At 69.1% G+C, this 451,387-nt stretch carries 438 protein-coding genes, 10 tRNA genes, 2 pseudogenes and 2 riboswitches (1 of these 452 cut by a window edge); of the genes and pseudogenes, 263 read left to right on the forward strand and 187 right to left on the reverse strand.

Translation table 11 applies throughout. The features are described 5' to 3' along the window. Positions 1–17: 17 nt before the first annotated feature. The 4 genes from ACFYRH_RS06205 (at position 18) to ACFYRH_RS06220 (ending at position 2,814) form a co-directional block, all read left to right on the forward strand. On the forward strand, positions 18–1,172 hold the full coding sequence (locus ACFYRH_RS06205) for a trans-sulfuration enzyme family protein (RefSeq protein ID WP_387768922.1): 1,155 nt from the start codon (positions 18–20) through the stop codon (positions 1,170–1,172). 91 nt (positions 1,173–1,263) lie between these two features. Continuing rightward, positions 1,264–1,620: a helix-turn-helix domain-containing protein gene (locus ACFYRH_RS06210; protein WP_387768925.1), complete on the forward strand. Its 357-nt coding sequence runs from the start codon at positions 1,264–1,266 to the stop codon at positions 1,618–1,620. Between the two features lie 55 nt (positions 1,621–1,675). Continuing rightward, complete coding sequence (locus tag ACFYRH_RS06215) at positions 1,676–2,425, forward strand: phosphotransferase family protein (protein WP_387768928.1); 750 nt, start codon at positions 1,676–1,678, stop codon at positions 2,423–2,425. Continuing rightward, positions 2,422–2,814: a GNAT family N-acetyltransferase gene (locus ACFYRH_RS06220; RefSeq protein WP_387768931.1), complete on the forward strand. Its 393-nt coding sequence runs from the start codon at positions 2,422–2,424 to the stop codon at positions 2,812–2,814. The genes ACFYRH_RS06215 and ACFYRH_RS06220 overlap by 4 nt, the downstream gene beginning before the upstream one ends. Here ACFYRH_RS06220 and ACFYRH_RS06225 read toward each other — a convergent pair. Then, positions 2,801–3,676 carry a hypothetical protein gene (locus tag ACFYRH_RS06225; protein WP_387768934.1) on the reverse strand — a complete coding sequence of 292 codons (876 nt, stop codon included), beginning with the start codon at positions 3,674–3,676 and terminating at the stop codon, positions 2,801–2,803. The genes ACFYRH_RS06220 and ACFYRH_RS06225 overlap by 14 nt on opposite strands. Before the next feature lie 134 nt (positions 3,677–3,810). Between ACFYRH_RS06225 and ACFYRH_RS06230 the strand changes: the two genes are divergently transcribed. Both ACFYRH_RS06230 and ACFYRH_RS06235 read left to right on the forward strand, forming a co-directional pair. Beyond that, the gene (locus ACFYRH_RS06230) at positions 3,811–4,983 is read left to right on the forward strand and encodes an MFS transporter (RefSeq protein WP_387768937.1); all 1,173 of its coding nucleotides are present in this window, start codon (positions 3,811–3,813) and stop codon (positions 4,981–4,983) included. 35 nt (positions 4,984–5,018) lie between these two features. After that, the gene (locus tag ACFYRH_RS06235) at positions 5,019–5,951 is read left to right on the forward strand and encodes a DMT family transporter (RefSeq protein ID WP_387768940.1); all 933 of its coding nucleotides are present in this window, start codon (positions 5,019–5,021) and stop codon (positions 5,949–5,951) included. Here ACFYRH_RS06235 and ACFYRH_RS06240 read toward each other — a convergent pair. Beyond that, a complete protein-coding gene (locus tag ACFYRH_RS06240) occupies positions 5,870–6,565 on the reverse strand; it encodes a TetR/AcrR family transcriptional regulator (RefSeq protein WP_387768943.1) in 696 nt (231 codons plus the stop codon). The two genes, ACFYRH_RS06235 and ACFYRH_RS06240, sit on opposite strands and share 82 nt — an antisense overlap. 46 nt (positions 6,566–6,611) lie before the next feature. On the opposite strand from ACFYRH_RS06240, the gene ACFYRH_RS06245 reads away from it, so the two are divergent. Further along, positions 6,612–7,523: an SDR family oxidoreductase gene (locus ACFYRH_RS06245; protein ID WP_387768946.1), complete on the forward strand. Its 912-nt coding sequence runs from the start codon at positions 6,612–6,614 to the stop codon at positions 7,521–7,523. Here ACFYRH_RS06245 and ACFYRH_RS06250 read toward each other — a convergent pair. Further along, entirely contained in the window at positions 7,520–8,164 is a 645-nt protein-coding gene (locus ACFYRH_RS06250) for an MBL fold metallo-hydrolase (protein ID WP_387768949.1), read from the reverse strand. The genes ACFYRH_RS06245 and ACFYRH_RS06250 overlap by 4 nt on opposite strands. Before the next feature lie 220 nt (positions 8,165–8,384). Continuing rightward, entirely contained in the window at positions 8,385–8,984 is a 600-nt protein-coding gene (locus ACFYRH_RS06255; protein ID WP_387768952.1) for a LysE/ArgO family amino acid transporter, read from the reverse strand. Positions 8,985–9,057: 73 nt separating this feature from the next. Here ACFYRH_RS06255 and ACFYRH_RS06260 point away from each other — a divergent pair, with 73 nt between their 5' ends. Beyond that, positions 9,058–9,963: a LysR family transcriptional regulator ArgP gene (locus tag ACFYRH_RS06260; protein WP_387768955.1), complete on the forward strand. Its 906-nt coding sequence runs from the start codon at positions 9,058–9,060 to the stop codon at positions 9,961–9,963. Positions 9,964–10,519: 556 nt separating this feature from the next. Next, a complete protein-coding gene (locus ACFYRH_RS06265) occupies positions 10,520–11,506 on the forward strand; it encodes a ferritin-like domain-containing protein (protein ID WP_387768958.1) in 987 nt (328 codons plus the stop codon). Between the two features lie 51 nt (positions 11,507–11,557). On the opposite strand, the gene ACFYRH_RS06270 is transcribed toward ACFYRH_RS06265, so the two are convergent. From ACFYRH_RS06270 to ACFYRH_RS06280, 3 genes are all read right to left on the reverse strand, one after another. Then, complete coding sequence (locus ACFYRH_RS06270; protein WP_387768961.1) at positions 11,558–12,349, reverse strand: ferritin-like domain-containing protein; 792 nt, start codon at positions 12,347–12,349, stop codon at positions 11,558–11,560. A 142-nt stretch (positions 12,350–12,491) separates the two neighbouring features. Beyond that, positions 12,492–13,355, reverse strand: a complete 864-nt coding sequence (locus ACFYRH_RS06275; RefSeq protein WP_387768964.1) for a hypothetical protein — start codon at positions 13,353–13,355, stop codon at positions 12,492–12,494. Further along, positions 13,352–13,858, reverse strand: a complete 507-nt coding sequence (locus ACFYRH_RS06280) for a GNAT family N-acetyltransferase (protein WP_387768967.1) — start codon at positions 13,856–13,858, stop codon at positions 13,352–13,354. Before ACFYRH_RS06280 ends, ACFYRH_RS06275 begins: the two co-directional genes overlap by 4 nt. Before the next feature lie 64 nt (positions 13,859–13,922). Here ACFYRH_RS06280 and ACFYRH_RS06285 point away from each other — a divergent pair, with 64 nt between their 5' ends. Continuing rightward, positions 13,923–15,029, forward strand: coding sequence for a calcium:proton antiporter (locus ACFYRH_RS06285; RefSeq protein ID WP_387768970.1), 1,107 nt, complete (start codon positions 13,923–13,925; stop codon positions 15,027–15,029). Here ACFYRH_RS06285 and ACFYRH_RS06290 read toward each other — a convergent pair. The 3 genes from ACFYRH_RS06290 to ACFYRH_RS06300 form a co-directional block, all read right to left on the reverse strand. Beyond that, positions 15,019–16,434: an ankyrin repeat domain-containing protein gene (locus ACFYRH_RS06290; protein ID WP_387768973.1), complete on the reverse strand. Its 1,416-nt coding sequence runs from the start codon at positions 16,432–16,434 to the stop codon at positions 15,019–15,021. The genes ACFYRH_RS06285 and ACFYRH_RS06290 overlap by 11 nt on opposite strands. Before the next feature lie 145 nt (positions 16,435–16,579). Continuing rightward, positions 16,580–16,939, reverse strand: a complete 360-nt coding sequence (locus ACFYRH_RS06295; RefSeq protein ID WP_387768977.1) for a YybH family protein — start codon at positions 16,937–16,939, stop codon at positions 16,580–16,582. Next, positions 16,936–17,967, reverse strand: coding sequence for an amidohydrolase family protein (locus ACFYRH_RS06300; protein ID WP_387768980.1), 1,032 nt, complete (start codon positions 17,965–17,967; stop codon positions 16,936–16,938). The genes ACFYRH_RS06295 and ACFYRH_RS06300 overlap by 4 nt, the downstream gene beginning before the upstream one ends. 121 nt (positions 17,968–18,088) lie before the next feature. On the opposite strand from ACFYRH_RS06300, the gene ACFYRH_RS06305 reads away from it, so the two are divergent. From ACFYRH_RS06305 to ACFYRH_RS06315, 3 genes are read left to right on the forward strand one after another with little or no spacing between them, the layout of a single operon-like run. After that, the gene (locus tag ACFYRH_RS06305) at positions 18,089–18,526 is read left to right on the forward strand and encodes a hypothetical protein (protein WP_387768983.1); all 438 of its coding nucleotides are present in this window, start codon (positions 18,089–18,091) and stop codon (positions 18,524–18,526) included. Between the two features lie 13 nt (positions 18,527–18,539). Beyond that, entirely contained in the window at positions 18,540–18,956 is a 417-nt protein-coding gene (locus ACFYRH_RS06310; RefSeq protein WP_387768986.1) for a thiol-disulfide oxidoreductase DCC family protein, read from the forward strand. Beyond that, positions 18,928–19,596, forward strand: coding sequence for a TetR family transcriptional regulator (locus tag ACFYRH_RS06315; RefSeq protein ID WP_387768989.1), 669 nt, complete (start codon positions 18,928–18,930; stop codon positions 19,594–19,596). Before ACFYRH_RS06310 ends, ACFYRH_RS06315 begins: the two co-directional genes overlap by 29 nt. 3 nt (positions 19,597–19,599) lie before the next feature. On the opposite strand, the gene ACFYRH_RS06320 is transcribed toward ACFYRH_RS06315, so the two are convergent. Beyond that, positions 19,600–20,109, reverse strand: coding sequence for a DinB family protein (locus ACFYRH_RS06320; protein WP_387768992.1), 510 nt, complete (start codon positions 20,107–20,109; stop codon positions 19,600–19,602). 203 nt (positions 20,110–20,312) lie between these two features. On the opposite strand from ACFYRH_RS06320, the gene ACFYRH_RS06325 reads away from it, so the two are divergent. From ACFYRH_RS06325 to ACFYRH_RS06340, 4 genes are all read left to right on the forward strand, one after another. Then, complete coding sequence (locus ACFYRH_RS06325) at positions 20,313–21,881, forward strand: DEAD/DEAH box helicase (protein ID WP_387768995.1); 1,569 nt, start codon at positions 20,313–20,315, stop codon at positions 21,879–21,881. A 63-nt stretch (positions 21,882–21,944) separates the two neighbouring features. Then, positions 21,945–22,856: a phosphotriesterase gene (locus ACFYRH_RS06330; RefSeq protein ID WP_387768998.1), complete on the forward strand. Its 912-nt coding sequence runs from the start codon at positions 21,945–21,947 to the stop codon at positions 22,854–22,856. A 95-nt stretch (positions 22,857–22,951) separates the two neighbouring features. Then, the gene (locus ACFYRH_RS06335) at positions 22,952–23,320 is read left to right on the forward strand and encodes a DUF1304 domain-containing protein (RefSeq protein ID WP_387769001.1); all 369 of its coding nucleotides are present in this window, start codon (positions 22,952–22,954) and stop codon (positions 23,318–23,320) included. Positions 23,321–23,364: 44 nt separating this feature from the next. Then, positions 23,365–24,741, forward strand: coding sequence for an MFS transporter (locus ACFYRH_RS06340; protein WP_387769004.1), 1,377 nt, complete (start codon positions 23,365–23,367; stop codon positions 24,739–24,741). A 2-nt stretch (positions 24,742–24,743) separates the two neighbouring features. Here the strand turns inward: ACFYRH_RS06340 and ACFYRH_RS06345 are convergent, their stop codons facing one another. Continuing rightward, positions 24,744–25,385, reverse strand: a complete 642-nt coding sequence (locus tag ACFYRH_RS06345; RefSeq protein WP_387769006.1) for a LysE family translocator — start codon at positions 25,383–25,385, stop codon at positions 24,744–24,746. Between the two features lie 640 nt (positions 25,386–26,025). After that, positions 26,026–26,151: riboswitch (cobalamin riboswitch) on the forward strand. Positions 26,152–26,189: 38 nt separating this feature from the next. On the opposite strand from ACFYRH_RS06345, the gene ACFYRH_RS06350 reads away from it, so the two are divergent. From ACFYRH_RS06350 to ACFYRH_RS06375, 6 genes are all read left to right on the forward strand, one after another. Next, positions 26,190–26,387 (forward strand): CbtB domain-containing protein, encoded by a 198-nt coding sequence (locus ACFYRH_RS06350; protein WP_387769009.1) that lies wholly within the window; start codon positions 26,190–26,192, stop codon positions 26,385–26,387. 5 nt (positions 26,388–26,392) lie between these two features. Then, the gene (locus ACFYRH_RS06355) at positions 26,393–27,139 is read left to right on the forward strand and encodes a CbtA family protein (protein WP_387769012.1); all 747 of its coding nucleotides are present in this window, start codon (positions 26,393–26,395) and stop codon (positions 27,137–27,139) included. After that, on the forward strand, positions 27,136–27,696 hold the full coding sequence (locus tag ACFYRH_RS06360; protein WP_387769015.1) for a histidine phosphatase family protein: 561 nt from the start codon (positions 27,136–27,138) through the stop codon (positions 27,694–27,696). The genes ACFYRH_RS06355 and ACFYRH_RS06360 overlap by 4 nt, the downstream gene beginning before the upstream one ends. Positions 27,697–27,753: 57 nt before the next feature. Then, positions 27,754–29,181, forward strand: a complete 1,428-nt coding sequence (locus tag ACFYRH_RS06365) for an alpha/beta hydrolase (RefSeq protein WP_387769018.1) — start codon at positions 27,754–27,756, stop codon at positions 29,179–29,181. Continuing rightward, positions 29,178–29,549, forward strand: a complete 372-nt coding sequence (locus ACFYRH_RS06370) for a hypothetical protein (protein ID WP_387769021.1) — start codon at positions 29,178–29,180, stop codon at positions 29,547–29,549. Before ACFYRH_RS06365 ends, ACFYRH_RS06370 begins: the two co-directional genes overlap by 4 nt. A 218-nt stretch (positions 29,550–29,767) precedes the next feature. Beyond that, positions 29,768–30,151: a hypothetical protein gene (locus tag ACFYRH_RS06375; RefSeq protein ID WP_387769024.1), complete on the forward strand. Its 384-nt coding sequence runs from the start codon at positions 29,768–29,770 to the stop codon at positions 30,149–30,151. Positions 30,152–30,155: 4 nt separating this feature from the next. Here the strand turns inward: ACFYRH_RS06375 and ACFYRH_RS06380 are convergent, their stop codons facing one another. Genes ACFYRH_RS06380 through ACFYRH_RS06395 form a run of 4 tightly spaced genes read right to left on the reverse strand, consistent with a single transcriptional unit; the run spans position 30,156 to position 33,300 of the window. After that, positions 30,156–31,067: a phytanoyl-CoA dioxygenase family protein gene (locus ACFYRH_RS06380; protein ID WP_387769027.1), complete on the reverse strand. Its 912-nt coding sequence runs from the start codon at positions 31,065–31,067 to the stop codon at positions 30,156–30,158. A gap of 35 nt (positions 31,068–31,102) precedes the next feature. After that, positions 31,103–31,699: a class I SAM-dependent methyltransferase gene (locus ACFYRH_RS06385; RefSeq protein WP_387769029.1), complete on the reverse strand. Its 597-nt coding sequence runs from the start codon at positions 31,697–31,699 to the stop codon at positions 31,103–31,105. Positions 31,700–31,732: 33 nt separating this feature from the next. Then, positions 31,733–32,584, reverse strand: a complete 852-nt coding sequence (locus tag ACFYRH_RS06390) for a fumarylacetoacetate hydrolase family protein (protein WP_387769032.1) — start codon at positions 32,582–32,584, stop codon at positions 31,733–31,735. Positions 32,585–32,604: 20 nt separating this feature from the next. Continuing rightward, complete coding sequence (locus ACFYRH_RS06395; protein ID WP_387769035.1) at positions 32,605–33,300, reverse strand: GntR family transcriptional regulator; 696 nt, start codon at positions 33,298–33,300, stop codon at positions 32,605–32,607. Between the two features lie 156 nt (positions 33,301–33,456). Here ACFYRH_RS06395 and ACFYRH_RS06400 point away from each other — a divergent pair, with 156 nt between their 5' ends. Both ACFYRH_RS06400 and ACFYRH_RS06405 read left to right on the forward strand, forming a co-directional pair. After that, the gene (locus tag ACFYRH_RS06400) at positions 33,457–34,548 is read left to right on the forward strand and encodes a mandelate racemase/muconate lactonizing enzyme family protein (protein ID WP_387769038.1); all 1,092 of its coding nucleotides are present in this window, start codon (positions 33,457–33,459) and stop codon (positions 34,546–34,548) included. A gap of 10 nt (positions 34,549–34,558) precedes the next feature. Then, a complete protein-coding gene (locus ACFYRH_RS06405; RefSeq protein WP_387769041.1) occupies positions 34,559–35,395 on the forward strand; it encodes an amidohydrolase family protein in 837 nt (278 codons plus the stop codon). A gap of 50 nt (positions 35,396–35,445) precedes the next feature. On the opposite strand, the gene ACFYRH_RS06410 is transcribed toward ACFYRH_RS06405, so the two are convergent. From ACFYRH_RS06410 to ACFYRH_RS06430, 5 genes are all read right to left on the reverse strand, one after another. After that, positions 35,446–36,543: a DNA polymerase IV gene (locus ACFYRH_RS06410; protein ID WP_387769044.1), complete on the reverse strand. Its 1,098-nt coding sequence runs from the start codon at positions 36,541–36,543 to the stop codon at positions 35,446–35,448. Positions 36,544–36,561: 18 nt separating this feature from the next. Next, a complete protein-coding gene (locus ACFYRH_RS06415) occupies positions 36,562–37,404 on the reverse strand; it encodes an ABC transporter permease (RefSeq protein ID WP_387769047.1) in 843 nt (280 codons plus the stop codon). Then, complete coding sequence (locus tag ACFYRH_RS06420) at positions 37,401–38,213, reverse strand: ABC transporter permease (protein ID WP_387769050.1); 813 nt, start codon at positions 38,211–38,213, stop codon at positions 37,401–37,403. The genes ACFYRH_RS06415 and ACFYRH_RS06420 overlap by 4 nt, the downstream gene beginning before the upstream one ends. Next, entirely contained in the window at positions 38,213–39,226 is a 1,014-nt protein-coding gene (locus ACFYRH_RS06425) for an ATP-binding cassette domain-containing protein (RefSeq protein WP_387769052.1), read from the reverse strand. Before ACFYRH_RS06425 ends, ACFYRH_RS06420 begins: the two co-directional genes overlap by 1 nt. 195 nt (positions 39,227–39,421) lie before the next feature. Continuing rightward, entirely contained in the window at positions 39,422–39,886 is a 465-nt protein-coding gene (locus ACFYRH_RS06430) for a GNAT family N-acetyltransferase (protein ID WP_387769055.1), read from the reverse strand. A gap of 32 nt (positions 39,887–39,918) precedes the next feature. Here ACFYRH_RS06430 and ACFYRH_RS06435 point away from each other — a divergent pair, with 32 nt between their 5' ends. Continuing rightward, positions 39,919–40,335: a PaaI family thioesterase gene (locus ACFYRH_RS06435; protein ID WP_387769058.1), complete on the forward strand. Its 417-nt coding sequence runs from the start codon at positions 39,919–39,921 to the stop codon at positions 40,333–40,335. Here the strand turns inward: ACFYRH_RS06435 and ACFYRH_RS06440 are convergent, their stop codons facing one another. Beyond that, positions 40,336–40,635 carry a zf-TFIIB domain-containing protein gene (locus ACFYRH_RS06440; protein WP_387769061.1) on the reverse strand — a complete coding sequence of 100 codons (300 nt, stop codon included), beginning with the start codon at positions 40,633–40,635 and terminating at the stop codon, positions 40,336–40,338. It abuts the gene before it with no gap. Positions 40,636–40,698: 63 nt separating this feature from the next. Further along, positions 40,699–42,600: a penicillin-binding transpeptidase domain-containing protein gene (locus ACFYRH_RS06445; protein ID WP_387769064.1), complete on the reverse strand. Its 1,902-nt coding sequence runs from the start codon at positions 42,598–42,600 to the stop codon at positions 40,699–40,701. A gap of 242 nt (positions 42,601–42,842) precedes the next feature. Between ACFYRH_RS06445 and ACFYRH_RS06450 the strand changes: the two genes are divergently transcribed. The 3 genes from ACFYRH_RS06450 to ACFYRH_RS06460 all read left to right on the forward strand — a co-directional run bounded on the left by ACFYRH_RS06450 (position 42,843) and on the right by ACFYRH_RS06460 (position 45,334). Continuing rightward, positions 42,843–43,172 carry an L-rhamnose mutarotase gene (locus ACFYRH_RS06450; RefSeq protein ID WP_387769067.1) on the forward strand — a complete coding sequence of 110 codons (330 nt, stop codon included), beginning with the start codon at positions 42,843–42,845 and terminating at the stop codon, positions 43,170–43,172. Between the two features lie 81 nt (positions 43,173–43,253). Beyond that, entirely contained in the window at positions 43,254–43,820 is a 567-nt protein-coding gene (locus ACFYRH_RS06455) for a hypothetical protein (RefSeq protein WP_387769070.1), read from the forward strand. Further along, entirely contained in the window at positions 43,817–45,334 is a 1,518-nt protein-coding gene (locus tag ACFYRH_RS06460) for an FAD-dependent monooxygenase (RefSeq protein ID WP_387769073.1), read from the forward strand. The genes ACFYRH_RS06455 and ACFYRH_RS06460 overlap by 4 nt, the downstream gene beginning before the upstream one ends. A gap of 456 nt (positions 45,335–45,790) precedes the next feature. Here ACFYRH_RS06460 and ACFYRH_RS06465 read toward each other — a convergent pair whose 3' ends face one another. From ACFYRH_RS06465 to ACFYRH_RS06485, 5 genes are all read right to left on the reverse strand, one after another. Beyond that, on the reverse strand, positions 45,791–46,501 hold the full coding sequence (locus ACFYRH_RS06465; protein ID WP_387769076.1) for a pirin family protein: 711 nt from the start codon (positions 46,499–46,501) through the stop codon (positions 45,791–45,793). A 5-nt stretch (positions 46,502–46,506) separates the two neighbouring features. Beyond that, positions 46,507–47,010: a DinB family protein gene (locus ACFYRH_RS06470; RefSeq protein ID WP_387769079.1), complete on the reverse strand. Its 504-nt coding sequence runs from the start codon at positions 47,008–47,010 to the stop codon at positions 46,507–46,509. Positions 47,011–47,121: 111 nt separating this feature from the next. Then, entirely contained in the window at positions 47,122–48,528 is a 1,407-nt protein-coding gene (locus ACFYRH_RS06475) for a S1C family serine protease (RefSeq protein WP_387769082.1), read from the reverse strand. A 101-nt stretch (positions 48,529–48,629) separates the two neighbouring features. Beyond that, a complete protein-coding gene (locus tag ACFYRH_RS06480; RefSeq protein ID WP_387769085.1) occupies positions 48,630–50,234 on the reverse strand; it encodes a sensor histidine kinase in 1,605 nt (534 codons plus the stop codon). Then, positions 50,231–50,923 carry a response regulator transcription factor gene (locus ACFYRH_RS06485; RefSeq protein WP_387769088.1) on the reverse strand — a complete coding sequence of 231 codons (693 nt, stop codon included), beginning with the start codon at positions 50,921–50,923 and terminating at the stop codon, positions 50,231–50,233. Before ACFYRH_RS06485 ends, ACFYRH_RS06480 begins: the two co-directional genes overlap by 4 nt. A 117-nt stretch (positions 50,924–51,040) precedes the next feature. Between ACFYRH_RS06485 and ACFYRH_RS06490 the strand changes: the two genes are divergently transcribed. Continuing rightward, positions 51,041–52,036 carry an acetamidase/formamidase family protein gene (locus ACFYRH_RS06490; protein WP_387769091.1) on the forward strand — a complete coding sequence of 332 codons (996 nt, stop codon included), beginning with the start codon at positions 51,041–51,043 and terminating at the stop codon, positions 52,034–52,036. On the opposite strand, the gene ACFYRH_RS06495 is transcribed toward ACFYRH_RS06490, so the two are convergent. Next, the gene (locus tag ACFYRH_RS06495; RefSeq protein WP_387769094.1) at positions 52,029–53,003 is read right to left on the reverse strand and encodes a TIGR03560 family F420-dependent LLM class oxidoreductase; all 975 of its coding nucleotides are present in this window, start codon (positions 53,001–53,003) and stop codon (positions 52,029–52,031) included. The genes ACFYRH_RS06490 and ACFYRH_RS06495 overlap by 8 nt on opposite strands. Continuing rightward, complete coding sequence (locus ACFYRH_RS06500) at positions 53,000–53,899, reverse strand: DMT family transporter (protein ID WP_387769097.1); 900 nt, start codon at positions 53,897–53,899, stop codon at positions 53,000–53,002. Before ACFYRH_RS06500 ends, ACFYRH_RS06495 begins: the two co-directional genes overlap by 4 nt. Before the next feature lie 63 nt (positions 53,900–53,962). Between ACFYRH_RS06500 and ACFYRH_RS06505 the strand changes: the two genes are divergently transcribed. Together ACFYRH_RS06505 and ACFYRH_RS06510 are read left to right on the forward strand one after the other, a co-directional pair. After that, the gene (locus ACFYRH_RS06505) at positions 53,963–54,430 is read left to right on the forward strand and encodes an Lrp/AsnC family transcriptional regulator (protein ID WP_387769099.1); all 468 of its coding nucleotides are present in this window, start codon (positions 53,963–53,965) and stop codon (positions 54,428–54,430) included. 160 nt (positions 54,431–54,590) lie between these two features. Then, positions 54,591–55,802, forward strand: a complete 1,212-nt coding sequence (locus tag ACFYRH_RS06510) for a pyrophosphate--fructose-6-phosphate 1-phosphotransferase (protein WP_387769102.1) — start codon at positions 54,591–54,593, stop codon at positions 55,800–55,802. 4 nt (positions 55,803–55,806) lie between these two features. Here ACFYRH_RS06510 and ACFYRH_RS06515 read toward each other — a convergent pair whose 3' ends face one another. Continuing rightward, a complete protein-coding gene (locus tag ACFYRH_RS06515) occupies positions 55,807–56,232 on the reverse strand; it encodes a low molecular weight protein-tyrosine-phosphatase (RefSeq protein WP_387769105.1) in 426 nt (141 codons plus the stop codon). Next, the gene (locus tag ACFYRH_RS06520) at positions 56,232–56,618 is read right to left on the reverse strand and encodes a phage holin family protein (protein WP_387769108.1); all 387 of its coding nucleotides are present in this window, start codon (positions 56,616–56,618) and stop codon (positions 56,232–56,234) included. Before ACFYRH_RS06520 ends, ACFYRH_RS06515 begins: the two co-directional genes overlap by 1 nt. Before the next feature lie 208 nt (positions 56,619–56,826). Between ACFYRH_RS06520 and ACFYRH_RS06525 the strand changes: the two genes are divergently transcribed. The 8 genes from ACFYRH_RS06525 (at position 56,827) to ACFYRH_RS06560 (ending at position 65,820) form a co-directional block, all read left to right on the forward strand. Beyond that, the gene (locus tag ACFYRH_RS06525) at positions 56,827–57,837 is read left to right on the forward strand and encodes a DUF4185 domain-containing protein (protein WP_387769111.1); all 1,011 of its coding nucleotides are present in this window, start codon (positions 56,827–56,829) and stop codon (positions 57,835–57,837) included. After that, on the forward strand, positions 57,834–58,541 hold the full coding sequence (locus ACFYRH_RS06530; RefSeq protein ID WP_387769113.1) for a FadR/GntR family transcriptional regulator: 708 nt from the start codon (positions 57,834–57,836) through the stop codon (positions 58,539–58,541). The genes ACFYRH_RS06525 and ACFYRH_RS06530 overlap by 4 nt, the downstream gene beginning before the upstream one ends. 16 nt (positions 58,542–58,557) lie before the next feature. Further along, positions 58,558–59,832, forward strand: a complete 1,275-nt coding sequence (locus tag ACFYRH_RS06535; RefSeq protein ID WP_387769115.1) for an ABC transporter substrate-binding protein — start codon at positions 58,558–58,560, stop codon at positions 59,830–59,832. Beyond that, positions 59,829–60,755 (forward strand): carbohydrate ABC transporter permease, encoded by a 927-nt coding sequence (locus ACFYRH_RS06540; protein ID WP_387769118.1) that lies wholly within the window; start codon positions 59,829–59,831, stop codon positions 60,753–60,755. Before ACFYRH_RS06535 ends, ACFYRH_RS06540 begins: the two co-directional genes overlap by 4 nt. Beyond that, positions 60,742–61,551, forward strand: a complete 810-nt coding sequence (locus ACFYRH_RS06545) for a carbohydrate ABC transporter permease (RefSeq protein WP_387769120.1) — start codon at positions 60,742–60,744, stop codon at positions 61,549–61,551. The genes ACFYRH_RS06540 and ACFYRH_RS06545 overlap by 14 nt, the downstream gene beginning before the upstream one ends. Positions 61,552–61,571: 20 nt before the next feature. Next, positions 61,572–62,339: an SDR family NAD(P)-dependent oxidoreductase gene (locus ACFYRH_RS06550; RefSeq protein WP_387769123.1), complete on the forward strand. Its 768-nt coding sequence runs from the start codon at positions 61,572–61,574 to the stop codon at positions 62,337–62,339. Next, positions 62,336–63,589, forward strand: coding sequence for an enolase C-terminal domain-like protein (locus tag ACFYRH_RS06555; protein WP_387769126.1), 1,254 nt, complete (start codon positions 62,336–62,338; stop codon positions 63,587–63,589). Before ACFYRH_RS06550 ends, ACFYRH_RS06555 begins: the two co-directional genes overlap by 4 nt. Positions 63,590–63,777: 188 nt before the next feature. Then, positions 63,778–65,820: a hypothetical protein gene (locus tag ACFYRH_RS06560; protein WP_387769129.1), complete on the forward strand. Its 2,043-nt coding sequence runs from the start codon at positions 63,778–63,780 to the stop codon at positions 65,818–65,820. A gap of 20 nt (positions 65,821–65,840) precedes the next feature. Here ACFYRH_RS06560 and ACFYRH_RS06565 read toward each other — a convergent pair whose 3' ends face one another. Further along, positions 65,841–66,509 (reverse strand): GntR family transcriptional regulator, encoded by a 669-nt coding sequence (locus ACFYRH_RS06565; RefSeq protein ID WP_387769132.1) that lies wholly within the window; start codon positions 66,507–66,509, stop codon positions 65,841–65,843. Positions 66,510–66,679: 170 nt separating this feature from the next. Between ACFYRH_RS06565 and ACFYRH_RS06570 the strand changes: the two genes are divergently transcribed. Both ACFYRH_RS06570 and ACFYRH_RS06575 read left to right on the forward strand, forming a co-directional pair. Beyond that, positions 66,680–68,299 carry a phage tail tip lysozyme gene (locus ACFYRH_RS06570; protein WP_387769135.1) on the forward strand — a complete coding sequence of 540 codons (1,620 nt, stop codon included), beginning with the start codon at positions 66,680–66,682 and terminating at the stop codon, positions 68,297–68,299. A gap of 19 nt (positions 68,300–68,318) precedes the next feature. Continuing rightward, a complete protein-coding gene (locus ACFYRH_RS06575; RefSeq protein ID WP_387769138.1) occupies positions 68,319–68,933 on the forward strand; it encodes an S-layer protein in 615 nt (204 codons plus the stop codon). A 93-nt stretch (positions 68,934–69,026) separates the two neighbouring features. Here ACFYRH_RS06575 and ACFYRH_RS06580 read toward each other — a convergent pair whose 3' ends face one another. Beyond that, positions 69,027–69,896 carry a dimethylarginine dimethylaminohydrolase family protein gene (locus tag ACFYRH_RS06580; protein WP_387769141.1) on the reverse strand — a complete coding sequence of 290 codons (870 nt, stop codon included), beginning with the start codon at positions 69,894–69,896 and terminating at the stop codon, positions 69,027–69,029. Positions 69,897–70,119: 223 nt separating this feature from the next. Between ACFYRH_RS06580 and hisC the strand changes: the two genes are divergently transcribed. After that, the gene (gene hisC, locus ACFYRH_RS06585) at positions 70,120–71,199 is read left to right on the forward strand and encodes a histidinol-phosphate transaminase (RefSeq protein WP_387769144.1); all 1,080 of its coding nucleotides are present in this window, start codon (positions 70,120–70,122) and stop codon (positions 71,197–71,199) included. Positions 71,200–71,332: 133 nt separating this feature from the next. Continuing rightward, the gene (locus ACFYRH_RS06590; RefSeq protein ID WP_387769147.1) at positions 71,333–72,046 is read left to right on the forward strand and encodes an SDR family NAD(P)-dependent oxidoreductase; all 714 of its coding nucleotides are present in this window, start codon (positions 71,333–71,335) and stop codon (positions 72,044–72,046) included. A gap of 35 nt (positions 72,047–72,081) precedes the next feature. On the opposite strand, the gene ACFYRH_RS06595 is transcribed toward ACFYRH_RS06590, so the two are convergent. The 3 genes from ACFYRH_RS06595 to ACFYRH_RS06605 all read right to left on the reverse strand — a co-directional run bounded on the left by ACFYRH_RS06595 (position 72,082) and on the right by ACFYRH_RS06605 (position 75,186). Beyond that, the gene (locus ACFYRH_RS06595; RefSeq protein ID WP_387769150.1) at positions 72,082–72,273 is read right to left on the reverse strand and encodes a hypothetical protein; all 192 of its coding nucleotides are present in this window, start codon (positions 72,271–72,273) and stop codon (positions 72,082–72,084) included. 892 nt (positions 72,274–73,165) lie between these two features. Next, on the reverse strand, positions 73,166–73,762 hold the full coding sequence (locus ACFYRH_RS06600; RefSeq protein WP_387769153.1) for a hypothetical protein: 597 nt from the start codon (positions 73,760–73,762) through the stop codon (positions 73,166–73,168). A 485-nt stretch (positions 73,763–74,247) separates the two neighbouring features. Further along, complete coding sequence (locus ACFYRH_RS06605; RefSeq protein ID WP_387769155.1) at positions 74,248–75,186, reverse strand: EamA family transporter; 939 nt, start codon at positions 75,184–75,186, stop codon at positions 74,248–74,250. Positions 75,187–75,650: 464 nt separating this feature from the next. Between ACFYRH_RS06605 and pdhA the strand changes: the two genes are divergently transcribed. From pdhA to ACFYRH_RS06635, 6 genes are all read left to right on the forward strand, one after another. After that, entirely contained in the window at positions 75,651–76,814 is a 1,164-nt protein-coding gene (pdhA, locus tag ACFYRH_RS06610) for a pyruvate dehydrogenase (acetyl-transferring) E1 component subunit alpha (RefSeq protein WP_387769158.1), read from the forward strand. Positions 76,815–76,817: 3 nt separating this feature from the next. Next, a complete protein-coding gene (locus ACFYRH_RS06615; RefSeq protein ID WP_387769161.1) occupies positions 76,818–77,795 on the forward strand; it encodes an alpha-ketoacid dehydrogenase subunit beta in 978 nt (325 codons plus the stop codon). Further along, entirely contained in the window at positions 77,795–79,273 is a 1,479-nt protein-coding gene (locus tag ACFYRH_RS06620) for a dihydrolipoamide acetyltransferase family protein (protein WP_387769163.1), read from the forward strand. Before ACFYRH_RS06615 ends, ACFYRH_RS06620 begins: the two co-directional genes overlap by 1 nt. Before the next feature lie 248 nt (positions 79,274–79,521). Beyond that, complete coding sequence (locus ACFYRH_RS06625) at positions 79,522–79,959, forward strand: MerR family transcriptional regulator (protein WP_387769166.1); 438 nt, start codon at positions 79,522–79,524, stop codon at positions 79,957–79,959. Further along, positions 79,956–80,900: an NAD-dependent epimerase/dehydratase family protein gene (locus ACFYRH_RS06630; RefSeq protein ID WP_387769169.1), complete on the forward strand. Its 945-nt coding sequence runs from the start codon at positions 79,956–79,958 to the stop codon at positions 80,898–80,900. The genes ACFYRH_RS06625 and ACFYRH_RS06630 overlap by 4 nt, the downstream gene beginning before the upstream one ends. Before the next feature lie 110 nt (positions 80,901–81,010). Continuing rightward, the gene (locus ACFYRH_RS06635; protein ID WP_387769172.1) at positions 81,011–81,841 is read left to right on the forward strand and encodes an EamA family transporter; all 831 of its coding nucleotides are present in this window, start codon (positions 81,011–81,013) and stop codon (positions 81,839–81,841) included. A gap of 67 nt (positions 81,842–81,908) precedes the next feature. Here ACFYRH_RS06635 and ACFYRH_RS06640 read toward each other — a convergent pair whose 3' ends face one another. Then, on the reverse strand, positions 81,909–83,312 hold the full coding sequence (locus ACFYRH_RS06640; RefSeq protein WP_387769175.1) for a S8 family serine peptidase: 1,404 nt from the start codon (positions 83,310–83,312) through the stop codon (positions 81,909–81,911). A gap of 317 nt (positions 83,313–83,629) precedes the next feature. Here ACFYRH_RS06640 and ACFYRH_RS06645 point away from each other — a divergent pair, with 317 nt between their 5' ends. From ACFYRH_RS06645 to ACFYRH_RS06660, 4 genes are all read left to right on the forward strand, one after another. After that, the gene (locus tag ACFYRH_RS06645) at positions 83,630–84,343 is read left to right on the forward strand and encodes a GntR family transcriptional regulator (RefSeq protein ID WP_387769178.1); all 714 of its coding nucleotides are present in this window, start codon (positions 83,630–83,632) and stop codon (positions 84,341–84,343) included. Then, positions 84,340–85,668, forward strand: coding sequence for a nitrate/nitrite transporter (locus ACFYRH_RS06650; protein ID WP_387769181.1), 1,329 nt, complete (start codon positions 84,340–84,342; stop codon positions 85,666–85,668). Before ACFYRH_RS06645 ends, ACFYRH_RS06650 begins: the two co-directional genes overlap by 4 nt. An 84-nt stretch (positions 85,669–85,752) precedes the next feature. After that, a complete protein-coding gene (locus ACFYRH_RS06655; RefSeq protein WP_387769184.1) occupies positions 85,753–86,742 on the forward strand; it encodes an ATP-binding cassette domain-containing protein in 990 nt (329 codons plus the stop codon). Then, the gene (locus ACFYRH_RS06660) at positions 86,739–87,557 is read left to right on the forward strand and encodes an ABC transporter permease (protein WP_387769187.1); all 819 of its coding nucleotides are present in this window, start codon (positions 86,739–86,741) and stop codon (positions 87,555–87,557) included. The genes ACFYRH_RS06655 and ACFYRH_RS06660 overlap by 4 nt, the downstream gene beginning before the upstream one ends. Before the next feature lie 42 nt (positions 87,558–87,599). Here the strand turns inward: ACFYRH_RS06660 and ACFYRH_RS06665 are convergent, their stop codons facing one another. After that, entirely contained in the window at positions 87,600–88,952 is a 1,353-nt protein-coding gene (locus ACFYRH_RS06665) for a serine hydrolase domain-containing protein (protein ID WP_387769190.1), read from the reverse strand. Between the two features lie 156 nt (positions 88,953–89,108). On the opposite strand from ACFYRH_RS06665, the gene ACFYRH_RS06670 reads away from it, so the two are divergent. Next, on the forward strand, positions 89,109–92,360 hold the full coding sequence (locus tag ACFYRH_RS06670) for a BTAD domain-containing putative transcriptional regulator (RefSeq protein ID WP_387769193.1): 3,252 nt from the start codon (positions 89,109–89,111) through the stop codon (positions 92,358–92,360). Positions 92,361–92,376: 16 nt separating this feature from the next. On the opposite strand, the gene ACFYRH_RS06675 is transcribed toward ACFYRH_RS06670, so the two are convergent. Together ACFYRH_RS06675 and ACFYRH_RS06680 are read right to left on the reverse strand one after the other, a co-directional pair. Continuing rightward, a complete protein-coding gene (locus ACFYRH_RS06675; protein WP_387769196.1) occupies positions 92,377–93,042 on the reverse strand; it encodes a TetR/AcrR family transcriptional regulator in 666 nt (221 codons plus the stop codon). Between the two features lie 73 nt (positions 93,043–93,115). Beyond that, positions 93,116–93,637: a DinB family protein gene (locus ACFYRH_RS06680; protein WP_387769199.1), complete on the reverse strand. Its 522-nt coding sequence runs from the start codon at positions 93,635–93,637 to the stop codon at positions 93,116–93,118. Positions 93,638–93,806: 169 nt separating this feature from the next. On the opposite strand from ACFYRH_RS06680, the gene ACFYRH_RS06685 reads away from it, so the two are divergent. Further along, positions 93,807–94,490 carry a hypothetical protein gene (locus ACFYRH_RS06685; protein ID WP_387769202.1) on the forward strand — a complete coding sequence of 228 codons (684 nt, stop codon included), beginning with the start codon at positions 93,807–93,809 and terminating at the stop codon, positions 94,488–94,490. Here ACFYRH_RS06685 and paaK read toward each other — a convergent pair whose 3' ends face one another. From paaK to paaI, 3 genes are read right to left on the reverse strand one after another with little or no spacing between them, the layout of a single operon-like run. Continuing rightward, complete coding sequence (paaK, locus tag ACFYRH_RS06690; RefSeq protein WP_387769205.1) at positions 94,491–95,789, reverse strand: phenylacetate--CoA ligase PaaK; 1,299 nt, start codon at positions 95,787–95,789, stop codon at positions 94,491–94,493. 8 nt (positions 95,790–95,797) lie between these two features. Next, a complete protein-coding gene (gene pcaF / locus ACFYRH_RS06695; RefSeq protein ID WP_387769208.1) occupies positions 95,798–97,000 on the reverse strand; it encodes a 3-oxoadipyl-CoA thiolase in 1,203 nt (400 codons plus the stop codon). Further along, positions 96,997–97,422, reverse strand: coding sequence for a hydroxyphenylacetyl-CoA thioesterase PaaI (paaI, locus tag ACFYRH_RS06700; protein WP_387769211.1), 426 nt, complete (start codon positions 97,420–97,422; stop codon positions 96,997–96,999). Before paaI ends, pcaF begins: the two co-directional genes overlap by 4 nt. Positions 97,423–97,498: 76 nt before the next feature. On the opposite strand from paaI, the gene paaN reads away from it, so the two are divergent. From paaN to ACFYRH_RS06750, 10 genes are all read left to right on the forward strand, one after another. After that, positions 97,499–99,172: a phenylacetic acid degradation protein PaaN gene (gene paaN / locus ACFYRH_RS06705; RefSeq protein WP_387769214.1), complete on the forward strand. Its 1,674-nt coding sequence runs from the start codon at positions 97,499–97,501 to the stop codon at positions 99,170–99,172. An 88-nt stretch (positions 99,173–99,260) separates the two neighbouring features. Further along, positions 99,261–100,646 carry a serine hydrolase domain-containing protein gene (locus ACFYRH_RS06710; protein ID WP_387769217.1) on the forward strand — a complete coding sequence of 462 codons (1,386 nt, stop codon included), beginning with the start codon at positions 99,261–99,263 and terminating at the stop codon, positions 100,644–100,646. Between the two features lie 18 nt (positions 100,647–100,664). Continuing rightward, positions 100,665–101,183 (forward strand): flavin reductase family protein, encoded by a 519-nt coding sequence (locus ACFYRH_RS06715; protein ID WP_387769220.1) that lies wholly within the window; start codon positions 100,665–100,667, stop codon positions 101,181–101,183. Between the two features lie 36 nt (positions 101,184–101,219). Beyond that, entirely contained in the window at positions 101,220–101,783 is a 564-nt protein-coding gene (locus tag ACFYRH_RS06720) for a TetR/AcrR family transcriptional regulator (protein WP_387769223.1), read from the forward strand. Continuing rightward, entirely contained in the window at positions 101,780–102,334 is a 555-nt protein-coding gene (locus ACFYRH_RS06725) for a hypothetical protein (protein ID WP_387769226.1), read from the forward strand. Before ACFYRH_RS06720 ends, ACFYRH_RS06725 begins: the two co-directional genes overlap by 4 nt. Before the next feature lie 15 nt (positions 102,335–102,349). Beyond that, positions 102,350–103,381, forward strand: a complete 1,032-nt coding sequence (locus ACFYRH_RS06730; protein ID WP_387769229.1) for a zinc-dependent alcohol dehydrogenase family protein — start codon at positions 102,350–102,352, stop codon at positions 103,379–103,381. Between the two features lie 201 nt (positions 103,382–103,582). Then, entirely contained in the window at positions 103,583–104,866 is a 1,284-nt protein-coding gene (locus ACFYRH_RS06735; protein ID WP_387769232.1) for an ABC transporter substrate-binding protein, read from the forward strand. 43 nt (positions 104,867–104,909) lie between these two features. After that, positions 104,910–105,809, forward strand: a complete 900-nt coding sequence (locus ACFYRH_RS06740) for a carbohydrate ABC transporter permease (protein ID WP_387769234.1) — start codon at positions 104,910–104,912, stop codon at positions 105,807–105,809. Continuing rightward, positions 105,806–106,699 carry a carbohydrate ABC transporter permease gene (locus ACFYRH_RS06745; protein ID WP_387769237.1) on the forward strand — a complete coding sequence of 298 codons (894 nt, stop codon included), beginning with the start codon at positions 105,806–105,808 and terminating at the stop codon, positions 106,697–106,699. The genes ACFYRH_RS06740 and ACFYRH_RS06745 overlap by 4 nt, the downstream gene beginning before the upstream one ends. Before the next feature lie 111 nt (positions 106,700–106,810). Beyond that, positions 106,811–108,445 carry a hypothetical protein gene (locus ACFYRH_RS06750; protein WP_387769240.1) on the forward strand — a complete coding sequence of 545 codons (1,635 nt, stop codon included), beginning with the start codon at positions 106,811–106,813 and terminating at the stop codon, positions 108,443–108,445. Here the strand turns inward: ACFYRH_RS06750 and ACFYRH_RS06755 are convergent, their stop codons facing one another. Further along, positions 108,446–109,264: a hypothetical protein gene (locus ACFYRH_RS06755; protein WP_387769242.1), complete on the reverse strand. Its 819-nt coding sequence runs from the start codon at positions 109,262–109,264 to the stop codon at positions 108,446–108,448. Positions 109,265–109,346: 82 nt separating this feature from the next. On the opposite strand from ACFYRH_RS06755, the gene ACFYRH_RS06760 reads away from it, so the two are divergent. Beyond that, a complete protein-coding gene (locus ACFYRH_RS06760; RefSeq protein WP_387769245.1) occupies positions 109,347–111,125 on the forward strand; it encodes an NHL domain-containing thioredoxin family protein in 1,779 nt (592 codons plus the stop codon). 728 nt (positions 111,126–111,853) lie between these two features. Then, positions 111,854–112,102: a DUF6458 family protein gene (locus ACFYRH_RS06765; protein WP_387769248.1), complete on the forward strand. Its 249-nt coding sequence runs from the start codon at positions 111,854–111,856 to the stop codon at positions 112,100–112,102. On the opposite strand, the gene ACFYRH_RS06770 is transcribed toward ACFYRH_RS06765, so the two are convergent. The 5 genes from ACFYRH_RS06770 to ACFYRH_RS06790 form a co-directional block, all read right to left on the reverse strand. Continuing rightward, entirely contained in the window at positions 112,103–112,885 is a 783-nt protein-coding gene (locus tag ACFYRH_RS06770; protein ID WP_387769251.1) for a DUF4097 domain-containing protein, read from the reverse strand. A 99-nt stretch (positions 112,886–112,984) separates the two neighbouring features. Further along, complete coding sequence (locus ACFYRH_RS06775) at positions 112,985–114,205, reverse strand: hypothetical protein (RefSeq protein WP_387769254.1); 1,221 nt, start codon at positions 114,203–114,205, stop codon at positions 112,985–112,987. Next, a complete protein-coding gene (locus tag ACFYRH_RS06780; protein WP_387769257.1) occupies positions 114,202–114,846 on the reverse strand; it encodes a hypothetical protein in 645 nt (214 codons plus the stop codon). The genes ACFYRH_RS06775 and ACFYRH_RS06780 overlap by 4 nt, the downstream gene beginning before the upstream one ends. Continuing rightward, on the reverse strand, positions 114,843–116,075 hold the full coding sequence (locus ACFYRH_RS06785) for a hypothetical protein (protein ID WP_387769260.1): 1,233 nt from the start codon (positions 116,073–116,075) through the stop codon (positions 114,843–114,845). The genes ACFYRH_RS06780 and ACFYRH_RS06785 overlap by 4 nt, the downstream gene beginning before the upstream one ends. Positions 116,076–116,337: 262 nt before the next feature. Then, entirely contained in the window at positions 116,338–118,206 is a 1,869-nt protein-coding gene (locus ACFYRH_RS06790; RefSeq protein ID WP_387769262.1) for an acyl-CoA dehydrogenase, read from the reverse strand. A gap of 83 nt (positions 118,207–118,289) precedes the next feature. Between ACFYRH_RS06790 and ACFYRH_RS06795 the strand changes: the two genes are divergently transcribed. After that, positions 118,290–118,808 (forward strand): histidine phosphatase family protein, encoded by a 519-nt coding sequence (locus ACFYRH_RS06795; protein ID WP_387769265.1) that lies wholly within the window; start codon positions 118,290–118,292, stop codon positions 118,806–118,808. Here ACFYRH_RS06795 and ACFYRH_RS06800 read toward each other — a convergent pair. Then, on the reverse strand, positions 118,805–119,722 hold the full coding sequence (locus tag ACFYRH_RS06800) for an endo-beta-N-acetylglucosaminidase H (protein ID WP_387769268.1): 918 nt from the start codon (positions 119,720–119,722) through the stop codon (positions 118,805–118,807). The two genes, ACFYRH_RS06795 and ACFYRH_RS06800, sit on opposite strands and share 4 nt — an antisense overlap. A gap of 255 nt (positions 119,723–119,977) precedes the next feature. On the opposite strand from ACFYRH_RS06800, the gene ACFYRH_RS06805 reads away from it, so the two are divergent. The 4 genes from ACFYRH_RS06805 to ACFYRH_RS06820 are packed head-to-tail and all read left to right on the forward strand — an operon-like array spanning position 119,978 to position 123,913. Beyond that, positions 119,978–121,129, forward strand: coding sequence for an anhydro-N-acetylmuramic acid kinase (locus tag ACFYRH_RS06805; protein WP_387769270.1), 1,152 nt, complete (start codon positions 119,978–119,980; stop codon positions 121,127–121,129). Between the two features lie 15 nt (positions 121,130–121,144). Next, positions 121,145–121,663 carry an AAA family ATPase gene (locus tag ACFYRH_RS06810; protein WP_387769273.1) on the forward strand — a complete coding sequence of 173 codons (519 nt, stop codon included), beginning with the start codon at positions 121,145–121,147 and terminating at the stop codon, positions 121,661–121,663. 34 nt (positions 121,664–121,697) lie between these two features. Next, positions 121,698–122,729, forward strand: a complete 1,032-nt coding sequence (locus tag ACFYRH_RS06815; protein ID WP_387769276.1) for a MerR family transcriptional regulator — start codon at positions 121,698–121,700, stop codon at positions 122,727–122,729. Further along, on the forward strand, positions 122,726–123,913 hold the full coding sequence (locus ACFYRH_RS06820; protein WP_387769279.1) for an MFS transporter: 1,188 nt from the start codon (positions 122,726–122,728) through the stop codon (positions 123,911–123,913). Before ACFYRH_RS06815 ends, ACFYRH_RS06820 begins: the two co-directional genes overlap by 4 nt. Here ACFYRH_RS06820 and ACFYRH_RS06825 read toward each other — a convergent pair. Further along, positions 123,871–124,314, reverse strand: a complete 444-nt coding sequence (locus ACFYRH_RS06825; RefSeq protein WP_387769282.1) for a GNAT family N-acetyltransferase — start codon at positions 124,312–124,314, stop codon at positions 123,871–123,873. The genes ACFYRH_RS06820 and ACFYRH_RS06825 overlap by 43 nt on opposite strands. A gap of 79 nt (positions 124,315–124,393) precedes the next feature. Here ACFYRH_RS06825 and ACFYRH_RS06830 point away from each other — a divergent pair, with 79 nt between their 5' ends. Continuing rightward, positions 124,394–124,993, forward strand: coding sequence for a DJ-1/PfpI family protein (locus tag ACFYRH_RS06830; protein WP_387769285.1), 600 nt, complete (start codon positions 124,394–124,396; stop codon positions 124,991–124,993). Beyond that, complete coding sequence (locus tag ACFYRH_RS06835; protein WP_387769288.1) at positions 124,990–125,490, forward strand: MarR family winged helix-turn-helix transcriptional regulator; 501 nt, start codon at positions 124,990–124,992, stop codon at positions 125,488–125,490. Before ACFYRH_RS06830 ends, ACFYRH_RS06835 begins: the two co-directional genes overlap by 4 nt. On the opposite strand, the gene ACFYRH_RS06840 is transcribed toward ACFYRH_RS06835, so the two are convergent. The 3 genes from ACFYRH_RS06840 to ACFYRH_RS06850 all read right to left on the reverse strand — a co-directional run bounded on the left by ACFYRH_RS06840 (position 125,468) and on the right by ACFYRH_RS06850 (position 131,253). Beyond that, positions 125,468–127,930, reverse strand: coding sequence for a polysaccharide lyase family 8 super-sandwich domain-containing protein (locus ACFYRH_RS06840; protein ID WP_387769291.1), 2,463 nt, complete (start codon positions 127,928–127,930; stop codon positions 125,468–125,470). The genes ACFYRH_RS06835 and ACFYRH_RS06840 overlap by 23 nt on opposite strands. 118 nt (positions 127,931–128,048) lie before the next feature. Continuing rightward, positions 128,049–130,274 carry a hypothetical protein gene (locus ACFYRH_RS06845; RefSeq protein WP_387769294.1) on the reverse strand — a complete coding sequence of 742 codons (2,226 nt, stop codon included), beginning with the start codon at positions 130,272–130,274 and terminating at the stop codon, positions 128,049–128,051. A gap of 184 nt (positions 130,275–130,458) precedes the next feature. Continuing rightward, the gene (locus tag ACFYRH_RS06850; protein WP_387769296.1) at positions 130,459–131,253 is read right to left on the reverse strand and encodes an SDR family NAD(P)-dependent oxidoreductase; all 795 of its coding nucleotides are present in this window, start codon (positions 131,251–131,253) and stop codon (positions 130,459–130,461) included. A gap of 99 nt (positions 131,254–131,352) precedes the next feature. Between ACFYRH_RS06850 and ACFYRH_RS06855 the strand changes: the two genes are divergently transcribed. The 4 genes from ACFYRH_RS06855 (at position 131,353) to ACFYRH_RS06870 (ending at position 135,095) form a co-directional block, all read left to right on the forward strand. Continuing rightward, positions 131,353–132,144 carry a hypothetical protein gene (locus ACFYRH_RS06855; protein ID WP_387769299.1) on the forward strand — a complete coding sequence of 264 codons (792 nt, stop codon included), beginning with the start codon at positions 131,353–131,355 and terminating at the stop codon, positions 132,142–132,144. Next, positions 132,141–132,977 carry a DUF4097 domain-containing protein gene (locus tag ACFYRH_RS06860; RefSeq protein WP_387769302.1) on the forward strand — a complete coding sequence of 279 codons (837 nt, stop codon included), beginning with the start codon at positions 132,141–132,143 and terminating at the stop codon, positions 132,975–132,977. Before ACFYRH_RS06855 ends, ACFYRH_RS06860 begins: the two co-directional genes overlap by 4 nt. A gap of 123 nt (positions 132,978–133,100) precedes the next feature. Then, positions 133,101–133,346 (forward strand): hypothetical protein, encoded by a 246-nt coding sequence (locus ACFYRH_RS06865; RefSeq protein WP_387769305.1) that lies wholly within the window; start codon positions 133,101–133,103, stop codon positions 133,344–133,346. A gap of 234 nt (positions 133,347–133,580) precedes the next feature. Then, the gene (locus tag ACFYRH_RS06870) at positions 133,581–135,095 is read left to right on the forward strand and encodes a hypothetical protein (protein WP_387769307.1); all 1,515 of its coding nucleotides are present in this window, start codon (positions 133,581–133,583) and stop codon (positions 135,093–135,095) included. 53 nt (positions 135,096–135,148) lie between these two features. Here the strand turns inward: ACFYRH_RS06870 and dcd are convergent, their stop codons facing one another. Together dcd and ACFYRH_RS06880 are read right to left on the reverse strand one after the other, a co-directional pair. Next, the gene (dcd, locus tag ACFYRH_RS06875; RefSeq protein ID WP_387769310.1) at positions 135,149–135,724 is read right to left on the reverse strand and encodes a dCTP deaminase; all 576 of its coding nucleotides are present in this window, start codon (positions 135,722–135,724) and stop codon (positions 135,149–135,151) included. A gap of 232 nt (positions 135,725–135,956) precedes the next feature. Next, the gene (locus ACFYRH_RS06880; protein ID WP_387769313.1) at positions 135,957–136,397 is read right to left on the reverse strand and encodes a MarR family winged helix-turn-helix transcriptional regulator; all 441 of its coding nucleotides are present in this window, start codon (positions 136,395–136,397) and stop codon (positions 135,957–135,959) included. Between the two features lie 400 nt (positions 136,398–136,797). On the opposite strand from ACFYRH_RS06880, the gene ACFYRH_RS06885 reads away from it, so the two are divergent. The 5 genes from ACFYRH_RS06885 to ACFYRH_RS06905 all read left to right on the forward strand — a co-directional run bounded on the left by ACFYRH_RS06885 (position 136,798) and on the right by ACFYRH_RS06905 (position 140,255). Further along, positions 136,798–136,871: transfer RNA gene (locus ACFYRH_RS06885), tRNA-Gly, on the forward strand. 30 nt (positions 136,872–136,901) lie between these two features. After that, entirely contained in the window at positions 136,902–137,351 is a 450-nt protein-coding gene (locus ACFYRH_RS06890; protein ID WP_387769315.1) for a hypothetical protein, read from the forward strand. Between the two features lie 179 nt (positions 137,352–137,530). Then, positions 137,531–138,178, forward strand: a complete 648-nt coding sequence (locus tag ACFYRH_RS06895) for a hypothetical protein (RefSeq protein ID WP_387769317.1) — start codon at positions 137,531–137,533, stop codon at positions 138,176–138,178. Positions 138,179–138,234: 56 nt separating this feature from the next. Next, positions 138,235–138,906 carry a response regulator transcription factor gene (locus ACFYRH_RS06900; protein WP_387769320.1) on the forward strand — a complete coding sequence of 224 codons (672 nt, stop codon included), beginning with the start codon at positions 138,235–138,237 and terminating at the stop codon, positions 138,904–138,906. Then, positions 138,903–140,255: an ATP-binding protein gene (locus tag ACFYRH_RS06905; protein WP_387769323.1), complete on the forward strand. Its 1,353-nt coding sequence runs from the start codon at positions 138,903–138,905 to the stop codon at positions 140,253–140,255. The genes ACFYRH_RS06900 and ACFYRH_RS06905 overlap by 4 nt, the downstream gene beginning before the upstream one ends. A 4-nt stretch (positions 140,256–140,259) precedes the next feature. Here ACFYRH_RS06905 and ACFYRH_RS06910 read toward each other — a convergent pair whose 3' ends face one another. The 5 genes from ACFYRH_RS06910 to ACFYRH_RS06930 all read right to left on the reverse strand — a co-directional run bounded on the left by ACFYRH_RS06910 (position 140,260) and on the right by ACFYRH_RS06930 (position 146,882). Beyond that, the gene (locus ACFYRH_RS06910; protein WP_387769326.1) at positions 140,260–141,111 is read right to left on the reverse strand and encodes a hypothetical protein; all 852 of its coding nucleotides are present in this window, start codon (positions 141,109–141,111) and stop codon (positions 140,260–140,262) included. Then, on the reverse strand, positions 141,108–142,679 hold the full coding sequence (locus ACFYRH_RS06915) for an alkaline phosphatase D family protein (RefSeq protein WP_387769329.1): 1,572 nt from the start codon (positions 142,677–142,679) through the stop codon (positions 141,108–141,110). Before ACFYRH_RS06915 ends, ACFYRH_RS06910 begins: the two co-directional genes overlap by 4 nt. Before the next feature lie 97 nt (positions 142,680–142,776). Next, positions 142,777–143,565 carry a hypothetical protein gene (locus ACFYRH_RS06920; protein WP_387769332.1) on the reverse strand — a complete coding sequence of 263 codons (789 nt, stop codon included), beginning with the start codon at positions 143,563–143,565 and terminating at the stop codon, positions 142,777–142,779. Between the two features lie 86 nt (positions 143,566–143,651). Beyond that, a complete protein-coding gene (locus tag ACFYRH_RS06925) occupies positions 143,652–145,805 on the reverse strand; it encodes a (Fe-S)-binding protein (RefSeq protein WP_387769335.1) in 2,154 nt (717 codons plus the stop codon). 78 nt (positions 145,806–145,883) lie between these two features. Further along, positions 145,884–146,882 (reverse strand): DUF4097 family beta strand repeat-containing protein, encoded by a 999-nt coding sequence (locus tag ACFYRH_RS06930; protein ID WP_387769338.1) that lies wholly within the window; start codon positions 146,880–146,882, stop codon positions 145,884–145,886. Between the two features lie 165 nt (positions 146,883–147,047). Here ACFYRH_RS06930 and ACFYRH_RS06935 point away from each other — a divergent pair, with 165 nt between their 5' ends. Then, positions 147,048–147,575: a hypothetical protein gene (locus ACFYRH_RS06935; protein WP_387769341.1), complete on the forward strand. Its 528-nt coding sequence runs from the start codon at positions 147,048–147,050 to the stop codon at positions 147,573–147,575. A gap of 103 nt (positions 147,576–147,678) precedes the next feature. On the opposite strand, the gene ACFYRH_RS06940 is transcribed toward ACFYRH_RS06935, so the two are convergent. After that, on the reverse strand, positions 147,679–149,130 hold the full coding sequence (locus tag ACFYRH_RS06940) for a GAF domain-containing protein (protein ID WP_387769343.1): 1,452 nt from the start codon (positions 149,128–149,130) through the stop codon (positions 147,679–147,681). Between the two features lie 96 nt (positions 149,131–149,226). Between ACFYRH_RS06940 and adh the strand changes: the two genes are divergently transcribed. Both adh and ACFYRH_RS06950 read left to right on the forward strand, forming a co-directional pair. Further along, complete coding sequence (adh, locus tag ACFYRH_RS06945; protein ID WP_387769346.1) at positions 149,227–150,750, forward strand: aldehyde dehydrogenase; 1,524 nt, start codon at positions 149,227–149,229, stop codon at positions 150,748–150,750. Between the two features lie 4 nt (positions 150,751–150,754). Continuing rightward, positions 150,755–151,132, forward strand: coding sequence for a DUF779 domain-containing protein (locus tag ACFYRH_RS06950; protein ID WP_387769348.1), 378 nt, complete (start codon positions 150,755–150,757; stop codon positions 151,130–151,132). A 72-nt stretch (positions 151,133–151,204) separates the two neighbouring features. Here the strand turns inward: ACFYRH_RS06950 and ACFYRH_RS06955 are convergent, their stop codons facing one another. The 5 genes from ACFYRH_RS06955 to ACFYRH_RS06975 are packed head-to-tail and all read right to left on the reverse strand — an operon-like array spanning position 151,205 to position 157,271. After that, positions 151,205–153,676, reverse strand: a complete 2,472-nt coding sequence (locus ACFYRH_RS06955; RefSeq protein ID WP_387769351.1) for a GH116 family glycosyl-hydrolase — start codon at positions 153,674–153,676, stop codon at positions 151,205–151,207. Beyond that, a complete protein-coding gene (locus ACFYRH_RS06960) occupies positions 153,660–154,304 on the reverse strand; it encodes a hypothetical protein (protein ID WP_387769353.1) in 645 nt (214 codons plus the stop codon). Before ACFYRH_RS06960 ends, ACFYRH_RS06955 begins: the two co-directional genes overlap by 17 nt. After that, positions 154,301–155,113 (reverse strand): carbohydrate ABC transporter permease, encoded by an 813-nt coding sequence (locus ACFYRH_RS06965; RefSeq protein WP_387769354.1) that lies wholly within the window; start codon positions 155,111–155,113, stop codon positions 154,301–154,303. The genes ACFYRH_RS06960 and ACFYRH_RS06965 overlap by 4 nt, the downstream gene beginning before the upstream one ends. Further along, positions 155,110–155,952: a carbohydrate ABC transporter permease gene (locus ACFYRH_RS06970; RefSeq protein ID WP_387769357.1), complete on the reverse strand. Its 843-nt coding sequence runs from the start codon at positions 155,950–155,952 to the stop codon at positions 155,110–155,112. The genes ACFYRH_RS06965 and ACFYRH_RS06970 overlap by 4 nt, the downstream gene beginning before the upstream one ends. 20 nt (positions 155,953–155,972) lie before the next feature. Continuing rightward, entirely contained in the window at positions 155,973–157,271 is a 1,299-nt protein-coding gene (locus ACFYRH_RS06975) for an extracellular solute-binding protein (protein ID WP_387769360.1), read from the reverse strand. A gap of 331 nt (positions 157,272–157,602) precedes the next feature. Here ACFYRH_RS06975 and ACFYRH_RS06980 point away from each other — a divergent pair, with 331 nt between their 5' ends. Continuing rightward, a complete protein-coding gene (locus ACFYRH_RS06980) occupies positions 157,603–158,814 on the forward strand; it encodes a hypothetical protein (RefSeq protein ID WP_387769363.1) in 1,212 nt (403 codons plus the stop codon). A 276-nt stretch (positions 158,815–159,090) separates the two neighbouring features. Next, on the forward strand, positions 159,091–161,937 hold the full coding sequence (locus tag ACFYRH_RS06985) for a M36 family metallopeptidase (protein WP_387769366.1): 2,847 nt from the start codon (positions 159,091–159,093) through the stop codon (positions 161,935–161,937). A 59-nt stretch (positions 161,938–161,996) separates the two neighbouring features. On the opposite strand, the gene ACFYRH_RS06990 is transcribed toward ACFYRH_RS06985, so the two are convergent. Beyond that, positions 161,997–162,554 carry a helix-turn-helix transcriptional regulator gene (locus ACFYRH_RS06990; RefSeq protein WP_387769368.1) on the reverse strand — a complete coding sequence of 186 codons (558 nt, stop codon included), beginning with the start codon at positions 162,552–162,554 and terminating at the stop codon, positions 161,997–161,999. Positions 162,555–162,669: 115 nt separating this feature from the next. Here ACFYRH_RS06990 and ACFYRH_RS06995 point away from each other — a divergent pair, with 115 nt between their 5' ends. Further along, positions 162,670–163,500, forward strand: coding sequence for an SDR family NAD(P)-dependent oxidoreductase (locus ACFYRH_RS06995; protein ID WP_387769370.1), 831 nt, complete (start codon positions 162,670–162,672; stop codon positions 163,498–163,500). Positions 163,501–163,733: 233 nt separating this feature from the next. On the opposite strand, the gene ACFYRH_RS07000 is transcribed toward ACFYRH_RS06995, so the two are convergent. Continuing rightward, positions 163,734–164,744 carry a LacI family DNA-binding transcriptional regulator gene (locus tag ACFYRH_RS07000; RefSeq protein WP_387769373.1) on the reverse strand — a complete coding sequence of 337 codons (1,011 nt, stop codon included), beginning with the start codon at positions 164,742–164,744 and terminating at the stop codon, positions 163,734–163,736. A gap of 116 nt (positions 164,745–164,860) precedes the next feature. Here ACFYRH_RS07000 and ACFYRH_RS07005 point away from each other — a divergent pair, with 116 nt between their 5' ends. Together ACFYRH_RS07005 and ACFYRH_RS07010 are read left to right on the forward strand one after the other, a co-directional pair. Beyond that, on the forward strand, positions 164,861–165,763 hold the full coding sequence (locus ACFYRH_RS07005; protein WP_387769376.1) for an amidohydrolase family protein: 903 nt from the start codon (positions 164,861–164,863) through the stop codon (positions 165,761–165,763). Further along, a complete protein-coding gene (locus ACFYRH_RS07010; protein ID WP_387769379.1) occupies positions 165,760–166,320 on the forward strand; it encodes a cysteine dioxygenase in 561 nt (186 codons plus the stop codon). The genes ACFYRH_RS07005 and ACFYRH_RS07010 overlap by 4 nt, the downstream gene beginning before the upstream one ends. 127 nt (positions 166,321–166,447) lie before the next feature. On the opposite strand, the gene ACFYRH_RS07015 is transcribed toward ACFYRH_RS07010, so the two are convergent. Next, complete coding sequence (locus ACFYRH_RS07015) at positions 166,448–167,548, reverse strand: TIGR03118 family protein (protein WP_387769382.1); 1,101 nt, start codon at positions 167,546–167,548, stop codon at positions 166,448–166,450. A gap of 126 nt (positions 167,549–167,674) precedes the next feature. Between ACFYRH_RS07015 and ACFYRH_RS07020 the strand changes: the two genes are divergently transcribed. Then, the gene (locus ACFYRH_RS07020; protein ID WP_387769385.1) at positions 167,675–168,484 is read left to right on the forward strand and encodes a PhzF family phenazine biosynthesis protein; all 810 of its coding nucleotides are present in this window, start codon (positions 167,675–167,677) and stop codon (positions 168,482–168,484) included. Here ACFYRH_RS07020 and ACFYRH_RS07025 read toward each other — a convergent pair. After that, the gene (locus tag ACFYRH_RS07025; RefSeq protein ID WP_387771727.1) at positions 168,481–169,095 is read right to left on the reverse strand and encodes a hypothetical protein; all 615 of its coding nucleotides are present in this window, start codon (positions 169,093–169,095) and stop codon (positions 168,481–168,483) included. The genes ACFYRH_RS07020 and ACFYRH_RS07025 overlap by 4 nt on opposite strands. Before the next feature lie 271 nt (positions 169,096–169,366). Between ACFYRH_RS07025 and kdpF the strand changes: the two genes are divergently transcribed. From kdpF to ACFYRH_RS07060, 7 genes are all read left to right on the forward strand, one after another. Continuing rightward, the gene (gene kdpF / locus ACFYRH_RS07030; RefSeq protein ID WP_137256202.1) at positions 169,367–169,456 is read left to right on the forward strand and encodes a K(+)-transporting ATPase subunit F; all 90 of its coding nucleotides are present in this window, start codon (positions 169,367–169,369) and stop codon (positions 169,454–169,456) included. Further along, complete coding sequence (gene kdpA / locus ACFYRH_RS07035) at positions 169,456–171,117, forward strand: potassium-transporting ATPase subunit KdpA (protein ID WP_387769388.1); 1,662 nt, start codon at positions 169,456–169,458, stop codon at positions 171,115–171,117. The genes kdpF and kdpA overlap by 1 nt, the downstream gene beginning before the upstream one ends. A gap of 65 nt (positions 171,118–171,182) precedes the next feature. Next, positions 171,183–173,195 carry a potassium-transporting ATPase subunit KdpB gene (kdpB, locus tag ACFYRH_RS07040; RefSeq protein ID WP_387771730.1) on the forward strand — a complete coding sequence of 671 codons (2,013 nt, stop codon included), beginning with the start codon at positions 171,183–171,185 and terminating at the stop codon, positions 173,193–173,195. 7 nt (positions 173,196–173,202) lie between these two features. Further along, complete coding sequence (kdpC, locus tag ACFYRH_RS07045) at positions 173,203–173,826, forward strand: potassium-transporting ATPase subunit KdpC (RefSeq protein WP_387769391.1); 624 nt, start codon at positions 173,203–173,205, stop codon at positions 173,824–173,826. Positions 173,827–173,838: 12 nt separating this feature from the next. Further along, positions 173,839–176,406 carry a DUF4118 domain-containing protein gene (locus tag ACFYRH_RS07050; protein ID WP_387769394.1) on the forward strand — a complete coding sequence of 856 codons (2,568 nt, stop codon included), beginning with the start codon at positions 173,839–173,841 and terminating at the stop codon, positions 176,404–176,406. Between the two features lie 115 nt (positions 176,407–176,521). Beyond that, positions 176,522–177,199, forward strand: a complete 678-nt coding sequence (locus ACFYRH_RS07055) for a response regulator (RefSeq protein WP_387769397.1) — start codon at positions 176,522–176,524, stop codon at positions 177,197–177,199. Between the two features lie 50 nt (positions 177,200–177,249). Then, entirely contained in the window at positions 177,250–178,092 is an 843-nt protein-coding gene (locus ACFYRH_RS07060; RefSeq protein ID WP_387769400.1) for a hypothetical protein, read from the forward strand. A 65-nt stretch (positions 178,093–178,157) separates the two neighbouring features. Here ACFYRH_RS07060 and rpsN read toward each other — a convergent pair whose 3' ends face one another. Beyond that, on the reverse strand, positions 178,158–178,463 hold the full coding sequence (rpsN, locus tag ACFYRH_RS07065) for a 30S ribosomal protein S14 (protein WP_387769403.1): 306 nt from the start codon (positions 178,461–178,463) through the stop codon (positions 178,158–178,160). Next, positions 178,463–178,630, reverse strand: a complete 168-nt coding sequence (rpmG, locus tag ACFYRH_RS07070) for a 50S ribosomal protein L33 (protein ID WP_387769406.1) — start codon at positions 178,628–178,630, stop codon at positions 178,463–178,465. Before rpmG ends, rpsN begins: the two co-directional genes overlap by 1 nt. Before the next feature lie 132 nt (positions 178,631–178,762). On the opposite strand from rpmG, the gene ACFYRH_RS07075 reads away from it, so the two are divergent. The 4 genes from ACFYRH_RS07075 to ACFYRH_RS07090 all read left to right on the forward strand — a co-directional run bounded on the left by ACFYRH_RS07075 (position 178,763) and on the right by ACFYRH_RS07090 (position 182,758). Further along, positions 178,763–179,839, forward strand: coding sequence for a GTP-binding protein (locus ACFYRH_RS07075; RefSeq protein WP_387769409.1), 1,077 nt, complete (start codon positions 178,763–178,765; stop codon positions 179,837–179,839). Next, complete coding sequence (locus ACFYRH_RS07080) at positions 179,836–180,081, forward strand: type B 50S ribosomal protein L31 (protein WP_387769412.1); 246 nt, start codon at positions 179,836–179,838, stop codon at positions 180,079–180,081. Before ACFYRH_RS07075 ends, ACFYRH_RS07080 begins: the two co-directional genes overlap by 4 nt. Before the next feature lie 134 nt (positions 180,082–180,215). Beyond that, complete coding sequence (locus ACFYRH_RS07085) at positions 180,216–181,172, forward strand: hypothetical protein (RefSeq protein ID WP_387769415.1); 957 nt, start codon at positions 180,216–180,218, stop codon at positions 181,170–181,172. 164 nt (positions 181,173–181,336) lie between these two features. After that, positions 181,337–182,758, forward strand: coding sequence for an aromatic amino acid ammonia-lyase (locus ACFYRH_RS07090; protein ID WP_387769418.1), 1,422 nt, complete (start codon positions 181,337–181,339; stop codon positions 182,756–182,758). A gap of 2 nt (positions 182,759–182,760) precedes the next feature. On the opposite strand, the gene ACFYRH_RS07095 is transcribed toward ACFYRH_RS07090, so the two are convergent. From ACFYRH_RS07095 to ACFYRH_RS07105, 3 genes are read right to left on the reverse strand one after another with little or no spacing between them, the layout of a single operon-like run. Continuing rightward, positions 182,761–183,519 carry an IclR family transcriptional regulator gene (locus ACFYRH_RS07095; protein ID WP_387769421.1) on the reverse strand — a complete coding sequence of 253 codons (759 nt, stop codon included), beginning with the start codon at positions 183,517–183,519 and terminating at the stop codon, positions 182,761–182,763. Between the two features lie 15 nt (positions 183,520–183,534). Further along, positions 183,535–183,726, reverse strand: a complete 192-nt coding sequence (locus tag ACFYRH_RS07100; protein ID WP_387769424.1) for a hypothetical protein — start codon at positions 183,724–183,726, stop codon at positions 183,535–183,537. Then, positions 183,723–184,619, reverse strand: coding sequence for a GNAT family N-acetyltransferase (locus ACFYRH_RS07105; protein ID WP_387769427.1), 897 nt, complete (start codon positions 184,617–184,619; stop codon positions 183,723–183,725). Before ACFYRH_RS07105 ends, ACFYRH_RS07100 begins: the two co-directional genes overlap by 4 nt. A 107-nt stretch (positions 184,620–184,726) precedes the next feature. Between ACFYRH_RS07105 and hutH the strand changes: the two genes are divergently transcribed. The 9 genes from hutH (at position 184,727) to hutI (ending at position 195,198) form a co-directional block, all read left to right on the forward strand. After that, the gene (gene hutH / locus ACFYRH_RS07110) at positions 184,727–186,268 is read left to right on the forward strand and encodes a histidine ammonia-lyase (RefSeq protein ID WP_387769430.1); all 1,542 of its coding nucleotides are present in this window, start codon (positions 184,727–184,729) and stop codon (positions 186,266–186,268) included. A 16-nt stretch (positions 186,269–186,284) separates the two neighbouring features. After that, complete coding sequence (gene hutU, locus ACFYRH_RS07115) at positions 186,285–187,940, forward strand: urocanate hydratase (protein WP_387769433.1); 1,656 nt, start codon at positions 186,285–186,287, stop codon at positions 187,938–187,940. Positions 187,941–188,068: 128 nt separating this feature from the next. Next, a complete protein-coding gene (locus ACFYRH_RS07120; protein ID WP_387769436.1) occupies positions 188,069–189,067 on the forward strand; it encodes an ABC transporter ATP-binding protein in 999 nt (332 codons plus the stop codon). 115 nt (positions 189,068–189,182) lie between these two features. After that, entirely contained in the window at positions 189,183–189,839 is a 657-nt protein-coding gene (locus tag ACFYRH_RS07125) for an ABC transporter permease (protein ID WP_387769439.1), read from the forward strand. Between the two features lies 1 nt (position 189,840). Next, positions 189,841–190,491 (forward strand): ABC transporter permease, encoded by a 651-nt coding sequence (locus ACFYRH_RS07130; protein ID WP_387769442.1) that lies wholly within the window; start codon positions 189,841–189,843, stop codon positions 190,489–190,491. A 121-nt stretch (positions 190,492–190,612) separates the two neighbouring features. Continuing rightward, positions 190,613–191,536 carry an ABC transporter substrate-binding protein gene (locus ACFYRH_RS07135; protein WP_387769445.1) on the forward strand — a complete coding sequence of 308 codons (924 nt, stop codon included), beginning with the start codon at positions 190,613–190,615 and terminating at the stop codon, positions 191,534–191,536. 7 nt (positions 191,537–191,543) lie between these two features. Beyond that, on the forward strand, positions 191,544–192,731 hold the full coding sequence (locus ACFYRH_RS07140) for an allantoate amidohydrolase (protein ID WP_387769448.1): 1,188 nt from the start codon (positions 191,544–191,546) through the stop codon (positions 192,729–192,731). After that, on the forward strand, positions 192,728–194,038 hold the full coding sequence (locus tag ACFYRH_RS07145) for a formimidoylglutamate deiminase (RefSeq protein ID WP_387769450.1): 1,311 nt from the start codon (positions 192,728–192,730) through the stop codon (positions 194,036–194,038). Before ACFYRH_RS07140 ends, ACFYRH_RS07145 begins: the two co-directional genes overlap by 4 nt. Further along, positions 194,035–195,198, forward strand: a complete 1,164-nt coding sequence (hutI, locus tag ACFYRH_RS07150) for an imidazolonepropionase (protein WP_387769453.1) — start codon at positions 194,035–194,037, stop codon at positions 195,196–195,198. Before ACFYRH_RS07145 ends, hutI begins: the two co-directional genes overlap by 4 nt. A gap of 27 nt (positions 195,199–195,225) precedes the next feature. On the opposite strand, the gene ACFYRH_RS07155 is transcribed toward hutI, so the two are convergent. Continuing rightward, complete coding sequence (locus tag ACFYRH_RS07155; RefSeq protein WP_387769456.1) at positions 195,226–196,128, reverse strand: DUF559 domain-containing protein; 903 nt, start codon at positions 196,126–196,128, stop codon at positions 195,226–195,228. A gap of 292 nt (positions 196,129–196,420) precedes the next feature. Between ACFYRH_RS07155 and ACFYRH_RS07160 the strand changes: the two genes are divergently transcribed. Further along, a complete protein-coding gene (locus ACFYRH_RS07160) occupies positions 196,421–196,852 on the forward strand; it encodes a phosphoribosyltransferase family protein (protein ID WP_387769459.1) in 432 nt (143 codons plus the stop codon). On the opposite strand, the gene ACFYRH_RS07165 is transcribed toward ACFYRH_RS07160, so the two are convergent. Beyond that, positions 196,849–197,391: a hypothetical protein gene (locus ACFYRH_RS07165; protein WP_387769462.1), complete on the reverse strand. Its 543-nt coding sequence runs from the start codon at positions 197,389–197,391 to the stop codon at positions 196,849–196,851. The two genes, ACFYRH_RS07160 and ACFYRH_RS07165, sit on opposite strands and share 4 nt — an antisense overlap. Before the next feature lie 18 nt (positions 197,392–197,409). After that, positions 197,410–197,886 (reverse strand): GNAT family N-acetyltransferase, encoded by a 477-nt coding sequence (locus tag ACFYRH_RS07170; RefSeq protein WP_387769464.1) that lies wholly within the window; start codon positions 197,884–197,886, stop codon positions 197,410–197,412. 216 nt (positions 197,887–198,102) lie between these two features. Between ACFYRH_RS07170 and dnaK the strand changes: the two genes are divergently transcribed. From dnaK to ACFYRH_RS07220, 10 genes are all read left to right on the forward strand, one after another. Further along, a complete protein-coding gene (gene dnaK / locus ACFYRH_RS07175; RefSeq protein WP_387769467.1) occupies positions 198,103–199,971 on the forward strand; it encodes a molecular chaperone DnaK in 1,869 nt (622 codons plus the stop codon). Continuing rightward, positions 199,968–200,663 carry a nucleotide exchange factor GrpE gene (gene grpE, locus ACFYRH_RS07180; RefSeq protein WP_387769470.1) on the forward strand — a complete coding sequence of 232 codons (696 nt, stop codon included), beginning with the start codon at positions 199,968–199,970 and terminating at the stop codon, positions 200,661–200,663. Before dnaK ends, grpE begins: the two co-directional genes overlap by 4 nt. Positions 200,664–200,690: 27 nt before the next feature. After that, positions 200,691–201,866, forward strand: coding sequence for a molecular chaperone DnaJ (dnaJ, locus tag ACFYRH_RS07185; RefSeq protein WP_387769473.1), 1,176 nt, complete (start codon positions 200,691–200,693; stop codon positions 201,864–201,866). Then, a complete protein-coding gene (locus ACFYRH_RS07190) occupies positions 201,866–202,336 on the forward strand; it encodes a heat shock protein transcriptional repressor HspR (protein WP_387769476.1) in 471 nt (156 codons plus the stop codon). The genes dnaJ and ACFYRH_RS07190 overlap by 1 nt, the downstream gene beginning before the upstream one ends. A 457-nt stretch (positions 202,337–202,793) precedes the next feature. Beyond that, the gene (locus ACFYRH_RS07195; RefSeq protein WP_387769479.1) at positions 202,794–203,327 is read left to right on the forward strand and encodes a GNAT family N-acetyltransferase; all 534 of its coding nucleotides are present in this window, start codon (positions 202,794–202,796) and stop codon (positions 203,325–203,327) included. A 123-nt stretch (positions 203,328–203,450) separates the two neighbouring features. Beyond that, entirely contained in the window at positions 203,451–206,066 is a 2,616-nt protein-coding gene (clpB, locus tag ACFYRH_RS07200) for an ATP-dependent chaperone ClpB (protein ID WP_387769482.1), read from the forward strand. A 77-nt stretch (positions 206,067–206,143) separates the two neighbouring features. After that, entirely contained in the window at positions 206,144–206,737 is a 594-nt protein-coding gene (locus ACFYRH_RS07205; protein ID WP_387769485.1) for a hypothetical protein, read from the forward strand. A gap of 74 nt (positions 206,738–206,811) precedes the next feature. Beyond that, positions 206,812–207,276, forward strand: coding sequence for a hypothetical protein (locus ACFYRH_RS07210; RefSeq protein WP_387769488.1), 465 nt, complete (start codon positions 206,812–206,814; stop codon positions 207,274–207,276). Between the two features lie 15 nt (positions 207,277–207,291). After that, complete coding sequence (locus ACFYRH_RS07215) at positions 207,292–207,639, forward strand: ArsC/Spx/MgsR family protein (RefSeq protein ID WP_387769491.1); 348 nt, start codon at positions 207,292–207,294, stop codon at positions 207,637–207,639. Between the two features lie 100 nt (positions 207,640–207,739). Beyond that, complete coding sequence (locus tag ACFYRH_RS07220) at positions 207,740–208,339, forward strand: hypothetical protein (protein ID WP_387769494.1); 600 nt, start codon at positions 207,740–207,742, stop codon at positions 208,337–208,339. Positions 208,340–208,482: 143 nt separating this feature from the next. On the opposite strand, the gene ACFYRH_RS07225 is transcribed toward ACFYRH_RS07220, so the two are convergent. Next, positions 208,483–209,634, reverse strand: coding sequence for a pyridoxal phosphate-dependent aminotransferase (locus ACFYRH_RS07225; protein WP_387769497.1), 1,152 nt, complete (start codon positions 209,632–209,634; stop codon positions 208,483–208,485). 10 nt (positions 209,635–209,644) lie between these two features. After that, a complete protein-coding gene (locus ACFYRH_RS07230; protein WP_387769500.1) occupies positions 209,645–210,088 on the reverse strand; it encodes a MarR family winged helix-turn-helix transcriptional regulator in 444 nt (147 codons plus the stop codon). Between the two features lie 117 nt (positions 210,089–210,205). Here ACFYRH_RS07230 and ACFYRH_RS07235 point away from each other — a divergent pair, with 117 nt between their 5' ends. Next, entirely contained in the window at positions 210,206–211,765 is a 1,560-nt protein-coding gene (locus ACFYRH_RS07235; RefSeq protein WP_387769503.1) for an MFS transporter, read from the forward strand. A gap of 14 nt (positions 211,766–211,779) precedes the next feature. On the opposite strand, the gene ACFYRH_RS07240 is transcribed toward ACFYRH_RS07235, so the two are convergent. The 4 genes from ACFYRH_RS07240 to ACFYRH_RS07255 form a co-directional block, all read right to left on the reverse strand. After that, the gene (locus tag ACFYRH_RS07240; RefSeq protein WP_387769506.1) at positions 211,780–213,747 is read right to left on the reverse strand and encodes a glycosyl hydrolase family 28-related protein; all 1,968 of its coding nucleotides are present in this window, start codon (positions 213,745–213,747) and stop codon (positions 211,780–211,782) included. A gap of 72 nt (positions 213,748–213,819) precedes the next feature. Next, positions 213,820–214,248, reverse strand: coding sequence for a GNAT family N-acetyltransferase (locus ACFYRH_RS07245; protein ID WP_387769509.1), 429 nt, complete (start codon positions 214,246–214,248; stop codon positions 213,820–213,822). Next, positions 214,245–214,943: a FadR/GntR family transcriptional regulator gene (locus tag ACFYRH_RS07250; RefSeq protein WP_387769512.1), complete on the reverse strand. Its 699-nt coding sequence runs from the start codon at positions 214,941–214,943 to the stop codon at positions 214,245–214,247. Before ACFYRH_RS07250 ends, ACFYRH_RS07245 begins: the two co-directional genes overlap by 4 nt. Positions 214,944–215,039: 96 nt before the next feature. Next, entirely contained in the window at positions 215,040–215,684 is a 645-nt protein-coding gene (locus ACFYRH_RS07255) for a pyrimidine 5'-nucleotidase (protein WP_387769514.1), read from the reverse strand. Between the two features lie 55 nt (positions 215,685–215,739). On the opposite strand from ACFYRH_RS07255, the gene ACFYRH_RS07260 reads away from it, so the two are divergent. Next, positions 215,740–216,507 carry an SDR family NAD(P)-dependent oxidoreductase gene (locus ACFYRH_RS07260; protein ID WP_387769517.1) on the forward strand — a complete coding sequence of 256 codons (768 nt, stop codon included), beginning with the start codon at positions 215,740–215,742 and terminating at the stop codon, positions 216,505–216,507. 60 nt (positions 216,508–216,567) lie between these two features. Here ACFYRH_RS07260 and ACFYRH_RS07265 read toward each other — a convergent pair whose 3' ends face one another. Beyond that, positions 216,568–217,467: a LysR family transcriptional regulator gene (locus ACFYRH_RS07265; RefSeq protein ID WP_387769520.1), complete on the reverse strand. Its 900-nt coding sequence runs from the start codon at positions 217,465–217,467 to the stop codon at positions 216,568–216,570. Then, positions 217,424–217,672 (reverse strand): hypothetical protein, encoded by a 249-nt coding sequence (locus tag ACFYRH_RS07270; protein ID WP_387769523.1) that lies wholly within the window; start codon positions 217,670–217,672, stop codon positions 217,424–217,426. Before ACFYRH_RS07270 ends, ACFYRH_RS07265 begins: the two co-directional genes overlap by 44 nt. 83 nt (positions 217,673–217,755) lie before the next feature. Between ACFYRH_RS07270 and ACFYRH_RS07275 the strand changes: the two genes are divergently transcribed. Beyond that, positions 217,756–218,649, forward strand: coding sequence for a LysR family transcriptional regulator (locus ACFYRH_RS07275; RefSeq protein WP_387769526.1), 894 nt, complete (start codon positions 217,756–217,758; stop codon positions 218,647–218,649). Here ACFYRH_RS07275 and ACFYRH_RS07280 read toward each other — a convergent pair. Continuing rightward, positions 218,646–219,470 (reverse strand): aldo/keto reductase, encoded by an 825-nt coding sequence (locus tag ACFYRH_RS07280; RefSeq protein WP_387769529.1) that lies wholly within the window; start codon positions 219,468–219,470, stop codon positions 218,646–218,648. The two genes, ACFYRH_RS07275 and ACFYRH_RS07280, sit on opposite strands and share 4 nt — an antisense overlap. A gap of 62 nt (positions 219,471–219,532) precedes the next feature. After that, on the reverse strand, positions 219,533–220,618 hold the full coding sequence (locus ACFYRH_RS07285; RefSeq protein WP_387769532.1) for a winged helix DNA-binding domain-containing protein: 1,086 nt from the start codon (positions 220,616–220,618) through the stop codon (positions 219,533–219,535). A 142-nt stretch (positions 220,619–220,760) separates the two neighbouring features. Between ACFYRH_RS07285 and ACFYRH_RS07290 the strand changes: the two genes are divergently transcribed. Further along, positions 220,761–221,639, forward strand: a complete 879-nt coding sequence (locus ACFYRH_RS07290) for a hypothetical protein (protein ID WP_387769535.1) — start codon at positions 220,761–220,763, stop codon at positions 221,637–221,639. Here ACFYRH_RS07290 and ACFYRH_RS07295 read toward each other — a convergent pair. Continuing rightward, positions 221,608–222,792: a glycine C-acetyltransferase gene (locus ACFYRH_RS07295; protein ID WP_387769537.1), complete on the reverse strand. Its 1,185-nt coding sequence runs from the start codon at positions 222,790–222,792 to the stop codon at positions 221,608–221,610. The two genes, ACFYRH_RS07290 and ACFYRH_RS07295, sit on opposite strands and share 32 nt — an antisense overlap. Beyond that, complete coding sequence (tdh, locus tag ACFYRH_RS07300) at positions 222,792–223,841, reverse strand: L-threonine 3-dehydrogenase (protein ID WP_387769540.1); 1,050 nt, start codon at positions 223,839–223,841, stop codon at positions 222,792–222,794. The genes ACFYRH_RS07295 and tdh overlap by 1 nt, the downstream gene beginning before the upstream one ends. Positions 223,842–223,948: 107 nt before the next feature. On the opposite strand from tdh, the gene ACFYRH_RS07305 reads away from it, so the two are divergent. The 6 genes from ACFYRH_RS07305 (at position 223,949) to ACFYRH_RS07330 (ending at position 230,554) form a co-directional block, all read left to right on the forward strand. Continuing rightward, the gene (locus tag ACFYRH_RS07305) at positions 223,949–224,587 is read left to right on the forward strand and encodes a class E sortase (protein ID WP_387769543.1); all 639 of its coding nucleotides are present in this window, start codon (positions 223,949–223,951) and stop codon (positions 224,585–224,587) included. A 31-nt stretch (positions 224,588–224,618) separates the two neighbouring features. Continuing rightward, positions 224,619–225,164, forward strand: coding sequence for an orotate phosphoribosyltransferase (gene pyrE, locus ACFYRH_RS07310; RefSeq protein WP_387769546.1), 546 nt, complete (start codon positions 224,619–224,621; stop codon positions 225,162–225,164). Continuing rightward, positions 225,164–225,892: a hypothetical protein gene (locus ACFYRH_RS07315; protein ID WP_387769549.1), complete on the forward strand. Its 729-nt coding sequence runs from the start codon at positions 225,164–225,166 to the stop codon at positions 225,890–225,892. The genes pyrE and ACFYRH_RS07315 overlap by 1 nt, the downstream gene beginning before the upstream one ends. 39 nt (positions 225,893–225,931) lie before the next feature. Continuing rightward, positions 225,932–226,813: a LemA family protein gene (locus ACFYRH_RS07320; RefSeq protein WP_387769552.1), complete on the forward strand. Its 882-nt coding sequence runs from the start codon at positions 225,932–225,934 to the stop codon at positions 226,811–226,813. Positions 226,814–227,028: 215 nt separating this feature from the next. Next, complete coding sequence (locus ACFYRH_RS07325; protein WP_387769555.1) at positions 227,029–230,010, forward strand: tetratricopeptide repeat protein; 2,982 nt, start codon at positions 227,029–227,031, stop codon at positions 230,008–230,010. A gap of 133 nt (positions 230,011–230,143) precedes the next feature. After that, positions 230,144–230,554, forward strand: coding sequence for a hypothetical protein (locus tag ACFYRH_RS07330; protein WP_387769558.1), 411 nt, complete (start codon positions 230,144–230,146; stop codon positions 230,552–230,554). A gap of 40 nt (positions 230,555–230,594) precedes the next feature. Here the strand turns inward: ACFYRH_RS07330 and ACFYRH_RS07335 are convergent, their stop codons facing one another. Next, positions 230,595–231,302, reverse strand: coding sequence for a DedA family protein (locus ACFYRH_RS07335; RefSeq protein ID WP_387769561.1), 708 nt, complete (start codon positions 231,300–231,302; stop codon positions 230,595–230,597). A gap of 60 nt (positions 231,303–231,362) precedes the next feature. On the opposite strand from ACFYRH_RS07335, the gene ACFYRH_RS07340 reads away from it, so the two are divergent. The 4 genes from ACFYRH_RS07340 (at position 231,363) to ACFYRH_RS07355 (ending at position 233,683) form a co-directional block, all read left to right on the forward strand. Beyond that, the gene (locus ACFYRH_RS07340; RefSeq protein WP_387771732.1) at positions 231,363–231,989 is read left to right on the forward strand and encodes a TrmH family RNA methyltransferase; all 627 of its coding nucleotides are present in this window, start codon (positions 231,363–231,365) and stop codon (positions 231,987–231,989) included. Between the two features lie 107 nt (positions 231,990–232,096). Continuing rightward, positions 232,097–232,240 carry a hypothetical protein gene (locus tag ACFYRH_RS07345; RefSeq protein WP_387769564.1) on the forward strand — a complete coding sequence of 48 codons (144 nt, stop codon included), beginning with the start codon at positions 232,097–232,099 and terminating at the stop codon, positions 232,238–232,240. Continuing rightward, positions 232,230–233,402: an alpha-amylase family protein gene (locus tag ACFYRH_RS07350; protein WP_387769567.1), complete on the forward strand. Its 1,173-nt coding sequence runs from the start codon at positions 232,230–232,232 to the stop codon at positions 233,400–233,402. Before ACFYRH_RS07345 ends, ACFYRH_RS07350 begins: the two co-directional genes overlap by 11 nt. A gap of 92 nt (positions 233,403–233,494) precedes the next feature. Next, the gene (locus ACFYRH_RS07355) at positions 233,495–233,683 is read left to right on the forward strand and encodes a hypothetical protein (protein WP_387769569.1); all 189 of its coding nucleotides are present in this window, start codon (positions 233,495–233,497) and stop codon (positions 233,681–233,683) included. Positions 233,684–233,705: 22 nt separating this feature from the next. On the opposite strand, the gene ACFYRH_RS07360 is transcribed toward ACFYRH_RS07355, so the two are convergent. Genes ACFYRH_RS07360 through ACFYRH_RS07370 form a run of 3 tightly spaced genes read right to left on the reverse strand, consistent with a single transcriptional unit; the run spans position 233,706 to position 237,557 of the window. Next, a complete protein-coding gene (locus tag ACFYRH_RS07360) occupies positions 233,706–235,451 on the reverse strand; it encodes an FAD-dependent oxidoreductase (RefSeq protein WP_387769572.1) in 1,746 nt (581 codons plus the stop codon). Then, complete coding sequence (locus tag ACFYRH_RS07365; RefSeq protein WP_387769575.1) at positions 235,448–236,293, reverse strand: intradiol ring-cleavage dioxygenase; 846 nt, start codon at positions 236,291–236,293, stop codon at positions 235,448–235,450. Before ACFYRH_RS07365 ends, ACFYRH_RS07360 begins: the two co-directional genes overlap by 4 nt. Before the next feature lie 16 nt (positions 236,294–236,309). After that, a complete protein-coding gene (locus ACFYRH_RS07370) occupies positions 236,310–237,557 on the reverse strand; it encodes a maleylacetate reductase (RefSeq protein WP_387769578.1) in 1,248 nt (415 codons plus the stop codon). A gap of 65 nt (positions 237,558–237,622) precedes the next feature. Here ACFYRH_RS07370 and ACFYRH_RS07375 point away from each other — a divergent pair, with 65 nt between their 5' ends. After that, positions 237,623–238,417, forward strand: coding sequence for an IclR family transcriptional regulator C-terminal domain-containing protein (locus tag ACFYRH_RS07375; RefSeq protein WP_387769581.1), 795 nt, complete (start codon positions 237,623–237,625; stop codon positions 238,415–238,417). Positions 238,418–238,421: 4 nt separating this feature from the next. Here the strand turns inward: ACFYRH_RS07375 and ACFYRH_RS07380 are convergent, their stop codons facing one another. Further along, positions 238,422–238,841 carry a VOC family protein gene (locus tag ACFYRH_RS07380; protein ID WP_387769584.1) on the reverse strand — a complete coding sequence of 140 codons (420 nt, stop codon included), beginning with the start codon at positions 238,839–238,841 and terminating at the stop codon, positions 238,422–238,424. A 105-nt stretch (positions 238,842–238,946) separates the two neighbouring features. Next, a complete protein-coding gene (locus ACFYRH_RS07385; RefSeq protein WP_387769587.1) occupies positions 238,947–239,966 on the reverse strand; it encodes an SIS domain-containing protein in 1,020 nt (339 codons plus the stop codon). A gap of 139 nt (positions 239,967–240,105) precedes the next feature. On the opposite strand from ACFYRH_RS07385, the gene ACFYRH_RS07390 reads away from it, so the two are divergent. Together ACFYRH_RS07390 and fbaA are read left to right on the forward strand one after the other, a co-directional pair. Further along, positions 240,106–240,825, forward strand: coding sequence for a GntR family transcriptional regulator (locus tag ACFYRH_RS07390; protein WP_387769590.1), 720 nt, complete (start codon positions 240,106–240,108; stop codon positions 240,823–240,825). 201 nt (positions 240,826–241,026) lie between these two features. After that, on the forward strand, positions 241,027–242,052 hold the full coding sequence (fbaA, locus tag ACFYRH_RS07395; RefSeq protein WP_387769592.1) for a class II fructose-bisphosphate aldolase: 1,026 nt from the start codon (positions 241,027–241,029) through the stop codon (positions 242,050–242,052). A 187-nt stretch (positions 242,053–242,239) separates the two neighbouring features. Here fbaA and ACFYRH_RS07400 read toward each other — a convergent pair whose 3' ends face one another. The 3 genes from ACFYRH_RS07400 to ACFYRH_RS07410 all read right to left on the reverse strand — a co-directional run bounded on the left by ACFYRH_RS07400 (position 242,240) and on the right by ACFYRH_RS07410 (position 244,504). Next, positions 242,240–243,193, reverse strand: a complete 954-nt coding sequence (locus tag ACFYRH_RS07400) for a type IV toxin-antitoxin system AbiEi family antitoxin domain-containing protein (RefSeq protein ID WP_387769595.1) — start codon at positions 243,191–243,193, stop codon at positions 242,240–242,242. Between the two features lie 66 nt (positions 243,194–243,259). Then, positions 243,260–244,042, reverse strand: a complete 783-nt coding sequence (locus ACFYRH_RS07405) for an N-acetyltransferase (protein WP_387769598.1) — start codon at positions 244,040–244,042, stop codon at positions 243,260–243,262. Between the two features lie 12 nt (positions 244,043–244,054). After that, positions 244,055–244,504, reverse strand: coding sequence for an HNH endonuclease (locus tag ACFYRH_RS07410; protein WP_387769601.1), 450 nt, complete (start codon positions 244,502–244,504; stop codon positions 244,055–244,057). Between the two features lie 144 nt (positions 244,505–244,648). Between ACFYRH_RS07410 and ACFYRH_RS07415 the strand changes: the two genes are divergently transcribed. From ACFYRH_RS07415 to ACFYRH_RS07425, 3 genes are all read left to right on the forward strand, one after another. Beyond that, positions 244,649–245,056 (forward strand): DUF3151 domain-containing protein, encoded by a 408-nt coding sequence (locus ACFYRH_RS07415; protein ID WP_133786014.1) that lies wholly within the window; start codon positions 244,649–244,651, stop codon positions 245,054–245,056. 43 nt (positions 245,057–245,099) lie between these two features. Continuing rightward, positions 245,100–245,837: a 2-phosphosulfolactate phosphatase gene (locus tag ACFYRH_RS07420; RefSeq protein WP_387769604.1), complete on the forward strand. Its 738-nt coding sequence runs from the start codon at positions 245,100–245,102 to the stop codon at positions 245,835–245,837. A 171-nt stretch (positions 245,838–246,008) separates the two neighbouring features. After that, positions 246,009–247,214, forward strand: a complete 1,206-nt coding sequence (locus ACFYRH_RS07425; protein ID WP_387769607.1) for an MFS transporter — start codon at positions 246,009–246,011, stop codon at positions 247,212–247,214. On the opposite strand, the gene ACFYRH_RS07430 is transcribed toward ACFYRH_RS07425, so the two are convergent. Then, a complete protein-coding gene (locus tag ACFYRH_RS07430) occupies positions 247,201–248,019 on the reverse strand; it encodes a DUF6597 domain-containing transcriptional factor (RefSeq protein ID WP_387769610.1) in 819 nt (272 codons plus the stop codon). The genes ACFYRH_RS07425 and ACFYRH_RS07430 overlap by 14 nt on opposite strands. Before the next feature lie 57 nt (positions 248,020–248,076). Between ACFYRH_RS07430 and ACFYRH_RS07435 the strand changes: the two genes are divergently transcribed. Beyond that, positions 248,077–248,553 (forward strand): VOC family protein, encoded by a 477-nt coding sequence (locus tag ACFYRH_RS07435; RefSeq protein ID WP_387769613.1) that lies wholly within the window; start codon positions 248,077–248,079, stop codon positions 248,551–248,553. Between the two features lie 322 nt (positions 248,554–248,875). Continuing rightward, complete coding sequence (locus ACFYRH_RS07440) at positions 248,876–250,156, forward strand: adenylosuccinate synthase (protein WP_387769616.1); 1,281 nt, start codon at positions 248,876–248,878, stop codon at positions 250,154–250,156. Positions 250,157–250,174: 18 nt separating this feature from the next. Here ACFYRH_RS07440 and ACFYRH_RS07445 read toward each other — a convergent pair whose 3' ends face one another. Next, positions 250,175–252,088, reverse strand: coding sequence for a serine/threonine protein kinase (locus ACFYRH_RS07445; protein WP_387769619.1), 1,914 nt, complete (start codon positions 252,086–252,088; stop codon positions 250,175–250,177). Between the two features lie 90 nt (positions 252,089–252,178). Here ACFYRH_RS07445 and ACFYRH_RS07450 point away from each other — a divergent pair, with 90 nt between their 5' ends. The 3 genes from ACFYRH_RS07450 to ACFYRH_RS07460 all read left to right on the forward strand — a co-directional run bounded on the left by ACFYRH_RS07450 (position 252,179) and on the right by ACFYRH_RS07460 (position 254,185). Continuing rightward, the gene (locus tag ACFYRH_RS07450; RefSeq protein ID WP_387769622.1) at positions 252,179–252,511 is read left to right on the forward strand and encodes a DUF1330 domain-containing protein; all 333 of its coding nucleotides are present in this window, start codon (positions 252,179–252,181) and stop codon (positions 252,509–252,511) included. 41 nt (positions 252,512–252,552) lie between these two features. Next, complete coding sequence (locus ACFYRH_RS07455) at positions 252,553–253,485, forward strand: GNAT family N-acetyltransferase (protein WP_387769624.1); 933 nt, start codon at positions 252,553–252,555, stop codon at positions 253,483–253,485. Positions 253,486–253,585: 100 nt separating this feature from the next. Beyond that, complete coding sequence (locus ACFYRH_RS07460) at positions 253,586–254,185, forward strand: DJ-1/PfpI family protein (RefSeq protein ID WP_387769627.1); 600 nt, start codon at positions 253,586–253,588, stop codon at positions 254,183–254,185. Positions 254,186–254,269: 84 nt separating this feature from the next. On the opposite strand, the gene ACFYRH_RS07465 is transcribed toward ACFYRH_RS07460, so the two are convergent. Then, positions 254,270–254,971, reverse strand: a complete 702-nt coding sequence (locus ACFYRH_RS07465) for an SDR family oxidoreductase (protein ID WP_387769630.1) — start codon at positions 254,969–254,971, stop codon at positions 254,270–254,272. A gap of 89 nt (positions 254,972–255,060) precedes the next feature. Between ACFYRH_RS07465 and ACFYRH_RS07470 the strand changes: the two genes are divergently transcribed. Further along, positions 255,061–255,645: a TetR/AcrR family transcriptional regulator gene (locus ACFYRH_RS07470; RefSeq protein WP_387769633.1), complete on the forward strand. Its 585-nt coding sequence runs from the start codon at positions 255,061–255,063 to the stop codon at positions 255,643–255,645. A 195-nt stretch (positions 255,646–255,840) separates the two neighbouring features. Then, positions 255,841–257,037: an alginate lyase family protein gene (locus ACFYRH_RS07475; RefSeq protein WP_387769636.1), complete on the forward strand. Its 1,197-nt coding sequence runs from the start codon at positions 255,841–255,843 to the stop codon at positions 257,035–257,037. A gap of 52 nt (positions 257,038–257,089) precedes the next feature. Here ACFYRH_RS07475 and ACFYRH_RS07480 read toward each other — a convergent pair whose 3' ends face one another. Continuing rightward, positions 257,090–257,896: a siderophore-interacting protein gene (locus ACFYRH_RS07480; protein ID WP_387769639.1), complete on the reverse strand. Its 807-nt coding sequence runs from the start codon at positions 257,894–257,896 to the stop codon at positions 257,090–257,092. Positions 257,897–258,009: 113 nt separating this feature from the next. On the opposite strand from ACFYRH_RS07480, the gene ACFYRH_RS07485 reads away from it, so the two are divergent. The 5 genes from ACFYRH_RS07485 (at position 258,010) to ACFYRH_RS07505 (ending at position 267,359) form a co-directional block, all read left to right on the forward strand. Then, the gene (locus ACFYRH_RS07485; protein ID WP_387769642.1) at positions 258,010–259,101 is read left to right on the forward strand and encodes a FecCD family ABC transporter permease; all 1,092 of its coding nucleotides are present in this window, start codon (positions 258,010–258,012) and stop codon (positions 259,099–259,101) included. After that, on the forward strand, positions 259,101–260,141 hold the full coding sequence (locus ACFYRH_RS07490; RefSeq protein ID WP_387769645.1) for a FecCD family ABC transporter permease: 1,041 nt from the start codon (positions 259,101–259,103) through the stop codon (positions 260,139–260,141). Before ACFYRH_RS07485 ends, ACFYRH_RS07490 begins: the two co-directional genes overlap by 1 nt. 1 nt (position 260,142) lies before the next feature. Then, complete coding sequence (locus tag ACFYRH_RS07495; protein WP_387769648.1) at positions 260,143–261,123, forward strand: ABC transporter ATP-binding protein; 981 nt, start codon at positions 260,143–260,145, stop codon at positions 261,121–261,123. Between the two features lie 87 nt (positions 261,124–261,210). Beyond that, complete coding sequence (locus ACFYRH_RS07500; RefSeq protein WP_387769651.1) at positions 261,211–262,374, forward strand: M48 family metalloprotease; 1,164 nt, start codon at positions 261,211–261,213, stop codon at positions 262,372–262,374. Beyond that, on the forward strand, positions 262,371–267,359 hold the full coding sequence (locus ACFYRH_RS07505) for an AAA domain-containing protein (RefSeq protein WP_387769654.1): 4,989 nt from the start codon (positions 262,371–262,373) through the stop codon (positions 267,357–267,359). The genes ACFYRH_RS07500 and ACFYRH_RS07505 overlap by 4 nt, the downstream gene beginning before the upstream one ends. Here ACFYRH_RS07505 and ACFYRH_RS07510 read toward each other — a convergent pair. From ACFYRH_RS07510 to ACFYRH_RS07520, 3 genes are all read right to left on the reverse strand, one after another. Continuing rightward, positions 267,341–268,549, reverse strand: a complete 1,209-nt coding sequence (locus ACFYRH_RS07510; protein WP_387769657.1) for a glycosyltransferase — start codon at positions 268,547–268,549, stop codon at positions 267,341–267,343. The two genes, ACFYRH_RS07505 and ACFYRH_RS07510, sit on opposite strands and share 19 nt — an antisense overlap. Positions 268,550–268,648: 99 nt before the next feature. Further along, complete coding sequence (locus ACFYRH_RS07515; RefSeq protein WP_387769660.1) at positions 268,649–269,275, reverse strand: hypothetical protein; 627 nt, start codon at positions 269,273–269,275, stop codon at positions 268,649–268,651. A gap of 55 nt (positions 269,276–269,330) precedes the next feature. Continuing rightward, positions 269,331–270,314 (reverse strand): hypothetical protein, encoded by a 984-nt coding sequence (locus ACFYRH_RS07520; protein ID WP_387769663.1) that lies wholly within the window; start codon positions 270,312–270,314, stop codon positions 269,331–269,333. Positions 270,315–270,458: 144 nt separating this feature from the next. Here ACFYRH_RS07520 and ACFYRH_RS07525 point away from each other — a divergent pair, with 144 nt between their 5' ends. Further along, a complete protein-coding gene (locus ACFYRH_RS07525; RefSeq protein ID WP_387769666.1) occupies positions 270,459–274,151 on the forward strand; it encodes a S8 family serine peptidase in 3,693 nt (1,230 codons plus the stop codon). Between the two features lie 78 nt (positions 274,152–274,229). On the opposite strand, the gene ACFYRH_RS07530 is transcribed toward ACFYRH_RS07525, so the two are convergent. Beyond that, a complete protein-coding gene (locus tag ACFYRH_RS07530; RefSeq protein ID WP_387769669.1) occupies positions 274,230–274,601 on the reverse strand; it encodes an FKBP-type peptidyl-prolyl cis-trans isomerase in 372 nt (123 codons plus the stop codon). Between the two features lie 90 nt (positions 274,602–274,691). Next, positions 274,692–275,561, reverse strand: coding sequence for an alpha/beta fold hydrolase (locus ACFYRH_RS07535; RefSeq protein WP_387769672.1), 870 nt, complete (start codon positions 275,559–275,561; stop codon positions 274,692–274,694). A 120-nt stretch (positions 275,562–275,681) separates the two neighbouring features. Here ACFYRH_RS07535 and ACFYRH_RS07540 point away from each other — a divergent pair, with 120 nt between their 5' ends. Together ACFYRH_RS07540 and purD are read left to right on the forward strand one after the other, a co-directional pair. Then, positions 275,682–276,416 (forward strand): hypothetical protein, encoded by a 735-nt coding sequence (locus tag ACFYRH_RS07540; RefSeq protein WP_387769675.1) that lies wholly within the window; start codon positions 275,682–275,684, stop codon positions 276,414–276,416. Between the two features lie 67 nt (positions 276,417–276,483). Next, entirely contained in the window at positions 276,484–277,761 is a 1,278-nt protein-coding gene (gene purD, locus ACFYRH_RS07545; RefSeq protein ID WP_387769678.1) for a phosphoribosylamine--glycine ligase, read from the forward strand. An 11-nt stretch (positions 277,762–277,772) separates the two neighbouring features. Here purD and ACFYRH_RS07550 read toward each other — a convergent pair whose 3' ends face one another. Further along, positions 277,773–278,285, reverse strand: a complete 513-nt coding sequence (locus ACFYRH_RS07550) for a TIGR04222 domain-containing membrane protein (RefSeq protein WP_387769681.1) — start codon at positions 278,283–278,285, stop codon at positions 277,773–277,775. A 74-nt stretch (positions 278,286–278,359) separates the two neighbouring features. Between ACFYRH_RS07550 and ACFYRH_RS07555 the strand changes: the two genes are divergently transcribed. From ACFYRH_RS07555 to ACFYRH_RS07595, 9 genes are all read left to right on the forward strand, one after another. After that, positions 278,360–278,848 (forward strand): SigE family RNA polymerase sigma factor, encoded by a 489-nt coding sequence (locus ACFYRH_RS07555; RefSeq protein ID WP_387769684.1) that lies wholly within the window; start codon positions 278,360–278,362, stop codon positions 278,846–278,848. Continuing rightward, positions 278,841–279,452, forward strand: coding sequence for a hypothetical protein (locus ACFYRH_RS07560; protein WP_387769687.1), 612 nt, complete (start codon positions 278,841–278,843; stop codon positions 279,450–279,452). Before ACFYRH_RS07555 ends, ACFYRH_RS07560 begins: the two co-directional genes overlap by 8 nt. 176 nt (positions 279,453–279,628) lie before the next feature. Beyond that, positions 279,629–281,065, forward strand: coding sequence for an adenylosuccinate lyase (gene purB, locus ACFYRH_RS07565; protein ID WP_387769690.1), 1,437 nt, complete (start codon positions 279,629–279,631; stop codon positions 281,063–281,065). 3 nt (positions 281,066–281,068) lie between these two features. Beyond that, positions 281,069–281,425 carry a hypothetical protein gene (locus ACFYRH_RS07570; protein WP_387769693.1) on the forward strand — a complete coding sequence of 119 codons (357 nt, stop codon included), beginning with the start codon at positions 281,069–281,071 and terminating at the stop codon, positions 281,423–281,425. Position 281,426: 1 nt separating this feature from the next. Then, positions 281,427–281,819, forward strand: a complete 393-nt coding sequence (locus tag ACFYRH_RS07575) for a hypothetical protein (RefSeq protein WP_387769696.1) — start codon at positions 281,427–281,429, stop codon at positions 281,817–281,819. A gap of 63 nt (positions 281,820–281,882) precedes the next feature. Then, positions 281,883–283,115 carry a glycosyltransferase gene (locus ACFYRH_RS07580; protein ID WP_387769699.1) on the forward strand — a complete coding sequence of 411 codons (1,233 nt, stop codon included), beginning with the start codon at positions 281,883–281,885 and terminating at the stop codon, positions 283,113–283,115. A 1-nt stretch (position 283,116) separates the two neighbouring features. Then, a complete protein-coding gene (locus ACFYRH_RS07585) occupies positions 283,117–285,162 on the forward strand; it encodes a glycosyltransferase family 39 protein (protein WP_387769702.1) in 2,046 nt (681 codons plus the stop codon). 233 nt (positions 285,163–285,395) lie between these two features. Beyond that, on the forward strand, positions 285,396–285,866 hold the full coding sequence (locus ACFYRH_RS07590; protein WP_387769705.1) for a hypothetical protein: 471 nt from the start codon (positions 285,396–285,398) through the stop codon (positions 285,864–285,866). 138 nt (positions 285,867–286,004) lie between these two features. After that, complete coding sequence (locus ACFYRH_RS07595) at positions 286,005–286,427, forward strand: hypothetical protein (protein ID WP_387769708.1); 423 nt, start codon at positions 286,005–286,007, stop codon at positions 286,425–286,427. On the opposite strand, the gene ACFYRH_RS07600 is transcribed toward ACFYRH_RS07595, so the two are convergent. After that, entirely contained in the window at positions 286,411–286,989 is a 579-nt protein-coding gene (locus ACFYRH_RS07600; protein WP_387769711.1) for a TetR/AcrR family transcriptional regulator, read from the reverse strand. The two genes, ACFYRH_RS07595 and ACFYRH_RS07600, sit on opposite strands and share 17 nt — an antisense overlap. Positions 286,990–287,042: 53 nt before the next feature. Here ACFYRH_RS07600 and ACFYRH_RS07605 point away from each other — a divergent pair, with 53 nt between their 5' ends. Together ACFYRH_RS07605 and ACFYRH_RS07610 are read left to right on the forward strand one after the other, a co-directional pair. After that, the gene (locus ACFYRH_RS07605) at positions 287,043–288,125 is read left to right on the forward strand and encodes an FAD-dependent monooxygenase (RefSeq protein ID WP_387769714.1); all 1,083 of its coding nucleotides are present in this window, start codon (positions 287,043–287,045) and stop codon (positions 288,123–288,125) included. 125 nt (positions 288,126–288,250) lie between these two features. Next, positions 288,251–289,126 carry a phosphoribosylaminoimidazolesuccinocarboxamide synthase gene (locus tag ACFYRH_RS07610; RefSeq protein ID WP_387769717.1) on the forward strand — a complete coding sequence of 292 codons (876 nt, stop codon included), beginning with the start codon at positions 288,251–288,253 and terminating at the stop codon, positions 289,124–289,126. Here the strand turns inward: ACFYRH_RS07610 and ACFYRH_RS07615 are convergent. Continuing rightward, complete coding sequence (locus ACFYRH_RS07615) at positions 289,123–289,611, reverse strand: hypothetical protein (protein ID WP_387769720.1); 489 nt, start codon at positions 289,609–289,611, stop codon at positions 289,123–289,125. The two genes, ACFYRH_RS07610 and ACFYRH_RS07615, sit on opposite strands and share 4 nt — an antisense overlap. Positions 289,612–289,821: 210 nt before the next feature. Here ACFYRH_RS07615 and purS point away from each other — a divergent pair, with 210 nt between their 5' ends. From purS to ACFYRH_RS07645, 6 genes are all read left to right on the forward strand, one after another. Further along, positions 289,822–290,085: a phosphoribosylformylglycinamidine synthase subunit PurS gene (gene purS, locus ACFYRH_RS07620; protein ID WP_387769723.1), complete on the forward strand. Its 264-nt coding sequence runs from the start codon at positions 289,822–289,824 to the stop codon at positions 290,083–290,085. Beyond that, on the forward strand, positions 290,085–290,756 hold the full coding sequence (purQ, locus tag ACFYRH_RS07625; protein WP_387769726.1) for a phosphoribosylformylglycinamidine synthase subunit PurQ: 672 nt from the start codon (positions 290,085–290,087) through the stop codon (positions 290,754–290,756). Before purS ends, purQ begins: the two co-directional genes overlap by 1 nt. A gap of 14 nt (positions 290,757–290,770) precedes the next feature. Next, positions 290,771–292,813: a hypothetical protein gene (locus ACFYRH_RS07630; RefSeq protein WP_387769729.1), complete on the forward strand. Its 2,043-nt coding sequence runs from the start codon at positions 290,771–290,773 to the stop codon at positions 292,811–292,813. 1 nt (position 292,814) lies between these two features. Next, complete coding sequence (gene purL, locus ACFYRH_RS07635; RefSeq protein WP_387769732.1) at positions 292,815–295,076, forward strand: phosphoribosylformylglycinamidine synthase subunit PurL; 2,262 nt, start codon at positions 292,815–292,817, stop codon at positions 295,074–295,076. Positions 295,077–295,184: 108 nt separating this feature from the next. Next, entirely contained in the window at positions 295,185–299,333 is a 4,149-nt protein-coding gene (locus tag ACFYRH_RS07640) for a hypothetical protein (RefSeq protein WP_387769735.1), read from the forward strand. Positions 299,334–299,397: 64 nt separating this feature from the next. Further along, positions 299,398–299,892, forward strand: a complete 495-nt coding sequence (locus ACFYRH_RS07645; RefSeq protein WP_387769737.1) for a DUF1707 domain-containing protein — start codon at positions 299,398–299,400, stop codon at positions 299,890–299,892. On the opposite strand, the gene ACFYRH_RS07650 is transcribed toward ACFYRH_RS07645, so the two are convergent. Continuing rightward, the gene (locus ACFYRH_RS07650) at positions 299,881–300,852 is read right to left on the reverse strand and encodes a LacI family DNA-binding transcriptional regulator (RefSeq protein ID WP_387769740.1); all 972 of its coding nucleotides are present in this window, start codon (positions 300,850–300,852) and stop codon (positions 299,881–299,883) included. The genes ACFYRH_RS07645 and ACFYRH_RS07650 overlap by 12 nt on opposite strands. Before the next feature lie 199 nt (positions 300,853–301,051). Between ACFYRH_RS07650 and ACFYRH_RS07655 the strand changes: the two genes are divergently transcribed. After that, positions 301,052–303,463 carry a beta-L-arabinofuranosidase domain-containing protein gene (locus ACFYRH_RS07655; RefSeq protein ID WP_387769743.1) on the forward strand — a complete coding sequence of 804 codons (2,412 nt, stop codon included), beginning with the start codon at positions 301,052–301,054 and terminating at the stop codon, positions 303,461–303,463. Here ACFYRH_RS07655 and ACFYRH_RS07660 read toward each other — a convergent pair. Further along, the gene (locus ACFYRH_RS07660) at positions 303,456–304,289 is read right to left on the reverse strand and encodes a hypothetical protein (protein ID WP_387769746.1); all 834 of its coding nucleotides are present in this window, start codon (positions 304,287–304,289) and stop codon (positions 303,456–303,458) included. The two genes, ACFYRH_RS07655 and ACFYRH_RS07660, sit on opposite strands and share 8 nt — an antisense overlap. Next, positions 304,276–304,845 carry an RNA polymerase sigma factor gene (locus ACFYRH_RS07665; RefSeq protein ID WP_387769749.1) on the reverse strand — a complete coding sequence of 190 codons (570 nt, stop codon included), beginning with the start codon at positions 304,843–304,845 and terminating at the stop codon, positions 304,276–304,278. Before ACFYRH_RS07665 ends, ACFYRH_RS07660 begins: the two co-directional genes overlap by 14 nt. A 170-nt stretch (positions 304,846–305,015) precedes the next feature. Here ACFYRH_RS07665 and ACFYRH_RS07670 point away from each other — a divergent pair, with 170 nt between their 5' ends. The 3 genes from ACFYRH_RS07670 to ACFYRH_RS07680 are packed head-to-tail and all read left to right on the forward strand — an operon-like array spanning position 305,016 to position 306,988. Further along, positions 305,016–305,777, forward strand: coding sequence for a DUF1707 domain-containing protein (locus tag ACFYRH_RS07670; protein WP_387769752.1), 762 nt, complete (start codon positions 305,016–305,018; stop codon positions 305,775–305,777). Positions 305,778–305,786: 9 nt separating this feature from the next. Then, the gene (locus tag ACFYRH_RS07675; RefSeq protein ID WP_387769755.1) at positions 305,787–306,335 is read left to right on the forward strand and encodes a GNAT family N-acetyltransferase; all 549 of its coding nucleotides are present in this window, start codon (positions 305,787–305,789) and stop codon (positions 306,333–306,335) included. Further along, positions 306,332–306,988 (forward strand): hypothetical protein, encoded by a 657-nt coding sequence (locus ACFYRH_RS07680; protein ID WP_387769758.1) that lies wholly within the window; start codon positions 306,332–306,334, stop codon positions 306,986–306,988. Before ACFYRH_RS07675 ends, ACFYRH_RS07680 begins: the two co-directional genes overlap by 4 nt. On the opposite strand, the gene ACFYRH_RS07685 is transcribed toward ACFYRH_RS07680, so the two are convergent. The 6 genes and pseudogenes from ACFYRH_RS07685 to ACFYRH_RS07710 all read right to left on the reverse strand — a co-directional run bounded on the left by ACFYRH_RS07685 (position 306,967) and on the right by ACFYRH_RS07710 (position 312,898). After that, positions 306,967–308,928, reverse strand: a complete 1,962-nt coding sequence (locus tag ACFYRH_RS07685) for an HPr family phosphocarrier protein (protein ID WP_387771735.1) — start codon at positions 308,926–308,928, stop codon at positions 306,967–306,969. The two genes, ACFYRH_RS07680 and ACFYRH_RS07685, sit on opposite strands and share 22 nt — an antisense overlap. Before the next feature lie 12 nt (positions 308,929–308,940). Further along, positions 308,941–309,351, reverse strand: a pseudogene (dhaM, locus tag ACFYRH_RS07690) (dihydroxyacetone kinase phosphoryl donor subunit DhaM); the annotation flags it as partial. Then, positions 309,348–309,983: a dihydroxyacetone kinase subunit DhaL gene (dhaL, locus tag ACFYRH_RS07695; protein ID WP_387771738.1), complete on the reverse strand. Its 636-nt coding sequence runs from the start codon at positions 309,981–309,983 to the stop codon at positions 309,348–309,350. The pseudogene dhaM and the gene dhaL, both read right to left, overlap by 4 nt. Before the next feature lie 2 nt (positions 309,984–309,985). After that, positions 309,986–310,990 (reverse strand): dihydroxyacetone kinase subunit DhaK, encoded by a 1,005-nt coding sequence (dhaK, locus tag ACFYRH_RS07700; RefSeq protein WP_387769761.1) that lies wholly within the window; start codon positions 310,988–310,990, stop codon positions 309,986–309,988. A 45-nt stretch (positions 310,991–311,035) separates the two neighbouring features. Next, the gene (locus tag ACFYRH_RS07705; protein ID WP_387769764.1) at positions 311,036–312,274 is read right to left on the reverse strand and encodes an MFS transporter; all 1,239 of its coding nucleotides are present in this window, start codon (positions 312,272–312,274) and stop codon (positions 311,036–311,038) included. A gap of 63 nt (positions 312,275–312,337) precedes the next feature. Continuing rightward, positions 312,338–312,898 (reverse strand): RNA polymerase sigma factor, encoded by a 561-nt coding sequence (locus ACFYRH_RS07710; protein ID WP_134110310.1) that lies wholly within the window; start codon positions 312,896–312,898, stop codon positions 312,338–312,340. A gap of 61 nt (positions 312,899–312,959) precedes the next feature. Here ACFYRH_RS07710 and ACFYRH_RS07715 point away from each other — a divergent pair, with 61 nt between their 5' ends. Beyond that, positions 312,960–314,501, forward strand: a complete 1,542-nt coding sequence (locus ACFYRH_RS07715; protein WP_387769768.1) for a serine/threonine-protein kinase — start codon at positions 312,960–312,962, stop codon at positions 314,499–314,501. 133 nt (positions 314,502–314,634) lie between these two features. On the opposite strand, the gene ACFYRH_RS07720 is transcribed toward ACFYRH_RS07715, so the two are convergent. From ACFYRH_RS07720 to ACFYRH_RS07730, 3 genes are all read right to left on the reverse strand, one after another. Further along, on the reverse strand, positions 314,635–315,774 hold the full coding sequence (locus ACFYRH_RS07720; RefSeq protein ID WP_387769771.1) for an MFS transporter: 1,140 nt from the start codon (positions 315,772–315,774) through the stop codon (positions 314,635–314,637). 41 nt (positions 315,775–315,815) lie between these two features. Then, on the reverse strand, positions 315,816–316,520 hold the full coding sequence (locus tag ACFYRH_RS07725) for a hypothetical protein (RefSeq protein WP_387769774.1): 705 nt from the start codon (positions 316,518–316,520) through the stop codon (positions 315,816–315,818). Between the two features lie 91 nt (positions 316,521–316,611). Further along, positions 316,612–317,331 (reverse strand): hypothetical protein, encoded by a 720-nt coding sequence (locus ACFYRH_RS07730; protein WP_387769777.1) that lies wholly within the window; start codon positions 317,329–317,331, stop codon positions 316,612–316,614. 292 nt (positions 317,332–317,623) lie between these two features. On the opposite strand from ACFYRH_RS07730, the gene ACFYRH_RS07735 reads away from it, so the two are divergent. Genes ACFYRH_RS07735 through ACFYRH_RS07745 form a run of 3 tightly spaced genes read left to right on the forward strand, consistent with a single transcriptional unit; the run spans position 317,624 to position 320,657 of the window. Beyond that, positions 317,624–318,913: an ABC transporter substrate-binding protein gene (locus ACFYRH_RS07735; protein ID WP_387769780.1), complete on the forward strand. Its 1,290-nt coding sequence runs from the start codon at positions 317,624–317,626 to the stop codon at positions 318,911–318,913. Beyond that, on the forward strand, positions 318,910–319,839 hold the full coding sequence (locus ACFYRH_RS07740) for a carbohydrate ABC transporter permease (RefSeq protein ID WP_387769783.1): 930 nt from the start codon (positions 318,910–318,912) through the stop codon (positions 319,837–319,839). The genes ACFYRH_RS07735 and ACFYRH_RS07740 overlap by 4 nt, the downstream gene beginning before the upstream one ends. Next, positions 319,836–320,657, forward strand: coding sequence for a carbohydrate ABC transporter permease (locus ACFYRH_RS07745; protein ID WP_387769786.1), 822 nt, complete (start codon positions 319,836–319,838; stop codon positions 320,655–320,657). The genes ACFYRH_RS07740 and ACFYRH_RS07745 overlap by 4 nt, the downstream gene beginning before the upstream one ends. A gap of 232 nt (positions 320,658–320,889) precedes the next feature. On the opposite strand, the gene ACFYRH_RS07750 is transcribed toward ACFYRH_RS07745, so the two are convergent. Next, complete coding sequence (locus ACFYRH_RS07750; protein WP_387769789.1) at positions 320,890–322,293, reverse strand: glycoside hydrolase family 43 protein; 1,404 nt, start codon at positions 322,291–322,293, stop codon at positions 320,890–320,892. A 141-nt stretch (positions 322,294–322,434) separates the two neighbouring features. On the opposite strand from ACFYRH_RS07750, the gene ACFYRH_RS07755 reads away from it, so the two are divergent. The 18 genes from ACFYRH_RS07755 to ACFYRH_RS07840 all read left to right on the forward strand — a co-directional run bounded on the left by ACFYRH_RS07755 (position 322,435) and on the right by ACFYRH_RS07840 (position 341,614). Continuing rightward, positions 322,435–325,086: a hypothetical protein gene (locus ACFYRH_RS07755; RefSeq protein WP_387769791.1), complete on the forward strand. Its 2,652-nt coding sequence runs from the start codon at positions 322,435–322,437 to the stop codon at positions 325,084–325,086. A 297-nt stretch (positions 325,087–325,383) separates the two neighbouring features. After that, positions 325,384–325,617, forward strand: a complete 234-nt coding sequence (locus ACFYRH_RS07760) for a hypothetical protein (protein ID WP_387769794.1) — start codon at positions 325,384–325,386, stop codon at positions 325,615–325,617. A 158-nt stretch (positions 325,618–325,775) separates the two neighbouring features. Next, positions 325,776–327,125, forward strand: a complete 1,350-nt coding sequence (locus ACFYRH_RS07765; protein WP_387769797.1) for an FGGY-family carbohydrate kinase — start codon at positions 325,776–325,778, stop codon at positions 327,123–327,125. Continuing rightward, entirely contained in the window at positions 327,122–327,751 is a 630-nt protein-coding gene (locus ACFYRH_RS07770; RefSeq protein ID WP_387769799.1) for a histidine phosphatase family protein, read from the forward strand. The genes ACFYRH_RS07765 and ACFYRH_RS07770 overlap by 4 nt, the downstream gene beginning before the upstream one ends. Further along, positions 327,748–328,548, forward strand: a complete 801-nt coding sequence (locus ACFYRH_RS07775; RefSeq protein ID WP_387769802.1) for a DeoR/GlpR family DNA-binding transcription regulator — start codon at positions 327,748–327,750, stop codon at positions 328,546–328,548. Before ACFYRH_RS07770 ends, ACFYRH_RS07775 begins: the two co-directional genes overlap by 4 nt. Positions 328,549–328,557: 9 nt before the next feature. Beyond that, positions 328,558–330,018: an FGGY family carbohydrate kinase gene (locus ACFYRH_RS07780; RefSeq protein WP_387769805.1), complete on the forward strand. Its 1,461-nt coding sequence runs from the start codon at positions 328,558–328,560 to the stop codon at positions 330,016–330,018. Further along, a complete protein-coding gene (locus ACFYRH_RS07785) occupies positions 330,015–331,034 on the forward strand; it encodes a 2-hydroxyacid dehydrogenase (protein WP_387769808.1) in 1,020 nt (339 codons plus the stop codon). Before ACFYRH_RS07780 ends, ACFYRH_RS07785 begins: the two co-directional genes overlap by 4 nt. A 22-nt stretch (positions 331,035–331,056) precedes the next feature. Next, positions 331,057–331,752 carry an MgtC/SapB family protein gene (locus ACFYRH_RS07790; RefSeq protein WP_387769811.1) on the forward strand — a complete coding sequence of 232 codons (696 nt, stop codon included), beginning with the start codon at positions 331,057–331,059 and terminating at the stop codon, positions 331,750–331,752. A 22-nt stretch (positions 331,753–331,774) separates the two neighbouring features. Further along, positions 331,775–332,206, forward strand: coding sequence for a MarR family winged helix-turn-helix transcriptional regulator (locus ACFYRH_RS07795; RefSeq protein ID WP_387769814.1), 432 nt, complete (start codon positions 331,775–331,777; stop codon positions 332,204–332,206). Further along, positions 332,203–333,588, forward strand: a complete 1,386-nt coding sequence (locus ACFYRH_RS07800) for an MFS transporter (RefSeq protein ID WP_387769817.1) — start codon at positions 332,203–332,205, stop codon at positions 333,586–333,588. Before ACFYRH_RS07795 ends, ACFYRH_RS07800 begins: the two co-directional genes overlap by 4 nt. A 41-nt stretch (positions 333,589–333,629) precedes the next feature. Beyond that, on the forward strand, positions 333,630–334,430 hold the full coding sequence (locus ACFYRH_RS07805) for an inositol monophosphatase family protein (RefSeq protein WP_387769819.1): 801 nt from the start codon (positions 333,630–333,632) through the stop codon (positions 334,428–334,430). After that, positions 334,427–335,377 (forward strand): carbohydrate ABC transporter permease, encoded by a 951-nt coding sequence (locus ACFYRH_RS07810; protein ID WP_387769822.1) that lies wholly within the window; start codon positions 334,427–334,429, stop codon positions 335,375–335,377. The genes ACFYRH_RS07805 and ACFYRH_RS07810 overlap by 4 nt, the downstream gene beginning before the upstream one ends. Then, positions 335,374–336,186 (forward strand): carbohydrate ABC transporter permease, encoded by an 813-nt coding sequence (locus ACFYRH_RS07815; protein ID WP_387769825.1) that lies wholly within the window; start codon positions 335,374–335,376, stop codon positions 336,184–336,186. Before ACFYRH_RS07810 ends, ACFYRH_RS07815 begins: the two co-directional genes overlap by 4 nt. A 2-nt stretch (positions 336,187–336,188) precedes the next feature. Continuing rightward, on the forward strand, positions 336,189–337,505 hold the full coding sequence (locus tag ACFYRH_RS07820; RefSeq protein WP_387769828.1) for an ABC transporter substrate-binding protein: 1,317 nt from the start codon (positions 336,189–336,191) through the stop codon (positions 337,503–337,505). Then, positions 337,502–338,185: a glycerophosphodiester phosphodiesterase gene (locus ACFYRH_RS07825; RefSeq protein ID WP_387769831.1), complete on the forward strand. Its 684-nt coding sequence runs from the start codon at positions 337,502–337,504 to the stop codon at positions 338,183–338,185. The genes ACFYRH_RS07820 and ACFYRH_RS07825 overlap by 4 nt, the downstream gene beginning before the upstream one ends. Positions 338,186–338,381: 196 nt before the next feature. Beyond that, complete coding sequence (locus tag ACFYRH_RS07830) at positions 338,382–339,578, forward strand: Gfo/Idh/MocA family protein (protein WP_387769834.1); 1,197 nt, start codon at positions 338,382–338,384, stop codon at positions 339,576–339,578. Positions 339,579–339,635: 57 nt separating this feature from the next. Beyond that, complete coding sequence (locus ACFYRH_RS07835) at positions 339,636–339,974, forward strand: VOC family protein (RefSeq protein ID WP_387769837.1); 339 nt, start codon at positions 339,636–339,638, stop codon at positions 339,972–339,974. Between the two features lie 62 nt (positions 339,975–340,036). Next, positions 340,037–341,614 carry a phosphodiester glycosidase family protein gene (locus tag ACFYRH_RS07840; protein ID WP_387769840.1) on the forward strand — a complete coding sequence of 526 codons (1,578 nt, stop codon included), beginning with the start codon at positions 340,037–340,039 and terminating at the stop codon, positions 341,612–341,614. On the opposite strand, the gene ACFYRH_RS07845 is transcribed toward ACFYRH_RS07840, so the two are convergent. Both ACFYRH_RS07845 and ACFYRH_RS07850 read right to left on the reverse strand, forming a co-directional pair. Next, positions 341,604–342,017, reverse strand: a complete 414-nt coding sequence (locus ACFYRH_RS07845; RefSeq protein WP_387769843.1) for a hypothetical protein — start codon at positions 342,015–342,017, stop codon at positions 341,604–341,606. The genes ACFYRH_RS07840 and ACFYRH_RS07845 overlap by 11 nt on opposite strands. Then, positions 342,014–342,709, reverse strand: coding sequence for a GntR family transcriptional regulator (locus ACFYRH_RS07850; protein WP_387769845.1), 696 nt, complete (start codon positions 342,707–342,709; stop codon positions 342,014–342,016). The genes ACFYRH_RS07845 and ACFYRH_RS07850 overlap by 4 nt, the downstream gene beginning before the upstream one ends. A 120-nt stretch (positions 342,710–342,829) precedes the next feature. Between ACFYRH_RS07850 and ACFYRH_RS07855 the strand changes: the two genes are divergently transcribed. From ACFYRH_RS07855 to ACFYRH_RS07890, 8 genes are read left to right on the forward strand one after another with little or no spacing between them, the layout of a single operon-like run. Next, the gene (locus ACFYRH_RS07855) at positions 342,830–345,544 is read left to right on the forward strand and encodes a UxaA family hydrolase (protein ID WP_387769848.1); all 2,715 of its coding nucleotides are present in this window, start codon (positions 342,830–342,832) and stop codon (positions 345,542–345,544) included. 11 nt (positions 345,545–345,555) lie between these two features. Then, the gene (locus tag ACFYRH_RS07860) at positions 345,556–346,449 is read left to right on the forward strand and encodes a fumarylacetoacetate hydrolase family protein (RefSeq protein WP_387769851.1); all 894 of its coding nucleotides are present in this window, start codon (positions 345,556–345,558) and stop codon (positions 346,447–346,449) included. Next, positions 346,446–347,897 carry an aldehyde dehydrogenase (NADP(+)) gene (locus ACFYRH_RS07865; protein ID WP_387769854.1) on the forward strand — a complete coding sequence of 484 codons (1,452 nt, stop codon included), beginning with the start codon at positions 346,446–346,448 and terminating at the stop codon, positions 347,895–347,897. The genes ACFYRH_RS07860 and ACFYRH_RS07865 overlap by 4 nt, the downstream gene beginning before the upstream one ends. Next, positions 347,894–349,714, forward strand: coding sequence for an IlvD/Edd family dehydratase (locus tag ACFYRH_RS07870; RefSeq protein ID WP_387769856.1), 1,821 nt, complete (start codon positions 347,894–347,896; stop codon positions 349,712–349,714). Before ACFYRH_RS07865 ends, ACFYRH_RS07870 begins: the two co-directional genes overlap by 4 nt. Continuing rightward, positions 349,714–351,078, forward strand: a complete 1,365-nt coding sequence (locus ACFYRH_RS07875; protein WP_387769859.1) for a DUF2088 domain-containing protein — start codon at positions 349,714–349,716, stop codon at positions 351,076–351,078. The genes ACFYRH_RS07870 and ACFYRH_RS07875 overlap by 1 nt, the downstream gene beginning before the upstream one ends. Continuing rightward, complete coding sequence (locus tag ACFYRH_RS07880) at positions 351,075–351,941, forward strand: U32 family peptidase (RefSeq protein WP_387769862.1); 867 nt, start codon at positions 351,075–351,077, stop codon at positions 351,939–351,941. The genes ACFYRH_RS07875 and ACFYRH_RS07880 overlap by 4 nt, the downstream gene beginning before the upstream one ends. Then, entirely contained in the window at positions 351,938–353,311 is a 1,374-nt protein-coding gene (locus ACFYRH_RS07885; RefSeq protein WP_387769865.1) for an FAD-binding oxidoreductase, read from the forward strand. Before ACFYRH_RS07880 ends, ACFYRH_RS07885 begins: the two co-directional genes overlap by 4 nt. Next, a complete protein-coding gene (locus ACFYRH_RS07890) occupies positions 353,308–354,582 on the forward strand; it encodes an alpha-L-fucosidase (RefSeq protein WP_387769867.1) in 1,275 nt (424 codons plus the stop codon). Before ACFYRH_RS07885 ends, ACFYRH_RS07890 begins: the two co-directional genes overlap by 4 nt. 194 nt (positions 354,583–354,776) lie before the next feature. On the opposite strand, the gene ACFYRH_RS07895 is transcribed toward ACFYRH_RS07890, so the two are convergent. The 11 genes from ACFYRH_RS07895 to ACFYRH_RS07945 all read right to left on the reverse strand — a co-directional run bounded on the left by ACFYRH_RS07895 (position 354,777) and on the right by ACFYRH_RS07945 (position 357,937). Continuing rightward, positions 354,777–354,899, reverse strand: coding sequence for a hypothetical protein (locus tag ACFYRH_RS07895; protein ID WP_387769870.1), 123 nt, complete (start codon positions 354,897–354,899; stop codon positions 354,777–354,779). A 154-nt stretch (positions 354,900–355,053) separates the two neighbouring features. Next, a tRNA-Tyr gene (locus ACFYRH_RS07900) sits at positions 355,054–355,140 on the reverse strand. A gap of 1 nt (position 355,141) precedes the next feature. Next, positions 355,142–355,214 (reverse strand) — tRNA-Glu (locus ACFYRH_RS07905). A gap of 34 nt (positions 355,215–355,248) precedes the next feature. Further along, positions 355,249–355,339, reverse strand: a tRNA-Ser gene (locus ACFYRH_RS07910). A gap of 312 nt (positions 355,340–355,651) precedes the next feature. Further along, positions 355,652–356,848 carry an RtcB family protein gene (locus ACFYRH_RS07915; protein ID WP_387771741.1) on the reverse strand — a complete coding sequence of 399 codons (1,197 nt, stop codon included), beginning with the start codon at positions 356,846–356,848 and terminating at the stop codon, positions 355,652–355,654. Between the two features lie 28 nt (positions 356,849–356,876). Continuing rightward, positions 356,877–356,969, reverse strand: a tRNA-Ser gene (locus ACFYRH_RS07920). A gap of 13 nt (positions 356,970–356,982) precedes the next feature. Then, positions 356,983–357,055, reverse strand: a tRNA-Gln gene (locus ACFYRH_RS07925). A 33-nt stretch (positions 357,056–357,088) separates the two neighbouring features. Beyond that, positions 357,089–357,535, reverse strand: coding sequence for an HNH endonuclease (locus tag ACFYRH_RS07930; RefSeq protein WP_387769873.1), 447 nt, complete (start codon positions 357,533–357,535; stop codon positions 357,089–357,091). Positions 357,536–357,619: 84 nt separating this feature from the next. Then, positions 357,620–357,693 (reverse strand) — tRNA-His (locus ACFYRH_RS07935). Positions 357,694–357,695: 2 nt separating this feature from the next. Beyond that, a tRNA-Arg gene (locus tag ACFYRH_RS07940) sits at positions 357,696–357,769 on the reverse strand. Positions 357,770–357,861: 92 nt separating this feature from the next. Further along, positions 357,862–357,937 (reverse strand) — tRNA-Pro (locus tag ACFYRH_RS07945). A gap of 763 nt (positions 357,938–358,700) precedes the next feature. Here ACFYRH_RS07945 and ACFYRH_RS07950 point away from each other — a divergent pair. Next, positions 358,701–358,776 (forward strand) — tRNA-Thr (locus tag ACFYRH_RS07950). 13 nt (positions 358,777–358,789) lie between these two features. Here ACFYRH_RS07950 and ACFYRH_RS07955 read toward each other — a convergent pair. The 7 genes from ACFYRH_RS07955 to ACFYRH_RS07985 all read right to left on the reverse strand — a co-directional run bounded on the left by ACFYRH_RS07955 (position 358,790) and on the right by ACFYRH_RS07985 (position 364,082). Continuing rightward, on the reverse strand, positions 358,790–359,845 hold the full coding sequence (locus ACFYRH_RS07955; RefSeq protein ID WP_387769876.1) for a tyrosine-type recombinase/integrase: 1,056 nt from the start codon (positions 359,843–359,845) through the stop codon (positions 358,790–358,792). A gap of 83 nt (positions 359,846–359,928) precedes the next feature. Beyond that, positions 359,929–360,117 (reverse strand): helix-turn-helix transcriptional regulator, encoded by a 189-nt coding sequence (locus ACFYRH_RS07960; protein ID WP_387769879.1) that lies wholly within the window; start codon positions 360,115–360,117, stop codon positions 359,929–359,931. A 14-nt stretch (positions 360,118–360,131) separates the two neighbouring features. Then, entirely contained in the window at positions 360,132–361,718 is a 1,587-nt protein-coding gene (locus ACFYRH_RS07965; RefSeq protein WP_387769881.1) for a replication initiator, read from the reverse strand. Next, positions 361,715–361,915, reverse strand: coding sequence for a hypothetical protein (locus tag ACFYRH_RS07970; RefSeq protein ID WP_387769884.1), 201 nt, complete (start codon positions 361,913–361,915; stop codon positions 361,715–361,717). Before ACFYRH_RS07970 ends, ACFYRH_RS07965 begins: the two co-directional genes overlap by 4 nt. Continuing rightward, a complete protein-coding gene (locus ACFYRH_RS07975) occupies positions 361,912–362,301 on the reverse strand; it encodes a WhiB family transcriptional regulator (RefSeq protein ID WP_387769886.1) in 390 nt (129 codons plus the stop codon). Before ACFYRH_RS07975 ends, ACFYRH_RS07970 begins: the two co-directional genes overlap by 4 nt. Next, the gene (locus ACFYRH_RS07980; protein WP_387769889.1) at positions 362,298–363,773 is read right to left on the reverse strand and encodes an FtsK/SpoIIIE domain-containing protein; all 1,476 of its coding nucleotides are present in this window, start codon (positions 363,771–363,773) and stop codon (positions 362,298–362,300) included. The genes ACFYRH_RS07975 and ACFYRH_RS07980 overlap by 4 nt, the downstream gene beginning before the upstream one ends. Before the next feature lie 15 nt (positions 363,774–363,788). Then, positions 363,789–364,082, reverse strand: coding sequence for a hypothetical protein (locus tag ACFYRH_RS07985; RefSeq protein WP_387769892.1), 294 nt, complete (start codon positions 364,080–364,082; stop codon positions 363,789–363,791). Between the two features lie 254 nt (positions 364,083–364,336). Between ACFYRH_RS07985 and ACFYRH_RS07990 the strand changes: the two genes are divergently transcribed. Beyond that, complete coding sequence (locus ACFYRH_RS07990) at positions 364,337–365,182, forward strand: GntR family transcriptional regulator (RefSeq protein WP_387769895.1); 846 nt, start codon at positions 364,337–364,339, stop codon at positions 365,180–365,182. Next, positions 365,179–365,865, forward strand: a complete 687-nt coding sequence (locus ACFYRH_RS07995) for an HAD family hydrolase (protein WP_387769898.1) — start codon at positions 365,179–365,181, stop codon at positions 365,863–365,865. Before ACFYRH_RS07990 ends, ACFYRH_RS07995 begins: the two co-directional genes overlap by 4 nt. A gap of 361 nt (positions 365,866–366,226) precedes the next feature. Here the strand turns inward: ACFYRH_RS07995 and ACFYRH_RS08000 are convergent, their stop codons facing one another. The 3 genes from ACFYRH_RS08000 to ACFYRH_RS08010 all read right to left on the reverse strand — a co-directional run bounded on the left by ACFYRH_RS08000 (position 366,227) and on the right by ACFYRH_RS08010 (position 368,521). After that, the gene (locus tag ACFYRH_RS08000) at positions 366,227–366,661 is read right to left on the reverse strand and encodes a hypothetical protein (RefSeq protein WP_387769901.1); all 435 of its coding nucleotides are present in this window, start codon (positions 366,659–366,661) and stop codon (positions 366,227–366,229) included. Then, positions 366,654–367,778 (reverse strand): hypothetical protein, encoded by a 1,125-nt coding sequence (locus ACFYRH_RS08005; RefSeq protein WP_387769904.1) that lies wholly within the window; start codon positions 367,776–367,778, stop codon positions 366,654–366,656. The genes ACFYRH_RS08000 and ACFYRH_RS08005 overlap by 8 nt, the downstream gene beginning before the upstream one ends. A 353-nt stretch (positions 367,779–368,131) precedes the next feature. Beyond that, positions 368,132–368,521 (reverse strand): tyrosine-type recombinase/integrase, encoded by a 390-nt coding sequence (locus tag ACFYRH_RS08010; RefSeq protein ID WP_387769907.1) that lies wholly within the window; start codon positions 368,519–368,521, stop codon positions 368,132–368,134. A gap of 79 nt (positions 368,522–368,600) precedes the next feature. Between ACFYRH_RS08010 and ACFYRH_RS08015 the strand changes: the two genes are divergently transcribed. Beyond that, on the forward strand, positions 368,601–369,854 hold the full coding sequence (locus ACFYRH_RS08015; protein ID WP_387769910.1) for a hypothetical protein: 1,254 nt from the start codon (positions 368,601–368,603) through the stop codon (positions 369,852–369,854). A gap of 491 nt (positions 369,855–370,345) precedes the next feature. Here the strand turns inward: ACFYRH_RS08015 and ACFYRH_RS08020 are convergent, their stop codons facing one another. Next, a complete protein-coding gene (locus ACFYRH_RS08020) occupies positions 370,346–371,017 on the reverse strand; it encodes a GNAT family N-acetyltransferase (RefSeq protein ID WP_387769913.1) in 672 nt (223 codons plus the stop codon). Between the two features lie 663 nt (positions 371,018–371,680). On the opposite strand from ACFYRH_RS08020, the gene ACFYRH_RS08025 reads away from it, so the two are divergent. The 5 genes from ACFYRH_RS08025 to ACFYRH_RS08045 all read left to right on the forward strand — a co-directional run bounded on the left by ACFYRH_RS08025 (position 371,681) and on the right by ACFYRH_RS08045 (position 374,025). Continuing rightward, positions 371,681–371,875 (forward strand): hypothetical protein, encoded by a 195-nt coding sequence (locus ACFYRH_RS08025; RefSeq protein WP_387769916.1) that lies wholly within the window; start codon positions 371,681–371,683, stop codon positions 371,873–371,875. A 5-nt stretch (positions 371,876–371,880) separates the two neighbouring features. Continuing rightward, entirely contained in the window at positions 371,881–372,399 is a 519-nt protein-coding gene (locus ACFYRH_RS08030) for a DUF6879 family protein (RefSeq protein ID WP_387769919.1), read from the forward strand. Further along, complete coding sequence (locus ACFYRH_RS08035; RefSeq protein ID WP_387769922.1) at positions 372,380–373,237, forward strand: helix-turn-helix domain-containing protein; 858 nt, start codon at positions 372,380–372,382, stop codon at positions 373,235–373,237. The genes ACFYRH_RS08030 and ACFYRH_RS08035 overlap by 20 nt, the downstream gene beginning before the upstream one ends. Positions 373,238–373,414: 177 nt before the next feature. Then, positions 373,415–373,636, forward strand: a complete 222-nt coding sequence (locus ACFYRH_RS08040) for a hypothetical protein (RefSeq protein WP_387769925.1) — start codon at positions 373,415–373,417, stop codon at positions 373,634–373,636. After that, a complete protein-coding gene (locus ACFYRH_RS08045; RefSeq protein ID WP_387769928.1) occupies positions 373,633–374,025 on the forward strand; it encodes a hypothetical protein in 393 nt (130 codons plus the stop codon). The genes ACFYRH_RS08040 and ACFYRH_RS08045 overlap by 4 nt, the downstream gene beginning before the upstream one ends. 339 nt (positions 374,026–374,364) lie before the next feature. Here the strand turns inward: ACFYRH_RS08045 and ACFYRH_RS08050 are convergent, their stop codons facing one another. Beyond that, a complete protein-coding gene (locus tag ACFYRH_RS08050; protein ID WP_387769931.1) occupies positions 374,365–375,075 on the reverse strand; it encodes a hypothetical protein in 711 nt (236 codons plus the stop codon). A gap of 656 nt (positions 375,076–375,731) precedes the next feature. On the opposite strand from ACFYRH_RS08050, the gene ACFYRH_RS08055 reads away from it, so the two are divergent. Continuing rightward, complete coding sequence (locus ACFYRH_RS08055) at positions 375,732–376,109, forward strand: hypothetical protein (RefSeq protein WP_387769934.1); 378 nt, start codon at positions 375,732–375,734, stop codon at positions 376,107–376,109. A 757-nt stretch (positions 376,110–376,866) separates the two neighbouring features. On the opposite strand, the gene ACFYRH_RS08060 is transcribed toward ACFYRH_RS08055, so the two are convergent. Then, the gene (locus ACFYRH_RS08060) at positions 376,867–377,205 is read right to left on the reverse strand and encodes a hypothetical protein (RefSeq protein ID WP_387769937.1); all 339 of its coding nucleotides are present in this window, start codon (positions 377,203–377,205) and stop codon (positions 376,867–376,869) included. A 105-nt stretch (positions 377,206–377,310) separates the two neighbouring features. On the opposite strand from ACFYRH_RS08060, the gene ACFYRH_RS08065 reads away from it, so the two are divergent. From ACFYRH_RS08065 to ACFYRH_RS08080, 4 genes and pseudogenes are all read left to right on the forward strand, one after another. Continuing rightward, on the forward strand, positions 377,311–377,787 hold the full coding sequence (locus tag ACFYRH_RS08065; RefSeq protein WP_387769939.1) for a GNAT family N-acetyltransferase: 477 nt from the start codon (positions 377,311–377,313) through the stop codon (positions 377,785–377,787). Between the two features lie 52 nt (positions 377,788–377,839). After that, positions 377,840–378,586 (forward strand): phosphotransferase family protein, encoded by a 747-nt coding sequence (locus ACFYRH_RS08070; RefSeq protein ID WP_387769942.1) that lies wholly within the window; start codon positions 377,840–377,842, stop codon positions 378,584–378,586. Between the two features lie 235 nt (positions 378,587–378,821). Next, positions 378,822–379,193, forward strand: a pseudogene (locus ACFYRH_RS08075) (acyltransferase domain-containing protein); the annotation flags it as partial. A 74-nt stretch (positions 379,194–379,267) separates the two neighbouring features. Further along, positions 379,268–379,687, forward strand: a complete 420-nt coding sequence (locus ACFYRH_RS08080) for a hypothetical protein (RefSeq protein ID WP_387769945.1) — start codon at positions 379,268–379,270, stop codon at positions 379,685–379,687. Positions 379,688–379,781: 94 nt separating this feature from the next. On the opposite strand, the gene smpB is transcribed toward ACFYRH_RS08080, so the two are convergent. Beyond that, positions 379,782–380,261 (reverse strand): SsrA-binding protein SmpB, encoded by a 480-nt coding sequence (gene smpB / locus ACFYRH_RS08085; protein ID WP_387769948.1) that lies wholly within the window; start codon positions 380,259–380,261, stop codon positions 379,782–379,784. Positions 380,262–380,319: 58 nt separating this feature from the next. On the opposite strand from smpB, the gene ACFYRH_RS08090 reads away from it, so the two are divergent. Next, positions 380,320–380,976 (forward strand): phosphotransferase, encoded by a 657-nt coding sequence (locus ACFYRH_RS08090; RefSeq protein WP_387769951.1) that lies wholly within the window; start codon positions 380,320–380,322, stop codon positions 380,974–380,976. On the opposite strand, the gene ACFYRH_RS08095 is transcribed toward ACFYRH_RS08090, so the two are convergent. Further along, positions 380,922–381,497 (reverse strand): GNAT family N-acetyltransferase, encoded by a 576-nt coding sequence (locus tag ACFYRH_RS08095; protein WP_387769954.1) that lies wholly within the window; start codon positions 381,495–381,497, stop codon positions 380,922–380,924. The two genes, ACFYRH_RS08090 and ACFYRH_RS08095, sit on opposite strands and share 55 nt — an antisense overlap. A gap of 299 nt (positions 381,498–381,796) precedes the next feature. Next, positions 381,797–382,150, reverse strand: a complete 354-nt coding sequence (locus ACFYRH_RS08100) for a YciI family protein (protein WP_387769957.1) — start codon at positions 382,148–382,150, stop codon at positions 381,797–381,799. A gap of 133 nt (positions 382,151–382,283) precedes the next feature. Between ACFYRH_RS08100 and ACFYRH_RS08105 the strand changes: the two genes are divergently transcribed. The 4 genes from ACFYRH_RS08105 (at position 382,284) to ACFYRH_RS08120 (ending at position 384,640) form a co-directional block, all read left to right on the forward strand. Further along, positions 382,284–382,838: a GNAT family N-acetyltransferase gene (locus ACFYRH_RS08105; protein WP_387769960.1), complete on the forward strand. Its 555-nt coding sequence runs from the start codon at positions 382,284–382,286 to the stop codon at positions 382,836–382,838. Between the two features lie 13 nt (positions 382,839–382,851). Beyond that, entirely contained in the window at positions 382,852–383,235 is a 384-nt protein-coding gene (locus tag ACFYRH_RS08110; RefSeq protein ID WP_387769963.1) for a hypothetical protein, read from the forward strand. A gap of 59 nt (positions 383,236–383,294) precedes the next feature. Beyond that, a complete protein-coding gene (locus ACFYRH_RS08115; protein WP_387769966.1) occupies positions 383,295–383,969 on the forward strand; it encodes a hypothetical protein in 675 nt (224 codons plus the stop codon). An 86-nt stretch (positions 383,970–384,055) separates the two neighbouring features. Next, positions 384,056–384,640 (forward strand): DUF664 domain-containing protein, encoded by a 585-nt coding sequence (locus ACFYRH_RS08120; protein WP_387769969.1) that lies wholly within the window; start codon positions 384,056–384,058, stop codon positions 384,638–384,640. Between the two features lie 150 nt (positions 384,641–384,790). Here ACFYRH_RS08120 and ACFYRH_RS08125 read toward each other — a convergent pair whose 3' ends face one another. From ACFYRH_RS08125 to ACFYRH_RS08140, 4 genes are all read right to left on the reverse strand, one after another. Continuing rightward, complete coding sequence (locus ACFYRH_RS08125) at positions 384,791–386,686, reverse strand: heparinase II/III family protein (RefSeq protein ID WP_387769971.1); 1,896 nt, start codon at positions 386,684–386,686, stop codon at positions 384,791–384,793. Positions 386,687–386,990: 304 nt separating this feature from the next. Continuing rightward, complete coding sequence (locus ACFYRH_RS08130; RefSeq protein WP_387769974.1) at positions 386,991–387,785, reverse strand: hypothetical protein; 795 nt, start codon at positions 387,783–387,785, stop codon at positions 386,991–386,993. 66 nt (positions 387,786–387,851) lie between these two features. Then, positions 387,852–388,685, reverse strand: a complete 834-nt coding sequence (locus tag ACFYRH_RS08135) for a GDSL-type esterase/lipase family protein (RefSeq protein ID WP_387769977.1) — start codon at positions 388,683–388,685, stop codon at positions 387,852–387,854. Between the two features lie 403 nt (positions 388,686–389,088). Further along, positions 389,089–389,463, reverse strand: coding sequence for a VOC family protein (locus ACFYRH_RS08140; RefSeq protein ID WP_387769979.1), 375 nt, complete (start codon positions 389,461–389,463; stop codon positions 389,089–389,091). Positions 389,464–389,583: 120 nt separating this feature from the next. On the opposite strand from ACFYRH_RS08140, the gene ACFYRH_RS08145 reads away from it, so the two are divergent. Then, entirely contained in the window at positions 389,584–389,994 is a 411-nt protein-coding gene (locus ACFYRH_RS08145; protein ID WP_387769982.1) for a VOC family protein, read from the forward strand. A 140-nt stretch (positions 389,995–390,134) separates the two neighbouring features. On the opposite strand, the gene ACFYRH_RS08150 is transcribed toward ACFYRH_RS08145, so the two are convergent. Continuing rightward, positions 390,135–390,623 carry a carboxymuconolactone decarboxylase family protein gene (locus ACFYRH_RS08150; protein ID WP_387769985.1) on the reverse strand — a complete coding sequence of 163 codons (489 nt, stop codon included), beginning with the start codon at positions 390,621–390,623 and terminating at the stop codon, positions 390,135–390,137. A 162-nt stretch (positions 390,624–390,785) separates the two neighbouring features. Between ACFYRH_RS08150 and ACFYRH_RS08155 the strand changes: the two genes are divergently transcribed. Then, positions 390,786–391,670, forward strand: coding sequence for an RNA polymerase sigma-70 factor (locus tag ACFYRH_RS08155; RefSeq protein WP_387769987.1), 885 nt, complete (start codon positions 390,786–390,788; stop codon positions 391,668–391,670). 159 nt (positions 391,671–391,829) lie between these two features. Then, the gene (locus tag ACFYRH_RS08160) at positions 391,830–392,369 is read left to right on the forward strand and encodes a hypothetical protein (protein WP_387769990.1); all 540 of its coding nucleotides are present in this window, start codon (positions 391,830–391,832) and stop codon (positions 392,367–392,369) included. Between the two features lie 74 nt (positions 392,370–392,443). On the opposite strand, the gene ACFYRH_RS08165 is transcribed toward ACFYRH_RS08160, so the two are convergent. Next, positions 392,444–393,406: a 2-hydroxyacid dehydrogenase gene (locus ACFYRH_RS08165; RefSeq protein ID WP_387769993.1), complete on the reverse strand. Its 963-nt coding sequence runs from the start codon at positions 393,404–393,406 to the stop codon at positions 392,444–392,446. Between the two features lie 162 nt (positions 393,407–393,568). On the opposite strand from ACFYRH_RS08165, the gene ACFYRH_RS08170 reads away from it, so the two are divergent. The 3 genes from ACFYRH_RS08170 (at position 393,569) to ACFYRH_RS08180 (ending at position 395,664) form a co-directional block, all read left to right on the forward strand. Continuing rightward, the gene (locus ACFYRH_RS08170) at positions 393,569–394,573 is read left to right on the forward strand and encodes a magnesium and cobalt transport protein CorA (protein ID WP_387769995.1); all 1,005 of its coding nucleotides are present in this window, start codon (positions 393,569–393,571) and stop codon (positions 394,571–394,573) included. Between the two features lie 71 nt (positions 394,574–394,644). Then, positions 394,645–395,103 (forward strand): nuclear transport factor 2 family protein, encoded by a 459-nt coding sequence (locus ACFYRH_RS08175; RefSeq protein WP_387769998.1) that lies wholly within the window; start codon positions 394,645–394,647, stop codon positions 395,101–395,103. 9 nt (positions 395,104–395,112) lie between these two features. Continuing rightward, positions 395,113–395,664: an AAA family ATPase gene (locus ACFYRH_RS08180; RefSeq protein WP_387770001.1), complete on the forward strand. Its 552-nt coding sequence runs from the start codon at positions 395,113–395,115 to the stop codon at positions 395,662–395,664. Here the strand turns inward: ACFYRH_RS08180 and ACFYRH_RS08185 are convergent. Next, on the reverse strand, positions 395,602–396,915 hold the full coding sequence (locus ACFYRH_RS08185) for a Gfo/Idh/MocA family protein (protein WP_387770004.1): 1,314 nt from the start codon (positions 396,913–396,915) through the stop codon (positions 395,602–395,604). The genes ACFYRH_RS08180 and ACFYRH_RS08185 overlap by 63 nt on opposite strands. A gap of 79 nt (positions 396,916–396,994) precedes the next feature. Here ACFYRH_RS08185 and ACFYRH_RS08190 point away from each other — a divergent pair, with 79 nt between their 5' ends. Continuing rightward, positions 396,995–397,948 carry a LacI family DNA-binding transcriptional regulator gene (locus ACFYRH_RS08190; RefSeq protein WP_387770007.1) on the forward strand — a complete coding sequence of 318 codons (954 nt, stop codon included), beginning with the start codon at positions 396,995–396,997 and terminating at the stop codon, positions 397,946–397,948. Here ACFYRH_RS08190 and ACFYRH_RS08195 read toward each other — a convergent pair. Next, a complete protein-coding gene (locus tag ACFYRH_RS08195) occupies positions 397,945–398,433 on the reverse strand; it encodes an Lrp/AsnC family transcriptional regulator (RefSeq protein ID WP_387770010.1) in 489 nt (162 codons plus the stop codon). The two genes, ACFYRH_RS08190 and ACFYRH_RS08195, sit on opposite strands and share 4 nt — an antisense overlap. Positions 398,434–398,553: 120 nt before the next feature. Between ACFYRH_RS08195 and ACFYRH_RS08200 the strand changes: the two genes are divergently transcribed. Genes ACFYRH_RS08200 through ACFYRH_RS08210 form a run of 3 tightly spaced genes read left to right on the forward strand, consistent with a single transcriptional unit; the run spans position 398,554 to position 401,932 of the window. Continuing rightward, positions 398,554–399,642 carry a thiamine pyrophosphate-dependent enzyme gene (locus ACFYRH_RS08200; protein WP_387770013.1) on the forward strand — a complete coding sequence of 363 codons (1,089 nt, stop codon included), beginning with the start codon at positions 398,554–398,556 and terminating at the stop codon, positions 399,640–399,642. A gap of 5 nt (positions 399,643–399,647) precedes the next feature. After that, a complete protein-coding gene (locus ACFYRH_RS08205; RefSeq protein WP_387770016.1) occupies positions 399,648–400,634 on the forward strand; it encodes an alpha-ketoacid dehydrogenase subunit beta in 987 nt (328 codons plus the stop codon). Continuing rightward, positions 400,631–401,932, forward strand: coding sequence for a dihydrolipoamide acetyltransferase family protein (locus ACFYRH_RS08210; protein WP_387770019.1), 1,302 nt, complete (start codon positions 400,631–400,633; stop codon positions 401,930–401,932). Before ACFYRH_RS08205 ends, ACFYRH_RS08210 begins: the two co-directional genes overlap by 4 nt. 18 nt (positions 401,933–401,950) lie before the next feature. Here ACFYRH_RS08210 and ACFYRH_RS08215 read toward each other — a convergent pair whose 3' ends face one another. Next, positions 401,951–402,652 carry a TetR/AcrR family transcriptional regulator gene (locus ACFYRH_RS08215; RefSeq protein ID WP_387770022.1) on the reverse strand — a complete coding sequence of 234 codons (702 nt, stop codon included), beginning with the start codon at positions 402,650–402,652 and terminating at the stop codon, positions 401,951–401,953. A 106-nt stretch (positions 402,653–402,758) separates the two neighbouring features. Between ACFYRH_RS08215 and ACFYRH_RS08220 the strand changes: the two genes are divergently transcribed. Beyond that, a complete protein-coding gene (locus ACFYRH_RS08220) occupies positions 402,759–403,886 on the forward strand; it encodes a hypothetical protein (protein WP_387770025.1) in 1,128 nt (375 codons plus the stop codon). Here ACFYRH_RS08220 and ACFYRH_RS08225 read toward each other — a convergent pair. Together ACFYRH_RS08225 and ACFYRH_RS08230 are read right to left on the reverse strand one after the other, a co-directional pair. Continuing rightward, positions 403,873–404,694, reverse strand: coding sequence for an aldo/keto reductase (locus ACFYRH_RS08225; RefSeq protein WP_387771744.1), 822 nt, complete (start codon positions 404,692–404,694; stop codon positions 403,873–403,875). The two genes, ACFYRH_RS08220 and ACFYRH_RS08225, sit on opposite strands and share 14 nt — an antisense overlap. Continuing rightward, positions 404,691–405,878 carry an MFS transporter gene (locus ACFYRH_RS08230; protein ID WP_387770028.1) on the reverse strand — a complete coding sequence of 396 codons (1,188 nt, stop codon included), beginning with the start codon at positions 405,876–405,878 and terminating at the stop codon, positions 404,691–404,693. The genes ACFYRH_RS08225 and ACFYRH_RS08230 overlap by 4 nt, the downstream gene beginning before the upstream one ends. Positions 405,879–406,002: 124 nt before the next feature. Here ACFYRH_RS08230 and ACFYRH_RS08235 point away from each other — a divergent pair, with 124 nt between their 5' ends. After that, complete coding sequence (locus ACFYRH_RS08235) at positions 406,003–406,452, forward strand: MarR family winged helix-turn-helix transcriptional regulator (RefSeq protein ID WP_387770031.1); 450 nt, start codon at positions 406,003–406,005, stop codon at positions 406,450–406,452. Between the two features lies 1 nt (position 406,453). Then, positions 406,454–406,642 carry a DUF3099 domain-containing protein gene (locus ACFYRH_RS08240; protein WP_387770034.1) on the forward strand — a complete coding sequence of 63 codons (189 nt, stop codon included), beginning with the start codon at positions 406,454–406,456 and terminating at the stop codon, positions 406,640–406,642. Here ACFYRH_RS08240 and ACFYRH_RS08245 read toward each other — a convergent pair. Both ACFYRH_RS08245 and ACFYRH_RS08250 read right to left on the reverse strand, forming a co-directional pair. Then, positions 406,627–407,559, reverse strand: coding sequence for a cation diffusion facilitator family transporter (locus ACFYRH_RS08245; RefSeq protein WP_387770037.1), 933 nt, complete (start codon positions 407,557–407,559; stop codon positions 406,627–406,629). The two genes, ACFYRH_RS08240 and ACFYRH_RS08245, sit on opposite strands and share 16 nt — an antisense overlap. After that, on the reverse strand, positions 407,552–408,439 hold the full coding sequence (locus tag ACFYRH_RS08250; protein WP_387770039.1) for a LysR substrate-binding domain-containing protein: 888 nt from the start codon (positions 408,437–408,439) through the stop codon (positions 407,552–407,554). The genes ACFYRH_RS08245 and ACFYRH_RS08250 overlap by 8 nt, the downstream gene beginning before the upstream one ends. Before the next feature lie 70 nt (positions 408,440–408,509). Between ACFYRH_RS08250 and ACFYRH_RS08255 the strand changes: the two genes are divergently transcribed. The 6 genes from ACFYRH_RS08255 (at position 408,510) to ACFYRH_RS08280 (ending at position 415,225) form a co-directional block, all read left to right on the forward strand. Beyond that, on the forward strand, positions 408,510–409,562 hold the full coding sequence (locus ACFYRH_RS08255) for an SDR family oxidoreductase (protein WP_387770042.1): 1,053 nt from the start codon (positions 408,510–408,512) through the stop codon (positions 409,560–409,562). A 162-nt stretch (positions 409,563–409,724) separates the two neighbouring features. Further along, on the forward strand, positions 409,725–410,324 hold the full coding sequence (locus ACFYRH_RS08260) for a helix-turn-helix domain-containing protein (protein ID WP_387770045.1): 600 nt from the start codon (positions 409,725–409,727) through the stop codon (positions 410,322–410,324). Between the two features lie 101 nt (positions 410,325–410,425). Next, the gene (locus ACFYRH_RS08265) at positions 410,426–411,586 is read left to right on the forward strand and encodes an NAD(P)/FAD-dependent oxidoreductase (protein ID WP_387770048.1); all 1,161 of its coding nucleotides are present in this window, start codon (positions 410,426–410,428) and stop codon (positions 411,584–411,586) included. Beyond that, positions 411,583–413,328 (forward strand): FAD-dependent oxidoreductase, encoded by a 1,746-nt coding sequence (locus ACFYRH_RS08270; RefSeq protein ID WP_387770051.1) that lies wholly within the window; start codon positions 411,583–411,585, stop codon positions 413,326–413,328. The genes ACFYRH_RS08265 and ACFYRH_RS08270 overlap by 4 nt, the downstream gene beginning before the upstream one ends. Further along, positions 413,325–414,227 carry a dihydrodipicolinate synthase family protein gene (locus tag ACFYRH_RS08275; RefSeq protein WP_387770054.1) on the forward strand — a complete coding sequence of 301 codons (903 nt, stop codon included), beginning with the start codon at positions 413,325–413,327 and terminating at the stop codon, positions 414,225–414,227. Before ACFYRH_RS08270 ends, ACFYRH_RS08275 begins: the two co-directional genes overlap by 4 nt. Beyond that, a complete protein-coding gene (locus tag ACFYRH_RS08280; protein WP_387770057.1) occupies positions 414,224–415,225 on the forward strand; it encodes a proline racemase family protein in 1,002 nt (333 codons plus the stop codon). The genes ACFYRH_RS08275 and ACFYRH_RS08280 overlap by 4 nt, the downstream gene beginning before the upstream one ends. Positions 415,226–415,237: 12 nt before the next feature. Here ACFYRH_RS08280 and ACFYRH_RS08285 read toward each other — a convergent pair whose 3' ends face one another. Then, a complete protein-coding gene (locus ACFYRH_RS08285; RefSeq protein ID WP_387770060.1) occupies positions 415,238–415,585 on the reverse strand; it encodes a UBP-type zinc finger domain-containing protein in 348 nt (115 codons plus the stop codon). Between the two features lie 63 nt (positions 415,586–415,648). After that, a complete protein-coding gene (locus tag ACFYRH_RS08290) occupies positions 415,649–416,281 on the reverse strand; it encodes an HD domain-containing protein (RefSeq protein ID WP_387770063.1) in 633 nt (210 codons plus the stop codon). A 58-nt stretch (positions 416,282–416,339) separates the two neighbouring features. On the opposite strand from ACFYRH_RS08290, the gene ACFYRH_RS08295 reads away from it, so the two are divergent. Next, positions 416,340–417,314, forward strand: coding sequence for a GlxA family transcriptional regulator (locus ACFYRH_RS08295; protein WP_387770066.1), 975 nt, complete (start codon positions 416,340–416,342; stop codon positions 417,312–417,314). Between the two features lie 44 nt (positions 417,315–417,358). Next, complete coding sequence (locus ACFYRH_RS08300) at positions 417,359–417,856, forward strand: VOC family protein (protein WP_387770069.1); 498 nt, start codon at positions 417,359–417,361, stop codon at positions 417,854–417,856. Here the strand turns inward: ACFYRH_RS08300 and ACFYRH_RS08305 are convergent. Genes ACFYRH_RS08305 through ACFYRH_RS08315 form a run of 3 tightly spaced genes read right to left on the reverse strand, consistent with a single transcriptional unit; the run spans position 417,849 to position 420,039 of the window. Next, positions 417,849–418,685, reverse strand: coding sequence for a biotin-dependent carboxyltransferase family protein (locus tag ACFYRH_RS08305; RefSeq protein ID WP_387770072.1), 837 nt, complete (start codon positions 418,683–418,685; stop codon positions 417,849–417,851). The genes ACFYRH_RS08300 and ACFYRH_RS08305 overlap by 8 nt on opposite strands. Further along, the gene (locus tag ACFYRH_RS08310) at positions 418,682–419,287 is read right to left on the reverse strand and encodes an allophanate hydrolase subunit 1 (protein ID WP_387770075.1); all 606 of its coding nucleotides are present in this window, start codon (positions 419,285–419,287) and stop codon (positions 418,682–418,684) included. Before ACFYRH_RS08310 ends, ACFYRH_RS08305 begins: the two co-directional genes overlap by 4 nt. Beyond that, positions 419,287–420,039, reverse strand: coding sequence for a LamB/YcsF family protein (locus tag ACFYRH_RS08315; RefSeq protein WP_387770078.1), 753 nt, complete (start codon positions 420,037–420,039; stop codon positions 419,287–419,289). Before ACFYRH_RS08315 ends, ACFYRH_RS08310 begins: the two co-directional genes overlap by 1 nt. Positions 420,040–420,136: 97 nt before the next feature. Here ACFYRH_RS08315 and ACFYRH_RS08320 point away from each other — a divergent pair, with 97 nt between their 5' ends. From ACFYRH_RS08320 to ACFYRH_RS08330, 3 genes are all read left to right on the forward strand, one after another. Then, positions 420,137–420,862, forward strand: coding sequence for a GntR family transcriptional regulator (locus ACFYRH_RS08320; RefSeq protein WP_387770081.1), 726 nt, complete (start codon positions 420,137–420,139; stop codon positions 420,860–420,862). A gap of 78 nt (positions 420,863–420,940) precedes the next feature. After that, positions 420,941–422,368, forward strand: coding sequence for an aminopeptidase P family protein (locus ACFYRH_RS08325; RefSeq protein ID WP_387770083.1), 1,428 nt, complete (start codon positions 420,941–420,943; stop codon positions 422,366–422,368). A gap of 196 nt (positions 422,369–422,564) precedes the next feature. Next, positions 422,565–422,792 (forward strand): hypothetical protein, encoded by a 228-nt coding sequence (locus ACFYRH_RS08330; RefSeq protein WP_387770085.1) that lies wholly within the window; start codon positions 422,565–422,567, stop codon positions 422,790–422,792. 12 nt (positions 422,793–422,804) lie between these two features. Here the strand turns inward: ACFYRH_RS08330 and ACFYRH_RS08335 are convergent, their stop codons facing one another. Further along, positions 422,805–424,223: an alpha/beta hydrolase gene (locus ACFYRH_RS08335; protein WP_387770088.1), complete on the reverse strand. Its 1,419-nt coding sequence runs from the start codon at positions 424,221–424,223 to the stop codon at positions 422,805–422,807. Positions 424,224–424,320: 97 nt separating this feature from the next. On the opposite strand from ACFYRH_RS08335, the gene ACFYRH_RS08340 reads away from it, so the two are divergent. Further along, positions 424,321–424,686 carry a DUF3817 domain-containing protein gene (locus tag ACFYRH_RS08340; RefSeq protein WP_387770090.1) on the forward strand — a complete coding sequence of 122 codons (366 nt, stop codon included), beginning with the start codon at positions 424,321–424,323 and terminating at the stop codon, positions 424,684–424,686. Then, positions 424,684–424,776, forward strand: a riboswitch (glycine riboswitch). It overlaps the preceding gene by 3 nt. Positions 424,777–424,855: 79 nt before the next feature. Further along, positions 424,856–426,229: an L-serine ammonia-lyase gene (locus ACFYRH_RS08345; protein ID WP_387770093.1), complete on the forward strand. Its 1,374-nt coding sequence runs from the start codon at positions 424,856–424,858 to the stop codon at positions 426,227–426,229. 24 nt (positions 426,230–426,253) lie between these two features. Here ACFYRH_RS08345 and ACFYRH_RS08350 read toward each other — a convergent pair whose 3' ends face one another. Continuing rightward, positions 426,254–426,949, reverse strand: coding sequence for an SDR family NAD(P)-dependent oxidoreductase (locus ACFYRH_RS08350; RefSeq protein ID WP_387770095.1), 696 nt, complete (start codon positions 426,947–426,949; stop codon positions 426,254–426,256). 103 nt (positions 426,950–427,052) lie between these two features. Here ACFYRH_RS08350 and ACFYRH_RS08355 point away from each other — a divergent pair, with 103 nt between their 5' ends. Further along, positions 427,053–427,883: a helix-turn-helix transcriptional regulator gene (locus tag ACFYRH_RS08355; protein ID WP_387770098.1), complete on the forward strand. Its 831-nt coding sequence runs from the start codon at positions 427,053–427,055 to the stop codon at positions 427,881–427,883. Positions 427,884–428,024: 141 nt separating this feature from the next. Beyond that, positions 428,025–428,654 (forward strand): hypothetical protein, encoded by a 630-nt coding sequence (locus ACFYRH_RS08360; RefSeq protein WP_387770101.1) that lies wholly within the window; start codon positions 428,025–428,027, stop codon positions 428,652–428,654. A gap of 436 nt (positions 428,655–429,090) precedes the next feature. On the opposite strand, the gene ACFYRH_RS08365 is transcribed toward ACFYRH_RS08360, so the two are convergent. Beyond that, a complete protein-coding gene (locus tag ACFYRH_RS08365) occupies positions 429,091–430,014 on the reverse strand; it encodes a hypothetical protein (RefSeq protein ID WP_387770103.1) in 924 nt (307 codons plus the stop codon). A 57-nt stretch (positions 430,015–430,071) separates the two neighbouring features. Next, positions 430,072–433,407: a bifunctional lysylphosphatidylglycerol synthetase/lysine--tRNA ligase LysX gene (gene lysX, locus ACFYRH_RS08370; protein WP_387770106.1), complete on the reverse strand. Its 3,336-nt coding sequence runs from the start codon at positions 433,405–433,407 to the stop codon at positions 430,072–430,074. A gap of 129 nt (positions 433,408–433,536) precedes the next feature. On the opposite strand from lysX, the gene ACFYRH_RS08375 reads away from it, so the two are divergent. The 4 genes from ACFYRH_RS08375 to ACFYRH_RS08390 all read left to right on the forward strand — a co-directional run bounded on the left by ACFYRH_RS08375 (position 433,537) and on the right by ACFYRH_RS08390 (position 435,340). Next, complete coding sequence (locus ACFYRH_RS08375; RefSeq protein ID WP_387770109.1) at positions 433,537–434,211, forward strand: DUF998 domain-containing protein; 675 nt, start codon at positions 433,537–433,539, stop codon at positions 434,209–434,211. Then, positions 434,208–434,957, forward strand: coding sequence for an alpha/beta hydrolase (locus tag ACFYRH_RS08380; protein WP_387770112.1), 750 nt, complete (start codon positions 434,208–434,210; stop codon positions 434,955–434,957). Before ACFYRH_RS08375 ends, ACFYRH_RS08380 begins: the two co-directional genes overlap by 4 nt. A gap of 84 nt (positions 434,958–435,041) precedes the next feature. Next, the gene (locus ACFYRH_RS08385; protein ID WP_387770115.1) at positions 435,042–435,167 is read left to right on the forward strand and encodes a hypothetical protein; all 126 of its coding nucleotides are present in this window, start codon (positions 435,042–435,044) and stop codon (positions 435,165–435,167) included. After that, on the forward strand, positions 435,164–435,340 hold the full coding sequence (locus tag ACFYRH_RS08390) for a hypothetical protein (RefSeq protein WP_387770118.1): 177 nt from the start codon (positions 435,164–435,166) through the stop codon (positions 435,338–435,340). Before ACFYRH_RS08385 ends, ACFYRH_RS08390 begins: the two co-directional genes overlap by 4 nt. Before the next feature lie 18 nt (positions 435,341–435,358). On the opposite strand, the gene ACFYRH_RS08395 is transcribed toward ACFYRH_RS08390, so the two are convergent. The 3 genes from ACFYRH_RS08395 to ACFYRH_RS08405 form a co-directional block, all read right to left on the reverse strand. After that, complete coding sequence (locus ACFYRH_RS08395) at positions 435,359–436,591, reverse strand: ROK family protein (RefSeq protein ID WP_387770121.1); 1,233 nt, start codon at positions 436,589–436,591, stop codon at positions 435,359–435,361. Between the two features lie 171 nt (positions 436,592–436,762). Beyond that, a complete protein-coding gene (locus tag ACFYRH_RS08400; protein WP_387770124.1) occupies positions 436,763–439,687 on the reverse strand; it encodes an ATP-binding protein in 2,925 nt (974 codons plus the stop codon). A gap of 266 nt (positions 439,688–439,953) precedes the next feature. Continuing rightward, complete coding sequence (locus ACFYRH_RS08405; RefSeq protein ID WP_387770127.1) at positions 439,954–440,250, reverse strand: LuxR C-terminal-related transcriptional regulator; 297 nt, start codon at positions 440,248–440,250, stop codon at positions 439,954–439,956. Positions 440,251–440,382: 132 nt separating this feature from the next. On the opposite strand from ACFYRH_RS08405, the gene ACFYRH_RS08410 reads away from it, so the two are divergent. Beyond that, entirely contained in the window at positions 440,383–441,843 is a 1,461-nt protein-coding gene (locus ACFYRH_RS08410) for an NAD-dependent succinate-semialdehyde dehydrogenase (RefSeq protein ID WP_387770130.1), read from the forward strand. Here ACFYRH_RS08410 and ACFYRH_RS08415 read toward each other — a convergent pair. From ACFYRH_RS08415 to ACFYRH_RS08435, 5 genes are all read right to left on the reverse strand, one after another. Beyond that, positions 441,830–442,702, reverse strand: a complete 873-nt coding sequence (locus tag ACFYRH_RS08415) for a polysaccharide deacetylase family protein (protein ID WP_387770133.1) — start codon at positions 442,700–442,702, stop codon at positions 441,830–441,832. The genes ACFYRH_RS08410 and ACFYRH_RS08415 overlap by 14 nt on opposite strands. 70 nt (positions 442,703–442,772) lie before the next feature. Next, complete coding sequence (locus ACFYRH_RS08420; protein ID WP_387770136.1) at positions 442,773–445,211, reverse strand: glycoside hydrolase family 2 protein; 2,439 nt, start codon at positions 445,209–445,211, stop codon at positions 442,773–442,775. Between the two features lie 72 nt (positions 445,212–445,283). Next, positions 445,284–445,901: an SGNH/GDSL hydrolase family protein gene (locus ACFYRH_RS08425; RefSeq protein ID WP_387770139.1), complete on the reverse strand. Its 618-nt coding sequence runs from the start codon at positions 445,899–445,901 to the stop codon at positions 445,284–445,286. Positions 445,902–445,911: 10 nt separating this feature from the next. Beyond that, complete coding sequence (locus ACFYRH_RS08430; protein ID WP_387770142.1) at positions 445,912–447,009, reverse strand: Gfo/Idh/MocA family protein; 1,098 nt, start codon at positions 447,007–447,009, stop codon at positions 445,912–445,914. Continuing rightward, positions 447,006–447,755: a sugar phosphate isomerase/epimerase family protein gene (locus tag ACFYRH_RS08435; protein ID WP_387770145.1), complete on the reverse strand. Its 750-nt coding sequence runs from the start codon at positions 447,753–447,755 to the stop codon at positions 447,006–447,008. Before ACFYRH_RS08435 ends, ACFYRH_RS08430 begins: the two co-directional genes overlap by 4 nt. Positions 447,756–448,106: 351 nt before the next feature. Here ACFYRH_RS08435 and ACFYRH_RS08440 point away from each other — a divergent pair, with 351 nt between their 5' ends. Then, complete coding sequence (locus ACFYRH_RS08440) at positions 448,107–449,123, forward strand: LacI family DNA-binding transcriptional regulator (protein ID WP_387770148.1); 1,017 nt, start codon at positions 448,107–448,109, stop codon at positions 449,121–449,123. Positions 449,124–449,173: 50 nt separating this feature from the next. Here ACFYRH_RS08440 and ACFYRH_RS08445 read toward each other — a convergent pair whose 3' ends face one another. Then, the gene (locus ACFYRH_RS08445; RefSeq protein WP_387770151.1) at positions 449,174–451,261 is read right to left on the reverse strand and encodes a molybdopterin-dependent oxidoreductase; all 2,088 of its coding nucleotides are present in this window, start codon (positions 451,259–451,261) and stop codon (positions 449,174–449,176) included. Between the two features lie 35 nt (positions 451,262–451,296). After that, positions 451,297–451,387 carry the 3' portion of an AAA family ATPase gene (locus ACFYRH_RS08450; protein ID WP_387770154.1) on the reverse strand. 422 nt of this gene lie beyond the right edge of the window, so 91 of the gene's 513 nt are visible here — the last part of the coding sequence; its start codon lies beyond the right edge, outside the window — the gene reads right to left on this strand; the stop codon is at positions 451,297–451,299.

Below are 451,387 nucleotides of genomic sequence, written 5' to 3' on the forward strand. Positions count from 1 at the left end.
CCACAGGAGGTGGACCGATGACCCAGCTCGACACCCGCTCGGTACACGCCGGTCGGCGCGACCTGACCGCCCTCGGCGTCCACGTGCCGCCGATCGACCTGTCGACCACGTATCCGCTGCCGGGCGTGCACACCGGCGGAGCGTCGTACGACGCGCTCGCGGAGGGCCGCGGGCCGGACGGCGGGAGCCTCGTCTACCAGCGCTTGTGGAACCCGACCGTCGCGCGGTTCGAGGACGCGCTGGCCGAGCTCGAGCACACCGACGGCGCGGTCGCGTTCGGCTCCGGGATGGCCGCGCTGACCGCGTGTCTGCTCGCCACGGTCGCCGCGGGCAGCCCGCATGTGGTCGCGGTCCGCCCGCTGTACGGCGGCACCGACCACTTGTTATCCACAGGCCTCCTGGGGACAACAGTCACTTACGCACAGCCTGCGGACGTCGCGGCCTCGATCCGGCCCGGCACCGGAATGGTCCTCGTCGAGACGCCGGCGAACCCGACCGTCGACCTTGTGGACATCGCGGCCGTCGCCACCGCGGCCGGCGACGTACCCGTGTTGGTGGACAACACGTTCGCGACGCCGGTGCTGCAGCAGCCGGCTCGGCACGGGGCGAGCCTGGTCTTGCACTCGGCAACCAAGTACCTCGGCGGTCATGGCGACGTGATGGGTGGCGTCGTCGCGGCCGGCGTGGAGTGGGTCGGCAGGCTCCGGCAGATCCGCGCTGTGACAGGTGGCCTGCTGCACCCGCTGGCTGCGTACGAACTGCACAGGGGATTGCAGACGTTGCCGGTGCGAGTCCGGGCGCAGCAGGCGACCGCCATCAAGGTCGCCGACTGGCTGGCGGCGCAGCCGAACGTCGAGCGGGTCCACTACCCGGGCCTCGCGGATCCGTCCGGTCTGATCGGACGGCAGCAGGCCGGTCCCGGTGCCGTCCTCGCCTTCACCGTCAGCGGTGGCTTCGAGGCGGCGTCCCGGGTGGCAGGCGGTCTGGAGCTCATCACCCACGCGGTGTCGCTCGGCGGCGTCGACACGCTGATCCAGCACCCCGCCGGGCTGACCCACCGCCTCGTTGCCTCCGAGGCCAAGCCCTCCGATGCTCTCCTCCGCCTGAGCCTGGGACTGGAGGACCCCGAGGACCTCACCCAAGACCTCGCCCAGGCCCTGACGCTGGACTGAAGGAATCTGCTCAGGGCAGATCTTCGTACGGCGGACCCGTGCGGGATGGCACACTCGGTACAGGACATCCGGAGGCGAGGAGGGCCAGGACGTGTTGCTACGCCAGGTGATCGGGAACGTCTTCCGCCGACTGCGGCGCGAGCGGGGCATCACCCTGCGTGAGCTCGCCGAGCAGGCCCAGGTGTCGGTGCCGTATTTGTCCGAGATCGAGCGCGGCCGCAAGGAGCCGTCCTCGGAGATCCTCGCCGCGATCTGCCGCGCGCTCGAGCTCGAGCTGACCGACCTGCTGGCCGAGGTGCAGTTCGACCTCACCACCGCGGTCCGCACGACGCTGCCGGTCCGGCTGCAGACCGCCGCGATCCGGGTCGAGGAGCGCTCCGCCCAGCGCATCCCGTCCGGCCCTCGCGCCTACTCGGCCTCCGCGCAGGCCTTCACCCTGGTCGCCTAGGAAGTCGCCTAGAAAACCGGTCCCGCAGGCCGCAGTAGGCGTCTAGCCTGACCGCGTGCCGAACTATGTGAAGCGCCGGCCGCCCGCGGTGCCGGGGTCGATTCCGGATGTCCTGAAGATGTTCCAGTCCGAGGTCCGGTTCTACACCGAGATCGCGCCGGTCGTCGGCGTCCGTGTGCCGGAGTGCTACCAGGCCGAGCAGACCGTCGACGGCACCCTGCTGGTCCTCGAGGACCTGTCCGCCTGGACACCGGGCGCCGCGCCGGACGCCGGCGCCCGAGCGCTGCGTGAGCTCCACGACCGCTGGGTCGGCCGGCTCGAGCAATGGCCCTGGATCCGGCCGATCGGTGCCGGCGAGGACTTGGTCGCCGCCCTGTACGACGAGGCATGGCCGGCGATCGCGGCGCGGTCGGACCTGTCGCCGGCTGTGCTGGAGTTCGGTCAGCGCCTCGTCGGCAAGGTGCAGGACGTCGACCGCGTCGTCGCGACAGCAGGCCCGTTGACGCTGGTGCACGGTGATGCGTCCGCGCAGAACCTGCGGACCGGGCCGAACGGCGAGGTCGCGTTCCTCGACTGGGAGGACGTGTCGGCGGCGCCGGGCGTGCTGGATCTCGCCTGGTTCCTGGTGTCATCGGTGGAGCCCGCGGCGTGGTCCGATGCGCTGAACGCCTATGGACCGGTCGACGGTTTGCGCAGCGTGCTGCCGTCCGTGATGGTGCAGGGCTATCTGTCGGTGTCCGACCTGCCCGACGGCGCCGCGACGGCGTGGAACGCCCGGCTGGGGAGTGCGGTGGGGATGCTGTGAAGTACTTCGTACGGTTTCCGGTCGATGATCGGGAGTTGTCGTTGCTGCATGCCGCTGCGTTCGAGGGCGAGCCCGAGGTGCACGCGTGGGCGGAGCGGTTGGAGCGGTGGGCGCTGACCTGGGTGGGTGCCTTCAGCAACGATCAGCTGGTGGGATTCGTGCAGGTGTGTTGGGATGGCGGCGCGCATGCGTTCGTGCTGGACACCGCCGTCCATCCCGATCACGGCAGGCAGGGGATCGGTCAGCAGCTGGTGCTGACGGCTGCCGAGGAGGCTCGCAAGGCCGGGTGCGAATGGCTGCACGTGGACTTCGAACCGCACCTGACCGCGTTCTACCTCGATGCCTGCGGTTTCCGTCCGACCGACGCCGGCCTGCTCAGACTTCGGTGAGGGTCAGGCCTTCGGTGGAGATGCAGGACGTCAGGCAGCGTTCCTTCGCGTCCCCGAGCAGGTCCGCGGTCCAGGTGGTGAAGCCGCCGTCGCCGAGCCCGGCGCCGGCCCGGTCGATGCCGAGTCCGAGACCCGCGTAGTAGTTCGCGCTCTTGGTCCGCTCGGTGTCCTCTCTGAACGCGACCCCGAGCGCCGGACGGACGGTGTCCTCGATCCGGTCCCGCAGCCCGCTCTCCCGGAACGCGGTGAAGGTGAGATCGGCCTTCTCGCCGAGTACGGCGTGCCAGAAGCTCAGGTGGTCGATCAGCAGCTCCGCCTCGGTCCGGAACGACCCGGTGTCCCGAGCGCTCGACACCAGCACGAACAGCTCGAAGTGCGCCGTCATCCCGGGCCCGTCGAACGTCTGCGCCCGGACGACTCGCTGACAGGCCGCCAGGTGTACGCGGTCCTGCCCGGCGCGCCGCCGTACGGCGGCCTCGATCGCCAGCTCGTTGGTCGGATCGCTCGCGACCTCCGTTCCGCGCACCGTGCTGACCACCTGATTCTGGTTGATCGTCGCGACCGCGGAGCAGGTGCCGAGCGGCGTGACCGGGGACAGCTGGACGCCGTCGAACTTGGCCGGCAGCAGCTCCCACAGTCGCTGCTGGGTCTTCACCAGCTCCCGCGGATCGATGCGCGACGGCCGCACGAACCGGTCCTGCTGCCAGCGCTGCAGGAGCCGCGCAGGCGTCATCTTGGCGGCGCGGCCGCGCGTCACGTCCAGCAGGACGGACTGCAGTTCGGACTGGCTCAGACCGTCGACCAGAGCCTCCCGGCTGCCTTCCGGAAGCTTCGCCCAGAACCGTTCGCTGACTTGTCCCATCGCCCTACTCTGACCGAAATTCGGGCTGATCCGCGCGCCATTTATGTCGTATCGTCGAGGGCATGAGACTTCCGAGCCCGCATCTTTGACGCGCTGACCGAGGGCTGTCGGTCCGGCTGATCGCCTTCGAGGCGTTGCAGGACTTCATCCCGCTCTACCCGCTGTACCAGCTGCTCTTCACCGATCACGGGCTCTCGGCTGCCCAGATCTCGACGCTGTTCGTCATCTGGTCGGCGACCGGTTTCGTGCTCGAGGTACCGTCCGGCGCCTGGGCGGACTCGTACTCGCGCCGCAAGCTGCTGATCCTCGGTGCCCTGCTCAGCGGCCTTGGGTACGCCGCCTGGATCACGCTCCCGTCGTTCGCCGGCTTCGCCCTGGGGTTCGTCCTCTGGGGTACGTCGTCCGCGCTGATCTCGGGAACCTACGAGGCGTTCACGTACGACGAACTCGCGGCCCGCAACCGCACCGATCACTTCGCGACGCTGCTCGGCCGCGCCCGGTCCGCGTCATTCGTGGCGAACCTGACCGCGACCGCACTCGCGACGCCGCTGTTCGACCTCGGCGGCTACACGTTGGCCGGTGTGGTGAGCGTGCTGAGCTGCCTGACGCAGGCGCTGGTCGCGTGGTCCCTGCCCGAGCCGCGCCCGATCGAGGCTGCGCGGGAATCCGACGAACCCGGTGCTCGCGCGGCGTTCGGCAACTACCTGCACATGCTCCGCGCCGGTGTGTCCGAGGTGCTGATGAGTGGCGTGGTACGGCGCGCCGTTCTCCTGGTCGCGCTCCTCGGCGGCTTCCTCGCGTTCGACGAGTACTTCCCGCTGCTGGCCCGGGAGACCGGTGCCGCGACCGGCATGATCCCGTTGCTGATCGCGGGCACCGTGGCCGCCCAGGCGATCGGCGGTGCGCTCGCCGGACCGGCGTACAAGTTGCCAGCAGCAACGTTCGGGGCCGGGTTGGCGGTGACCGCGGTGCTGATCGCGACCGGCGCGCTGAGCGGCTCCGCCTGGGGCTTCGTGCCGATCGCGATCGGGTACGGCGTGATGCAGTTGGTGATCGTGGTGTCGGAGTCGCGACTGCAGGACGCCATCACCGGTCCGGCCCGAGCGACCGTGACGTCGGTGTCCGGGCTGTTCGCCGAGGTCTCCGCGATCGCCGTGTACGCCGGGTTCGCGGTCGGATCGGTGTGGTTCACGATGGCGATCCTGGTCGCCGCCCTGACCATCCCGGTGCTGCTGACCGCCTTCGTCGTACCGTTCGCGCTGCCGGCGGCACGTGATTCGGCGGCGGCCGAAGTGTCCGAGACCTAGCCTCACGTCATGAGCAGCGACGGCGTTGTAGAAGTATGAGGAAACCCGGTGTGGCGGCCGCGGGTGCGGCGGCGGTGACAGTGGTGTTGTGGGCGTCGGCGTTCGTCGCGATCCGCCACGTCGGGCACGACATCTCGGCCGGTGCGTTGTCGCTCGGCAGGTTGCTGGTCGGCAGCGTGCTGCTCGGGGCCTTCGTGTTCACCCGCCCGCGGCGCTGGCCGGCGAAGCGGGACTGGAAGTTCCTGCTGCTGTGCGGCCTGCTGTGGTTCGGTGTCTACAACCTCGCGCTGAACGAGGCCGAGCGGCACCTCGACGCCGGCACGACGGCGATGCTGGTCAACATCGGTCCACTGCTGATCGCGTTACTCGCGGGTGTGCTGCTGCACGAGGGATTCCCGCGTCAGTTGGTGCTCGGCAGCGTCGTCGCATTCGGTGGTGTCGTACTCATCGGGTTGTCGTCGTCGAACGGGAGCGCCGAGACGTGGGGCGTGGTGCTCTGCCTGATCGCCGCGGCGGCGTACGCGATCGGCGTGGTCTCGCAGAAGCCGTTGCTCGCCCGGCTGCCCGCGCTCGAGGTGACGTGGCTGTCGTGTGTGATCGGGGCGGTCGCGTGTCTGCCGTTCGGTCCGACGCTGGTGCGCGAAGCGGGTGCGGCGCGGGCGTCGACGATCTGGTGGGTGGTGTTCCTCGGCGCGTTCCCGACCGCGATCGCGTTCACCACGTGGGCGTACGCGCTGGCCCGGACGACGGCCGGGCGGATGGGCGCCACGACGTACCTCGTCCCGCCGATCACGATCGCTCTCGGCCGGCTGCTCCTCGGCGAGAGCCCGGCACCCCTCGCGTACGGCGGCGGCGCGCTGTGTCTCGTCGGCGTCGCGATCTCGCGTTACCGGCGTCGTGCCGCGGTCGCCGCGACACCTGCGGCCAGCGTGGCGAGCCCGGACTCGAAACCGGCGTCGAAGTCGTAGGCGAGCCCCTCGGGCCCCAGTTCGTCGACGATCCGGGTCAACGTCGGAGCCTTTTCCGGCGGCAACGCGCGCACCCGGGCCAGCAGGTCGGGAGCCAGCTCGAACGTCTCCGCGCGGACTGACGCCTCGCCGAGGCTGAAGCCGTGAATGAAGTCGATCAGGGTGTTCGCGGCCTCGAAGATCTCGCGCGGAGCGAGCCCGGCGCGGTCGAGCGCGCGGTAGAACGGCTCCATCGTCACCACGACGACGTCCGAGACGGCGGACGCGTCCGACAACACCTGCAGCGCCAGGTTCGGGTGCTGGCGGAGGCCGTCACGATAGGCACGCGCGGCCTGCTTGAGCTGCTCGTCCCACGGCACCGAGTCGCCTGGGTCGGGGAGCTCCAGGCCGGCGAACACCAGCTCCGCGAGACCGGCCAGGACGGCCGCCTTGTTCGGCAGGTGGTGGTAGAGCGACATCGGGTTGACCTGCAGGGTCGCCGCGAGCCGGCGCATCGTCAGCGCGTCGATGCCCTCGTCGTCGACGATCCGCAGCGCCGCCGTCAGGATCGCCTCCCGGCTCAGGCGTTCCTCCCCGGCGCGGGGTCGTCCGGACCGCTTGCCGACATTAACCATACGCCGTATGGTACATAATCATACAACGTATGAATCAGGAGGACGGATGCAACGGTTGGCGGGAAAGGTGGCGCTGGTCGCTGGGGCGACCCGGGCGGCCGGCCGGGGGATCGCGGTCGAGCTCGGCGCGGCCGGCGCGACCGTGTACGTGACCGGGCGGAGTACGCGGGCCCGGCGGTCCGAGATGGATCGGCCCGAGACGATCGAGGACACGGCCGAGCTGGTGGACAAGGCGGGCGGTCGCGGGATCGCCGTACCCGTGGATCATCTGGATTCGGAGCAGGTGCGTGAGCTGGTCGCGCGCATCGAGCGGGAGCAGGGCGCGCTGCACATCCTGGTGAACGACATCTGGGGGCAGCACGGCGAGCCCGAGTGGGGCAAGACCGTGTGGGAGAGCGACCTCGACAGCGGTCTGCGGTTGCTGCAGCTGGGCGTGAACACGCACATCATCACCGCGCACCACGCGCTGCCGCTGCTGCTGAAGACGCCGGGTGGTCTGGTGATCGAGATGACCGACGGAACGGCCGAGTACAACGCGGACACCTACCGGGTCTCGTTCTTCTACGACGTCGCGAAGGGCGCGGTCGGGCGGGTCGCGTTCGCGCTGGCGCACGAGCTGGAGCAGTACGACGCGACCGCCGTACTGCTGACGCCGGGGTGGTTGCGGTCCGAGGCGATGCTCGAGGGTTTCGGGGTCCGCGAGGAGAACTGGCGGGACGCGACCGAGCAGGTCCCGCACTTCGCGATCTCCGAGAGCCCGTCGTACGTCGGCCGTGCGGTGGCGGCGCTCGCGGCAGATCCCGACGTACGGCGGTGGCACGGCAAGTCGACGTCGAGTGGGGAACTCGCGCAGATCTACGGATTCACCGACCTCGACGGCAGCCGGCCGGACGCGTGGCGATACATCGCCGAGGTCGAAAGCGCCGGCAAGCCCGCTGACACCACGGGCTACCGCTAGATCTTGTAGGGGACGCAGACATCTGTCGACGGCAAGCCTTCGGTCGTGAAGGCGGTGGCGTCCGCTGCCAGGGGGACGTGCGGATGCGCTGCCGCGATGGGGACGCCCAGCGCGGCGGCCGTCGCCAGCACGTCGCGTCGCGAGGTGACCGCGACCGCCGGCTCCCGCTCGTACACGTAGGTCAACTCGGGCCAGCGGGCCTGCGCCGGATGCACCAACACATCTCCACTCAGGACGGCCCGCTCGGTCACTACCGCCTGATGGCCAGGCGTGTGCCCGGGCGTCGGCACCAACCGCATCCCGTGCAGCGTCGCCTCACCCTCGACCACCCGTAACTGCCCGGCCTCTTCGATCGGCCGGATCCGGTGCGAGTACGTCGTACCGCCGCGAACATGCTCCAGCTCAGCGTGCTGTACGACGTACTCCGCCCGCGGAAACGCCGGTCGTACACCGTCGGACACCCACCCCACATGGTCCAGATGGACATGCGTCAACACCACCGCATCCACCTCGGCCGCCGCCACACCCACCTGACTCAACAACCGCGGCAACCGCCCCGCGACCCCCAGCCACTCCGCAGCCTCCCCACCAGCCGGCCCAACGCCCGCATCCACGAGCACCACGCCGGCCTCCGACGTCACCAGATAACTGTGAAAATGCAGCAGCCACCCGTCACCACGAACGTTCCCCGGCATCACCCGCGCAGTCCACGCAGCCTGCTCAGCACCCCACCCAGGCAAGGCGTCCCCAACCCCCTCGGGAAACACCGCCACCGCATCACACAACACCGTCACTTCCACAAACTCACCTTTCCGCCAACGCAGTAAGCACACCAGGATGCAGAGCGTCGAGTAGATGCTGTCAGGGGAGGAGCATCCAGGTGGCCAAAGTGGTCATCAGGGTGGCGATGGTGGCGTCCAGGAACTGCCAGGCTCGGGGGCGGGCGAAGAGGCGGGCCAGCTTGCCGGAGCAGAAGCCGAGGGCGGAGAACCACGTGAAGCTGGCCGTGACGGCGCCGAGGCCGTAGAGCCAGCGGCCGTCGGTGCCGCGTTGGTTGGCGAGGGATCCGAGCAGGACGACGGTGTCCAGGTAGACGTGCGGGTTGAGGTAGGTGAAGGCCAGGCAGGTCAGGACGACGCTGCGCAGGGCGGTCGGGGCGTGGTCGGTGGGGGTGATCCGGCGGTCGGGGCGGAGCGCTCGCTTGGCGGCGAGGAACGCGTACGTGTAGAGGAACGCGGCACCGCCGAGCTTGGCGACGTCCAGGGCGAGTTCGCTGCGGGTGATCAGGGCGCCCAGGCCGAGGATGCCGCTGGAGATCAGCAGGGCGTCGGAGAGCGCGCAGGTGAGGACGACGGAGAGGACGTGTTCGCGGCGCAGCCCCTGGCGGAGAACGAACGCGTTCTGGGCGCCGATCGCGACGATCAGGGACATCGACGTGGCGAATCCGGCGAGTACGGGCATGTCTTCGACGGTAGGAACCGGACGTCCTTCAGACCAGCTAAAGATTCTGAAGCAGCATTAGAATTGCTTCATCATGCAGTTCGACTCCGTGCAGCTCGAGACCTTCGTGGCCGTCGTCGACGAAGGCAGCTTCGACGCGGCCGCCCGGCGGCTGCGGGTGACGCCGTCCGCGGTCAGTCAACGGATCAAGGCGCTGGAGAGCCGGCTCGGGCAGGTCGTGGTGATGCGCGGCAAGCCCGCGCGGGCGACCGCGGCGGGCGAGGCGTTGCTGCGGCTGGCCCGTCAGGTGTCGCTGCTCGAGCTCGACGCGATCGCCGCCGTCCGTGGCACGATCGACGCGCAGCGGATCCCGATCGCGGTGAACGCGGACTCGCTGAACAACTGGTTCCTGCCGGCGATGCTCGATCTGTCCCAGACCCACAACGCTCGGTTCCTGGTGCATCAGGAGGACGAGGAGCACTCGGCGGAGTACCTGCGGAACGGGACGGTGCTCGCCGCGGTGACCGCTGATCCGCGACCGGTCCAGGGGTGTCGCGTCGTACCGCTGGGGAAGATGCGGTACCTGCCGCTGGCGACGCCGGAGTACGCCGAGCGGTGGCTGGCCGGGAAGCCGTTGCCGGAGGCGCTGGCCGAGGCGCCGCTGGTGCTGTTCAACGAGAAGGACGTCCTGCAGCATCGCCTGATCCGCAAGATCACCCGCCGGAAGCTGGACCCGCCGGCGCACGCGATCCCGGCGTCCGCGCCGTTCCACGAAGCGGTCCGGATCGGTCTCGGCTGGGGAATGATCGAGGACCAGGTGGCCGGACCCGAGCTCGCCGCCGGCCGCCTGGTGGAAGTTGCTCCCGGCAAGCACATCGATGTGCCGTTGTACTGGCAGCACTGGAAGCTCGGGTCCGAGGTCCTCGACGCGCTCACAGCCGCGGTACTACGGGCCGCCGAAGCAGGTCTCCGTACACCGGGTTCGACGTACCGTCCTTGACCGCCGCCGCGGCGTCCGTTCGAAGAGCCGATCGTGGCGCCGAAATGTTACTCGCGGGTTGGCCACATCTGCGGTTCTGAGGCCTCCGAATCCATGACGGGAGCAACCTTTGCTGCGAGCCGTCGACTCCATGGTTTCGGGTCCGGATTCCGCCAGATCGGACCCGGGCGGGCGACTCGTTCCCCGGAAAGAACCCAGGAAGAAGGATTCTCATGGATTACCACTCGGGCCTGAACATCGTCATCGGTCTGTACGTCGAGGTCAGCTCGCGCTGGAGTGGCTCCGGTCACTGGGGGCACAGCCTGCTCGGGCTGTTCCACTGATCGACCGGCCGGACTACCAGGCAGTCCGCGGTTCAGCTGACGGCCGCGGCGCGTCCGGCCGGTCATAAGGCTTCCCTCGGGGCTCTGCCCCGGGGGAAGCCCCATGGCTCCACGGCCGTCACGGCCGTGGCCGAGTCCCACGGGTGATGTCCCGTCTCGCCTCCCCGGGCCGGGGCATCGCCGCACCCGGCATGGCCGGACGGTCGTGCCGGAATCTCTTCTTGAGAGGGAACATGTTCGACAAACTGTTCATCCGCGACGCGATCAATCGCAGTGCCGAGAACAACGTGGACCGGCGCAAGTTCTTGCGTGCGGCCGGCGTCGTCGGTGCCGGCGCAGGCTTGGCGGGCGGCGGCCTGCTCGCCGGTGGCGTCCTGAGTCCGGCGTCGGCCGACACCGGTGTCGGCGTCGGCCTGGATCTCGATCTCGACGGTGACGGGTCCGGTGCCAAGCTCAGTGATGGCGCGGTGCTGAACTTCGCGCTGAACCTGGAGTACCTGGAGGCGGAGTTCTACCTGCGCGCAGTACGTGGTTACGGTCTCCCGGCTGTTGATGTGCTCGGAAAGGGCACGCCGGGCGCTGTTCACGGTGGCCGCAAGGTGCGCTTCGAATCGAAACTGGTGAAGTCGTATGCCGAGGAGATCGCGGCCGACGAGCTCGCGCATGTGAAGTTCCTCCGCAAGGCGCTCGGTGCTGCCGCGGTGGCCCGGCCGGCGATCGACATCGATGCCGCGTTCACGGCCGCGGCGCAGGCGGCCGGTCTGATCAAGCCGGGGCAGAAGTTCGACGCCTACGCGAACGAGAACAACTTCCTGCTCGCCGCCTACGTGTTCGAGGATGTCGGCGTGACGGCGTACAAGGGCGCGGCGCCGCTGGTGTCGAACAAGACGTACCTGGAGGCCGCGGCCGGAATTCTCGCGGTCGAGGCCTACCACGCGGCGAACATCCGTACGACGTTGGTTGCGCGCGGTCTCGAGGTGCCTTCGGTGGCGATCTCGAACGCCCGGGACACCCTGGACGGCAAGACGGATCTCGACCAGGGCACGAAGTACCACGGCAAGACCAACATCGTGCCGTCGGACCAGAACGGCATCGCGTTCAGCCGCGGTGCCGATCAGGTACTCAACGTCGTCTATCTGACTCCGAAGAAGGCCACCAAGGGCGGGTTCTTCCCGGCCGGAGTGAACGGCGAGATCAACACCAGTCGCGCGAACGCGTGACCACCAGATGAAGGGTGCGGGCCGGCCGATGAGGCCGGCCCGCACCGCTGTTCACACCACGCCGTACCTCTGCAGCTCGCGTTCGACGAGATGCAAACCGGCCTGGCCGGGGAGCGTGTCGATCTTCGCGTCGAGTGTGCGCGCCGCAGCCAGTCCGTGGCTGCCGCCGAAGAGATAGGTGAGCAGATGCCGCACGTCGTCGTCCGGCATTACTGTCGACCCGACGATGCCCCATCGGTGCTGGAGTGCGAGCCGGGTGATCCGTTGCGCGCGGGGGCTCAGCTCGAGCCGGTGACGGGCCTGGCTGTTGTAGAAGGCGATGTGCCGGGTCTCCTGCTTGGCGATCCGGCGCAGGATCTCGGTGAGCAGAGGGTTCTGCTCGACCGCGATGAACCGTGAGTATCCGGCATGCGTGCACCACTCGTTGATCGCACCCCATGCCATGTGCGTCGCGATGAAGTCCGGCCCGAGCAGGTTCGCCAGTACGGACTGGACGATCGGTGACACCCGGTCCTGCCATCCGAGCCGCTTGCGCAGCGCTCGGGTGTGCTCAGGACCGGTCGGTACGTCGTGGACCTCGAGTACCTGGTCGAGTACTTCGCCGTGCCAGTACTCCTCGTAGTTCCACAAGGTGAGGAACGTGGTGACCTCGGGATCGGTGTGCGACGGGGTGACGAGGAGATCGCGTAGATAGCAGACTGTGTGGGTCTCGACATCGCTCATGTACCGCAGACACCGCAACGCACCGTCCGACAGCCGATCAGTGCGGAACCGGCCGAGTTCGAGATCGTCCCACCGCAGTCGCTCCGCGATGGTTGCGTACATCGCCACGTCGAAGGTCATATCCGGTGTTCGGTGCGGCCGCGGTGCTGGATGGCCTGCCGGTCAGGCTCTGGCCGGCTCCTGGAGACCGCGGAGCGCGCTCGCAAACCTGGCTCGGAGACAGTCCTTCGGGCTCTCGGCTGAACCGGTGCTCAGGCTCCCATCAGTCCCAGCGCATAGCCATCGGGTTGTCTGGCGGGATCAACCCTTCAGCCATCAGTACGGCGCTCAGCGGCCGGACGAGATCGTGCAACTCGGTGGTCAGGTCGTCGCCCAGCGCCTGCCATCCCTGGTCCGCGAGCGCGTCCGTCATGTCCTCGACCTGCTGCCGCAGCGCATGGCCCGCAGCGGTCAGAGTGCCATCGGCGTCGAGCAGGCCACGGCTGCGGAGATCGTCGGAAGCGATCGCCCACTCCTCGTCGCTCCACCGCCGGTTGAGCTGGAAGAGCTCCTTCGTCGGCCCGCCCGCCGCGGAGAGCGTCACCAACGCCTGGCACGGGCTGAGACCGGCGGCGACCAACGCCGCGACATGTCCGTCGCCCCGTGACTCGCGCAGGATCGTCGTCGCCTGCCAGAGCACGAGATGCGGTTCCGTTGGCCACTCCAACGCCGAGTTCGCCGCCGCCAGCGGCCGGCCGGCGACCGGGGCGAGTTCCGCGGCACGCCGCCCGAGCTCAGCCGCCCGGTCGAACCCAACGGTTCGGGACGGAGCTACGTCGCGCATCAGACGACGTACCGCGTCGTCGACCGCGGTCAGTCGGGCGTCGAGAAGCTGCGCCGGAGTCGCGTAGCTCCAGGCGTCCGGGAGCGAGCGCGCGACCATCGCCGGGTGGAAGTTGTAGAACACGGCGGCGACCAGCTCCGGGCCGGCCGTGCCGAGGGGTGCCGCGCGGCAGCCGAAGTAGCTCATCCAGCCGCCTTTGAGGCCGAGCGCGTCGGTCGTCTGGCGGGTCTCCGGTGCGAAGTAGGTGATCGCGTGGAACGGCTCGAGGGCCTTCCACATCCGGCGCGCGCGACTGTCCCTCATGGCAACGGACGGTACATGACGTGCAGTCCGACGTACCCGAGCCGCGGGTGGTCGAAGGCCTCGGGCACGGTGCCGGCGATCCGGAAGCCGAGCGACTGCCAGAGGTGTACGGCGGGCTCGTTGGTCTCCACCACGGCGTTGAACTGGATCGAGCGGAAACCCGTCCGCCGGGCCCAGTCGATCATGTCCTCGCAGAGCGCGCGGCCGACGCCCTTCCCGCGGGCCTTGGCGTCGACCATGAAGCTCGCGCTGGCCACGTGCGCGCCGGGACCGGGGCGGTTCGGGTACATGTTCGCGCTGCCGAGAACGGTGCCGTCGGCATCGACCGCGACCGTGGTCCGGGCCAACGGTGAGCTGGACGGCCGCATCCAGCCGGCCCGCGCGTCCTCCTCGGTCACGTCCGGGTCGTAGGTGTAGGTCTCCCGGGCGGTGACGATGTCACGGTAGAACGGCCAGATCGCCGGCCAGTCGGCGTCGGTCGCGTCACGAATCTCGAGCGTCATAGTGGGAGAAGCATCACCCGTAGGTCCCGGGAAGCCAAGTGGATTGCCGATAGGCTTGCTGGGGATGAACAGATCCGTGTTCCAAGGGCTGCCGCGCTGGACCCTGGTCGTGCCCGCACTCGCGTTCCTGGACCTCGTGCTGTCCTGGCACCGGCACCTCGGGACAGTGCTGCTGATCCTGGTCTGTGCCGGTCTGGGCGCCGCGGTGTTCGCGGCCGTCCACCACGCCGAGGTCGTCGCGCACCGCGTCGGTGAACCGTTCGGCACGCTGATCCTCGCGCTCGCGGTGACGGTCATCGAGGTCGCACTGATCGTGACGTTGATGGCGTCCGGTGGTGGCGACAAGGCGGCGACGCTGGCCCGGGACACCGTGTTCGCGGCGGTGATGATCACCTGCAACGGCATCCTCGGCCTGTCTCTCGTTGTCGGCTCGCTGCGGCACCGCGTCCAGGGGTTCCGGGTGCAGGCGTCGTACTCCGCGCTCTCGGTGATGACCGCGCTGGTCACGCTGAGTCTGGTACTGCCGACGTTCACGACGAGCGCGGCGGGGCCGCAGTTCAGTACGGCGCAACTCGCGTTCGCCGGAGTCACGTCGCTGGTCATGTACGGCGTGTTCGTCTTCGTCCAGACGATCCGGCACCGTGACTACTTCCTCCCGGTCGACCCGAACGGTGAAGTCGACGAGGACGAGGAGCACCACGCGGCCGCCCCGCGCACGGCGACCGCGCTGATCAGCCTCGGGCTGCTGTTCGTGTGCCTGGTGTCGGTGGTCGGACTCGCGAAGACCGTCTCGCCGAACCTGGAGCACGCCGTGGAGTCGGCCGGTCTTCCACTGCCCGTGGTCGGCGTCGTGATCGCGCTGCTGGTGCTGCTGCCGGAGACGATTGCCGCAGTCCGCGCGGCACTGCGGAACCGTCTCCAGACCAGCGTCAACCTGGCGCTCGGCTCGGCCCTGGCGAGTATCGGCCTGACCATCCCCGCGATCGCCATCGCCTCGATCTGGCTCACCGGGCCGCTCGTCCTCGGCCTCGGCGGCAAGGAGATGGTGCTGTTCGCGCTGACCGTCGTGACCGGGATCTTCACACTCTCGACCGGCAAGGCCACGTTGCTGCAGGGCGCCGTCCACCTCGCGGTGTTCAGCGCGTTCCTGTTCCTCGCCGTCAGCCCCTGAGGAAGCTGGCCACCGCCTCCTGATGGTTGTGCTCGGCCCAGCTCAGCGCGTTCCCGCCGTACGACGGATCGCGGAGCTCCGGGTCCGCGCCGAGCTCGAGCAGTTTCCGCACCGTGTCCAGGTGCCCGTTGATCGCGGCCCGGTGGATCGGCGCGGCACCGCGCATCAGGTTCAGGTCGAACCCGAGGTTCCGGAGCGGCTCCATCGCCTCGGTGCGGCCGATCTCGGCGGCCCGGATCGGCAGGTACGGGCTGCGGGCGACGGCCCGGGCGGCGAGTTCCGGGCTGACGGCGGGTGTCTCGCCCCGGAACGCCGCGGCGAAGATCTCGTGGACGTCGTCGAGCGGTGCGGCGCCGTGCGCTCGCAGTAGTTCGGCGATCTCGGTGTGTCCCTGGACGGCGGCGAGTTCGTACGCGCGGTGTCCGCCGTACACCGGATGCTCCGTCCCGCGGCCTTCCGGATCGACGCCCTGGGCAAGGACCAGCTCGACGCGATGCAGCAGACCGGCGTACGACGCGAACACGAGTTCGTCCTCGAGCAGCTGGGTTGGCGTGGGGTGCGCGGTCGTCATTCGCTCGTGCCACGGCCCACCGTCGCCACGGCCCAGTCCGTACTCCAACAGGAGCTCCAGATGTACGTCGTCGTACGGCGGGGGACAGCCGGGACCGCAGTTGTACATGGTCTGGCTGTCGTTCGGGTCGGCGCCGGCGTCGAGCAGGAGCCGGGCGAGCTCGACCCGTTGCCGGTGCGGTGGCTGGTCGCCCTCGCCGCGGCCGAAGACGCCGGTGATCGCGGTGAACGGTGACGGCAGGCCCTGCCAGAGGTACCCGGCGTTCGGATCGACTCCGTTCGCCAGCAGGAGGCTGGCGATCTCGATCTGGTTCGGGGCGTCGAGGCGGCTGTAGGTGAGGTAGAGCAGCGGTTCCCAGCGGTACGGTCCGCCTTCGGTGCTTGCCTGGGCGAGGTTGGCGCGAATGCCGTCGAGGTCACCGGCCACGACCTGCGTATAAATGTTGCTCTGGGCAATCTCCGGGAAGCGGTGCAGCAGGTCGGCGGCGGACTGCTGCCGGGCCGGATCGTCTTCCCCGTAGTGCAAGGTCGCCAGCCGGAGGAACTCGTCGGCGCGCTGCTCGGGAGTGTCCAGCGGACCGCCGACCGCCTGCCGGTGCGGCGAGCGGCTGTAGCGGTCGACCAGTTCGAGGTGCCGCACGAGCCGCGGCCAACTCGGGAAGCCGTAGCTGCGGGCTATCACCACCTGTGCGTCGGCCAGCGTCTGCAGGGGATGGAACTCGGCCGCCAGTGCGAGTGCTTCGCGATCTCCGGCGTGGACGCTCTTGAGCAGAGTCTTGGCCTGCTTGCGCAGGTGGTCGAGGTGCGGGTCGTTCGGAAGATTCCGGGTCGGCATCGCCGACCTCCTCTCTACGAGCCTGCTGTCCGCGTCGTCAGGCGAGAAAGGAGGTGAACCGGTGCCACACACCAAAGATCCATCAGGTGGGCTGAGCCCTTCCCGCGGACCGGCGGCACCCTGAGCGCCTACCCCGGAGCGTATCTCAGCCCGGCTTCACCATCCACCATTCCGTGAACTCGTAGGCGCGGTCCTTGTCCAGCCGGATCACCCAGAGGTTGCTGAACTCGCTCGGCGGATTCGTCAGGTACGTCGTCCAGCCGCGCACGAACCCCACGCCGTCACCGAACCCCAGCACCTCGTACTCGAACGTCGTCTCGCCCGGCGCGTCCTGGATCTCCAGCCAGGCGTCGACGATCGCGTCCTGGCCGACCACCGGGTCCTCGTCCGGTCGCCGGTACCAGGTGGCGTCCGTGGTCCAGAGCGCGGCGATGTCCTTGCGGTCGTTCGACTCCCACGCCTTCCGGTACTTCGCGACCCAGCGGTCCAGATCCCTCTCCTTCATGCGATCCTCCGGTTGTTCAGGACCACCGCCGCCGGCGTCGCCAGGACAGCGGGGTCCGCGCGCGGATCTACGTCGTACGTGACGAGGTTGCCGGCGCCGGTCAGACCGAGGAACTCCTGAGCACCGACGGACGCCGCCGTGATCGCCTGCTCGACGGACAGTCCGTGATTCACCAGCAGGTCGATCTCGCGGGCGACGGTCCCGACGACGTCCGATCCGGTCAGCACGCGGACGCCGTACCGCTCGGCCAGCGGGAGGATCGAGGCGAGGTACTCCGATTTCGCCTCCCGCCGGGCCGCTTGTTCGGGGGTCTCCTTCCGGCCGGGCGTGACCGAGGCGCAGAGCGTCGGCGTCCAGGCGCCGCCGCGGGCGCCGAGCGCGCGCAGGTCCTCCTCGGTGAGCGCTGTACCGTGCTCGACCGAGTCGATGCCGGCGTGGATCAGGCCGGAGACGTGGTCGGTGTTGACGTGCGCGGCGACCCGGACGTCGCGCGAGTGCGCGAGCTCGACCATCGCGGCGACCACGTCGAGCTCGTACGTCGGGCTGACCTTGCTGCCCCGGACCGGACCGTCCGGACCCACCGCGGGGAAGTCGCCGACCAGCTTCAGCCAGGTCGCGCCGTCGGCGATCTCGGCCTCGACCGCGGCGAGCAGATCCTCCGGGGCGACCGGCTCGTACGCCTGCGGGAAGTAGCAGCCGTTCGGCGCGAGGAAGCGGCCGGCGGCGAGGACCCGTGGGCGGCTGTCGTCGGTGCTGCGGGCGAGCTTCAGGGTGACCTCGCGGTTACCGCCGACGTCCCGGACCGCGCTGACACCGGCGCTCGCCAGTTCGGCGAGGCGGCCGTTCGCGAACGCGGCACCCTGCGGCTCGGGCCCGTTCGGCCCGGCGGCGAGCGTCAGATGACAGTGCGCGTCGACCAGACCCGGAACGGCGTACCGCCCGGGGAGGCGCTGACCCGAGTCCCCGCCGAACGTCAGGCGCGCCGTGTCGCCGGTGGGCAGGACGGTTCCCTCGAAGACCCAGCTCATGGCGCCATCCTGCCGCAGCCGAGACCCAGATCACGTGAGACCTGACTTGAACATGTTCAAAAAGGCGGCGTACGGTCAAGGTCGACAAGGATTTGAACGTGTTCAAGAAGGTGGGGACGAGATGGACATGACGGTCACGACGTACCTGGTCTACCTGGCGATCGCGGTGCCGTTGACAATCTGGGTGGCGCGGACGCTGAGCCGCAACGGGCGGATCTTCCTGGTCGACGTGTTCCACGGCAACGAGGACTTCGCCGACGCGGTGAACCGGCTGCTGGTGGTCGGGTTCTACCTGATCAACCTCGGGTTCGTGACGCTGTTCCTGCGCAGCGGGAGCGCGGTGCTGGACGCCAGCGGGGTGTTCGAGCAGCTGAGCGTCAAGCTCGGCATCGTGATGCTGGTGCTCGGGGTGGTGCACCTGACGAACGTGTGGATCTTCAACAAGATCCGGACCCGCAGCCGGCTCGACACGATGACCAACCCGCCGGTGCCGCCGAACGACACGGTGCAGCCGGCGCCGGTCACGATCACCGAGCACGCGGCCCGGTACGGATATTGAAGGCCGCCGGGCCGTGCGTGAGCTGACGGTGCTGTACGACGCCGGGTGCGGGATGTGCCGCCGGTTCAAGGACTGGCTGGCGGTGCAGCGTCCGGCACCGGACGGGCGGGGCGGGGTGGTGCGTCTGCGGTTCGTCGCGGCGGGGTCGACGTACGCGCGGGCGCTCTACCCCTCGCTGGACCACGCCGCCACGCTGCGCGAGGTCACGGTGGTGGCCGACGACGGGTCCGTGTACGTCGGGGACCGCGCGTGGATCGTGTGCCTGTGGGCCACGGGGGAGCACAGGCACACCGCCGTACGGCTGGCGAGTCCGGCGATGCGCCCCGTCGCGCGAGCGATCGTGCAGGCGGCCGCCGGGCTGCGGAGCCTGACCATGCAGGGAGGTGACTACGCTGACGGATGTGACGGACGGTGCTACCGCGAAGGGTGAGCAGACCCGCGAGCTGATTCTGTCGACCGCGCTCCGGCTCTTCCGGGAGCAGGGCTACGGCAGGACCACGATGCGCGCGATCGCCACCGAGGCCGGGGTCTCGGTGGGCAACGCGTACTACTACTACGGTTCCAAGGACCACCTGATGCAGGCGTACTACGACCTGCTCCAGGACCAGCACCGCGAGGCAGTGGAGCCGCTGCTCGCTACGGAGAAGGCTTTCGTCCCTCGGCTGGCCGGTGTACTGCGGGTCTGGCTGGAGGTGGCTGAGCCGTACCACGAGTTCGCGGGAACGTTCTTCAAGACCGCCGCCGATCCGAAGAGTCCGCTGTCACCGTTCAGCGACGAGTCCCGGCCGGCGCGGGATGCGAGCGTGGAGATCTTCCGGCGCGTCGTCGAGGGGTCGGATCTGAAGGTCCCGGCCGATCTCAGGTCCGAGCTTCCCGAACTGCTCTGGCTGCTCCAGATGGGCATCGTGCTCTTCTGGGTCCACGACCAGAGCCCGGACGTCCGCCGGACCAGGACCTTGATCGACCGGTCGGTCCCGCTCGTCGACCGGCTGCTCCGGCTGACCCGGATCCCCGGCGTCAAGGGCGTGGTGAACGACGTCGTCGGCCTGATCCGCAGCATCAAGCCGTAAGCGTTACTCCCCGGTGGCGCCGTCCACGCGCTCGCGGAGGAGGTCGGCGTGGCCGTTGTGGCGGGCGTACTCCTCGATCATGTGGATGTAGAGATAGCGGACGGAGTACGGCGCTTCGTGGCCCGGGCGGATGAAGGTGGCGTCGAGGGGGTAGCTCGCGGCCAGCTCGTCCGAGGTCCTGACGATCGCGCGGAACTCCTCGACGTCCTGCTCCGCCAGCGCGGGGTCGGCCAGGTCGAAGTCACCGTCGGGGTGCTCCGCGGTCCAGTACTTGGGCGGCGACGGGTGCCCGGCGAGCGCGCGGTGGAACCAGTACTTCTCGACCTCGCTCAAGTGCCGCACGAGTCCGATCAGCGACAGACTCGACGGGTCGACAGTGCGCTGGACCAGTTGCTCACCGGTCAGCCCGGAGACTTTCCACAGCAGCGTGGCGCGGTGGAAGTCGAGGAAACCCTGCAGCAGCGCGCGCTCGTCGGCAGCGGTGGGTGGATCCACCCGGGAGTCTGTCGTCACAGCAGAACCTACCGGTGTGACGAGGATCCGGTGAATATCCGGCCGGTCATGGCCTCCGGCACGGTAGACTGTTTCCGACGGCCCGCCCAGTTCTGCCTCGGGCCGGTGTGCGCAATCACTCTGCGCCAGCAGTCGACCACCACGCGCCGCGGCCCCATTCGGCCGCGCCGGGCAGGACGACCCCCGACTTTTGGAGTACTTCTATGGCGGCCCGCCGCCCCACGTCTACGAACACGAACACGAACACCGAACCCCAGAACCGCAAGGCCACTGGTAACACGCGTCGCCCGGCCGCGAACGTGCCGGCCGCCGCGGGCAGCGCATCCACCCGCCCGCGTCGCCGGCGCCGTTCCGGTGCCGGACGCAACCAGCAGGGTCCGTCCAGGACGGCCATTTTCACCGCACCGGAGCCGGAAGTTGCTGTCAGCAACTTCGAGGAGCCGGCCGAAACGGTTGCCCCCGACAACCGCACGTTCGGCGAACTCGGCGTACCCGAGCGGCTGGTGAAGGCGCTGGCAGCGGCCGGTGTGTCGGCGCCGTTCCCGATCCAGGCGGCCACACTGCCGGATTCCCTGGCCGGCAAGGACGTTCTCGGTCGCGGCCGGACCGGCTCCGGCAAGACCTACGCGTTCGTCCTGCCGGTCCTCGCGCGGCTCGCCGCCGGCGCCGGCAAGCGCCGCCCGAACCAGCCGCGCGCCCTGATCCTCGCGCCGACCCGCGAGCTCGCGACCCAGATCCAGGCCTCGATCACGCCGCTCGCCGACGCGCTCGGCCTGCGCTCGATGACGATCTTCGGCGGTGTCGGTCACGGCCCGCAGATCAACGGCCTGCGGAAGGGCACCGACATCGTCGTCGCCTGCCCGGGCCGGCTCGAGGACCACGTCAAGGCCGGTCACGCGAAGCTCGGCGCGGTGGAGATCACCGTGCTCGACGAGGCCGACCACATGGCCGACCTCGGCTTCCTGCCCGCCGTACGCCGGCTCCTCGAAGCGACCCCGGCCACGGCGCAGCGGCTGCTGTTCTCCGCCACGCTCGACGCCGGCGTCGATGTCCTCGTCCGCCGCTTCATGAACGACCCGGTCACGCACAGCGTCGACTCGGCCCGCTCGCCGGTCGCCAAGATGACCCACCACGTCCTGCACGTGAAGTCCGACGCCCGGCTCCCGGTGCTCACGGACCTGACCGCGGCGCCGGGACGGACGCTGGTGTTCACCAGGACGAAGTACGGTGCGAAGGCGCTCACGAAGAAGCTGATCGCCCAGGGTGTTCCCGCCGTCGAGCTGCACGGCAACCTGTCCCAGGGCGCCCGCACGCGGAACCTGGAAGCCTTCTCCGACGGTACGGCGCGGACGCTCGTCGCCACCGACATCGCGGCCCGGGGCATCCACGTCGACGGGGTCACGCTGGTGATCCACGCCGACCCGCCGATCGAGCACAAGGCCTACCTGCACCGCTCCGGCCGGACCGCTCGGGCCGGCGCCGAAGGCACCGTCGTCACGCTGATGACCGACGACCAGGTCCGCGACGTGCGCGACCTGACGCGCAAGGCCGGAATCTCCGCGACGGTCACCAAGCTCGCCGTCGGCGACCCGCTGCTGTCCGAGCTGGCTCCGGGCGAGCGGACGTACGTCGCGCCACCGGAGAAGCAGCCGGCAGCTCAAGTGGCATCTCAGGCGGCATCGCGCGCCGGCGGTCGCCGGTCTTCGGGTCCGTCCCGCCGCTCGGCCGGACGCGGCCGGCGTCGCCGGGCGCCCGGCAAACAGGCGGCCTGAGTCCGATCCCCGGGTTGGGTTACGGTTCCATTGGCTGTGCCGTGACCTGACCCTGGGATGCTGATGCGGATTCGAACGGTCCTGAACGACCTGGCGCCGGAAGCGCTCGGGGTGTGCGACGCGCACGACCACTTGTTCTTCCGTTCCGCGGTCCTGCCAGGTCAGGAGCTCGACGACGAGGCGGCAGCGGTCGCCGAAGTACGGGCGTTCGCGCGGGCCGGCGGCCAGGCGATCGTGCAATGGACGCCGCACGGGCTGAACCGCCGCGCCGGGGCGCTCCCCGGGATCTCGACCGGCACCGGCGTGTCGATCGTCGCCGCGACCGGACTGCACCGGCGGGAGCACTACCCCGACGGGTACGTCGACAAGATCCAGGACCAGCTGGCCGAGATCTTCGTCCGCGAGTTGACGACCGGCATCGGCGAGACGTCGGTCCGGGCCGGGCTGATCAAGATCGCGGGCGGATTCCACGTGCTCGACGCGCACGCCGAGCTGGTGATGCGCGCCGCGGCCGAGGCACACCACGCGACGAACGCGCCGATCGCTGTGCACCACGAGCACGGATCCGCGGCGGACGCCGTACTCGATCTCCTGGTCGGCGAGCTCGACGTCCATCCGGGGGCGGTCATCCTCGGGCACCTGAACCGGTTCCCGGATCATCGGGTGCATCTCGAGCTGGCGGAGCGCGGCGCGTGGCTGGCATTCGACGGGCCGTCGCGGGCGAACAACGCGACCGACCCGCGGCTGACCGACTGCCTGGCCGCGCTCATCGACGCCGGGTACGCCGACCGGCTGCTGCTCGGCGGCGACACCACGAGTGCCCGTGCCCGCGCCTCGACCGGTGAAGGACCAGGGATGCCGTACCTGCTCACCCACCTCCGGCCGCGGATCACGCGGTACTTCGGTGCCGACGTCGCGGACGCAGTGTTCCGGGACAACCCAGCGCGCGCCTTCGCCACCGATTGGCGGGCCTAGCTGTACGTTCGCGCCATGAATGAGCGAAGCGAATTCATCATCAAGCACAGTGCGTCTCGTGCCTCAGCCGCGCCCGCAGCGAAGCGAGGACGCGGATGAGTTTGATTGCGCAGGTTTTCGTCGGGCTGGCGGGGGTGTTCCATGTCGTCGTGTTCGCGCTGGAGAGCCTCTTGTTCCGCAAGCCGAGCACTTACCGGCGGTTCCTGGTCAAGGACGACATCGAGATGGCGGCCGCGCGGCCGTGGGCGTTCAACCAGGGGTTCTACAACCTGTTCCTGGCGATCGGTGCGCTCGGTGGGCTGATCTGGGGTGGCGACAAGGGACACGCGATCGCCCTGTTCGCCTGTGCGTGCATGGCCGGCGCGGGCGTCGTACTGCTCGCCTCCGACCGCCGGATGCTGCGCGCCGCGGCCACCCAGGCCGTCCCGCCGATTCTCGCCCTGGTGCTCGCCGCCGTCAGCTGACCGTGCTTGACTTAAAGTGCACTTGAGGGCCGATGGTCCTCTACATGACCACCGTTGCCGAGCCCGCCACCGGGCCGACCACCGACTCAGGCGGCGTCCTCGCCCCGCAGTACCGCGCGTTGACCATCGGAATGGTCGCGCTGATCACCCTGGTCGCCTTCGAGTCGCTCGCGGTCGCGACGGCGATGCCTACCGTCGCACAGGCACTCGACGGCCTCAGCCTGTACGCGCTCGCGTTCGGCGGGCCACTCGCCTCCGGCGTGGTCGCGATGGTTGTCTCCGGCACCTGGAGCGACCTGAAAGGCCCGACCCGCCCGCTCTGGCACGGTACGGCGTGGTTCCTGGCCGGCCTGCTCATCGCGGGATTCGCGCCGACCATGGAGGTCCTGGTCGTCGGCCGGATCATCCAGGGCTTCGGCTCCGGTCTGCTCACGGTCGCCCTGTACGTCGTGGTCGGGCAGCTGTACCCGGCCCGGCTGCGGCCGCGGATCTTCGCCGCCTTCGCGACCGGCTGGGTCGTACCGTCCCTCGTCGGCCCCGCGATCGCCGGACTGATCGTCGAACACGCCAGCTGGCGCATCGTGTTCCTCGCCGTCCCCGCGCTCGCGATCCCGGCCGCGCTGGTCATGCGGCCCGGCCTGGCCCGCGGCGACACACACGAGCCGCGCCCTGGGAAGCTCTGGGACAAGCGGGCGATGTGGGCGATCGCGGCGGCCGTCGGTGTCGGGCTCCTGCATTACGGCGGGCAGCAGCACGGTCTGGTGCAGCTCGGTTTGCTCGGGGCCGGCCTTGCCGGGGTGGTCGCGTTCGGGCCGCGGCTCCTGCCGCGCGGGACGTTCACCTTCGGTCGCGGACTGCCTTCGGTGATCGCGCTGCGCGGTCTGGTCGCTGCGGCCGGGTTCGGCGCCGAGGTGTTCCTGCCGCTGATGCTGACCCGCGAGCGCGGGCTGTCGCCGGCGTTGGCCGGGCTCGTGCTGACCGTGAGCGCGCTCAATTGGTCGGCGGCGTCCTGGTACCGCGGCCGGCCGAACCAGCCGTTCTCGCACGGGGTGTTCCTGCAGGCCGGGATGCTCGCGATCGTCCTCGGGATCGCGGCCGCGACGCTGACGCTGAACCCACACGTGCCTGTCCTGGTCGGGATCCTCGGATGGGGGCTGACCGGACTCGGAATGGGGACGGTCTTCCCGACGCTGTCGGTGCTCGTGCTGGAGTACTCGCCGCGGGACGAGCAGGGAGCGAACAGTTCCGCCGCGCAACTCAGCGACTCGTTGTCCACAGCAACGGTGCTGGCGATCGGTGGGTCGTTGTTCGCGGCGATGGAACCGCATTCGGCCGTGACGGCGTACGTCGTCGCGTTCGGTCTCCCGGCCGTGCTGGCGTTGCTCGGGGTCGTCGCGGGTCGTCGTACGGCTGCCGTCTAGAGCTACTCCTTCGAACCGGTGACGGCGATGCTGGCGCCGAGACCGATGATCATCAGACCGCCGGTACCCCCGACCAGCTCGAGCCGGCGCGGCGAACGGGCGAACCACTCGCGCGCCGTGCCGGCCACCACCGCCCAGACACTGTCCGAGCAGAGCGCGATCAGGATGAAGATCAACCCGAGGATCAGGATCTGCGCCCACGCCGGGCTGCTCGCACCCTTGTCCACGAACTGCGGCAGCGCGGCCGCGAAGAACACCGCGGTCTTCGCGTTCGTCACGCCGACCAGGAACCCCTGCCGCACGGTCTTGCGGCTGCTCGCCGGCTTCACACCGCCGGCGAGCGCCACCGCCAGCGACTTCCGCGACCGGAACGCGTGCACCCCGAGGTAGATCAGGTACGCCGCTCCGCCCAGCTTCACGATCGTCAACGCGACCGCACTCGCGGCGATCAACGTCCCGAGCCCGAGCGCGATCAATACCAGCATCGTCGCGGCACCGAGTGTGTTCCCCACCATCGTCAACACGGCTTCCCGCCGCCCCACCGCCAGCGCCCGCCCCACGATGAACAACACGCTGGGCCCCGGAACAACGATGATGATGAACGCAGTAATCGCAAACGCAACCAAATGATGAGCGGACGGCATCCACACAGCGTAAGCGCTCCCCGCCACCCCGGTCAGCCCCGCGCCATGCACGCGGTACCAGGCCTCGCCGCCGGCAAGTCATGTCACCCCTAACCCCCTACAACCCGCCAGCCGACCCACATCCCGCCCGCCGCTTGCTCCCGCCTTCCTCGTTGAATGCTCTCGTCCGTCGAGTCGTGGCGAGTGGTTGCGGATTGAGAGCCAGGATCCACGACTCGCGTTGGAGCTCACGAGCCAAACGCCACGACTCGGCGATGGCTGGGGACGCCACCGGCTTGTGTCACCGGTGACGCGGTACATGCCGCCAGTTGACCGACACCCGGCAGTGGGGCGGCCGGCAACTCTCCAGCGGCTTGCGCCGGCGCGGAATCGCGTGGGCTGGGCGGTCGAGCGGGGGAGGTACCCGGCGTCACCTGGAGTCGGCGCGAGAGTTGCCGTGGGTGGCGCGGCGGCGGGCGGTGAGGTGGCGGTTGGGGGGTGTGCGCCGGCGTGGTGGTGGGTGGGGACAGGTTATTTCCTGTGTTCGGGGACCGGGAGGTGTTCAAGGACCCGGGAGGTGTCTTGGACCCGGGAGGTGGGGCGGGGTGGTGGGGTGGGATTGGTCACCGGCGCGCCGGGTGGCGTTGACCGGGGAGTGGGCGGGCCTCTACGGTTCCAGGGTCAACCTGCGGTGCCATGAGGGAAGCCGGTGGGAATCCGGCACGGCCGCGCCACTGTGAGCGAACTTTGGTTCGTGAGTCAGGACGCTCGGGCGCCAGCAGCCTTTCTCAGGGGACGCGCACTTCCCCAGGAGGTTCAGTTCAAATGGCAACTCCTGCCCGCTCAGTCGCCGTACCGGCGCTTTCGCCCAAGCTTCTCGCCGCTGCTCTCGGCAGCGTCGGCCTGATGTTGCTGCTCGCCTACCTGGTCGGGTTCGACCAGGGCGCGGTCTCCCAGTCGGGGATGTACCTGCACGAGTTGATGCACGACGGTCGCCACCTGCTCGGCGTGCCCTGCCACTAGCTCAGATGCGCACCTTCGGATCGCTCCTGGTGCGCGGACTGATCGTCGGACTCTTCGCCGGCCTGCTGGCCGGAACCTTCGCCTACGTGATGGGCGAGCCGCGCGTCGACGCGGCGATCGCGATCGAAGAGGCCGGTGCCGCGCACACCCATGACCACGACCATGCTGACCAGGCGGAAGCAGAACAGCCGCTGGTCAGCCGCGACGGCCAGCGGGCCGGCCTGTTTCTCGCGACCGGCCTGTACGGCGTAGCGCTCGGCGGGATGTTCGCTGTCGCGTTCACGCTGCTCCGCCGCAAGCTCCGGACCGGGAACGACGCGTACGCCGCGCTCGGGCTCGCCGCCGCGGGTTTCATCGGCATCGTGCTGGTCCCGTTCTTCAAGTACCCACCCAACCCACCGGCGGTCGGCGACCCGGACACCATCACCCGCCGGACCGTCACCTACCTCTTGACCCTGGTGATCGGTCTGCTCGCGGTCTGGGCGGGCGTCGCCCTGTCCCGATGGGCCGCGCGGTACGGCGATGTCGCCCGTCTGGCGGGTGGTGTCGTCGGGCTCCTCGCGACCGTCGTGGCGGCGTACCTGATCCTGCCGCGGATCAACGAGGTTCCGGAGACGTTCCCCGCTACGCTGCTGTGGCAGTTCCGGTTCGCCTCGCTCGGTACGCAGGCGACGCTGTGGCTCCTGCTCGGGTTCGGGTACGCGGCCGCGGTGGACCGCCGGCCGATCCGAACGAAGGTGGCTGCGGCTTGACGACGCTGACCCTGGTCGCGCACGCCTTGACCCCCGCGCTGCGCGGACTCGTGCTCGGCGGCGACGCCGAGCCGGATGCGGCGAGTGTCGAGGTGGCGCGCGACCTCAAGCTCTCGGCCGACGCCGTGTACTCCGGGCCCGAACAGGCCGCCGTACGGACGGCCGAGGCGCTGGGGTACGACGCGATCGTCGCGCCGGCGCTGCGGGACCGCGAGTACGGCGACTGGTCCGGCCGGGAGCTGGAAGACCTGCTGGCGGCCGATCCGGCACGGGTCTCGGCGTGGCTCGAACGGCCGCACACCGCGACGCCGGACGGCGAGACCGAGAACGATGTCCTCGCCCGCGTCGCGGACTGGCTCGGGGACGTCGCCGAGCAGCACGACGACCGCAGTTCGATCCTCGCCGTCGTCCACCCCGCGGTGGTCCGCGCGATCGTCCTGTACGGCGTGGACGCGCCGGCCGAATCGCTGCGGCACGTCGACGTCCGGCCGCTCGCCGCGGTCCGCCTTTCCCACCACAGCGGGAACTGGTCACTGGTCTTCGTGCCTTCCGCCTGACAAACTGCGGTTGGCCCGGTCTCACGCCCAGGTGACCGGCTGTCACGGGGAGTCATCATGGCTGAGGCTGATCAACTGGCCGAGCGGTTCCGCGCCAATCTGGCCGTGCTCGAGGCCGCGCGCGGCCGGTTGCAGGCGGCGTTCGACGCCGGAACCGCGACCGCCGAGCAACGAAAGCGCCTGGCGACCGTGAAGGAACTGCTGGCCCCGGTCACCGTCAGCGAGAAGGATGCCGACGGCAACGTCGTAGGGGTCCAGCGGCAGCGGCAGTTCCTCAAGGTCGACCCGGAGGGACAAGGGCGGGCGATCGAGGTGCTCGGTGAGCTCCCGAAGGCGAAGCACGTCGCGGTACTGGTTCCCGGGATGGGGAACAGCCTCGACACGTTCTCGGGGCAGGCGGACCGCGGCGACCTGATCAAGCAGGAGGCCGGGCCGGGGACCGCGGTGATCGTCTGGCTCGACTACCGCTCGCCGCAGGGTCTGCTCGAGGCCGCGGAGGACGACGCGGCGGCCGAGGGCGGGCCGCAGCTCAAGGAGTTCCTGGACGAGGTCGACGAGCTGAAGGCGGAGAAGGCGGACGTCACCGTCGTCGCGCACTCGTACGGCACGAAAGTGGCCGGGGTGGCGCTCGAGCTCGGCGCCCGTCCGCCGCAGGTGGTGATGACCGGCTCGCCGGGCATCGACAAGCACGTCGACGAGGCGTCGGACTTCGTGACGCCGGCGACGACGCTGTACGTCGAACGCGCGCCCGGCGACTATGTCGCGCTGTCGGAGTGGCACGGGCCGGACCCCGCGACGTTCGCCGACGCGATCCGGATGGAGACCAACGACCCGCTGGCCCGTGACGAGGCGGTCTCGGTGCGCTGGCACAACGAGTACTACCGCCCGACCAGCGAGGCGCTCCGCAACATCGGCCGGGTGATCGCGGGCAAGCTGAACGAGATCACCCGCACGAACACCAGCCGGGCCGCCGAGACCAAGCTGCTCCTCGGCGCTTCCTGGGGCGACGCGTTCAACGCGGCCGCGAAGACGGCGTCGCGGGTGTTCGACGGACTTGCAGCACTCACCAAACACCACCGACACCCCAGCGATACCCCGTCCGCACCGTCCGGACGCGAGAAAGCGCCCGTCAACGCCGGCGAACTGAGTGCTGGCGGTCCGCCCAGCGCGGGCCCGGATGCAGGCGGTCCGCCCGGCGCGACGCCGACTACTGGCGCGGGCCCGGATACCGGCGGTGCGCCCGGTGCCGGCCCGGGTACCGGTAGTCCGGCGGGCGCGGGCCCGAGTGCCGGCGGTTCGCGCGGCGCGGGTTCGAGTGTCGGGGAGCGGGCGCCGGGGTGGAGTTCCGCGGAGCAGCGAGCGGGGGAGCGTGGCGTTGTGGGGCGTGGGGTCACCGGGCGTGGAGCCGACGGACGGGGCAGTATCGGAGGATCGCGGGCCGCGGGCACCGGACGGTCGCGGCCGTCGGGAGGTGGGCGCGGATGAGCGAGCAGCGGGAGTTCCTGCGCAACGAATTGCTGGCGGTGGCGGCAGCCGTCGTACCAGGCCAGCGGCCGGTGGTGACGCGGGACTCGGGGCCGGTGAATCCCGGCGTACTGTTCGACGGGCGGGGTACGGCGACCGTGTGCCGGATCTCCGTCGAGACCGGGAACCCGTCGGCGCCGGACCCCGAAGCGGAGGTCGCGGCTGCTGCCGAGGCACTGCGCGCGCGAGGGTGGACCGTGGAGATCGCGGCCCCGGAGGAGGGGCATTTCCGGGCCGCCGCCGTCCGGAACGGGTACGAGGTCGCGGTCCATGCCTGGGAGTCGGACTGGCGGATAACGTTCACCGGAGAGACCCCGCTCGTTTCTTAAGCCAGTGTCCTGAGCCGGAGGTTCGACGGCGCTTTCGGCGCCCAGCACGCACCTCACGGCACGTGCCCAGCGCCCACGATGCTCCGCATCGAGGCCACTGACCACGCACCGCGATGCACGCACCTGACCACCGAAATCACTCGCCGAACCTCCGGCTCAGGACACCAGAAACGCGGCGTGGCCTCGCGGGGCTTGGCCGCACGGTGTATCACGGAAGCGTGACGCTGACCGAAGCTCGTAACTTCCTCCGCTCGGAACTCCTCGCGGTGGCGGCGATCGTCGTACCGGCTCAGACGCCGGCGGTGACGCAGGACGTCGGCCCGGCGGACGAGTCCGCCCTCGCCGACGACCACGGGCGCGAGTCCGTGTGCACGATCACCGTCGAGACCGGCGACCCGACCACCCCGGACCCCGAGGCGCAGGTCTCCTTCGCGGCCGAGACCCTCGAGAGCCGCGGCTGGAAGGTCACCATCGCCGAGGTCACCGACGGCCACCACCAACTCACCGCCCGCCGCAGCGGCTACGACCTCACCGTCGACGCCGAGACCACCGACTGGCGCCTGACCTTCACCGGCCAAACCCCGTACGACGACGACCTGTAACCACTCACTCGTGAGCGCGCTGCCAGGGGCTCAGGTCCAGTCCGGGGTAGCGCTGCGAGATGCCGGTCAGCGTCTGGTCGGTCCAGTACGGGTGGCCGGGCGGCGGGAAGCCGAAGAGTTCGAGCTGGCGGGGCGTGGCTCGGTGGACGAACTCGTACCAGCCCGGCTCGTGGCTACGGGCCGCCCAGGCGACGCGCTGCCCCCAGTCGGCCTCGGCCGGACGGTAGATGAGCTGCATCGAGTACCGCGCGCCGCCCGGCCGCCGCAGGCCGGTGCCGCGGTGGAACGTGCGGGTGTTGAACGCGATCACGGTCCCGGCCGGCCCGGCGCCGGACCGCTCGGCGTCGTACAGGCGGGTGTTGTCGTCGGGCGACGTGAAGTCGCCCTGACCACCCGACCGTGGGAAGAAGTTCGGGTTCATCGGCAGGTCGGCGGTGTGCTCGTACGGCACCAGATGCGGCGGGCCGAGTTCCTCCGGTACGTCGACGAGGAACACGAACAGCTCCAGGTGCTGGTAACGGTCCTCACGGGTCGGGACGAGGATCGTCTGGTTCAGGTAGTCGCGGTGCAGCTCCTGGTCGTACGACGTCGCGCCGGTGTACTTCGCCCACGCCTCCGCCGACGAGAGCCGCAGATCGGACTGCCCGAGCAGCGTCTCCGCGAGCTCCACGATCCGCGGGTGGACGGCCAGCAGGCTGAACTCCGGGCTGCCGAACGGGAAAACGTCGATCCCGTCGAACTCGTCCTCGACGTACCGCGCTCGTCGCTCGTCGGTCCCGTCGTGGAAGCCCTCCGGCGTCGGGAACATCGTCGGCAGATCACCGAGCGCCGGCGCCAGATCAGCCGGCGACAGGAAGCCCGGCAGCACCACGAAACCCTGGGTTCGCCACTGTTCGGTGGCCTCGGCAGGGGTCATCAGCTGGTTCGCACGCGGGAAGTCATGCGCTGACGTTACCTGCGGAAGAACAGGCGGTCGCCTGGAATTTCCGCGTCGAGGTACGGCGTGAAGCCTGCCGCGAGCGCGATCTCGGACAGGGCGGCGGCGGTCCAGCGGTGGACGTGGACGTTCATCGGGTGACCGCCGTACCCGGAGGTCTTGTGGGTGGTTTGCTCGCCGACGTGGAACCCCATCAGCAGGACACCGCTGGGAGCGAGCACCCGGTGGAACTCGGCGAACGCCTGCGGGACGACGTCGCGCGGAAGGTGGATGATCGACCACCACGACACCACGCCGGCCATCGAGCCGTCCCGCAGATCGAGCGCGGTCATCGAGCCGACGCGGAAGTCGAGCTCCGGGTGGTCCCGGCGGGCAACCTCGATCATCCCGGGTGACAGATCGATCCCGGTGACCTGCAGGTCGAGCTCGGCGAGCAGGCCGGTCGTGCGGCCCGGGCCGCAGCCGACGTCGAGCACCGGCCCGTCCGGGATCAGCTTCGCGAGGAGGTCGAACGCCTCGCCTTCCCAGTCGGCACCGTCCACCACGAGCTCGGCGTACGAGACAGCGACGTTGTCGTAGGAGCTGCTGATCTCGGCGAGGAAGTCGGTCACCCGGCCGACCTTAAGGCCGGCCGGGGACAGTTTTCAGGCCTTGCCGAGGGACTGCTTCTGCTTGCCGAGGCCCTCGATCTCCATCTCCATGGTGTCGCCGGGCGACAGGTACGGGAAGCGGCCGGACAGCGCCACGCCTTCCGGCGTACCGGTGTTCACGATGTCACCGGGGCTGAGGACCATGTACTGCGAGAGATCGCGGATCAGCGCCGCGACGCCGAAGATCATGTCCTCGGTGTTGGAGTCCTGCCGCGGCTCGCCGTTCACCCACGACTTGAGCTGCAGGTTCTGCACGTCCTGCACCTCGTCGGCCGGGATCAGCGCCGGGCCGAGCGGGTTGAAGGTCTCGCAGCACTTGCCCTTGGACCACTGGCCGCCGGAGACCTCGATCTGGAAGGCGCGCTCGGAGACGTCGTTCGAGACGGCGTACCCGGCGACGCAGGCCAGCGCGTCCTCGTCGGTCTCGACGTACCGGGCCTGCTTGCCGATGACGACGGCGAGCTCGACCTCCCAGTCGGTCTTGGCCGAGCCGCGGGGGACGAGCACCTCGTCGTACGGGCCGACGACGGTGTTCGGGTGCTTGAAGAAGACGATCGGCTGCTTCGGCGGCTCGGCGCCGGACTCGGCGGCGTGCGCGGCGTAGTTCTGCCCGATGCACACGACCGCGCCCGGGCGGGCGATCGGTGCGCCGACGCGCAGGCCCTCGGTGCCGGCGACCGGCAGCTCGCCGGCCTCGAGCGCGGCGCGGGTGCGGGCGATCCCGTCGGCGGCGAGGAAGGCCCCGTCGATGTCGGCGGTCAGCGGGCTCAGGTCGTGAACGGTGCCGTCGGCGGCGCGCACGTACGGGCGCTCCTCGCCGACCGCGCCGAGGCGCAGCAGTTCCACAGAGGACTCCTCAGGACGGATCAGTCTTGATCGAAGATCGGCCGCAGGCGGGCGCGGGAGGCTTCGATGTGCGCCCGCATCGCCGCGGCCGCCTCCTCCGGGTCACCCTTGCGGACCGCGGTCACCACGGTCTTGTGCTCTCGCAACGCCTTCGTCGCGATGCCGCCACCGTAGTACAGCCGGAACAGGTGCAGGTGGCAGTGTGTCCGCTGGAAGGACAACCGGGCCGTCTCGTTCCCGGACAGTTCCAGCACCAGGTCGTGGAACCGCTGGTCGTGCGCGGCCATCGCCCGGTAGCTCTCGTACGCCGGCCGGTCGGGGACGTCGGTGTAGCTCAGCATCTCCGCCTTGAGCCGGGCCAGGTCCTCGCTGCCGGACCGCTCGGCGGCGCGACCGGCCGCCCACGGCTCGATGTGCAGCCGGTACTCGAACAGGTCCTCGAACTCCTCGCGGGTCAGGCGCGACGACACGCGGTACCCGCGCAACGGCTCCTTGATCACCAGGCCGTCGGACTCCAGCCGGGCCAGCGACTCCCGGATCGGGGTCTGCGAGATTCCCAGCTCACGGGTGAGCGCGTCGATGTTCAGGCGGGTGCCGGGCTCGACCACGCTGTCCATGATCAGGCCCTTGACCGTCTCGTAGACGTCGTCGCTCAGCACCTGGCGCTGGGGCAGGCGGCTGAGCTGCCCGGCCAGGCCTACATGTGCATCAGTCACGTGTCGCTCCTCCCGGAATCATTCTGCCCGACCCGCAGTCCGCCTTGACGCGTCCAGTGTGAAGGGGGAGCATCAGGATGCGCAATATCCTATAGGATCTTGCGGGAGCCGCCACGGGTTCGGAGACACTGTGAGTTCGGAGGTCATGTGAGTACGGTGAGTACGACGATCGTCCGGGCCGACGCGTACCTGGTCGACCTCGAAGTCGAGACCGTCCGCACCGACGCCGTCCAGGCGTTCCTCAAACAGGAGACGATCTTCGTCTCGCTGGCCACCGCGGACGGGCTCACCGGACTCGGGTACTCGTACACGATCGGCACCGGCGGGACCGCCGTACTCGCGCTGCTCCGGGACCACCTGCTGCCGCGGCTGGTCGGTACCGACGCGCGCAATGTCGAGGCCCTGTGGGCCGACCTGTTCTGGTCCACGCACGCGACGACCGTCGGGGCGATCACGTCGCTGGCGCTGGCCGCGGTCGACACGGCGCTGTGGGACCTGCGCTGCCTGCGGGCCGGTGAGCCGTTGTGGCGGCTGGCCGGTGGGTACCGGCAGCGGGTGCCGCTGTACGACACCGAGGGCGGTTGGTTGCACCTGACAACCGATGAGCTCGTCGCCGGTGCACTCGCGTCGCAGAAGGCGGGCTGGCCGGGAGTGAAGCTCAAGGTCGGCAAACCTCGTGTGCACGAGGATGTGGAACGGCTGCGCGCCGTACGTGATGCGGTCGGTCCGTCGATGGACATCATGGTCGACGCGAATCAGTCGATGACGTACGCCGAGGCGAAGCGCCGGGCGGCCGCGTTCGAGGCCGTGGACCTGTCCTGGTTCGAGGAACCGCTGCCGGCCGACGACGTCACCGGGCACGTCCGGCTGGCGGAGTCGACGTCGATCCCGATCGCGGTCGGCGAGTCGCTGTACTCCGTCGCGCAGTTCCGCGAGTACCTCGCCGCCGGTGGTGCCGGGATCGTCCAGGTCGACGTGGCCCGGATCGGCGGCATCACGCCGTGGCTGAAGGTCGCGCACCTCGCCGAGACGTTCAACCTCGAGGTGTGCCCGCATTTCCTGATGGAACTGCACGTGAGCCTGACGGCCGCCGTACCCAACGGCCGGTACGTCGAGCACATCCCGCAACTGCGGGCGATCACGTCGACCGAGATGGATATCGTCGACGGGCACGCGGTCGCTCCGGACACGCCCGGTCTCGGAATCGACTGGAACCAGGACGCGATCGACGACCGCCGGGTCGGCTGAGGAGGCGCGCATGAGGGTCGACGCACACCACCACGTCTGGGACCTGAGCGTCCGGGAACAGAGCTGGATGGTGGGTCCGGAGCTGGACCCGATCCGGCGCGACTTCGCGATCGCCGACCTGGCGCCGCTCGCGGCCGCGGCCGACGTGACGTCGACGGTCGTCGTCCAGACCGTCGGGCTGGTCGCAGAGACCGTCGAGTTCCTGGAACTTGCCGCGAGCAACGATCTCGTCGCCGGCGTGGTCGGCTGGGTCGACCTGACTGCTTCCGACGTACAGCAGTCGCTCTCCGGGTTGATGGCTCGTCCGGATGGATCGTACTTGAAGGCGATCCGTCACCAGGTCCACGACGAACCCGACGTCGACTGGTTGCTCCGCCCCGATGTCCAACGCGGCCTTGCGGCGATCGCCGACGCCGGCCTCGCCTACGACCTTCTCACCAAGACACCACATCTCCCCGCCGCGATCCAGACCGCCCGCAACCTCCCGCAGTTGACGTTCGTCGTCGACCACATCTCGAAGCCCGTCATCGGCGACCCGCTGGAACCCTGGGCAAGTCAGCTCCGCGAGTTGGCCGCGCTCCCCAACGTGACCTGCAAACTCTCCGGCATGGTCACCGAGGCCCCGTGGGCAACGTGGAAGCCCGCTGACCTCCAGCCGTACGCCGACGTAGTCCTCGACGCCTTCGGCCCCGACCGAGTCATGTTCGGCTCGGACTGGCCCGTCTGCCTCCTCGCCGCGACGTACGCCGAGGTCGCCGAAACCGCCGACTCCCTGACCTCGAAGCTCACCCCCGCGGAGCGCGAGTCCGTCTTCGCGACCACCGCAACCCGCACCTACAAGCTCTGACAATCGGCAGCTCGACAGGAGGCGGACCAGGCAGCCGCCGTACAAGGCGTTCAGTCGGACTGTTCGGGTGGGACGAATTCGACGCGGACGCCGAGGAGGCGGATGGGGCGTTTGAGGTCGAACTTGTCGAGGAGTTCGAGGGCTGCGGTGGCGATCTGGTCGGGGTCCTGGGTGGGAGTCTTGAGTTTGCGGCTCTTGATCGGGGTGTAGAAGGTGATGAAGCGGACCTTGACCCAGACGCGTTGGATGGTGCGGCCTTCGGCGACGACTTCCTCGGTGACCTCGACGGCGATGCGGCGGAGTTCGCGTTCGACGGCGGCGCGGTCGGCGAGGTCCTCGGGGAAGGTTTCCTCGTGGCTGCGCGAGACCGGCTCACGCGGTACGTCGGTGACCTGGGTGTCGCCCAGGCCGCGGCCCAGGGCGGCGTACCAGGAGCCCATCTTCGGGCCGAAGCGTTGCTTCAGTCCATCGACGTCGGCGGCGGCGAGTTCGGCGACCGTGGTGAGGCCGAGTTCGTTGAGATTGCGTTCCATCCGGCTGCCGATGCCCCACAGGTCGCGGACCGGGCGATGATCCATGACGGCGCGCCAGTTGGCCGCGGTCAGGCGGTAGACGCCGGCGGCGCCGGCCTCATCCGGTGCGCCGGCACCTTCGAACGGTACGGCGTGCGAGCGTGAGTGCTTCGCGAAGTTGGTCGCCAGTTTCGCGCGGGTCTTGTTGTCGCCGATGCCGACCGAGCAGGTGAGCCCGGTACGCTCGGCCACCGCGGCCCGCAGCTGAGCCGCCAGCGCCTCCGGATCGTCGGTCTCGGCGCCGACGAAGCACTCGTCCCAGCCCCACACCTCGACCACCACCGGGAACGTCCGCAGCGTGTCCATCACCTCGGTCGACGCGGCCTCGTACGCCGCCGGGTCCGACGGGAGGAAGACGGCGTCCGGACACTTCTTGTACGCCGCCCGCACCGGCATCCCCGAGTGCACGCCGTACTCCCGGGCCTCGTACGACGCGGTCGCGACGACCTGCCGTGGCTGGGTCGGGTCGCCGGACCCACCCACCACGACAGGCAGCCCGCGAAGCTCAGGCCGGCGCCGGATCTCGACGGCCGCGATGAACTGATCCATGTCCACGTGCAGGACCCACCAGCTCATACGTCACAGGTAACCACATCAGCTGGACGCACTGGAGTACGTCAGCAGCCCGCGTCGCCACAGCAACCGGACGAGCAGCGTGGCCACGACCGCGAGCCCGATCCCGAGCGCGACCGGTCCCCACCCGAGGTCACCGGCCATCGCCCGCACCGGGAACGTCGTCGCGAACGCCACCGGGAACGCGAACGTCAGGAACGTCCGCACCGCGAGCGGGAAGAACACCAGCGGGTACCGCCCGGCCTCGACCAGGCTGAGGAACACCACCCCGATCGGCCCCACCGACTGCAGCCAGAACGCCAGGAACGACATCGCCGACCACACCGCGGTGAGCAGCACCAGCCCACACCCGACGAGTACGACGGCCTGCAGCACTTGCCCGGCACCCGGCCGGATCCCCGACTGCACCAGCCCGATCACGAGTACGGCGATGCCACTGGCGACGTTCGTCAGCTCGGCGACGTTGATCCAGCGCAGCGTCAGGTAGAACTGGCTCGACACCGGCCGGAGCAGCACGCCGTCCAGCTCGCCTTCGGTCAGGTACGCCGTCATGCGGTTCAGGTTCGGCGCCACGAAGGTCGCCATCAGCCCGGTGACGATCTGGAACACCCCGACCAGCGCGATCACCTCCGCCCGGGACCACCCGTGCACCTGCTGGGTGAACCCGAACAACAGCAGCGTCGGTACGATCCCCAGCCCCAGTTGCACGAGCCCGACCAGCAACGTGGTCAGGAAATGCGCCCGGTAGTGCGTCTCGCGGACCACCGCCTGCCCGAGGAACCGCCGCCACAACCGCACATGCCGCCACTGCTTGTGCACCCAGGTCCGATCGAGCGGCTGCCGTTCCTCCGCGTGCGTGCTCATGCGCCCACCGCCGAGTACGTACGGATCCCGGCTGCCCAGACGAGCCGCGCGATCACCCCGAACACGACGACGTACCCGAACTGGATTGCCAGACCCGATGCCAGTTCGGCGCCGGTGAGCTGCCCCGCGACGATCTCGACCGGGAACGACACCGTGTACCGGAACGGCTGGTGGTCGACGAACCCGCGCGACCAGTCCGGCATCAGGGCCAGCGGTACGACGGCCCCGGACAGGACGCTCGCGATGATCACCCGGGCCTGCACGAGCGCGCCCACGTCGTCCATCCAGAACGCCAGCGCGGCGATCAGGATGTCGATCGTGAACACCAGCACCGCTCCCAGCACAATGCTGACCGCGAACAGCACCCAGCGGCCCGGGCCGGCCGGGATGTTCATCGAGTCCCGGAAGATCCACCAGACAATGCCGATCATCGGCACCAGCGCGAACAGCTTCAGGAACTTCTCCGACAGGTTGTTCGCGACGAATCCGACCAGCAGTGACGCCGGCCGCACCATCCAGCTGGACAGCTTCCCGAGCCGGATGTCGTTGGCCAGGAAGGCCGCCATCCACGACGACGTCGCCATCGTGACGAACCCGAGCAGCACGAAGTACGTCGTGACGTACTGCTCGTCGACCGGCAACCGGGCCCCGTTCGCGAGCGCCGTCCGCCAGATCAGCAGCGAGATGATCGGCACGCAGATGTTCGCGAGCATGAAGATCACCCACGCCCCGCGGTACACCGACTGCTGTGCGATCTCGGCCGCCGTCATCCGCCGTACGACGCGGAGGTTCCGCACGACGGTGCTCATCACAGCGAGCTCCGGCGCTGGAAGAGCTCCCGCATGATGTCCTCGACGTCCGCGTCCGCGACATCCAGGTCGACCAACGGACCGAGCCGCGTCAGTTGCTCCATCACCGCACCGGCCCGCTCCCGCTCGGCCTCGAGCTTCACGGTCTGCCCGTCGACGTCGACCGCGCTCACCCCGTCGAACCCGGCGAGCGGCGTACCGTCGACCGGTGCCGCGTACGTCGCCCGGACGAGCTTGCGTGGTCGCGCGGTCCGGACCAGCTCGTCGAGCGCGCCGTCGAACTGCAGTCGCCCGTGGTCGATGATCATCACCCGGGAGCAGAGCGCCTCGATGTCGTCCATGTCGTGGCTGGTGATCAGGATCGTCGTACCGCGGAGCCGGTTCAGGTCGGCGAGGAAGGACCGGACCCGGGCCTTCGCGACCACGTCCAGGCCGATCGTCGGCTCGTCCAGGAACAGGATCTCCGGGCCGTGCACGAGCGCTGCCATCAGCTCGAGCTTCATCCGCTCACCGAGCGAGGTCTTGCGGACCTGGACGTTCAGCAGATGCTCGACGTCGAGCAGGTCCGCGAGTTCCGCGACGTTGCGGTCGAACTCCGCGGTGGACAACCCGTACATCTCCTTGTGCAGCAGGAGACTCTCCATCGCCGGGACGTCCCACCACAGCATCGTCTTCTGGCCCATCACGAGCGCGATGCGGCGCAGGTAGTCGTGCCTGCGGTCGGACGGCGTGTGGCCGAGCACCTCGAGGTCGCCGGAGGTGGTGTAGAGCAGGCCGGACAGCATCTTCAGCGTGGTGGTCTTGCCGGCACCGTTCGGGCCGAGCAGGCCGACGACCTCACCCCGCCCGATCTCGAACCCGATCCGGTCGACGGCGAGCCGCGTCTCGTACTTGCGTCTGAGCAGGCTCTTCAAGGCCCCGCCGAGCCCGGCCTGCTGTTTGTGGAACGTGTAGGTCTTGGTCAGCTCATGTGCCGCGATGACAGGCGGCAGGTCGTCGTGAACAGGCGTCACGGAAGCAACACCGCTTTCGAAAGAGTCGGTTGACTGTCGGACCGGGCAGCGCCACCGCGCAACGCGCAGAGCGCAGGACGATCACCGAATCAGCCGATCTCTCGGCGAGGTGTCGACATCGCTCCCTGTGGGTCCTTTCGAGTGCGGCTGCCACCGGCCACGGTATGACGGCCGGAAAGCGCCGTCCAGCGTTTTTCAGAGCGCTTTGCGCATCTGCTGCGAGATCACCGTGTAGCCGAGCGAGTCGTAGAGCGCGATCGCCGTACGGTTGTCGCCGAAGACGTTCAGGTCGAGCTGCGTGTAGCCGAGGCGGCGGCACTCGTCCTCGCCGGCCAGCATGATCGCCCGGCCGTAGCCCTTGCCGCGCTGGTCGCTGCGCACCTCGATGCCGTAGATGAACGGCACCCGCGACCTGGTGCTGATCCACAGGCTGCCGACCGGCTCCTCGCCTGCCATGGCGATCCAGATGAGCTGCCCGTCCGTGGCCGGGCCTTCGGGGAGCTGCCTCTCGGTCTCCTCGTACGCGAAGGCGAGCGCCTCGTCCGTGGTCAGTCCGCGGGCCGGGCCGATCCCGGCCGCGAACGACGCGGCGGTGAGCTCCATCCAGTCCGGGTACTCGACGTCGGTGATCGGGCGCAGCTGCACAGTTGGGGTCGTCACGCTGCCGACCCTAACTGGCATATCGTGCGCGGGTGGCGGACTTGACTCTGGAGATGGCGCAGAAGCTGTTGGCGACGCAGCCGTTCAGCGTGGTGCTGGGGGCTCGGGTGACGGCGTTCGGGGACGGTGGGGCGACGTTGGAGCTCGACATCCGTCCGGATCTGCTGCAGCAGAACGGGTTCCTGCACGGCGGCGTGCTGAGTTACGCGGCCGACAACGCGCTGACGTTCGCGGGCGGCACGGCGCTCGGCCCCGAGGTGCTGACGGGTGGCTTCACGATCAGCTATCTCCGCCCCGCGCGCGGCGTGCTGCTCCGAGCCGTCGCGAAGGTCGTGTACGCCGGACGTCGGCAGGCGACCTGTACGTGCGAGCTGACGACGATCGACGAGACCGGTGCCGGTGCCCTGTGCGCGCTGGCCCAGGGCACCGTGATCGCCGTCGGGCGGTAGTCAGTCGAAGAGGTCCTCCAGGAAGGATTTCTTCTTCTTCCGCGGGTACTGCTGGTTGCTGTACCGGCGGTCGTCGTCATAACGGCGCTCGTCCCGCCGCTCGTCGTACCGCCGGTCGTCGTGGTGCTTCTCCTCGCGGCGCGGTGGTGCGTTGAACCGGGCCTCCGCGTCCACCAGGCGCTCCAGTTCGCCGCGGTCGAGGAAGATGCCGCGGCAGTCACCACACTGGTCGACGGTGATGCCGCTGCGTTCGTACGTCCGCATCAGCCCATGGCACTTGGGACATGTCAGGCTCTCCATCCGGAAACGGTAGGTGACGAAATCCCCGTCATCGCGGGCTTTCAGCCAACTCTCAGGAACTTCCTACTTGAAGCTGGACAGGAAGGTCTTGAGGATCGGGCCGGCGGTGTGCGAACCGGACTCGCCGCCCTCGACGATGACCGCGAACGCGACGTCGCCGCGGTAGCCGGCCATCCAGGCGTTCGTGGTGACCTTGCCGTTCACGACGACCTCCGCCGTACCGGTCTTCGCCGCGACCGCGCCGTTCCCGGCCAGCACCTTCGCCGTACCGCCGGTGACCGTCGTCCGCATGAAGGTCCGCAGCGCCGCGACAGTTGCTGCAGGCAACGGTGAGGCGGCCGGGCCGGCAGCGTCCTTGCCCGGCACCAGCACCGGCTTCATCGCGGTCCCGTGGTCGACCGCGGCCGCGACCAGCGAGATCGCCAGCGGGCTGGCGGTGACCGTACCCTGGCCGATCATCGACGCCGCTTCCTCGACGTCGTCCTTCGGCGCCGGCACCTGACCGCCGTACGCCGAGAGCGACAGGTTCAGGTCGCGCCCGATGCCGAACATCGCCGCGGTCTTGGTCATCGCGTCCTTCGGGAGCCGCGCGTGCTGCGAGATGAACGCGGTGTTGCAGGACTCGTTGAACGCCTTCTGCATGGTGCCCGCGCCGTACGCAGCGAGACCGTCGTAGTTCTTGAACGTCTTGCCGAACACGTTGATGGTGTTGGTGCACGGCAGCGCGGTCGTCGTGGTCTCACCACTGCCGAGCAGTGCCGCCGAGGTGACGATCTTGAACGTCGAGCCCGGCGCATAGCGACCCTGGAAGGCGCGGTTGTAGCTCGCCACCTGCGGGCCGTTCGCGGCCGCGAGGATCTGGCCGGTGGACGCCTGGACGGCGACCAGTGACGCCGGCAGCTTGCTGGTCGCGAGCGCGGCCTCGGCGGTCTTCTGCATGTTCGTGTCCAGCGTGGTCTTCACCGGCTTGCCGGCGGTGCCCTGCTGGCTGAACACCGTCTTGATCGTCAGCTTCGTCTTGCCGTCCCGCAGCGTGACCGTGCCGCCCGGCGTACCGGCGAGCTGCTGCTGGAACGCGTACTGCAGGCCGGTCGTGCCGACCTGGTCCTGGGTCGACGCGGTCGGACCGGCGTTCTTCAGGGTGTCGGCGGTCGCGGTCTTCATGGTGCCGATCAGCGACCGGGCGAACGTCGCGTTCGGCGGCAGCGACTGGGTGCCGCCCATGGTGAGCACGCCCGGCAGCTTGGTCATCGTCGGCCGGAGCGCCTCCCACTCCTCGGCCCGGATCGTGATCGCCTCCACGAACTGCCCGGCCGGCGCCGCCTTCGCCCGCGCGGCGAGTTTCGCGCCGTCCACATCGAGGTACTTCGTGAACGCCGCGTACGTCGCCGCGGTGGCCTTGGTCCCCGACGCGACACCGACGATCACGACCTGCCGGTTCGCGGTCAGCGCGACGCCGTTGCGGTCCAGGATCGAGGCGCGGGCGGGCAGCGCGCGGACCCGCTTCAGGTAGTTGTTGTCGCCGAGGCCGGGGTAGATCGTGTCGCCGGCGGCCTTCACCTTCCAGGCGTCGCCGGTCTTCACCGCGGTCGCCGTACTGGTCCACTTCATCGTGCCGATGCCGCGCAGTTGCGCCTCGACGGCCAGCTCCTGCGTGCAGTTGTTGCCGTCGCTGCACTTCGGGTCACCCTGCGGAGCCACCGTCACGGTGCTCGCGACCAGGGCGGTGTCGACGTCGTCGAGCCGCTTGGCGAACACGGTCGGGTTGTCGGTGAGTGCCCCGGCCGCGTCCGGCTTCCCGTCCGGCGCCCACGCCTTCACCCAGGCGTCGGCGAACTGCTTGATCACCGCACCGGACGCCTGCTGCTCGTCGCTCCCGGACTTCCCGCCGCCGGATTTGCTGTCCGAACATCCGGCGGTGATCAGCAGACTACTCAGACAGACGATCGCAGTGGTTCGCTTCACTTTCCCAACTCTCGCACGACGACGGATGGACACCGGGGCACAGTCTTCGGCGTGTGGCCGCTTCGCCACCAGGGCGAAACTACTCAATCCACCCAAGTACGACGCCCCGGCCCGCTCAGGAGTTGGCCGCAGAGCGGGTGCGAATCGGAGGCAAGAGGCTGCGTGAATCGGCGGCGAAGAGGTCCACCGAGATGGTGGAACCGCGTTCCACGGGTGCCGCGGGCGGCGTATTCTGCACCTTTGTGACCCGCCTTGCGCTGCACAGCCGCCTGATTCCCGGTACCGAAGAGGCCTACGAGATCGAGCACGCCCGCGTCTGGCCGGAGCTGATCACCGTGATGCATGCCGCGGGGATCAGTGACTGGTCGATCTGGCGCAGCGGCCGCGACCTGTTCCACCTGGTCGTGTCCGACGACTTCGAGGCGGCGGTCGCGTACCTCCGCAACGACCCGACCGACCAGCGCTGGCAGCAGCACATGAGCCAATTCGTCGAGGGGTTCGCGCAGAACCCCGAAGGCGTGGCCGGCCAGTCGCTGCGGCACGTCTGGACGATGAGCGAACAGACCGACTAGGGCGAAGGTCCCGCGGTGCGGTGACCTTCTGGCGTTGTCGCGGACCGTTCGCGGGCCGACCGTGGTGGGTGGGAGGTCGCCATGGCCGGAGATGTTGAGCACTTGCGGCTGCCGACGGCATTGCCGCGACTGGCACGCTGCGCGGCGCGGACCGGCGTACAGCTGGCTCAGGGACGGATTCGGCAGCCCGCGGACCGGGTGGGGCTGTCGGTGCGGTTCGCGGACGGCTCGGCCTCGTGGGTCTATCGGGAGACGGTGCTGACCGGGGTCGTGCCGCTGGATCCGTGCGTGCTGATCGTCGGGTTCCGGCTCCGGTTCGTCCGCGGGCAGGCGCATCGGTGGTTCCGGGACGTGAGCCTGCTCAACACCCCGCTGTTCGTCGGCTTCCCGGGCTTCGTGTCGAAGCTGTGGTTCGCCGCCGACGAGTTCGGGATCTACCGCGGCTGCTACGACTGGGACGGTCCGGCCCAGGCCGAGGCGTACGTACGCGCGCTGTGGTGGCCGCTCGCCCTCGTCAGCGAGACCGCGTCGATCCAGTACCAGGTGCTCCCCGGCCTGCGGCGTGACGCCGTGATCGCCGGTCTGGAGCCTTCGGACACCGTCGGCGCCGTCCCCGAGCAGTGGTGGCGGCCGGTGGAGTCCAGGTGAGGACGCCGCGGGTACTGGTCGTCGGCGCCGGTCCGACCGGCCTCGCCCTCGCCCTGCAGGCCCATGCGCTGGGCGCCGAGGTGCGAATTGTCGACCGGCGTCCGGAGGCAGCGCGGCCGTCGCGGGCCATGATGGTTCACTCACGGACACTCGAGGTCCTCCGACCGCTCGGGGTGGTCGAACCACTCCTGCGGCACGCCGTGACCGCTCCGACGGTGCAGCTCCACCTGCACGGGCACACCGTTCGGGTCGCCCTGTCCGAGTTCGCCGTACCGGACACGCCGTACCCGCATCTGACTCTGACCCGGCAAGGGGATGTCGAGGCGGTCCTGACCAGTGCGCTGGCCGAGCGTGGCGTCAGCGTTGAGCGTGGTGTCGAGCTGGCCGGTCTGCCGACGACGCCGTACGCCGCTGTTCGGGCCGAGCTGCGCGGAACGGACTCTGGTACCGCCGACTGCGACTACCTGGTGGGATGCGACGGGGCCGACAGCACGGTCCGTCGCCTGACGGAGATTTCCTCGACGGGTGCCGACTACCGCCAGGAGATCGTGCTGGCCGATGTCGAACTGGAAGGGGAACTGCAGCTCGATTCCGCCCACGTGGCGCCCGGCTGGTCCGGTCTGGTGTTCCTGTTCCCGCGTGGCGACGTCGCGACCTGGCGGCTGATGGCGACCCGCCCGCTGAGTGGCACACCGGCCGGGGAGAGTGTCTCGCCGGCAGTCGCACAGAGTATCCTCGACACTGCCCGGTTGCCGGCGCGGATCAGCCGGCTCGCATGGTCGAGCGTTCTCCGGCTCCGGCACCGGCTGGCCGACAGCTACCGGAGCGATCGCATCTTCCTGGCGGGCGACGCCGCCCACGTGCACTCACCGGCGGGCGGACAGGGCATGAACACCGGAATCCAGGACGCGGTGAATCTCGGCTGGAAACTCGCCTGCGCCGGCGCTGAACGACCTGCGGGCGGCCTGCTCGACTCGTACGAACAGGAGCGCCGCTCGGTTGCGCGGACCACGATCGGCGTGACGAACCTGGTGTTCTGGGCGGAGTCGGGTCTGGATCCCTTCGCGTCGCTGACGCGCGCCGTACTGGTGCCGCTGGGCGCTCCGGTGCTCCCTGCGGCGCTGCGCTGTCGTCAGTTGGCCGCTGAAGGTTTCCGAACGCTCGCCCAGCTCCGGGTCGGGTACCCGCGAAGTCCACTGTCCGTCGATGATGGCCCTGCCGGGGCGCTGAGGGTCGGCGCCGGTGACAGGCTCCCGGACCTCCCGGTCACGGTCGCGGCTGGTCGGACCCGGTTGCAGACGCTCACGGCGCGACCAGGTTTCCACCTGCTGCTGCTCCGCGATGCGGCTGAGCCGGAGCGGCCGGCGAAACGAGCCCCGATCCACGTCCACCGGCTCCTGGATCAGCGCGGTCGCGGCGTCATCGGCGTACGGCCTGACGGGTACGTCGGTCTGCGGTCCACCGACGGCTCAGCCGCGCAGCTGGACCGTTGGCTCGCTCTGGCCGGCGCCTAGCGCCGTGACAAGAAACGTTGAGGCCGTCCATCAGCTCAGCCCGTCCCCCCGGCTATCCGACCTCGGAGAGTTTCCCCAGCCAGGCCCCCGGCCAGGCCCCCGGCCAGGCCCCCCGGCCAGGCCCCCGGCCAGGCCCCCGGCCAGGCCCCCGGCCAGGCCCCCCGGCCAGGCCCCCCGGCCAGGCCCCCCGGCCAGGCCCCCCGGCCAGCATTCGAGGGGTTCACCCCTGATGTTGTCCGTGAGCAGTTGGTATGCCGCGTGGGAACGGGCCATTTCTGAGGTGAACCACCCAAACGGCGCCACGGCGCCACGGCGCCACGGCGCTACGGCGCTACGGCGCTACGGCGCTACGGCGCCACGGCGCTACGGCGCCACGGCGGCGCGTGCAGAGCCGGCTGGGGTCAGCGCTGTCGGGGACGGCAACGGCCTGACAACCCGATGGTTCTTGACGGGGCGCTAGTGTCCTGAGTCGTACATCTCCCAGACCAAGAGCTCGGCTCCGTGAGCGCCCGCGGTGACTCGCTCGCCGGCGGTACCGGTCAGCCGGGCAGCGTCCGCGGTGCCGAGGTCACCGGCCGCTTCCAGACTGGCTGTGCCCGCGGCGACGAACAGGTGGACGTACGGCGCGGTCGGCAGCTGAATCGACTGCCCAGGAGCGAGTCTCGCGACGGACATCCCGGCGGACGGCTGGTTGATGCGAATGGCGGTGGAGGTCGTGTGCTTGGCCAGACCGGAGGCGACCGGGACGAGCTCGCCAGCGGTCAGGTCGAGTTCGGTCTGTTCGTACGACGGCGGCAGGTCGAAGCGGTCGGGGCGGACCCACATCTGGATGTAGTGGACCGGCTCGGTGCCGTCGTTCCACTCCGAGTGCTGGATTCCGGAGCCGGCGCTCATCCGCTGGGCGAGGCCGGGGTGGATCGTGCCGCTGTTCCCCTGCGAGTCACGGTGCGCCAGGGCGCCCCGCAGTACCCAGGTGACGATCTCCAGGTCCTGGTGCGGGTGCGTGCCGAACCCGGTCCCCGGCGCGACCGTCTCGTCGTTGTGCGCCATCAGGAACCCGAACCCGACATTCGCCGGATCGTAGAACTCCCCGAACGAGAACGAGTGCCGCGACTCCAGCCACTCACTGTCGGTCCGGAACCGATCCTCCGCCCGCCGTATCTCCACGACGACTAGTAATACCCCTTCTGCCCGTCGAGCAGCTCCCGCATGGTGTCGAGATGCCCGAGGTGCCGGCCGACCTCCTCGACCATGTGGATCAGGATCCAGCGGAGCGTCGGTTGGAACTCCGCGTCCTTCCCCACAGTGTCCAGGGAGTGTGCCGCGGTGATCTTGTTCGACTCCGCCCACTGTGCGTCGTACTCGTCCAGGAGCTGGGCCAGCGAGACGCCGTCGACCAGCCAATCGGCGCTCTTCGGCTCCTTCCGGAACTGCGGGTTGGCTTCCTCCGGCTCGCCCAGGAAGATCACGTTGAACCAGCAGTGCTCGGTCCAGCGCAGGTGCGACACCAGCCCGACCGGCGTCATCAACGGCGACGTCGGGAGCACCGCCCGGCGCTCGTCGGCCTCCGCCAGCCCCTCCAGCTTCCGCCGGACCAGCGCCCGCTGCAGATCCAGCCAGCCCACCAATTGCGTCCGCTCGTCCGCCACCAACGGCGGCCGCTGCTCGTAGCTCATGGCAGGACGGTACCGGCTGACACGCAAAGGCGGGCTGAGACGCAAAAGGGACGCAAAAAGGACTGCGCCGCTCGGTGGGCGGCGCAGTCCGGTACTGGGTTGGACGCTTGGTCAGCCGGTTGGGTTCCCGTTGTCGGAGCCGAGGGTGGCGGTGACGGTCTGGGACTTGCCGGCGCGGGTGAGGGTGAGTTTCACCTGGTCGCCCGGGCGGTGCGAACGGACAGCGGCGACCAACGCGTCCCCTGACGAGATCGCCTTGCCGTCTACAGCGGTCACCACATCACCTGACTGCAGACCGGCTTTGTCCGCCGCACCGCCGGACGTGACCTCGCCGAGGCGTGCTCCGTTCGTGAGCCCGTCGGAGGACTGCGCGTCGCCGACCGTCACACCGAGCCGCGCATGTGTGGCCTTGCCCTTGGCCACCAACTCGTCGATGATCGGCTTGGCCTGGTCGATCGGGATCGCGAAGCCCAGGCCGATGTTGCCGCCCTCGGATTGTCCCGATCCGCCGGCGGTCTTGATCGCGCTGTTGATACCGACCACCTGGCCGGCGAGGTCGATCAGGGCGCCGCCGGAGTTCCCCGGATTGATCGCGGCGTCCGTCTGGATAGCTGGGAATACCGTCGTACTGTCCTGCTGCGAGTCGCCCGAGGTCACCGGCCGGTTCAGCGCCGAGACGATACCGCTGGTCACGGTCGCCTCCAGCCCGAACGGCGAGCCGATCGCCACCACGCCCTGACCGACCGCGAGCTTCCCGCTCTGCCCCAGCGTGGCCGGCGTCAGATCGGTCGCGTTCGCGTGGATGACGGCGAGGTCGGTGAGCGGGTCGGTGCCCTTGACCGTGGCTGATACCGTTCGGCCGTCGTTCAGCACCACGCTCAGCTGCGCGCCCTGACCGGCGCCGGAGACCACGTGGTTGTTGGTGACGATCAAGCCGTCCTTGCTGATCACGATGCCGGACCCGGTCGCCTCACCCTGCTGGGTCGCGACCGCGATCTTCACCACGCTCGGCAGCACCTTCGCGGCGGCGCTCTGCACCGAGCCGTCCGGCGTCGACACCGGTGCCGCCTGGTTGCCGTTCAGCGGGGCGGTCACCGACGGGGTGTTCGCGGTGTGGTCGTTGGTGGCCGAGTAGACGGCCGCACCCCCGACACCGCCCGCGGTGCCGACCAGCAGCGCGGTCAGCGCCACCAGCGCCAGCCCCGCGCGCCGCTTCGGCTTCTCCTTGGTAGCCGTGGCCGCCGCGGGCTGCGGTCCGAAGGGCCAGTTCGGGTCCGGAGACGTCCCCTGATGCGTCCCCGGCGCCCCGAACTGTGGGTAGGCACCCCCACCTGCGGGGTACTGGCCCGGCCGCTGCCCTTGCGGCCCCGGTTCCGGCCGTGGCTGCCCGCCCTGCGGCGCATACTGCTGTTGCTGATGCTGCCCGTACATCGGCAACTGCTGCGTCCGCTCCGGCCCCTGCGGTCCCTGTGCGTTCTGGCCGGGCTGGTTCGGCTGCTGCGGCTGGTTCTCGGTCATGACGATTACTTTGTCGGCCGGACCTTAAAGGGGCCTGAAGATCCCCTCGGAGTGGCCGAAGAAGTCTGTGAAGATCCTCTGAAGGATCTCTTGGGAATCTGTCAGCGACTCTGCGTCGCCGCGTGCGGCAGCCACAGAGTGAACTGCGCGCCGGCCCCGGGCACGTTGCGGGCGTAGATCATCCCGCCGTGCTGCTCCGCCGCATGCTTCACGATCGCCAGGCCGAGGCCCGATCCGGGACGGCTGCGTGCCTCGCTGGAGCGGTAGAACCGCTCGAACACGTGCGGCAGGTCCGCCTCGGCGATACCCGGCCCGGAGTCGGTCACCGTCAGTACGCCGTCCAGCAGGCGCACCGTCACGTGCCCGACGGGCTGCCCGTCGCTGTGCTGCTCCGCGCCCTCAGGCATGCTGTACTTCGCTGCGTTGTCCAGCAGGTTGGTCACGGCACGCCCCAGCAGCCGCTCGTCGCCCCACACCGGGAACGGCGACAGCTGGACGTCCCACTCCAGCCCGGGCGCGCGTCGGCGTACCTTCATCACCGCGTCTTCGACGACGTTGGAGAGCTCGATCAGCTCCGCGTTGCGTACCTGGGGTGTGTCCCGGGCCAGCTCGGTCAGGTCACCGATCAGCGTGGTCAGCTCGTCCATCTGAGCGCGTACGTCGTCCAGCAGTTGCCGGCGATCCTCGGCACGCAGACCGCCGCGTTTGTCGGCCTGAGCGAGCAGATCCAGGTTCGTCCGCACGCTGGTGAGCGGCGTCCGCAGCTCGTGCCCGGCGTCACCGACGAGCCGGCGCTGGCGGTCGCGGGACTGCGCCAGCGCGCCCAGCATCGCGTTGAACGCCATCGCCAGCCGGGAGATCTCGTCGGTCCCCGTTACCGGGATCGGCTTCAGGTCCTCCGTCCGTGCGACGTGCTCGGCCGCGCCGGTCAGCCGGGCCAGCGGTCGCAGGCCGGACCGGGCCACTGCGTTGCCGGCGAGCGCTGCACCGATGACACCGATCAGGCCGAAAGCCCAGAGCACGATGCCCAGGTTGTGCAGGGTCTGGTCGATCGACCCCAGTGACTGCGCGACTACGAGTGCACCGGGTTGCAGGAAGTTGGCGTCTTGCTGGCACTCGTTGGAGTACCCGGCCGGGCAGTAGCGGGCCGCTACCGCGACAACGCGGTAGTGCGGACCGTTCCGGACACCTACCGTCCGCAGGCTGGCCTGGTTGCCCTGGTCACGGGCGATCTGCAGCTCGTCGTCGCCCATCGGCGGCAGCGGGCTGTTCTGAGCCCCGTACTGCACTCCATCGGCGCTCAGCACGCCGACCCGGATGTCGCTCAGACCGAGCGCGTCCGCGGAGGCGCGCTTCAGGTTCTCCAGGTTGGTCAGGACGCCCTTCTGGGACGCCTGGCCGGCGCGCTGGATCAGGCTGTCGTCGAGGTTCTGGTACATCTGCTGACGCACGGTGATGTACGCCGCGACGCTGACGATCGCCACCGCCAGACCGACCGCGACTGCCGCGAGCAGCGTCACGCGGGCGTGCAGACTCAGCTTGTGGAGCGTCTCGTTCCACCAGTTCTGGGTCCGGGCCGCGGTCGCGGCCACCCGATTTCCATTGCTACTGGCAACGGGCTGCTCGGGATGCGGTTGCGCTTGCGCTTGCGGTTGGGACTGCCGGTCGGCGTACGACGGGAAGTCGCCGGGGTGCTGCTGGCTCACGGTGGGGTGTCTCTCAGTACGTACCCGATCCCGCGGACGGTGTGGATCAGCCGGGGCAGGCCGTTCACCTCGGTCTTGCGGCGCAGGTAGCCGATGTAGACCTCGAGCGAGTTCGCCGTGGTCGGGAAGTCGTAGCCCCAGACCGCGTCCAGGATGACCGCGCGCTCCAGCACCCGGCGTGGGTTGCGGATCAGCAGCTCCAGCAGCGAGAACTCGGTTCGGGTGAGCTGGATCGGCATGTCGCCGCGGTGCACCTCGTGCGCGTCGACGTCGACCACCAGGTCGGCGTACTGCAGCACCTCGCCGCGCTGGCCGCCCTCGCCGGGCGTGGTGCTGCGGCGCAGCAGCGCGCGCAGCCGGGCCAGCAGCTCCTCGAGCGCGAACGGTTTGGTCAGGTAGTCGTCACCGCCGGCGTCCAGGCCGTCCACCCGGTCCGCGACCGCGTCCCGCGCGGTGAGCACCAGGATCGGCACATTGTTGCCGGCGGCCCGCAACGCCTTGGTGGTCTCGAGGCCGTCCAGCCGCGGCATCATCACATCCATCACCACGACGTCCGGCTCGACGTTGCCGATCACCGCGAGCGCCTCGGCGCCGTCGGACGCGGTCACCACCTCGAAGTCGTTGAACTCCAGCGAACGACGCAGCGAGTCCCGGACCGCCCGGTCGTCGTCCACCACCAGTACCCGCATCGTCTGCCCCGCTCCGCTCGAAGTTCCGCCACCGAGAGTAGGTCGCTTCTGTGAGAATCGCCTGAGAACCCGCTGATCGCTCGCCCAATACCTCCTGTACACCTTAAGTTGCCAGACGTGGACGCTCTGGAATTCACCCCCCGCCCCGACGACTTCGCCTGGACCTTCGGCGGCGTACCGCCGGTCCGGCGGGTCAAACCGGGTACTGCGCTGCGGCTGTGGACCGAGGACGCGTTCGGCGGGAGTCTGCGCAGTACGTCGGACCTCGCGAGCGCCTCGCTGAACATGCCGTTCGTGAATCCGCAGACGGGGCCGTTCTACGTCGAGGGCGCCGAGCCGGGCGACACGCTGGTGCTGCACCTCGTCGAACTGGCGCCCGCGCGGAGCTGGGGCGCCTCGGCGACGATTCCGTTCTTCGGTGGGCTGACCAGCACCGACCGGACCGCCACGCTGCAGGACCCGCTACCGGAGCGGACCTGGATCTACGAGGTGGACAGCGCTCGGCAGACCGTCGGCTTCCAGGCGCAGGGCAGCCACCTGGAGGTGGCGCTGCCGCTGGAGCCGATGCTCGGCACCGTCGGGGTCGCACCGGCCGGCGGTGAGGTCCGCTCCGCGCTGGTCCCGGACACGTTCGGCGGCAACATGGACACGCCCGAGATGCGTGCCGGTACTACCTGCTACCTGAACGTCAACGTCGAGGGTGCGCTGTTCTCGGTCGGTGACGGCCACTACCGCCAGGGCGAGGGGGAGTCCTGCGGTACGGCGGTCGAGGGCGCGATGAACGTCGTACTGATCGTCGACCTGCTGAAGACGCCCGGACCCGCCTGGCCGCGGCTGGAGAGTGACGACTACCTGGCCGTCGTCGGGTCGAGCCGGCCACTCGAGGACGCGTGGCGGGCCGGTCAGGTCGACATGATCAGCTGGCTGGGCTCGCTGTACGGCCTGGACAAGCTGGACGCCTACCAGTTGCTCAGCCAGGTCAGTGAGGTCCCACTGGCCAACGTGGTCGACGCCAACTACAGCGTGGTCACCAAGCTCCCGAAGCGGCTGCTCCCGCCGGTGACGGCGTACGACGGGATCCACCAGCACCTGCGCTCTCTCAGCCTCAGCTGAACTGCGGTACGACGTCCTCCGCGAAGCGCTGCATCGGCTCGTGGTCGTAGGCGACGCCGGGGATGTACGAGATCACGTAATCGACTCCGGCCTCGGCCAGACGCTCGACGTGCTCGCTCAGCTGTTTCGTCGTGACCACCTCCGCCAGCATGTGCGACGTCCCGCCCGAGCCGATCTCCAGGAACTCCTCCAGGCTGTACCGCCCGCGTGCCTTGGCCGTCGCACTGACCGGATCCGCGCCCGCTTCGACCGGGAAGACGTTCAGACTGGTCGACTTGGTGATCTCGTCGTAGTCGCGGCCGACCTCCTCGCAGTGCTGCCGGAGGATCGCGAGCTTCCGTTCGATGACGTCCACCCGCCCGGTCCCGAAGTTGCAGGCGTCGCCGTACTTCGCCACGAGCCGCAGCGTCACTCGCTCGCCACCGCCGCCGATCCACAGCTTCGGTTTGCGTCGCGGGACGACGTACGGCTTGTCGACGGAGTGGTACTGCCCCTGGAACTGCACGTCGTCCTCTGTCCACAGGCGGTGGATGAGTTCGACGGACTCGACGAAGGAACCCATCCGCTCCCTCTGGCTGGTCCACCGGTACCCGTAGGCCTTCCACTCGTGCTCCGACCAGCCTGCGCCGATACCGGCATACATGCGGCCGTGGCTGGCGACGTCGACCGTGGTGGCCATCTTGGCGAGCAGGGCGGGGTTGCGGTACCCGTTGCAGCCGACCAGCTGCCCCAGGTTCACCCGGGACGTGTCACGCGCCAGCGCGGCCGTGGTGGTCCACATCTCGAAGACGGTCTCGCGGACAGGCTCAGGCACCGTGTGGAAGTGGTCGAACAGCCAGACCGAGTCCCACGGACCTGCGTCGGCCGCCTTGGCCACAGCGGTCATGGCCTCCCACTGCTCGACCGGATCCGCGAGTTCGACCAGATCCATGCGCCAGCCCTGCGGAACGAACACACCGAACTTCATGCGGTCCTCCTGGAGATTGCGACCCCGGCGAGGCACAGTGCGCCACCGGCCAGGGCCAAGACGGTTGGAGCCTCATCGAGGAGCAGCCAACCCAGCACGATCGCGACAGCCGGGACGGCGTACACGGTGACCCCCATCCGACCGGCGCTGGTACGGCGCAGCGCAAAGGCCCACGTGGTGAAGCCAAGAGCAGTGGGGAACGCTGCGAGATAGACGGTCCACCAGATGGTCGCTGCGTCGGCTGTGCGGAGCTCGCTGACCAGAGTGGGCGCGAAGGGCAGGCAGACGACCGCACCAATCGTGCAGGCGAGCCAGGTGACTTCAGTGGCCGGCAGCCGACTCAGCAGTGGTTTCTGCGTCACGACGCCCACGGCGTACGAGATCGCGGCGACGACGCACAGGACGACGCCCCAGGTCTCGGCGCGGCCGTTGGAGGTCGACGTGCCGATGACGACGATGCCGGCGAACGAGACCAGGCCGCCGATCACCAGTTGGCGGGGGAAGCCCTCACCGAGGCCGATGCCGGCGAGTACCGCGATCAGCAGTGGGGCGATGTGGACGAGCATGGCCGACGTACCGGCGTCGAGACGGCGCTCGGCCTCGTTGAGGGCCAGGTTGTAGACGCCGAACCACAGCACGCCACAGGCGATCAGCGGCAGCCAGTCGCGGTGCGCGGGCCAACGGCGTACGGCGGGTTCGGGGCGCCGCCGGGCGAACAGGAGTGCGCCGAGGAAGACGCTGCCGAGTCCGAGCCGGGCCAGGGCCAGGGAGCCGGCGGAGAACTCCGTTCCGACGTGCCGGATCGCGACGAACGACGACGCCCACAGGACGACGGTGACCGCGGCGGCGCCGGTCGCGAGGCCGGTCCGGGGCGGAGCTTCGACGAGGGAAGTCACGGTCACTACAGTAGAAACGGACAGTTGGTGATTCCATGGCAGTTCGGAGCCTAGGAGGCGGTCTTGCTTACCGAAACGAGAAGCTCGGGACTGGATGAGCTCAATTGTCGGATTCTGCGAGAGCTGACTGAGGATCCGCGGTTGCGGACCACCGAGCTGGCTCGGCGGCTCGGGGTGTCGACGCCGACGATCCGGGAGCGGGTCGCGCGGTTGGAAGAGTCGGGGGTGATCCGTGGGTATCGGCTGGACATCGATCCGGCGGCCCTCGGGCGGCCGGTCGCGGCGTGGGTGCGGCTGCGGCCGGGGCCGAATCAGATCCCGAAGATCATCGAGCTGGCCGGACGGACCCCGGAGGTCGTCGAGTGCCACCGGATCTCCGGCGAAGACTGCTTCCTGATGCGCGTCCAGGTCGCCGAGATCGCCGCCCTCGAAGACGTCCTCGACAAGTTCCTGGTCCACGGCCAGACAACCAGCTCCTTCGTCGTGTCCACGCCGGTCCCGCCGCGCAGCGTCCCACTGAGCGAACCCTAACCACCCTCAAGCCCGCCCCCCAACCGTCCGTCGGTTGAACCCCAACCACCCTCAAGCCCGCCCCCCAACCGTCCGTCGGTTGAACCCCAACCACCCTCAAGAGTGGTCTGCATCACTAGTCTGGTGGCGATTTCCCCACGTTTCCGGAAGGACCTGGACCATGGCTGCCGACTCGTCTGTCCGCAGAGTTGCCCTGCTCACCGCCGGCGGGCTCGCGCCCTGCCTGTCGTCCGCCGTCGGCGGACTGATCGAGCGCTACACCGACATCGCGCCCGACGTGGAGATCATCGCCTACCTGAACGGGTACCACGGCCTGCTCAGCGGCCGGTACCTCGACGTGACGCCGGAAGTACGGGAGAAGGCGTCGGTGCTGCACAAGTTCGGCGGCAGCCCGATCGGCAACAGCCGGGTGAAGCTGACCAACACCGCCGACCTGGTCAAGCGCGGCCTGATCCAGGACGGGCAGAACGCCCTCCAGGTCGCCGCCGAGCGGCTGGTCGCGGACGGTGTCGACGTCCTGCACACCATCGGCGGTGACGACACCAACACCACGGCCGCCGACCTCGCGGCGTACCTGCAGGAGCACGACTACAACCTGACCGTGGTCGGCCTGCCGAAGACCATCGACAACGACGTGGTCCCGATCCGGCAGAGCCTGGGCGCCTGGACCGCCGCCGAGCAGGGTGCGCTGTTCGCCCGCAACATCATCGCCGAGCACAGCTCGAACCCGCGGATGCTGATCGTCCACGAGGTGATGGGTCGCAACTGTGGCTGGCTGACCGCGGCGACCGCGCAGGCCTACCAGCAGTGGGTCGACGAGCAGGAGTGGAACCCGGGCATCGGCCTGGACCAGGGCGGCTGGTCGGTGCACGCGGTGTACGTGCCGGAGGCAACGATCGACCTGGACGCCGAGGCCGACCGGCTGCGCAAGGTGATGGACGAAGAGGACTGCGTCAACATCTTCCTGTCCGAGGGCGCCGGTGTGGAGTCGATCGTCGCCGAGATGGAAGCTCGCGGCGAGGAGGTCGGCCGGGACCCGTTCGGGCACGTCAAGCTGGACACCATCAACCCGGGTGCCTGGTTCGCGAAGCAGTTCGCGGAGCGGATCGGCGCAGAGAAGACGATGGTGCAGAAGAGCGGGTACTTCAGCCGTTCGGCCGCGGCCAACGACCGCGACCTCGCCCTGATCAAGGAATGCACCGACTACGCCGTCGACGCCGCGCTGCGCGGTGAGTCCGGCGTGGTCGGCCACGACGAGGAGCGTGGCGACGAGCTGCGCGCGATCGAGTTCCCGCGGATCGCCGGCGGCAAGGAGTTCGACCCGAGTGCCGACTGGTTCGTCGCGCTGAAGTCTCAGATCGGTCAGAGCTGACTGTTCAGCCCGTTCGGAGGCGGCCGACCCACTGGTCGGCCGCCTTCTCGATCTGCGCGAGGACCTCGTCGAACCCGTCGTCCTCGCCGTAATACGGATCCGGTACGTCGTCCGCCGCGAACAACTGTGCCTCACCCCGGCGGCTGAGCGCCGCGAGATGGCCCGAGTCCATCGCGAGCACGAGGTCACGCTCGGTGAACCAGGCCGGGTCGAACTGACGGGCCCGGTGCGAGCTCCCGTCGTACCCGCGGCGGCGGAGCGCGGCGGCCGCCCGCGGGTCCATCCGGTCGCCGACGTGCCAGCCGCCCGTGCCGGAGCTCGTCACCTCGACGTCGTCGATCCCCGCCTGGGCGAGCTTGGCACGCAGTACCACCTCGCCCATCGGCGACCGGCAGATGTTGCCGGTACAGACGATCTCGACCTGCCGCACTAGTGGACTTCGGCCTTCTCCGGCAGCACCGCGTTGAGCAGCAGGCCGACGATGCTGATGATCAGCGCGCCGAAGAGCGCGGACCAGAACCCGTCGACGTGGAACTGCACGTCGAGCTTGCCGGTGATCCAGGACGTCAGCCACAGCATCACCGCGTTGATCACGAAGGTCAGCAGGCCGAGGGTGAGGATCAGCAGCGGCAACGACAGCAGCTTCACCACCGGCTTCACGATCGCGTTCACGAGGCCGAAGATCGCGGCGACGATCAGCAGCGTGAGCACCCGCCGGCTGGTGGTCGCGCCCTCGAGGGTGATCCCGGACACGAGCCAGGTCGCCACCGCCAGCGCAATCGCGTTGGCCAGCAGCCTGATGATCAAGTTCTTCATGCCGTCGATCCTCCCACCTCACCGGTAGAACCACGCTCCGTACTCTCCCGGAGACAACCCTGGGTCTTGACACCGAAAATGACCAAGTGATCTGATCATTTTCATGTCCCGCCCATTGGTTGCAGTCGTCGCGTTGTCACTCACGGCAGCGGGCCTCGCTGTCCCCACCGCCTCCGCCGCCCCGACGAGCCCTTCGAGCTGCAGCGCCGTGCAGACGAACTGGACCGCTCAGACCAAGCCGCACGCCGCGCCGGAGGGGCTGCTGAACGCCTACAGCAACACCGGCAAGGGCTGGACGGGTGCGGACAGCACCTACTCCGTCCCGCTCTCCGGCGGCCGTACGGCGTGGATCTTCTCCGACACGTTCCTCGGGCCGGTCAACGCCGACGGCAGCCGCCCGACGACCGCGCCGTTCATCAACAACTCGTTCGTGATCCAGCAGGGCACGAGCCTCGAGACGGTCACCGGCGGTACGGCGACCAACCCGACCGCGCTCGTCCCGCCGCCCGCGAACGGCTGGTACTGGTTCGGCGCCGCCCAGACGAGTCACGCCGGCCAGGACCTCGACGTGGTCGCACTGCGCTTCGAGAAGACCGGCACGGGTCAGTGGGACTGGCACTGGGCCAGCAACTACCTGGCCCGCTTCGACGCCAAGACCTTCAAGCTGCGGTCACTGACCCCGATCCCCTCGGCGGCGAACGTGCAGTGGTCCGGCTGGCTGCTGCGTGACCAGGGGTACACCTACGTGTACGGCGTCGAGGACCTGGGCGCATCGAAGTACCAGCACGTCGCTCGGGTCCGCGGTGACGACCTGACCGCCAAGCCGTGGGAGTACTGGACCGGCTCCGGGTGGTCCGCCGACGAGAGTGCCTCCGCCCGTGTGCTGGAGGGAGTCGCCAACGAGCACAGCGTCACCCGGTACCAGGACGGCTATCTGCTCGTCACGCACAACACGAAGGAGCTCTTCAGCAAGAGCGTCCTCGGGTACTTCTCGTGCTCGCCGACCGGTCCGTGGGTGAAGCCGGTGGAGCTGTACCAGACGCCCGAGACCGGCGGGAACATCATCACGTACAACTCCCACGAGCACCCGGATCTGCGCAACGGTACGTCGCTCCTGGTCAGCTACAACGTCAACAGCCTGGTGAGTGACGAGCTGTACGGCGACGTGAGCATCTACCGCCCGCGGTTCCTCTCGGTCACCCTGGCGGCGTCGAAGTGAGCGCATCGGGAGGCGTCGTACGGCGCAGTCTGCTGGACGACCTGGCGACCTCGATGCTCGCACTGATCGCGGAGCGGAAGCTGGCGCCGGGGGATCAGTTCGAGGCAGTGCGGTCGTTGGCGGAGCGCTTCAAGGTCGCCGTACCCACTGTCCGGGAGGCGCTGCGGCGGCTGGAGGCAACCGGAGCCGTGGAGCTCCGGCACGGGTCAGGCGTGTACGTCGGTCCTAACGTCGGCCGGCTGGTACTGGCGAACCCCCTGGCGCTCGCACCGACTGCGGACCGTCTGGTCGAGCTGCTGCAGGCACGTGCCCTCATCGAGCCGCCGGTCGCCGCACTGGCGGCGCGGACCCGTGATGAGGCCGCGCTCGAGCAGATGGCGCGGGACCTCACGACAGCGGCCGAGCTGATCGCATCCGGCGACCACGCGCAGTTGGCCGAGGTGAACATGGACTTCCACCGCTCACTGGCTCAGGCGTCCGGCAACTCGACCCTCGCCGAGGTGGTCGAGTCGGTGACCGTCGTGAACGCCCGGGAACAGCTGGAGATCCTGCACATCCACGGCGACCGTCAGGCCGACCTGGACGAGCACCGCGCCATCTACGACGCGATCCGCTCCGGCGATCCCGACCTCGCCGAACTCCTCACCCGCGAACACCTCGACGGCGTCCTCGCTGTCATCAACCAACGACTTCAGCACCCCTGAGCTGGAAGGACGCAACATGCAACGCAACAGAAACAAGGCGCTGGCGGCTCTGGTGATCGCCGGTGCGCTCGCGCTGTCCGCCTGCGGAGGTGGCGGCGCCGCCGCCCCGAAGAAGGGCGAGGACAAGCCTGTCGACTCGCTGAAGTTCTACAACGACAAGGGTGGCTGGAAGGACGCCTTCACCCAGGTCGGTGCGGCGAGCAAGAAGGACATCGGCGTCGGCATGGAGCCGGTCGGGTACTCCGACTCGAACACCTACACGGCGTTCATCCGGTCCTCGTTCCGGACCAAGGAGAAGGCCGACCTGTTCAGCTGGCACACCGGCAAGGAGCTTCAGGATCTGGTGGACCAGAAGCTCGTCGCCGAGACCACCGACCAGTGGACCAAGGCGGTTGCTGACGGCAACATCCCGGAGCAGCTCAAGCAGTACTTCACCTTCGACGGCAAGCAGTACTGCGTCCCGCTGAACGCCGGCTACTGGGTGATGTACTACAACAAGGCGGTCTTCAAGAAGGCCGGCATCACCCAGACCCCGAAGACCTGGGCCGAGCTGACGCAGGTCGCCGACAAGGTCAAGGCGGCCGGCGTGAAGCCGTTCTACCAGACCAACATCCTGTTCTCGTTCGTCTGGTTCGAGACTCTGCTGGCCGGCAAGGACCCGGACCTGTACGACAAGCTCGCGGCCGGCAAGGCGAAGTACACCGACCCGGGTGTGGTCGAGGTGATGAACGAGTGGAAGAAGATGATCGACGCCGGGTACTTCAGTGACCCGGGCTCGAAGACCGAGCCGCAGGCGCAGCTGAAGAACGGCGACGTCGCGATGATCAACTTCGGCACCTGGTTCAGCGGCAACCTGAACACGCTGAAGATGAAGGCCGGCACCGACTACGACTTCTTCGTGATCCCGAACGTGAACCCTGCGCTGCCGAAGACGTCGATGATCTTCGAGACCGGACCGGTCTGCTCGGCCGCGGCCAGCGATCACGCGTCGACGGTGCAGAAATGGACCGACTGGTGGGTCACGCCGCAGGCGCAGACCGCCTGGGCGAACTCGCGTGGCGACCTGTCGTTCAACCCGAAGGCCGAGGTCAAGGACCCGGGGCTGTCGCAGCTGAACAAGGACGTCAACGGGTACCGCCTGATCAACCGGTGGTTCGAGGCGACGCCGGTGCCGGTGGCGAACAAGGCGCTCGAGGTGTTCGGCGCGTTCGTGACCAAGCCGGGTGACCCGATGCCGGGCCTGCAGAAGATCCAGGCCGAGGCGGACGCGTACTGGGCCAAGCAGAAGTGACTTCGACGATCGAACGGCCGCCGGTCAAGGTCGGGGCGCGCACTCGGCGTCCGGACCGGACCGGCGTCCGGACCGCACCGCTCTTCGGGCTGCCGGCCATCGCGGTGGTCGGACTGCTGCTGTACCTGCCGTTCCTCTGGACGACGTACGTCAGCTTCACCGATTACGACGGTCTCGCGTCACCGGTGTGGTCGGGCCTCGCGAACTACAAGGCCATGTTCAGCGACCCCGACCTGGTCGGGGCGCTGGTCAACACACTGCTGTGGGTCGCCGGCATGGTGACCCTGCCGGTAGTACTCGGCCTGCTGATCGCCGTACTCACCTACGGACACAAGTGGGGCACCTGGCTGCGGCTGCCGTTCCTGCTGCCCTACGCGATCTCTGGTGTCGCCGTCGGCGTCATCTGGGGCTTCGTGCTGCAGCCTGACGGCGCACTGGGTCAGGCACTCGGGTTCTTCGGGCTCCCGGGTGCACACACCGGCTGGCTGCAGGCAGGGCCCGGCAACACCCTGATGATGATCGTCGCGGTCACCTGGCAAGCCGCCGGCGTGAACGCCCTGCTGTTCGTCGTCGGTCTGCAGTCCATCCCGAACGAGCCGCTCGAGGCTGCCCGCCTGGACGGTGCGGAGGGCTTCTCGCTCTTCCGTCACCACCTGTGGCCGCAGCTCCGGCCGATCACGACCGTGGTCATCGGTCTGTCGATCGTCGGCAGCCTGAAGACCTTCGACGTGGTCTGGGTGATGACACAAGGCGGTCCGGGTACGTCGTCGGAGACGCTGGCCTTGTCGATGTACAAGGAGACGTTCGTGCTGAACGACTACGGGCAGGGCGCGGCGATCGCGTTGTTCCTCAGCCTGGTCACGTTCGCGGCGTCGATCCTTTACCTGCGCTACCAGTTGGGGGACGCCCGTGAGCAAGGTTAAGACGCCCCTTCTCGTCGTCCTCGGGCTGATCTGGCTCGCGCCGGTCTACCTGCTGCTGGTGAACGCGTCCAAGCCGGTCGACGGGTTCGACGCCAAGACGGTCTGGAAGCCGGCCGGGTTCTCGCTGTTCGCGAACTTCGGCGACGCGTGGAGCAAGGCCTCGCTGGGTGACACGTTGGTGGCGACCACGATGTACAGCGTGATCGCGCCGGTGCTCGCCGTACTGATCGGCGCGGCCGCCGGGTACGCGATCGTCGTACTCAAGCTGCGTCGTGGGTTCCTGTGGTTCGTGTTCATCTTCGGCGGGACGATCTTTCCGCTGCAGATGATCTTGATGCCGCTGTTCTCCGGGTACGCGAACTCCGGGCTCTACGACACCCGGGCCGGGATGATCATCGTCTACACCGCGATCAGCGTGCCGTTCTCGGCCTTCGTGATGCGGAACTTCTTCACCGGGATCGCACGCAGCGTGTTCGAGGCCGCGGTGGTCGACGGCGGCGGGCTGTTCCGGATCTTCCGCAGCATCTACCTGCCGATGGCGGGGTCGGCGCTGGCCGCGATCTTCATCCTGCAGGCGACCTTCGTGTGGAACGACCTGCTGCTCGGACTGACGCTGAGCCAGTCCGACTCGGTCCGCCCGATCATGCCGGCCCTCACCGGCCTGCAGAGCACGTACGGCGGAGCCGCGCTCCCGACCGTCCTCGCCGGCGGTCTGCTGGTGTCGCTCCCCACCGTGATCCTGTTCCTCGCCGCCCAACGCTTCTTCTCCCGGGGCCTCGCCCTGGGGCAGTTCTGAACAGTTCTGAGAGGACACATATGAGTAGCCGCACAGTCGTCGTGACCGGTGGAGGTGCCGGGATCGGACGTGGTGCTGTCGAGCGGTTCGTCGCCGCCGGCGACCGGGTGATCGTGCTCGACCGGGATGCCGACGCGTTGTCGGCACTTCAGGCCGAGCTCGGCGAGCAGGTGACCGGCGTGGCCGTCGACGTCGGCGATCGCGAGGCTGTCGCCGCCGCGGCCGCGGAGGTCGGATCTGTGGACTCCTTGGTGTGCGCCGCCGGGATTCAGCGGTACGGGACGGTCGTCGACACACCGCCGTCGGTGTTCGACGAGGTGATGGCGGTGAACGTCGGTGGCGTGTTCTTCGCCTGCCAGGCATTCGTCCCGAAGCTGCCGCGGGGCGGGAGTGTCGTGGTCGTCGCATCCGTGCAGGCGTATGCCGCGCAGACGGGCGTCGCGGCGTACTCGATGGGCAAGGGCGCACTGCTGAGCCTGGTACGGGCGATGGCGGTCGACCACGCACCGGACGGGATTCGCGTGAACGCGGTTTGCCCGGGCTCCGTCGACACCCCGATGTTGCGCGCCTCCGCCGCGCAGTTCGCCGGCGACCGGAGTACCGACGACGTGGTCGCCGAGTGGGGCCGATCGCACCCGCTCGGCCGCGTGGCGACACCGGGAGAAGTTGCCGAGGTCATCTACTTCCTGTCCTCCCCGGCCGCGTCGTTCGTGACCGGTGCGGACGTGAAGGTGGACGGCGGCCTGACCGCCGGGCTGCCCGTCGTACTGCCGGAGGATGCGAAGTGAAGATCGTCGATGTCCGCGCGACCACGGTCACGATGCCGTTGGAGGCGCCACTGCGGCACAGTAACGGAGCGCACTGGGGACGTTTCGTGCGGACCGTGGTGGAGGTCGAGGCCGACAACGGGCTGATCGGCCTCGGCGAGATGGGCGGTGGCGGGCAGAGCGCCGAGGCCGCGGTCACCGGGCTCAAGCCGTACCTGGTCGGCCACGACCCGGCGCGCACCGAGGCGTTGCGCTGGATGCTCGCCAACCCGACCGCGAGCCTGTACAACAACCGCACCCAGCTGCTGGCCGCGATCGAGTTCGCGTGTCTGGACCTGCAGGGCCGCGAGCTCGGCGTACCGGTGCACGAGCTGCTCGGCGGCAAGGTGCGCGACCGCGTGCCGTTCGCGAGCTACCTGTTCTTCCGGCACCCGAACGACGACGGCACCGGCGAGATCCGGACCGCCGAGCAACTGGTGGAGCATGCTCGCGCGCTGGTCGACGAGCACGGATTCAGTGTGCACAAGCTGAAGGGCGGGGTGTTCCCGCCGGACTACGAACGCGAGTGCTTCCGGGCGCTGGCCGAGGCGTTCCCGGGGCACCGGGTGCGGTTCGACCCGAACGGCGCGTTCAGTGTCGAGGAGGCGATCCGGTTCGCGCGCGGGATCGAGGACCTGGACAACGACTACCTCGAGGACCCGACCTGGGGTCTGAACGGGATGCGCCGGGTCCGCGAGAAGACGCCGATCCCGCTCGCCACCAACACCGTCGTGGTGAACTTCGAGCAGCTCGCCGCCAACGTCCGGGACCCGGCGGTCGACGTGATCCTGCTCGACACCACGTTCTGGGGCGGCATCCGCCCTTGTATCAAGGCCGCCGGGGTCTGCGAGACCTTCCAGCTTGGCGTCGCCGTGCACTCCTCCGGCGAGCTCGGCATCCAGCTCGCGACGATGCTGCACCTCGGCGCCGTCGTACCGAACCTGTCGTTCGCCGCGGACGCGCACTACCACCACCTGCGCGACGACATCATTGCCGGCGGCAAGCTCCCGTACGTCGACGGGGCGATCGCGGTCCCCGAGGCACCTGGCCTCGGCGTCGAGCTGGACCGGGACAAGCTGGCCGAGTACGCCGAACTGTTCCGCGAACTCGGCCCGTACCCCTACGACCGCGACCCCGCACGCCCGGACTGGTATCCCCTGCTGCCGAACACCGATTGGGCCGAACCTGAGCCTTCTGCCTCGCCTCCGGCTCGGCGGGCCATGGGGCTTTGACTCCCGGCCTTCCCTCGTCGCTCCAGTCGCTTCGCTCCCTCCGCTCCTCAGTCCAGGCCGGGAGGCCCCATGACTCTATTGATGCGACGCCTCCGGCGCCGCGGGTCATGGGGCTGTAACTCCCGGCCTTCCCTCGTCGCTCCAGTCGCTTCGCTCCCTCCGCTCCTCAGTCCAGGCCGGGAGGCCCCATGACCACCATCCCTCGTTCTGCTGATCTGGCGAGCGATGTTCTGACACACACCTACGACGACATGTTCAACCCGCCCGGGCTGACGAACTTCCTCGGTACGGCGCAGGTCGACCACGACGTGATGGCGATCCGTAGCGTCAACTTCCCGCCGTACTCGCATGGTGACACCATCACCGGCCAGCTGTACGTCGACGGGCGACTGGCCCGCTCGTACGGCGGGACAGTGGAAGTGGTGTGGCGACCGGACTGTGTCATCCGGTCCACCACGGTCGACGGACTGGAGCTGCGGTCCACCACCGCGTGTGCGCCGGGCCGGCCCGCAGTCGTCGTACAGCTGGAGGTGACTGGCACACCGGGCCGGTCTGTTCGGCTGGGTTTCGCTCTCGAGAGCACTGCGACCCGGTCTGACAAAGGTTGGTTGCGGCCGGAGCCGCCGTCCGAGCCGAACACGCTGACTGCCGTCGACGGTCGGGTTGTAGGTACGGGGGAGTCCGGGTCCGCTGTCAGCGTGCAGGGCTTGGATGTCCCTTCGGAGAGCGACCGGTCGATGCTGGAGACAACTGTCGAGCTGGATGCGTCCGGTCGGGCTGTCGTGTCCTATGTGCATGTACTGGCGGGCTCGTTGGAGGACGCGACCGAGCACTTCGACGTCTGCGTGGCCGACGTACCGTCGGTGATCACCGTCGCGGAAGCCGTCTGGGACGTTGCGATCGCCGACGCGTTCGACCCTTCCAGCGAGGGGTTCAGCGGCTCGCTGCCGGTGCTGGAGACGTCGAACGAGGCGTTGCAGAAGCTGTACTGGTGGGGCGTGCTGGGCGTCATCTGGTTCCGCCGGGACAACCCGGCGTCGGTGATTGGCCGCACGTACGACACGTTGATGCCCCGGTACTGGCAGACCACGACCTTCATCTGGGACTACAGCCTCTCGTCGCTGACACACGCACTGCTCGACCCGGAGCCGATGCGGAAGCACATCGAGCACTGGATCGGCCTCGACACCCACAAGCACTTCGGCACCGAGTGGCTGACCGGCGGACCGGTCGGTTACTGGTACTCGGTCAACGACTTCGCCATGACCCGGCTGGTGCGCGACTACGTGCGTTTCACAGGTGACGAGAAGTTCCTCGACGCACAGGTCGGTCCGAAGCAGGTAGCGGAACACGTGCACGACTGGGCGACCGCGTGGCGCGGTCTGCGCGGTCAGCACGCGCTGGCCGACTACGGCGGCATCGACAACCTCATGGAGTGCGTCAGCAGCTACGTGCACGAGGTGGCCAGCTTCAACGCCGCCAACGTGTGGTGCATGCGAGTGGCAGCAGAGATCGCGGACCGCTCCGGTGACACCGACCGCGCCGCCCAGCTGCGCAAGGACGCGTCAGCCCAGGCCGGCCACGTCAACGAGTTGTACGTCGAGGGCAAGGGCTTCTGGCACGCGCGGCAGCCCGATGGCGCACTGGTCCCGGTCCGGCACTGCTACGACTTCAACATCATCGGTACGACGATGCCGGACGACCTGTCCGAGACCCAGTGCGCCGAGATGGTGTCGTTCTTCCAGCAGGAGCTGCAGACTCCCACCTGGATGCGCGCGCTCTCGCCGTACGACGCGGATGCGGCCTTCAGCGTCCGTCCGGACCACCAGTGGAACGGCGCGTACCCGGCCTGGCCCGCGGACGCGGGGCGTGCCCTGTTCGCGCTCGGGCGGGGCGACGTACTGCTGGACTGGTTGCCAGGTCTCGCCAAGACCGCGAACCAGGGGCCGACCGGTCAGGCGCACTTCGTCGAGGAGGCGCAGCCGCCGATGGCCGGCGGCGCGCGGAAGTCGCCGCCACAGTTCCCGTACCTGATCGACTGGTCCTGCTCGTCGTCGGGCGCATGGGTCAGCCTGATCCTGGAGGGCGTGTTCGGCATCGAGGTCGCCCTGGACGGCACCGTCACCGCGAACCCGCAGGTCGCGGAGCTGGACCCGGACGCCCGGCTGACCGGTCTCCGCGTCGGTTCGGCGACGTACGACGTCACAGCGGACGGGCTGATTCCTGGCTGACTCCCAGCCGGCTCAGGACACTAGCTGAGGGGCATGGCGATGGCCTCGAGGAGGGACTCCTCGGCGCCGGCCAGGTGGCGGCGGAGCTCCTCGACGCACTCGTCGAGCTCGCCGCGCTCCAGCAACCGGATGAGCTTGCGGTGGGACGCGACCTGCTGGCGCGCGTCCTGCCGCAGCGCGTCCACCCGGGCCAGCGCGAGCCGGGCCTCGCCGGTGACCGAGTCGGCGGTCGCGATCAGCCGCTCGCTGCCGGTCAGCGCGACCAGGCCGTGGTGGATCGCCAGGTGCGTCTCGGTCATCGCCTCCGGGTCGGCGCCGTCCTTGGCGGTCGCGGCGAACACCCGCATCGCCTCCCGGACCCGCTCGCGGGCCGCCTCGTCGGCGTCGAACCAGGCCCGGATCCCGGCCGATTCGAGCACGAATCGGGCCCGGCAGATGTCCGCCACGGCCGCGGGGTGCAGGATCGCGACGCTCACGCCCTTGTTCGGCTCGCGGACCGCGAGGCCCTCGGTGACCAGCATGGTCATCGCCTCCCGGATGGTGCTCCGCGCCACCCCGAGCGCCTCGGCGAGCGGTTGCTCGCGCAGCGGCGTACCGGGCTGCAGGTCACCGGCGAACAGGGCGGCGCGCAGCGCGTCGACCACCCGGTCCACCGTGGTCGAGCGGTCCACCCGCAGCCGTTCGTACATGGTGTGATTCTCGTCCAGACCCGGCTCGTTGTCGCGCACGCCCCCGCCTGCCGCGTGGCCTGTGGATAACTTTCGACATGATGACCTGGTTTTCGGGCAGCATTTACCTCGGTGGCCGCCCCTCTCCGGACCGGCGCGGAGAGTCCACCTGAGCGAGCGAGGAGCAGATCGTGGCCGATTCGGCAGACAGCAAAGCGTTGCCGATCCTCGGCGCGGTCGCACTGTTCGGCCTGTTCCCGCTGCTGCTCGCCCTGGTGATGGTGCTGACCGTCATGGGCGGCATGGACTCGCAGGCGGCGGCGTGCGCGACGCAGACCCAGCAACAGAGTCTGTTCGCCTACCCGACCGACGGGCACAAGATCGACGGTGAGTGGACCTCTCCCGCGCCGGGCTTCCCCGGTCACGCCGGCTACGACTTCAAGGTCGACGAGGGCAGCAAGGTCTACGCCTCCAACGACGGCAAGGTCGTCAAGGCCTCCGGCAACGAGGTCCGGATCCGCCAGGAGGACGTCGAGACGCGCTACGTCTACCTCAAGACCGTCACCGCGACGCTGAACGCGACCGTCAAGCGCGGCGACGTGATCGGCACCTCCGGTTCCGGCGACGAGACCCAGCTGGGCGGCCTGACGGGTCCGCACCTGCACTGGGAGATGTGGGTCGACCGGGAGAGCAACAACAAGTGGTCCACGGAGAAGCCGGAAGGCAACCCGTTCGAGGTCGAGGCGTCCGACAGCGGCGACGGCTGCGGCTGCGGCGGTGGCGACCTCTCCGGGGCGAACAACCAGCAGAAGGCCTTCAACTACTTCGCCTCCAACGGCTACACCAAGGAGCAGGCGGCCGGCATCGTCGGCAACATGATCAGCGAGTCGAGCGTCGAGCCCGGCCGCAAGGAGGGCACGAACCCGGGGACGGTGACCAAACCCTCGGACGTGCTGGGCTTCTCGGGCGGTTGGGGCATCGTCCAATGGACGCCCGCGTCCAAGATGATCAACCCGGCCCGCGACTCCGGGGCCGGCGACGACACGATCGCCACGCTGGCCTTCCAGCTGGACTTCCTGCACAACCAGCTCCTCGGCAAGGGGCCGCTCTCGGAGAAGGCGGCGGGTGACGCGGTCAAGCGCGCCACGACCGTCGACGAGGCAGCGATCGCCTTCGGTGGCCAGTTCGAGCGGTTCGCCGGCTACGAGAACCCGAACAACCCGCGGTACGCCGAGCGCAAGGCCAACGCCGAGCACGTCCTCAAGACGTTCGGCGGCTCCGCCCCGGCCGGCGGCGCGGGTGACAGCGGCGCCGGCGGCTGCGGCGCGGGCAGCGGCAACATCGCCGAGGTCGCGAAGAACCTCGCCTGGCCCGACAGCGGCCACGACGGCACCGACGCGAGCCTCGCGAAACCGGAGTTCGTCAAGGCGATGGAGCAGTACAACGACGGTGGCAGCGGCCAGACGCCGTACAGTGACTGCGGCCGGTTCGTCGCGACCGTGATGCACATGAGCGGCGCCGACAAGGACTACCCGAACGTGGGCACCGACGTGCAGCGCACCCACCTCGAGTCCTCGGGCAAGTACGACTGGTGGCACGGCACCCCACCGGGAGGCATGAAGCCGGGTGACATCCTGAACGGCCCCGGCCACACCTACTTGTACGTCGGCCCGTGGGGCAAGGACGGCGGTGGGTACGACTCCGCGTCCGGCTCCCTCGGCGACCACGTGCCGGAGGCCGGCCACCTGTACGGTGTCGGCGGCCAGTTCACCGTCTACCGGCTCAAGAGCGCGCCGACACCGGCGAGCTGACCAAGGACAGGAGCACCTGATGCTGGAGGAGAACCGGCGGCCCTTGATGATCGGCGTGGTCGCGCTCGTGGTCGTCGTCGTACTGGTCGGCGGCATCCTGCTGTTCCGCGGCGGCTCGGAGACCGATGTCACCGTGGAGTCGATCCCGAACGACCTGACGCTCGTCGTCGACGGCCACGAGATCGCCTCGAACACCGAGGTCAAGGTGAAGTCCGGGACCCACACGATCGAGGGCAAGCGGCGCGGGTTCCAGAGCTACTCCACCACCTTCAAGGCCGACGGCGGTCAGCTCAGCCTCAAGATGTACCTCTACGCCAACAGCGCCGAGGGCCGGGAGTGGACCAAGAACAACCCCGAGCAGCAGCTGCAACTCGAAGCCGAGGCCGGCCGGAAGTACGACCAGACCCAGGCGCGGCTGCGCCAGAAGTACCCGGTCCTCAAACAGCTCCCGTACATCGGCGACGGCTTCGAGGCGACGTACACGAAGTCCAAGACCGACCCCGACAACCCCGAGGCGATCTCGGTCGTCATCGAGGTCTACGGCCCTACCGGCAAGCAGAAAGCCCTCCAGTGGATCCAGGGCTACGGCTGGGACATCGACACCCTCGACATCATCTGGACCACCGGAAAGTAGCCCACCCGACGGCCTGTGGAAAAGCCCGCAGGGTATCTGTCCATTCCGGATACCCTCGAAGCGGAAGGACAGGGGGCGAGACCTGGCGCCCGCTCAGGCGGGAAGGATCAGCTCGCCGCCTGGAGTGGTGATCTGTGCCATGGGGAAGTCCAGCGGGTTGGTGAGGCAACGGATTGAGCCGCCGCCCTTGTGGAACTCGGACAGATCCAGCACGACGACCCGCAACCCGAGACCGGTGAAGATCTCGTGCAGCCGCGGCGAGCAGGCCGGCATGATGATCGTCTCGCCGACCACGATCGAGTTCGCCGAGAACGCGAACGCTTCCTCGTCGGTGAGCACGATCGGCTCCGGCACGATCCCGGACAGCTCCGCCTGACTCGCGGCGTCGAACGCCGGCGGGTAGACCATCGCGTGCGTGCTGTCCACCGGACAGAACGGCAGATCGAGGTGGTACATCCCCTCGTGCGCGATCCGTAGCCCCCGGACGCGAATGTCCCATTCGGTCGCGAGGTGCTTGAGCGCCTCAGCCTCGGTCCGCGGCCCGTACCCGACTACCAGGCTGTCGCCGAACACGAACGCGTCCCCGGACTCGAAGTGCGGTCCGAAACCCTCGCCGCCGATCCGGTCGAGCTGGAACCCGTTCTCGGTGAACCAGTCGGCCGCGCTCAGCGACTCCTTCCGGCGCGGCTCGAAGCGCATGTGCGAGAGCATCGCCCGGCCGTCCGCCACCAGGCCGAGGTTCATCGCGTAGACCATGTCGGGCGAGTCCGCGCGCTGCTCCAGGACCTCGACCTCGCCGCCGGCGTCCACGATCGCCTGCCGCAGCGAGTCCCACTGCTTCAGCGCCAGCGCGGGGTCCGGCTGATCCTGCGTCGACATGTACGGGTTGATCACGTAGTCGATCCGGAAGTGGTCCGGCCGGACCATCAGATAGCGACGACCCCACTCCAGCGGCTGCCCCATGAACACCCTCCTGAACTGTTGAGACCTGGTGTCAGATCTCCTGATTGTCCGACAATCAGTCAGTTTGAGGCTCGGGGTTCGCGGAGTCAAACCCTTCGTCGAAGCCGCCTGGAAGGTGCGGCCGGCACCCCCGCCGTGGGTGTGCCGTGGGTGTGCCGTGGGTGTGGTGGAGGACGCTTGGGGGAGGGTGGTTCTGGGGTGGTGTAAGGACTAACCTGCGGGCATGACCCCTGACCATGAGGTTCGCTTTCGCGCCTGTCTGGACGACGTCGCGGCTTACAAGCCGGGTCGTCCGCCGGAGCGCTCGGACGGACGGCCGACGTACAAGTTGTCCAGCAACGAGAACCCGTACCCGCCGCTCCCGGGGGTGCTCGCCGCCGCGACCGCGGCCGCGGCCCAGATGAACCGCTACCCGGACATGGGCGCCGTCGACCTGCTCGAGGCGCTGTCGGACCGCTTCGGCGTACCGGTGAGTGATCTCGCGGTCGGCACCGGATCGGTCGCCCTGCTCTACCACCTGCTGCAGGCGACGGTCGCGGACGGTGACGAGGTGGTCTACGCCTGGCGCTCGTTCGAGGCGTACCCGATCGCGGTACAGCTCACCGGCGCCACGTCGGTCAAGGTCCCGCTCACCGCCGATGCCCGCCACGACTTCAAGGCGATGGAAGCCGCGATCACCGACCGCACCAAGGTCGTTCTGGTCTGCACGCCGAACAACCCGACAGGCCCGGTGGTACGCCGCGACGAGCTGCTCGCGTTCCTCGACGCCGTACCGTCCAACGTCCTGGTCGTGATCGACGAGGCGTACCGCGAGTTCGTCCGCGACGCCGATGTCGTCGACGGCGTGGACCTCTACCGGGACCGCCCGAACGTGCTCGTACTGCGGACGTTCTCCAAGGCCTACGGGCTGGCCGGGTTCCGGGTCGGGTACGCGATCGGTCACCCGCCGGTGGTTGCCGCGATCCGCAAGTGCGCGCTGCCCTTCGGCGTCAGCTACGTGGCGCAGGCGGCCGCGATCGCATCCCTCGCCGTCGAGGACGAACTGCTCGAACGCGTCGATGCCCTGGTCACCGAACGGAACCGCGTCGTCGACGGCCTCCGGTCCGCCGGCTGGGACGTACCCGAGTCGGAAACCAACTTCGTCTGGCTCGAGCTCGGCGAGGACACGATGAGGTTCGCCGAAGCGGTCCAGGCCGAGGGCGTGTCGGTCCGCCCGTTCCCCGGCGAAGGCGTCCGGGTAACCATCGGCGAACGCGAAGCCAACGACCTCTTCCTGCAAGTCGCCCGCACCTGGCGCCAGTAAGTGCGCAAGACCCTGTGGCGGCAGTGGGTCGGGTGCCGCGTGGCGATGGTGAGCGTGCGGATACCGGGTGGCGACACCAGGCGGGGTGTAGCGGGCCCGGCCGGGCGGGGTGGCTTGTGAGAGGCTCTCGCGGGTGAGTGCTCTCGTCTGGATTTCCGGGGCTTCGGCGGGGATCGGCGCCGCGCTGGCGGCTGCGGTGCCGTTCCCGGATGCCCGCGTCATCGACATCTCCCGGCGTGGCGGTACGGCGGAGCACCTGCGCGCCGACCTCGCGGATCCCGCGGACTGGCCGCTCGTCGAACAGCAGTTCACGAAGGAACTGGCCGAGTACGACGGCGATCGCGCGATCTTCATCCACAACGCCGGCGCCGTCACTCCGATCGGCCCCGCCGCCGGCGTCGACCCGACCGCCTACACCCGGGCCGCGCTCCTGAACTCCGCGGCACCACAGGTCCTCGGTGCCGCGTTCCTCCGCGCCTCGGCGCACCTGAAGTGCGAGCGGCATCTCGTGATGTTGTCCTCGGGAGCCGCGAAGACGGCGTACGCCGGCTGGTCGTCGTACAACGCCGGCAAAGCAGCCGTCGACCACTGGGTCCGAACCGTGGGCCAGGAGCAACCGGCGGACGGGTGCCGCGTGATCGCCGTGGCGCCGGGCGTGGTCGACACCGCGATGCAGTCCGAGATCCGCGCGACCGCCGAGTCCGACTTCCCCTCGGTCGCCCGCTTCCACGACCTCAAGCGCACCGGCGCCCTCACCACCCCCGAATCCGCCGCCACCGGAATCTGGTCCCTTCTCACCCAAGACCTCCCCAACGGCTCCCGCGTAGACCTCCGCGACCTCACGTAACCCACTCCCGACCGCACAACCCGACCCACCCAAGCTCAGCCAGAATCCCGCGCCGCATCCCACGCCCCCGGTTGGCGGTACGCCGAGCCCGCGGTACGCCGAGCCCGCGGTACGCCGAGCCCGCGGTACGCCGAGCCCGCGGTACGCCGAGCCCGCGGTACGCCGAGCCCGCGGTACGCCGAGCTCGCCGTACCCGAGCTCGCCGTACCCGAGCGCCTAGCTCTCACCTGATGGTTGCCTGTCGAGTTGGAGGGTTGCCCCCTCAGAATTCGCGGGGGCAACCCTCCAGCTCAACGGATGACCCCTTAGCTGACGGCAGTCAGGCGAGGGCGGCGGCCGCACCTGAGTCCTCGGTACTCCTGAGCCCGCGGTCTCCGAGCCCGCGGTCTCCGAGCCCGCGGTACCTGAGCTCGGAATATCCGAGCCGCCGTACCGCCGAGCCGTCCGGGCACGCTGGCTCTGACGGCGCCGCCGGCTCCACGTGTGGTCCAGCACCGGATTGCGCGACCACGACAGACCGCGATGGCAGGAACTGGCCGTCGAGTCGTGGGGGCTGGTTCGTGTTTTGGGACCTCGGTTCACGATTCGGGGAAGGGGGCGCAGACCATTCGACACGACTCGGCGAGGTGTGCCAAGCGTGCCGAGTCAGGGGCGCACCACATGGCGCGCGGACCGACGACGTCGGGTGCCAGCAGTCACCCGCGCCGCGTCGTTCGCCCACACCGCGTTCGCCCACGCCACGCCACGCTGGCTGGCGCGTCGCGGGGAGCTGGGATCGGGAAGAGAGGGTCGGACCGGGGAGAGGCGCCGGCGCGGGGGAGGCGCCGGATCAGGACCGCCGGGAGGGGGCGCCGGACCGGGACCGCCGGGAGGGGGCGCCGGACCGGGACGGCCGGGTGGGGCGCCGGACCGGGACCGCCGGACGGGACCGCCGGGTGGGGCGCCGGGTGGGGCGCCGATCATGCACTGGGGCGGCGGGGTGGAGGAGCACAAAGAAGCGGCGCCGGGAGGAGTGAGGCTTGCTCCCGGCGCCGCTGTGTTGCGTACTGCGATGGTGCTCCGAATCAGTCACCCCACCGAGGTGGCTCTTTCGGGTCCTGCATCACTGACCAGGGAGGGTCAGTTGTTCTGCTCGTTGCTCTGCTCGCAGGTCTTGAGCGAGTCAACGGAGTTGCCGTCGTTGTCCAGGCCGAGGATGCCGACCGGGTTCGTCAGCGGAACGGTGCCGCCGATGCCGGTGGCGTCGATCTCGTTGTGGCAGACCTGCCACGGGCCGACCTTGTTGTCGCTCACGGAGACGACACCGTTGCCGTCAGCCTTGTACCACTGGCGGTTCTGCTCGTTGTCCTGCTCGCAGGTCTTGACGGCGGTGACGCTGTTGCCGTCGTTGCCCCAGCCCACGATGCCGGTGATGTCCTGGGCCGGAACCGTGCCGCCGATGCCGGTGCCGGCACCGAAGTTGTGGCAGGCCTGGACCGCGCCGAGGTCGTTGCGGTCGATGGCGACCAGCGAGCCGTCCTTGCGGACGCCCCACCAGCGGGCGTGGCCCGCGTCGTAGCCCTGCTTGCTGGCTGCGGACACCGCGTCGGCGAGACCGGCGTCCTGAGCCTTCTGCTGCGCGTCATCCAGAACGTTGGCGCTCACCATGGTGGCCAGGCCGAGGGTGGCGACGGTCGCCACTGCCGCAGCCGCGACGATCTTGCGAGTTACCTGCATTATGCCAGGTTTCCTTTCGGGTTTGACGGATTCGTCTTAGTTGCTAACGACACCTGGCGTGCCCGGTTACAAACTTTTTCGTCAACAATTCTGATCCCCGCGGGGCGCATAGTTTTCCCGTGATGAGTTCCCTGACGAGGCAGCGAAAATCGCGCTGACCAGGCAACTTGCCGGTCATCGCACGGTCGGGAGAGCGAGTGGAAATTGAGATGGAAGAACCCGTAACCGATGTCCGGGTACGTCGTTGAGTCAGCGCGGGTGACGGATGACCCGGTGAATCGGAAGATTGTTCTCGGTGGGCTCGGTGGTCGCCGAATTGGCAATAGCACGATACATCGGAATATGGTTGGAACCATTGCCGGAGTTTCGCGCCGTGTTTTTTCGGGGCACAGCGCGACCGGCGGCCGGACCCGCTGCCGCGCGCATCGGCAGCGGTGGGAGACCCGGGTCCTCGTGGCCCGGGTCTTTCCTTGTGCGGGGACCGGCTAGCGCCGCCGGCGCTCCGCGGTGACCACGAGCGCGACGCCGACGATGATCACCGCACCGCCGAGCAGGATCTGCCAGGTCAGGTTCTCGCTGAGGATCAGCCACCCGAGGAACACCGCCACCGCCGGGTTCACGTACGCGTACGTCCCGACCAGCGAGATCGGCGCGTTCGCGAGCAGATACGAGTACGCCGTGTACGCGAGCAGCGACCCGAACACCACGAGGTACGCCAGCGCGAGCCACCCGGTGCCGTGGATCCGGTCGAGGTGCAGTCGCCCGGGCTCACCTCGCAGTACGCCGAGCAGCACCATCGCCGTACCGCCGAAGACCATCTCGTAGAGCGCTGTCACCAGGGGGTCGCGCGGCAGGCCGAGGCGGGGTGCGAACCGGGAGCCGGTCGCCCAGCAGATCGTGCCAATGACCAGGATCGCCACCGACAGCGGCTTCGCGCTCGTGTTGCCACCTGACAACGCGAGCAGTGCCGCCCCGCCGAAGCCGATCAGTACGCCGGCCCAGGTCAGCGCACGGGGGCGCTCGCCGCCGCCGACCCGCAGCAGCATCAGCCACAGCGGGATCGCGGCGACCAGCAGCGCCGCCAGTCCGGACGGCACGGTCTGCTCGGCGACCGCGACCGCACCATTGCCGAAGGCAAGAAGGAGGATGCCGACCGTCGCCGCGCCGATCGCCTCGCGGCGAGTGATCCGGAGTCGCTGCCAGCCCGATTTCAGGGCCAGGCCGGCGGCCATCAGCAGCGCCGCGGTGAGGAAGCGGGTCGCCATCCCGAGCATCGGGGGGATCTCCGCCTCCACGACCACCCGGATCGCCAGGTAGGTCGAGCCCCAGACGACGTACACCACCGCGAGCGCGGTCCAGATCATCGCTCCGGACGCCGTCCGGGAACCGGTCTCGACCACTCGGGCCGGGGCAGCGGCGGTCATCTGAACCCCCTCGCCTTGTCAGGTGTGTCATGCAGGAATGATGCTTACGCTAAGACTTGCTCGTTCGGCCGCGCAAGACGGTTTCCGGCCACCGATCCACGGTTTCCGGCCAAGCCGGGTGGCGGCTCCCGATCGAGACGAATTTGTGACACATGATGTCGAGATGGCCGATCTCTGTAATATGAGCGCGTCGATAGGACCAGTGGATGGACTGGTGTCTCACCGCAGGACCGATTTCGGTACCGCCGTACCCGCGAGCGTCCAGCTAGTTAGCGGATCAGGCACCTGGTCGGTACGGTGTCCGGCAAGATGGGAGTGAGACCAGTGAGGAGGTCCACTGCCAGCAGTGCATCAACCCCTGGAATCACGCGGACCAGCCTTGGAAGCCTCATCCGGCGCAACGGGCCGGGCCCCGTGCAACGTTGCGGTCGCGGCGATCCCGCGCTCGAACCCGAGGAGTGCATGTGAGTGAGTCGGTGCCGGGCCCTGCCCCGGAAGTGTTCGCGCCCCACGAGGCGCCGGTCAGTCCGCCCCAGGCCTCCGAGGAGGTCGAGTTCGTCCAGCTCCTGACGCCCGAGGGTGAGCGCGTCGAGCACCCGGACTACGCGTTCGACCTGGACGACGAGGCGATCAAGGGCTTCTACCGGGACATGGTCCTGGTCCGCCGGATCGACGCCGAGGCGACCGCCCTGCAGCGCCAGGGTGAGCTCGGCCTGTGGGCGTCGCTGCTCGGCCAGGAGGCCGCGCAGATCGGCTCGGGCCGCGCCCTGAACGACAAGGACATGGTCTTCCCGACCTACCGCGAGCACGGCGTCGCCTGGTGCCAGGGGGTCAACCCGCTGAACCTGCTCGGCCTGTTCCGCGGCGTCGACCAGGGTGCCTGGGACCCGAAGGACAACAACTTCCACCTGTACACGATCGTGATCGGCGCCCAGACGCTGCACGCGACCGGGTACGCGATGGGCCAGCAGCGCGACCACGCGATCGGCGACGCCGAGAACGGCGAGGCGACGATCGCGTACTTCGGTGACGGCGCGAGCAGCCAGGGCGACGTCAACGAGGCGTTCATCTGGGCCTCGGTGTTCAACGCGCCGGTGGTGTTCTTCTGCCAGAACAACCAGTGGGCGATCTCGGAGCCGATCGACCGGCAGACCCGGATCCCGCTGTACCAGCGGGCCGCCGGCTTCGGCTTTCCCGGCGTCCGCGTCGACGGGAACGACGTCCTCGCGACGTACGCCGTCACGCAGCAGGCGATGAAGCGCGCCCGCGAGGGCAGCGGCCCGACGCTGATCGAGGCGTACACGTACCGGATGGGTGCGCACACCACGTCCGACGACCCGACGAAGTACCGGCTGAACGAGGACCTCGAGCACTGGAAGCTCAAGGACCCGATCGAGCGCGTGCACGCCTACCTGGCCCGTCACGCCGAGGTCGACCACGACTTCTTCGACGAGATCGAAGCCGACGCGGACAAGATCGCCGCCGAGCTGCGGGCCGGCTGCCTGTCGCTGCCGGAGCCGACGCTGACCGAGTTCTTCCAGCACGTGTACGTCGAGGAGACGCCGCAACTGGCCGAGCAGCGGGATCAGTACGCCGCATACGCCGCGTCGTTCGAAGGCGAGGGCTGAGCGATGACCAAGATCACTCTCGGCAAGGCCATCAACGCCGGCCTGCGGGCCGCGATGGAGAACGACCCGAAGGTCCTCGTGATGGGTGAGGACATCGGCAAGCTCGGTGGTGTCTTCCGGGTCACCGAAGGACTGCAGAAGGACTTCGGCGAGGACCGGGTGATCGACACCCCGCTGGCCGAGTCCGGGATCATCGGTACCGCCGTCGGGCTCGCGCTGCGCGGGTACCGGCCGGTGTGCGAGATCCAGTTCGACGGGTTCGTGTTCCCGGCGTACGACCAGATCATCAGCCAGGTCGCGAAGATGCACTACCGGTCGATGGGCAAGATCCGGATGCCGATCGTGATTCGGATCCCGTTCGGCGGCGGCATCGGCGCGGTCGAGCACCACTCGGAGTCGCCCGAGACGCTGTTCGCGCACGTCGCCGGCCTGAAGGTGGTGTCCTGTGGCGACCCGGTCGACGCGTACTGGATGATCCAGCAGGCGATCGCGTCCGACGACCCGGTGGTGTTCTTCGAGCCGAAGCGCCGGTACCACGAGAAGGCCGAGCTGGACGAGTCCGTGCCGCCGGCGCAGCCGCTGCACCAGGCGAAGGTGGTCCGCGAGGGCACCGACGCGACGCTGCTCTGCCACGGCCCGATGGTGAAGACCTGCCTGCAGGCGGCCGAGGCCGCGGTCGAGGACGGGCGCAACCTGGAGGTCGTCGACCTGCGGACGATCTCGCCGCTGGACCTGGCGACGATCTTCGCGTCGGTGAAGAAGACCCGGCGGGCGGTCGTGGTGCACGAGGCGCCGCTGTCGCTCGGCCCCGGGTCCGAGATCGCCGCGCGGGTGACCGAGGAGTGCTTCTACCACCTCGAGGCGCCGGTGCTGCGCGTCACGGGGTACGACACCCCGTACCCGCCGTCGCGGATGGAGGACGACTACCTTCCGGACCTCGACCGGGTGCTGGACGGCGTCGACCGGGTGATGGGGTACTGATGGGGATCCAGCAGTTCCGCCTGCCCGATGTCGGCGAAGGCCTCGTCGAGGCCGAGATCGTCAGCTGGAAGGTCAAGCCGGGCGACACGGTCAAGCTCAACGACACCGTGGTCGAGATCGAGACGGCGAAGTCGCTGGTCGAGCTGCCGGTGCCGTTCGCCGGCGTGATCACCGAGTTGCTGGTGCCGGAGGGCGAGACGGTCCCGGTCGGTACGCCGATCATCTCGGTGCAGACCGAGGCGGCCGAGGGCCTCGCGGACGACATGGTGCCGAGCATTCCCGAGCCGGAGGAGACGGGCGGCCGGACGGCGGTACTCGTCGGCTACGGCCCCAAGACCACCGAGGCCAAGCGCCGGGCCCGCAAGGGTTCGACGGCTCCCGCAGCCTCCGCGGGCTCGGCGCCGGCTCCGGCTGCGGGGTTTGTTTCCCAGCCGGCCCCAACCACAGGATTCGCCCCGGCTGCCGCCGCACCAGCTGCCGCACCAGCTGCCGCACCGGCTGCCGCCGCACCGGCTGCCGCCGCTGCGGGCGCGTCTGCTGTTCCGGGCAGTCCGGGCAGTCCGGGCGCCCTCGGCGCCTCCGGTGTTTTCGGCGGGGCGGTGCATGTGTTGGCGAAGCCGCCGGTGCGGAAGTTGGCCAAGGACCTGGGGATTGACCTGGGGTCGGTGACTGCGACCGGGCCGGGTGGGGTGATCACCAGGGCTGACGTCGAGTCGTTCGCCGCGGCTCCTGCGGTGGTCGAGCCGGCGGCGTACGAAGCCGCGCCGGTGGCAAGCGCGTCGGGTGACACTCGCGTGCCGGTGAAGGGCGTGCAGAAGGTGATGGCGCAGGCGATGGTGACCAGTGCGTTCACCGCGCCGCATGTGACCGAGTGGATCACCGTCGACGTCAGCGCCACCATGGAGCTGGTCGAGCGGCTCAAGGGCGACAAGGCGTTCCGGGATCTCAGGGTCTCGCCGTTGCTGATCGTCGCGAAGGCGGTCACGCTGGCGGCCCGGCGTACCCCGATCGTGAACGCCGCGTGGGACGAGCAGGCGCAGGAGATCGTGTACAAGGGCTCGGTGAACCTCGGCATCGCCGCGGCCACCCCGCGCGGGCTGATCGTCCCGAACATCAAGGGCGCCGACCAGCTCACCCTCCCGGACCTGTGCCGGGCGCTGAACGATCTCGTCGCCGTCGCCCGCGAGGGCAAGACCGCACCCGCGGACCAGGCGGGCGGTTCGTTCACGATCACCAACGTCGGCGTGTTCGGCGTCGACGCCGGTACGCCGATCATCAACCCGGGCGAGGCCGCGATCCTCGCGTTCGGGGCGGTCCGGAAGCAGCCGTGGGTGGTGGACGACGAGATCGTCCCGCGCTGGATCACCACGCTCGCGCTGTCCTTCGACCACCGCCTGATCGACGGCGAGAAGGGCTCCACCTTCCTCGCCGACGTCGCGAGCATCCTCGAGGACCCGGCCCGCGCACTGATGTTCTGAGCAGTACCTCCGTAAGGCCCGGGCGCACGACCGCCCGGGCCTTGCGCTGTCGTCGACGGGTGCGGACCTGCAGCACTCACCAACATCGCTGCCTCGGCCGGCCGGGCGTTCGGTTGAGCGTGAGCCCGTGCCGAGCGGGCTGGTTTGTGAGTGCTGCAGGTCCGCCCAGCCTCGCGAATCCTCCGCCGCGACCCGGGGGTTCCCCGGTGGTTGACCTCAAGCGCTTGAGGTATGTGACCGTGGGTGACATGACAAGCTTCACCATCCAGCAGGTCGCCCGGCGCAGCGGCCTCAGCGAGCCGACCCTGCGGTACTACGAGGACGTCGGCCTGGTCGGCCCGATCGACCGTGACGCGAGCAGCGGCCACCGCCGGTACCGCAGTACGGACGTCGACACCCTCGAAGCGCTGGCCTGTCTGCGGGCCGCCGGCGTCGGGATCGACGACATGCGGACCTACCTCGCGAACCGCGCCCGCGGCCGAGCGGCGGCCGCCGAGCAGCGCGACCTGTTGCTGCGGCACGCGGAGCGGATCAAGGCCGAGATCGCCGCGCAGCACGTACGCCTCGAGTACCTGCGCGAGAAGGCCGCGCTGTGGGACGCCCGCGACCGCGGCGACCACGCCGCCGAATCCGAAGTCACCGAACGCCTCGTCGGCGTCGTCACCGCCTTGGGAGCACTGCAATGATCCTGGTCACCGGAGGCTCCGGGTACCTCGCCACCCATCTGATCGCCCAGCTGTTGCGCAACGGATCCGAGGTCCGTACGACGGTGCGCTCGCCGTCCCGCGCCGACGACGTACGCGCCGCCGTACGCCGTGGTGGGGCGGACGACTCCCGCCTCGAGATCGTCACCGCGGACCTGCTGTCCGACGACGGCTGGCCCGCCGCGGTCGCCGGCTGCGCGGAGATCCACCACGTCGCCTCGCCGATTCCCGCCACGCAGCCGGAGGACCCCGACGAGCTCATCGTCCCGGCGCGCGAAGGCACTCTCCGGGTACTGCGGGCCGCGCGGGACGCCGGCGCGCGTCGCGTCGTACTGACGTCTTCATTTGCTGCTGTCGGGTACACGCCGAAACCGGGGGCCGAGTTCACCGAGGACGACTGGACCGATCCCGATACGCCGGGTCTCGCGCCGTACCCGCGCTCGAAGGCGATCGCCGAACGTGCCGCCTGGGACCTGATGAAGGACGCCGGCACCGAACTCGTGACGGTCAACCCGACCGCGATCTTCGGACCGGCCCTGACCGCCGGCCAGCGGTCCTCGACGCAGCTGATCACGATGCTGCTGGACGGCTCGATGACCGTGGCACCCCGAGCACGCTTCGGAGTCGTCGACGTCCGCGACGTCGCCGACCTGCACCTCCGCGCCATGGCCTCAAAAGTTGCCGCAGGCAACCGCTACCTCGCCGTCGCCAACGGCCCGACGCTGAGCTTCCTGGAGCTCGCCCAAATCCTGCACCGGCACCTGGGCGTCACCACCCCCACCGAGGAGGCCGAAGGCCCCGACCTCCCTCGCCCCATCATCCACAACGACCGCGCCCGCAAGGACCTCGACTGGCACCCCCGCGACCCGGAGACCACCATCGTCGAAACCGCCGAAAGCCTCCGCACTCTCGGACTGCTCTGACGGCTGGCGGGTTGTGTGGCGACTGGCGGGTTGTAACCCGCCAGAGCTCAAACAGCCCGCCAGTCGAATATCCACCTGACCTGCCAGGTGGGCGGTGAGAGGGTGGGCAGGTGCTGGTGATTGTGGTGGTGCTGGGGGCGGCGGTTCTGCACGCTACGTGGAACGCGATGGCGCACGGGGCACCGGATCGGGTCGCTGGGTTGGCGTTGTTCCAGCTCGCGGCGGGGGTTATCGGGCTGGTCGGCGTGCTGACGACGGGGCTGCCGCCTAGCGGCACGTGGCGGTTCATCATCGCGTCGGCGCTGCTGCATCTGGCGTACCTCGGCGGGCTGTTGGCGTCCTATCAGCTGGGTCAGTTCAGTCAGATGTATCCGTTGGCCCGCGGTACGTCGCCTTGGGTCGTGGCCGTGGTTTCGATCGTCGTACTGCATCAGCATTTGGCGGTGCTCGAGTTGGCCGGCGTACTGCTGGTGTCGGCCGGGTTGATCGCGCTCGTGTTCATCGGGCGGCCTGGACGCGGTCAGGTGCCGGCGCTGTTCGCTGCGATCGGCACCGGGCTGATGATCGCGTCGTACACGGTGGTGGACGGCGTGGCTGTGCACAAGATGCCGGTGGTGACGTACATGGGCTGGGTCTTCATGTTGCAGGGCTTCACGGTCCCGATCGCGGTCCTGCTGTGGCGCGGGCCGCGGACGTTCAACCTCCCGAAACCCGCCATCGTCTCCGGTCTGATCGGCGGCGTCGTCTCGATGGCCGCCTACGGCCTGGTCCTCTGGGCCCAAACCCGAGGCACCCTCGCCGCCATCGCCGCCCTCCGCGAAACCAGCATCATCTTCGGCGCCGTCATCGGCGCCCTCTTCTTCCACGAACGCTTCGGCCCCAAACGAGCCGCCGCCGCAGCCGTAGTAGTGACCGGCATCATCCTGATCACCACGGGATAGGTCGGGGCGGACTCTTCGGTTCCTGGAGAAGTGAGTGGGGGTCCCGGGCGGTGGACCCCCACTCGGCTCAGCGGTGTACTGCGTCGAGGGCGTCGGCGATGCCTTCGCCGTAGAAGGAGTTGTTGGCGGTGGTGCCGGTGCAGCGGGCGTCGGGGGTGGCGGGGCAGGCGGTGTCGTCGGCTTCGGCCTGGAGGGCGCGTTCGATGTCGCGCGGGCCCCACCACGGGTGGACGGACTTCATCAGGGCCGCGACGCCGGTGACGTGCGGCGACGCCATCGACGTACCGCTCATCTTTCCGTAGCCGCCGCCGGGCAGGGTGGACAGGATCGAGCTGCCGGGTGCGGCGACGTCGATCTTGTTCAGGCCGAAGTTGGAGAAGCTGCTCCGGGCGCGGGTCTGGGTGGTGCTGGCGACGGTGATCACGCCGGGGAGCTCGGTCGGCATGTCGAGGCAGTCGTTGTTGATCGTGCGCGGTACGGCGGTCGAATCGTTCGGGCTGCCGTTGTCGGTGGTCTTGTTGGCGAGGTCGTAGTTCGAGTTGCCGGCCGCCGCGACCGAGAGCGTTCCTTGGCCGGTCGCCCACGCGTACGCGCGCCGGACCGCTTCCTGCACCGCGCCCTGGTCACCGTTGTCCTTGCACCAGAACTCGAAGGGGTCGATGAAATAGCTGTGGTTCGTCACCGCCATGTGGTGCTCGGCGGCCCACACGATCCCGCAGATCGAGTACTCCGGGTAGATGTAGCCGGCGTCGTTCACCACCTTGACCGAGGCGATCCGCACTCCTGGTGCCACGCCGACGATCCCGATCCCGTTACGTGCCGCCGCGACCGTGCCGGCGACGTGGGTGCCGTGCGAGCTGGTCGTCGGGCGCCAGCCGCCGGGCGTCTGGTCCGGTACGCCGTTCTTCACGCAGCTCACCGAGTCGCGCGCGTCGAAGTTCGGCGCGAGGTCGGGGTGGGTGTCGTCGACGCCGCTGTCGTTGATGCCGACCAGCACACTCCGGGAACCGTCGGTCACCGCGTGCGCCTGGTCGGCCTTGATCTGGGCCATGTCCCACTGGTCGCCCTCTTGCGGGTCGGGGACCGGGGTCGCCTCGGTGTCGGCGATCGCGGTCGACCCGCCGGCGCCTTCGCTGACCGCGGCGGTCCGGGTGGCGCCGACGGACTCGATCTCGCGCCCGTTGTGCCCGGATCGGACAGCTGTCCGGAAATCTGGGTTGGTCGACTGCGCGACCACGACGCCGAGCTGCTTGTACGAGATCAGCACCGTCCCGCCGGCGGCCTTCACCGCGTCCTCGGTCTTGCGAACGTGACCTGGGGTCGCCTTGGTGTTGACCACGTAGTTCATCAGCGGGCCGGCGGCCGCGTCGTCGAGCGCGACGGCGTTCGCGGTGGTCGCGGCGGCCAGTGACGCGCAGGTCAGTGCGGTGGCGGAAAGACCGGCCGCCAGCCGGCGGGAAGTTCGGGACACGCTGCCTCCTCGAGGGCGGGGCCCGGGCGGACGGGCCCGGGCCGGTAGACCGGACTCTAGAGCGGAATGTCAGCCTCCGGCGGCGTTCATCCACAACACAGGGGAAACCCTGCGTTCGTCACTACCCAGCGTCCGGCTGATCACGCTCAGTTGCCCACATCCTGTGGATCTGCCTGTGGATAACTCGTGGACATCCTGGGGAATAACTGCTGCCCGCGGTGGATTAGCTGTGGGTGGTGCGCATATGCCACCATAGATACATCAGGTATACGAGTCGTATGGGTTGGAGTGCGGTGGCAGGCGGGAAGCCGGATCAAGTGCCGGCGAATGATGCGTTGATCCTGGGTGACGAGACCGCGGAGATCGCGCGGGTGGTGGTCGAGGCGGCGCCGGGGGTGGAGAAGATCCCCGCGGCCGAGCGGGTGTACGCCTATGTGAAGGCAGCGATCCTCGACCGGGAGTACCCGGGCGGCGAGCTGCTCACCGAAGGCGAGCTCGCGACCGCGGTCGGTGTCTCCCGGACGCCGGTCCGCGAAGCCCTGCTCCGCCTGGAGGAATCCGGCCTGGTCCGGTTGTACCCGAAGAAGGGTGCGCTCGTCCTGCCGGTGCTGCCGCAGGAGGTCGACGACGTCCTCGAGGCCCGTGAGCTGATCGAGACGCACGCGGCAGCCAAGGTGTGGCCGCGGCGCCGGCAACTGATCGAGAACCTGACCGAGCGGGTCGACGAGATGCGCGCGTACCGCAAGGCGGGTGACGCGAAGAGCTTCCTGGAGGCCGACCGGGCTTTCCACGAGGCGATCGTCGATGCCGCAGGCAACCAGATTCTGGCCAAGCTCTACAACAGCCTCCGGGACCGCCAGGTGCGGATGGGCGTGCCGGGCATCGAGGTCCAGCCGGCCCGGATGGACAGGTCGATCACCGCGCACCAGGAGATGATCGACGCCCTCGGCGGCAACAGCGTGAAGCGCTTCCGGGAGCTCGTCGTCGCCCACATCGCCGAAGCCTCGAACGATCTGCGGGGCACTCGGTGACCGAACTCCTCTTCCCCCTGGGCGGTCGGCGAGCCTGGGCGGTGTGGGCCACTGCTGTCCTGACGTACCTCGTGACCGTGCTGCATCGCGGCTCGATGAGCGTGGCAGGCCTGCAGGCCGCCGAACGCTTCCACATCTCCGCGTCCGCGCTGGCGAGCTTCACCGTCGTACAGCTGACGGTGTACGCCGCGATGCAGGTGCCCGTCGGCATCCTGCTCGACCGCTACGGATCCAAACGTTTGCTGCTGGCCGCGTCCGGCCTGCTGTTCGTGGCGCAGTCCGCGTTCAGCCTTGTCGACTCGTACCCCGCCGCGCTCGCAGCGCGCGCGATTCTCGGTGTCGGTGACGCACTGGTGTTCATCAGCGTGCTGCGCGTGGTCATGTCCTGGTTCCCAGCGCTCCGGCAGCCGGTGATGTCGCAGGCCACCGGAATGCTCGGTGGTCTCGGCGCGATTATGTCGACCGTCCCGATGGCGGCCGCGTTCCACGCCTTCGGCTGGACGCCGACGTTCGCCGGCGCGAGCGTCCTGAGTCTCGCCGCCGGTCTGCTCGTGCTGTTCCTGATCAAGGACACGCCGTACGACGAACCGCTCAAGCGACCGAAGATGCCGCTCGGCGAGGTCAGGCGGAACCTGCGGCAGGCCTGGCAGGAGCCGGGCACGCGGCTCGGTCTGTGGACGCATTTCACCACCAGCTTCTCCGGCAGCACCTTCGGCCTGCTCTGGGGCTACCCGTTCCTGGTGCAGGGGCAGGGCGTGGCGCCGACGACCGCGGCGGCGATGCTGATCGTCCCCGTGCTCGCCGGGCTCTGTTACGGCCCGCTGGTCGGGCGGTACGCCGCCAGGTTCCCGTTCTACCGGTCGTGGATCGTGCTGGCGGTCGTCGCCGGCTCGGTGCTGATGTGGACCGTCGTACTGCTCTGGCCGGGTCGTGCGCCGATGCCGGTGCTCCTGCTGCTGATCGTCGTACAGGCCGCGGGTGGGCCGGGGTCGATGCTCGGGCTGGACTATGCGCGGACGTTCAACCCCGCGACCCGGTTCGGGGCGGCGAACGGGATGGTGAACACCGGTGGCTTCATCGCGACCCTGATCTGCATCGGGATGGTCGGCGTACTGCTGGACGCGTCGTCCGGCGGCGCGCCGCAGGCGATCGGCGACTTCAAGTTCGCGCTGGCGTTCCAGTACGTGCTGTGGGCGATCGGTACCCGGCAGATCATCAAGTACCGGCGGCGCGCCCGCGGCAACCTGGCGCGCTACAACCCCGAGGCGTACCAGGCGCTGCTCGCCAACCGGATCGTCCCGCTGGAGGCTGAGACAGCGCGCTGATACGCCCTGTCAGCCGAGTGCCAGGCCGGTGCCAGGCGCGCACGGCACGGTGGTCCCAGTAAGCAACTCCACTGGGAGGAACCGATGACCACAACGAACCAGGTCGCCATCGAGGCGGTCGGTCTGGTCAAGAAATATGGCAACACGACCGCACTTGCCGGCGTCGACCTGAGCGTGCCCACCGGCACCGTTCTCGGGGTCCTCGGCCCGAACGGCGCCGGCAAGACGACCGCGGTCCGCATTCTCGGCACCCTGCTCCGCCCCGACGGCGGCCACGCCACGGTCGGCGGGTACGACGTCGTTCGCGAAGCCGGCAAGGTACGCAGCATCATCGGGCTGACCGGACAGTACGCCTCGGTCGACGAGGACATGTCCGGCCGCCGGAACCTGATCATGATCGGCAGGCTGCTCGGGTACTCACGCGGTCAGTCGCGGGCCAAGGCCGACGAGCTGCTGGAGCGATTCGAGCTGACCGACGCCGGCGACCGGATCGCCAAGACGTACTCCGGCGGTATGCGCCGCCGCCTCGACCTGGCCGCGAGCCTGGTCGGCGACCCGAGCATCCTGTACCTCGACGAGCCCACCACGGGCCTCGACCCGCACGCCCGCAACGGCGTCTGGGAGACGGTCCGCAACCTGGTCCTCGACGGCACCACGGTGCTGCTCACCACGCAGTACCTGGAAGAGGCCGACGCGCTCGCGGACTCGATCGTCGTGTTCGACAAGGGCTCCGTGGTCGCCTCCGGGCGGCCGGCCGAGCTGAAGGCGCAGGCGGGCAAACAGTCGCTGGACGTCCGCCCGGCCGAGCCCGCGCACCTCGAGCGAGTCGCCGCGATCGTCGCCGAATCCGTCGGCGCCCGTCCCTCCGTGGACGTCGTGAACGCGCTGGTCAGTGTGCCGGTGACGGACGGTTCGTCGATGCCGGTCGTCGTACGGCGGCTGGACGAGGAAGGCATCGCGGTGACCGAACTGTCGCTGCGGCTGCCGAGCCTCGACGAGGTGTTCCTGGCGCTGACCGGGCACACCGCCGAAGAGAAGCAGACCGGCAACGTTCTGGAAGGAGTGGGCCGATGAGCGCCGCAACTCTTGAAGTACCTCCGGCCCACGCGGGCCGCCGTACCCGGCCGTTCGCCTGGGTGCAGCAGAGCCTGACCCTGGCCTGGCGCAACATCGTCCGGATCCGGCAGAACCCGGAAGCCCTCGCCGACGTGACGTTCCAGCCGATCATCTTCCTGGTGCTGTTCGTGTTCGTCTTCGGCGGTGCCATCTCGCAGGGCGGCGACTGGCACCAGTACCTGCCGTACCTGCTGCCCGGTCTGCTGGTGCAGACGGTCGTGTTCTCCACGATGGGCACCGGTGTCGCGCTGAACGACGACTTCGCGAAGGGTGTGTTCGACCGGTTCCGGTCGCTGCCGATCGCCCGGATCGCACCATTGATCGGTGCGGTGCTCGGCGACGCGGTCCGGTACGCGCTGTCGATCGTGATCCTGATGGTGAGCGGTTTCGTCCTCGGCTTCCGGTTCGAGAACGGCGTCGCCAACGGGCTGCTGGCGATGCTGATCGTGCTGCTGTTCGCGCTGTCGATGTGCTGGATCTGGGTCTGGCTCGGGCTCACGCTGAAGACCGCCCAGGGTGTGCAGGGCATCGCGTTCCTGGTGATGTTCCCGCTGACCTTCGGCAGCAACATCTTCGTACCGACCGACACGCTGCCGGGCTTCCTGCAGTCCTTCGTGCACATCAGCCCGATCACGTACCTCGTCGACACCGAGCGGGCGTTGATGGGTGGCGGCGACCTGCAGAAGCCGCTGCTGATCACGCTGGCCTGGATGGTCGGTCTGGTCGCGGTCTTCGCGCCGCTGGCGATCCGCGCCTACCGCCGCCGGACCTGAGACCGGAGTTCGGTCTCAGGACGGTGACGCCCCCGGGCGTCCTCAGCCCGGGTTGATCTCGCCGAAGGACAAGGGCTCCCGGGTGCACAGGTAGGTTGCCCAGTGCAACTTTGTCGGGGTGCCGGTGGCGTCGCGGGTGATGCGGAGTTCCTCGCCGGTCTCGCGGCCGGAGACGGTCCGGTAGGTGTCCTCGGCGATCCGCTCGAAGACCGCGGGCGCCTGATGCTCGGGCGCACCGCGACCTTTGGCGTGCAGTACGCCGCCCTTGACCGTGAAGTCGAACGGGCTGCCCTCGGAGAACCAGGTGCCGAGGACGCCGGCGTACTCGGCCGGCACCTCCGTGCCCGGCACCCAGGCCTCGGGCGGCAGCGGGTCGTCCTCGAGGACCTTGATGATCAGGTCGGTCGCGAGGGCGCTCGGTGCGGGGGACGACGTGGATCCGAAGAGCGCGATCCCCGCCGTACCGGACTCGCGGTGCACGAACGTCGAGGTGATGTGACCGGGCATCCCGCCGTCGTGCCCGACGAACAGCCGGTCGCCGCGGCGCAGCAGCATGAACCCGAGACCGAAGGCGAGCTGCCAGCGGTCCACGTCCGCCATGATCTGCACCTGGCACATCTCGTCGAGGGTGTCCTTCGACAGCACCTCGTCGACCGGGTTCGCGATGAACATCGCCCACTTCGCCAGGTCCTCGGCCGTCGACGCGAGCCCGCCGCAGGCGTCCATCGCGCCGATGTCGAGCAGCGGCTCCTTGACCGGTACGTCGCTCCACGGCGGCACGTAGTACCCGGTCTGGGCCGGGCCGCCGTCCATGCCGACCGTCGTACGGCGCATCTCCAGCGGGTCGAGGATGCGTGCCTTGACGGCGTCGTACCAGGAGCGGCCGTCGATTCGGGCGACGATCTCACCGAGCAGGGAGAACACCAGGTTCGAGTAGTGGAAGCGGTGGTGCGGCTTGCCGATCCGGGACGCTTCGTTCCAGCCCGGCACGAGTTCCTCGCGGGACGGGAACTTCATCAGGTCCCAGACGTCGCCGACCGGTTCGCGCTGCATCCCGCTGGCGTGGCTGAGCATCTGCCGCACGGTGATGCCTTCGTGCTTGCTCTGCGGGATCAGTTTCTCGATCGGGTCGTCGAGGCTGAGCTTGCCCTCGTCACGCAGCGCCATGATCGCCACCGCGGTCAGCGTCTTGCTCTGCGAGGCGATCAGGAACTGGGAGTCCGCGGTCGGCGGGACGCCCGGGTTGTCCAGGTCGGCGGACCCGGCACCGGCTGACCACGCCAGCGACCCGGCGCGGGCGACCGCGCCCACCACCCCGGGTACCCGTCCCTTGGACTGCCGTTCGGCGACGATTCGAGAGAGCGCGACCTGCGTCCGCGCGGCGATTTCAGTCACGAGTTCGGAGCCTAAGCCTCGAACCACCCCCGCGGCCAGCACGATTCGAACGCCAGCCACAGCGGCCCACGTTCTGGGGTGGTTCGGGGAGCGAAGTGACAAAAGGCAGAGGGTTTGGTCGGGGGGATGTGCGAGGCTTGTGAGGTGCGCATAGCGGTGCTCGGTCCTCTCGCGATGTGGGCGGCCGACGGAACCCCGCTCGACATCCGCGGCGCCCGCCTGCGTGGGCTGCTCGCGCGCCTCGCGCTGAGCGCCGGCCGTCCGGTCAGCGTCGAGACCCTGGTCGACGGGCTCTGGGGCAGCGGGGCGCCGAGTGCGAACGCACTGCAGTCCCTCGTCTCCCGGCTGCGCGCCGGTCTGCCGGCGACCGAATCGAGCATCTCGGTCCAGTCCGGCCCAGCCGGCTACACCCTCACCATCGGTCCGGACTGTGTCGACGCCCTCCAGTTCGAGGAGCTGGTACGCCGTGGGCGCGGGTACCTCACGTCCGACCCCGAGCAGGCCCACGCGCTCCTCACCCAGGCGGACAAGCTGTGGCGTGGTGAGGCCCTGACCGACCTGCGCGATCTCCCGTTCGCCGCGGTCGAGGCGGACCGTCTGGCCGAGCTGCGGCTGGCCGCCGCGGAGGATCTCGCCGAGGCGGCCGTGAGCTGCGGCCACGCCCGCGACCTCATCTCCGACCTGGAGCATCTCGCCGCCACCCACCCACTCCGCGAGCGCCTGCACGAGCTCCTGATCCGAGCCCTGTACGCCGACGATCGCCAGGCCGAGGCGTTGGCGGCGTACGAACGGATCCGCGCCACGCTCGCGGATGAGCTGGGCGCCGACCCAGGCGCCCGCCTCCGGGAACTGCACGTCGCGGTGCTCCGCGGCGACACCGTGGATCCGGTCGCGAAGACCTCCGCCGTCCCGCCCCCGGCGCCGTCGGTGCCGCGCAGCAACTTACGTGCGCCACTGACCAGCTTCGTCGGCCGCCAGGAAGACGTGGCCGAGCTGACCCGCCTGCTGAGCAACGGGACCCGCCTGGTCACGATGGTCGGCCCGGGCGGTGCCGGCAAGACCCGACTGGCCAACGAGACCGGCCGGACGCTCGTCGACCAGAGCGGCGACGGCATCTGGTTCGTCGAGCTCGCGCCCCTCGGTGACGCCGCCGACGTGGCCCCCGCCGTCCTGTCCGCCCTCGGCGCGAGTGAGTACGTCGACCTTCCGTCGACGTCGTTCGCCGCGAAGCACCTGCCGACCAGCCGCGCCGCGACCCAGCGACTCGTCGAGGTCATCGGGGACCGGCGCATCCTGCTGGTTCTCGACAACTGTGAGCACCTGGTTCAGGAAGTCGCCGGGCTGGTCGACTCGCTGCTCGCATCCTGTCCGCGGTTGCGGGTCCTGACGACGAGCCGCGAGCCACTCAGCATCCCCGGTGAACACCTGCACCCGGTCGGCCCGCTCGGCCTGCCGCCGGAGCACGACGGCGCCGGCGTGGACGCGTACCCGGCGATGCAACTGTTCGTCGACCGAGCCCGCGCCGTACGGCCGGACTTCGCACTGATCGATGCGAACCGGGAGGCGGTCGCCGAGATCTGCCGGCGCCTGGACGGCATGCCGCTCGCGATCGAGCTGGCGGCGGCGCGGCTGCGGGCGCTGAACCCGCCACAGATCGTGGACCGGTTGACGGACCGGTTCCGCCTGCTGACCAGCGGATCGCGGACGGCACTGCCCCGGCACCAGACGCTGCGAGCGGTCGTGGAGTGGAGCTGGGACCTGCTCGACCCGGACGAGCAGGCGGTCGCCCGGCGGCTCTCGCTGTTCTCCGGTGGCGCGACGCTCGACGCGGCCGAGCAGATCTGCAGTGACGAGAGCATCCCGCCCGAGTCCGTGCTCGGCGTACTGGCGTCCCTTGTCGACAAGTCTCTCGTCGAAGCCGCGGCGGACGAGCGGTCCGTGCGCTACCGGATGCTCGAGACGGTCCGTGCGTACGGCGCCGAGCAGCTGAAGGCCGCCGGTGAGTACGAGCGCTTCCGGCGCGCGCACACGGTGTACTTCAGCCGGATGCTCCGCAAGGCCAGGCCGAAGCTGCGGACCGGTGAGCAGATCCAGTGGATCGCGCGACTCACCGCCGACCAGGAGAACCTGATCGACGGGCTCCGGAACGCGATCGACACCGGGTCGGCGCGGGTCGCCGTACAGATGGTGGCGGTGCTGGGGGAGTACTGGACGATGAGCGGCCGCCCGGCCGAGGCGGTCAACTGGATGCAGGCCGCGCTCGCGGTGCCGGGCAAGAGCGTCCCGCTGGACAAGGCCGAAGCGCTCTACCTGCTGGCGATGGGCCGGATGTCGGGTGAACAGGACCCGGTCCGGTCGTTCCAGCAGATGATCCGCGGCCTCGCCACGGTCCGCTGGATGACCCGTCGCCACCAACTGCTGGTGGATTCCGGGATCGGGCTGTTCACCAACGCGGTGTGGGCGGCGATCCGGCGGGACAAGGTGACCTGCTTCGAGCAGTTGGAGGCCGCCGGCCGGCATCCCGACCCGTGGATCCGGAACATGGGCGTGATGACCAGCGCGATGTTCCGCGAGAACGACGGCGAGGTCGCGGAGATGGCGGCCAATCTGACCGTCGCGCTCAACGGCTTCCGCGAGATCGGTGACCGGTTCGGGATGTCGATGGCGCTGCGCGGACTCGCCGGGTACCAGGCCAACAACGGCGAGCACGCCGAGGCGCTGGAGTCCTTGATCGAGGCGCTCCGCCTGATCGAGGAGCTCGGGACCACCGAAGGGGTCGCCCAGTTGCTCGGCAGTTGCGCGGTCAGCCGGATCGAGCTCGCCGACTACGACGGTGCCCGCGCCGACCTGGACCGGGCACTGCGGCTGTCCGAGGAGAACGGGTCCCGCGGCGGCCAGGCGATGTCGTACATGGGCATGGCCAAACTCGCCCACCGGACCGGCCGGTACGACGAGGCGCGTGAGCTCGCCGAGCACGGGTACTCGCTGCTCGACCTCGAGGTGGAGCGGATGGCGCCACACGGCCAGGCCGCTCTGCTGTCGCAGCTCGGCCGGGTCTACGCCTCCACCGGTCAGGTCGAGGACGCGCAGCGGTGCAGCCAGGAGGCGGTCCAGTTGGCGCTCGGCACCGAGGACATGCCGGTCGCGGCCGCCGTCATCGAGACGTCGGTCGACGTACTGGTGGTGACCGAGGAGTTCGAGCTCGCGGCCCGGACGCTCGGGCTGGCAGCCACGCTGAAGGGCACCCGCGCGATCCCGGACGCCGACGTACAGCGCCTCGTCGGCCAGCTCCGTGATGCCTTGGGCAACGAACGCTTCGAGACCGGGTACGACGCCGGCGCCGCCCTGACCCGTGCCGAGGCGGTCGCCGAACTCCGCAAGCGTTACTCGATCCCCGACCCGCTCTAGTGTCCTGAGCCAGGGGCTAGGCCGTGATCAGCTGGACCGCGAGGTCTCGCAATGCCTTCTGCACCTTCTGCTCCGGCGGTCGTGGCTCGGCCAGCATCCAGTCGTAGACCACGGTGTGCACGGCACCGAAGAACGCCAGCGCGAGGAACCGGAAGTCCTTGCGGTTGATCTCGCCGCGCTCGACCGCGGTGTCGCCGAGGTCGCGGACGTTGCCGATCAGCAACTCCCGGAACGCGATCCGCTGCTCCTCGACCGCCGGGCTGGTGCCGACCACCTCCACGAACGAGATCCGGGCCCGGCGCAGGTCGGCCATCGTGGTCCGCAGGTACGAGTCGACGGCCGCGGCGATCCGCTCCCGGACCGGCCGGTCGGCGGTCCGGCGGAGCGCGTCGCCGGTGCTGCGGACCGTCAGCTCGATCATCTGCGCATGCACCGCGAGAAGCACGGCCTCCTTGTTCTGGAACTCGTGGTAAAAGTGCCGGGTGGACACTTTCGCCTGTGTGCACAGGCGTTCCACGGATGTGGCCGGATATCCTTCGGTCCCGAAGAGCTCGAGCGCGGCGGCCAGTAACCGTTCCCGGCGCGCGGCCTTCCACTCCTCGACTGATCGCCCGGAATAACGGCGTACGGAGGGTTCCCTCATCACACCTCTTGTCGCTACCCCGTGCCAGATGCCGGACATCCTATCCACCCCTCGGCGAACGCGTCACCGGGTCATCTGATCAAACCCGGTCGCCGCCCGGATCGGTCCGGGATCAGTCCGGCTTCGTGTATCCGGTGGCGCCGTCGAGGAGTTCCCGGATGATGTCCAGGTGCCCGACGTGCCGGGCGGTCTCCTCGATCATGTGGCACAGCACGTAGCGCAGCGAGGCCGCCTTCTCCGGCGGCTGCCCCTGCTCGACGGCCTCGAGCGGGAGGTCGGCGATGGTGGCGTTCGAGCGCGCGCACTCCGCGTCGTACTCGTCGAGCAACTGCGCGAGCGGTACGTCGTCGACGAACATCTCGGCGTCGACGTGCGCACCCTCCTGCCACGGCGTCTGCCCGGTGTCGGGGACACCGGCGAGACCCATCTGGAACCACGAGTACTCCACCCAGCGCAGGTGCGCGACGAGCCCGGCCGGCGTCATCAGCGGGGAGGTGGGGACAACCTTGCGGTGGGCATCTTCTTCGCTCAGCCCGGTGCATTTCATCCGGACGAACGAACGCTGCAGGTCGAGCCATCCGATCAGCTGTTCGCGCTCTCCGGCGGTCAGCGACGGACGTTGTACTTCGGTCATCTTCGGTTACTCCTGGCTGTCGGGCCGATGGCGCGTGCACCGTATCCACCACTTTGTGCCCCCACCACCCATTTTCGGGTCCTGGAAGTGGTCGGTAGGGGCACAAAGTCGGCTGGTGGGGTGGCATGCTCGTCGGGTCGGCGACCGCCCTTCGCCTGAGAGGTGAGACGTGGATCCACGGTTCGACCTGCCGCTGTACACCCGTGCCGAGGCCGCGCTGCACCTCGGGTTGCCGGCGACCACGCTCGGCGACTGGCTGCGGTCCGGAGCGCTCGAGGCGGGCACGGGGAGTCGCGGCGAGCCGACGATCACGTTCGCGGGGCTGGTCGAGACGCACATGCTCCGGCACCTGCGCCGTACCGGTTTGTCGTTGCACGCGATCGGCGAGGCGGCCGTCGCGCTCCGCTCGCGGGCCGGGCGCCGGTACCCGTTGGCCTGGTCCGGTCTGGCCCACGACGGCCGCGACCTGTTGGTGGAGATCGCCGCCGAGGGCCGCGAGCAGGGCTGGGAACGGATCCGGGACAGCCAGGGCGGGTTCCCCGGCGTACTGCGTCGTGGGTCCGCCGCGATCGGGTGGTCCGACGACGGGTACGCCGGGACGCTGCGGCTCGTGATCTACCAGGACATCGACGTGATCGTGGACCCGCACCGTTCGTACGGCCGCCCGATGGTCGACGACGTTCCCGTGGCGGACATCATCACGCAGGTCCGCACCGGAGCGCCGTACCGCGAGATCGCCGCCAAGTTCCACCTCGAGGACTTCGAGATCGAGGCACTCGTCCGCCCCCACATCCGCCCACCCGCCGTCCACAAAACCCACCGTCGCCAACCCCAGCCCGAGTCCCTTCTTTAGTTACTTGCGGTCGTCGCGGATGCGTTTCGCCTTGCCGAGGGAGCGTTCCAGGGCGTGGGGGGCTACGACGTCGACTGTGGCGGTGACGCCTACCCGGTCCTTGATTCGGCGGGCGAGGGTGGTGGCCGCGGTGGTGTGGTCGACCAGGTCGGGGGCTGCTTCCACCCGGACGGTGAGTTCGTCGAGGCGGCCGGGTCGGGTCAGCACGCAGAGGTAGTGCGGGGTGAGGCCCTCGACCAGGAGGATCTGTTCCTCGATCTGGGTGGGGAAGACGTTGACGCCGCGCACGATCATCATGTCGTCGGTGCGTCCGGTGATCTTCTCCATCCGGCGCAGGCCGGGGCGGGCGGTGCCAGGCAGCAGGCGGGTCAGGTCGCGAGTGCGGTACCGCAGTACCGGGAAGGCTTCCTTCGTCAGTGTGGTGAAGACCAGCTCGCCTTCGCTCCCGTCCGGCAGCACCTCGCCGGTGACCGGGTCGATGATCTCCGGGTAGAAGTGGTCCTCCCAGATGTGCAGCCCGTCCTTCGTCTCGACACACTCCTGCGCGACCCCGGGCCCCATCACCTCCGACAGCCCGTAGATGTCGACGGCGTGGATCCCGGTCCGTTCCTCGACCTCGGTCCGCATCTGCTCGGTCCACGGCTCGGCGCCGAAGATCCCGATCCGCAGCTCGGTGTCACGCGGGTCGAGACCGCGGCGCTCCATCTCGTCGACGATCGACAGGAAGTACGACGGCGTGACCATGATGATCCGCGCCCCGAAGTCCCGGATCAGGTCCACCTGCCGCTCGGTCATCCCACCCGAGACCGGTACGACGGTGCACCCGAGCCGCTCGGCCCCGTAGTGCGCGCCGAGCCCGCCGGTGAACAGGCCGTAGCCGTAGGCGACGTGACAGACGTCGCCGGCGCGTCCACCGGCCGCCCGGATCGACCGCGCCATCAGGTCGGCCCAGTTGTCCAGGTCCCGCTTGGTGTACCCGACGACCGTCGGCCGCCCCGTGGTCCCGGACGACGCGTGCACCCGTGCCACCTCGGTCCGCGGTACGGCGAACATCCCGAACGGGTAGTTGTCGCGCAGGTCCTTCTTCGCGGTGAACGGCAACCGGCTCAGGTCGGACAACTCGCGCAGGTCGTCGGGCTTGAACCCGACGGCGTCCAGCGCCGTCCGATAGTGCGGGACGTTCTCGTACGCCCGCCGTACCGTTGCTTGGAGCAACGACAGCTGACGGGACCGGAGCTCGTCGACGGACAGCCGTTCGCCGGCGTCGCGCAGCTCCTCGGGCAGAGCCTCACCGAGCATGGGTCCTCCTAGGGACGGGTCAGCAGGGTCGCGATGCCCTGCCCGACGCCGATGCACATCGTGGCCAGCGCGTACCGGGCGTCGCGGTGGCGAAGCTCCAGGGCCGCGGTGAGGGCGAGGCGGGCGCCGGACATCCCCAGTGGGTGACCGAGGGCGATGGCGCCGCCGTTCGGGTTGACGTGCTCGGCGTCGTCGGGGAGACCGAGCCGCCGGAGTACGGCGAGCGACTGCGACGCGAACGCCTCGTTGAGCTCGATGACCTCGATGTCGGACGCTGCGACTCCGGCGCGATCGAGCAACTTGCGGGTCGCGGGCGCGGGCCCGATGCCCATGATCCGCGGCGGTACGCCGGCTGTCGCGGTGCCCACCACCCGTGCCAGCGGCGTCACTCCGTGCCGCTCGACGGCCTCGCCGCTCATCACCAGCAGCGCCGCCGCGCCGTCGTTCACCCCGGACGCGTTCCCGGCCGTCACGGTCCCAGGCGAACGGAACGGTGTCTTCAGACCGGCCAGTGCCTCGAGCGACGTCTCCCGCGGATGCTCGTCGGTGTCGACCACTGTCACCGCACCGCGCTTGCCCGGTACGTCGACCGCCACGATCTCTTCCGCGAGCCGCCCGTTCGCCTGCGCCTTCGCGGCCCGCTGCTGCGACCGCAGCGCGAACAGGTCCTGGTCCTCCCGCGAGATCCCGAAGTCCGCCGCGACGTTCTCGGCCGTCTCCGGCATCGAGTCGATCCCGTACTGCGCCTCGAGTGCCGGGTTCACGAATCGCCAGCCGATCGTGGTGTCGAAGATCTCGGCCTGCCGGGCGAACGCGGTCGTCGCCTTGGGTATCACGAACGGCGCCCGCGACATCGACTCCACGCCACCGGCCACGACGATGTCGTTGTCTCCGGCAATGATTGAGCGTGCGGCGTACGCGACCGCATCCAACCCCGAGCCGCACAAACGGTTGATCGTCGTGCCCGGGACCGCATCCGGCAGGCCGGCGAGCAGCACCGCCATCCTGGCGACGTTCCGGTTGTCCTCGCCGGCTTGGTTGGCGCACCCAAGGATCACGTCGTCGATCAGTGCGGGGTCCAGCGCGGTCCGGTTCAGTAGCGAGGAGATCGCGTGCGCGGCCAGGTTGTCGGGGCGGATCGCCGACAGCGCACCGCCGTACCGTCCGATCGGCGTCCGGACGCCGTCGACGAGAAATGCCTCACGAGTCATGAATCCTCCGACGACACGATGGTTCCGGACAGTTGGCGACTGCGGCCGCGGAACTCGGCGATCACCTCGTCGCCGCGGGTGACCGTGACGTCGTAGATCGCGTTCCGGCCGAACGTGGTCCGCTCCCGGGCGTCCGCGACCAGCACGTCACCCCGCCGGGCCGGCGCGACGAACACGACGTCGCAGGCCTGCGCGACGGTCACCTGGTTGCGTGAGTTGCAGGCGAACGCGAACGCCGAGTCGGCCAGGGTGAACACGAATCCACCATGCGCGATCCCGTGCCCGTTGACCATGTCCGCGCGCACCGTCATCTCGACCCGCGCGGTTCCTTCGGCGACGTCCACCAGCCGCATGCCCAGGCCGGCGCTGGCGGTGTCCTCCGCCCACATCGCCGCTGCCACTCTGGTCGCCAAGTCGTCCATACCGGTGTGCCCAATCGAGAAGATGGCCGTGTGACACTCTAGTCCCAGTTGCGCCAATGACTGTAACATCGCAGGCATGACGACCGACCTGCTCTCTGCCCACCGTGAGCGCCTGGACGGCGCACTGACGGCGATCCGCGACCGTGGCTACCACTCCGCGTTCCCCGAGTCGCCCAGCCCCCGGGTGTACGGCGAGAACGCGGCGGCCGACGGCAAAGCGGCCTTCGAGGCCCACCTCGGTACGACGTACCCGCTGGACATCCCCGGGTCGCGCGGGACGGTCGTCACCGAGCAGTCGCCGTACGGGATCTCGCTGGACGTCGCGTACCCGCGGGTGGTCGAGGACGGTCTCGACGATCTGTTGGCCGCCGCGCAGCACGGGCTGGCGGACTGGCGGCGCGCCGGGATCGACGGGCGGACCGGGGTGGTGCTGGAGATCCTCGACCGGCTGCACAAGCGGGTGTTCGAGCTCGCCAACGCGGTCCAGCACACGAGTGGGCAGGCGTTCGTGATGGCGTTCCAGGCCGGCGGTGCACATGCGCTGGACCGGGCGCTCGAAGCTGTCGCGTACGCGTACGAGGAGATGAGCCGCTACCCGGCGACGGCGAACTGGGAGAAGCCGGCCAAGGGCGATCCGATCCGGATGCAGAAGACCTTCACCGTCACGGGTCGCGGTGTCGCGCTGGTGATCGGCTGCAACACCTTCCCGACCTGGAACTCCTGGCCGGGCCTGTTCGCCTCGCTGGTCACCGGCAACGCGGTCGTCGTGAAGCCGCACCCGCTGGCCGTGCTGCCGCTGGCGATCACGGTCGACGCGTGCCGCGAGGTACTCGCCGAAGCCGGCTTCGACCCCAACCTGGTCACGCTGGCGACCGAGCGCGCCGGCGACGGGCTGGCCAAGCCGCTGGCCCAGCGCCCCGAGGTGAAGCTGATCGACTTCACCGGCGGCAGTGAGTTCGGCGAGTGGCTGGAGCACAACGCGACGCAGGCGACCGTGTTCACCGAGAAGGCCGGCGTCAACGCGGTGATCATCGACTCCACGGACTCCTTCAAGGCGCTCTGCAACAACCTCGCCTTCACCCTGAGCCTCTACTCCGGCCAGATGTGCACGACCACGCAGAACCTGTTCGTTCCGGCCGGCGGTATCGAGACCGACGAAGGCCACAAGTCCTTCGAGGAGGTCGGCCAGGGCCTCGCCACGGCGATCGGCAAACTGCTCGGCGACGACGCCCGCGCGGTCGAGATCCTCGGCGGCATCGTGAACCAGGCCGTGATCAGCCGCCTCGAACTCGCCCCGGAGTACGGCGAGGTCGTGCTGGAGTCCCGCGCGATCCAGCACCCGGCGTTCCCGGACGCGGTCGTCCGTACGCCGCTGCTGGTCGCGATCGACGCCGCCGACGACGAGGTCTACGGGCGGGAGTGCTTCGGCCCGGTGTCGTTCCTGGTGAAGACCGCGGACACCGCGCAGTCGATCGAGCTGTTCCGGTCGACCGTCACCGAGGACGGCGCGATGACCGCCGGCATCTACTCGACCGACGAGAAGATCATCGAGCAGGCCCGCGAGGCGGCGCTGGAGGCCGGCGTCGCGCTGTCGGAGAACCTCACCGGCCAGGTCTTCGTGAACCAGTCGGCCGCGTTCAGCGACTTCCACGGCACCGGTGCGAACCCGGCCGCGAACGCGACGTACACCGACGGCGCCTACGTCGCGAGCCGCTTCCGGGTGATCCAGTCGCGGCGGCACGTCGGCTGAGGTTGCTGCTGAGGTGTCGTTGAGCTGACCCTGAGGCGGAAGGTATGACTGTGGCACCTCCATCCGCCGACCCGTCCAGGAGACAGCCGTGACCCAGAATCTGACCGAGGTACTCGCGTATTACGACAGTTGGCTGGCGTTCAACCAGCGTTTCCAGCGGGTCCCCGGCGTCCAGGTCGCGGTGTACGCCGAGGATGCGATCGCGTTCTCGGCGGCCTACGGGCAGGCGGACGTGGAGAACGCCGTACCGCTCACGGAGCAGCACCTGTTCCGGATCGCGTCGCACTCCAAGACGTTCACCGGCACGGCGGTCCTCCAGCTCGTCGAGCAGGGCCGGCTGCGGCTCGACGACAAGGTGTCGCAGCATGTCACCGAGATCGTCGGCACGCCGGTCGGTGAGCGGACCGTGCGCGAGCTGCTCGCGCACGCCGGCGGTGTCACCCGCGACGGCCTCGCCGCGGACTGGTGGCAGCTCGTCACCAGCTTCCCGGATCGCGACGAGCTGCTGGCGGTACTGCGCGACGAGTCCACTGCGGTGATCCCCGAGAACGACCGTTTCAAGTACTCCAACATCGGCTACGGCCTGCTCGGTCTCGTCATCGAGGCCGCCAGCGGGACGCCGTACAACGCTTATGTTCAGACCTCCATCGTGGACAAGCTCGGGCTGTCCGGGCTCGGCCCGGAGCTGGATCCGTCCCGGCTGACGGAGTACGCCGCCGGGTACAGCGCGCTGTCGTACGCCGAGCGCCGCGTCCCGATCGACCACGTCGATACCCGGGCGCTGGCCTCGGCGACCGGGTTCTTCGGCAACGCCCGGGACCTGGTCACCTACTTCTCCGCGCACCTGCCTGGCGACGACCGGCTGCTCACGGACAAGTCGAAGCGCGAGATGCAGCACGGACTGTGGACCACCGGATCCGACGAGAAGGCGCGGTACGGCCTCGGTCTCGCGGTGACGAAGGTCGGTGACCGGAACGTGTTCGGGCACGGCGGTGGGTACCCGGGGCACATCACCCGGACGCTCGTCGACCCGGACCAGCGGCTGGTCGTCGCGGTGCTGACCAATGCGATCGACGGGCCCGCGTCCCAGCTCGCCGAAGGGTTCTTCCGGCTCCTCGACCTCGCCGAGTCGAAGGACCGCGGCGAGTCGAAGGATCGCGGTGCGGAGAACGACCTGGCGCGGTTCACCGGCCGCTTCGCGAACCTGTGGGGTGTCACCGACTTCGCCCTGATCGGCGGCCGGCTGTACGCGACCGACCCGGCCGGCGCGAACCCGGCCGACGACCCGCAACCGTTGGAGGCGGACGGCGACGCCCTGCGCGTCACCGGAGGCAACGGCTACGGCTCGTACGGCGAGTCGTACCGCTTCGTCTTCGACGCGAACGGTGCCGTCGCGAAGGTCCACGGTTCGAGCGGCCTCACGTCGTACCCCATCGACACCTTCACGCTGCCGGACCGGGTGACGACCAACTAGCCGAAGTACGGTGGCCCGGTGACCATTCACGGTGACCACCCGTTCCTGCCACCGGAGTCCGAGCGGAGTCCGGTACGCCGTTTCCGCGGGCGGTTGCCGTCCCCGGTCGGGCTGTGGACAACGGCGTACGACGGGAAGCGAGCCGGGCTGACTGTCTCGTCGATGCTGGTCGCAGACGGTGAGCCCGGATATGTGCTCGGCCTGATCGACCCGGACTCCGACCTGTGGGAAACCCTCCGCCAGTCCGGGACCGCGGTGGTCGCGCTGCTCGGCGAACCACACCGGCAGCTGGCCGATGCCTTCGGGTACGTCGCGCCCGCTCCCGGCGGACCGTTCCGGATGATCGACTGGACGGACACCGAGTGGGGCCCGGCGCCGGTCGGCGTCAGCACCTGGGCGGGTTGCACCCTCGTGGACCCGGACCCACGCGAGATCGGGTGGGGGCTCCAGGTGCAGTTGGAGATCGCGCACGTGGAGTTCGGAGTGGACGACGTACCCGCGCTGGTTCATCGTCGGGGACGGTACGCCGCAGTCTGATTGACGCCTCTGGCTAATGCCATTAGCCTATGAGCTATGGTCGTTAAAAAGTCGCTGACGCCCGCCGCCGTGGTCGACGTGGCACTCGGCATCGTCGACGAGCACGGGCCGGACGGGCTCACGCTCGCCGCGGTCGCGCAGGGTTGTGGGGTCGCCACACCGTCGCTCTACAAGCACGTGGCGAACCTCGGCGAACTCAAGGCGCTCGTCGGTGTCCGGGTGCTCGAGGACATGGCCGACCAGTTCACCGCGATCGTCCTGGGCACCGGCGGCGACGAGGCGGTCACCGCCTTGATGCACGCCTATCGCGCGTACGTCGCTGCGCGCCCGAAGCGGTACGCCGCAGTCCCGATGGACCCGTTGCATGACCCGATCCAGGAGGCGGCGGGCAAGAAGTTGGTGGGCGTCATGTACGCCACCCTGCGCGGCTACGGGCTCGAAGGCCCGGCAGCGGTGCACGCGACCCGGCGTCTGCGGGTGCTCGTGCACGGCTTCGCGTCCATCGAGTCGGGCGGCGGTTTCGGGCTGCCCGAAGATCTCGACGAAACCTACGACCAGCTCATCCAGATGTATCTCGCCAGCCTGAGGAACCAATCATGAGGATCCAACTGTCCGTCGCAGGTCTGCTGTTCCTGCTCTACCCCGCCCTCCGCCCGTGGGAGGACGAGTCGACCACCTCGGGTGCGGCCGCCGCGATGGGCTCCACCGCGTGGATCGTCGCCCACCTGTGCGCGATGATCGGCTTCATCCTGGTCGCGATCGCGCTGCTCGAGCTCAACCGGCCGGCTGCGATCGTCTTCTGGATCGGCGCCGGCCTGACGCTGCCGTACTACGGTGCCGAGGACTTCGGCCTCCATGCGATCGCCAATCAGCCGAACATCCTCGACCTGGCCGAGGACGTGCGCTACAACCCGTTCGCGATGACGATGTTCGGCGTCGGGTTGCTGACGATGGCGGCGGCGGCGATTCTGCTGGCCGTGCGCGTGAAGACCGTGCCGGCCATCCTGTTCGCGATCGGCTTCGGGCTGTTCCTGCCGCAGTTCTTCGGACCGCCCGCGCTGCGCATCGCGCACGGCGTACTGCTCGGTGCTGCCTGCGTCTGGCTCGGATGGGGCGCGAAGAGGGTCGAGCGGGAGCCAGTTCCCGCCTGATCTAGTGTGAGTCCCATGCGTGCCACCGTGATTCATGGAGCGTTCGACGTACGGCTGGAAGATCGTCCGGACCCGCGGATCGACGGGCCCGGGGATGCGGTGGTCAAGGTCGTTGCCTCGTGCATCTGTGGCTCCGACCTCTGGCCGTACCGCGGGGAGAACCCGGTCAAGGAGCCGCGGCCGATCGGGCACGAGTTCGTCGGCATCGTCGAGGAGATCGGGTCCGAGGTCCGCACGGTGAAGCCGGGTGACTTCGTGATCGCGCCGTTCGTGGTCAGCGACGGGACGTGCCCGAACTGCCTCGCGGGGTATCAGACCGCTTGCCAGAACATGGTCGGCTACGGCAGCGCCAGGGCCGACGGTGGCCAGGGCGAGTACGTCAAGCTCCCGTACGCCGACGGCACGCTGGTCGCGACGCCCGACGTACCCGACGACTCGCTTGTCCCGTCGTTGCTCACGCTCTCGGATGTGATGGGGACCGGCTGGCACGCGGCGCGGTCCGCGCGGGTGAAGGCCGGCGACACGGTGGTTGTCGTCGGCGACGGCGCCGTCGGGTTGTGCGGCGTACTCGCGGCGTCCCGGATGGGTGCGGAGCGGGTCGTTGCCCTGTCGCGGCATGCGCCCCGGCAGGCGTTGGCGAAGGAATTCGGTGCCACGGACATCATTTCCGAACGCGGCGACGCGGCGAAGGACGCCGTACTCGAACTCACCAAGGGTGTCGGCGCGGATGCGGTGCTGGAATGCGTTGGTACCGAACAGTCGATGACGACCGCGTTCGACGTCGCGCGGGCCGGAGCGACGGTCGGGTTCGTCGGCGTACCGCACGGCGTCGAGGTGCCGATCAGCACGATGTTCCGGCGGAACGTCGGTCTCAACGGTGGCGCGGCCCCTTGCCGCGCGTACCTTCCGGAGCTGATGGCCGACGTACTGGCGGGGGAGATCGACCCCGGCAAGGTGTTCGACTCCCAGATCCCGTTGGCCGACGTCGCCGAGGGCTACGCCGCGATGCACGAGCGGCGGGCGATCAAGGTATTGCTCAAGCCCTGAGTTTTGCGCAGTTCCGGTGCGCAGAGCACCGGTTCGCGCCGCGAATGTGCGCGCTCTCACACTGTCAAGCCGCACGGGGTCACGGCTGCGCAACGCGCCTGCGCGGAACGTTGACACCCGGTAGCTCGCGTGCCCAGAGTTGGGCCGTCAAGGGGGCATCGTTGTCACAGGCGGCTCCATCGACTGATCGGAGAGTGAATCATGCGTGGTGGTCTGACCAAGACCCTCGCGGTGCTGAGCGCAGCGGGTCTACTCGCGGTGAGCGCCTGCGGGAACAGCGACAACAACAGCAGCAGTGGTGGGAGCTCGTCCGGGACCAAGGACGTCACCGTCTTCACCTGGTGGGCCGATGGTGGTGAGAAGGCCGGCTTGGACGGCCTGGTGTCCGTGTTCGGCCAGGACTGCAAGGACTACAAGTTCGTGAACTCGGCCGTCGCCGGTGGCGCCGGTTCGAACGCCAAGCAGGTACTGGCCAACGACCTGCAGGCCGGCAAGCCGCCGTCCACCTTCCAGGCGCACGCCGGTGCGGAGCTGAAGGACTACATCAACGCCGGGCAGGTCGACGACGTCAGCGGGCTGTACAAGGACTTCGGGCTGGACAAGGCCTTCCCGCAGAACCTGCTCGACAACCTGACCGTCGACGGCAAGATCTACTCGATCCCGGCGAACATCCACCGGGCGAACATGGTCTGGGTGAACCCGGCCGTGCTGAAGAAGGCGAACATCGACGCCTCGAAGGCGCCGGCCAACGTCGACGCCTGGATCGCCGACCTGAACAAGCTGAAGGCGGCCGGCGTGAAGGCGCCGCTGGCGATCTCCAAGGGCTTCGCGCAGGAGATGCTGGTCGAGGCCGTGCTGCTCGGCGAGCTCGGCCCGGACAAGTTCAAGGGCCTGTGGGACGGTAAGACCGACTGGTCCGGTGCCGACGTGACGTCCGCGCTGAACAAGTACAAGACGCTGCTCGGCTTCACCAACGCCGACCGCGAGGCGATCGACTGGCCGGACGCGCTGGGCTACGTGAACAAGGGCCAGGCCGGCTACACGCTGATGGGTGACTGGGTCGCCGCGCAGCAGCTGGCGGACAAGGTCCCGGACAGCGCGTACACCTACTGGCCGGCTCCGGGCACCGGGGACAGCTTCCAGTTCCTGGCCGACTCGTTCACGCTGCCGACCAACGGCGTCGACCCCGATGGTGCGAAGTGCTGGCTGAAGGTCGTCGGTTCGGCCGAGGGCCAGAAGGCCTTCAACACCAAGAAGGGCTCGATCCCGGCCCGTTCGGACGCCAACCCGGCGGACTACCCGAAGTACCAGCAGTCCGCGATGGCGGACTGGAAGAAGGACACGATCGTCCCGTCCTGCGCCCACGGTGCCGCGTGCACGCTCGGCCAGAACAACGACATCCTGTCCGCGATGAGTCAGTTCAGCGGTAGTCAGGACGTCGCCAAGCTGCAGCAGCAGCTCGGCCAAGCGATGAAGACGAGCTGATGCGGGGCGAGTTGCGGACCGGTTCTCGGGCGGTGAGCTGACAATGCACGGAAGAATTCGCACTTGGGGCCCTGGTGCCCTGGTGCTGCTGCCGACCGTGCTGTTGCTCGGGTACTTCGTCTACGGGCTGATCGCCTGGTCGTTCAACACGTCGCTGACCGACCGCCACACCGCTCGGAAGGGCTCGGCGAACTACGTCGGGTTCGAGAACTACACGAACCTGTTCCATGAGGACCGGTTCCTCAACTCGCTGAAGAACCTCGGCGTGCTCACGGTGCTGTTCATCGTGGGCACGCTGATCTTCGGCCTGATCTGGGCGCTGCTGCTGGAGAAGGGTGTCACCGGCGAGGGTGTGTTCCGCTCGATCTTCCTGTTCCCGATGGCGATCTCGATGATCGCCTCGGGTGTCGTCTGGGGCTGGTTGCTGAACCCGTCCCAGGGTGACGACGCCCGCGGGCTGAACCGGTTGTTCGAAATCCTCCAGCTGCACTTCCTGGAGAACGCGTGGTGGACCGCGGGCAGTAGATGGACGACGATGGCGGCGATCGCGCTGCCGGCCGTCTGGCAGCTGTCCGGGTACATCATGGCGTTGTTCCTGGCCGGTTTCCGGGGCATCCCGCCGGAGCTGCGCGAGGCGGCGCGGGTCGACGGTGCCTCGGAGTTCAAGCTGTACCGGCACGTGCTGTTCCCGCAGCTGTCGCCGATCGCGCTGTCGGCGCTGATCATCCTCGGCCACATGTCGCTGAAGCTGTTCGACCTGATCTACGCGATCACCGGGCCGAACCAGTTCCGTACCGAGGTGCCCTCGATCCTGATGTGGAACACCTTGCTGCGCGGCGACCAGGCCAAGGCGGCAGCGATCGCGATCGTGATGCTCGCGGTCGTCGCCGTCCTCGTCATCCCGTACGTCGCGTACACCGTCCGGCAGGAGAGCAACGAATGACCGCCGTCGATGCCGCCACCGGCACCACCGCGAGCGCGGTCCGCCACAAGCCCCGGACCGGTGCGGACGGGACGACCAGACTGAGCCGCTCGATCAAGTACCTGATCCTGCTGCTGTTCCTGTTGTTCGTGCTGATCCCGGTGTACGTCGTCGTGGTCGGCAGCTTCAAGACGTCCAGCGACACCACCGCCGCCGCGCAGTGGAACCTGCCGCAGATCTGGACGCTGGATCCGTGGCGCAAGTCCTGGGACGTGCTGCAGCCGTACATGGTGCGGTCGCTGTCGCTGGCGATCCCGGCCGCGATCATCTCCTCGATGATCGGGTCCGTGAACGGGTTCGTGCTGGCCCGCTGGCGGTTCCCGGGCGCGAACATCGTGTTCGCGTTCATCCTGTTCGGGATGTTCATCCCCTACCAGGCGGTGATGCTGCCGCTGCGGACGACGTTCACCGAACTGGACGTCACCCGCGGGATCCCGACGCTGATCATCGCGCACTGCATCTACGGCATCCCGATCTGCACGCTGATCTTCCGCAACTACTACGCGACCGTGGTGCCGAACGAGATCATCGAGTCGGCCCGGGTGGACGGCGCCGGCCTGGTCCAGACCTACGCCCGGATCATCCTGCCGATCTCGATCTCCGGGTTCGTGGTGACGCTGATCTGGCAGTTCACCTCGGTCTGGAACGACTTCCTGTTCGCGCTGTTCCTCACCACCCAGCAGAACGGCCCGGTGACCCTGGGCCTGGCCGCGCTGGCCGGCGGCCAGAAGGTCGACTACGCGGCGAGCATGGCGGGCGCGCTGATCACGTCGTTCCCGACGCTGATCGTGTACATCGTGCTGGGCCGCTGGTTCATCGGCGGGCTGATGGCAGGCGCCCTCAAGGGCTGACCTGTACGTCGTGCGACGGCCCGGGCTCGTGATCGAGCCCGGGCCGTAGTTATCCACAGGACTCGCGGTGCTGCCTGCGGGGGACTGGTTCCGGACGGTAATCTCACGGAGGTGACCAAGTCTCCCCACGGACGGGACGGACGGCGCAGCCATTTACGGCTCGTCGGCTCCGAGCCCGGCGAGCCAGTCGGGCCGACGGCGGGTGTCGACGTCGACACCACGCCCAGTGTCGCCGTCCTGGAGACCTTGCTGGAAACGCTTGCCATGGATCTGGCCGCGGTGCCCGCCGCGCTGCACCCGGTGATCGCCGAGGCGTCGGTGGCCCGCTCGGCGGCGATGCTCGCCGATCAGTTGTGGCCTGCCGGGCGTCCGGACGAGATCGGCGAGGTGGAGCGGTTCTTCTGGGCCGACGCCGCGCGGGTGCTCGGCGAGCGGCGTGACCTGGAGTCCTTCGTCCTGCTGACCAGCCTGGCGCGGACGGTCGGCCCGGCCGGCCGGCTGCCGCTGCAGCGCGCCCATGTCTCCCGGCTGCGCACGCAGGACGAAGTGCCGGAGTGGGTGACCCGGATCGCCGGCTTCCGGTTGACCAGCGCGATCGTGTCCGAGGACATCACCGGCGACGGCCTCAGCGTCGTGCTGGACTACGACGACGACCAGCACCCGCACACCGTGGTGGTGTTCATCGACAACAACCTCGGCGCGATCGTGAAGGACGTGTTCGTCGGCCCGCCGGTCGACCGGGTCCTGGAGGCGTACCAGCGCGGCGGCCGGGTGACCATCCGGACCGTGCGCCCGCCGACCGCGGCCGGGATCATCCTGCAGGCGCTCGGGGAGACCCGCGACTACGACGATCCGCCGATCAGCGAGGACTTCGAGTTCTTCACCGGCCTGCTGGTGAACCGGCTGACCCAGTTGCCCGAGCGCCCGATCCGCCCGCCGATCCGGCCGTTGCCGACCCCGCGCCAGCGTGACCAGCTGGTCGACGAGTTCCTCGAGTCGCGGTACTCCGTGAATCTGCCGGACGACGCCGCGGACATCGTCCGGCTGTGGATCGACCACGCGGTCGACCACACCGTCGGCGGTCCGCTGCGCGTCAGCGCCGTACTGGTGGAGCTCTTCCTCGCGCACTGGCTGCCGCGCAAGGTTCTTGCCGACAGCACCTATTTCGACGCGGTGCCGTCCGTGGTGAAGGCCTGGCTGGAGTTCTGCGGCGACCGGACGCACCTGCCGCTGGACGCCGTCGACGAGGCGGTCGACGCCGTCGACGTCTGGCAGCCCGCCCTCGAGGCCGCCGCGATGATCGACCCGGTCGGGTCCAAGCCCGGCGAGCGGGTCTTCCTCGATGACACGACGAATGATCTGGAAGACGCTTACCGTGCCCTCGCGGGCCTCGGCTCGCCGCCGCAACCCGATCTCCGCGGCCTGGACAACTCCCAGGCGGCCACGCTCTCGGTTTTGGCCCCGCACGCCTGGCTGATGGCCGGCGAGACCCTCGGGACGGCGTACGCGCCCGACGCGTTCGACATCGCCGAACGCCTGGTCCGCGACGCCCCCGACCTGCTGGCCAAGGCTCGCCTGTCAACCTGGCCGCGGGCGATCGTCTGGCTCCTCGCGCACCGCCACCGCCTGGTCGGCCCGGGCGAGACCCTCACGCCGTACGCGTTGGCCACCGACCTCTCGTCCTCGCCGGCGACCCTCCGCAAGACCGCGAAGATGCTCACCGACACCCTGATCCTGCCCCGCTGATCACGGCACCTGTGCTCCGGCGGTGCGATCGCCGTCGAGGTCGACGGAGTACTTTCCGACCGGTTGGCGGCAGTGTGCCGAGCCGGCCGGGCGCATCATCTGCACCTGACGGTTGCCATCGGCCCCGATCGGGCCGACGAGCTCGCAACCCCGATGGACGTACTTGGTGCCGTTCCACTCGAACACGTCGCGGCTGGTGCTCGGGTTCCGGGTGTTCGCCGGCCAGCCTTCGCGGTACGTGAGGAGTCGCCGTACGCCGGCGAAGTTCGGCTCCTCGTAGCCGTCGATCACCAGACCGGACCCGCCGACGCTGCCGAACGTCTGGACGGGGGTCGTGGACGGGTCGATCACCCACGCGATGCCGCTGTGGTTCGTCACCGCGAAACTGACGAACAGGTGGTTGGTCACGTCGGTGTCCAGACCGGTCAGCCCGTACCCGGGCTGGAACGACTGGATCGGTGAGGTCCACCGCAGGCCGCCGGAGGCGTCGAACACCAGCACCGCGGACCCGGCCGCACTCCCGGACAGGTTCTTGTCGATCAGGTCGACGCCGACGGCCGTCAACGCGCCGGCGCCGTTGGCGATCACGATCGACTTCGTCGTACGGCACTCGTAGCCGTCCTGCCGGCACTCGGCGATCGCCTGCTCGACCCGGTGCTGGAGGCTCGGCTCACGATCGAACAGTCCGGTCAGCCGCGACCACAGGTTGTCACCGAACAGCGCGACCACGATCGCCAGCGCGATCCCGATCCAGGTGAGGACGGTGCCGTCGCGATACCACCGCGAACGCTCGGGTGCTTTGACGGTGCGCTTGGCCACCGGGGGATTGTGCCAGCGTTCCGGAGCGCTCGCATGCCGGGCTGACGTCCGGCGGTGTTGAGCCGAGTCGGACAATGGGGACATGCATGTGCGTGCGCCTGAGTTGCGGGGTCGTGGGTGGTTGAACACCGGTGGGCGGGAGCTGTCGCTGGCGGACTTCCGCGGGCGGTTCCTGTTGCTGGACTTCTGGACCTTCTGCTGCATCAACTGCCTGCACGTCCTCGACGAGCTGCGGCCGCTCGAGGAGAAGTACGGCGACGCGCTGGTGATCGTCGGCGTGCACTCGCCGAAGTTCGCGCACGAGGGCGAGGAGGCCGCGGTCCGCAGCGCCGTCGAGCGGTACGAGGTCGCGCACCCGGTCCTGGACGATCCCGAGCTGGTCACGTGGCAGAACTACACCGCGCGCGCCTGGCCGACACTGGTGCTGGTGGATCCGAACGGGTACATCGTCGCGCAGTACTCCGGTGAAGGGCACCTGCACGCCCTGGACGCCCTGCTGACCGACCTCGTCGCTCAGCACGAGACCGCCGGTACGCTCACCCGCGGCCGCTCGCCGTACGTCGCGCCGCCCGCCGAGCCGACGGATCTCCGGTTCCCCGCGAAGGTCGTTGCGCTGGACAACGGATTCCTCGTGGCGGACGCCGGCAATCACAGCATCGTCGAACTCGGCCCGGACGCGACCACCGTCGTACGCCGGATCGGGACCGGCGAGCGTGGATTCGCCGACGGCGCGGCCGATGTGGCACGGTTCTCGGAGCCGAACGGATTGGTGGTGCTGCCGTCCGGCATCGCCGGCCAGGTCGGGTACGACGTGGTGGTCGCGGACACCGTCAACCACGCGCTGCGGGGGATCTCACTGGCGACCGGTGCGGTTCAGACGCTGGCCGGGACCGGTAAGCAGTGGATGGACGGTGACGGCACCGCCGCGCTCAGCTCGCCCTGGGACGTTGCCTGGTGGCGCGACCAGGTGTGGATCGCGATGGCCGGCGTACATCAGTTGTGGACCTTCGATCCGGTCAGCGGTGAGACGGCTGTCGCCGCGGGTACGACCAATGAAGGCTTGAAGGACGGTCCGCCGGCCGAGGCGTGGTTCGCGCAGACGAGCGGGCTGGCCGCCGATGGCGATCGGTTGTGGCTCGCCGATTCCGAGATCTCCGCGCTGCGGTGGATCGACACCGACGTGCACACCGCGGTGGGAACGGGCCTGTTCGACTTCGGTCTCCGCGACGGGAAGGCCGGCGAGGCGCTGCTCCAGCATCCGCTCGGGGTGACGGTCCTGCCGGACGGCTCGATCGCGATCGCGGACACCTACAACGGCGCCGTACGCCGCTACGACCCGCGCACCGAGATCGTCGAGACGATGGCGACCGGGCTCGCCGAGCCGAGCGGTGCTGTTGTCGTTGGCAACGAACTGCTGGTCGTGGAGTCGGCCGCCCACCGCCTCACCCGGGTGCCGCTGGGCGCGTCCGCGACGGCCGACGAGTTCAGCACCCGCACGCAACGCCCGCCGATGGATCTCGCCGCCGGTGAGGTCACCCTGGAGGTCGTGTTCACGCCGCCGCCGGGCCAGAAACTCGACGACCGCTACGGCCCGTCCACGCGGCTCCTGGTGTCGGCGACGCCGGATTCCCTGCTCCGTGAGGGCGCCGGCGACTCGACCGACCTGGTCCGCCGCCTGGTCATCGACCCGCACGCCGGCTCGGGCGTCCTGCACGTCGCCGTCCAGGCGGCGTCCTGCGACGACTCCGCCGAGGTCGAGTTCCCCGCCTGCCACATGCACCGCCAGGACTGGGGCGTCCCGATCAACATCACCCCCGAAGGCCCCACCCACATCAAACTCGTCCTGTCCGGCGGCAAATAGCCACTCCACCCCACCCAACCCCACCCCAACCGCGCCCCGCCCTGCCCTGCCTGCCTCGCCCCGCCTGCCTCGCCCCGCTCTGCCGGCCTCGCCCCGCCCTTGCCTGCCTCGCCCTGCCTCGCCGCGCTTGTGGTGGTCGCGTGTGGGGTCTGGTGACTCTTAGCGGGGGCTTGGACAGGTTATTGCCTGTGTGCACCCACTGCTTTGTGTGCAAGGTCCGGGGAGGTGGCGCCTGGCGGCGTGGGCGGGTTGGTGGGCGGGTACTTAGAGGCAGTTGGGTTCGCGTCGCCTCGCCCGCTCGTTTCGCCGCGCTTGTGGTGGTCGCGTGTGGGGTCTGGTGACTCTTAGCGGGGGGCTTGGACAGGTTATTGCCTGTGTGCACCCACTGCTTTCTGTGCAAGGCCCCGGGAGATGGTGCCGGCGTCGCCGGCGGTTTGGTGGGCGGGTAGAGGAAGGTAGCTCGGCCCCCGCCCGCCCGCTCGCCTGGCCGCGCCGCGCTCACCCCGACCCGCCGTGCTTGCCCTGCCTCGGTTGTGCTGGTTGGTTGTGGGGGCGGGTGACCCTAAGTGGGGTCCTTTGACAGGTTATTGCCTGTGTGCGGCCACTGTTTCCTGTGCAAGGACCCCGGTGCCGGCGTCGGCGTTGGTGTCGGTGTCGTGGGCGGTTTGGTGGGCGGGTACAGAGAAGTAACTTCGAAGTTGTTGGACGTTACTCGCTGGGAGGCTCGGATGAGCATCGGTGTGGGGATTTTTCTGATGGTGGTCGGCGCCGTGCTGGCGTTCGCCGTCCGCGACAGTTGGGACGCCGTCAACCTGCAGGTCGTCGGCTACATCCTGATGCTCGCGGGCCTGGCCGGCATCCTGCTCTCCTTCTACATCACCAACCGCCGCCGGCGCGTGGACACCGACGCCATCGACCCGGCGATCGAAGAGGAGTACCGGGTGGTCGAGGAGAGCCACCGCGACATCAAGGAGTAGTCACTGGCCGCGGAGCTCGATGTCGCCGGACGTCGTGGTGGCGTCGATCGAGTGTGAGCCGTTGGAGTTGTTGCCGAGGTTGTTCTCGACGTCGCCGTGGTCGGAGTCGGTGGTGACCTTGTAGTCGCCGCCCGGTGCCGCGATCTCGATATCGCCGCTGGTGCCCTTCGCGCGAACGTCGTTGGGCTCGGCGAGGTCCAGTTCCATGTCGCCGGACGTGGTCTCGACGGAGACCGCACCACCCTTCAGCCCTCGGGCCTCGATGTCGCCGGAGTTGGCCTTCACGTCGAGCTTCCCGGTGAGGTCGCTGACCGCCACGTCGCCGGAGGTGACATCGAGCTTCACGTCGCCCTGGACGTCACTGAGTTCGACCTTGCCCGAGCGGGACTTGGCGTCGACGCCCGCGACCCCGGCGATGTCGATGTCACCGCTGCCGTTCTCGCCGGTGACCTTGGTGCCGCGCGGCACGGTCACCTCGAAGTCGGCCGTGCACTGCCACCCGCAGTCGCCGTCGAGCTTGAGTACGCCGTCGTGCACGGAGTACGCGTCGCCGTGCTTCCAGAACCAGTACTTGCGCTGCTCGCGCACCGACGTCGTGTCGTCGTCGGACACCTTGATGCTGATGTCGGAGGCGCCGGTGGCGAGCTGGACCGTGGTGATCTTGTCGTCGATCCGCTGCGTGTCGTCGGCCTTCTTGTCCCCGAACTGCCAGAACGCCAGCCCGGCCGCCGCCACCAGCAGGATCACGCCGAGCTGCTTGTTCTCCGCCATCGTCCGCCTCATCTCGAGCCCACCCACGTTGTCGCAACGACAGTAGGCCGCGCGGCGGGCCGCCAGGATCAGGCAGATCCCCCGACCGGTCCCTGACCGTTCCTCAGGGGTTCACCGACGCAGTTCGCCCCGGGACACCGCCTCGGCGAGATCGTCGCCGGTGGTGCCGAAGAAGGTCCGCGCCCAGAGCGAGTCGTCGTACCAGTAGGGCCCGTCCTTGCCGGGCAGTGACGCCGGGGCGTTGCCGCGCTTCAGGGCTCGCCGGCACTCGGCGCACAGCGGCAGCGTGACCGTCGTGCCGTCCGACTCCACCTGCGTCGCCTTGGCCAGCGCACGACCGTGCAGCGGGTTGAAAGCACACAGATCCGGTACGGCGCTCGCGTTGCGCCCGGCCGCCGTCGCGACCGCGGCGTCGTACTCGCGCCGGGCCTTGTCCAGCAGCACCATCGCGCCGACCAGATCGACGAGGTCGGTCGACGAGTCGAGGACCTTGGACGCGGCGGCGTGGTCGTCCAACGCCGCCTGCTGGTGCCGCAGCCCCGGCCCGTCGGTCGACGGCAGCGCGGCGAGCTCGGAACCGAGCGTCGTGAGCTCCGCGTTGGTGTCGCGCGTGAGCCGGCGGCGCCGTTCGGCGGCCACGGTCGCGGCCACGTGCGGCGGGATGCGGAACGTCTTCGACGACCTCGAACCCCGACGGCGCCCGATGACGAGCCCGAGCAGGATCAGTACGACCAGCCCGCCGGCGATCGACACCGCGACGACCGTCCCTTGCCCGACCTCGTCCCAGCCGGAGCGGTGCGAACGACCGGACCCCGTGGTTGGGCGTTTCGCCGTCTTCGGGATCCCGGGCTGCGCGAGCAACTCGTACATCCGGGCCAGTACCTCGGTCGGCCCCGCGTCGTAGCCCTCGTCGTCGAGCGCGCGCGACCGGGAGGCGGACAGCTTGTCCTCGCCGACCTGCGGCAGGTCCCGTGTCTCGTACCAGGGGAAGCGGCTGCCGCCGTCCACCACGACGTACAGGCCGGGCTGCCGGAGCGCGTCCATGACGAGGGTGAGCACCGTGCTCTCCTCGCCCTGGAACTCGTCGCTCGGCGTCAGCGGCAGGATGATCGTGTACACCGGGTACCCGAGCGCCTTCGCCTTCGCGGACACATCGTCGCGCAGTTTCTGCGGCAGGGCGGTCGCGTACGCCGGGTCGATGTACAGCGGGTCCTTCTTCAACGCGGTCGCGATCGCCCGCGCCCGGTCCGCCGGGGTCGCTGCCTCGGCCGGGGCGGCGACCAGCATCGTCAGGGTCGCCACCAGGCTGATCACAAGAAACCGGGCCTTCACACCTTGCCTCCCCGTCGTCGGGCGGTCACTGCCGCCACCACCAGCACGAGTCCACCGAGGACCGCGCCGCCGAGCATCCCGAGCACGATCCCGCCGAGCCCGTTCCCGATCGCCTTGCCCGCGGTGAACTTCTCCTCGGGGTACGACCGTTCCGGCTCCTCCGGGATCGGCTCCGTCCGGGCCGGTTTCGCCGTGTAGCGGTCGTTGAGCTCCACCTCGTCGAGGTACGCCGCGAGCTGCTTGCTGAGCGTCTCGTCCTTGTCGGCCCAGGTGCTGCTCGGCGCGTACGCCGCGATGTTGTTCGCCTCACCGTGGGACGTGTACTCGTCCATCACGACGTACACCCCGGGCTTCCCGTTCGCGGCGGCCAGCCGGCCGGCGAGCAGCTCGGCGTCGTCCTTCTCCGGGAACCAGTCGCCGGTCGGTACGACGGCGACGTACACCGGCAGCTTCGCGCCCGCGGCGACCCGTTCCATCTCGTTGCTGTCGGCAATCGAGGCGAAGTCCGGGTCGACGTACACGTGGCTGGTCTTCCATGCCGCCACCGCGGCGGTGAGCCGGGGATCCGCCGGTGTCGCGGCCGACGCCGTCCCGGTCAGCAGGAAGGCGGTCGCCGTCAGCAAGAGCAGAAGCCGCTTCATCGGGCGTCCTCCTTCCGGGCCGCGATCCGCTCGGGCAGGTCGTCCGACAGCGCGCCGAAGCCGCTCGCGACCATCGGGTTCTCCTCCGGGTCGAGCGTCCAGTACGGCACCTGCTTGCGGCCGATCAACCCCGACTTGGACCACACCCGCAGCCCGCGCGGCGTTCCCTTGCGACGTACGACGCCCGCACACTGCTGACACGCGGGGACCTCGACGTCGTCCGACCAGTCGACCTCGGCCGTGCCGGGGTTGTGGGTCGGGTCGAAGAAGCACGGCGGCTGCAGGGCCGCGCCGGACGCGACGCGCTCCGCCTGGCGGGCGAGCACGAGCGCCCCGGCCGAGGCGAGCACGTCGTCCGGCTGGTCCGCGCGCAGGGTGCGCGCCGCGTCCAGCCGGCGGTACGCGTCGTCGCGCTGATCCAGTTGCTCGGTCGACTTCTTCCGGCGCTTGTCGAGCCGTGCGAGCGCGCGCTCGGCCTGCTCGATCTTGGCGTCGGCCTTGAGCTGCACGTCCCAGGCCTCGATCGGCGGCTCGTCACCGGACTGTTTCCTGGTGCGCTTGGCCGGCCGTCGCCGGCGCAGCCCGATCAGCAGCACCAGGACGAACCCGAACACCCCGCCGACGCCCATCCCGATGAACACGGCCCGGTCCGACTTGTCGGTCACCGACATCCCCCGCTCCTCGCGCGGCGGGTCCAGGTCAGACTTCGGGATCGGCGGCAGCGCCCGGCCGTCGTACGCCGTCGACGCCTGCTGGATCGTCCGCACGATCGACGGCGCCGGACGTTCGCTGACGATGTCGCGGTCCTGCGGGTCGTCGGACCGGACGCTGTACAGGTCACGCCCGCGCAGCCCAGCCGGCCGGAACAGCTCCGCGCGGTCCGACCAGTAGCTGCCGGACACCACCGCGACGATGTACACCCCCGGCTGCCCGATCCGCGCATGCAGCAACGTCGGCAGGTCGTACCCGTGCTCCTTCAGGTACGGCGACTGCGGGACGAGCGCGACGTACACCGGGAGACCGGCGGTGCGGATCGCCGCGCGGATCCGGTCGGTCTCGGCCTTCGGGATCGTCGCGCGCAACCGCTCGTCCACGGACAGGTGATCGGTCCGCCAGGTCGCGGCGATCCGGTCGGGCAGCTCGGGGGTCTCGGCCGGCGCGGCCTGGGCCGGGAGCGCCGGAAGGAACGCCAGAGCGGCGAGCAGGGCGGTGGAGAGACGGGCGCGCATCGCGGACAGCGTACGACGGGCGGGTTCGGGCACATTCACATGGACGCGACACCTGGTTGGCTGGTTCCAGCTCCGGAATAGACGCGACCCTGGCTCGGACAGGGGAAACCAAGCCAGGGTCACGGTGTTTCAGGGCAGAAACGTTGCCGTACATCCCCGGTCCGCAACAGGGCAGATCGCGGGGCAACCCGGGGCAGATCAATCTGCCCCACGGGGTGGAAACCTCCGGCTCGGGCCGCGCAAGCGCCCGAGCCGGAGGAGCTCAGAACGCGGACTCGGGCAGGTCCATCACGTCGAGATCGGTGAGCTCGGCCTTGACCCGCTCGGCCCGCACCGACGGCATCGTGGACCGCACGAACCACTGCGCCGCGGCCACCTTGCCGGTGTAGAAGTCCTGGTCAGCGGCGCTCAGCTCGCCGCCGAGCTTGTCCAGCGCGACGTCGGCCTGGCGCAGCATCAGCCACGAGCAGACCACGTCACCGAGCACGAACAGCAGCCGCGAGGTGTTCAGGCCGACCTTGTAGACGTTCCGCGGGTCGCCGTTCTCCGCCTGGGGGTTGCTGGCCATCAGGGCCTGCCCCATGATGCCCAGGATCTTCTGGGTGTCCTCGAGCCCCTTCGCGAGCAGCGCGCGCTCCTCCTTCAGCCGGCCGTTGCCCGCCTCGGAGGCGACGAACGCCTGCACCTGCTCGGCCAGGTGACCGAGCGCCTTGCCCTGGTCCTTGATGATCTTGCGGAAGAACAGGTCCTGGCCCTGGATCGCGGTCGTGCCCTCGTAGAGGGTGTCGATCTTCGCGTCCCGCACGTACTGCTCGATCGGATAGTCCTGCAGGAAGCCGGAGCCGCCGAACGTCTGCAGCGACTCGGTGCCGAGCAGCGTCCAGGACTTCTCCGAGCCGTAGCCCTTGACCAGCGGCAGCAGCAGGTCGTTGACCCGCTCGGCGAGGTCGTCGTGCTCCCCGGCGTACCGCGCCTGCTCGGCACGGTCCTGGTACGTCGCGGTGAAGAGCACCAGTGCGCGCAGCGCCTCGGCGTACGCCTTCTGGGTCATCAGCGACCGGCGGACGTCGGGGTGGTGGGTGATCGTGACGCGCGGCGCGTCCTTGGCCGGCTGGGTCAGGTCGGCGCCCTGGACCCGCTCCTTCGCGTACTCGAGCGCGTTCAGGTAGCCGGTGGACAGCGTGGCGATGGCCTTGGTGCCGACCATCATCCGGGCGTACTCGATGACCTGGAACATCTGGGCGATGCCGTCGTGCACCTCGCCGAGCAGCCAGCCCTTCGCCGGACCTCCGTTGTTGCTGTCGCCGAAGGTGATCTCGCAGGTCGTGGAGACCTTGATGCCCATCTTCTTCTCGACGTTCGTGACGAAGGCGCCGTTGCGCTCACCGGTCAGTTCGCCGGTCTCCAGGTCGAAGTGGTGCTTCGGGACCACGAACAGGCTCAGGCCCTTGGTGCCCGGGCCGCCGACGCCGTCGATGCCCTGCGGGCGGGCGAGGACGAGGTGCACGATGTTCTCGGTCATGTCGTGCTCGCCCGAGGTGATGAACCGCTTGACACCCTCGATGTGCCAGCTGCCGTCCTCCTGCAGCGTGGCCTTGGTGCGGCCGGCGCCGACGTCGGAGCCGGCGTCCGGCTCGGTCAGCACCATGGTGGCGCCCCAGCCGCGCTCGATGATGTGGTGCGCGATCAACTTGTCCCGCTCGGTGCCGTTGCGCCACAGCACGTGCGCGAAGTTCGGGCCGGCTGCGTACATGTGCACGGGCGGGTTGGAGCCCAGCACCAGCTCGGCGGCGGCCCAGCGCAGCGACGGCGGGGTCGGCTGGCCACCCAGCTCGGCCGGCAGCTCGAGCTTGAACCACTCGGCGTCCATGTAGGCGTGGTAGCTCTTCTTGAACGCCTCGGGCATCCGGACCTCGTGGGTCTCCGGGTCGAACACCGGCGGGTTGCGGTCGGCCTCCGCGAAGGACTCGGCCAGCTCGTGCTTGGCCAGCCGGTCGACCTCCGCGAGCACCTCACGGGCGGTGTCGACGTCCATCTCGGCGTACGGGCCCTGTCCGAGCACCTCGCCTCGGCCCAGCACCTCGAGCAGGTTGAACTCGATGTCGCGCAGATTCGACTTGTAGTGGCTCACACGGCTCCCCTAAGTATCGTACTCACGAGTAACTTGAGTATATACCCGCCGGTAACGGAGACAAAGAGGGTTACCTGTGACCTGTGACCAGGCTGATATACGAGACGCACTCGATCACGGTGGACAACGAGCGGGAGATCGCCACCGGGTGGTTGCCCGGGGAGCTGTCGGTGACCGGACAGCGGTTGGCGCGGGAGCTGGGTGAGCGACGAGGCGATGTCGACGTCGTGTTCAGCTCGGACCTGCTGCGGGCGGTGGAGACGGTCGAGCTGGCCGGGCTGACGGCGCCGCATCTCCAGGACTGGCGGTTGCGCGAATGCAACTACGGAGAGCTGAACGGGGCGCCGGTGGATGCGCTCAACCCTCGCGTCGAGCGCATCCACATGCCGTTCCCACGCGGCCAGTCGTACGGCGACGTCGTCGAGCTGACCCGTTCGTTCCTCGCCGACGTCAAGACCTGGTACGCCGACGCGACGGTCCTGGTCGTCGCGCACTCCGCCAACAGATGGGCGCTGGAGCACCTGCTGGGGAGTGGGCGACCGATGGAAGAGCTGATCGTTGCGCCCTTCAACTGGCAACCAGGCTGGGAGTACGACCTCTAACCGGTGTAAACGGTCGCGCTGCCGTAGAGCTTTTGCGTGAAGGCGGTCATGTACGACGACGTGTCGGACTCGGTGAGGTTGTAGGTGAGGAAGACGCCGTACCCCTCGCTGACCGTGCGTTGGGCGAGGCTGGCGGCGGTGCTGGAGCTGGTGCCGGTGTAGGACACCGCGGCCGGGGACTGGCGCGCCTTGGCGCTCGGCGCGGACGGGACGCCCCACGTGCCGTAGTACGGGTTCCAGCCGTAGTCGAAGGTGTCGACGATGCTCTGGCCGTTGTACGTCAGCCGGTCCGCGGCCGGGCCGATGTCGTAGAGCGTGATCAGCTTGTCCGGCAGCTTCGCGCGCAGCGCCTGGACCAGGTAGACGAACGAGAAGTCGTTCGGCTGGCCGGTGCCGTTGTTGCCGTACTCCGCGTACTCGTCGTCGAAGTCGATGCCGTCCAGGCCGTACTGGTTGACCGTGTCGGCGAGCTGCTGGGCGAACGCGTCGGCGGCGGCCTGGTTCGGGAAGTTCGCGAAGCCGGCGCCCTGGTGGTTGCCGAGGATCGACAGCAGGACCTTGATGCCCTTCTGCTGCAGCGGGCGGACCTGAGTGGCGACGTTGTCGAGCACGTTCTGCACCTGCGGGTTGCAGAACAGGTACGCGTTCGAGCCGTCGTAGTTGATGTTCGCCGCGAAGATCACCGCGACGTCGATCACCTGTGCGCCGCCTCCTGCCAGCGTGTACTTGCCGGCGCTCAGCATGCTGTGGTCGTTGACCTCGATGTACGCGACCGTGACCGGTCCGGTCTTCCCGGCCCGGGGCTTGCGCTTGCCCGCCGCCGCGGCCGGCAGCGCGGCACCGGTGGCGGCCGCGGCGGTGCCGGCGGCCAGGGCTGACAACAGGGTCCTTCGCTTCATGAGCTCTGAACTCATCCGATCGACTCCTCGTCAAAGATGGGCGGTGTCTATATCGGTTAAGTACTACTCACCCGCCTCACCGATCGGCTCCCGTGGTGGACGAAGATAAACCGGTATAGCGGGACCGATCATCAACCGGCGGAAATCGGGTGTCAAGGGTTCGCCACAGCGGTACCGACGCCGGCGCCGCGCGGACGGTTGCACGCGAGGGCGAGAGATGGAAGAAGATGGACGCTCCGACGGACCGGAGACGGGAGCTGCGGGAGTGACATGCGAGTGATCGGGCTGATGTCCGGGACGTCGTACGACGCGATCGATGCCGCCGCCGCGGATTTGCGGCTGGACGGGGACCAGTTGGTCCTGACGCCGCTCGGGATGCTCAGCCAGCCGTACCCGGACGAGCTGCGGGCGGCCGTCGCGGGCGCGTTGCCGCCGGCGCCGACCACGATGGAGCAGGTCTGCCGGCTGGACACCGGGATCGGGCAGGCCTTCGCCGCGGTCGCCCGGCAGGCGGTCGAGCAGCTGTGCGGTGGGTACGCCGACCTGATCGTGTCGCACGGTCAGACGATGTTCCACTGGGTCGACGGTGACGCCGTCCGCGGGACGCTGCAGCTCGGGCAGCCGGCGTGGATCGCGGAGGCGACCGGCGTACCGGTGGTGTCGGACCTGCGGTCGCGGGACGTGGCGGCGGGTGGTCAGGGCGCGCCGCTGGTGAGCATCATCGACGTGCTGTGGTTGCGCGGGCTTCCCGGCGTACCGGTGGCGCTGAACCTGGGCGGGATCGCGAACATCACCGTCGTCCACGGTGAGCCGGTCGCCTTCGACACCGGGCCGGCGAACGCGCTGATCGACGCGGTGGTGACGGAGCTGACTGGGCGGCCGTTCGACGCCGACGGGGTGATGGCGGCGCGTGGTCAGGTGCACGAGGAGCTGCTCACCCGGCTGCTGGCCGAGCCGTACTACGGACGGCCGGCGCCGAAGTCGACGGGGAAGGAGCTGTTCAACCTCGCGTACGTGGCGCGGGCGATGGAGGGACTTCCGGAGATCCCGGCCGAGGACCTGGTCGCGACCGTGACCACGCTGACGGCCCGGACGGTCGCGGACGCGGTCCGCCGGTACGGCGGCACGGAGGTGGTCGCGTCGGGTGGCGGGATCCAGAACCCGGTGCTGATGCATCTGCTCGCGGACGAGCTGGAGATTCCGGTCCGGACCACGGACGAGCTGGGTGTCCCGTCGGCGGCGAAGGAGGCGTACGCGTTCGCCGTCCTCGGGTTCCTCACCGTCCACGGCCTCGGCGGCACCGTCCCGAGCTGCACCGGCGCCAGACACTCCAGCGTCCTCGGTTCGGTCACCCCCGGTCCCAGCGGGCTGCCCACGATCACCGGCGAAGCCCGCCCTCCCAGACGGCTCTCAGTTCAATGACCGCACACTAGAGCTGTGACGAGGTTGTTCGTGGTGACCGGGGCGCCCGGGGCGGGGAAATCCACGGTTGTGCCGGAGCTGGTCAGGCTCAGCCCGGGGAACCTGGTGGTGATGGACATGGACGAGCTGCTGGACGACGACGGCCGGCTGCTCGGGATCTCGATCGCGAGTCCGACGGCGGCGCCGATCTGGCCGGCGTACAACGCGCTGTGGTTGCGGATCACCGAGCTGATCAGGCGGTCGGGGATCCCCGTGCTGCTGCTGTCGCCGCTGCTGCCGACCGAACTGCCGGAGGGCCGCTGGCTGCACCTGGACTGCCCGGACGCGGTACGGCGTAAGCGCCTGGCCGGGCGTGGTTGGCCCGAGGCGCAGATCGAGGAGGCGCTCGCGGACGCGGCGGAGATCCGCAAGCACGTACCGCGGTCGGTCCGTGGCGACCAGGCGCCCGAGCGGTCCGCGAAGGGCATCCTGGACTGGATCCGCGGCGAACGCTTCGGCAAGACCCTCAGCCTGTGGGGCCGGCTCCGGAGTTGACCTTCGAGTTGGTGCAGGGGTGAGGGTCGGGCCCATGAGGTTGACGATCAGTGAGTTCGCGCGCCTGGTTGGGCTCGCGCCGAGTGCCCTGCGGTTCTACGACGACTGCGGTCTGCTGCCGCCCGCGGAGGTCGACGCGACGAACGGCTACCGGTACTACGACAAGTCACAGCAACCCCGCGCCCGCTTGCTCCGGGACCTCCGCGAGATCGACCTGCCGCTCCCGGACGTCCGCCTGGCCCTCGACGCCGCGCCCGCCGAGGTCGCCGCGCTGGTCCGCGCGCATCTGCGCACCCTCGAGGCCAAGTCGACCGCCACGCGCGCCGCCGCGACCCGTCTGCTGGCTCAGCTCGTCTCGCACCGGACGACGGCGGTGCTCGGTGGTCCCGAGTTCGCCAGCGCCATCCGGCAGGTGGCACCGGCCGCGTCCGCTTCGGGCACCGATGACGACCTGCAGGTCGCGTTGGACTGCGTGTCGATCGAGGTCGCGCCCGAGGAGCTCACGTTCGTCGCCACGGATCGTTACCGGCTGGCGGTGCGGACCGTGCGGCCGCAGGAGTTCGATGGGGCGCCGGGGCGCGTGCTGGTCCGCGCGGATGAGCTGACCGGCGTGAGCCGATGGGCCGCGGCGGGAGATGTCGTACGGGTCGAGGTGGAGGCGGGTGCTCCGCTCCGGCTCGTGCGGGGTGACGACGTGCGCGAGTTGGCGGTGGTGGACGCGGAGTATCCGGCGTACCAGCAGATCCTCGACGGGTTGACGCCGCCGGCGTGCCGGGTCGCGGTGGACCGTGCGGCGTTGCTGGACGCGCTGGCGGGGCGGGATGTCGTTGCCTTCGACATCGACACCGATGCGCTCCGGATCGGTGACGAGGTGAAGCTCGACGCGGTCGGGTCGGCTGCGGTGCGGATCGGGTTCACCGCGAGCCTGCTGGCCGCGGCGTTGGAGGCGAGCGTCGGCCCGGACGTGCTGCTCGAGATCTGCGCGCAGGATCGTCCGGTCGTGGTGCGGTCGGCGGACCAGGGCACGTTCACCACGCTTGTGATGCCCGTCCGGCTGGACGGGTGAACCGGTCGTACTACGGCTGGCTCGCAGGCTCCACCCTTTCGGCACTCGGCGACACCGCGCTGTTCTTCGCGCTCGGTTGGGCGGCGACGGGCATCGGCCCGCGCGTCGCCGCGCTGGTGCTGACCGGGTTCACCCTGCCGCGCGCCGTACTCCTGTTGCTCGGCGGCGTCCTCGGCGACCGCATCGGCCCGCGTCGTCTCCTGCTCACCTGTACGGCGATCGTCGGCGCGTGCTGCTTCCTGCTGGCCGCGGTCATCGGGGTCAGGGGTGTTTCGGCCGGTCTGCTCCTCACGACCTCCGTGGTCGTCGGCACGGTCGACGCGTTCGCCCTGCCGGCCGCCGGAGTTCTCCCGCGGCTGTTCGTGACCGACGATCAGTTGCCCCGGGCAATGGCCATCCGTACGTCAGCCACCCAGGTCATCACCCTCGCCGGCGGGCCGATCAGCGGCCTGCTCGTCGCGACGCTCGGTCTGGTCGGCGCGCTCACCCTCGACGGCCTGACCTTCGCTGTCCAGTTCGTCGTCCTGTTCATCCTCAAACCGCCGTACGACGTCACTCCGCAACCCGCGCCGGTACTACGTTCCGCACTGGACGGCCTGCGCCTCGCCGTCGGCGATCCCGTCCTCCGGACAATCCTCGCGGTGGTCGCACTCGTCGCCGCCTTCGTCCTCCCGGTCTCGTCGTTGTGCGTCCCGCTGCTCGCACGATCACACGCCTGGACAGCCGGGCAGGCAGGTTTTGTGGTCGCGGGCAACGTTTGCGGCGGGCTGCTCGTGACGGTGCTCGTCGCCCGCTTCGGCACGTTCGACCGCCCCGGGATCGCCGGCGGTCTCGGCTGTTTCCTCGCCGCGGCAGGGATCGGCGGCCTCACCCTCGCGCCGTCGATCCCACTCGCGGTCACCGCGACCGTCATTCAGGGCCTGGGTGTCGGCCTCTTCACCTCACACCTCGCGCCGGTGTTCGTCCGCAGTACGCCGCGATCACACCTGACCCGCCTGCAATCGTTGCTGTCCCTCGCTCAAACCGTCCCGCTGATCGCATCGACCAACCTGCTCGCCGGCCTCGACGTCCACCACGCCCTGGCTCTCGCCGCCGCCGCGACGGCGCTCGCCGGGCTCTCGCTGGTTCGGCTCGACCGCGCCTACCGGGGGAATTCGATCTCGAACGTCGGGTACTCGGGCTGAGGGCACGGCACGCCGCGATGCCCCAAGGCCTCGTAGAACGGCGCCGAACGCTCGTGATGCGCCTGCCATTCGAGATGCCGCACGCGACCTGAGGCCCACTCCGCGACCGCCGCCATCAACGCCCGGCCCACCCCGGTACGCCGCCTGCCGGGCAGCACGTACAGGTCATGCAGCCGGCCGTGGTGCCGCCGGCCCGCGCGCAAGTGTGTCCCGTAGTCCTGCACGGCGGCGTACCCGATCAGTTCGCCACCGTCGTCGTACCCGAGGGCCACCCACCGCGGGTCGGCCACCAGTTCCTCGAAGTACTCCCGCGACTCGGGCTCCCCGAACTCGGTCCCGAACCCCTTCACCAACGGCCAGAACTGCTCCCAGTCACCCAACGTCAGCTCGCGCACACTCATCACCCCACCATCCCAGGAGATCAGGCGGCGGGCACTCGAGTTATTGACAACATGTTGTCGGAATGACAGCATGTTGTCCATGGAGACGGCTTATGTGGCGGTGTACGAGACGTGGGCGGACTGGGAGATCGGGCATCTTCTGGTGGAGTTGCGGACCGGGCGGTTCACCGGGGTGCCGTGGACCGTGGTGACCGTGGGGGAGTCGCTGGAACCGGTGGTGACGATGGGTGGGATGCGGATCGTGCCCGACGTGACGATCGCCGAGGTCGCGCCGGACGCGGGCGACCTGCTGGTGCTCGCGGGGTCCGGGTTCTGGGACAACGGCGGCGGTGAAGCGTTCGCGAAGCTGGCCGGGCAGTTCCTGGATGCGGGTGTGCCGGTCGCGGCGATCTGTGGCGCGACGGCCGGGCTGGCGCGAGCCGGGATGCTGGACGACCGGGACCACACGAGCGCGGCCAAGGAGTACCTGCAGGCCACCGGCTACCAGGGCTCCGGCCGGTACGTCGACGCGCGGGCAGTGGTCGGCGGCGATCTGATCACGGCCGGTCCGGACTCCCCGGTGCAGTTCGCGCGGGCGGTGTTGCGGCGACTCCAGCTCGCGGACGAGGCGAAGCTGGAGGCGTACGAGGGCGTGTTCCATCGCGCCGACCCGGCCGCCTACGCCACGCTGGTGGGATGACTGTTCCGCCTGACGCCGCTGAACCGGTCCCGCCACGCGAGGACTGGCCGAAGCCTGGCAAACAGTCGGAAGGTGGTGCGCTGCTGACAGATGTCGTGCTCGCCACCTTCCGGCTGAACGCGCGGCTGATGGAGGCTGCGCAGGACCTGGCCGCGAACGGCGGAATCACCGCGGCGTGGTGGCAGGTGCTCGGCGGCGTACTGGCCGAACCACGGTCCGTCGCCGACGTCGGGCGGATCATGGGCGTCAGCCGGCAGGGTGTGCAGCGGATCGCGGACCTCCTGGTGGAGCGCGGCCTCGCGGAGTACCGGCCGAATCCGGCGCACCGGCGCGCCAAGCTGCTCGCGTGTACCGAGGCCGGCTACTGGGCGATCCGCAAGATCGCGGTCGCCCAGCATCCGTGGACCTCGGAGCTCGCCACGTCGGTCGACCTCGACGACCTCCGGACGACACTCGCCACGATGCAGACTCTGATCACCACGCTGGAAGAAGCTTGATCGCCAGACTCTGCCCGTAGGTGTGCCGCGTGCTGAACGTCAGCCGCGTCCCGGTCGCCGTGCGCGTGACCTGCACGCCGGGTGTGGATGCCGCGGGCTTCAGGTACTGCGCCCACAGGTTGACCGTGATCGTGTCGCGGGTCGTGGTCGGATCGGACACGGCGACCTGCACGCTCGACTTGGCGCGCCGGACGAGCACCGACGCGGGCCCGTCGATCGCGAGGCCGGGCAGGTTGTGCGTGCCTGCGGTGAAGGTGCTGGCGGCCGTCAGACGCAGACCGAGGTGCTGAATCGCCTGCATTTTCACAGTGTTCGAGAGCAGCGCGATCCGGCCGTGCTGGTAGGACCGCAGCGTGGACTCAGTTGCGTTGGGCACCAATGCGTAGGCGAGCGAACTCGTCGTACCGGCTGGCTGGGTGACGGTCAGACCGAAGACCTGCTTGGTCACCGCGGTGTCCGGGTTGGACGCGCGGATCACCCGCCGGCTCCGGGTGACCGTCTGCAGGCCGACCGAAACCGGAGTCGGCTGCAGGAAGTAGTACCCCATCGCCACAGTGCCGTTGGTGTAGCGGACCCACCGCTTGTCCTGCTGTACGTCGACCGCATCGGCAGCCGCCGCGATCCGTGTGTCGAGCGTCGTCGTCACCGCGCGGGTCGCGTCACCGACACCGGCCGCGAGTACGACGATCTCGTCGTCGAGCAGGAACCACGACTTGGTGGACGATGCGTTCTCGTACGTCACGAAGTTGTCCGGCAGTTCGCCGCGCGACGCGTACGCGAAGTCGTCCGACTGGACCCAGCCGACCGCGCCGTAGGCATCGAGGGTCGCGCCGCCGGAGTACGCGTTCGTCCCCGTGGGGAAGTAGACGTAGGTGTTCTGCGACTCCGACGACGCGGTGAAGCCCGCCGGTTCGTTGTCGTAGTACTGCGTCCCGTACAGCTCCGGGATCGTTTTGCGGGTCTCGACCGGCGCCGTCACGCCGCCCAGCGCGTACGGCGACACCGTGGTGAAGTAGTCGACGCCGAACGCCTGCGTCTGGTCCTGACCGGCCAGGTAGAGGTAATGCGCCCCGTCGCCCTGGAACCACGGCATCAGGTTCTCGCCACTCATGTACTCGTACTTGCTGATCCGCGACGAGTTCCGGGCCAGCGCGAACGCGTACCCGGGCCGCCGGTGCACGGTGCGGTCCATCGCGTTGAACGCCGTACTGGCCGCCGCCGGGTTCAGGTCGGCCGGCACGATCGAAGCGTCGGCCTTGAGGTCCGCGAAGCGCCCGATGCTGACCGGCGACGCGAAGCTGTTCACGTTGATCGTCGGGCGGGCGGTGAACTTCGCGAACGCCTTCAACCGGGTCGCGTCCGCGCCGGTCGCGTAGTCGGCGAGGTCGACGACCGCCTCCACGATCACCGCGACGTCGTCGTACCCGGTGGCCGTCCGGGACACCGCGCGGCCCTTGACGATCTCCATCATCCAGCCCTCGAAGATCAGTGGCGCGAACCCGTGCTCGACCCAGCCCTGCACCACGCCGACCAGGTCGTCGCCCTGCGCGTACTCCGTGCCGTCAAGCACCTTGATGGTCTGGACAACCCGGCTGAGCAGGCCCTTCCCGTACGAACCCGTGTACGCGACCGAGGCGTGCTGGATGAACGAACCGTCGGCGTAGTACCCGTCGGTGACGCCGTGCTGCAGGTTGTACGGGTCGACGGTCGCGAAGACCGTGAACTGGTCCTGCAGCGCCTTCCGGATCCGCGCGTCGTCGTTCAGCAGTGCGCCTTGCAGCACGCGGTTCGCGGTGATGTCGACCAGGTTCGCGCCGGTGTGGAAGCGCGAGTCGAGATCGACGTCGCCGTCCTTGCCGTTGCGCAGGTACGCGTCCATCGAGGCGACGTACCGCGTGACCAGGTCGGCGTCGGCGTCGATCAGGGCCAGGGTCTTCGACACGTACGTCGAGATGCCGATCTCCCACGTGAACCAGTTGCCGTAGTACCCCTTCGACTGGTCGCCGTAGTAGTTGTCGTGCAGCCAGACCAGCTTGTCGGCGATCCGCGTCCGCACCTGCTCGTTGCCCTGCAGATCCGACGCCGGCCCGGGCCGGCGGTAGGCGAGAGCGATCTCGTAGAGGTGCTGGTACGACGAGCTCAGGTTCGGATCGCTCGTTCCGAGTGGCAGGCCGGCGAAGAGCTCGCCGCTGCCCGCGCGGTCGAGGGCGGCCAGCCAGGTGCGAGCCGTGGTGTCGATCGCGGTGACCTTCGCGGCGACTTCGGGGCGAGCGTTGGACTCCGCCGTACCGGCGTAGATCGCGATCGCGTTGGCGAGCAGCCGGCTCGGATCCGCGGTCAACGCAGCCGTCGCGGCGTGCGCGGCGGGCGCCGGATTCACGGCGGTCAGCAGGGCGGTGGCGGGGACGACGGACAGCAGACAGCGACGTGACAGTTCCACAGCGGGCTCCCGGGCGGATGGGAAAACCTAACTGTGGAAGTCAATCAGTCGGAACTATCCTTCGACAAGCGCTTACCGCCGACTTTGAGCCGCCCGGAGGGCGGGCGGCTCCGGTCAGTCAGGCTCCGCCGGCTCCGACCAGCTGCGGGTCGATCGAGAGGACTCGGACCGCGCCGCCGCTCGACTTCGCCGGGATCAGCAGGGCGGCCTGGTGGAGGTAGTCCTGGTGCAGGGTCTGCGTGTACTTGACCATGCTGCTGAACGCGGTCGCCTCGCCGCTGGTCCAGTACGCGTTCGAGCCCGGCTCGACGCGCTGCAGGTACTGCTCGGTGAGCGACAGGAAGACCAGCGCATCGCCGTTCGAGGTGATGAAGGTCAGCGGGTCGCCGTTCAGCGCGAAGCTGTCGGTCACGCTCGCGATGTACGGCTCCGCGGTGTCGTGCGTCTTCGACGCCGCCCGCAGCTCGAGCAGCTTCGTCAGGCTGGGGGACGGTGTGAAGTGCTTCGCCTCCGCCGCCTTCGCGCCACCGGTCAGGTACGTCGCCAGGTCCTTGGCGACCGCGGCGGGCTGCAGCTGCAGGTTGTTCAGATCGGCGGCGTCGGGCGTGCGCAGGCCGTCAACGGACGGGAGCTGGACCGACTTCGGCGGGTACACCGAGTGGGTCAGCAGCCACGGGCTGCCCGCGTTCTCGCGCTGCCAGACGCCGAGCTGGCGGTTGTCCGGCGCGTCCGAGATGCCAGAGCTGACCACGAACCGCATCGGGTACGACGCGAACTGCGGTGCGCCGATCTCCGGGTCGGTGTAGGTGAACGGCTTCGACACGTCCTTGCCGGCGGCGTCGAGCTTCCGGCCGATCACGAAACCGGCCTGGGTCTGCGCCAGGGTCGGGTAGCCCTCGACGGACTGCGCGAGCTTGCTGTCGCGGGTCTTGTTCGCCTGGTTGTTGACCTGGTTGTAGCGCTGGACGACGGCTTGTGCGTCGGCCAGCGTCACCGCCGGGCGGCTGTCCGCCGCGGTCAGGGTGTTCTTCGGCGGGACCAGGCCGCAGCTCGTCGCCGTCAGCAGGAGCGCGCCGCTGGCGAGCAGCGCGGCGGTCCGGCGAACGGCCTCGTCACTCTTCTCGAACTCCGGCGACGCCGCGAGCGGCACGATCTCCTCGTCCACCGGCTTGTCGGCGACCGGTGCAGGCTTCTGCGTGGTCGGGGCGGACTTCCCGTTGATCGGCGCGGCGGTCGGCTCGTTGCGGCGGGTCGGGTGAGTGGCTCCGGCGGGGTCGCGCTGGGCGGTCAGGCGGGTGGGCTCGTCGTACTGGTGGGAGGCGCCGGCGCCGATGAGGGCCGGGGACTTGGACTTGGACTTGGCCCGGGCGATGGCGGCCGGCGACATGAACATCGGCGCTGCCGGCACAGCCGCCGGCCGGACCACAGGCGTCGGGCGGACGGCCGGCGCGGGCTGGGCAGGTGCGGGGCCGCCGGTCGCGGGCTGCGCGGGCTCGGCCGGAGCAGCCGGAGCGGGAGCTGATTCGGCGGGCGTGGTTGTGGCGGCGGGGGTTGGCTCGGCGTGTTCGGGGGCGAAGGGGCTGACGCGGTCCGGGGCGAACGGGCTGACCCGCTCGGGGGCGAACGCGGAGGCGTCGTACGCCGGGGTGAGGTCCGCTGTGGCGGGGACGGGAGTGGTGGGAGCCAGCGCCGGGATGTTGCTCGTGATCACCGGGATCTCGGTGGTGTCGTCGTGGACGACGACCGCGCGGCGGCGGAACATCAGCGCGAGACCGAGGGCGAGGACCAGGATCCCGGCGCCCAGCACCAGCAGGCAGATGCCGAACAGGCGGTGGACCTGGATCCCGAAGCTGACCTGCGCGCCGACCGCCGGCGTACCGTCGGCGTTCATCACGACGACGGAGTACCGCCCGTCCTGGACCGGCCAGCTGACCGACTGCGATCCGGGTGCGGACTGCGCGACCCACCAGTCGAGCTCGCCGGGCGGCGTCAGCTTGCGGGTGGTGCCGCGCATGTCCTGGGTCCCGAACGTGTCCGGCGGGTCGAACCGGATCACCCGGGTGTGTGCGACTCCCGAGAGGTAGTCGCGGACGTCCAGGTCCTGCCCGACGCCGACGAACAGCGGCTTGTCGCCGGACGCGGTGACGTGCAGCGTCGGGCCGTGCCGGTCGAGCAGCGTGGGGGCGGTGACGACCGCGAGACCGTTGCCGGTGAGCTGACGGCTGGGGGTCGTGACGGTGTTGTCCGGACCGACCAGCCAGAAGGCGGCGACTGCTCCGGCGACAGTGGCCACCAGGCCCGCCAGAGCGAGCAGCAGGCCCAGGGTGATGCGGGCGAAACGCATGAAGAGGCTCCCGTTGTACGACGAGCCCGGCGACGGACGGGTGCACCGGACGGCGGGTGCTGCGGTCCGGACCCCTCTTCAGTGCCGATCTTCAGAGCCGAAACGGTGTCCGGATGCTTACCCGTTGTCACTGAATAACTGACCCAACAAGGATCTGTTACGGCCCCCTGCGTTTATTCGCTGCTCAGCGCAGGTACGACGCTCCGTTGAAGTCGAGGACCGCGCCGCTCGCCCAGCTCGCCCGGCCGGAGGCGAGCCAGTAGATCGCGTTCCCGACCTCCTCGGCGGTGGCGACCCGGTTGAACGGGCTCTGTGCCCGGATCGCGTCACCGCCCGGGCCGTCGAGGAACGACTCGGTCATGTCGGTGGCGATGAATCCGGGCGCGATTGACGTCACGGTGATGTCATGAGGTGCCAGCGATGCCGCCAGCGACTGCCCGAGCGAGTGCAGTCCCGCCTTCGAGGCGCCGTACGCCGGCACGTCCGGCTCGCCGCGGTACGCGCCCCGCGATCCCACGTTCACGATCGCGCCCCGTCGTACCCCGTCCGCGGGCTCCCGGTCGAGCATCTGCCGCGCGACGCACCAGGTGACGTGCGCGGCCCCTTCGAGATTGACGGCCAGCGTACGGCGCCACGTCGCGACCCATTCGTCGTACGACGTCTCCGCCAGCGGGTGACCGACGCGGCGGGAGCCCGCGACCGGCTCGTCGACGAACATCGCGGCGTTGTTCACCAGGACGTCGATCCGGCCGAGCGCGGCGACCGATTCGTCAACCAGGTAGGGGATTGCGGCCGCGTCACCGAGATCCGCCGCGACCACCGCGTGGCCGCCGCCGGGCAGCTCGGCGCGGATCTGCTCGGCGCGGTCGACGGCGCCGCGGCAGTGCAGCACGACGCGGTCGCCGGCCTGCGCGAACGCCCGCGCGGCGGCCGCCCCGACCCCACGGGACGCGCCGGTGACAAGTACTCCTCGGGACATCGGTCCTCCTGTCGATCCACCTGGTGTGACTGCACCCCATTCTGCCTTTGCCGCCACTATGACATCAGCAAGGGTTGACAGTGACGTCACAATGACGTCATGCTTGCTGTCATGGAACTTGACCACTACCTCGAGTCGGTGCGGCGGAGCGTCGAGAACGCCACCGCCCTGGCCGACGAGCAGACTCGCTCCGTGGCCCAGCGCCTCGGGGCCACGCTGGATGACGCGGGCCGCCTGGCCCTCATCTCAGCCCTGTCCGACGCCGCCGGGGAGATCAGCCGCGAGCTGTCCCCGGGCTCGGTCGAGCTCCGGATGGCCGGCGGCCGCCCGGAGTTCGTGGTCACGCCGGCCCCGAGCCAGCTGACCGGTCCGGACGACAACGACGACGACATCGACGACGAGGCCGAGGACGAGCCGGCGGAGGAGTTCGTGCCGGACGCGGACGAGCCGACCGCCCGGATCACGCTGCGGCTGCCGATGTCGATCAAGAACAAGGTGGACGAGGCCGCGAACGCCGAGGGCATCTCGTCGAACGCGTGGCTGATGCGCACAGTGATGACGGAGCTCAGCGAGCGCGGCCGCCGGGGTGGCCCGCGCCCGCCGCGGCCGCCACGCCCGCCGCGTGGACCGGTGTTCGGTCCGGAGGGCCCGCTGGGGCCGAACGGCCCGCTCGGCCCCGACGGGGTCTTCGGCCCGAACGGCGTGTTCGGTCCGAACGGACCCTTCGGCGAGGAGGGCGTCTTCGGCTCGGACCGCAGCCGCTGGGAGCGCGACCGGCGCCGTGAGGACCGGGACCGGCGCCGCGAGGACAAGGACCGCAAGCGCGAGGACAAGGACCGGCGCCGGGGCGGCCACGGCCCAGGCCAGCGGATGACGGGATGGGCGGAATGAGCGAGCGGAGCGCGACCCAGTTCAACGACGACGAGAACGACCGGATCGACCGGATCCGGATCGAGATCGGCTCCGGGCTGGTCGAGATCGGGCCCAGCCCCGAGCACGAGGGCACCGCGGTCGCGATGGAGGTCGAGGGCGACGACGAGGGCGTGATCTTCGAGGTCGTCGACGGCGAGCTGGTCATCGAGAGCCCGCGGAACGTCCGCCGCGGCCCGGAGATCCAGGTCCGGATCGCGACGTCCGCGGTGCTCGACGCCCGGGTCAAGACCGGGTCCGGCGACATCACCTCCGACGTACCACTGGGGGCGGCGCGGCTGTCCACCGGTTCCGGCGACGTCAAGCTGTCCCGGGTCGAGCGCGAGCTCGGCGTCAACACCGGCAGCGGCGACGTCAAGGTCGAGTCGGCCGCGGGCGCGGTCCGGGCCAGCACCGGCTCCGGCTCGATCGACATCGAGGAGGCCGGCGACGCGCTCGGCCTGAGCACCGGCTCCGGTGACGTCACGATCGGCGACGCCGCCGGTCCCACCTCCGTCAAGGTCGGCTCGGGGGACATCACCATCGAGCGGATCCGCGACCACTCGGTCGCCACTTCCGGTTCCGGCGACGTCAAGGTCGAGATCGCCGACGGACCGAGCGTCCAGGCCGAGACGGCCCGCGGCGACGTCCAGGTCGGGGTGCCCGACGGACTGCCGACGTACCTCGACCTGAAGACGGTCACCGGGCGGATCCGGTGTGACCTCGAGCCCGGGCAGAAGCCGGCCGAGGGTGAGCCCGCCCTGATGCTGCGGGCCCGGACCGTGTCCGGCGACATCACCGTCGTCAAGGTCTGACGCCGCACTCCACCACCAGAAACCACCAGGAACAACAGCACAAGGTCCCGCCACTGGGGGCGGGACCTGGGCGAAGCACTGCCGAAAACCACTGTCACGGGGACAATCGAGGGGAGCACCATCATGATCACCGAACACCAGGAAATCGCCCGCTACCGCGTCGCCGAGCAGGTCCGCGCCGCCGAGGCCAGGGCCCAGCGGCACGACCGCTCGACCCGCACCGGCCCGCGCGAGGGTCTGGCGAGCGCGCTGCGCCGGCTGGCCGACCGGCTGGAGCCGGCCTCCCGCCGGCTGGCCGAGCCCGCCGCCCGGGCCCTGACCGAGCCGCAGCCGCGTCATCGCGGCACCGGGCTCTCGATCGTCCGATGACCGGCGTACCGCTGAACGGCGTACCGCTCAATGGCGCCGCGGCCGCGCTCTGTGCCGTGCTGCAGCGTCTCGGGCTGGTCGACCTGGGCACCAGGACCCGCTGACCGATCCCCGGACGGCTGCAGCTTGGTGCAACGCCTGTGGATAACTGCCGGGCGGACCCATCGGCACTGCTAGCGTTCAGTCGATCATTCTCGGTCGACTTGGGGAGAGTAACCAACGATGTTGCGCCCGATGGTGGCAACCACAGCCGTCACCGCCGCCCTGATCCTCGTGGCCGGCTGCGGCGGCGGCGACAAGAAGTCAGATGCGGGCTCCGGCAACAACGGCGGCAGCTCCGCCAGCTCGCCGACGCCGACCGCTCCGAGCATCCCGTCCTTCGACCCGCCCAAGGCCTTCACCGCCGCCGCGGCGTTCCCGGTCCAGAAGGTCCAGACCCGCGAGATGTACGACGAGGCGAAGCTGGGCATGGTCGGCCCGGTCGCCCTGATCGGCCACTACGACGGGCTGGTCGGCAACAACGTCGCCGACCCGAGCAAGTCCTGGACGGTGAAGTCGACCCCGGCCGAGACCACGACCGTCAGCGACGCGACCCCTGCGGTCGGCATCAAGCTCGACGGCAAGGACGTCGCGGTCGTCGCGTACGCCGAGGCGGACAAGGGCAACGGCACGCAGAAGCCACAGGGCCTGGTGCTGATCCAGTGGATCGACGTGGACTCCGGGCAGAAGGTCGCCGAGATCTCCACGCCGGTGAGCACGGTGGACGGGACCGGCCCGGTCGCGTCCGGCACGCCGAGCCTGAACGATCTGCGCTTCGATCCCGAGACCGGCCAGGTCGCGATCGGCGTGGGCGCGAGCGGCAGCCCGGGTGGCGGCAAGACGGTGTTCGCGGATCCCAAGACGAAGAAGGCGACGGTCATCCCGGGCTTCCTCGCGGCGGCTGTGCACGGCGGTGTCGTCGCGGGTGCGAAGACTTCGAGCAACCAGTCGAGCGCCGACGGGACGGTCGTGCTCGCGGACGGTGCGAGCGGCAAGATCACCAAGCAGATCCCGCTGAAGCAGGTCTCCTTGACCGGGATCGCGGGTGGCCTCAAGCACGCGTACTTCTACGGCACGATCTCCAAGGAGGGTACCTACGGGTCCGAGGATGTCGGTTCGCTCTTCGCGGTCGACCTGACGACCGGAGCCGTGGTGAAGTCGGCGCCCGGGCTGTCCGCGCGCGATTCCGGTGGCTACCAGTGCGTCTGGGACCAGGCGAGCGCGATCGCCTGCCACGAGAACCAGCCCACCGGCCCCAAGGAGATCCTCGGGTTCGACGACACCACCGGTAAGAAGGCCTGGGGCTGGAACAGCCTCTCCGGCGGCCGCGTGGTACCGGACGTGACCGCGGCGTTCCACGGGGTCGTGTACGTCCAGACCGAGAAGCAGGGCGTGCTGCTGGACGGGAAGACCGGTCAGGACCTGCCGAGCCCGACCCCTTCCAGTGGCGCGAGCGAGAGCAGCCCGTCCACCGGCAGCACGCCCTCGGACAGCGACTCCCCGACGTCCGGTGACACGCCGTCCGACAGCGACTCCCCGTCGGACGGTTCGTCCCCGGGCGGCAGCGACATGAGCGAGTACAACGGCACGCAGGGTTCGCCGGACGCGGTGTCGCCGTACGGCGGTGTCTACTCGCAGTTCCCGACGGGTGGTGCCGGCAGCAGCCTGGACACCGAGACCGTCTGCGTCTACCTCAAGCCGACCGCCTGAGTGCAGGCAGTAGAAGGGCCCCGGGAGATGCTCCCGGGGCCCTTTGCGTTGTGTCAGACGTCGGTGCGGTGGAAGTTGCGGAACGATCGGGACGGTGTCGGGCCGCGCTGGCCCTGGTACCGGGAGCCGTACTTGTCGGAGCCGTACGGGTGCTCGGCCGGCGAGGAGAGCCGGAAGAAGCAGAGCTGGCCGATCTTCATCCCGGGCCAGAGCTTGATCGGCAGTGTCGCGACATTCGACAGCTCCAGCGTGACGTGCCCCGAGAAGCCGGGGTCGATGAAACCCGCGGTGGAGTGCGTCAGCAGCCCCAGACGGCCCAGCGAGGACTTGCCCTCGAGCCGCGCCGCGACGTCGTCGGGCAGCGTGACCTGCTCGTACGTCGATCCCAGGACGAACTCACCGGGATGCAGGATGAACGGCTCCTCGCCGTCGGGCTCCACCAGCCGGGTCAGATCCGGCTGTTCCTCGGACGGGTCGATGTGCGGGTACTTGTGGTTCTCGAAAACCCGGAAGAACCGGTCCAGCCGTACGTCGACACTCGACGGCTGCACCATCGCAGCGTCGAACGGATCCAGCTGGACCCGCTTCGCGTCGAGCGCGGCCAGGATGTCACGGTCGGAGAGCAGCACGGTCGCACGTTAGCAGCGCGCTGCTCATCCGCACAGCCAGATCCGCCGCCGCCCATGCATTTGCGGCGTTCACCCCTCAAACGCACCCTTCGCCCCGCGCATGCGCGGGGTTTTCGGGCAACCGCCGGGGTTCACCCTTCGAATTGCCCGGTGACTGGTGGTGAATCGTCCGGAGCCCTCAGCTCTCCGGCGGAGACCGCACCACCAGACCGTGGGCCTGAGGCAACTAACCTCAGTTGGCCAGCTTGTTGAACTTCGACACCTGGGCGGCGAAGGTCTTCACCTGCGTCGGGGACCAGTCCTTGAGCAGGTCCTCGATCACCTTGTGCCGCTTCTTCCGGGCCGCCGTCAGCTTGCGCTTGCCGGCCGCCGTCAGCGTCAGCAGGGTCGCGCGCGCGTCCGACTTGTCGGCCGCCCGCTTCAGCAGACCCTCCTCCTCCAGTCGCGCGCAGGCCCGGCTGACCGGGCCCTTGTCCACCTCGAGCGCTGCCACCAGGTCGGCCATCCGCACCGGCGCCAGCTCCTCGACGTGGTTCAGCAACGCGTACTGCGCCGGCTCCAGGTCCGGATGTGCCTCGTCGGACAGCGTGCGCTGCAGACCACGCAGCCGCCGTGCCAACGTGACGAGTTCCTTCTCCAGGTTGTCCACCGCGTCACTTGTGTCTGTTGCCACCGTTCACCCCTTCATCCAGTTGCCCCGCAACCATCTTGTCCGGTCCGGTCGAGGACCGCATCCTCACGTTGCGTCGAATGTTGCCCCCGGCAACGCGTTCTAATCTGCCAGAAGAACTCGAACCTGCCCAGCCCTGGGCGTGCCCTTTGTCAGAAACTGCCCAAGAACCCCCCGTGCAAACCGCCCGCATCGTGCTTTTCGATGCGTTCGGCACCAACTCCAGGGGTATCCCGCTGACGCCGCAGCAAACCTCGCGATCCGGGATCGTCGGAGGCGGTCGCGGTAAAACGGCGGCCGGGGTCCGTGGGCCCGGGTGCGGTCTGGTCCGGCGCGCGGACCCGGCGTGGTTGTGGGCCCCCGGATCGGCTATGCTCGTCTCCGCTGCCGGGAGACCGGCGCCGCGGGTGTAGTTCAATGGCAGAACATCAGCTTCCCAAGCTGACAGTGCGGGTTCGATTCCCGTCACCCGCTCCATAGCCCTGACACGTTCTATCGTTTGGCGGCATGAGCTACCCGCAGCAGCAGCCGCCCCAGTTTCAGCCGGCGCAGTTTCAGCCGCAGCAGCAGTTTCAGCCGCAGGGCCCGATGGGGATGCTGCACCTGACCATCCAGGGCAGCGCGATGACGTCCAGCATGATTCCGCCGACGGTGCACCTGAACGGCTACCCGGTGCCGGTCAAATACGGGCGGAACGACATCCCGGTGCCTGCCGGACCGCTGCACATCGACATCCACTCGCAGTGGATGCGCGTCTACGGCAAGGCCGCGCTCGACTGCACGGTGCAGCCGAACCAGGCGGTACCGGTGTTCTACGCGTCGCCGTTCCACCAGTTCACCTCCGGAAGCATCGGCCACAGCCAGGTGAAGCGGAAGGGGATCGGCGCGCTCTTCGGCATGGTCGGGGCAATCGTCGCAGTGACGTTGCTGATCGCCGTACTCGCGGCACTCGGATGATCAAACGGTTGACCCAGGCGACAACCGTTGCCCGGGCCAACCGTTCGCTCGCCGCGGCGAGCGTGGGCTTCTAAGGAAGCTCTAAAGCCGGCTGAAACCACACCTGAGGCCGCGTTGTTTGTCTTGTCTCCACGGCGCCGGTATCGACCCGGCGCACCCAGGGGACGAAAGGACTCACGATGATGAAACGCCTACAGTTGGCCGTGGTCTCGGTGTCGCTCGCCGCGCTGGTCGCGACGGGTACGGCGTCGGCGGCGACGACCGGCCACGCAGAATCCGGTACCGCGAAAGCCGCTGCCGCGGCCAAGGCGGAGGGAAAGCCGAAGCCGGGCCGGAAGGCCGAATTCGCCGCGATGGCGGCGAAGCTCGGGGTGTCGGCAAGCCGGCTCGAAGCAGCATTCGTCGCGGCCAAGAGGTCGCTGGAGGGCTCGGCCAACGTCACGCCACGGGCCTTCGCCGCGGCGGTTGCGGCCCACCTGGGGCTGCCTGCCTCGACAGTCAGGTCCGTCGTGGAACCGGTGTTACTCGAGCCCCGAGGCACTCGCGGCGGCAAGGACCACAAGGCCGGACCGGACGGCAAGTACGGTCACAAGGACAAGGGTGCGGACGCACCGTTCGCGACCAACGCCATGGCCGCCCACCTGGCCGCGACGCTCGGCGTCTCTCCAGCCAAGGCCCTGGCGGCCTTGCGCGCCCTGGTCGCGGCTCCCGGCGGAAGTGACCCGAAGTCCAAGTACTTCGGCCGAATCGCCGGCTCGCTCGGCGTCAGTGCCGCCCAGCTCGAGTCCGCATTGATCAAGCTGAAGCAGTCGATGGTCAACGGCTGACGGCCGCCGCGGCTCACCTCATCACAACTTCACGATCGACGGCGAGGATGGACTCCATGCGGATACTTGTCGTGGACGACGATCCGGCGGTACGGCGGTCGTTGGAGCAGGCGTTGCGCCGGGACGGCTACGACGTGGCGTGCGTCGTTGACGGGGTGTCCGCACTCGCCGAGCACGGCGTGTTCCGCCCGGACGCAGTGGTACTCGACGTCCTGATGCCCGAACCGAACGGGCTCGAGGTCTGCCGGAGGCTGCGTTCGGGCGGGTACGACACGCCGATCCTGATGCTGACGGCCCGGGACCTGGTCACGGACCGGGTCGCCGGGCTCGACGCGGGGGCCGACGACTACCTGGCCAAGCCCTTCGCGCTGGAGGAGTTGCGGGCCCGGTTGCGAGCCCTGCTGCGGCGCAGTGGCGCGAGGTCCGAGGTGCTGCACTTCGACGACGTCGCACTGGACCTGAGCGGCTGCCGGGCCGAACGCGCCGGCCGGCGCCTCGAGCTGACGAAGACGGAGCTGTCCCTGCTGGAGCTGTTCCTCCGCAATCCCGAGCGGGTGCTGAGCCGGACCCAGATCTTCGAGTCCGTCTGGGGCTACGACTTCGGCCCGGAGTCGAACGCGCTCTGGGTCTACATCAGCTATCTGCGAAGCAAGCTCGAAGCAGACGGCGGCAGCAGACTGATCCAGACGGTCCGCGGTCTCGGATATGTCCTGCGCGAGGAGCCGTGAACCTGCGGACGCGGGTGACGGTCGCGGGCGGAGCGATCGCCGCGGGCGCTGTCCTGCTGGTGTCCGCGGTCCTGTACCCGGCCGTCGAAGCCAACCTTCGCGGCCAGATCGACCGCTCCCTGATCGTGGCGGCCGGTCAGGCACCGGACGTCGCGAGAGCCATCAAGGAGAAGTACCGGGACACCTCCACCGTCGAGCCGGACTTCCCCGCTGTTCCGTTGGGGATCGGGAGCACCAAGCTCCAGATCGTGCCGACGCCGGTCGGGGCCGGGCCGTCGACGAAGTTCGTCGACCTCACCGCCCACGACGTCGCCGTGGCGAACGGCACCGCCACTGCCTATTTCCGTTACGCGGTGTACGACGGCGTCGCGTATCGCGTCTACACCGCCCCGTTCCCAGGATCACCCGGCGCGCTCGTGCGTACGGCGATCCCGCAATCCGATCCGGCACCCACCCTGCGACTGCTCGCCTGGCTGCTCGTCGGATCGACGGTGACCGCCGGGCTGCTGGCCGCACTGGCGTCACGCCTGGCGGCGCGCCGTGTCCTGCGTCCGGTCCGCCGACTCACCGAGACCGTCGAACTGATCCGCACGACCGGCGATCTGGCCATCCCGATCCCCGCCGACAGCTTGGACGAGATCGGCCGGCTGGGCCTCGCGTTCGCCGGGATGACTGCCGCGCTGGACGACTCCGTCGGTGCCCAGCGCCGCTTGGTCGCCGACGCCTCGCACGAACTGCGCACACCACTGACGAGCCTGACCGTGAACCTCGAACTGCTGGCGGAGAACCTGGCCGACACGCAAGCCCCGGATCTTGCCGCCGAAGCGCTCGGCCAGGCCGGCGAACTCCGAGCGCTGGTCAACGACCTGGTCGACCTCGCCCGCTACGGCCAGCCCGCCTTTCACACCGAGGACGTCCGCCTCGACCTCGTCGCGGAGCGCGTCGCGGCCCGCGCGACCCGTCGGGCGGCACAGATCGACTTCGACCTGGCCTGCGCGCCCACGCTCGTCCACGGCGATCCCGACGCCCTGGAACGCGCCGTCGCCAATCTCGTCGACAACGCCGTGAAGTGGAGCCCGCCCGGCAGCCGGATCCGGATCAGCCTCGACGCGGGCGCCCTCGACATCTCCGACGCCGGCCCCGGGATCCCCGACAGCGACCTCGAGTTCGTCTTCGACCGCTTCTACCGCTCACCTGCCGCCCGCGCGCATCCCGGATCCGGTCTGGGCCTGGCCATCGTCCGCCAGGTCGCCGAGTCCCACGGCGGAACAGCCGAAGCCCTGCCGTGCCGAACCGGCGCCCTGCTACGCCTGAAGCTCCCGGTCTGCGCCGAGAAAGCCGAGCTCTGAACGGTCAGCTTCCGTAGACCTCGAGCTCGACGATGCGGGAGTAGGTGTGGTCGTTGCCGTCGAGACACAGGACCCGTACGGCGTCGGCGGTCACAGGGGCGAACGTCGACGTGACGTGTCCCACCGTGTTGCCGCGGACCTGCGCGACGGTCTGCCAGGTGCCCGCGGCACGGACCTGGATGTCCCAGTCCTTCAGCCCGTTGACCCGAGCGGGGTACTTCGCCGAGTCCAGCGTGTAGAGCTCGACCCGGTTCAGCGTCGCGGGCGCGGCGAGTGCGACGTCGTACGTGTCGGGGAAGGCGGCGCGGGTGCCGTCGTTCCAGCCGGTCAGGGTGTCCCAGTGCTCGGAGTCCTTGTCGCCGTCGACGGCGCCGCAGAGGGTGAAGTTGCCGTGCGTCGAGGACGCCGTCGCCTGCTCGCCGAGCGCCAGGTTGTCGCCGGCACCCTTCGACGGCAGCGGGGTGACGGTGACCGGCACGTTCACGCGGGTCCGGTCGACCTCGACGCCGATCCGGTACGTGCCGGGCTTGGCGTCCCGCGGTACCCGGACCTCGACCGGGGCGGTCACCGGCTGATCCGGGTCGACCGCGGGCAGCCAGGACGAGAACAGCGTCCGGGACAGCTGCAGTGGACCACTTGGGTCGAGCGTCAGATCGGCGTACCGGTCCTGGCTGCCGGTGTTGGTCATGGTCAGGTTCAGCGTGCCGGGGAAGCAGGGTAGTCCGACCACACTCAGTTGCTCCGGGGTGACGCCGACCGTCACGTCGGAGGTTGCCTTGGGCATCGAGCTGGAGCCGAGCAGGGCGGCGCCGAGCAGGGTGGCGGCCGCGACGACGGTCTGCCGGGGGATCCTCATCGCTGTACCTCCGAGATGCCGGGGCGGCCGTCCTCGACGAGGAGCTTGGCGCGGGTGCTGACGGTGCCGCCCTGGACGGACACCTTGTCGACGACGCGGTAGTCGGAGATCCAGCGCTGCGGCGTGATGCTGCAGCTGACGTAGCCGCGCTGGAAGTTGCCGAACTTCATGTGCGGGTTCTCGCGCAGCAGGGTCGCGCCGCCGGCGTCCAGGTCCTCGCCGTCGATCCCGGACGTGATCGACGTACCGACGAACTCGGCGCCGACCGTGGCCGACGCCGGGTCGGTGAAGTCGAGTTTGAGGTCGGAGGCGACGCTGCGGTGCAGGTCGCCCGCGATCGACACCAGATTGCGGACCTTGCGCTGCGCGGCGCCGCCGAGGACGCGGTTCCGCGACGCCTCGTACCCGTCCCAGGTATCCATCGGGACCAGCACCTCCGGTCCGTCCTTGGTGTCGAGCCGGGCGATAGCGGTCTGGTGGGCCAGCACGTTCCACCGGGTCTGCGAGGCGGCCCAGCCGTCGAGCAACCACTTCTCCTGCGCGTCGCCGGTGATCGTCCGCGCCGGGTCGGCGGTCTCCGGGCCGGGTGCTTTCGTGCCGTCGCCGTACGCCTGGTCCGACCGGTACTGGCGTGTGTCGAGCACGCTGAACTCGGCGAGCCGCCCGTACCGGATCCGCCGGTAGAGCTGCATGTCCGGCCCCTTGGGCAGTTGGGCGAGCCGCAGTGGCATGTGTTCCCAGTACGCACGGAACGCGTTCGCCCGGCGTACCAGGAACTGGGCCGGAGGCGCGCTCGGGTGGGCCGCGTCGGCCCAGTTGTCGACCACCTCATGGTCGTCGAGCGTGACGACCCACGGCGCGGTCGCGTGCGCGGTCTGGAGATCCGGGTCGAGCTTGTACGCCGCGTAGCGCTGCCGGTACTCGTCCAGGGTTACGGTCTGCTGGGTGATGTACGGCTCGTTCGAGTGCGGCCGGATACCGCGGTCGATGCCGAACTCGTAGATGTAGTCGCCGAGGAAGAACACCACGTCGTGGTCTCGCTTGGCCATATCGGCGTACGCCGTGTACCAGCCCTCCCACCACGCCTGGCAGGACGCGAAGGCCAGCGACAACTCGGGCACGACCGCATCGGCCGCCGGCGCGGTCTTGGTGCGACCGACCGGGCTGAGCTGCCCGTCGACGCGGAAGCGGTACCAGTAGTGCCGCCACGGCTGCAGCCCGCGGACGTCGACATGCACCGAGTGACTCGCCTCAGGTCCGGTCCGTGCCGTCCCGTGCCGCACCACCCGGCGGAACTGTTCGTCCTCGGCGACCTGCCACCGCACTTCGACCGGTCGTCGATCCATCCCGCCGAACGGGGCGAGTGGATCGGGCGCCAGCCGCGTCCAGATCACCACCGCGTCCGGCAACGGATCGCCGGACGCGACGCCGAGGGTGAACGGGTCCCGCCGGTCGGGCCGGCCCGTCCATCCCGCGGCCGCGGACCTGATCTCCGGAAGGCTCCCGGTCAGCGCGAGCGCCGCCGCTGCTCCGCTGACGGTGAGGAAGTTGCGTCGTGTACTCCGCATCGGCATCCACCCACCCGATCATCCCGAGGTGATCACATCCGTAACGGGAGATTACGAGAAGTTCACACGAGATGGTGAGAAGATGACCGATATCGGTCTACTTGGTGATCTTGCTCGCCGGCGGTGCGGTGATGTGCACCGGCTTGTTGTAGTCGGTCATCGACAGTTTCATCGAGATCCCCAGGTCCTCGAACCGCACCTGGCGAACCAGGTGCTGCGCGTCCAGCAGGAGTTCGTAGGACACCGTCTCCGGTGCGCCCGCGGGGACCGCCGTACCGGTTGCCTTCAGGGCCTTGGCGGTGTCGACGGTGACGACGTACCGCTCGAGCTTCTTGCCGGCGATCGTCTGCGTGCCGGTGTACCGGACGCCGACGAGGGCGGAGCTGAACGACGAGAAGAGCTTCGTCGGGTCGCCGCTGTCGACCAGCGACCGGACCTGCCTCGCGTCCGCACCGCCGACCTTCTTGTACTTGCCGGTCGGTGAGAACCCGGGTGCCGACACGTAGAGCGTCTTGCCGACGAGCAGGATGTGCGCCTGCTGCCCACCCAGCGCCGCGCCGGTGGCGCGCACCGACATCGCGAGCGGCTTCGCGGTCTGGACGCCGTCCATGGTCATCACGGTGCTGCCGTTGGCCGACATCGTGCCGGTGATCCGCCACGACTTCTGCTTGGTCAGCGCGGTGTTCATCGCCGGGACGAACGAGATCCGGTTCAGGTGTGCGGCCGGTGCCTGCTTGAGCGGCGCGGCCGTGCTGGGCCTGGAGTCCGTGACCTCGGCCGGTGCCGACGGGCGGTAGCCTGTGGGCTTGGCCTCGTGGTTGCAGGCGGCCAGCCCGAGAGCGAGCGGTACGGCGGCGACGGCGGCGACCGCGGCGCGGAGCTTCATGCTGTTGTTCCTCCCCAGGTGATGCAGCCGGAGGATCTTATGGTCTGGACCACCCGGGGAGAAAGAGTTTTGCAGCTAGTTGCAGGTCAGCTTTCAGCACGCTTTACAGAGGCGAGCAGCAGTTGCGCGACATCCTGGACCTCGACCTCCTCGCGGGCCGAGCCGTCGGCCTGCTTGGCGGTCAGTCCGTCGGACAGCATCACCCGGCAGAACGGGCAGCCGGTGGCGATCTTGTCGGCACCCGTCTCGACCGCCTCGGTGGTCCGGTTCAGGTTGATCCGGGTGCCGAGCTTCTCCTCCATCCACATCCGCGCGCCGCCCGCGCCGCAGCAGAACGACTTGGTCTGGTTGCGCGGCATCTCGGCGTACTCCGCGCCCGGGATGATGTCGAGCAGTCCGCGCGGGGCGTCGTACACCTGGTTGTGGCGGCCGAGGTAGCACGGGTCGTGGTACGTGATCTTCTGGCCGTTGAGCGAGCTGTCGGCCGGGGCGACCGGGGTCAGCTTGCCGTCGCGGACCAGCCGGTTCAGCAGCTGGGTGTGGTGGATGACGTCGAGTTCGACGCCCAGCTGGGAGTACTCGTTCTTCAGCGTGTTGAAGCAGTGCGCGCAGGTCGAGACGACCTTGCGGACCTTCGTCTCCTTGAAGACCTCGGCGTTCTGCATCGCGAGCTGCTGGAAGACGAACTCGTTCCCGGACCGCCGGGCCGGGTCGCCGGTACAGGTCTCGCCGTCACCCAGGACGGCGAACGAGACACCGGCGATGTTCAGCAGCTCGGCGACCGCCTGCGTGGTCTTCTTCGCGCGGTCCTCGAACGCTCCCGCGCAGCCGACCCAGAACAGGTAGTCGACCTCGTCCAGCGACTCGACGTCCGCGCCGACCTGCTTGACCTCGAACGGCAGGTCCTTGGCCCAGTCCATCCGGCCGGACGGGTTCATGTTCCACGGATTGCCCTTGTTCTCCAGGCCCTTGAACAGCCCGTTGAGCTCGGACGGGAACGACGACTCGATCAGCACCTGGTAGCGGCGCATGTCCATGATCGCGTCGACGTGCTCGATGTCGACCGGACACTGCTGCACGCAGGCGCCGCACGACGTACAGGCCCAGAGTGCGTCCTCGTCGATCACCGCGACATCCGCGGGTCCGACCAACGGTTTCTCCTGCTCGGCGAGTACCAGCTCGGGCAGCGACTTACGGGTCTCGTCGTCGGACGCCAGCAGGTACGGCGCCTTGGCGTACGCGTGCTCGCGCAGCCCCATCATGATCAGCTTGGGGGACAGCGGCTTGTCGGTGTTCCAGGCCGGGCACTGCGACTGGCAGCGCCCGCACTCGGTGCAGGTGGTGAAGTCGAGCAGGCCCTTCCAGGTGAAGTCCTCGACCTTGCCGACGCCGAGCGCCGCGTCCTCGTCGAGTTCGTCGATGTTCTCGAAGTCGATCGGGGCGCCGTTCACCATGATCGGCTGCAGCGCGCCCAGCGCCGTACCGCCCTCGGGGTCGCGCTTGAACCAGATGTTCGGCCAGGCGGTGAACCGGTGCCAGGCGACGCCCATCGTGGCGTTCAGCGAGATCGTGATCATCCAGGCGAACGAGATCAGGATCTTGATCATCGCGACCAGGTAGACCGCGTTCTCCAGGCCCTGCTCGCTCAGTCCGCCGAACAATCCGGTGCCGAGGAAGAACGTCGTCGGGAAGTGGAACTTCGATGCGCCGCTGAGTTCGTACTCGAGGCCGCGCAGCAACAGGATGCAGACCAGTACGCCGAGGATCGTGTACTCGACGTAGTACGCCTGCCAGGACGTCGAACCGTAGAACCGCGACGAGCGCGGGTGGTCGCCCTTCGGCAGGTGCATCAGCCGGTAGATGATCAGCCCGACGATCGAGATCAGGCCGGTCCAGGTGAGAGCCTCGCTGACCCACTCGAACACGAACCAGTGCCCGATCACCGGCAGCGCCCAATGCGGGTCGAACAGCTGCCCGAACGCGGTCACCAGGGTGAGGAACAGCCCGATGAACCCGAACGCCACGAACCAGTGCATCACCCCGATGTGACTCCACTGCAGCATCCGGGTGTGGCCGAGACTCTCCTTGGCCAGCGTGACGGTCCGGCTGCCGGGCTTGTCCGTGCGTCCGGCCGGCTGCCCGAGCTTGATGACGGACACGATGTGCCCGATCGTCTTGCCGAACAGTGCGACGGCAACGAGCGTCACCGCGAGCGAGACGACGATGGCGAGGATCTGCATACCAGCGATGTTATTGGTTGGTTACTCGCGAGTCATGTCCATGCGGCGATCATCACCCGCGTGTTCCATCTCACCCGCTCAGCGAGTGTGGCCCCCAGGATCCCGCCGCGGCCTGTCGACACCTTGCTTGACCACGGCTACTGGAGCGGCGACCGGAGCGGCGGTCGCTGCTGCCGCGGCGGCCCCGGGGGCGGCGCCTGCGCCGGCCGCTGCGCCCCCTCCCGCGTGGGTAGGTCCTTCGTCCTCGCGGCGGTACCGCTCGACGAAGTCCTCGGACAGGTGTGCCCGGCCCGGCCCGCGGATGTCGCTGACCTGGACCTGGACATCGCGGGGAGCGGTGTACTCGACCGTGACGGTCGCGACGCCGGACCCGGAGGTGAACTGGTGCCTGCGCCCACCGGTGACCCGCACGTCGATGTTGCCGCTCCTGGTGCGCACCTCACTGCTGTCCGCCGAGAGGCTGTCGATGTCGACGGGTCCCCGGTCGGTCTTGACGGCCAGTTTCCCGGTGACCTCATCGATCCGGACCCGCCCGCCGGTCGTCGCTGCGTCGATCTCGGCGGCGCGGCCGATAGCCACGTGGTCGAAGCTCTGCTCGAAGTCGCCTTCGCTCCGGACGACGATCTTGTCCGCGTAGCTGATCCGCACCGGTCCGTCGACGGTCTTGGCGTACGCCGTGGCTGCCTCGTCGATGGTGACCGAACCGGACGTGGTCTCGACCGCCGCGTCCGCGAGCCCTTCAGGCCCTGTCACCTCGACACCGGCGCCGTGCGTGTGGGCGTCGAGATTGCTGTCCGGCGGTACCACGGCCGTCACGTACACCTTCGAGCCTGAGCGCGGATCGATTCCCGGCGCCTCGATGTCAACGGTCAGCCGTCGGGTGGCCTCGTCCCACTGCAGGGTTCCCGCGGCGATCGCGTCGGCCGACGGTCCGGTCGGATCGGACGTCGTGACCTGGACCGAGACCTGCTCGCACTTCGGATCGACCCGGACGCGGATCGTCCCGTTCCGGTCGCGCATCCCAGTCTCCAGGGTGACCGGGTCCTTCGTGTCGACGGTGATCTCACGTTCGGTCATTGGCTGAGCGTAGGAGTTCCAGAGGTCACGGTCGGTGAGATCTCGTCGTGAAGGAATCGACACAGAGTGTGACGGGAGAATCGTTGCGGGCGTACTAGACCAATCCGTAAATTCCTAACCACTGCAACCGCAGTACCTGTCAGTCGGTTTCGGTGGGAGAGAGTCATGCGTGTTCGTCGAGGAATCGCTGCCGGCCTGCTGCTCACGACCGGTCTGGCCGTGCCGGCTGTCGCGGGTGCGGCGCCGGCCACGGCCAAGAAATGCGACACCAACGCGGTCTACTGGTACGCCAAGGGCGGCCACGAGGTGTACGTCGGGACCAACCTCTACAGCGACTGGATGGAGGGGCCGGGGCGGATCACCTACCAGAAGACGGCGACCTCGGAGTCGAACTCGTCCTGGTCCGGTGACCTCGGCGTGAGCATCCCGTTGGTGATCGCGGAGATCCAGAGCAAGTACGCGAAGACCGTCGGCAAGTCCCACTCGGTGACGGACAGCTGGTCGTACACGGCCGAGGTCCCGGCCAACAAGGTCCGGCGGTTGCACCAGCTCAAGCAGTCCTGGCGGGTTCAGGTGGTGCGCTGGAAGTACACGAAGTCCGACTGCAGCGCGACCAAGGAAGTCAGCAACAAGACCGCCACCTTCCCCACCAAGAACAACGACTACATGTGGATCCTGGTGGGGAGGGAATGACGGATCCCAGGCACTCACCAAGCGGTGCCGGCGGCGTCAGAGCACGCTCGACCGAGAGGCGCCGACGCCGTTGGACAGAGGTTGGTGAGTGGTGGACGTCCGCCTAGTCGACGAGGCGGTTCAGGCGGGCGGCGACCGCGGCGTGTCGCGGGTCGTCGGGCGGCAGGAAAGCCTTCAGGGACTCGAAGATCTCCAGGTCCTCCGCGCCGGTCGACGTCTGCGCGAACGTCCACAACGCGTCGGCGCTGCGGGCGTCGAGGGCCGCGCGCCGCAACGTGGCATCGAGCTCCTCGCGTTCCGCCCGCAAGGCCGGTGCGTCCGAACGGGCGAGCAGCGGCCCGGCGTACAGGTCGAGGGCCGTGCACAGGTCGCCCTGCCGGATGGCTGTCTGTACGTCGGTGACGTCGCCGCTCACGTCCGCGATGATCCGGTACGGCTTGGTGTCGAGGACGCCGCCGCCGAGCAGGTTCCGCAGCCGGTGCATCTCCGCTCGGACCGTGGTCGGGTTGCCCTCGTCGCCGTACAACTGAAGCATCAGCTGCTCCGCGGTCAGTCCCGACGGATGCAGTAACAACAGTGCGAGTACTTCGGCCCGCCGCAGCGTCAGCGCGATCTCGCGGCCGCCGACGACCGCGATCGGCTGGCCGGAGCCGAGGAGCTTGAGGCGCAACGATGGTCGCGACCGGCGGACCGGCGTACCGGGCATGCGGAGCAGGTAGCCCTCGTCGAGGCGCTCGACCAGTCCCTCGCGGCCGTCGCCGAGATCGATGCGGTCGGCACCGTCCGGTACGACGAGGCGGTCGGGCAACCACTCGAGTGGCTGGACCGCGAGCACCCGGCCGGTGGGAGTGAGCAGTGCGCCGGGCGCATCCCCGAGCGCCATCAAGTGCCGCATGTTGCGAGCGCGCAGCATCTCGTCGGCCGCGGCCATCCGGACCTTCAGCTGTCCTTCGGCGAGCTGTGCCGCGGCCGTCACCAACGCGACCATCGCGGGATGGACGGTGCGCAACGGTCCGGAGACGTCGACCGCGCCGAGCAGCTTGCCGGTGTCGGGATCGTGCACAGGCGCGGCGGCACAGGTCCATTCGTGGATCCGGCGGACCAGGTGTTCGGCGGAATGGATCTGCACAGGTTCGCCGACGGCCAGCGCCGTACCCATCCCGTTGGTGCCGATCTTGTCCTCGGACCACACCGCGCCCTCGGACAGCGCGATCCGGTCCGCCTGGCGCTTCACGTCCGACGCGCCCTCGCGCCACAGGATCGTGCCCTGCGCGTCGGTGATGATCATGATGTGCGAGGCCTCGTCGGCGATCGTGGTCAGTGTCTGCCGCAGGACCGGAAGCACCGCCTCCAAGGGATGGTTGTCGCGCAGCGCCGCGAGGATCTCCTCGTCGACGACGACCGGCGGCTGGTCGAGCTCGGGGTCGACCGCGGCGGCGAGTGAGCGCTCCCAGGACGCGGCGACGAGCGGACGTGGCGCTCCCGGCACCCGGCCGCCACCGAGCACCTCGTCGTACAGCTCGCTCAGTCGGCGAGCCCGCTCCGGTTGTTCCATGACGCCTCACTTCAAGCCGCGTCTTCAGTGTGCAACGTTCGTGCAACGTCCGGCTGACTAGCTTCGGGTCCAACGTCGCGGTGTCAAGGAGGACCTATGACGATCTTCGCAGCTCCCGGGCAGGATGGCAGCCCGGTCGCGTACAAATCGCGCTACGAGCACTACATCGGTGGCGAATGGGTGCCGCCGGTCAAGGGCGGGTACTTCGAGAACCCGACTCCGGTCACGGGCGAGAACTTCACCGAGATCGCCCGCGGTACGGCCGAAGACGTCGAGGCCGCGCTGGACGCCGCGCACGGCGCGGCGCCGGGCTGGGGACGGACCTCGCCGGCGGAGCGGGCCAACATCCTGAACAAGATCGCGGACCGGATCGAGGCCAACCTCGAACTGCTCGCGGTCGCCGAGAGCTGGGACAACGGCAAGGCCGTCCGCGAGACGCTGGCCGCCGACCTGCCGCTCGCGATCGACCACTTCCGGTACTTCGCCGGCGCGCTGCGGGCCCAGGAGGGCTCGGTCTCGGTCATCGACGACGACACGATCGCCTACCACTTCCACGAGCCGCTCGGCGTGGTCGCGCAGATCATCCCGTGGAACTTCCCGATCCTGATGGCGGTCTGGAAGCTGGCGCCCGCGCTGGCCGCCGGCAACGCCGTCGTCCTGAAGCCGGCCGAGCAGACGCCGGCCTCCATCCACGTACTGATGGAGCTGATCCAGGACCTGCTCCCACCGGGCGTGGTGAACATCGTCAACGGGTTCGGCGTCGAGGCCGGCAAACCGCTTGCCTCCAGCAACAGAGTGGCCAAGGTCGCGTTCACTGGTGAGACCACGACCGGCCGGCTGATCATGCAGTACGCGTCGGAGAACATCATCCCGGTCACGCTGGAGCTCGGCGGCAAGAGCCCGAACGTGTTCTTCGCCGACGTCGCGTCGTCGAAGGACGACTTCTACGACAAGGCGCTCGAGGGCTTCACGATGTTCGCGCTGAACCAGGGCGAGGTCTGCACCTGCCCGTCCCGCGCGCTGATCCAGTCGTCGATCTACGACGGGTTCCTCGCCGACGCGACCGCCCGGACCCAGGCGATCAAGCTCGGCAACCCGCTGGACACCGACACGATGATGGGCGCCCAGGCCAGCAACGACCAGTACGAGAAGATCCTCGCCTACATCGGGATCGGCAAGGAAGAGGGCGCCCGGGTGGTCACCGGCGGCGGCAAGGCCGAGCTCGGCGGCGACCTGGCCGGTGGGTACTACATCCAGCCGACCATCTTCGAGGGCGACAACAAGATGCGGATCTTCCAGGAGGAGATCTTCGGGCCGGTCGTCTCGGTGACGAGGTTCGACGACTACGCCGACGCGATGAAGATCGCCAACGACACGCTCTACGGCCTCGGCGCGGGCGTGTGGTCGCGGGACATCAACACGGCGTACCGGGCCGGGCGGGAGATCCAGGCCGGCCGGGTCTGGACGAACAACTACCACGCGTACCCCGCGCACGCGGCGTTCGGCGGCTACAAGAACTCGGGCATCGGCCGCGAGAACCACAAGATGATGCTCGACCACTATCAGCAGACCAAGAACCTGCTGGTCAGCTACAGCCCTTCGAAGCTCGGGTTCTTCTGAGCCGATGGTCGCGAAGGTGCTGCTCACCGACGAGGCGGCGGAGTTGTTGCGCCGCCTGACCCAGATGCACGGTCCGTTGATGTTCCACCAGTCCGGTGGCTGCTGTGACGGCAGTTCGCCGATGTGCTACCCGGACGGTGAGTTCAGAACGGGGTCGGCGGACGTGCATCTCGGTGATCTGGCCGTCGACGGTCTGGACAAGCCGATCGGCTTCTGGATGTCCGCGAACCAGTACGAGTACTGGAAGCACACCCAGCTCACCGTCGACGTGGTGAAGGGCCGCGGCAGCGGATTCTCCGTGGAGGCCCCCGAGGGCGTGCGCTTCCTGATCCGCTCCCGCCTCTTCACCGACACCGAGTCCGCGGAACTAGGACTCCTCTGAACGAGTGCCGACCGTCCGGTGGCGTTGCCGGACGGCCGGCACTCCTGCCTGTCTAGTGCCCGACTCAGGACACTAGGTACTGATCACCAGCGGCTCGCCGGGCTGGACGCGTGCGTCGACCGGGTGGACCGTGCCGTCGACGCGGATGGCCTGCAGGTCCAGGTGACCGGACTTGCACGCGACGGTGAGGGTGGTCGCGGTCTGCGTGGCTGTTCCCCAGCCGGTGTTGGTGGTGAAGGGGAAGGTCCAGCCTGTCTTGGTGCGTGCGATGGGTAGTGGGGCGAAGGTGATGGTTTTGGTGAGGGCGTTGTGGTGGTAGCCGGTGAGGGCTTCCAGGACTGACCAGCCGGCGGCGTTGCGGATGTAGTGGTCGCCGCATTCGATCGGGTTGAAGGGGTTGCGGCGGGTGCCGTCATACCTTGCCCACAGGCCGTGCAGGATGGACATGCCCTCGTCGGTCAGGCCTTCGTAGAGGCAGTGGGCCGCTACCTGGTACTCCGAGCCGGTCCACACCTCGTCGCAGTACCGCGTGGGGATGTCAGGCCGTCCGCCGTGCGGCCAGGTGCACATCAGGAGGCCGGTGTCGTCGCCGTCGGCGAAGACGCGGTACGGGTGGTCGAAGTCCTGGAAGCCGGTGCGCAGGTTGTGCCGTACGACGTTGCGCAGCGCGGTCCTCACGTGCTCCTCAGGAAGGACGTACCCGAGGTCGAGCTGATGGGCCCACCACTGACCGATCAGCTGGTCGGCCAAGCACCCGTCACCCCATTGGAAGTCACGTGTCTCGTCAGGGTCGAGGATCTGCCGGTAGTACTCGCCGGTGAACAGCAACTCGTCGTACGCCGTGCTGCCTGTCTCGAACAGCGCTCGATACGCCTTGGAGTCCTCACCCAGGAGCAGCGCCATCTCCTCGGCCGCGCGCAACGCAGCGAGCCACAGCGTGCCCATGAACGAGTTGACGCCACACAGGTCGATGTCGTGTGTGCTGGGCTGGATGCCTCGCAGTACGCCGTCCCGCACCCACTTCCCGTGGATGTGGTCGAGTAACCGGACGATGCTCGGCCAGCGATGACGCAGCCACTCCAGACCGGCCCCCTGCCGCACCTCGCGGTACGTCTTCAGCACGGTGCCCAGCATCCCGTCCAGCGCGGGCTCTTCCGGTCCGCCGATCACCACGTCCCAGAGTTGTCGCATGTAGAGCGGTGCGCGCACCCGGTGCGGGATGTATCCCTCGGGCGCCTGCATCACGTCGTACTCCGTGTCGCGCATGTTCTGCTCGAGTGCCGGGAAGAGGCGCGACAACGTCTGCTCGTAGTTCCACACGTGCGTGCAGTTGAGCGGACACGAGCCGCCGTACCGCCCGCCCCACATGACGGTGGACGCCCCGAGTACCCCCTCGAAGCCGAGTACGTCGCCCTGCGCCGTCTGGAACACCGTCGGGCTCCGTACGTCGGCCGCCAGCGCAGCGAGCCGTGTCCCCGCCTCGCCCGGCAGACTGCTCGACTCGAAAGCCTGCGTCCATTCCTCGGTCGTACTGCGGAGCTCGGTCCAACGGGCCAGGAAGGACTCGGCCGCGGCCACCGCATCGGGCGTCCGCACGGTGTACGCGTTACCCAGCCAGAACCGGCTGTGCCCGTACTCCGGATGCGGGCCGAACTGGTTGAAGTCGACATATCGGTTCGGGAAGTGCCACGCGATCAGGAACCGTACCTGCGTGCTCTCGCCGGGACGCAGGCTGAACGGCACCGCCAACCCGCCGTTCCAGGTCGTGCCCGCCGCGCTCGCGCCACTCGCCGGCGTCACCGGACCGTTGAGAAAGGCAACGAATTCGTCCGGGCGGGACCACTGCGGGTGAGCCAGTGCGTCGGCGCTGCCGGTCGCCAGGACGAGCTGACCGGCGCCAGGGTGGTCGACGGGCAGCGAGCCGTTCTCGAGAACCAGCGCGGTGGAGTCACTGGTACGGCGGACGCGGTTCGTGTTGCCGCCGTACAGGCTGCACGCGACGCCGTCGATCGGGCTGACACCGTCCCAGCCGACCGAGTTCTGCAGTGCGGCGGCCAGCTTGCCGTGGACGGCGATGTCACCGGGGTTGTGGAGCGTGAAGGTGAACGCGACGACCGGCTGCGAGCTGGCGGCAGCGTCGGACGGCACCAGGGGGTTGAAGACGTCCAGACTGATCTCGACCGGGAGGTCGGTGTCGTAGTCCACCCGTGCCTGTGGATAAGTAGCAGTGACCGTCGTCGGCCCGACCGGCCGGAGAACCTCGTGCAGTCGTCGCTCGCCGGCGGGTACGACGTCGTCCGTCACCAGCGGAGTTCCTGACGGCTCCAGCGGCGGACCTTGCAGCAGCCGGACCTCGTCCAGCGGTGGCTCGACGCGTGAGAGGCGCAGTGCGAAGAAGCTGTCCGGCACGTGGCCCTCGTGGTTGCCCAGGTTGTGCAGCTGCCATTGACGCAGCGCACCGTTGCCCGCGAGAGCCAGAGTGCCGGTGCCGAGACCTCCCAACGGCAGTGCGAAGTATCGAAGGTTGTCACCGGAGTAGTGCATGTTTCTCCGTCCCATAGGAAGTCCAGGTGCCGGCAGAGGCGAACAGCGCCACCGGACCGGGGGCGAGTAACAACAGCGAAGCAGTCACCGACGTGCCGAGGAGTACGGCGACAAACGCCAGCGCGAGCACGCCCAGCGGTACGAGCGGTGCGCGCGAGACCAGATGAAGGGCGGTGAACCAGAGCTGCTTGCCACGCAGTCCACCGCTCACTCGCAGACTGAACGCATAGCAGGAGGCCAACAGCAGCAGGACGCTGGCACAGCAGCTCACGGCGAGCGGCACGGCGAAGAGCGGGCCGCTGTACAGGTGCCAGTTGAGCAACGCCAGTGCAGTGATCGCAGCGGGAACGATCGCCACTCCAGCGCCGGCCGGACCGTGCTGCTTGAGGTGCCGTAGCAGGAGCAGGACGCCACCGCGGTCGTCGCGCACCACTGAGTCGGTCGTCGCGACGACTGCGGCCCACGCTGGCCCGACCAGTAGTGCAAGCAGGAGCACACTGAGCGGCGTGACGCCTGGCAGGAGCAGTACGACGAGCGCAGACGCCGTACAGACAAGGACTCCGGACGCGGCCAGCAGCGGGAGTTCGTGCCAGAGGGCCTTGAAAGCGGTGGGCAAATGATCGGTCATGCGCGGAGGCCCGTCGACGCGATCGACGCGATGAACGAGCGCTGGAAGATCAGGAACAGCACCAGGATCGGCAGCACCACCATCGTGATCGCGGCGAACAGGACGACCGCCGGACCGCCGCCGACAGCACCCTGCAGCGACACCAGACCGACCGGCAGCGTCATCTTCTCCGGTGACGACAGGAAGATGTACGGCCAGAAGAAGTTGTTCCACGACGCCTCGAACACGAAGATCCCGAGCGCGGTCAGCCCCGGCCGGGCCAGCGGCAGGATCACCCGGAACAGGATCCAGAAGTGCCCGGCGCCGTCCATGATCGCCGCCTCGTCCAGCTCCCGCGGGATCGACGAGATGTACTGCCGCAGGAAGAAGATCCCGAACACGTTCACCAGCGCCGGCAGCCAGATCGCCACCGTCGTGTCGACCAGGTGCAGCCAGCGCATCATGATGAAGATCGGTACGACGGTCAGCTGTACCGGCACCACCAACGCCGCGAGCAGCACCGAGAAGATCTGGTCCCGCCCCGGGAACCGCAGCCGGTTGAACGCGTACGCCGCCAGCGCGCTCGTCAGCAGTGCGCCCGCGGTCGTGATCACCGCGATCTGCAGACTGTTCCACGCCATCCGGGCGAACGGGATCAGGCCCGGCACCTGCTGGAAGTTCTGCAGCGTCGGCGGCGCCGGGATCCACCGCGGCGGCAGCTGGAACGCGTCGATCGGCTCCGACAGCGCGTTCACGATCAGCCAGACCAGCGGCGCGATCATCAACAACCCGCCGACCACGAGCACGAGATCGAGCAGCTTGCCCTTCACTGGTGCACCCACCTTCGGCTGAGGCGGAACTGCAGGCCGGTCACCACCATGATCACCACGAACAGCACGAGCGACAGCGCGGCGGCGTACCCGACCTCGAAGGACTGGAAGCCCTTCTCGTAGGTGTACTGCACGATGCTCCGGGTGGCACCGTCCGGGCCGCCCTGGGTCATGATCACCATCGGGTCGAAGATCTGGAACGCACCGATGAACGTGATCACGGTCGCGAAGAAGATCGTCGGCGACATCACCGGCAGCGTCACGCCCCAGAACCGCCACCAGGCGTTCGCACCGTCCACCCGCGCGGCCTCGAGCAGCTGCGCCGGCACGGTCTGCAGGCCGGCCAGCAGAATGATGAATGTGTACCCGATCGTGTGCCACCAGTCCACGACGATCAGCGTCGGCAGCGCCCAGGTCGGCGAGGCCAGCCAGTTCGTCGTCGCCGAGAGGTAGAAGTTCGCCAGCCCGAACGCCGGGTCCAGGACGTACTTCCAGATCAGCGCGACCGCGGCCCAGGAGATCAGGAACGGGAAGAAGTAGGCGGTCCGGACGAAGTACTTCGTTCCGCGGGTCATCGTCCGGTGGACGCCGAGCGCGAGCAGCATGCCGGCGCCGATGTGCGTGACCACCGAGGCGAGCGCGAAGACGAACGTGTTGATCACCGCGCGGATGGTCGCGGAGTCGGACACCAGTTGCTTGAAGTTGTCGAGGCCGGCGAACTCCGGCGTACTCAGCAGGTCCCAGTGGAACAGGCTGAGGCCGAAGGCGGCGACCAGGGGGAGGGCTACGAAGATCAGGAAGAGCAGGACGGCCGGACTGATGAACAGATAGCCCGGCAACCAGTCACGACGCTGGGGTTTCAGACCAATCCCTCCAGCGCCGTCTGCGTCTTGCCGAGCGCGTCGGCCGGCGCGGCGTTGCCGGTCAGCACCTGCTTCCAGCCGTCCTCGATCGCCTTCTGGATCGCCGCGCCCTTGTCCGGCGACGGGATCGGCGTCGCGTAGCTGAGCGCCTGGTAGAGGTACTCCGTGCCCTTCGGCGCGTCGGTGAGGAACGACTGGCTGTTCGCGATCGACTTCCGGGCCGGGACGATGGTGCCGCCGAGCTGGGCGAACGTCGACGAGCCCTCCTTGGAGATCAGGAACTTGATGAACGTCCAGGCGTCGTCCTTCTTCTTCGACGCCTTCAGGATCGGGTACCCGTTCCAGCCGACCGGCGAGCCTTGCTCGACCTTCGTCGGCCACGGCACGATGCCCATCTTGGTGGTCGCCTTCAGGTTCCGGATGCTGATGATCGGCCAGCGGCCGCCGCCGAACATCGCCAGCTTGCCCTGCGCGGCCGCGGTGAACGCGTCGAAGGTGCCGCCGGGCGGCGGCGACAGCTTGTCGGCCACCAGCTTCCGGTTGAACTCGGCCGCCTCGACCGCCTTCGGGTCGTCGAACGTCGGCTTCGACCAGTCCTCGCTGAAGCTGCTGGTCCCGTTGGTGAGCAGCCACGGCATGATCGCCGCGAAGTACGCCGAGTCCGCGGCGTACCCGAAGGCTCCGGTCTTGGCCTTGATCTGCTCACACGCGTGCCGGAAGTCGTCCCACGTCCACTTCGCCGTCGGCTCCGGTACGCCGGCCTTCGCGAACAGGTCCTTCGAGTACCACATGCACATCGTGTTGAACTCGCCCGGCAGGTAATACGTCTTCCCGTCGGTGGAGGCGTACTTCTTGTCCCACTCGATCAGGTTCGGGTCCATGTCGGCGTAGTACTCGTCGATCGTCGACTGGTCCTTCTTGATGTAGTCGTCGAGCGGCGCGAGCAGGCCCTTGGACGCGAACAGCCGCTGGCCCTCGGTGGCGATCTGGATGACGTCCGGCACCTGGCCGCCGGCGATCCGGGTGGACAGCTTGTTGAAGAAGTCGCCCCAGTTCGACAGCGGGATGCCCTCGGCCTTGAGCTTGATCTCCGGGTGCTGCTCGGTGAACTTCGCGAACAGCTTGTTCCAGGTCGCCTGCTGCTCGGCGGTGCCCATGTAGACGAACGACAGTTCCTTCGACGAGGACCCACCGCCGCCTCCGCTACCACCACCACACGCGGCCAGCGTGGCGGCGAGCGTCGTACCACCGGTGGCCTGGAGGAAGCGTCGCCGACTGAGCAGGGGCTGATCCATGACCGTTCCTCCAGAGCGGGGAAATCGATTTCTCAGAAGTTCCCGGCAGCATAGCCCCGGCGGCCGAAACCGTGTCAAGGGTCGGGCGCCGGGAAACTCAGGGGGAATCCTTCACTCCCGCCGGGCCGCTCGCGGGCCGCGCCACCAGGCGGAAAACCGGATCCGGCCGGGGCGGCTGTCATGGGTGCACCCATGACATTTGTCAGTGGTCCGATCGCTGGCCACCGGGACCGCGACGGACGGACGATGCGAAGACCCCACCATCGCCGGCCTCCGCCCAGCCGGCCGAACGGACCGCGCGCGGAGGCCTGCCCAACCTCGAGGAGTCCAGTTGAGGCAACGGATTCTCGTGTCCGCCCTGGGCGCCGGCGCACTCGCCGTCGTCGGACTGACCGCCCCAGCACTGACCGCGTCGGGCGCCGTCTCGGCCCCGACCCCGTATACCGCCGGGAAGCATGCCAGCAAGGTGTGCTCGGCAACCAAGTCCGCCCACACCGCCGTGTGTGACGCGATCAAGCTGGTCAACGACAAGGGCGTCGCCCCGGCATCCACCACGCCGCCGGCCACCGGTCTCACGCCGACCGGCCTGCAGGACGCCTACAAACTCACCGGTCTGAAGGCCAACGGCCGCACCGTCGCGATCGTCGATGCCTACGGCTACCCGAACCTGGAGCGCGACCTCGGCGTCTACCGGTCCCAGTTCGGCCTGTCCGCGTGTACGACGGCCAACGGCTGCCTGCGGATCATCGACCAGAACGGCGGCACCTCGCTGCCGCGTTTCAACGCCGGCTGGGCCGGTGAGCAGGCGCTCGACGTCGACGCGGTCTCGGCCGCGGCACCGGACGCGAAGATCGTCGTCGTACAGGCCAAGTCGGCCAGCTTCGCCGACCTCGGTACGGCGGTGCAGACCGCCGCGAAGCAGGCCGGCGTGGTGGCGATCTCGAACAGCTACGGCGGTGGCGACGCGGACGACGCGACGTACGGCAGCTACTACAACCACCCGGGGATCGCGGTCACCGCGTCCACCGGCGACAACGGGTACCAGGGCGGCAGCTATCCCGCGTCCTCGTCGTACACGACGGCCGTCGGTGGTACGTCGTTGGTTGCCGCGAGCAACTCCCGGGGCTGGAGCGAGAGCGTGTGGAGCGGCGCCGGCTCGGGCTGCTCGTCGTACAACACGGCGCTGAGCGCCGCGGCGTTGTTCGACACCGGGTGCTCGAAGCGCGCGATGGCCGACGTCTCCGCGGCCTCCGACCCGGGCAAGGGTGGGATGGCGATCTATTACCCGACCAGCAAGACGGCGTCGACGTGGGCGCAGTTCGGCGGCACCAGTGAGGCGGCGCCGATCATCGCCGCGGTCTACGCGCTGTCCGGCAACACGGCCGGGTACGCGAACGCCACGCCGTACGCACACCCGGGTTCGCTCTTCGACGTGACGAGTGGCAGCAACGGTTCCTGCCCGACGACCCAGTGGTGCAACGCCCGGGCCGGCTGGGACGGCCCGACCGGCCTCGGTACGCCGAACGGCGCCGGCGCCTTCTGATCGAGTGACACCGGTAGTGATCGGATGGTGGCTGTGCGCAACAATTCGATCACTACCGGTACTGTTCCGAGCACGAAGGACAACCCTCGACTCCTGGGCATTCCGGAGATTTCTCTTCCCCGGGAGCTCCGGCGGGCTTAATGTCAGCCCCCGGGACGGGTCGTGGAGGGCGATCCGCAGACACGAACTCCATGGAGATTTGCTGTGACCACATCACGCAGAGGGCGGGGGCTCCTGGCAGTCTCCGCCGTCTCCGCGGCCGCCACCGTGCTGGCCATGACCGCCGCGGGCGCGGACGCCGCGCAGACCGCCGGTCCCGACAAGGGCAAGCCCGCCCAGTCGGAGAATTTCCAGGGCAAGGAGCAGAAGGGCTTCTACGACGCCCGGACGCCGAACGCCAAGACGACCTACGCCCGGGCCGCCAAGGTGGCCGGCAAGGAGACCGCGGCCTCGAAGAAGTTCCGCAGCTCGCTCGGCACCCAGGGTGTCGTCGAGGTCGACCCGAACACCGGTACGCCGGCCCAGGTCACCAAGCTGAACGGCTTCCTGACCGGGAAGAGCGCCAAGAAGGCCACCGCCGTCGCCCTCGACTACGTCAAGGCGCACCCCGAGGTCTTCAAGCTGTCCGACGCCGACCTCGGCACGCTGCAGCTGCGCAAGGACTACGTCGACGACCTCGGCACCCACCACATCTCGTGGTCCCAGGTGGTCGACGGCGTCGAGGTCTTCGGCAACGGCCTGAAGGCCAACGTGACCAAGAGCGGGCAGTTGGTCTCCGTGATGGGTTCCCCGGTCTCCGGCCTGACCTCGGCCGCCCAGGCCCGGTCGAACGCCGCGGCCCCGAAGCTGTCGGCGAACGCCGCCCGCAGCGCCGCCATCGAGGACATCGGCGCGACCGCGAAGAGCGCGACCGCGAAGTCCTCCGGCGTGAACACGACCTTCAGCAACGGCGACACCGCGAAGCAGGTGTGGTTCCACACCGCCGACGGGCTGCGCAAGGGCTGGATGACCTACGTCAACGCCGGCGGCACGAAGGTCTACACGCACGTCATCGACGCGCAGACCGGTGGCCTCCTCTACCGCCGTAACCTGTCCAGCGCCGGCGTCGGCGACGCCCTGGTCCAGGACAACTACCCCGGTGCGGCCAAGGGCGGCACCCAGCGGGTCGAGAACCTGATCTACAACAAGTGGCTGCCGAAGAACGCCAAGACCCTCCTGGACGGTTCGTCGGTGGCGGCCTGGGCCGACCTGAACGACGACAACCAGCCGAACGCCGGCGAGACGGTCAAGGTGCCCGGCACCAAGACCGGCGCCGAGTACAAGCTGACCACCTTCCAGAACTCGTCCACGCTCTGCTCGGCCTCGTTCATCTGCACCTGGGACCCGGCGAAGCCGGACTCCTGGAAGACGAACATGAACCAGGACGTCACGAACGCGTTCTACCTGGCCAGCAACTTCCACGACTGGCTGGCGAAGCCGCCGATCAGCTTCACCCCGGCGGCCGGCTCCTTCGACGCCGCGGGCGGCGACCCGGTGCTGCTGAACGCGCTGGACGGCGCGGCCACCGCCGCGAACGGCGGCCCCGACGCCAACCACATCGACAACGCGAACATGAACACCCCGCCGGACGGCACCCCGCCGACCATGCAGATGTACCTGTGGCACTACCCGGGCCTGACCGACGCGCAGGAGCCCCTGGTGCCGTCGAGCGGCGCCAACTCCGCGGACATCCTGTACCACGAGTACACCCACGGTCTGTCGAACCGCCTGGTCGTCGACGCCACCGGCAACTCGACGCTGAACAGCATCCAGGCGAACTCGATGGGTGAGGCCTGGAGCGACTTCTACGCGCTCGACTACCTGGTCTCGCACGGCCTGGAGAAGGACACCACCGCTCCTGGTGAGGTCCTCGAGGGCAAGTACGTGACCGGCGGCGGCACCATCCGCACCCAGGCGATCGACTGTCGCGTCAAGGCGGTCAGCGCGAACTGTGTCCAGCCGGACGGCTCGAAGGGCGGCTACACGTACGCCGACTTCCCGACCATCGGTGGCGCACCCGAGGTGCACGCCTCCGGTGAGGTCTGGGCCCAGACGCTGTGGGACCTCCGCGAGCGCTTCGGCCGCAGCTACGCGATGAGCATCATCACCCGGGCGATGGAGCTCTCGCCGTCCGACCCGACGATGCTCGACATGCGCAACGCGATCGTCCAGGCCGACCTGATCGCCAGCGGTGGCAAGAACGCCGACACGATCTGGACCGTGTTCGCCAACCGCGGCATGGGCTGGTACGCCGGTGTCGTCGACGGCGGTGACTCCTTCCCGGTCGAGGACTTCCACAAGCCGCCGACGGGTGCGACCACCACGCTCAGTGGCTCGGTGAAGGACAAGGACACCGGTGCTCCGGTGGCCGGTGCGCTCGTCTACGTCGGCGGTCACTCCTCCGGCTACGCGGGTGACTACGCCGGCACGACCGATGCAGCAGGCAACTACGCGATCAGCGGCGTCGCTCCGGGCACCTACCCGAAGGTCGTCGTGTCCGCTCCGGGCTACGAGCTGATCGTCCAGTCGGTCAAGGTCACGCCCGGTACCAAGGCGAACTTCGTCCCGCGCCGCAACTGGGCGGCCTCGTCCGGCGGCGGCACGGTCGCCGACTTCACCGGTCCGGACTTCAGCCCGCAGTGCGGCCCGGACTACGCGATCGACAACGCCCAGGGCACCGGCTGGGGAAGCACCACCGGTGACGACAAGGGCACGCCGACCAACACGATGATCGCCAAGCACATCGACATCAAGCTGCCGGCGAAGGTCAACGTGAGCAACTTCAACGTCGACCCGTCGAACACCTGTGGCGACCCGGGCAGCTCGTCGACCGGTCAGTACAAGATCGAGACCTCGGCCGACGGCACCACCTGGGCCACCGCGGCGGAAGGCACCTTCGCCGCCGCGAACCGGGGCAAGTACAACCTGGTCACCCCGACCGGCAACGCGACCGGTGTCCAGTACGTCCGGTTCTGGATGCTCAGCCCGCAGGTCCCGGACTTCCAGACGAACTGCCCCGACGGCGCGTTCGGCGGTTGCCAGTACACCGACATGACCGAACTCCAGGTCTTCGGCACCAAGTAAGCCGCACCAACCATCCGCGAAGGCCGGCCGAGCAACTGCTCGGCCGGCCTTCCGGCGTCTCACTGCGTCTTCTTGGGCTTCTTCTCGGCGGGCTTGGCCGGTGGCACGGTCTGCGCCCACTCGGCCCAGTCGGCGAGGGCAGAGTACAGGCGGACGCCGGCCTCGATGGTGACGCGCATCGACTGGGTCTGCTCGCTGTAGCCGAACTCGCCGCGGTCCTTGCGGGCGGCGTAGTCGCGGTACTGGCCGGCGAGCTCGCGGTAGTAACGCTCCTCGGCCTCGAGGTGGCGTTGCAGTTCGTCGGTGTCCATCATCCAGAAGAACAACGACCGCAGCAGCGGTTGCAGCCGCATCGTGTGGTCGACGTCGACCTCGGTCAGCCAGCGTTTCACCTCGGCCACGCCGGCGTCGGTGATCCGGTACGCCTTCCGGCGCCGCGGCCCCTCGCTCTCGACCTCGACCAGACCCTCGGCGGCGAGCTTGTTCAGTTCGGCGTAGATCTTCGGGTGCTGCGCCGGCCAGACCGAGCCGAGCACCTCGGTGAACCGCCCGGCCAGGTCGTACCCACTGGCCGGCCCTTCCGCGAGCAGCCCGAGCAGCCCGTGCCGCAACGACATACCGCCTCCTCGAAGATCGCCGTACGCCATCTTGACATGTCCCTACGGACATGTGCATGCTCGGATATGTCCCTAGGGACATGTCCTAGAGAACATCTCAAGCTGGGGAGTCGACATGACGGAGGAGCGGGCGGTTCTCGTCACCGGAGCGACCGGCGGCATCGGTACGGCGACGGTGCGGCTGCTGCGACGCCGGGGTTTCACGGTGTACGCCGGCGCGCGCGGGCGGGCCGAGTTCGAGCCAGGGGTTCGGGTGCTGCCGCTGGATGTGACGGATCCGGACAGCGTCGCGGCGGCGGCCAAGCGGGTGGCGGGTGAGGTCGACGGGCTGTGGGCGGTGGTCAACAGCGCGGGCGTGATCGTGCAGGGTCCGCTGGAGTTGGTGCCGGCCGACGAGTGGCGCCGTCAGGTCGAGGTGAACACGCTGGGACCGGCGACGGTGATCCGCGAGTTCCTGCCGCTGATTCGCGCCGGTCACGGGCGGATCGTGAACGTGAGCGCCGCGACCGGGCGGGTCGCCATGCCGTTGCTCGGGGCACTCTCCGCGAGCAAGGCCGGCCTGGAAGCGCTGTCGAACGCGCTGCGGCTGGAGCTGGCGGCGTGGCGGATCCCGGTGGTGGTGATCGAGCCTGGGACGACGGAAACGGAGATCTTCGCGCGGGCTAGGGCGGCTGCCGATGCCGCGCTGCAGCAGGCGGATCGCGAGCGGGTCGGGCTGTATCAAGGGCATCTGGCCGCCTATGAGAAGGCAATGGGCCGCTTCAAGCCGGGCCCGGTGGACAAGGTCGCCGACGTCATCGTCCGCGCGGTCGAGGCGCGCCGGCCACGACGTCGGTACGCCGTCGCGGAAGCCCGCACCCTGGGCGCGATCCTCCCGAAACTCCCACCCGCCCTCCGCGACAGCCTGCTCGCCACCTCGCTAGGCCTCAACCACCTCAACCCCTGACCGCCGCGCCGGCGCCGCACGTCCCCCACGGCCCCGCCGAGTCGTGGGTTCCGGTTGTGGTTCGAGGACCGGAATTCACGACTCGCGTTGGGGGTCAGGAGCCGAATGCCACGACTCGGCAGGCCGCGGGGGCTGAACGCTCCGGTCCGGATCGTGGATGGTGGGGAGTAAGTCTATTGGATTAGTTTAGTTTCGAGGGTGTGGGAGCTCTTGTCGGACGGTTGCCGTCTCGCTCAGTTGGTGGGCGGGGTGGCTACCGAGCCGCGTTCGATGAGGGTGGGGGTGAGGGTGGTCCGGCGGACCCGGCGGTTGGTGTCGACGGCCGAGGTCACGCGGGAGACGACGTGGGTGACCAGGTCGTCGAGGGGCCAGTGGAAGGTCGAGAGCGGGGGCGTGAGCAGCTGGGACATCGGCTGGTCGTCGTAGCCGAGCAGCGAGAGGTCGTCCGGGATCCGCAGGCCGAGCTCCCGGCTCGCGGCGTACACACCGAAGGCCATCGAGTCGGCGAGGGCGAGGATGCCGGTCGGGCGTGGCCTGCTGGTGAGCAGGTCGCGGGCGACCTCGGTCGCGCCGGCCAGGTCGTGGGGGCATTGCCGCAGGCGGATCGTCAGCCCGAGGTCACCGGCCACCCGTTGGGCGATCTGCTCCGCGGGGCGTTCCACCTCGAGGCGCCGGGTCGGGCTCAGTACGGCGAGGTCGCGGTGCCCGGCGTCGGCCAGGCGGCGCAGCGCCGTACTCACGCCGGTCTCGTTGTCCAGGATCACCTCGGACTTCGCCTTCGCGCCGGGGAGCGCGTCGCCGATCGCGATCACGGGGGCCTGGTCCGCGATCGCTGCCCAGCCCTTGTCGGCCGGGTTGATCGGGATCACCACGATCGCGTCGGCGCGGTGGTCGACCAGGTGCTGCGCGAGCTCGAGCTGGCGGTCGGCGTCGCCGGCCGAGTCGATGATCCAGGCGTTCCGCTCCGGGGCCAGGAGTTCGCGGCCGAGCGCGGCGGCGACGCGTTGCTGCCAGAGATCTTCGAGGGACGCGCACAGGACGCCGACCGATCCGCTGCGGCCCGAGGCGAGCGCGCGGGCGACCGGGTCGGCCTGGTACCCGAGGCGCTCGGCGGCGTCCTGGACGCGCTGTCTGGTCTCGGGGGTGCCGTGCAGACCGCGCAGTGCGTACGACACGGCGGCCATCGAGAGCCCGGTCTCGGCGGCGATGTCCTTGAGGGTTGGCCTCCGGCCGGTTCCGGACATGACCATGACCCTAGCCCGGCCCGCGGACAAAAACTTGACAGCGACGCCTTTGAAGCGCTTCACTCATATCATCCTGAAGCGCTTCAATCTGATCAAATCCGGGAGGTGAGGCTCCGATGATCGACGTCCACCAGCACCTGTGGCCGGAGGCCTTCGTCGACCGCCTCCGGGCTCGCCGCGAACCGCCGTACCTGGACGGCTGGACGCTGCACACCGCGACCGAGGCTCCGTACGACGTCGACCCGGCGGCGCACGAGATCGGTAAGCGAGTCGCGCTCGAGCAGGACGCCGGGACCGGACTGGCCGCGGTGTCGCTGTCGAGTCCGTTGGGTGTCGAGGAGCTCGGGGACGCCGAGCTGCTCGCGGCGTGGCACGACGGCGCCGCGGAGTTCCCCGCGCCCTTCCGCGCCTGGGCTTCCGTCGAGCTGCTCGAACCCGACACGGCCGGTCTGGAATCCCTGCTGGACAAGGGATTCCTGGGGCTACAGCTCCCCGCCCACGTGCTCGGTACGCCGTCGGCGTGGGAGGCGCAGGGTGAGCTGCTGCGGGTCGCGGAGCGATTGGGTAAGCCGATCCTGGTGCATCCAGGCGCGGCCGGCACGACCGATGGGCCGTGCTGGTGGGCACCGGTCGTGGACTACTCGACGCAGCTCCAAGCAGCGTGGTGGGCGTGGCATGCCTTCGGCGGCCGACGGTCGTACCCGGCCCTGCGGTTGTGCTTCGTCGCCGCGGCCGGTCTCGCGCCGGTACACCACGAGCGGCTGTCCGCACGCGGCGGCCGGCTCGGCACCATCGACCCGAATCTGTACGTCGACACCTCGAGCTACGGCCCGCAGGGGATCGACGCGGTCGCGCGGGTGCTCGGGATCGACCAGGTCGTGCACGGCACGGACCGGCCGTACGCCGACACCACCGACCTCCGCCAAGGCGACGCCGCGACCGCGGTGATCCGCCACGACAACCCCCACCGGCTGCTGTTCGGAGCCGGTGCACCTACTCCTGAGAGGGGAGTGCAGTGACTGCCCAGCCCATCGACGTACCCAACGTCCCGGCGCGCCAGGCCACCCGGCTCGTGGAGCTGAACAACTGTCTGTCGCTGGACGACCTTCCCGGTCGCGACCTGACGCCCGACGAGCTCTCGGAGCTCGCTGCCTCCATCGCCGCGCAGCCGCACCTGTGGGAGGACCAGGTCGCGTACAGCGACGAGGAGCGGGTCTTCGCCTCCCTGCACCGCGACGCGAACGTCGACGTCTGGCTGATCTGCTGGACCCCGGTCAACGACACCGGCTGGCACGACCACGACGTCTCGTCCGGCGCGGTCGCGGTCGCGAAGGGGAAGCTGGTCGAGCACAACCTCGCGATCGGTACCGAGTCGATCGAGACCGAGGTCGTCGCCGGAGACGTGTACGGGTTCGGCCCGGACCACATCCACCGCCTGACCGGTCTCGACAAGGGCAGTGTCACCGTCCACGCCTACAGCCCGCCGCTGTGGCGGATGGGGCAGTACTCGGTCAAGGACGGCGTACTCCGCCGGGTCTCGGTCTCCTACGCCGACGAGCTGCGCCCGATCGACTGACTGTCCGGACGCCCATTCTCTGACTGAGCCAGAGAATGGGCGTCGAGGTGGTACCGGTTCGAGAAGACCTTGGAAGCCTGAGGCCTCCACCCGCCGGGCTCGTCCGCCGGCGGGTGGAGGTGGGGTGTCACGGCATCCGGAGGACGCCGATCAGACCGTGGTTCTCGTCGTTGGGACCGGAGGAGAACCAGAGGGCGTCGGTGCCGCCCGTGGTCGCGGTGCCCTGCAGGAGTGCCCACAGGCCGTCGATCGTCAGCGGCTTGCCGTGCGTGTCGCGGACCAGGCCCGCGAACGCGAAGTGGCCGAGTGACCTCGGGTGGTAGATGCTGATCCGGCCGTCGCCGAAGTTGCCGACCAGCAGCGTGCCCCTGGGCTGACCCCAGGCCCTCGGAGCCAGTGCGAGACCCCACGGCGCGTTCAGTGTGCCGTGGGACGCGACGCGGGTGATCAGCCTGCCGTCGACCGTGTACTCGTCGACGAAACCGCGCCCGGGACCGGCGACCTCGTCGTTGGTCTTCGGGTCGACCTGCGCGTAGGTGACGAAGATCCGGCCCTTCAGCGCCTGCACGTTGAACGGACCGAAACTCTTCGGCAGGTGGTCGTCCCGGAACGCCCACTTCGGCGTCCGTACCCGGTCGAACCTGCTGTTGAAGACGTCGATCCGGTGCTGGGAGAAGTTCGCGGCGTACAGCCGGTCACCCGCCCGCTTGGTCGACGCGATCGCCAGCCCCTTGTAGACCGCTCCGCGGGTGCTGGCCTTGATCTCGGCCGGCCCGGTCGGCGAGTCGACCACCCGGCTCCAGGCCGCGATCTTTCCTTCCTCGGTGGCGAAGATGAAGTTCGCCGGCGCGCTGGTCTTCTTGTTCCTCAGGACGAACCCGGGGCCGGAGTTGTTCACCTGCCCGGTCGGCGAGTTCACCGTCACCCGGATGGGCAGCTTCGTGACCATCCGCGAGCCGGCGGGCACCGAGTACACCGTGGCGGTCGACGAATGGTTGTTGGCCGACCACAGCGGAGTGGTGGCACCGAGCGCCAGACCCCACGGATTCACCAGGTCGGGATCCTGGAACGCGGCCTTGCCCTTCTGGTCGGACACCAGGTTCACCTGCCGTACGGCGAGTTGGTGGGCCCGGTGCGCGCTGGCGGGGACTGCCGGGGCGAGCAGGGCGAGGCCACCGACCAGTGCGGTCGCGACCGCGACCGGACGGCGTTTCGAACGAACTGACATGACACTTCCCCCTCATCGGGAATACGGGACATAGCCGACACGGGTGGATCGGCGGAGTGGTTCAGAGGCCACTCGATCCGGAAGTGGTTATGGAGCCCGGCGCGCGGCGGCCGTTAGCGTCGGGGCATGAGGATTCGGGTGGTGGACGCGTTCACGGAGCGGGCCTTCGCGGGCAACCCGGCAGGGGTGTGTGTACTCGGGGCCGGCGACTGGCCGGACGACAGCTGGATGCAGAGCGTCGCCAAGGAAATGCAGCACGCCGAGACCGCCTTCACGCGTCCGAGCGCGACACCCGGTGCCGACTGGGACCTGCGCTGGTTCACTCCGGCGATCGAGGTGGACATGTGTGGTCACGCGACGCTGGCCACCACGCACGCGTTGATCGCGGACGGTCTGGTCACCGACCACGTCCGGTTCAGTACCCGGAGCGGCATCCTGTCGGCGTCGGCGGACGCGGGCCGGATCACGCTGGACTTCCCGATCTCACCCGTGGCGCCGATCGACGTACCGGACGGGCTGGTGGAGGCGCTGGGCGTCAAGCCGGACGAGGTCTACGGGACCGGACCGCTGACCGACGTACTGGTGGTGCTGTCCGACGAGGACGCGGTGCGGGCGGTCAGCCCGGACCTGGTCCGGCTGGAGGCGATCAACCGGCGCGACCGCAACCGGGGCACGATCGTGACCGCACCGGCCGATGCGGAGTACGACTTCGTCTCCAGGTTCTTCGCGCCGGTCGCCGGGATCCCGGAGGACCCGGTCTGCGGGAGCGCCCACACCGCGCTCGCGTCGTACTGGTCCGAGCGCCTCGGGCGGAGTGACCTGGTCGGGCACCAGGTGTCCGCCCGCGGCGGGGTCCTTCAGGTCACCGCTGCCGGTGACCGCGTCCACCTGGGTGGTAGCGCGGTCACCGTGCTGGACGGCGAACTGCTGGTCTAGGCCCAGGTCTCGGCGTGGGTGGCCACGCCGTTCGGGGCGATCAGTTCGGTCACGACGTCCTCGGCATCCGCGTCCAGCGCCTCGAACGGCGGCTCCGGTACGACGTACGCGCGGGCGCCCGCGATCAGCTCGGTGCCGGGCAGCTCGAACCAGGCCTCGCCGACCTCGCGGCTGATCTCGTAGATGGCCTGCTCGGCGGTCTCGACCGGCTCGCGGTCACCGGACTCGTCCAGCTCGGCCGGGTGCCGCTCCTGCGCGGCGCGGCCGGCCTCCAGCAGTTCGTCCAGGTCGACGATGCGCAGGTCGAACCGCGACACCACGCTGATCACCTGGTCCGGCTCGGTCTCCTCGTCGTCCTCGTCGTCGGCCGAGTCGTCGAGCAGCAGGGGCGCCGTACCGGTGTGTTCGAAGACGGCGTCGTTCCAGTCCTCGACCACGCCCTCGAGCGCGGCGTTGTGCTCGAAGAGCGTGGAGTGGTCCTCCTCGCCCGTCATCGCGAGCAGCGCCTCGGTGTGGGCCTGCAGGCGCTCGGCCAGCTTCCGGCTCGCCTCGGCGAGGGCGGCCCGGGAGTCCGCGGAATAGAACTGCTCCGCGGGGGCGGTGATGTCCATCTCTGTCACGTGGTTGTTCTTCCCTTGTCGGTCGGTGGGAGGGCATCGGGGGAAATGCCAGCCGTAAGTATGTGAGAAGCCTGTGAGAGCTGCGTCAGCGGGTGTGAGAGGCCTGCGAGAACCCTCCTGACCGGGCAGCGAACGGTGTCCAGTTGAGCTCATGAACACCTTCACCCTGCTGGGGCGGCGCCATGGATGACGTCATCTACCTCGCACTCACCGTCGTCGTGTTCGCGGCCGTCTGGTCCGCCTTGCGCGGAGTGGAGAAGCTGTGAGCGCCGAGAACATCGCCGGTTTGGTCGTGGCCGCTGCCCTGGTGCTCTACCTGATCGCCGCCCTGATCTTTCCCGAGAGGTTCTGATGTCCGACACCGCGGCCGGCCTGTTACAGGTCGGCTTCCTGATCGTGTGCCTGGCGGCGGTCTACCGGCCGCTCGGTGGATACATGGCCCGCGTCTTCACGTCCGACAAGGACCTCCGGGTCGAACGTATGACCTACAAGCTGTTCGGCGTCGACTCGAAGGCCGACCAGACCTGGGCCGTGTACGCCCGGTCGCTGCTCGCGTTCTCCGCACTCAGCGTCGTCCTGCTGTACCTGTTGCAGCGCCTGCAGCACTGGCTGCCGCTGTCGCTCGGACTGCCGAACGTGCCGTCCGGTCTGGCCTTCAACACCGCCGCGTCGTTCGTCTCGAACACCAACTGGCAGAACTACTCGCCCGAGGTGACGATGGGCCACCTGGTCCAGTTCGCCGGCCTCGCGGTGCAGAACTTCCTGTCCGCGGCCGTCGGCATCACCGTCGCGATCGCCCTGATCCGGGGCTTCGCCCGGTCCAAGACCGACCGGCTCGGCAACTTCTGGGTCGACCTGACCCGGACCACGCTGCGGATCCTGCTGCCGATGGCAGTCGTCGGCGGGCTCGCGCTGGTCGCGATGGGCGTCGTCCAGAACTTCTCCGGCGGTCACGAGCTGACCTCGGTGGTCGGCCAGACCCAGACCGTTCCGGGCGGGCCGGTGGCCAGCCAGGAGGTCATCAAGGAGCTGGGCACCAACGGTGGTGGTTTCTACAACGCCAACTCCGCGCACCCGTTCGAGAACCCGAACGGCCTGTCGAACCTGTTCGAGATCTTCCTGCTGCTGGTGATCCCGGTCTGCATCACCCGGACGTTCGGCCTGATGGTGAAGGACAAGCGGCAGGGCTACGCGATCCTCGGCGTGATGGGTGTGCTGTGGGCGGCCTTCACCTTCTCCGCGACGCTCTTCGAGAACCTCGGCGCCGGTACGGCGACCCAGGCCGCCGGCGCCGCGATGGAAGGCAAGGAAACCCGCTTCGGCGAATGGGCCTCGGCACTGTTCGCCACCTCCACCACGGGTACGTCGACCGGCGCGGTGAACTCGGCGCACGACTCGTTCACCCCGTTGGGCGGCGGTACGGCGCTGTTCCACATGATGCTCGGTGAGGTGTCACCGGGCGGTACGGGCACCGGCCTCTACGGCATGCTGATCCTCGCGGTCCTGGCGGTGTTCGTCGCGGGCCTGATGGTCGGGCGCACCCCGGAGTACCTGAAGAAGAAGATCACCGCGCGCGAGATGAAGCTGGTCTCGCTGTACATCCTGACGACGCCGACCGTGGTACTGGCCGGTGCGTCGATCGCGATGGGACTCGCGGTCGCGCGGGCCTCGATCTTCAACACCGACAGCCCGCACGGGTTCTCCGAGGTGCTGTACGCGTTCACCTCTGCCGGTAACAACAACGGCAGCGCGTTCGGTGGCCTGAGCGGCAACATCCCGTTCTACAACACCGCGCTCGGTCTGGTGATGCTGCTCGGCCGGTTCGTGCCGATCGTGTTCGCACTCGCGCTGGCCGGCTCGCTCGCCCAGCAGCAGCCGGTGCCCGTGACCCAGGGCACGCTGCCCACCCACAAGGCACTCTTCGTGACGATGCTGGTCGGGACCGTCCTGATCGTCACGGGCCTGACGTACTTCCCCGCACTGACTCTCGGACCCCTCGCGGAGGGACTGTGACCACGCTGACGACGCCGCCCGTCTCGCAACCGGCGGCTGCTACCCCGAAGAAGGCACCCTCGGGCCTGTTCGACCCGAAGATGCTGCTCACCTCGCTGCCGGACGCGCTGCGCAAGCTCGACCCGCGGGTGATGTGGAAGAACCCGGTGATGTTCGTCGTCGAGGTCGGCGCGGTCGCGTCGACGGTCTTCGCCGTCACCGACTCCAGCGTGTTCGTCTGGTGGATCGTCGTCTGGCTCTGGCTGACCGTGATCTTCGCGAACCTCGCCGAAGCGGTCGCCGAGGGCCGTGGCAAGGCCCAGGCCGAGACGCTGCGCCGGGCCAAGACCGAGACCACCGCGCGGCGCCTGGTCGGCGACCAGGAGGAAGCGGTCCCGGCCACCCAGTTGCGGCTCGGCGACCTGGTCGTCGTCGAGGCCGGCCAGATCATCCCCGGCGACGGTGACGTCGTCGAGGGCGTGGCCAGCGTCGACGAGTCGGCGATCACCGGCGAGTCGGCCCCGGTCATCCGGGAGTCCGGCGGCGACCGGAGCGCGGTCACCGGCGGCACCAAGGTGCTGTCGGACCGGATCGTCGTGAAGATCACCACCAAGCCCGGTGAGAGCTTCATCGACCGGATGATCGCGCTGGTCGAGGGTGCGTCCCGGCAGAAGACGCCGAACGAGATCGCGCTGAACATCCTGCTGGCCAGCCTCACCATCGTGTTCCTGGTCGCGACCGTCACGCTGCCGCCGTTCGCGGCGTACGCGAAGGTCAACCTGAACATCGTGATCCTGGTGGCCCTGCTGGTCTGTCTGATCCCGACCACGATCGGCGCACTGCTGTCCGCGATCGGCATCGCCGGCATGGACCGGCTGGTGCAGCGCAACGTGCTGGCGATGTCCGGACGCGCGGTCGAGGCGGCCGGCGACGTGAACACGCTGCTGCTGGACAAGACCGGCACCATCACGCTGGGCAACCGGCAGGCGGCGGAGTTCATCCCGGTCGACGGTGTCACCGACACCGACCTGGCCGACGCGGCCCAGCTGTCCAGCCTCGCGGACGAGACGCCGGAAGGCCGGTCGATCGTCGTACTGGCGAAGACCGGGTACGGGCTGCGGGAGCGGCACACCGGAGAGTTGCCGCACGCAACGTTCGTGGAGTTCACCGCGCAGACCCGGATGAGCGGCGTGGACGTCGACGACCGGCAGATCCGCAAGGGCGCCGCGGGTGCGGTGAACGCGTGGATCGGTCAGCACGGCGGAGCCACCGACGGCAAGCTCGGTGAGATCGTCGACGGTATCTCAGCCTCCGGTGGTACGCCGCTGGTCGTTGCCGAGAGCATCGACGGCAAGGCCCGCGCACTCGGCGTCATCCACCTGAAGGACGTCGTCAAGGAGGGCATGCGGGAGCGGTTCGACCAGATGCGCGCGATGGGCATCCGGACCGTGATGATCACCGGCGACAACGCACTGACCGCGAAGGCGATCGCCGACGAGGCCGGGGTCGACGACTTCCTGGCCGAGGCGACGCCCGAGGACAAGATGGCGCTGATCAAGAAGGAGCAGGAGGGCGGCCGGCTGGTCGCGATGACCGGTGACGGCACCAACGACGCGCCGGCGCTGGCGCAGGCGGATGTCGGCGTGGCGATGAACACCGGCACGTCGGCCGCGAAGGAGGCCGGCAACATGGTCGACCTCGACTCCAACCCGACGAAGCTGATCGAGATCGTCGAGATCGGCAAGCAGTTGCTGATCACCCGCGGTTCGCTGACCACGTTCTCGATCGCGAACGACGTCGCGAAGTACTTCGCGATCCTGCCGGCGCTGTTCGCGGCGGCGTACCCCGGGCTGGACAAGCTGAACATCATGGGGCTGCACTCGCCGGAGTCGGCGATCGTGTCCGCGATCGTGTTCAACGCGCTGATCATCATCGGGCTGGTCCCGCTGGCGCTGCGCGGCGTCCGGTACCGGCCGTCGTCCGCCTCGGCGATGCTCCGCCGGAACCTGCTGGTGTACGGCGTCGGCGGCCTGATCTCACCGTTCCTCGGCATCAAGCTCCTCGACCTGGTGATCTCGCTGATCCCCGGTCTGCGTTGAGAGGTAGTTGTCAATGACAAGCAGTTTTCGTCAATTCGGGGTGGCGCTCCGGGCACTCCTGGTGTTCACCGTCGTACTGGGTATCGCCTACCCGCTGGTGATGACCGGGGTCTCCCAGGTGCTGTTCCATGGGAACGCCAACGGTTCGATCATCAAGGTGGACGGCAAGCCGGTCGCCTCCGACCTGATCGGTCAGGCGTACACGAAGGACAGCGGTCGCAAGGACGCCGACGGCAAGGCGATCATGGTCGCCGACCCGAAGTGGTTCCAGACCCGTCCGTCCGCGGCCGGCTACGACGCGATGGGCAGCGCGGCCTCGCAGTACGGGCCGAACAACCCGGAGCTGGTCAAGCTGGTCGAAGAGCGCCGGCAGGAGGTCGCCAAGCTCGAGGGTGTCGATCCGTCGCAGGTTCCGCCGGACGCGGTCACAGCCAGTGGCAGCGGTCTGGATCCCGCCATCAGCCCGGCGTACGCCGCTCTGCAGGTCAACCGGGTCGCCCGTGAGCGCGGGCTCCCGGTGGATCGGGTCAAGCAGTTGGTGCAGGAGAACACGACCGGCCGGACGCTCGGCTTCCTGGGGGAGCCGTACGTCAATGTGGTGACGCTCAACGCCGCGCTGGCCTCCAGCTGAGAGCATGTTGGTATGAAGCGCGGGCATCTGCGGGTGTATCTCGGGGCCGCGCCCGGTGTCGGGAAGACGTACAAGATGCTGGGCGAGGGACAGCGCCGCCTCGCCCGGGGTACGGACGTGGTGGTCGGGCTGGTCGAGACCCACGGCCGGGAGCACACCGCCGAGATGCTCGACGGGCTGGAGACGGTCCCGCGGCGCATCCTCGACTACCGCGGCGCCAGCTTCACCGAGATGGATATCGACGCGGTGCTGGCCCGGCGGCCCGAGGTCGCCCTGGTCGACGAGCTGGCGCACACCAACGTCCCGGGTAGCCGGAACGAGAAGCGCTGGCAGGACATCGAGGAGCTGCTGGCCGCCGGGATCGACGTGATCTCGGCGGTCAACATCCAGCACCTCGAGTCGATCAACGACGTGGTCGAGAAGATCACCGGCGTACCGCAGCAGGAGACGGTGCCGGACCGGGTGGTCCGGGCCGCGGACCAGATCGAGCTGGTCGACATGACGCCGGAGGCGCTGCGCCGCCGGATGGCGCACGGGAACGTGTACGCGGCGGACAAGATCGACGCTGCCCTGGGCAACTACTTCCGGGTCGGGAACCTGTCGGCGCTGCGGGAGCTGGCGCTGCTCTGGCTCGCGGACCGGGTGGATGCGGGCCTGCAGCAGTACCGCGCGGAGCACGACATCGACTCGACCTGGGAAGCGCGGGAGCGGGTCGTGGTCGCCCTCACCGGTGGGTCCGAGGGCGAGACCCTGATCCGCCGCGCGGCCCGGATCGCGGCCCGGTCGGCCGGCGGCGATCTGCTGGCCGTCCATGTGGCGCGATCGGACGGTCTGACCGGGGCCAACCCCAGCAAGCTCGCCGAGCAGCGGAACCTGGTCGAGACGCTGGGCGGCACCTACCACCAGGTCGTCGGTGACGACATCCCGGCCGCGCTGCTGACGTTCGCGCGGGCCGAGAACGCGACCCAGCTGGTCCTCGGCGGCAGTCGCCGGTCGTGGTTCGGGTCGTTGTTCACCGGGCCCGGGATCGGTGCCACCACGATCCACGAGTCCGGCGACATCGACGTACACATCGTCACGCACTCGCAGATGGGGCGTGGGCGGCTGCCGCGGCTGCGGGGGAGTCTGTCGCGGCGGCGGCGGATCCAGGGCTTCGTGCTGGCGGTCGTGCTGCCGCCGGTGCTCGCCGTCATCCTCGGGATGGGCGGCGACACGCTGAACCTGACCAGCAATGTGCTGGCCTTCCTGTTCGCGGTGGTCGTGGTCGCGCTGGTCGGCGGGATGTGGCCGGCGATGGTGACGGCGGTCGGTGGGTCGCTGGTGCTGAACTGGTTCTTCACACCGCCGAAACGCACCTTCACGATCGCCGAGCTGAACAACGCGCTGGCGCTGCTGATCTTCGTGCTGGTCGCGGCGATGGTCAGTTCGGTCGTCGACCGCGCGGCACGACGTACCAGACAGGCGGCCCGGGCGGCCGCGGAATCGGAGACTCTGGCGACCTTGGCGGGTTCGGTACTGCGCGGCGAGACCGCGCTGCCCGCGCTGCTCGAGCGGGTCCGCGAGGCGTTCGGGATGAGCGGAGCGTGCCTGATGGAGCGGGTGGACGACGACGAGCTGACGGAGGTCTGGCGGCCGCTCGCCTCGGCCGGGTCGCTGACCTGCACCCGGCCGGAGGAGGCCGACGCGGAGATTCCTGCCCGCGACGATCTCGTCCTGGTGCTGCAGGGCCACCAGCTGGAGGCCGACGAGCGCCGGCTGGTCGGGGCGTTCGCCGCGCACGCGGCCGCGCTGGTCGACCGGGCGCGGTTGAGCGAGGCAGCCGCCGAGGCGAAGCCGCTCGCCGAGGCCGACAAGTTGCGTACGGCGCTGCTCCGCGCGGTCGGCCATGACCTGCGGTCCCCGCTGGCGTCGGCGAAGGCGTCGGTGACGTCGCTGCGCAGCGACGACGTGGAGTGGAGCGAGTCGGAGCGGGCCGAGCTGCTCGAGACCGCGGACGAGTCGCTCGACCGCTTGTCGCGGCTGGTGGACAACTTGCTCGATCTGAGTCGGCTGCAGGCCGGCGTACTGCCGGTGTTCACCCGGCCGATGGCGCTGGACGAGATCCTGCCCGGTGTCCTGGGGGAGCTCGGCGACGACGCCGATCCTGTGAAGGTCGACATCCCGCACACGCTGCCGCTGGTCGAGGCGGACCCGGCGCTGCTGGAACGCGTGGTGGCGAACCTGTTGGCCAACGCGATCCGGTACTCGCCGCCCGGGCGGCCGCCGATGGTCACCGGCAGCGCACTCGGCCCCGCCGTGGAGGTCCGGGTGATCGACCGTGGTCCGGGTATCCCGCGCGCGGACCGGGACCGGGTGTTCGCGCCGTTCCAGCGGCTCGGCGACACCGACAACACCGTCGGCGTCGGACTCGGGCTGGCACTCGCGCGCGGCCTCACCGAGGCGATGCACGGCACACTGACACCCGAGGACACCCCGGGTGGCGGACTCACGATGGTGGTCTCGATGCCGACGGCGACAGTCCCGCCGACCGACATCCCCGTGCCCGGCGCCCGCGAACGATCGGAACGGGAAACCCCATGACCGTGCAGATGCCACGCCTCCGGCGCGGCGGGTCATGGGGCTGTGACTCCCGACCTTCCCTCGTCGCTCCGGTCGCTGCGCTCCCTGCGCTCCTCAGTCCAGGCCGGGAGGCCCCATGACCAGAGTTCTGGTGGTCGACGACGAGCCGCAGATCGTGCGGGCGTTGCAGATCAATCTGAAGGCGCGCGGGTACGAGGTGCATCTGGCGGGGACCGGGACGGCGGCGTTGAAGGTCGCGGCGCAGCATCCGCCGGAGCTGGTGATCCTGGACCTCGGGCTGCCGGACTTCGACGGCGTGGAGGTGATCCGCGGGCTGCGCGGCTGGACCGACGCGCCGATCCTGGTGCTGTCCGGGCGGACCGACCAGACCGACAAGGTCGAGGCGCTGGACGCCGGCGCGGACGACTACGTGACCAAGCCGTTCGGGATCGACGAGCTGCTGGCCCGGATGCGCGCCGTACTGCGGCGCAGCAACATCGCCCAGGACCAGCCGGTCATCAGCGTCGGCGGCGTCGTCGTCGACCTGGCCGCCAAACGGGTCACCCTGGAGACCGGCGAGGACATCCGCCTCACCCCGACCGAGTGGCACCTGCTGGAGGTCCTGGTCCGCAACCCCGGCAAGCTGATGTCTCAGCGGCAGCTCCTGACCGAGGTCTGGGGCCCCGGCTACGAGACCGCCGGCGGCAACCTGCGCTTCTACATGGGCCAGCTCCGCCGCAAACTCGAACCCGACCCCGCCCGCCCCAAACACCTGCTCACCGAACCAGGCATGGGCTACCGCTTCGAGCCGTGACGTCCGTTTCGTTCAAGACGGCGTACGCCGGGCTGCGGGAAGGTTGGCGCATGGACATCTTCACCGCAGGTCGGGACTTTGTACGGCGGGACGCCCGCGTGCTCGAGCGCCGGGTCTTCGCGACGGTCTTCGAAGGGGCCGACGCGCACGGCGTGGCCGACGCGCTGCGTGGTTACCAGAACGCCGACGGCGGGTTCGGGCACGGGCTGGAACCGGACAAGCGCTGCCCGGACAGCCTGCCGCTCGACGTCGAGGTCGCGTTCGACACGTTGCTCCAGGCCGGCGCCCGGGACGACGAGATGGTCCGCCGCGCCGCCGACTGGCTGGGCCGGACCGCCGACGAGAACGGCGCCGTACCGCTGTGCGGTCCCGCGGTGGAGGGTTACCCGCGCGCCGAGCACATCACCGAGTGGACGTACCAGCCCGCTCTGAACCCCACGGCCGGGTTGGTCGGCCGGTTGAACAAGCTCGGCATCGAGCACCCGTGGCGCGACAAAGCCGCCGCTTGGTGCGCCGAGCAGTTGGCCGGCGGACTGCCCGAGGACGCGCACGGCATGGGCGAGGCGCTGCAGTTCCTCGAGCACACCGATGACGTCGACTTCGACCGGATTCGCGAGTGGCTTCCCAAGCTTCAGCACTACCGCGGTGACGCCGCGGACCCGTCGTACGGCGTGACTCCGCTGCAGTTCGTACCGACGCCGGACAGTTTCTGGCGGCCACTCTTCACCGACGAGCAGCTCGAGGCGCATCTCGACCGGCTGCTCGCCGACCAGCAGGACGACGGCGGCTGGGCGATCACGTGGGAGCCGCCGGGACCGGCCGCGACGCTGGAGTACCGCGGGGTGGTTACCGTCGGCGCACTCCGAACACTCAAGGCCTACAACCGGCTGTAGAAAAGGCCCTCCGCCACCGGCGGAGGGCCTTACGCTGTGTTGCCAGGAAGGGGTACCAGGAAGGGTCACCAGGAAGACTTCGTGATCCCGGGCAGTTCGCCCCGGTGGGCCATCGCCCGGAAACGAACCCGGGAGATCCCGGCCTTCCCGACATACCCACGAGGACGTCCGTCGACCGCGTCCCGGTTCCGGACGCGGATCGGGCTGGCGTCCCGCGGCAGCTTCTGCAGCGTCAGCCGCGCCGCCTCGCGGTCGGCCGGCGAAGTCCGCGGATCGGCGATCACGCGTTTCAGGTCGGCCCGGCGCTCGGAGTAGTGGGCGACGGTGCGGCGGCGCTGCTCGTTCTTCGCGATCTTCGCCGTGGTCGCCATTACCGCTCTTCGCGGAAGTCGACGTGCTGGCGGATCTGCGGGTCGTACTTACGGATCACAACCCGGTCGGGACTGTTCCGGCGGTTCTTCCGCGTTACATAGGTGAAGCCGGTGCCGGCGGTACTGCGGAGCTTGATGATCGGGCGGAGGTCGTTGCGCTTGGCCATGCTGTCCTTGCTGTCCTTTCTCGGATCACCTGGCGGGCGACCCTGCCGGTTAGAACGCGACCCGGGTGGCGGCTATTCCTGCTCAGAGGGTACTTTGTATTGGTTATCGTTTTCAACAAGACGGGAGGGCCGATGCTGCCGGTGACCTTGCTGACAGGCCTCGACGAGGGGTTCCTGGGCGCCGTCGCGGCGAATCTGCTGGCCGCCGCCGGCCCCACCGGCGTCCTGGTGGAGTACGACGTCAGCGCGCTGAGCGACGGCTCCGTCGTGCGGATCGCCCGGACGGCGACCGGCGTGATCGACCGTGAGGTGATCACGATGGGCCACCCGTGCGTGTCCTGCGCGATGCGCGGCTCCCTGGTGCAGCTGCTCGCGAGCATCGCCGCCGTCGAGCGGTACGACGCCGCGATCGTGAACGTCCCGGCGGCCGGTGACACGCAGGCGATCGCCACCGAGATCGACGCCGACGCCGACCTGCTGGTGGACGCCGCCGTCACCACGATCGACACGGCCACCGTCGTCGCAGACCTGACCGGTGACGAACTGATCCGTGACCGCGGCATCCCGACCGCGGCCGAGGACGGCCGGGCGCTCGCCGAGGTGATCGTCCATCAACTGGAGTACGCCGATGCCGCGATCCTCACCGGCGACTCCACGGCCGTCGCTGTCTTGCGGGCGATCAATCCCCGGCTCCTGGTCAGGACCACGCCGGCAGGACTGCTCGGCGTACGGCTGCATGTTCCCGGCCGGGTGCTCGAGGCCGGCTCGATCGCGGCGCCGGACGAGCAGACTCTGGTCTGGCAGTCGGGCCGTCCGTTCCATCCGGAGCGGCTGTACGACGCTCTCGAGGACCTGGTCGCCGGGACGGCCCGGGGCCGCGGCACGCTCTGGATCGCGACCCAGCACCGGCACCGGATCGGTTGGGACAGTTTCGGCGCGAACATCTCGCTCGGTGTCCTCGGTCCGTGGCTGGCGGATCTCCCGGCGGACCGCTGGGCCGCCGTCGGGCAGCAGCACCAGGCCCGCTCGGCCCTCGAGTGGCACCCGCAGTACGGCGACCGCGCGTCGTACTTGTCCTTCACCGGGCCCGATCTGAACCTGCGGGAATTACGCAGCCGCCTCGACGGTTGTGTCTTGCGTGCGGACGAAGCGGTCCATCCCCTGACCGACCCGTTCGCTCCCTACTTGGAAGGAAGTACCGCAGCATGAAGAACGGCATCCACCCCGACTACCGCCGGGTCGTCTTCCGGGACAAGTCCGGCAACTTCAGCTTCCTCACCGGTTCGACCCGCGAGAGCAACGAGACGGTCGTCTGGCACGACGGGAACACCTACCCGGTCGTCGACGTCGAGATCTCGTCCGCGACGCACCCGTTCTACACGGGCCAGCAGCGCGTGATGGACACCCAGGGCCGCGTGGAGAAGTTCAAGAAGCGCTACGGCCAGAAGTAACGGTCTGGTCCCTGACGGCCCGCCGCCCCCACCGAGGGCGACGGGCCGTTTCTTTCGTCGCCGCCTTCTTTCGTCTCGGTTTCAGCGACCGAAGATGGACGGCCGGGCGGGGCTGATGGCCTAGCGTCGATCGGGTGAAACGGTCCGCGATCGCGCTCTTCTTCCTCGCGCCGTTCGTCGGGGAGTACCTGCTCGGCAACCAGCCGATCACGGCCCTCGGGTCGATCTTCCTGTTCGCCCCGATGTACGGCGGCGGTGCGGTGCTGATCCGCGAGGTCGCCCGGCGCTTCGGCCTCGGCTGGACCGGGATCGTCGTGATGGCGGTCGCGTACGGCCTGGTCGAGGAGGGCCCGATCGACCAGATGCTGTTCAACCCCGGGTACGTCGGCCTGGACAGCTTCGCCGGGATGGCCGAGATTCCAGGCCTCGGGCTCAGCCTGACGCTGCTCCAGGGGACGCTCACCCTGCACACGATCTGGAGCATCTGCGTCCCGATCGCCCTCGTCGAGGCCTGCGCTCCGGCTGGGCCCTGGCTGCGACGTGGCGGGCTGGCGACGGTCGCCGTCATCTTCGTGCTCGGCTCGACCCTGCTCGGTGTCATGCAGGCCGCCGGCTTCCACTTCGTCGCCTCGCCTGCGCAGTTCATCGTGTCGGGGGTCGTGATCCTCGGGCTGATCGCGCTCGCGTTTGTGCTCGGGCGCCGGACGTCGCGGGTCGCGGACGGGACCGTGCCGCGGCCGCTCGTCGTCGGGCTGACCGGCTTCGGGGTGACGAGTGTGTACTGGCTGGAGTCCGTGTTCTTCCCCGACGGTGTCGGCTCGGAGTGGATCTCGGTCGCCTGGTGGTTCGTCCTGTTCGGGGTGTCGACCACTGTCGTCGTCCGGTGGGCTCGCCGCTGTGCGTGGACCCCGCGCCACACCCTCGCGCTAGCGACCGGCGCTCTCCTGACGTACGCCTGGGCCGGCTTCTCCCACGCCCACGACATGGACGACACCTCGCTTGGAGTCGCCCTGCTCGGCAACACCGTCTTCGCACTGGTCGCGATCGCCATCGCAATGTTCGCCTGGCGGCGGATCTGCGCCACTCACTAACCTCGCCCGGTCGCCTGGTTTCACGCCTGGTTCACGCTTGGGGCCGCGCGGCCGGCGAGAGTTGGTGAGTGCTGGCGGTCCGCACCTGCCGCTGTCTCGGATCTCAGACGGCGAGCCGGGCGCGTCGCTTACCCGCGGGGCGGGCCCGGTTCCACACTGAGGGGATGGAACCGGTCGAGCTCACGGGTGCCGGGCTGACGCCGCTCGAGGCGGTGGCGCTCGGGCAGCGACGTACGGCGGTCCGGCTCGGCGACGTCGCGCGGAAGCGGATGGCGGCGTCGGCGGCCCTGGTGGCCGAGGTGGCCGAACGACGGCCGGTGTACGGGCGGACCACGGGGGTCGGCGCGAACCGCGACGTACTGACGTCCGACCCGGAGCACGGAGCGCGGTTGCTGGCGTCGCACTCGACGACCGGTACGACGTCGTACCCGAAGGACGTGGTGCGGCTCGGGCTGCTGATCCGGGTCAACCAGCTGGCGGCCGGCGGTTCGGGGCTCCATCCCGCGGTGGCCGACGCGATCGTCGGGCTGCTCAACGACGACGACCTGCCGGACCTGCATCGCGGTGGCGCGATCGGGACCGGCGACCTCGGCCCGCTCGCCGAACTCGGGCTCGCGCTCGGCGACGTGATCGACGGGACGAGCGCCCTCCCGCTGTTGTCCAGCAACGCGTTCACGTTGGCCGAGTGCTGCCTCGCCTACGTCGAGGCCTCGACCCTGATCAACGTCGTACCGCTGGTGGGTGCCCTGTCGCATGTCGCGCTGCGCGGCAACGCCGAGGTGTACGACGTCCGCGTCCACGAGGCGCGACCGCAGCCCGGGCAGGTGCGGGTCGCGCGCCGGATGCGGGAACTCCTCGACGGCCTGCCGTTGCCGGCCGCGCGGATCCAGGACCCGTTCGGGCTGCGCGCGTTCGCCCAGGTGCTCGGCCCGGCCGTCGACCATTCCGATGCCTTAGGCAACAGTGTGCGGATCGACATCAACGCGGCCGCGGAGAACCCGCTGGTGGCCGGCGACACCGTGCTGCACAACGGCAACTGGCATGCGATGCCGATCGCCCTGGCGCTCGACTCGCTCCGGCTCAGCCTGCACAGCGTCGCGACCCTTTCGACCACCCGAGTGGCGAACCTGGTCGACCCGGACTACACCGGCCTCAGCCGGTTCCTCGCCAGCGGCGCGGAGGCGAGCTCGGGCGTGATGATGATCGAGTACGTCGCCCACGACGCGCTCGCCGCGGTCCGGTCGTCCGCACAACCCGCGACCCTCGGTACGGCGACCCTGTCCCGCGGGGCGGAACTGCACGCGAGCTTCGCCCCGCAGGCCGCCGCGCTGACCAAGCAACTCCTGGACGCGCTCCGCGAGGTCATCGCCAGCGAGTTCGTCACCGCGGTCCGGGCGATCCGCCTGGCCGGGCTGACGCCTGCCAATCTCGCCCCCGCCGCGATCGGGCCATGGCTCGCCGACGCCCTCGCGGCGCTACCGGGCGACCTGACGGACCGCTCGCTCCGCGAGGACCTGGAGATCGCCCGCGGGGTCCTCACCCAATGGGGCGACCGCCAGGTCGAACACCCGGCAGAATCCGGCTAGAGCTACCCGTGGAGCCGCCGGGTCAGCGCGCTTGCTGCTTGGCGGATCTTGTGGGCCAGGTGCGGGCGGTCGGCGGGTGGTACGGCGTCTGTGCGGAAGGTGACGCTGATGGCGGCGACCGGGTGGCCTGCGTGATCGACGGCGGCGCTCGCGACGGACGCGACGCCGGGAGAGATGAACGAGTCCTCGACGGCGAAGCCCTGGCGTTTCTCGTCCGCCAGCAGACGGCGGAGCTGGGTGAGCGTCTGTGGTCCGAGGTCGGTACGGCGTACGAACGACTCCGGTGACGGGAAGAGCGCGCGGACCTGAGCCGGCGGGAGCTCGGCCAGCAGGGCGCGGCCGGAGGCGGTGAGCGTCGCGGGCAGGCGTACGCCGACGTCGGTCACCAGCGTCACCGGCCGCGGCGGCTGCTCCTTGAGCAGGTACACCAGTTCTCGCCCGTGCAGTACGCCGAGATGCGCGGTCTGCCCCACCTCGTGCACCAATTGCACCAGCAACGGCCGCGCCAACCGCTCCAACGGGTCGTGCCGCAGATAGGCCGACCCGATCTCGAAGGCGGCGACCCCGAGCCCGTACCGCTTCTCCTCGGGCAGGTGCACGACGAACCCCTCGTCGATCATTGCCCGCAGCAAGTGGTACGTCGAGGAGCGTGGCAGCCCGACCGCGGAGGCGATGCGCTCCATCGGCACGGGCCCGGGCTGGGTGGCCAGGAACGTCAGCACCCGCAGCGTGCGGGTCGAGGCGGGAACGTTGCCGCTCACAACGGCAGCGTAACCTCAGATGCCGGACGATTCGCGCTTCTTCGCGCGACTCCGCTGCAACCAGAACCGGAAACCCTCGCCGAGGACCGCGATCACGAACAGGCCACCGGCCACGCCCCAGTCCATGGCTTCCTGCCCGGAGACCAGGAACCCGACGACCAATGACACGACCAGGAAGAACAGCAGCGTGACGGCGAGTCGCTTCACAGCTCCTTCTCCGCGGTCCACGCGCCGGTCGTCTGCCGGTAGCCGAGCCACCGGTTCACCGCGAGCATCGGCTCGTTCGCCGCGTCGTTCCCGGTGGAGGCGACCGTCATCCCGGCGTCTCGTGCCCGGGCGAGCGCCGCGGACTTCGCCACCTTCGCCAGACCGCGCCCACGGGCCGACGGGATCGTCCCGGTCAGGTTCGACCAGATCATCTTCCGGTCCGGATCCGCGGTCGTGGTGACGAACGACAGCACCTGGTCCCCGTCGAGTACGGCGACGCTCAGGTCGCGCCGCCCGTCCGGGTTCTCCCACGAGGTGCGGACCCATTCGTCGTACCCCGGTCCTCCCGACAGCCCGCTCGGGTCGTCGTCACGGACCTGGACCTCGGCGTCGTACACCTGCCGTGGCCGCACCTCGTCGTAGCTGACCACCCGGAGCCCGGCCGGCGGCTCGAGTGGCTCCCGCACCGCGCTCAGGTCGGCGGCGGAATGCGTCATCCGCCGCCCGAGCGTGAATCCGCGCCTGGTGGCGAAGTCCTTCGACTCCTCGTCCTCGCCCACGACCGTCAGCAACCGCTCGGCCCGAACGCCGAGCGCCCGCGACGTGATCGCGGTCGTCAGCGCGCTGCCGATGCCGCGCCGGCGGAACTCCGGCGGCACCTGGATCGTGACCCGCACCCGGGGCGCCTGCGCGTCGATCGCCGGCAGGTAGAGATTGGAATACCCGACCACGTCCGGCCCGTCGACGGCGATCAGGATCTCCCGGCTCCGGTTGTGCCGCAGTTCGATCTCGATCGCGCGCGCCGTCTTCACCAGTTGCGGCATCGCCGCGGCCCAGACCCGGGCGATCCCCACCGCGTCCTCCGGCCCCGCCGTCCGGATCTCGAACACCATGGCAGCACCCTACGGCTACCGAGGGTCGCCACCCCTGTCTCGGACCCGAGACAGAAAGTGGTCCGCCGGTCCTGCCACGGAGCAACCCGGCGCGGTGCAATGTTCGGGTGGAACACACGGTGATTGTCGGCGTCGGACCGCTGACCCCGGCCGACGTGGTCGCGGTCGCGCGGTACGGCGCGCAGGTACGGATCGACGACCAGGCCCTCGAGGAGATCGCGAAGTCACGCGCGGCGATCGAGGCGCTGGCCCATGCGGACACCCCGCACTACGGCGTCTCGACCGGGTTCGGCGCGCTGGCCACCCGGCACATCGCGCCGGAACTGCGGGCCCAGCTGCAACGCAGCCTGATCCGCTCGCACGCGGCCGGCTCTGGCCCCGAGGTGGAGACCGAGGTCGTCCGGGCCCTCGCCCTGCTGCGGCTGTCCACTCTCGCCACCGGTCGTACCGGGGTGAAGGTCGACACCGCGCAGGCGTACGCCGGCCTGCTCAACGCGCACCTCACTCCGGTGGTGCACGAGTACGGCAGTCTCGGATGCTCCGGTGACCTCGCCCCGCTGTCCCATGTCGCGCTGGCGATCCTGGGCGAAGGCTGGGTTCGCGATGCCGACGGCACGCTGCGGGATGCCGGCGAAGCTCTCCAGGCGCACGGTCTGCGGCCGGTCGTGCTGGCCGAGAAGGAGGGCCTGGCGCTGATCAACGGGACCGACGGCATGCTCGGCATGCTGGTCCTCGCGCTGGCCGACCTCGACCGGCTCTTCAAGACCGCCGACCTGGCCGCCGCGATGAGCGTCGAGGCCCAGCTCGGCACCGACCGGGTGTTCGCCGAGGACCTGCAGGCCCTGCGCCCGCATCCCGGCCAGGCCGCGGCCGCGGCCAACCTGCGCGCGATCCTGAAGGACAGCGCGATCGTCGCCAGCCACCGGGGCCCGGACTGCAACCGGGTGCAGGACGCCTACTCGCTGAGGTGTTCGCCGCAGGTGCACGGCGCCGCCCGCGACACGGCCGCGCATGCGGCGACGGTCGCCGGTCGCGAGTTGGCGGCGGCGATCGACAACCCCGTCGTACTGCCGGACGGCCGGGTGGAGTCCAACGGGAACTTCCACGGCGCGCCGGTCGGGTACGTGCTCGACTTCCTGGCGATCGCCGTCGCGGACCTCGCGTCGATCAGCGAGCGGCGTACCGACCGTTTCCTGGACGTCGCCCGGAACCATGGCCTGAACGCGTTCCTCGCCGACGATCCCGGCGTGGACAGCGGGCACATGATCGCGCAGTACACCCAGGCCGCGATCGTCTCCGAGCTGAAGCGGCTCGCCGTCCCCGCCAGCGTCGACTCGATCCCGAGCAGCGCGATGCAGGAGGACCACGTCTCGATGGGCTGGTCCGCCGCCCGCAAGCTGCGCAAGGCCGTCGACGGCCTGCAGCGGGTACTCGCGGTCGAGATCCTCACCGCCGCGCGGGCCCTGGACCTGCGCGCACCACTGGCCCCGGCCCCGGCGACCGCAGCCGTCCGCGATGCCCTCCGGGTGTACGTCGAGGGTCCGGGCACCGACCGGCACCTCGCCCCGGAACTCGAACACTCCGTCCGCCTTGTTGCCGACGGCACCTACCTGACCGCAGCCGAGGCCGTCACCGGCCCGCTCGCCTAGAAAGGCTGGACCACCCATGTCCGGACCACGTCCTGTCCGCGCACCCCGCGGTACCACTCTGACCGCCCGTGGCTGGCAGCAGGAAGCCGCGCTGCGGATGCTGCAGAACAACCTCGACCCCGAGGTCGCCGAGCACCCCGACGAACTCGTCGTGTACGGCGGTTCCGGCAAGGCCGCCCGGGACTGGAACTCGTTCGACGCGATGGTCCGCACCCTGACCACGCTGAAGGACGACGAGACGATGCTCGTCCAGTCCGGCCGTCCGGTCGGCGTCATGCAGACCCACGAGTGGGCGCCGCGGGTGCTGATCGCGAACTCGAACCTGGTCGGCGACTGGGCCACCTGGGAGGAGTTCCGCAAGCTCGAGGCGATGGGCCTGACGATGTACGGGCAGATGACGGCCGGCTCGTGGATCTACATCGGCACCCAGGGCATCCTGCAGGGCACGTACGAGACGTTCGGCGCGGTCGCGGAGAAGAAGTTCGGCGGCTCGCTCGCCGGCACGATCACGCTGACCGCCGGCCTCGGCGGCATGGGTGGTGCGCAGCCGCTGGCGGTCACGATGAACGACGGCGTGGCGATCTGTATCGACGTCGACGAGTCGCGGATCCAGCGCCGGATCGAGCACCGCTACCTCGACGTCCGGGCATCCTCGCTCGACGAGGCGCTGCGGTTGGCCGAGGAGGCGAAGAAGGCCCGCAAGCCGCTGTCGATCGGTGTCCTCGGCAACGCCGCGGTGATCGTGCCGGAGTTGCTGGAACTGGGCGCGCCGATCGACATCGTCACCGACCAGACGTCGGCCCACGACCCGCTGATGTACCTGCCGGTGGGCATCGAGTTCGACGACTGGGCGACGGCACGGGAGAAGGACCCGGCCGGTTTCACCGAGCGCGCGCAGGCCTCGATGGCGCGGCACGTGGCCGCGATGGTCGGGTTCCAGGACGCCGGCGCCGAGGTGTTCGACTACGGCAACTCGATCCGCGACGAGGCGCGCAAGGCGGGGTACGCCCGCGCGTTCGAGTTCCCCGGGTTCGTCCCGGCGTACATCCGGCCGCTGTTCTGTGAGGGGAAGGGGCCGTTCCGGTGGGCGGCGCTGTCCGGCAACCCGGCGGACATCGCGAAGACCGACCGGGCGATCCTCGACCTGTTCGGAGACAACGAGCACCTCGCGCGCTGGATCACGATGGCCGGCGAGCGGGTCGCGTTCCAGGGTCTGCCGGCGCGGATCTGCTGGCTGGGTCAGGGCGAGCGGGACAAGGCCGGCCTGCGGTTCAACGACATGGTCGCCTCCGGTGAACTCGAGGCGCCGATCGTCATCGGTCGCGACCACCTGGACACCGGCAGCGTCGCCTCGCCGTACCGGGAGACCGAGGGCATGCTCGACGGCTCGGACGCGATCGCGGACTGGCCGCTGCTGAACGCGATGGTGAACGTGGCGAGCGGCGCGTCGTGGGTGTCGATCCACCACGGCGGCGGCGTCGGCATCGGCCGGTCCATCCACGCCGGTCAGGTGTCGGTTGCCGACGGCACCGACCTGGCCCGGCAGAAGCTGGAACGGGTACTCACGAACGACCCGGCGATGGGTGTGATCCGTCACGTCGACGCCGGCTACGACAAGGCCGTCGAGGTCGCCGCCGAGCGGGGCGTCCGGGTCCCGATGCGGGAGTCCTGACCACCGTCAGTATCTCTACCGTTACAGTGCACTTTTCCACGGGGTGAGAAACCGTGCGATCGCGTGGTTTCGGTCTTACGGTCCGCTAGGGTCTTTCGGGCGACCGACGACGAGCGCGAAGGGGCGCCATGATCGAGTTCGAGGACGTCACCAAGCAGTATCCGGACGGCACCGTCGCCGTCGACACCCTGTCCCTGCGGATCCCGAGCAACCAGATCACCGTGTTCGTCGGTCCGTCCGGCTGTGGCAAGACCACGTCGTTGCGGATGATCAACCGGACCATCGAGCGGACCAGTGGGACGATCTCGATCGACGGCGAGGACATCAACGCCAAGGACCCCGTCACGTTGCGCCGCGGCATCGGTTACGTGATCCAGAACGCCGGCCTGTTCCCGCACAAGACCGTGGTGGACAACATCGCTACCGTGCCGAAGCTGCTCGGCTGGGACAAGCGCAAGGCGCACAGTACGGCGATGGAGCTGCTGGAACGCGTCGGCCTGGACCTCAAGATGGCCGAGCGGTACCCGGCCCAGCTGTCCGGTGGCCAGCAGCAACGAGTCGGTGTCGCCCGCGCGCTGGCGGCCGATCCGGCGATCATGTTGATGGACGAGCCGTTCAGCGCGGTCGACCCGATCGTCCGCCACCAGCTCCAGGAGGAGCTGCTGCGGCTGCAGCGCGACATCGGCAAGACCATCGTGTTCGTCACCCACGACATCGACGAGGCGATCAAGCTCGGCGACAACGTCGCGGTCCTCCAGGTCGGCGGCAAGCTGGCCCAGTTCGCGCCGCCGGCCGAGCTGCTCGCGCATCCGGTCGACGACTTCGTCCGCGGGTTCGTCGGACAGGACCGCGGGTACCGCGCGCTGACGTTCGTGCATCCCGACGACCTGCCGATGAAGCCGGTGCCCGAGGAGCTCGAGCTGAAGGACGGCGTACCCGTCGGCTGGCGCAACGGATCGCAGGAGCTGCTGCCGCTCGGCGCGGTCTACAAGCGCGGCGACTCGTTGCGCGCGGCACTGGACGCGGTCCTCACCTCACCCACCGGCCGTGGGGTCTGCGTCGGCGACGACGGCAAGGCCATCGGCGTCATCGACCAGGCAACCGTCGCCGAGGTGCTCCGGTCATGACGGCACATATTGCCGCGCCTCCGGCACGGCGGTCATGGGGCTTTGCCTCCTGGCCTTCCCTCGTCGCTTCGGTCGCTGCGCTCCCTGCGCTCCTCAGTCCAGGCCAGGAGGCCCCATGACATGGATCAACGACAACCTAGGGCTGATCTGGGAGCAGCTGCGCGAGCATCTGTACCTGGCGATCGTGCCGGTGATCCTCGGGCTGATCATCGCGGTGCCGTTGGGGTACGTCGCGACGCGGTACTCCTGGCTGGCGAACCCACTGGTCGCCTTCGGCGGCGTCCTCTACTCGGTGCCGTCGATCGCGTTGTTCATCGTGCTGCCGGCCGTCCTCGGGACCAAGGTGCTGTCCACGGTCAACATCATCGTCGCGCTGACCATCTACACGGTGTCCCTGCTGATCCGCAACGTGATCGACGGACTCCGTTCCGTACCACCCGACGTCCGCCAGTCGGCGATCGCGGTCGGGTACGGCGGGTTGCACCGGGTGATCGCGGTCGACCTGCCGATCGCCGTACCGGTGATCTTCACCGGACTGCGGGTGGTCACCGTCGCGAACATCTCGATGGTCAGCGTCGGCGCGGTGATCGGCATCGGCGGACTCGGCGAGCTCTTCACGCTCGGCTTCCAGAAGGACTTCCTCACCCCGGTCGTGGTCGGCGTGGTCCTCTCCCTGGCCCTGGCCCTGCTGGCGGACCTGGTGCTGGTGCTTCTGCAGCGGGTACTGACTCCTTGGGCCCGGGTAACCGCGCCGGTGGCGGAGGTGGCGTGACATGTGGCAATACCTGACCGACTCGTACAACTGGTCCGGCAACGAGGGCATCTGGGCCCGGATCCTCGAACACCTCTGGTACACGTTTGCCGCCCTCGGAATCTCCGTGCTGATCGCGATCCCGATCGGGCTGCGGATCGGGCACACCCGGCGGGGCACGTTCCTGGCGATCAACCTGGGGAACGCGGCGCGGGCGCTGCCGAGCCTCGGCCTGCTGATGGTGGCGGTGCTGCTGACCAACCAGATCGGCTTCCTCCCGGTGCTGATCGCCCTGGTCGCGCTGGGTGTGCCGCCGATCCTGGCCTCGACGTACGCCGGGCTGTCGGGTGTCGATCCGGCCACGATCGACGCCGCGCGGGGGATGGGCATGACCGGGCGCGAGATCCTGACCAAGGTGGAGATCCCGATCGGGCTGCCGCTGATCATCTCCGGCATCCGCAGCGCGACCCTGCAGATCGTCTCGACCGCGACGATCGCGGCCCTGGTGTCGCTCGGCGGCCTGGGGCGGTACGTGATCGACGGGCTGAAGCTGCGGGACTTCCCGCAGATGTTCACCGGCGCGCTGCTGGTGGCGCTGATGGCGCTGGTGCTCGACGCGGTGTTCGCGGTGGTCGGGCGGATCACCGTCTCGCCCGGTCTCAAGCTCGGGTGACGCTCTGCTGACCCCCTGCTGACTGTCTGCTGACCTTGCTGAACTGTCCGACGAACCTGATGAACTTGAGATGCATCCATCGGCACCGGCCGGTGGCTGAACGAGAACACTGGAGGCTCTCGTGTTGAGATCCACACTCATCCGTACTGCGATCGCCGGGGTGGCGGTGCTCGGCCTGGCCGGTTGTGGGGGTGGGGGCGACCAGCTCGGCGACAACAACGCGGGCTCCTCACCCGCGCCGTCGAAGGTGAGCAGCATCACCGTCGGGTCGGCCGACTTCTCCGAGAGCCAGCTGCTGGCGGAGATCTACGGTCAGGCGCTCGCCGCCAAGGGCATCGAGGTGAAGAAGAAGCCCAACATCGGCAACCGCGAGACCTACATGGCCGCGATCAAGGACGGGTCCGTCGACCTGGTGCCGGAGTACACCGGCGCCGCGCTGGCGTACTTCGACAAGAACTCCACCGAGACCGATCCGCAGAAGGCGTACGACGCGCTGAAGAAGGCGGTGCCGTCCGGCCTGGAGATCCTGCAGATGTCGCCGGCGGCGGACGAGGACACCGTGGTGGTGACCAAGGAGACCGCGGCGAAGTACAACCTGAAGTCGATCGCCGACCTGAAGGGCAAGAACCTGGTCGCCGGCGGCAGCTCCGAGTTCAAGGTCCGGACCGCCGGGCTGAAGGGCATGAAGGAGAAGTACGACGTCGACTTCAAGGACTACAAGACCCTGGACGCCGGTGGTCCGCTGAGCATCAAGGCGCTCGAGGACAACACGATCCAGGTCACGGACCTGTTCACCACTCAGGCGGTGATCAAGGAGAAGGGTTTCGTGCAGCTGGAGGACCCGGAGAACATCCTGCCGCCGAACAACATCGTTCCGTTGATCCGGACCGACCACAAGTCCGACGACGTCGTGAAGACGCTGGACGCCGTGGACGCCAAGCTCACCACCGACGCGCTGACCGACCTGGTCAAGCGGATCGACGCCGGCAAGGAGAGCGCGGACGCGGTCGCCAAGGACTGGCTGTCGAAGAACCCGTTGTCGTGAGCCGGCCTTGAGTTTCGAAGCACTGTGGGCCGACGAGTCCGCGATCGGCCGCGACGCTGACAGTGGCGGCTACACGCGCGGCGGCTGGACGCCCACCGAACGCGAGGCGACGCACTGGTTCCTGGACCAGTGCGCCGCCCGCGACCTCCCCGTCGAATCCGACGGCATCGGCAACCTGATCGCCTGGTGGGGTCCGTCGGACGGTCCGGGGATCGTGACCGGAAGTCATCTGGACTCCGTGATCGATGGCGGGGCTTTCGACGGGCCGCTCGGCGTGGTGTCGGCCCTGGCGGCCGTGGACGCCTTGCGACGTGAGGGTTTCGAGCCCTCGGCGCCCATCGGCGTGGGTGCTTTCGTGGAGGAAGAAGGGTCGCGGTTCGGGATGCCTTGTCTGGGGTCCCGGGTCGCGGCCGGGGTTCTCCCGGCTGACAAGGCGCTGGCGTTGAAGGATCGCTCCGGCGTCGGGCTCGGCGAGGCGTTGGAGAAGGCCGGGATCGATCCGGCCGGTGTCGGACCGTCGCCGCTGCTGCAGCGGATGGGGACGTTCGTCGAGCTGCACGTCGAGCAGGGCCGCGGCCTGACCGCGCCGGTGGGCGTGGCCAGCTCGATCTGGCCGCACGGGCGGTACCGGTTCACGTTCACCGGTGAGGCCAACCACGCCGGTACGACGTTGATGGAGGACCGGCACGACCCGATGCTCACCTACGCGATGACCGCGCTCGCCGCCAACAAGCAGGCCCGGCTCGCCGGTGCCCGGGCGACGTTCGGCCGGGTCGCGGTCGAGCCCAACGGCACCAACGCCGTACCGTCGCAGGTGACGGCCTGGCTGGACGCGCGGGCCGCTGACACCGCGACCCTCGAACTGTTGCTCGCGGCAATCACGAAGCAGGCGACCGAACGGGCCGAGCGGGACGGGACCGCGGTCGAGGTGACGCCCGAGTCGGTGTCGCCGATCGTCGACTTCCCGGCCGGCCTGCGGGACCGCCTGGTGAACGTGCTCGGCGGCGCGCCCGTGCTGCCGACCGGTGCGGGTCACGACGCCGGCGTGTTCTCGGCGGCGGGCATCCCGACCGCGATGCTGTTCGTCCGCAACCCGACGGGCGTCTCGCACTCACCGGCGGAGTACGCCGAGATGGACGACTGTCTCGCGGGCGTGGAGGCACTGGCCGCCGTACTGAAGGATCTCGCGGGGTGACGACGTACTGGTGCGAGACTGCTCTCCTTCCGGACGGTCTCGCGGAACGAGTCCTGGTGTCTGTCGAGGGCGGTCGCTTCACGTCGGTCGAGGCAGGCGTGGATCCCGCGGGCGCGGACGTACTGCGCGGCCTCGTCGTGCCCGGTCTCGCGAACTGTCACAGTCACGCCTTCCACCGCGCGCTCCGCGGCCGGACGCAGACCGGGCGTGGCACGTTCTGGACCTGGCGCGAGCAGATGTACGCCGTCGCGTCCGCGCTCACGCCGGACACCTACTACGACCTCGCCCGCGCCGTGTACGGCGAGATGCTGCTCGCCGGCATCACCGCGGTGGGGGAGTTCCACTACCTGCATCACGCGCCCGGCGGCCGGCGGTACGACGACCCGAACGCGATGGGCGCCGCCCTGATCGCGGCCGCGCAGGATGTCGGCCTGCGGATCACGGTGCTCGACACCTGTTACGTCGCGGGCGGGATCGAGCAGCCGCTGAACGACGTACAGCAGCGGTTCAGCGACGGGGACGCGAGCGGCTGGGCCTCGCGGGTCTCGCAGTTGACGGGCGGCGATGATGTGGTGATCGGGGCGGCTGCGCATTCGGTGCGGGGCGTTCCGCAGGACCAGATCGGGGCGGTCGCGTCGGCGTTTCCCGACGTACCGCTGCACATTCACCTGTCCGAGCAGGTCGCGGAGAACGAGGCGAGTCTCGCGGCGTACGGGCGGACTCCGGCGCAGGTCCTCGACGAGGCCGGCTTCCTGAGCGGACGGACGAGCGCGGTGCACGCGACCCACCTGACCCCGGTCGACATCGGGCTGCTCGGGAGCTCGGCGTCGTACTCCTGCTTCTGTCCGACGACCGAACGCGATCTCGCGGACGGCATCGGGCCATCGGTGCAACTGCGGGATGCGGGGTCGCCGCTGACGCTCGGGTCGGACAGTCACGCGGTGATCGATCTCTTCGAGGAGATGCGGGCGGTCGAGCTGAACGAGCGGCTCGCGACCCAGGAACGTGGCCATTGGCCGGCGGCCGAGTTGTACAGAGCGGCGACGGCCGACGGGCATCGGTCGATCGGCTTCGAGGATGCGGGGATGATCGAGGTGGGCGCTCGCGCGGATCTGGTCGCGCTCCGGCTCGACAGCGTGCGGACGGCGGGCACCGGCGGGACCGTCGAGACCGCGGTGTTCGCGGCCGCGGCCGCCGATGTCACCGACGTGGTTGTCTCCGGCAAGCATCTGGTTGCGTCGGGCAATCATGTGAGCATTGACGTGCCGGCCGCGTTGCGTGCATCCATTGCGGCGGTGACGGTATGACGTCACTCCTGCTGACCGGCATCGGTTCGCTGGTGACCAACGATCCCGCGCACGGCGGCGTGCTCGGTGAGCTGCACGACGCGGCGGTCGTGATCGACGGCAGCACGATCGGCTGGGTCGGGTCGCGGCGGGCCGCGCCGGCGGCGGACGGGGCGATCGATCTCGGCGGGCGGGCGGTGATCCCGGGTTTCGTCGACGCGCACTCGCATCTGGTGTTCGCGGGTGACCGGGCCGAGGAGTTCGCGGCCCGGATGACCGGTACGCCGTACTCGGCCGGCGGCATCCGGACCACGGTGGCGGCGACGCGGGCGGCCACCGACGAGCAGCTGACCGCCAACGTGTCCAGGCTGGTGACCGAGATGCGCCGGCAGGGCACCACGACGGTCGAGATCAAGTCCGGGTACGGGCTGACGGTCGCGGACGAGGCGCGGGCGCTCGAGATCGCGCGGCAGTTCACCGCGGAGACGACGTACCTCGGGGCGCATGTGGTGCCGGCCGAGTACGCCGACGACCCGGCGGGCTACGTGTCGCTGGTGACCGGGCCGATGCTCGACGCCGCCGCGAAGCACTCGAAGTGGATCGACGTGTTCGTCGAGCGCGGCGCCTTCGACGCGGACCAGGGTCGCGCGATCCTGCAGGCGGGCCTGGCCCGCGGGTTGCAGGCCCGAGTCCACGCCAACCAGTTGGGCGAGGGGCCCGGCGTCCAACTCGCCTGCTCGATGGGCGCGGCCGCCGCGGACCATTGCACTTATCTCACCGACGCCGACGTCGACGCGCTTGCCTCCACGGGCGTCGTCGCCGGTCTGCTGCCCGCGATCGAGTTCTCCACGAGGTCGCCGTACCCGGACGCCCGTCGCCTCATCGACGCCGGCGTCACCGTGGCCCTCGCCACCGACTGCAACCCCGGCTCCGGCTACTCGTCCTCGATGCCGTTCTGCATCGCCCTCGCGGTCCGTGAGATGCACATGACCCCCGCCGAAGCCCTCTGGTCCGCCACCGCCGGCGGCGCCGCCTCCCTCCGCCGCCCCGACATCGGCCACCTCACCCCCGGCGCCCAGGCCGACCTGGCAGTCCTCGACGCCCCGTCGTACCTCCACCTCGCCTACCGCCCCGGCGTCCCGCTCGTGAACCGGACGTTCCTCGCGGGACGACCGCTGTAGCGGACCTCCACGCCATCGCAATCAGGCCTACGCAGCGACTTCCCGCCTGCCCAATCCCCGCCCCGACAGATTGTGATGGCCTGGAGATCCGGCCGTGGCATCCCACAGGCTGTCTGCCACCCACTCCCGGTCGAACATCACGTCCTCCCAGGAGAACCGCAGGAGTCGCCAGCCCCGGAGGGTGAGGCCGACGTGTCGCCGGCAGTCCCGGGCCAGCGCCGCGCGGGTGCCATGGAAGGCGAAGCCGTCAGTCTCGGCGGCGATCCGCAGCTCCGGGTTGGCGAGGTCGATCCGAGCCGAGAAAGTGTCGTCGCGTACGACGACCTGCGGCTCGAAACCCGGAATGCCGGCCTCGATCACGATCGCCCGGAGCGCCGACTCCAAGGCCGACTCCGCGCGCCCGTCGGCAGCAGCCGCCACTCGCCTGGCGCGCCGGCTACCCGGCCCACGCAGTTCGGCCGCGGCGACTATCAGCTGCGAACGATCGACCGCATGCCGTCGAAGCGCGGAGTCGGCGATCGCGAGACCCTCGGCGAACGAGAGCGTTCGGGCGCAGTCGAGGATCGTCCGGAGCTTGGTCGTGCAGTGGCCGTCGGCCGGGACGCCGTCTGCCCAATGCATCTCACAGCCGACCGGGCTCAGCCGGCGGTGCTGCCCACGAGGGACCGTGATCTGTGGTTGGCCGGGCAGCTCCAGGACGTCGAACCCATGGAGCGCGGCCGCGCTGTGATGTGACACCACGCCACCCTGGGCGCGCGCGGCGGCGATCGGGTCGGGTGCGGCCGGGAGCGCGTAGACGCCCTTCGCGATACGACGGATCGTCCCGCCGGCCAACGCGGACCGGATCGAGCGACCGGAGACCACGGCACGCAACTCCCCGAACGTCGCCGTACCGTCGCGGCGGAGCAGCACATCGACAACCTCGGGCATGTGCTCGATGGTCCCGCACGACCTCGCCACGCCGCCGGACTTGTCCACAGGCGGATCTCCAGGCCATCACAATCGCCGCGTTCCGGCACCCGCGAGCGTGTGCGCACGCTCGCGAGCTGATTGTGATGGCCTGGCGGTTCGCGGGAATTCGGATGCGCTGGTGTGCGTGAGACGTCAGGCTTGGGACATGGACGTTCAGGGAAGTCTTCGGGCGGCGTTTCGGTGGGGGTCGGACCGGGGCGCGTGAAGTTGGTATGCCGACCTCACCGTGTGGTGGCGGGACGCTGACTTGTTGCGGGCGATCGGTCCGGCGTTGGCGGGGCTCTATGACGAGACACCGACGGTGGTCCTCGGGCCGGTGTCGCGGGGGTCGCTGGTTGGTTCGCTGACTGCTACGGCGGTGGGCGTGGGGTTCGTGGAGATGCGCAAGGACGCGCGCTCGTCGTACGACAGCGATCGGTGGGTACGGCGGACCACGGGTCCCGACTACCGGGATCGGCACGAGGTGTTCGGGTTCCGGCAGGGGCTGATCGCGCCAGGTGATCACGTGCTGATGGTCGACGACTGGGCTGACACGGGTATGACTGCCCGGACCGCTCGGGAGCTGGTCGAGGACTGTGGGGCGCACTGGATCGGTGCGGCTTGCATCGTCGACGGGCTGACGGATCCGCGGCTGCGTCACGATCTACCGCTGCGGGCGCTGCTCGACGTACGACAGCTCTAGTGCGTGCCTTGGTACAGGCCGGGTGGGGCGTAGGTGCGCGCGGCCTGGTCGAGAGCTGGGACGAGGTCGGTGTTGGGGCCGAGCGGGATGACGAGGTGCCCGCTCGGCTCCTGGTGCGCGGCGAGCTGGGGGTGCCGGTTCAGGAAGTCGGGCGCGGCTGGGATCAGCGCGAGCCGGATGTACTGCCCGTAGACCTGCGGCACCGTCGTCTGCGCGTTCCGGACCATGTGCTGGGAGGTCAGTACGGCGAGGCCCGCGAGCTCGCCCCAGTAGCAACCCCACGAGCCGGTCCGGTCCTCGTAGCGGAGCCCGTTGGGGTCGAAAACGAAGCGACGCGGTCGGGTCAGCGTCCGCAGTTTCACGGCGGGGAGGCCGCCGATGAGCAGCAGGATCACCGCCAGCACCAGGAACGTCACCCGGATGCTGCCGCCGGCCAGCACGCTCAGAACCAAGCAGACCGCCGCGGCCACCCCCAGGCCGACGATGCCCTTGACGATGGTGCGGCTGTTGCCGGACGAGACGTCGATGGCGATGCTCATCGCCCCGACGCTAGCGGTTCAGGCGGCCAGTTCCTTGGAGAACAGAGTGGTGTCGGCGCCGTTCGGCAGCTGTTGCCGGCCGACCTCCTGGTACCCACCTGCGGCGTGGAAGGACAGTGCGCCGCTGTCGGCGGGAACGGCGGCGACGGTGCGATCGAACGGCCGGGCGGCGCGTTCGACGGCGCGGTAGACCTTCGACGCGATGCCCTGGCGGCGGTGCCCGGCAGCGATGACGATCCGCTCGACGAGCAGGAAGCGGTCGGCGTACGTCCGGGTGAAGGACTCGAACGCCAAGCCGTCGTACGCCGAGCCGGGGGTGAAGGTGAGGACGAAGCCCGCCGGGGTACCGTCCAGGTCGACGACGGCGGCGTGGGCGGCGATCAGGCGGAGCCAGTCCAGGCGGTCGGCCCCGAGCGGCTCGACCTGACCTTCGGCGGTGGCGTTCAGGGCGAGCACCGCGGCGATGTCGGCGGCGGTCATCGGGCGGAGTTGCACGTGACCAGCGTCGCACGGAAAGCCTTTTCCCCGGGGGGGTCTCCCTGGCCGCACCCTGGACCGCACCCCGAAAATCGGGACGGCTCTTGGGAATGACCTGCCGGGTGTGCAATGTTGAGCCTAGTGAACTCAAGTTTGTTCGGTCACGGATTTGAAACCGAGGCGGACGAACGGCAACATTGAGTCTGCATCACTCAACTTCGTGGAGGTAACAGAATGGCCCGCGCGGTCGGAATCGATCTCGGTACGACGAACTCCGTCATCGCCGTACTGGAAGGTGGCGAGCCCACCGTCATCCCCAACGCCGAGGGAGCGCGCACGACGCCCTCGGTGGTGGCTTTCGCCAAGAACGGCGAGGTCCTGGTCGGCGAGGTGGCGAAGCGCCAGGCCACCACGAACGTCGACCGCACGATCCGCTCGGTGAAGCGGCACATGGGTGAGAACTGGTCCGTCGACATCGACGGCAAGAAGTTCACCCCGCAGCAGATCAGCGCGTTCGTGCTGCAGAAGCTGAAGCGGGACGCCGAGGCGTACCTCGGGGAGCAGGTCACCGACGCGGTCATCACCGTGCCGGCGTACTTCTCCGACGCGCAGCGCCAGGCGACCAAGGAGGCCGGCGAGATCGCGGGCCTGAAGGTGCACCGGATCGTCAACGAGCCGACCGCGGCCGCGCTCGCCTACGGCCTGGACAAGGGCACCGAGCAGACCATCCTGGTCTTCGACCTCGGCGGCGGTACCTTCGACGTCTCCCTGCTGGAGATCGGCGACGGTGTCTTCGAGGTGAAGGCGACCAGCGGTGACAACCACCTGGGTGGTGACGACTGGGACAACCGGATCGTCCAGTGGCTGGTGACCCAGTTCAAGAACAAGAACGGCACCGACCTGTCCGGCGACAAGATGGCCATGCAGCGGCTCACCGAGGCCGCCGAGAAGGCCAAGATCGAGCTGTCCAGCGCCGCCGAGACCACCATCCACCTGCCGTACCTGAGCCTCACCGACTCGGGCCCGCTGCACCTGGAGGAGAAGCTCTCCCGCGCCGAGTTCCAGAAGATGACCAACGACCTGCTGGAGCGCGCCCGCGCCCCGTTCAAGGCCGTCATCAAGGACGCCGGCATCGACGTGGCGAAGATCGACCACGTGATCCTGGTCGGCGGTTCGACCCGGATGCCCGCGGTCGCCGACCTGGTCAAGGAGTTGACCGGTGGCAAGGACCCGAACAAGGGCGTGAACCCGGACGAGGTCGTCGCGGTCGGCGCCTCCCTGCAGGCCGGTGTGCTGAAGGGTGAGGTCAAGGACGTCCTGCTGCTCGACGTGACCCCGCTGAGCCTCGGCATCGAGACCAAGGGCGGCGTGTTCACCAAGATCATCGAGCGCAACACCACGATCCCGACCAAGGGTTCGGAGATCTTCACCACGGCCGAGGACAACCAGCCGTCGGTGATGATCCAGGTCTACCAGGGCGAGCGCGAGATGGCCCGGGACAACAAGTCCCTCGGCAACTTCGAGCTGACCGGCCTGCCGCCGGCGCCGCGGAACGTGCCGCAGATCGAGGTCACCTTCGACATCGACGCGAACGGCATCGTGCACGTGAACGCCAAGGACCTGGCCACCGGCAAGGAGCAGCGGATGACCGTCACCGGCGGTTCCGCGCTGCCGAAGACCGACATCGACCAGATGGTCCGCGACGCCGAGCAGTACGCCGAGGAGGACCGCAAGCGCCGCGAGGCGGTGGAGAACCGCAACCAGGCGGAGTCCCTCGTCTACCAGACCGAGAAGTTCCTGTCGGAGAACGAGGACAAGGTCCCGGACGACGTCAAGACCGAGGTCAAGGACGGCGTCGCGGAGCTCAAGAAGGCGCTCGAGGGTGAGGACGCCGACGCGGTGAAGGCCGCCTCGGAGAAGCTCGCCCAGTCCAGCCAGAAGATGGGTGCCGCGATGTACGCGAACGCCCAGGCCGCCGGCGGTTCGTCCGACGAGGGCGCGACCTCCGACAGCACCGACGGCAACGCGAACGCCGACGACGACGTCGTCGACGCCGAGATCGTGGACGAGGACCGGCCGCAGGACAAGACGGAGGACAAGTGACGGATCGACCGACTGGCAGCGAGTTCGGCGACGGTGAGCCCGTCGTCCGCGACAAGCGCCGGATCGACCCGGACACCGGCTCGTTGCGGGAGCCTGCGGACCAGTCCGCGGCTCCCGCGGCGGGTGCCCCGGGCGGCCAGCCGCCGCGGGACCCGTCCGATCTGATCGGTCCGTCCGCGCAGGAAGCCCTGCTGACCGAAGCGCTGTCCGAGCGTACGGCGGACCTGCAGCGACTGCAGGCCGAGTACGTGAACTACAAGCGCCGGGTGGACCGGGACCGCGAGGCGGCCCGGGAGCTCGTGGTCGGTTCGGTGCTCACCGAGCTGCTCGGGATCCTGGACGACATCGGCCGGGCCCGGGAAGCCGGCGAGCTGGACGGCGCGTTCAAGGCGGTCGCCGAATCGCTGGAACGGGTCACCGAGAAGCTCGGCCTGGTGAAGTTCGGCGAGAAGGGTGACACCTTCGACCCGCGGATCCACGAGGCCCTGCTGCACAACTACTCCGACGAGGTCGACGGCCCGACCGCCACGATGATCATGCAACCGGGCTACCGGCTCGGTGAGCGGGTCCTGCGGGCGGCGCGGGTGGCCGTGTCGGAGCCGACCGAATCACTACCGGCCGACGCCGCGAAGGCCGACGTACCGGTGGAGAGCACAGATGACGAACAAGCCGCGGACAAGTCCGCGGAGTAGTCGGCACAACGGGAGAGGAGGCGTCGAATGAGCACGAAGGACTGGCTCGAGAAGGACTTCTACAAGGTTCTCGGCGTCTCCAAGACCGCTGAGGCCGACGAGATCAAGAAGGCCTACCGCAAGCTGGCACGCCAGTACCACCCCGACTCCAACGCCGGGGACACCAAGGCGGAGGCCAAGTTCAAGGAGGTCTCCGAGGCGTACGACGTCGTCGGCGACCCGAAGAAGCGCAAGGAGTACGACGAGGCGCGCCGGCTGTTCGGCAGCGGTGGCTTCCGGATGCCGAGCGGCAGTGGTGGTCAGGGCGGCGGCGGGTTCAACTTCGACGTCGGCGACCTGTTCAACCGCGGTGGCTCCGGCGGTGCCGGCGGTGGTCTCGGCGACATCCTGGGCGGCATGTTCGGCGGCGGCGGTCAGCGTACGACCACCACCACGACGGCCCGTCCGCGGCGCGGCCAGGACATCGAGACCGAGGCGACGATCGAGTTCGCCGAGGCCGTGAACGGTGTCACGGTCGGGCTCCGGATGACCAGCGACGAGCCCTGCCCGACCTGCCGGGGCACCGGTGCGAAGTACGGCACCGTGCCGAAGGTGTGCCTGAAGTGCGAGGGCACCGGGATGCAGACCTCGGTCCAGGGCGGCGTGTTCGCCATGACCGAGCCGTGCACCGAGTGCAAGGGCCGCGGCCTGGTCGTCGACCAGCCCTGCGAGACCTGCCACGGCTCCGGCCGCGGCCAGTCGAGCAAGACCATGCAGGTCCGCATCCCCGCGGGCGTGCAGGACGGTCAGCGGATCCGGCTGAAGGGCAAGGGCGCGGCCGGCGAGCGGGGTGGCCCGGCGGGCGACCTCTACGTCACCGTGCACGTCAAGGGCCACCGGATCTTCGGCCGTCAGGGCGAGCACCTGACGCTGAACGTCCCGGTGAGCTTCACCGAGGCGGCCCTGGGTGCCGAGATCAAGGTCCCGACCCTGGACGGCCTGCCCGTCACGGTCCGGATCCCGGCCGGTACGGCGAACGGCAGCAAGCTGCGCGTCCGTGGCAAGGGTTCGGTGCGCCGCGACGGGACGAAGGGCGACCTGCTCCTCACCCTCGAGGTGCAGGTGCCGCACGAGCTGACCGACGAGCAGAAGGAGAAGCTGCAGGAGTTCAACTCCGCGTCGGACCAGCCTGATCTGCGGGCCGGGTTGTTCGGGAGCGCGTGATGGCCTCAAGAGCAAGCAGGCTGCCGTTCAGCCAGGTGCCGACCTGGGACGACCGCACCCCGATCTACGTGATCTCGGTGGCGGCCCAACTGGCCGGCATGCATCCGCAGACTCTGCGCCAGTACGACCGGCTCGGCCTGGTGGTGCCGAGCCGGGCGTCCGGCCGTGGCCGGCGGTACTCGGCGTACGACGTGGCGAAGCTGCGCTACGTCCAGCACCTCAGCCAGGAAGAAGGCATCAACCTGGCGGGTATTCGGCACATTCTCGCGCTACAGTCCGAAGTGGAGGACCTGCGCAAGCGGGTCAACCAGCTACTGGCAGAGGTCCAGCGCGGCGTCGGCGTCTCACAGCGTCCCGCCGCCAGCCGGGTCTTCTCCGCCGGTCCCGCCGGCGACGTGATCGCCATGGGACGGCAACAGACCACGACCCGGTGGATCCGCACCCAGCCTCTGGAACTCGGCTCGCGCTGATCCTTCACCCCAAGGACACCGGAGGCTTCCGAAAGACCCACCCCTCGGAACCTCCGGTCGGTGGAGGCTGTCATCCCCCACGACGCCTCCACAGTCGAAGGTGCGCTGTCCCCCCGGCGCCCTTCGGCCCCCGCAGGGTGGTCCGTTCCAGGACCGCCCTGCGGCTCGCGTCCACCGCCCGCCCGCCGCCCGCCGCCCGCCCGCCGCCCGCCCGCCCGCCCACCCGCCCGCCCGCCGCCCGCCGCCCGGCCGGAAGGCCGCGGGTTAACCCCTCGGCTTGTCCGTTCACCCTCCGCATGACCTCAGCGAACGGGCACCCGGAAGGGTTCGCCCATCAAATGCACGAAGGGCCGGGCCGGGCGATGGGTGGGGCCTGAGAGTGGTGTTCGCCGCGGGCAAGGGTGACGAGCGGGCGCAGGCCTGTTGCCTGCGGGCAACCACCGCCTACGCTGGCGAGGTGACGCTGACGCTGGAGACGGACCGGCTGCTGATCCGGGACTGGGAGGAAGACGACGCTGACGCCGCGCTGGAGATCTTTGGCTCCGCCGACGTCGCGCCCTGGTTGTCACCGGCCATCGACAAGGTGCCGGACGTCGCGACCATGCGGATGATCCTGCAGTCCTGGATCGAGGCCCAGCCGAACTTCGTCGTACCGGCCGGCCGCTGGGCGGTCGCGCGCCGCGACACCGGTGAGGTCGTCGGCGCGCTGCTGATCCGCCTGCTCCCGCCGTACGAGGAGGATCTGGAGATCGGCTGGCAGTTGCGGCCGAGCGCCTGGGGGCAGGGGTACGCGACCGAGGCGAGCAGTGCGTTGATGCGCTGGGCGTTCGAGGACGGGGAGGTCGACGAACTGTTCGCGGTCGCCCGGCCGGCCAACAAGCGCGCGATCGCCACGGCGCGCCGGCTCGGCATGCAGTGGGTCGGCGAGACCGACAAGTACTACGACCTGAACCTGCAGGTGTACCGGATGCGCGCGTCGGAGTTCAGCTGACCGCGAGCGCTGAGCGACCCTGAATCAGCCCTGAGATTATCTAGAGTTGAGTGGAATGGACTCAACTTTGGATAGGTTGTGTCTAGTGACTGTTTGTTGCTGGAACTGAAAGGCTGGAACCAGATGGACGTTCAGCGGTTGACGACGCTGGCCCGGGAAACCCTGTCGGTCGCGATCCGTCAGACGTCCGCGGCGGGCAACCCGACCGTGGAACCGATTCACCTGCTCTCCGCGCTGCTCGCGCAGCCCGAGGGGACGACGATCGGCCTGCTCGAGGCCGCCGGCGGGGACCTGGACGCGGTCCGCCGGAAGACGGCCGAGCAGCTGACCAGGCTCCCGAAGGCGAGCGGCGGCAGTGTGCAGGCGCCGAGCTATTCGCAGAAGACCCTCGAGGTGCTGAACCAGGCAGAGCAGCGGGCCCTCGGGCTCGGGGACGAGTACGTCTCCACCGAACACCTGCTGATCGCGCTGGCGACCGTCGAGGGTGCCGCGAAGAACGCGCTCGGCGTGATGCCGGACGCGCTCCTGGAGGCGTTCGCCCAGATGCGCGGCAACCGGCGGATCACCTCCCCGGAGGCCGAAGGCACCACCAAGACCTTGGAGAAGTACGGCGTCGACCTGACCGAGCGTGCCAAGGACGGCAAGCTCGACCCGGTGATCGGCCGGGACTCCGAGATTCGTCGTGTGGTCCAGGTGCTGTCGCGCCGGACCAAGAACAACCCGGTGCTGATCGGTGAGCCCGGCGTCGGCAAGACCGCCGTCGTCGAGGGGCTGGCCCAGCGGATCGTGGCCGGTGACGTGCCCGAGTCGCTGCGTGGCCGCCGACTGATCAGCCTGGATCTCGGTGCGATGGTCGCCGGAGCGAAGTACCGCGGTGAGTTCGAGGAGCGTCTGAAGGCGGTGCTGACCGAGATCAAGGAATCCGACGGTCAGATCATCACGTTCATCGACGAGCTGCACACCGTCGTCGGCGCCGGTGCGTCCGGCGAGGGCGCGATGGACGCCGGCAACATGCTGAAGCCGATGCTGGCCCGCGGTGAGCTGCGGATGATCGGTGCGACGACGCTGGACGAGTACCGGACCCGGATCGAGAAGGACCCGGCGCTGGAGCGCCGTTTCCAGCAGGTGTTCGTCGGCGAGCCCTCGGTCGAGGACTCGATCGCGATCCTGCGCGGTCTGAAGGAGCGGTACGAGGCCCACCACAAGGTCGCCATCTCCGACTCCGCACTGGTCGCCGCCGCGACCCTGTCGAACCGCTACATCACCGGCCGCCAGCTGCCGGACAAGGCGATCGACCTGGTCGACGAGGCCGCGTCCCGGCTGCGGATGGAGATCGACTCCTCTCCGGTCGAGATCGACTCGCTGCGGCGTACCGTCGACCGGCTGAAGATGGAGGAGCTGCAGCTGTCCCGCGAGGAGGACGCCTCGTCGCAGGAGCGGCTGGAGCGGCTGCGCGCCGACCTCGCCGACCGCGAGGAGGAGCTGCGGGCGCTGGAATCGCGCTGGGAGAAGGAGAAGTCCGGTCTGAACCGTGTCGGCGAGGTCAAGGAGCGCATCGACGCGGTGCGCACCACGATCGACCAGCTGAAGCGGCGGATCGCCGAGCTGCCCGAGAGCGACGAGAAGATCGAGTTGCTCAAGGAGTGGTCCGAGAAGGAGGCCGAGCTCACCCAGCTGAAGGCGGTCGAGGAGCAGGCGAAGGCCGAGCCCGAGCCCGACGAGGCGACCCCCGAGGCGATGGTGAACGAGGAGGTCGGGCCGACCGAGATCGCGGAAGTGATCGCGATGTGGACCGGCATCCCGACCGGGCGGCTGCTCGAGGGCGAGACCGGCAAGCTGCTCCGGATGGAGGACGAGCTGGGCCGCCGGCTGATCGGTCAGCGCGAGGCGGTCAAGGCCGTGAGCGACGCCGTACGGCGGGCCCGCGCGGGCATCTCGGACCCGGACCGGCCGACCGGTTCGTTCCTCTTCCTCGGTCCGACCGGTGTCGGCAAGACCGAGCTCGCGAAGGCGCTCGCGGACTTCCTGTTCGACGACGAGCGGGCGATGGTCCGGATCGACATGTCGGAGTACAGCGAGAAGCACAGCGTCGCGCGGCTGGTCGGCGCCCCGCCCGGGTACGTCGGGTACGAGGAGGGTGGCCAGCTCACCGAGGCCGTCCGTCGCCGCCCGTACTCCGTGATCCTGCTCGACGAGGTGGAGAAGGCGCACCCGGAGGTCTTCGACATCCTGCTCCAGGTGCTGGACGACGGTCGGTTGACCGACGGCCAGGGCCGGACGGTCGACTTCCGGAACGTGATCCTGATCCTGACCAGCAACCTGGGTTCGGCGTACCTGGCCGACATGAAGCTGGACGAGAAGGCCAAGCGCGACCAGGTGATGGCGGTCGTGCGGCAGTCCTTCAAGCCGGAGTTCATCAACCGGCTGGACGAGATCGTGCTGTTCGACGCGCTCGGCAGCGAGGAGCTGACGCAGATCGTCGGCCTGCAGATCAACAGCCTGCAGCGCCGGCTGACCGACCGGCGGATCACGCTCCAGGTCGACGAGGGCGCGATGGAGTGGCTGGCGATGACCGGGTACGACCCGGTGTTCGGCGCCCGCCCGCTGCGCCGGCTGGTGCAGTCCGCGATCGGCGACGAGTTGGCTCGCGGGCTCCTCGACGGCTCGATCCGCGACGGCGAGACCGTCAAGGTCACGCTGAACGAGGCCAAGGACGCCCTGGAAGTCTCCGCAGCCTGACAAGCCGTTCGGGGCCCGGTCACGACGACCGGGCCCCGACTGCTGTCCACGCCCCACCGGGCAGGGAGAATGGGGAAGTGACGCAACCATCTCGCGCGGACTGGATCAACACCACGCACGACTGGGCGGCGGCGGTCGACCAGGAACACCTCGCGGCGATCCGCGCCGACGTCGAGCGGTACGCGCCGGGCGGCGTACTCCACCTGGTTCTGGAGGTGCTCGCCTACCCCGATGACGAGGCCGAGTCGGCCGGGGTGCGGGGCGTCTGCTCGATCACGCGGTACGCCGACGGCTCGATCGCGATCGCCGACAACGGGCGCGGCACCGACACCCGCGTGGACGAACACGGCACCGTCGTGAAGAAGCCGATCATGGCCACGAAGGACCTGCGCTTCTTCGACGATCCCGTCGCGCCGCTCCTCCCGGACGGTCACCCACGGCGCGGCATGTCGGTCGTCGCTGCCCTGAGTGAGTGGCTGGTCCACACCAACCGTCGCGTCAACGGGTCGTGGACCCAACGGTATGAACACGGCATCCCGGTCACCGATCTCGAACCGCTCGAGTCCGACGGGACCACCGGCACGACCGTGCGCTTTCGGCCGTCCGTCGACCTTGCGCCGCTCACGACGTACCCCTTCGCGTTTCCGCACCTCGACATCACCGTGCGTTAGTGGCCTGCCGGGTCTGGTTTGGGTGATCTGGGAGGATCGGGGGTGCGGGGGTCGTGGAAGGAAGTTCGGAGCCGATGACTGGGCAGCGCCGGGACGATCCGGGTGAGAGTGGGCCGGGGCCGTACAGCGGATTGTTCGGTGCCGTGCCGGACACGTACAGCTATCAGGCGACGACTCCGAAGCAGGTGAAGGTCGCCTCGGTCATCTCGCTCGGGCTCGGCGCGATGTGCCTGCTGCTGGCCGCGCTCACCGTGACGTCCGCCGGCGACCAGATCTCCGAGGTCCTCACCGGTTCCCGCGGCAACACCCCGATCGCCGCCGCCGCGACGCTCGTCTGCGCGGTGATCTACATGGTCCCCGCGATCTACCTCCGCAAGCGCCGCCCGTGGTCCCGCTACGTGCTGATCGCCGTCGCCGCGATGGGTATCGCCGGCGGCGTGATGGCGCTCCCCGCCGGCCTGCTCGGCCTGGCCATCCACGTCACCCTGCTGGTCCTGATGCTGCAGCAGCCCACCAAACTCTGGTTCCACCACCGCTGACGCCGGGAGACCCTCGTGGAGATCTGGATCAATCCCGCCTGCTCGAAATGCCGAGCCGCCACCACGGCCCTCGACGAAGCCGGCGTCGACTACACCGTACGGCGCTACCTCGACGACCCACCGACCACAGACGAACTCACCGAGCTCCTCACCCGCCTGAACCTCGACCCATGGGACGTCGTCCGGCACAACGAGCCCGCAGCCCAACCACTCCGCGACCTCCCGCGCGACGCATCCCACCGCCCCGACTGGATCCAGGCGATGGTCACCCACCCCATCCTCATCCAGCGCCCGATCATCACCACCGTCCATGCAACCCACATAGCTCGGGACCCCAAAACCCTCCAATCCTTCCTCCCGTGAGGCGCACCGGCTGCGATCTGCCCCGATCTGCCCCGTCCTGCCCCAGGACACTGTGGACGACGACGGCGTCCGGCGCGGCATTTCCTGGAGAATTCCATGAATGCCGAGTCCGCCCGAACCCACGTTCACCCTGTCCGCCTGGGTGGACGAGTCTGTCGTCGTCGGTCCTGCCGGCAGCGCCGGAACCTACACGATGGCAGCCGTCGTCACCGATGACGCGCGCTGCGCGGAGCTGCGCCGCGAACTCCAGGATCTGAGCATCAAGCCCGGAGTTCGGCTGCACTGGGTCGGCGAGTCCGTGAAGCGACGCGATCTCATTGCCGAGGCGGTCGCTCAGATGGACATCGCCGCGATTCTGACAGTCGGCAAGCCGATGGAGCGCTCTCGGCAGGAGCGCGCTCGCCGGTGCTGTCTCGAGCGATTGCTGTACGAACTCGATCAGTTCGGTGTCTGCGAGGCGTGGCTGGAGTCACGGACCGCGGTACAGGATCGGCGTGACCTCCGGCTCGTCGACAGTGCTCGCCGGAAGCGGTTGATCTCCCACGAGCTGCAGGTGGGGTTCGCGCGTCCGGTCGGTGAGCCGATGCTCTGGCTACCTGACGCGGTTGCCGGGGCGATGTCGGCGTCGGTGCTGGGCGAGGAACGCTGGCTGGCGGCGATGGCTGCTGTCGTGACGATCCATCGGGTCGCCGTGCGGTGATGGGCGAACGAGCTCCAGAAAGCGCGAAAGCTGGGGCCCGTCGTTCCGGCGGGAATCCCAGCTTCACTTCTCACCCAGCAGCGCGAGGTGAGCTGTCGCTATCGTCTCACAACCAGGAGGCCGATGTCGCGCGCATCCACAGTTCAGAGTTTTTGGAGGCGGTTCAGGGCTTCCTGGAGTACTTCGGGTTGTTTGCAGAAGGCCCAGCGGACCAGGGGGCGGCCGTAGGTGGGGTGGTCGTAGAAGACCTGGTGGGGGATGGCTACTACGCCGGTGCGTTCGGGGAGCATGCGGCAGAACTCGATGCCGTCGGTGTGGCCGAGGGAGCGGATGTCGGTGGTGACGAAATAGGTGCCGGCCGGGCGGTGCACCTCGAAGCCCAGCGTGGCCAGGCCGTCGGCCAGCAGATCGCGGCGGGACTGCAGGTCGGCGCGGAGGGCGTCGAAGTAGTCGTTGCCCAGGGCAAGCGCGTTGGCGACGGCCGGCTGGAAGGGGGCGCCGGAGGTGAAGGTGAGGAACTGCTTGGCGGTGGTGACCGCAGTGACCACCTCGGGCGACCCGGTGACCCAGCCGATCTTCCACCCGGTGACGGCGAACGTCTTCCCGGCGCTGCTGATCGAGACGGTCCGCTCCGCCATCCCTTCGTACGACGCCAGCGGCCGGTGCCGAAGTCCGTCGTACACGAGGTGTTCGTAGACCTCGTCGGTGATGACGATCAGATCGTGCTCGATCGCGACCGCGCAGATCCCGCGGAGTTCCTCGTCGGTGAGGACGGTCCCGGTCGGGTTGTGTGGTGAGTTGATCAGCAGCACCTTCGTCCGCGGGGTGACCGCGGCGCGCAACTCGTCGAGATCCAGACGGTACGCCGGTGCGCGCAGCGTGACCGGGACGCGGCGACCGCCGGCGAACGCGATGCCGGCCGCGTACGAGTCGTAGTACGGCTCGAGGGCGATCACTTCGTCACCGGGCTCGACGAACGCGAGCAGTGCGGCGGCCACCGCCTCGGTCGCGCCGGTGGTGACCAGGACCTGCGTGTCCGGGTCGTATGCGAGGCCGTAGAACCGCTTCTGGTGCTCGGTGATCGCCTCGCGGAGCGCGGGAATGCCACGCGCCGGCGGGTACTGGTTCGCGCCCGCGCGGATCGCCGCGATCGCGTCCTCGAGCAGCGAGTCGGGCCCGTCGCGATCCGGGAAACCCTGCCCGAGGTTCACCGACCCGGTCGCCACCGCGAGCGCGGACATCTCGGCGAAGATCGTCGTACCCAGCCCGGTCAACCGCTCAGCATGTGCACGCATGCCAACGAGACTAACTGTCGAGCGTCTCCACCATGTGGGTCAGCCAGGCGCGGGCGGTGGTGCGGTCGGTGCGGTTGAAGGAGGCCTCGAGTTCTTCCTCGAGTTCGCGGATCGCGGGCGTCGCCTCGTCCAGCTTGCCGGCCCCGGCGGCGGTCAGGTGCACCTGCTGGGTACGTCGGTCCTTCGGGTTCGGCTGCCGCTCGACCAGACCGGCCCGCTCCATGCCGGTGATCAGTTCGTTGGCGGACTGTCGCGTGGTGCCGACGACGCGGCCGACGTCGGCGATGGTGAGGCCCGGGTCCTTCCGCACGCACAGCAGCGTCCCGTACTGCTGCACCGACAGCTCGTGCTCGGCGAGCACCTCCGCCAGCGCCGAGCGCATGCTCAGCCAGGCATGCCGGACGAGGAAAGTGACGCAGCCGTCCTCGAATGCGGGGTCGGGGGAGGAGTCCATGCGCCCCATTCTGCCGGGCCCACCCAGGGCGGGATCACGAAAAGATGATTGACAGGTTCCTGTCAATCAAGGACCATGAGAAACCTCGTCAGGGTCCTGACAATCATAGGAGACTTCGTGTCCACGATCGACCTCCCGCGGCAGCGCCGCATCCTCGCGATCCTGGTGGTCTCGGCCGTCCTGATCTGGATCGACTCGACCGTCCTCGGTATCGCTCTCGAACGGCTCGCCGACCCGGTCGCCGGGCTCGGCGCCACGCCCGGCCAACTGCAGTGGGCCGTCGGCATCTACTCGCTGCTGTTCGCCACCGCGCTGTTCCTGGCCGGCGCGCTCGGCGACCGCTACGGCCATCGCACCGTGCTGATGGCCGGTCTGGTGATCTTCGGCGCCGCCTCGGCCTGGGCCGCCTGGGCCACCGGACCGGTCGCGCTCATCCTCGCCCGCGCCGCGATGGGCCTCGGCGGCGCTCTGATCATGCCGCCCTCGATGGCGATCATCGGCTGGACCTTCCCGCCGGAGCGCCGGGCCGGTGCGATCGCGATCTGGGGCTCGTCCGCGGGCGTCGGTGTCGCCGTCGGACCGGTCCTCGGTGGCCTGCTGATCGACCACTTCTGGTGGGGCTCGGTCTTCACCATCAACCTGCCGATCGTCGCCTTCGGCCTGGTCGGCGCTGCCCTCGTCCTCCCGAACCCGCGCAGTCCGCAGCGCCGCCGGCTCGATCCGCTCGGCCTCGGCCTGTCCACGCTCGGCCTGCTCGGCCTCTCGTACGGCCTGATCGAAGGCGGTCACCAGGGCGGCTGGAACCGCTGGCAGGTCTGGGCGAGCATCGCCGGCGGACTCGTCCTGCTCGCCGGCTTCATCGTCTCCGAGTGGCGGGAGCGGGAGCCGAGCTTCGACCCGCGGCTGTTCCGCAACCGCCGTTTCGCCGCCGGCAACTTCGCCCTCGCGGTCGTCTTCTTGTTGCTGACCGGCCAGAGCTTCTACCTCGCCTTCTACCTGCAGGGCGCGCGCGGGATGAGCGCACTGTCGGCCGGTCTGATGTCGTTGCCGGCTGCCTGCGGTGTCATCGTCGGATCGCAGCTCGGTGCCCGGCTGGCGGCCCGCTTCGGAGTCGCCAAGGTCTCGGGTTCGGCGGTCTTCATGCTGGCCGTCTGTTCCAGCCTGAACCTGCTGTACGACGTCGACACGTCACTGGTGTGGATCGGTGTGATCGGGGCGTTGGTCGGCCTGTCCATCGGGATGACCACGGCACCCACCACGACCGCCGTACTCGCGACCCTCCCGCTGGATCGGATGGGGGCTGGTTCCGCGGTGAACAACGTCCTGCGTCAGGTCGGCAGCGTTCTCGGGGTCGCCATTCTCGGGACGGTCGTCTCGTCGACGTACCAGCACCGGATCGGGTCGGCGCTGACCGGTCTGCCGGAAGGTGCCCGCGAGGCCGCCGGGACCTCGGCCGAGGCAACGCGGCACGTGGCGGGCACGCTCGGCCGCCCGGAACTGGTGAAGGCCGCGAACGACGCCTTCATCCACGCCATGCACACTGCGGCGCTGGTCGGCGCGGGCATCGTCCTGGTCGGGGCGATCGTCCTCGTCCTGGCGTTCCGGAGCCCCACGCCATCACCATCGCCGGAGTCTTCGGCCGACCAGCGTGAGCCGGCCGACGCCGGACGATCGTGATGGGCTGAGCGTCCTCAGTTCCAGGGTGACGGCGGCGGGGGTGGTACGACGGTGGGGCGGTCCTCGCACCAGGTCGCGCCGGTCCAGCCGCCGTCGTTCCCGCCGAGGTCGCGGACCTCGAACTCCGCCGGCCCGTCGAAGTGGAACGTCCCGCAGTTGTTCACGAACGGCGCGCCGACGTTCCGCGCGTCGACGTTCTCGAACGTCGCCCCGCCGCCGGCCCGCGCGTTCACCACGTTCGTCCCGGTCCCGTCCACCTTGATGTTGCGCACGGCAACGTTCGTGATCGCGTACTGATCCTTCACCGGCCAGTCGACGACGAACAGCATCGCGTTGTACGTCGAGTCCAGGAACGAACTGTCCGTGATCTCGATCGAGCCGGACATCGTGGACTGCAGGGCATACAGCCAGATCGCGCCGAGACCGATGTCCCAGTTCAGATCGCGTGGTCCGCCGCGGACCGTGGTGTTCCGGGCGAAGGTCAGCGTCCCCTCGAACGGTGTCGCGTCGAACCGGGAACCGGCATGCAGCGTGCTGCCCTCGCGGATCGGGTCGGCGACCAGGTTGTCGGTCACCGCGTTGTCCCGGCCGCCGTAGACGGCGATGTTGTTCGCGAGGACCGGCGTCTGCACGGTGTTGTGGTCGTAGACGTTGCCGTGATTGACGAGCCCGGACGCGTTCGACTCCGACCACATCGCGAGCCCGTCGTCGCCGCTGTTGCGGACGAAGTTGTTGGTGGCCCGGACGTTCGACACGCCGAGATGCAGGTTGATGCCATCAGCAATGGAATCGGTGATCACGTTGTTCCGGATCAGCAGACCGTCCATCGGACCGTCCAGCCAGATGCCGACCTTCGTGTGGTGCAGGTAGAGGTTCTCGATCGTCGAGCCGCCGCCGATCGCGCCGCCGATGCCGTTCACCTGGTCGGTGTCGATGCGTTCCCGGACGTCGCTCTCGATCGCGAAGTCCGACAGATGTACGCCGGTGCTCCCGCCGTCGGCGGCGTACCGGCCGTAGAACCCGGGTGCGGTGTGCACGGACTTGTCCGGTGCCGGCTCCGCGAGCGGGAGGACCTTTCCCTTGATGATCGTCCACCAGTTGCCGGCGCCGCGGATGGTCACCCGATCGACAACGATGTGCCGGTTCACCTGGAACGTGCCCGCCGGAAGGAATACCGACCAGCCGATCCGCTGGGCTGCCGCGATCGTCCGCTCGATCGCCGGAGCGGCATCCCGCCGGCCGGTCGGGTCGGCCCCGAAGAGCCGTACGTCGAGCGACCGCGCCGGCTGCCGCGACGGTGCCTTCACCAGTTCGAAGTCCGCGACATCGAGGACCGTCCAGGCAGCCGGCGTGATCCGCGGTACGGCGAACCGCACGCGATCGCCGGCCTGGTAGGTCCGGTCGAGCAGCACGCGTTGCTCGTCGTAGAAGTGGTTCGGCCGGAACGGTTTGGCGACCGGGTCCGGTTCGGGCTTCCACCAACCCGGGATCGGGTCGACGTTCGGGTCGTTCGAGAACGGATACATCCCGTACAGCCAGGCGTACTGCGACGTCAGCGTCATCGCCCGCTTGTGCTTCCCGTTCACGGATACGTCGAGTGGTGCGGTGATCCCGCCACCGGTCGGCGCGTCCGGGATGCTGTACCGCAGCGTCAGCGCGTTCGCGGGCCGGGTCAGCGTGAACTCGACGTACTGCCGCGGCCGTAGTCGTACGGCGGTGCGCCCGGAGGCCTCGGCCTGGAGGGTGTACGCCTCGCGGCCAGGGCCGATCCGCTCGCCGGTGAAGACGGCGTTCTCCGCCTCCTGCTCGACGAACGGTACGTCGGCTCCGCGGCCGGCGACCAATGCGGGATCGAGGCCCGCGCGGGTGATCCGCGGGGTGCTGGGTTGGGCGGTGGCCGGCTGAGTGACAAGCAGTGCGCCTAGGGCGGCGGTGGTCAGCGTGGTCGTCAGGGCGACCGTGAGCAAGCGCGAACGGGACATCGGCGGATCCCCTCCCGGACGAAGTGTCTGGAGGTTATGCACCCGACGCCAGGTGCGCAAGATCTCGACAGGTCAGAGAAATTTACGGACCATGAAGACGTCGACCGGGTCCTCGCTCTCCACCACGAAGCCGTGCCGTTCGTACAACGTGCGGGCCGGGCTGCCCTGCAGGACGTTCAGCCCGACGGTCGCGTCCGCGCTCTCCAGGACGGACGTCAGCACGGCCGTGCCGAGTCCGCGGCCCTGGTGGGCCGGGGCGAGGTAGAAGTGTTCGAGCCACTGTCGGTCGTCGGCGGGCCGCAGCGTGATCGAACCCGCGAGTTCGCCGTCGACCTCGATGATCCGGGTGTGCTCCGGGACGAACGCGTCGCGCATCCGTTGGCGGACGCGAACCGCGTCGTACCGCCCGAGGCGTTCGAGGTCCGGGCGCATGACGACGGCGCGGATCTCGACGAGGTCCTCGAGATCCGCCGCGGTGGCGGGGCGGAGTGTCCAGTTCACGGCAGGTCCGGCTGGGGGACCGGGCGGAGGGCACGGAGCCAGCGCTCGGTCTGGGCGATGTGGTCGGAGGCCGCGGTGGCGGCCGCCGCCGGGTCGCGGCTGGTGATGCCGTGCAGGATCGCGCGGTGGCCGCGGTCGCTGGTCTGCTTGATCGCGTCGAAGTCCGAGCCTGGTTCGAAGATCCGGTAGTGGCCGCCGCGGCCGCGGATCACGTCGGTCAGCGCGGTGACGGTCTGGTTGCCGCCGGCCGCGCAGATCTCACCATGGAACTCGGCGTCCAGGTGCTGGATCTCGGTCGCGTCGGTGGTCGACTCGAGCCGATCGAGGATCGCGGCCAGCCGCGCCGCCAGCTCCGGGTCCTGCCGGGCCGCCGCGGCCGCGGTCGCGTGCGATTCGAGCACCCGGCGTACCTCGAGCAGTTCGAGCACCCCCTCGAGCGGGATCAGCTCGACCGAGAGCGAGAACCGGCGGATGATCGTCGCCGGGTCCAGCGCCGACACGTAGGTCCCCGAGCCGTGCCGGGACTCGATCACCCCGAGCGCCCCCAAGGACCGCACCGCCTCGCGCAGCGAGCTGCGGGACACCCCCAGGTGGTCGCACAGCTCCGGCTCCGGCGGGAACTTCGCTCCCGGTCCGAGCTCGCCGGACGCGATCATCTGCCGGAGCCCGGCCAGCGCCTTGTCCGTTGCAGCCATCCCCTCACCTCCTCCCCAGAAGCCTAAGTCCTCAGACCATTTACGGTCACATCGCCCATCGCCAGGCTGAGACGACGGGTCGTAGCCCGCGATTCATCAGATCTTTGGCAGCGCGCTGAGGAACCCTGGTACGTCGGCCGCCCGCCACCGCCGCGCCGCGAGCTGTTCGTACGGCGTCCCGCCGGTCACCCACACGGTCGTCATCCCGCGCTCGTGCGGCAGCGCGAGATTCACCTCGAGGTCGTCGAACATCGCGGCCCGCGCCGGGTCGATCCCGAAGCGCGTCAGGAACGCGTCCAGGCTCTCGGCGTACGGCTTCGGGATCAGGCCGCCGGCGAGGATGTCGAACACGCCGTCGATGCAGTCGCGCACGCCGAGCCGCCCGAGCGCCTGCTCCGCGTGGTACGCCGATCCGTTCGTGTACACGTACCGGCGCCCGGGAAGCGTCTCGAGTGCGGCGGCCAGGACCGGGTCGGGGCCGATCACCGAGTAGTCGATCCGGCGCTCGAAGCCGAGGAAGTCGTGCGGGTCGATGGTGCCGGTCAGCATCGCGCCGCGCAGCGACGTACCGTACTTGGCGACCAGTTCGGACTGGAGGCGACGGGCGCCGGCGAGGTCGGTGCCGTAGTGCTCGGCCAGGGTCGAGAGGATGCCGTGGGTGAGCTGCGCGGCGAGGGCGGAAGCGGCCGGGTACAACGTGTTGTCGAGGTCCAGCACCCAGGTGTCGATGTCCGCCAGCACCGGACCAGCGTAGGTGACACACTGGGCTCTGTACCTACGGGAGGGACGGCACACCATGGCGACTGCGCTGGTCACCGGACCGGCGACCGGGATCGGCCGGGCGTTCGCGGACAAGCTGGCGCGCGAGGGTTACGACCTGGTGCTGGTGTCGCGGGACGAGGCGCGGCTCAAGGAGGTCGCCACCGAGATCACCCGGCTGCACGGTGTCGAGTGCGAGGTGCTGACCGCCGACCTGACCGACCCGGACGACCTGGCGCGTGTCGAGGAGCGGTTCCGCACCGGTCCGATCGAGGTGCTGGTGAACAACGCCGGCTTCGGGCAGAAGAAGCCGTTCTGGCTGAACCCGGTCGAGGTCGAGGAGAAGCAACTCGATCTGCTGGTGCGCGTGGTCCTGCGGCTCACGCACGCCGCCGTACTGCCGATGATCGAGCGTGGTTCGGGTGCGGTGATCAACGTGTCGTCGGTGGCCGGATTCCTGCAGCGCAACGTCTACAGCGCGCACAAGGCGTGGGTGACGACCTTCTCCGCCGGGCTGGCCACCGGGTTGCACGCCCACGGCGTCGCGGTGATGGCGCTGTGCCCCGGGTTCGTGCACACGGAGTTCCACGAGCGGATGGGGATGGACAAGTCGCTGATCCCGTCGTTCATGTGGCTGGACGCGGCCGATCTGGTCGACGCGGCCTGGAAGGACCTGATGCGCGGCAAGGCGATCTCGATCCCGAGCCGCCGCTACAAGCTGCTGGTGATCGCGGCGCGCTTCACGCCGCGCGCGCTCATCGCCCGGGTGTCGACCGTGGGACTGGACCCTCGCCGGCGAGCTTGACCGGCGTACCTGCCGCGGGCGGTCGAGGACGCCGGCGTGATCCGGAAGGCCGTGGTGATCTCAGAGCTTCTCGGCGACCTCGGTGAGGACGTCGAGCGTGGCGGTGATCAGCGGGTGATCGGCCCGGCTCGCTCGAACGGCGGCGTACACCCGGCGGGTCGGGGCCGGATCGGGCAGCGGACGGATCAGCGCCAGCGTCGGCTCGGGTACGGCGAGGCGCGGGACCAGGGAGACACCCGCGCCGGCGGCGACGAGTGCGGCGACCGCGCGGAAGTCGTCGGACTGGTGCACGATCCGCGGCTGGAACCCGGCCTGTTCGCAGGCGAGGACGACGACGTCGCGGATCGGGTTGCCGGGCGTCGTCATCACCCAGTCGTCGTGCGCGAGCATCGCCAGCTCGATCGTGTCGTGGCCCGCGGCCGGGTGTGCCGGTGGCAGGACGGCGACGAACGGCTCGGCGTACAAGGGGATCCGGACCAGACGCCGGTCGTCGGGGCGTGGTGAGCCGCGGTGCTCGACGGCGATCGCGAGGTCGGCGTCGCCGTCGAGCAGCTGCGTGATGCCCTGGTGGCCTTCGGCGTCGCGGACGACCAGGTCGAGACCTGGGGTGGTCTCCCGGAGCCGCGTCAGGGTCGGGGCGACCAGCAAGGTGATCGCGGTGGCGAAGGCGGTCACGCGCACCTCGCCGTTGGCGCCGCTCGCGTGCAGGCGCATCGCGTCCTCGGCGCGTTCGACCTCGGCGAGGATCGTGTCCGCGTGGGCGAGGAGCAGGCGGCCGGCCGTGGTGATCGCGACCCGGCGGCCGCGGCGTTCGAGCAGTTCCTGGCCGATCTCGGACTCGAGTGCGGCCAGCTGCTGGGAGACCGCCGAGGGCGTCAGGTGCAGCACCTCGGCGGCCGCGGTCACGGTCCCGTGGTCAGCAAGCGCGCGCAACACCTTCAGGCGTCGTACCTCGATCACGGACCTCAGCTTCGCACAGGCCGTCGATCAGCTTCAGTTCGGCAGCGGGCGCTGGGACGGGTGCGGGTCGCCGGTCGCGCCAACGGCGTACGGCGGCGCGGATCGGACGGCGTTTCGGGACAACGGGCCGGATCGGGGCGTCCGGCATCGCGGAGTGGGTCTGTTCGTGGATCGACTTGATGACGGAGAACGGTACGTAGTGCATGCCTTCGACGGTAAGAATCAGACCGTTGATACGTCCAATGAAAGTTCTGCGCAGAGTTGATGTGTCTGGTGCATGATGGGGCCATGGAACTGCGTCAGCTGAGGTCGTTCGTGGTGGTGGCCGAGGAGATGAACGTCGGGCGGGCCGCGACCCGGCTGCACCTGACCCAGCCGTCGCTCAGCCGGCAGATCGCCGCGCTGGAGCATGATCTCGGCGTCGAGCTGTTCGCCCGGGTGAAGCGCCGGTTCGTGCTGACGGCCGCCGGGGCGACGTTTCTCGCCGAGGCGCAGGATCTGCTGCGGCGAGCCGACGAGGCGGTCCGTACCGCGCAGCGGACGCAGCGGGGTGAGCTCGGGACGTTGCGACTGCGGTTCGTGCAGTCGGCGACCTTCGAAGTACTGCCGCGGATTCTGAGTGCTTTCCGGCAGGCGTATCCCGGGGTGGTGCTCGATCTGCAGACGTTGACGACCCTGCGGCAGACCGAGGCGTTGCGGGACGGGCGGATCGACGTGGGGCTGCTGCGTCCCAGTACGCCGACGGGCGGCGACGCCGTCGTCCAACTGGCTCCGAGTCTGGCGTCGCGGGTGGTGGCGAAGGACTCGCTGGTCGCGGTGCTGCCGGCGCGGCATCGGCTGGCCCGGCGGAAGCGGGTGCGGCTGGCCGAGCTCGCGGACGAGCCGTTCGTGTTCTACTCGCGGCCGAGTGGCCCGGCGGTACACGACACGATCGTGGGGTTCTGCCGGGCGGCCGGATTCACGCCGCGGATCGAGCAGGAGGCGGCCGACGTACAGACGATCGTGTCACTGGTCGCGGCCGGGCTCGGGGTGTCGCTGCTGATCAGCCCGACACCGCCGACGAACCCGGACAGCGTCGTCTACCGCGAGTTGTCCGACGACCTACCACCCTGGCAACTCTCCGTCGCCTGGTCGCCGGACAACCACTCACCCGTTCTCCAACGGTTCCTGGAACTCGTTTAACCGAGGACGTCCGGGTCGCCGCCGGTGCGGACGCCGGTCTCGAGGTCGGCGATCGCGGCCATGTCGTCGTTGTCCAGGGCGAAGTCGAAGACCTCGATGTTCTCCTGGAGCCGGCTCGGCGTCTTGGACTTCGGGATCACCACGTTGCCGAGCTGCAGGTGCCAGCGGATCATCACCTGGGCGGGCGACTTGCCGTACTTCTCGCCGATCGTCTTCAGCGTGGCGTTCTCCAGCAGCTGGCCGGAGGCCAGCGGGCTCCACGCCTCGGTGACGATGTCGTTCTCGGCGTTGAACGCGCGCAGGTCGTCCTGCGGCAGTGCCGGGTGCAGTTCGATCTGGTTCACCGCCGGCCGGATCGTGGTCTCTTCGAAGATCCGCCGCAGCGCGGGCTCGTGGAAGTTCGAGACACCGATCGCGCGCACCCGCTTGTCGGCGTACAGCTGCTCGAGGGCCTTCCAGGTGTCGACGTACAGGTCCCGCTGCAGGCACTGCCAGTGGATCAGGTACAGGTCGACGAAGTCGAGGCCGAGCTTCGCCAGGCTGGTGTCGAACGCCTTCAGCGTGCTGTCGTAGCCCTGGTCGTCGTTCGCCACCTTGGTGGTGATGAACAGCTCGTCACGCGGGAGACCGGCCGCGGCGATCGCGCGCCCGACGCCGGCCTCGTTGCCGTAGATGGCGGCGGTGTCGATGTGCCGGTAGCCGGTCTCGAACGCTGCCGTCACCACATCGGTGACGATCTCGTCCTCGATCTGCCAGACCCCCAGGCCCAGCTGCGGGATCTCGACGCCGTTGTCCAGAGTGATGGAGGGGACTGTGCTCATCTACCCATTCCACCCGGCAAAAGGTTTCCGGCCCAGTCATCTGACGTGTGACAACAACCTCATTAACTGGTCGTAACCACCGCGAAGGACTTGGCATCCGGCTCCAGGAAGCGGAGCAGCCCGCCGCCCTCCCGCTCCAGCTCGGCCTGTGTCTTCTTCGGCAGCTTCCCGAACGGGGTCAGGGTGAGGGTGGCCACACCACGCTTCTTCTCGCTCGTCCACAGCCCGGCGACGACACCGTCCACGGTGTACGTCGCCTTCACCCGCAGATTCTTCGTGTACACAGCGGATTTGTGCTCGTCGGCGATGATCCGCTCCCGTTTCGCGTGTGACAGCAGCACATTGTCGAACTCCGGCAGGAACCGCACCGGCGCAGGCGTGTCTGGGTCGGGGCGGGGACCATCGGGTACGTCGTACAGCGTCTTGCCGGCGTCGTCGGTGAACGTCTCGAGTTCGAGTTCGTCGAACAACGGCGTCGCCTTCTGCAGCCCTGACCAGGTCTGGAAGTCCGCGGGCGTGGCCGGACCGAACGCCTGGAGGTACCGCGTGATCAGCTCCTTGGTCTCGGCCCCGCGGTGCAGCTTCCTGCCGATCCATTCCTCGGCCGGCGTGAACCGGGAGTTCGCCGTCCAGGACCAGCGCACATCCGCCGGGTACATCACCAGCGGCACGAGCATCCGCGTGCAGAACCCGAGCGCGCGCTCGTTCACCTCCGGGAACTGCTGTTGGAGCGCGTCCCGCACCTCGGTGAAGGTCAACGGTTCCTTCGCGAGCAGCTTCTCCGCGGCGGCAACCACCTTCTCCGGCTCCAGCCCCGCGCCCCGGTCACCCAGCACCTTCAGCCCTGCCTCGAGCACCGGCGCCACCGTCACCCGGAACCGCAGGTAGTCCGCCGCTGTCACCAGATGCAAGGTCCCGCGGAACATCGTGGCGCGTACGACGTCCCGCGCCTCGACGGCCTGATCCAGCTGGGCCTCGGTGAACCCGTCGATCCGCGTCCACAACCCGACGTACGGATGTTTGGGCTCCTGCCCCTGCATCCCGGCGAGCCGCGCGACCACCTCGACCGCGGACCCAGGCTCGCGCTCGAGCAACAGTTGCCGCGCGAGCGTTGCCCGATTGACCGCCTTCGCACTCAGAACCGACATGTCCACATCCTGCCCGGCAGCACGGACAAATCGCTCCCGATATCGCCCCAAGGGGATGATTCGGACGCGGCGGCCGAGGTGCGATCTTCGTCCTGAGAGCCGGATTCGCGTGCACCATCGAGGGACCCGGGGGTGGCGACTGATGCTGCGAGCGGTTGGTCTGGCGCTGGCGGCGCTGCTCCTCGTCTCCTGCGGGGAGTCCGGATCTGTCGAGCTCCCCTCCGGATCGTCGACCCGGACCCCGAACACGGTCCCGTCCGTGACCGCGACACCTTCGAACCTGGCCCGCTCCGTCGCACGCCAGGAGACCTCGTCCGCGCCGCCGCAGGCCCAGTCGTCCGTCCGCGCGGCTCCAACCCTCACCAGGTCTCCCGAAACAACGCAGACGACTGCGCCACCTCAGACGGTCACGGCCACGACGACCGAGACCAACACGCAGACGAACACCCAAACCAATACCCGGACGACGACGCACACGACGACGCAGACCGCCAGCGGGCCTACGGCGACCCCGACGGTGGCGACACAGCCGACCTCGGCCGACAGCGGCGGAGTGCCCTCCTGGTTGTGGTGGGTGCTGGCCGCGGTCGTGCTCGTGCTGGCTATCGGGATACCGCTCCTCGTGAGGTCGCGGCACCGCCGGGCGTGGCGGGACGACCTCACTGCCACCGAGGGCGAGGTGACGTGGTTCGCCCGCACCTTGATCGCAGACCTCCGCCGGCAACCGTCCCCGATGGCAGCCGCCGGCGCCTGGAACGTCGAGTCGAGCCGGGTCGTCGCCGTCGAGGACAAGCTGACCGCCCTCGCGTCGAAGGCGCCGAACGACGCCGACGGAACCCGCGCCCGCACCCTCCGGAACGCCGTCCGGGGAGCCCGGACCGACGTCCAGAACCTGCTGACGTCGGCCACCGCGGCGACCCTGCCGCGGGACCTGGACGCGGTCGGTGCCCGGCTCGAGCAAGCGCTCGGGGCACCGACCGCCGGCTCGGCTAACCCGCGAGCGCGGCCCGAGCCTCGATGAACGCCGCGACGGCGCGCTCCACGTCCTCGGTCGAGTGCGCCGCCGAGAGCTGGACACGGATCCGCGCCTTGCCCTGCGGTACGACGGGATACGAGAAGCCGATCACGTAGATCCCCAGGTCCAGCAGCTTGTCGGCCAGCCGGCCCGCCTCGGCGGCGTCACCGATCATCACCGGGGAGATCGGGTGGTCACCGGGGAGGACGTCGAAGCCCGCCTCGGTCATCTTGGTGCGGAACAGTGCGGTGTTCGCGCTGAGCTTGTCGCGCAGGTCGCTGGACCCGCCGATCAGCTCGAGCGCCTTCAGGGACGCGGCCGTCACGGCCGGCGCGAGCGAGTTCGAGAACAGGTACGGGCGGGAGCGCTGGCGGAGCAACTCGACGATCTCGCGGTGCGCGGAGACGTAACCGCCGGAGGCACCACCGAGCGCCTTGCCGAGGGTGCCGGTGACGATGTCGACGCGGTCCTTCACGCCGAACAGTGACGGGGTGCCGGCGCCGTCCGGGCCGACGAACCCGACCGCGTGTGAGTCGTCCACCATCACCAGGGCGTCGTACCGCTCCGCGAGGTCGCAGATCTCGTCGAGCGGGGCGACGTACCCGTCCATCGAGAACACGCCGTCGGTGGCGATCAGCCGGTAGCGGGCGCCGGCGGCGTCCTTCAGCTGCGCCTCGAGGTCGGCCATGTCGCGGTTCTTGTACCGGTACCGCTTGGCCTTCGACAGCCGGATGCCGTCGATGATGCTGGCGTGGTTCAGCTCGTCGGAGATGATCGCGTCGTCGGCGCCGAGCAGCGTCTCGAAGAGGCCGCCGTTCGCGTCGAAGCAGGAGCTGTAGAGGATCGTGTCCTCGGTCCCGAGGAAGGTGCTCAAGGCACCTTCCAGGTCCTTGTGGATCTGCTGCGTGCCGCAGATGAACCGGACCGAGGACAGCCCGAATCCCCAGCGATCCAGGGCGTCCTTCGCCGCGGCGACGACCTCGGGGTGGTCGGACAGCCCGAGGTAGTTGTTCGCGCAGAAGTTCAGTACCTCGTTGCCGGTAGCAACCGAGATCAGGGCCTGCTGCGGCGAGGTGATCACCCGTTCGGACTTGTACAGCCCGGCGTCCCGGATCTCGCCGATGGTGGTCTTCAGGTCGTCCCGCATCCGCCCGAACATCAGTGCTTCTCCTCCAACGATTCAGCCGTCCAGTCCATGATCACCTTGCCGCACTGTCCTTGCCGCGCGACGTCGAACGCGCGCTCGAAGTCGCCGTACCCGAACCGGTGGGTGATCACCGGGGTCAGGTCCAGGCCGCGTTCCAGCATCACCGACATCGAGTACCAGGTCTCGAACATCTCCCGGCCGTAGATGCCCTTGATGGTCAGCATGTTGAGCACCACGGTGCCCCAGTCGATCGCGATCTCGTCCGACGGCAGGCCGAGCATCGCGACCTTCCCGCCGTGCGTCATGTTCGCGAGCATGTCCCGCAGTGCGGCCGGCTGCCCGGACATCTCCATGCCGACGTCGAAGCCCTCGCGCATCCCCAGGCTCTGCTGCGCCTGCGCGATCGTCTCCTCGCCGACGTTCACCGCGCGGGTGACGCCGATCTTCCGGGCCAGGTCCAGCCGGTACTCCGAGAGGTCGGTGATGACCACGTTCCGCGCGCCGGCGTGGAGGGCGACCGCCGCGGCCATCACCCCGATCGGGCCGGCGCCGGTGATCAGGACGTCCTCGCCGACCAGCGGGAACGAGAGCGCGGTGTGGACCGCGTTGCCGAACGGGTCGAAGATCGCGGCGACGTCCAGGTCGACGGGGTCCTTGTGCACCCAGGCGTTGCTCGCGGGCAGGGCGACGTACTCCGCGAACGCGCCCGGGACGTGCACACCGAGACCACGCGTCTTGATGCACAGGTGCCGGCGGCCCGCGCGGCAGTTCCGGCAGCGGCCGCAGACCAGGTGGCCTTCGCCGCTGACCAGGTCACCGACCGCGACGTCGCGAACACCGACGCCGACCTCGACCACCTCACCGCAGAACTCGTGCCCGGTGACCATCGGCACCGGCACGTTCTTCTGCGCCCAGTGGTCCCAGCTCTGGATGTGCAGATCGGTCCCGCACAACCCGGTCCGGAGCACCTTGATCAGGACCTCGTCGGCCTCGATCTTCGGCTCCGGGACGTCCTGCAACCACAGACCGGGACCCGCCTCGGCCTTCACCAGTGCCTTCACGGCACACCTCCACTACGACGATGGTCCACATCGTCGTCCGGGGCAACCATCGGCGTCCATCGACACGTCATGCACAGCCTTTACAGGTCAGCTGCATACTGGAGCGCATGCGGGGAGTAGCCAGAGTGTTCGGGATCGTGCTCCTGGTGGGCGGCCTCGGACTGCTCGGTTGGGTCGGCTGGCAGTACTTCGGCACCGGGATCACCTCGAACCACCAGATGGGCAAGGCGGAGGACTCGCTGCGCCGGCAGTGGCAGACGTCGCCGGCGCGTGCCGTGCCGTCCGGGACGACCACGCCGCCGGCGGTCGGGAAGCCGATCTTCCTGATCCGGATCCCGAAGTTCGGGGCCGACTGGGAGAAGCCGATCGTCGAGGGCGTCGCCGCGGACGACCTCGCCCGCGGGATCGGTCACTATCCGCAGACCCAGCTACCGGGTCAGCCGGGGAACTTCGCGGTCGCCGGCCACCGGGTCACGCACGGTTCCCCGTTCCGTAGGCTGCTCGACCTGCAGAAGGGCGACCAGGTCGTCGTCGAGACCCAGGACGCCGTGTACACCTACGAGCTCGACGGCTCGCCCCGCGACCTGACCGTCCAGCCGACCGATACCTGGGTGCTCGACCCGGTCCCGGGCAAGAACCAGACGCCCACCAAGGCGATCATCACGCTGACCACCTGCCAGGACCTGTTCCACTCACCGGACCGTTCGGTCGCCTTCGGTCACCTGGTGAAGGTCAGCAAGAAGTAGTGGACTGAGCAGTGTTCTAAGCTCAACGCTCATGAGCTACGACCGGGACGGACTGCTGGAGCAGGTCAAGAACAAGGCGATCGTGCACGGCCGGGTGACGCTGGCGTCCGGCAAAGAGGCCGACTACTACGTCGACCTGCGCCGGATCACACTGGACGCCGCCGCTGCGCCGCTGATCGGCCCGGCGATGCTCGAGCTGACCAAGGACCTGGAGTACGACGCCGTCGGCGGCCTCACGCTCGGTGCCGACCCGGTCGCGATGTCGATGCTGCACGCGGCCGCGCAGGAGGGGCGGACGCTGGACGCGTTCGTCGTACGCAAGGCCGAGAAGACGCACGGGCTGCAGCGGCGGATCGAGGGGCCGGACGTGAAGGGCCGCCGGGTGCTGGCGGTCGAGGACACCTCGACGACCGGCGGTTCGGTGCTGACCGCGGTCGAGGCGTTGCGGGAGGCCGGGGCCGAGGTGGTCGCGGTCGCGGTGATCGTGGACCGGTCGACCGGCGCGCGGGAGCGGGTCGAGGCAGCGGGCCTCCAGTACCGCTCGGTGTTCGGACTCGAGGACCTGGGTCTCAGCTGATGCAGGGCAGTACCGTCGCGTTCGTCCTGGTAGCGGTCCTGCTCGGGGTCGGTCTCTTCTACTTCAACTACTACCGCGCGAAGAAGCGCCGCGAGCTGTTCGCCGGGTTCGCGAACCAGCAGGGCTGGTCCTACGTCCCGTCGAACCCGTCGCTGGCCGGCCAATGGATGGGTACGCCGTTCCGGACCGGCGACCACTGGCGGGTCCAGAATGTGCTGTCCGGGCCGTACAACGGGCACCCGATGGTTGCCTTCGACTACAGCTACCAGACGCACACCACCAACGGCCGTGGACAGCGGCGGACCACCACGCACCACTTCGGCGTCGTGGTGATGCAGCTGCCGGGTGCGCTGCCGCACCTCGAGGTGACGCACGAGGGGATCTTCGGTGGCGCGGTCGCGAACGCGTTCGGCTTCCGCGACCTCCAGTTCGAGAGCGACCAGTTCAACCGCGCGTTCCGGGTGAAGGCGGACGACGAGCGGTTCGGGCACGCGGTCGTGACGCCGCGGATGATGGAGCTGCTGCTCGCCCGTGGCGAGATCGGCTGGCGCATCGAGGGGAACTCGCTGGTCGGCTGGGACAAAGGCAGTCACAACCCGACCGAGGTGATGAACCGCCTGATGCTGCTGCAGCAGGTCCTCGAGAACGTCCCGCCGTACGTCTGGCGCGACTACGCGGGTGTCGACCCCCGTGCGCAGCAACCAGGGGGCGGACCCACCTACCCGTAGAGTCGGTCCCAGCACTGCCAAAACCTCGGGAGCTGGGACATGGTCTGGGTCATCATCGCGATCGTCGTGGTCGTCGCCGTTGCGGCGATCATGCTGATCTCGTCGTACAACCGGTTCGTCAAGCAGCGGAACCTGATCCAGGAGTCGTGGCGGCAGATCGACGTCGAACTGCACCGCCGGTACGACCTGATCCCGAACCTGGTCGAGACCGTGCGCGCCTACGCGGCACACGAGCGGCACGTGTTCGAGGAGGTCGCCCGGCTGCGCACCCAGGCGGTGAACGTGCAGGGCTCGAACCCGGAGCAGCGGGCCGCCGCGGAGGGTGAGCTGTCCGGCGCGCTGCGTCAGATGATGATCTCGGTCGAGCAGTACCCGCAGCTGCAGTCGAACCAGAACTTCCTCGGCCTGCAGCGCGAGCTGACCGACACCGAGGACCGGATCGCGGCCGGCCGCCGGTTCTACAACGCGAACGTCGGCGACTACAACACCCGGATCGAGGCGTTCCCGTCGAACCTGATCGCGAACGGCTTCAAGTTCGAGAAGGCCGGCTACTTCGAGGTCAAGGACGAGCAGGTCCGCGCGGTCCCGCAGGTCTCGTTCGGCACCATCGGCTCGGTCGCGGGTGAGCAGGCACCGCCGCAGATGCAGCCGGGAGCGCCGTCCTCGGGCCAGATCCACCCGCAGATGCCGGGGGACCAGGGCAACTACCAGCAGGGCTACCCGCAGCAGCAGATCCCGGGCGGCTACCAGCAGCAGCCTGGTCAGCAGCCTGGTCAGCAGGCGCCGTACCAGGGGCAGCCGGGGCAGTACTCGCAGCAGTACCCGCAGCAGGGGTACCAGGGAGAGCCACCGGTGGGCGGGCCGCCTGCGGGTTCCCCCGCGCCACAGGACGGACAGCCGCCTTTCACCGGTGGCCAGTAGGCACCGGTCCCCGTGATCCAGGTCCCCCGACCCCGGACTCACTCCCAGTGCCAGGCCCGGTGTGACGGCGGTCAAGTCGCCACCCGGGCCTGCCCTCCCCCCGGTACCTGTGATCAACAGTGCCGGACCGAGATACATCCGGCGTACATCGGCCTTCACGGCGGGTATACCCGGATGGCACGATAGGTCGGTTCAAGAGCGGAGAGGCCGGACGAGTGGACAGTCTGAGGTACGAGATCCTCGGACCTCTACGGCTCGTTCACGTCCAGGGCCAGCCGCTGAAGGCCGCGAAACCGCGGCAGCTGCTGGCCACCCTGCTGCTGCACCCGAACAGGTTCGTCTCGACTGACCTGATCGCCGACGCGCTGTGGGAGAACACCCCTCCCCGGTCGGCCACCGCGAACATCCGGACGTACGTGCGCGCGCTCCGCGGGGTGCTGCAGGACGCCGGACTGCCTGCGCCGATCGACACCTCGGCCGCCGGCTACAGCATCGAGGTCGGTGTCGACGAGCTCGACGCCAGCCTGTTCGAGTCGCTCCTCGCCGAAGGCGGTCACCTGCGCGACGCCGGTGACGGCCGTCAGGCGATGCAGGTCCTGTCCCGCGCGTACGCGCTCTGGCGCGGCCGTCCGCTCGAGGACCTCCCGATGCCCGCGGCCTGGGAGGGCTCCATCGGCCGCCTGGAAGCCCAGCACCGCGGTCTGGTCGACACCCTTCTCGACCTGCGGCTCGAGTACGGCGACGCGAGTGGCGCCGCCGTACTGCTGAATGCCCGGCTGGCGGACGACCCGTACGACGAGCAGCTCTGGCGGCGCCTGGTCGACGCACTGCTCGCCGCGGGACGTGGCGGTGAGGCGCGGGCGGCGTACGCGAAGGCCGTGCAGACGCTGGCGGACGAGCTCGACATCAAGCCCGGTCCCGAACTCGAGGCGGCCGGCGCGCGCGCCGAGAACGGCCCGTCGGCCAACTGGCCCAACCCGGGGATCCCGGCGGACCGTACGGCGGACCGTCCCGCACCGCCGGCACCCGCCGGACCGATGGCGGCCCCCGAGCTGACCGACCCGCTGCGGCCGCCGAGTCAGCTGCCGCTCGACCTGGCCGACTTCAACGGCCGGCAGCACTACCTCGAGCAACTGCGGGACCTGGTCTGCGGCCGTGACCCGGTGCGGCCGCCGATCGCGGTCATCTCCGGCGCACCCGGGACCGGCAAGACCTCACTGGCCGTACGACTCGGCCATCAGGTCCGTGAGTACTTCCCGGACGGGCAGATCTACCTGGACATGCACGGCGCGACCGACCCCCGCGATCCGGCCGCCGCGCTGACCGATCTGCTGCTCAGCCTGAACCTGCCGGACTTCGCGATTCCGACCGACCCGGAGCGGCGGTCCGCGATGCTGCGGTCCGAGCTGGCGAGCCGGCGGGTGCTGATCATCCTCGACGACGTGGCGACCGCCGGTCAGGTGACGCCGTTGATGCCGGGGACCGGGGCGTCTGCGGTCGTGGTGACCAGCCGGAACCGGCTGATGGACCTGGCCGGTGCGGACAGCCTGCCGCTCGACACGTTCGACGACCGAGACGCCGCCGTACTGCTGGCGTCGGTCGCCGGTGCCGGGCGGATCGATCCGTCGTCGCCAGAGGCCGAGGAGATCCTGTCCGCGTGCGCGAACCTGCCGCTCGCGATCCGGATCGTCGGCAGCCGGCTGGCGCAGCGTCCGGACCTGAGCGCCCGCGAACTGGCCCGCCGGCTGCGGGACGAGACCTCACGACTGGACGAGCTGAGCATCGGTGAGCTCGCCGTCCGGACCAGTGCGGACCTGAGCTACGACGCGCTCAGCCCCGAAGAGGCCCGGTTGTACCGCCTGATCGGCCACTTCGCGGTCGGGGTGTTCTCGGCCCGCGCACTGGAGGCGATCGCGTCGCCGGCCGCCGTACGGCGCAGTCTGGACCGCCTGATCGAGGTCAACCTGGTCCGGATCAGCTCGGTCGACGACCGCGGTACGGCGCGGTACCGGGTGCACGACCTGCTCCGGCTGCACGCGCTCGCGGTCGGCACCGAGGAGCAGAAGGCGCAGGCGGTCCGGGACGTGGAGACCGTCGTCGAGGCAATCCTGAACAAGATCCGCCGCGCCAACGAGGCTTTGTCCTTCGAGTACTTCGGCGTTCTCGAGCACACCGGTCCGTTGACCGCGCCGGACCCGTCGCCGTTCACGGAGACCGATGCGATCGCGTGGTTCGACAGTGAGCGCAGTACGTTCGTGCCGGCCATCCGGGCCGCGGCGCAGAACGGGCTGCACGAGCACGCGTGGCGGATCGCCGCGGCCTGGGGCCCGTATCTGGATCTGCGGGCCGGCTTCGAGGACTGGAACGGCTCGCACCAGCAGGGTTTGCTCAGCGCGATCGAGTGTGGGAACCGCCGCGGCGAGGCGATCATGCACCGCAATCTCGGTCAGCTCGCGGTCTATCAGGACGACTGGGAGACCGCGCGCCGGCACTTCGACGCGGCCGCGCAGGTGTTCGCCGAGGTCGGCGACCGCCTCGGCGAGGGTGTCGCCGCTGTCGGGCTCGGCACCTGGCTGCGGGAACGCGGCGAACGGGACAAGGGACTGGCGCAGTACGAGAAGGCGATCGAGGCCTTCGTCGAGGACGGCAACGCGAACGCCGAGGCGCTGGCGCGGACCGCGGCCGCGAACGTCTACCTGGTGCGTGGCGACCTGGACACCGCCCGGAGCCTGCTGGCGCGGGCGTTCCTGATCGCCGTCCGCCGCGCCGACGCCCACCGCGAGGCCAAGGTACGGCGGCGGATCGCGGCGCTGCGGGTCCATCAGGGCCGGCACGACGAGGCGGTCCGGCAGCTGCGGAAGGCGCTGGCGATCTTCGACGGGATGGGTGACGACCACTGCGCGGCGTACACGCGGTCGCTGCTCGGGCAGGCGCTGATGGAGCGTGGCGAGGTCGCCGCGGCCCGGCGGACCTTGCTGGACGCGATGGACATCGGCCACCGGCTGGGGGACCGCAGCGTCGAGGGTCAGGCGGCGCAGCACCTCGGCGAGCTCTATCTCGGCACGGGCAGCTTCGACAACGCCCGCCGTACCCTCGAACGCGCCGCACGCGTGTGGCAGCAGGCCGGGAACGACGGCGCCGCGGCCGATTGCCGGCGTCTGCTCGCAGGTTCCGAGGCAGGCGCTGCGGCGGGCTGAGCCCGATCGCGCCCGCATTCCCTGCACAGCGCTTCCCGCCGGTGCAATGTACGGCCGCTGTATCCAGGGCGGGCAGGATCTCTGTCATGCCACGGCACACCGGCCGAGGACGGGGGATCGGGGAGGATTACCTATGGCCTGGGGGGAGGTTGTCGTGGAGCGCCGGAACGTCCCGCGGGCGGCGAACCCGCGGGACACCGAGGCGGCGCTGAACTGGCAGCTGGAGCGCGTCGGTTCGGCCGCCTGGCTGGACTGGCCGCTGAAGTTCCAGCGGATGGCGTTCGGTTACGCGCACGACAGTGGCTGGCACGACGCGGCCGATGCGGTGAGCTGGCTCGACCACCACGCCCTGCTCCGTGAAGGGGCGGCGCCACGGGGGGCGCTGGTCTGGTACCAGGCGGCAGACCGGATCCGGGTGGCCTGTGCACTCGGTTCCGGTCAGGTGGTCGGCCCCCTCCCGGCCGGTTTGGTCGAGGTCACCGATCTGTCGGCGTTGAGCACCGACTGGGTGTGGTCAGAACCGCACTTCCCGTTCGGCCACTGAATCAGCCGCTCGTTCCAGCCGGTCGTTCCAGCCGGTCGTTTCAGTCGGTCGTGTGGTTGGTGACCGGGTGCTTCGGAGCGGCGTGCTTCGCGCCGCCGCCGTCGGAGTTGTTGTTGCGGTTGCGGCGCTTGGCGAGGAAGTACTCGACGACCATCGGGATCAGCGAGACCAGCACCAGCAGGATCAGCGCCGACTCCAGGTGGTTGTGGATGAACGCCACGTTGCCGAGCGCGTGCCCGAGCAGCGTGATGCCCGGCGCCCAGATCACCGCGCCGACACCCGTCCACAGGAAGAACTTCTTCGGGTCCATCCGGCCGGCGCCGGCCACGACCGTGATGAAGGTCCGGACGATCGGCACGAACCGGGCCATCACCAGCGCCCGCGGGCCGTAGCGATCGAAGAATTCGTGCGTCTGCTCGAGGTACTTCGGTTTCAGGAACCGGGCGTTCGGGTTGCGGAACAGCGACGTACCCAGGAATCGGCCGATGTAGTAACCGGACACGTTGCCGAGGAACGCTGCGACGGTCAGCAGCACGCAGGCCAGCCAGAGCGGTACGCCGATGGTGCCTTGCGCGATGAACAGGCCGACCGCGAACAGCAGCGAGTCACCGGGCAGGATCGGGAACAGCACCCCGCACTCGATGAACACCACAATCAGCGTGCCCCACAGGGCCCAGTCACCCAGCCAGTGCAGCAGGTACTCCGGGTCCATCCAGTTGGGCATCAGCATCGCGACAAGAGGAAGCACGCCGACAGGGTAGCGTCCCGACCTGTGCGTGAGCTGAGCAGCGACCTGCGGGGAGCGGACATGGTGGGCCCGAACGAGGTCGGGGTCGGCCCGTGGGAAGGCGAGTGGCCGGACGACCCGCGGCTGGATCCGGAACTCCTCGCGGCCGGCGACCGGCGCAACGTCGTCGACAAGTACCGGTACTGGAAGCTCGAGGCGATCGTCGAGGACCTCGACCAGCGGCGGAACCCGTTCCACGTCGCGATCGAGAACTGGCAACACGACCTGAACATCGGCTCGGTGGTGCGGACGGCAAACGCCTTCCTGGCCGCCGAGGTGCACATCGTCGGCCAGCGGAAATGGAACCGGCGCGGCGCGATGGTCACCGATCGCTACCAGCACGTCCGCCACCAGCCCACCCTCGAGGATCTCGCCGGGTACGCCGCTGCTCGCGCGCTGCCGGTGATCGGGATCGACAACCTGCCGGGATCCGTACCGCTGGAGACGTTCGACCTGCCGCGCGAATGCGTGCTGCTCTTCGGTCAGGAGGGCCCGGGGCTGACTCCCGAGGCCCACGCGATCTGCTCGGCCGTGCTGTCGATCGCCCAGTTCGGCTCGACCCGCTCGATCAACGCGAGCGCCGCGGCCGCGATCGCCATGCACGCGTGGATCCGCCGGCACACGTTCGGTCAGGCATCGAGCAGCTGATCCAGGATCCCCGCCGCCAGCTGCAACACGGCCTGCTCGGTCGGATTGAGCCGCTGAGCGATCGCCGCAGGTGTTCCTGCAACAGCTGTTGGCCCTGCGCGGTGATCATGACCCCGCTCGTCGTCCTCATGATGGACCTCGGCCGTACGCCGGACCTCACGACCGTCGGGTACCGCCTGATCGACACCGTGGCCGGCTGTGTGCTCGCGATCGTCCCTACCCTGATAACGAGGAGGCGAAATGTGGCCTGACCACGCCATCTGGTGGCAGCTCTACCCACTGGGCTTCACGGACGCCGAGCCAACGGCTCAGCCGACCGTCGTACACCGCTTGCCCCAAGTGGAGAACTGGCTCGACTACGCGATCGACCTCGGCTGCTCCGGCCTGTTGCTCGGCCCGATCTTCGCCTCGGAGACGCACGGCTACGACACGATCGACCACTTCCGGATCGACCCACGCCTTGGCGACGACGCCGACTTCGACCGGCTGGTCGCGGCCGCGCACGCCCGCGGTCTGCGGGTCGCGCTCGACGGGGTGTTCAACCACGTCGCCCGCTCGTTCACGCATCCGGAGTGGTTCCGCGGTGACGACACGTTCGAGGGACACGAGCACCTGGTCGCGTTGGACCACGGCAACCCCGACGTCGCGTCCTATGTTCGTGACGTACTCCGGTACTGGATCGACCGTGGCGTCGACGCATGGCGCCTGGACGCCGCGTACGCCGTACCGCCCGAGTTCTGGCGCACCGTGCTGCCTCGGGACCGCGACACCTGGTACTTCGGCGAGGTGATCCACGGCGACTACGCGGCGTACGTCGAGAAGAGCGGGCTGGACTCGGTCACGCAGTACGAGCTGTGGAAGGCGATCTGGAGTTCGCTGAACGACCGGAACTTCTACGAGCTCTCGTATGCGCTCGGCCGGCACAACGCGTTGTTGGAGACGTTTGTGCCGCAGACATTCGTCGGCAACCACGACGTGACCCGGCTCGCGACCCGCCTCGTGGACGAGCGGCATCTTCCGCACGCGCTGGCGATCCTGTTCGCGGTGGCCGGCGTACCGAGCGTGTACGCCGGCGACGAGCAGGCGTTCCGCGGCCTCAAGGAGGAGCGGGTGGGTGGCGACGACGCGATCCGTCCCGCGTTCCCGGACGGTCCGGACGAGCTCGCGCCGTACGGGTGGCCGACGTACCGCCTGCACCAGGAGCTGATCGGCGTACGGCGGCGGCATCCGTGGCTCGTGCGCGCCCGGACCACGGTGGAGCATCTGACGAACGAGACGATCGCGTTGCGGAGTACACACGGCGACGCGTGGGTCCTGCTGCTGCTCAACGTGTCGGAGCAGGATCAGCGGTTCCCGCTCGCCGACTCGCCGGTCGTTCCGGCGAACGGATGGAAATTCTTGACGAGTTCGTAACCTTCGGCCCCGCGCTCGCGTTGTTGTTGATGACAGAAGTGAGGCCTTCCCGTCGTCCTGCGTTGGTGACGGGGAACATGGGGGTTTTGTCGATGAACGCACTGTGGGACGAACTGATTCACGAGCTGGGCACCGTCCGCGCCCTGAGCGCGGCGGCTCTGGAGGCGCGCTCGGAGACTTCGCGGGTCGCGCTGATCACCTTGCTGGACGCCGAGACCGCGGAGATCTCGGCAATCCTCGACCGGATCCTCCGCGAGTCCGCCGAGACATCAGCGGCCTAGGCCGTGTCTGGCAATTCCCCGCCTACTCGCGGCGCTCGGCACGGCCTAGCAATTCAGTGACCGTCCGGCGGAGGGCCTCCGTCGGGTCGTCGGGCTGGTCGAACGCGCGGTACGCGATATGGGCGTCCGGCCGGACGAGCAGACAGCCCGCGTCCGGGATCTCGCGCACCCGCGCCCAGTCGCCGTACAGGTCGTCCAGCTCCCGGCCGGGTCCGATCACGAACGGCTCGATCGGTACGCCGAGCTGCTCGGACACGGACTGCGCCGCCTTCACCCACGCCTCCCCGCCGATCCCGGTGAGCAGCGTGAACCTGCCCTTGGCGACCACGTCCAGGGTGCTGACGGTCTCCGATCCACGGGTCAGCCAGCAGTGCGGGATCCGGGCGCCCGGCCACGTCGTCGGGTGGTAGTACAGCTCGCGATCCCGCTCGTACGACGGCTCCGGCGTACCGTCCGCGATCACGGCCGCCGAGCGGTAGCGCTGACCGAGCTCGACGCCGTGCGCGTTGAACTCGTAGTCCTTCAGCTCGATCGCCTGTCGCAGCTCCTCGCGCTGGGCGGCGGCGGCCGGTGTGTCGTCCTTGCGGGACTCGATCGTCCGCCCGGGCGGCGCGTCCGGCGTCATCCCGAGTGCGCGGAAGATCTGGCCGAACTGGTTGCGGCTCTTGTTGGCGCGGTCAACGATCTGCCGCGCGATCGGCGCACGCTCGGCGTCGTAGGTGTCGAGGAGCTCGGGCGCGGCCTGCCCCTTGAGGACCAGCGCGAGTTTCCAGGCCAGGTTGTACGCGTCCTGGATCGAGGTGTTCGAGCCGAGACCGTTGCTCGGCGGGTGCCGGTGGATCGCGTCACCCATGCAGAAGACACGGCCCCGGGAGGTCTTCTCGGCGTACATGTGGTTGACGCTCCACACCGACGTACTCTTCAGCTTCACGTCGATCGTGTCGTCACCGACCAGGTTGTGCACGATCTCGGTCGCCATCGCCTCGTCGACCACCGGCGCGGGCTGTGTGATGTCGTACCCCCAGACGATCAGCCACTCGTTCCACGGCCGCACCATCCGGACCAGGCCGGCGCCGATCCCGCCGATCTGCGCGCCGGGCTGCAGGACCCAGTACAGGACGCTCGGGCGATGGGCGACGTACCGGCTGAGGTCGGCCTCGAAGACGATGTTCATCGAGCCCTCGATGTCCATCGCCCCGGCCATCGGCAACTCGATGTCCTGGGCAACCTTGCTCCGCCCGCCGTCCGCGCCGATCAGATACTTCGCCCGGATCTGGTACGTCGAGTCGCTCAACCGGTCCCGTACCGTCGCGGTGACGCCGTCCGCGTCCTGCTCGAGGGACAGGTACTCGGTGTTGAAGCGGAGCCGGGCGCCGCGGCTCGCCGACGTACTGAGGAGGATCGGCTCGAAGAGCGTCTGGGGGAGATCGCAGGGCAGGCAGGGACTCGCCTCGGTGTAGTCGGCGAGGCGACGCGGATGCGTACCCCAGGTGCGGATCCGGCCGATCTCCTCGCCGGCCAGGCTGGTGCAGAACGCGGTCTCGCCCATCAGATGATGGGCGGTGCCCTGGTCGACGACCTGGTCCTCGATCCCCATGTCGCGCATCAGCTCGATCGTCCGCTGGTTGGTGATGTGGGCGCGGGGCGTGTTGGCGGTCCAGCCGTAGCGGGTGAGGACGATGGTGCCGACGCCGTACGTGGACAGGAACAGCGAGGCGGCGCCACCGGCCGGACCGCTGCCGACGACCAGGACATCGGTGGTGATCACTGTTGCGTCTCCTCGGTCGTCGCGAGTACGAGGTCGTAGTCGACGGTGTAGTAGGTCTTGCCGTCGTCCTGGTGTTCGACGAACTCGGCGACAAGGGATTGCTTGACGCCGAAGACCGCGTCCGTGTCGAGGTGCTGGTCGCCTTCGGCGAAGACGTGGGTGATGAGGCGGGCGTAGCCGGGCGCGGTGACCATGAAATGGATGTGCGCCGGGCGCATCGGGCCGCGACCGCCGGCGCGCAGCAGCTCGCCGACAGGGCCGTCGTCGGGGATCGGGTAGGCGACCGGCTTCACCGCCCAGAACCTGTAGTTGCCGTCGGCATCGGTGGTGAGGTGGCCGCGGTTCTGCGGGCGGTCGAGTTCCTTCTGGACGTCGTAGAAGCCGTCCTCGTCGGCTTGCCAGGTTTCGACGAGCGCTCCGGCGATCGGCTCGCCTTTCGTGTTGAGGACCCGGCCGCTCACCAGGCATGGCTGTCCGGGCGCCCCGTTGGCGATGTCGTCGCCGAGCTGAACCTCGGGCGATCCTTCGACGAAGAACGGGCCGAAGACGGTGGACTGCGTTGCCTCCGGTGGCTTGCGGTTGCCCAGACCTACGGTCAGCATCGACAGCCCGAGGACGTCGGCCAGCAGCACGAACTCCTGGCGCGTGCCGGTGGAGATCTGGCCGGTGCGGGTGAGGAAGTCGATCGCGGTGAAGTACTCGTCCTCGGTGAGATCCACCTCGCGCGCGAACGCGTGCAGGTGCCGGACGAGTGCGCTCATGACGGTCTGGTAGCGCTCGCTCTCGGCGTTCGCGAAGCTCTTGACGACTGCTGCGGTCAGGTCGTCGCCTTGCAGATCCATCCGGTCTCCTCGTTCGTCAAGGTCGCGTACCGGCCCAGGCGCGGGTGAGAATCTCGCGCACCAGGTCCTCCGTCACGGGGACCGGGTTGTCCGTCGGCTGAAACGCCTTCGCTGCCTCGGCCACCTGGACCTCGGTGAGCCCCAACTCCCGCAGGCTCGTCGACACACCCGCCGACCCGAACAGGTCGAACAACCCGCGCGCCAGGTCCTGCTCTTGCGGTCCCGCCGCTGGCTCGTCGGGTGCGGTGAGAGCCGCTGCGAGGCGTGCTGTTGCTAGGGGTACGGCGGGTGCGTTGACGCGCACGACTTGTGGCAGCACCGCGGCATGCGTCTCCGCGTGCGGAAGGTTGTAGGTGCCACCGAGGAGATGGCACAACTTGTGATGCAGTCCGGTGCCGGCGGTCGCGAGCGCCGAGCCCGCGAGACAGGCGCCGTACAGAAGGTTGCTACGAGCAGCTAGATCGCGGGGTTCGGCGAGCACGTCCCGCAGCCCGGTGCTCAACGCCCGGAGCCCTTCCACCGCTGTCGTCTCGGTGATCGGATCCGCCTGCGGCGTCCACACCGCCTCGACACAATGCGCGATCGCATTGGCCACACTCGCCGCGGTCACCTTCTTCGGCAGCCGCTGGCTCAACACCGCGTCGTACACCACCACCCGCGGCAACACCCGCAGGTCCGACCCCGTCGTCTTCCGCCCACCCGCCGTCTCCCCCCAAACCGGCGTCATCTCCGACCCCGCATAAGTAGTAGGCACCGCCACAATCACCACCCCACCACCAGCGAACTCTCCGCCACCCGCGAGACCAGCCGGCCCGCCGCCACCCACTCCGCCGCCACCCATTCCGCCGGCGGCCACGCCGCCACGCGCTTCACCGGCGGTCACGTCGCCACCCGTCCCACGGGTGGGCTCGGGGGTGTTGGTGAGGGCTATCGCTTTGGCGAGGCCGATGGCCGAGCCGCCGCCAATGGCGATGATGCCGTCGGCGCCGACCTCGTTGGCCTTCGCGCGAGCGGCGGCTGCCACCTCCGTAGGTACGTGCTGGGCGACGCCGTCGATCCGGCCCGCGAAGCGGTCACCCAAGCCCACCTCGACCACGTCGGCAGCGTCCCGCGCGGAGTTCGTCGCCACGACCAGCGCCCGCTGTACCCCGAGCGTCGCGACTTCCCCCGCCACCCGATCGAGCGTCCCTGCCCCGAACACCACCCGCCCCGGGAAGAACGTGTGCACGAACGTGGACCGCGCGGCCTCACCTGGACGTGGCATCGGCAGCTCCGCTACGATTTTCGCTCAGCGAATAGTTCTTCTTTCAACGAAAAGCAGGCTAACCGATGCCGGGTGACGCGTCTACAGGCACGTTTCTGCAGGGTCTGGAGCGTGGGCTCGCGGTGATTCGCGCGTTCTCCGCCGAGGCCCCCTCGCTGACGCTCAGCGAAGTGGCGCGGGCCGTCGGGATCACCCCCGCGACCGCTCGCCGGATCCTGCTCACCCTGGAGGAGCTCGGCTACGTCCGCGGCACCAACCGCCGCTTCTCCCTCACCCCGCGGGTCCTCGCCCTGGGGTGGGCCTACCTGTCCTCGCTGGACCTCGGCGAACTCGCCGGCCCGTTCATGGAGGAATTGAGCGTCAAGACCCGCGAGTCCTGCTCCATCGCCACCCTCGACCTCCCGGACATCGTGTACGTCGCCCGCGTGCCGACCAGCCGAATCATGACCGTCGCACTCGGCGTCGGCGCCCGGCTCCCGGCGTACCCGACTTCGATGGGCCGCGTGCTGCTGTCGGGGCTTCCGGACGACGAGCTCACGACGTACCTCGAGGCGCTCGCGGACTCGCAGCCGTCCGACCCGCCCACGGACCGGACTATCACCAGCCCCGACGACCTGCGCGCCGCGATCGACCAGGCCCGCAAGGACGGCTACGCGATGGTCGACCAGGAGCTCGAACTGGGTCTCCGCTCCATCGCGGCCCCGATCCACAACTCCCGGGGCCGCATCATCGCCGCGCTCAACGTCTCCGCCCACGCCTCCCGCTCGACGCCGACGTCGCTCTGCGAGGAGGTCCTCCCGCATCTACGGCAGGCAGCCACGCAGATCAGCACCGCGCTGACCCACCGCGGTCAGCTGTAGCCGTTCACCCCTGCAGCTCTTGAAGGATCTGCAGGTAGTGCGGGTTGTTCATGATCCCGATCAGGTTGCCGAACGGGTCCACGAGCGACGCCGTCCGGAACCCGGTGTTGTTGCCCCGCTCGACGATCCCTTCGTTGACCGTCGCGCCGAGCTCGACCATCCGTGCCAGTGTCGCCTCGAGATCGTCCACGTGCCAGTGGATGATCGCCCCGGCCGGCGCACCGCCGACCTGATGGCCCGCGTACTTCGCGTCGATGATCCCCAGCTCGCACTGGAAATCCCCGAACCGGAACTCGACGTACGCCGGCGCCTCGGCGCTCGGGACCGCGTAGTACGCCTCGATCCCGAGCAACTCCTCGTACCAGTCCCGCGCCGCCTTCACGTCCGTCGCGTAGAAGCTGACGGTGGCAAGTCCTCGCAACATCTCAGTGGTCCTTTCGTGGGTTCTTCCCCTGCGATGACCACCACGATTCCAGTCAAAGTGCTCACCGAATGAGCACTTTGGCCGGAGCGATGTCCCGGGAGCGGCTCAGTCGGTCTGTGTGACCTTGCGCAGGCCGCGTGGGGCGTCGGGGTCGAGGCCGAGCTTGCGGGCCAGGAGCTCGATGGCGCGCTGGGCCGGGATGACCAGCGCCAGCGGAGCGAGAGTCTCCGGGAGATCAGGGCCGGCCAGGTTCACGTCGCACCGGGAGGCGAACGTCGGGTCGCCGCCGATCCCGAGGATCTTGCTGCCCTTCTCGCGGACGATGCCGGCCAGCTCCGTCATCCCCGGGAGCGCGGGGCCGTCGCCGGCCGAGACGAGGATCGTCACCAGGTCGGCGTCGACGACCGCGATCGGGCCGTGCTTCAGGTCGGCGTACGAGAGTCCGCGGACCGGCTGCAGGCAGGTCTCCTCGAGCTTCAGCGCGACCTCGAGGGTCGTGCCGAACGTCAGCCCGCGACCGCTCGCGAGGACGTCGTGCGCGCCGGCGAGCAGGTCCGCCGCCGCATCGACCGACCCCGACAGCATCTTGGCCGCCGCGTCCGGCACCCGCGCGATGTCCGCGTCGAGCGTGCCCGGCCGCTGCGCGAGCGCGTCCACGGCGACCGTGATCGCGGCCAGCTGTGTCGTGTAGGTCTTGGTGGCCGGTACGGCGAGCTCCTGGCCGGCCTGGGTGATCAGCGCGACGTCGGCCGTCGACGCCAGCGGGCTGTTGCCGTCGTTCGTGATGCCGACGATAGCGGCGCCGTTGCGCTTGGCCCACTCGGCCGTGTCGACGATCTCCTGGGTGGCGCCGGACTGACTGACCGCGACGACCAGCGAGTTCGACAGGTCGAGGTTGGCGCCGTACAGCGTGGCCACCGAGGGCGCCGCCAGGGAGGCCTGCCGGCCGGCGTGGATCTCGGTCAGATAGCGGCCGTACACCCCCGCGTTGTCGGACGATCCGCGGGCCACGAAGATCACGTGCCGGCGGCCGGCGGCCAGCCTGGTGATGTCGTGCCGCAGCGGCAGAACGTGCTCGAACGTGGCCGCGAGAGCGGCGGGCTGCTCGGCGATCTCGCGCGCCATCCGGGTTTCCTGAGCGGGGACAGACACCACTGCGATCACTGGTCCTATCTGGTCTTAACAGGTATGCTGCGCACGATAGCAGTGAGCGGCGCCCCGGGGCACCCCCGAGGCCCGCCCAGGTCTGGAGGATCGAGATTCCATGGTGGCGACCAAGCGGGCCCAGGTCCGATCGGTGCTGGAACGGCTGATCGACGTCGAGCTGCATCCCGGGGACCCGATCCCTTCCGAGCGTGCCCTGGTGGACAAGCTGAACGTCTCCCGGGTGACCGTCCGGCAGGCGATCAGCGATCTGGTCGAGTCCGGTGCCCTCGAGCGGGTGCACGGCAAGGGGACCTTCGTCACCGGCCCCCAGGTCGACTCGCAGCTGCACCTCACCTCGTTCTCCCGGGAGATGCGGGCCCGTGGCCTCGAGCCCGGGACCGTGGTGCTGTCGGCGAGCGAGATCGAGGCCTCCGAGGAGACCGCCAAGGGGCTGCGGGTCGCGAAGGGCACCAAGGTGATCCGCGTCGAGCGGCTCCGCACGGCCGACGCCTCGCCGATGGCCTACGAGGTCGGCTACTACCCGTCCGCGCTCTTCCCCGGCCTGCTCGGCCGCGAGCTCGGCACGCTGTACGACGTTTTCGCCAGTGAGTACGACGTTGTCGTCACCTCCGGTGAGCAGACGGTCCGGGCGGACAACGCCGACGGACATGTCGCCCGGGTGCTCGGCGTGGCCAGGCGGGCACCCCTGCTGGTCCTCGAGCGCACCACCTTCGCCGGCCGCAAGGTCGTCGAACTGTCCTGGTCGGCCTACCGCGCCGACCGTTACCGGCTGCACATGGCCCTGACTCCGCGCGGCCCGCGATCCGGGTCCGCCTGACCGGCTGCACCTCCGCGTCCGGAGGACATCCGGACGTAACGAACTGGATCGGTCCTGTTCATCAACTGGTCTGCATCCCTGCTGATCGCTCCCCGGCCACCGGGCCGGCTCGGCAGGCGGGCCGCCGGATCCGACGAAGTACCCGGCGGCGATACTGGAGCCGAACCCACAAGAACTGTGTTGTGAGGAGTACCGCGAGACATGCCTATTGCAACCCCTGAGGTCTACGCCGAGATGCTGGACAAGGCCAAGCAGAACCGCTTCGCCTACCCGGCCATCAACGTCAGCTCCTCGCAGACGCTGATCGCAGCCATCCGCGGTTTCGCCGAGGCCGGCTCGGACGGCATCGTCCAGGTCTCCACGGGCGGTGCGGAATACCTGTCCGGGTCCACCGTGAAGAACATGGTGTCCGGCTCGGTCGCGCTGGCGGCCTACGCGCACGAGGTCGCCAAGAACTTCCCGGTGAACATCGCGCTGCACACCGACCACTGCCCGAAGAACAAGCTGGACGGCTTCGTCCGGCCGCTGCTGGAGATCTCGGCCGAGCGCGTCGCGCGCGGTGAGAACCCGCTGTTCCAGTCGCACATGTGGGACGGCTCGGCGGTGCCGCTGGCCGAGAACCTGGAGATCGCCAAGGACCTGCTGGCCAAGACGGCCGCGGCGAAGATCGTCCTGGAGATCGAGGTCGGCGTCGTCGGTGGCGAGGAGGACGGCGTCGCGAACGAGATCAACGAGAAGCTCTACACCACCGTCGAGGACGGCCTGGCCACGGTCGAGGCGCTCGGCACCGGCGAGAACGGCCGCTACATCACCGCGCTGACCTTCGGCAACGTGCACGGCGTCTACAAGCCGGGTGCGGTCAAGCTGCGTCCGGAGATCCTGAAGGAGATCCAGGACCAGGTCGGCGCGAAGATCGGCAAGGAGCGCCCGTTCGACCTGGTGTTCCACGGCGGGTCCGGCTCGACGCTCGAGGAGATCCGGGCCGCGGTCGACAACGGCGTCATCAAGATGAACGTCGACACCGACACGCAGTACGCGTTCACCCGGCCGGCGGCCGCGCACATGTTCACCAACTACGACGGTGTGCTGAAGGTGGACGGCGAGGTCGGCAACAAGAAGGCCTACGACCCGCGCGCGTGGGGCAAGGCGGCCGAAGAGGGTATGGCGAAGCGCGTCGGCGAGGCCTGCGAGAGCCTGCGCTCGACGGGCACGTCGCTGAACGGCTGACGCTCCGCATCGGAGAGCTGTTGCGAGCAGGCCTGTCCCGGGGAGCTTCCCGGGGCGGGCCTGATCCTTTGTGTGGACCATCAGTTCGGCGTTCGCCACGGACACGGTCCTGTCCATCGGGTACGCCTTGGAGAAGGTCGTCCCGCTGTTCGCCGACGCGTTGAAGAGCACGGGGTAACTCCTTTCGTCACCGGACTCGGGCAAGGTCGAAATGACGGATGCCGGTCCGTCGGGCTGCTCGGGTGAACGTGGTTCGGATGCGGTCGGCCACGGTCACCGGGTCGTCGAGGTCGGTCCAGGAGATCCAGCAGTGTTCGACGGGCTGTGGTCCGTCGGGGTCGAAGGCGGGCGGCTCGGGCAGCGGCTCTTCTGGTGCGGGCTCGAATTCCTCGCACCAGAAGGGAAAACGCGGCTCGAACTCGACCACGGTGCGTTCGTCCGGGAACCACAGGGCCTCGACCGCACCGTCGTCGGGGTCGGCCGGCTCGGTGTCGGGCGGGGGTGCCGGGTCGGGAGCCGGCAGGCCCGCGTTCGCCAGGATGAAGCGCAACCGGGACTCGGCGATCGACGCGGCGCCGGTGACCTGATCGAGAACTCTGCGGGCCCGCTTGGCGCCGTGGTCGAGCCGGCTCACGGCCTGGCTCAAGATGCGGTGATCGACGAGCCCGGCATACAACGCGGCGTCGGCGAGCACGGTCGCCGGAGCTGCCGGTGCAGAGGCGGCCACCTCGGCGATCGCCCGGGCCGGCGAGACCAAGTGCATCTTGTTCCACAGCTGGAGGTCTGCGCCAACGGGGTCGCGGATGTGCCGGTGGACGCCGCGGAGCCGGCCGGAGCCGCCGTCGGGCGCGGTGACGTGCACCCGGCTGAGGTCGAGGCCCCAAACAGGTAAGGCATGCAGGGCCGCGGCGGATTGGTGGCTCGCGTAGACACCGGGCCCGCTGGCGCGCAGGACGGCGTACACCCGGCGGAGGTGCAGGATCTCGTCGGTGACGAGCCGGAGGGAGCGTTGGGCGGCATACGTCCCGCGCCGGATCCGGCGCCAGCTGCCGGAGCCGAGCAACGAGTCGATGTCGGCGTCGGGGTAACCACAGGCTCGCGCGTCGGCCCGGGTGAACACACCGCCACGGATCGACGCCATCACAGCAAGTTGAGGATTCATGCCCAAGAACGTGCCGCGTTCGGCCCTCGCCCGGACGCCCGATTTTCAATCTGTGGAGAACTCGTGCCGCACCCAGACGTTCGGCTCGACATAGACCGCACGATCACCGACGACGTCGCACTCGACCGGGACGAGCGCGCCCGGGACCTCGACGGGCCCGCTGCAGTCGAACGGAAGCCCCGTCCACGATCGCCACTCGGCGAGTGATCCGGCGATCACCCAGGAGGCCGGCGCGACGCCGGTGATCCGCCCGCCGCCCCGGACATGGGTGCGCAGCCAAGGGTCGAACGGCAAACCGTCCGGGCGGATGCGGGACGCATATTCCTGAATCGGGGTGGTGGGCTCGTGGTGTTTGTGGGTTGGGCGGACTGGGGCGTCGAGTACGGCGAGGCCGAGGGCGGCGGATGTGTCGCGGAGGGCGGCCAGGAGAAGCGCGGCGAGGCCTTCGCCCTGGAAGTCTCGAGCGACGCTGATGTTCAAGGCGCAGGCGGTGTCCGGGCGGATTCCGTGACGGGCATCGGAGAAGGCCCACACGACCGACTGCTCCCAGCCACCGGACGGAAACTCCGGACGGTCACCGCGCGCCAGCTGGACGGAGTGGGCGTCGCCGATCGGTTTGCCGTCCGCGGTGGCGATCAGGCAGGTCGAAGCGAAGGCGGTCACCATCTGTGGGAAGTACGCCTCGGAGACCCGGTTGTGGCGCATGAAGGCCGGCCACCCGCCCACGTCGATGTCTGCGTTGGCGAGCTCGGGCCGGTCAGTGACAGTGGTGATCTCGATGGTGCGCCCGGAGGGCAGCTGGTGGCTCCAGTGCCTGGAAAAGGGCATAAAAAAGGCCCGTCATCTGTCTATGACGAGCTCTGCGCGGGTTGGAACCCAGGGTTGCCAGAGGAGCGGCATGCCGGCCTCGGACGGGGTGCGGTTGCCTTTCCGCTCGTTGCAGGAGGCATGGGCGGCCACGGCGTTCAGCCACTCGGTGCGGCCGCCCCTGGATCTGGGTTGGACGTGGTCCATGGTGTCGGCGTTGTCCAGGCCGCAGTACGCGCACCGGAACCTGTCCCGCCGCAGGACGCCGTGTTTGCTGTACTTCATCCGGCCGGCCGCGTAACGCCAGTGCGTGACGACGTACCGGACCAGTCGGAGGACGCGAGGGACCGGGAAAGGGCCGATGGTTCGCTCTCCGTGCGCCTCTTCGACCACGGCGACCTCACGAACCAGCATCCGGATGGCGTGCTGGATCGAGACGGTGTGCAGCGGTTCGTACGACGCGTTCAGGACGATGACGCTCATCCGGTGCCTCCTTCCGGCCGTAGCTGGGAACCACGGCGGTTTGACGCAGGGTCTCAAGCATCCGTGTCCGGTGGGTGAACGGTCAACGGATTTCGTCAGACGGTCACGTGCCGGTACGGCTGCGTGATCGGCGAAGATGTGCTTATGGAATTGAACAATCTGCTCTCCGGCCCACCCGAGACACTACTACCGGTCGACCCGGCCGCGGCGGAACTCGCCGACGGGGCTGCTCCGGCGGACGTCGCGGCCAAGTACCCGACGTCGTCGCTGGCCTGGGCCGTGCTCGCCGAGGGTGCGCTGGCGGACGGCCGGACCATCGAGGGGTACGCGTACGCGCGCACCGGGTACCACCGCGCGCTGGACCTGCTCCGGCGGAACGGCTGGAAGGGTCATGGCCCGGTGCCGTGGGAACACGAGCCGAACCGCGGCTTCCTCCGGGCGCTGGCCGCGCTCGGGAAGGCGGCGGCGCTGATCGACGAGAAGGACGAGGCCGAGCGCTGCGCCACGTTCCTGCGGGACTCGTCGCCGGCTGCTGCCGACGCCCTGAGCTGAAACCCGTTTGTGGGGCTGATCACCCGGCGGGATGATCTGCCGGGTGACCAGCCCTTACGCGCAGGACGGCTTCGGTGCCGGTTTCGAATGGGGACCGGTCGGCGCCGGCGTTCTTGCCGGAGACATCGTCGCGGTGGTGGACGTGTTGTCCTTCACCACGGCCGTGACGGTGGCGGCGGATCGTGGCATCGACGTCTATCCGTACCGGTGGCGCGACGAGACTGCGGTCGCTTACGCCGAGCAGGCCGGTGCGACGTTGGCCGTCGGGCGGTCCGAGGCCGGACCGGGGGACGCGAGCTTGTCGCCGGTCACCATCCGGCGGGCTGAGGGCATCAAGAGGCTGGTGCTGCCGTCGCCGAACGGGTCGACGATCGCGCAGCAGTTGAGTGACGGCGGCGCGACAGTCATCGCGGTGTCGCTACGTAACCGGCTGGCCGCGGCGGACTGGGTGAGAGAGCAAGGCGCCGGTCGCAGGGTGGTCGCGATCGCGGCAGGGGAGCGCTGGCCGGACGGATCGCTCCGGCCGGCAGTTGAGGATCTCTGGGGCGCGGGCGGATTCCTGAGTGCGCTCCGGTACGACGACCTGTCTCCGGAGGCACGAGCGGCGGTGGCTGCGTACGACGCGATTGCCGGCGACCTGCCCCGCGCGCTGTCCGAGTGCGCCGGCGGGCGCGAGCTCACGCAGTACGGCTATCCGGAGGATGTGGCGATCGCGGCGGAGGTGGACAGCAGTGAATCCGTCCCGGTGCTGGTGGACGGTAGACTGTTCCGGTCAACTTGAAGCTTTCGAGGTTTCTGCCCGTTGACAGTGCCGGCAGACGGCGAGCGTCCCCTCTTCATCCCGAAGGGAAGCTGTCTGCCGAACATGGACGGTTCTAGGCGGACGGACAGACCGGCGAAGCTGGACGCCCACGGTCGGGTCCCCGCCCCATCGGGCAGCGGAAGGTCAACCGTGCCGGCTCTCACCGGACGGATGGACGCGTCCAGGAACAGCTACGCAGAGGTATTGCGTACTCCGGGCGCGTGGAAGTTCTACCTGGCGGCCGCCCCGGCCCGGATCGGGATCGCCATGACGGGCCTCGGCATCGTCTGGCTGGTCCATGGATCGACCGGCTCGTACGCCGCCGCGGGCAGCGTCACCGGCGGATTCGCGGTCGCCGAAGCGGTCGCGGGACCACAGGTCGCCCGGCTGATCGACCGTTTCGGTCAGACCCGGATGCTGCCGGTCACCCTGCTCGCCCATGCGACTGCCGTCGCGCTGCTGATCGCCTTGACCCTGACGGACGCTTCGCTGCCGGTGCTCATCGGCACTGGCGTACTCGCCGGTGGTTCGCTACCCCAGATCGGCGCACAGACCGCAGCCCGTTGGTCCCAAGCGTTGCGCGATACGCCGCTACTGTCGTCGGCCTTCGCACTCGAGGCGCTGAGCGTCGGCGTGGCCTTCATGGTCGGCCCCGGCCTGGTGGGAGTGGTGAGCTCGCTCAGCACTCCAGCGGCAGGTTCGGTGCTCGCGACGAGTCTCGTGCTCACGGGTGGGTTCCTGCTGGCAATGCAACGCGGTACGGCGCCGCCGCCGCGGGTCGCCGGTGAACATGGTGGCGCGAAACGCCTTCTGCACAAGCGATTCGTCGGCCTGGCCGGTACGAACGTCGGCGTGGGGCTGTTCTTCGGCAGCATGCAGGTGTCAGTCACCGCGTTCGCCGTCTCGCAAGGTACGCCGGGGCTGGCCGGACCGCTCTACAGCATCACCAGCCTGGTCAGTCTGTTCACGGGACTCGCGTACGGCGCCAAGCGGTGGCGGACCGCGCCGGAGACACAGTTCATCATCGCCTTCGTCTGGCTCGTCGTGAGCTGTGTGCCCTTGATCGCCGCGCAAACCCCGCTGGCGGCGGCGTTGGCGTTGACCCTGCCGGGCTTGGCGATTGCGCCGTTCCAGACCCTGTCGTCCGTGCTGGCGGAGTCCGCGGTCGAGCCCGCCGTTCTGACTCAGGCATTCACCTGGCTGAACTCCGGTGGCGCAGCGGGCATTGCACTGGGTTCCGCCTTCGCGGGCTGGGTCGTCGACGGACACAACCCCCACTACGGCTTCACGGTCGCGCTGGCAGCAGCCGTGGTCGCCATGGCAATGGCTGTGATCGTGAAGTTCAGCGATAGGTGACTTGGCGTTCGGCGGCGGCTCGGGTTGCGTACTCGGCTGGGGTCAGGCCGATCTGCTGTTTGAACTCCTTGGAGAAATGCGCCTGGTCGAAGTAGCCGAGTGATGCGGACAGTTCTGCGAGCTCGGCGACTTCGCCGCGGGCCAGGAGCTCGGCGCCGTCGTGCAATCGGTAGCGCCGCAACACCCACTTCGGACCAACACCGACGTACCGGCGGAACAGGCGTTGCAGCGTGCGGATCGGTACGTCGAAGCGCGCGGTGATCTCGTCGACGCGGGCCACCGAGCGGTCGGCCGCCATCGTGGAGACGATCTCCCGGACCAGCTCGTAGGACGGGTCGGGCGGCGCGAGGTGGTCGCGCAGGAACGCCTCGAAGACCGCGCGGCGGCGGTCGTCGGACTCGGCCTCGAACATCAGGCCGGCCAGCCGGTCGCCGTCGGGGAACACGTCCGTCAACGGCAGCACCTGGTCACACAGCGAACCCACGTCGAGTCCGGTGATCGCGCCGAAGCCGCCGGCCCAGAACTTCACCCCGAACGCCCGCCCGCGCCCGGACAGTTCGCGCTCGAACTTCCGCGTGCAGACCCCGTTCACGAAGGCGCCGCCCGGCTGCTCGAACGTCACGTTCACGGCCGGGAACGGCAGCACCTCGGCCGTGTACGGCTCGTCGAGGTCCCACTCCACGACCCAGTACCACTCGACGAACCGGCCGGCCCGCGGACCAGGCTGGAGACGGTTGAGCGAGCGGTGCCGGGCCTGCTCGCGCGGGTGCAGGATGCCCTTCTCGCTGTCGGCTGGGTGGGTCAACGCCGGCTGTCGCTTTCTTACAAGACCGCCGGGGCGCCGGCGGATTGACTGGATGTCATGACGACGAACACGGTAAACCCCATCCCCGACGGTTATCACTCGCTGACCCCGTACCTCGCCGTCGCGGACGGGCCGAAGGCGATCGAGTTCTACACCTCGGTCTTCGGGGCGGAAGTGGTCAGCCGGCAGGACATGCCCGACGGCAAGGTCGCCCACGCCGAGCTGAAGTTCGGCAATTCGATGCTCCAGCTGAGCGACGAGATGCCGCAGATCGGGCTGCGCGCACCCAGTGGTGACTGGGTGCACTCCTCGCTGGTGCACTACGTGCCGGATGTCGACGCGACGTACGCGAAGGCACTCGAGGCGGGCGCGACCTCGGTCGAGGAGGTGCGGACGTTCCTCACCGGTGACCGGTTCGGCACGGTGATCGACCCGTTCGGGCATCGCTGGGCGATCATGACCCGGGTCGAGGACGTCTCCCGCGAGGAGGGCGAGCGGCGGGTCAACGAGTGGCTGGCGGCCGGCGGTCAGTAGAACCGGAAACGAGGAAGCGGCCCGCCGGAACCGTCCCCTGCGGCAGTTTCGGCGGGCCGCTGACTAAGAGTGTGCACGCGATCACGCAAAATGGCAACCCGTCACTTGATGAAACAGGTACTTGAAACGATTGCTTGGTGATTGTGGACAGGCCCGAAACGCCGACGGCCCGGTCCGGTAGGCTTTGGTCGCAAGAGCCTGGGTACGCCGCCGGATGAATGTCCGGTGAACGTCTCCGGGCTTCACCGTTTCCAGCGTCGGCAGCTACGGGGTGTGAGGACGGCCATCACCCGGCGGCCGGCGCGTGAAGAGGAGGGCTGAGATGCCCGCAATCGTGCTCGTCGGCGCCCAGTGGGGCGATGAGGGCAAAGGCAAGGCGACCGATCTGCTCGGCAACACGGGCGAGGTCATCGACTACGTGGTGAAGTTCAACGGCGGTAACAACGCCGGCCACACGGTGGTGATCGGGTCCGAGAAGTACGCGCTGCACCTGCTCCCGAGCGGCATCCTCACACCGGGTGTGACACCGGTGATCGGCAACGGGGTCGTCGTCGACCTCAGCGTGCTGTTCGAGGAGCTCGACGCGCTGCAGGCGCGCGGGCTGGACACGTCGCGGCTGGTGGTCAGTGCGAGCGCGCACGTGATCCCGCCGTACAACCGGACCCTCGACAAGGTCACCGAGCGGTTCCTCGGCAGCCGGAAGATCGGTACGACGGGGCGCGGGATCGGCCCGACGTACGCCGACAAGATGAACCGGATCGGCATCCGGGTCCAGGACCTCTACGACGAGAAGATCCTCGAGCAGAAGGTCACCGGCGCGCTGGAGCAGAAGAACCAGCTGCTGGTGAAGGTCTACAACCGGCGCGCGGTCGAGATCCGCGAGGTCCTCGACGAGCTGCTCGGGTACGCCGACCGGCTGAAGCCGATGGTCGCGGACACCAGCCTGCTGCTGAACAAGGCGCTCGACGACGGCAAGACCGTGCTGATGGAGGCCGGTCAGGCCACGCTGCTCGACGTCGACCACGGCACGTACCCGTTCGTCACCTCGTCGAACGCGGTCTCGGCCGGCGCCTGCACCGGCACCGGCATCCCGCCGACCCGGATCGACCGGGTGATCGCGGTCGTGAAGGCGTACACCACCCGCGTCGGTGAGGGCCCGTTCCCGACCGAGCTGCTGGACGCCGACGGCGAGTGGCTGCGCACCCAGGGCGGCGAGTTCGGTGTCACCACCGGCCGCCCGCGGCGCTGCGGCTGGTACGACTCGGTGATCGCCCGGTACGCCGCGCGCGTCAACGGTGTCTCCGACTTCGTGCTCACCAAGGTAGACACCTTGACGGGCCGGGAGCGGATCCCGGTCTGCGTCGCGTACGACGTGAACGGTGTCCGGCACGACGAGATGCCGATGACCCAGACCGACTTCCACCACGCCGTCCCGGTGTACGAGGAGTTCGACGGCTGGTCCGACGACATCTCCGGCTGCCGTTCCTTCGACGACCTGCCGAAGGAGGCGCAGACCTACGTCCGCGCCGTCGAGTCGCTCAGCGGTGCGCGGATCTCCGCCATCGGCGTGGGTCCCGAGCGCAGCCAGATCGTCCAGCTCTGACGCCGTCCGGCCTCCCCGTCATCCGTTGCCGATGACGGGGAGGTTGCGGATGAACGGCGCGTTCCGCAGGTCGCCGACGGTCGGGCGCTGGATGTTGGGCGTCTGGATCGGCGTCCGCGCCCAGTCCGCCCCTGCGCCCTTCGTAGCCTGGTAGAACGTGATGCCGCCGATCGCCAGCAGGACCACGGCGACGAGGACGGACAGCCAGTGCGGACGGAAGGTGTTCCGGGCAGCGATGTGCGCGCCACGGCGCAGCGAACTCCCGCCGGGGCCCCACCAGCAGCAGAAGAGCGCGGTCAGGGCCGCGCTCCCGAAGCCGACGGCGGACAGCGGCTGCCAGTTGAGGTCGTACGTCGTTGCCGCCACTGCGGTCACGATGCCGCCGACAACGACTGCCGTGAGCAACGGCAGGATCAGGCAGGGCAGCGTGACCAGCGCCGCGGTCACGAGCCGCAGCGGGCTGGCGGCCGCAGCCACGACGCCATCTGACCTTCCAGATCGACCACGGACCTGACGACGGCGCATGAGGGCAGTACTCGAGCGGTCGACAGTGCGAGCGAGGACGAGCAGTACTACTGCGACTGCAGCGCCGAGCAGGGGAGTCAGCGCGACCAATCCGGTCAGCGCGAACATGAAGCCGACGATGACCGCCGTACGGCGGCCAGTCGGGGGAGCCTTGACGGGTTGAGCCGGCTGGGGCTGGACCGGGTGCGCCGGCTGCACTGGCGCCGGCGGGCCGGCCTGATGATACGGCTGCGGGTACTGCGGTTGGTATGGCGCCGGCGGACCGCTCTGGTACGGCAACGGCATCCCAGCCGGTGCAGCCGCGTTCGGAGCTGGACTGTACGTCGCCGGGTGCGGCGGCACCTCCGCGACCGGCTTCTTCGCGGCGGCGTCCCGGATCTTGTCCCGGATCGGCGCGAACGCTGACAGCGGGGGAATCACCGGCGGCACCAGCTGCGCCACCTCGGTCGGCGACGGGCCGGCGGGAGGCTCCTCCGTCGGCATGAGCTTCGTCACCAGCCTGGTCGGCGGTACGGCGGCCACTGTGGCGGCATCGGAAGTGGCATCGGCTGCGGTCTCGCGCGGAGGGAGCGCGTCGCGACCCTCGGAGTACCTGCTGAGGCCCGTCATGATCTCGTCCTGCGTCGGACGGTCCGCCTTGTTCGGCGCCAGCGCCGCGGCGAGCAGTGACTTCAGTCGCGGGTCCAGTCCGTCCAGGTCGGCCTGACCGGAGTGGACGCGAGCCAGCACCGCCTCGAACGGTCCCTTGCCGAACGGGCGCCGTCCGGTGGCGGCGAACGCCACAGTGGCCGCCCAGCCCCACCAGTCCGCGGACTCCGACACCATCTCGCCCTCGATGAGCTCAGGCGCCAGGTAGCCCGGCGTACCGATTACCAGGCCGGTCTGGGTGAGCCGCAGGTCGTCGGCGGCCTGGGCGATGCCGAAGTCGATCATCACCGGCTTGCCGTTGCACATCATCACGTTGCCGGGCTTCAGGTCGCGGTGGATCACTCCGACCGCGTGGATCGCCTGCAGCGACTCGGCCAGGCAGCCCGCGAGTGGCAGCCACTTGCGAGGGGTCAGTGGGCCGCGGTCGTCGACCTGCTCGTCCAGTGGACGGCCTGGTACGAAGCGAGTCACCAGGTAGGGCCGTTCGCCCTCCAGGTCGTGAGCCAGGATGCCGGCGACGCCCGGGTGGCTCACCTTCTGCAGTGTGGTCGCTTCGCGTTGCAACCGCGCGCGGGCGATCGGGTCGTGGGCCACGTGCGGCCGCAGTACCTTGAGCGCGACCTCCTGGCGCTCGGGCCCTTCGGCCAGGTAGACGACACCCATGCCACCCTGTCCGAGCCGCCGGATCAATCGGTACGGCCCGACCCGCTCTTCCACCGCCTCTTCGTGAGTGGAAGGCGGCCCCCCTGAGACTGACATGCCATCTAAGGTACGTCGGGATCAGATCAACGTCTCGCGATGACCTCGGAGGTAATCGCCGGACTTCCCCGCACCGCCGAAGCTGAACCCATGACCAAGACACCGAAGGCTTACGCGATCGCGTCCCTGCGCAACGTCCGGATGGGCAGCGCCATCGTCGAGTACCTCGAGCGCATCGACGAGACGCTCGCGCCGTACGACGGTCACTTCATCGTGCACGGCGCGCCGCCGGAGCAGATCGAGGGCCGGTGGGACGGGACCCCGATCGTGATCGAGTTCCCCGACTACGACCATCTGCGGGACTGGTACGAGTCCCCGGACTACCGGGAGATCCTGCCGCTGCGCACCGAGAACTCCGACGGCGTGGTGATCTTCGTCGAGGGTGTCGACCGCAAGCACAAGGCAACCGACGTACTGGCGTGATGCGGGCAAGTTGTCCGGCCCAGGACACGTAGCATCGGCCCATGGAGGTGGAGTTCGGTGGTGAGGTCGTCGAGTGGCGTGGTCCGGCGCCGTACTACTTCGTCGCCGTGCCCGAGCGGGAAGGGCTCGCGCTGCGGGAAGCGGCGGCGGCCGCCAACTTCGGCTGGGGTTCGATCCCGATCCGTGCCCGCCTGGGGAGCACCGAGTGGAAGACGTCGCTCTGGACGAAGGACGGCGGCTATCTGCTTCCGCTGAAGGACGCGGTCCGCAAACCCGCGGGACTTGTCCAGGGCGATCCCGTCGAGGTGCGGGTGACGTTCGATGCGCGGCCGCGCGAGCGGAAGGCGCCGACCAGACGGGCGCCCGTTCCGCGCGGATCGCGAGAGCCGGTCAGTGCTGAGCAGTTGACGATCGTTCCGGCCAACCAGGCGAGTTGGGAGGACCTGCAGGCCGTGTTCGGCTCCGGCGGCGACACCGCGCGGTGCTGGTGCCAGCGGTTCCGGATGTTGCCCAAGGAGTCGTGGGCGTCCGAAGGCCCTGAGGAACTCGCGGCCCGGCTCCGGGACCAGACCGCCTGCGGGGATCGAAGCGCCGAGGCCACGAGCGGCCTTGTCGCGTACCTCGACGGCGAGCCCGTCGGGTGGTGTGCCGTCGCGCCGCGCGCGGACCATGCGAGGCTCCGTCGAGACGTCCGCATCCCATGGCTGGAACGCGACGAGGACAAGGCCGACCCCACGGTCTGGGCAGTGACGTGCTTCGTCACGCGGGCCGGTTATCGCCGACGAGGAATCGGCCGTGCGCTCGCCGGCGCGTCCGTCGATTTCGCTGCCGGACAAGGCGCTCGCGCGGTCGAGGGTTATCCGGACCTCGTCGACGGCGGCTCGGTCGGCACGCTCGCGATGTTCGCCGCCGCCGGCTTCGTCGAGGTCAGCAGGCCGAGCAAGCGTCGCGCCGTGCTGCGCATCGACTTCTGATCAACGAGCTCCCCGGCTGAAGAAGCCGTGGCCAGATCTTGGCGAACAGCGGCTTCGTGGCCACTGGTCCGGACCTCGGCCACCCGGGTTGGGTGGAGGTATGCGAATCGAGATCCTGGTGTTCGACGGTGTGGACGAGATGGACGTGATGGGGCCGTTCGAGGTCTGGAGTCACGCAGCGCGGCGGCCGGAGTTCGATTTGGCCCTGGTTGGCCTGGATGGGCCGGCGGAAGTGACCGGGCTGCACGGGTTGCAGTTCAAGGCGCCCGAGGGCCTCGGATCGCCGGACGCGCTCTTTGTCCCCGGTGGTGGCTGGATGAACCGCGCCGAGCAGGGGGCGTGGGCGGAAGCGCGGCGCGGGGTGATGCCGGCTCGCATTGCCGAGCTCGCGCCCTCGCTGCAGTGGATCGGTTCGGTCTGCACCGGCTCGATGCTGCTCGCCGAAGCCGGACTGGTGAAAGGCCGTCCGGCCACGACGAACCGGGGTGCGTGGGCCGAGCTCGAGGCGTTCGGCGCCGACCTGAAGACGAATCGGGTCGTCGACGACGGCACCCTGGTCACCGCGGGTGGGATCACCTGCGGGATCGACCTCGCGCTGCACGTCGTCGATCGCGAGCTCGGTGCCGAGGTCGCCGACGGGATCGCGGGTGCGATGGAGTACGTCCGTGACCGGGATGTGTGGACCGCCAGCACTCACTAACGCGGCTCCGGGGCCGCGTCGTGGGCCTGGCCGAGCGTGCCGGCCGGTGCGGCGCGGAGGTTGGTGAGTGCTGGGGGTCCGGAGTCAGACAGCGAGCTCGGGGTAGACGGCGGTCAGGTCGAGTGCCGTCGCGGCCTTGGCGCCGCGGGCGGTCTCATCGGCGAGTACCTCGTGCGCGCCGGCCTCGATGCCGTCGAGCGCGGCCTTCGCGATGTCCTCGGGGCGGGACTTCGGTGCGGTCACGGCGGTCGTCATGTCGGTGTCGACGTACCCCATGTGCAGGCCGGTGACGCCGATGCCGCGCTCGAGCAGTTCGAGGCGGATCGCGTTGGTCTGCAGCCAGAACGCCGCCTTCGTCGCGGAGTACGCGCCGTGCCGGGCCACCCAGGACAGCGCCGAGTGGGCGTTCAGGATGTGACCGCCGCCGTTCCGCTCGATGATCGGGACGAACGCGCGGGTGAGCTGCAGCGGACCGAAGAAGTTCGCGTCGAACACCGTGCGGATCTCGTCGATCGGGGCGTCGAGGTAGGTGTCCGGCGAGCCGGCGCCGGCGTTGTTGATCAGCACCGTGACGTCCGGCGCGGCCGCGGCCAGTGCGTCGATCGAGGCCTGGTCGGTGACCTCCAACGGCAGCGGGACGACGCGTGGGTCGTCGCTGGGACGTGGTGTCCGGGCGGTCGCGTAGATCTTCGCGACGCCGCGGGTGAGCAGGTCGTCGACGATCGCCTTGCCGATCCCGCGCTGGCCGCCGGTGACCAGGACGACAGCTCCATCGAGTGTGGTCATGAGGACTCCAAAGAAGAGGAAACCGATCTGTTCCCGCCACCGTAAACCGATCGGTTTCCGATTTCAAATCCAGCCGGTACCCTCGAGGCATGAGCACTTCGGCGACTCCCCGTGAGCGGCTTCTGGACGCCGCGGGCGAACTCTTCTACCGCGACGGCGTCAACATCGGAGTGGACGCGCTCTGCAAGGCGGCCGGGGTGTCGAAGAAGTCCATGTACCAGCTGTTCCGGTCGAAGGACGAGCTGATCGCGGAGAGCCTGGCGAGCCGCGGACCGGCGTACCAGGTCCTGCTGCGGCCGGGGGTGGAGGACGAGCGGCCGCCGCGGGAGCGGATCCTCGCCGTGTTCGAGCGGCAGGACGCGATGGTGGCTGACGGCAACTACCTCGGGTGCCCCTACGTGAGTACGGCGGTGGAGCTGAAGAATCCCGAGCACCCGGGCTCGGTGGTGGCGCGGCACTTCAAGCAGCAGCTCACCGACTTCTTCCACCGGGAACTGGTCGCTGCCGGCGCGGAGGACCCGTCGACGCTGGCGATCCAGCTGACGATCATCTTCGACGGTGCGAGCGCGCGGGCGGTCGTCCGCGCCCAGCCGCTCGGCGGCATCGGTGCCGCCACGGCCGCCGCCCTGCTCGACGCCGCCGGCGTGCGGTCCGGCGAACTCGCCGTGCGCTGAGACCCGGCGCGGCCGACCTGGAGCTGCGCAGCCGAGGCGTGGGAAAGATCCTCGCTTTGTTCCGCTGACCTGGGACAAAGCGCTGCCGTGTTCCATCGAGTTCCGGTACCGGCAGCCCCTTGACCACGGTCGTGAGGCGTCGTGAAACTGCCTGGGAAACCGCTGTCCTACCGCCCCCGAAGACAGGACACCGCCATGCGAAAGAAGCCCCTCGTCCTGGCCGCGGCATGTGCCGCGTTGGTTGCCGGGACCCTCAGCAGCCCCGCGATCGCCGCCTCGAACGCGCCCGCGGCCGTCGATGCGCCGACGGCGTTCACCCATCCGGGCGTCGGCGTCAGCACGGCCCAGCTCGACTTCGTCCGAGCGAAGGTACAGGCCGGCGCGCAGCCATGGACCAACGCCTTCAACCAGGCGAAGAGCAGTGCGTACGCCGCACTCTCCCGTACGCCGAAACCACGCGCGACCGTGGAGTGCGGACCGTACTCGAACCCGAACTACGGCTGTACCGACGAGCGTGAGGACGCGATCGCGGCGTACACGGACGCACTGCTGTGGTACCTCACCCGTGACGACCGCTATGCACAGAAGTCCATCGAGCTGATGGACGCGTGGTCGGCCACCATCCGCGACCACACCAACAGCAACGCCCCGCTGCAGACCGCCTGGTCCGCGTCGTCGTGGCCGAAGGCCGCGGAGATCATCAAGTACAAGTACGGCAACTGGCCGAACGCCGGCCGCTTCGCCACCATGCTCCGCACCGTCTACCTGCCCGAGATCATCAACGGCTCGAACTCCAACGGGAACTGGGAGTTGAGCATGACCGAGGCGATCCAGGGCATCGGTGTGTTCCTCGAGGACAAGGCCGTGTACGACAAGGCGATCGCGCTGTACCGGCTGCGCGTGCCGGCGTACGTGTATCTGGAGTCCGATGGCGCGCTGCCGAAGACGGTGCCGAGTCAGAACCTCGACACCCGCGACAAGATCGTCAGCTACTGGCAGGGCCAGGGGACGTTCGTGACGGGCCTGACCCAGGAGACCTGCCGCGACTTCACCCACACCGGCTACGGCATCTCGTCGATCTCACATGTGCTGGAGACTTCCCGCATCCAGGGCGTCGACCTGTACCCCGAGTTCGGTGAGCGACTCCGCCAGGCTCTGGGCTTCCAGTCCCGCTGGGAACGCAATCTGGAGCCGGTGCCGTCCTGGCTGTGCAAGGGCTCGGTGAACCGTGGCCTCGGCCCGATCACCGAGGTCGGCTACAACGCGTTGCACACCCGGCTGGGGATCGCGATGGCGAACACGCAGGCGCTGACCGAGTCCAAGCGCCCCGCCGGGTCCAACAACCTGTTCGTCGCGTGGGAGACGCTGACCCACGCGGAGAACCCGTCCTAGCAGGACTCCGGGAGGGCCGGTGCTTCTGCCCCGCCGGCTCTCCCGGACCGGATCAGCAGTGCGCCTCGCCGCGCTTCCAGTAGCCCTGGAAGGAGATGGCGGCCTTCGGCATCCCCAGGACGTTCACCAGGTGACGGCGTACCGCTTTGATCATTGACGACTCGCCGGCGACCCAGGCGTAGTCAGGGTCGAACGGCAGCGCGGCTGACTTCAGCGCATCCAGCACCGATCCTTCGGTCACCCAGGTGACATCAACAGAGCCCGCCAGCGGCCGGATGTCAGCAGCATCCGGTACGGCGACGAACACCGCGGCCTGTACCGCGGGAGGGAGCTCCTCGAGGATGCCGGCCAGTGCTGGGAGCGCCGTCTCGTCCGCGACGAGGATACGGCGCACGCTGGTCGCCGGTGGGATGTAGTCGACGCCGGAGTGCAGCAGACCCTTCGGACTGGTCGTGTCGACCGCGAAGGGCAGCAGCAGGCCCACCTCGTCGCCCAGCTTCGCTTCGCTCACCCAGGCCGACGCGGGTCCGTTCACCCCGTGCAGGACGAACTCGACGTCCAGTTCGGCCACCTCCGGGCGGAGTGCCCGCACGGTGTAGGTCCGCATGATGAACCGCTCATCGACCGGCTGCGCACACCAGTCGGCGTACCACTCGGGTCCCGAGGGCAGGCTGATCGCCTTGCCGTTCGGCGGCGCGAGGAGGACCTTGATGCGCTGGTCCGGTCCGGCGGTGACCGACCGCGCGATCCGCGGTGCGACGAATGTCACGCGGCGCAGATGCGGGCTCAGGTCCTCAACGGCCGCCACGGTGGCGAGGAGCGAGTCGAACACGATCGGCCGCTCGAGCACGGTAGTCATGCTGAGGTTTCTCCATAAACTCTGCAGGGGGACTCGGATGCAGACCCGAAGGTGGTCGGGGTACTCTGAGGCATCTAGAGGTTAGCCTTACCTAAGAGGATCCCGAAAGTCCAATGCCCCCGCCCAGCGCTGTCACTTCCGCCGAGCCTGATCTGCCTGACACGCCTGACCCGGAGTCCGCCCCCGCACGCCCGCGGCGCCGGACCCGCCGGGCGACGCTCGTCGCCGGACTGATCGGCTGCGTGGTCCTGTTGGTTCTGGTGTGCCTGCTGAGCATCGCGGTCGGGTCCAAGCAGATCCCGCTGCCCACCGTGATCGATGCCCTGCGCCACTACAACGAGGCCGACACCGACCACGTGATCGTGCGGTCACTCCGCGTGCCGCGGACGCTGATCGGTCTGCTGGTCGGAGCGGCCCTCGGGCTGTCGGGAGCGTTGATGCAGGGTGTGACCCGCAACCCGCTCGCCGATCCGGGGATCCTCGGAGTCAACGGCGGCGCCGCGCTGTTCGTTGTCGGGGGCATCTACTGGTTCGGGTTGTCGACGCTGACGGCGTACGTCTGGCTGGCCTTCCTCGGTGCGGCCGCGGCGTCGGTCGCGGTCTACTTCCTCGGGTCGCTCGGTCGGGAGGGCGCGACGCCGGTGAAGCTCGCGCTCGCCGGTGCGGCGCTGACCGCGATGCTCGGGTCGCTGACGACGGCGCTGCTGATCGGCGACGTCGACACCTTCGACCAGTTCCGGTTCTGGTCGGTGGGATCGTTCGCCGGCCGCGGTTCGGACATCGCGGCGCAGGTCGCGCCGTTCATCCTGGTCGGGATCGTGCTGTCGCTGTTCTGCGGACGAGTGCTGAACGCGTTGTCGCTCGGGGACGACGTGGCGAAGTCGCTCGGCCAACGGGTCGGACTCGCCCGGTTGTTCGTGGCGGTCGTCGTCGTACTGCTCTGTGGCGCGGCGACCGCGGCGGCCGGCCCGATCGGGTTCATCGGCCTGACCATCCCGCACGTCGCGCGGTTGGTGACCGGGCCGGACTACCGGTGGATCCTCCCGTACTCCGCTCTGCTCGCCCCGATCCTGCTGCTCGGCTCGGACGTGATCGGCCGCGTCGTCGCGCTACCCGGCGAACTGCAGGTCGGCATCGTGACCGCGGTCCTGGGCGCCCCGTTCTTCATCGCCCTGGTACGGCGGCGGAAGCTGGCCGATCTGTGATGACGACCGCCGAAGCAGTCGCTGTCATCACGCGCGCCCGCGCGGCGCGGCGGGCCCGCACCCTCGTGGTCGTCGTCGCGCTCGCGGTCGCGGTGTTCGCGACGTTCTGTGTCTCGCTGTCGCTGGGTGACTTCAAGATCCCGGTGATCGACGTGGTCAAGACGCTGTTCGGTGGCGGCGACAGGGCGACCGAGTTCATCGTGAACCGGCTCCGGCTACCGCGGGCCCTCACCGGCCTGCTGGTCGGTACGGCGCTGGGTCTGTCCGGCGCGATCTTCCAGAGCATCGCCCGCAACCCGCTGGCGAGCCCCGACATCATCGGCGTGACGTACGGCGCCAGCGCGTTCGCCGTGTTCGCGATCGTGACCCTGGGACTCACGGGGGTCGCGGTGTCCGGGCTGGCGATCCTCGGTGCGGTACTGACCGCTTTCATCATGTACGTGCTCGCCTGGCGGCACGGGGTGTCGAGCTACCGGTTGATCCTGATCGGGATCGGCATCGGGGCGATCGCCACCAGCATCACGTCGTACCTGCTGACCAAGGCCCGCGTGGAGATCGCGCAGCAGGCGCTGATCTGGCTGACCGGGAGTCTGAACGGACGCGACTGGTCGAACGTGCGGTCGCTGGCGATCACGTTCGTCGTCCTGCTGCCGTTCATGGTGTTCCTGGTGCAGCAGTTGCGCATCCTCCAGCTCGGGGACGAGACCGCGTACGGGCTGGGGCTGCGGGTGGAGGCGTCGCGGCTCGGGCTGATCGTGATCGCGGTCCTGCTGGCCGCGGTGGCGACGGCGGCCGCCGGGCCGATCGGGTTCGTGGCGTTCGTAGCGCCGCCGATCGCGCGGCGGCTGACGCGGTCACCAGGGCCGGCGATGATCACGTCCGGGTTGCTCGGGGCGCTGGTCGTGGCGCTGTCGGATCTCGTCGCACAGCACGCGTTCGGAGACACGCAGCTGCCGGTCGGTGTGGTGACGGGTGTGGTCGGTGCGCCGTACCTGATGTTCTTGCTGGCGCGGGCGAACCGGGTCGGGAGTGGTGGCTGAGATGGAGGAGAAGTCCGTGGAACACAGCCTGGCCGCCGAAGGTCTCGCCGTCGGGTACGACCAGCGGGAGATCATCCACGACCTGTCGGTGCGGATCCCGACCGGGAAGATCACCGTCATCGTCGGCGCCAACGCGTGCGGCAAGTCGACATTGCTGAAGACGCTGGCGCGGTTGCTGAAGCCGTCGCGCGGGACCGTACTGCTGGACGGGAAGAGCATCCAGCAGATCCCGACCCGGGACGTCGCGACGAAGCTCGGGCTGCTGCCGCAGTCGCCGACCGCGCCGGAGGGGATCACGGTCGCGGACCTGGTCGGTCGTGGGCGATACCCACGGACGCGGTGGATCCGGCAATGGTCGAGGGAGGACGATGCGGCGGTCGCGGAGGCGATGACCTCGACGGACGTCCTGTCGATCGCGGACCGGCCGATCGACGAGCTGTCCGGCGGCCAGCGGCAGCGGGTGTGGATCGCGATGGCGCTTGCGCAGGAGACCGATATCCTGCTGCTCGACGAGCCGACGACGTTCCTCGACCTGACGCATCAGTTCGAGGTGCTGGACCTGCTGGTGGACCTGAACAAGTCCGACGACCGGACGATCGTGCTGGTGTTGCACGACCTGAACCAGGCCTGCCGGTTCGGCGACCACCTGATCGCGATGAAGGACGGCGCGATCGTTGCTGAGGGCAACCCGTCGGAGGTGATCACCGAGGACGTCGTCCAGGACGTGTTCGGGCTGGCGGTGAAGGTCGTGCCGGACCCGGTCGCCGGTACGCCGATGGTCGTCCCGATCGGCCGGCACACGACCCGGACGCAGGTGGATGCCGAGCCGTCGTACGACGGTGATGGCGCGCCGACCGCCAACACCGCCAACACCGCCAACACCGCCAACGCCGCCAACACCGCCAACGCCGCCAACCCTGCCGCCGCGGCGCTCGCTGCCAGCGCGGCGGCGAACGGGGTCTGCCGCCCGACCGACCGCTAGCTTCCGCGGGTCGCCGTACGCCGGATGTCCACAGGTCGTGGAGATCGAGCTCGGTTTTGGTCGGTGCGGGTGGCTATCGTGGCCGCCATGTTGTCAGCGCTCGGGTATCACCGGTCCGTCCTGGCGGTTGTCCGCCGGGTGGACGAGCCTGCCTGGACGGCGTTGCACGGCGGTCCCGAGGGTTCGCTCGACGACGTCCTGTTGCGGAACGCGTACCGGCTGGAGTCCGACGCGCACCCGGTAGTCTTCCGAGCCGGGCAGCGCGCGGCGCGGGCGCTCGAACTCGACGAGGACATCGACTACTTCCAGGTGAGCGGCGACCCGAACGCGGCGTACCTGCATCAGGCCGGCAAGGCGGTCATCCTCTTCCAGGGGGCGTTGCTCGACCGGCTCGACGAGGACGAGCTGACCGCCGTGATCGGGCACGAGCTCGCGCACCGGCTGCTCTGGCAGGCGGAAGACGGTGGGTACCTCGCGGTCGACCGGTTGTTCGACGCGGCGATGGGCGACGCTCGGACGCCGTCGCAGTACCTCGAGACCCACCGGCGCTGGTCCCTCGCGACGGAGCTCTTCGCGGATCGCGGGGCGCTGACGGCGTGCGGCGATCTGAGTACGACGATCCGCGCGCTGCTGAAGCTGGAGACGGGGCTGAGTACGGCGGACCCCGCGGCGTACCTGCGGCAGGCGGAGTCGCTGGACCTGCGGTCGGGGAGTCGTGGGAACACCCATCCCGAGGCGGTGGGGCGAGCGTGGGCGCTGAAGAAGTGGAGCGACGGCGAGGACGTCGAGGCGCTGATCACCGGGCCGCTCGACGTGGACGCGCCGGATCTGCTCGATGCCGAGCTGCTGCGTGCGCTGAGTCGAGACTTCGCGGCGGCTGTTGCACAGACCGAGGGGCTGCGCACCGATGCAGTCGCGGCCGCGGCGGCCGGGTTCGACGATACGCAGATGCCGATCGCCAGGTCAGAGCGTGCTGTGCGGTTCGACGAGCCGCTGACGGTTCGGCCGGTGGACGGTGCGCCCGTGCCGCCGCCGCGCCCGCTCGCGGCGGCGACCACGCGGTACCTGTGTTATCTCCTGCTCGACCTCGCCACGGCCGATCCGGAGGCGGGTGACGAGGGGCTGATCGCCTCGCTCGCGATCGCGCGCCGCTCCGGCCTGACCGGGTACGCGGACATCGCGGACGACGAGCTCGGGTGGAGCGACAAGCAGCGGAGCAAGCTCGTGCAAGCGGCGGGGGTGGCCGGATGAGTGCCGAGGATCTCGTCGCGCTGGCCGTCTCGCAGGGCGGTCTCGGCAACGACGCGCTGCTCGCGGCGGTGCTGCCGTTGTTCCACGAGACGGCCGCGGTGCACGAGCGCGGCCTGGTCGCACCGTTGCGCGGTCTGGATCGGATCGTGGTCGACGACCAGAACCGGCTCGGCTTCGCGCCTCAGGACGCGGGCCGGCCGACGCTCGCACCCGCCGAGATCGAGACCCGGCAGGGGAAGCGCCCGACCGCGGTCGAGGTGGTGGCTCATCGGCAGACAGACTTCGATCTCGGTGAGAGCGGCGGCGGCGAGACCGTGGTCGTCCCGGGGCCGGTTCCGGAGGCGATCACGGCGCCGACGCCGGTGGCCGGCTGGCAGAGCTGGGAGCACGTGGTCGGTCACCACGATCAGCTCACCGACATCTTCAGCCTCGGGCAGCTGCTGCTCGCGCTGGGCTGCGGGCTCGACCTGTCCCGGACGGCGGACGTCAGCACCCTGATCGATGCCCGCGGCAACTTGTACCGCCTGGACCCGGACCTGCACCCGGTGATCGTCTCGGTCGCCGCGCAGATGGCCGAGCCGGACCGGCATCGCCGCGCGCAGGACCTGCACTCGTTGATCGAGCAGCTGGAGAACTACCGCGACCAGCCGCTCGACTTCGATGTCGAGGCGATCGTGCGCGGCGCCGCCGACCGGCGTACGGCGGTGCTCGGTGCGCTGCGCGACCGGCTCTTCGACCTCTCCCGGCGGAACCGGCTGATCAACTTCCGCCCGACCGCGCAGACGCTGAACGTCACCGAGGTGTCGGTGCCGCTGATGCTCGACGTACGGACGATCCGCTCCGAGCAGCTGTTCACCTGGCGCGACGAGCTCGCTGACCAGCTGCTGAAGAAGGCACAGCCGCTGGGCAAATGGATCCGGTACGACGAGGCGCCGTACGCCGCGAACACGTTGGACAAGCTGATCTCGACGGCCCGCCGGGACCGGGCGGACTACGGGCAGGACCAGCTGCGGTTGGTGCCGGCGTTCCTGCGCTGGCACGACCTGAAGAACGACCGCGACACCCGGCTGGCGTCGCCGCTCGTGCTGGCGAAGGTGGAGCTGACGAAGAAGCGCGGCGTCCGGGACTCGTACACGCTGCGGATCACCGATCCGATCGCGGAGGTGAATCCGACGCTGCGGCACAGCCTGCGGCAGCTGTACGGGATCTCGCTGCCGGAGACGGTCGACCTGTCAGCGCCTGGCGCGTTGCGGGACCTGCACCAACGGCTCGCGAAGGAGATCCAGGCGACCGAGCCGGGGCTGCAGTTGCATCTGCGGGAGAAGCCGCGGATCGATCTGGTCCGGCAGCGGGCGATGACGCGGCTGCGGACGTACACCCGGCGACGGCGTGGGAACTTCGCGACCGGGTTCGGCGGGAAGCAGTACCCGTATTCGTACCGGCGGTCGGACTACCAGCCGCTGGGGGTGCAGATCTTCCGGACGCAGATCGCGCAGCAGACCCTGCCGCTGGGAATCACGCTCGGTGCGGAGCCGCGGCGGCCGGCAGCGATCGAGACCGACGTGTACTCGATCGACACCGAGGGCGGGCCGTACTCGTGGGACGTCGACCTGTGCGCGGTCTCGCTGGCGAACTTCAACTACCGGACGTTGGGGCTGGTCCGGGACTACGACGAGTTGCTGACGACCGGGGAGTCGGCGGCGTCCTTCGACCACCTGTTCTCGGATCGGCCACGGCCGGTGGGGAGCTCGCTGCCTGAGTTGCCGCCCGCCGATCGGCATCTGGTGGTGCCCGCGGACGGGTCGCAGGTGGCGGCGATCGCGCGGGCGCGGCGTGGCGAGAGCTTCGTGATCCAGGGCCCGCCGGGGACGGGGAAGTCACAGACGATCACGAACCTGATCGCCGATTTCGTGGCCCGGGGGAAGCGCGTGCTGTTCGTCTGCCAGAAGCGAGCGGCGCTGGATGTCGTCCATGCCCGGTTGGCGAGCCGGCGGCTGGACGGGTTGTGTGCCCTGATCCACGACTCGCACGGCGACAAGAAGGCCTTCGTGCACGGGCTCCGGGAGACCTATGACTCCTGGTTGTCGGCCGAGGACGACCTGGATGCGTTGACGGCCCGCCGCGCGGACCTGGTCGCTCGCGTCGACCGGCTGCTGGCGACGGTCGACGCCTTCGAGGATCAGCTGGCGGCCGGCACACCGCGCCTCCGCCACCTGATCAACCGCTTGGCTGCACTCCATGACCATTCTTGGGCCCCGTCCGACGACGCTCGGGTCCTGCCGAGCGCCGGGGAGTGGTGGAAGTCGCAGGACGATGTGCGCGAGGTCGCGTACGCGCTGGCAGCGGCTGACCCGGCGACCGGCGGGGTGCTGGCGCGGAGCCCGCTGGCCTTCCTCAGAAGCTTCGACGACTCCGACCTGTCCGGCGCAGCCCGCGAGCTCCGCGCGCGGTGGGACGCGGTCGCGAACGCGCTGGCCGCACTGGATCTGGAACGCACAGCCGTGCGCGACGTCCGGGCGCACGCTCGGCTCGGACGGTTGCTGGAGCCGTTGGCGGCCTTGGACCGGCTGGAGGCCATCGTGCCACGGTCGGAGGTGGCCCGCGAGCTGTCGGATGCCGCGGCCGAGCGGAAGAAGCTGGTCGCGGCCGAGCGAGCCGCCTGGAAGGAGGCCGCCGGCTGGCAGGAGCCGTTGGCGCCGGCCGACGCCCGATCCGCCCTGAAAGTTGCCGAAAGCAAGGAAGGTGGCACGTTCTCCTTCCTCAGCGGTGACTGGCGCCGGGTGAAGAGCCTCGTCCGCTCCCGCTTCGACAGTACGACGCGTTCGGTGCAGCCGTCCGTCACCGAGATCCTCACCGACCTGGTGGCCGCCCAGTCCGCGTCGGCGGCCGTCGAGGAGCATGCCGAGCGGACTCGTCACGACTGGGCCGCGGACGACCCGCGGGAACTGATCGACCACCTCGCCGCTGCTCGCAAGAGCATTCCCGACTGGCGATTCGCACTCGGCGACGGTGCTGCCGCCCAGCTGGCCCGGCTCGCGGATGCGGTCGACGACGCCGCAGACGTGACTCAGGACCTGCTCGCCGACCACTGGGAGACCTTGACCGTCGACGGTCTCCGCGACCTGGCCGATCGCCTCGCCGCCGCGAGTCCCGTCGTACGGGCTGTCGGGCCGAAGCTGCGAGATCTGGCGGATGCGGTGTCGGCTGCGCTTCGTCAGCTCGACGCGACGCCGGACCAGCTCGAGTACGCCGTCTGCGCCGCGGAGTGGGAGCGGGCCAGGTCGGCCGCGGCGCTGCAACTGTCCTCGGAGCGGGTCGACGCGATCGTGGGCGAGCTGAGTATGGTGTACGACGACTTGACCGAGCTCAACGCCGAAGTGGTGGTCGCCCAGGTTCGCCGGCGGTTCCTCGCCGAGGTCGAGCACTCCGAGCGCAGCGTGACCGGGATGTCGCCGGAGGAACGCGAGCGGAAGAAGACGTTCGCGACCGGGCGCCGCGAGGTGGAGCACGAGTTCGGCAAGGTCATGCGGTACCGGTCGATTCGCGACCTGGCGTCCGGCGCGCCGGGTGCGGTGGTCTCGGTGCTGCGCCCGGTCTGGCTGATGAGCCCGTCGTCGGTCTCCGAAACGTTGCCACTGACAACGTCCTTCGACGTCGTGGTGTACGACGAGGCGAGTCAGATCCCCGTGGAGGAAGCGATCCCGGCGTTGCATCGCGCGCCGCAGACGATCGTCGTCGGTGACCAGATGCAGCTGCCGCCGACGCAGTACTTCCGGGTGCGGGACGATCAGGTCGACGTCGACCTCGAGGACGAGGCGGCCGAGCAGGTCGGTATCGCGCTGACCGAGGACAGCTTCCTCTCGATCAGTGCGTTGCGGCTGGCGTCGACGATGCTGACCTGGCACTACCGGAGCCGGTCGGAGGCACTGATCTCGTTCAGCAACGCGGCGTTCTACCAGGGCAAGCTCGCGACGGTTCCCGATCGGTTGCCGCCGCACACCGCGCCGCCGTGGACGCTGCGGTCCGATTCCCCGGTGGCCGAAGTGTGCGACAGCCTGCTGGCCGGAAGCATCACCGCGGTCCGGCTGGTCGACGGGGTCTACGACCGTCGGACCAATCCGGCGGAGGCCCGGTGGATCGCTGCGCTGGTGCGCGAGGTGCTGACCCGCGAGACCGGCAAGAGTCTGGGGATCGTGGCGTTCTCCGAGGCTCAGCAGGGCGAGATCGAGCGGGCCCTCGAAGAGCTCGCGAACGGCGATTCGGCGTTCGCCGCGGCGTACGAGGCGGAGCAGGTGCGGACACGCGGCGAGCAGGACGCCGGGTTGTTCGTGAAGAACCTCGAGAACGTGCAGGGCGACGAGCGCGACATCATCCTGATGAGCGTCTGCTACGCCGCCGGTCCGGACGGCCGGATGCTGATGAACTTCGGTCCGATCAACACCTCGGGCGGCGAGAAGCGGCTGAACGTGATCTTCAGCCGGGCACGCGAACACATGGTGGTCGTCAGCAGCATCGAGCCCGACGCGATCACCAACACCTACAACGACGGGGCCAACACGCTGCGCCGGTTCCTCGCGTACGCCGCCGCGGTCTCGCGCGGTGACAACGTGGCGGCGAAGTCGGCGCTCACGTCGTACGGCGTGAGGTCGCCGGCGCGTGCGAAGACGTCGACGGCGGTGGTCGGCCAACTCGCGGCGGCACTGGAGGCGCGCGGCGTCGAGGTGGACGCTGCCGTCGGCGAGTCGGTGTTCCGGTGTGACCTCGCGCTGAAGCTGCCTGACGACGACGGCTATCGGCTCGCGGTCCTCGTCGACACGCCGGATCGCGTCGCCGCCGACACGCTGCTCGAGCGGCTCACCACGCACCCGAGCGTCCTGACGACCACCGGCTGGCGGGTCCACCACGTCCTCACCACGGACTGGACCCGCTCACCGGAGACCGTCGTCTCACATCTCCTCGACGCGCTTCACCGTCCCGTCGACTGACTCATCAACAGCTTGGCGGCCACCGTCGCGCCGTCCGTCGTGACCGCGCCGCCCACCCGCGCGGCCTCCGCCCGCGTTTCCGGACGCAGGGCGATCTCGAGCGCCGCTGCCAACGATTCGGTCGTCGGCGCCGAGCGCTCGTGTGCGGCACCGATCCCCAGCGCGGCGACTCGCGCGGCCCAGTACGGCTGATCCGCGATCAGCGGTACGACGACTTGCGGCGTACCGGCCCGCGCGGCCGTGGTCGTCGTACCCGCACCTCCGTGATGCACCACGGCCGCCACCCGCGGGAACAGCGCCTGCTGGTTGATCTCGCCGACCACCAAGCAGTCCTTGCCCTCGTCCGCGAGGTCCAACCCGGCCCAGCCGCGGCTCAGCAGAACCCGTCGGCCGTGCGCGCGGCACGCCTCGATGGCCAGCTCGGCGATCCCCTTCGGCGCGTACGCGGCCATGCTGCCGAACCCGACGTACACCGGAGGATCGCCGGCCGCCAGGAACACCTCCACGTCGGAAGGCAGCGGGCGGTCGTCAGGCAGGATCCACGCACCGGTCTGGACGACGTCGAGCTCGGTCAGGCCCTTCGACGGACACAGCGTCGGATCTGCCGCGAGCCACGGGTGATCGGTGAGCACGTAGTCGCGGACGTTGTCGATCGGCGGCAGACCGATCGCGGCCCGCTCCCTGTTGAGCGCCGGACCGTACAAGGCGTTCACGCGCTCGGCGTCGTGCTCCCACAACACCCGCCGATCGGTCTCACCTTCCGGTGACGGCGTACCGGGACGTGCTCCCGGCGAGAAGTGTTGCGACGGAATGCCTCCGAGGTGGAAGCAGGCGAGGACGTAGCCGATGCCGAGTTTGTCCGCCACGTCCCGGGCCCCGGCCGGCATCAGGCCGGTCGCCACGATCGCATCGGCGCCCTGCGCGACAGCGCCGAGCGTTTCGAACCGCGCGGCGACCAGCCGCGGCGCCAGCTCGAACGCTGCCTGGCCCGACGGCGGTTTCGGCGCCGCGACCACCGACTTCACCGACGGCCCGAGCGGCACCAGCGGTACGCCGGCCCGCGCCAGCAACGCCTCGAAATCGTCGTCCGGTGGCGCGCACACCGTTGCCTCCGCGCCGAGTTCCCGCAGCGCGACCGCGAGGCCCGCCAACGGCTCGACGTCTCCGCGCGACCCCCAAGTTGCCAACACACAACGCACAGATCATCTCCGCTCCCCCAGCTCGCTCTGAGCTGATCGACCGACAATTCTGCGAGACGAACCGGGGCTTGCGGCAAGTCCCCCGAGCCGCTATAGGTTGGAAGTAGAAGGAGATCGCCGGGCTTGGTAGACGATCAGTCCGGCCACGCAGGCCCCGAGGGTTCCCAGCGCGAGATCGCCCAGTGTGTCGGTGTAGGCGGTCTGCAGTTCGGGGGAGTCGCGTACGAAGGCGACGTACTCGCCGAGTTCCCAGACGACGGCCGCGGTGGCGCCGAAGCCGAGGGCGACGAACGCGGTGAGCGCCCGGGACAGGTCACGCGGCGCGAACGCGAGCAGGACACCGCAGGTGAGGAACGTCCACAGGACGAAGTGCATGGCGTCGTCCCACCAGCCGACGGTGTCGAACAGGTTCAGCCGGTTGCCGATCAGGTCGATCAGCCAGGGGAGCGTCATCAACAGGTCGGCGTGCCAGGGGAAGCTGCGGTGCAGCGTGCTCCGCGTGCGGCCGTAGGCCCACCACCAGAGCGGGAGCACCATGGCGCCGATCGGGTAGACGATCAGGCGGGCGGTCGAGGCCTTGCCCTTCATGCCGCTGAGATCGGGCCAGATCAGGGCCGAGAGCAACAACCCGAGGAGCAGTAGCTTCGCGGCCACGGCGGCGTACCACAGCCAGTTCGGGCGGGTGCCGGGGTGGGTGGTCGCAGCCATCGTCGTCATGCCTCCCAGTCAAGCGAGCCGCTGGGCGAGGCGGATGAGTACTACTACGGGATTATCAGACGCCGAGCCAGCCGCGGCGGGACGCTTCGTGCCCGAGCTGGAAACGTGTCACGACCTGGGCGCGGTCCATCAACTGGCTGACGCGGCGCTGGACAGTGCGCAGCGACATCCCGAGCTGGCCACCGATCGCGTGGTCGGTGAGCCCGGCGAGCAGCAGGGTGAGGATGCGGGCGTCGACGTCGTCGAGCCGGTCCGCGGACAGCTCGGTGGTGCCCGTATCGCTCGGCAGTACCTCGTTGGCGCTTGCCCAGACGAGGTCGAACAGATGCAGCAGCGCGTCCAGCAACCCGGACGGATGCACGAGCAGCGCCCCACCGGCCGCGTTGTCAGCGGTAGGGGCCAACGGCAACAAGGCGAGGGAGCGGTCGGCGACGATCAGCCGCAGCGGGAGGTCGCCGGTGACCCGGATCAGCTCGCCGGCCTTGAGCGACTCGGACACCAGGTCGACGAAGCCGGGCTTGGCGAACGCCGCTCGTTCGATGACGACGCGGTACGTGACGCCGCGCGCCAAGGCTGCGTCCTCGTCCACGTTCTCGTCGGCGGACACCACGGCGACCGACGCCTTCACCAGCGCCAGCACCTCCTGCGACGCACCGCGCTGCATCTGCCCGAACCGCTGCGCCACCGCCTGCGCGCCGCGCACCACCTCGATCACGTCGGTGTCCGACCGGTCGGCCATCACACCGCGGTACTGCTCGGCGAGGCGCCCGAGCTCGAACTGCGCCCGGCGGATCTCCTCCTGGCGCTGCACGATCAGCGACCCGAGCGCGAGAGCCGGCGGCGACGCGACGAAGTGACCGGGCATCGCGGTCGAGCGGGCGACCAGGCCCTTCTCCTCGAGCCCGTCGAGCGCGGACGCGAGGTCCGCGACGTCGACCTGCATCGACTCCGCGAGCGCCTCGAGCGACTCCGACGGCAGCGCGATCAGCCGCCGGTAGGCACCCTCCTCGGTGGTATCCAGTCCCAGCACGTCCAGCATCGTGCGCTCCTTCGAGGGGCCTGCGGCGGCGGACGGGGTGGCGGACAGATGTCATGCCGCAATCCCGCCATTGAGCACTGTACGGCGGCGTGACATGTTCATGCCATTCCGCTCCGCAGGTGCATTCCAGGAAGGGTCCCGCCCATGTCCAGATCCGCCCGCGCCGTCGCCGGTGGCCTCGCCGTCCTCGTGGCTTTGGCTGCGACGACGACGCTGCCGTCGCAGGCAGATGGTGTCGCCTCGCCCGGCGCCGCCCCACCCAGTCAGCCCGCCGGCCAGACCCACCGCGTCACGCTGCTGACCGGTGACGTGGTCACGCTCACCGAAACCCCCGGCGGTCAGCCGACCGCGTCCGTCGAGCCGTCGCCCGGCGCCGGCGGCGGCGTCCAGATCCAGCAGGTCGGCAAGGACCTGCACGTGGTCCCGGACGCCGCGCTCCCGTACCTCGCCTCGGGTCGCCTCGACCCCGAGCTCTTCAACGTCACCGCGCTCGTCGACCAGGGGTACGACGACTCCGCGGTCTCGTCGATCCCGCTGATCGTCCAGTACCGGCCGGGTCTGCGCGCCGCTGCCGCGACTCCGCAGCACGCCGATCGCGGTGCAACGCTCGAGAGCATCGGCGGCCTCGGCCTCGCCGCGCACAAGGCCGAAGCGGCGCAGTTCTGGTCGGGGATCACCGCCGGCACCGCGCGTTCGGTGGCGACGCCGGGCCAGTTCGGCGGCGGCATCCAAAAGGTGTTCCTCGACGAGAAGGTCAAGGCCAGCCTGGCCGACAGCACTGCCCAGATCGGTGCCCCGGACGCGTGGGCCAAGGGTGTCGACGGCACCGGTACGACGGTCGCGGTCCTCGACACCGGCATCGACCAGACACACCCCGACGTCGCCGGTCAGATCGTCGAGACCAAGAGCTTCGTCCCCGGTGAGACCACCGAGGACGTCAACGGGCACGGCACCCATGTCGCATCCACGGTCGCCGGAACCGGCGCCGCGTCGAACGGCCTCGAGAAGGGCGTCGCGCCGGCCGCGCACCTGGCGATCGGCAAGGTGCTCAGCGACGGCGGGTCCGGCGCTGCCTCCTGGATCATCGACGGGATGGAGTGGGCCGCACACCGCGCGAAGGTCGTCAGCATGAGCCTGGGCAGCACCGAGCCGAGCGACGGCACCGACCCGATGGCGCTCGCGGTCGACCAGCTGAGTGCCGAGACCGGTGCCCTGTTCGTGATTGCCGCAGGCAATTACGGCCGGGTCGGCGGCATCGGCTCGCCGGGCGCCGCGGCGTCGGCGCTGACCGTTGGTGCGGTCGACGGCAACGACGAGCGAGCGTACTTCCAGGACATGGGCCCGCGTCTCGGCGACGCCACGGTGAAGCCCGAGATCGTGGCACCTGGTGTCGACGTACTCGCGGCCCGCGCGGCCAAGTCGTCCGGCACCGGCTACTACAAGTCGCTCAGCGGTACGTCGATGGCGACGCCGCACGTCGCCGGCGCAGCGGCACTCCTTGTCCAGGAGCACCCCGACTGGACGGGTGAGCAGATCAAGTCCGCATTGGTGAGCACCGCCAAGCCGCTCGCCGGCGAGACGGCGTACCAGGTCGGTGGCGGTCGGCTGGACGTACCGGCGGCGGCGTTCGGGAAGGTGATCGCGACGGCGACCCGCGACTTCGGGTTCCATGCGTGGCCGCATGGTGACGACGCGCCGGTCCAGCGAAGCATCACCTACACGAACCTCGGTGACACTCCCGCCACGCTCGACCTGTCCACCGACGTGACCAGTGACGGTACGACGGCAGCGCCGGCCGGGCTGTTCACGCTCGGCGCGACGCAGGTCACCGTCCCCGCGAACGGCACCGCCACGGTCGATGTCACCGCGACGCCGAACCTGGCGACGCCGGGCTCGACGTACTCCGGGACCGTCGTCGCGAAGCAGGCCGGTCAGCGGGTCGCGCAGACCGCGGTCGGTCTGGTCATGGAAGGCGAGCGGTACGACCTGAACGTGCACGCGATCGGTCGCGACGGCAAGCCGGCCGGCGGGTTCCTGACGCTGTACAAGTACGGCGACCAGTTCGTCAGCACCCTCGAGATCGACCCCACCACCGGGTCGGTGTCGACGCAGCGCCTCGAGCCCGGCGTGTACACCGCGACCTCGTGGCTGGAGGTCGATGGCGGCCATGGCGTCGCGCTGGTCGGTACGCCGCATATCGTGATCGGCAAGAACACCGAGCTCACCCTCGACGCCCGGACGGCGAACCCGATCTCGCTCAACACGTCGCGCCCGGGTGAGGACGTCTACCGGCGGCCGGGCTGGTACCACGACTCCGGGATCGGCGGTCAGTTCGCGACGTTCCTCAGCCAGTACGTGCCGACGCCGTTGACGACCAAGATGTACGCCGCTCCGACCGGTCAGGTGCCGGGTGGCCACTACGAGTTCTCGACCCGTTGGCGTCGTACGGCGCCGTTGCTGTCGATGACCGTCGGCAACTTGCCGTTGCACCCGCTCCTCCAGCGCGGTTCGAAGCGCTGGGACGGCAACGCGATGCTCACCGCGGCGTACGCCGGAACCGGTGCGGCCGCCGACTATGTGGGCAAGGACGTTCGGGGCAAGGCGGTGTTCGTGACCGCGAGCAGCGCGGTGACTCCGGCCGCTCGCGCTGCCGCCGCGGTCGAGGCCGGTGCCCGGGCGCTGATCGTGGTGACCGAAGGTTCGGGCAAGTACTACGACACCGCGGGTGGGACCAACCTTCCGGTGTACTCGTTGACGGCGGCCGAAGGTGGTCCGCTGGTCCAGCGGATCGTTGCTGGGGGCAAGGTCTGGTTGCGGGTGACGGGGACCGAGGCACCGCCGTACCTGTACGACGTGGTGAAGGCCTACACCGGGGCGATCCCGGCGAACCTGAGCTACACGCCACGGACGAACGAGTTGGCGACGGTCGTGAACCGGTTCGTCGGGCCGACCGGCGAGCTCGCGTTCGAGAGCCGCGCGGACTGCCGGATCGGGTACTGGCCGCCTTGTCTGCAGGTGACCGAGCCGATCCACCTCGGCACCGTGCGCGTGGACTACGTGTCCACGCAGGAAGGCACCGATTGGTACGAGCAGACCGACCACCCGAACGGCTGGGATCAGCGGGGCGAGCGGCACACGTACGCGCCGGGTGCTGTTCAGACGAACTCGTGGTTCGCGCCGGTCGTCCGGCCGCGCGTCGGCTCGGGGTACTGGAACCCGCGGCGCAGTGGCGACTTCTTCGCGGTGAACGTGCCGACCGCCAGCAGCGGCGACCAGGGCGTCACCGGTTCGATGGGCGACGACTCGACGGTCGAGACGCGGCTCTTCCAGAACGGGACACTGATCCGGAAGGGTTCCTTCCAGGCGGTACAGACGAGCGTGCCGGCCACGACGGGCTGGGCGAACTACCGGTTCGAGATGGACACCACGCGGCCCGCTGCCTGGGGACAGGGGACCAGGACCGCGACCGCGTGGGACTTCAAGGCTCAGACCACCGAGGCGAATGACTGGGTCTACCTACCGCTGGTCCAGATGGACTACCACCTCGCGACGAACCTCAACGGTGCGCTCACGAGCGGCCGGCAGCGGATCGGTCTGACCGCATTCCAGTTCGCCGGCGTCGAAGGCGGCGGCAAGGTCAAGGAGGCGACGCTGCAGGTCTCGTACGACGACGGCGCCACCTGGCAGCCGGTGTCACTGTCGCGGGCCGGTACCGGGTGGGTTGCCGATGTCCGGTTGCCGAAGGGGGCGTCGTACCTCTCGCTGCGGGCGACGGCCGGCGACGACGCCGGGAACAAGGTCAGCCAGGAGGTGATCCGGGCGGCCGCGATTCGCTGACCGGCCTGAAACAGACAGCCGGCGGCGACCACATGGTCGCCGCCGGCTGTTCGTTCGCCCAGTGGATCGCGCAGTGGATCAGCTGACGCTGATCAGATCCACCACGAAGATCAGGGTCTCGCCCGGCTTGATCGCGCCGCCCGCGCCGCGGTCGCCGTACCCCAGGTGCGGCGGGATGACCAGCTTGCGGCGGCCACCGACCTTCATGCCCTGGACGCCGGTGTCCCAGCCCTGGATGACCTGGCCGACGCCGAGCTGGAACGCCAGCGGGGCGCCCCGGTTGTACGACGCGTCGAACTCCTCGCCGGTCGAATGGGCCACGCCCACGTAGTGCACGTTCACCCGGGAGCCGGCCTTGGCCTCGTCGCCGTCGCCCACGGTGATGTCGGTGATCTCGAGATCCGCCGGCGGCGGACCGTCAGGGAAGTCGATCTCTGGCTTGTCAGTCATGCCACCAGCTAAGCAGACACCCCACCCACGTCACCCCCCAGCACCCCCGTTCCGCTGACAGCGGAACGGGCGTGCACGACGGGTCGCGGATCAGCTGCGGCTGGTCAGCACCTCGCGGAGCGTGGCCGCGAACTCGTCCGGCTTGCCGGGCATGCCGTACTCGTTGCCGAGGAAGCCGCCGTGGTTGCCGGGGAACACGACCGGCGTCAGACCGAGCCGCTCGGCGACGGCCTTGCCGCCGCGTGCGGCGAGCTGGTTCGCCGACTCCTCGCCGATCCCGATCACGATCCGGTCCTTCGCCTTGTCCAAGGCGGCGAAGTCGGGTTGGTACGACGTACAGCCGCGGAGGTTCTGGCCGAGCAGCGCGTCCGTGCGGCCACCGTCGTCCTCGGTGGGCAGGCCGAACATCGCCGGATCCGGCGCGGGCTGTTGCGTGTAGTCGGCGGGGATCTCGCCGTCGTATCCGACGAGGGCAATGAACTTCGCCATACCGCGGCCGAGGCCGTCGCGCTGGTAGGTCTCGTACATATCGGCGATCGCGGCCAGCGCGGCGTCGCTGTCGGGGACGATCCCGGCGAGTGGCGGCTCGTGGGCGACCAGCGTGTTGATCAGGTCCGGCCGCTTGGCGGTCAAGGCCAGCGCGTTCACCGCGCCCCCGCTGCTGGCGAAGATGTCGACCGGGCCGACATCGAGGTGCTCAATCAGCGCGGCGAGGTCGGCGGCGTGGTCCTCGGGCGACAGCTCGGTCAGCTCACCGCTGCGGACGCTGCGCTCGACGCCGCGCGGGTCGTACGTCACCACCGTGCGGTCCTCGAAATGCGAGGCCAGAGTGGGGAATCCGCTGGCCGCCATCGGTGAGCCGATGATCAGCAGAACCGGGCGGTTCGCGAGGTCGCCGCGGACGTCGTACGTCAGGGTGGCGCCCGGTACGTCGAGTGTTCGGGTGACAGGCTCTGGCATCACAGCTCCCCTTGGTCCGGCCCACCCCCATTGGTCGGCCCGTGCTGGTGAGCCTAGACCGCGCAGGCTGCACGGAACAGGAACTCAACCTGAACCCGATCGGCATTAAAGTTGCACTCCGTGACGAACACGAGGCTCCCTGTTCTGACGATCGCGGCCGCAGTGGTGGCGGCCGCCGTCGCGGTAGCTGTCCCGCGTTCGTCGGACGCGAGCACGACGGCCGAGAACTACGGCCAGTACTCGCTGATGTTCCAGCGGTCGGCCGGGCAGTACTTCGCCGGTGCGTCCGCGGCCGGGCAGTGGGCCTGGACACCGCTCAGCGCGACCGAGTCCGACATCTCGTGGGGCGACCCGAAGGCCTGGCCGCCGAAGTCCGCCGAGCACTTCATCCACGCCGGCGAGTGGGTCCTCCTCGACGGCTACAACGACGGCGCCGGCCGCCCGCTGACCCAGGTCCAGCGTGTCACCAGCGAGAAGATCGGCGACGCCAACTGCAACAACCTGCAGCCCATCCCGTCTGCCGGCGGGCGCCAGCACTACGTGCGCTGGAACATCCCCGCGACGGGCTACTGCCTCGACGCCGTCGGCACCATCAAGCCCCCCAACGGCTCCACCACCGTCAACTTCCGCCACGTCCAGAAGTGGCTACCCCCACACCAGTGCTCCAACCCGTACTACGCCGGCCAGACCTGCATCACCCAGTCGGAACAGTGGTACGACGACAACCAGCACCCCTACTCCCTCCAACTGGCCCGCACAGTAGAACTGGCCAAAGCCAAAGGCATGGCCTTCACCAACCACACCACCACCCCAGTCGAATGGAACGCCGCCGGCCGCTACTACTGGACCTACTAGCAGCAAACGGCTCCGACCATGGTCCTGTGGGGTGGAGTGCGGGGTTGGCACGCTAGGCTGATGGCCCGTGAAGGTCTTGGTGGTTGGCTCTGGTGGCCGCGAGCATGCTCTGGTCTGGGCGCTGGCCCAGGACGCGGAGGTCGAACAAGTGGTGGCGGCCCCCGGGAACCCGGGTATCGCCGTGTTGCGTCCGGCGTACGACGGGCAAACGATCGTTTGCCGGCCCGTGGACGTGGCCGATCACGACGCCGTCGTCGCGTTGGCGCGGGAGCTCGACATCGACCTGGTCGTCGTCGGTCCTGAGGCGCCGCTGGTGGCCGGTCTGGCCGACCCGCTGCGGGACGCCGGGATCGCGGTGTTCGGCCCGTCGCGGGAGGCCGCGCAGATCGAGGGCTCGAAGGCGTTCGCCAAGGACGTGATGGCCGCGGCGAGTGTGCCGACCGGCCGTGCGTACGTGTGTACGACGCCCGAGGAGGCCGCGACGGCGATCGACGCGTTCGGCCCGCCGTACGTCGTGAAGGACGACGGGCTCGCCGCGGGCAAGGGCGTCGTGGTCACCTCCGACCGCGAGGCGGCGCTCGCGCACGCGGCCGAATGCGAGCAGGTGCTGATCGAGGAGTTCCTCGACGGCCCCGAGGTCTCGCTCTTCGCGATCACCGACGGCACCACCGTGCTGCCGATGCAGCCGGCGCAGGACTTCAAGCGGCTCGGCGACAACGACGAGGGCCCGAACACCGGCGGCATGGGCGCCTACACCCCGTTGCCGTGGGCACCGGACGACCTGGTCGCCGAGATCACCGAGAAGGTCCTGCAGCCCACGATCGACGAGCTCCGCCACCGCGGTACGCCGTTCAGCGGCCTGCTGTACGCCGGTCTCGCGCTGACGTCCCGTGGTGTCCGGGTGATCGAGTTCAACTGCCGCTTCGGTGACCCGGAGACGCAGGCGCTGCTACCGATGCTGAAGACCCCGCTCGGTGGCCTGCTGTACGCGGCCGCGACGGGCAAGCTCGGCGACCATGGTGACCTGTGCTGGCGGAACGCCTCCTCGGTCGCGGTCGTGGTGGCCGCGAAGAAGTACCCGTCGAGCCCCCGCAAGGGCGACCCGATCTCCGGCGTCGACCAGGCCGAGAACGACGACGTCCGGGTCTTCCACGCGGGTACGGCGCTCGACGGCGAGCAGCTCGTCACGGCGGGCGGGCGTGTTCTCGCGGTCAGCGCCGTCGGCAAGGATCTCGCCGAGGCGCGGCAGCGGGCGTACGCCGCCGTCGGTCAGATCCGGATCAAGGGTTCGCAGCACCGCACCGACATCGCGCTCAAGGCCGAGCGCGGCGAGATCACCGTCTAGGCCGTGTCTGGTCAGCCCGCGGTCCAGGTGCCGGGTGACGGGCCGATCGTCGAGTCGAAGGTGTTGTCCCGGACCGGGAGCATCAGGTCGATCTTCGGCATGCCCGGCAGCGGGTGCGCCAGCATCTCCCGCAGCTGCTCGTCCTCGATCGCCGGTACGCCGAGCACCGCGACCCGCCGTACCCCGGTCCCCGGGTTCTGGACCAGATCGCGGTAGCGCGGGCTGAACCAGCGCAGCAGCCGCGGCTGACCCTTGGCGCGGATCGCCTTCTCGAGATTGTGGACAGCCTCGGTGGCCGCCAGCTCCCGCAGGAAGTCGGCCACCCCGATTCCACTCTTGGGCACCAGGTCGAGCGCGGCCGCTTCCACGGGGTACGTCGACTCGGCCCGCGCGACCCTGATCCGCTGCCGCTTGTACGCGACCTCCAGCTGCCCGCCGGCCGCGAGCGTGACGAGGACGACCACGGCGGCCCGCTCGGCGCCGCCGACCAGCCACGCGGTCTCGTACGTCGTGAGCTTGTCCATGTACTCAGAGTGACGTTGGATAGGGTCACGCAATTCGATGGAACCGGATCGAAGGGTCGGGGGTGTAGGTAGGCATGGAGACGGAGGGGCTGCGGGAGTTCTACAGCGCCCACCAGCCACGGCTGGTGGGCGTCATCTCGCTGCTGACCGGGTCGCGCGCCGAGGCCGAGGACATCGTCCAGGAGGCGTTCGTGCGGTTGGTGCCCCGCTGGGAGAAGGTGTCGCGGTACGACTCACCCGAGGCCTGGGTGCGGCTGGTCGCGATGCGGCTCGCCGCGAACAAGCACCGGGACGGCAACCGGTTGGGTCAGCTGTTCCACCGGCTGCCCACCGAGCACGTCCCGGACCATGCCGACGGGTATTCGGGTGACCTCGAGCGGGCTCTCGCCGGCCTGCCGATGCCGACCCGCCAGGTCGTCGTCCTCCATTACGTCTGTGACCTGAGCGTGGCTCAGGTGGCGGACACCCTCGGGATCGCGGAAGGCACGGTCAAGTCGCGCCTGTCCCGGGCCCGGGACACCCTGTCCGAATCATTGCTGTTGAGGAGTGACGACCATGCCTGAACTGCAGGAGGACCTGCAGGCGCTGGCCGACCGCCGTGCCGCCGAGTCCACCGGTGACTTCGACTCCGTCCTGACCACGGCGCGGTCCCGCAAGCGCCGCAAGACAGCCGGTCTGTCAGTGCTCGGCGCGGCCCTGGTGGTGGGCGCCGTCGCGGTCGTCCCCACGCTGCGGCCGGCGCACAACAACGTGCCGGTGGCCGACAGCCCCGTGCCGACGAACGCGGTCGCGCCGCCCCAGGTGGAGGTGCAGCCGTCCGCGCAGGCGCTGCCGAAGGCGAAGCCGCTGGCGCTGACGTCGACCGTCACCAAGGCCGGCGCCCAGTTCGTCGCGTCGTTCCCGGACAAGGCGGTCCGCTCGGCGACGTTCTCGATGTCGCTCGCGTCCACGCCGAACGCGCCGCTCTACACGCTGGTCGCGAAGATCCCGGGCGACCCGACCACGCCGTACGCGATCAAGATGTCGGGTGAGATGGGCATCGCGCTCCCGCAGTACACCGGCGCCGGCCCGTACACACTGGCCGTGCCGAAAGGCCTGCCCGCCGGGTCGTACGAGGTCTGCACGCTCTCCGGCGCCCGCCTGTGTGGTCTGGTGACCGTCAAGTAGTAGGAGGTCGCGCGGAGGGGTGGTGCCGCCGCGAGCGGCGCCCCGCGGGCGCTGGGCGGCGTTGTCGTCGGTCGGAAGGACTCCGTCCTGCCTCCCTCCTCCGCCTTGCCCAGCACTCCGCGGGACACCGCTCGCGACGACACCACCCCTCCGCGCGACCTCTGCCGTCTGGGAGAATGGGGTTCGTGACCAAACCCCGGATCCCGAACGTTCTCGCCGCGCGCTACGCCAGTCTCTCGATGGCGGAGCTGTGGTCACCGGAGCACAAGATCGTGCTCGAGCGGAAGCTCTGGGTCGCCGTCCTGACGGCCCAGCGGCAGCTCGGGGTCGACGTTCCGGACGGGGTCGTCGAGGACTACCAGCGGGTGATCGACCAGGTCGACCTGGCGTCGATCGCGGCCCGGGAGCGGGTCACCCGGCATGACGTGAAGGCGCGGATCGAGGAGTTCAGCGAGCTCGCGGGTCACGAACACATCCACAAGGGGATGACGAGTCGTGACCTGACCGAGAACGTCGAGCAGCTGCAGATCCGCGCCGGGCTCGAACTGGTCCGGGACCGTGCGGTGGCAACCGCCGTACGGCTCGGTCAGCTCGCCGCCGACCACGCGGCGCTGGTGATGACGGGGCGTTCGCACAACGTGGCCGCGCAGGCGACCACGCTGGGCAAGCGGTTCGCGTCGGCGGCCGACGAGCTGCTGGTCGCGATCGCCCGGCTCGAGGAACTCATCGAGCGGTACCCGCTGCGCGGCATCAAGGGCCCGGTGGGGACATCGCAGGACATGCTCGACCTGTTCGGCGGTGACGCCGAGAAGCTGGCGACGCTGGAGACGACGATCGCCCAGCACCTCGGGTTCACCCACACGCTGACCAGCGTCGGCCAGGTCTACCCGCGGTCCCTCGACTACGAGGTGGTCTCCGCGCTGGTCCAGCTGGCCGCCGGCCCGTCGAGCCTGGCGACCACGATCCGGCTGATGGCCGGGCACGAGCTGGTCACCGAAGGGTTCAAGGAGGGCCAGGTCGGGTCCTCGGCGATGCCGCACAAGATGAACACCCGGTCCTGCGAGCGGGTCAACGGCCTCGCGGTCATCCTGCGCGGGTACGCGTCGATGGCGGGCGAGCTGGCCGGCAACCAGTGGAACGAGGGCGACGTCTTCTGTTCCGTCGTACGCCGGGTCGCGCTGCCGGACGCGTTCTTCGCGCTGGACGGACTGTTCGAGACCTTCCTGACCGTCCTGGACGAGTTCGGGGTGTACCCGGCGGTGGTCGCTCGTGAGCTCGAGCGGTACCTGCCGTTCCTGACCACCACCAAGGTGCTGATGGCCGCGGTGAAGAACGGTGTCGGCCGCGAGACCGCGCACGAGGTGATCAAGGAGCACGCGGTCGCCACCGCACTCGACCTGCGCAAGGGTCTGGCCGCGAACGACCTCTTCCACCGCCTCGGCACGGACGGCCGCCTCGGCCTCACCGAGGAGCAGATCGTCGGCATCGTCGGCGAGCCGCTGTCCTTCACCGGCGCGGCCGTCGCCCAGGTCGGCGCCGTCGTCGCGCGGATCGACGAGCTCGCCAAGCGCTACCCGGAGGCGGCCGCCTACACCCCTGGTGACATCCTCTAACCCGTGTTCGTACCGCTCACCTGGTCCCTGGTCGCGTTGTCGCTGGCCGCGATGGTGTACGCCGTCGTGCTGGCCGCGCGGAACAAGCGGATCGACTGGACCGTGCTCGGGGCGCTGGGCGTCATCGAGCTCGGCCTGATCGCGCAACTCGTCGTCGGGGTCGTTCAACTGGCTGGAACCGACCGCGACGTGTCAGGACCGTTCTTCGTCGGGTACCTCGTCGGATCGCTGCTCATCCTGCCGATCGGCGCGTTCTGGGCGCTGGCGGAGAGCAGCCGCTGGGGCGCCGGTGCGCTGGCGATCGCGTGCCTGGTGATCCCGATCCTCGAGCTGCGGCTGCACGACCTGTGGGCGGTCTGAGATGACCGACCCGTCGGCCACGAAGCACGGCCCCGGGCGGATCCTGATCGCGGTGTACGGCGTGTTCGCGCTGGCCGCCACCGCCCGCGCCGGCGTCCAGATCGCGACCAAGTTCCACGAGGCCCCGATCGCGTACCTGCTGTCGGCCGTTGCCGCGGTCATCTACATCGCGGCGACGTTCGCGCTGGCGAAGGCCACGGCGGTGTCCCGCAAGGTGGCCACGATCGCGATCGCGATCGAGCTGACCGGCGTGATCGCGATCGGCGTGTTCAGTTACGCCGTACCGGGAGACTTCCCGGACGCCACGGTCTGGTCGCACTTCGGTCAGGGGTACGGCTTCGTGCCGCTGGTGCTGCCGATACTCGGCCTGCTGTGGCTGCGTCGCACTCGGTAACTGCCAGGGAACTGCCAGCCATGCGCAGGGGCTGACTCAGGTTCACCGGACAGCATCGGTGGCATGGAGATTCCAGGTCAGCCTCGGGTCGAGATCGTCGTACCCGTCAAGAACGAGGAGAACGACCTCGGACCGAACATCAGACGGTTGCGGGAGTTCCTCGACACCGCCTTCCCGTTCCCGGCCGAGGTCTGCATCGCGGACAACGGAAGTACGGACGCCACCTATGAGATCAGCACGCTGCTCGCGAGCGAGCTGCCCGGGGTCCGGGTGGTCCGGCTCGAGCAGTCCGGCCGCGGTCGCGCCCTGAAGCAGGTCTGGTCCGGCAGCACCGCAGAGGTGCTGGCCTACATGGACGTCGACCTGTCCACCAACCTGAACGCGCTCCTCCCGCTGGTCGCGCCACTGCTGGCGGGGCACAGTGATGTTGCCATCGGCACCCGGTTGGCGAAGAGCTCGCGGGTGGTCCGACGGCCGAAGCGGGAGTTTATCTCGCGTTCGTACAACCTGTTGCTGCGGGCAACGCTGAGCGCGCACTTCTCGGATGCGCAGTGCGGGTTCAAGGCGATCCGGGCGGATGTGGCACGGGAGCTGCTGCCGCTCGTGCAGGACACCAGCTGGTTCTTCGACACCGAGCTGCTGGTGCTGGCCGAGAAGGCCGGGCTGCGGATCCACGAAGTACCGGTGGACTGGATCGACGACCTGGACTCGCGGGTCGCGATCGCGAAGACGGTGGGCGAGGACCTGCGGGGGATCGCTCGGCTGACCCGCGATCTCGGTCGCGGCCGGATCGACCTGGAGCCGATCCGGCAGAAGTACGGGCGGCCGCGGATTCTCGATCCACGGACCGCGATGGCCGCCCGGGTCCTCCGGTTCTGCGCGATCGGTGTGCTGAGCACCGCGGCGTACGCGCTGCTCTATCTCGTGCTGCGTCAAGGCATGCCGGCGCAGGTGGCGAACCTGCTGGCGTTGCTGATCACCGCGGTCGGCAACACCACGCTGAACCGGCGGATCACCTTCGGTGTGACCGGCGTCGATGGGCGCTGGCGACATCAGCTGCGCGGGCTGGTCGCGTTCGGGATCGGCTGGAGCCTGACCGCGGCGTCGCTCTGGCTGCTGCATACCGCGGTCTCCGCACCGCACCAGGCGGTGGAGATCACCGTCCTGACGCTGGCGAACCTGGCCGCCACGGTGGTCCGCTTCAGCCTCTTCCAGACCTGGGTCTTCGACGACGACGCACCCACCCTGCCCGCCTTCGAACCCCCAGCGGTTCTCGACCAGACCCGGAGCAACTGACGTGACAACCGTTTCCGATCCTGTGCAGGCCACGCGGCCGCGCGCGATCACCACGCAGTACACGCTGGGCAGGGACAGGATCCTGTACGGCGGTCTGCTCGCGCTGACCGCGATCGCGTACCTGTGGGGCCTGTCGAAGAACGGCTACGCCAACGAGTACTACGCCGCGGCGGTGCAGGCCGGATCGACGAGCTGGAAGGCCTGGTTCTTCGGCTCGTTCGACTCCGCGAGCTTCATCACCGTGGACAAGACCCCCGCCTCGCTGTGGGTGATGGGGCTGTCCGGGAGGATCTTCGGGTTCAACAGCTGGAGCATGCTGGTGCCCGAGGCGCTGATGGGTGTCGCGAGCGTCGGCTTCGTGTACGTGTCGGTCCGGCGCTGGTTCTCCACGAACGCCGGTCTGCTGGCCGGTGCGGTGCTCGCGGTGACGCCGGTCGCCGTACTGATGTTCCGGTTCAACAACCCGGACGCGCTGCTGATGCTGTTGCTCTGCGCCGGTGCGTGGGCCGTGACGCGGGCGATCGACTCGGTCAAGCACTCCGCGCGCTGGATGATCCTGGCCGGTGCGCTGGTCGGGTTCGGGTTCCTGACGAAGATGCTGCAGGCGTTCCTCGTGCTGCCGGCGTTCGGGATCGCGTACCTGGTGGCCGGCAAGCCGGCTCTCGGCAAGCGGATCGTGCACCTGGTCCTGGCGACCGTCTCGCTGATCGTGAGCGCCGGCTGGTGGGTCGCGATCGTCGAGCTGCTGCCGGCGTCGGCGCGGCCGTACATTGGTGGGTCGTCGAACAACAGCATTCTCGAGCTGACGCTCGGGTACAACGGTCTCGGCCGGTTGAGCGGCAACGAGACCGGATCCGTCGGCGGCGGCGTCGGCAACCCCGGTTGGGGTGGCGCGACCGGTCTGCAGCGGTTGTTCGGTGGTGAGTTCGGGTCGCAGATCTCCTGGCTGATGCCGGCCGCACTGCTGTCGATCGTCGTACTGGCCGTCGCCGCGGGCAAGGCGCCGCGGACGAACAAGACCCGCGCGTTCGCGTTGCTGTGGGGCGGGTGGCTGGTCGTCACCTGGCTGGTGTTCAGCTACATGCAGGGCATCATCCACCCGTACTACATGATCGCTCTGGCGCCGGCGTTCGGCGCGGTGATCGGTGGCGCGATGTCGATCCTGTGGCGGCGCCGGGCCGAATGGTTGCCGCGCGCAACTCTCGCGGGTGGTGCGCTGCTCACGGCCGGATGGAGTTTCGCGCTGCTGAACGCGACGCCGACATGGCAGCCGTGGCTGCGCTGGACGGTGCTGATCACCGGCATCCTGGCCGCCGGGCTGGTCATGGCGCTGCCGGAGCTGAAGCTGCGGCGCGGCGCGGCGCGTCGCGGTGGACTGATCGCCGCCACGGTCCTCGCGTTCAGCGCGCTGGCCGGACCGACGGCGTACTCGATCGACACGATCGGCACGGCACATGCCGGCGCGATTCCGACGGCCGGGCCGGGCGGGATGGGCGGTATGGGCGGCATGGGCGGCATGGGTGGCCGTGGCGGGCGGATGGGGATGCCGCCTGGGCAGACCGGCACCGGTACGACGCAGCCGGGCACGGGCACGACGCAGGGTGGAACCGGGACCGGTGCGACGCAGGGTGGTCCTGGTGGGATGCCTGGTGGCGGCGCCGGTGGGTTCCTCGGAGGTGGCGGGACAAGTGGAGTCTCCAGTGAGCTGGTGACGCTGCTGCAGCAGGGTGCGAAGGGTTACACCTGGGCCGCGGCGGCGGTGACCGCGAACGGGGCCGCGCCGCTGCAGATCGCGTCCGGCGAGCCGATCATGGCGATCGGCGGATTCAACGGAACCGACCCGGCGCCATCGCTCGCCGAGTTCAAGGAACTGGTTGCCCAGGGCAAGATCCACTACTTCGTCGGCGGCGGCCGGATGGGTGGCGGGTTCGGCGGGCGCGACGGTGGGACCTCGAGTGAGATCTCCACCTGGGTCAGCGAGAACTTCACCTCCCAGACCGTTGGCAGCACCACCATCTACGACCTCTCCACCGGAAAGGGTGCATGACGATGAAGCAGTCCCCAGAGGCCCAGTTCCAGGCCGCCAGAAACGTGCGACAGCCGGCCCCCGGCCAGCAGCCGGTCACCGATCCCCAGTCAGGAACCACACCCCACCCGGGTGCCACACCCCACCCGGGTGCCGCGCCTCAACCGGGTGCCGCGCCTCAACCGGGTGCTGCGCCTCAACCGGGCGCGACGCATCAGCCGGGAGGAGCGGCGCAGGCCGGTGGTGCGCCTGGGGTGGCGGCGGCTGGTCCGGGGCAACAGGACGGTGTGGGTGCGAAGGCTGTTGGCCGGCCCAGCAACAAGGTGCTCGCGGGTGCGGGTTCCATCCTCGCGGTGCTGGCGTTCCTCGGCGGGATGGCGGTCGGCCACTCGTGGGACGGGACGAGTAACCAGCAGGGTCAGTTCGGCGGTCCCGGCGGTGGGTTCCGCGGCGGCTTCCCCCAGGGCAACGGCCAAGGCAATGGTCAGGGCACGGGGCAAGGCAATGGTCAGGGCACGGGGCAAGGCAACGGTCAAGGCACGGGGCAGGGGACTGGCACATTCCCGGGGCAAGGTCAAGGCCAGGGGACCCAGCAAGGCCAGGGGACCCAGCAGGGCCAGGGGACCCAGCAGGGCCAGGGAACTCAGCAGGGCCAGGGAACTCAGCAGGGGCAGGGGACGAACCAGGTGCCCGGCACGCAGCAGGGGCAGACGCGGACCAGTTGAGTCGCGCCCACACCAGACAGCCCGGCGGGTCCTGAGCGGACACTCGGCCCGCCGGGCGTTGTCTTCTTGACGATCGTCAAGGACGAGACGACACGCGAAATGGTTCACCCGCGCATGCCGGGGGGTAAAGATCGGGTCGTGGAATGGTCGAACGTCACCTGGTTCCTGACCGCGCTCGGCGCGGTCGTCGTGCTGATCACGCGTGTCCGGCTCGGCGGCACGGTGGTGGACGGCACCGGTCACGGTGCCGGCCGGCACGGGTACTCCGCCACCCTGCTGAAGCTGCACACGATCGTCGGCGTGATCACGCTGATCGGCTGGGTCGTTGCCCTGGTCACCGGTCGGCGGGAGATCGCGCTGGTGATGCTGGCCGGCTGGTGGTTGCTGACCGTCGTCGGATTGTTGCTGCTGGCCCGTTGGTTGCCGAGCGGCGGCCGGCATTCGGAGGACACCCAGAGTGACGCCTGGGGATCCGGTGCCGGGCTCTCGGTCCTCGGTCACGTCGGCATGCTGGTCGGCGTCTGCTACTTCACGTTCGTGGCGGTCACCGAGCGTCTTTGAGACCTGACAGCAGCGCCGTCACAGAGCGTCGTACGGCGGCCTCGAACGCTTCTGGTGAGAGCGTTGCCCCCGTCCCGGCGACCCGGTCGTACATCAGCCCGTCGAGCATCGCGGCGACCGGCCATGCGGCGGCGTCCGGATCGGGAACGCTGTACCCGGTCAGCGCCTGCGCGAGCATCGCCCGCAGTTGCCGGCCGCCCTCGTCGATCGCCGCCCGCAACTGCGGCTGCCGGCTCGCTTCCAGTGAGAGCTCGTACCGTGCGACCAGGTCGTCGGGCCGGTGCTCCGCGAGCCCGACGGTCATCGTCACGATCAACTCGAGCGGATCCGTTCCGGCGGCCGGCATGCCGCCGATGTCCCGGGTGAGCATCCGGCTCACGCAGGCGGTGAGCAGCGCGTCCCGCGTGCGCAGGTAGTACGAGGTGGAGCCCGGCGGCAGGCCGGCCTCGGCGTCGACCGCGCGGTGGGTGAGGCCGCGGAGTCCGCGAGTCGCGACGAGGTGGATCGCGGCGTCCGCGATGGCGTCCCGGCGATCCGCACCGCGCGGAACCTGCTTCGTCACGCCGGACAGTCTTGCACTTCCACCCCGGACTCTACAGATGTAGAGTCCGTTGCATGGGTGCTGCCATGGGTACTGGTCCGAAGACGGCGATCGTGGCCGGAGCGGGAATCGGAGGGGTCGCCGCTGCTGTCGCGCTGCAGCGGTGTGGCTGGCGCGTCACAGTTCTGGAGCGCGCACCGGAGCTGGGCGAGGTAGGCGCCGGCATCTCGGTCTGGGCGCCGGCGGTCGCCGTCCTCGAAGAGCTGGGGGTCAAAGGCGTCGAGCAGTCCTCGGTGCCCTCGAAACCGGCCGGGATGCGCAAGCCCGACGGCCGCTGGGTGGTCGGCGCCACCGACCTCGGCGTGGAGATGCCGGTGATGATCCACCGCGCACAGTTGCACGACCTGATCACCGCCCAGTTCGGCCCCGCGGTGACGGTCCGGACCGGGTACGACGTGACCGCGGTCGACCAGGATGCGGACGGTGTCACGGTCAACGGCGAGCTCCGGGCCGACCTTCTGGTCGCGGCCGACGGGATCCGCAGCGTGATCCGCGGGACGCTCTATCCGCAGTACGCCGGACCGCGATACTCCGGGTTCACGGCGTACCGGGGGATCGCGGCCGTGAACCTCGACGACGGCGGCGGCGAGACTTGGGGCCCAGGGCAACTGTTCGGGTTCGCACGGCTGATCGACGGGCGGTACTACTGGTACGGGACCGCCAACCAGCCGGCCGGCACGACCAGTGAGCCGGCAGTGTTCGAGACCTGGCACGACCCGATCCCGCGACTGATCAGCGGCAGCGAAAAGATCCTGCAGAACGACATCTACGACCTGACGCTGCCGCTGGTTCCGTTCGCGAGCGGCCGGGTCGTGCTGCTCGGCGACGCGGCGCACGCGATGACGCCGAACCTCGGACGTGGGGCGTGCTCGGCGATCGAGGACGCCGGGGCGCTCGGCCGGCTGCTGCAAGGCGCCACGGACGTCCCGGCCGCGCTGGCGGCCTACGACCGGGAACGCCGGCCCGCGACGACCAAGCTGGTGAAGCGGTCCCGGAGTCTCGGTCGCCTGGCCCAGACCGAGAACCCGGCGGTTCGTGCGGTGCGTGACGGGGCGTTCGCGCTCGGCGGGAAGCTGGTCGCGCTGCGGCGCCGCTAGGGGCGGACCTGCAGCACTCATCAAGTGCCTCGGAAGACGCGCGGTCGCGCTCAGCCGCGGCTCGACGACGAGGTTGGTGAGTGCTGGGCGTCCGCCCTCGGAGGGTGGATGGAAGAATTACCGGTGTGATCACACCTCCGCAGGCGCCCGAGATCCCCGGTGCGAAGCACATCCACTCCGGCAAGGTCCGGGACCTCTACGAGCTGGAGTCCGGCGACCTGTTGATGGTCGCGAGCGACCGGCAGAGTGCGTTCGACTGGATCCTGGAGACGCCGATCCCCGACAAGGGGAAGGTGCTCACCGCGATGAGCCTGTGGTGGTTCGAGCAGCTCGACGTGCCGAACCACGTCATCTCGACGGACGTGCCGGCCGAGGTCGCCGGGCGGGCCGTGGTGTGCGAGAAGCTCGCGATCTACCCGGTGGAGTGCGTGGCCCGCGGGTACTTGAGTGGCACCGGCCTGCTCGACTACAACGCCACCGGCGCCGTCTGCGGGATCCCGCTGCCGGGCGGCCTGGTCGAGGGCTCGCGGCTGGACACCGCGATCTTCACCCCGGCCACGAAGGCCGAGCTCGGCGAGCACGACGAGAACGTCTCGTACGACGCGGTCGTGGCGACCGTCGGCGCGGACACGGCGGCCGCCCTGCGCGACACCACGCTCGAGATCTACACGACGGCGCGGGCGATGGCCGAGGAGCGCGGGATCATCCTGGCGGACACGAAGTTCGAGTTCGGCGCCCGCGCGGACGGGACGCTCGTGCTGGCCGACGAGGTGCTGACCCCCGATTCGAGTCGGTTCTGGCCGGCCGACCAATGGGTGCCGGGCAAGCAGCAGCCGTCGTACGACAAGCAGATCATCCGGGACTGGCTGCAGTTCGAGTCCGGCTGGGACCGCACGTCCGGTGAGGCGCCGCCGCGGCTGACCGACGAGGTGATCGAGCGCACCCGGGCGGCGTACATCAACGCCTACGAGCAGCTCACCGGCCGCAAGTTCGAGGCCTAGACCACACTCACGCCGAGCGCGAGCAGGACGAAGCGGGCGCCGCGGCCGGCGAGTACGGACAACGCGAAGACGATCGTCCGCATCCGGGAGGCGCCGCCGATCAGCGCCACGCCGTAGAGGGGTGGGATGCCGACGAAGGCGCTCAGCAGCGTGACCGGGATGCCCCAGCGGCTGTCGCTCATGGCGTCCAGGAGGCGTTTGCTGACGTCCCGGTTCCACTGGACGAAGCGGCCCCAGCGGGTGTCCAGGTCGACCGGCTTGGGTTCCTTGGTCTTGCGGGCGGCGTACCCGGGGCGGTAGCGGACGGCGAGGAACATCGCGACCTTGCCGATGGTCTGGCCGATCGACACCCCGATCGCGGCGACGACCGGGTTCAGGGCGTGGGTGGCGCCGAGGGCGAGCACGTACGCCTCGGCGTTCATCACCGGTATGACGGCGGACCCGATGCCGAAGCCCACCGCGAGGGCCAGTTGCCACAACCACATGACTCCGAGGCTAGGCGCCCCGGCGGCCGTTGCCACGGGACTTAACCCCACTTCGGGGAGCGACCAGGGTCACACCTGGCCGCGGCCCGAACCTAAGCGGACAGATGTCCGGAAGTCGGGTGCCGTGGCCGTGCCCGACGTCGATGCGGCGTTCTGGCGTCGCCTCGGTAGGATTCAGGCGTCACCCCGGACCGAAAACTGGAGTAGTCAGTGGCTCGCGTTGTCGTCGACGTCATGCTCAAGCCCGAGATCCTCGACCCGCAGGGCAAGGCGGTGCACGGCGCATTCGGCCGGCTCGGCTTCGACGGCGTGGCCGATGTCCGGCAGGGAAAGCGCTTCGAGATCACCCTGGACGGTGAGGCGACCGAGGAGCGCGTCGCCGAGATCCGGAAGGCCGCGGACACCCTGCTGGCCAACCCGGTGATCGAGGACTACACCCTGCACGTTGAAGGCAATGAAGTGGCAGGGGCCTGATGAAGATCGGGGTCGTGACCTTCCCGGGGTCGCTGGACGACGTCGACGCCCGCCGCGCGGCCGCGGTCGCCGGTGCCGAGGCGGTCGCCCTCTGGCACGGTGACGCCGATCTGCACGGCGTGGACGCGGTCGTCCTGCCGGGCGGTTTCTCGTACGGCGACTACCTGCGGGCCGGCGCCATCTCGCGGTTCGCGCCGGTGATGGAGACGATCATCAAGAAGGCCGGCGAAGGCCTCCCGGTGCTCGGGATCTGCAACGGCTTCCAGGTGCTCTGCGAGTCGCACCTGCTGCCCGGGGCGCTGATCAAGAACCACCACCGCAAGTTCATCTGCAAGGACCAGCCGCTGCGGATCGAGAACAACCGCACCGCCTGGACCAGCGACTACGACGCGAACCACGAGATCACCATCGTGCTGAAGAACCAGGACGGTTCGTACGTCGCCGACGAGGCGACGCTGGACCGCCTGGAGGGTGAGGGCCGGGTGGTCGCCCGGTACCTGGACGGGAACCCGAACGGCTCCTACCGCGACATCGCCGGGATCACCAACGAGCGCGGCAACGTGGTCGGCCTGATGCCGCACCCGGAGCACTGCGTCGAGACACTGACCGGCCCGACCACGGACGGCCTGGGCTTCTTCACCTCGGTGCTGAAGGCCGTCGTCGCTTCCTGATGAGGTTCACGTGGGTGCGGTCGTTCCTGGGCCGCACTCTCTTGCTGGCCGTCGCGTTCGTCCTGGCCGCGACCGGTACGGCGGCCGCGCAGCCCGCGGACCAACCGGAGAAGGTCGTGGTGATCGGCGTACCCGGGCTGACCTGGAGTGACGTCCAGGCGTCGCCGGAGCTGACCGCACTGGTCAACCAGTCGAACGTCGGCTCGATGAGTGTGAAGACGGCCGGTCCGCACACCTGTCCGATCGATGCCTGGCTGACGATCAGCGCCGGCACGCGGGCGTGGGGCAGCGTGCCCGAATGGCAGTGCGGTGACCTGCCCGCGGTGACCGGTGGCAAGGTCGACGGCTGGCAGGCCTATGTGGACCGGCAGGCGGAGCACCACACCGGTGCGCCGATCGGCCGCCTCGGACAGACCGGCTACCCGATCTGTGGCTTTGGTCCGGGCGCTGCGGTCGCGCTGGCCAAGACCGACGGCACGGTGACGAACTGGCAGCCTGAGTTCGACCAGTCCCGGTTGGCGAGTGCGGACTGCGGTGACGCGGTCGTGGACGCCGGCGCGCTGCCGCCACGCGAGGGGCGGGCCGAGGCACGGCAGAAGGTCGCGCAATTGGTTGCCCAGGCTCGCGCGGCGGGCGGCTGGGTGTTGCTGGTCGGTGTGAGCCAGGAGTTGCTCAACGCGCACAAGCAGACGCTGGTCGCGATGCAACTGCCCCCGGACGACGGCGCACGCTGGCTGACCAGTGACAGCACCCGACGGCCCGGCCTGATTCAGCTCACCGACGTCACGGCGACGATCCTCCGTGGCCGGACTCCCGCAGTGGTGGATCCGGCAGGCGACGCGAAGGCCGGTCCGCTGGACGGCAACGAGATCCACTCCACGGGCAGCGTGCACACCGACGCGGCCGCCGTGATCGACGACCGGTTGGACGCGAATCAACGGTTCGAGAAGCCCCGGCCCGTGCTGGTCGCGGTGGCGTTGACGATCGTCGGCGCCGAGTTGATCGCGCTGGCCTGGTTCCTGCTGCGGCGCTCGCCCGCGTCCCGGCGTACCGTCGTGTTCACGCTGCTGATGCAGGGCGGGTTCTTCATCGGGGTGTTCCTGTCGCAGGTGACGCTGTGGTGGCGCTGGCCGTCGCCTGGCTTCTCCTTGTACTGCGTGGTTGTCGGGATCAGCGTGGTGTCCGCCGCGGTGTCGCAGGTGGTGTTCAAGCGACACGCATTCCTCGGGCTGGCGCTGGCGGCGTACCTGGTGTTGCTGGTGGACGGCGTGCTCGGGACACCTCTCCAGGTCGGCAGCATGTTCGCCGACGGGCCGGTGATCGGCGGGCGGTTCTACGGCTTCGGCAACTCGACCTTCGCGACCCTGGCGGTCGGTGCGCTGATCACGGCCGGCTGGGCCGCGCAGAAGCTGATCGACAAGAGCCGGGTACAGGCAGCCCTCGCCGTACTCGCGATCGGCGGCGCGGCGATCGTCGTGGACGGAAAACCGGGCTGGGGGACCGACTTCGGCGGCATCATCGCGCTGACCCCGGCGGTCCTGCTGATGGCCTGGCTGACCTGGCGCGGGAGCATCTCACTGCGTGCGCTGATCGGTGTGGGCGTGGCCGGAGTCCTGGCGGTTTCCGCGGTCGCCTTCCTCGACTACCTGCGTCCGGCCGACCAGCGCAGCCATTTCGGTACGTTCGTCGCCCGGCTCCTCGACGGTGACGTCGACGACGTACTCATCCGCAAGCTGCAGATGGCGGTGCAGTTCTTCACCGGTCCGTCCGGCTGGTTGATGCTGATCGCGGTCGTCCTCTGCATGCTCGCCACGGTGTTCCCGGACCGCGTGCCGTCGCAGGCGTACCGGGAGTTCTACGGGAGTCTGCCGATGATCCGGCCGACCCTCCTGGCGCTGTCGACCTGCGGTCTGGTCGGCATGCTCCTCAACGACGCGGGCGTCGCCCTGCCCGCGATCATGGGCGGGTTCGCCGTCCCACTGCTGGTGGCCCACCTGATCGCCTCCCACCAGCCAGCTACCGTTTCACCTGAGTCCCACCTAGTGCAGGAGTCCTGAGTTGTCGACCGACACCGTTAGCAACGCCACCAGCTCCCCGGAGACAGAGCAGCCCTGGGCCGAGCTCGGACTGAAGCCGGACGAGTACCAGCGGATCCGGGACATCCTGGGCAGGCGCCCGACCAGCTGCGAGCTGGCCATGTACTCCGTGATGTGGAGCGAGCACTGCTCGTACAAGTCGTCCAAGGTGCACCTGCGCAGGTTCGGCGAGATCCCGCAGGAGACGCCGGCCGGGAAGATGCTGGCCGGCATCGGTGAGAACGCCGGCGTCATCGACATCGGCGAGGGGTACGCCGTCACGTTCAAGGTGGAGTCGCACAACCACCCGTCGTACGTCGAGCCGTACCAGGGCGCGGCCACCGGGGTCGGCGGCATCGTCCGCGACATCCTCGCGATGGGCGCCCGTCCGGTCGCGGTGATGGACCCGCTGCGGTTCGGCCCGTTGGACGCGCCGGACACCAAGCGCGTGCTGCCCGGCATCGTGTCGGGGGTCGGCGGCTACGGCAACAGCCTCGGCCTGCCGAACATCGGCGGCGAGGTCGTCTTCGACCCGACGTACGCCGGGAACCCGCTGGTCAACGCGCTGTGTGTCGGCGTCATGCGGCACGAGGACCTGCACCTCGCGAACGCGACCGGCCTCGGCAACCAGATCATCCTGTACGGCGCGAAGACCGGCGGCGACGGCATCGGCGGGGTCTCGGTGCTGGCGTCGGAGACGTTCGCCGACGGGGGTCCGACGAAGCGGCCGGCCGTCCAGGTGGGCGACCCGTTCATGGAGAAGCTGCTGATCGAGTGCACGCTCGAGCTGTTCCAGGCGCGCGTGGTCGAAGGCATCCAGGACCTCGGCGGCGCCGGCCTGTCCTGTGCGACGTCGGAGCTGGCCAGCGCGGGCGACGGCGGCATGCACGTCTCGCTCGACAAGGTGCCGCTGCGGGACGCGTCGCTCGCGCCGGAAGAGATCCTGATGAGCGAGTCGCAGGAACGGATGATGGCGGTCGTCACGCCGGACAACGTCGAGGCGTTCCTGAAGATCTGCGCCAAGTGGGACGTCCAGGCCGACGTGATCGGCGAGGTGACCGACACCGGCCGGCTGGAGATCGACTGGCACGGCGAGCGCGTGGTCGACGTCCCGCCGCGGACCGTCGCGCACGAGGGCCCGGTGTACGAGCGCCCGTACGCGCGACCGGCGTGGCAGGACGAGCTGCAGGCCGACGGCGCCGAGAAGTTGCCGCGGGCAAGCAGCGGCGCGGAGCTGCGGGACACGCTGCTGAAGCTGGTCGCCTCGCCGAACCTGTGCGACAAGTCCTGGGTGACGGACCAGTACGACCGGTACGTGCTCGGCAACTCGGTGCTCGCGCAGCCGGAGGACAGCGGGATGATCCGGGTCGACGAGACCAGCGGCCTCGGCGTCGCGGTGTCGACCGACTGCAACGGGCGGTTCGCCAAGCTGGACCCGTACACCGGCGCGAAGCTCGCGCTCGCGGAGTCCTACCGGAACGTCGCGACCACCGGTGCCCGGCCGGCCGCGGTCACCGACTGCCTGAACTTCGGCTCGCCCGAGGACCCGGCGGTGATGTGGCAGTTCACCGAGGCCATCCGTGGCCTGGTCGACGGCTGCAAGGAGCTGGGGATCCCGGTCACCGGCGGCAACGTGTCGTTCTACAACCAGACCGGTGAGACGCCGATCCTGCCGACACCGGTCATCGGTGTGCTCGGCGTGATCGACGACGTGACCCGGCGGACGCCGATCGGGTTCACGCCGGAGATGGAGGGCCACCAGCTGTACCTGCTCGGCGCGACCGAGGAGGAGCTGTCCGGTTCCGAGTGGGCGCACGTCGTCCACGGTCACCTCGGCGGGCGGCCGCCGGCGGTGGACCTGGAGGCCGAGAAGCAGCTGGCCGACATCCTGATCAACGCCTCGCGGGACGGCCTGATCGACGCGGCGCACGACGTCAGCGACGGCGGTGTCGCCCAGGCCCTGGTCGAGTCCGCACTGCGCGGCGGCGTCGGCGCCCGGGTGTGGGCGCCGGACGGCCTGGACCCGTTCGTCTTCCTGTTCGCCGAGTCGGCGGGCCGGGTGGTGGTCGCCGTACCGCGGACCGAGGAGGTGCGGTTCACGGACATGTGCACCGCCCGCCGCTTCCCGCACGCGAAGATCGGCGTGATCACCGGGGACACCCTCGACGTCCAGGACCAGTTCGACATCCCCCTGACCGAGCTCCGCACCGCCTGGACCGCGACGCTGCCGTCGGTCCTCAACTGATCGGCCGCTGACGGACCCGGGCGCCTGCGGCGCCCGGGTCGGCGGTTGCGGCCCGAGGACCGTGATCTCGGCTAGTCTGCGGTCCCAGACACTTGGCCGGGAGGCGGTTTGACTGCGCGACGTCGCGGACTGACCTGGCTCGGTCGTGTCGTCGCGGCCCTGATCGTCGTCGGTCTGGCGGCGTACCTGTTCGCGGTAGGTCTCGACAAGGCGGACAAGCTCGCCAGCGCGGTCAGTCTGATCGTCGCGCTGATCGTGCTGTTCCTGCCGCTGTTCCGGCGCCGGCGGGAGCCCGCGCCCGAAGCGGCGGTGCCTGTCGCCGAGCCGGCGCCTGCCGGTGCCGACCGCGATGACCTGCGGCCCGCGCGCGGGACGGCGTACCTCGAGGATGTCCGTCAGCTGAAGCCCTCGGTGCTCTTGGACCGGGAGCCGGAGCTCGCGGAGCTGGCGGGATTCTGCGCCGACGAGACGTCGTCGTACTGGCGCTGGGTCGCGGACGCCTGGTCGGGGAAGACCGCGCTGCTCGCGTGGTTCGTACTGCATCCGCCCGCCGACGTCGATGTGGTCTCGTTCTTCATCACCACGCGGTTCAACCCGCACAGCAACCGGGATGCGTTCATCGAGGCGGTGACCGAGCAACTCGACGCGCTGACCGGCCGACGGTCGTCGTACCAGGAGACTCCGGTGCGCGGACGTCACTTCCAGGCCCGGCTCGCCGAGGCCGCGGAGCACAGTCGTCAGGCCGGGCGGCGCCTGGTGCTCGTGGTCGACGGCCTCGACGAGGACCGCGGTGTCGTGATCGACGGCGAGACCTACACGATCGCGGCGCTGCTTCCCGCCGAACCGGTCCCCGGTCTGAAGGTCATCGTCGCCGGACGTCCGCACCCGCCGCTCCCGGCCGAGATCGGCAGCAGCCATCCCCTTCGGCAGCCCGCGAACGTCCATGCGCTGCTGACCGCACCGCAGGCACGGGCCAGCGAGACCGATGCGCGCTCCGAGCTGCGCCGCCTGCTCGCGGACGCACTGGGGCGACAGATCCTCGGGCTCCTGGTGACCGCCGGTGGCGGCCTTGCCGTCGGCGATCTGGCGACCGTCACCCAGAAGCCGCGCGATGTCGTCACGCAACTCCTGGAGTCCTCGGTCGGGCGCACCTTCGTCCGCCGGCCGGTTCGGTGGCGCCGCGGTCAGGAGCGTTACGCCTACGGGCTTGCTCATGAGGAGCTTCGCCGCGAGACCCTCCGCACCCTGGATCCCGCCGAACTCGGCGGGCATCGCCGGTCCCTCGTCAGCTGGTGCGAGTCGGTCGCCGCCGAGGGATGGCCGCACACCACGCCGGAGTACCTCCTGCAGGGGTACCTCGGGATGCTCATCGAGGCCGGTGACCTGGCCCGTGCCGTTGCCGTCGCGACCGACGACGTACGCCGTGAACGCATGCTCGCGATCACCGGTGGGGACCATGCGGCCCGGATCGAGATCGCCGAACTCGCCCAGGCTCTGCAAGCCGTCGAACCTCCGGATCTGGGCCTGCTCGGCCGGCTCGCGCTGCACCGTGCGTACGTCGACGATCGCAACTCGCGTCTTCCGGCCGGCCTGCCGGCGCTGTGGGTTCGGCTGGGAGACGACGAGCGAGCCGACGCGCTGGCCCGCGGAATCGCGTCGGACCAGGACCGGACGTACGCCGTCGGCGAGCTCACCCGGGCGCTGATCCGGACCGAGGACGGGGAGCGGCTCGAGCGGGTGCTGCAGGCAGGCGCGGACCCCGATCAATCGCTGCAGATCCTTGTCGCGATGGTCGAGGTTGCCGTCCGGGCCGGCGACCGGGAACGCCTGGACGCCCTCACGGCCAAGGCCCAGCAACTGGTTCCCCTGGCGACGGACGAGCACCACGTACGGCGGCTGATGCGCGAGCTCGCGGCCGCCGGCGACGATCGCGCCGAGCGCGTCCAGCAAGTGCTGCCCGATCCTTTCGTGAGCATCTACGCGCTGTTCGGCCGGATCGCGTACGCGCAGCAGGACGGCGACGGCGACACGGCCGAGCGTTTGCTGGCGAGAGCCGAACGGATCGTCGGCGATCTCACCGGCGAGCAGCGCCTCGAAGCCGCTGAGCAGTTGGAGATTCTGCGGTCCCGCAGGTCCGCCGGCGCGACGTGGCCACGACCGACGGAGCAGAGCCCGGCGGCCGATCCGCTGGACGCGATCTCCCGGATCACGGCAGGTCCGGAGTACTGGGACGCACTGCAGGACGCGGCGCCCGGGTTGGCGAAGGCGGGACAGGTCGCTCAGATCCTCCAGCTGATCGACCAGGGGCGAGACCGCTTCGAGTCCGGCGCCGATGACACCGGCACCTGGTTCACGAATCCGGCGGAGCAAGCGACGCGGTCGATCGTTCGCCGGCTTGGGTACGACGAGTACGACGACGCCGCGGACGAAGTACTTCGGCTGCTCCCCGACGAAGACGCGACCGACGAGCTGATGGCCTCGCTGGCGAGGGAAGCCGCCACGTCCGGTCGGCTCTCCCGGACCTCTGCGCTGCTCGGCCGCATCTCCCGTCCGGAGGCAAGGCTCGCGGTGCTCCCGGAGCTGGCGCGGGCGCTGCAGGGATCCGGAGACGAGGCAGCCGCCCAGCGCGTCGTCGAGGAAGGCCGCGAACTCGCCGGCCGGGTGGCCGCCGGACTCTCGCGTGACAACCATTCCGCGTACGGCGACATCGTGCGACTGGGCATGGCGTGCATCGACGTCGATCGGCCTGGCCTCGCCGTCGAGCTGGCGGAGTTGGTCCAGCGCAGCGCGGCCCGGGCTGTCGAGCATCCGAACGTCCATGGCCTCGAGGCGTTGGCCGAGGTGCTCGCCCGGTCGGGCGACGCGGAACGTGTCCAGGCGCTGTTGCCGTCGATCCGGACGATGACGGGGGACTTCATCCGCAGCGATGTGGCCGCGGCACTGCTGGAGGCCGGGAACGACGACGCCGCCGAGGCGATGGCACGGCAGATCACGTCGGACCGGCTGCGGTTGAGCACACTGTGCGGCATCGTCGAGTTCCGTGCTCGGCACGGCGCCGATGCCGAGGTGCTGGCCGGCGAGCTGGCCTCGCCGTTGTCCACGTCCGAACGGAGCCGGCTGTCCGACGACGACGTCACGTACCGAACAGGGGCCGTGGTCGCGCTGGCCGCGGGTGGCGACTACGGCGCAGCCATCGAGCTCGCCGGGGGCGTCGCCGACGCCGGCCTGCGGGAGCGGATCGCTTACGGGCTGTGTCTGCGTGCGGCGACAGCCGGCGACGCCGGCGCGACCGACGAGCTCCTGACTGAGGTGAGCGACCGCGGCAACAGGTCGAGGGTGATGGTCGCCCGGGCGCGGAATGCCGCGGCGGCCGGGAGGCAGGACGAAGCGGCCGAGTGGCTCGCGGGCGCCGTCGCCGAGGCGGAGGCCGCCGGTCCGGACAGCCGCCCGTTCTGGGTCTGGGTGAACCTTCTGGAATCGGGACTTCGGGGCGACCACGCCGCCGACGTACTCGATCGCCTGTGGGCGCTCGCGGACGCCGAGTCCGACGAGGACGAGCGTGATCGCGAGTTCGGGACGCTGATGACGCTGTACCGGCGGTCGGGCCGGCTCGACGACGCGCGGGCCGCGTTCGGCCGGCTCGAGGTTCCGTTCCAGCGGGACTTCGCCCTTCGGCAATGGGCGCGGGAGCCGGGAGCCGCCGACGACCCGGCGTTGGAAGCCGTGATCGCGGAGCTCGACGACGAAGCGCAGGACCAAGCCCGCGGGTGGCTGGCGACGGCCGTGGCCGCCGAAGGCGACTACCGGCGGGCCGGTGAGCTGGCCGGTGAGCTCGCCCGCTCACACGATCCTGATCTGCCGGTAACGATCGTGAAAGCCGCGGCCGCGGCCGGCGATGTCGCGTTCGCGGAGCAGTTCGTGGAGCGGGCGCTGGAGAAGACGCGACTGGTCGACAGCAAGGTTCGGCTGTGGTGTGAACTCGCCGGGTCGGTGGGTTCGGACCACCGGCATCTCGTACCGGGATGGCTGCGCCGGGCCGAGCGGCTCGCGATGACCGCCCACAGTCCGCGCGGGCAGGCAGTGGCCTTGGAGCAGATCGCCGAGGTGGCCGAGCCGGAGTACGCCCGGCGGCTGGTGGCGAGAGCTCTTGTCGTCGGTCCTTGGCAGGCCCCGTTGAAGCAGATGGCGCGGGTGGACCCGGACGGCTTCGCAGCCCTGGCCGATGTCGTCATCGACTTGGTGGCGCCGCGGTCGTAGTCCGTCAGGCAGCTCGTGGTGACCAGGGGTCTGGCACACTCGGTGGGGAGGAGTGAGGTGAGGGATGGCGGAGCGTCGGCCGGTGAAACCGGGGGAGTTGATGGGGCTGGCGGCTGCCGCCGGGCAGGAGGCTCGGGCCGTGGCGGCGCGGCGGCGGGTGGCTCAGGTGCGGCTCACCGACGAAGAGCGGCGGATCGCGACCGACGAGCTTGCTGAGCAGTTCGCGGTCGGGCGGTTGGACGAGGGTGAGTTGCATCACCGCGTCGACCTGCTGAACGACGCGGTCACGCATGGCGATCTGCAACCGATCTTCGCAGGGCTTCCGACGCCGTCGCTGTACCGGCCGGCCGCGCGGAAGCCGGGGAAGTGGCGGTGGGCGGCGTTCGCCGGCGCGGTGTGGATGGCGGTGCCTTTCGTGCTGGTCGGGCTGCTTTTCCTGGTGTTCGGGCGGGAGATCGCGGCGGCGGTCTTCGGGTTGCCCGCGCTGGCCTGGGTGTTCTTCACGTACCGCTGGGCCTCGCGTCCGCGCCGCGACGAGCGCAGGCAGTCAGGCGCCTAGAGTCGATTCCCGCGTGATCAGCTGGGCGGGAAGCTCGAGTACGCCGTGGTGCGGGTTGCCGGCGATGGCTTCCAGCAGGAGCGTGGCGGCGCGGCGGCCGAGGTCGTCGAGGCGGAGGTCGACCGTGGTGAGTGGTGGCCGGCTGGCGAGCGCCATCACCGGCCAGTTGTCGTAGCCGGTGACCGCGATGTCGCCTGGGACCGGGCGGCCGAGCTCACGGAGGCGGTCGCAGACGCCGCGGGCGATCTGGTCGCTGCCGCAGGTGATCGCGTCCGGGTGCTCGCGCAGTGCGAGGTCGGTGGCTTGGCGGCCCCAGCGTTCGCTCCACTCGCCGAAGAGCGGGTCGGTGCAGAGCTCAGCCGCGATGGCTTGGGCGCGTTCGGCGGCAGAGCGGTGGTCAGCGGGGCCGGTGATGTGGGCAATCCGGGTGCGGCCGAGACTGCGCAGGTGGGTGATCGTCGCGGCGGCGCCGGCCGCGTCGTCGACGATCACCGAGGCGTCCGCCGGGTCGGTCGACGCGGCGAGTGCGTAGACCACCGGCAGCGGTACGTCGATCGGCGCGCGCGGCTCGGTGCGGCGACCGGTGACGACGATCCCGTCGACACCGCGGGCCACCAGTGATCGCAGATAACTCTGCTCGCGCAGCGGATCGTCGCGGGTGTCGCAGAGAACGGTCGCCAGCTCACCGGCGCTGAGTACATCCTCGACGCCGCGCATGATCGGGATGCTGAACCGGCCGGAGCTGTCGGTCGTCAACAGCGCGACGGTGTAGGTCCGGCCGGACGAGAGCGCGCGGCCGCGAGCGTCCGGGGTGAACCCCAGTTGCGCGGCGGCCCGGCGTACCCGGTCGCGGGTCTGCCGGCTGAGCTGACCGGTGTTGTTCAGGGCTTTCGAGGCGGTCCCGGCGGACACCCCGGCGAGCGCGGCGACGTCCGTGATCCGCACCGAGGGTCGTTTCATCCTGTTTCCTTCCGGGTTTCCGTCGGAGCGTAGCAGGTGGCCCCTCAGGATGCTGCTGACCTGCGCTTTGATCTTGACCGGGGCGGCTCGCAGTCCTACGTTGTCAACGACGGAAAACGTGTGCGGTATTTCCGTCAGGTGTGATGTCCGCCCCCGTCCACCGAAAGGCCCTGTCATGCCCGAACCCAGCCCACAAGGAATGCCTCGTCGTGACTTCCTCGGTGTCTCCCTCGCTGCGGCGGCTGCCGTGACCGCCCTCGATCCGGCCCACGCGGCGGCCGCGCAACCTGATGGGCCGCCTGCCGGTCGCGGCGGGCATTACGTGCCGCAACGCGCCCCACTCCGGCCCGTCCCGTTCCAGAAGCTCCCGCCCGGTGCGATCGAGGCCCGCGGTTGGCTCGCGCAACAACTCGACCTCCAGGTCCACGGCCTCTGCGGCCGGTACGACGAGATCTCGGACTTCCTGGTCTACGACACGAACGGCTGGGTCGATCCGGCACAGGGAGCGTGGGAGGAGCTGCCGTACTGGCTCCGCGGTCTCGCCGACCTCGGATACGTCACCGGTGACACCGGCGTCCTGACCCGGACGGAGCGGTGGCTGAACGGAATCCTCGCGACGCAGGCCGCCGATGGCTGGTTCGGGCCGGAGCGGCTCCGGACGTCGCTGGAGAACGGCCCGGACTTCTGGCCGGGGATGCCGCTGCTGGGCGCATTCCGGTCCTGGTACGAGTACTCCGGTGACGAGCGGATCCTCCCGTTCATGACGAAGTACCTGCAGTTCCAGAACACGCAGCCGCCGGAGGTGTTCAACCGGTCGTGGGGTGCGTTCCGCTGGGGCGACAACATCGACAGTGCGTATTGGCTCTACAACCGCACTGGTGACCAGTGGCTGCTCGACCTCGTGACGAAGATGCACAACGGGTCGGCGGACTACGTCAACGGCATTCCCACCTGGCACAACGTGAACATCGCACAGGGGTTCCGTGAACCGCTGCAGTACTGGCTGCTGTCCGGCGACGCGCAGCACCGCGAGGCGACGTACCGGAACTATGCGACGGTGCTGGGGATGTACGGCCAGGTCCCCGGTGGCGGGTGGGCCGGGGACGAGAACTCGCGCCCTGGACTCACCGATCCGCGGCAGGGATTCGAGACGTGCGGAATCGTCGAGCTGATGCACAGCTGCGAGCTGCTGACCCGCTTCACCGGCGACGTCGCCTGGACGGACCGGTGCGAGGAGCTGGCGTTCAACTCGCTGCCGGCGTCGTACGACGCGCAGCAGAAGGTCATGCACTACATCACCTGTCCGAACAGCCCGCAGCTCGACGACCAGCGCAAGCACGGGCAGTTCGAGAACCCGTTCGCCATGCAGGCCTACAAGTACGGCGTCCACCAGTACCGGTGCTGTCCGCACAACTACGGCATGGGCTGGCCGTACTACGTCCAGGAGCTCTTCCTGGCGACCACCGACAACGGCCTGGCCGCATCGATGTACGCCGCCAGCAAGGTGACCGCGACGGTCGGCCCAGGTGCTGGTGAGACGGTCACCGTGGTGCAGGACACGGAGTACCCGTTCTCCGACACGATCACGTTCACTGTGTCGACGCAGCGACCGGTCCGGTTCCCCTTCTATCTAAGGCGTCCCGGCTGGACTCGTGACGTCTCGGTGAAGGTCAACGGTGAGCCGGTGCGCGTCAGCGGCGACTGGCTCGAGCTGGACCGCACCTGGCACTCCGGCGACCGTGTCGAGCTGACGTTGCCGATGCGCACGACCACTCGGGTCTGGAGCGACAACCACGACTCGGTGTCGGTCGACCGCGGTCCGCTGACCTACTCGCTGAAGATCGACGAGCGGTACGAGCAGATCGGCGGCACGGAGGACTGGCCGGAGCTGTCCGTCTACCCGGAGTCCGCCTGGAACTACGGGCTCGTCGCAGGTGCCGGATTCGATCTCGTGGAGCGCGAAGCGGGCGAGAATCCCTTTACTACAACCGGTGTGCCGCTGGCGCTCACCACGCAGGCGCAGCGGATCCCGCAGTGGGAGCTGGACACCGAGGACGTGATCGGCATGCTGCAGGCCAGTCCTGCGCGTTCGGACGAGCAGGTAGAGACGGTGACGCTGATCCCGATGGGTGCTGCTCGGCTGCGGATCACGTCGTTCCCGCGGGTATCTGCCGACGGCAAGGAGTGGAGCTACCGCACCAGGTACACCGCCTCCCATGTGAACGACGGTGACTCACTGGAGGCTCCGGACTGGGGACGGGTGCCGAAGGCCTCCAACGACACGTCGATCCCACGCTTCACCTGGTGGGATCACAGGGGTACGACGGAGTGGATCGAGTACGACCTGCGCTCGGTCCACGAGTTGTCCGAGGCATCGGCGTACTGGTTCGACGACACGGGCTCCGGTCAGTGCCGGGTGCCGGAGTCGTGGCGGGTGCTGTGGCTCGACGGAGAGACGTGGCGGCCGGTCGAGAACACCACGCCGTACGACGTGGCGGTCGACCAACTGAACACCACTACGTTCACACCGGTGCGGACGCAGCGCGTCCGAGTAGAGGCTGCGCTGCGTCCGACGTACTCCGGGGGCCTGTTGCAGTTGAAGTTCAGCTAGCCGGCTTCGGGCCGACGGAGAGGGAGATCTCGCCCTCTCCGTACGCCGTGGCGTCGTGGACGTACCAGTTGTCCGGAGCGGAGTTCTTCGGCTTGTTGTCCGCGGCGCCGTCGGTGACGTAGTCCACCGTGCGGATGCCCCGGTCAGCGAGCAGCGGGCGGATCTGGGCGACGGTCAGGTTCTTCACCGTCACTCCGGCCAGCACCTCGCCCTTGTCGGTCGCTGACGAGGAGGTGTGCCAGTACATCTCGCCCTTCTTCGCCGCGCGACCGAACTGGATCTCCGTCGTGCCGCTGTAGTTCTTCGGCAGCTCGACGCCCTCCTGGCAGCCGGGGTCCGAGGCGTTCAGCGTCCCGTTGCACAGCTCACCCGGCTGCACCATGCGGAGCTGTCTCATGTCCTCGTCGTTGCGGCCGCTGTAGCTGATCATCTTGCCGACCCACGGCGGGCTGACCGCGACACTCTTGACTGTCACGTCCAATCCCATCTTCTTGAACTCGGCGTTGTACCGCTTCGGGTCCGCGTTCGGGTCGACCACGCGGACGATCAGGTTGTTGCCGTGCTGGGTGAAGGACAGCGCCTCCGGCTGGTCCTGGTTCGGACGGCTGACGAACGCCCCGGCGACCACTCCGCCGATCAGCAGCGTGCAGGCGGCGGCCAGCACCAGGCGGCGCGGCGACCGACGCGGGGCGAGCGCCACGACCTCGGCGTCGCTCTGCGCGGTGACGGCGTCGGACAGCTCGGCCCACGCGGCGTCGGTGACCTGGTCGGTACTGCGCAGCGGGTCGAGGCCGCGGACGGCCGCGTCGATGTCATGCGTCTTCATGGGAGACCTCTTCGTTCCGGGCGACCACGGCGCGGTTCGCGATCGGGGCAGTGAGCAACTTGGCGAACCGCTTGCGGGCGCGGTGCAGCCGGATCCGTACGGCGTTGCGGGAGATGCCGAGCACGGTGGCTATCTGGTCGGTGTCCAGCTCCTCCCACGCGACCAGCGACAACAGTTCGCGGTCCTGCTCGGGCAGGGTGCGAAAGGCGCGAGCTGCCGGGGAGTCGTCCAGCGACGGCTCGTCCGGAGCGTCGGTCAGCTCACTGCGCAGCTTCGTCGCCAGTGCGTGCCGTCGGCCCTCACCTCTGCGGTGATTGGCCAGCACCCGCCGCGCCACGCCGTACAGCCAGGGTCTGGTCTGCGGAGCGAGCGGTACGTCGTCCAGCCGGCGCCACGCCACCAGGAACGTGTCGGCGAGCAGGTCGGCGGCGTCGTGGCCGCTGTCGGTCCGGCGGCGCAGGTAGCCGAGTACGGCGTCCCGATGCGTCGCGAAGACCTCCTCGAACCGCTCCCGGCGCACATCTGGTGGTGAGTCGTGCACGACTCCCTCACTCACCGGCCCACTCCGAGCCTCGATCGGTATCAGCGTCATACCCGGTAGATGTCCAGCAGCCCGTTGGTCCATTTCACCGCGTCCAGGTTGCAGCTTCCTGCACCGTTGCGTGTGGGTTCGATGACCGCCCGTACCTGCGACAATCGGGCGGGGCAAAGTCGAGGGGGGAACCTGTGACTGACAACAACCCGGTGCTGGAGCAGATGCTCCTCCACCACCTGCAGTTCGCGCCGTTGACCCGGGCGGAGCTGGTGCGGCGTACCAAGTCGACCGACCACGAGGTCCAGGCGACGCTGGACGAGCTGGTGTGTGGGACCTTCGTCGTACGGCGTCCGCAGCAGGGGCTGCCGGCGGAGTACGAGCTGACGCCCGCCGGCGCGGGCCGGTTGAAGATCGTCAAGGAGCTGTTCGAGTCGCCGTTCGCGGCCCTCGGCAAGACGATCACCGGCGCCGTCATCGAGACCAAACGCAACAGACGTCCCGCGGGGGAGCGGCCCAGGCAGTCATCGCCGGCGGCGTTCAGGTCGGTGGTCCGGGACAGGTTGCTGCTGAGCGACGCCGATCGGTCGCTGTGCTCGACCGCCCTCGGCGAACAGTTCGGCCTCGGCCGGATCGACAAAGCGGAGCTGGACCGCCGCACGGACCTGCTGTACGCCGCGAAGACCCGCGGTGACCTGTCCGCGGTGTTCGACGGGCTGCCGCGCCCGGTCCTCGACAAGCCGCCCGCAGTCCTGCACGGCGTACCGAAATGGCGCAAGGTCGTCTTCCAGATCGCGTTCTGGCTCTCGGTGCCGTTCCTGTTCATGGGCTTCGCACTGGCTGTCACTCACCACGATCTGGGCGACTTCGTCGTCGGGGTGATCCTGCTGGCGGGCGGTGCCGCCTGGGACTACTTCGCCTGGTCCTGGGCTACCAGGGGACGCCGGTCCAGCTAGCCTGTGTTCGTGGAGGCTGTGTTGCGGTTGGCGGTGGCGGCGGATGGTCCTGCGGTGGCCGAGTTGGCTCGCGCGTCTGTGCTGCAGCAGTTCCCGGCGTACTACGACGGCGCGCAGACTGCCAGCGCGGCCGAGCACATCACCACGCTGGACATGGCGCTGATCGACGACGGCACCTACTACGTGCACGAGGCGGGTGGCGAGATCGTCGCCGCGGGCGGCTGGAGCCGTCGGAACAAGCTGTTCAACGCGAGTACGGCGGGAGCCGACGAACGGCTCCTGGACCCGGCGACCGAGCCGGCACGCATCCGTGCGATGTTCGTCCGCGCGGACTGGACCCGGCGTGGTCTCGGCCGGGCGATCCTGACCGCGTGTACGGAGGCCGCGAGGGCAGAGGGGTTCACGCGACTGGCGCTGATGTCGACCCTGCCCGGCGTACCGCTCTACAAGGCCTTCGGCTTCGCCGAGGTTGAGTCCGCCGACCTACCCATGCCGGACGGCGTCGTACTCGCCGGCGTGGCCATGGAACGACCGATCGAGCTGGAGGAGCACGCATGACCGCAGGTACCACCGCCACCGCCCCCGATGGCACCGAGGTCGTCCTGGGGGAGATCGGCACTCGCGTGCTGCTGAAGAACTCCCGCGTCCGGGTCTGGGAGGTCTCATTGCGGCCCGGCGAGGCCCAGGGCTGGCACCTGCACCACAACCCGTACGTCGTCCTGTGCCTGTCCACCTCGCCCTGCCACATGGACTGGCTGGACGGCAGCCCTGCGCGGCACTTGAGCGAGACCGTCGGCGGCTCGGTCTACCGCCCGGTGTCCCCGGTCCACATGCTCACGAACGACGGCGACGCGCTGTACCTGAACAGGCTGATCGAGGTGCTCGACCTGGGCGAGGAGGCCTCCGGCGACCCGTTCTTCAGGGTGACGGGTGTCCCGGCCGAGTCCGGCTTCGAGCAGGCCGGTGAGATCCCCACCAAGGTGGTTGTCGACGAGGACGACGTACGTGTGCAGCACGTCACCCCGGACGCCGGTGAGTCCTACACCTGGCACACCGGCACCTACCCCGCCCTGGTCGTCGACCTGGACCTAGACCACCCCGACGTGACGTATCTGGAGCCCGGCGAGACCTACGCGCTTCCCGCCAAGCCGGAGCGCACCTCTGGCTTCAACCTGGTCGAGCTGCGCTACTACACCAAGCCGCGCACCTGATCCGCGTCCCGAGCCGCCAGCACCGCGGCGACGTCGACCTGGCTGAGGTCGGCCTGCCGTAGACGGGCCTTGACCAGCGGCACCTGCGGACCGACAGCACTCAGCTCCGTCACACCAAGAGCAGCAAGCAGTACGGCGGACTGCGGGTCGCTGGCCAGGTCACCGCAGACAGCGACCCGCACACCCGCGGTACGAACGACGTGGTCGATCAGCTGCAGCACAGCGGGGTCCAGACCGTCCGCCAGTGCTGCGACCGCAGTGTTGGTGCGGTCCGCGGCGGTGGTGTACTGCGTCAGGTCGTTCGTGCCGATGCTGACGAAGTCGAGGTCCTTGGCGAGCGTGCCGACCCGCAACGCGGCGGCCGGGACCTCGACCATGATGCCGGCCTCGAGACCGTCGCGCGGGCCGAGCTCGTCCAGCGCCCAGGCGACTTCCGCGGCGTTCGTGACCATCGGGAACATCACGTGCACCGGCGTCTCGGCCGCTGTACGACGGATCGCTTCGAGCTGGTCGCGGAGCAGCTCCGGGCGGCGCCGGAACACGCGGAGGCCGCGCTCGCCGAGAAACGGGTTCGCTTCCTTCGCCTGGGGGAGGAACGGGAGCGGCTTGTCGCCGCCGATGTCCCAGGTGCGGATGGTGATCGGCTTGTTGCCCAGCGCCTGGGCGACCGCGAGGAACGCCTCGACCTGCTCGTCGACGGACGGAGCCGTCCTGCGGTCCCCGAACAGCACCTCGGTGCGCACGAGACCAGACCCGTCCGCGCCACGCGCGTCCACGGCGTCCTGGACCGCACCGACGTTCACCAGTACGTCGATCGTCCTGCCGTCCCGAGTCGTCGCCGGCTCCTCGGCGGCCTCGACTGCCAGCCGCCGCTCGTCCTTCCGCTCGGCGATCGTCGCGCGGACGGCCGCCTCGTCCGGCGCCACCTGGAAGGAGCCCGCCCGCGCGTCGAACGCGACCGTCACACCCGCCGGAACCTCGACGTCCCCGATCCCGGTGATCAACGGAATCCCCCGCGACCGCGCCACGATCACCCCATGCCCGGTCGTCCCCGCCGCCCGGACAGCGATCCCCGCGATCTCGGTCGCATCCAAGGTCGCCGCCGTCGCCGCATCCAACTCCGCGACCACGAGAATCCCGGGCGCGCCACCACCGGCCGCCCCGCCCGCCGCGCCGCCGCCCGCCGCTCCCGTCAGGCTCGCCTCGCCCGGCTCGGGTGCGTTGTCTTCGGTCGGTGCGACGAGGGCACGCAGTACCCGGTCGCGGACTGCTCGGACGTCCTGTGCGCGCTCACGCTGGTACGGGTCGTCGAGTTGTTCGAAGGTCTCGGCGAGCCGGTCGTAGGACTGCTTCCACGCGACCGGTGCCGCCGTCCCGCCGGAGATCGCCGCGCGGACCTCGTCGAGCAGCTGACGATCAGTCAACAGCGCAAGGTGCGCCTCGAAGATCCCGCCGTGCTCAGGGCTGCCGTCCCGCAGCTCCCGTAGCTCACCACTCGCGGTCTCGAGCGCCTCGTCGAGCCGCCCCGACTCGTTGTCCCCGGCAACATATCTACCGAGATCGACCTCCGCGCCAACAGGTACGGCGGGTCCGATCGCCACATCCAGCCCGGACCCACCAGGCGCCGGCGCGGCCTTCTGCGGCGGCTCGTCACCGAAGTTCTCACCAGCGAGCTTCTCGATCGCCGCCAGCACCTCATCAGCCTGCGCACCACTGGCCCCGACGCGAACGCGATGGCCCTGCTGAGCATTGAGCGTCGCGACCATGCTCAGACTGCCCGCGTCCACCGGCCCACGGCCGGTATCCAGATCGGTCAGCGTGACCGCGGCGTCGTACCCGTTGACCAGACCGACCAGGCGAGCCGCAGGCCGCGCATGCAGTCCGTGCTCGTTGCCCACCACCACGTCCACGGTGCGATCAGCCTCGGCCAGCGTGCCCACCGACTCCGGCGCCGAGTCGCCCAGGTGATCCTGCTTCCCGGCCAGACCACGTTCCGCCTCGGCGACCACGGCATCGAGCCCGGCCCCCGTGGACGCCGTGACGACGGCCGCAACCAGCCCCTCGACCAATGGCGCGCTGGTCAGCCGCACCCGTTCGGTCAGCTCCGGATCCACGAACTCCAGGGCCATCTCCGCGCTGAGGATCGCCGAGCCGAGGTCGAGCAGCACCAGTACGCCGTCCGGGCTGTCCGCGGCCGTGATCGCCTCGGACACCGCCATCGCGTCGGTCCCGAACGTGGTCGCGTCCAGCCCGGCGGCCACCGCGATCACCGGGCGCTTGTCCTCGGCAACCATCTCGGCGGCGAGCCCGACCGCCGCATCAGCCAGCGCGCGGCTGTGCGACACCACCACGATCCCGATCATGGCAGGGTACGGGCCGCGGACTCCAAGATCAGCGTGGTACTCGTCGCGCCGGGATCCTGGTGCCCGGCGCTGCGCTCACCGAGGTAACTCGCCCGGCCCTTCCGCGCCACCATCGGGATCGTCTCGTCCCGGCCGATCGCGGAAGCGTCCGCTGCCGCGGTCAGCGCCGCGGCGAGCCCCGCGCCGCCCGCGACCGCTGCGTCGTACGCGTCCAGCGCCGGCGCCCAGGCGTCGTACATGGTCTTGTCGCCGCGCTCGGGCTTGCCGCGGGCCAGGACGCCCTCGACACCGGCGTGCAGCGCCTTCCCGACCGCCTCGGCGGTGATCGGGGTGACGCCGGCCAGCGCGGTCCCGAAGCGCAGGAAGAACGTGCCGTACAACGGCCCGCTCGCCCCGCCGACCTTGCTGACCAGCGTCATACCGGACTTCCTCAGCAACTCGTCCGGGGAGTCGAACGGCGTCTCGTCCAGTACCGTGACGATCGCCTGGAACCCACGGTCCATGTTCGCGCCGTGGTCCGCGTCCCCGATCGCCGAGTCGAGCTCGGTCAGGTACGCCGCGTTCTCGTGCAGCACGCTCGCGCAGTCCCGCAGCCAGTTGCTGAAGTTGTCGATAGTGACTTCTTCGCCCATGCTCACGCGCCCCAGCGTAGGCCGGGGGTGTTGACCGGGGCGTCCCAGAGGCGTACCAGTTCGTCGTCGGCCTTCAGGAGGGTGACCGAGCAGCCGGCCATCTCCAGTGAGGTGATGTAGTTGCCGACCAGCGATCGGGCCACGGTGATGCCGGCCCGGTCGAGCAGCTGGGCGACCTCGTTGTACATCAGGTAGAGCTCGATCAGCGGCGTACCGCCCATGCCGTTCACGAAGGCGATCACCGAATCGCCTTGCCGGTAGGGCAGATCGGACACCACCGGGTCGACCAGCATGGCGGCGATCTCGCGCGCGGGCGCCAGAGGCAACCGCTGCCGGCCGGGCTCGCCGTGGATGCCGATGCCGACCTCCATCTCGTTCTCGGCCAGGTCGAACGTCGGCTTGCCCGCCGCCGGGACGGTGCACGACGTGAGTGCCATCCCCATGCTGCGGCCGTTGTCGTTGACCTTCTTCGCGAGGTCCGCGACCTCCTGCAGCGGGCGGCCCTCCTCGGCGGCCGCGCCGACCACCTTCTCCAGCAGGACCGTGACGCCGACACCGCGGCGGCCGGCCGTGTACAGGCTGTCCTGGACCGCGACGTCGTCGTTGGTCACCACCGACAGCACTTCGGTACCGGCGTCGGCGGCGGCCAGTTCGGCGGCCATCTCGAAGTTCATCACGTCGCCGGTGTAGTTCTTCACGATGTGCAGGACGCCGGCGCCCGAGTCGACCGCCTTGGTCGCGGCCATCATCTGGTCCGGCACCGGGGAGGTGAACACCTCACCCGCGCAGGCCGCGTCCAGCATGCCCATCCCGACGAACCCACCATGCATCGGCTCGTGTCCCGACCCCCCACCGGAGATCAGTCCTACCTTGCCCGGCCTCGGGGCGTCCTTGCGGTACACGATCCGGTTCTCCAGATCCACCCGCAACCGATCCGGATGCGCTGCTGCCATCCCCCGCAGCGCCTCACTCACGACATCACCAGGGTCGTTGATCAGCTTCTTCATACACCCCATCTGAGCACAGACCAGACCGGAACGGGAGTCCCTTCCTCAGGCGGTCGCGACCGCCTGGACCTCGGACAGCAGCGGAATCGCCCGGATCGATCGGCTGACGGTGAGCGCGACGGCGCAGAGGGCGAGCAGCGCACCGAAGAACAGCAACGTCGCCCGCGCTCCGGCAGCGGTGAGTAAGACACCGGCCAGCAACGGAGCCAGCGGGTTCGTGCTGGTCGCCAGGAAGCCGATGGCGCTCTGCGCCCGCCCCTGGAAGCTGTCCGGGGTGATCAGCATCTGGTAGCCGAACAGACCCGAGTTGAATGCGGGGAGCAACAGCAGCGCGGTGAACAGCAGCACGATCAGTACGGCGGGCTGCCGCGTGAACCCGGTCGCGGTGAAGGTGATCGCCGTGATCCAGCTGCTGGTGATCGCGAGCCGTCCGGTCCCGAAACGCTCGAGCAGCTTGGGGGCGATGATCGAGCCGACGATGCCGCCGACACCCATTCCGGTCTCGAGCAGACCGATGATCGAGGCCGGCGTGCCGGCCCGCTGGAGGTCCAGGACCAGGACCAGGAGCGTGCCGAGCGCGGCGAAGTTGATCCCGGTCGCGACCAGCGCAATGGTCAGCAGCGCCGGCTGCCGGACCAGCCAGGCCAAGCCGGACCGGATGGACCGGAGCATCGGTTCGTGGGTGTCCCCGTCCGGCTCCGCGGCCCGCAGCGGCTTCCGGATCGTTGCGAGCAGCACGGTCATGACGAAGTACGAGACCGCGTCGACGGCGACCGGGACGACGCGGCCGATCGAGAACAGCAGACCGCCGAGCGGCGCGCCGCCGAGGCCGGCGAGGAACTGCCGGCCCTGGTTCGCGGACAGTGCCGTGCCGAGGTCGTCGGGATCGACGATCTGCCGCAGCGCCCCGCTCTGGGCCGGTGCGAAGCAGGCGTAGCCGAGGCCGCCGCAGAAACTGACCAGGATCAGGTGCAGGACCGTCAAGTGGCCGGCCCATCCCGCGACCGCGACCGAGCCGTAGAGGATCGCCCCGCCGAGGCTGTAGCCGACCATGATCGTGCGGCGGCTGATCCGGTCCGCGAGCGCGCCGCCGGGCAGCGCCATCAGGGTCCCGCCGAGCGCGTACGCCGTACCGACGAGGCCCGCCTTGGCCGGGGATCCGGTGATGGACATCGCGATCAGGACGAAGACGAACGAGCTCATCGCCGAGCCGAAGCCGCTGACCGTCTGACCGATCAGCAGCTTGAGATAGTCACCGTTGTGCAGGAGCCCCCGAGCCGACATAGCCCGGAGGCTATGGCGTCATCAGGCCGATGAGCAGGCCTGATCCATTGCAGGTTGATGCAATTAGTCCTTGGGGCGGAGCAGCGGGCGGACGACCTCGCGGGCGTCGTGGATCCGGGATTTCACGGTTCCCAAGGGCGCGCCGACCTCGGCCGCGATCTCCTCGTACGACAGGCCGTAGACGTCCCGGAGGACCAGCGGGGTGACCATCTGGGGACGGTCGCGCTCCAGCGTCTCCAGAGCCTCGAGGAGGTCCAGGCGGGTACCGGCGATCACGCTGGTGGTGCGCGGGTCCGGCTTCTCCATCTGCTCCGGGTTGTGCGCGGCCTGAGCGGAGCGCTTGAGCTTGCGGTACGTCGACCGCGCGGAGTTCGCCGCGACCGAGTGCACCCAGGTGGAGAAGCTGCTGCGGCCGGAGTACGTGTTGATCTTGGTGGCGATGTTCAGGAGCGCCTCCTGGGCCGCGTCCTCCGCGTCGGCGGAGTACGGCAGGACGCTGCGGCAGATCCGCAGGACGCGCGGATACACCTGCCTCAGCAGGTCGTCCATCGCGTTCTTGTCACCCGCCTGCGCCTGCTCCGCGAGGGTGGCAAGATCGTCGGTCGGGCTGGTGCTCTCGCTCATCTGCGCCTTTGCTCTCGATCGGCCCCGGAGAGGGACACTCCAATGACCCATAATGCCCTGTATGGGGGTCCCAACCAGACTCGGTCGGTACGTCGTGCGCCGACGCCTGGGCTCAGGCGGTTTCGCTACGGTATGGCTCGCTCACGATGAGCAACTGGACGCCGAGGTGGCGATCAAGGTGCTCGCCGACAACTGGGGGCACGACGACTCGGTTCGGCGGCGGTTCCTCGAAGAGGGCCGGTTCCTGCGCCGCGTCGAGTCCGAGCATGTCGTCCAGGTGCACGACGTCGGTGAACTGGAGGACGGGCGTCCGTTCCTGGTCCTCACGTACGCCGACCGCGGCACCCTGGCCGACCGGCTGAAGCAGAAGCCGCTGCCGCTCGCCGAGGCGGTCGACGTGGTCGTCCAGGTCGGTCGCGGCCTGCAGGCGCTGCACCGGCGCGGGCTGCTGCACCGGGACGTCAAGCCGGCCAACGTGCTGTTCCGCAGCACCGACGACGGCGAGCGCGCGGTGCTGTCCGACCTGGGGCTCGGCAAGTCGCTCGACGAGATCTCCCGCATCACGATGCCCGGCGGCACCCCGTCGTACGTCGCTCCGGAGCAGGCGCTCGGTGAGCGGCTGGACCAGCGCGCCGACCAGTACTCGCTGGGCGCCGTCGCGTACGCCGCTCTGACCGGGCGCTCACCGCACCAGGTCGACGGTCTGGGCGCGGCGAGCCGGGTGAAGGTGGCACCGCCGCCGAGCTCGCTCGGGTTCGAGCTGCCGGAGCAGGTCGACGCGGCGATCGTCCGCGCGCTGGACCCGGACCGGGACAAGCGCTGGCCGGACGTGCAGACGTTCACCCGCCAGCTGGTCGGCGGGCTCGACGAGACCACGCACGACTTCCCGATCCAGATCCGTGAGGCGGCAGCCGTTGCCTCGGAGGCCGACGATCTGGACGAGCAGACCGCGCTCAGCGACGAGAACCAGCCGACGGTGGTGAAGACCGCTGCGCCGTCAGAGGCCGCTGCCGCCGAGGCGGAGACCGTTGCTGTCGAGGCTGACCCGAAGTCCGAAGTACCTGCTGCTCCAGTCACGCCGAAGAAGCGGCGGGGGCGGTGGGTGGTGGCTGCCTTGCTGGCGCTGGTGGTCGGCGGCGGGGCCGGGTATGCCGGGCACTGGTACCTGTCAGGTCGCGAGGCGATCGAGGTCTCGCAGGGGCGCTTCTCGGTGCGGATGCCGCGCGCGTGGGCGCAGTCGAAGGCGCAGACCAACTGGCAGGCACCGGGCGATACGGAACAGGCGCCGGCGTTCCGCGTCAGCAAGGATGTCAACTGGTCGGAGCGGTCGCCGGGGGTCTTCGTCGGGGTGGCGGGCTCGAAGCTGGCGTTGCCGGACAGCAAGCAGTTCGGCTGCAAAGAGGGAGATCCCTTCCCTGGCAGCGTCAACGGCCGAACGGCGACGAGCCGGTTGTCCACCAACTGTGCGGGGACGGATATGGTGCTGTTCGAACGGGTCGTCGATCACGGGGACGGCGGCTCGCTGCTCGTCCAGGTGATCGTGCCCGGGGCCGACGTCGATCGGGCCACGGAGATCGCCGATTCGGTGAATTACTCCGACTGAGGATGTCCCCAATGCGTTTTCCGACCGAACGGTTTCGGCCGTCGCCGGCGCTGATGCAGTCCGCACGACGCAGGTTCTACCGGCTGCGTTCGACGATCTTCCGCACCATCTGGCCCGTCGACTGACGGTTCAGTTATTCAACGGTCATCCACGTGATGGCCAGCGCCACTGTCCACAGGCCCGCGCCCAGCCACGCCAGCGTGTGCAGTCCGCTGACGAAATCGGGGGAGTGGCCCACGATCGCGCCGTACACGCCGATGCCCAGCGCACCGACGGCCTGGCGAGCGGTGTTGTTGACCCCGCTGGCGAAACCGGCCCGCTCCGACGGGAGCGCTGCGATCGCGGCGTGCACGACTGCAGCGGTCAGGAAGCCCATGCCGAGGCCTAGGCCGAGTTGCACCGGTACGACGGCTGCGTAGCCGCTGGAGTCGTTGATACCCAGCAGGAAGGCCGATCCGATGACGCCGAAGACCAGTCCGATCGACATGGGGAGACGCGGGCCGTAGCGGGCGGTGATGCGGCCGGATACCGGTCCTAATACAGCCAATGGCAGAAAGAGCGAGATGAGCTCCAGTCCGGCCCGGAACGGCTTCTGGGACAGGTGTTCCTGCAGATAGAGCGTCAGCACGAGGACAGTGCCGAGGCCGACGAAGTTCATCAGTCCGGCGACCAGGTTGGCGCCCACGAAGTCCGCACCGATCCGCAGCCTTGGGCTGGTGTGCTGGTGGCCTTTGCGCTTCGGCACGAGTCTCCAGGCCAGTGGAAGCGCGACGGCGATGATCGGGAGGTTGACGAGGAACACTGCGCGCCAGCCGAAGCCGCTGACCAGTGCGCCGCCCAACAGCGGGCCGGACGGCAGCGCCAGAGCTCCGGCGCCGGACCAGATGCCGACGGCACGAGCCCTTGCCGCGCTGTCGGCGTACAGGTCGGTGATGACGGCAAGAGTGCCTGGCAGTAGCAGCGCGGCGCCGATGCCCTGAACAGCACGTGCGGCAATGAGTAGCCCGACTGTGGGCGCGATGCCGCATGCCAGTGAGGCGCCGCCGAAGACTGCCAGCCCAGCGAGGACTACGCGTCGGTGGCCGATCCGGTCGCCCAATGCGCCGCACACCAGCAGCAGACCGGCCAGAGTGATTATGTACGCCGCCACAACCCACTGCTGCCCGCTCAGACTGGTCGCCAGATCGACGCGGATCGTTGGCAACGCCACGTTGACCACCGTCACGTCCAACTGGATCAGGAAGATGCCGACACACAGCAACGCGAGGAGCATGCTTACCAAGTTCCCACTTGGACAGTTCGGGCTACGTCGAACTAGATCGCCGAGTCGTCCCGCGTCGCCGACTCCGCGGCGTGGTCCAGGATGTCCTCCAAGGCCTCGCGGTCCTGAGGCAGCCCGGTGACGCCGATCTCGAAGGTGCACAAGCCGTCCGGATTCGCCACCCAGCGGACGATCACGTAGCGGCGCGACTCTTCCGGCACGTAGGTGTAGACGAGCGTGGCCTCCTTCGTGTCCGGATCCACGGTCGTCGACTTGATCGAGAGCATCTGGCCGGCCGGAACCGACCGCAGGGCGACAAGCCGCGCTTCCATCGAGGCGGCAGGTGCGCGCCGGATGGTGAAGCCGGCCTCCATCCGGATCCAGCGCTTCCCGGTGGGATCGGTGTAGCGGCCGGTCTTCGGCGGATCCGGCTGGGTGAAGCTCCACGTGCTCGGCACCCGGACGTGCACGGTCGAGTGCACGACGCTGGTCACCCCGAAAACCCGCGTCTTGTACTCGAGATCGTTGACATCCAGGGCTTTGCTCTTGTCCTCGACCACTGTCTTCGGCGGCGGTGTGGGAGCCGTCGGCGTGGTCGGCGTGCTGGGGGAGGAGGTGGTCGGCAGTGGGGCCGCGGTGCCGGCGACGCTGGGTTCACCGGTGAAGAACAGGCCGACGCCGTACCCACCGGCGCCACCGACCCCGGCCAGGGTCAGCAGCCCGGCGCCCAGAAACGCCCGCCGCGAAACGCTCCGCACGACACCCCCACCTCCACAGCTCTCGTACTGAAGACCCCTGAGCCCCCTCTCAGGTTGCACTACACAGGTAACGATTCTGTGAAACAGCCGCTCAGCTCACCTCGTGGACGGAGGTGGTGGCGTGCTGGAGGACTTCGGCGAGGCCGTCGGCGTCCTGGGGGAGACCGGTGATGCTCATTTCCACGGTGGCGAGGGGGTTGTCGTTCATCGCGATCCAGCGGACGATCACGTAGCGGACGGTCTCGCCGGGGATGAACGTGTAGATCAGGGTGGAGACGGTGCGGGGCTGGCCGTCGTCGCCGAGGATCTGTTCGTTGTCGGTTTCGCTGAGAATGCGGACGTCGTTCTCGGGCGCCTGGGACTTCTTCAGGTCGATGACGAGCTGGGCGCGGTGGTCGGCGGGGGTCATGCTCGCCGGCTGGTCGGACTCCACACGGACGCCGCGCTCGCGCAGTTTGTCGAGGAACTTGACCTCGCCGGGGGCCTTCGGGTCCCGGGTCAGGCGCCAGCCCTGCGGAATGTCCACGGCCAGCTGGACCGGCGAGAAGTCCTTCGGGTCGACCGTGAAGGTACGCCGGGCATACTCCAGCCCGGTCTCGAGCGGTTCCAGGTTGTTCGGCACCGGTGTCTTGACCGGGAGTGGTGACTCCGAAGGGGTCTCGGACGGCGACGGCGTGACCTCACCGAGCGGACCCGCGGTGCCCTCGGCGGTGGGCTCGGGCGTGTCCAGGCGGTCGCCGGTGTAGTAGCCGCCGCCGACGCCGAGCGCGAGGGCCAGCAGCAGGAGGCCGGCCAGGAGGACTCGTTTCACCGGTGCACCGGTCCACGTGCGGACGTGACGGCACCGCCGGGCAGCGGTACGAGGTACGGCGTACCGGCCGGACGAGGGCAGGCGGTCACGGGCACGGCGCCATCTTCTCAGGCGACCCAGGTCGGGGCCCAAAACCCCGGCGGACGGCTTTTCACACCGCCGGGGACTGAATCCTTTCAACGAGGTCTTGACACCCTCCCGGGCCGTACGTAGCGTCCCGCGTGACGAAAGTAACACGATCCTGCGATTACTTCACATCCTCGGCCGATATCTCGGCGTTCAGGGAGGCACCATGGCACTCGATCGGTCCGTCAGCCGCAGGCGGCTCCTGCAGCTGCTCGGCGGCGCCACCGTCACGGCCGCCGCGTCCGGCACGCTGGCCGCCTGCGGTGGAGGCGGCGGTTCGTCGTCCTCCGGCGGCACGCTGAAGGTGATCGGCGTCGGCGACCAGGAGGCCGGCCTGCGGAAGGTGCTCGACGCCTACAAGTCGTCGCACTCGGGTTTCGACTTCAACCTCTCGTTCGCACCGGCCGACCAGGTGCAGACCGCGCTCCGGACGCAGCTCGGTGGCGGCAATGCGCCCGATGTCCACGTGGTCTACCCCGGCAACGGCAGTGCGATGTCGATGGCTCAGCTGAGCAAGGCCGGCCTGCTCACCGACCTGAGCAGCCAGTCCTGGACGCAGAAGGTCCCGAGCGGGTTCAAGGGCGCCTTCCAGAACGAGGGCAAGACGTACATCTTCTCGCCGGGCTCCAGCATGCTCGGCGCGATCTACAACAAGAAAGCCTTCGCGACCGCCGGCGTCCAGCCGCCGGCCACCTGGTCGGAGTTGCTGACCGTCTGCGACAAGCTGAAGAAGAAGGGCATCGTCCCGATCGCGCTCGGCGCCCAGACCCCGTGGATCACCCAGCTGATCAACTACGCGCTGGTCCCCGGCACGGTCTACGCCAAGACCCCGGACTTCGACGACAAGATGGCCGCGGGTACGGCGTCCTTCGCGGACTCCGGGTGGGCCGACGCGATGACGAAGTACCTCGAACTGCAGAAGCGCGGGTTCTTCAACGACAACCCGAACGGGACGACGTACGAGCAGGCGACCTCGATGGTCGCGACCGGGAAGGCCGCGATGGCGGTCCAGGTGTCCGCGGTGCTGTCCGCGTTCCGGGCCGCGGCGAGCTCGCCGGACGACCTGTCGATGTTCCCGTTCCCGGCCACGGACGTCGTCGCGGACAACTGGATCCCGGCGGGCGTGGTGGTCGGCATAGCGGTCAGCGCGAAGAGCAAGAAGGCCGACCAGGCGAAGGCGTTCCTCGACTACTGCGGTCAGCAGGAGAACCTGAACACCTGGGCCGAGGCGGTGTCCTGCGTCCCGCTGTACGGCGACGCGAAGGTCGACCCCGCGCTGACGTCGTTCCTCCCGTCCCTGAAGGCGAACAAGGCGGTCCCGTTCATGGACCAGCGCTGGCCGAACGCCGAAGTACAGCCGACCCACTTCGCCGTCGTCCAGCAGTTGCTCGGCGGCAAGACCACGGTGCCGGACGCCCTGAAGAAGATGGACGAGGCGTATCGGAAGGGCGCATGACGGCTTCGGTGGTCGCGGTCCGGGCGGACAGCGCGAAACGGTCCCGGCGGCGCGGTGGGATCGTGCCGCCGTGGTGGTTCGCGGTGCCGGCGATTCTCGTCTACGCGGTGGTGGTGCTGTATCCGAGTATCGCCGGGGCGGGTTCGGCGTTCACCGACTGGTCGGGGATCGGGAACGCGAAGTCGTTCGTCGGGGTCGACAACTTCAAGCAGTTGGTGCACGACGACCAGGCACTCGGGGCGCTGCGGAACACATTGCTGCTGACTGTCGCGATCGTGGTCGTGCAGAACGCGCTCGGGTTGCTGCTCGCACTCGGCGTACACACGGGGATCAAGAGCCGGATGGCGTTGCGGCTGGTGTTCTTCGCGCCGGTCGTGGTGAGTCCGGTGATGGTGTCGTTCCTGTGGAAGTTCGTCTACAACCCGGCGCCGGACGCGGGACTGAACGCGGCGCTGGGCGCGGTCGGACTCGGCTCGTTGCGGCAGGACTGGCTGGGGAATCCGTCGATCGCGTTGTGGTCGGTCGCGTTCACGGTGATCTGGCAGTGCGCGGGGTACTCGATGGTGATCTTCCTGGCCGGTCTCGAAGGCGTGCCGGCGGAGCTGCACGAGTCCGCGATGGTCGACGGTGCCGGGGCGCTGGCGCGGTTCCGGCACATCACCTGGCCGTTGCTCGCGCCCGCGGTGACGATCAACGTGATGCTGTCGACGGTGGGCGGGCTGACGTTGTTCACCCAGATCATCGCGATGACGAACGGCGGACCGGGGTACGCGACCGACACGTTGTCGACGGTGCTCTACAAGCAGGCGTTCGTCTACGGGAAGTTCGGCTACAGTACGGCGGTCGCGCTCGTGCTCGCGCTGTTCGTCGCGGCGGTGTCGTTCCTGCAGATCGGGTACCTGAGGTCGAGGGAGACGACGGCATGAGATACCGCCCGCGGACGTTCGTGCTCGAATTGGTGATGATCGCGGTCGCGGTCGGGTTCCTGTTCCCGGTGTATGTCCTGGTGACGCTGGCGTTCAAGGACCCGCAGCAGGTCGCGAACCGGCCGCTGTCGTTGCCGTCGCCGCCGAGTGTGTCGAGCTTCGGCGAGGCGTGGCGCTCGGCCGGTCTCGGATCGGCGTTGCTGAACAGCACGCTGATCACCGTCGCGAGCGTGCTGCTGCTGATCGCGCTCGGGTCGCTGGCCGCGTACTTCCTGGCCCGGACGGTGACGCGGCTGAGCTACAGCCTGTACATCCTGTTCCTGGTCGGGATCATCCTGCCGTTCCAGTTGGGGATGATCCCGCTCTACCAGCTGGTCGACCATCTGGGACTGCTCGGGACGTACCAGGGCATGATCCTCTTCTACACCGGGATCCAGCTGCCGTTCACGGTCTTCCTGTACACCGGCTTCATCCGCTCGCTCCCCGCGGACTACACGAACGCGGCGCTGATCGACGGCGCGTCCCACCTGCAGGCCTTCGCCCACGTGATCTTCCCGCTGCTCCGGCCGATCACCGGGACGGTGCTGATCCTGAACGCCGTACAGATCTGGAACGACTTCTTCACGCCGTTGCTGTACCTCGGCGGCTCCGGCCACGAGACCGTCCCGGTCCGCGTGTTCGCCTTCGTCAACCAGTACACCTCCAACTACGGCCTCGTAGCAGCAGGCCTGATCCTCGCAGCCCTTCCCATCCTCCTCCTCTTCCTCATCCTCCAGCGCTACGTAATCCGAGGCTTCGCCTCCGGCCTCAAGGGCTGAGCCAAAGCCGTGACAAGACGTTGAGGTCTTCCCCAGCCAGGCACCCCGGCCAGGCATTCGAGCGGTTCACCTCTGAGGTTGTCCGTGAGCAGTTGGTATGCCGCGTGGGAACGGACCATTTCTGAGGTGAACCACTAAAACGGCGCCACGACGGCGCGTGCAGAGCCGGCTGGGGTCATGGCTGGCAGGGACGGCAAGGGGCCTGACAACCCGAAGGTTTTTTGGCGCGGCACTAGTAGACCTCGATGCGGTCCAGGCTGATGACCGTGCTGCTCGAGGCGGGGTTCTTGTCGCCGGTTACTCGCACTCGCAGGGTGTGGGGGCCGGCGGTGAGGGTCGGGGTGATGTACATCAGGTGTTCGCCGACGCGGATGGAGCTGTAGTAATCGATGCGTTGTTCGGGGCCGCCGTCGAGGGAGATGGCGGCGATGCCGTTGCCGGTGTCGGCGACGCTGAGGAGGGCGGCGCGGGTGCCGGTGAACTGGATCGTGGCGGTCGCGCCGGTCTCGCCGCTCCAGTGGTCGTTGCCCCAGAAGCACTGGTTGCCGCAGCCGGACCCGGAGCTCCAGTTGCCGGTGTAGGTGACCGTGCTGTCGGTGTCGTTGATCCAGTAGTTCGACGAACCGGGGTCACCCGACGGCAGGTTCTGGGTCGCGCCGGCGGCGAGCGGCCGGCCGAGGTTCGGCGTACCGTCGGCGTTCCAGGTGATCTTCTGGACGCGGGTGGTACGGAACGAGTACGTGTACGTGCTGGTGTTCTTCCCGTGGTACGCGATCCAGTCCTCGGTGCCGTCCGGCGACTTGAAGAACGAGTGGTGGCCGGGGCCCCACACGCCGGTGTCGTCGTTGCGGGAGAAGATCGGTCCGGCGTGCTGCACCCAGTTGGACGCGACCATCGGGTCCGCGCCGTTCGCGATGCTCTTCATCCACAGCTGGTAGTCCGGTTTCCCGGTGTCGCAGGTGGAGTAGGTGAGGAACGTACGCGTCGCGCCGTACAGCGGGGTCGGGCCCTCGCGGACCTCCGTGCAGCCGCCGTCCGCCGGGATGGCGACCCGGTCGCCGACCGACGTCCACGGGTTGCTCATCTTCACGATGTAGAGCTGCGCCGGTCCGCCCTGGCCGCGGCCCGGGCCGGTCCAGACGAAGTACTGCTGGCCGTTGACCGTGATCGGCTCACCGTCGATCGCGTACTCGCCGAAGTCCGCGATCTTCGCCTTGAAGCTGTACGGGCCGAGCGGGTCGTCACCGGCCGACTCGAGCACGTACATCCGGTGGTTGGCGTCCACGCCGTCGGAGGCCGTGTAGTAGATGTACCAACGGTTCCCGACGTGCCGGAACGCCGGCGCCCACATCTGGGTGTTGCGCGAGGTGTCCGAATCCCGCCAGACGACCTGCTCCGGCTGCACGAGCAACGTGGCAAGACTCGGCGACGACCAGATCCCGATCCGGTCGCCGCGCGTGGTCGCGACGTAGTACTTGCCGTTGTAGAACATCAGCGACGGATCCGCGGACGGGTTCACCGGGTTCCGGAACGTCTGGGAGGCCAAGGCGCTCTCCTGCTTCTCGACGGCTGGGGCGGTTGGCGCCAGTACGCCGATGAGCAGTACGGCGACCAGGGTGGCACGGATGAACCTCATGACACACCTCTCGAAACCTGGGGGGCGGACCGGTCTCGCCTTCGGTTGTACCGTCCGTTTGCCATCGTTGTAAACCCTTCGCCCGCACCGGATCGGACAGACCCTGGCTGCTTGATCCCCGGGACCGGGCATCATAGGGCGATGCTCGGGGAATCGGACGGCACCAAGGGCGACGCCACGATCGAGCAGATCGGCCGGCGCCGGACCTTCACCAACACACTCCAGCTCGCCGTCGTCCTCGCGATCGTCCAGGTGCCGATGCGCGCCGCGGTCCACCAGGCGGCCGGTTCGGCCTTCGGCTGTGAAGTGCCCGGCCGGCTCTCGATCCTCGTCGACGCGACGTTCGTGATGGCCTACGTGTACGCCGCGTTCCGCGCGTACAAGTACGTCAGGTTCCTCAACCGCCAGTCCTGGCAGCGGATCGCGGCCATCGGGTTCTGGGTCGTGCTCACAGCGGCCGTGCTCGACGTCGCCGAGAATCTCGTGCTGTGGAGCGACTTCGGCTCCGCCCCCTGCGCTGATCTCGAGGCGGGCTGGATCACCTGGCTGATGCGCGCGGTCTTCCTGGCCGGCGCGCTGATCCTCGCCGCCTGTCTGCTCGCGACGAGCCGCCTCGGCCAGCGCAGGTGGTACGGCGTGGCGCCCGTTCCGCCCGCGACGTTCCGCCGTGCGAAACGCGACCACCGGGATGCGGGCCGCCTCGTCATCACCTGCTCCGGCGGCGGCATCCGCTCGGCGTCGTTCTGCCTCGGCGCGTTGCAGCTCCTGCGCGAGCGCGGCCTGTACGACAAGGCGTCGACCGTGATCGGTGTCAGCGGCGGCGGCTACATGGCCGCGGCCTTCCACGTACTGCGTCGTACCTGCGCGGACCCGTTCTCGCCGGGATCGCCGGAGCTGGCGCGGTTGCGCCGCCAGACCCGCTACCTGTTGTCGGGTGGCCGGGCGATGTTCCGCGCGGCTCTGTCGGTGCTGTTCGGGCTGGTCGTGAATCTGCTGCTGATCGGCATCATGCTGCGTGCGATCGCGTGGGTGCTCGGCTGGTTCCTCGCCGACCAGCAGGTCGTCGTCTCGCGGAACTCCGAGATCCACGTCGACTGGCGGCCGAACGACTCCTGGTTCTTCGTCGGCCTGTCAGTGGCGCTGCTCGCGGTCAGCGCCCTGATGTTCGTGATCGAGAAGGTCTGGGACCGCTGGGCCCGGATGCCCGACATCGTTCGCTCGATCCTCACCACGATCGGCAACGTCACCCTCCGGTACGGCGTACCGGTCGTGGTCCTGCTGCTCGGTGTGCCGGGAGGTCTTTACCTGTTGGGGCAGATCCCCGGTGACTCCGCGGATCAGCCGAGTCTGCCGTCGGCGCTCTTGGCGTTGGTTGACCCAACGAAACAGGGTGTGGCCTCGTTCAGCGCTCTGGTCGTCGTCCTGATCGGGCTCGGCAAGTCGGTGTGGAACGGGTTGATGGTCGAGGGGAAGGCCGCGACCGGGATGCGCGCGAAACTGCTGGTGTTCGCCCGGACCAAGCTCGCGCCGTGGGCCGGCAGCGCGATCATCGTGGTCGCCGCGGTCATCGTGCTGCTGCGCTGGACGGGCGGGTACGCGACCGACACGACGTACCAGGAGGACTGGAACGTGGCGCTGGTGCTGGCCGCGATCGCCGTCGCGATCAAGGTGCTCACCGACGCGAACCGGACCTCGCTGCACTCCTTCTACCGGGAGCGGCTGTCGCGCGCGTTCCTGGTGACGCGGAAGGACAACGGCGCGGCGGTCGCGCTCGACTATCACCTGCGCCTGCGGTACTCGGACTGGGCGAACCCCGTCGACGGCGGTCCGCAGCTCGTCATCGCCGGCGTCGCGAACGTTGACGACCCGGACTTCGTGCCGACGCAGCGGGGCTGCGTGCCGTTCGTGTTCGACGCTCACCAGATCGGCATCGTCGGGGACCGGTCGCTGCCGGACGGCGGGCAGCGCGAGACGGCGGACTACGAGCGCGAGGCCGACGTACTGAAGCGTGAGGTGACGGTGCCGGCCGCGATGGCGATCAGCGGCGCCGCGCTCAGTCCGCTGACCGGGCGGGCGAACAGCCGGACCCGGCCGGTGCGGCTGCTGCTCGCCGTACTGAACGCGCGGCTGGGCGTCTGGCTGCCGAACCCCTACTGGAACAACCGCAGCGGCCCGGCGTTCCCGGAGCGCCACGGTTTCTTCCCGAAGGTACGGCGGTACGTCGGCAGCGTGATCGACAAGCCAGGCCCCTACCGCCTGCTGCACGAGGCGGTCGGGTCACCGTCGATGTACGAGCGCCGGATCTACGTGACCGACGGTGGTCACTACGACAACCTCGGTCTGGTCGAGGCACTCCGCCGCAAGCCGGCGCAGGTGATCGTCATCGACGCCTCGAACGACGTGGAGGACCGCTTCACCGCGCTCGCCGAGGCGACCGCGACGGCCCGGATGGACCACGGCATCGAGATCGACATCGACCCGTCGCCGATGGTCCGCGGCAGCAAGCCGCGTGCGGACCGGGCCTGGGCCTACGGCCTCGCCACCCACCCGCTGGAGGACGGCGAGGAGAAGCCGTACAAGACCGAGATCTTCTTCGTGAAGGCCGTGATGGCCGGCCATCTCGACTGGGACGTCGAGCAGTACTCCGTCGAGCACGCCGACTTCCCGCGGCGCACGACCGGCGACCAGTTCTACGACGAGTGGGACTTCGAGGCTTACCGCTCGCTCGGCTTCGCGCTCGCCGAGTCGCTCACCGATCACCATCGGGTCAGAGCGCGTCTCGACGACCTGTAACGCTGGGTATCCACAGAACTACCTGTGGATAAAGCGTAGGTTCCGTGGATATGCGGGTGATTGCTGTGGACAACTGCCCGAAATCTGTGGATAAGGCAACAAGTGCGGGTGCCGATGCACATGCAGTCCGGCAGGTGAGAGCACGGTTGCCGGGCGGTGGTTCCGGTGGTGGGATAGGTGGCCGTGTGCCGGCCGAAACTTTACGAAGATTTGTTCGTGACGTTCGGCGCGCCAGGTCGTTGATCTGTCAGGCAGTCGCGATCAGCGGATCGCTGGGGAATCCGAAGGGGCCCGCTCGTGCACAAGTTCAACCCGCCACCCGATTGGCCGGAGCCGCCCAGCGCGAGCTGGCGACCGCCGGTCGGCTGGACACCCGACCCGACCTGGCCCGCCGCACCGGCCGGCTGGGGTTTCTGGACCAACCGCAGCGGCCGTCGCAGTAGCGGCCCGATCGGGGCGTACGGCGCCGTCGACGCCGGCCGGCTCGAGCTGGCCACGATCGACCCGGCCGTGATCCTGATGCATTCCTGATCGACAGGCATTGCTGACCGACAGCGGTCTCCCGGCTCCCGCAGGTTCGTCCGCGCGGGAGCCGTTTTCTGTCCGGGTCCGGCCGGGGGCTGGCGCGTTCTTATCGTCTTCTGGTGTTATGTTATCAACGTCGATAACACTCACCTGGGAGGCGCCTCGTGGCCTGGATCGGTCTCGACCTCGGCACGCAAAGTGTGCGGGCCGTGCTGGCCGATGCCAAGGGGCGCGTTCTGGCCCGTGCAACGCGCCCGCTCGCGAGCCATCGGGACGGCGTACGGCATGAGCAGGATCCCCAGTCCTGGTTGACCGCCGTCGATGCGGTCCTGGCGGAGGTCGGCACGGCCGGGGTCGAGGGCATCGCGATCTGCTCCACCTCCGGCACCTTCCTGCTGACCGACCGCGCCGGACGTCCCGTCACCCCGGCGCTGATGTACGACGACGCGCGCGCGGCCGCCCGTCGCGGTCAGATCGTGGACGCGGATCCGGATCGCTGGGCGACGAGCATGCAACCCACCTGGGCGCTGCCGAAGATCCTCGATCTGGTCGCGGACGGTGACGACCTCGCGGATCGCCGGATCGCCCACAGCGCGGACTTCGTCGCCGCGCACCTGGCCGGCCGGCCGGTCGCGACCGACACGAGTCACGCGCTCAAGACCGGGTACGACCTGATCGCCGACGCCTGGCCGGCCGCGGCCTTCGACAAACTCGGCCTTCCGCTCACCCTGTTCCCCGACGTCGTCCGCCCCGGCACCGAGCTCGGCCGGACCCCCGAAGGCGTGCCCGTCTACGCCGGCATGACCGACGGCTGCGCCGCCCAGATCGCCGCCGGCGCCCTCGCGCCCGGCGCCTGGAACTCGGTTCTCGGCACGACCTTGGTCCTCAAGGGCGTCAGCGCCGACCTGATCACCGACCCGACCGGTGCCGTCTACAGCCACCGGCACCCCGACGGCGGCTGGCTTCCCGGCGGAGCGTCCAGCACCGGAGCCGGCGTACTGACCGAGCTTCTTCCCGGAGCCGACCTCGACGCCCTGGACCGGATCGCGCACCCGATCGACGCGGTCACGTACCCGATCGCCAAGACCGGCGAGCGGTTCCCCTTCGTCGCGCCGCAGGCCGAACGCTTCACCCTCGGCAGCACCCCCGACGACCTGCACACGTACGCCGCTGTTCTGCAGGGCGTCGCGTTCATCGAGCGACTCGCCTTCGAGCACCTCGAGACGCTCGGCGCCGACCCGGTGCGCTCGGTCTCGCTGACCGGCGGCGCCACCCGGAGCGGTTACTGGAACCAGTTGCGCGCCGACGTGCTCGGCGTACCCGTGGAACTTCCCGCGGTCCCGGACCCGGCGTACGGCATGGCTGTCCTGGCGGCCTCCGGTGGGCACGACCTGACCGGTACGGCGCGGCGGATGGTGCGCGTGGACCGGGTCCTCGAGCCGGGCGCACGGCCACTCGACGATCTGTACGGCGAATTCGTCGCCGAGCTCGACCGCAGGGGGTACCGCGCATGAGGACGACGATCGTCCTGGCCCGCCACGGCCGGACCGAATGGCACCACGGCAACCGGTACACCGGTTCGACGGACCTCCCGATCGACGAGGTCGGGGTCCGGCAGGCGCAGCAGCTCAAGGAGTGGGCGGCCGGCTACGCGCCGGACGTGCTCTGGGCGTCGCCGATGCTCCGGGCCCGCCAGACGATCACCCCGACGGCCGAAGCGCTCGGCCTGACACCGACGCTGGACGCGCGGCTCCGCGAGGTCGACTTCGGTTCGGCCGAGGGCAAGATGTTGTCCGAGTTGCCGCCGGCGGTCGGCAAGGCGTTCGAGCTCGACCCGGTGCGGAACCACTTCCCGGGTGGTGAGGACCCGGTCGCGGCGGCCGATCGGGTGCACGAGGTCTTCGGTGAGATCGGCAAGCAGTACCGGGGTCAGAAGGTGCTCGTCGTCGCTCACAACACACTGATCCGGCTGCTGGTGTGCAGGGTGCTCGGACTGCGGCTGAACGACTACCGCAGACTGCTACCTGCACTCGGTCCCGCGGCACTGGTGCGTTTCCGTTGGCAGGACGGCACAGTGGGTCTCGAGGCGTACAACGTTCCACCCCTGATTCCTGCACTGCGTTTGGAGACCCTGGCATGACATCGGATGTCGACGGCGACACCGCCGAACTGAGCCGCCCCGCGCGCCGGCAGGCCGAGATCGCGGCGTACGTCGTGAAGCACGGCTCGGTCTCGGCCAACGACCTGGTCGAGGCGTTCGGCGTGAGCGTGATGACCGTGCACCGCGACCTGGACGAGCTCGAGCGCCAAGGCGTGGTCCGCAAGTACCGCGGCGGCGTCAGCGCGCAGCCGACCAGCGTGTTCGAGAGCAACGTCGCGTACCGGCTGAACACCGCGCACGCGGAGAAGGCCGCGATCGCCCGGCACGCGCGGGCGATGATCGAGCCCGGGATGTCGGTGATGCTCGACGACTCGACCAGCGCGCTGGCCCTGGTCGACCTGTTCGAGGACATCACGCCGTTGACCGTGGCAACGAACTTCCTGCCGGCCGTCAACCGGCTGTCCCAGCTCCGGGACATCACGTTGCTGGCGCTCGGCGGGATCTACTCACCGACCCACGACTCGTTCGGCGGGATGCCGTGCGCGGAGGCCGTCGAGGCGCTGCACACCGACCTGCTGTTCTGCTCGGTGTCGGCGGTGTCGTCGACGCACGCGTTCCACCAGGAGGAGGAGATCGTCCTGGTGAAGCGGGCCATGCTGCGCTCGGCGAAGACCAAGGTGCTGCTCGTCGACCACGGCAAGCTGCAGCGCACCGCCCTGCACCGGCTGGCCCCGCTGACCGACTTCGACATCGTCGTCGTGGACGAGAAGACCCCCGAAGACCTGATCACCCCGCTGCGCGACCACGGCGCGACCGTGGAGGTCGCCAAAATCTAGGAGGGGCGTATGGATGTCGGCGTCGACGTCGGTACCACGGTGACCAAGGCGGTCGCTTTCGACGACGCAGGCCGTCCGGTGGCGGTGGCCTCCCGGCCGACCCGGCTGGTCCGGCCCGCGACCGGCCGGTTCGAGCACGAGACCGCGGAGATCGTTGCCTCGGTCAACGAGGTGGTGAAGGAGCTGGCCGGAACGGTGGGGGACCGTCCCGGCGTGCTGGCGATCACCGCCCAGGGCGACGGCCTGTGGCTCGTCGACGCCGACGGTACGCCGGCCCGCCCGGCGATCTCGTGGCTGGACGCGCGGAGCAGCGCGATCCTCGAGCGCTGGACCACGGACGGGACCGCGGAACACGTGTTCCGCCGTTCCGGGAACCGCATGTTCCCGGGCGCATCGGGACCGCTGCTGGCCGCCGTACTCGCGGAGGAACCCGACGTCATCGCCCGCGCCGGTACGGCGGCGTACTGCAAGGACGTCGTGATGCAGCAGCTCACCGGCGTCCGGGCGACCGATGTCTCGGACGCGTCGGCGCCGTTCCTCGACCCGCGCACGAACGCGTACGACGACGCAGCGCTGGCCGCGACGGGTCTCACCGAACTGCGGCATCTGCTCGCGCCGGTCGAGCCCGAAGGTCCCGTTGGCGAACTGCGAACCGATTCGACCGGCATGGCCCGCGGCACCAGGGTCTCCGCCGGTCCGTACGACCTGCCGGCCGCGGCGGCCGGTGCCGGTGTGACCGAGCCCGGCGATGCCCTACTGACCGTCGGTACGACGTTGGCCTGCCAGGTCGTCACCCGCGAGCTCCCGGTCGACGGCGAACCCGCCGGCCTCTTCCTCGGCACCTGGACTCCCGGCGTCTGGCTCCGCGCGATGCCGGCCATGGTCGGAACGGCGGCCCTCGACCGTGTGCTCGCCCTCGTCGGCGTCAGCACCGACCAGTTGCCCTCGCTCCTCGCGGACAGCCCGCCCGGCGCTTCGGGCGTCACCGTGCTGCCGTACCTGTCCGAAGCAGGCGAACGCGCACCGTTCGTCGACACCCGGGCCCGCGGCACGATCGACGGCATCTCGCTGTCCACCACAACCGCCGACCTGGTCCGCGCGACCTGCGAAGGCATCGCGTACGCCGCCCGGCACTGCCTGGACGCGGCGGGCTGGACCGGTCGCGTGACGGTGTGCGGCGGTGGCGCCCGGAGCAGCGAGTGGACCCAGATCCTCGCCGACGTACTGAACGCCCCGCTGCACACCGCCGAGGCCGAGCAGGTCGCGGCCCGCGGCGCGGTGATCTGCGCGCGCCGCGCGATCGACCCGGACAGCGCCGGCCCGGAGTGGCTCGCGGAGACCCGCCAGGTCGACCCGGATCCGGAGCGTGCCGCGTTCTACGACGAGGGCTATGCCCACTACCTGCGCCGCATCGACGCGGCCCGCCCGCGCTGGTCCGACCCAGCACCTACTTTCACGGGAGTTCGATGAGAACCGTCAAGACCCTGCTCGCCGGCGACCACTTCGTGCGCAACGATCTGCTGGCCGCGGCCCTGGGCACGATCCCGGACGTCGGGTTCGAGTTCCGCGAGGTGACGCTGCCCTGGCCGCTGACGCCGTACGGGCGGGTCGCCGAGGTGGACGAGGCCAGTGACGCCGAGGACCAGCTGATCGAGGCGCTGGCCGGGGTCGAGCTCGCGGTCACCCAGATGGGCCCGTTCACCGAGCGGGTCCTGGACGCGGCGCCCGATCTGCGCTTCCTGGTCGTCTGCCGCGGCGGTCCGGTGAACGTGAACGTCGCCGCGGCCGCCGAACGCGGGATCGCGGTCGCGTCGACCCCCGGCCGGAATGCGGTCGCCGCGGCGGAACACGCGGTCGCGCTGATGATGGGGGCCCTGCGCAACCTTCCGCGGCTGCAGAAGACCCTCGAGCAGGGCGAGTGGCGTTCCGATCTCTACGCGTACGACGAGTGCGGCGTCGAGCTGGACGGCTCGACGGTCGGCCTGATCGGGTACGGCGCGATCGGGCAGCGGGTCGCCCGCGTCCTGCTCGCCTTCGGTGCCCGCGTCCTGGTCGCCGACCCCTTCGTCGCGCAGGCCCCGGACGGGATCGAGCTGGTGGAGCTCGACGAACTGCTGCGGCGGTCGGACGTGGTGAGTCTGCACGCGCGGCTGACCGACCAGACCCGCGGAATGATCGGTGCCGAACAGATCGCGTCGATGCCGCGGGGCGCCGTACTGGTGAACACCGCGCGCGGTGGGTTGCTCGACTACGAGGCGACCGTGGATGCGCTGGAGTCCGGGCAGCTCGGGGCGGCGGCGTTCGACGTGTTCCCGGCCGAGCCGCTGCCGGCGGGTTCGCGGCTGCTGACCGCTCCGAACATCGTGATGACGCCGCACCTGGCCGGCGCCACCCGCCAGACCGCGCACCGGGCCGGCTCGATCGCCGCCGAGGCTGTCGCCGCGTTCCTCAACGGAAAGGACCCCGTGGGACTGGTGTCCGCGTAAAGCCGGGCACCGGATTCGAATCATGAAACTCCAAACGTCCAGTACCTGGACCGAACTCCTGCTCCTGCTGATCGCGTTCGTGCTCTCGATGCTGATCGGCATCGAGCGCCAGATGCGGCAGAAGAGCGCCGGCATGCGGACGCACACCCTGGTCGGCACCGGCGCGGCCCTGTTCACCTTGGTCTCCGGTTTCGGCTTCACCGCCGTGCTCGGGACCGAAGTCAACCTGGATCCGTCCCGGATCGCGGCCCAGATCGTCTCCGGCGTCGGTTTCCTCGGCGCCGGGGTGATCTTCATGCGTCGCGACGTCGTCCGCGGGCTCACCACGGCGGCGACGATCTGGATGACCGCCGCGATCGGGATGGCCTGCGGTGCCGGGATGCCGGTCCTCGCGGTCGCCGCGACCGTCCTGCACCTGGTCGCGGTCGGCCCGTTCGCCCGCCTGGCCCGCTTCCTGCCGTCCCCGGACCGCCGCCGCGTCGTGACGGTCCGGTACGACGACGGCGCCGGCGTACTCCGATCGATCCTGTCGACCGCGACGTCGATGGGCTTCGAGGCGTCGGTGCTCGGGACCGAGGTACACCGGGACGGGTCGCGGCCGCAGGTGCGGGCGTCGATGCGGTTCTCCGGCCGGCCGCCGCTGCAGAACCTGGTGCTCGCACTGGACGACCTGGACGGGGTCACCGGGGTGCGTCTGCGCAACGACGACGATGATTGAGATCATCAGCTAAGCTGATGGTATGCCTGCTTCGGATGCTGCCGCCCACGAGATCCGCACCAGCCTGTTCCGGCTGGTCCGCCGGCTGCGTCAGGAGCGTCCCGAGGGGGAGGTGAGCTACTCCCAGCTCAATGCGCTGGGCTGGCTGGAGCGCGAGGGTCCCAAGACGAACGCGGAACTGGCGGCCGCCGAGCGGGTCACGCCGCAGACCATGATGCGCGCTACGACCGAGCTCGTCACCTCTGGATTGATCAGCCGTGCTGACAATCCCACTGACCGGCGGCAGGTTCTACTCAAGATCACCGCCGCCGGCAGCACGCTAGTCCGCGAGGACCGCCGCCGCCGGGACACGTTCCTCGCCAAGGCGATGGACGCCACCCTCACCCCCACGGAGCAAGACCTCCTCCACCTGGCCAGCCGCCTCATGGACAAACTCTCCGAGGTGCCCCAATGACCAAGGTGGTCGAGGAGCAGGAGGTGCGGACCGGGACGCTCCCGGCCAGGTATGCGTCCTCGGTCGGCCTCGGCACGCTGCTGCAACCGCTGAACTCGTCGATGATCGCGGTCGCGCTGGTGGCGATCGGCGCGGACTTCCACGCCGGGACGGAGACGCAGTGGCTGGTCTCCGGGCTGTACCTCGCGACCGCGGTCTCGGCGCCGACCGCCGGGCGGCTGGCTGATCTTCTCGGGGCTCGGCGCGTGTTCCTGGCCGGGCTGGCGCTGGTCGCGGTGGTGTCCGCGCTCGCCCCACTGTCGCCGAGCCTCGGCTGGCTGATCGCCGCGCGCGTGCTGCTCGGCATCGGCACCGGCGCGCAGTTCCCGTCCGGCGTCGCGATGATCCGCCGCATCGCCGACCGCCGCAAGGCCTCCGCGGTCGGTGCCCTCGGCTTGCTGTCCGTCTTCGCGCAGACGTCGGCAGCGCTCGGCCCGAGCGTCGGTGGTTTCCTGGTCGGCGCGTTCGACTGGCAGGCGATCTTCCTCGTGAACCTCCCGGTCGCGGCCATCGCAGGCATCGCCGTACTGCGTCTCGTCCCCAAGGACCCGCCGCGGCCGGCGGACGACGACCGGAAGCTCTGGCGTGAGATCGACCTTCTCGGGCTGGTTCTCTTCACACTCGCGATGACCGCGTTGATGCTCGTGCTGCTCTCGCTCACCACCCGTCCGATGTGGTGGCTGCTCGCGGTGGCAGTCCCGTTGATCGCCGTCTTCATCGGCTGGGAGCGCCGCACTACCAGCCCGTTCGTAGATGTCCGGCTGCTCGCCCGCAGTGCACCGCTCTCCCTCGGCTACCTGCGCACAATGCTCACGTACGTCGCCTTCTACGCGATCTTCTACGGTCTCCCCGGCTGGCTCGAGCAGGCTCGCGGCCTCGACCCGACGCGGGTCGGCCTGATCGTGCTGCCGATCGCCACGCTGGGCGCGATCACCGTCGCGATCGCGACCCGGCTGGCCCGGCACCACGGTGACCGGCTGCTGCTGGTCATCGGTTCGGCCGGTCTGCTGGTCGGCGGCGCCGCCCTCGCGTTCGGAGTCCACTCCGGTACGCCGATCGTCGTGCTCGTGCTGATCAGTGCGATCCTTGGCGTACCCAACGGTTTCAACGGTCTCGGCAACCAGTTGGCCGTGTACCGCGCCGCGCCGCCCGAGGTCGCCGGCGCCGCGGCGGGCCTGTTCCGCACCTCGCAGTACGTCGGGGCGAACCTGGCGGCCGCGGCGATCGCGCTCGTGTTCGCCGGGCCCGCGACCGACGGCGGACTGCACCGGCTGGGGCTGCTCGTCGGCGGGATTGCAACGATTCTGCTTCTGGATGTGATCTTCGTGAGAAAATCACAGTGATTCTCTATACGTAACCATCGTTCGGTGATAATTTCACCGGCATGCCCGCAGCCTTGAACCCCGTTGACCTGCGTGAGCTGGCCGTTCGGCTGGCCACCGCGGCGGGTGCGGAGCTCCTGGCTCGTCAGCAGAGTCTGTCGATCGATGCCGCCGGTGTCGAAACCAAAAGTTCTGTCAGCGATCCGGTCAGCGCGGCCGATCGTGCCTCGGAGAAGCTGATCACCGACGGCATCAGCGCGGAACGCCCCGGCGACGGACTGCTCGGCGAGGAAGGTGCTTCCCGCCCCTCGACCACCGGCCTGACCTGGGTGATCGACCCTCTCGACGGGACGGTCAACTATCTGTACGGCCGCCTCGACTGGTGTGTCTCGATCGCCGTCGAGGACTCGAACGGGGCGTTTGCCGGTGTGGTCCACCAACCGCGCACCGGTACGACGTGGTCCGCCACCCGCGACGCCGGCGCCTACCGTGACGGTGAACGGTTGGGTCCGCGGTCACGGGATCGTGAGCTGGCGACGGCCCTCGTGAGCACGGGCTTCTCGTACCTTCCCGAGCGGCGGGCCGAGCAGGCGGAGTACCTCCGGCAACTTCTCCCGCTGGTCCGCGACATCCGCCGCGGTGGATCCGCCGCCCTCGACCTCTGCTCGGTCGCCGACGGTACGGCGGACGCGTACTACGAGCACGTCATCCAGCCGTGGGACGTCGCCGCCGGCGCCCTGATCGCCCGCGAATCCGGCGCGACCGTGGTCCGTGGACCCGGAACGGCTTTTCCACAAGGCATCCTGGCTGCCGCACCTTCGGTGGCAGCCCCGCTTCTCGAACTACTCAGGAGGTCGGTGTGACGGTAGTAGATCTGCCGGCCCGGACCCATCCGGACGCACGGCAAGTTGCTGAAGGCAACGACCAGCTGAAGCGCCGCAGACGCCGTGAGTACGGGCTCTTCGCGCTGCTGGTGGCGCCGAACCTGCTGGTGATCGCGGTCTTCGCGTACTGGCCGATCATCTACAACGCGTTCCTCAGTCTGACCGACTGGAACATGATCGCCGCGCGCCCGAAGTTCGTCGGGCTCGCGAACTACGGCCGTACCCTGACCGACCCGGCGTTCCACAAGACGCTGTGGATCACGGTCGTGTTCACCGGCCTGATCGTGATCGGCAGTCTGGTGATCGGGCTGGCGCTCGCGTTCCTGTTCAACCTGCCGCTGAAGGGCCGCGGCGCGGTCCGGACGATCGCGTTCGCGCCACACATCCTGTCCGGCGCGGCGGTCGCGACCATCTGGGCGTTCATCTTCGACCCCGGGTACGGCCTGATGCGGGCGCTGATCGAACCGTTCGGTGCCGAGCCACCGGACTGGATGAACAGCTCCGACTGGGCGCTGCCCGGCCTGGTCATCGTCTACCTGTGGAAGAACGTCGGCTTCGCCGCGCTGATCTACCTGGCCGGCCTGCAGGGCCTGCCGAAGGAGCTCGACGAGGCAGCGGCGATCGACGGCGCCTCGACCTGGACCCGGTTCCGGTCGATCAAGCTGCCGTTGCTCGCCCCGATCACCTTCTTCCTGCTGATCACCACCGTGATCGGCACGTTCCAGGCGTTCGACGTGATCGCGGTGATGACCGGTGGTGGCCCTGGTGATGCCACCACCACGCTGAGCTGGTCGATCTACAACGAAGGCTTCCAGGCGTTCAACGCGGGCCGCGCGGCGACGCTGTCGATCATCATGTTCGTCATCCTGCTGGTCGTCACCACGGTCCAGGCCCGGGTGATGGAGAGGCGGGTGCACTACCGATGAAGACACGCGCGATCCAGTACGTCGTACTGGTCGGTGTGGCGGCCGTGTTCCTCGGGCCGCTCTACTGGCTGCTGTCCACGGCGGTCAAGGAACCGAGCCAGATCTACCAGTGGCCGCCGGCGTGGTGGCCGCACCTGACCTGGGAGAACTTCAGCCTGGCCTGGAAGGCCGCGCCGTTCGACCGGTTCTTCCTGAACTCCACGATCATCACCGTGGCCGGGACCGCGCTGAAGGTGATCAACGCCGTGCTGACGGCGTACGCGTTCGCCTACCTGCGGTTCCCGTTCAAGAAGATCCTGTTCTTCCTGGTCCTCGGCGCGATGATGGTGCCCGGCCACGTGACGCTGCTGCCGAACTACCTGACGGTGGCGACGCTCGGCTGGATCAACACCTACGCCGGCCTGATCATCCCGGGCATCGGGTCCGCGTTCGCGACCTTCCTGATGCGGCAGCACTTCCTGACCCTGCCCACCGAGGTCACCGACGCGGCCGCGGTCGACGGCGCCGGACACCTGCGGACGTTGTGGCGGGTCGTGCTGCCGATGTCGCAGCCGATGCTGATCACCGTCGTCGTGATCACCGCGGTCGAGGAGTGGAACAACTTCGTCTGGCCGCTGATCGTCACCAACACCGCGTCGATGCGGACGCTGCCCGTCGGGCTGCTGATCCTCAAGGACGAGGAGGGCCTCGCGGCCTGGGGCACGATCATGGCCGGCACGCTGCTGGTGCTCGCGCCGATGCTGCTGATCTTCCTGATCGCCCAGCGCTACATCGTCGGTGGCATCACGGCCGGAGCTCTGAAGGGATGAGCATGCGACGTCGTACTTTCCTCGGAGTCACCGCAGGACTCTCGCTGGCCGGATGTGGCTACCGGTCCGTCGACGCGATCTATTCACAGCCGGCCGGATCCGTGCCGAAGCAGTACGCGAACCGCACCCGGGTGGTGCTGTGGTCGTCGTACGGCGGCGTGAACGGCAAGGCGGTCGGCAAACTCGTCGACAAGTTCAACGAATCGCAGGCCGACGTGTACGCCGAGGTGCAGTTCCAGGGCAGCTACGACGACGTGGCGCAGAAGGTCGCGGCCGCGCTGGTCGCGAAGCAGGCGCCGGATCTCGCCGTACTGTCCGATGTCACCTGGGAACGGTTCTTCCTGAACGACGCGCTCGAGCCGTTGAACGACCACTTCACCGACGGGTTCGGTCCTGGTGTCTACCAGGAGAAGCTGTTCGGCGAGTACGTCGTGAAGGGGAAGAGCTGGGCGGTCCCGTTCGCCCGCAGTACGCCGATCCTCTACTACAACCGCGACGCGTTCGCGAAGGCCGGGCTGCCGGACCGCGCGCCGCGGACCTGGAGCGAGCTGCGGTCGTGGGTGCCCGAACTGGCGAAGGTGCAGTCGGGCGGCCGGTCGATGCGGACGATCGCGTTCGCGAAGATCGACGGCGACTGGCAGTTCCAGGGGAACGTGTGGCAGTTCGGCGGCGCCTACTCCAAGGGGCTGGACGTCACGATCGACGAGGCCGGCGCGGTCGCGGCCGGCGAGTGGCAGCGGTCGATGGTGCACGACCTCGGGGCGGCGTACATGGCGAGCAGCCCGAGCACGGACTTCGCGAACGGGCTGGTCGGCGTGATCCAGGAGTCGACCGGTGGCATGAAGACCATCACCAGCAAGGCGAAGTTCAAGGTCGGCGCCGGGTTCATCCCGTCCGAGGTCGCGGCCGGGATCGCGACCGGCGGCGGTGGGATCGGAATGCTGCGGAACATCTCGGCCGAGCGCAAGCAGGCCGCGGCGAAGTTCCTGGCGTTCCTCGCGCTGCCGGAGAACTCGGCGTGGTGGACGACCCAGACCGGCTACCTTCCGGTGGTGAACAAGGCCCGCGAGGACGCCGAGCTGAAGAAGCTGATCGCCGAGCAGCCGAACTACGGTGTGGCGATCGCGCAACTTCAGAACGCGCGGCAACAAGACGCGATCCGGCTGTACGGGCGGAACGCGAACGTGCAGATCTACACCGGGCTGCAGCAGATCTACGCGGACAACGCCAAACCCCAGAAGGTGTTCGGCTCGGTCGCGAAGCGGCTCGAGGCGATCGGCGACGAGGTCAAACGGCTCTACGAGGAGAAGGTTCTGTGATCATCACCGGCCACCGGGGCGCACTCGGGACGGAACCGGAGAACACGCTGCGATCGTTCCGGCGGGCGGTCGCCGACGGCTGCGACGAGATCGAGCTCGACCTGCGGGTGACCGCGGACGGTGAGCTCGTGATCATGCACGACGCGGCCGTCGACCGGACGACGTCCGGGACCGGCGAGGTCGCGGCGCTGACGCTCGCCGAGATCCGGGCGCTCGACGCGGGCGACGGCGAGCAGGTGCCGACGTGGTCCGAGGTCGTCGCCGCGGTGGACATCCGGATCCAGGCGGAGGTGAAGGCGGAGGCCGCCGTACCGCTGCTCGCGCAGTCGCTGAAGTCCGACCCGGCCCTGGCCGCGCGGACCGTGGTGACCTCGTTCCACCCGGAGATCCTGGTCGCCGTCCGCGAGCTGTTCCCGGAGGTCGAGACCGGGCACATCTTCGGCCGTACGCCGGAGATCCCCGAGGTAATCGCCCGCACCCGCGCCGCCGGGGCGACCTGGTCGATGTGCGGTATCGCCGGCCTCACCGCCGCCGGCGTCGCGGAACTCCACGCCGCCGGCCTCAAGGTCACCGCCTGGCCAATCCCCGACGCCACCACCCTGGCCGAGGCCACCGCCCTAGGCGTTGACGGCATCACCACCGACAACCCCCACCTCCTCACCCCCCGACCCACCCCCTGACCCCTGCCCCGCACCCCCCGACTCGCCCCCCCGACTCGCCCCCGACCCGCCCCCTGATCCAGCGCACTTTGTGCACCAGTTCCGTGCCCGCGCCGCCCCGCCGTACGGAGCTGGTGCACGAAGTGACCTAGGGCACAGAAATCAACGTGCGAATATGTTCTTCCGTGGAACATAAATGTGTGATTGCCTATCTCGCATGGGAATCAGCATCGGTGTGGTCGGAGCCGGCCAGTTCGCCCCCTCCTTCCTGCGGCTGTGGTCCGCGCATCCTGACGTCTCCGAGGTCCGCCTGACCGACGTCATCCCGGAGCGGACCGCCGAGATGGCCGCCAAACAAGGCATCACGGTCACGCACGCGTCGTTCGAGGAGATGCTCGAGTCGGACGTCGACGCGGTCGCGATCTTCACCCAGCGCTGGCTGCACGGTGAGATGGCGATCAAGGCGCTCGAGGCCGGCAAGCACGTGTACTCGACGGTCCCGATGGCGATCGAGGCCGACCAGATCGCCCGGATCATCGAGCTGGTCAAGGAGACCGGGCTCACCTACATGATGGGCGAGACCAGCTTCTACTACCCGTCCTCGGTGTACTGCCGGCAGAAGCTCGCCGAGGGGTCCTTCGGCCGGGTGTTCTACTCCGAGGGCGACTACGTCCACGACATGGACCTCGGCTTCTACGCCGCGTACCAGTACTCCGGTGGCGAGGACTGGAAGAAGACCGCCTCGTTCCCGCCGCTGCTCTACCCGACGCATGCCGTCGGCAACGTTCTCTCGGTGACCGGCCAGCACGCCACCCACGTGTCGGCGATCGGCGTCAAGGACGACCGCGGCGACGGTGTCTTCGACAAGGACGTCAGTCAGTTCGACAACGACTTCTCGAACGCGACCGCGCTGTTCAAGCTGGCCGACGGCGGGATCATGCGGACCAACGAGATGCGCCGGGTCGGGTACCCGTCGCACATCCGGGAGTCCCGGCTGCGGGTCTTCGGTACCGAGGGCAGCTTCGAGCAGCTCGCGACGACGACCCTGTGGCAGAACAAGGAGGGCGTCGAGGACGTCAGCCACCTGATGGAGACCAAGCCGAGCGGCTCGCACGACGACGCCGACCTGGCGAACGTCGACCCGGCGCTGCGCGACGCGTTCCGGTCCGGTCTGTCGCCGGTCCACGACCGCTCGCGGCTCCCCAAGGAGTTCGCCGGTCTGCACAACGGCCACGAGGGCTCGCACCACTTCCTCGCCGACGACTTCGTCCGCGCGGTCGCCGACAAGACCCTCCCGCCGATCAACGCCTGGGTCTCGGCCCGCTACACGCTGCCCGGCATCTTCGCGCACCAGTCCGCGCTCCAGGGCGGCGTACAGCTGGAGATCCCGGACCACGGCGACGCCCCCGCCTGATCCCTCGCGAAGCGCGCGTAGGCCCAACGGCCGACGCGCGCTTCGCTACGATCTGGTATGGATCTGTTTGCTGGGGTTTCTGTCAGTGACTACGACGTCGCGGTCGAGTGGTACCAGAAGTTGTTGGGTGGGCCGCCGAGTTTTCTGCCGAACGACGTCGAGGCCGTCTGGGAGTTGGGGGAGCATCAGTTCCTGTACGTCGAGGTGGTGCCGGAGCATGCGGGACATGCGCAGCACACGTTGTTCGTGGAGGACTTCGACGGGGTCCTGAAAGGGATCGCCGAGCGCGGGCTCGAGCCGGTCGCGCGGGAGACGTACGAGAACGGCGTACGGCACGCGACGTTCTTCGACCCGGACGGGAACGAGGTCTCGTACGGCGGGGCGCCGTTGGAGTGATGTTCAGGTGCGCGACGCCCGCTCGGGTTGCGGCGTACCCGGCGGGACCGTAGGAACGTCCTATGACCCTGCGACGCCTGGGCCTGCCCGCCCTCTGTCTGTCCCTGACCCTTGGTGGCACCACCGCGATCGCCACCCCGCCGGCCGAACACCTCCCGCTCGGGCCGGCCGACCTCACCGAAACCCGCGACACCCGGATCCTGCAGCCCGGTGTCACGCTGACGACCATCGTCCGCGGCCGGAGCGACAGCTCCGCCGGCTGGACGGTCGAGATCTCGATCCCGTCGTCGTCGCCCGACCCGGATGCGCCGGCTGCCGCGCTGTCCGATCGGGTCGGTGCCGACAAGGCCGCCGCCAAGCTGAGCGCGGCCGGTCTGGAGCCGCGCGTCGAGGACGTGCCGACGCCGAAGCTCGCCGACGCCGGCGGGAACAGCCTCGGGTATCGCGTGCGCGTGGGGCTGTTCGCGACCAAGGCGGAGGCCGACGCGCTGCGGACCAAGGTGATCGCGGCCGGGCTGAACGGTTCGACCCTCTACACGGGCTGGGACGGCGAGCCCGACGACGTGACCGGTTCGACCGGACCGTGGCATGTGCAGGTGCTGACGATCGACCCGAAGACGTTCCGCGGCACGCTCGACGCGACGTACGGCTCCGACCTCGAGCAGCGCGAGACGACGAGCACGCTCGCGACCCTGACCGGTGCGACGGCCGCGATCAACGCCGGCTTCTTCGTGCTCGACCCGAAGGCCGGCGCGCCCGGTGATCCGGCAGGTGCCGGGGTGTACGACGGGCGTCTGGTCAGCGAGCCGACGAACGGCCGACCAGCGCTCGTCCTCGGTCCGCGCGGTACGTCGGTCGAGCGCTTCACCTGGCGCGGGACAGTCGGCAAGAACCTGCCACTCGACGGCCTGAACCGCGTACCCGGGCTGATCCGCAACTGCGGCGGTACGGCGGACGACCTGCCGACCGCGAAGCCGATGCACGACACCACCTGCACCGACCCCGACGAGCTGATCGCGTTCGACGCGTCGTACGGCGTCTCCACCCCGAGCGGCCCCGGCGCCGAGGTGATTGTCGACCGGCGTGGCGTTGTCACGGCGATCCGGACGACGCGCGGCGGCGCGATCCCCGAGGGCGGGCGGACCGTGCAGGCGACCGGGAACCTGGTCGCTCCGCTGCTCGCCGCGGCCAAGGTCGGCAAGCCGCTGCCGATCCGGTCGGCACTGCTCGACGACCACGGCCGCCCGGTCCCGCTGACCCGGCGTACGACGATCGTCAACGGCGGACCGGAGCTGGTCCGCGACGGCCGGATCTACGCGACCGCGGCGGCGGACGGGATGGTCCAGGCCACGCCCAGCTTCTACTACGGCTGGGTCCACAAGCGGAACCCGCGCACGATCGCCGGCGTCGACGACCACGGCCGCACCGTGCTGATCACCGCCGACGGCCGCACCGTGAACAGCCTGGGGCTGTCGATCTCCGAGGCCGCGGCGGTCGCCAAGTCCTTCCACCTCCGTGAAGCCATCAACCTGGACGGCGGCGGCTCCACCACGATGGTTGCCGACGGCAAGGTCCTCAACACGCCGTCCGACGCGGCCGGCGAACGCCCGGTCGGCGACGCCCTGGTGATCACGAAGTAGGGACCGCGATCTGGTCGAGGTCGCGCCACGGGAGCAGGCGCACCTCGACCACGGATCGGTCCTCCAGCTCGGCCCGCAGCAAGCGGTGGATGCCGTCGAGGATGGTGATGCGGTGGTCGGGGCGGGCGAGGGCGTCGAGCGGGAGGTTGAAGTCGGCGGCCAGGGTCCGCTCGTACTGCTCGCGATAGGTCACCGGGTCCGCCGCGACCTGGCGGGGCGTGACCTGGAACGGCTTCCCGGCGTACGCCCAGAACGGGAGCTCGAGGTGGTGCCTGAGGGCTTCGACAGGCATCGACACCACGGGCAGATCGAGCGCGTGGAGCAGGTCGAGGTCCCACTGGAAGTCGAGGATGTACGCCGACAGTTCCTCGGGCACCGCGAGTGGGAACGGGCGCCGGGTCATTCGTAGATTCGGCGCAGCCGTAGCGTCATCGAGTTCTCGATGTGGTGGGTCATGGCGGACTCGGCGGCGGCTGGGTTGCCTGACGTGATGGCGTCGACCAATGTGCGGTGCTCGGTGAGGACCTCGGGGCCGATGTCGCGGTCGTAGTGCAGGCGGAAGATATGCAGGTGGCAGTGCGTGCGTTCGAACGCGAGCCGGACCTGCTCGCTGCCGGACAGCGACGCGATCAGCGAGTGGAACCGGTTGTCGTGGGCGGTCAGTGACTTGTACCCGGCGTAGTCGATCGACGTCGGCTCGACGGCGTTCGCGAGCTCGGCGCGGAGCCGGGTCGCGCCCTCGGCGTCGATGTGTTCGGCGGCGCGCCGGGCGGCCCAGGGCTCGAGCAGCAGCCGGAAACGGTACAGGTCGTCGAACTCCGCCAATGTGAGCAGCGGCGTCGCGCGGTACCCCTTCAGCGGCTCCTTGACGGCGAGCCCCTCGGACTCCAGCCGCGCGAGCGCCTCCCGGACGGGCGTCGACGACACCTGGAACTCCCGCGCCAACCCGTCGATCGAGATCCGGGCGCCGGGGCGGATGACGTGGTCCATCAGCATCGTCTTGATGGCCTCGTACACGTCGTCGGCCAGCATCTGCCGGCGCAGCAACCGCCGGTCCACGGGCGCCATCGGCTCCTGCCCCGCCGTCTCAGCCATCACCTGTCTCCGGATCTGGTCGCGGTCTTGACCCCACCGCTCAGGTTTCGGCAGGGTAACACTGGTAATCATGCATCATGCACGATTCAACCCTGCGCTAGCTATGGGAAGGCACGAACGATGGTGAGGTTCGAACAGATCGGCGTCCTGCCCGAGCCGGGTGACAACATCGCGATCGCTTCCCGCCGGCTGGAAGCCGGGACCGAGGTCGAGCTCGGCGGTACGACGGTCACGCTGCCGCACACCGTGCTCGAGGGACACCGCTTCGTGGTCACGCCGGTCGCCACCGGTGCCGCCCTGACCTCGTGGAACACCGCGTTCGCCCGTGCCTCCCGCGACCTGGTCCCGGGCGACTACGTCTGTACGCCGACCAGCCTCGCCGCCGTCACCGCCCGCGGGGTGGAAGGCCTGCCCGCGGAGCCGAGTGCGACCAACGAACCACTCGATCCCTACGAGCTCGACGAGTCCGCGCTGACCTTCGGCGCCCAGGTGACGAGCGTCGAGCAGCCCGGGACGTTCCTCGGCTACCCCCGTGAGCAGGGTCCGGCGGGCACGCGGAATCACGTCGTACTGCTGGCGACCAGTTCGCGGAGCAGCGGGTTCGTCACCGAGCTGGCGCGGCGCTTCGACGGTGCGGCCGCGGGCGACGGCGTCGTGCCGGTGGCGCACACCGAGGGCGGCGAGGACGAAGTACCGAACAACCTGCACTTCCTGCTCGCGACGCTGGCCGGGTTCACCCTGAACCCGAACGTCGGCGCCGTGCTGATCGTCGACACCGAGGGCGACGTCGTCTCGGGTGCGGCGATCAAGGAGTTCATGGCCGAGCACGACTACCCGTCGCTCAAGGTGCCACACGCCTACTTCACCCGGAAACACGGTTTCGAGACCGACCTCACGACCGCCGGCGCGCTGATCGAGCCGTGGCTGCCGATCGTCGACGCACAGCAACGCGAAGAGGTCCCGCTCGCCGACCTGAAGATCGCCCTGCAGTGTGGCGGCTCGGACGCCTTCTCCGGGATCTCGGCGAACCCGCTCGCCGGTCAGGTCAGCGCCGAGATCATCCGCCACGGCGGTACGGCGGTGCTCGCGGAGACCGACGAACTGATCGGCGCCGAACCGTACGTCCTGAAGAACGTGCGCGACCTCGCGACCGCGAAACGCTTCCTCGCCACGATCAAGTCGTTCAAGGAACGCGTCGGCTGGCACGGCCACACCGCCGAGGGCAACCCGTCCGGCGGCAACGTGTACCGCGGCCTCTACAACATCGTGCTGAAGTCGATCGGCGCCGCTCGCAAGCTGCCCCGCGAGGTCCGCCTCGACCACGTGATCGACTACGGCGAACCGCTGCCCGGCGACGGCTACATCTTCATGGACAGCCCCGGCAACGACCTGGAGTCGGTGGCCGGCCAGATCGGCAGCGGCTGCAACCTGATCTTCTTCACCACCGGGAACGGCTCGATCACCAACTTCCCGTTCGTCCCGACGCTGAAGTTCGTCACGACGAGTGCGCGGTACGAGCGCCTGCAGGCCGAGATGGACGTCGACGCGGGCAAGTACCTGACCGGGATGTCGATGCCGGACCTGACCGCGGAGACCTTCGACCTCGTCGTCCGCGTCGCGTCCGGTGAGAAGAGCGCGGGGGAGCGGGCCGGCCACAGCCAGGTGTCGATCTGGCGGAACTGGAAGCAGACCGGCCCGGTCGAGGGCGTCTCGATCACCACCGACGGCCGGATGAGCCGCGAGCTCACCGACCTCCCGGCCGAGGACCGCGATGCACCGCTCGACGGTCGCCCGCACCGGGGCCTCACCTCCGACGGCCGCACGCTGACCGAACTCCTCCGGGCCGACGACCGGCTGGTCCCCGAGGCCGTCGGCCTGATCCTGCCGACCAGCCTCTGCTCGGGCCAGATCGCGCTGCGGATCGCGGCCCAGGCGGAGCTTGAGAAGTGGGCCGGCGACTCGGTCACCCGGATGGTCGCCCTCCCGCACACCGAGGGGTGCGGAAGCAGCGGCGGCGCCTCCGAGGAGACGTTCGCGCGGATCATGCTCGGCTACCTGCTGCACCCGAACACCCGAATGGCGCTCCTCCTCGAGCACGGTTGCGAGAAGACGCACAACGACTACTTCCGCTCGCGCCTGGTCGAGGCCGGCGCCGACCCGTCCCGCTTCGGCTGGGCGAGTATCCAGGCCGACGGTGGTCTGGACGCGGTCGGCGGCAAGGTCAAGGACTGGTTCAGCAGCTTCGACATCCCCGCCCCGGCCGACGAGAACGGCGACCTCGGCGCACTCACGATCGGTCTCGAAGCGCGCGGTCCGTTCCCGGACGCGACCGCCGAAGCGCTCGCGCTGATCGGCCGCGAGATCGTCGGCTCCGGCGGTTCCGTCGTCCTCTCGTCCCGCGGCGCACTGCTCGCGCACGAAGGCTTCCGTACGGCGGCCTTCGGGTCGGCCGACCCGGTGGGTCCGACGGTCGCGCACGGGCAGCGGCTCGCCGCACCGGGCTGGCACGTGATGCGGATGCCGGGCACGGACTGGATGGAGACCGCGACCGGGTTCGGCGCGACCGGCGTCCAGCAGATCCTCGCGCATGTCGCCGGTGGCACCTTGTCGGCGCAGCGGTTCGTCCCGGTCGTCGAATTCAGCAACGATCCCGAGACGGTGGCGACGTACGGCGACGACCTGGACGCGATGGCCACCGGTGACGCGGCCGAACAGGCCCGGATCGGGCTGGACACGATCGCTGCTGTCGCCGGCCGCCGGCTGGTTCCCAAAGCTGTTGCCTCCGGCAATGTCGGTTTCCAGATCACCCGTGGTCTGCTCGGTACGTCGATGTGAAAGGTTCGTCCATGCACCTGGTCCGTTATCTGTCCCCGGTCGACGGTCGTCCGATTCCCGGTGTGCGCACCGGGGACACGGTGGCTCCGCTGGAGGGCTTGAACAGCTTCGCGGAACTGCTCCGGCTGCCGCTCGACGAACTGCAGGCCGCGATCGCCAAGGTCGGCGGTGAGCTGCCGGCCGAGGGGCTGAAGTTCCTGCCGCCGCTCGACGGCCGGGGCGAGGTGTGGTGCTCGGGCGTCACCTACGAGCGGTCCCGCGGCGCGCGGATGGAGGAGAGCACCGAGCAGTCGGTGTACGACAAGGTGTACACCGCCGAGCGGCCCGAGCTGTTCCAGAAGGCGCCGGCCTGGCGGGTCGTCGTCGACGGCGAGCCGGTCGGGATCCGCACCGACTCCGGGCACGACGTACCCGAGCCGGAGCTCGCCGTGGTGGCGAACAGCCACGGGGAGATCGTCGGGTTCACGGTCTGCAACGACATGAGCTCGCGGTCGATCGAGGGTGTGAACCCGCTGTACGTGCCGCAGGCGAAGCTGTTCGCCGGCGGCTGCGCGCTGGCGTCCGGGATCCGGCCGGCCTGGGAGGTCGCCGACCCGAAGAACCTCGGCATCAAGCTGGTGATCGAGCGCGGCGGCGAAGAGGTCTTCGCGGACACCACGTCCACCGCCAAGCTCGTCCGGGAGTTGCAGGATCTGATCGACGTACTGTTCCTGCCGAACGACTTCCCGGACGGCGTGATCCTGGCGACCGGTACGGGCATCGTTCCGGAGCTGGACTTCGCGCTGGCCGCGGGTGACGTGATCACGATCACCATCGACGAGGTCGGCACGCTGGCCAACACCGTCGCCACCGGCCGGGAGCCGTTCGCGTTCCTGGCCACCGACAACCTGGAAGGAACGCGATGACGCAGGACACCACCCCCGCCGAGCTGGAGCAGGCCCTCGCCGCGGCGGCCGCGGCGGCACCCGCCTTCGGCGCCGCCGAGCCCGCCGTCCGCGCCGGGTGGATCCGCGCCGTCGCGGACGCGCTGGACGCCGCCGCGGGTGAGTTGGTACCGATCGCGATGCGCGAGAGTTCGCTGCCCGAGGCGCGGCTGACCGGCGAGGTCGCCCGCAGTACCGGCCAGCTGCGGATGTTCGCGGACGCGCTCGAGGAGGGCTCGCTGCTCGAGGTCATCATCGACACCTCGGACCCGCAGGCCAAGCCGGTCCCGCGTCCCGACCTGCGTCGCGTCCTCGTGCCGCTCGGCCCGGTGCTGGTGTTTGCCGCCAGCAACTTCCCGTTCGCGTTCAGTGTCTGTGGGGGCGACACCGCCTCCGCGCTGGCCGCCGGCTGCCCGGTGATCGTCAAGGCGCACCCCGGCCACCCGGAGCTGTCCGTGCGGACCGCCGAGGTGATGGTCGAGGCGCTGAAGACGGCCGGAGCACCCGACGGCAGCTTCGGCCTGATCGCGGGCTTCGACGTCGGCGTCACGGCGCTGAAGGACCCGCGGATCACCGCGGCCGGGTTCACCGGTTCGGTCCCGGCCGGCAAGGCCCTGCACGAGATCGCGGTCACCCGTCCGGAGCCGATCCCGTTCTACGGCGAGCTCGGCAGCCTGAACCCGGTGTTCGTCTCGCAGGCCGCGATCGATGCCCGCGGCGACGAGATCGCGAGCGGGTACGTCGGTTCGTTCACGCTCGGCGTCGGTCAGTTCTGCACCAAGCCCGGACTGCTCTTCCTGCCCGCCGGTCACGGTCTGCGGGAGCAGTTGGTCGAGGCGACCGGCGGCGTCGCCGAGGCCCCGATGCTGAACGACCGGATCAAGGACGGCTTCAGCTCCGGCCTCGACCGGCTGGAGAAGGTGGAGGGCGTCCACGTCTGGTCCGCCGGCCCGGCCACGCTGCTGCAGACCACGGTCGGCGAACTGCTGGCGCGCCGCGACGAGATCCTCGAGGAGTGCTTCGGCCCGGTCTCGATCGTCGTCGAGTACTCCTCGCTCGATGAGCTGCGCGCGGGCATCGAGGCCTTCGACGGCAACCTGACCGCGACGCTGCACGCCGAGGACTCGGACGCCGAGCTGGCGCGTGAACTGCTCCCGCTGCTGACCGCCCGCGCCGGCCGCGTGCTCTGGAACGGCTGGCCGACCGGCGTCGCCGTGTCCTGGGCCCAGCACCACGGCGGCCCGTTCCCGGCGACTGTCGGCTCGATCCACACCAGCGTCGGAGTGACGGCGGCGCGGCGGTTCCAGCGCCCGGTCGCGTACCAGGACGCTCCCGATGCGGTGCTGCCCGACGTACTGAAGGACTCGAACCCGGCCGGGATCACCCGGCGGGTGAACGGAACCGTGACCACAGGTGAGGTGTCGCGATGACTGATCTTCCTCCGACCAACGACCCGGGCGAGGGCGAAGTCCTGGCCGGTGAGTCCGCTCCGGCGGCGACCGGACGGCGGAGCTTCGACCACTGGTTCGGCGAGAAGGGCCGCAACGGGTTCATCCACCGGTCCTGGATGAAGTCCCAGGGCTTCTCCGAGGAAGCGTTCGACGGCCGCCCGGTGATCGGGATCTGCAACACCTGGTCCGAGCTCACGCCGTGCAACGCGCACCTGCGCCGGCTCGCCGACTCGGTCAAGCGCGGCGTCTGGCAGGCCGGCGGGTTCCCGCTGGAGTTCCCGGTGATGTCGCTCGGCGAGACGCTGCTGCGGCCGACCGCGATGCTGTTCCGCAACCTGCTGAGCATGGACGTCGAGGAGTCGCTGCGCGGCAACCCGATCGACGGTGTGGTGCTGCTGACCGGCTGCGACAAGACGACGCCGGGCTCGATCATGGGCGCCGCGAGTGTCGACCTGCCGACGGTCGTCGTCACCGGCGGTCCTATGTTGAACGGTAAATTCCGCGGCTGCGACATCGGCTCCGGTACGGCGGTCTGGCGGTTCACGCAGGACCTCAACGCCGGCCGGATGTCGGCGGAGGACTTCGCGGCCGCCGAGGCGGGCCAGTCGCGCAGCAACGGGCACTGCATGACGATGGGTACGGCGTCCACGATGGCCTGCATGGCCGAGGCGCTCGGTCTGCAGCTGACCGGTGGCGCGGCGATCCCCGCGGTCGACTCGCGCCGGTACGTCGTGGCGCAGAAGTCCGGGCAGCGGATCGTCGAGATGGTCAAGGAAGACCTCAAGATCAGCGACATCCTCACCCGGGACGCGTTCGCGAACGCGGTCCGGTCGAACGCCGCGATTGGTGGTTCGACCAACTTCGTCATCCACCTGCTCGCGATCGCCGGCCGGGTCGGCGTCGACGTGACGCTGGACGACATCGACCAGTGGGCCCGCGGCGTGCCGTGGCTCGTCGACCTGCAGCCGTCGGGCAAGTACCTGATGGAGGACTTCTACTACGCCGGCGGCCTGCCCGCGGTGCTGAAGGAGATCCTGCCGCTGCTCAAGACCGACGCGATCACCGTCACCGGCAAGACGATCGGCGAGAACGTCGCGAACGCCGAGCGCATCGAGGCGACGTACCCGGGTGCGCCCGCGGGCAGCGAGACGTACGCCGCGATCCGGCCGGTCAGCGACCCGCTGGGCAGTGGCGCGGGAACCGCCGTCCTGAAGGGCAACCTCGCGCCGGACGGTGCGGTCATCAAGCAGTCGGCCGCATCCGAGCGGCTGTCGCGGCACCGTGGCAAGGCGCTGGTGTTCAGCAGCATCGAGGAGTACGACAAAGCGGTCGAGGACCCGGATCTCGACGTCGACGAGGACACCGTGCTGGTGCTGCAGAACGCGGGACCGCGCGGGTACCCGGGCATGCCGGAGGTCGGCAACATGACGATCCCGCGGAAGCTCGCGGAGATCGGCGTCGACGACATGGTGCGGATCTCGGACGCGCGGATGAGCGGCACGGCGTACGGCACCGTTGTCCTGCACGTCACGCCGGAGGCTGCCGTCGGTGGGCCGTTGGCGCTGGTGCGGACGGGTGACTGGATCGAGCTCGACGTGCCGGCTCGGCGGTTGCACCTGGATGTGTCGGACGAGGAACTCGAGAAGCGCCGCGCCGACTGGCAGCCACCGACCCCGCCGAGCGACCGCGGCTGGGCCCGCCTGTACGTCGACCACGTCACCCAGGCGAACAAGGGCTGCGACCTCGACTTCCTCGTCGGCCGCACCGGCTCCGCCGTCGCCCGCCAGAGTCACTGATGCCCGCCCCGACCGATCCCCCCACCCCCACCTCCAGCTCGCCGAGCGGAGCGAGGCGTTCTTCGTGGGGACCCTTCGAGGCGATCCGGGGGCTTCGGCCTGCCGGGCGCCTCCCGCAGGTCACGCCGATCCGGCGGATCCTCTCGGATCTGCCGGCCTCGGCCGACCCGTACGCCGAGGCGCGGGCGGCGCTCGAACCGTTGCGCTCCCGCATCGCGCCCGACGCGCGGATCGCCGTCACCGCCGGCAGCCGCGGCATCCACGACCTCGTCCCGGTGGTGAAAGCCGCCGTCGACTGGCTCGAGGAAGCCGGTGCCGCGCCGTTCGTGATCCCCGCGATGGGATCGCACGGCGGCGCCACCGCGGACGGTCAGCGGGAGATGCTCGAAGGACTCGGCATCACCCCGGAGTCGGTCGGCTGCCCGATCGAGGCGACCATGGAGACCGTGATCGTCGGCACGCTGCCCGACGGGACGGAGGTCCATCACGACGCGATCGCCGCGAAGGCGGACGGCGTACTCCTGGTGAACCGGGTCAAACCGCACACCGACTTCCGCGGCCCGATCGAGAGCGGCATCGCGAAGATCCTCGCGATCGGCCTCGGCAACCACGCCGGTGCCGCCTCGCTGCACGCCGGCGGCATCCCCGCCCTCGGCGGCAACATCGAGGCGGCCGCCCGGATGGTCGTTGCGCAGGGCAAGATCCTCGGCGGCCTGGCGATCCTGGAGAACGCCCACGAGCAGACCGCGTCGGTCGAGCTGCTCACCGCCGACGGCATCGCCGAGGCAGCCGAGAACGCCCTGCTGCAAAGGGCTTCCAGCCTCCTCGGGCGCCTGCCGTTCGACGAACTCGACGTCCTGGTGATCGACGAGCTCGGCAAGGACAAGTCCGGCGCCGGCATGGACACCAACGTGATCGGCCGCTGCTGGGTGCACGGGATCCCGGAGTTCGAGTCGCCCTCGATCGCCGCGATCAGCGTCCACTCGCTGTCGCCGGCGTCGCACGGGAACGCGTCCGGGCTGGGCCTCGCCGACGTCATTCCCGCGCGGCTGCTCGAACAGATCGACCTGCACGCGAGTTACGTGAACGCGCTGACCTCCGGCGCCGGCGGAGCCCGCCGCTCTCGGCTCCCGATGGTGATGGAGGACGACGAGGCCGCCGTACTCGCGGCCGTGACGATGTCCGGACGGCGGCACTGGTCCGAGCTCCGGCTGGCCCGGATCCGGGACACGCTGTCGCCGAACGAGTTGATGGTGACCCCCGCCCTGCTGACCGAGGCGGCCGAACGATTCGACCTGGAGATCACCGGTACGGCGCGGGACCTGGCGCCGGCCGGGACGCTCGGAGGATGGAGCGAGAGATGAACCTTCGCGAAGCACGTGCCCTGCTCGCCGACCGGGGTTTCCGTCCCGGGGAGGCGTCCGCGAAGACGTTCGGAGACGGATCGCCGTACAAGGTGGAGATCCCGTCCTGCGAGGGGCCGCGGGTGATGACCGCGGTGCTCGAGGAAGCCAAGGAGCGCGGCATCACCATCGACCGCGTCTCGCAGGGCAGCGGCGTGATGATGCTGACCGACGGCGAGATCGAGGAGATGCTGTCGCTCGGCGCCTCCGCGGGTGTCGAGGTGTGCCTGTTCCTCGGGCCGCGCGGCTCCTGGGACATCGGTGGTCAGGCCAAGGTCTCGGCCGCCGTCGGCGGTGTTGCCCGGGGCAACGACCAGGTGGCGGCGTCGTTGTGTGACGCGTTCCGCGCGGTCGAGCTCGGCGTCCGCAGCCTGCTGGTCGGGGACATCGGCGTACTGGAGATCCTCGGCCAGTTGAAGATCGAGGGTGAGCTGCCCGCGGACCTGGTGCTGAAGACGTCGGTGCTGATGCCGTTGCCGAACGCCCCGACCGCGCAGCTGTACGAGCGGCTCGGCGCGACCAGCCTGAACGTGTCGACGGACCTGCCGGTGCCGGTGCTCGCGGAGATCCGCTCGGTGACGACGGTCCCGATCGACATGTACATCGAGGTCCCCGACGACCAGGGCGGGCACGTCCGGTTCTACGACGTACCCGAGATCGTGCGGGTCGCGGCGCCGGTGTACCTGAAGATGGGGCTGCGGAACGCGCCGAACATCTACCCGGTCGGTGCCCACCTCGCCGGTACGGCGGAAGCTCTCGGGCGTGAGCGCGTTCGGCGGGCGGAGTTGGTCCTCCGGCTGCTCGCCGAACAGGACGAGGGATGACCGATTCCCTGATCGTCCGGCTCCGCTCCGACCTCGGGGACGCGGCGGTCGTCGACGATCCCGACGTACTGGACAGCCATCGGAACGACCACGCGACGTTCTGTACGGCTGGTCGGCCGCGCGTGCTGGTGCGGCCGTCGAGTACGGCCGAGGTCCAGGCGGTGATGCGGGCGGCGTCCGAGTTCCGGGTGCCGGTCGTCACGCAGGGCGCTCGGACCGGGCTGTCCGGGGCGGCGAACGCGGTCGACGGCTGTGTGTTGCTGTCGACCTCCCGTCTCTCGCGCATCCTCGAGATCTCGGTCGAGGACCAGGTCGCCGTCGTGCAACCGGGCGTGGTGAACGCGGATCTGTCCCGGGCCGTCCTGGACCAGGGGCTGTTCTACCCGCCCGACCCGTCGTCGTGGGAGATGTCGACGATCGGCGGGAACATCGCGACGAACGCGGGTGGGCTGTGCTGCGTGAAGTACGGCGTGACCTCGGACTTCGTGCGCGGGCTGGAAGTGGTGCTGGCCTCCGGTGAGGTCGTCCGGACCGGGCGGCGCGCAGCCAAGGGCGTTGCCGGCTACGACCTGACCCGGCTGATCGTCGGGTCCGAGGGAACGTTGGGCGTGGTCACCGAGGCGACGCTCGCGTTGCGGCCGGCGCCCGAGGCGGCCCTGACCGCGGCGGCGACGTTCCTGTCGATCGAGGACGGTATCGCGGCCGCCGCGGCGGTGATGGCCTCGGGACTGCGGCCGTCGTTGCTGGAGTTCCTGGACAAGCCGACGGTGCAGGCGATTCAGAACTACCGGGACATGGGGCTGCCGGCCGAGGCCGCCGCGATGCTGATCGCACAGTCCGACCGCGGCCCGCGGGCGGCAGCGGACGTCGCCCGCATCGCGGAGATCTGTACGGCGCATGGCGCGGTCGACGTCGCGGAGGCGTCGGACGCCGAGGAGTCCCGGATGCTGCTCGAGGCGCGGCGGCTGGTGAACCCCGCGTTGGAGCCGCTCGGTGTGACGTTGGTCGATGACGTCGCCGTACCGCGCTCGCAGTTGGTGGCCCTCGTTCGCGGGGTCGCCGAGATCGGGGCGAAGTACCAGGTCCTGATTTGTTGCCCAGGGCACGTAGGTGACGGCAACATGCACCCGACCGTGGTCTTCGACCGCAACGACGCGGCCGCCGAGGCGCGGGCGCTGGAGGCCTTCAGTGCCGTGATGGAACTGGGACTGCGGCTCGGTGGCACGATCACCGGCGAGCACGGGATCGGCACGCTGAAGGCCCGCTGGCTGGAGACCGAACTCGGCCCGGTCGGGCTCGAACTGCACCGGCGGATCAAGCAGGCGTTCGACCCGGACAACCTGCTCAACCCCGGAAAGGTTCTGCTGTGATCGATCCCTCCGAGGTGCGGCCCGCGCCGCGGCAGGTCGCATGGCAACGGCAGGAACTGACCGCGTTCGTGCACTTCGGGCCGAACACGTTCACGGACTTGGAGTGGGGGACCGGCGTCGACGACCCGGCCGTCTTCGATCCGTCGGCGCTGGACTGCTCGCAGTGGGTGTCTTCGTTGGTGTCCGCCGGGTTCAGGAGCGTGATCTTGACGGCCAAGCACCACGACGGGTTCTGTCTGTGGCCGAGCAAGTTCCTTCCGCATACTGTTGCCGCGTCGCCCTATAACGGAGATGTGGTGGCGGAGCTCTCGGCCGCTTGTGCGGCGGCAGGTCTGGGGTTTGGCGTGTACTTGTCGCCGGCGGATCTCTACCAGGAAAAGGCTCCTGGCGGGTATTACGGAAACGGCAGTCCTGCTGTTCCTTCTGTCGTTGGCGGTTTCGAGTACGTGGTGGACGACTACAACCGGTTCTACTTGAACCAGTTGCACGAACTGCTGACGTCGTACGGGCCGATCGCCGAAGTCTGGCTGGACGGGGCGAACCCGACCGGCGGCGGGCAGACGTACGCCTATGATGCGTGGTTCGACCTGATCCGGCGGTTGGCTCCCGACGCGACGATCGCGATCGGCGGGCCGGACGCGCGGTGGGTCGGCAACGAGGACGGGTTCGCTCGGGAGACCGAGTGGAGTGTGATTCCGTTCGCTCGTGGGCAGATGCTCGCCGAACAGACCGCCGTCGATGTCGCCGGTCCGGAGTTGCTGGCCAAGGCGGACGAGTTGCGGTGGTATCCGGCGGAGGTCGACGTGTCGATCCGGCCGGGGTGGTTCTACCACGCGACCGAAGACGCCGCGGTGAAGTCGTTGCCGGAGCTCCTGGACATTTATCGCCGGTCGGTCGGGCGGAACGCCGTACTGCTGCTGAACATCCCGCCGGACCGGCGCGGGTTGTTCGCCGATCCGGATGTGGAGGCGCTGGCTGCGTTCGGCGCGGCAGTCCGGTCGTACTACGACGCTGTTGTCGAGCTGCCCGGTGAGATCAACGTGCTCGATCTGCGGGAGGACATCGAGCAAGGTCAGCAGGTCGAGTCGTTCGCGGTCGACGCGTTGATCGACGGGGCATGGAGCGAGGTCGCCCGCGGTACGACGATCGGTCATCGGCGGCTGTTGCCTTTGGACGAGGCGATCACTGTGGCCGACGTCCGCGTACGGGTTCTGTCGGCCCGGACCGAGGCCGCTGTGTCGCTGGCGGTCCACTTCGACCCGACACTTTGACCGATTGCTGTCCCCCTGCCCGGAGTCGAACCAGGAACCGAGCCTTCGGAGGGCCCGGCGAGATTCCGTCACCAGAGGGTTTGTCGGCAGCTCGACAGGTAGTGCACTGGCGTGACACCGTACGCGCGCGGTGCGTCGCGCCCAGGTGCACTAGCCCACCGGCCGACACCACCTGTCGAGCTGCCGTTCTGCTCCTACTCCTGCACCGAGACCACGCGGATCCAGTCGGAGCAATCCGCCTCGCACCACACGTGATCCCCACGGTGAGCGATCCGGTCGCGCTGCACATGCCCGCAGGCGAGCAGCACGCGTCGCATCGAGTGACCTTGCTGGACCGGAGCACCGGTCCTGCCGCCAGGCACTCGCTTCCTGTTCCTGAGGTCGGCCATGGCCGGTCCTCCTCTCTTGTCCCATCTGTGAATGCTGTACGTCGGTGATTTCTGGGATTGCTGGGATTGCTGGGCGATTCCTTGGTGCAGAAGGCAGGATTCGAACCTGCTCAGCCCGAAGGCAACGGGTTTACAAGCCGTCCCGCCTCTCCCACGACGGTGCTTCTGCGCACCCCGTACCGGATTCGAACCGGTGATCTCCTGGCTGAGAACCAGACGTCCTGACCGCTAGACGAACGGGGCCTGGCAGGGCGGCCGGTCGATCCCGGCCGCCCAGCGGTGAGAGTGAGATTCGAACTCACGGGCCGACATGCCAGCCGACCGACGGTTTAGCAAACCGCTGCCTCTACCAACAGGCGGATCTCACCCCGCGCCGTCCGCCGTCTCCCCTGACGACGGCGGACGGCTGTGGATAACTCCCACGCCGACACCCCTCACACTTGTACGCTTAGTGCAAAGGAAGAAGGCGCACGACGGGCAGGCGCACACGCTCCACCCACCAACTCAACCCTTGACGCCGAGCACACCAGCTCCACGCCGACACAGAGCACACGAGCTCCACGCCGACACCGAGCACACCAGCTCCACGCCGACACCGAGCACACCAGCTCCACGCCGACACAGACGACTGGCGTGAGGCGCGCCCCGGACAGCTCGACCTGGGCCGCGACGCGCTCCACTCACCCCTTGACGCAGATGACCTGCTTGAGGTGGGCAACGACCTCGACCAGATCGGACTGTGCCGCGATGACCGAGTCGATGTCCTTGTACGCCGCCGGGATCTCGTCGACCACGCCCGCGTCCTTGCGCGACTCGACGCCCGCGGTCTGCGCGACCAGGTCGTCGACCGTGAACCGGCGCTTCGCCTCGTTGCGACTCATCCGCCGGCCTGCCCCGTGCGAGGCCGAGTAGAACGAACGCTCCGAGCCGAGACCGCGCACGACGTACGAGCTCGTCCCCATCGACCCCGGGATCAGCCCGAGGTCGCCGGCACCCGCCCGGATCGCGCCCTTGCGGGTGACGAGCAGGTCGAGACCGTCGATCTGCTCCTCGGCGACGTAGTTGTGGTGACACGAGATCGGCTGCTCGAACCGTACGTCGACCTCGAACGACTCCCGCACCGCCTGCATCACCAGCGCGAGCATCACCGCCCGGTTTCGGGCCGCGTACTCCTGCGCCCACGTGAGGTCCCGGCGGTAGGCGTTCATCTCCGGCGTACCGGCGAGGAACACCGCCAGGTCGCGGTCCGGGAGGTCCGCGTTGTGCGGCAGCTCCCGCGCGATCCGCATGTGTCGCTCCGCGAGCTCCTTGCCGATGTTCCGGCTGCCGGAGTGCAGCATCAGCCATACGCGGTCCTCGTCGTCGAGGCAGACCTCGATGAAGTGGTTGCCGCCACCGAGCGAACCCATCTGCTGCTTCGCCTTGCGCTCGCGGTCCTGCACGCCGTCGTGCAGGCTCGAGAACACGCCCCAGAGCCGGTCCCACGGACGCGGGTCGAGCCCGAGCCGACGTACCCCGACCGGGTCCTCGTGCGCCCGGAAACCGACCGGTACGGCGGCTTCGATCCGGGATCGGATCGCGGACAGGTCATCCGGGAGGTCCGCCGCCGTCAGCGAGGTCAGGACACCTTCCATCCCGCAGCCGATGTCGACCCCGACCGCGGCCGGCGACACCGCCTGGTACATCGCGATCACGGACCCGACGGTCGCGCCCTTGCCGAGGTGCACGTCCGGCATCACCCGGACTCCGTGCACCCACGGCAGCGCCGCGATGTTCCGCAGCTGCTGCAGCGCCTTCGCGTCCACGTCGTACTCCTGCGCCCACATGAGCGTGGAGCTCTTGGCCCCACTCAGCTCAACTGGAAGCTCCACGTTCATCTCCTCACTCTCCTTGATCGTGTGCATGCGGTGAGACTGGGATTCGAACCCAGACGTCCCGTGAAGGACCTGCCGTTTTCGAGACGGCTGCCGCTAGGCCTGACACTCGGCTTATCTCACCAGGGGTACCGCAGCTGCCAGGGCAGGGCTCGAACCTGCGGGGCCTCGGGTCAGAACCGAGGTTGGGTCACCGTCGCCCACCTGGCATCGCGCTCGTCGGCGACACCGGCGGGTGTCGCGTCAGAGCGCCAACTCGGCACGGGAAGGGATCCACGGCTGCCACAGCAGCGGCATGCCGGCCTCTTCCGGTGTTCGCGAGCCCTTCTTCTCGTTGCAGCGCGCGTGCGCGGCGACAGCGTTCAGCCACTCACCGCGACCACCGCGTGATCGTGGAACCACGTGGTCCATGGTGGTGGCGCCCGCCTGACCGCAGTACGCGCAGGTGTACTTGTCGCGCTTCAGTACGCCGGCCCGCGTGTACTGCAGCCGCCCACCGGCGTACCGCCACTTCATCACGACGTACCGGACCAGGCGCAGTACGCGGGGGAGGGGGAACGGTCCGATGCTGGCGCCGTCGTGGGCCTCCTCGACGACGGCGACCTCGCGGACGAGCATCCGGATGGCGTGCGGGATCGACACGACATGCAGCTGCTCGTACGAGGCATTCAGGACGATCACACCGCTCATGTGGTTCCTCCTCCCTTCCAGTGTGCCCGACCCGCGGCCGGCGGGGCGGAGATGTCGGTGTCGGGTCAACAGATGTTCACTCAGGGTGTCCGACGGGGCTCGAACCCGCTTCCTCCGGGGCCACATCCCGGTGCATCGGCCGCTTCTGCTTCGGACACAGCACGCCCGGCAGGACTCGAACCTGCAACCTCCTGCTTCGTAGGCAGGTGCCCTCTCCAGTTGGGCCACGGGCGTTCAGGTGCCCTGCGCCGGATGTACTGCGGATTTCCGTCACAGGGCACGCTTGCGGCGCCCGCTCGGCCGGTAGCAAGCATCCTGCGGGCGCCTGGTCCAGCTGGAGGGACTCGAACCCCCGATCTCCTCAACCCAAATGAGGTGGCCTCGCCGCTGGCCTACAGCTGGTCCTCCCCGGAGCGCGTCGCCCGGCCCCGGGGAATTGCGATAAATGTCCAGTTGTCAATTGTGCGTGCCGATATCCGTGAATACCGGAAAAAGCATCGGTGGAAGGAATCGAACCCTCGTGACGCGGGTTTGGAATCCGGTCCGCAACCTTTGCGCACCGACGTGGCCCGGAGTTCCGGGCAAAAGAAAAGAGCCGCCTGCCGCCGGGTACCCGGCTCAGACGGCTCCTGGAGATCTCCCCAGTTCAAGGGATCATCCAGGCGAACCGTCCAGGCGCGGGCTCCGCTCACTGCCCAGCTGGTGATAGGTCGGGTCGAGCACGGATCGCACGCATGCCGACAAAGCCACACGGCCGAGCCGCCAGGCTTCATTCCGGATGCGCATCCCGTACACGATGTCTCCTCAGTGGTCTTGGTTCTTGCGGGAATTAGTCTCACCCATCCCATAGAGCAAAGTCAACGCATTTCCCAAATCACTTATTCCACAACCTCTTTTACCTCCCCCATCCGACGCGCCCCACCCCACCCCAGTTCCCCCTTCCCACCACTTCCGCCCCACGCGCCGGCCCCGTTCCACGCGCCGGCCACGTCCCACGCTCGCCGCCCACCGCGTTTCCTGATCCAGCTCCGCCCCGCCTCTAACCGACCCGGTCGTCCCCCAGGTGACCCGGCCCCGCACCCCGCCGTACCCCTCTCCGCAAGACTCCACCAGGATCCGATTCGGAATCCTCCCCTCCCAGCCGCTACACTCTTCGACGGCACCCGCCGCCTTAGCTCAGTCGGCAGAGCGTCTCACTCGTAATGAGAAGGTCGTCGGTTCGATTCCGACAGGCGGCTCCACCAAACCCCCAGGTCAGAGACCACTCTCCGACGCTGGGGGTTCGTCGTTCCCGGCCTCAATCGCCTTCGGTGCCCCCGTGGTGCCCCCGAGCCGCTTGGCCGCATCCCAGAGGTTCTGGTCGATCAGGTGCCCGTAGAGGTCCATCGTCATGGCCGCCGACGCGTGCCCCAGGATGCGCTGAACCACCTTCGGGTCGGCACCGGACCCGAGCCAGACCGACGCCGCAGTGTGGCGCAGATCGTGAACCCGAAGCTTGGGAACACCGATCGCCTTGATCGCGGCAGACCACCGAACCGAGCGCTTCCAGTTGCCCTCGCTCAGCGGCCCGCCCTGCGGTGCGTGGAACAGCCATGCGCCACTGACCTTGTCGCCCGCCCATCGATCCACGATCGGGACCAGGTCCTCGACCAAGGGCACAGTGCGAGCACGCTTGTTCTTCAATGTGTCTACGAACAGCTCGCCTGAACCTCCGCTGGCGAGCACCGCCCGCTGCAGACGCAGACCACGACCAGGAACCCAGATCCGGTCACCGGCCTGCAGGCCAGCCAGCTCGCCCCAACGCAGACCAGCGAGGCCGAGCACGAGGACCAGCTCCGCGTATGGACCTTGGCAAGCGTCAGCCAAGTCATGGAGCTGCGCCACGGTGAGGTGAAGCCCGTCGCGACGCGCCTGCCCACCACTCGGAGCCTTGACCGACGCGGCCACGTTCTTGGTGATCCGGCCGTCGGCGATCGCGTAGTTGAGGATGGAACGCAGAGTCGCCAGATAGCGAGTGACGCTAGAAGGACTGCGACCCGCAGCGATCTGTGCACCAACCCAGCTCGACACTTCGGCGGACGTGATCGAGACCAGGGGAGCATTGCCGAACCGTGGGCTGATGTGAAGCCGCCAGTCTGCAGCGTCAGCCTCCCTGGTCCGCCGCTTCGCCGAACTGCGCGACTCCAGCCAGTCGGCCGCAACTGCCGAAAGAGGTACGCGACCCCGCTTCGGGTCTGTCCACTCGCCGAGTCGGAGTTTGCGAGTCTGTTCCTGCTCCCAGGCCACGGCATCCGCCTTGCGGTCGAACACGCGCGTAGCAACCTCGCGACCATGCGACTTGATACGGGCGCGGTACCTGACCTGACCGCCTCGGGTGTATCGCTGGACGCTCATCAGGCTGCCTCGGCTTCCCGCTGAGACTCAACCCACGCAGCAACGTCGCGGGCATCCCACACGAGTCGTCGGCCAACTTTGATCGCGGGCGCGAAACGACCCTCCTGCCGCAGCCAGCGGATGGTGAGAACTGGTACACGGAGGTGAGCGGCAACCTCGTCGATGTTCCACAGCGTTGTCTCGTTCATGCCGTCTCCCCAGGTCATGCCGCCGAGTCGGCGGTGTCGTCGGTATCAGTTGCCGAACAGATGTCGGCGGGTGGTGCGTTGGCCGCGCGGTATTTGGCTTGCTCGTACTCGGTGCGCCAGCGGATGCGCTCGTTGATGCCGCGTGTGAGTACGCCGTGCCAGGTGGGTAGGTCGTCGTCGTTGGCGCGGTCGACGGGTGACCAGATGAAGCGGGGTGTGCCGTCCTCGAGCTGGGCGGTGGCGGCGTAGCGGTCGGTGTCGTGCATGTCGATGCCAGCGGCGGCGAGGGTTTGGCGGACGACTTCGGCGCGGTCGGCGCGGTGGTCGGTGAGGGTCTTGCCGGTCCACTGACGCGAGACCAGGACGCGGCGGCCACCGAGCCCGAGGTGATGCCGGTCGTGCGCTTTGGAGGGGCACCAGCCGGGACGCATACCGGGTTCTGCTCCGAGAGGCTGGACGCCGAAGCGGAGCCAGTTCGAGCAGGACGGTGAGCAGGGCAGCCAGCGGACCTCGCGGTGCAGCCGGTCGAGGTGCATGGCCTGCCGGGTGGTGATGGTGTCGTCGTCGCCGTAGGTGTCGGCGATGGACTTGGCGAGGTACTTGGTCAGGTAGCCGATCGCCTTGCCGACCTTGTCCTCGGCGTCGGCGATGATGCCTTGGTAGTCGAGCTGGGTGCCGAGCTTCACCACGTGGGCCGGGGTCGCGGCCGGGTCGTCGTCGAGCGCGTCGAGCGCTTGGTCCCAGGTCGGCAGCGGAGCCCCGGTGTGCGGGTCGGTGAAAGCGCCGGCCATTTCGTCCCAGCGCGGCAGGTCGTCGCCGACGTAGACCGGTTCGGAGCACTGCGGCCACCAGAGCTGGTGGTAGGTCGCGGCGGCAACGTCCTTGACGACCTGGCGCGGGATGACGCCCCGGACGGCGGCGTGCAGGTGGGGTGCGAGGCGGTGCTGTGCTTCGACGGTGGCGAAGTACTGGACCTTGTACCCGGCGCAGCGGCGCAGGTTCTGCCAGAACCGATCGACCAGCTTGGGGAAGTGCAGCGCGTCCATCGCGGCCCGGTGGTAGTCGTAGGACTCGGGGTCGCGGGGTGTGCCGTCCGGGCCGACCTTGCCGTACGAGGGCAGCGTCAGGGTGAGGAACATCGACGGCCGGTAGGTGCGTCCGTTCGGAGCGGTGAACGTCGAGCCCACGGTGCGGTTGTCCATCGGGATCCGGGGCAGGTCCGGAGCGTCCTGGCGGCGACGGGTCGAGCGAACGCGACGCGTCGGTTCCTCGGTCGGCTCGTCCTCGACCTGGTCCTCATCATCGACCGCGTCGGCATCGCCCAAGTCGTCGGAGTGCTCCGCGGCTTCACCCTCAACAGTCGGGATCTCGTCGTCGCGGTGCCAGCCCTCGCGGCACTGCTGCATCCGGAGCTTGCGGGCACGCTCGGCGCACGGCGGGCATTGTCGCTCCTGAGTCGACCCGCACGGAATCGGCACGACCGACTGCTCACCCGTGGTCGTGTCAGTCATCCGGGACAGCACCGGGCGGACGCAGACGCCGTTGCGGACCGCCAGGTCGTGCAGCACGTCGGGCGCGACCTGGCCAAGCGTCGACATCATTGGGGACCATCTCCTCGGCGTGGCTGGTCTCGTCCACCGGCCCACGGGATCCGCGCCAGGAGGTAGACGCGGACACCCGCAGAGCCCTTGTTGGGGTACACGCGGCCTGTGCCGGACAGGTCGAACACCACGCCCAGGACCTTGAGCATGACCTCGATCTCCTCGGGGTCACCGGAGACGCGGAGTCGGACCGTCATGACGCCTGCCTCCAGAGGAATTCGGGGAGCAGGGTCGCGCCGTCGAGTGCATCGACCACGTCCGCGCCGTCGACCAGGTCCCGAACGAGTACGTCGCGTTGCAACTCAGTCGCGCCGCCCCAGACGCCGTACTCCTCGCCGGTCGACAGGGCGTAGGCGAGGCAGGAGCGGCGAACCGGGCAGAAGCCGCACCGATCGATCGCAGCCGCCTTGCGAGCGGGCTCGGTCTCCTCGGGGAACCAGGTGTCGTCGGCAACGGATCGGCATGCACCCATCGACTGCCAGCCGGGCAGGACATGAGCCGCCAGGTCGGCGCGCAGCTCGTTGGTCAGCTCGGGTACGTCGAAGACGAGCTCGATCTGTCCGGGGATCTGCGGGCGGGTCATGCCGCCACCTCCTCGACCGGCCGCAGGGACGACGGCTCGCGGTCCTTGCCGGTCGCGTCAGGTGCGTACAGCTCGACCAGCTCGGCCACGTCATCGTCGGAGTGGAACGGGAAGCGGACCCGGACCGGTTCGGCCTCACCATCGATCCCGACGTAGCCGACGCCCGGCAGAGCCTCCGGGATCTCGTCGCAGCGAGCACCACGAGCCCGAGCCCCCTCGGCGAGCACCAGGCCGACCTGTGCAGCCTCAGCGAGGCGGAGCGCGAGCCGAGTCGGGAACAGGTCGCGGAACGGCAGCACCTCCTTGCGCGGGTCCTGAAGCGCACCGACGACGGTGACACCGGCAGCGCGGCCCTGCGACAGCAGCAGCGACAACGCGGCGGCAATCCGGCGCTTGAGATCCCGATCGGTCACGTAGGCGGTTAGGGAGGCCAGCTCGTCGACGACCAGGACGATGAACGGCTCATCGGTCGTCGGCTTGTGGAGTCGCGAGAAGCCGCGCATCTTGGCCTGCCTCGCACGCATCCGTTCCACGGCCTCGTCCAGGACCTCAGCGAACGCCGACTCCCAACCGATCGTGTCGTCACCGCCGTAACAGAACTTCGCGAACAACCGCCGCCCAGCGGCCAACTCCATCCCGCCCTTGGGGTCAAGCGCCCACACCTGCACCAGCCCGGAGCGGATGCCGGGACCGAGCGCGGCGATGATCGACCACAACACCGAGCCCTTGCCCGCGCCGGTCGCACCCGCGATCAGCAGGTGCGTCCCGAGCAGCCGCAGCCGGTACATCAGCCCGTCCTCGCGCAGCGCCACAGTCAGCCCCTTGAAGTCGACCGAATCGGCCGGCGCAATTGGCGGGACCAGCTTGGTGAGCGGGTCGTCGACCAGGAACCAGAGCACGATCTGACGCCGGTTGCGCTTGTGCGACCGAACCCGGCAGTCCACCGCGCCGAAGGTCTTCGCCAGCCGCTCGGCCAGCTCGGCGTAATCGGTCAAGATCTGACCCGGCAGCAACCGCACCGTGACCAGGTCGACGCGGCCGGTCGAGCGGACCTTGACGATGCGCGGCACATACACCGCGTCATTCAGCTTGGACGTCAGCTTGAGGGTGGTCATGGTTGGTTGCCACAGGCCCCGATACACCGCCAGCCGTCGCCACCACCCACGCGCCCGCCAGACAATCCGCTGCGCGAACGACTCCGGCCAGCGCCACCACCACACGGCCCCGAGCAGGACCACAGCAGCCGCAGCAGTAGCGATCCGCCACGGTCCGTAGACGCTCCAGGCCTTCCACGCCAGCAGCCCAGCGAGAACGGTTCCGGTCGTGCGGGGGTGCCTGACCAGCACGGCCGGAAGCCGCACCAGCCAGGACAGGAACACCCACAGCAGCCACCACCGCAGGCGGATCGCGATGCCCGGAGTCTTGAAGCGGAGAGGTCCTTCCTTGACCTCGGTCCCCCGGATGCTGAACACGTCTCGTCACCCGCCCTACGCCGCAGGCTTGTTCTGGCCGGGCGCGTTCTTCGGAGCCCGGACCGCCATGGCCCGGAACGACCACGCCAGGCGCGGACGGCCGTTGGAGTCGGACACGTACGGCGTGGCGGTCATGCCTTCGAACTCGACCGGCGTGAACGGCAGACCGTTCGACGGCGGCAACACCGGCTGCTGCTTCGACAGGATCTTGATCGAGAGCTGCCGGTCGGCCTTCCGCGCCTCCGGGTCGCCGTCCATCACGTCGACCGACCACACGTTCAGGCCCGAGTCCTCATCGACCGAGTACACCGGCCGGTCCTTCGTCGAGCGATCGAAGTCACGAACCTGCGTGACCTCCGAAACGGGCGTACACGCCGTACGGGAAGACCTCACCGAACTGGATGTTGATCTTGCGGGGCATCGCCATGTCTCTGTCCTCCGAATGATCGCCCTAGGCTGACTAGCCAGGATGGAATATGGCTAAGGTACCCAGGCTGGCTAGCCAGGTCAAGGATTCGGACTAGAAATTCCTAGGCTGGCTAGCCAGGTACTACGCTGGAGGCATGGAGCTAGACCCGAACGACCCGCGACCGCCGTACAAGCAGGTGGCGAACTCCCTGCGCGCCGGGATCCTGACGCACCGGTTCAACGCCGGGGAGAAGCTGCCGTCCCAGCAGGAGCTGGCGACCCGGTACGGCGTCGCTCGGATGACCATCCAGCAGGCGCTGAAGCTCCTCCGCGATGAGGGTCTGATCGTGTCCAGGGTCGGCAGCGGCGTCTACGTCCGCGACCGGGCCGACCAGGCCGTGGGTCTCCGCCCGCACATCGAGCAGGCCTTCGAGAAGACCCGCGTCACGATCGACTTCGCGGGCCTGACCGGTGAGACGTTGCTCGGTGCACTAGAGGAACCCATCGAGCGCATCCGGCGCGGCCGACTGACGCCGGAGTCGGTGACGATTCGGCTCATGCTGTCGGACATGTCCCAGCCAGTCGCGGTCCCCTCGCGCGCCGGTTCCGAGCCGGGGGATGACCCCGCAGTGCGCGAGCGAGTGGCCAAGATCGCCAGCCGGTCGGCCGGGGAGATCTTGGAAGCGGTCCGCGAGCTCGGCGAGCTCGGCCTGGTCCAGAAGGTCGACGTGTCCGCGCGGGTCATCCCGCTGCCGATGATGTTCAAGCTGTACCTCCTGAACGACGAGGAGGTCTTCTTCGGCTTCTACCCGGTCGTCGAGCGAGAGGTCGAGATCAGCGGCAAGAGCGTGCCGATCTTCGACGCCGTCGGCAAGGACACCGTCTTGTTCCACCACTCTGTCAGTGACGACGACCGAGCCACCGGCTCGCAGTACGTCGACCAGGCGCGGAACTGGTTCGACAGCCTCTGGGGAACGATCGCTCGGACCTACGAGCCGTGACCGCCGACGCGCTGGCCGCCATCCTGCGCCGCAGCCCCGTCATCCTGCTCGACTTCGACGGACCGGTCTGTTCGGTCTTCGCCGGATACCCGGCACCGCAGATCACTGACGAGCTGCGCGCCCTGGCGCTCGACGAGGTGGGAGAACTTCCGCCGGCTATGTCCGCGATCACCAGCCCACACGAGTTCTTGAGCGCCTCGGCTGAGGTCTCACCCGAGCTGGCCCGGCACATCGAGGCAGCGCTCCAGACCGCCGAGATCAAGGCCGTTGAGAGCGCGACGCCTACTCCCGGTGTGGACGACTTCCTGACCGCTTGCCGGGAGGCTGGCCGACAGGTCGCGATCGTCAGCAACAACACCGGCGCATCGGTCCGCGCCTACCTCGACCGTGTCGGCCTGGCCGACCTGGTCCAGCACATCGAGGCTCGCGACCCATCCGACCCCGGCCTCATGAAGCCCAGCCCGCACCTGATCGAGCGAGCCGCCCTGGCCCTCGGGGTGGAGCCCGACGCCTGCACCCTGATCGGTGACCAGCCCACCGACGTACAGGCCGCCCACGCGATCGGAGCCGCGAGCATCGGCTACGCCAACAAGCCCGGCAAGGCCGACGACCTGGCGGCTGCTGGAGCCGATGCCGTCATCGTCCGGATCGACGAGCTGACCGAGGCGATCCGCGCCAACTAGGCCGGTCGGCATCCGTTCCGCGGAGCGCTCTGCCGATTTGGGCTCTTATGGATCAAGGGCGCGCCTTCGGCGCGCGGCCCCGGCTGCGGGCGGCGCTGGGGCGCCGTCCTCGCCGGAGCCCAGCAGCAGGACGCTTCTGGCCCATGCGATCCCAACCGCCACGAGCTGCCGTCACGGGTGTCTGATCGTGGGTTGCCCCGTCCCCCTGGCCGCTCGATCGTACGGCCACCACGGCACGCATCAAGAGCGCCTACGGCGTCCCTACGGGATCGGCAAGCCGACTCTTGACCCGCGCCGCGCTGACCTTGGTTGGCAGCTATCAGGGGGACGGGGCAGGTGTGGCGGCAGTGCTAGCAGACGCTTAAGGATGCACGCGACCTGTGTTCGTTGCGGCGTCACGCAGCTTAGTCGCAGCGCGCTTCTTCAGACCTGAGCCTGCCCCCCGAAAATCGACGTAGGCATGCCCTTTCGGACAGGGATCAGGGCGTTCGGGGGACTCACAGTCGTAGACCGCTCGGAGCCCAGTCCCCGCGACCTCGTCGACCGTCACGCACCACACGCCGGATGATTGCAGGCCAAGGTCCTCAGTAAACTCGCGAAAGTGCTCCTCGGCCGTGACCAGGGCAGCCATCGCGCTTGAGAGCTTGCCCTCATCTTTCTTTGTCGGGGTGAATGCCTGTGTCGTCATCTGGTCGCCGTCGAAGAAGGCAGGGTTCACGTTGCGCCAGAGCTTTTCGTCTCCAACGTCTAACAGAAGCTCACCTTCGAGCAATTCAGGTTGATCTACCTCAGGCATTCATTCCCCCACGAATGAAATCGAGCAGTGTGTCGACATCGTCTGGTGCGCATTCAATTTCTTCTTCCGCATCGCTTCCGCGAGCGAACCAAAAGCCACGGGCATTCGATCGTGGCGTTTCCGGAAATTCGATTTCGATTTCGACGTTGTCCAGAGCCCATTCAAGCTGAATGCCGCCATCTGGAGTCGGGAAGATTCCAGGACGCTTTATGTTGTCATCAACACAGGCTAGGAGGAGCTGCTCGGCCGCGTCTAGAGCGTCTGGGCTGGGAGGCGGCGTACCGTCATGCAGCCAGCTCGATCGGAGCTGAGAGAGCTCCTCGATCCGCTTTGCCCACTCAATCGGTAACGCTGCCTCGACGTTCAACACTTCGGAGATTGCGAGGATCTCGCCGTTCTGGGACTGATCGGCGACTACCGCAAGCGACGCCATTGGGGCCCGTTCGGCGTAGCCTTGGAAATCTCTGAGGTCATCCCATGTTGCAGGGTCGGAGAAGGTCCCGATAATCCTCCGACCCGTGCCAGCCTGTACGAAGTCGAATTGCTGCGGGGACGACCGCAAGCCGGTTATCTGTCCCTGCAATACCAGCTCGACTTCGAGGTGATCAAGGCTCGCGAGTGTTTGAATTTTCCTTCGAGCGGCAACGTTGAACCGTGCTGGCTGCTTGTTCTGCTCATCCCAAAATTCGATGACTTCGTCATCGCGGAGGCCCCTGCCAAATGCTGCGAAGTCTTTCAGGCAGTCGACAGGGAAATCAGGATCCAATCGACCGATCGGTGAGTCCAGTGTACGAAGCGCGCTGTTTATCAACTGGCGTGCGGATTCGTAGTAATCTGGAATTTCAGCGAAGTCGTCAGTCGAGGTATTGTCCCGTTCCAAAACCGGAATAACGCTGCCTGATTCGATCGCCGTCAGCCGCAGTACAACAGAGGTTGTGAAACCTCTGGGTGCGCGCTTGCGGTGACGGTGGTCGCGCATGAACAGCGACCGTGCCAAACGGCCAACCAGTCGTTCGTACCGTCGCAACTCCTCGGCACTAGCGAGGGGTAAGCCAGGTCGCTCGTATCGGCCACCACTCATGTGGATGACCCCGAAGCGGGCTTCATTTGACGACATGCACGAACTATAGCCAGTACAGCCCGCGGGGAGAGAGAGCACAAAGCCCTAGATCCGGACCGAGATAGCGGCAGGTTGGTACGGCTGTAGTGCGGGCGAGCGGTGCCCCCATGGTGCCCCCGACCTACCGAGGGTAGCCGTCAACTGCCCTCACCAGCTTGGTGCGCTCCCTACTCGGAGTAGAGCCATGTTGGGCGGTTGGGGCTCACAGCAACGGACTCGTAATGAGAAGGTCGTCGGTTCGATTCCGACAGGCGGCTCCACCAGAAGTACGCGCTGACCTGCGCAAACCCGGTTCGACACGGGACCGGGCAGCCAGCCCGGTTGCAGTTCCAGTTGCAGTTCGGTCATCCTCACGGCGTACCGCCCCAGAGAGCGCGGCCCATCTGCTGGGCGGCGTCGGCCGCCATCGGTGACGCAACGTGTGTGTATCGCTGCGTCAGTCGGATGTCCGAGTGATCGAGGATCTCCTGCACGATCCGAACGTGTACGCCGAGCTCAATCAGCACCGTTGCCGCTGTGTGTCGTCCATCATGCACGCGGGCGTCTCGGACGTCGGCCACTGCGAGAAGGTCTTTCCAGTCGTCCCAGTCCTTGCGCGGGTCAATCGGTCGTCCGTCCGGCCTCAATCCGCTACCGCCTGTGTGGTCGGAAGAGTACACATCGTGAACAGCTTCTGGCATAGTCAACCGATCGCACATGCAGGCGATGTACTGCCACGCACGTCTGAGGCCAGACGTCATGCATGGTCAGTCTGGACAGTCGCTGGCCTCATCTCGTGATGGCTGTGGGGCTGGCGAAGGTACACGTCAGGGAGAGCTGATGAGGCATCAAGTGTCGAAACCTAGATCGATCCTGGGGAATGTCCGGGAGATCAGATCGTCAGCAATAGAACTCGTCGTCCTGGCTATCCTTCTTGCACTCGGGATCAATCTGATCTCATCGACAATCTTCGAGGCCGCGGGCGCTACTTTAGGCGCAATCCTTGGTGGGGCGCTCGCTCTCGGGGCGGCAGCATTCGCTGCATACCGGAGGCTCAAATCCAGAACCGTCTGCCATGAAGTAATTGCAGTCTTCGCCACAACGCGTGGACTCAAGTATGGCGAATCATCCGAGGGGATGGAGACAAAACTTACTCCAATCCCCATACCTGACTATCGGTTCGGTCGAGAGTTCGCAGACGGAATGCTAGCCCTCTTCGCGGAGAATCCAGCGTTTGAGCGTCAATGGAACAGCGAGCCTGTCGATAAGCCACCCCACGACCATTCAAATCGGAACAGAACTGGCGGACCTCAGTTGGTCCGCGAGATGGCAGAATACGTTGTTCTGGACACGCTCAGCACGCATCTGACCGACTACTTTAATCATGAGTCCTTCGATCCCGATCTATTGGAGGAGTTCTCTCGTGATGATGTTCCACAAGTTGTCTTGCGAAACCGAGTTCTCGAGTTGTTTTCTCGGGATTTTAAAGATCGCCCGGGATTCCAGGCGCAGGAAGAGGAGAAGTCATCTGGCGGGGGTCAAATAGTTTCCATGTATGGCGATGGCGGACAGTACTTTAATATGTTCGAGCTAACATTGCCGAAGGGAAGTTCGATCGAGCGATCCCCTGATGGAGCCTTGGTCATACGGAATCAGAGCGTTACCCTCGCTATCCGGGTGGGATTTCGCGGATTCGCGACATTCATCGACCGCGAATTCTCCCATCTATACATCGGCATCCCTCGCGGTATCCGCGATAGTGGATGGAGAGTTGAGATCCAGTTTGAGGCCTCAGTCCGGCGAGGATTCGTGGCCTATGGGCGCAATCTTGCCTATCACGAGTGGCTGGATTCATTTCTTGAACATGCAAGTAATAGACTCGACTTTGAAAAGTTTCAGGAAGACATCGATTGGCGCGTCACGCGAGCCATGCTCCGGTGCCTCAATGTGACCCGACCGCGTAAGCCCTCGGAGGGTCGCAAAGGCTTCTCGATTATGAGAACCACCCTTTCGAGCGCGGGTGACCTGCCTGAGCGCAGTACGCCGCCCGCCTCACCACCAAAGGGCGACGCGGGCCAACCAGACGATTCCTGACAAGTTTCTCTACGTCTTCAAGACGGGCCCCTCCAGGGCCCGAAAGCGCGCCGCCACCACAGGGCGGGACGCCTGCCTCCCGCTCCGCTTCGCTGCGCTCCCGGCGCGTCCCTTGGCTTGGCGCGCACGTGCCAACAGAGTGCCGGGTCGAAGACAGCAGAACTCGCCACCAACGATCCGACACCCTGTCTGTGGCTGGCCTCCGAAACGGCCGGCTACCCGTCGTCGCCGGTTGCTCCCGTCTGCTGGGTGGGCTCCCGCATCGCCCCGACAGCAATCATGGAAAGGGATCGGCACGGCACGGCACGCGTCAAGGCAAGTCGCTTCGCTCCACTCGCAAGCTCGACCTCGACCCGTTCCGCACCGCACCTAAGGGCGGCAGCTATCGGGGCGATGCGGGAGGTCTGTCCGTTCGTTCCGGTTGACACGTAAGCGTCAGTCCGTTTCGTCGCCGGACCGACGCTCCGGGTCCTGCTCCGATCGCGTCCCCATCACGCTCGTTCGTCTGGCTCGCGCATCGTCCATTCGAGCGGCAGCGCCGCGAACCACATCACGTCGATGCGCTCGCCCTGCCACACGCCGTGTGCGCGCATCGTTCCCTCGTGCACGAAGCCCGCTCGGCGGGCCACAGCAGCTGACGCTTCATTGTCCGCCTCGACCGTCAAGAAGGCGCGAGCTGCGCCGAGCTCGAACAACCACCGTGTGAGCAGAACTACCGCCCGAGTCGCGTACCCGCGCCCTCGCGCGCTCGGCCCGATCCAGTAGCCGAACTGCGCTACATCTTCCTTCGACCAGTCATCGACGCCGCAGCAGCCGACCAGGCCACCAGAGGCTGCGTCGGTGATCGCGAATGCAACACCAGATGGCGGCTCCCCCGCGCCGAACGCCTGCCACCTCGACGCGAACTCGTCGATGATCGCTTCAGCGTCCACGCTCGAGAGCGGCGGAGCCGGCCGTCCGAGTCGATCGTGGGCCCCGTTGTAGCGTCGGATCGCTGGATCGGCGAATGCTTGGGCTATGAACCCGGCGTCATCTCTCGACCACGGCCGGAGAGTGACCACACCATCCGAGAGCGACACCACCGGAATGTCGGCATCCGCTCTGCGCACGTCTTTCGGCTCCTTTCGTTCCGGTTTGACCCTGCACATGTCGAACCCGGACATTACCCCGAGCCTTCTGTGGGGCTCATCGCCGCCAATCTCGGGTTCGCGTCGACGACATTGACTCGTACGTGTCAATCGTGCTTGTGGATAACCGGCGCCAGCCGTTTGCGATGAGGGCCAGAGTGGGGGACAGGTCCGGCGAGGCCAACGCTCCAGACCCTGGCCCGAGCCACAGAAAGCAGCGGGAGGCAAGGAGTCGGCAGGCCACCGGACCGCCCAAGACTCAGTTGCAGTCTGGGTTGCAGTACGCCGCCGTTCGGGAGCGTTCATCCAAGGCCAATCGCCTTGTAAATAAGGCAATGCGAACCATAGCGAACAGACGCGAACGATGGTCAGCAGCACTCGTAATGAGAAGGTCGTCGGTTCGATTCCGACAGGCGGCTCCACTCCGGTAGACGGAGAAAACCCCAGGTCAGGGCCTACATGACCTGGGGTTCTGCATGTCCTGACCGCATCGTGGTGCGAGTTTGCTAACGCCCTTGCCAACTGGGCACTAGCGCGGAGGCCTGGGGCCCTTCGGCCTCGTATGGCTCGGTCCTCAGCGAGCAATCATCTGAGCCTGGCAATCCAAGCAACTTCACGCAACATCGCTGACAGGCAACAATGGGTAACCCCAGACTCGACAGAGCAAGCTAACGCAACGACGGAAGCAGGGGACACACCATGAAGCTCACCTTGGTAGCAGGCGACCCAGAGTCACACCCGACCAACTCGCCGACGCTCTACAAGACCGACCGGGGGAGCTGGGTCGTGCAGGGTTGGGTCGTTGACGACCCGGATGCACTCGCGACGCTGAACCTCCCGGAGGGTGAGACCGCCGTCGAGATCCCGGACCGCATGATCCAGTTCTTCAAGTAGGACCCGTGGAAGAGATCACCAACGACGATTTCCAAGAGCTGCTGAAGACGTTCAAACGCAGCTCGATTCACCTGGAGACTCGCGACGCCTACGGCACCGAGGTTGAGTTGCCGTACATGGCGAAGTGGGCCGCAGGCGAACCGGACGACCTCGAATGGCTCCAGGACTGGTGTGCCACGGTGCGGAGACACGTCTCAGCCGGGCGGACGATCAAGCGCGCCCGCATCGTGTCCGAACCGATCAGTGACTACCAGCGTTGGACGCTGTCGATCGCGAAGCCGATCGTAGAGGCCGGCGAGGACGAGCGGTTCATCCCGCGGAGGCTCGTTTCCGAACTCTGCTTCCCCGGTAATGACTACTACGTGCTCGATGACGAACGGGTGGTCTTCCTGCACTACTCGGGTGCCGGACTGAACAACGCACTGACGACCACCACCAACCCGGCCACGGTCGAGATGTGCCGCAAGGCCTTCGACCAGGTGTGGCCGTTGGCGATCCCGTTCAGTGAGTACAAACCCGAATAGCGCAGCTCGGAAGGTACAAGAAGCTCTCGGGCTACGCCTTCGGAACCTGCGCAAAGATGCCGGACTGACTGGTCGCGAGCTAGCAGCCGCGACCGGTTGGCATTTCACGCGCATCAGCAAGCTGGAACACGGCACCCAGGCACCCACGGATCAGGACATCCGGATCTGGTGCCAGATGTGCGGCGCCGAGGACCAGGCGGCGGACCTGATCGCGCAGGCTCGGGCGATCGAGTCCATGTACGTCGAGTTCCGTCGACGTGCGCGGTCCGGCGTGAAGCAGCTCATGCTCGCCTTCCAGCAGACGTACGAGCGTGCCGAGCAATTCAGGATTTACGAGCACAGCGTGATTCCCGGTCTGTTCCAAACCGCCGACTACGTACGGGCCATGCTGTCGTTCTGGGCGCGCTTCCTCAACACCGACAGCGACATTGACGAGGCTGTCGCCGCACGGCTACAACGCCAATCCATCATCTACGAGAGCAAGCGGAGATTCGCCGTCATTCTGGAGGAGAACGCCCTCCGCACGTGGTTCGGAAACGCCGACACCATGGCCGGCCAACTCGACCGCCTGCTCACGGTCATGACGCTACCTAACGTTGCCCTCGGCATCGTGCCGGCGATGATCGAACGTGAGGCCGTCAGTACCACGGGCTTTTGGATCTTCGATGACAAGCTCGTCGCCTTGGAGACACCCTCGGCAAGCATCGAGGTAACTCAGCCGCAGGAGATCGCGCTCTACGAGAACATGTTCAATATGCTCCGACGCTCAGCCCTCTACGGCCCCGAGGCACGCGCCCTGGTCGTCCGCGTGCAACGTCAGCTTGCTCGAAGCAACTAGCAGCAACAACCTAGTTTGGGTACTCGCCGCCGCCATACGGTCACACCACGGTCAGGGCGGTGGGTGAGCCCGAGCTCGGCGTAAGGACGGTACGCAGTTCCCCTTCCCTGTCGCCCTGGCCGATCCAAGCGGCGGTCCCTGGCGAACGCGTCCAGGTGACCTCGGACGATTGGCACGGTGTTGATCGAGTCTGCACAGGCCAGCGAGCCGAACGACGTTGGCGACAAGGTCGCCGCGGTGAAGCGGATCGTGGACAACTGGCACATGTCCCCGGAGCAGCGGCTACGGGAGATCCGCGCGGTGCTGTATCCCCGTGTCGAGCGGCAGCCGGTACCGACCATCGACCGGGGTTGGCCCCTGCTTCGACCATCGAAGTACGTGCCGGAGACGCGGTCGTGACCGAGCACGACTCGGCGGTGGCACCGCTCCACGCCGGACAGCTTGGTCTCGGCAGCCTGCATGCCATCGAGTGGGCCAAGGGCTGGCAGTACGCCCACACGCATCGAGCCGCCGATGAGGAATGGGCCGAGCGAGATCTACCCCCGGACGGCCCCGGCTGGGTCCGCAACAAGTACGCCGGCACCGAGGGCTACGAGCGGCGCACACGTGTCCAGGTCTCGTACTGGATGCGGTCCCGACCGGGCATGGTTCCGTGGGATCAGCCGTGGTGCGGACCGCGTGGCCCGCTCCATGACATGACGCCGAGCCAGTGGCGCGAGCACATCCGGCAGCTGAGCCGAGCCTCCGAGGGACCGACCGATGCCAGTCCAACCATGCGTGTCTCGTGACGCCCTTGCCGGATTGACCTCTTATGAATCAACGCGCGCCTTCGGCGTGCGCGTGCGGCCTCCGGCCGTTCACCGCCGCGCCCGCTCTCGGTGTCTTTCTGGAGAGCCAAGACATCGCCTCCGGCGGGGCCTCACGACTCCGGGATGACGGGGCCGATTTTGGCCGGCTGTTCGGAGTGGGGCCGGGGTGCGTCTTCCCGCCTGCCGCTCAGCCCAGTCAGGACCGATCAGGAGCCACCGGAGGGGCCAAGATCGTTCGTCCGGTAGGGCGCTCCACCTTGGCCCCTCCGGCGACTCCTGATCGCGCTACGCGTGGGCTGAACGGCAGACGCGAAGACGCTAGGTGCGGGGATTTCGGGCGGCCTGCCCGGCAGGAGGAGTCAGTTGCAGGTCCAAGCGCGTACCGGCCGAGTAGCGCCGCCATCCGTCGAGTCCACGAATATGGACGTCTCCCGGGCCATGCACCACCCAGTTCGATCCATCGCCGACGAGTGCGGCGTCGACGTCGAGCGCGATGAGCAGATCGCTACCGGCCAGGTCGAGGAAGATCGTTCGCCAGGTCTCGTTCAGTTCGTTCCAGTGGGCAGCGATAACAGCGTTGGGAAACACAGCCAAACCCGAGTCAACCTGACCCGTGGGAGATGCCGGATAGCGGGCACCAAGGAGCATCGCGCCACCGCTACTACCAACGTAAGGCAGTGTGCCGTCGAGGAAGTTTCGCCAGAACCCAGATCCACGAAGCGCGGCGACCTGTCCCCTCGGCCCGCCGCCGAGCACGTATAGGAATGCAGCGTTGTCCAGGCATGCAGTCGCGGCCGGGTCATCGGCCTCGGATCTGCTCAACAGCGGGACGTCCACGTTGGGCACACCCACACGCGCCAGTCGCTCGGCGGCTCCCCGACGGTACTCATCAACGACCGTCGGCCCGTTCTCTGCCTGTCCTGCCGCGACGACGGCTGCGTGCCGCCCGGGAACGGTCAGCTCCTCGAAGAGCGGATCACACCAGGGTGCCCAGTCGCCCGTCCCGAACAACACGAATAGTCGACTCATGAAGCCAGCTAATCGGAGCATGGGGATGTTGGCCAGCACTTTGTATTGCGGATGTGATGAAGGCCCCTGAACAGCCTCGACGACCCCTGGCGACTGAGCACGAACACTGCTCAAGGACGGGGATCATCGCGGCGTTGGGGATTAGGGCAACGGACTCGTAATGAGAAGGTCGAACTTGCCCGCAAGGATGCCTAACTTCTTCCAACGAACCCGGCAATTCCGGAAGGACCTGAGTTGTGACCGGTCTGCGCCGAGGCGATCCTCAGGGGGTGGTGCAGATGATTGCTTTGTCCTTGATTCCCTTGGTTGGGTTGAAGGGGGTGACGGCGTCGGTGAGGGGCGACGGTGCTGATGTTGGGGCGCTCGGCCGTCGCGTACGCGTTCGTGCGATCTCGTTGAGTTGGGAGCGACGTCGGTGCCGGCGCCGATGCAGAACGGCGCCCCGGGTTTGGCGATGAGCAACGGCGGCGGCAATCGCAGACCCGTCAGCGCCACCGAAGACACTTTGCGGTGTGATCGCCTCCTGACCTGATCAATCAAGTGGACGAGGCCTCCGAGCGCGACGGTTCTGATCGGGCGTGAAACCGTTTTGAAAGCGTCGGATGTCACGATGACCCGGTGAGTGTCATCCAGTCGCTGCAGAGGAGATTCAAGTAATGCGGAAATGGTTCATTGGCTTTGTTGTGTCACTGATGGTTGCAGTAGGGCTCTTGGCGGGTCCCGGACTTGGGTCCGCGCAAGCCGGCGGGACGTACGCCGGCTGTCCTTACGGCGCTGTCTGCGTATACCCTGATGCCTCGTTCAACCACAATCCCTCGCTGGTCTTTTGGTCCTACGGGGCGCACAACCTCTCCAATCAGATTGGTATGCACCGAGTTTTCAACAATCAATATGGAGGTGCGCACGCCTGGCTTTGCAAGAACTACAACGGGGTCAACTGCACGCCTTTTCCAAACGGCTATCCGATCGAGCAGTACACCTATGTCGACTACGACCTGACACCCATCAACTCGATCCTCCTGACCAGAAACTAGTCGTGCGCCGCGGCGTTCGTCGTCCGCGTCGATCTGGCCTGGCCGTACCTCGAGTACGCGAGGTGCACGCGGCGCCTTGTTGACCGAAGCGCTCGGCGAACGTCGTGGTCCGGGCGTCGATCGCCCAGTTGTCGGCGTGGTCAGAGGGATGGCCATGGCCGATCGTGACGCCCTGGCGGAAAGAGACAATTGCGGGCGCTCCCACAGCGCAGGGCGACGCCGTGAGCCTACGCAACGGCTTCTGAAGCCGGGAGCGCCGATCGCCCGAGCCGCAGCAGACCGAGCGCTTCCAGTTCAACTCGCTCAGTGGTCCTCCGCGTGGGGCGCTGAACAGCCACTCGGCGTGATTGAGTTGGTTCTCCGGCGATGTTGGCTGCGATCTACTCGGCTGCCTGGTCACGAGGGTGGGAGACTGCCGCAATTCCCGATGCCGTGCAAGTCAGCCTGACCGCCGAGGAGCGAACGTTTGGACCTCGGTCGCGACGCGCATCAGCTCGAGCCACCCCAAGGTCTGAGACACGACAACAGCAGAAACTCAGACCGATACCTGATCTGGGCCTCTGCTGCAGGGTTCAGGCAGGTGTCGACGATGTCCCAGGAGCGGACGAGCGCCCAGAGGAGCCCGCCGTTCACCAGGCTGTAGAGGCGGTGGCCGGCGGTGACTTCCTGGGTGACGCGCCGCCCTGCGGTTGCGGACAGAGTACGTCGGCAGCGGAGACAGCGCAGTACGCGTCGCGTCGGCTTTGGTTGGTGGCTGTTAGCGGGCCGAGGCGGGCGTGGTCTGAGTACGGCGGGGGCAGTGGGTGTGGAGGTGTGTCCAGATGGTGTGGGCTATCAGGATGTTGGTGAGTGCTGCGGCTGTCCATAGGGCGAGGACGAGTGGCACTAGCGACCAGCCATCGACCGGGTCGGCGAGGCCTAGCAGGATCGGTGGTATCGATACGAGGTAGCTGATCGCGGGCACGGCCAGACCGCAGGGCGCTGACGCGAGCCACAGGAATCTGATGAGGTCGAAGTCGACGAAGTAGACGTAGGTGGCGAACGCCAGCACCCCGAGTACGTATATCGCTCCGCCGATGCGCCACGGCTTGCTCATCCCCGCCATGTAAGCAACATCGACCGCGGGTCGTCGAGCGTTACCGACTGCGGTTCTAATGAAGCGCTGCGCGGGCGGTCAGCGCCGGCGTGGTTTGCTGGGGGCGTGACGACCCGGATTCGCTTGGCGACGGAAGCTGATGTCGAGGAGCTTGTGGGGCTCGAAGCTGCGTTGTTTGCGGCCGACGCCGGCGAGCATGACTCGCTTGTCGACACGACGTGGCCGCGGCGGCGTGGGGCTGCGGACTTCACGGCGTTGCTGGGGAACGAGAAGGCACTGGTGCTGGTTGCCGTGGACGAGTCTGGTGCGTGCGGGCATCTCGTCGGCTGGGTCAGCGAGGCGAGTGAGGTACGGCGGGGTGTGGTCACGGGATACCTGCGCAGCCTGTTCGTCGAGGAACGCGCCCGCAGGAACGGCGTGGCCAGCGAGCTCGTGGAGCGGTTCGTCGCATGGGCCGAGGGCGAGCAAGGTGCAGTCACGGTCTCGGTCACGGCGTACGCCGACAACCAGGACGCCCGCGCGTTCTACGCCGACCTCGGCTTCGAGACCCTCAGCGTCGTACTGACCCGCGGTCTCGGGTAGCGCCAGATAAAGCTGGCGACGTCAGTGAGCATGGCCGACATACTGGTCGCTCGTGGATGAGGTCAGCGTCGTTGTCGCTCACTCCGAGCGCGCGACTCTGCATGTCGGCGACGTGTTTCTGAAGGTGGATGCCGACCGGACGCGCCTCGAGCGCGAGATCGAGAACATGAACCTGGCGCCAGTTTCCACTCCGAGGATCCTGTGGCACAGATCGCCCGTACTCGCGATCACCGCGGCTCCTGGAACTGCGCTCGGGCGGGTCGGTGAGCCGTCGATCGCGTCCTCGGCTGCGTGGGCCGCGGCGGGCGCCGCCGTCCGTCAGCTCCATGACGCACCAGCGCCGGTTTGGGCCGGCCGGGCTGGGCGCGACCTCGACGAGCTGGCGGGTGATCTCGATGACGAGTGCGAGCGGTTGGTGGCGGACGGTGTCCTGCCTGCCGAGCTGGTCACTCGCAATCGAGGGATCGCCGAGGCCGCGCTGCGACCGTGGACTCCGGTGTTCACCCACGGCGACCTGCACATCGCGCACGTGTTCGTCGACGGCGACGAGCTCACCGGCATCCTCGACTGGTCCGAGGCGGGACAGGGCGATGCCATGTACGACCTCGCGAGCCTGACCGTCGTGCACCAGGAGCGCCTTGAGGAGGTGCTCGCTGGGTACGGCGCCGGCGCTGATCTTGACGCGATTCGGGGCTGGTGGTCGTTGCGGACGCTAATGGTGGTTCGCTGGCTGATCGGACACGGGTACGACCCGTTCACACCGGGCGGCGCGGTCGACGTACTGAAAGCTCAGGTGTGAGATCGGGGGGTATGCCGTGCTCGGCGGCATCGTGCGTGCCTGGGAGTTGTTGCTTGAACCGACTCCTTGGTTGTTCGAGCCGTGCGCGAACCTCTGGGCGGACTAGGGTCCAGGTGCCATGGGGATCGATGAAGTGGCCGCGTTTCTTGGGGATGTTCCGGAGCTCGCCGCCTGGCTGGGGGAGTTGGAGCGAGCTGGGGAGCCTGATGGCGATCTCTGCGTGCCCACGGCTGAGATGGCGTTGACGGTACTGCGGCAACTCGGCGTACCGGGGGAGGACGCGGCCGAGATCGTTGGTGGGCTTGCTGATCTGGAGCGCAGTCCCGCGCTGTCTTGGCTGGCACGGCGTTGTGCTCAGCGGACCGTCGCGGACATGGGCGGGTTCCGGCCGGGTGGGTCGTGGCCGGAGCTGCCCGGGAGGTGCGGGCGGTACTTCTACGTGTACGTCTTCCTGGCAGTTCTTCCCTCTGTTCGCGCGTACCACCTGCACCGCGGGATCTCGGACGACGTCTCCTGGGCGACGCTGGGGGCGCTCGGAAGCGCCGTACGATCCCATCGGGAGCGGGCCGGTGTTGGCGGGATGGACGCGCCGTTCTGGATCGACCTGCACTTTCGCGGAGGGATCTACCTGCTCGGCCGGTTGGGGTTCAACCGGGGGAGCTGGGGTTTCTTGCTCCTGCGGTGCAGGCCGCGGGGGTTCCGTGCCAGGAATCCGAACCGGCGCTGGGTGTGCACGCAGCGCCGACCGGGCCCTTGGATCCGGATGCCTGTGACGCGTCCTTCGCGCTGGCCCGTGAGTTCTTCGACCGGCATTTTCCTGAGGAGACGTACCGGTTCGCGCGGTGTGGATCGTGGATCCTCGACGAGCAGCTCGCGGAGTACCTGCCGGGGGACTCCAACATCATGCGCTTCCAGCGCCGCTTCCACCTGACACCAGAGACGCGGGACGGCGACGCCGACATCCTGTCCCGGATCTTCGGGGCGTCAGCCGATGCCGGCCTCGAGGCACTTCCCCGCCGGACGACACTCCAGCGGGCCGTGATCGACCACCTGCGGGCCGGCCGCCACTGGAAGATCGGCTTCGGCTGGCTCGAACTCTGAGCCCGGCCGGGAGCCCGAGCCGGGCAGTAGTCCGAACTGGCGAGGAGCCCGGGCCGGCCGAGCCCGAGTCCGGCAGGTCAGGAGTCCGGGGAGGTCAGTCGCGGCGGCCCTTCAGGCGGCGGCTCAGGGCGCGTTGGGCCTCGCGGGTTGCTTCGCGTTCGGCGAGGGTCTGGCGTTTGTCCCAGGTCTTCTTGCCGCGGGCCAGCGCGATCTCGACCTTCGCGTGACCGTCCTTGAAATAGAGCGCGACCGGGACGATCGTCAGCCCGCCCTCGGTGACCTTGCGCTCGATCTTGTCGATCTGCGCGCGATGCAGCAGCAGCTTCCGCTTGCGGCGTGAACCGCCCTCGAACCAGCGGGACTGCGAGTACTGCGGGATGTGTACGCCGTGCAGCCAGACCTCCCGCTCCTCGACCATCGCGAACCCGCCGACCAGCGACGCCCGCCCGGCACGCAGCGCCTTCACCTCGGGACCCTGCAGGACGATCCCCGCCTCCCAGGTCTCACCCAGGTGGTACTCGTGGGCCGCTTTGCGGTTGCGGGCGATCACCGGGTTCGCGTCGGGCTTCTTCACACGACAATTCTGCCCCGAGGTCGACCTCCAGCCCCAGAGCACCGCTAACGTGCGGTGGGTGGAGTTGCGGAGACTGGTGAGCCGGTTCGGTGCCGACGGGGGCGAGCCGGTTCACGGCGGGCTCTCCGGAGCGACCGTGGTTCGGCTCGTGCGCGGGCAGGAGGTCCTGTACTACAAGCAGGGCGCGATCGTCGACGACGAGGCGGACCGACTGGAGTGGCTGTCCGCCACCGGGTTCGGCTGTCCACGGGTCGTTGACCGAGGCAACGGTTGGATGCTGACTACGGAGCTTCGCGGGCGGGACGTCTCCGACGACTGGCCGGTCGCCGACCACCCCGCCGTACTGCGTGCCCTCGCGACCGGGCTCCGGGAGCTGCATGCCTTGCCGGCCGCCCCGTTCGACTCACCGTTCCCGGGCCCGCGGGAGGTTGTCACGCACGGGGACTATGCGGCGCCGAACGTGTTCATCGACCCCGAGACCCTGCGGTTCTGCGGTGTGCTCGACGTCGGACTGCTCGGGATGGGCGATCGGTACGTCGATCTCGCGCTGATGTACAAGAGTCTCGCGAAGGGGCGGAATCCGCAGTACGGCCTGGTGCCCGCGGCGCGTGCTTTCGTCGAGGGGTACGGCGGTGAGCCGGATGACCCGCGGATCCCGTATTACATCGGTCTCGACGACTCCGGCAGTTTCTGGGAGCGCGGCGCGGAGGGGTAGCGCGTGCCGAGCCACTGTTCGGCGCCCCAGGCTTCGTAGCGTTCGAGTTCGATGAAGCCGAGTTTGGTGGCCAGGCGCAGGGACGGTGTATTGGCGGTCTGAGTGGTGAGGGCGACGGGCTCGGCCGGGAGGCATTCGGTGTACCAGGCGAGAGCCGCGGCGCAGGCTTCGGCGGCGTACCCGTGGCCCCACGAGCTCGGGAGGAACAGGTAGCCGAGCTCGCGACGGCCGGCATCGGGGCGGCGGTGGTCGGAGCGCTCGGGGTCGCGCGGGTCGAGGGTGACGATGCCGATCATGGCGCCGTCGAGGCCGACGGCGAAGAGGCCGGGGCGCCGCGCCGGTTCCTCGGGCAGGGCCCGTTCGAGCTCGGCGCGGGGGCGGGCGCCGCCGACGTACGTGCCGACTTCCGGTGACGACATGAGCTCGATGATCGCCGGCCGGTCGCGGGCCTCGGGTTCGCGGAGCACGAGTCGCTCGGTCGTGATCGGCGTCGGCAGCCAGGCGTCTCCGAACTCGGTCACGCCCGCAACCTACCCCAGCCGCCAGCCCGCCCGGCGCCACAAACGAACCTGCCGGCCCGCTCGGCGACGCGAACAACCTGCTGGCCCGCGGGCGCCGCAAAGCACACGCCGGGCAGAGCCGCGAGAGCACGCGACGCCCTCACGCACGAGGCCGCCCGTCCGGCTCGGCCGCCCCGCGAGGGCACGCCTCGCGAGGGCACGCCCCGCGAAGCGCGGCGACCCGCGAAGGCGCGGCGACTCGCGAGCGCGCGGCCCGTGAGGGTGCTGCGGTCTGTCGGCTGGGGCGGGCCGCTCGTGGGTCAGCGTTCGGGGTCGTCCATGAACTTGCGGACGTCCTGCGCGCAGCGGCAGGAGGCGGCGATCTTCGCGGCCCACCGCAGGGCTTCCGCACGGGTCGGTACGTCGACGATCGTCGCGCCGCCGAGGAGTTCCTTGCTCTCCGGGTACGGGCCGTCGGTGACGATGCCGTCCGTGGAAACGACCGCCGGGTCCGCGTCGCCGTCGTCGTAGCTCAGCCCACCGCCGAACACGTACACCCCGGCGTCCTTCGCCTCCCGCATCACCGCATGCGCAGCCTTGCCGACGTCCGGGAAGTCCTCCTGGGGAATGTGATCCATCGAGCCCTTCTCGAACGAGATCAGGTACATCGCCATTCCAACGCTCCTTGTCCGGGCGCCCAGCTCGGGCCGCCGCTCACCTCTACGACGAACGCCGGACCCGCGATCCGACACCCACCGACACGCGAGACCGCCTTCACCTAATCAAACAGGGTGGTTGACTACGCGGATGGACGTGCACCCCGTCGATCAGGAGCGGTGGAGCGACGTGCTCGAGCTGTTCGGGCCCAGCGGCGGGACGCGCGGCTGCTGGTGCATGGCGCGCCGCCTGCCGTCCCGCGAGGTCGCCAGGAACGGGAGCGAAGAGAACCGCACGGCCCTCGAGGGATTCGTGCACGCCGGCGTCCCGGTCGGGATGATCGGGTACGTCGACACGCGCCCGGTCGCGTGGTGTGCGGTCGCGCCAAGGACGGAGTACGCGGCAATCGTGAACTCGCGGACCCTGCCGATCGACGAGCCCGAGGACGAGACGATCTGGGCGATCAACTGCCTGTTCGTGCGGGCCGGTTATCGCGGGCGCGGGCTGACGCTGCCGATGGTGCGGGCGGCCGTCGAGTATGCGCGCGGCTCGGGTGCCCGTCTGGTGGAGGCCTATCCGGTGAAGACGATGCCCGGTGACCCGGGACGCGGCGTACTCAGCACGTTCCTCGACGCGGGCTTCACGCCGTACGCCGAAGAACGAACCAAGGCGAAGCGCAACGTGGTGGTCCGGCTCCATCTGTGATCGGATGAGGCGGGTGAGGGGACTGCAGATCCTGCTGGGGGTGAGCGCGGGCGCCTGCCTGATCGCGGCGATCGGATTGGTGATCATCGGTGATGTTCAGGGTGCTGTTTCGCCGGCGATGGCGGCGGTGCTCGGCGGCGTCGTCCTCTACCGGCAGGCGAGGAACCCGCCGGAGCTGAAGCCGTGGAGTCGCGTACGGATCGTCGTGTCCGCGGTCGTCGGCGGTGCGGGGACGCTGGCGGTGCTGGGGATGTTGGGCTGGGTCGCGCTCTTCGTTCCGGACTGGCCGGCGCGGGCAGTCGCGGTGGGCGGGATGGTGCTCGTCGTGGCGCTGGGTACCTGGATGGTGCGGACCGTGCGGAAGCTCAATCAGCAGGCGGCCGGACCTGCGGACTGACGCGGACTGACATGGACTGACATGGCGCAGTGACACTGGGGATGGGGAAGGATCGCTGTATGGATGGGGTGGATGGGGTGGATGGGGCATTGCTGCGGTTGGCCGATGTGCTGACCGGAGTTGAGGCGGATCTCGGCGACTACTGCACGTACTGCTACAGCGAAGAGGAGGCCGCGCTGCTGGCGGGGCCGGTCGGAGCGATTCCTCCGGAGTTGCTCGCGGGTGTGGCGCGCGAGGTGCCGGACCATTGGGGTGACTTCGCGAACCTCTATCGCAAGCTGACGCCGCGCATCCTCGCGTTGCTCGTCCACGACGACTTGCACGTCGACGAGGAGCTCGTCGCGCTGCGGTTGGCCGACGCCGGCTGCTGGAGCACGTGGTCCGAGCCCGAGCGGGACGCCGTACTCGGGGTCTGCCGCGAGTGGTGGTCCGCGACGCTGGCGTCGTACCCGGCGAAGCCCGAGGCGCGAGTCGTCCTCAGCTTCCTCGCGACGACGCCGATCCCGCTGACCGAATGGCTGGGGATCTGGAACACCCGCCCCGACGGCCCGGCCGATCGCCACGCCCAGGACCTCTTCAGCTGGTGGTGGTCCGACCTCGCCGGCAACCAGGTAACCGTCGGCTTCTGGGACACCATCGACATCACCCCCACCCTCAAACCCTGGATCCTCGAAGACGCCCGCCCCCGCATCACCAAGAACCCAGACCTGGCCCACCTCCTCAAAACCCTCTGACTCAAGCCCTCCCACCTTCAGCTCGGAGGAGTATGGGGGATTGGTTCCGGAAGGGGAGTGTCCGGAATGGGGGTTAGCGTGGCGGCATGAGTGAGAGTGAGTGGGTTTCTCCCTGGTGGGAGCCGCCACTGGCGGGGGACGAGGCCGGCCATCTGGTCGGTGCGCTGGACCGGTTGCGTACGACGTTCCGCTACAAGGTGGACGACCTCGACGCGGACGGTCTGAATACCCGGATCGGGGCCTCGTCGATCACCTTGGGCGGACTGATGAAGCACCTCGCGGCCAACGAGGACTACATGTTCACCGTGAAGTTCCGCGGGCTACCGATGGACGGACCGTGGCTGGAGAACGGCTGGCGGGACGACAACGACTGGGAGTTCAACTCGGCGGTCGAGAACACTCCGGAGGAGCTCTACGCCCTCTGGGACGGCGCGGTCGAGCGATCCCGCAAGACGCTGGCCGCGGCGATCGCGGAAGGCGGGCTCGAACAGCCCGCCGACATCACCTGGCCGGACGGGCGGCACGCGAGCCTGCGTCGTCTCGTGTGCGACCTGATCGAGGAGTACGGCCGCCACACCGGCCACGCCGACCTGATCCGCGAGTCCGTCGACGGGCGGGTCGGCGAAGACCCGCCGCGCGACTGGAAGCCCGTCGGCGCGAAGCAGCACTGAACCGCGAAGCGCTGAACGGCGAAGCGCTGAACGGCGCGATGAAGCGCTGACCCCGGACCGCCAGCACTACACAACCCTCCCATCCGACCGTGCCTCACGCTCAGCGCCGGCCGTTCGAGGCGGTTGTTGAGTGCTGGCGGTCCGCCGCACCTACTTGATCCGCTGCATCGTCCCGTCCTGGGAGATCGCGACGACCGTAGTGACCCCGTCGACCTTCAGGTTCAGCAGCGTGCGGGAGCCCTGCTGGCTGGTGGTGTAGCTGACGGCCGCGTTGCTGCGGGTCGGGGCGATCACGGACAGGATCGTCGCGCTCTTGCCCGACCGGTTGAACTGCACCACCGGCGACGGCACCTTCTTGTCGATGGTCAGGTAGTGCCACCCCTGGATCGGGTCCTCCTGACCGGTCGCGGTCTCGATCGGCGTGGTGTCCTGCCCGAACGGGATCTGCAACAACGTCGTCTTGACCCGGTCGCCAGGCTTCCGCGCCACCACCCGGTCGTTGCCGGTAACAACGACTTGCTGGTCGTTCGGCAGGTGCCAGAGCGTCGAGTAGTTCTGCTCCGTCGTCGACTCACCGCGGTCGAGCACCACCATCAGGTCGGGGTCCTTCAGCACGAGCACGTCCCGGGTCCGGTCGATGCCGGCGCCGAGCTTGTCCTTGAGTTCGTAGTACTCCGACGTGTCGCGGATCGCCGACCGCACCAGCTTCGTGTCCGGGTGCTCGGCCGCGGTCGACTCCACGGTCATCACGTTGTGCGAGAACTGACTCTTCGCCCAGCTCCGCCAGTCGTCCCACTTGTAGCCGGAGTGCCCGCCGTCGATCAGGATGTCCCGCCCGTGCGACGTGTACGTGATCGACGTGTGGTCCTCGTGCCCGTGCAGCTTCCGCGACGGCCCGAACCTGATGCTGTACGTCGACTCCTGCGTGAACGCCCGCGTCTCACCCCATCCGGTGCGCCCGAAGATGTACCCGGCGTCGAAGATCCCGACCCGCTGCGTCGGGCGGATGCCTTGCTTCCCGAGCGTCCCGGCGTACTCGAGGACGGTGCCCTGGACCGGGACGGTGCGGACCACCTCGGAGTCGCCGATCTGTGGCAGGTTCCCGAGTGAGTTGGTGGCGAGGGCGAGCCACTTCGCGAGTTCGCGCCGGCGCGCGAGGATCGTCGTACCGGGGTCGACGCCGCACTTCTGCAGTACGTCGGCCGCGCGTCCCCAGAGCGCGTAGTTGAACTGCGCGTACGCCGTCGACTGTTCGTTGGTCGACCCTTGCGTGTCGATCGACGTCTTGATCGCACCCGTCAACCGGTCGACCGCGACCTTCTTCAGGTCGTTGCGCATCAGCGTGCACCCGATGCCGAACAGTGCGAGGCTCTCGTCGGTGCCGTGGTTCCAGTCACCGCTCCAGTTCTTCTGCAGGAACCACGCGTGGTCCAGCAGCGCCTTGTCGAGCCAGGCGTACGTCAGCGGCAGTTGCCCGGTGTGCAGTCCCGACAGCACCGCCTGCCGCAGGCAGATCAGCACGTTGGTCCGGTGCATCGTCGACTCGTAGGCGCCGACGTCGGACTTCCACGAGTACGGGTTGTCGTTCACCCAGTCGTGCGCGATCGCACTGACCCGTTGCAGAGCCCGCTTGTCGCCCTTCGCCGCGGCGTTGATTCCTTGGCCGAGCCAGCGCAGCGAGTGCAGCCACATGTACCAACTCGGGTTCTTGTCCGGGTTCACCCGCCAGTTGATGTTGCCCGTGCCGTCCCCGATCTTGGTCGGCGGCGTCGTACCCCAGGTGTAGGTGTCGCGGTACAGGTTCGCGACCGGGTTCGCCCGGTCGATCCCGCTGTACGCCGGGCAGGTGTAGCTGTTCTTGCGGGGCGGCGTCGGCGGCGCGGTCGGCGGCTCGGGCGTGTGGCTGAGTGTCGGGTCCGGAGCCGCCTCGGGCTCGGACCCGCCCCACGGGACCACGAGTGCGACGGCCAGGCCGGCGATACTCACGAGCAGGGCGATCGTGAGGCGTAGCGTCGTCGTGGTCGTGCGCAGATGTCTCGCGGGCATCGTGGGTCCTCCCCGCATGCTCCCGGGCATGCCTTATATGGCCTAGACCTGAATTCGGGTCGGGCGATCCCCGGGATTTGGGTCAGGTGAGTTGTGCTGAAAGTCGCTGTCGTGCGCCGGGTGGCGCGCTGCGGACCGGCGGAGGTTGCCGTCGGCATCGATCGCCGCCGGTCAGGCCCCCGTCCGGTACTCCGCCGTCGGTCCCCCCGAGGTCGGAATGGTTCCTCTGCCCTATAGATGTCCCGAACCACCCAAAAGGTTGCGCGGATCCCCGACTTCGGGTCCGTTGCCCTAAAGGGCAGCCTCAGCCGTGCCGGATCGCCTGCAGGATCAACCCGTTCCGGGCTCCCTGCCCAGCCGGCACCGTCGTGTGCCGGCCGTCCCGGAGATCGGTGTGCAACCGCTCGGGATGCGCCGCGAGGAACTCGGCCCACGGGACGATCCGCAGGTTCGGATGCGCCGCTCGGGCCTGCTCCAGCTGGAGATTGATCCACTCGCTGTTGCGCTGATCGGCAAGCTGAACGGCGGCAGGCTCGTCCGTGCGCGACACCTGCACGTCGACCCAGAACACCGTCCGCCGGGGGCCGGCGATCCGGAGCGCGCGCTCGACCTGGGCCGCGAACCCGGGTGGGTCGAAGATGTCGTTGGACCCCACCGCCATCACGATCCGGCGCGGAAGTCCGTACGTACGGGCCCAGGCGGCCAGTTCGCCGACGGCGGAGGCGGTTGGCTGACCGGCCCAGGTGTACTCCGCGAACGACGTACCGAGTTGCCGGCCGAGGAGCCGCCCGAGCGCACCACCGTCCTGTACGGCGATGCTGTCGCCGAAGAGCACGACTCCGTCGGTCGCGACGGCGCGGCGAACCTCGGCGGCGCTGGAGATCGCGCGGTTGTTCGTCGTCCAGGAACCGAGGGTGCCGGAACCGTAGCTTCCTGTGCTGATATTCGACGTGCCGGTATTCGACGTACCGGTATTCGATGTCGTCGCCTTCGCGTGAGACTTCGGGGCTTCGAAGTGCAGCAGTGCGAGCAGGACGACGGTCAGGACGACGATGACGGCGGCCGACGTCGACCAGCCCCGGATGATCGTGCGCGACATGGCTCGCCCTCCCGCGGAAACGGAGTACCCGATCTGTTCACGCGGAAGGCGGCGTGCAGGTTGCCATCAGCGGTGGGTGCTGAGGGCCTCGGCGATCAGTTCGTTGCGGGCGCTGCGGCCGAGCGGCTCGCTGGTGTGGACGCCGTCGCGGAGGTACTCCGCCGGGCGGTTCGGCTGGGCTTGCAGGAATCCGGCCCAGTCGATGATCTTCAGGTTCGGGTGCCGGGCGGCAGCCTCGGCGAGTTGCTGGTTGATCCACGCGCTGTTGGCGAGATCGGCGTCCCGTACGGCGGGCGGTTGCTTGGTGCGGCTCGCGTACACGTTCACCCAGTACACCGTCCGGTTCGGCCCGGCGATCCGTAGCGCGCGCTCGACCTGTGCCGCGAACGCCGGCGGGTCGAAGATGTCGTTCGTACCAACAGCCATCACGATGCGCCGCGGCAGACCGTAGTCATGCGACCACTCTTCGAGCGCATCGACCGCTGCGGACGCGGGCTGACCGGACCAGTCGTGGAAGGCGATCGAGTCACCGGTGCGGTCCGCGAGCAGGCGCTCGAGCGCGGCACTGTCCTGGACGGCGATACTGTCGCCGAACATGAAGACCCCGTCGAACGCCAGGACGTCGCGGATCTGGTCCTCGGGGGAGATGCGGCGGAGCAGGTTCTGCCACGGGCCGAGCGTGCCGGACCCGTACAGCCCGGAGCCCTGCGTCGGCATGCTGTACGCGCCGGTGCCGTCGGCGGTCGTGTCGGCGTTCTTCGTCCGCGGCTCCAGGACGACGAACAGGCCGCCGAGAATCGCCAGTACCACCAGCGTGACGAGGATCGCGACCAGCGACCCGAAGAACGCACGCGGTCCCCGCGCACTGCTGCCCGAAGGTCTCCGAACTTGTTGCAACATCCCGACGCCCCCCGGCCTCAGTCGTCGTCTGCCCACATACACATGACGCGGTGACCCCCGAATCCGCTGCATGCCGCCATCGGCCCCCGTGGTCCAGACGCCGACCTCAGGCGTTTGGTTGTCAGTGCTTCAGCGTGTACCCCGTACTCGTCAGGTGTGCGCGGAGATCCTTGACCTCGTCCCGGCGCACACCCCGGCGCCGCCGCGGTTCCCCCTCCGCGGCAGCCTGCTTCTTCCTCCGCCACCACCACTGCATTGGTCCAGCATCTCCGAAGACGCAAGTAATCGGTAGGTTTTTGGCCTGGCCGGAATCCGGAACCGATGGGTCCGCCGGCACCGGCCCGGCCGGATGACTCCGGCCGAGCTCACTCAGGGGTGGGCTCAGGCCGGGCTCAGGTTGGGCTCAGCCGGCTCGCTCCGCTTCGCTGCGCTCGACGCAGAACTCGTTGCCTTCCAGGTCCTTCATCGTGACCCAGCCGCGCCCGTCCGGCACCCGGTGGTCCTCGTGCACGGTGCCGCCGAGGGACAGGATCCGCTCGACCTCGGCGTCCCGGGTGCGCTCGGTCGGGCCCCAGTCCAGGTGCACGCGGTTCTTCACCGACTTGCCCTCGGGGACCTTGATGAACAGCAGCCCGGGAACCGGCGCGGGCGCCACCACGAGCACCTCGTCGTCGCCCGGGACGTCGCCGTCGGCGACCGGCCAGCCGGTCACGGTACTCCAGAACTTCGCCAGCGTGTAGGGGTCCGAGGCGTCGATGGTGATGTGTCGCAGATTCATGGCGAGACCTTAACCGGGCGGCCGGATCCAGGGGGTCGCGGACTGTCGGCGGGCGGGTCTACTGTGCGCCATGAGGGCTGGTTCAACCGGGCCGGCCAGGTTTGGGGGAAGGAAGAATCGATGGCATCGCGGCTCAATCCGTACATTCAGTTCGACGGCGACGCGCGTGCGGCGATGGAGTTCTACCAGGGGGTCTTCGGAGGTGAGCTGTCGTCCAACACCTTCAAGGAGTTCGGTGCCGGACACGGCCCGGACGACGACGACAAGCTGATGCACAGCCAGCTGGAGACGCCGAGCGGCTTCACGCTGATGGCCGCCGACACACCGCAGGGCATGCCGTACAACCCGGGTGAGAACATCGCGATCAGCCTCAGCGGTGACGACGACGAACTGCGCGGGTACTACGAGAAGCTGTCCGCGGACGGCGGCAAGGTGACGGTCCCGCTGGAGAAGCAGATGTGGGGCGACGAGTTCGGCATGGTGACCGACAAGTTCGGCATCGGCTGGATGGTCAACATCGCCGGAAGCTGACGCGCAACGGGCCTCCCCCGGGAAAATCGGTACCCCGGGGCAGGCCCCGCGGGGCTGTCGTGGGACCTGAAGACAGGAAATGGTGGCGCGGGACCTGAAATAGCCGGTGCCCACCCACCACAACCTGTCTCAGGTACCCGCTACTGGCCGACCGCGGCCGTCATCAGGCCCACCTCGTAGGAGCCGCCGAGCTGGTTGAGGGTGACGGCGAGGCGGTTGGTGGCGTTGATCATCGCGATCAGCGTCACCAGGGCGATCAGCTGGTCCTCGTCGTAGTACTTCGCCGCACGCGCCCACGTCTCGTCCGAGACGCCCTCGGACGCGTCGGCGAGCCGGGTCGCTTCCTCGGTCAGCGCGAGCGCCGCCTGCTCCTCCTCGGTGAAGACGGTCGAGTGCCGCCAGCCCGCGACCAGGTACAGCCGCGTCGCGCTCTCGCCCGCGGCCGCCGCCTCCTTGGAATGGATGTCGATGCAGTTGCCGCAGCCGTTGATCTGGCTGGCGCGCAGCATCACGAGGTTCTGCGTGGTGTGCGAGAGGCCGGTCTGCTGCAGCAATCCGTGCACCGCGAACAGCCGCTTCGCCAGCTTGGTGCCGAGCTCGTTCTGCATGATGTCGATACGGGGTTCCATCGTCGTCCTCACTCGTGGGATCTACTGGATGAACACGAGATGCCGCCGCCCCGGCCGCCGTGACGGTCCCGGGACGTGACGAGCGCCATACCGGCCGAACTGTCACAGCAGCAGGATGAGCGGCATCTGGTGGGTGACACCCGCGCGCACAAGGAGTCAGCCATGACCGGTACGGACCGAGCGACCGAAGAGTTCGTTGCCCATCGCAACCTCCTGTTCACCGTCGCCTACGAGCTGCTCGGCTCGGCCGCCGACGCCGAGGACGTCCTCCAGGAGACCTGGCTGCGCTGGGTGAAGGTCGATCTCGACACGATCCAGGACCACCGCGCGTACCTGGTCCGCATCGCCAGCCGCCAGGCCCTCCAGCGCCTGCGCACCCTCGGCCGCCGCAAGGAGTCGTACGTCGGTCCGTGGCTCCCCGAACCGCTGCTCACCGCACCCGACGTCGCCGAGGACGTCGAGCTGGCCGACAGCGTCTCGATGGCGATGCTCCTCGTTCTCGAAACCCTCAAGCCGACCGAGCGCGCGGTCTTCGTCCTCCGCGAGGTGTTCGGCCTCGACTACGACGAGATCGCCGAGGCAGTCGACAAGAAACCCGACGCCGTCCGGCAGATCGCCCACCGGGCCCGCTCGCACGTAGCAGCCCGCCGCCCGCGCGGCGTCGTCTCCGCCGATGAGACCCGCGACGCCCTGGAAGCCTTCCGGCGAGCCGTCACCACCGGCGACCTCCAGGGACTGGTCGACATCCTCGCCCCGGACGTCGTCTTCCTGGGCGACGGCGGCGGCGTGGTCCAGGCCCTCCCGCGCCCGGTGGTCGGCGCCGAGAAGGTGGCCCGCATCCTCGCCCTGGCCGTGGAGCGCCTGGCCGAGGGCAACCTCGAGATCACCCAGATCAACGGTCAGCCGGCGATGCTCCTCCGCTTCACCGACGAGGTCGACACCGTCACTGTCCTGCACGTGAACAACGGCCTCATCGCCGGCCTGTACGCCGTCCGCAACCCCGCGAAGCTGTCCCGCCTGTCCGAGGAAATCACCCTCAGCCGCTGACCGAACCCACTCGGGGCCGACCCCGACCCCGGCGCCGCCGGCACCCCCTGCCATCGTCCTCAGAACCCGCGCGCCGGATACAGGCGCCGTACGCCTGACCCGGCGGTCGAGGGCGCTGAGTGCTTCCAGGGGTGCGGATGGTGCGCGTATGTTCGGAGCGTGGCGTCGAAGGCCTTGTCGCAGCGGGTGGTTCGTGCGGTCGGTGAAAGCTCGGCCTCCGAGCGGGTGGCCCGTGCTCAGGAGCTGATGTACGGGCCGTTGATCGATTGGGCGCGGAGGAGTCCGCTGCATACGGACGCGCTCGGTCATTCGGTGCATCCGTCGTTGACCGATGTGACCGCAGGGTGCTGGCTCGGTACGTCGGTACTCGACGTGGCCGGCGGCTCGGAGTCGCGTCGCGGGGCGACGATCCTCACCGGGTTCGGATTGCTGGCAGCGGTGCCGACCGCTCTCGCGGGAGCCGGCGACTGGGCCGAACTCTCAGGCGCTGAACGCAGGATCGGCGCGGTCCACGCGCTCGGGATGGACACCGCGACGTTCCTGTTCGCCGGCTCCCTCGTCGCGCGTCTTCGAGGCAGGCACCAGCTCGCCACAAAGCTCGCGCTCGCCGGCAACGGGGTCGTGGCGACCGCAGGCTTCCTCGGCGGCCACCTCGCCCTCAACCGCGCAACCGCCCGACGAGCCCCCTTGAGCGATTAGCCGCCCGCCAAGGGACTGGCCGCGTAGCACGCGAGGGCTCGCCGTACTACGCGGGGCCGGTCGTCGTCCGTGAGCTATTTGAGGAGCGGTGCGGACTCTGGGACGGGGGTTACTGGGGTGCCGGTTTTCAGCCAGTGGCGGATGTTTTCGGCGACGAGGTTGGCCATGGCGGTGCGGGTGGGTTGGGTGGCGGAGCCTACGTGGGGGAGGAGGACGGCGTTGGGCAGGGTGAGGAGGTCGGGGTGGACCTTGGGCTCGTGTTCGAAGACGTCGAGGCCGGCGGACAGGATCGTGTTGTTGCGGAGGGCGTCGACGAGGGCCTGTTCGTCGACGACGGTGCCGCGGGCGACGTTGATCAGGATGCCGTCGGGGCCGAGGGCCTTGAGGACTTCGGCGTCGACGAGGTGGCGGGTGCTGTCGCCGCCGGGGATGACGATCATCAGCGTGTCGACGGCGGCGGCCATCTCGAGCAGGGACGGGTAGTACTCGTACTCGACGTCCTTCGGGTTTCTGTTGTGGTAGGCAACGGTGATGCCGAACGGCCGGACCCGGTCGGCGATCGCCTGGCCGATCCGGCCGAGGCCGAGGATGCCCATCCGGCGGCCGTTCATGGTTGCGCGGGTCAACGGGTACGGCGTTCCGTCGGCCCACCGGCCGTCGCGCAGGTACCGCTCCGCGCGGGAGAGTTCGCGCACCGTCATCAGCAGCAGCCCGAGCGCGGTGTCCGCGACCTCGTCGTCCAGGACGCCCGGGGTGTTCGTGACGACGACGCCGCGCTCGGCGGCTGCGGTCGCGTCGATGCGGTCGTAGCCGACGCCGAAGCTCGCCACCAGCCGGACGGCGGGCAGCCGGTCCAGGAACGGGCCGTCGATCGCGGTGCCACCGGTGGCGACGGCAACGATCTCGTCGCGACGGGCCGCGAGCACGGCGTCCGGGTCACTCTCCTCCCAGAGCCGGATCAGCTCGCAGTGACCGTCCAACCCGGCGGCGACGGCTTCGTTCATCGGTCCTGGCATCAGCACGACTGGTAGTCCCATGCCTTCATCCTCATCGACCGTCGCGGACCGGACCAGGAACTCGACCAGCATTTCTCAGGCCCTGGACAGGAACTCTGCCGGCCCGGCGAAGTTCACCCGCTTTCCCCGCGGAACCTGTTGCCTCGGCGGCCGGAACGGCGACGATCAGTTCAGGAGGTCATCATGATCATCGACTGCGCTTACTACCGGGACGGACGCCGCCAGCACGTCGAGGCGATGTCCGTGGCCGATGCCGCCGCGAGCTGCCGGGCCGGCGGGTTCGTCTGGCTGGGCATGTACGAGCCGAGTGCCGCGGAACTCACCGAGGTCCGAGAGAGTTTCGGTCTGCACGAGCTGGCCGTCGAGGATGCGCAAACGTTCCACCTCCGCCCGAAGGTCGAGCCGTACGAGGGCGACGTCCGGCTGGTCATCCTGCGTACGGCGCGGTACGACGACGAGCGCGAGGAAGTGGACTTCGGGGAAGTCAGCGTGTTCGTCGGGCCGGCGTTCGTGATCACCGTCCGTCAGGGCGTGGCCAGTGATCTGCACGGCGCCCGGATCCGGCTCGAGCAGCGCCCCGAGTTGCTCGAGTGCGGGACGAGTTCGGTGCTGTGGGCGATCCTCGACCAGGTGGTGGACGGGTACACGCCGGTGGTCGCCGAGTTGGAGCGCGATATCGAGGAGGTCGAGCGGACGGTGTTCGCCGGGACGGTCGCGCCGACCGAGCGGATCTACTTCCTGCGCCGCGAGGTGACCGATTTCTATCGCGCCGTACACCCGCTGATCGCCGTACTCGCGACGCTGGAGCGGGATGCCCGGGACACCGCGCTGCTGCCGTATTTCCGGGACGTGCACGACCACCTGGTCCTGGTGAACGAGGAGGTTGCCGCCCAGCGTGACCTGCTGGCCACGGTTCTGGAGGCGAACATGGCGGTGATCGGTGTCGAGCAGACCAAGGTCAGCGTGCAGCAGAACGCGACGATCGAGCAGCTGACCATCCTTGCGACGGTGTTCCTGCCGTTGACCTTCGTCACCGGCTTCTTCGGGCAGAACTTCGCCTGGCTGGTCGATCGCCTGGGTTCCGCGTGGGACTTCTTCGTCCTCGGCATCGGCGGCCTCGTGGTACCGGCGGTCGCCCTGCTCCTCTGGGTCCGCCGCCAGCGAGCCGCCAAACGCCAGGTCGCCTGAGGAAGCGGCCGAGTGGGCCTTCGGAAGTCGCCGCCCGGGCCTGCCGGCCGCCTGGTAGTACAGTCCGAGCCGTGGCTCGTGGACCTATCGATCCGGCGGACGGCCGGGAGATCGAGAACCTGATACTCCGGTACGCCGAACTCGTCGACGACGGTGATTTCGCCGGCGTGGGCGAGCTCCTGGCGGATGCGACGTACTGTGGCAGCGGTGCCCCGCTCGTCGGCCGCGCGGAGATCGAGCAGTGGTTCCGGGACACGCTGATCGTCTACCCGGACGGCACGCCGCGGACGCAGCACGTGACGACGAACATCGCGATCGAGTGGGACGACTCCAGCGCCGAGGAGGCGTTCGCGCGGTCGTACGTGACGGTCCTGCAGGCGGTGCCGGACGACGTACCGGAGCTGATCGCGGCCGGTCGCTACCGGGACCGGTTCGTCCGACGGGGCGGTGCCTGGCACTGGGCGGAACGGGTCGTCAACATCCGGCTGGTCGGCGACGTCAGCAAGCACCTGCGCTCCGCGACCAGCTAGACGTCACGGATGGAACCCAGACTGATCGTCGTCCGCGGAAACTCCGGCTCCGGCAAGAGCTCGATCGTGGAACGGATCCGCGCGGCGCACGGGCGCGGCATCGCCTACATCGAGCAGGACTACGTGCGCCGGATCATCTTCCAGGAGCTGGACGACCCGAACGGCGCCAACATCGAAGCGATCGGGCAACTCGCCAGGCATGCGCTCGACCGCGGCTTCCACACCGTGGTCGAGGGCATCCTGCCGACGGTCCGGTACGGCGCGATGCTGGCCGAACTCGCCCGTGACCACGCGGACCACTTCTTCTACTACCTGGACATCCCGTTCGAGGAGACTGTCCGCCGGCACGCGACGCGGGACAAGGCGAACGCGTTCACCGCGGCCGACATGGCGGACTGGTACCGGCCGAGGGACCTGCTGGAACAGCCGCGCGAGACGATCATCGACGAGTCGAGTGCACTCGGCGCCACCGTCCAGCAGATCCTTCAGGAGACCGGGCTAGGACTTCCAGCCGCCGAGCTCGAGGTCGGCGACGACGATCGGCCGGCCGGTCGCGAGTGACTCGTTCGCGGCGATGCCGACCGCGACCGCGCGGACGCCGTCGTTGACGTCGGCGGCCCGGTGCAGCGGGTCGTCGCCCGGCCCGATGAACAGGTCCTGGTAGATCAGCCGGTCGCCGCCTCCGTGACCGCCCTCGCCGCGCGGGATCTCGACCTCGACCGCGGTCGCCCAGTGCTTCTGCAGCACCAGCCGCTCGCCGTTCGTCCGCACGTCACCGGCGATCACCTTGCCGGACGGGTAGCTCGGGTCGATCTGGTCGTCGACGACCGCCGCCCGCTCGATCACCTCGAGTTCCGCCCGGCCGAGGGTGCCGTTGACCGAGACCTTGTAGCCCTCCCACGGCGAGTGCGCGTTCAGCGAGTAGCTCAGCCGCGCCCCGTTCGCGTACTCCGCGATCACGGACATGTTGTCCTCGATCGTGATCCCCGGCGCGAACACGTCCTGGTCGCGCAGGTACCCGTCGTACTTCTCGCTCTCGTAGTACAGCTCGCGGTTCGTGTCGTCGGTGCGCAGGTCGAGCAGCCACGGGTCGTTGGCGGCACCATCGATCGAGCCGCGTGCCGGGCGCTCGCCCAGGCCGCGGGCGGCCGCGTTCTCGTCGCCGTAGAAGGCCAGTCCGCCGGACGCGAACACGCGGGTCGGCGAGGACGCGATCCACCAGTTCACCAGGTCGAAGTGGTGGGACGCCTTGTGGATCAGCAGGCCGCCGGAGTTCTTCTTCTCGCGGTGCCAGCGGCGGAAGTAGTCCGCGCCGTGCCGGGTGTCCAGCACCCACTGGAACTCGACGCTGGTGACCTGCCCGATCTCGCCGTCCTGGATCAGCTGCCGGAGCGCGCTGTTCCGCGGCGAGTAGCGGTAGTTGAACGTCACGACGACGGATTTGCCGGACTCGTTCATCGCGTCGACGATCTGCCGGGTTCCCTCGGCGTTGATGGTCAGCGGCTTCTCGACGATCACGTCGGCGCCGGCGCGCAGCAGCCGCGACACCACCGTGGCGTGCGTGTAGTCCGGGCTGGTCACCACCACGCGGTCGACCGACTGCTCCTTGACCATCCGCTCCAGGTCGTCGGCGCCGTACTGCGGGAGCTCGGGGGCGCCGAGGTCCGCGAGCTTGCGCTGGTGGAAGGCGAGACGGCCCGGGTTCGGGTCGAGGAGGGCGACGAGCTGGGCGTCGTCGGGGCGCTCGAGAATCGCGCGGACGTAGGACTGCGCCCGCGATCCGGTTCCGGCGACTGCATAGCGTCTGGGCACGGCGGACTCCTTCTACTCGTGTAGATCCAGAACGCTAGCAACCGCTTTCCGCGGGGTCAACCGTCGTACCATCGCTTCCATGCCCAAGGAGCCGGTGACCCGCAACGACGTGGCGGAGTACGCCGGGGTCAGTACCGCGGTGGTCAGCTACGTCGTGAACGAGGGGCCGCGGAAGGTCGCGCCGGACACCCGCGAGCGGGTGCTGGAGGCGATCCGCGTGCTCGGGTACCGGCCGAACGCGACCGCCCGGGCGCTGCGGATGGGGACCACGCGGACCTTCGGCGTGATCACGCCGGACGGCGGGAACCCGCTGTTCGCGGAGCTCGCGAAGGCGATCGACAAGGAGGCGGCGACGCGCGGGTACGTCGTACTGCAGACCAGCGCGGACGGGGATCCGGAGATCGAGCGCGCCAAGATCGGCGAACTGCTCGCGCGGCAGGTCAGCGGACTGGTCCTGGTCGCGCCGAGCGCGGACCCGTCGGTGGAGGGCGTTCCGGTGATCGCGATCAACCGGTCGCTGGAGGCGGTGAGCTCGGTACGTCCGGCGTACCGCGAGGGCGCCCGGCGCGGCGTGGAGCATCTCGTGTCGCACGGGCATCGAGTCATTGGCCTGGTGATCGGAGGGGCCGGCCATCCCGAACGCGAGCTCGGGTGGCGCGACGCACTGGAAGCGGCGGGCCTGCCGGAGGGTCCGATCGTTCGTACGTCCTTCTCCCGCGAGGGCGGGTACGACGCTGCGCGGACGCTGCTGGCCGCCAGTCCCACCGCGATCTTCGCCAGCTCCGACCTGCAGGCGATCGGAGTCCTGCGAGCACTCCACGAGGCCGGCGTACGGATCCCCGAGGACATCGCGCTGGCATCCTTCGACGGCACCCCCGAAACCGAGTACACCTGGCCCCCACTCACCGTCGTCCGCCAGCCCGTGGAAGCCCTCGCCCGAGAAGCAGTCCAACGCCTGATCGACGGCGAACAGTCAGTCGAGGCCCTGACAGTCCCCACCGAACTGGTCCTCCGCAAGTCCTGCGGCTGTTAGAGCGTCCCCACGTCTTCGAAGATGAGGGCGGTGCGGGTCGCCAGGACTTCGGGGATCGCCTGGAGTTTTTCGAGGACGAGGCGGCGGAGGCCTTCGTTGTCGGCGGCCCGGACCAGCAGGATGGCGTCGAAGTCACCGCCGACCAGAGCCATGTGTTTGATCTCGGGGATCGCCTGGAGCTGTTTGCGCAGGGTTCGCCAGGAGCTCTGGCGGAGACTGAGCGTGACGTACGCCGAGGTCGCCAACCCGAGCTTGAGCGGGTCGACCGTGACGGTGAAACCGGTGATCACGCCCGTCTGCGTGAGCCGTTCGACGCGGGCGTAAGCGTTCGCCCGGGAGATGTGCACCTCGTCGGCGAGAGCCCGGATGGAGAGCCGTCCGTCGCGCCCGAGTGCCTCGATGATCTTCCGGTCGATCTCGTCCAGCGCCGGGGCGACGACAATCTGTCCAGGGCCGGCCCGATGGACCATCACCTCGTCGGACATCCGTGCGACCTCCTCGCCTCAGGCTGCAGCCAAACGTCTCTCAATTCTTCCAGCTATGGAACAACTTGGCCAGGAGGGACGACGATGTGGCTACCGTCCGTCTCCTGCGCTGGAGGGCTCATGACTACGCTCGAGGAGCGTTTGCTCCCCTCCGCGGAACCCGTCTGTCTGATCGATCAGTACGGCGTCCCGCGCGACCACCCGTCCTACCGGCTGCCCACCAAGGAAGCCCTGCTCGACGGCTACACACAGTTGATCAAGGGCCGCCGCTTCAACGACCAGGCGAGCGCTCTGGTGCGCCAGGGCCGGCTCGCCGTCTACCCGTCGTCGTTCGGGCAGGAGGCCTGCCAGATCGCCGCCTCGATGGTGTTGCGGGAGGGCGACTGGCTGTTCCCGACGTACCGCGACTCGGTGTCGATCGTGAGCCGCGGCGTGGACCCGATCGACACGCTGACGCTGCTCCGCGGCGACTGGCACTCGGGCTACGACCCGTACGAGCACAAGGTCGCCCCGCAGTCGACCCCGCTCGCGACCCAGCTGCCGCACGCGGTCGGTGTCGCGCACGCGGCGCGGCTCAAGGGTGAAGACACGGTCGTGATGGCCCTGGTCGGCGACGGCGGGACCAGCGAGGGCGACTTCCACGAGGCGCTGAACTTCGCGGCCGTCTTCCACGCGCCGGTGGTGTTCTTCGTCCAGAACAACGAGTACGCGATCTCCGTCCCCCTCGCCAAACAGACCGCCGCCCCGTCGCTCGCGCACAAGGGCATCGGGTACGGCGTCCCCGGTGAACGCACCGACGGCAACGACCTCGCCGGTCTGCTCGCCGTCCTCGGGCAAGCGGTCGAGAAGGCCCGCGCGGGTGAGGGACCGCAGCTGATCGAGGCGCACACGTATCGCGTCCAGGCCCACACCAACGCCGACGACGCGACCCGCTATCGCGAGGACACCGAGGTCACTCCGTGGCTCGACCGCGATCCGATCCAGCGACTCACGACGTACCTCGAGCAGCAGGGCTGGCTGGACGACGACGTACGGGAGCGCGCGGAGGCCGGGGCCGTGGCGGTCGCCGGCCGGCTGCGCGAGGGGCTGATGCCGGAGCCCGAGGTGAACCCGGCGGATCTGTTCGCGTACCTGTACGCCGAGGAGACGCAGCAGCTACGTGAGCAGGCCGCGTTCCTTCGCGACGAGCTCGCCCGAGAGGAGGCCTGATCACCGTGACGCACGTGAAGATCTCGATGGCCCAGGCGCTCAACCAGGCGCTCCGGGACGCGATGCGGGCCGACGATTCCGTGGTGATGTTCGGTGAGGACGTCGGCGCGCTCGGCGGTGTCTTCCGGATCACCGACGGGCTGACCGCCGAGTTCGGCGAGAAGCGCTGTTTCGACACCCCGCTGGCCGAGGCCGGCATCGTCGGGATGGCGGTCGGGATGGCGATGAACGGGATGCGCCCGGTGGTCGAGATGCAGTTCGACGCGTTCGGGTACCCGGCGTTCGAGCAGGTCGTCTCGCATGTCGCCAAGATGCGCAACCGGACTCGCGGCCGCGTGCAGCTGCCGATGGTGATCCGGATCCCCTACGGCGGCGGCATCGGCGGCGTCGAGCACCACAGCGACTCGTCGGAGAGCTACTACGCGCACACCCCGGGGCTGACCGTGGTGACACCGGCGACCGTCGCGGACGCGTACACCTTGTTGCGCAAGGCAATCGAGTACCCGGACCCGGTCGTGTTCATGGAGCCGAAGAAGCTCTACTGGGCGAAGGAAGAGGTCGATCTGACCGAGTCGCAGCCGGGCATCGGGACGGCCGTCGTACGGCGGGACGGCGCGGACGCGACGCTGATCGCGTACGGGCCCGCGGTGCCGGTCGCACTCGAGGCCGCCGAGGTCGCCGCCGCCGAGGGGCGCCGGCTGACCGTGGTGGACCTGCGGTCGGTGGTGCCGTTCGACGACGAGACGGTGTGCGCGGCGGTACGGCGTACCGGGCGGGCTGTCGTGGTCGCGGAGGCGAGCGGGTTCGCGAGTGTGTCGTCGGAGATCGTTGCCCGGGTCACCGAGAAGTGCTTCCACTCGCTGGCCGCGCCGGTGCGGCGGGTGACCGCGTTCGACATCCCCTTCCCGCCGCCGAAGCTGGAGAAGTACCAGTTGCCGAGTGTCGACCGGATCCTCGACGCGGTCGACGACCTGCAGTGGGAGGACTCGTGAACACCTTTCTGCTGCCGGACCTCGGGGAAGGGCTGACCGAGGCCGAGATCGTCCGCTGGCTGGTGAAGGTCGGTGACGTGGTCGCCGTCGACACCCCGGTCGCCGAGGTCGAGACCGCGAAGTCGATCGTCGAGCTGCCGTCGCCGTACGCAGGGGTGATCGAGGAACTGCACGGTGAGCCCGGTACGACGGTCCCGGTCGGCAAGCCGCTGATCACGGTCGCCGATCCCGAAGGCGCGGCGTACCGCGAGGAGGAGCAGGCCGGCTCGGGGAACGTGCTGGTCGGCTACGGCACCACCGAGTCCGGGTCCTCGGGCCGGCGCCGCAAACCGCGCGCGGTTTCCGGAAACAATCTGCCGCTCAGCGACCAGAAAGCTCCGGAAACCCGCAAGGTGCCGCTGGTGATCTCACCGTTGGTACGCCGGCTCGCACGCGACGCCGGCGTGGACCTGAAGACACTCGCCGGCTCCGGTGAGAACGGACTGATCGTCCGGCGCGACGTCGAGCAGGCGATCGCGGCCCGCTTCGAGACGCCAACCCCGGTAGAGATTCCCGCGGCCGTCGAGAAGCCCGCGGCGGTCGGGGTGACCGATCGCTCCGGGTTGCCCGAGTTGCGGCGGACGCCGATGAGTGGGTTCCGGAAGGCCGTGGTGGCGACGCTGACGCGGAGCCGCGCGGAGATCCCCGAGGCGACCACCTGGGTCGACGTCGATGCCACCGCCCTGGTCGAACTCCGCGAATCGCTGCGATCGGCAACTGACCCGGGCCCGGGCCTGCTCGCCCTGATGGCCCGGTTCGTGGTCGCCGGCCTGCTGAAGTTCCCCGAGCTCAACGGGTACGTCGACACCGAGCGCGAGGAACTCGTCCAGTACGACGGGATCAACCTCGGCCTCGCGGCACAGACGGACCGCGGTCTCGTGGTTCCCGCTGTCGCGGGAGCGCACGCGCTGACCACGCGCGGTCTGGACGCCGAGATCCGCCGGCTGACCGCGTCCGCCCGCGACGGGAAGCTGACGCAGCACGAGCTGACGTCGGGGACGTTCACGCTGAACAACTACGGCAGCTTCGGGGTCGACGGCAGCGCGGCGATCATCAACCACCCACAGGTCGCGATCCTCGGCGTCGGCCGGATCATCGACCGCCCGTGGGTCGTCGACGGTGAGCTCGCGGTCCGCAAACTCACCCAGCTGTCACTGGTGTTCGACCACCGCGTCTGCGACGGCGGAACCGCGGCCGCGTTCCTCCGCTTCGTCGCCGACGCCTTCGAGAACCCGGCCTCAGCCTTCGCCGATCTCTAGTGTCCCGTAAGCCAGACACTAGGACAGCTGCCGAGGGCGGAGCCCGATCAGGATCACCCGGAGCCCGGAGGTGAAGCGTGCCTCCGGGCCGGCGAGGGTGTCGCGGTTGAGATAGGCCGCCAGGTGCGTCGCGTCGACGCCCATCCGGTCCGCCGAGGCGCTCGCCCACCGACGGTCGGTCATCCCACTGCGCCGTATGACCGACAGCCAGGCGGCATCGGTCACCGCCGAGCCGATCAGGTAGCGGAAGACCGCGGACCCGGCCGCGTCGAGGTGGTTCCCCTTGAAGCCGGCCGATCGCAGGATCGACTGCACGCGATCGATCAGCGACTGGTAGTTCGGGCCGAGGCCCGCATGGGACGCGAGCAACTGCGCGGCCCACGGGTGCTCCCACAGCGCCAGGTACGTCGCCGAGGCGACCGCGGTGACCTGATCGCGCCAATCGCCCTCGTCCTCGGATGGCGCCGGGGCGAGGATCTCGTCGACCGCGAGCTCGAGCAGATCGTTCTTGTTCGCGATCCGCCAGTACAGCGCGGACGTCGCCGAGACGCCCAGCTCGGTCGCCATCACTCGCATCGAGAACGTGTCGAGGCCGTCCCGGTCCAGCACCCGGATCGCCGCCGTGACCACGTCCTGCCTGGTCAGGCGGCTCTTCGTCGGCTCCGCGTCGTCCCGCAGCCACACCGATCCGAGCACCGTCCGCCGATCCGCTTCTCGCACTGAAACAGTGTGTCAGATCCGGAGACGGTGTTTTACCAACGAAAGTCGTCCGGCTGGAACCTTCCGTACGACGACGTGGCGCCCGCGGCGCGGAAGCCTGGGGAGCATGACGACTCCCCGTGTGAACCGTGCGACCTTCCTAGGACTCTTCGCCGTCGCGGCGGCAGGTGTCACCAGCACCCAGACGGCGTCTGCGGGAGAGCGCCGCAACCTCGAGCTGAAAGGCGTCGCCTACGACACCGGCGGCGGCCCGGCCGAGGAGGACAGCCGGGCGCGCTGGCGGCACGGCACCATGCGCGCGGAGATCCACGCCATCCGGCATCGGCTGCACGCCAACTGGGTGAGCATCTACGGCAGCGACGCGCGGCGGCTGATCGAGACGGCGACGGCCGCGCTCGAGGCAGGGTTGACGGTGTCGATCCAGCCGCGGTCGTTCGATGAGCCGCAGGCGGCGGAGCTGGAGAAGCTGCGCAAGGTCGCCGTCGAGGCGGAGCGGTTGCGGCGGCGGTACGACCGGGAGGTGATCCTGGTGGTCGGGTGTGAGTTCATGCTGTTCACGCCGGGAATCGTGCCGGGGGCGACGTTCTTCGAGCGGGTCGAGTACTTGACCAAGGGCGAGTACGACATGGCCGAGCTGCAGCGGAAGTTCCGCGCGTTCACCGCCACGATGGTGAAGGTTGCCCGGGGCAATTTCCATGGGCGGGTCACGTACGGCGCGGCGTCGGATCTCGAGCGGGTGGACTGGTCGCTGTTCGACATCGTCGGGCTCGACTACTACTCGTACCACGCGCGCCGGGCCGACCATGCGTTGGAGCTGGCGCCGTTCCGCCGGTGGAACAAGCCGATCCTGATCCTGGAGTTCGGCTGCTGCACGTTCACCGGCGCGGCCGAGCTGGGCGGGATGGGGTGGGACATCGTCGACTACAGCGGCGATGTCCCGGTCATCCCGCCGCAGTACGTCCGCGACGAGCAGGAGCAGGCGGACCACCTGGAGAACATGCTGGAGGTCTTCGCCGCGGAGGGTTTCCTCGGCGCGTCGCCGTACACGTTCATCTCACCCGACGCGCCACACCGGCCGCACGACCGGCCACACGACGAGGACATGGCAGCCTTCAGCCTCTGCAAGGTCCTCCGGTACGACGACGCCGACCCCGCCTCCCCCTATTACTGGCTCCCGAAGAAGTCGTTCCACGCCGTCTCGCGGACGTATCTGAGGTCCTTCAGGCGGCGTTGAAGGTGTCGGGGTCGGGGCCGGTGCGTTCGGCGCGCTCGAGGGTGTTGATCGCGGTGATGGCGTCGTCGGTGAGGGTGAAGCCGAAGACGTCGAGGTTCTCGCGGATGCGGGACGGAGTGACGGACTTCGGGATGACGATGTTGCCGAGCTGGAGGTGCCAGCGAAGGACGATCTGGGCCGGAGTGCGGTCGTACTCCTTGGCGAGGGTCTCGATGACCGGCTCGGACAGCAGCGCGCCGCCCTTCGCCAACGGGCTCCACGCCTCGGTGCGGATGCCGAAGTCACGCCCGTAGGTGCGTACGGCGTTCTGCTGCAGGTACGGGTGCAGTTCGACCTGGTTCACCGCCGGAGTGATTCCGGAGAGCCGGTCGAGGTGGTCGGGCTGGAAGTTGGACACGCCGATCGCACGGACGCGACCGTCGGCGTACAGCTTCTCCAGTGCGCGCCAGCTGTCGGCGTACAGATCGCGGGCCGGCGTCGGCCAGTGGATGAGGTACAGGTCGACGTACTCGAGCCCGAGCGAGGACAGACTGGTGTCGAAAGCCTTCAGCGTGGAGTCGTAGCCCTGGTCCGCGTTCCACAGCTTGGTGGTGATGAACAGGTCGCCCCGGTCGATCCCGGACGCCGCGAGCGCCTGACCGACACCCGCCTCGTTCTGGTACGCCGCCGCGGTGTCGATGCTGCGATACCCGGCGTCGAGTGCCTGCGTCACGGCGGCCGCCGTTTCGTCGTTCGGGACCTGGAACACGCCGTACCCGAGCTGGGGCATCTCGACGCCGTTGTTGAGTTTCACGGTGGGGATCATCAGTGGCTGCCTTCGAGTACGAGTGCGGGAGCGGACTGGCGGGTGTGGCGACGGTCCAGCAGGCCGGAGACGAGAGCGACGACCAGACCGGAGACCGCCAGCGCGGCGCCGACCCAGTTGGGTGCGGTGTAGCCGAGACCGCGCTCGATGGTGAGTCCACCGAGGTACGCGCCGACTGCGTTGCCGAGGTTGAAGGCGGCGATGTTGGCCGCCGACGCCAGCGCTGGAGCGCCCGTGGCCTTGTCCATCACGCGCTTCTGCAGCGGAGCGACCGTGGCGAACCCAGCGGCGCCGAAGAGCGCGATCGTCACGGCGGACGGAATCTTGGCGTGCGCGGTGAACACGAACACGACCAGCACGGCGGCTAGTAGTGCCAGGATCAGGTAGAGACTCGGCATCAGGGACCGGTCCGCCGCCTTGCCGCCGAGCAGGTTGCCGACGACCAGTCCGCCGCCGAACAGCACCAGCAGCCAGGTCACCGCACCGGCAGAGAAACCGGCGACCTCGGTCATCATCGGTGCGATGTAGGTGAACGACGCGAACACGCCGGCGAACCCGAGCGCGGTCATAGCCAGCGCCAGCCACACCTGCACGCTCTTGAACACCGCCAGCTCGCCACGCAGCCCCGGCCCTTCCGCAGTGCTCTGCTTGGGCACCAGGAACACGATGCCGAGCAGTCCGATCACACCGAGCGCCGTCACTGCCCAGAACGTCGACCGCCACCCGAACTGCTGTCCCAGCGCAGTCCCACCCGGTACGCCGAGGACGTTGGCGACCGTGAGTCCGGTGAACATGAGCGCGATCGCACTCGCCTGCTTCGCCTTCGGAACTAGTGACGCTGCCACTACTGATCCGACCCCGAAGAACGCTCCGTGTGACAGCGCCGCCACGATCCGCCCGGTCATCAGGACGCCGTACGACGGGGCGAGCGCGGAGACCAGGTTGCCGGCGATGAAGACGCCCATCAGCACGATCAGCACGGTCTTGCGGGAGACTTTCGAGCCGATCGCGGTCAGCAGTGGGGCACCGACCACGACGCCCAGCGCGTAGCCGGAGATGAGCAGACCGGCGGACGGGATGCTGACACCGAAGTCGGTCGCGACCTCGGGCAGCAGCCCCATGATGACGAACTCGGTGGTCCCGATCCCGAAAGCACCAATAGCAAGCGCGAGCAAAGCCGCGGGCATGGGCTGTTCTCTCCTTCGACTGTAGTCTTGTGACTATTACCGGCGTGCGCGATAGTTGCACACGCGGGCTATTGCATAAGCCTCATGATGGCTCATGCAATCGCAATGTTCAAGTGGAGGTGTCGTGGGACTACCGGATGACGCCGCGGAGGCGCGGGCGCAGGGGTGGCGAACCCTGGCGGCCCTGCATGCCCGGATCGAGGACGAGCTGGAGCGTGCGCTGCAGAAAAAGCACGGGCTCTCGGTGAGTGAGTACAGCGTGCTGGACGTGCTGGCGCGGCAGGACGACTACCACCTGCGGATGAACCAGCTGTCGAACGCCGTGGTGCTCAGTCAGTCGGCTACTACCCGCCTGGTCAACCGGCTGGAGGACCGCGAGCTGCTGCAGCGGTACCTGTGCCCTACCGACCGGCGCGGGATCTACACCGAGGTCACCAAGGCCGGCCGGGACCTGCTGGACCAGGCCCAGCCGACACATGACGCCGTACTGACGTCTGCACTCGAGAAGGCCGCCGAGCTACCTGAACTCTCCCCGCTGGTCACCGCACTGGGGAAGCTCCCGCTGGCGGTCTGACATGGCTCGCCGGTACGACAACCGGAAGCTCTACTTCTGGCTGATGGGCAGCTGCCTGACCCTGATCGGCTTGGCGTGGTTCGTCGTCCGCCTGTTCTCGATCCCGGTCGCCATCGGGATGAGCGCGGTCGCGGCCGTGCTGCCGCCGATCGCGGTCATCGTCGCGAACTGGGGTCACGACCAGCGCTGACTCGGGTCACCCGGTGTCGGGTCCAGGTAGAGGTGCCGGATGCTCGGGTGGTCGCGGCGTACCTCGACGTCGATCTTCTCGGCGAGCTGCTCGATCGCCGCGCCGGTCGTGTGCGAGTCGACCAGGTCGACGGTCGCGACGACCAGCACCTGGTCCGGTGCGAGTCGCAGACTGAGCAGCTCCAGGACGTCCTCGATCCCCGGCTGACCGGCGATGATCTTCCGGATCTGCCGCTGCTGATCGGCCGGCAGGGCCCGCCCGATCAGCATCGCCTTGTTGTCCCGGCCGAGCGTGAACGCGACGACGATCAGCAACACCCCGATCGCGATCGACGCGGCGCCGTCCCACACGTGCTCGCCGGTGACGACGGCCAGGGTCACGCCGGTCGCCGCGATCAGCAGACCGATCAACGCGGCCGAGTCCTCGAACGCGACGGTCTTCACCGCGGGCTCCGCGTCCCGCAACTGTTTCAGGATCGGTACGCCGGCCTCGCGGGCCTCCCGCCGCAACTGGAGCACCGCTCGCAACCACGACGTGCCCTCGAAGACGAACGAGATCGCGAGCACCGGATAGATGACCGCCAGCGCCGCGATCGGTTCCGGCGCGAGGATCGAGCGCAGTCCTTCGGTGATCGAGAAGCCCGCGCCGAGTACGAGGATTCCGACCGCGGCGAGCAACGACCAGAAGTACCGCTCCATCCCGTACCCGAACGGGTGGCGGGCGTCGGCCGGCTTGCGGCTGCGGTGCAGCGCGGTCAGCAGGAAGACCTGGTTGAGGGTGTCGGCGACCGAGTGCGCCGCCTCCGCGAGCAGCGCCGTCGATCCGGACAACAGGCCGGCGACGATCTTCGCGATCGCGATCGCGAGATTCGCCGTACCTGCCAGCAGGACGGTGCCGTCCGATTCTTCCTCAGCCATCCCCTCCGCGTGCCCGCAGGCTGCCCGACTGAAACAGGACCTCGATGAAGGCGGCGGCGAGCGGGTCCGGCGTACCCCGGGTGTACGCCGCGAGCGTCCTCCGCACCGGAGGGTCCGGACGCAGCACATGGCCCGCGCCCGTCAGGATGTTGTCCGGCACCAGCGCCGGTCCGAGACCAGCGGCGGCGAGTGCCGGCGCGGCGGCGGTCTGCTCGGTGCGTACGGCGATCCGCGGCTCGAAACCCGCCTGCGCACAGGCACGATCGAGCACGTCGGCCAGGCCATGATCCGGCGCGTAGTGCACCCACGCACGATCGGCGAGATCGCCGAGCTTGACGGTGTCGCCTACTGCCGCCGGGTCGTCCGGCGCGACCACCACGACGAGTTCCTCGGTGCCGATGGCCGTGCTGACACCGGACCAGCCGGCCGGCTCCGGACCGACCGCGAGGTCCGCCTCCCCGGCGTACATCGCCTCCACCAGTTCGTCGGTATGGCGGTGTTCGAAGAGGCGGATGCCGACGTCGGGATGGGTCTGCCGCCAGCGGCGCAAGGCCCGCGGGAGGACGCCGAGGGTGATCGAGTAGAGCGTCGCGATCTGCAGTTCGCCGACCTCGAGCCCCGCGGCTTGCCGCGCCGCACAGCGGGCGCGTTCCGCATCCGCCAGTGCGGCGCGGGCGTGCGGGAGCATCGCGCGGCCGGTCGGAGTCAGGCGGACGGAGCGGGGAAGCCGTTCGAGGAGTGGGCCGCCGGCCGAGCGTTCGAGCGTGCGGATCTGGTGCGAGAGGGCCGGCTGGGTGACGTGCAGGAGCTCGGCGGCCCTCGTGAACGAGCCTTCGTCGACGACCGTGACGAGGTATTCGAGCTGCCGCAGCGTTGTCATGAACTCAGCTTATGGTTTCGGTGAAAACTATGTCTTGGTTTTATCTCCGCAGGTCAGCAAGGCTGTCGGTATGACGAACGTAGCGTTGGTGGTCGGAGCCCGCGGGGTGATCGGGACGAACCTGGTCGAGCATCTGGCGTCGTTGCCGGACTGGTCCGTGATCGGGTTGTCGCGGCGCGGCGGCACCGACGTACCCGGGCGGGTGCGGCACGTCGCGGTGGATCTGCTCGATCCGGACGACACGCGGCTGCGGTTGTCCGGGCTGTCCGAGGTGACGCATGTCTTCTACGTGGCGTACCAGGACCGGCCGACCTGGGCCGAGTTGGTCCCGCCGAACCTGGCGATGCTGGTCAACGTCGTCGACGCGATCGAGCCGGTCGCGCGCGGGTTGCGGCACGTCAGCCTGATGCAGGGGTACAAGGTGTACGGCGCGCATCTCGGGCCGTTCAAGACGCCGGCCCGTGAGGACGACCCACCGCACCTGCCGCCGGAGTTCAATGTCGACCAGCAGCGCTTCCTGGAGGAGCGCGGGCACGGCAAGGCATGGACGTGGTCGGCGCTGCGGCCGTCGGTGGTGGGTGGCGCCGCGTTGGGCAATCCGATGAACCTCGCGGTCGCGATCGCTGTGTACGCGTCGTTGTCGAAGGAACTCGGCGTACCGCTGAGGTTTCCGGGCAAGCCCGGTGCGTATCACTCGTTGCTGGAGCTGACCGACGCCGGATTGTTGGCTAAGGCAACGGTTTGGGCTGCGACCGCGCCGGCGGCGGCGAACCAGGCGTTCAACATCACCAACGGGGACCTGTTCCGGTGGAGTGAGTTGTGGCCCAAGCTCGGTGCCTGGTTCGGGATGGAGGTCGCGCCGCCGCTGCGGATGTCGTTGCAGGACGTGATGGCGGACAAGGAGCCCGCGTGGAAGCAGTTGCAGGCGACCCACGACCTGGCCGCGACGTCCTTCGCCGAGGTGTCGTCGTGGCCGTTCGCCGACTTCGTCTTCGGCTGGGACTACGACTTCTTCGCCAACTCCTTGAAGGCCCGGCGCGCAGGCTTCCACGAGTACGTCGACACCGAGCAGATGTTCTACGACATCTTCACCGAGCTCCGGAGCAAGCGCATCATCCCCTGATCGCCGACGGATTCGCGCTGGTGCTGCGTGTGCGCGAAGGTCACGGGGCCTCCCGTCCTGGACTGAGGAGCGGAGGGAGCGAAGCGACTGGAGCGACGAGGGAAGGACGGGAGTCAAGGCCCCGTGACCACGCCGTGCCGGAGGCGCGGCCAAAGATATGGCATGCTCCGGGCTGTGACGATGGGTGCTGGGAAGTTGCTCGGGACTAATCTGCGAGCGCGGCGGGATGAGCAGGGGATCTCGCTGTCCGAGCTTGCCCGGCGGTCCGGGATCGCGAAGGGCACGTTGTCGCAACTGGAGTCGGGTGCGGGGAACCCGACGATCGAGACAGTGTTCAGTCTGTCGAACGCTCTCGGCGTACCGGTGTCCCTGTTGCTGACCGATTCGCCGCCGTCGGACGTGGTGCTGGTGCGGTCCGCCGACATCGACGTGCTGTCCGGTGAGGCGATCGACCTGCGGCTGCTCCGCCGGCTCGAACACCCGGGCGGCCTGTTCGAGATCTACAACCAGGAGATCCGGCCGGACGCGGTGCAGCACTCCGACGGGCACCCGGGCACCGAGCATCACGTCGTACTGACGGGAAAAATGCGGGTGACAACCGGCGGGCGGACCGAGGAGCTGGGCGCCGGCGACTACCTCGCCTTCCGTGCCTCGGGGCCGCACCACTACGAAGCGGTGGACGGACCGGTGCGCTCGGTGCTGCTGCTCGAGTACCCGCCGGACGTCTACCCGGCGCCACCCGGACCGCACCCGGTGAGCTGATCCTCCGACTCGGGACACCAGGGTCCATTGACCATCGCCCGGAGAGACGCGTACGCTCGAATCGTTCATTTTAGTGAACGGTCTGCCGAAGGAGCGCTGCGATGACCCGGTCCGTGACACCCGACGTGGTGGTCGTCGGCGCGGGTGTCGTCGGAGCTGCCTGCGCCGAGGCGCTGTCGGCCGCCGGGGTTCGCGTGCTGGTGATCGACCGCGACGGCCCGGCCGCCGGTACGACGGCTTCGGGCGAGGGCAACGTGCTCGTCTCCGACAAGGAGCCCGGCCCGGAGCTCGAACTGGCGATCGCGTCCCGCGCCGAGTGGGACGTCGTGCGCCAACGCCTGCCGCGGCGAGTCGCCGACGTCGAGTGGGAGCCGAAGGGCGGCGTCGTCGTCGCGACGGCGGATCCCGAACCACTGAAGGCGTTCGCGGCCAAGCAGCGTGCCGCCGGAGTCGACGCGCGGGTGATCACACCGGCCGAGGTGTTCGAGCTCGAGCCGCTGCTCACACCGCGCGTGACGGTCGGCGTGCACTATCCGGACGACGCGCAGGTCCAGCCTGTGCTGGCGGCGACCGCGTTGCTGGCGACCGTCCGTGAGCGTGGCGGTGACGTGCTGTCCGGAGTGACGGCGCTCGGCGTGCGGCAGTCGCGTGGGCGCGTGGTCGGCGTCGAGACGTCGGACGGTGACATCGCGTGTGGCGCCGTACTCAATGCTTGTGGGCCGTGGGCGGGTGCCTTCGCTGCCGCCGCGGGAGCGCCGATCGAGGTGCTTCCGCGGCGCGGGATGATCCTGGTGACCGCCCCACTGCCGGAGTGCGTGCGCCACAAGGTGTACGACGCCGATTACGTGGGTGTTGTCGGTAGCGGCGACGCGGATCTGCAGACGTCCACGGTCGTCGAGTCGACGCGCGGCGGGACCGTCCTGATCGGGTCGAGCCGCGAGCGGATCGGGTTCGACGACTCGGTCAAGGTGCGGGTGTTGCAGGAGCTGGCACGCAAGGCGGTGAACCTGTTCCCGTTCCTCGGCGACGTCCCGGTGATGCGGACGTACGGCGGCTTTCGCCCGTACGCCCCGGACCACCTGCCGGTGATCGGACAGGACCCGCGCCTGCTCGGACTGTGGCACGCCGCCGGTCACGAAGGCGCCGGCATCGGACTCGCGCCGGCGACCGGGCGGCTCATCACCGAACTGTTCCTCGACCTCGCGCCACATCTCGATCCGTCGCCGTTCCGTGTCGACCGTCCGGCGGTGATCGCCGCATGACGGCGTACCAGCGCCCGCGTCCGGGCGACCCCGCCGACGTCGGACGGCCGGCGACCGTGCCGGTCACCGTCGACGGCCATCCGGTCACCGCGCACGCTGGTCAGACCGTGGCCGCCGTACTGCTGGCGAACGGCCGGGACACCTGGCGTACGACGCGCGTGAACGACCGCCCGCGCGGCACCTTCTGCGGTATCGGGGCCTGCTACGACTGCCTGGTCACGGTGAACGGGCTGCCCGACACCCGGGCCTGTCAGCGCACTGTGGAGCCCAACGACGCGATCACCACGCAGCAGGGTGCGGTCCTTCCCAAGACGACCGAGGCGACGTCCACCGAGGAGTCGGCGAGAAGCGCGGACGTTGTCGTCGTCGGTGCCGGACCGGCCGGGATCGCGGCTGCGTTGACGGCTGCGGACCGCGGAGCCGACGTACTGCTGGTGGACAACGCGCGCGACGTCGGCGGGCAGTTCAATCGGCAGTTGCCGACCGAGTTCGCGGCCCGGCGGCCCGATCGGTTGCACCACGGATGGAGGAGCTTCGCCGCGCAGCGCGAGCGCCTCGCGGCTCATCCGCGGATCACGCATCTGACCGAGACATCGGTGTGGGCGGTCGAGGGGCATCGGCTCTGGGCCCAGCGTGGTCCTGCTGACGCGGCCGGGCGTACGCCGTTTCCGATCGACGCGAAGGCAGTCGTTCTCGCGACCGGTGCGTACGACCGGGTGCTTCCGTTCCCCGGCTGGGATCTGCCGGGCGTCTACACCGCGGGCGCGGCGCAAGCCCTCGCCAAGGGTCAGCGGATCTCGGTCGGCCGCCGGGTGCTGGTTGCCGGGACCGGACCGTTCCTGCTCCCGGTCGCCGACTCGCTGACCGGCGTCGGTGCCGAGGTCGTCGCGCTCCTCGAGGCGAACTCGCTCGCGACTGTCCGCAAGGGCTGGTCCGTCGACCCGATGATTGCCACCAGCAAGCTTCGGGAGGCGGCCGGGTACGGCGCTCTGCTGGCCCGGCACCGGATTCCGCTCCGGCACGGCTGGACCGTCGTCGCAGCCCACGGCACCGACCGCGTCGAGGCCGTCACGATCGCCCGCCTGGACGGGAGTTGGCGTCCGATCGCCGGCACCGGCCGCCGGATCGAGGTCGACGCCGTGTGTCTCGGCTTCGGCTTCACGGCCAATCTGGAACTGGCCGTCGGCGCCCGCTGCGAACTCGGCACGGCGCCGGACGGTGGCCCCGCGGTGACGGTCGACGCCAACCAGCAGACCAGCACCCCGGGCGTCTTCGCGGCGGGCGAGCTCACCGGCGTCGCCGGGGCCGTTCCGTCCACCGCGGAAGGCGGAGTGGCGGGCGCTGCCGCCGCGCAGTACGCGCTCGGGGAGACGCCGGACGCCGGCGCTCGCGCGCGGGCCGCCGTACGCAAAGGGCAGCGGTTGGCGTCGGCGCTGGCCCGGGCGTATCCCGTGCGGGACGGGTGGAAGACCTGGAGTACGCCGGAGACGCTCGTCTGCCGGTGTGAAGAAGTCACCCGCGGTGAGCTCGAGAGCGCCGCCGCGGATCGTGGTCTGGACGACGGCCGGGCAATGAAGCTCAGCAGTCGCGCGGGGCTCGGGATGTGTCAGGGGCGGGTGTGTTCGCGCACCGTCGCGGCACTGCTCGCCGAGCCCGGCGCCGTACCGAAACCAAGCCTGAAACGACCGATCGCCGTACCAGTGCGATTACGGGATCTGGCCAAGATGCAGGAGGAATCATGAGCGAGAAGCTGGACGGCGTGATCGTCGCGACCGCGTTGCCGTACGCCGAGGACGCGTCGGCGCCGGCGGGGCTGCGGCCGGACCTGGACAAGTACGCCGAGCACTGCCGCTGGCTGGTGGACAACGGCTGCCGCGGTGTGGGGCCGAACGGATCGCTGGGGGAGTACTCGTCACTCACCGACGACGAGCGCCGGGCGGTCGCGAAGACCGCGATCGAGGCGGTCGGTGACGACGGCGTCGTGGTCGTCGGCGTGCACGGTGTCGGCTCCCACCAGGCCCGCGCCTGGGCCGAGAAGGCCGCCGAGGACGGCGCGGACGGCGTCCTCTGCCTGCCGCCGACGATGTACCGCGCGAACCGTGGCGAGGTGATCGCGCACTTCACCGAGGTCGCCAAGGCGGGTCTGCCGGTGATGGTCTACAACAACCCGCTCGACACCAAGGTCGATCTGACGCCGGACCTGCTCGCCGAGATCGCGCAGATCGAGAACATCGTCGCGGTGAAGGAGTTCTCCGGTGACGTCCGGCGGATCCTGGAGATCCGCGAGCTGGCGCCGGACCTCGCGGTGATCGCCGGCGCGGACGACCTGACCCTCGAGGCGTTGCTGATGGGCGCGACCGGCTGGTTCGCCGGCTTCCCGAACGTGTTCCCGAAGGAATCGGTCCAGTTGTACAACCTGGCGCTCGAAGGCAAGCTGGAACAGGCCCGGGCGCTGTACGAGCCGCTGGTCGCCGCGTTCCGGTGGGACTCCCGGACCGAGTTCGTGCAGGCCATCAAGTACGGCATGGACTACGTCGGGCGGTTCGGTGGACCGTGCCGGCCGCCGCGCGGGCCGCTCGTCCCGGAGCACGTCGCACAGCTGGAGCTCGACATGAAGAAGGCCGTGGAGTCCCTCACATGAGGTCCGTCCGGACGATCACCGCGATTGACTCGCACACCGAGGGGATGCCGACCCGCGTCGTCACCGGTGGGGTCGGCGTCGTCCCGGGTACGACGATGGCCGAGCGGCGCGAGTACTTCGTCAAGCACCTGGACGACCTGCGCTTGTTCCTGATGAACGAGCCGCGCGGTCATGCCGCGATGAGTGGCGCGATCCTGCAGCCGCCGACCCGTTCCGACGCGGACTGGGGTGTGCTGTACATCGAGGTCTCCGGCCTGCTGCCGATGTGCGGGCACGGGACGATCGGTGTCGCGACGGTGCTGGTCGAGTCCGGGATGGTCGAGGTGACCGAGCCGGTGACCAAGGTCCGGCTGGACACGCCGGCCGGGCTCGTCGTCGTTGACGTTGCCGTGAGCAACGGTCGCGCCGAGCACGTCACGTTGCGGAACGTTCCGTCGTACTCACATGCGCTGGATGCCGAGGTGGCCGTGCCGGGGCTCGGGACGATCACCTACGACCTGGCGTACGGCGGGAACTTCTACGCGATCCTGCCGTTGGAGCAGCTCGGGATCCCGTTCGACCGGGCCGAGAAGGACCGGATCCTGCGGGCCGGGCTGGACATCATGGACGCGATCAACGCCACCGGCCGTCCCGTGCATCCGCTCGACCCGGGGATCAACGGCTGCAAGCACGTGCAGTTCACCGCGCCGGGTCTGGACGGCGCCGACTCCCGCAACGCGATGGCGATCCACCCGGGCTGGTTCGACCGTTCGCCCTGCGGCACGGGTACGTCGGCCCGGATGGCGCAACTGCACGCGCGCGGTGAGTTGGCACTCGGCACCGACTTCGTCAACGAGTCCTTCATCGGCACCCGCTTCACCGGCCGCCTCGTCGAGGAGACGACGGTCGGCCCGTACGTCGGCGTCGTACCCACCGTCACCGGTCGGGCCTGGATCACCGGGACCGCCAACTACCTGCTCGACCCCGACGACCCGTTCCCGACCGGCTTCGTCCTCTAGGACGTGTCTAGTTCACCGGTGCAGCTTCGACTGCCAGTCGGCGGGGACGTGGCCGCCGGGGACCGGTTGGGATTCGGGGCGGGAGACCGGCGGGGCGAGGGCGGGGCCGTCGTAGTACTGGGACTCGCCGTAGTGCCAGAACCAGTCCTCGCCCGGCTCGAAGCTGCGGACGATCGGGTGGCCGCTCTCGGCCGCGTGGGCGGACGCGTGCTGGGCGGGAGAGGAGTCGCAGCAGCCGATGTGACCGCACTGGGCGCAGCGCCGGAGGTGGAACCACCACCCGCCGGCTTCCAGGCACTCGACGCATCCGGTGCCGCTCGGAGGAACACTGCTGTCGATACCTGGCGTTCCAGAAGTCATACCGCACATCCTGTCCCGTCCCACCGCGCCGGACAAGCAACCGGCAAGCAACCGACCTAGGCGTCATTCGGGCCAGGCGGAGTTCTTGATGACGTCGACGAAGTCGGTGTGGTGGAACCCGGGAACGAAGTGCTCCAGGACGTCCGCCTTGACGTTGCCGAACGTGGTCGCGGGCCGGTCCCGGATCCCTTCGGTGAACGCCTCGAGGATGCCCGCCTTGAAGCCGGGACGCGGGTGCGCGGCGGTGATCGCGGCGCGCTGCGGTTCGGTGATCGCGTCGTACCCGATGCCGAGGACGTCGAGCTCGACGCCGCGGGTGACGAGCGCGACCTCGGCGGACAGATGCAGCGGGATCTCCGGTGTGGTGTGCAGCGCGATCGCGGTCCAGACCCGGTCGGCCGGTTCGCCGGCGATGCCGTGCGCACCGAGGAACCGGCGGGCCTCGTCGGCGCCGTCGATCTCGAAACGCTGATCGGTACGGCGGTAGCGCGCGGTGAGACCGAGGTCGTGGAACAGCGCGCCGACGTACAGCAGTTCGGGGTCGTACGCGAGCCCCTCGGCGCGCAGCGAGCCGAACAGGAAGACACGCCGCGAGTGGTCGTACAGCAGCGGCGATGCCGCGTCGCGGACGAGCTCGGTCGCTTCCCGGGCGAGCTTGCTGTCGGGGATCCGGACGCCGGCGATCTCCTCGGTCATCAGGTGCTTCCTTTCGTGACGGAGGTTCCAGGTTCGCCGTCGGAGCTAGGCTGTCGCCATGTCCTTTTCGCCAGATAAACCACAGATTCGGACACGCCGGGTCGCGTTCGTCGTGTCCGACGGCGTGACGCTGCTCGATGTCACCGGCCCGCTCGAAGTCCTGCACCAGGCGAATCAGGTCGCGAACACGTACGAGACGGTGCTGGTCTCGGCGGCGGGTGGTGAGGTGCGGACCGCGTCGGGCGTGGCGCTGGCGGGCACGATCACACCTGCCGAGGCCGGGCCGATCGACACGGTCGTGGTGCCTGGAGCGGACGGTCTCGTCGACCGTGTGCCGGAGGACGTGCTGGCGGTGACGGCGGCGCTGTCGGAGCGTGCCGATCGCGTTGCGTCGGTCTGCAGCGGAGCGTTTGTGCTGGCCGCGTCGGGGATGCTCGACGGGCGACGGTGTACGACGCACTGGCGCCACGCGGGCGCATTGGCCCGGCAGTACCCGAAGGTCACGGTCGAGCCGGACGCGTTGCACATCACGGACGGGCGCTACGTGACGTCGGCCGGGATCAGCGCGGGAATCGACCTGACACTCGCACTGGTCGAGGCCGATCTGGGGTCCGATGTGGCGCGGGAGGTCGCCCGCGAACTGGTGGTGTTCATGCAGCGCTCGGGCGGTCAGTCGCAGTTCTCCACCGCGATGGCGACTCCGCCGGCGCGCAGCGACTCGCTGCGGGCGATCGCCGAGACCGTCGTCGCGGATCCGGCCGGTGACCACAGCCTGCCGAACCTGGCCGCGGCGGCCGCCGTCAGCCCGCGGCATCTGACCCGCCTGTTCCAGAACGAATTCCGTACGACGCCGGCGCGCTGGGTCGAACGTGTCCGTCTGGATCGCGCCCGGCAACTGCTGCTCGACGGGCACAGCATCACCACGGCGGCGCGTCTCAGTGGGCTCGGCAGTGACGAGACTTTGCGCCGCGCGTTCGCCCGCCATCTCGGCACGACGCCGACGGAGTACCGCCGGCATTTCCAAATGACCTGAGGAAGAGGACAGAACCTGTCCGCTACCTTCGGGAGACTCGAGGCATGACGATGCAGAAGATCCCCGGTGGTAAGTCGACCGTTACACCCTACGTGGCCGCGAAGGGCGCCGATCGGTTCCTGGAGTTCGTGGAGCGGACGTTCGAGGTGCGGACGACGGGCCGGGTCCTGAACGCCGACGGGACGATCGGCCACGCGGAGATCACCGTCGGGGACTCCGTCCTGATGGTCTTCGACGCCGCCCCGGACTGGCCCGAGCTGCCGAGCCTGCTGAGTGTGTATGTCGACGACGTCGAGCAGACCTATGCGCGCGCACTCGAAGCCGGCGCGACGGCGGTCACGGAGGTGTTCTACTCGCGGATCATCGGTGACCGCGGCGGCCGGGTGCGCGATCCGCTCGGGAACATCTGGTGGCTGCAGACCCACGTCGAGGACGTGGATCCCGCCGACTTCGCCGAGTTGTTCGCCGACCCGGCCGAAGCCGCCCTGATGCGCGAGTCCGGAGAGTCCTTCGCCGCCGAGATGCGCCGCCGCGTCAGCTGATCAGTCGCACCGCCTGACCTGGGCGTACCTGTGCGCAGGCGTCCAGGTCGCGCGCGGCGACGTACGCGATCACCGGGTAGCCGCCGGTGACAGGATGGTCGGCCAGGAAGATGACGGGCGTGCCGGAGGGCGGGATCTGGATCGCACCCGCGGTCATGCCTTCGCTGGCGAGTTCGCCGGTACGGGCGCGTTCGAGGGGTTCTCCGTCGAGTCGTAGGCCGACGCGGTTGCTGTTGCTGCTCACCTGATAGGTCTGCGTCACCAGCGATGCCCACCCGTCGTCGGTGAACCAGTCCCGCCGAGGTCCCGGCGTGACCCGCAGTACGACGGTCCCGCCGGCGGGATGCGCGACGGGCGCCAGGTCCACGCCGGGCATCGGCTCGATCAGCTCGCCGATCGGCAGGGTCTGGTTGGCGGTGAGCGGTGCCGGTCCGAGCCCGGACAGCAGATCGGTGGAACGTGACCCGAGGACCGCAGGTACGTCGATCCCGCCGCGGACCGCCAGATACGTCCGCAATCCGCTCGGTGGCGTGCCGAGGCGCAGCACCGAACCGGCCCGCAGCAACGTCGGCGCGTTCAGCGGTACGCCGGTACACGGGGCGCCGGTGATCGCGACGACGAGATCGCCATCGGCATGAACCGTCAGGCCGCCGTACGTCACCTCGATCGCGGCCGCGCCCGCGCGATTGCCGGCCAACCGGTTCGCCAGCTCGTACGCGGACCGGTCGCAGGCCCCCGACGCCGGGACGCCGAGCGCGGCCTGGCCGGGCCGCCCGCGGTCCTGGATCGTTGCCAACGGCCCCGTTGCGAGAATGGTCAGGCTGCTCATCCACGACCCGCGTCGACGAACCGGACCCGGCGGCCGGGGTGGAACAGCGCGGCCGGATCACGTTCCTGGTCGAAGATCCGCACGGACGTCCGGCCGATCAGCTGCCAGCCGCCCGGCGACTCCCGCGGATACACCCCACTGAATTCTCCGGCCAGCCCGACGGCGCCGGTCGGGACCTTCGTCCGCGGCGACTCGCGCCGCGGGATGTCCCAGTCACCCGGAGCCGTCAGGTACCCGAATCCGGGCGCGAACCCGCAGAACGCCACGGTCCACTCCTCGCCGGTATGCCTCTGGACGACCTCGGCCGGCGAGCAGTCGAGCATTCGCGCCACCTCCTCGAGATCCTCGCCGTCGTACACGACCGGGATCTCGATCAGGTCGCCTGTGGACCGCGCGCCCTCGGTAGGAGTCACGGACCGCAGGACGCGGGTCAGCCCGTCGAGGGAGCCGGCGGTCGTGACCAGAACCGTCCGGGCGGCCGGGACGATGTCGATGACGTCCGCCGGTGGATCCGCCTGCAGCGCGGCGTAGTACCCGAGGACCTCGTCGAGATCGTCGAGCTCGACGAGTAACGCCCGGTCGCCGGCCGGGAGGATGCGCATCAGCCGGTGAACGGGCGCAACTGGACGCCCGCTCCCTCCAACGCACCGCGCACCCGGCGGGCGATGCCGACGGCGCCAGGGGTGTCGCCGTGCACGCAGATCGACGCCGGCTCGACGACGAGCGCTCCACCCTCGGCGTTCTCGATCGGCTGACCGGTCGCCATCGCCGTACAGCGGGCCGCGATCTGGTCCGCGTCGTGCAGCACCGAGCCGGGCTCGCGCCGCGACACCAACGTCCCCTCCGCCGTGTACGCACGGTCCGCGAAGGCCTCATGTACCGCGGTCAGACCGGCGTCCTCGGCGAGCCGAAGCCACACCGAACCCGGCAGACCGAGCACCGGAAGCGCCTTGTCGTACTCCGCGACCGCCGCAACCACCGCGGCAGCCTGCTCCTGGTGGTGGCCGATCGTGTTGTAGAGCGCGCCGTGCGGTTTCACGTACCGCACCCGGTCACCGGCGATCCGCGCGAACGCGTCCAGTGCACCGATCTGGTACACCACCTCGTCGCGCAGCGCGGCCGGCTCGATGTCGACGAACCGGCGCCCGAAGCCCGCCTTGTCGGCGTACCCGACGTGGGCCCCGATCGCGACGCCGCGTTCGACCGCCTCCGCGGTCACCCGGCGCATGATCGACGGGTCGCCGGCGTGGAAGCCGCAGGCCACGTTCGCACTCGTCACGACCTCGAGCAGCGCCGAGTCGTCGCCCATCGACCAGGAGCCGAATCCTTCACCCATGTCCGCGTTGAGGTCCATCTGCCACCTCCTCCGACGAGCGTAGAAGATTGTTCAACAATCCTGCAAGAGGCTTGTTCCACTTTCCTGATCACCCCCGGTGCGCGATGATGCGGAGATGACTACGGGCGGGGCCGAGGACACCGGACGGCAGGCGTGGCTGCGGACGGTCGCGGCCGATGTCGCACGACTGGACCGGAGCAGCTCGGCCGAGCGGGCCGCGGACATCCTGCGCCGCAGTATTACCGAGGGTGCGCTGCCGCCCGGTGCCCAGCTGTCCGAGGTCGAGCTGACCGAGGTGCTGGAGGTCAGCCGGAACACGCTGCGCGAGGCCTTCCGGCTGCTGACCCACGAGGGCCTGCTGGTCTACAAGCTGCACCGCGGCGTGTTCGTGCCGGAGCTGGACGAGCGCGACGTGATCGACCTGTACCGGTTGCGTCGCGTGCTCGAGGTGGACGTCGTCCGCGGGCTGGCCGTGCGGGACCCGGAGCTCCCGGCGAGCCGGCTCGAGCCGCTGCAGGACGACGTGGAAGCCGCCGAGGCCGCCGCGCGGGCGGACCGCTGGGCGGCAGTCGGTACGGCGAACATGCGGTTCCACATGCACCTGATCGGGCTCGCGGACAGCTCCCGGATGGACGCGATGACCGGCCGGCTGCTCGCGGAACTGCGGCTGCTCTTCCACGTCATCGCGACTCCGCGGGAGCTGCACGAGCCGTACATCCAGCGCAACCGTGGGCTGTTCGAGCTGCTCGAGGCCCGCAAGTACGACGAGGCCGCCGCGGACCTGCACCAGTACCTCCTCGACTCCGAACAGGGCCTGCTCGCCGCCTTCCGTTCCCGATGAGAGATAAGGGCTTGCAAACCCCCGCGAGAACCTGAGTTGATGAGCTACAACCGTCAGCTGCAAAGGGGAGCTCAGCTCATGACCGAAGACGACCGGACCGACCAGACGCCGAAGTCCTACCGGCCGATCGACGCCAAGGGATTCCGCGACTTCGTCTCGCAGGGCTGGGGGCCGGTGGACCGGTCGGTGACGGTGCCGGAGGGGCTTGCCGAGGCGGCGGCCGAGCACCGGCGGAAGCTGGCCGCGGCGTTGCCGGGCCGGCGGATCGCCTTGGCGGCCGGACGGGCGCCGGTCCGGTCGAACGACACCGACTACGCGTTCCGCGCCGACAGCGACTTCGTCTGGCTGACCGGTTGCCAGGCCGAGGGCGCCGTACTGGTGATCTCGGGCGACGGTGACGCGACGCTGTACCTGCGGGAGACGGCCGGGCCGGACGAGGCGGACTTCTTCGCGAACGCGCGCGACGGTGAGCTGTGGATCGGCCCGGTGCCGGGCCTGAAGGACTGGTCGGACGCGCTGCAGATCGCCTGCCGCCCGATCGAGGAACTGCCCGCGGCCGTGCGCGGCGCGGTCCCGTTCATGCTCTCGGTGCCCGGCGTCGAGCCGATGCTGGACGCCCTGGTCCGTACTTCGCCCACGGACGGCAACGCCCTGCGGCAGACGCTCGCCGAGCTGCGCCGGATCAAGGACGACTGGGAGCTCGACCAGCTGCGGGAGGCGGTCGCGGCCAGCGTGCTCGCGTTCGAGGATGTCGCCCGCGAGCTCCCGGAGGCGATCCGCGGCGGCGGCGAGCGCTGGCTGCAGGGCACCTTCGACCGGCGCGCGCGGACCGCCGGCAACGGGGTCGGGTACGCCTCGATCGTTGCTGCTGGCAACCACGCGCCGGTGCTGCACTGGGTGCGCAACGACGGCCCGGTGAACGAGGGCGACGTGATCCTGCTGGACGCCGGCGTCGAGACCCGCACGCTCTACACCGCCGACGTGACCCGGACCTTCCCGGCGACCGGCGAGTACACCGCGGCGCAGCGGCAGGTGCACGACCTGGTGCACAAGGCGCAGTTGGCCTCCCTCGAGGCGGTCAAGGTCGGAGCGCCGTACCGCGCCTTCCAGCACGAGGCGCTGCGGGTGCTGGCCGAGGGCTTGCGGGACTGGGGTCTGCTCGACGTCTCGATGGACGAGCTGCTCGGCCCGGACGGGCAACAGCACCGGCGGTACATCGTCTGCGGGACCGGTCACTACATCGGCCTCGACGTGCACGACTGCGACGCGTCCCGGCCGGAGGCGTACTTCGCCGGCACCATCGAGGCCGGGATGGCGCTCGCGGTCGAGCCGGGCCTGTACTTCCACCCGAACGACGAGACCGTGCCGCCGGAGCTGCGCGGCATCGGCATCCGGATCGAGGACAACGTCGTCGTGCACTCCGACCGGCTGGAGATCCTCACCGAGGACCTGCCGATCACCACCGACGGCCTGGAGCGGTGGACCCGCTCGCACCTCGGTAAGTGACCGCTCAACTACCCAAAATTATCTGGTCACCAGCAGTAACATCCTCCGCCCGCCTGACGATGTAACGGGCGGGGGGAGGGTCGTACTCGGCCCGGCGCGTGGCATGTGGGGGGCCGCGGATCACGCGCCCGGCCGAGTCGGCCCCGGACTGGGGACATGGGGTACCCAGGAGCCCCGGGTACGGGGAGTAGTCAGCATGAACCTTCGAGTGCGAGTGGTGCACTGCGGAAACCGGCACTGGTACGCCGACATCGACGACGCCGACGATCCGCAACCGGACGATCCGTTCTGGTACGTCGACAACTGCCGGACCCAGGCGCAGGCGCTGGAGACCGCCTGCGCCGAGCTCCGGCTGCTGGCCGGGCGACTGGTCCGTGGAGACCACCTCGACCGGGTGCTCGACGTGACCGGCGTTCCGGTCTGACGCCGGGCTACGTCACGTGGCCGGTGGTACGGCGGCGCAGCTGCTACCGCGCTCCGGCACCTCTCGCGAGATCAGGTAGTCGTCGATCGTGCTCTGCATGCACGGGCTCTTCCCGTAGCTCCCGTGTCCCCAGCCCTCGTAGGTCAGCAGGACGCCGTACCGGCCGAGCTGCCGCGTGACACTCTGTGCCCAGGAGTATCCGGTCGCCGGGTCGTGGATCGCGTTGGCTACCAGCACTGGCGTCTCGAGGCCATGGACCTTCAGTTGGTGCTGCGGGTTGTTCGCCGGCGGTGAGCCGAGGCAGATGGAGACGGCCATCAGCGGTCCCGGGTAGCGCATGTCCTGGTTGTTCCGCGCGGTCCGCTGCAGATGAGCGGCGTACTCGCGGTAGTCGCGCACCGGCAGGTTCCAGTCCTGGCAGAACACCGCGAGCGGGTACGACGTGAGCCCGGTCGCGGCGGCCTTCTTCTCGGGTGTCGCCGAGGCCAGCATGTCGGCGAGCGCGGACCACTGCGGCTCGTACAGCAACCTGAACACCGAGTAGCTGAGCTTGAACGGATCGGCCGACTTCGCGAGCTGGCCGGCCCAGAGCGCGTGGATGTCGCGACCGTGCACTGCGCAGGCCGTCGCCGCGTCGCACCACTTCACGAACTCGTCGAACGAGTCCTGTGCCGCGGTGGCCTGGTCGTCGATGAACGCCCGGGTCGTGGCCGTGGAGTGGTCGATGACGCTCTCCAGCACCATCGCGCGCACGTGGCTCGGGTACGTCTCGGCGTACTGCGCTCCGAGCAGCGTGCCGTACGAGCTGCCGTGGAACGAGATCGTCGACTCGCCGAGGGCCCGGCGGATGGCGTCGACGTCGCGGACCGTCTGCCAGGTGTCGATGTGGTCGTAGAGCGGGCCGGTGTTCCGGCGGCAGTCCGAGGCGAGCTGCCGGTTGTAGGCGAGCGTCGTACGGAAGTCGGCCGCGCTCTTCATGATCGGCGACGGCTGCTTCGCGAGCAGGTCGGTCGAGCACTTCACCGGGTTGCTGCGGGCCACTCCGCGCGGGTCGAGGCTGACGATGTCGAAGCGGTCCTGCAGGTCGGTGCTGAACCGGCTGATCCCGGTCTTGATCCGGTCGACGCCGGAGTCGCCGGGGCCGCCCGGCCCGAACACCAGGACGCCGACGCGCTCGCTCGGTGTCTTCGCCGTCCGGCGGGCGATCGCCAGGTCGAACGTCGGTCCGCCGGGGTCGCGCCAGTCGACGGGCAGGCGGAGCGTCGCGCACTGCGAGCCCAGCACCTCGGCGGGATCGTCCTTGCCTTCGGGTTTGCAGTCGGTCCACTGGATCGTGCTGGTCGTCGTGGCGGCGGCCGGCAGTGTTGCCAGGCCCGCGGTCGCGACGCCGAGAAGTACCGCGCCGGTGACGGCGCGTCGGGTGAGCATCATGCCGACGATCCTTCGGCAATCGCTTGCTGGCGGCATCGGGGAGCGGCCCCCGATGACCCCGGACGTGGCTTGGGGGGCTTGTTAGGGTCGGTCGTTGATGAGTACCAAACATGCGCAGTGGTTCCGGGCCGTGGCGATCGCCGAGGCAGTCTCGTGGACCGGCCTGCTGATCGGGATGCTGTTCAAGTACGTGCTGTCGGACAACGAGATCGGCGTGCAGATCTTCGGCCCGATCCACGGCGGCATCTTCGTCGCCTACGTGATCACCGTGCTCGCGGTCCGCGGCCCGTTGCGCTGGTCCTGGCCGGTCACACTGGCCGCCCTGGCAGCCAGTGTTCCGCCGCTGTTCACCTGGTTCTTCGAGATCTGGGTTCAAGGTCGTGAGCGGCGAACGGGCCGGATTGACGCCGGGCGTGGGACCGCCGTACCGTCCACAGCGGAAGCTAACTCAACAGCCGCATGAACCCGTGCGGGAGAGACCCGGACCTGATCCGGGCGCCGTAGGAGCAACTCTCCCCAAGAATCTCTCAGGCACCTTCACCGTACGGGCGAGGCACCTCTGGAGGGCATCAGCCTGACAGAGCGGGGAGGACACCACTCGGTCAACGACGACCGGAAGGGACCTCCACACGATGGCGATCAGCGTCTTCGACCTGTTCAGTATCGGGATCGGCCCGTCGAGTTCCCACACCGTGGGACCGATGCGAGCGGCCCGCACGTTCGCGCTCGGCCTCGTCGACGACGGTCTGCTGACCGCGACGGCGACCGTCGAGGCGCAGCTGTTCGGCTCGCTCGGCGCGACCGGGCACGGGCACGGCAGCGACAAGGCCGTCCTGCTCGGGCTCGAGGGCGCCGACCCGGAGACCGTCGTCACGCACTCCGTCGACGCCCGCGTCGAGACCATCCGCGAGCGCGGCCGGATCCTGCTCGCCGGCACCCACGAGATCGCGTTCGACGAGAACACCGACCTGGTGATGCACCGCCGCAAGGCCCTCCCGTACCACCCGAACGGGATGATCTTCGTCGCCCGGGACACCACCGGCGCCGTACTGCGGGAGCGCACCTACTACTCGGTCGGTGGTGGCTTCGTGGTCGACGAGACCGCCGCGGCCGGGGACCGGATCGTGCCGGACACCACCCCGCTGAAGTACCCGTTCACGACCGGCGCGGAGCTGCTCGACCGGTGCCGCGAGTCGCAGCTGACGATCAGCGAGGTGATGCTCGCGAACGAGCTCGCCTGGCGCACCGAGGACGAGATCCGCGACGGCCTGTTGCACATCTGGCAGGTCATGCAGGACTGCGTCCGGGAGGGCTGCGAGACCGAGGGCATCCTGCCCGGCGGGCTGAAGGTGCCGCGCCGGGCGCACGCCCTGCACCGCCGGCTGAGCGGCGACCCGTGGTCGGTCGATCCGCTGAAGGTGATGGACTGGGTGAACCTGTTTGCGCTCGCCGTCAACGAGCAGAACGCGTCCGGCGGCCGGATCGTCACCGCCCCGACGAACGGTGCCGCCGGCATCATTCCCGCCGTACTGCACTACTACCGGCGGTTCGTGCCGGGCGCGACCGACGACGGCGCGGTCCGGTTCCTGCTGGCCGCCGGGGCGATCGGCGTGCTGTACAAGGAGAACGCGTCGATCTCCGGCGCCGAGGTCGGCTGTCAGGGCGAGGTCGGGTCGGCCTGCTCGATGGCGGCGGCCGGCCTCTGCGAGGTGCTCGGCGGGACGCCGCAGCAGGTCGAGAACGCCGCCGAGATCGCGATGGAGCACAACCTCGGCCTGACCTGCGACCCGGTCGGCGGCCTGGTCCAGATCCCGTGTATCGAGCGGAACGCGATGGCGTCGGTGAAGGCGATCAACGCGGCCCGGATGGCGATGCACGGCGACGGCGTCCACGTGGTCACGCTGGACAAGGTGATCAAGACGATGCGCGAGACCGGCGCCGACATGAAGATCAAGTACAAGGAGACCTCGCGCGGCGGGCTCGCCGTCAACGTCATCGAGTGCTAGTCACCCTTCTGGTCACTCTTCTGGTTACCAGGGCACCGTGCCGTGGATGCTCAGGTACTCCGCGGTCGGGCCGTCCTGGTCGATCGTCGCCAGCCGCACGATGATCTCGGCGCCCTCCTCGACGGTCTGGTAACCGCTGCGCCCGTTGAAGTCGGTCGCGGTGTACCCGGGGTCGACGGTGTTGATCCGCAGATTCGGCAGCTGCTTCGCGTACTGGACCGTCAGCATGTTCAGCGCCGCCTTCGACGCGCCGTACGCCGGAGCCGGGACCCACACCGGTACGGCGCCGGTGTGCGCCGCCGGGTCGACGGCGGTGGCGATCGAGCCGAGTCCGCTCGACACGTTCACGACGACCGGGTTCGCACTGCGCTCCAGCAACGGCAGGAACGCGCGCAGCATCCGCACCGGTCCGTACACGTTCAGGTCGAACACCTGGTGGATGTCCTCGGCGGTCAGGTCCCGCGCCTCCTTGCGCGGCCCCGGGATGCCGGCGTTGTTGATCAGTACGTCGAGGGCGTCGAGCTGCGCTGCGGCCGCGGCGACCGATTCGTCGCTGGTCACGTCGAGCGGCAGGTACTCCGCACCCAGGTCGCTCGCCGCCTGCTTGCCGCGCTGCGGGTCCCGGGCGCCGATGTACACGGTGTGCCCGGCCTCGACCAGCTGCCGAGCCGTTTCGTAGCCGAGGCCTCGGTTCGCCCCGGTGATGAGTGTCGTTGTCATGCCTTCACCCTCTCGCCGCCGGCCCCCACCAGGTAGTACCCACAATGTCCTAGGGAACGGCAGTACCAGGCTGACGCCGTGCGGGCGCGGAATACTGGACGGCATGGGTGAGCTCGGGAGAACGCTGCACGCCTGGCGCGATCGGGTGACGCCGGAGCAGGTCGGACTGCCCGTTGGCGGGAAGCGGCGCGCTCCGGGTCTCCGGCGCGAGGAGCTGGCGCAACTGGCCGGGCTGTCGGTGGACTACATCGTCCGGCTCGAGCAGGGCCGGTCGGACTCGCCGTCCCCGCAGGTGCTGACCGCGCTGGCCCGGGCGCTGCGGCTGTCCGATGCCGAGCGCAACCATCTGTTCGTGCTCGCGGGCGAGGTCGAGCCGACGCCCGGGCGGATCTCGACGTACATCCCGCCGGGGGTGCAGCGGATCGTCGACCAGCTCGAGGGGGCGCCGCTGTGCGTGTGTGACGCCGCCTGGACGATGATCAGCTGGAACCCGCTGTTCGCGGCGCTGATCGGCGACCCGTCGCAGTGGCGCGGGCGCGACCGGAACATCATCTACCGGCATTTCGTGGCGCCGGGCGACCGAATTGTCCAGACTCCGGAACAGCAACGAGAATTCCGGCACGCAATGGTAACGGATTTGCGTGCCGCGCTCGCCCGCTATCCGCACGACCCGGATCTGAAGGCGCTGATCGACGAACTGCGGGCGCGCGACGACGAGTTCGCGGCGCTGTGGGAGCGGCCGGTCGTCGGGTTCCACCGGTCCGAACGGAAGACGGTCCGGCATCCCGAGATCGGTGACTTCGGCATCGATTGCGACGTTCTCGCCGTACCGGGCAGTGATCTGCGGATCGTGGTGTACACGGCGGCGCCGGGCACCGAGGCCGCGGAGAAGCTCCGGCTGCTGTCGGTGATCGGTCTGCAGGCGTTGACCTGAGCAATCAGCTAACGCAGTGCATTCCTACGCTCGCGTAATGCTGTATGCACCTGACTAATGATTTCGCTTCGGCGTGGAATTTGTTCCAAGGACTGTTTGAAGTGGTCCTTCAACCGATACCCTTCCGGACTTGTGAAAGCGATGTCTGCCACGGCTTCCCGCCGCCCGCCCTGGCAGCACCCGCGGCGACTCCGTCAGGCCGCCGCCGGCGCCGGCGTCCTGCTGCTCGGCTACCTCGTCCTGGTCTTCGTCGCACTGCTCGGCGGACCCCGGATCGGTGCTTCCTTCCTGCCGCTGCCCGGTGGTGGCCCGAAGCCGGCCGTGCCGATCGCCGGGCCGCAACCCGGTCAGCCGAGTCAGAACCTCCCGGTCGGCGCGCGCGGGACCGCGACGGCCGCCGCCACCACTCCGGTTCCGACGCCGGGCGCGACCGCGCTGCCGACGACGTTGCCGACCGCAACCAAGCCGGGGGAGATCCGGTGGCCGGCCGGTCCCCCGAGTACGCCGTACCCGACCGGGACGCCGTACCCGACCGAGGCGCCGACGACGCAGATCGCCGAGACCACCCGGCCGACCATCCCGGTGGTGACCGAGCGCCCGCCCGCGACGCCGACCGTCACGCCCACCGGACGGCCGACGACCACGGCCACGCCGACCGCGCCGCCGACCAGCACCACGCCGAGCACCCCGCCGACCACCCCGGACGACCCGGGCAAGCCGCATGGCCTGGGCGGCCTCCTGGGCTCCCTCCTGGACAAGCTAGGCCTCTAGCGTCCTCAGGACACCAGTGCCATGACGAGAAACGTCGAGGTCATCCATCAGCCCAGCCCGTCCCCAGCCAGGCACCCCGGCCAGGCACCCCGGCCAGGCACCCCGGCCAGGCACCTCGGTCAGGCACCTCGGTCAGGCACCTCGGTCAGGCACCTCGGTCAGGCACCTCGGTCAGGCACCCCGGCCAGGCACCCCGGCCAGGCACCCCGGCCAGGCACCCCGGCCAGGCACCCCGGCCAGGCACCCCGGCCAGGCACCCCGGCCAGGCATTCGAGCGGTTCACCTCTGATGTTGTCCGTGAGCAGTTGGCATGCGGCGTGGGAACGGACCATTTCTGGGGTGAACCGCCCAAACGGCGCCCAAACGGCGCCACGACGGCGCCACGACGGCGCCACGACGGCGCTGCGACGGCGCTGCGGCGGCGCGTGCGGAGTAGCTAGTACGCCTCCACCTGGGTCGTGTCGGCGTTGCCGCCGGTTGTCGGCTGGAGGTTGACCTTCCAGCCCTGGTTCCGGCCGAACGTCTGGTCGAACTTTGTGAACGAGCAGTCCGACTGGAACTTCCGGTGGTTCGGATCCCAGTCCGCGCCGCTCTTGTAGTACAGGTGGTACGCGCCGCCGATCCCGTTCACGGTCGTGCTCTGCTTCGCCCGGACGTAGACCATCACCTGGGGACGGCCCGGTGGTTGGTTGTCGCCGACGATCGAGACCGCGACATCCTTCGGCGTACCGTTCGTGATCTTCAGCCGGCCCATCCCGTCGGGACCCCGGCGGACCAGGACCTCGCCGCTGTCAGGGCGCACCTGCGCGGGCGCGGGACCCGGGTCGGGCAACGCCGCACCGAACCTCAGTTCGAGGCGTTCCAGCCCGCTGAGCGCCGCGGCGAGATCGGTCCGCAGTTGCCGCTGAACCTTCTGCGAGGTGAACGCGACGCCACCACACCGCGCGTCCTCCTCGGACGCCGCCTCCGTGCTGGTCAACCGCATCGCCGCCACACCCACCCGGTCCTGCAGCAGTTCGTGTACGGCGCTCAGCCGCGAGGTCACCGACAGCGCGGCCAACCGGACGCCGATCGTGTTCAGCGACCCGGCCAGCGTGCTCATGGCGTCGGCCAACCCCTCGGCGGTCCGCACGCGGGTCAGTTTCCGCGCCGCGCCCGACAACACCTCGTCGATCCGCGTCAGCTCGGCCTGGTACGCGGCCAAGCCCAAGGGCGCCGCCGCCGAGACCGATTGCGCCGGCGCCGACGCAGCACTACCGGACGCCGACGCCGAGGCCGCAGGGATCGACGGCTGTTCCGGCCCTCCGCCGCAACCCGTCAGCAGTCCCAGCCCCGCGCACAGCACAACCCAGCACTTCATCCCCACCCCCTGGGTTCCCCAACCCGTGAGCTGCCAAGGGTATGTCATACCGGCGGCTCAGTCGCGGGGGGCGGGCCTCACGAACGGGAATGCCAGCGTGCTGCGGATGTTCTGCCCGGTGAGCATCATCATCACCCGGTCCACGCCGATCCCCAGACCTCCGGTCGGCGGCATCGCGTACTCGAGCGCGGACAGGAAATCCTCGTCGAGCGACATCGCCTCGGGGTCGCCGGCCGCGGCCTTCAGCGACTGCTCGGTGAGCCGCCGGCGCTGCTCGATCGGGTCGACCAGTTCGGAGTACGCCGTGCCGATCTCGGCGCCGAACGCGACCAGGTCCCAGCGTTCGGCGAGTCGTGGCTCGGAGCGATGCGAGCGGGTCAGCGGCGACGTCTCGAGCGGGAAGTCGGTGTAGAACGTCGGGAGGGAGGTGTTCGGCTCGACGAGTTCGTCGTACAACTCCAGCACCAGTTCACCGGCGGACATCTCGAAGGTCGTGTGCAGGCCGTGTTCGGCGCAGAGCTCCCGGAGCCGCTCGACGGGCGTGTCCGGGTCGATCGCCGTACCGGCGGCCCGGCCGACCGCATCGTGGACGGTGACCACCGGCCACTCGCCCGAGATGTCGATCTCCTCGCCGTCGCGGCGTACCACCGGCTTGCCGTGCACCGCGGTCGCGGCCTCGATCAGCAGCTCGCGGGTGAGTTCGCGCATCACGTGGTAGTCGGCGTACGGCTGGTAGGCCTCGACCGAGGTGAACTCCGGGTTGTGGGTCGCGTCGGCGCCCTCGTTGCGGAAGTTCCGGTTCAGCTCGTAGATCTTGCCCATCCCGCCGACGCTGAGCCGCTTCAGGAACAGCTCCGGCGCGATCCGCAGGAACAGGTCGGTGTCGTAGGCGTTGATGTGCGTGACGAACGGCCGCGCGTTCGCGCCACCGTGCACCGCCTGCAGCATCGGCGTCTCCACCTCGATGAACCCGCGGGTGTCGAAGCCGTTGCGCAGAGCCCGGACGGCGGCGCTGCGCTGTTGCATCATCCGCAGCGAGTCCGGGTTCGTCACCAGGTCGATGTGCCGCTGCCGGACCCGCGCCTCGGGATCGGTGAAGCCCTTCCGCTTGTCCGGCAACGGGTGCAGGCACTTCGCCGCCATCGTCCACGACGCGGTCGCGATCGACAGCTCGCCGCGACGGCTCGTCACGACCTCACCCGTCACACTCACGTGGTCGCCGATGTCGACCAGCCGTCGCCACTGCTCCAGCGGTACGTCGCCACACGTGTCGGCCGTCAGCATCACCTGGAGCTGGGTGACGCCGTCCTGCAGTTGCGCGAACGCCAGCTTGCCGTGGTTGCGCATCCGCATCACCCGGCCGGTCACGGACACCGTGTGGCCGGTGTGGTGATCCGGCGGCAGGTTCGGGTACAGCTCCCGCACTCGCTCCAGCGTCTCCGTCCGCGGCACGCTCACCGGGTACGGATCGATGCCTGCGGCAACGAGCTCGGCGAGCTTGGTACGCCGGATCTCCTCCTGCTCGGTGAGCTTCCGCGTCGGCAACGCGGGCCGCAGCAGCTCCTCCTCCTGCTCGCGTACGGCGGCGGCGAACGCGCGCCCGTCCGCCGCCATGATCGCGTGCCGCTCGGCCGTCACCGCGACGTCGACGCGGGTCCACGGCCGCGGCGCCGGCAGGAAGCCTTCCGCCGTGCCGGCTGCCAGCGCCACGTGGGCCAGGGACGTGCCACGCGAGTAGCACATCAGCCGTGGCGACCAGCGTGGCAGGTACTTCTCGTTGGACTGGTAGAGACTCTCCAGCTGCCAGAAGCGCGAGGCCGCGGTCAGCAAGGCGTTCGTCATCCGCAGCACCGGTCCGGCGCCGACCCGCTCGGCGTCGCTGAAGATCTCCCGGAACATCGCGAAGTTCAGCGAGATCCGGTGGATGCCGAGATCGCCGCCGGCGTCGATCAGCGACGTCACCATGAACTCCATCAGCCCGTTCACGGACTCGGGATCGCGTCGCATCAGGTCCAGCGAGACGCCGCGCACACCCCACGGCACGAACGACAGCAGGCCGCGGACGGCGCCGTCGGCGTCCCGCGCGATCACCATCACGCAGCGGGCGTCGGCCGGATCGCCGAGCCGCCCGAGCGCCATCGAGAAGCCACGCTCGGTCCGCGCGCCCCGCCACTTCTCCGCGAGCTGCACGTACTGCGCGAGTGCCTCGGGGGACAAGTCGCCGTGCCGCACGACCTCCGCGTGGTAGCCGGCTCGCTGGGCCCGGGTGACCGCCTGGCGCACCGGTCGCATCGTGCGGCCCTCGAGGGTGAAGTCGGCGACGTCGATGATTGCCTCGTCACCCATCGACAGCGCGCGCAGACCCGCTTCGACGTACGCCTCGGCGGCCTCTTCGCCGGCCGAGATGACGGCCGGCGACCAGCCGTAGGTCCGGGCCTCGGCGAGCCACTGCTGGATCGCGCCGGGCCAGGCCACCGGGTCGCCGAGCGGATCGCCGCTGGCCAGGCTGACGCCGTTCACCACCCGGTAGGCGATTGCGGCGTTGTTGTCCGGAGCGAACACCACCGCCTTGTCCCGGCGAGTGGCGAAGTACCCGAGGGAGTCGCGCTCGCCGTGCAGCAGGAGCAATCGGCGAACCTGGAGCTCCTCGGGCTGGGTCAGGTAGCGAACACGCTGGACCGAGCGGAGGAAGATCCAGAACGCGATCACCAGCGACGCGGCCGAGATCGCGCCGACGGTGAGACCGATCCACCCGTGGCCGTCGTGGCCGGCCATCTTGCTCCGGGACTGGCCGAGTGCGGCGATCACGGCCCAGCCGATCTTCTGCCGCTGACCGGTCAGCGTCTTCGGGAAGATCTGCGTCAGCGTGATGCTGACCGCGATCGAGATCACCATGCCGGCCACCAGCGCGCCGATGGCGAGGCGGCGGGAACCGGGCGCGAGCCGCGCGGGAAAGGCGCCACGGATCTTCCACAGGAGCACGATCAGCCCGGCGACCACGACCCACTGGACGATCGCCCACTCGAGGTCGGCCACGGTGGTGCGGTCCAGGTCGGACAACCACTCGGTGCTCCTCGGGCTGCTCAGCCGCACGGAACTGAACGCGATGTAGCCGGTCAGGCCGAACAACCAGAGCCCTTCGAACACCCACAGCACCCAGAGCAGGGCGGCCCGCTTGCCCCGCAGCAGTGCGCTACCGACCACCGCGAGGTAGACGGCGGAGAAAATCGTGTGCCCGGCCGGGATGCCGATGAAGTCGAACGCCATGTCGACGCGTTTGACGAACGCCGGCGCCGGAATGTGCAGCGGGATGGCAAGGAACGACCACACCGACGCGAGCACGACGACGCGGCCGACCCACACCGCGGCGCGCTGCTGCCAGACGGGGGTCACTGCTGCTTGTTCCGACCGCACCAGCCGATCATCCCATTAGTTCGCTGAGAGGTCGGTCGACCTAGCACTACCCTGACACTACAGCTGACGCCACAGTCAACGTGTGGGTTGTCATGCCACGCTGCCGACATGGCCGCCCTCCCGTACCGCCTGCTCCGCAATCTCATGCTTGCCGCCGGCGTGCTCTACTGCAGTCTGCTGCTGGAGGCGGCGGCCGGTTTCCCGCTCAGCGTCCAGGACTCGTTCCTCAGCGAGCTGGGCGCGCGAGACCAGTCGACCAGCCTGTACGCGCGGGCGATGGACCTGGCGACCGGCGTACTTCTGCTGGTCTCGGTCGTGCTGGCCTGGCCGGCTCGACGAGCACAGTGGGAGCTGAGCGGCCTCCTGGTCAGTACGGCGGTATTCGGGCTCGGCACGTTGTTCGACTCGTTCTCGCCGATGGACTGCGCGCCATCGGTCAGCGCGGCGTGCCGGGCGGCTGAGGCGAACGGGCAGACCGGTGTGGCGCTGGTCCTCCACGAAGTGACGTCGACGCTCGCTGGTCTCGGGAGCATCGCCATGGGCGTCTTCGCGGTCCTGGTGGTGCGACGGTGCGGCTGGGGTGGTGCGTGGAGCAAAGTGGTCGCCGTACTCGCTGGTGCGGTTGCGGTGACGCAGACGTGGCTGGGGCTGCGGACCGGGCGGGATGTTCTCCTGGGTGACGAACTGGATGCGCCGGGCATCCTGCAGCGGGTGTCGGTTTTGCTTGTCTGCCTAATGTTGGGGACAGTGCTACCGGGTCTGAGGCAGGCTTTCTCTCGATGACCGTGACGTGGATCGTGGTGCCCGGCCTGGCCGAGACTCCTGAGGAGTTCGCCCGGGTCGTCGAGCTGTTGCCGGATCTCGACGTCCGCGTCATCGATCCCTGGAGTACGCCGGTCACCTCGGACGTGGACGCGCTACGGGCGGCTGCCGACGTACCTCCGGGTGCGGAGATCGGACTGGTCGGCCATTCGATCGGTGGACTGGCAGTACTGCGCTGGGCGCTGACTCGGCCGCTCGAAGTGACCGGGCTGGTCCTTGTCGACAGCAGTCTGACGTCGGAGACGGGCTGGTGGGCGTTGTACCCCGGAACGCGGGCTGACCGGGCGATCCGCAAAGTGACGCGTTTCCTCGGGCGGGTCGGCGTACCGCAGCTGATCGGTCCGGCGATCCGGCGAGTGAGCGTGCGAGTCGGGAGCCGGTCCAATCTCGACCTGCTCCCGAAGGCGACCGCACGAGCCCGATACGGCGCCAAGACGTCGTGGCTGTTGTTCTGGGACGAGCTGGCCGGCAGTTGGCAGCTGGCTTCCGAGGTGGCGAAGCTGATCACGGATCCGGTCGCTCAGGCCGTCCCCGCCACGCTCCTGGTCGCGACCGGCGGCAGCTCCCGCTTCACCGCGAGCCGCTGGCTCGCCGGCCAGCAACGTCTCGCCGACGCACTCGGCGGAACGGTCGAGGTCCTCCGCGACTCCGCGCACCTCGTGCACCTGGACCGCCCCGACGCGATCGCCACCGCGGTCCGCGGCTAACCCCTTCCGCCGACGGACCGTACTGCCGTACGCTCACTCTACTGAAACAGTCGTGGCAGTATCTTTCTGTAGTGGATGTGAACAATGAGTGATCGCATGGTGATAAGCCGCAGCCTGCGGTGGCGATGGTTCCTCGACGACGCCCGGACCCACTGGCGACTGATCTGGCGCCTGTACGTCGACCGCGCGTACGGCTGGCACCGGCGATGATCGTGATCACCTGCTCGGTGTGTGATCGGCGCACGCTGCTGCCGATGAGCATGGTCACCGGCCTGGATCGCCGGGTCGACCTGGCGGGTCAGGTCGTGTACGAGCTCACCTACACCTGTTGGTGCGGTGCGGCCGGTGTGAAAGTGGTGAAGGGTCCCGCTCTGGCCAGGTAGTGCCGGCCAGACAGCTGGTCAGGACGTGGTGCTGGTCATCGCCGGCGTCGGGAGTTTGCGCTGCCAGACCTCGTCGAGAGCCATCCGCATCGCACCGGTGACGACCGCGTCCTCGGCCAGCGCGGACAGCTCCAGCTTCGGGTGGTTGAGCGTCAGCAGCCGGAGCTGGTCCGAAATGGCGTCCAGCAGTACGGCGCCCGCGCGCGCGACACCACCGCCGATCACGACGGCCGTCGGGTCCAGCACCAGGATCGACGGCGCCAGCGCCCGCGCGAACGACCCAGCGACCTGCTGTACGACGGCCTGCGCGACCGGGTCACGCTCCGCGGCAGCCGCGAAGACGTCCGCGGTGTCCAGCTGATCGCCACCCAACTCGGCCAGCCGCGAGTCGGGGTTGTCCAAGGCGGCCTGACGCCCCAGCGCGGCGATCGCCTCGGAGCCGACGGCACGCTCCAGCGGACCGCGGCTGTCCTCGGGATTGATCACGTCGTCGGGGCCGGTGGCAATGAAGCCGATCTCACCAGCCGCGCCCGTACCGCGGTGCAGGCGGCCGTCGATGACGATGCCGGCGCCGAGTCGCTCACCCCACTGGACAGCGAGCAGCGTGCCGGTGCCGCCGCGCGCGGCGGCGATCGCCAGCGCGGCCAGGTTGGCGTCGTTGTCCAGCATCACCGGGCAGTCGAGCAGGCCGCGGACGTGCTTGATCAGGTCGATCGCCGACCAGCCGGGCACACTCGGGACCAGCTGGACCCGGCCGGTGTGCTCGTCGACGATGCCCGGGCTCGCGGCGACCGCGGCGGCGACGTCCTCGGCCGGCACCTCGGCCTCCGCCAGCGCCTCGTTGATCACCTCACCGATGACCCCGAGTAGCTCCTGTGCGGTCCAGCCGGGTCCGGAGCGGCGTACCAGCGACAGCTTGCGGCCGGCCAGGTCGGAGACGCCGACGGTGACCCGGTGCGGGCCGACGTCCAGCCCGAGCACCGGCGCCGCACGGCCGCGCAGCGAGACCCGGATGGCGGGGCGGCCGAGCGAGCGGTCCGCGGAGTCCGGTCCGTGCTGCTGCAGCCAGCCGGCGTCGAGCAGCTCGTCAACGGCCTGGGCGACCGTCGGCCTGGCCAGACCGGTCCGCTCCACCAGTTCGGCGACGCGCAACGGTGCGGGTGCGGATCGACGGACCGCATCCAGGACCGAGGCGACATTGATCCGCCGCAGCATCGTCGTACCGCCGCCGCCGACCGTTCCCTTGCTCATGTCCGACCCCTTGCCTGCCACTCACCCAGTATAGATAGCGAGCGTTCGTAAATACCGTCCATGGTCGCACCGACTGGCGGTCACCGGTGCGTGAGTCGACAACTATCACCCATCAGGCACCGGATGTTCCAGCACACGCATCCCTGCCCGGAATCGGGCCGGCGCCTGGGATCAGTGTCGCAGGGCGGTCCGGGCGAATCTGCTGAGTGCCTCCCGGTCCGGTTGCCGGGTCTTCGCCATCAGGCTCGCCACGTGCTTCTCGACGGTCCGCGGCGAGATGTGCAGGCGGGCCGCGATCGACTTGTTGCCGATCCGATCCGCCAGCAACCGGCAGACCTCGTACTCCCGCGTGGTGATCCCGAGCTGCCGCAGCTCGGCCGGCACCCGGTCCGAACCACTCCGGCGCTGTGGCACGGTCGCACCGAACTGCCGCATCAGACTGCGGCACGCACTTGCCACTGCCTGGATGCCGGCGTTGTGGAAGTACTCCTCGGCCTGCCGCAACCACGCGACCGGTTCACCCCACCCGTCCGCATGGGCCGGCTCGGCCACCAGTCGCAGCCCGAGGTGACGCGCCATCGGATACAGCGACGCGGTTTCCGCCGCCTCCAGCATCTTGGCGTCGGCAGCGTCGGCCTCACCGTCCCGACCCAGCAGTACGGCGTGGGCGAGCTGCACGAACTGCTTGTTCCACCGCATCCCACTGGCTGCGGTCGCCGTGACCTCCTCGAAGTGCGCCCAGCCGCTCCGGCCGGCCAGTACGTCGAGCAACAGCCTCAGGCCATTCTTGCCGGAGGTGTGGAACGTCGTCGGGTTCTGCGCGTCGTACGCGAGCGCCTGCGCGAGATCAGCTTCAGCCAGCTCGCGGTTCTCCTCCAGCAGCGCGCAGAACGTCCGGGCCAGCCCGTAGGCGTACGGCAGCTCGTACTTCGCGCGCTCGCCGCCCCAGCTCTCGACCTCGGCCAGCGTCGCCTCCATCGCGGACCGGCGCCCCTGGTGCGCCTCCAGGATCGCTTTGGTGGACAGGAAGAACGTCGCCGAGCGGCCCATCCGCAGTCGCCGGGTGACCTCGAGACAGTTGTCGATCAGCTCGGCGGCCCGGGCGTACTCGGACCGCAGGATCGCTTGCTGGCTGAGCATGCTCTCGACGTCGTACGCCAGCCCGATGGCCCCGATCCGCAGCGCCTGCTGCCGCGCCTGCTCGAATTCGACGATGCTGCCGGTCGCCAGGTTGACGTTGCCGGCCCGGAAGATCTGCGACACCAGGCGCGCGATGCCCATCCCGTGGTCGTCGGCGATCTGCCGGGCCCGGTCGAAGTAGCCGGTCGACTGGTCGAGATCCTGCCCGCGGGCCAGGACACCCAGCAGTTGTAAGCCTTCGCAGGCCACCTCGGGCAGCTTGGCGCGTTCGGCCGCCGCAGCGGCACGCCGGGCCAGCTCCCTGGCGGCCTCGATCCGGTCGGGGTTGGTGCGGGACATCTCGAGGTTCGCGGCGACGATGTCGACCGGGGCGAGGTCGGCGTCCCCGGCGTCGCTGCCGAGCCAGGAGCGGGCGGTGGCGACGTGGTCCAGGGCCTCGGCCCAGCGACCGGCCACCATCTCGAGGTCGGCGAGCTTGACGTGCAGCGCGGCGACCTTGCGACTCTCGAGGTTGCGGTCCGCCAGCTCGCCGACCGTCGCTGCGTGGTCCGGGAGGTCCTCGAACCGGCCGATCGCGGTGAGCACGACCAGGAGCGAGCCGAGGACATCGGCCCGGTGGCCGATGTCGGGATCGACGGCCAGCAGGGCGTTCGCACGGTCGAGTAGGTTCATCGCCGAGCCGACCGAGCCGTCGTCGAAGGACCGGCGTCCGGCCAGTGCGAACAGCCGGCCGGCCCGTACCGCGTCGCCGCCGGTCTCGGCGAGCTCCGCGGCCATCGTGCACCACTCGCCCGGCAGACCGGGATGTAGTTCCTCGACCGCGTCCGCGCAGCGCAGCGCCACCGTGGCGCGTTCGGTCGGCGTCAGACCGGCCAGCAGTGCGTCCGCGGTGAGCGGATGCCGGAACGCGTACCAGTCCGGTGCCGGTTCGTCCGGTCCGACCAGCTGCGCGGCGAAACCCGCCCGGAGCGTTGCCAGCAGCAACTGTTCGTCCGTCCGCGTGGCGGTGCGTACGACGCTCAGCGGGAAACGGTGCCCGATCACAGCGGCCAGGACGAGGATGTCACGCGATGCCTCACCGAGTTGCGCAGTACGGTTGCTGACGCTGCGTACCACGGCATCCGGTACCGAGATGTGCACGTCCTCGACCACCTGCACAGTGCCGTCCGGGTTGACCGCCAGTTGGCCGACCCGGTTCGCCTCGTGCAGCAGTTCCTCAACAATGAAAGGGACTCCGGCGCTGTCCTTCCACAGCCGATCAACCAGCTGCCCGGGCACACCGTCGACCGGAACCTCCAGACAAGCTGCGGCGAGCTGCGTCACCTCGTCCCGGTCCAGCGGTTGCAGCTCGAGCAGAGCTGCCGCACCGCGCTGCGCCGACAGCTGTGCGAGTTCGTACGCCGCGCACGTCTCCGACCGCATCGTCGCGAGCAGCGCGATCGGCTGGTCCTCCAGGTTGTCGAGGAGGTATTCGATCACTGCCAGCGTCTCCGGGTCGGCGCCATGCAGGTCCTCCAGGACGAGCAGACACCCACGGTCACGCCCGACCAGGGCCAAGAGCCGGAGGACCGCCTCACCGAGGATGACAGGTGACGCCGCGGTGTCGTGCGAGGTGCCGTCGTCCCAGTCCGGGACCAGCCGGCCGAGCGCCTGCCGGTACAGTCCGAGGCTGTCCGTCGTCGGCATCTCTCCGCGCCGGATCAGCGACAGCAGCGCCTCCGTGAACGGACGGAACGGGACCATTGTGCCGATCGCGCCGACCCGCCCGCGCAGAGTCGCCATACCGTCGTCGAGAGCCTGTGACGTGGCTGCCGCGGCCAGTCGGCTCTTGCCGATGCCGGGCTCGCCGACAACGAAGACGGCGCCGCCCTGCCCGCCGCGGGCAGCCGCCAGCAGTTGGTGCACAGAACCGATCTCCCGGTCTCTGCCGACCACTACAGGCGAACGGGTCTGCATGGTCGCCAACTGTAACGATGCGCGGCCCTGGACGCAGGACAGAAGGCGCCTTCGCCTGGCACCCGCATCTGCCGCCGGTCCGTGCCGGACCCACCCGCTGGCCCCTGTGCCTCACGTGGCGTGTGGATGCTGGTGACAGCGGTCCCTGCAGGGTCTCGACCGGCGGCAGATGCAGACCTCCAGTATCCCGCTCACGAGCCTTGCGAGGGATTGCGGCGATGGCTGCAATAGCTGCAATGGCTGCAAGTGGCCTGCGCTCGGTCACGTCAGCCGAAACGGCGGATCAGCAGGCAGCCGGCCTGGAACCGGGACTTCGCCCCGAGCCCGGCGATCAGCGCACCGATCTCGGCGCGGACGGTGCGCAGCGAGAGGCCCAGTTCGCGCGCGATCGCCGCGTCCTTGGCGCCGGTCGACATCATCCGGCCGATCGTGATCTGACGGGCGGTCAGCTCCTTGGTCCCGGCCGGCGTCCGGCGCCGCGAGCCGAGCTCGTACACCTCACAGACGACCTCCGGTGCTACATCCTCTCGTCGAACCGCGGCAACGGCCGGATAGACCGCCATACATCACTCCTCTGCAGCGTCCCCAGTCGACGCACAGGATGACATCGACGGTCAGGCCCGCACATGGGTAGCCGGCCCCCATATTCCTGCTCGCCTAGTCTTGGAGCTGCCGACTACTTGAGAGGCAGTGCCATGTCACGAGAGCGGGACGTCGTCGAGGCTTGTCCGGCCGCGCTGTTCATCGGCGGTCAGTGGGTCGCCGCCGAGGGTGGCAGGACGCTGCCCGTCGAGGACCCGGCCACCGGTACGACGCTCTGCGACGTGGCCGACGCCAGTCCGGCGGACGGCAAGTCGGCGCTGGACGCGGCGGTCGCCGCGCAGGCCGACTGGGCCGCGACCGCGCCACGGGAGCGTGGCGAGATCCTGCGCCGCACCTATGAGCTGATGACCGAGCGGGCCGACGACCTCGCGCTGCTGATGACGCTGGAGATGGGCAAGCCGGTCGCCGAGTCCAAGGGTGAGATCGCCTACGCGGCCGAGTTCTTCCGCTGGTTCGCCGAGGAGGCGGTCCGGATCGACGGTGGGTACCAGATCGCCCCGAACGGCTCCGGCCGGTTCCTGGTGATGCGGCAGCCCGTCGGTCCGTGCCTGCTGGTCACGCCGTGGAACTTCCCGGCGGCGATGGGCGCCCGGAAGATCGGTCCGGCGGTCGCGGCCGGCTGCACGATGGTGATCAAGCCTGCCGCGCAGACCCCGCTGTCGATGCTGAAGCTGGCCGAGCTGATGACCGAGGCCGGTCTCCCGGCCGGCGTACTCAACGTGGTCACCACGCAGGACGCCGGCGGCGTGATGGAGCCGCTGATCCGCGACGGGCGGGCCCGCAAGCTCTCCTTCACCGGGTCCACCCCGGTCGGCCGGCGACTGATCGAGCAGGCCGCTGAGCAGGTGCTGCGGACCAGCATGGAGCTCGGCGGCAACGCGCCGCTGCTGGTGTTCGCCGACGCCGATCTGGACAAGGCGGTCGACGGCGCGATGCTGGCCAAGATGCGCAACGGCGGCGAGGCCTGTACGTCGGCCAACCGGATCTACGTGCAGGCGTCGGTGATGGACGAGTTCGCGTCCCGGCTGACCGCGCGGATGGCGGCGCTGAAGGTCGGCCGCGGCACCGAGGACGGCGTCGATGTCGGGCCGCTGATCGACGCCAAGCAGCGGGACAAGGTGGCGGACCTGGTCGCGGATGCGATCGCGCGTGGTGCGCGGACGCTGACCGGTGGGGCGATTGCCGAGGGCAACGGGTACTTCTACCAGCCGACGGTGCTGGCCGACGTACCGGCGACCGCGCGGTTGCAGAAGGAGGAGATCTTCGGGCCGGTGGCGCCACTGACCGCGTTCGAGACCGAGGACGAAGCCGTGGCGATGGCGAACGACACCGAGTTCGGCCTGGTGTCCTACCTCTTCACCAAGGACCTGAGCCGCGCGCTGCGGGTCTCCGAGCGCCTCGAGGCCGGCATGATCGGCCTCAACCAGGGCATCGTCTCCAACCCGGCCGCCCCGTTCGGCGGCGTCAAACAGTCCGGCCTCGGCCGCGAGGGCGGCAGCGTCGGCATCGACGAGTACCTGGAGATCAAGTATGTCGCCGTCAACGTCGACTGACCAGCTGGGTCACCGTGACCAGCTGGTAGCCGCGTGCCCGGAGTTCCCGCACGATCGGGCCGACGGCCTGGGCAGTGTACGGCGCGTTGTCGCCGCCGTGCATGTGGAGTACGACGATCGACCCGTTCTGCACGTGGTCGAGTACCTGCTTGATGATCGGCTGCGGTGACTTGGCGAACCCGTCCGCTCCCGGCACGTCCAGGCCGACCGCGGTCACGCCGGCCGGTGCCAGCTCGCGCAGGGCGGTGGCGTCGTAGCACCCGCCGGGGAACCGGAACCACCTGGTGGCGTGTGGATCCAACCGGTCCAGGTCGGCCACAGCCCGTCGTACGTCGGCCAGCATCTGCTCACGTGGCACAGTCCCCAGCGTGTAGCAGTGCTTGGTGAAACCGCGATGGTCGTAGGTGTGCGTCCCCAGCTCGAACAGCGGGTCGTTCGCCAGTTCCTTGGTGATCTGCGGGTACTGCTCCATCCACATGCCGGTCAGGAACATCGTGGCCGGCACATGCAGTGCGCGCAGCTCGTCGATCAACGCCTTGTTGTAGTACGACTTGACCGTCCCGGACACCAGCCGCCGGCGCATCAACGCGGTCAGGTCCGCATCGAAGGTCAACGCGATCTGCTTCTTGTCCCGCGGCCCGTGATCCAGCACCGGCATCACCGTGGCGTTGCTGGAGGCACCTGGTTTCGCCTGCACCGGAGCCATCGTCGGTCGCACCGGTTTCGCCGTACGCACCGGAGCAGCGGGAGCGTGTGTCTGCGGGGTCTCCGCGACCGATCCGGCCGTTGGATCGGTGTCACTGCACGCCGCAAGCGTCAGCACCAGAGCGCCGAGCGCAACACACTTCCCCCAGGTCACGGGACCCACTCTACGACCACCGCCGGCGCCTGCCCGGTGCGCCGTCGCACCGGGCCCTCCTGGCCGAACTTCAGTTCACCAGGTCGTTGGCCGACCGCAGGACCGGTACGTCGACCCGCTCGGGGGCTGCCGCGCCGGTGACGTGGAAGGTGTGGGTCTCGCCCGCGGACAGGGTCACCAGCCCCGAGTCGACCCGCGCCGCAGCGTCGAGGCGATCGGGGAAGAGCGCCAGGTCCTTGGCCAGTGCGGTTGCCGTCACCTTGACGTCGTACCCGCCGTCGGTCGGTGTCACAGTGGCCGAGTACGCGTCACCGGAGAGCTCCAGCGCGGTGTCCTCGACGAAGTACCAGTACGCCGTCGTACCGTCGGCCGCCCGTACCTCGAGGTACTCGGACGACTCCTTCGCGGGAACGGCAACCGACTCGGGCAGCCCGTTGACGACAGCCGAGCGGGCCGCGATCTCCACCGCGAACGTCTCGCGGGCGAGCACCTCACCACCCGCGCCGGTCGAGCGCCGGGTCACGGTGAGCTCGGTCGACCACGCTTCGTCCGTGTCGTTGTGGGCAGCAACGACCAGCTCGTCTTCCCGGGGCTGAACGGTCAGCAGCCGGTCGGCGTACACCTGCTTCAGTGCGAACCACAGCGGCTTGCGGATCCCGTGCCCGTCGACGGCCGCCCAGGAAACCACCGGCCAGTTGTCGTTCAGCTGCCACACGACCGCACCTGTGTTCAGCGGGAACAGGCTGCGGAAATGCTCGATGCCGTAGGCAACGGCGCGCGCCTGGTTCAGCTGCGTCGTCCAGTGCCAGTCATCGATGTTCTTCCAGAGTGGGAGGTGCTCACCGAGTCCGCGTTCCAGCTTGAGGTTGCCCTCGAACGCCTTCTGGTGCACGAGCATCTGCTGACCGTAGGGATCGAGTGGCTCGTCGTGCACGACCGACGTCAGCGTCGACCAGGCCGGCGGCCCCTGGAACCCGAACTCCGACACGAAGCGCGGCTTGTACTTGCGGTACGTCGTGTAGTCCACCTGGTTCCAGATGTCCCAGATGTGCATCGTCCCGTGCCGCTCGTCGTTCGGGTGGATGAACTGGTCGAACGAGTACGGGCTACCGGCGGAGTACGGCGTCCGCGGGTCGAGCTCACCGACGATCTTCGGGAGCAGGTCGAGGTAGTACCCCGCACCCCACGGCCGTCCGGCCAGCGGGACCCGCCAGCTCCACTCGACGTACCCCCAGATGTTCTCGTTGTTGCCGTTCCAGACCGCGAGGCTGGCGTGCTTGCTCAGCCGCGTGACGGCCTCGCGTGCCTCGGCCTCGACCTCGCTCCACAGCGACTCGTCCTCGGAGTACGCCGCGCACGCGAACAGGAAGTCCTGCCAGACCAGGATGCCGAGCTCGTCGCAGACGTCGTAGAACTGCTCGCTCTCGTAGATCCCGCCGCCCCAGACGCGCAGCAGGTTCATGCCGGCGTCCACGGCGTCCTGGATACTGGTCCGGTACGTGCCGGCGTTCAGCCGGGTCACGAACGCGTCGTCGGGGATCCAGTTCGCGCCGCGCACGTAGATCGGCTTGCCGTTCACGGACAGCACGAACGGCGTACCGTCGTTGTCCGGGGCAACGTTCAGCGTGACGGTCCGGAAGCCGACGCGGCCGTGCCAGGCGTCCTCGTTCACCGTGACGGTCACGTCGTACAGCGGCTGCTCGCCGTGGCCGCGCGGCCACCAGAGGTCCACTGCGGGGACAGTATTGGCGAGTACGACGGTGTCGGTGCCCGGCTTGACGCTCGTTGACTGTGTGGTCCCGCCGACCTCGGCCGTGACGGTGGCGTACTCGGACGCGGTGTCGGTCCAGACCAGCGAGACGTACGTGTTCAGTACGCCGTCGGCGCCCGCGAGCGGACGGACCGAGTCGATGCGGACGCCGGACCAGGACTCGATCCGGATCGGCCGCCAGATGCCCGCGGTCGCGACGTCGGGTCCCCAGTCCCAGCCGAAGTTCGACGCCATCTTCCGCAGCTCGTTGTACGGGTGCAGGTTGGTGTGCGGCCAGCTGCCGGCCTTCGCCCGTTCCGCCTCGGCCGCGGTCACCGGACCTTCGAACTCGATCACCAGCTCGTTGTCACCGGCAACGAGCACGCCGGTGACGTCGAACCGGTGCGAGCGGTGCTGGTTGATCGTCCGGCCGAGCTCCTGACCGTTCAGCGTCACCGTCGCGACCGTGTCCAGACCCTCGGCGACCAGTTCCTGCCGGTCGTTTCCGTCCGCCGTCCACGAAAACGTGGTCCGGAAACTCCAGCGGGTCCGGCCGATCCAGTGCAGCGCCGACTCGTTGTCGCCGTCGAACGGGTCCGGGATCTCGCCGGCCGCGAGCAGGTCGGTGTGTACCTCACCGGGCACGGTCGCGGCGATCGCGCGGCCGGCCAGGCCGTCCGGCACCGGGCCCTCGACCGCGTGCACGGTCCAGGCCGCGCCACCCGCGGTGGTCAGGTCGAAGGTCTTGAGTGATGTCACATCTGGCTCCAGGGAGATGAACCGGTTTAGTGGAACGGCATCGCTCCCCACAGCGTGTGGGGAGCGATGCCGTCAGTTGTCCACGTTGTCGAGGACGTACCGTCGCCACAGATCAGCGAGGGCACGGTGTCCGGCCGCGGACGGGTGCACGCCGTCGCCGGCGAGCGCCGCCGGACCGATGGTGGCGGCCTGCTTGCCGAGCTCGACATCGGTGGGGACCAGGATCGCGCCGTACTCGACGGCCAGCTTCCGGACCACCTCGAGCTTCGGGTCGAGATCCTCGCGCCACTCCTGCTGCCCGGCCTTCACCGGCAGCAGGAACGGCTCCATCAGCACCACCGCGCAGGACAGCGCGTCGAGCAGGATCCGGTACGACGCCTCGAAGGACTCCGGGGTCGTCGGGTCGTTCTCGTCGTACCGTCGCCAGACGTCGTTGATCCCGATCAGGATCGACACCAGCGACGGTTCGTGGGCCAGCACATCCTCGGTCCACCGCGCGACCAGGTCGGTCGCGCGGTTGCCGCTGATGCCGGCGTTGACGATCCGCGGCCGGCGTTCGCCGAGGTCGTCGTACAGAGCGCGGACGTAGCCGTCGCCCAGCCCGTCGGGGTCGGTACGGCGGCCGCAGTCGGTGACCGAATCCCCGGCGAACACGACGGTTCGCCGGGGATCCAGCTGGATGCTCGTCACAGTGCTCGCTTCACAGGGTCGCCGCGGTGACGTCCCAGTCGTCCGGCAGGATCGCCGCGACTTCCACCGTGCTCTTCACGTCCACGAACTGGCCGGTGTCGATCGAGTCGGTGATCGAGGCCATCACGTCGACGATGTGGAACGCCAGCGCCCCGGTCGCCCGGTGCGGCCGGTCGGCCCGGATCGCCCGCGCCATCTCCAGCACACCGGTCCCGCGCTGGGCGACCGCCTTCGTCTCGGCGATCGTCTCCCAGTCCTCGGCGCCCCGGCGACGGATCTTGATCGCACCGTCGAACCCGTTCGGGTCCGGTACGGCGAGCGTCGCGTCGGAGCCGGTGATCTCGACGAACCCGGCCCGGCCGAGCGGCGAGTCGAAGCTGAAGATGCTCTGCGACGACTGCCCCGACTCGAACTTCGCGATCGTGCTGACGTGCGTCGGCACGGTCACGTCGAAGTCGGTCCCCGCCAGCGGACCGGAGCCGATCGTGCGCTTCTCCTTGGACTTCGACCCGATACCGGCGACCGCGGCGACCGGGCCGAACAGCTGCACCAGGGTGGTCAGGTAGTACGGGCCGATGTCCCACAGCGGGCCCGCTCCCTCCTGGAACAGGAACGCCGGGTTCGGGTGCCAGGACTCCGGGCCGGGGGACTGCATCAGGGTGAGCGCGGTCAGCGGCGTACCGATGTCACCGCGCTCGATGATCCGGCGGGACTCCTGCAGGCCCGGGCCGAGGATGGTGTCGGGTGCGCAGCCGAGCCGCACGCCCGCGTCCTGGGCCGTGGCGAGCAGCTTGAGGCCGCTCTCCTGATCCAGCGAGAACGGCTTCTCGCTCCAGACGTGCTTGCCGGCGGCAACCGCCGCGAGGGCCACCTCGACGTGCGCGATCGGGATGGTCAGGTTGACCACGATCTCGACGTCCGGGTTGTTCAGCACGACCTCGGGCCCGCCGTGGGCGTCGATGCCGTACTGCTCGGCCTTCTCCTTGGCGGCCTCCGGCCGGAGGTCGCCGATCGCGACGACCTTCAGGTCCGGGAAGCTCTGCATGCTCTTGATGTAGGCGTCGGAAATCACCCCGGCGCCGATCACCCCTACGCCAACGGCTGTCATTCAGGCGCACCCTCTCCGGTGAGGAACGCGTAGCTGCCCTCGACCGCGTCGAAGATCTCGCCGGTGAAGTCGTCCAGCTCGACGACCCGGAGCGCCTGCGGCGCCGCGGCCAGGATGTCCGCGACCGCGATGGTGCCGTCGCCGACCGCGACCTGGGCCTTGTTGTTCAGCGTCCCGTCGCCGTCCTTGACGTGGATCGCCGTCACCCGCTCGCCGAACTTCTTCAGCAGCGCCGGTACGTCGGCCCCGCCGACCGCCGCCCAGTACGTGTCGACCTCGACGATCACCTCGTCGGACAGGTTGTCGACGAGGATCTCCAGGCCGTGCGCGCCGCCGATCTTCGACTCGAGCTCGAACTGGTGGTTGTGGTAGCCGACCGTGATGCCGTGCTCGGCGGCTTCCTTGGCGGCCTGGTTGAGGCCGGCGGCGATCTCCTTGATGCCGTCGGCGGACTGCCAGCGCGCCGGGTCGGTGTGCGGGTCGATCACCGTGGCGATGCCGAGCCGCTGCGCGGCGGCGTAGATCGCGGCCGTGTCGTCCTTGAGCAGGCCGGCGTGCGTGGTCGGGGCCGAGAGTCCGTGCTTGGGCAGCGCGTCGGCCAGACGGTCCGCGAAGGCGGTCACACCGAAGGGTTCGACCTTGGTGTAGCCGATCTGCGCGATCCGGGCCAGGGTGCCGTCGAAGTCTTCTTCGAGCTTGCCCCGGACCGTGTAGAGCTGGAGGGACAGGTGGTCCTTTGCGACCATGGTTTCTCCTTGTCGGCGGCGCGTTCACCCGCTGCCCTGGGGTTGGCGCCGTCTGATAAGCCGAACCGGTTAAGTAACGAAGGAAACCGTATCCCACCGGGCCCCGGCGGCACCACCCTCCGCCCAACGACTGGGCGGTCACCTGAGAGATCGCCAAGACTTTGTGACAATGCCGCGCACCGCGCCCGGGCCGGCTGTTCCGGTGGGTCGCCGGCGCGCCGGTGGCCACGGCGTTTGATCAAACGGTCACTTTGGGTTGGGCGTTGATGACACACGGTTGAAAGCGGCGCACACTGAAAGTGACCGGACCGTCCGTCAGCGGTTCGGCCACTCGTGAGGAGGGGTGTAGTCGTGTCTCGAGTGACCATCAAGGAGATCGCCCGGCGCTGTGGGGTCTCCCAAGGAGCCGTGTCCTACGCGCTCAACAACCGCCCTGGAGTGTCGGAAGCCACCCGGGCCCGCGTACTGCGAGTCGCCGCCGAACTGGAGTGGATGCCGAACCGTGCCGCCCGGCAGTTGTCCGCGGCCCGCAGCGAGACGTTCGGGCTGGTGCTCGCCCGGAGCGCGCAGACGCTGATCGAGGAGCCGTACTTCATGGGCTTCGTCGGCGGGGTGGAGTCCGTGCTCGCGGAGAAGTCCTACGCGCTCGCACTGCAGGTCGTCGCGGACCTGGACGAGGAGGTGGCGACGTACCGGAAGTGGTCGGCCGAGCGGCGGGTGGACGGCGTGATCGTCGTCGATCTCCGGGTCGCCGATCCCCGCATCCCGGTACTGCGGAAGCTCGGGCTGCCGGCCGTTCTCGTCGGCGACCCGGCGCTGGCCGACGGGCTGCCGTGCGTGTGGACCGACGGCACCGCCGCGATGAACACCGCGCTGGACCATGTCGCGTCGCTCGGGCACGGGTCGATCGCGCGGATCGCCGGACCACCGGACTTCGGCGACGTCTTCATCCGCGACCAGGCCTTCGACCTCGCCGCCTCCCGCCTGGCGCTGTCCACCATCACCTGTCACACCGACTACTCGGCCGCACAGGGCGCCGCCGCGACCCATGAAGCCCTGGCCGCCACGCCGCGGCCGACGGCGATCATCTACGACAACGACATCATGGCAGTGGCGGGTCTGGCCGTTATCCAGGCCCTGGACCTCCGCATTCCTGATGACATCACGCTGGTCGCCTGGGACGACTCGACGCTCTGCCGGATCACGCACCCGACGCTGACCGCACTCAGCCACAACGTCGTCGGCTACGGCGCCGAAGTGACCCATCACCTGCTCGCCCTCCTCGCGGGAGCCGAGCCTCAGCCGCATCTGTACTCGACTCCGCTCCTGATCATCCGCGAGAGCTCGGCCCGCGCCGCCTTCCCTTAGGCAGTGGGCAGATTGTCCGTCCACGCCCGATCCGCTCGGGCGTGGACGGCTCACGCCGCGGTGACTTTGACGGGAACTCCGTTCACTGCCGCGGTGCCGGAGACCGGGTCGGTGAGTTCGGTATCGGTGATGTCGTTGGCGCTCGGACCTGGGACCTGGTTGGCGACAGTGAGTCTCGAACCGGGGCGGTTGTGGCCGAATCCGTGCGGCAGGCTGACCACGCCGGGCATGATGTCGTTGCTGGAAGCAACTTCCACGGCGATGGAGCCGGCGGCCGAGGTGACGGTGACGAGCTGGCCGTCGGTGAGCTCGCGGTCGGCGAGGTCGTGCGGATGCATCAGCAGGTGATGGCGCGGCTTGCCCTTCACGAGCCGGGCGGAGTTGTGCATCCACGAGTTGTTGTTGCGCAGGTGGCGCCGCCCGATCAACAGCAGTTCGCCGGCGGACAGCGCAGCCAGCGAGTCGAGCCGCGGCAGGTCGTCCAGGATCATCCGCTGCGCCAGATCGATCCGCTTCGACTTGTGGTGCAACGCTCCCGGCAGCGCGGGCTGCAACGGCCCGAGATCCACTCCGCCCGGTGAGCGTCGTACCTTCCCCAGCGACAGCCGGTACGGCCCGATCCGCAACCCCAGGTCCACGATCCGCCGCGGCGGCAATCGCAGTCGTGCCATCACCTCGACGCGACGCCGGCTCCAGGGAGTACGTCGTACCAGGGCGAGTCCGAGATCGCGGAAGATCTCCCAGTCGTGCCGGGCGGAATCCGGCTTCGGCAGTACTGCGTCGTTCCAGCGCGCCGTGTTCCGGACGGCCAGCTGATGGAAGATCACGTCGTAGTGATCGCGCTCGAGCGGTGGCGCCGGCGGCAGGATCACGTCGGCGTGCCGGGTGGTCTCGTTGATGTACGGGTCGATCGCGACCATGAACTCGAGCGTGCCGAGCGCGGCGTCCAGTTTCCGTCCGTTCGGCGTCGACAGCACCGGGTTTCCGGCGACCGTCACCATCGCCCGGATCTGGCCCTCGCCCGGCGTCAGGATCTCCTCGGCCATCGTCGAGACCGGCAGTTCACCGCCGAACTCCGGCAGTCCGCGGACCCGGCTCGTCCAGACCCCGAGATGCCCGCGGCCGAGCCCGAGCAGCGCGTTCACGGCCGGTCGCGGAAACATCGTTCCGCCAGGCCGGTCGAGGTTTCCGGTCACGATGTTGAGGACCTGGATCGCCCACTGGCAGATCGCGCCGAACTGCTGCGTCGACACCCCGACGCGTCCGTAACAGGCCGCCCGGTCGGCCGCGGCGAAGTCGCGCGCCACCTGCCGGATCTCGGCGGCGGAAATTCCGGTGATTTCCGCGGCCCGTTCCGGCGTCCACGCCTCGACCGCGGCCTCCACCGCCGCGAACCCGTCGACGTACGCCGCCGGCCGGGCCGCCCCGTCCTCGATCACCTGGTGAATCACGGCCAGCAGGAACGCCGCGTCCGTTCCGGGCCGGATGAAGTGATGGGTATCGGAAACCGCCGCGGTTTCGGTCCGCCGTGGATCGATCACCACCAGTTTTCCGCCGCGTTTCCGCAACTCCTTCAAGCGGCGTCCGAAGCCGGGGGCCGTCATCATGCTCCCGTTCGACGCCAGCGGGTTCGCGCCGAGCATCAGCAGGTACGACGTCCGGTCGATGTCCGGCACCGCCACCATCAACTGGTGCCCGTACAGCAGGTACGACGCCAGCATGTGCGGCAACTGGTCGATCGACGTCGCGCTGAACCGGTTCCGGGTCCGCAGTTGTCTCACCATCGCCGGCATGTGCGTGAGCGCCCCGAGACTGTGCACGTTCGGGTTCCCGAGATACACCCCGATCGAGTTCTGCCCGTGCTCGCGCTGGATCCCGGTGAGCTTGCCGACGACGAGTTCGTACGCCTCGTCCCACCCGAGTGCTTGCCAGCCGTCCGAGGTACGGCGTACCGGCGTCGTCAGCCGGTCCGGATCCTCCTGCAGGTCGCGGAGCGCGACCGCCTTCGGGCAGATGTGGCCGCGCGAGAGCGGGTCCGACTCGTCGCCACGGATGTCGGTGACCCGGCCGTCCTCGACGGTCACGAGCACTCCGCAGATCGCTTCACACAGATTGCAGGACGTGCGCCGCACTGTCATTCCGTCAAACTACCCTCGGGTAGCCAACCGCGTCATCAGTCGAAGCGCGCCTCGTCGAGGCGGCCGAGGATCGCGTCCACCGTCTCGCCGACGCTCAGGTCGGAGTTGTCCAGCCACAACCCGCGC

Source organism: Kribbella sp. NPDC004875 (genome assembly GCF_042873375.1).
Taxonomy (GTDB): domain Bacteria; phylum Actinomycetota; class Actinomycetes; order Propionibacteriales; family Kribbellaceae; genus Kribbella.

Coding starts and splice junctions, on each gene's coding strand:
- ACFYRH_RS06205 (WP_387768922.1), top strand. CDS start 18: ATGACCCAGCTCGACACCCGCTCGGTACACGCCGGTCGGCGCGACCTG.
- ACFYRH_RS06225 (WP_387768934.1), bottom strand. CDS start 3,676: ATGGGACAAGTCAGCGAACGGTTCTGGGCGAAGCTTCCGGAAGGCAGC.
- ACFYRH_RS06235 (WP_387768940.1), top strand. CDS start 5,019: ATGAGGAAACCCGGTGTGGCGGCCGCGGGTGCGGCGGCGGTGACAGTG.
- ACFYRH_RS06240 (WP_387768943.1), bottom strand. CDS start 6,565: ATGGTTAATGTCGGCAAGCGGTCCGGACGACCCCGCGCCGGGGAGGAA.
- ACFYRH_RS06245 (WP_387768946.1), top strand. CDS start 6,612: ATGCAACGGTTGGCGGGAAAGGTGGCGCTGGTCGCTGGGGCGACCCGG.
- ACFYRH_RS06255 (WP_387768952.1), bottom strand. CDS start 8,984: ATGCCCGTACTCGCCGGATTCGCCACGTCGATGTCCCTGATCGTCGCG.
- ACFYRH_RS06260 (WP_387768955.1), top strand. CDS start 9,058: ATGCAGTTCGACTCCGTGCAGCTCGAGACCTTCGTGGCCGTCGTCGAC.
- ACFYRH_RS06265 (WP_387768958.1), top strand. CDS start 10,520: ATGTTCGACAAACTGTTCATCCGCGACGCGATCAATCGCAGTGCCGAG.
- ACFYRH_RS06270 (WP_387768961.1), bottom strand. CDS start 12,349: ATGACCTTCGACGTGGCGATGTACGCAACCATCGCGGAGCGACTGCGG.
- ACFYRH_RS06275 (WP_387768964.1), bottom strand. CDS start 13,355: ATGAGGGACAGTCGCGCGCGCCGGATGTGGAAGGCCCTCGAGCCGTTC.
- ACFYRH_RS06280 (WP_387768967.1), bottom strand. CDS start 13,858: ATGACGCTCGAGATTCGTGACGCGACCGACGCCGACTGGCCGGCGATC.
- ACFYRH_RS06285 (WP_387768970.1), top strand. CDS start 13,923: ATGAACAGATCCGTGTTCCAAGGGCTGCCGCGCTGGACCCTGGTCGTG.
- ACFYRH_RS06290 (WP_387768973.1), bottom strand. CDS start 16,434: ATGCCGACCCGGAATCTTCCGAACGACCCGCACCTCGACCACCTGCGC.
- ACFYRH_RS06295 (WP_387768977.1), bottom strand. CDS start 16,939: ATGAAGGAGAGGGATCTGGACCGCTGGGTCGCGAAGTACCGGAAGGCG.
- ACFYRH_RS06300 (WP_387768980.1), bottom strand. CDS start 17,967: ATGAGCTGGGTCTTCGAGGGAACCGTCCTGCCCACCGGCGACACGGCG.
- ACFYRH_RS06305 (WP_387768983.1), top strand. CDS start 18,089: ATGGACATGACGGTCACGACGTACCTGGTCTACCTGGCGATCGCGGTG.
- ACFYRH_RS06325 (WP_387768995.1), top strand. CDS start 20,313: ATGGCGGCCCGCCGCCCCACGTCTACGAACACGAACACGAACACCGAA.
- ACFYRH_RS06330 (WP_387768998.1), top strand. CDS start 21,945: ATGCGGATTCGAACGGTCCTGAACGACCTGGCGCCGGAAGCGCTCGGG.
- ACFYRH_RS06335 (WP_387769001.1), top strand. CDS start 22,952: ATGAGTTTGATTGCGCAGGTTTTCGTCGGGCTGGCGGGGGTGTTCCAT.
- ACFYRH_RS06340 (WP_387769004.1), top strand. CDS start 23,365: ATGACCACCGTTGCCGAGCCCGCCACCGGGCCGACCACCGACTCAGGC.
- ACFYRH_RS06345 (WP_387769006.1), bottom strand. CDS start 25,385: ATGCCGTCCGCTCATCATTTGGTTGCGTTTGCGATTACTGCGTTCATC.
- ACFYRH_RS06350 (WP_387769009.1), top strand. CDS start 26,190: ATGGCAACTCCTGCCCGCTCAGTCGCCGTACCGGCGCTTTCGCCCAAG.
- ACFYRH_RS06355 (WP_387769012.1), top strand. CDS start 26,393: ATGCGCACCTTCGGATCGCTCCTGGTGCGCGGACTGATCGTCGGACTC.
- ACFYRH_RS06365 (WP_387769018.1), top strand. CDS start 27,754: ATGGCTGAGGCTGATCAACTGGCCGAGCGGTTCCGCGCCAATCTGGCC.
- ACFYRH_RS06370 (WP_387769021.1), top strand. CDS start 29,178: ATGAGCGAGCAGCGGGAGTTCCTGCGCAACGAATTGCTGGCGGTGGCG.
- ACFYRH_RS06380 (WP_387769027.1), bottom strand. CDS start 31,067: ATGACCCCTGCCGAGGCCACCGAACAGTGGCGAACCCAGGGTTTCGTG.
- ACFYRH_RS06405 (WP_387769041.1), top strand. CDS start 34,559: ATGAGGGTCGACGCACACCACCACGTCTGGGACCTGAGCGTCCGGGAA.
- ACFYRH_RS06410 (WP_387769044.1), bottom strand. CDS start 36,543: ATGAGCTGGTGGGTCCTGCACGTGGACATGGATCAGTTCATCGCGGCC.
- ACFYRH_RS06415 (WP_387769047.1), bottom strand. CDS start 37,404: ATGAGCACGCACGCGGAGGAACGGCAGCCGCTCGATCGGACCTGGGTG.
- ACFYRH_RS06420 (WP_387769050.1), bottom strand. CDS start 38,213: ATGAGCACCGTCGTGCGGAACCTCCGCGTCGTACGGCGGATGACGGCG.
- ACFYRH_RS06440 (WP_387769061.1), bottom strand. CDS start 40,635: ATGGAGAGCCTGACATGTCCCAAGTGCCATGGGCTGATGCGGACGTAC.
- ACFYRH_RS06455 (WP_387769070.1), top strand. CDS start 43,254: ATGGCCGGAGATGTTGAGCACTTGCGGCTGCCGACGGCATTGCCGCGA.
- ACFYRH_RS06470 (WP_387769079.1), bottom strand. CDS start 47,010: ATGAGCTACGAGCAGCGGCCGCCGTTGGTGGCGGACGAGCGGACGCAA.
- ACFYRH_RS06475 (WP_387769082.1), bottom strand. CDS start 48,528: ATGACCGAGAACCAGCCGCAGCAGCCGAACCAGCCCGGCCAGAACGCA.
- ACFYRH_RS06485 (WP_387769088.1), bottom strand. CDS start 50,923: ATGCGGGTACTGGTGGTGGACGACGACCGGGCGGTCCGGGACTCGCTG.
- ACFYRH_RS06495 (WP_387769094.1), bottom strand. CDS start 53,003: ATGAAGTTCGGTGTGTTCGTTCCGCAGGGCTGGCGCATGGATCTGGTC.
- ACFYRH_RS06510 (WP_387769102.1), top strand. CDS start 54,591: ATGGCTGCCGACTCGTCTGTCCGCAGAGTTGCCCTGCTCACCGCCGGC.
- ACFYRH_RS06520 (WP_387769108.1), bottom strand. CDS start 56,618: ATGAAGAACTTGATCATCAGGCTGCTGGCCAACGCGATTGCGCTGGCG.
- ACFYRH_RS06535 (WP_387769115.1), top strand. CDS start 58,558: ATGCAACGCAACAGAAACAAGGCGCTGGCGGCTCTGGTGATCGCCGGT.
- ACFYRH_RS06550 (WP_387769123.1), top strand. CDS start 61,572: ATGAGTAGCCGCACAGTCGTCGTGACCGGTGGAGGTGCCGGGATCGGA.
- ACFYRH_RS06560 (WP_387769129.1), top strand. CDS start 63,778: ATGACCACCATCCCTCGTTCTGCTGATCTGGCGAGCGATGTTCTGACA.
- ACFYRH_RS06565 (WP_387769132.1), bottom strand. CDS start 66,509: ATGTACGAACGGCTGCGGGTGGACCGCTCGACCACGGTGGACCGGGTG.
- ACFYRH_RS06575 (WP_387769138.1), top strand. CDS start 68,319: ATGCTGGAGGAGAACCGGCGGCCCTTGATGATCGGCGTGGTCGCGCTC.
- ACFYRH_RS06580 (WP_387769141.1), bottom strand. CDS start 69,896: ATGGGGCAGCCGCTGGAGTGGGGTCGTCGCTATCTGATGGTCCGGCCG.
- hisC (WP_387769144.1), top strand. CDS start 70,120: ATGACCCCTGACCATGAGGTTCGCTTTCGCGCCTGTCTGGACGACGTC.
- ACFYRH_RS06600 (WP_387769153.1), bottom strand. CDS start 73,762: ATGCAGGTAACTCGCAAGATCGTCGCGGCTGCGGCAGTGGCGACCGTC.
- ACFYRH_RS06605 (WP_387769155.1), bottom strand. CDS start 75,186: ATGACCGCCGCTGCCCCGGCCCGAGTGGTCGAGACCGGTTCCCGGACG.
- ACFYRH_RS06615 (WP_387769161.1), top strand. CDS start 76,818: ATGACCAAGATCACTCTCGGCAAGGCCATCAACGCCGGCCTGCGGGCC.
- ACFYRH_RS06620 (WP_387769163.1), top strand. CDS start 77,795: ATGGGGATCCAGCAGTTCCGCCTGCCCGATGTCGGCGAAGGCCTCGTC.
- ACFYRH_RS06625 (WP_387769166.1), top strand. CDS start 79,522: ATGACAAGCTTCACCATCCAGCAGGTCGCCCGGCGCAGCGGCCTCAGC.
- ACFYRH_RS06630 (WP_387769169.1), top strand. CDS start 79,956: ATGATCCTGGTCACCGGAGGCTCCGGGTACCTCGCCACCCATCTGATC.
- ACFYRH_RS06655 (WP_387769184.1), top strand. CDS start 85,753: ATGACCACAACGAACCAGGTCGCCATCGAGGCGGTCGGTCTGGTCAAG.
- ACFYRH_RS06660 (WP_387769187.1), top strand. CDS start 86,739: ATGAGCGCCGCAACTCTTGAAGTACCTCCGGCCCACGCGGGCCGCCGT.
- ACFYRH_RS06675 (WP_387769196.1), bottom strand. CDS start 93,042: ATGTCCGGCATCTGGCACGGGGTAGCGACAAGAGGTGTGATGAGGGAA.
- ACFYRH_RS06680 (WP_387769199.1), bottom strand. CDS start 93,637: ATGACCGAAGTACAACGTCCGTCGCTGACCGCCGGAGAGCGCGAACAG.
- paaK (WP_387769205.1), bottom strand. CDS start 95,789: ATGCTCGGTGAGGCTCTGCCCGAGGAGCTGCGCGACGCCGGCGAACGG.
- pcaF (WP_387769208.1), bottom strand. CDS start 97,000: ATGACTCGTGAGGCATTTCTCGTCGACGGCGTCCGGACGCCGATCGGA.
- paaI (WP_387769211.1), bottom strand. CDS start 97,422: ATGGACGACTTGGCGACCAGAGTGGCAGCGGCGATGTGGGCGGAGGAC.
- paaN (WP_387769214.1), top strand. CDS start 97,499: ATGACGACCGACCTGCTCTCTGCCCACCGTGAGCGCCTGGACGGCGCA.
- ACFYRH_RS06720 (WP_387769223.1), top strand. CDS start 101,220: ATGGTCGTTAAAAAGTCGCTGACGCCCGCCGCCGTGGTCGACGTGGCA.
- ACFYRH_RS06725 (WP_387769226.1), top strand. CDS start 101,780: ATGAGGATCCAACTGTCCGTCGCAGGTCTGCTGTTCCTGCTCTACCCC.
- ACFYRH_RS06730 (WP_387769229.1), top strand. CDS start 102,350: ATGCGTGCCACCGTGATTCATGGAGCGTTCGACGTACGGCTGGAAGAT.
- ACFYRH_RS06735 (WP_387769232.1), top strand. CDS start 103,583: ATGCGTGGTGGTCTGACCAAGACCCTCGCGGTGCTGAGCGCAGCGGGT.
- ACFYRH_RS06740 (WP_387769234.1), top strand. CDS start 104,910: ATGCACGGAAGAATTCGCACTTGGGGCCCTGGTGCCCTGGTGCTGCTG.
- ACFYRH_RS06745 (WP_387769237.1), top strand. CDS start 105,806: ATGACCGCCGTCGATGCCGCCACCGGCACCACCGCGAGCGCGGTCCGC.
- ACFYRH_RS06760 (WP_387769245.1), top strand. CDS start 109,347: ATGCATGTGCGTGCGCCTGAGTTGCGGGGTCGTGGGTGGTTGAACACC.
- ACFYRH_RS06765 (WP_387769248.1), top strand. CDS start 111,854: ATGAGCATCGGTGTGGGGATTTTTCTGATGGTGGTCGGCGCCGTGCTG.
- ACFYRH_RS06770 (WP_387769251.1), bottom strand. CDS start 112,885: ATGAGGCGGACGATGGCGGAGAACAAGCAGCTCGGCGTGATCCTGCTG.
- ACFYRH_RS06780 (WP_387769257.1), bottom strand. CDS start 114,846: ATGAAGCGGCTTCTGCTCTTGCTGACGGCGACCGCCTTCCTGCTGACC.
- ACFYRH_RS06785 (WP_387769260.1), bottom strand. CDS start 116,075: ATGCGCGCCCGTCTCTCCACCGCCCTGCTCGCCGCTCTGGCGTTCCTT.
- ACFYRH_RS06800 (WP_387769268.1), bottom strand. CDS start 119,722: ATGAGTTCAGAGCTCATGAAGCGAAGGACCCTGTTGTCAGCCCTGGCC.
- ACFYRH_RS06805 (WP_387769270.1), top strand. CDS start 119,978: ATGCGAGTGATCGGGCTGATGTCCGGGACGTCGTACGACGCGATCGAT.
- ACFYRH_RS06815 (WP_387769276.1), top strand. CDS start 121,698: ATGAGGTTGACGATCAGTGAGTTCGCGCGCCTGGTTGGGCTCGCGCCG.
- ACFYRH_RS06825 (WP_387769282.1), bottom strand. CDS start 124,314: ATGAGTGTGCGCGAGCTGACGTTGGGTGACTGGGAGCAGTTCTGGCCG.
- ACFYRH_RS06830 (WP_387769285.1), top strand. CDS start 124,394: ATGGAGACGGCTTATGTGGCGGTGTACGAGACGTGGGCGGACTGGGAG.
- ACFYRH_RS06835 (WP_387769288.1), top strand. CDS start 124,990: ATGACTGTTCCGCCTGACGCCGCTGAACCGGTCCCGCCACGCGAGGAC.
- ACFYRH_RS06845 (WP_387769294.1), bottom strand. CDS start 130,274: ATGCGTTTCGCCCGCATCACCCTGGGCCTGCTGCTCGCTCTGGCGGGC.
- ACFYRH_RS06850 (WP_387769296.1), bottom strand. CDS start 131,253: ATGTCCCGAGGAGTACTTGTCACCGGCGCGTCCCGTGGGGTCGGGGCG.
- ACFYRH_RS06855 (WP_387769299.1), top strand. CDS start 131,353: ATGCTTGCTGTCATGGAACTTGACCACTACCTCGAGTCGGTGCGGCGG.
- ACFYRH_RS06860 (WP_387769302.1), top strand. CDS start 132,141: ATGAGCGAGCGGAGCGCGACCCAGTTCAACGACGACGAGAACGACCGG.
- ACFYRH_RS06865 (WP_387769305.1), top strand. CDS start 133,101: ATGATCACCGAACACCAGGAAATCGCCCGCTACCGCGTCGCCGAGCAG.
- ACFYRH_RS06870 (WP_387769307.1), top strand. CDS start 133,581: ATGGTGGCAACCACAGCCGTCACCGCCGCCCTGATCCTCGTGGCCGGC.
- ACFYRH_RS06890 (WP_387769315.1), top strand. CDS start 136,902: ATGAGCTACCCGCAGCAGCAGCCGCCCCAGTTTCAGCCGGCGCAGTTT.
- ACFYRH_RS06895 (WP_387769317.1), top strand. CDS start 137,531: ATGATGAAACGCCTACAGTTGGCCGTGGTCTCGGTGTCGCTCGCCGCG.
- ACFYRH_RS06900 (WP_387769320.1), top strand. CDS start 138,235: ATGCGGATACTTGTCGTGGACGACGATCCGGCGGTACGGCGGTCGTTG.
- ACFYRH_RS06910 (WP_387769326.1), bottom strand. CDS start 141,111: ATGAGGATCCCCCGGCAGACCGTCGTCGCGGCCGCCACCCTGCTCGGC.
- ACFYRH_RS06915 (WP_387769329.1), bottom strand. CDS start 142,679: ATGCGGAGTACACGACGCAACTTCCTCACCGTCAGCGGAGCAGCGGCG.
- ACFYRH_RS06920 (WP_387769332.1), bottom strand. CDS start 143,565: ATGAAGCTCCGCGCCGCGGTCGCCGCCGTCGCCGCCGTACCGCTCGCT.
- ACFYRH_RS06925 (WP_387769335.1), bottom strand. CDS start 145,805: ATGCAGATCCTCGCCATCGTCGTCTCGCTCGCGGTGACGCTCGTTGCC.
- ACFYRH_RS06930 (WP_387769338.1), bottom strand. CDS start 146,882: ATGACCGAACGTGAGATCACCGTCGACACGAAGGACCCGGTCACCCTG.
- ACFYRH_RS06935 (WP_387769341.1), top strand. CDS start 147,048: ATGCGTGTTCGTCGAGGAATCGCTGCCGGCCTGCTGCTCACGACCGGT.
- ACFYRH_RS06940 (WP_387769343.1), bottom strand. CDS start 149,130: ATGGAACAACCGGAGCGGGCTCGCCGACTGAGCGAGCTGTACGACGAG.
- adh (WP_387769346.1), top strand. CDS start 149,227: ATGACGATCTTCGCAGCTCCCGGGCAGGATGGCAGCCCGGTCGCGTAC.
- ACFYRH_RS06950 (WP_387769348.1), top strand. CDS start 150,755: ATGGTCGCGAAGGTGCTGCTCACCGACGAGGCGGCGGAGTTGTTGCGC.
- ACFYRH_RS06955 (WP_387769351.1), bottom strand. CDS start 153,676: ATGCACTACTCCGGTGACAACCTTCGATACTTCGCACTGCCGTTGGGA.
- ACFYRH_RS06960 (WP_387769353.1), bottom strand. CDS start 154,304: ATGACCGATCATTTGCCCACCGCTTTCAAGGCCCTCTGGCACGAACTC.
- ACFYRH_RS06975 (WP_387769360.1), bottom strand. CDS start 157,271: ATGGATCAGCCCCTGCTCAGTCGGCGACGCTTCCTCCAGGCCACCGGT.
- ACFYRH_RS06985 (WP_387769366.1), top strand. CDS start 159,091: ATGACCGCCGCGGGCGCGGACGCCGCGCAGACCGCCGGTCCCGACAAG.
- ACFYRH_RS06990 (WP_387769368.1), bottom strand. CDS start 162,554: ATGTCGTTGCGGCACGGGCTGCTCGGGCTGCTCGCGGAAGGGCCGGCC.
- ACFYRH_RS06995 (WP_387769370.1), top strand. CDS start 162,670: ATGACGGAGGAGCGGGCGGTTCTCGTCACCGGAGCGACCGGCGGCATC.
- ACFYRH_RS07000 (WP_387769373.1), bottom strand. CDS start 164,744: ATGTCCGGAACCGGCCGGAGGCCAACCCTCAAGGACATCGCCGCCGAG.
- ACFYRH_RS07005 (WP_387769376.1), top strand. CDS start 164,861: ATGATCGACGTCCACCAGCACCTGTGGCCGGAGGCCTTCGTCGACCGC.
- ACFYRH_RS07015 (WP_387769382.1), bottom strand. CDS start 167,548: ATGTCAGTTCGTTCGAAACGCCGTCCGGTCGCGGTCGCGACCGCACTG.
- ACFYRH_RS07020 (WP_387769385.1), top strand. CDS start 167,675: ATGAGGATTCGGGTGGTGGACGCGTTCACGGAGCGGGCCTTCGCGGGC.
- ACFYRH_RS07025 (WP_387771727.1), bottom strand. CDS start 169,095: ATGGACATCACCGCCCCCGCGGAGCAGTTCTATTCCGCGGACTCCCGG.
- kdpA (WP_387769388.1), top strand. CDS start 169,456: ATGTCCGACACCGCGGCCGGCCTGTTACAGGTCGGCTTCCTGATCGTG.
- ACFYRH_RS07050 (WP_387769394.1), top strand. CDS start 173,839: ATGAAGCGCGGGCATCTGCGGGTGTATCTCGGGGCCGCGCCCGGTGTC.
- ACFYRH_RS07055 (WP_387769397.1), top strand. CDS start 176,522: ATGACCAGAGTTCTGGTGGTCGACGACGAGCCGCAGATCGTGCGGGCG.
- ACFYRH_RS07060 (WP_387769400.1), top strand. CDS start 177,250: ATGGACATCTTCACCGCAGGTCGGGACTTTGTACGGCGGGACGCCCGC.
- rpsN (WP_387769403.1), bottom strand. CDS start 178,463: ATGGCGACCACGGCGAAGATCGCGAAGAACGAGCAGCGCCGCCGCACC.
- rpmG (WP_387769406.1), bottom strand. CDS start 178,630: ATGGCCAAGCGCAACGACCTCCGCCCGATCATCAAGCTCCGCAGTACC.
- ACFYRH_RS07075 (WP_387769409.1), top strand. CDS start 178,763: ATGCTGCCGGTGACCTTGCTGACAGGCCTCGACGAGGGGTTCCTGGGC.
- ACFYRH_RS07080 (WP_387769412.1), top strand. CDS start 179,836: ATGAAGAACGGCATCCACCCCGACTACCGCCGGGTCGTCTTCCGGGAC.
- ACFYRH_RS07090 (WP_387769418.1), top strand. CDS start 181,337: ATGGAACCGGTCGAGCTCACGGGTGCCGGGCTGACGCCGCTCGAGGCG.
- ACFYRH_RS07105 (WP_387769427.1), bottom strand. CDS start 184,619: ATGGTGTTCGAGATCCGGACGGCGGGGCCGGAGGACGCGGTGGGGATC.
- hutU (WP_387769433.1), top strand. CDS start 186,285: ATGTCCGGACCACGTCCTGTCCGCGCACCCCGCGGTACCACTCTGACC.
- ACFYRH_RS07120 (WP_387769436.1), top strand. CDS start 188,069: ATGATCGAGTTCGAGGACGTCACCAAGCAGTATCCGGACGGCACCGTC.
- ACFYRH_RS07125 (WP_387769439.1), top strand. CDS start 189,183: ATGACATGGATCAACGACAACCTAGGGCTGATCTGGGAGCAGCTGCGC.
- ACFYRH_RS07130 (WP_387769442.1), top strand. CDS start 189,841: ATGTGGCAATACCTGACCGACTCGTACAACTGGTCCGGCAACGAGGGC.
- hutI (WP_387769453.1), top strand. CDS start 194,035: ATGACGTCACTCCTGCTGACCGGCATCGGTTCGCTGGTGACCAACGAT.
- ACFYRH_RS07155 (WP_387769456.1), bottom strand. CDS start 196,128: ATGCCCGAGGTTGTCGATGTGCTGCTCCGCCGCGACGGTACGGCGACG.
- ACFYRH_RS07165 (WP_387769462.1), bottom strand. CDS start 197,391: ATGAGCATCGCCATCGACGTCTCGTCCGGCAACAGCCGCACCATCGTC.
- dnaK (WP_387769467.1), top strand. CDS start 198,103: ATGGCCCGCGCGGTCGGAATCGATCTCGGTACGACGAACTCCGTCATC.
- dnaJ (WP_387769473.1), top strand. CDS start 200,691: ATGAGCACGAAGGACTGGCTCGAGAAGGACTTCTACAAGGTTCTCGGC.
- ACFYRH_RS07190 (WP_387769476.1), top strand. CDS start 201,866: ATGGCCTCAAGAGCAAGCAGGCTGCCGTTCAGCCAGGTGCCGACCTGG.
- clpB (WP_387769482.1), top strand. CDS start 203,451: ATGGACGTTCAGCGGTTGACGACGCTGGCCCGGGAAACCCTGTCGGTC.
- ACFYRH_RS07210 (WP_387769488.1), top strand. CDS start 206,812: ATGACTGGGCAGCGCCGGGACGATCCGGGTGAGAGTGGGCCGGGGCCG.
- ACFYRH_RS07220 (WP_387769494.1), top strand. CDS start 207,740: ATGCCGAGTCCGCCCGAACCCACGTTCACCCTGTCCGCCTGGGTGGAC.
- ACFYRH_RS07225 (WP_387769497.1), bottom strand. CDS start 209,634: ATGCGTGCACATGCTGAGCGGTTGACCGGGCTGGGTACGACGATCTTC.
- ACFYRH_RS07230 (WP_387769500.1), bottom strand. CDS start 210,088: ATGGACTCCTCCCCCGACCCCGCATTCGAGGACGGCTGCGTCACTTTC.
- ACFYRH_RS07240 (WP_387769506.1), bottom strand. CDS start 213,747: ATGTCCCGTTCGCGCTTGCTCACGGTCGCCCTGACGACCACGCTGACC.
- ACFYRH_RS07250 (WP_387769512.1), bottom strand. CDS start 214,943: ATGGCTGCAACGGACAAGGCGCTGGCCGGGCTCCGGCAGATGATCGCG.
- ACFYRH_RS07260 (WP_387769517.1), top strand. CDS start 215,740: ATGGCGACTGCGCTGGTCACCGGACCGGCGACCGGGATCGGCCGGGCG.
- ACFYRH_RS07270 (WP_387769523.1), bottom strand. CDS start 217,672: ATGCACTACGTACCGTTCTCCGTCATCAAGTCGATCCACGAACAGACC.
- ACFYRH_RS07275 (WP_387769526.1), top strand. CDS start 217,756: ATGGAACTGCGTCAGCTGAGGTCGTTCGTGGTGGTGGCCGAGGAGATG.
- ACFYRH_RS07280 (WP_387769529.1), bottom strand. CDS start 219,470: ATGAGCACAGTCCCCTCCATCACTCTGGACAACGGCGTCGAGATCCCG.
- ACFYRH_RS07285 (WP_387769532.1), bottom strand. CDS start 220,618: ATGTCGGTTCTGAGTGCGAAGGCGGTCAATCGGGCAACGCTCGCGCGG.
- ACFYRH_RS07290 (WP_387769535.1), top strand. CDS start 220,761: ATGCTGCGAGCGGTTGGTCTGGCGCTGGCGGCGCTGCTCCTCGTCTCC.
- ACFYRH_RS07295 (WP_387769537.1), bottom strand. CDS start 222,792: ATGTTCGGGCGGATGCGGGACGACCTGAAGACCACCATCGGCGAGATC.
- ACFYRH_RS07305 (WP_387769543.1), top strand. CDS start 223,949: ATGCGGGGAGTAGCCAGAGTGTTCGGGATCGTGCTCCTGGTGGGCGGC.
- pyrE (WP_387769546.1), top strand. CDS start 224,619: ATGAGCTACGACCGGGACGGACTGCTGGAGCAGGTCAAGAACAAGGCG.
- ACFYRH_RS07315 (WP_387769549.1), top strand. CDS start 225,164: ATGCAGGGCAGTACCGTCGCGTTCGTCCTGGTAGCGGTCCTGCTCGGG.
- ACFYRH_RS07320 (WP_387769552.1), top strand. CDS start 225,932: ATGGTCTGGGTCATCATCGCGATCGTCGTGGTCGTCGCCGTTGCGGCG.
- ACFYRH_RS07330 (WP_387769558.1), top strand. CDS start 230,144: ATGGCCTGGGGGGAGGTTGTCGTGGAGCGCCGGAACGTCCCGCGGGCG.
- ACFYRH_RS07340 (WP_387771732.1), top strand. CDS start 231,363: ATGGTGGGCCCGAACGAGGTCGGGGTCGGCCCGTGGGAAGGCGAGTGG.
- ACFYRH_RS07345 (WP_387769564.1), top strand. CDS start 232,097: ATGACCCCGCTCGTCGTCCTCATGATGGACCTCGGCCGTACGCCGGAC.
- ACFYRH_RS07350 (WP_387769567.1), top strand. CDS start 232,230: ATGTGGCCTGACCACGCCATCTGGTGGCAGCTCTACCCACTGGGCTTC.
- ACFYRH_RS07355 (WP_387769569.1), top strand. CDS start 233,495: ATGAACGCACTGTGGGACGAACTGATTCACGAGCTGGGCACCGTCCGC.
- ACFYRH_RS07365 (WP_387769575.1), bottom strand. CDS start 236,293: ATGGATCTGCAAGGCGACGACCTGACCGCAGCAGTCGTCAAGAGCTTC.
- ACFYRH_RS07370 (WP_387769578.1), bottom strand. CDS start 237,557: ATGCCACGTCCAGGTGAGGCCGCGCGGTCCACGTTCGTGCACACGTTC.
- ACFYRH_RS07375 (WP_387769581.1), top strand. CDS start 237,623: ATGCCGGGTGACGCGTCTACAGGCACGTTTCTGCAGGGTCTGGAGCGT.
- ACFYRH_RS07380 (WP_387769584.1), bottom strand. CDS start 238,841: ATGTTGCGAGGACTTGCCACCGTCAGCTTCTACGCGACGGACGTGAAG.
- ACFYRH_RS07385 (WP_387769587.1), bottom strand. CDS start 239,966: ATGGCGCGCGAGATCGCCGAGCAGCCCGCCGCTCTCGCGGCCACGTTC.
- ACFYRH_RS07390 (WP_387769590.1), top strand. CDS start 240,106: ATGGTGGCGACCAAGCGGGCCCAGGTCCGATCGGTGCTGGAACGGCTG.
- fbaA (WP_387769592.1), top strand. CDS start 241,027: ATGCCTATTGCAACCCCTGAGGTCTACGCCGAGATGCTGGACAAGGCC.
- ACFYRH_RS07400 (WP_387769595.1), bottom strand. CDS start 243,193: ATGGCGTCGATCCGTGGCGGTGTGTTCACCCGGGCCGACGCGCGAGCC.
- ACFYRH_RS07405 (WP_387769598.1), bottom strand. CDS start 244,042: ATGCCCTTTTCCAGGCACTGGAGCCACCAGCTGCCCTCCGGGCGCACC.
- ACFYRH_RS07410 (WP_387769601.1), bottom strand. CDS start 244,504: ATGAGCGTCATCGTCCTGAACGCGTCGTACGAACCGCTGCACACCGTC.
- ACFYRH_RS07415 (WP_133786014.1), top strand. CDS start 244,649: ATGGAATTGAACAATCTGCTCTCCGGCCCACCCGAGACACTACTACCG.
- ACFYRH_RS07435 (WP_387769613.1), top strand. CDS start 248,077: ATGACGACGAACACGGTAAACCCCATCCCCGACGGTTATCACTCGCTG.
- ACFYRH_RS07440 (WP_387769616.1), top strand. CDS start 248,876: ATGCCCGCAATCGTGCTCGTCGGCGCCCAGTGGGGCGATGAGGGCAAA.
- ACFYRH_RS07445 (WP_387769619.1), bottom strand. CDS start 252,088: ATGTCAGTCTCAGGGGGGCCGCCTTCCACTCACGAAGAGGCGGTGGAA.
- ACFYRH_RS07450 (WP_387769622.1), top strand. CDS start 252,179: ATGACCAAGACACCGAAGGCTTACGCGATCGCGTCCCTGCGCAACGTC.
- ACFYRH_RS07455 (WP_387769624.1), top strand. CDS start 252,553: ATGGAGGTGGAGTTCGGTGGTGAGGTCGTCGAGTGGCGTGGTCCGGCG.
- ACFYRH_RS07460 (WP_387769627.1), top strand. CDS start 253,586: ATGCGAATCGAGATCCTGGTGTTCGACGGTGTGGACGAGATGGACGTG.
- ACFYRH_RS07465 (WP_387769630.1), bottom strand. CDS start 254,971: ATGACCACACTCGATGGAGCTGTCGTCCTGGTCACCGGCGGCCAGCGC.
- ACFYRH_RS07470 (WP_387769633.1), top strand. CDS start 255,061: ATGAGCACTTCGGCGACTCCCCGTGAGCGGCTTCTGGACGCCGCGGGC.
- ACFYRH_RS07475 (WP_387769636.1), top strand. CDS start 255,841: ATGCGAAAGAAGCCCCTCGTCCTGGCCGCGGCATGTGCCGCGTTGGTT.
- ACFYRH_RS07480 (WP_387769639.1), bottom strand. CDS start 257,896: ATGACTACCGTGCTCGAGCGGCCGATCGTGTTCGACTCGCTCCTCGCC.
- ACFYRH_RS07485 (WP_387769642.1), top strand. CDS start 258,010: ATGCCCCCGCCCAGCGCTGTCACTTCCGCCGAGCCTGATCTGCCTGAC.
- ACFYRH_RS07490 (WP_387769645.1), top strand. CDS start 259,101: ATGACGACCGCCGAAGCAGTCGCTGTCATCACGCGCGCCCGCGCGGCG.
- ACFYRH_RS07495 (WP_387769648.1), top strand. CDS start 260,143: ATGGAGGAGAAGTCCGTGGAACACAGCCTGGCCGCCGAAGGTCTCGCC.
- ACFYRH_RS07500 (WP_387769651.1), top strand. CDS start 261,211: ATGTTGTCAGCGCTCGGGTATCACCGGTCCGTCCTGGCGGTTGTCCGC.
- ACFYRH_RS07505 (WP_387769654.1), top strand. CDS start 262,371: ATGAGTGCCGAGGATCTCGTCGCGCTGGCCGTCTCGCAGGGCGGTCTC.
- ACFYRH_RS07515 (WP_387769660.1), bottom strand. CDS start 269,275: ATGACGACGATGGCTGCGACCACCCACCCCGGCACCCGCCCGAACTGG.
- ACFYRH_RS07520 (WP_387769663.1), bottom strand. CDS start 270,314: ATGCTGGACGTGCTGGGACTGGATACCACCGAGGAGGGTGCCTACCGG.
- ACFYRH_RS07525 (WP_387769666.1), top strand. CDS start 270,459: ATGTCCAGATCCGCCCGCGCCGTCGCCGGTGGCCTCGCCGTCCTCGTG.
- ACFYRH_RS07530 (WP_387769669.1), bottom strand. CDS start 274,601: ATGACTGACAAGCCAGAGATCGACTTCCCTGACGGTCCGCCGCCGGCG.
- ACFYRH_RS07535 (WP_387769672.1), bottom strand. CDS start 275,561: ATGCCAGAGCCTGTCACCCGAACACTCGACGTACCGGGCGCCACCCTG.
- ACFYRH_RS07550 (WP_387769681.1), bottom strand. CDS start 278,285: ATGGACAAGCTCACGACGTACGAGACCGCGTGGCTGGTCGGCGGCGCC.
- ACFYRH_RS07555 (WP_387769684.1), top strand. CDS start 278,360: ATGGAGACGGAGGGGCTGCGGGAGTTCTACAGCGCCCACCAGCCACGG.
- ACFYRH_RS07560 (WP_387769687.1), top strand. CDS start 278,841: ATGCCTGAACTGCAGGAGGACCTGCAGGCGCTGGCCGACCGCCGTGCC.
- purB (WP_387769690.1), top strand. CDS start 279,629: ATGGGGTTCGTGACCAAACCCCGGATCCCGAACGTTCTCGCCGCGCGC.
- ACFYRH_RS07575 (WP_387769696.1), top strand. CDS start 281,427: ATGACCGACCCGTCGGCCACGAAGCACGGCCCCGGGCGGATCCTGATC.
- ACFYRH_RS07580 (WP_387769699.1), top strand. CDS start 281,883: ATGGAGATTCCAGGTCAGCCTCGGGTCGAGATCGTCGTACCCGTCAAG.
- ACFYRH_RS07605 (WP_387769714.1), top strand. CDS start 287,043: ATGGGTGCTGCCATGGGTACTGGTCCGAAGACGGCGATCGTGGCCGGA.
- ACFYRH_RS07615 (WP_387769720.1), bottom strand. CDS start 289,611: ATGTGGTTGTGGCAACTGGCCCTCGCGGTGGGCTTCGGCATCGGGTCC.
- purQ (WP_387769726.1), top strand. CDS start 290,085: ATGAAGATCGGGGTCGTGACCTTCCCGGGGTCGCTGGACGACGTCGAC.
- ACFYRH_RS07645 (WP_387769737.1), top strand. CDS start 299,398: ATGGCGGAGCGTCGGCCGGTGAAACCGGGGGAGTTGATGGGGCTGGCG.
- ACFYRH_RS07650 (WP_387769740.1), bottom strand. CDS start 300,852: ATGAAACGACCCTCGGTGCGGATCACGGACGTCGCCGCGCTCGCCGGG.
- ACFYRH_RS07655 (WP_387769743.1), top strand. CDS start 301,052: ATGCCTCGTCGTGACTTCCTCGGTGTCTCCCTCGCTGCGGCGGCTGCC.
- ACFYRH_RS07660 (WP_387769746.1), bottom strand. CDS start 304,289: ATGAAGACGCATGACATCGACGCGGCCGTCCGCGGCCTCGACCCGCTG.
- ACFYRH_RS07680 (WP_387769758.1), top strand. CDS start 306,332: ATGACCGCAGGTACCACCGCCACCGCCCCCGATGGCACCGAGGTCGTC.
- dhaL (WP_387771738.1), bottom strand. CDS start 309,983: ATGGGCGAAGAAGTCACTATCGACAACTTCAGCAACTGGCTGCGGGAC.
- dhaK (WP_387769761.1), bottom strand. CDS start 310,990: ATGAAGAAGCTGATCAACGACCCTGGTGATGTCGTGAGTGAGGCGCTG.
- ACFYRH_RS07705 (WP_387769764.1), bottom strand. CDS start 312,274: ATGTCGGCTCGGGGGCTCCTGCACAACGGTGACTATCTCAAGCTGCTG.
- ACFYRH_RS07710 (WP_134110310.1), bottom strand. CDS start 312,898: ATGAGCGAGAGCACCAGCCCGACCGACGATCTTGCCACCCTCGCGGAG.
- ACFYRH_RS07715 (WP_387769768.1), top strand. CDS start 312,960: ATGGGGGTCCCAACCAGACTCGGTCGGTACGTCGTGCGCCGACGCCTG.
- ACFYRH_RS07720 (WP_387769771.1), bottom strand. CDS start 315,774: ATGCTCCTCGCGTTGCTGTGTGTCGGCATCTTCCTGATCCAGTTGGAC.
- ACFYRH_RS07735 (WP_387769780.1), top strand. CDS start 317,624: ATGGCACTCGATCGGTCCGTCAGCCGCAGGCGGCTCCTGCAGCTGCTC.
- ACFYRH_RS07740 (WP_387769783.1), top strand. CDS start 318,910: ATGACGGCTTCGGTGGTCGCGGTCCGGGCGGACAGCGCGAAACGGTCC.
- ACFYRH_RS07745 (WP_387769786.1), top strand. CDS start 319,836: ATGAGATACCGCCCGCGGACGTTCGTGCTCGAATTGGTGATGATCGCG.
- ACFYRH_RS07750 (WP_387769789.1), bottom strand. CDS start 322,293: ATGAGGTTCATCCGTGCCACCCTGGTCGCCGTACTGCTCATCGGCGTA.
- ACFYRH_RS07755 (WP_387769791.1), top strand. CDS start 322,435: ATGCTCGGGGAATCGGACGGCACCAAGGGCGACGCCACGATCGAGCAG.
- ACFYRH_RS07770 (WP_387769799.1), top strand. CDS start 327,122: ATGAGGACGACGATCGTCCTGGCCCGCCACGGCCGGACCGAATGGCAC.
- ACFYRH_RS07775 (WP_387769802.1), top strand. CDS start 327,748: ATGACATCGGATGTCGACGGCGACACCGCCGAACTGAGCCGCCCCGCG.
- ACFYRH_RS07780 (WP_387769805.1), top strand. CDS start 328,558: ATGGATGTCGGCGTCGACGTCGGTACCACGGTGACCAAGGCGGTCGCT.
- ACFYRH_RS07785 (WP_387769808.1), top strand. CDS start 330,015: ATGAGAACCGTCAAGACCCTGCTCGCCGGCGACCACTTCGTGCGCAAC.
- ACFYRH_RS07790 (WP_387769811.1), top strand. CDS start 331,057: ATGAAACTCCAAACGTCCAGTACCTGGACCGAACTCCTGCTCCTGCTG.
- ACFYRH_RS07795 (WP_387769814.1), top strand. CDS start 331,775: ATGCCTGCTTCGGATGCTGCCGCCCACGAGATCCGCACCAGCCTGTTC.
- ACFYRH_RS07800 (WP_387769817.1), top strand. CDS start 332,203: ATGACCAAGGTGGTCGAGGAGCAGGAGGTGCGGACCGGGACGCTCCCG.
- ACFYRH_RS07805 (WP_387769819.1), top strand. CDS start 333,630: ATGCCCGCAGCCTTGAACCCCGTTGACCTGCGTGAGCTGGCCGTTCGG.
- ACFYRH_RS07815 (WP_387769825.1), top strand. CDS start 335,374: ATGAAGACACGCGCGATCCAGTACGTCGTACTGGTCGGTGTGGCGGCC.
- ACFYRH_RS07820 (WP_387769828.1), top strand. CDS start 336,189: ATGCGACGTCGTACTTTCCTCGGAGTCACCGCAGGACTCTCGCTGGCC.
- ACFYRH_RS07830 (WP_387769834.1), top strand. CDS start 338,382: ATGGGAATCAGCATCGGTGTGGTCGGAGCCGGCCAGTTCGCCCCCTCC.
- ACFYRH_RS07835 (WP_387769837.1), top strand. CDS start 339,636: ATGGATCTGTTTGCTGGGGTTTCTGTCAGTGACTACGACGTCGCGGTC.
- ACFYRH_RS07840 (WP_387769840.1), top strand. CDS start 340,037: ATGACCCTGCGACGCCTGGGCCTGCCCGCCCTCTGTCTGTCCCTGACC.
- ACFYRH_RS07845 (WP_387769843.1), bottom strand. CDS start 342,017: ATGACCCGGCGCCCGTTCCCACTCGCGGTGCCCGAGGAACTGTCGGCG.
- ACFYRH_RS07850 (WP_387769845.1), bottom strand. CDS start 342,709: ATGGCTGAGACGGCGGGGCAGGAGCCGATGGCGCCCGTGGACCGGCGG.
- ACFYRH_RS07855 (WP_387769848.1), top strand. CDS start 342,830: ATGGTGAGGTTCGAACAGATCGGCGTCCTGCCCGAGCCGGGTGACAAC.
- ACFYRH_RS07860 (WP_387769851.1), top strand. CDS start 345,556: ATGCACCTGGTCCGTTATCTGTCCCCGGTCGACGGTCGTCCGATTCCC.
- ACFYRH_RS07865 (WP_387769854.1), top strand. CDS start 346,446: ATGACGCAGGACACCACCCCCGCCGAGCTGGAGCAGGCCCTCGCCGCG.
- ACFYRH_RS07870 (WP_387769856.1), top strand. CDS start 347,894: ATGACTGATCTTCCTCCGACCAACGACCCGGGCGAGGGCGAAGTCCTG.
- ACFYRH_RS07875 (WP_387769859.1), top strand. CDS start 349,714: ATGCCCGCCCCGACCGATCCCCCCACCCCCACCTCCAGCTCGCCGAGC.
- ACFYRH_RS07880 (WP_387769862.1), top strand. CDS start 351,075: ATGAACCTTCGCGAAGCACGTGCCCTGCTCGCCGACCGGGGTTTCCGT.
- ACFYRH_RS07885 (WP_387769865.1), top strand. CDS start 351,938: ATGACCGATTCCCTGATCGTCCGGCTCCGCTCCGACCTCGGGGACGCG.
- ACFYRH_RS07895 (WP_387769870.1), bottom strand. CDS start 354,899: ATGCGACGCGTGCTGCTCGCCTGCGGGCATGTGCAGCGCGACCGGATC.
- ACFYRH_RS07915 (WP_387771741.1), bottom strand. CDS start 356,848: ATGAACGTGGAGCTTCCAGTTGAGCTGAGTGGGGCCAAGAGCTCCACG.
- ACFYRH_RS07930 (WP_387769873.1), bottom strand. CDS start 357,535: ATGAGCGGTGTGATCGTCCTGAATGCCTCGTACGAGCAGCTGCATGTC.
- ACFYRH_RS07960 (WP_387769879.1), bottom strand. CDS start 360,117: ATGAACGAGACAACGCTGTGGAACATCGACGAGGTTGCCGCTCACCTC.
- ACFYRH_RS07965 (WP_387769881.1), bottom strand. CDS start 361,718: ATGATGTCGACGCTTGGCCAGGTCGCGCCCGACGTGCTGCACGACCTG.
- ACFYRH_RS07970 (WP_387769884.1), bottom strand. CDS start 361,915: ATGACGGTCCGACTCCGCGTCTCCGGTGACCCCGAGGAGATCGAGGTC.
- ACFYRH_RS07975 (WP_387769886.1), bottom strand. CDS start 362,301: ATGACCCGCCCGCAGATCCCCGGACAGATCGAGCTCGTCTTCGACGTA.
- ACFYRH_RS07990 (WP_387769895.1), top strand. CDS start 364,337: ATGGAGCTAGACCCGAACGACCCGCGACCGCCGTACAAGCAGGTGGCG.
- ACFYRH_RS08000 (WP_387769901.1), bottom strand. CDS start 366,661: ATGCCTGAGGTAGATCAACCTGAATTGCTCGAAGGTGAGCTTCTGTTA.
- ACFYRH_RS08005 (WP_387769904.1), bottom strand. CDS start 367,778: ATGTCGTCAAATGAAGCCCGCTTCGGGGTCATCCACATGAGTGGTGGC.
- ACFYRH_RS08010 (WP_387769907.1), bottom strand. CDS start 368,521: ATGACGTCTGGCCTCAGACGTGCGTGGCAGTACATCGCCTGCATGTGC.
- ACFYRH_RS08015 (WP_387769910.1), top strand. CDS start 368,601: ATGAGGCATCAAGTGTCGAAACCTAGATCGATCCTGGGGAATGTCCGG.
- ACFYRH_RS08020 (WP_387769913.1), bottom strand. CDS start 371,017: ATGTCCGGGTTCGACATGTGCAGGGTCAAACCGGAACGAAAGGAGCCG.
- ACFYRH_RS08025 (WP_387769916.1), top strand. CDS start 371,681: ATGAAGCTCACCTTGGTAGCAGGCGACCCAGAGTCACACCCGACCAAC.
- ACFYRH_RS08050 (WP_387769931.1), bottom strand. CDS start 375,075: ATGAGTCGACTATTCGTGTTGTTCGGGACGGGCGACTGGGCACCCTGG.
- ACFYRH_RS08055 (WP_387769934.1), top strand. CDS start 375,732: ATGCGGAAATGGTTCATTGGCTTTGTTGTGTCACTGATGGTTGCAGTA.
- ACFYRH_RS08060 (WP_387769937.1), bottom strand. CDS start 377,205: ATGAGCAAGCCGTGGCGCATCGGCGGAGCGATATACGTACTCGGGGTG.
- ACFYRH_RS08100 (WP_387769957.1), bottom strand. CDS start 382,150: ATGGCGATGTACCTGATCTCGTTCGAGAAGGGCTCGATGGATCACATT.
- ACFYRH_RS08105 (WP_387769960.1), top strand. CDS start 382,284: ATGGACGTGCACCCCGTCGATCAGGAGCGGTGGAGCGACGTGCTCGAG.
- ACFYRH_RS08115 (WP_387769966.1), top strand. CDS start 383,295: ATGGATGGGGTGGATGGGGTGGATGGGGCATTGCTGCGGTTGGCCGAT.
- ACFYRH_RS08120 (WP_387769969.1), top strand. CDS start 384,056: ATGAGTGAGAGTGAGTGGGTTTCTCCCTGGTGGGAGCCGCCACTGGCG.
- ACFYRH_RS08125 (WP_387769971.1), bottom strand. CDS start 386,686: ATGCCCGCGAGACATCTGCGCACGACCACGACGACGCTACGCCTCACG.
- ACFYRH_RS08130 (WP_387769974.1), bottom strand. CDS start 387,785: ATGTCGCGCACGATCATCCGGGGCTGGTCGACGTCGGCCGCCGTCATC.
- ACFYRH_RS08135 (WP_387769977.1), bottom strand. CDS start 388,685: ATGTTGCAACAAGTTCGGAGACCTTCGGGCAGCAGTGCGCGGGGACCG.
- ACFYRH_RS08140 (WP_387769979.1), bottom strand. CDS start 389,463: ATGAATCTGCGACACATCACCATCGACGCCTCGGACCCCTACACGCTG.
- ACFYRH_RS08145 (WP_387769982.1), top strand. CDS start 389,584: ATGGCATCGCGGCTCAATCCGTACATTCAGTTCGACGGCGACGCGCGT.
- ACFYRH_RS08150 (WP_387769985.1), bottom strand. CDS start 390,623: ATGGAACCCCGTATCGACATCATGCAGAACGAGCTCGGCACCAAGCTG.
- ACFYRH_RS08155 (WP_387769987.1), top strand. CDS start 390,786: ATGACCGGTACGGACCGAGCGACCGAAGAGTTCGTTGCCCATCGCAAC.
- ACFYRH_RS08165 (WP_387769993.1), bottom strand. CDS start 393,406: ATGGGACTACCAGTCGTGCTGATGCCAGGACCGATGAACGAAGCCGTC.
- ACFYRH_RS08170 (WP_387769995.1), top strand. CDS start 393,569: ATGATCATCGACTGCGCTTACTACCGGGACGGACGCCGCCAGCACGTC.
- ACFYRH_RS08180 (WP_387770001.1), top strand. CDS start 395,113: ATGGAACCCAGACTGATCGTCGTCCGCGGAAACTCCGGCTCCGGCAAG.
- ACFYRH_RS08190 (WP_387770007.1), top strand. CDS start 396,995: ATGCCCAAGGAGCCGGTGACCCGCAACGACGTGGCGGAGTACGCCGGG.
- ACFYRH_RS08195 (WP_387770010.1), bottom strand. CDS start 398,433: ATGTCCGACGAGGTGATGGTCCATCGGGCCGGCCCTGGACAGATTGTC.
- ACFYRH_RS08200 (WP_387770013.1), top strand. CDS start 398,554: ATGACTACGCTCGAGGAGCGTTTGCTCCCCTCCGCGGAACCCGTCTGT.
- ACFYRH_RS08220 (WP_387770025.1), top strand. CDS start 402,759: ATGACGACTCCCCGTGTGAACCGTGCGACCTTCCTAGGACTCTTCGCC.
- ACFYRH_RS08230 (WP_387770028.1), bottom strand. CDS start 405,878: ATGCCCGCGGCTTTGCTCGCGCTTGCTATTGGTGCTTTCGGGATCGGG.
- ACFYRH_RS08240 (WP_387770034.1), top strand. CDS start 406,454: ATGGCTCGCCGGTACGACAACCGGAAGCTCTACTTCTGGCTGATGGGC.
- ACFYRH_RS08245 (WP_387770037.1), bottom strand. CDS start 407,559: ATGGCTGAGGAAGAATCGGACGGCACCGTCCTGCTGGCAGGTACGGCG.
- ACFYRH_RS08250 (WP_387770039.1), bottom strand. CDS start 408,439: ATGACAACGCTGCGGCAGCTCGAATACCTCGTCACGGTCGTCGACGAA.
- ACFYRH_RS08255 (WP_387770042.1), top strand. CDS start 408,510: ATGACGAACGTAGCGTTGGTGGTCGGAGCCCGCGGGGTGATCGGGACG.
- ACFYRH_RS08260 (WP_387770045.1), top strand. CDS start 409,725: ATGCTCCGGGCTGTGACGATGGGTGCTGGGAAGTTGCTCGGGACTAAT.
- ACFYRH_RS08265 (WP_387770048.1), top strand. CDS start 410,426: ATGACCCGGTCCGTGACACCCGACGTGGTGGTCGTCGGCGCGGGTGTC.
- ACFYRH_RS08270 (WP_387770051.1), top strand. CDS start 411,583: ATGACGGCGTACCAGCGCCCGCGTCCGGGCGACCCCGCCGACGTCGGA.
- ACFYRH_RS08275 (WP_387770054.1), top strand. CDS start 413,325: ATGAGCGAGAAGCTGGACGGCGTGATCGTCGCGACCGCGTTGCCGTAC.
- ACFYRH_RS08280 (WP_387770057.1), top strand. CDS start 414,224: ATGAGGTCCGTCCGGACGATCACCGCGATTGACTCGCACACCGAGGGG.
- ACFYRH_RS08285 (WP_387770060.1), bottom strand. CDS start 415,585: ATGACTTCTGGAACGCCAGGTATCGACAGCAGTGTTCCTCCGAGCGGC.
- ACFYRH_RS08290 (WP_387770063.1), bottom strand. CDS start 416,281: ATGACCGAGGAGATCGCCGGCGTCCGGATCCCCGACAGCAAGCTCGCC.
- ACFYRH_RS08295 (WP_387770066.1), top strand. CDS start 416,340: ATGTCCTTTTCGCCAGATAAACCACAGATTCGGACACGCCGGGTCGCG.
- ACFYRH_RS08300 (WP_387770069.1), top strand. CDS start 417,359: ATGACGATGCAGAAGATCCCCGGTGGTAAGTCGACCGTTACACCCTAC.
- ACFYRH_RS08305 (WP_387770072.1), bottom strand. CDS start 418,685: ATGAGCAGCCTGACCATTCTCGCAACGGGGCCGTTGGCAACGATCCAG.
- ACFYRH_RS08310 (WP_387770075.1), bottom strand. CDS start 419,287: ATGCGCATCCTCCCGGCCGGCGACCGGGCGTTACTCGTCGAGCTCGAC.
- ACFYRH_RS08315 (WP_387770078.1), bottom strand. CDS start 420,039: ATGGACCTCAACGCGGACATGGGTGAAGGATTCGGCTCCTGGTCGATG.
- ACFYRH_RS08320 (WP_387770081.1), top strand. CDS start 420,137: ATGACTACGGGCGGGGCCGAGGACACCGGACGGCAGGCGTGGCTGCGG.
- ACFYRH_RS08325 (WP_387770083.1), top strand. CDS start 420,941: ATGACCGAAGACGACCGGACCGACCAGACGCCGAAGTCCTACCGGCCG.
- ACFYRH_RS08330 (WP_387770085.1), top strand. CDS start 422,565: ATGAACCTTCGAGTGCGAGTGGTGCACTGCGGAAACCGGCACTGGTAC.
- ACFYRH_RS08335 (WP_387770088.1), bottom strand. CDS start 424,223: ATGATGCTCACCCGACGCGCCGTCACCGGCGCGGTACTTCTCGGCGTC.
- ACFYRH_RS08340 (WP_387770090.1), top strand. CDS start 424,321: ATGAGTACCAAACATGCGCAGTGGTTCCGGGCCGTGGCGATCGCCGAG.
- ACFYRH_RS08345 (WP_387770093.1), top strand. CDS start 424,856: ATGGCGATCAGCGTCTTCGACCTGTTCAGTATCGGGATCGGCCCGTCG.
- ACFYRH_RS08350 (WP_387770095.1), bottom strand. CDS start 426,949: ATGACAACGACACTCATCACCGGGGCGAACCGAGGCCTCGGCTACGAA.
- ACFYRH_RS08355 (WP_387770098.1), top strand. CDS start 427,053: ATGGGTGAGCTCGGGAGAACGCTGCACGCCTGGCGCGATCGGGTGACG.
- ACFYRH_RS08360 (WP_387770101.1), top strand. CDS start 428,025: ATGTCTGCCACGGCTTCCCGCCGCCCGCCCTGGCAGCACCCGCGGCGA.
- ACFYRH_RS08365 (WP_387770103.1), bottom strand. CDS start 430,014: ATGAAGTGCTGGGTTGTGCTGTGCGCGGGGCTGGGACTGCTGACGGGT.
- ACFYRH_RS08375 (WP_387770109.1), top strand. CDS start 433,537: ATGGCCGCCCTCCCGTACCGCCTGCTCCGCAATCTCATGCTTGCCGCC.
- ACFYRH_RS08380 (WP_387770112.1), top strand. CDS start 434,208: ATGACCGTGACGTGGATCGTGGTGCCCGGCCTGGCCGAGACTCCTGAG.
- ACFYRH_RS08385 (WP_387770115.1), top strand. CDS start 435,042: ATGAGTGATCGCATGGTGATAAGCCGCAGCCTGCGGTGGCGATGGTTC.
- ACFYRH_RS08390 (WP_387770118.1), top strand. CDS start 435,164: ATGATCGTGATCACCTGCTCGGTGTGTGATCGGCGCACGCTGCTGCCG.
- ACFYRH_RS08395 (WP_387770121.1), bottom strand. CDS start 436,591: ATGAGCAAGGGAACGGTCGGCGGCGGCGGTACGACGATGCTGCGGCGG.
- ACFYRH_RS08400 (WP_387770124.1), bottom strand. CDS start 439,687: ATGCAGACCCGTTCGCCTGTAGTGGTCGGCAGAGACCGGGAGATCGGT.
- ACFYRH_RS08405 (WP_387770127.1), bottom strand. CDS start 440,250: ATGGCGGTCTATCCGGCCGTTGCCGCGGTTCGACGAGAGGATGTAGCA.
- ACFYRH_RS08410 (WP_387770130.1), top strand. CDS start 440,383: ATGTCACGAGAGCGGGACGTCGTCGAGGCTTGTCCGGCCGCGCTGTTC.
- ACFYRH_RS08430 (WP_387770142.1), bottom strand. CDS start 447,009: ATGACAGCCGTTGGCGTAGGGGTGATCGGCGCCGGGGTGATTTCCGAC.
- ACFYRH_RS08435 (WP_387770145.1), bottom strand. CDS start 447,755: ATGGTCGCAAAGGACCACCTGTCCCTCCAGCTCTACACGGTCCGGGGC.
- ACFYRH_RS08445 (WP_387770151.1), bottom strand. CDS start 451,261: ATGACAGTGCGGCGCACGTCCTGCAATCTGTGTGAAGCGATCTGCGGA.